Consider the following 440979-nt stretch of genomic DNA (forward strand, 5'->3'; position numbering starts at 1 on the left):
CGGTGTTGACATCTGGGGGATCGGCCGGGCCATGGTGCGCAACATCCGCCGCGGCGCAGTGGAAGAAGGCGCCAGCACCATCACCCAGCAGCTGGCCCGCACGGTGTACCTCAGCCAGGACCGCACCCTGGTCCGCAAGCTCAAAGAGGCGGCCCTGGCCGGCAAGATCGAGCGCCAGCTCAGCAAACAAGAGATCCTCGATCAATACATCAACTATGTGTATCTGGGCTCAGGCGCCTACGGCGTCGCCGATGCGGCCTGGATCTACTTCTCCAAGGCCGCCGACCAGCTCACCCTGCCGGAAGCAGCCCTGATCGCCGGCCTGCCGCCGGCCCCGTCGGTGTATTCGCCGCTCGTGAACGAAGACCTGGCCCTACAGCGGCGAGCACTGGTGCTGGGCCGGATGCGCCAGGCGGGGTTCATCAGCGCTTCCGAGCAGACCGAGGCCGAGGCCACACCGCTCCGGCTCCAACCGGCCTTGCCCAAGTACTGGAACAGTGAGGCCCCCTACTTCACCAGCTGGGTGGCCCAGGAGCTACCCAATGTGTTAACTCCTGAGCAGCTTGAGGTGGGCGGACTGACGATACGCAGCAGCCTCAACCTGGCCATGCAGACGGAGGCCCAGAAGGTGATCAGCAGCAGTGCCAGCGGCTCCATGGAGGGGGCGCTAGTCACCGTCGAGCCGGGCACCGGCCTGGTGCGTGCCCTGGTGGGCGGTAAGGATTACAACAAAAGCCAGTTCAACCGAGCCACTCAGGCGCTGCGATCACCCGGCTCCACCTTCAAGCTGTTCGTCTATCTCGCCGCCCTCAAGGAGGGGATGCGGCCAGAAACCGTCTTGGACGACAAGAAGCGCTGCTTCGCTGGCTACTGCCCCAAGAACTTCGGTGATCGCTACCGAGGCAAGGTGACGATGGCCACGGCCCTGCAGAGCTCTCTCAACGTGGTGGCGGTGAGCCTGCTGCAGCAGGTGGGCTTCGACAAGGTGATCGCCATGGCTAAGAGCCTGGGAATCACCCGTGAGCTGGGCCGCTTCTACCCGATGGCGCTGGGCGCCTACGAGCAGACCGTGCTTGACATGACCGCCGCCTATGCCGCCGTGATCAACCGCGGCGTGTTCGTGCCACCCACCCCGTTCGAGGAGATCAGCGGCCCCGACGGCGAACTGCTCTGGAGCAGGCGCCTGCAGTCGGACCGGGGCCGGCGGGTGGTCGACAGCGACATCGCCGACGCGATGGTCTGGATGCTGCAGCGGGTGGTGACTGGTGGCACCGGTGGAGCGGCGTCGATCGGCAGGCCTGTGGCCGGCAAGACCGGCACCTCCGAGGGCGCCCGTGACGTCTGGTTCATCGGCGCGATCCCCCAGCTCACCACCGGCATCTGGCTGGGCTGGGACAACAACCGCTCCTCCAAGAGCGACAGCGGTGCTGCCGCCGCCGCCTGGGGCCGGTACATGCGCGTGATCGCGAAGGATCTGCCCGTACGGCAGTTCCCGCCCAAGCCCGTGCTCACGGGCAGCTTCAAGGCCAACAAACCCGCCGCGAAGAAGCCAGCCGCCCCAACCGCCAGCCCGGCCCCCGCCCGCGAGCAGCCCAGGCCGTGGGAGCAGGATCGGCCAGAGCCGACGTCCAGCTTCGAGCCCCGTGACTTCCAGCCCGAGGAACCAATTCCGGCACCCACTCGGGCTCCCGCGAGCCGCCCATCCCAACCCCAGTCCAGGCCAGCCCCACAGGCGGTGCCCAGACCGGCCTCGCCACCGAGCCGCCCGCCCCAGCCAGTCGCTCCTGTTCCGGCGCCAACTCCTGCTGCCCGGCCGCCGGCCAGCCAGCCAGCACCAGCGCCCGCTCCCCCGCCAGCACCACCGCCAACAGCACCACCGCCGGTGCTGGCACCAACGGCACCACCGCCACCACCTTGAGCTAACGCCTTGAGCCTTCAGCCCGGGGCCTGGAGCACGGCGGCGTAGAAGCCATCGCCGCCGCCCGGCGTGGGCCAGAGCTGAAGTTCCGAACGCTGGCTCCAGCTGGGGTGGCCCGCCAGGAAGGCCGTGACCAGTTCACCGTTTTCACGGGGATGGACGGTGCAGGTGGCATAAACCAGCCGACCGCCTGGCTTGAGCAAGGGCACCATCCCCTCCAGCAGGCGGCGTTGCAGCACAACCAGATCATCGATGGCGGCGGGGGTGATCCGCCAGCGGGCATCGGCATGGCGGGCCAGGGTGCCAAGACCGGAGCAGGGGGCGTCGACAAGAATCCGATCGAAGCTCTCAGCTGGCAATTCGCTGGCCAGCTCGGCCGCATCGGTCTCGTGCTGCTGAATCGAGGCCAGCCCCAACCGCTCGGCATTGACGCCGACGCGGCGCAGGCGGCCAGCGGAGCGATCAACGGCCAGCACCACCCCCTGATCGGCCATCAATTCGGCCAGATGGGTGCTCTTGCCGCCGGGGGCCGCGCAGGCATCAAGCAGACGTTCACCAGGGAGGGGCTCCAGCAAAGGGGCGATCCGCTGGGCGCTGCGGTCCTGAACGCACCAGTGGCCTTCGGCATAGCCGGGCAGGGCGCGCAGATCACCGCAGCGGCCGTGGAGCGTCAGCCCCCAGGCTTGATCAACAAGGGGTTCAGCGGCCACGCCAGCGGCGGCAAAAGCGGCGAGCACCGCCTCACGGCTTGCCTGCAGCCGGTTGACACGCAGATCCAGGGAGGGCGGCAGATTGGCCGCCACACCGAACGCCTCAGCGCCTTCGGGCGGCAGCCATTGCAGCAGATCGGCAGCCAGCCAGTTGGGCAGGGAGTGGCGCAAACCAAGGGCCGCGACGGGTTCGGCAGGCAGCGGTAGGGGGCTGCTGGCAGCGGCGCTACGGCGACGCAGAAAGGCGCGCAACACACCATTCACCACCGGCGCCAGCCGGGCCAGACCATCCCGTTTGGCCAGTTCCACGGTGGTGCTCACCGCCGCTGAGGCGGGAACCCGTTCGGTGGCGAGCAGCTGGTAGAGGCCGAGGTGCAGCAGCCAGCGCAGCTTGGGAGGCTGACGTTCGGCCGGCACCTTGCCGAGCTGGTCGAGCCAGGCATCCAGGCGGCGGCGCTGGCGGATCGCCCCGAAACAGAGCTCGGTCGCCAGGGCACGGTCAGGCGGCGAGAGCGGCAGGCGGCGCAGTTCCCGCTCCAGGGCCAAATCGGCATAGGCCCCGGCCGCCACGGCCAGAAGCGCCCGCCAGGCCACCCGCCGCGAGTCGAGTCCGGCGGCTTCTGGCTGCAAGGCAGCCGCAAAAGCATCGCGATCCGGCGCAGCGGTCATGGTTGGGGAGTGGTCATTGCGGCACCCAGAGATAGCTCCGCAGGGCCAGGCGGCCCGCCCCATCCACGGGGATGCCTTCAGCGATCAGCAGCTCGCGCTGGATCCAATCGCTGCCTTCGCGGCTGAGGCTCATGCTGATCTGGCCTCGGGCGCTGACGACCCGGTGCCAGGGGACCGGTGAGGGCAGGGCGAGACGACGCAACGACCAACCCACCTGGCGGGCGCAGCCGTAAGCGCCGATCCAGTCGGCAACCTGGCCATAGGTGGCGAGGCGACCCTGGGGGATGGGCGCCACGACGGCATAGACCCGCTGATCGAAGCCAACGGCGGCGGCAGGCAGGGCAGGCCTCATCAATTCATGATCCCACCCCTGCTTGCAGGAGCCGCGCTTGCTGCAGTCAAACCATGATCGAGCCTTAAGGTCTGAAGCTCCGCCCCGTTCCATGCCGCTGCTGCCGCGCCGCTACGAGCGACTCCAGGCCGTGCTGAATCGGCGCATGGCCGATCTCACGCTGCTGCTGGAGGCGGTGGACAAGCCCCACAACCTCTCGGCAATCTTGCGCAGCTGCGACGCCGTTGGGGTGCTCGAAGCCCATGCGGTGAGTCTGCCGGGCCGCAGCCGCCGCTTCAACCAGGCCTCCCTGGGCAGCGAGAAGTGGGTGGCGGTGCACCCCCACGCCACGGTGGAGGAGGGGCTGCAACGGCTGCGGCGGGAAGGGTTCCGGATCTACGGCACCCATCTGGGCGTGAACGCGGTGGACTATCGCCAATGCGATTTCACCGGACCAACGGCCTTCGTGCTCGGGGCCGAGAAGTGGGGCCTGAGCGCGGCGGCCAGCGCAGGCGTGGACCAGGGTCTGTTTGTGCCGATGGGCGGCATGGTTCAGTCGCTGAACGTATCGGTGGCGGCGGCGGTGCTGCTGTTCGAGGCACTGCGCCAGCGGCAGGCAGCAGGGCTTCTGCCCCTGGCCGGCGAGGGGGTGCCGGCAGAGCGGCGTAATGGCCTGCTGTTCGAGTGGGCCTACCCCCAGGTCGCCGACTGGTGCCGCCGCGAAGGTCGTGCTTACCCAGCGCTCTCAGCGGAAGGGGCGATCAGCGAAGAGCTGCCGCGCACACTGCGGCTGCGCTGCTGACACGTCTGAAGTGGTCAGTAGGCCAACACTCAGAATGGAATCATCACATCATCGCGATGGGGCTCCGTCCGACCGGCCTGGCCGGAGCGGGCCCGCGGCAACCAGAGGGCCAGAGCCAGACCAGCGAGCTCAAGCAGCAGGAGCCGACCGCCAAGCAAGACCACAAGCAGCAACCCCACCGCCAGGATGTGCTCCAGCAGAGCGATCACGTCGTCGGCGTTGGCGGAACCAAGCAACCAGAGCAAGGTGGCGGCAGCGAGCAGAACAAACGTGAGCCAGAGGGGCATGGGGAATGTCGAGGCGCCTAGGCGTAGCGGATTAATCCCGGCCATTCATTTTGAGCGGCTCGGTGGCGCTGCGTGGGTTCAGGGGGAACGTTCCAGCCAGGAGAGTCGCCGGATCAATCAGTACAGCGGCTATGGACGGGCCGTGTGCTGGGCGAAGCGAGCTGAGAATCACGCAGTTCTGGGCGAAGGTGAGGGTAGAGATCATGGCCGCGGTCGCAGGAGACAGCTGCGCCATCGCCATCAGGGTTTCTACAAAGCTGTTTCCACAAGGCTGCGGTCGTCAGGTGAGAGAAAGGAGCGATTGGTGTAATCGATACAGAGCTTGAGCACTTCCAGGGCAGACCAGCAATTGTGCAGGCCTTAGCGGGTGGGATAGCCGTAAATATCGACAGTGATCCAATAGGACGTTTCCACATCTTCAAAGATGTAGAGGCCGCCAGGACGGAGCAACTGATCGAACAGAATTGAGAAACTGGAGAGCTGATGGGGCGGAAAATGGGAGCCGTCGTCGACGATCAGATGAACGGGGTGGCGAATGGATGCGATCACGCCCTGCACGGCAGCGGGATCCCCCTGATCCACCTGGAACACATCATTGCCAACACCAGAGAGGCTCAGGTCACGATCCAGGCAATACACATGCGCGCGTGGGAATCAAGAGATGCGAGAAGGGAAGGCTCTTACCCTCCCCATAGCCGATTTCGACAATGGCCAGAGTTTTGCAGCGCCTGAGCGGGGCAAGAAAAAGAGGACAAAAGCGGACATAGCCGTGATGCGTGGTCTTGTCGGTCCGGCATTCAGCTCCGACCGCCTGCACGAAGGCCTGATCAAAGGTAGGTCGTTTGGACGGAGAGGCCATCGAAACACAGGCATGATCGCCTGCGCACTCAACGTACACACGTTGCAGAGATCCAGACAACCACTCTGGAGGGTCAGAGCGTTACGCACATCGGCATGGATGACTGGAAATCAGAATGCAGCAGAAACAGCCTTTTGCAGGCAGACTAGGTCAAAAGACATGTCGTAACTCCATCGGTATTGACATCGATTGTCAGTTCATTCGTCGCTGCAATTGTTTCAACGGCCATGCATCGAATACCAGCAGGCCCAGGCTCAAGGGTGACAACAAAAGTACCGCCACCAACGCAGTTATCCACTGCGTTAACGGCAATAACATTTTGATCACTCGGTTCCGTCATACCAATAGCCAAATCAGAAGCAGCAGATGTTGCACATTCTTTGGCAAGGCCAAGCGCCTCTCCTATCAGCGCCCCATTGGCAGCCGCTCGGCGGGCTTGAAGATATTGCGGTAAAGCAACGGCAGCAAGCACACCAACGACCGCTACAACGATCATCAGCTCAACGAGCGTGAAAGCTCGATTCTTGCTGCGGCTTGCATGGATGCCGCGAAGCACACGGAGTTGAGCCTTGGGCAAGAGTTTCATCAGACCAGGAACAGTTTTGATCATGAACTGTAAAGGCTTGATCCATTAGAGCCAATGCTCTTTTCCGAAAATCGATGAAGCAATAGCCGACAAGATAGAGAAAGCAAGGTGAACGCAAGCTGAGAGAGCACTCTGCTCCGCAGTGCTGAACATCAGCCTCCCTTGCCCCCATCGCCGCCGCTCACCCAGGCCTCCAGGCCCTCGCCCAGGAACGAAAGCCCCAGTACCAACACAAACATCGCCAGGCCGGGATAGAGCGCCGTCCACCAGATGCCGGTGGGCAGCGCGGTGAGAGCCTGCTGCAGGTCGGCGCCCCATTCCGGAATCGATTCGGGGAGCCCCAGGCCCAGGAAGCCCAGGCCGCCCAGCACGAGTACGGCGTCGGCAGCGTTGAGGGTGAGCAGCACCGGCACCGAGGTGATCACGTTGCGCAGCAGGTAACGGCGCAGGATCCACAGCGGCCCCGCCCCCAGCGATTGAGCCGCTTCCACATAGAGCTCCGCCTTCACCTGGGCCGTCTGGTTGCGCACCACCCGGAAATACTGGGGGATGTACACCACACACAGCGCCGCCGCCGCATTGGGAAGGCCGCGCCCCAGCAGGAAGGCGAGCACCACCGAGAGCAGCAGCACCGGCAAGGTGTAAAGCGTGTCCATCAGCAGCACCAGGATTCGGTCGAGGCCACCGCCCAGGTAGCCGCTCACCATGCCCAGCGGCACGCCGATCAGCAGTGCCGTGATCAGGGCCAGCAGCACCACCTGCAACGCCACACCACTACCGGCCAGGGTGCGCACGCAGACATCGCGACCGAGGCGGTCAGTGCCGCACCAGTGCTGCAGCGAAGGGGTGGCATAAATCTCGTTGGCCAGGCCGGCGTTCGGATCGTCCAGCAGGCCCAGATGAATGAGTAGGGGCGTGGCCAGGGCCACCAAGCCGTAGGACAACACGATCAGCAGGCCCCAGCGGGCCATGCGGCCAGAAAGGTTCTTCGGGCGCCAGCGCAGCCATTCCCTGGGCTGGAAGACGGTCATGGCGGCAGCTTGAGCGGCGTGAGCGGGCCCAGTGTGGGACCCAAAGCGACCTTTGGGAGCGGTGGCCAGCCAAGAGGCCTAACCAGACTTGAAGAAACCCGCATCAAAACCCGGCCTATTGCTACAACAAAGCCAACATGGATCCAGCAAAATCAATGCGCCGAAGCTGAATGTTTCCCAGCGGGGGAAGTCATGCGCGATACAGTCATGCGCGATACAGAAAGCAGCCCACGCATTCTCATCGTCGATGACGATTTCGAATTGCGCCGTTTCCTCCAGGGGGAGTTTCTGGTGGAGGGTTTTGCAGTAGGCGAAGCCGATACGGGCCTGAGCGCCCTCACCCAGTTACGCGACAACCCCAACCCCTTCGATCTGGTGCTACTCGATTGGACCCTGCCCGATTTCAGTGGTGTCGAGATCTGCCGCCGGCTTCGCTCCAGCGGCGTCACCGTGCCGGTGGTGATGCTCACGGCGCGAGACGACATCCGCGACCGAGTTGAGGCGCTGGATTCCGGCGCCGACGACTTCATCAACAAACCATTCTCCATCGAGGAACTGCTAGCCCGCGTCCGCGCCCGCATGCGCCGCACCGGACTCAACTTGAACGGCAGCGTTGGCGAGCTACTCAGCTATCGCGGCCTGACCATGAACACCGGTAACCGGGAAGTTCGCCGCAATGGTGCCCCGATTCATCTCACCGTGCGCGAATACGACCTCCTCCAGACCCTGCTGCGCGAACCGAACCGGGTGCAGACGCGCAATCAGATCCTTGCCAGCGTCTGGGGCGCCAACCATTTCGGTGATGACAACCTGCTCGACGTCTACATCCGTTACCTGCGCAAGAAGGTCGAGCAATCCGGCTGCCCCAGCCTGATTCAGACCGTCCGTGGTGTCGGCTTCATGCTCAAGGAAGGGGATCCTTGGAACTGAACCGGCGCAGCAGCAACTGAAAATCGGAACCGCCCCCTGGGCCGGGGGCATCCACCACCCGCGCCTCCCCTCCCATCCGCTCCATCAGCAACTTCACCACCGACAGACCAATGCCGCTGCCCCGACGCCTTGAAGAAGCGCTGCCCTGAACAAACCGCTCGAAGATCCGCTCTTTTTCGGCATCCGCCACCCCAGGCCCGCGGTCACGCACATGCACCACCACCACCTCCGCACTGCAGGCCAGGCTCTCCCCTGAGGCCTGGGGAGTGGTCTTGGGGGTGCACTGGGAGGTGGCAAACAACTCGATCGGACTGCCTGGATCGGCGTACTTCAGGGCGTTTTCCACCAGGTTGGTGAGGCACTGCTGCAATCGATCGGCATCACCGCAGGCCACCAGGACCTCAGCCTCGACGGGCGCCAACAGCCGCAGCCGCGAACCGGCATGGTCCACCAGCTGCTCATAAGTCGCCAGCAGCAGCAGCTCCACATCGATGACCTGGTGGCTCACCTCCAGGTGGCCGGCCTCATCGCGGGCGATGGCGAGCAAGTCGCTCACCAGCCGCCCCACCCGCTCTGCTTCGCCCTGGATCAACGCCAACGGCGCGATCATTTCCGCAGCAGCCCCATCGCTGTCCACGTCGCTGGCCGGATCGCGCTCACGGGTCGAGCTGGTTTGTTCTGCCTGGCGCTGCAACCGCTGGGCGTAGCCACTGATCAGCGTCATCGATGTACGCAGCTCATGGGAGACCCCATCGACAAAATCCCGCTGGCGCTCGAAGGAGATAGCCAGGCGATCTAGCAAGTCGTCGAAGGCGAGGGCGATCGGTTGAAGCTCCTCGGGTTGGGGTTGCTCCTGCAACCGTTGGCGGCCGAGGCCATCGGCGCTGATCGCCGCCACGCTGTTGCCAAGCCGCTGCAGGGGCCGCAACCCCCCCTCCATCACCAGCCGCAGCAGGGCACTGGTCAGCAGGGCTGTCATCCCGGCCATGGCGATCAACAGCAACTGGGTGATCCGCTCCCGCCCAGCATCGGCGCTGAAATCCTCGAGGACATGCAGGCGAGCCGGGCCGCTGCTCAGCAGCACCGGGTTGGCATAGGTCAGGAAGATGCCGCCACCCTCCCGGAAGGAGACCGGCCCATCGACTTGCCGGGCCAGGCGGCTGGCGGTGCTCTCCAAAGGACCGAGGGTCTCCGCCGCCCCTGGAGCACCTTCCAGCCACACCGTGACGCCGGGGAGGAGCATCGAGCTGATCCGCCGTTGCATTTCCGTCGAATCGGGAATCTCAGCGGATTCAGTGAGCTTCTTCTGAAGCGCATACACCCCGTCGCTGTGGGCGTCGTAGCGGCTCAGAGCGGCGAGCTGCCTGTTGGCAAGAAGAAGCACGCCGTAGCCAACAAGCACGGCCAACAGACTGGTGGCTTGAAGTCGACGACGAATCGAACTCAAATTCGATCACCATTCAAGGCCAAAGGTACCTTCAGAATCGCTGGTTTGTCCCTCCTCAGAACACATGGTCCTGAGCGGAGATCTGAGTCAACAGTCGCAAGGGCGCAGAGCGATCGCATTCGACTAACCGGCACCCGCCAACACTTCGCTGACGATCGTTTGCGCTCTTCCGCCAGCCTCGCTGAAGCTCTGCTCCAGCCGCAGCGCCACCAGCTGGGTCTCGGGATCGAGGCAAGCCGAGAATGGCAGCCGTGACGAACCATTCAGTTCCACCCCAGCCGCTACCGCGGCTTCGCCGCCGTTGAGCAACAGGCTGCAGCCCTGCCAGGGCGTGGCCTGGGCAGCCAGCCCGTCCAGCACGACCCGGCTCTGGAACGTCGTGCCGGCGGACACTTGGCCGTCAAGCCCGAAGGCAGGCCCACAGCGGACCAGCACCCTGCCCTGCCAGAGGCCACTGGGCGCTGCTCCAACCGAATAGGTGATCGTTCCCTCCGGCGTCCTGAGCTGCAGCACGGCCGGCCGCCCCGCCAGGCCGCAGGCTGAGCCGTAGCGCTCTGGGTCGGGCGCCACCGCCGTGGCCCGCTGCAGATCGGCCTGGATCAGGTCCAGGGCTCGGCCCTGGTTCGCCCGCTCCCGCAGCAGGCGGCTGAACCGTCCGGCGTTCAGCCCTTCCCCCAACAGCGCCTGGACCACCACCCCGCAGAACAGCAGCCCCAGCCCCATCGCCAGCAGCAGCTCCACCAAAGAGAAGCCGCCCCCCTGACGGCGCAAACCCTGCTGTTGGTGTTGAAACGGAATGGACGACCCGGCGGTACGCATGGTGATGAACAACAACGATCAGAGCGTGGGATCGGGTTGGCAGAGGCTGCTGTCGGGCCTGCTGCCGCTGGCCCCGCCATAGCGGCCCAGCCGCACGATTCCCAGCGGCAGCGCCATCACCAGACAGCGGCGCAGGGGAGTGCCGCTGCTGGCCAGCACCACCGTGCCGCCATCAAGCACCAGGCCATTGCTGCTGAAGCGCAACACCTCTGGCAGGTTGTGGAGCACGTCCACCGCGGTGCTCTCCACCCCCTCACCCAGTTCCATCAGCGTGTCGCGACAGGGCCTCAAAGCTCCGCCCTGCGGCGGCTGCCAGCCCTGCTCCGAGAGGGTGAGTCCACAGGCTTCCCCCTGCTGTTCGGCCTCACTGCGGCCACGCTCGATGCCCTGAGCCAAGCGCCGACTCGCCACCTCCAGGCGTTGCCTGGCCAGGCTTTCACCCCCCGACCGCAGGCCCAGGCCAGCCAGCAGGCCGATCACCGCCAGGGTCACCAGCAGCTCCACCAGGCTGAAGCCAGCCTGGTGGCTGAAGCGGCTCGGCCTGGCCTGCAGACGCTGTCTCACGTGCCCTCCTCCAGATCGGAAGTGGCAGCCGCTGACGGACAGAGGCCATGGGCGGCAGCGGTGAACAGCCGGCGACGCTCCAGGCCCATGGGCTCGATGCGGTAGACGAGCCAGAGCCCATCCACTCCCGACGACGTCGCGCTCACCTGGCGCTGCACTCCCACCGGCAGAGCTCCAGCCCCGCTCTGGAGCTGCTCCGCCATCCACTGGCCTGCCGCCGCACAACCGGCTGCCGGCTGTTCAGGGCCTTCAGCTTCCACTCCAGCCACCACAGCGAGCGCCGCCTGGCGCAGGCCGTGCTCGCGGCGCAGCAAGTCGGCATCGACACGGCGCAACATTTCCTGCTGTTCAGCGTTGGCCTGGCTCCAGCGGGCGCTGGAGCTCCACAGTTGCAACGAGGTGTTGGCCGCCAGGGAGAACACCAGCATCGCCATCGTGATCTCGATCAGGTTCATCGCCCCATCCGCCGCACCGTCAGCAGCCGCTCCGGCCGGTCGGGATCAAGCCGCAATCCGAACAGGGCCTGGGCCCGACTGCCCGTCTCCTCTCCCCCTAACTCCAGCCGCAGCCGAGCCTCCAGTGCCGTCACCGGTTCAGCAGCAGGCCCAGGAGCAGGCCACCACTCCACCAGCCTGTAGCGGGAGCTGCCCACCTCCCCTTCACGGAGCCCGGCGAGGCTGGCGCCCGCTCCGCAACCCGCCGGTGGCCACTGCGACGACGGGACTTGCAGCAGGCAGCGGTAGGGGCCATGGAGCTGGGCCGCCACCTGCTGGGCGGCCGAAGCCAGGGCGTCGCTGGCCTGGCGTTGCCGCCATTGCCCTGCCATCTGTCGATGGCCATGCAGGGCAGCGGTTTGCAGCGAGAGGCTGCTGAGCAGCAACACCAGCCCCACGCCGAAGGAGAGGGGCAGAAAGAAGCCCGACTGGCCAGCATGCTGGGCGGCCATGGACTTGCTTCGAAGCTGAGAAGGCATCGGTGGCCTCAGGTGGGGATCACGCCTTCAGCGTTCCCCTCCTCTCGCCGCTTGAACCTGGGCGAGCAGCGGCTTACTGATTCAGCTTCAACACCGCCATGAAGGCCTCCTGGGGCACTTCCACCCGACCCATCGCCTTCATGCGCTTCTTGCCCTTGGCCTGCTTCGAAAGCAGTTTCTTCTTGCGGGAGATGTCACCGCCATAGCACTTGGCCAGCACATCCTTGCGGATCGCGCTGATGCTTTCGCTGGCGATGATGCGGCTGCCGATCGAGGCCTGGATCGGAATCTTGAATTGTTGGCGCGGGATCAATTCCTTGAGTTTCTCCACCAACCCCTTGCCCACGTTGTAGGCCTTGTCACGGTGCACGATCGTGGTGAGCGGATCAGCCTTCTCGGCATTGATCAGCACATCGAGGCGCACCAGTTCATTCTTGCGGTAGCCGATCAGGCTGTATTCCATCGAGGCATAGCCCTTGGTGCGGCTCTTCATCTGATCGAAGAAATCAGTGACCACTTCAGCCAGCGGCATCTCGTAGTGCAGCGTGACGCGCTCAGTGGTGATGAACTTCATATCAATGAATTCACCGCGCCGCTCCTGGCATAGCTCCATCAAGGTGCCGTTATAGGTATTGGGCGTATAGATCTCCAGCTTCACATAGGGCTCCTCGATCGATTCACGCTTCTGCGGATCAGGCAAGGTGGCCGGATTGTCCACCATGATCAGCGTGCCGTCGATCAAGGTCACCTGGTAGATCACCGATGGCGCCGTCACGATCAGGTCAAGGTTGTATTCCCGCTCCAGCCGCTCCTGCACGATTTCCATGTGCAGCAGCCCAAGGAAGCCGCAGCGGAAGCCGAAGCCCATGGCGCTGCTGGTTTCGGGCTCAAACTTCAGCGCCGCATCGGAGAGCTGCAACTTGTTGAGTGCTTCGCGCAGATCGGGGTATTGATCCGCGTCGGTGGGGAACAGCCCGCAGAACACCATCGGCTTGGCCTCGGCATAGCCGGGCAGCGCTTGGGCGGCCGGATTCGCCAGCAGGGTGATTGTGTCGCCCACCCGGGCATCGGCCACCGCCTTGATCGAGGCCGACAGGTAGCCCACCTCACCGGCATGCAGGCTCTCCACCTGGCGCTGGTCTGGGGCCATCACCCCCACCTCGTCGAGTTCGTAGCTGGTTTTGCTGGCCATCAGCAGCACCTTGTCCTTGCGGGCGACCCGGCCACTGATCACCCGGAAGTACACGATCACGCCGCGGTAGGCGTCGTAATAGGAGTCGAAGATCAGGGCACTCAACGGCTCAGAGAGCCGATCCGGCGGCGGCGGCACCCGATCCACCACCGCCTGCAGGATGGCTGCCACCCCCAGGCCGGTCTTGGCGGAACAGGCGATGGCGTTACTGGTGTCGAGGCCGATGATCGCTTCGATCTCCTCGCTGATCCGGGCTGGATCGGCGCCGGGCAGGTCGATCTTGTTGAGCACCGGAATGATCTCCAGATCGTTCTCCAGCGCCAGATACACGTTCGCGAGCGTCTGCGCCTCCACCCCCTGGCTGGCATCCACCACCAGCAGCGCCCCCTCGCAGGCCTGCAGGCTGCGACTCACCTCATAGGAGAAATCCACATGGCCGGGCGTGTCGATCAGGTTGAGGATGTAATTTTCGCCATCGGCCGCCTTGAACTCCATGCGCGCCGCCTGGAGCTTGATCGTGATCCCCCGTTCGCGCTCCAGTTCCATGTTGTCGAGGAACTGGGCCTGCATGTCCCGCGCCGCCACCGTGCCGGTTTCCTGCAACAGACGATCGGCCAGCGTCGACTTGCCGTGGTCGATGTGGGCAATGATGCAGAAATTGCGGATCCGAGAAACGGGAACGTCGGTCATCGCGTTGGGAAAGCCCGTTCAGGGAAGCCAGTGGGATCAATCCTAGGAATCGGGCGACAAGCCCAAAGCCATTCCTCTCGATTCAACTAAGCTAAGCCTTAGTCCATCGTCGCGCCATGGCGCTTTCAGCCACGCCCAAAACCACGCAGGCAAGCCTCCGCCAGGTGAACGTGCACGAAGCCAAGACCCAGCTCTCCCGCCTGCTTCAGGAGGTGGAGGCCGGTCAGGCGGTGGTGATCGCCAGGGCTGGTGTCCCCATCGCCCAACTGGTCCCCATTCAGGCCCAAGCCTCCGGCGTCGCGCCTCCAGGGGCGATGCGCGGTGAGATCACCATGGCGGACGACTTCGATCGCACCCTGGACGACCTGTTCACCGTTCTGCAGCTGCCGATCGCCCCTTGATCCATGGCCCGGTTGCTCCTCGACACGCACCTGGTGCTCTGGTGGATCGCAGACCACCCACAGTTGCCCAAGGCTGCGGTCGGCCTGATCCGCGACCCTGAGAACGAGGTTCATGTCAGCCAGGTTTCCCTCTGGGAACTGGCGATCAAAGCCTCCGTGGGGCGGCTGGATGTGGACCTGGCCAAGCTTGAACGCACCATTCCCGCCCAGGGCTTCCGCTGGCTGGCAATCCGCAACCAGCACCTGCTGGCTGTGGCCGAACTGGGAACCAGCCCCGTGCATCGCGATCCCTTTGATCGCTTGCTGGTGGCCCAGAGCCGCAGCGAACCGCTGAGGCTGCTCACGGCCGATCGCCAGCTCGCGGCCTACGGACCGACGGTGACGGTTTTTTGAACCCAGACGATCCATGGCCTGGATCCAGGCGACCTCCAGGCTGCCTCCCTAAACTCAAACCACACCTCGAATTCTGTTGATGAGTCCCGAAACTGCCACCAGCGAAACCACCACTCCAGAGCTGAACGTTGAAGCGGCGATCAGCGACCCCCGGGCCCTCACCATCCCCAACGTGGAGCGTGTGCTCGATGAGCTGCGCCCGTACCTGATGGCCGATGGCGGCAATGTCGAGATCGTCGAGATCGACGGTCCGATCGTCAAGGTGCGTCTCCAGGGTGCCTGCGGCTCCTGCCCCAGCAGCACCATGACCCTGAAGATGGGCATCGAGCGCAAGCTGCGTGAATCGATCCCCGAAGTGAGCGAAGTGGTTCAGGTGCTCTGAGGCCCCTGCGCCGAGTGATCACGGCCAGCCTTCGCTGAGGGCTGGTTAAGGGTTGTTGCCCAGAAAACCCTGGCACCACTGAGCCGTAGGCTTCCCACACTTGCCTGATTGGCTGTGCTGGACCTGCGCTTGGTGCGCGATACGCCGGAGCTGATCGTCGAGCAGCTCGGCCGCCGCGGCCTGAAGCTCGATCTCACCGCCCTGCAGATGATCGCCCGCCAGGAGCGGGATCTTGAGCAGCAACGCAGCAGTCTCCAGGCCGAGGGCAACCTGGTGGGGCGTCAGGTGGGAGAGCTGATTCGCTCCGGCGAAGCGCCCCACAGCCCGGAGGTGCAGGCGCTGCGCGACCAGGGCAACCGCCTCAAACAGCAGGTGGGGGTGCTTGAAGAAGAGGAGAAGAGCCTCGAAACCCGCCTGCGCGACCAACTGCTCGCTTTCCCCAATCTACCGTCGCCCCACTGCCCGGAGGGACGATCGGAAGCCGACAACATCGAGGTGCGTCGCTGGGGAACGCCCCGCCAGGGCGAGGGCCTGCAGGAGCACTGGCAGATCGCCGAGAGGCTGGGCCTGATCGACAGCGAGCGCTCGGTGCGGATTGCCCAGAGCCGCTTTGTCACCCTGCTGGGCCAGGGCGCTCGCCTGGAGCGCGCCCTGATCAGCCTGATGCTCGACCTGCACGGCCGGCGCGGCTACCGGGAGGTGATGCCGCCGATCCTGGTGAACAGCGCAAGCCTGATGGGCTCCGGCCAGCTGCCGAAATTCGCCGAAGAAAGCTTTCGCTGCGCCGACGACGACCTCTGGCTGACGCCCACCGCCGAGGTGCCGATCACCTCGTTCCACCGCGACGAGCTGATCGCGGCCGAACAACTGCCGCTCAAATACGCCGCTTACACCCCCTGCTTCCGGCGCGAGGCGGGTACCTACGGCCGTGACACCCGCGGCCTGATCCGCCTGCACCAGTTCAACAAGGTGGAGCTGTACTGGTTCTGCAGCCCAGAAGCGTCGGAGGCCGCCCACGCCCAGCTCACCGGCGACGCCGAGGCGGTGCTGCAGGCCCTGGACCTGCCCTACCGGGTGTTGGAGCTCTGCACCGGTGATCTCGGCTTCTCCGCGGCCCGCACCTTTGATCTGGAGGTGTGGCTGCCCGGCGCCGGCGCCTATCGGGAAATCTCCAGCTGCAGCAATTGCGGTGACTTCCAGGCCCGCCGCTCCGCCATCCGCCAGAAGGATGGCAAGAAGACGCGCCTGCTCCACACCCTCAACGGCAGCGGCCTGGCGGTGGGGCGCACGATGGCGGCCCTGCTCGAAACCGGACAGCAAGCCGATGGCAGCGTCCTGCTGCCGCAGGCGCTGGTCCCCTACATGGGCTGTGACCGCCTCGTTGCCGAAACCTGAACCCAGTCTCTTACGGCCTCCCCCACACCTACCCAACCGCCTTCAGCCCGCCGGCGGGCGGGTTGCCCCTCCACAATGAGGGCACTGCGTCACGGTCTGAATGGGTGTTCTTTCAGCTCTGGCGATCCTGGCCGCCCTGATCGTTGTGCATGAGGCTGGCCACTTCTTTGCCGCCACCTGGCAGGGCATCCGCGTCAGCGGTTTTTCGATCGGCTTCGGTCCGGTGCTGCTGGAGCGTCAGCGCCGCGGCGTTCAGTTCGCCCTGCGGGCGATCCCGCTCGGCGGCTTTGTCGCCTTCCCTGACGATGACGAAGACGAGACCAGCGCCATCGCTGCCGACGATCCCGATCTGCTGCGCAACCGCCCCCTGCACCAGCGCGCCCTGGTGATCGCCGCCGGCGTGCTCGCCAACCTGCTGCTGGCCTGGACGGTGCTGGCGGCCCAGGGAATTGTGGTGGGCATTCCGGCCGGTTTCAGCGCCAACCCGGGCGTGGTCGTGGCGGCCGTACAGCCTGGCCAGCCGGCGGCCCTCTCGGGCCTGGTCGCCGGCGATCGGATCGTCAGCCTCGGCGGCGTCAGCCTGCTGGGAGGCCAGGAGGCGGTGGTCGGCCTGGTCGGCGATATCAAGGCCGCCCCCAGCCAGACCCTGGACCTGGTGGCCGAGCGTGACGGCAAGACACTCACGCTCAACCTCACCCCCGCCGACAACGACGGCATCGGCCGCATCGGCGCCCAGCTGCAACCCAATGGCAGCGAGGCCTTCCGCCCCGCCACTGGCCCACTGGAGGTGATCAACCAGACCAACCGCATCTTCGCCCAGCTCACCGGCCGCACCATCGATGGCTTCGTCGCCCTGGTCACCCGCTTCAGTGAAACGGCTCCGCAGATGTCGGGGCCGGTCAAGATCGTTGAAATGGGCGCCACGCTGGCCAAGAGCGGCGGCAGCAGTCTCTACCTGTTCACAGCCCTGATCTCGATCAACCTGGCCGTGATCAATGCCCTGCCCCTGCCCCTGCTCGATGGCGGTCAGTTCCTGCTGCTGTTGATTGAGGGGGTGCGCGGTCGCCCCCTGCCCCAGCGGCTGCAGATGGTCTTCATGCAGTCGGGCTTCCTGCTGTTGGTGGGGCTCAGTGCCGTACTGATCGTTAAGGACACCAGCCAGCTCTCGGTGGTGCAGCAGCTGATCGGCCGCTGAGGTGAGCGAACGTCTCCGGCGGCCTCGCTTCCCGACGGCGCGGCAGCGGGCTCCGTTGATCCTGGCCCGGCTTGGTGAGCTCTATCCCGAGGCCACCTGTTCGCTGAACTGGCGCACCCCCTGGGAGCTGCTGGTGGCCACGATGCTCTCGGCCCAGTGCACTGATGAACGGGTCAACCGGGTCACCCCGGCCCTGTTCGAGCGCTTCGCCGATGCGGAGGCCGCCGCCGCTGCCACCGCCGCAGAGGTGGAGCCGTACGTGCATTCCACAGGCTTCTTTCGCAACAAGGCCAAAAACATCGTGGCCGCCTCGCGGCTGCTGATCGAGCACCACGGCGGGGCGGTGCCGCCGCGCATGGACGCCCTGCTGGAGCTCCCTGGTGTGGCCCGGAAAACCGCGAATGTGGTGCTGGCCCATGCCTTCGGGATCAACGCCGGCGTCACTGTCGACACCCATGTGCGGCGGCTGAGCAACCGGCTCGGCCTGAGCAAGCAGAGCGAGCCGCGCCGCATCGAACCGGAGCTGATGAAGCTGCTGCCCCAGCCGGAGTGGGAGAACTTCTCGATCCGGATGATCTTCCACGGCCGCGCCGTCTGCAACGCCCGCAAACCCGCCTGCGACGGCTGCCCCCTCGCCGACCTCTGCCCCAGCCATCCCGAGCACGGCCGCGCGGTAGACTGATACATCCCTGAACCAGCTCTGAAGCCGCATGGCGAAGAAGTCGATGATCGCGCGCGATGTCAAGCGCAAAAAAATCGTGGCTCGCTTCGCCGTTAAGCGCGCCGCCCTGATGGCCGCGTTCGAGGCCGCCCCAGGCCCGATGGAGCGCCTTGAAGTGCACCGCAAGATCCAGGGCCTGCCCCGCAACAGCGCCGCCAACAGGGTGCGTAACCGCTGCTGGGCCACTGGCAAGCCCCGTGGCTACTACCGCGATTTCGGTCTGTGCCGCAACCAGTTGCGGGAGATGGCTCACAAGGGTCTGCTGCCCGGCGTCACCAAATCCAGCTGGTGAGCCCATTCGGCTGGCAACCAACTCCAGCTGATGAAAAAATCTGGCTGATGGTATGTGGCCGATGCTGAACTGCTCTGTTCCGCTTCATTGTCCGCAAACTTTTTGACTGTTGTGTTCTATCGCCCCTTTTTTGCGACCCCATTCGTTGCGAAAAAGTGGCGGCAAGATCAACAGCACGGGTGGCCCTGACGCCACCCTCTGTCGGGCGTTTTTGTAGGCCAGCGCTGCCGGCAGGCAAGCAGGCGCAGCCGATATTGATTGCAGGTTTGGGGCCCTGATCACCCCGTTTTGCCTCTTCACTAGTGGGCGCAGCCCATACGGGGGCAAGACAAAATGCGAGAATCAACAACGTCAACAAAACGGACATAATCAGAAGTGCCAGGAAAAATTCAGTCGGTCTCCTTCGATGGTCGGGAGATCCGGCTGACCACAGGGTTGTTTGCCCCTCAAGCAGGCGGGGCCGTGTTAGTTGAATGTGGTGATACGTCCGTGCTGGTCACGGCCACCAGGGCCAAGGGTCGCGAAGGGATCGATTTCCTCCCCCTCACCTGCGACTACGAAGAGCGTCTCTACGCCGCCGGACGCATCCCCGGCAGCTTCTTCCGCCGCGAAGGCCGCCCCCCCGAGCGCGCCATCCTCACCACGCGCCTGATCGACCGCCCGATGCGGCCGCTGTTTCCCTCCTGGCTACGGGACGACCTCCAGGTGGTCGCCACATGCCTGTCGCTGGATGAACGGGTCCCGCCCGATGTGCTCGCCGTGACCGGCGCCTCGATCGCCACCCTGCTGGCCAAAATCCCCTTCAACGGCCCGATGGCGGCCGTGCGCGTCGGCCTGCTTGGCGACGACTTCGTGCTCAACCCCAGCTACCGCGAGATCGAGCGCAGTGAGCTGGATCTGGTGGTGGCCGGCACCCCGTCCGGGGTGGTGATGGTTGAAGCGGGCGCCAACCAGCTGCCCGAACAAGACGTGATCGAAGCGATCGACTTCGGCTACGAAGCCGTGGGCGAGCTGATCAAGGCCCAACAGACCCTCCTCGCCGACCTGGGCATCGAGCAGGTATTCCCGGAAGCGCAGGTGCTCGACGCCGCCCTGCCGAATTTCCTGGAGCAGGAATGCGGCGCCGGCATCGGCGAAGTGCTCAAGCAGTTCAGCCTCACCAAGGCGGAGCGCGACGCCCAGCTCGATGTGATCAAGGCAGGCGTGGCCCAGAAGATTGCCGGTCTCTCCGACGACGATCCGATCCGCCTGGCCGCCACCGGCAAGGCCCTCGGCAACACCTACAAGGGCATCACCAAGAAGCTGATGCGCGCCCAGATCCTCAGCGAGGGCAAGCGGGTCGATGGCCGCAACCTCGATGAAGTGCGGCCGATCACGGCGGCCGTCGGCGTGCTGCCCAAGCGGGTGCATGGCTCCGGCCTCTTCCAGCGCGGGCTCACCCAGGTGCTCTCCTGCGCCACCCTCGGCACCCCCAGCGATGCCCAGGAGATGGACGACCTCAACCCGATGGGCGAGAAGACCTATCTCCACCACTACAACTTCCCCCCCTATTCCGTCGGCGAAACCCGGCCGATGCGCTCCCCCGGCCGCCGCGAAGTCGGCCACGGCGCCCTCGCCGAGCGGGCCCTGATTCCCGTGCTTCCCGCCAAGGAGGGCTTCCCTTACGTGATGCGGGTCGTCTCGGAGTGCCTCAGCTCCAACGGCTCCACCTCGATGGGCTCGGTCTGCGGCAGCACCCTGGCGCTGATGGATGCCGGTGTGCCGCTCAAGGCTCCCGTAAGCGGCGCCGCCATGGGCCTGATCAAGGAGGGTGATGAGGTGCGCATCCTCACCGACATCCAGGGCATCGAGGATTTCCTCGGCGACATGGACTTCAAGGTGGCCGGCACCGAGAAGGGCATCACCGCCCTGCAGATGGACATGAAAATGTCCGGTCTGGCGGTGAAGACCATCGCCGAAGCCGTCAACCAGGCCCGCCCGGCCCGGCTGCACATCCTCGAGAAGATGCTGGAGGCAATCGAGAAGCCCCGTGAGATCCTCTCGCCGCATGCCCCGCGGCTGCTCAGCTTCCGCATCGATCCCGAGCTGATCGGCACGGTGATCGGCCCCGGTGGGCGCACGATCAAGGGCATCACCGAGCGCACCAACACCAAGATCGACATCGAGGATGGCGGCATCGTCACGATCGCCAGCCACGACGGCGCCGCCGCCGAGGAAGCCCAGCGGATCATCGAGGGGCTGACCCGCCGGATCAGTGAAGGCGAGCAGTTCAGCGGCACGGTCACCCGGGTGATCCCGATCGGCGCCTTCGTGGAGATCCTCCCCGGCAAGGAAGGGATGATCCACATCTCCCAGCTCTCCGAAGCCAGGGTCGAGAAGGTGGAAGACGTGATCAAGGTGGGCGATGCCGTCACCGTGCGGGTGCGCGAGATCGACAACCGCGGTCGTATCAACCTCACCCTGCGCGGTGTGTCCCAGGAACCCGTGGCGGTCTGAGATCGATCGGGCCCCGCTGAAGCTGGATCCCCCGGCTGAACCCGCCGCCGGTGTGCTCTACCTGGTGGGCACACCGATCGGCAACCGGGGCGATCTCTCGCCCCGGGCCCGGCAGGTGCTTGAAGGGGTTGATCGCATCGCCTGCGAAGACACCCGCCACAGCGGCCAGCTGTTGGCGGGTTTCGCCATTCGTGGCCGCCTGCTCAGCTTTCACCAGCACAACCAGCACGGCCGCACCCCCGAGCTGCTCGCGGCGCTGCAGGCCGGCGAAAGCCTGGCGCTGATCAGCGATGCCGGCCTGCCGGGCATCTCCGATCCCGGCGAGCTGCTGGTGGCGGCCGTGCGCGCCGCCGGGCTGCCGGTGATCTGCATTCCGGGCCCCTGCGCCGTCACCACGGCCCTGGTGAGCAGTGGCCTGCCGACGGGGCGTTTCTGCTTCGAAGGCTTCCTACCCGCCAAGGCCCGCCTGCGCCGCCAGGCCCTGCAGGAGCTGGCCGCGGAACGCCGCACGCTGGTGCTGTTCGAAGCGCCGCACCGGTTGGTCGAACTGCTGGAGGACCTGCTCGATCTGCTCGGCAATCGACCGCTGCTGGTGGCCCGGGAACTCACCAAACGCCACGAACAGCAGGTTGGTCCCACGGTGGAGGCGGCCCTGGAGCACTTCCGCCAGGTGCCCCCCCGCGGCGAATGCACCCTGGTGCTCGGCGGCGCCCCTGCCCCCGAAGCTCCCCAGTGGAGCGAGCACGAGCTCAGGGCGGAACTGGCGCGGCGCCTGGCAGCGGGCCTCAGTGGCAGCGACGCCGCCCGCCAGCTCGCCGCCGAAACCGGCCTCTCCCGCCGCAGGATCTACGCCCTGCTCCACCAGCCACCCCCATAGCAGCCGCCACTACCAGTTCGCCTGGCCACTGTTCGCTCGCCCACCAGCAGTCAGAATCACAAGAGCCAACTGTTTTGTCCCGTGCTGCTGCGTCTGCGCCTGCTGCTCTCCAGCCTCGGTGGCGGCCTGTTGCTGCTGCTGATCCTGTGCCTGGGCTCGCAGAACCTCAACGAACGGGCCGTGCTGCAGCTTGGCATTGGCCGCACCGTGCCGCTGCCCACCGGCTTTTTGGTGGGCGTCGCCCTGGTGGTGGGCGTGATCAGCGGCGGCAGCGCCACCGCCCTGGTGATGCCCAGGGGTGATCAGGATCCCGGCAGGGAATAGACAGCGCCTTCGAGCACGAGTCGGGTGATGCCCTGAACCAGCAGGTAGGGGGCGGTGCGCCGCAACACCTGGCTGTCAGGCAGCTTGATCACCCGTTGGGTGCGCCCGCAGTGGCGCTTGGCCTGGCGCGGGTTGGCGAACACCAGCAGCGCCTGACCTTGTTGCTCCCCATCGGGCAGTCGGCCCAGCTCAGGAAAATCGCTGAGGGGGCGGGCCTGCAGTTCCACCGTCTTGTCGACGAGCATGTAGAGGCTTTCAGGCAGTGGCGCGCTCTCCAGCGGCTGGCGGCAGGCTGCCGCTGGGCGATCCTCAAGGGCAACGCCCACGGGGACGGCCACAAACAGATTGCCTTCTCGGTCCCGCCCGAAGCCATCGCCGCCATCGCCGCCCTCGTCGTCGCTGTCGTCGTCCTCACCGAAATCATCGGCATCATCGATCGCCAGCACACCGGGCCTGGTGTCCTCGTCGTCGTCCTCTTGGCCTAATTCAGCGCCGTCTTCAACGTCTTCAACGTCTTCAGCGCCAGCACCTAGGTCAGCGCCGGCAACAGCAACTGGCGCTGTGGTGGCAAGCGGAGAAGCTTGGGCCTTGCCCCGTTGCCGCTTGAGCTGTCCGTAGACCTCCTCCCCCAGAGCCGCCTTGACCAGGCGCGTCACCGTGTTGGCGCTGCAACCGAAGGCCGCAGCCAGCGCCTGGGAGCCCTCGCCCCGCTGATAGCGCCGCACCAAGTCCTGTTTCTGCTCGTCGCTGAGCCGGTTGGCCGCCATGGAACTGGAGAGGGTTGCGTAGCCGCTCACCTTAGGCTGCCCGGGTGGGCCGTTAGCTCAGTTGGATAGAGCATGCGACTTCTAATCGCACGGTCGCTGGTTCGAGTCCAGCACGGCCCGTTGAACAGCTCCAGCCCTGCCGGCCAGCAGAAGACGCCAGGGTTCGCTCACACCCGAACGGTTCGGTGATAAACAAGTCATTGGGCGCAACGTTTTGTAACCAGAATTGACGAATCAACGCGCTCACCCGTCAATGGCCCTTTCGCCATCCGTCGAGGTCGTACAGCTGGAGCGCAGCTGTACCGGCCGCACCACCTTCTGCGCAGCCCAATCCAGCGACCAGACCCTGATTGCCGAGTTGGCACCGCAACAACCCTGGGAGCTGTTCTGCCATCGCCACCAGACCGATCAGCTGATCCTGTTGCGTGGCTCCCTCGACTTAGTCGTGCTCCACAACGGCCGCTTCGAGCGGATCACCCTGCGCGAAGACGACCCGGTGATGGTGCGCATTCCCCCCGGCGTGCCGCACGGGGCAATCAACCAGGGTCGTTACTCCGCCACCCTGGTTAACGCCGTGCTGCGCCATGGACCCGCCGCTGCCGGCGATTACCGGCCCCGGCCGATTCCAGCCGGCCTGCTTGGTCAGTGGCAGAAACTGCTGAACGTGCCCGATTCAACAGCTCACCTTGGCTTGGAACAATCAGGCGAGACGCCAGGCCGCAGCGTTCCAGGAAACGGATGAAGCCATAGGTGGGATCCGGCAGCACGCAAACCTGGCCCGCCTGCAGGGTGAACCCTTGCCGCGCCGATGACTGGAAGGCGTGGTGCAGGTTGTGCCATCCCTCGCCGAGGGTCAGCAGCGCCACTAAGCCATTGTTGCGGCTGTGATCATCGGTGCGAAACGGCTGGTCGCCCGCTAGGTGGGCCAAGGAATTCACGGTCGCCACGCCGTGGAACAGCACTGTGGTGCTGAGGCAGTAGGCCGCCAGCAAGGGAAGGCCGCCCAGGGCGAACGACAACCAGCCCAGGCCTACGGCCGGCAGGACATGCAGCCGGTCGATCAGGCGCAGCACCGGATCAGCCTCCACGTCCGGGGGGAGCCGCTCGGGGAAAAAGGAAGGCCGCAGCAGCCAGCCGACCTGGGAACGCCAGAAGCCTGCCCAGCCCCTGAGGGGCGCCAGGGGGCTGTGGGGATCCCGATCGGTGTCGACGTAGCGATGGTGACTGAGGTGGTGAGCCTTCCACCAGCTCGGGCCCATCTGCCCTGCCGAAGCCCCCACCAACGCCCCAAGCCAGAGCACCAGTTTGGGGGCCTGGTAGCTGCGATGGGTGATCAGGCGGTGATAGATCGCCGTTGTGGCCAGCATTCGCAGCAGATAGAGCGTCACGGCCCAGGCGATCGCGCCGAGCCCGAGGCCCGTGGCCAGCAGCAGCAGGCAGCCCAGATGGACAGCCACGATGAACACCGGTCCGAGGACGTAGAGGAAACGGGTAAGAACGGAGTACAGAACAGGCCTTGCACCAGACCCGACGCTAGAGGCTGGCTCTCACCAACGAGCCCGGACCCGTTGCTCAAAACCCCTGATTTCAGAACATTTGATCATCGCCCTGGTACGGCTCGAATTCACTCCATCCTGGGCTGGCGTCATCGAACAGTCCGTAGCGGGCCGCTTCGTCATTGAGCAAGGTGTTGCCTTCCGGCTGGGTATCACAGGTGATTCCGCCGCCGACAGCCGGGCGGCAATTGTCGAAGCGGATATCAGCCAACAGGGGCTCAGCTCGTCCAGGAGCCGCAGCGCCCACCAGGAGCAGAAGTGCTGCCGTTGCGCTGGAGGCGGCAATCGAAGTTGCGATGGAAATGGCGGCTTGCCAGGGGCTTTGGTGATGGGCGGTTGTCATGGTTTAGGTGCTGACCGGCGAAACGGGATGATGGCGACGAGCTTTTCTCGCCACGATGTACACCGACTGGACTGCCGTCATCCTGCTGCTGCTCACGGCTGCGCCCTTAGCGGTGGTGGTCGGGACCGCCACCTTCTTCATCTGGAGCCAGAAGAGAAGGCCCCAGCGTTGATCTCCTGGTTCCAGGGCTGAATCACGTCCGGCTGGATCATGTCTTGAAGCCTCGGCTGGGGCTCGAAGCGCGGCTCATGACCCTGGCCAAGGCAGTCGAGGCAGGTGCGAAAGCGCTGCTCACTCATCCTCAGCACCCCACTACCGCCGCAATGCGGGCACGGCGGCAGCGGAACATTCGGCAAGGAGGCACTGGGGCCTGAGCCGGAGGGGGGAAGGGAGGTCACGAAACGAACACCATCTGCATGAATGCAGTCTGCCCCTCCTGCTCCTCACAGGGAGGACCGATCCAGCTTCATTCCTTAAGAATTCCTTTCTTAAGTGTTTGTTTCTTGAGCCTTCCTTGCCTGAGCATTCGTTTTCACAGAAACCGGCTTTACAGGGGCTGGCGTAGCCGCTCCCGCAACAGGGGCAGGCTGAGTTGCTCGCAGAGCTCCAGGGCACTGAGGCGACTGCCGACTGGCACCAGCTGCAGACTCGCCGCCAACTGACCGATCACCGCCGGTCCATCCAGTCCCTGAGCGCGCAACCCAGCCAGCCCTTCGGCCGCCGATCGCTTGGCCAGCCGTTCGCCGCCGGGCCCGCACCAGAGCGGCACATGCCAGTAGTCGGGAGGACGCCGCTCCAGGCAGGCCATCACAGCCAGCTGCGGGGCGGTGGAGTGCCAGAGGTCGGCTCCACGCAGCACCGTGCTGATGCCCAGGGTCAGCTCATCGACTGCCGTGGCCAGGTGATAAGCCACAAAGCCATCGGCCCTGCGCAGCACCACGTCACCGACAGCCGTAGGACCATCCAGCCCAGCCTCGCGTCCAACCAGTTCAGGCCAATGCAGCCGCCCCGGCGCCAGCCGCAAGCGCCAGCTGGGCTGGCGGCCATCCTTGGTACCCCAATCGGCAGGAACGGCGCGGCAGAGACCTGGATAGGGCGACCATCCGCCGTGGGGGGCTGAAAGATCGGCGAGCATCCGCCGGCTGCAATGGCAGGGATAGAGCTGGCCCGAGGAGCGCAGCCTGGCCAGTGCCGCGTCGTAGAGCGAGCGGCGCTCACTTTGAAAGAGCGCCGGGCCGTCCCAATCGAGACCCAACCAGCCCAGGTCGGCCTCGATGGCTTCGCAGGCACCGCTGCGGTTGCGGGGCGTGTCGAGATCGTCGAAGCGCAGCAACCACTCGCCACCGCTCAGCCTGGTCTGCAACCAGCTGAGCAGGGCCGTGCGCAGATTGCCGAGGTGAAGATCGCCGCTGGGGGAAGGGGCAAAGCGCCCGCGGTGGTGGCCCTGCCGCAGACAATCGCCGCGCTCGAGCTGCTGCTCAAGCGCGTCTTGAAAACCTTCTCTGGAGGCACCGGGCCTGCCGGCGCCTGGCCTGCTGGGGCTGGCGGAAGGAATCGACCCGATTCAGCCCTGAACCTGGTCTTTGAACTGCTTGCCGGCGGTGAAGGCGGGCACGCGCTTGGCGGGGATGGCGATTTTCTCACCAGTCTTGGGGTTCAGGCCCTGACGGGCCGAGCGCTCGCGGGCCTCGAAGGAGCCGAAACCGAGGATCGACACCTTTTTGCCTTCGACCACCGAATCGATGATCGTGGAGATGGCGGCGTCTACGACATTGGAGACGTCGGTCTTGGTGAGTTCGGTGCGGGCTGCGACGAGATTGACGAGATCAGCTTTGTTCATCGGATAGGAAAACCTTCAGGGAGTGCGGGATCTGGGCGGAGCGGAAAATCCCCTCCCGCCATGCGGTGGAGCAGCCAACGGGATGTTGAGCGCGCCAATCGTATGGGGGAAGGGCTGATCCAGCAACTGAAATCGCCCTGTCGGCAACGGTTTTGACCCAATTGGGCCCAAATTGGGCCGATTTGGGCCTGGATCGAGCGGCGATCGCTGCCAGAGCGGGCCGTTGAACACCGTGTTGGAGCAGGCCAGGCAGCGGTTGCAAAGCCTCCTAGTTTGTGCGCGCCCCAGAACTGAGCCCTTGGCGGCGATCCAGCTCGGACATCCCTGGCCCCTGGGAGCAAGCGTGACGGCGCGGGGGGTGAACTTCTCTGTGGTGGCTCCGCGGGCCACCCGGGTGGAGTTGCTGCTGTTCCGCGATGGTGCGGCCGCGGAGCCTTACCGGGTGTTCGCCCTCGATGGCCGCCACCGCTCCGGTGACTACTGGCATGGCGAAGTTGAAGGGCTGGGGATCGGCTGCCGCTACGGCTACCGGGTGTTCGGTCCGCTACTGCCGGGGCTGCACGGGTTCAATCCGGCCAAGGTGCTGCTCGATCCCTGCGCCCGGGCGATCGATGGCTGGGAGGTCTACGACCGCGCGGCGGCCAGCGGCACGGTGCTCAACACCAGCTGCTGCCTGAAGGGGGTGGTGACCGAACGGGACCGCTTCGATTTCGATTCCGCCCCCCGGCCCCGCCACAGCTGGCAGCGCAGCGTGATCTATGAGCTGCATGTGGGTGGCTTCAGCCATGGGGCGGGCAGCCCCACCCCGGCGGAGCGCCAGGGCAGCCTGCTGGGCCTGATCGACACCCTGCCCTACCTGCGCAGCCTCGGGGTCACCACCCTGGAGCTGTTGCCGGTGATGGCCTTCGATCCCCAGGATGCACCCACCGGCCGCCACAACTACTGGGGCTACAGCCCCCTGAGCTGGATGGCTCCCCATCAGGGCTATCTGGTGGGGAACGATCCGCTCGAGGCTCGCCAGCAGGTGCGCGCCCTCGTCACCGCCTGTCACCAGGCGGGCCTGGAGGTGCTGCTGGATGTGGTCTACAACCACACCAGCGAAGGCAACCAGAACGGTCCAACCCTCAGCTGGCGAGGCTTTGCCGACGCCCTTTATTACCAGCAGAACGAGTCGAGCGAGTACCAGGACGTCACCGGTTGCGGCAACACGATCGCGGCCAACCGGCCGCTGGTGCGGCGTCTGATCATCGAGTCGATGCGCTGCTGGGCCCTGGAGCTGGGCATCGATGGCTTCCGCTTCGATCTGGGCATCGCCCTCTCCCGCGGCGAGAACATGCTGCCGCTGGATCAGCCGCCCCTGTTCGAGGAGATCGAAGCCGATCCGGAGCTCAGCGACCTGAAGCTGGTGAGTGAACCCTGGGACTGCGGCGGCCTCTACCGGCTCAGCGATTTCCCGGCCAAGCGCATGGGCACCTGGAACGGCCGCTTCCGCGACGATCTGCGTCGCTTCTGGAAAGGGGACGACGACTGCAGCTGGCTGATGGCCGAGCGACTGAGCGGCAGCCCCGATCTCTACGGCGGCCGCCCAGCGGCCGTGGGGCGGGCCATCACCTTCATCACCGCCCACGACGGCTTCACCCTGGCCGATCTGGTCAGCTACAACGGCAAACACAACCTGGCCAATGGCGAGGACAACCGCGACGGCGACAACCACAACAACAGCTGGAATCACGGGGTGGAAGGCCCCTGCAACGATCACGCCATCACCGCCCTGCGCAACCGCCAGCAGCGCAATCTCCTGGCCACCCTGCTGCTCGCCCCGGGGGTGCCGATGCTGCTGATGGGCGACGAGGTGCGCCGCAGCCAGGGGGGCAACAACAACACCTGGTGCCAGAACAATCCCCTCGGTTGGATGCACTGGCGGCCCGATGCCGGCGATCTGGCCCTGCGTCAGTTCGTGCAAAGGCTGCTGGTGTTGCGCCGCAAACTCGCCGGCCTGCTCAACCCGGAGCAGCCCTACGTGCAAGGCAAGCCGGGCCGACCCACAGCCTCCACAACCCTCTGGCGCGAGTGGCACGGCGTCGAAGTGGAACGCCCCGACTGGGGCAGCTGGTCGCACACCCTGGCCTGGAGCCTACACAGCGCCGAGCGCGGAGCGCTGCTCTGGTGCGGCCTGAACGCCTACAGCAAGGCGATCCACTTCGATCTGCCCAAACCCAGCGAGGGCTGGTTGCGCGTGATCGACACAGCCCTGCCCAGCGGCCAGGACCTGCCCCTCCACCCCGAGCTCTGGACCCCCAGCGGGGCCCCGCTGGAGAGCCGCAGCCTGATGCTGATGGTGGCCCCGGAGCTGCTGCAGAAGCCAGCCAAGCCGAAACAGGCCGGGAGCGCGGCCAGGGCCAGCGCTCAGGCCACCTGACAACCCTGGCTCCACGCTCACCGGCCCAACCGGCTTCATCCGCTCGGATCCGCCAACACCCCCCTGGCCGCGCCCCTTCCCGCCTTGACCACCACCGTCCCCTATCTCGACCTCCAGGCCGTGGAGGCCTACCTGGGCCCCCGCCCGGTCTTCACCAACCTCAGCCTGCGGCTACACCAGGGTGAACACACCGTGATCCTCGGGCCGAACGGGTCAGGCAAGAGTGCCCTGATCAAGCTGCTGTGCCGCGAAATCTACCCGGTGGTCAAGCCGGGATCCTGGCTGCGCCTCTTCGGCCACCAGACGGCGAATCTCTGGGATCTGCGGGCCCGGATCGGGCTCGTCTCCCAGGATCTGCAGGCCAACTATCGAGGCGGCGTGCTGGCCCGCGATGTGGTGCTCTCCGGCTTCTTCGGCTCGGTGGGCATCGGCCCGAGCCAGCAGCCCACAGCCGCCCACAGGCTGAGGGTGGGTGAGCTGATGGACCAACTCGGGCTGGCGGATCTGGCCGAACGCCCCTACCGCCAGCTCTCGGACGGCCAACGGCGACGGCTGCTGCTGGCCCGGGCCCTGGTGCACGATCCAGAGGTGCTGGTGCTCGATGAGCCCACCAATGGCCTCGATATCCAGGCCCGCTTCCAGCTGCTGACGATCCTGCGCGGCCTGGCCCAGTCCGGCACAACCCTGCTGCTGGTGACCCACCAATTCGATGCAATCATCCCGGAAATCAGTCGCTGCGTGCTGTTGCGGCAAGGGGCCGTGCAGGAGGATGGCCCCGTCAGCGAGCTGCTGCAGGACGGCCCCCTCAGCGCCCTGTTCGCCACGCCCCTGCAGGTGTGCACAGCCGGCGGTTATCACCAGGTGCTGCCGGCGGGGGAAGCTCCTTGAAATTATTCTGTAAAATGAAGCAGACAGCTGAGCAATCAAGGAATTTCGCGGGATCATCAGCACCACGGCTCCTCTCGATGAAGTCCTTTCGACGAAGCCCTTTCGATCAAGCCTGTCTTTTTTCATCACGGAGATAACTTTGTTCCCTGTCAACTGCCGTTTCCTACGCCTGCGATCAAACGCAAGATCAACGGCAAGATCAACGGCAAGATCAACGGCAAAGCTGATGCTGCCGCTGCTTGCGTTCGCTGTGGCCCTCCCAGCAGCACATGCCGGCCCATTCAGCTTTGACCCTGTGTCGTTTGCCGGCTATGCCAACAACTGGCAGAAGTTGCAGGGTAATGATCTGGTCTTTCGCAACCTCTCCCTCTGCGCCAAGGAGGGCAACGGTGGCTACAGCTGCCTGGCAGGCGAGGTGCTGCGCAAAGAACCTGGCAAGTCAGGGCGATTTTTCTGCAAACTGCGCTCCGTGGGCTATCACCCCAACACCCGCAGCATCACCTTCGTGACCCGCTCCTGCGAGTATCGCAGCGGCCAGCGGCGGATCATCGATCAATCCGAAAAACTATTCCAGAAGGGCCTCGACACCCTTGAGAATTTCACCAATTAAGCCAGCAACAATCATCAATTAAGCCAGCAGCAATGGTGACCCAAAAATGCTGATTGAGAAAAACCCTGATTTGGGAAAGTAAGCGGACGGCGGGAATCGAATCCGCATCATCAGCTTGGAAGGCTGAGCCACCAATCGCCCAGTCTCCTTGTTGTGCCTGACATATCAACAACAAAAAATCAACAACAAAAAAGCCATTTTGTGAGTTACTTGGTGAGATGCTTCGCTCCTGAAAGCCGTCTGGGGGCCTGGAGGTGGTCCATGCGCCGCGAGGCCTCTGGCCACAACGAGGTCGCCAGCACCGCCGGTGTTGCACTCAGGGCCGGTGTCCGCTGCAGTGGCACCTTGAGAGCAAGGAGGCCACCATCACTGGCTTGTATGGACGTAGAGTCGTGTATCGACACTGCTGGCAAGATCCAAGGCGGTCCCGTGACAGAGTCCATGGCCCAGAACCATCCCGTTGATACAGGTAGGCACTTCCAGCAGGCGATCCGCCGCTGGGGAAACAGCCTGGCCGTTCGGCTCCCCGCTGACTGCCTGCGTCAGGCCGGCCTGCGGGAAGGCGATCAGATCGAGATCGTCGTTGGCCCTGACGGCCGGCTGAGTCTCGAACCCCTGCGCCAGCTGGATCGCTCGGCTCTTGCCGCTGTTCTTCGCGAGCTCCAGGCCACCATGCCCCTCACTCCCTCTGTGGTTGAAGAATGCCGCGCCAATGAGCGCTGGTGAGACCGTCCGCTCGATGATCTACCTCGACACCAGCGTGGTGGTGGCTCTGCTGACCTCGGAGGAGCGCAGCCCGCACGCCCTCGACTGGTTGGCGCAGTGCCGCGAACCCTTGATCAGCAGCGACTGGCTGATCACCGAGACCCACAGCGCCCTTGGGATCAAGCAGCGCCATCACGGCCTCAGCCCCCAGGCCCGCCAGGCCGCCGGGGACCAGTTCGAGCGCCTGCTGCAGGGCGGAGTTGAACTGCGCTCGCTTGCTCGCGACCGCTTTCGTCAGGCAGCCGAGCTGCTTCAAGATCCTGCTCTCGCCCTGCGGGCCGGTGATGCGCTGCATCTGGCGGTGGCGCTGCACAGCCGCTGCACCCAGCTGGCCAGCTTTGATGGGCGGATGCTGCAAGCTGCGGCTGCCCTCGGGCTGAGGCCGGTCAAGGAGCTCGGCATGGGCTAGTGAGCTGAAATCAGGGACTATCCCATGGCCCGATAGCCCAGCAGCCTGCTGGTGGGAATCCGCGATTCGATCAGCCGTTTGGCCAGCGTCTCCTGAAACTGCTCCCGAATCCATGCAGTCGAGGTTCGCTACTCCCGCAGGGCCTCGGGATGGTCCTCAGACATGACGGCCCTGGCCGAAAACCCTGATTTGGGAAAGTAAGCGGGCGGCGGGAATCGAACCCGCATCATCAGCTTGGAAGGCTGAGGTTTTACCACTAAACTACGCCCGCAGCAGCACAGATGATCTGATGCTGTGATCGTTAACGCCTCACCCGCGCCACACCCCGATCACTGCAGCATTATGGCCTGCGTCGGAGTGCCCCAGCTTGAGCCCCATCCCAGCGCCGGTTCCCTCTGCTGGAACCCCGGCCATTGCCGATGCGGCCGATGCGTCCAGGGCCGAGCAGCGCCGCCTGCTCTGGGCCTACGGGCTGGGTGACACCGGCACCGGCATGGCCGCGACCCAGCTGGGCTTCTATCTCTTTGTGTTTTATACCGGAGTCGCCGGTCTGCCGGCCTGGATGGCCGGGCTGGTGCTGATGGTGATCAAGGTCTGGGACGGCATCAACGATCCCTTCGTGGGCTGGCTCAGCGACCACACCAAGAGCCGCTGGGGTCCGCGGCTGCCCTGGATTGCCTGGAGTGCCGTGCCGATGGGGCTGGCGATGGCCGCCAACTGGTGGGTGCCGCCGGGCAGCCTCTGGCAGAAGTTCGCCTACTTCGTGGTGATCGCCCTGCTCTCCCAGGGACTGTTCACCTGCGTGAACCTGCCCTATTCCGCCCTCGCCAGCGAGCTCACCGTCGACACCAGCCTGCGCACCCGGCTGAACACGGCGCGCTTCACCGGCTCGATCCTTGCCGGACTCAGCGGCCTCGTGCTCGGCGCCCTGCTGGTCCGCGGCGGACCATCGGGCTACCTCAGCATGGGGCTCGCCTCCGGCCTGCTGATCATTCTGGGAACCCTGGGCTGCGCTTGGGGTCTGTCGCCGTTCACGGGCCATTGCCAGCGGCCCACCGGCGATCCCGAGCCGATTGGACGCCAGTTGCGACGCATTGGCGCCAATGGTCGTTTCCTGCGGGTCCTTGGCCTCTACCTGCTGCTCTGGTGCGGCCTGCAGCTGATGCAACCCGTGTCGCTGATCTTTTTCGAGGCTGTGATGCGACTGCCCAAGAGCTGGAGCGTCTGGATCCTGATTCCCTTCCAGCTCAGCGCCTTGGTCGGGCTGCAGGTCTGGAGCCGGGTGTCCTACAGGCGCGGGCGGGTGCATGCGCTGCGCTGGGGCGCCGGCCTCTGGATCGCCGGCTGCGCCCTCTCGATGGTGCTGGTTCCACTGGAGGCCAGCATCAGTCCGCTCGGTTCGCTCAGCAACATGGTCAGCCTCGGCCTGCTGGTGCTCACGATCGTGCTGGTGGGACTGGGGGGCTCCACCGCCTTCCTGATCCCCTGGTCGCTGCTTCCCGACGCGATCGATGCCGACCCTGACAAACCGGCGGGCCTCTACACGGCCTGGATGGTGATCACCCAGAAACTGGGCATCGGCCTGGCCGTGTTCGCTTTGGGCAACGTGCTCAGCTTCAGCGGCTATGAAGCAGGTCTGCAAGGCCTCCAGCCCGAGAGCGCCCTGCTGACGATCCGGTTGTGCATGGGCCTGATCCCCGCCACCCTGGTGGTGTTGGGGCTGCTGGTGATGCGCCGCTGGCCGGAGCGAGGGCTGCATCTGCAGCGGGCACCACGATGAGGACAACCCGATGAGAACTCCCCGGTGGGTCAGCCGGCTCGGCACCAGCTGCCTGATCGGCGGCCAGACGCTCTCGGCGATCGCCCGCGGCCAGATCAATTTCAACGACCTCTCTGAGCAGATGCTTGAGGCCGGTCCTGGCAGTTTCCTGATCGTGGCGATCACCGCCCTGGCTGCCGGCACCGTGTTCAACATCCAGGTGGCAGCTGAACTGACGAAACAAGGGGCCGGGATGGCCGTGGGCGGGATCCTCTCGCTCGGTCTGGCCAGGGAGATTGCGCCCCTGCTCACCGCCACCTTGCTCACCGGCAAGGTGGCCACCGCCTATGCGGCCCAGCTCGGAACCATGAAGGTGACCGAGCAGATCGATGCCATCACGATGCTGCGCACCGATCCGGTGTCCTATCTGGTGGTGCCGCGGGTGCTGGCCCTGGTGATCATGGCGCCGGTGCAATGCATGCTCTTTTTTGCGGTCGGGGTGTGGTCGGGGCAGCTGAGCAGCACCTTCCTGTTCTCGATCCCGCCGAACGTGTTCTGGAACTCGGTGCGCACCTGGATGCAGCCCAGTGACCTGCCCTCGATGCTGGTCAAAGCGGTGGTGTTCGGCCTGCAGATCGCTGTGATTGCCTGTGGTTGGGGCCTCACCACCAAGGGCGGCCCGAAGGAGGTGGGCACCAGCACCACCGGCGCCGTGGTGATGATTCTGGTCACCGTCAGCCTGATGGACGTGCTGCTCACCAAAGTGCTGTTCGGCGACTGAGCGGCCGGTAGCCCAGCATGGAGGCCATGATTCCAGGCCATGACCACTCCCTCCAGCTCCAGCGACAGCTCGGCCGACAGTTCCACCGACAGCTCGGCCCCCAGCCCCACGCCCGCTGACACCCCAGGGGTGATCCTCACGCCCCGTCCCTGGGTTCCGCTGGGGTTGGTGCTGCTCGGCCTGGCCAGCCTGCTGTTGCTGCCGCGCTGGAGCGGGGCGCTCTGGTTGGCCGGTGCGCTCGTGCTGTTCGGCCTGCTGCTGCTGCTGCAGACCGCCCTGCTGCGGCTGCAGTTCAGCCCCGATGCCCTGCTGGTCTGGCGGCGTCAGACCCTGTTGCGCCGCTTCCCCTACGACGAATGGCTGGGCTGGGCCGTGTGGTGGTCGCCGCTACCGGTGCTGTTTTATTTCCGTGAACAGCGCAGCATCCACCTGCTGCCGGTGTTGTTTGATGCCACCGCCCTGCGCGAGCAGCTCAACCTGCACATCAGCGCCCCGAAATGACCGATCCGTCCACCTCCCCTGATCCGGCAGCCGAAGTGCCGAACGAAGCGCTCAGCGAAGCGCCGGCTCAATCCGGCTCCCCCTGGCAGGACCTGGCCCTGACCGAGCTGAGCGGGCGACGCCAGGCGCTGCTGGCGGAGATCGAAGGGCTTGAGGCCCGCCGCGATCTGCTGGCCAAGGACCTGCTGGGCACGGTCGCTGGACAGTCCGATGCCATTGCCAGGCGCCTGAAGGGCTTTCAGGACTATCTGGTGGTTGCCCTGCAGGATCTGGCCAGCCAGGCAGAGCAGATTGATCTGGCGGTGCCGCCGCTGCAGCTGCAACCCTCTCCCCTCGATCAAATGGCCGCACCGGCGGCAGCGCCCGAAGCCGCTGCGGCGGTGAGCCCTGGGGTGGGTCTGTTCAGCCAGGACGAGGCCCTGATCAGCGACCAGCTGCGGCGCTTTCAAGGCCAACCAGACTTCTACGCCGATCCCTGGAAGCTGCGCCGCAGCATCGAGCCCTCCGCCACGGCCCTGCTTGAAGACTGGTTCCTGCAGCAGGGCGGCCGCGGCGCCCAGGCCAGCAGCGGCAGCCGCAACCGCAACGCCCTGGTGGTGGCGGCCGCCGTTGCCATCCTCGGCGAGCTCTACGGGGAGCGTTTTCAGACCCTGGTACTGGCCGGCCAGCCCGAACGCCTCGGTGAGTGGCGCCGCGGCCTGCAGGACTGCCTGGGCCTGGGTCGGGAAGACTTCGGCCCCAACAGCGGCATCGTGCTGTTCGAGCGGCCCGATGCCCTGATCGAGCGGGCTGATCGGCTCGAAGAACGGGGGGAGTTGCCGTTCATCGTGATCGATGCCTCCGAGCAGGTGGTCGACATCCCGATCCTGCAGTTCCCGCTCTGGCTCGCTTTCGCCGCCACCGCCAACGAATTGGCCCTCGAGGAGGACCAGCTCTGAGACCCGCGCCACCAGCCCGCCCGCAACCCCGGACCCGCCCATGAACGCGCTTCTGCCCCTTGTGGTGATGCTGACGGGATACCTACTCGGCTCGATCCCATTCGGCTGGCTGGCGGGCCGCTGGTGGGGGGGAATCGACCTGCGCGAACTGGGTTCGGGCTCCACAGGCGCCACCAACGTGCTGCGGCAGATGGGCAAGGGCCCGGCCCTGGTGGTGTTCCTGCTCGATGTGCTCAAGGGCAGCGCCGCGGTGTTGCTCGCCAAGGCCCTGCTCCAGCCGCTCCTGATCAGCGACAGCAGCGACTGGTGGGTGGTCGCCGCTGGCCTGGCCGCCCTGGCCGGCCACATCTGGCCGATCTGGCTGGGGTGCAAGGGCGGCAAGGCCGTGGCCACCGGCCTGGGCATGCTGCTCGGCCTGGTGCCGGCCGTGGGTCTGGCCTGCTTCGGCCTGTTTCTGGCCACCCTGACGGTCAGCCGGATCGTCTCGCTCTCGAGCGTGGTGGCCGCCCTGAGCCTGCCGCTGTTGATGCAGGGCAGCTTCATGACCGCCGGAACCGGCCTGCGGCCGGCCTATCTGGCCCTGGCCGTGCTCACCACCGTGTTGGTGGTGTGGCGACACCGCGCCAACCTCGGGCGCCTGATCGCCGGCACCGAACCGAAGCTGGGCAGCAAATCCGGCGCCAACTGATCCAGCCAGACAACTCAGCCTTCGGCCAGGGCCCGGCTGCGTTCGGCGGCCGCCAGCACCGCCTCGATCAAGGCGGAACGCACACCGCCCTGCTCCAGGCGCCTGAGGGCCGCGATCGTGGTGCCAGCTGGGCTGGCCACCATGTCCTTGAGCTGGCCGGGGTGCAGCTGCTGCTGTTGCAGCAGCTGCACCGAGCCGGCCATCATCCCGCCGGCGAGCTGCAAAGACAGGGCGCGCGGCAGGCCGGCGGCCACGCCGCCATCCGCCAGCGCTTCGATCACCACCGCCGCCAGCGCCGGCCCGGAGGAGGCCAGGGCGAGGAAGCCATCGAGCTGGCTCTCCGGCAGCTCGAACACCTGGCCGACCGACGCAAACCAAGACCGCACCTGATCACACTGCTCCGTCTGCACCGCCGCACCCCAGGCCAGGCCGGTAATGCCGGCGCGCACCAGGCAGGGCGTGTTGGGCACGGCCCGAACCACCTGGCAGTGGGGAAAGGCCTGCTCCAGCTGCCGCAGGGTCACCCCGGCGAGAACCGAAATCAGCAGCGGGGCTTGACCCGCCGCGAAAGACGGGGCAGCGGCGGCAACCCGGCGTAATTGCTGGGGTTTGACAGCCAGCAGCACCACCGCTTCTGCCCAGGCAGCGGCTGGATCGGTGCCGACAGCCACCCCCAGCTCCGCCCGCAGGCGCCCGGCACTGGCCTCGCTGGCCACCACGGCCTGGACCCGCCCCGCAGCCACGGCGCCTTGCTCAAGCAGCGGAACCAGCAGCGCCCGGGCCATGCGGCCCAGACCAATCACACCAAGACCAGTCACATCAGGACGGATCACACCGGGATCAGCCCAGGCCGGCACCGAGATCGGTTCGGCCCCAGGCAGGGCTGGGGGCGGCCACCGAATCGGCGCCGAGATCCTTGGAGGTCACGATGGTGGGCGAGGAGGGCTCTTCGCCGGAGGCCGTGGTGACGGTGACACAGCTGGGGGCAAACAGGAAAATGCTTTCGCCGACCCGTTCCTGGTGGCCATCGATGGCGTAGGTGCCGCCAGCCACGAAATCGACGGCGCGCTGGGCCTGATCGGGCTCCATCATCGTGAGGTTGATGATCACGGTCTTGCGGTCACGCAGGGCCTGAATCGCCCGCGGCATCTCATCGAAGCTGCGGGGCTCCATCAGGGTGACTTCCGCGGCCGTCGGCGAAAGACCGGGCATGCCGATCACCTTCCCACCGGCGAATGGATCGTCCATCGAAAAATCTGAGCTGAGGCTCAGGGCGCTGCCGCTGCTGCTCTGGCCAGCGGCGCTGCCGCGGGGGGTGCTGGCGGTGGCTGTGGCCTCACCGGCGTCGTAGTCGAGTTCGTCGTCGTAGTCGCCATCGAGATAGTCGTCACCCGAGACAACCGCACGCAGGCGTGAGAACAACGACACCTTGAGTTCCTTCGTGTTGGTCTGTACCTCAATAGCGTCCCACGCCAGCGGTGGCAACTGGTCACACATCGAACAATCCCGTTCCGAAACAGCGATTGGCCTGGATCGGGCCGCTCAGATCAGACCGCTCAGACCTGGCCGCTCAGATCGGGCGTGGACCGAACAGCGCCGAGCCAATTCGCAGCCAGTGGCTTCCGGCAGCCACCGCTTCAGGCCAGTCACCGCTCATGCCCATCGAGAGCTCCGGCAGTCCCAGGCGTGCCGCCAGGGCCGCGCAGTCGCGGAACAGCGCCAGGCGCTCAGCCGGCTCCAGCCCCATCGGCGCAATCGTCATCAATCCCACCAGCCGCAGCGGATCGAGGGCCCGGAGTTCAGGCCAGAGCCGCTCGAGTTCGGCCGCCTCAAAGCCGGTCTTGCCGGGGTCAGGCCGCAACTTCACCTGCAGAAACAGCCTGGGGCTGAGGCCCTCCTCGCTGGCGATGCGCTGCAGGCGCTCGGCCAGGGCGGCGCTGTCGACGGAATGGATCGTGCCGAAATGACGCAGCACCGCCCTGGCCTTGTTGGCCTGAAGGCGACCGATGAAATGCCAGTCGAGCGGTTCGAGATCGGCCAGTTCGAGCTGCTTCGCCACGGCCTCCTGCAGGCGGCTCTCGCCAAAGGAGCGCTGGCCACACCCCACCAGACGGCGGATCCGCTCGGCCGGCTGCCCCTTGCTCACCGCCAGCAGCCGACTGCCCGGCGGCAATGCAGCGGTCAGGCGCTGGAAGCGCTGCTCGAGGCCCTCAGCGGCATCCACGCCTAGATGAAGGTCTGGTCGAACAGCTGGCGCCAGCGGGGGAGGTGGGCGCTGCCATCGCGGCGGGCCCGCGCCAGGTTCTGCTCGGCGTAGTGACGGGCATCCATCAAGGGAATCACCTCGAACTGGGCACTGCGCGACTGCAGGGTGACCAGAAAAAACATCCTCTGGGCGTAGAGGGTGGCGAACAGGTCACGCCCTTCTCCGGCCGGGGACACCCGATAGAGCAGACCGAAGGTGGGGTGATTCAGATACCGCTCCGTACTCGCGTCTGCGCTCACTGATGGTTCTAGCGGCTACCAATCACAGCGCACCGTACTGCCAGCGCAGTCCGAGCAAGGCGATCAGGGCGGTTGCGGCGATCCAATTGAGTGGGTGAGCCGCCCGGACCACCAGCCGCAGTTGCCGGGGTGGCAACCACTGGCCGCCCCTGGCCATCAGGGCTTCGGCGCCCTGCTCGGCCCGCAGCAACAGGTTGGCCAACAAGCGTTCTCCCACCGCCAGAACGATTCCAAGCGCCCCCTTCAGGCCAAGGCTGCGCAGGTTCACGGCCCGGGTGGCCAGCGAGCGCAACAGGTTCTGGAATTCTTCCTGCACCAGGGGCAGAAAGCGCAGCGCCAGCAGCAGGGTGAAACCAAGCCGATCCACCGGCAGGCCCAGCAGGCGCAAGGGGCTGATCGCCCAGGTCAGGGCCCAGACCAGCTCCTCGGGAGGGGTGCTCAGCAGCAGCAGGTTGGCGCTGTGGATCAAGGTGAACAGCAGGGTGGCGCTGTTGAGGCCCAGTTCGGCTGAGCGGCGGTTGACCACCAAGGGCCCGAGCGGCAGCGGGCCGAGTTGCACGGGCCCCCAGCGCAGCAGTTCCCAGGGTTCTCCCAGGCGCTGGGTTGCGGGCTGGCCGGCAGCACTGGGGGCCAGCGTCAGCTCCTGCGGCGATCGGCTGATCGGTGCCGCTGGCACCGCCCTGGTGGGCAGCAGGGCAGAGAGCAGCCCCACCAGCAGGCTGAGGGCGAGCAGAGCAGGAAGGTTCCGGCGCCACAGCCGCCAGGACAGACCGCTGAGCGCGGTGATCAGCAGCAGCAAGCCCACCAGGGCGATCCGCCAGAGGGGTCCAGCCAGAATCGGCGTGACCAGGAAGGCCAGGGTCCAGCCGAGCTTGAGGCGGGGATCGAGGCGGCGCAGCCAACTCGATGAGCCATCGACGAATTGGCCAATCGGAAGCTGCCGAAGCCAGTCCATCAGCGAAAAACTCTCACGTCTGCGCCATCAACCCAAAGCCATCAAGACAGCGGGGCGTCGGCGGAGTCGGCCGTTAAATCATCCAGATCAGCGGTTGCACCAGTCTTGGAATCGCCCCTGGAGCGGGCCACGGAACGGGAATCGGAACGGGAATCGGCGTGGGCGGTGGCGCGGGCCTGCTGGCGGTTGAGCTCCTTCTCCGCATCCCGTTCCTGCTTGCCACGCCAGAACAACTTGATCGGCGAGCCATCGAAGCCCAGGCCTTCGCGGATCTGGCGTTCCACATAACGCCGGTAGGTTTCACCGAACAGCTTCGGATCATTCACGAACAGCGTGAAGCTGGGGGGCCGGGTGGCCACCTGGGTGCCGTAGTAGAGGCGTCCCTGGCGCCCGCCGCGGCTGGTGGGGGGCGAGCGCCAGCTCAGCGCCTCCTGCAGCACTTCGTTCACCACCGAGGTGGTGACCCGACGCCGGTGCTGCTCCACCGCCAGCAGGGCCAAGGCAAAGATGCTCTCCACCCGCTGGCCGCTGAGGGCGGAGGTGAACAGCATCGGCGCCCAATCGAGGAAATAGAGCTTGGCGCGCAGCTCCTTCTCCATCGCCGGCATGGTGTGGCTGTCTTTTTCGATGGCGTCCCACTTGTTGACCACCACCACGCAGGCGCGGCCGTCTTCCTCGATGCGCCCGGCAACGCGCTGATCCTGCTCGGTGACGCCGTCGAGGGCGTCGATCACCAGCACACAGACATCGCTGCGTTCCACCGCCTTGAAGCTGCGGGTGATGCCGAAGTATTCGGGGCCGTAGCTGACACTGCGGCGACGGCGAATGCCGGCGGTGTCAAGCAGTTTCCAGGTTTTGCCTTCGCGCTCGATCGTCGTGTCGATCGTGTCGCGGGTGGTGCCACGGATCGGGCTGACGATCGCCCTGGGCTCGCCGCAGATCGCATTGAGCAAGCTCGACTTGCCCACATTCGGGCGGCCGATGATCGCCAATTGGATCGGCTCCTCGCCTTCGAGCTCGTCGTGGGGGGGCAGGAAGCCAATCAGCTTATCGAGCAGATCGCCGGTGCCGGCCCCGTGAATCGCCGAGACGGGGTGGGGTTCGCCCAGGCCGAGCCCCCAGAAGTCAGCGGCCATGGCCAGACCCTGGTCGGGCGACTCACACTTGTTGACTGCCAGCAGCACGGGCACCTTCTGGCCGCGCAACCATTCAGCGATGGACTGATCGGCGGCAGTGAGCCCCTGCTGACCATCGACCACCACCACGGCGACGGCCGCTTCGGCCATGGCCAGGTTGGCTTGCTGGCGGATTTCCGGCAGAAATTCGCTGTCGTCGTCAAAGACCAGACCGCCGGTATCGACCACCCGGAAGGTGCGATCTCCCCAGAAGCCTTCTTGGTAGGTGCGGTCCCGGGTGACCCCGGGCTGGTCATGAACGATGGCTTCGCGGCTGCGGCAGAGCCTGTTGACGAAGGTGGACTTGCCCACATTGGGGCGGCCGATAATGGCGACGACTGGAAGCGCCAAAAATACTTATCTCAACCAAACCGTGGCTACTCTTGACACTACAGAGCGCCGGGCTGCTGCGGAAGCGCCCCGTTCTGCGGCAGCGGCTCGCCGCAGCCAGCCAGCCAGGCCAGCAACCAGTTCACCGCCGTGGCCCGGCGGGTGCGGCGGGGATGGAGCTCACCGATCCGGTAGCCAGCGAATCCCAGCTGCTCCTTGAGCAATTGCTTGTAGGGCGCCGCGATCGAGCGGGTGAGCCTGACGCTGGCGGGACGCTCGGCGATCAGCTCCGGGGCCAGCGGATAGGCCTCGGCCCACTCCTGTGGTGTCTGGGGACCGGCACTCCAGGGCTGGCCGGCCGACTCGGGCCGGTAGCCCAGCCGTTGCCAGACCAATTCACAGACGAAGCGATCGCTGAACTCGTCGTCGAGGATCCGCCGCAGCAGGTCGGCGCTGAGCGGGAAGGTATCGGGATGCATCGAGGCCTGCCGCTGCTGAAGCCATGCTGACCCCTCCACTGCGCTGGCCGGGCCGGGGCGTAGCCCGCCAGCTCGATTGCCGCGTGTTTCAGTCGCCGCTGGCGGGTGTGAGCGACAGGATCTTCCGCTCCCTGGTACGGCGTTGGGCGCCGGAGGCCCTGCTGTTCACCGAGATGGTTCACGCCACCAGCCTGGAGCGCGGCCATGGCGGCGAGAAATTCGAGGACTTAGCTGGCGAAACCGGCCCGATCGCGGTGCAAATCTTTGATCACCGTCCGGCGGCGATGGCCGAAGCGGCGCGGCGGGCCGAAGCCGCCGGTGCCTTCCTGATCGACATCAACATGGGCTGCCCGGTGCGCAAGATCGCCCGCAAGGGCGGCGGCAGTGGCCTGCTGCGCGATCCGGAGCTGGCCCAGCGGATCGTGGCGGCGGTGAGCGGGGCGGTGCGGATTCCGGTCACGGTCAAAACGCGGCTGGGCTGGTGCGGCAGCAGCGCCGATCCGCTGGGCTTTGCCCTGGCCCTGGAGAACGCTGGTGCCCAGGCCCTGACCCTGCACGGCCGCACCCGGGAGCAGGGCTTAAGCGGCGAGGCCGACTGGGGCGCGATCGCCGCGGTGAAGCGGGCCCTGCGCATTCCGGTGATCGCCAACGGCGATGTGACCAGTCCGGAGCGGGCGCTCGCCTGCCTGGCGATCACCGGCGCCGATGGGGTGATGGTGGGCCGGGGCAGCCTCGGTGCCCCCTGGCTGGTAGGGCGGATCGATGCGGCCCTACGCGGCCGGCCGGTGCCGCCGATCCCCACGGCCACGCAGCGACTGCAGCTGGCGGCCGAGCAGCTCACGGCCCTGGTGGAGGCCAGGGGCGACAAGGGCCTGCTGATCGCCCGCAAACATCTCGGCTGGACCTGCCAGGGCTTTGCTGGCGCGGCGCAGCTGCGCCGTCAGCTGATGGGGGCGCCGAACCTGGCCGAGGCGCTGGCCCTGCTCAGGGAGGCGGGTCTGGAAAGGGATGGGGCGGCGCTGAGCTGCCCCTGAACCGATCCCTGCCGGCTCAAGGGCAGGCCCAGCAAATCGCGGCTGCCGGTGATCGCCTGCACCGCCAGCAGCACGGCCACCAGCAGGTTGGCGCTCACATGCAGGCGCCGGAAGCGCAGCGAGGCGATGATCTCCGGCCCCGCCGCCATCGAAAACAGCAACAGGCCCATCAGCAACATGCCGCTCCAGTAGTGGGAACTCCAGAAGGCCCCGCTGAACGGGTTGTCGGCCTGGCGCCAGACCTCGGGCTGGCTGCCCAGCGCCAGCAGGCCGGCCCAGGTGAGCAAAGCGAAGCTGGCCCGCAGCGCCGCCAGCCGCACCCTCCAGAGCGCCAGCAGACTCGCGAAGGTGCCGGCACAGACCAGCAACAACAGCGCCAAGCGGGGAAAGCTGACGGCACTGCTGAGGGAGGTGCCGCTGAGAAACGAATGAATCAGGGCGATCAACACGGCCACCACCGCACCGGAGCCAACCCAGCGGCCGTGGTCGGCATGCTCCACCCCGACGCTGGCGGGCAGGGGGTTGATCTCAAGCCGCCGCTCCCGCGCCAGGATTCCCAGCCGGATCGTGGCCCCCACCACGGGATAGACAAACAGGATCATCAGCACCGGATGGAGCAGGGAGAACCACTCGATCGGGGTCATGGCGGCGGCTGGCGATGGGGAGAGCAAAGCATCTGGCGTGCCATCAGGGGAGCACCTCTGGCCAGCCCAGGCGGATCAGCAGCAGGGAGAAGTAGGGCTGCTCGGCGGCCGGCACCTGCTCGGCCGCTGCCAACAGCTCATCGGGCCAGCCCAGGCGCTGGGCCAGCTGGCAGCCCGCCAGCAGCTGGCGGCGGGCCAGCAGCGGCCTCACCCAGGACCAGCGCCGGCCGAGCTTGAGCAGCACCAGATTGGCGCGCTGCTCCGGCGGTGGCTCCTGCAGCTGATCGAGCAGGGCTTCTAAGGCCTCGGGCTGATCCGGTGTGGTTCGCACCAGCAGCCCCTGCTGCTGCAGGGCCAGGGGCCAATGGGCCGCCGCCGCCGCCGCCGCCAGCGCGGTGATGCCCGGGATCAGCCGCAGCGGACAGTTGGGGTGACGCTCCGCCAGGGCCAGCAGGGCATAGGAGGCGCTGGCAAACAGCGACACATCCCCCTCACAGAGCAACACCACCCGCCGGCCGGCGGCCACCTCCGCCGCCAGCCGATCGGCCGCCGCTCGCCAGGCCAGACGACGCGGCGCATCGGCGGCCACCATCGGGAACAGCAACGGCAACAGGTCCTGCTGCGGCGTCAGCCAGGGCGCCGCGATCGCCGCGGCCATTCCGTCGCCGCCCTGTCGCCCCACCGGATAGGCGACCACCTCCGCAGCCCGGATCGCGCGCACCGCCGCCACGGTGAGCAGGTCGGGATCGCCGGGGCCCACCCCCACCAGCACCAGGCCCGGCTGTGGATCCAGTGGCAGATCCAGCGACGGATCCAGTGGCGACTCAGGGGCCAATCCGCTGCGCTCGAAGGCTTCGCTCAACGCCTTGTTCTCTTCGATTTCTAAACTTGCTGATTGTCCTGCCCAACCCGGGTTCCACCAGCCCGCTGACCCTTGAGCCGTTTGCAGATCTACGCCGCCTGCCATCCCGCTGGGAATGGCAATGGCCTTGGCGTTGGCCCCGCCCAACTGGAGAGCGACGACGGGGCCGTGATCGCCGCTGAACTGGCAGCCCGCGGCATCGGCTTTGAGCGCTGGCTGGCCACAGTCGAGCTGGCGGCCGATGCCGATGCCACAGCGATCCTGGCGGCCTATGCCACGGAGGTTGCCGCGCTGCAGGCCCAGGGCGACTACCCCACGGTGGACGCGATCCGCCTGGTCCCCGACCACCCGGAGCGCGCGGCCCTGCGCCAGAAGTTCCTCGCCGAGCACACCCACAGCGAAGACGAGGTGCGCTTTTTCGTGGAAGGCCGTGGGCTGTTCTGCCTGCATCTGGGGGAGGAGGTGCTGCTGGTGCTCTGCGAGCGCGACGACCTGATCCGCGTGCCGGCCGGCAGCCGCCACTGGTTCGACATGGGCAGTTCCCCCCGCTTCACCGCCCTGCGCTTCTTCAACAACCCCGCCGGCTGGGTGGCCAACTTCACCGGCGACCCGATCGCCGAGCGCTTTCCGCTGCTCGCCTGAACTGAGCTGTTCAATTCGAGCAAAATTCAGCTGTGCAGGCGCGGCTGGGGGTGCAGATCCACCAGCAGCGCCGACTCCTCAGCCGCCAGCTGCTCGAGCCGCTCGATCACGGCCGATCGCGGCCAGCGGCGCTCGCACAGCACCCAATAGAGCCCGAAGTGACGGGCCTCGCTAGCCAGCAGGTCGCCGTAGAGCGCGGCCAGTTCGGCGTCGGGGCAATGGGCGGCCAGCAGGGCGAGGCGCTCGTGGCTGCGGGCCTCGATCAAGCCGGCCACCAGAAAGCTGTCGAGCATGCGCCCCGGCTCCTGCCGGCGCACCAACTTGGCCAAAGCGGCGCCGTAGGGCGGCGGCGCCAGCGGACGCAGGGGAATGCCACGGCGCTGCAACAGGGCCAGCACCCGCTCGAAATGCTCCAGCTCCTCGCGGGCCAGGGGGCTGAGCACCGCGCCAAGGGCCGGATCGCAGGGGTAGCGGAACATCAGCTGCAGGGCCACACCAGCCGCCTTGCGCTCGCAGTTGGCGTGATCGATCAGCAGATCAGCGGGATGGGCCAGGGCCTGCTGCAGCCAGGCGCCGCTGCTGGGTTCAGCCAACCAGCGCACCCTCACCCCCGAAGAGCTGACACCAACAGTTGCTTCAGTCCTCACAGTGGCTTCGTTCATCAAGCTGCGCGCAGGTGGTCGACCAGGCCGTCTAGGGCGAGGCGGTAGCTGGTGGGGCCAAAGCCGCAGATCACACCCACCGCCACAGCCGCCAGGGTGGAGGTGTGGCGGAACGGCTCCCGGGCATGGGTGTTGCTGAGGTGCAGTTCCACGAAGGGCAGGGAGACCGCCAGCAGGGCATCACGCAGGGCGATCGACGTGTGGGTGTAGGCGCCGGCATTGATCAAGATGCCGGCGCTCTGACCAGCGGCCTGCTGGATCCGGTCCACCAGTTCGCCCTCATGGTTGCTCTGAAAGCAGCTGAGTGTGACCCCCAGCGCCGCCGCCCGCTCCGCCAGGCCCTGATTGATCTGCTCAAGGCTGGTGGTGCCATAAAGACCGGGCTCACGGCGGCCCAGCAGGTTGAGATTGGGGCCGTGCAGCACGAGCAAATGCATGGGGGAGGTTGGCTGGTAAGTTGACGAGGTGTGGTGCGGGTCGGTGCCCGAGTGGTTAATGGGGGCGGACTGTAAATCCGCTGGCTTCGCCTACGTTGGTTCAAATCCAACCCGGCCCACCTTCCACATGCCCTTGTAGCTCAGCGGTAGAGCACTCCCTTGGTAAGGGAGAGGTCACGAGTTCAATTCTCGTCAAGGGCTTTCAACGTTGCAAGGGCGCTATCAGGATCACAACTTGTTTAGGCAAGTTGTTGGCGCCTGAATACAGGCCAAAGCCAACTATCTACAGAAAAACCATTCAGCGGCGCTGCTGGGCCAGCACGCCATGGCGGGGTGCAAACAGAAAACTGAGCACGAACAGGCCGGTCTGGGTGAGCACGATGCAGCCGGCGGTGGAGGCATCCATCCAGTAGCTCCAGTAGATGCCCACGAGGCTCGAGAGCATCGCCGAGCCCACGGCAATCCAGACCATGCGGTCAAAGCGATCGGTGAGCAGGTGGGCTGTAGCCCCCGGCGTGACGAGCATGGCCACCACCAGGATGATGCCCACGGTCTGCAGACCGGCGACGGCGGCTAAGGACAGTACCGAGAGCAGCAGGTAATAGAGCACGCCGGTATTGATGCCGATCGAGCGGGCGTGGGTGGGGTCAAAACAAAACAGGATCAGGTCGCGGCGGAACACCATCAGCACCACCAGCACCACCGCGCTGATCAGCACCGTCTGCTGGATGTCGGAGTCACTGATTCCCAGCACATTGCCGAAGAGAATATGGGTGAGATCAATGTTGCTGCGTATTTTTGACACCAGGACCAAGCCAAGGGCAAAGAAGCCGGTGAACACCAGGCCGATCACCGTGTCTTCCTTGATCCGGGTCATCTGTTTGACAAAACCGATCACCGCCACCGACCCCACCCCGAACACGAAAGCACCGAGCGCGAAGGGAAGATTGAGGGCATAGGCGATCACCACGCCGGGCATCACGGCGTGGGAAACGGCATCCCCCATCAGGGCCCAACCCTTGAGGGTCATGAAGCAGGAGAGCAGCCCACAGACCGCCGCCACCAACGCGCTCACCAACAGCGCCCGCACCATGAAGTCATGGCGGATCGGTTCGAGCAGCCAGGCGGCGATGTCAGCTGTCATCACGAGTCCCCCAACCTGATTCCATCCTTGAGCGGCAGGAGCAGGTCCTGGGGAGCGGTGGTGCTGAAGGTGCGCGCCAGGTTCTCCTCGGTGAACACTTCCGAGGTTTCGCCATAGGCCATCACGGTCTTGTTGATCAGCACCACCTGATCACAGAAGCCGCGCACATGCGAGAAATCATGGGTGGAGATCAGCAGGGTGCGGCCTTCAGCGCGGAACTGCTCAAACAGTTGGATCATCAGTTTCTCGGTGCGGATGTCGACGCCGGCGAAGGGTTCATCGAGCAGCATCACCGCAGCCCCTTGGGCCAGGGCCCGGGCGAGAAAGGCACGCTTGCGCTGACCACCGGAGAGTTCGCCGATCTGGCGATCGCGCAAGGGCCAGAGATCAACCCGCTCCAGGCTCTCGCGCACAGCCCTGTGGTCGCTTGGCCGGGGGATGCGCAGCAGGTTCATACCGCCATAGCGGCCCATCATCACCACGTTGCCCACATTCACCGGGAAGTTCCAATCCACGCTCTCCATCTGGGGCACGTAGGCGACGGCCTGGCTGCGGCGCGCCTGCCGCAGCGGCCGGCCATTGATGGTGATGCTGCCTTTGGAGGGGTGCACAAAACCCATCAACGCCTTGAACAGCGTCGATTTGCCAGCGCCGTTCATGCCCACCAGCCCGCAGAGGCTGCTGGCCTGAACCTGCAGGGAGACGTCGTGGAGCGCAACGATGCCGTGATAGTCGACGCTGAGGTTGCGGACGCTGATGCGCTCGCTGGGGGCAGGTTCGCTCAAGATCGCTTCCATCGGATCAACTCCCGCCAAGGCCGTCCAGCAGCGTCTTCGCATTGTGACGCTGCAATCCCAGCAGGGATGGGGCCGGGCCATCGGCGGCCGAAAGCGAATCCACGAAGAACACCCCGCCGAAACGGGCGCCGCTTTCCTTGGCCACCTGGCGCTGGGCTTCGTCGCTCACCGTGCTCTCACAGAACACCGCCGGCACCTCACGCTCGCGCACCAGGGCGATCAACCGCGCCATGCGTTTGGGGGTCACCTGGGATTCGGCATTGACCGGCCAGAGGTAGGCCTCCTCCAGGCCGTAATCCCGGGCCAGATAGGAAAAGGCTCCCTCGCAGGTGGCCAGCACCCGCTGCGCGGGGGGGATCGCCGACAGGCTGGCGTGGAGTTCGCGATCGAGGCTGCGCAACTGGGCGCGGTAGGCCTCGGCATTGCGGCGGTAAGCCTCGGCGTTGGCGGGATCGAGCTTGGTGAAGGCCTTGCGGATGTTCTCCACATAGATCTCAGCGAGCTTCGGGGACATCCAGGCATGGGGATTGGGCTTGCCCTTGTAGGCATCCTCAGCGATCGGCATCGGCTCGATCCCCTCGCTCAAGCTGACCCGGGCTGACTCGGGCAGACCGGCGGTGAAACGCCGGGCCCAGAGTTCGAGACTCAGGCCGTTTTCAAGCACCAGATCGGCGCCGCTGGCCCGCTCCAGATCGCTGGGGGTGGGCTCGTAACCATGGATTTCAGTGCCCAGCTTGGTGATCGATTCCACCCGGAGGTGCTCCCCTGCCACCTGCCGCGCCATGTCCGCCAGCACGGTGAAGGTGGTGAGCACCAGGGGGCGCGGGTCAGCAGCCTGCTGGGCCTCGGGCCCTGTCGAGCGCGGCTGCCGGCAGGCGCTGCTCAGCAGCAACAGCGGCACCAGGCCTGCCTGCACCAGCAAGGAAGCAAGCCGTTTCGGGTGCATAGGCAGCAAGCCAACCCGACCAACGTTAGGAGATGCTGACGGACCCAGGACCTCTGCCTGCTGCGGAGCCAACCGCCAGCAGCGTCCTGCGGTTGGCCTGGGCCAGACGACACACTGAAGTTCGAGCCTGCGTCCCCCTGAGCGATGACCCTCTCCAGCACCGGCCAGCCCAGCACCATCGCCGTTGCTGCTCTGGCGCTGTCGCTGGAGCGCTTGCGCGAACCGGTGCGCCAGGGCACCACAGCTCCGCTGGCCTGGCGCCTCCAGCAACTTGAGGGGATGGCCGAGCTGCTGAACAGTCATGAGCAGGCGGTGCTCGACGCCCTCGCCGCCGACCTGGGCAAGCCGCCGGTGGAGGCCTACTTCGAGCTGGTGGCGGTGCGGCAGGAGCTGAAGCTGGCCCAACGGCGGCTGCGGCGCTGGATGGCGCCCCGCAACGTGTCGTTGCCGCTCTCCCAACGCCCCGGCCGGGCCCAGCTGATCGCCGAGCCCCTGGGCTGCGTGCTGATCATCGGGCCCTGGAACTATCCGTTCTCGCTCTCGATGCAGCCCCTGGTGAGTGCGCTGGCGGCGGGGAACACAGCCGTGCTCAAGCCCTCCGAACACGCCCCGCGCACCTCGGCCCTGATCGCCGAGCTGGCCGGTCGCCATCTCGATCCAGCTGCCGTGGCGGTGGTGGAAGGCGACGGCGACACCGCCCGGCAGCTGCTGGAGATGCACTTTGACCACATCTTCTTCACCGGCGGCGGCCGGGTCGGTCGCCTGGTGATGGCCGCCGCCGCCCGCCATCTCACCCCGGTCACGCTGGAACTGGGTGGCAAGAGCCCGGCGGTGGTGCTCAGCGATGCCGATCTGGCCGTGACCGCCCGGCGCATCGCCTGGGGGAAGGGCCTCAATGCCGGCCAGACCTGCATCGCCCCCGACCACCTGTTGGTGGAAGAAGCGGTGCGGCCCGCCCTGATCAGCGCCCTGGAGGCCGAATTCCTGCGGGCCTATGGCCCGGATCCGCTGCGTTCGCCCGATCTGGCCAGGATCGTCAACCGGGGCCAGTTCGAGCGGCTCTCGGCCCTGCTGGAGGGGGCCAGGCAACGGGGTCAGATCCTGGCCGGCGGCCAGAGCGATCCCGAGAGCCTGCGCATCGCCCCCACCCTGCTGGCCGTCGATCAGGCCGACGACCCGCTGATGGCCGACGAACTGTTCGGGCCCTTACTGCCCGTGCTGAGTGTCCCCTCGCTGGCCGCGGCGATCGCCCGCATCAATGACGCCCCCAAACCCCTGGCCCTGTATCTGTTCAGCCAAAGCCTCTCGGCCCAGGAGACCCTGTTGGCCGGCACGAGCTCGGGAGGGGTCTGCTTCAACGACGTGGTGATGCAGGTGGGGGTGCCGGAACTGCCGTTCGGAGGCGTGGGCGCCAGCGGCATGGGCAACTACCACGGCAAAGCCGGCTTCGACACCTTCTCGCACCATCGCAGCGTGCTCAGACGCCCCTTCCGGTTCGATCTGCCGTTCCGCTATCCGCCCTACGGCGACCGCCTCGGCCTGATCAAGCGGCTGCTGGGATGAACCCCTGCCAGGGGGCTGGCGCAATGGTGCGTTCTCCTTATGGTTCGAGCATGCTTCTGACCCTGTCCATGCGACGTTCCCTCGCCGCCCTGGTCCTCGCCCTGCTGTTGCCCCTGCCCGCCATGGCGGCCGAAAGGCATGTGGTGAAACCGGGCGAAACCCTCTCCCAGATTGCCGAGCGCTACGGCGTGTCCACCTCCAGGCTGATGCAGCTCAACAGCATCAAGAGCGCCGATCTGATCCAAACGGGCACCAGCCTGCGCCTGCCGGCGACCCGGCCCGCGGCCAGCGCAGCGTCTGGACGCGGCACCTACAGGGTTAAACCGGGTGAAACCCTCTCGGAGATCGCCGAACGCAGTGGCATCTCCGTACGCCGCCTGATGGATCTCAACAACCTCAGCCGCGCCGACCATGTGGAAGCGGGCCGCCTCCTGGTGGTGCCTGGTGCTCCTGCCACTGCTGCTGCCTCCTCCAGGCCAGCAGCGGTGAACAAAGCGGCCAGCACGCATGTGGTGCGGCCCGGCGAAACCCTCTCGGGCATTGCCGAGCTCTATGGCGTGCCGGTCAGCAGGCTGGTGTCGCTCAACGCCATCTCCAGCCCCGACAAGGTGGAGGCCGGCACCCGCCTGGCCCTGCGTTCACCAGCTGCGGCGGCGAAACCTGCTCCAGCCAGACCCGCCACTCCCCAAGCAACCCAGGCCAAACCCGCCACGCCAGCACCAGCCGCAACCACCGCCGCCGCCCCAGCCACTGCCGCCACCACCACCCCAGCAACCACAGCCGCAGCAACCACAGCCGCCGCTGGCGGCCCGCCTGACTGGCGCACCTATGGCCCTATCCAGGTGGATTTCACCACCTGGCAGCCCCTGGGAGGCAGCCAGGTCGCGTCCGCGCTCAATAACCAGGGCCAGCAGCTGTTTCTGGCGGTGAACTGCTCGGCCAAGAAGATCAACACCACCGGCGAGGGCGGCGTCTGGAAGACCTGGGCCGCACCCCAGGCCGACTTTGAAGAACGGCTGATCGTTGATGCCTGCTGAGCTCAGGCGACCCAGCGCAGCGGCCACGGCTGCTGCAGATAGCGACGGCCGGCCGAGCGCAACCACAGGCGCTGGCTGCCGTCATCGCTCTCACTGATCAGCTCTTCCTGGACCAGGCGGCGAGCCAGCCAGCCCCAACGATCCTCTTCTGATTCCGCCGTGGCCAGGGCATCGGCCAGGCGGCGCAGATCAAAGCCGCTGCGCTGCTCCAGGGCCAGAAGCACCTGGGCCACCTCGAGCGACCAATCGGTGGGACGGCTGCCGGCGTTGCAGTTGTCACAGCGACCGCAGGGGGGCACGAGCTCACCGACGGCCAGCAGCAGCGTCTGCTCGCGGCAGGTTGACCCTTCCGCCACCGCCTCCATGCGCCGGAGCTGCTGCTGGGCCAGCTCCAGGCGGGGTCGCTCCTGCTCCTGCACGTCGTCTGTGAGCTGCCGCATCGAGGCCCGCATCGCCCAACCCAGGCTGGTGCGATCGGCCGGATCGAACAGCACCAGGCACTGGGCCGGCAGCCCATCGCGTCCCGCCCGGCCCGACTCCTGCAGGTAGCCCTCGGCGCTGGCCGGCAGGTCCAGGTGCAAGACCAGGCCCACATCGGAGCGGTCGACCCCCATGCCGAAGGCGACCGTGGCCACCAGCACGGGCCGGGGGTGCTGCTGAAAATGCTCCAGGGCCAGCAGTCGGCTCTCCGGATCCATACCGGCGTGATAAGCGATGGCCGCCACCCCAGCCGCCGAGAGCCGGGCGGCCCAGGCCTCCACCGAACGCCGCGTGCGCGCGTAGATCAGCACCGCCCCCCTGGCGGCGGCCACCGCCTCAAGCACCGCCGGCAGCGGCTCGGCCGGCCGCCGGCGCATGGCGTAGCAGAGGTTGTGGCGACGGGCCGAGCGCACCTGGATCAGGGGCCGGCGCAACTGCAGCAGGCGAATGATGTCGGCCCGCACCCGCGGGGCCGCCGTGGCGCTCAGGGCCACCAGCGGCACGCCAGGGCAGAGGGCGCGCAACTCCCCCAGCCGGCGGTACTCGGGCCGGAAGTCATGGCCCCAGGCGCTGATGCAGTGGGCCTCATCCACGGCCAGAGCCACCAGGCTGCCCTGCTCCAGCACCTCCTCCAGCAGCCGGCGGGTGGCCTCGGCGCGCAGCCGCTCCGGAGCGAGGTAGAGCAGCCGCAGGCCATTGGCCTCGATCTGGCGGTGCAGGCGGTGGCGCGAGGCCGTGTCGAGGCCGCCGTGCAGGCAGGCCGCCGGGATCCCGCGCCGCCGCAACTGGCTCACCTGGTCCTGCATCAGCGCCACCAGGGGCGAGATCACCAGCACCAGCCCCTGGCGCACCAGGGCCGGCAACTGGAAACAGAGCGACTTGCCACCGCCGGTGGGCAGCACCGCCAGGCAGTCACGGCCGGCCAGCAGGGCCTCTACCACCGGCCGCTGGCCCGGCCGAAAGTCACTCCAGCCGAACTGGCTCTCGAGGACGGTCTCGAGGGTGCTGTCCAGACTGGTCTCGAGTGGATCCGGTGCCAATCCCACCCCAGATCTGGTGTGTGGCCACTGTAGCGACGCCAGATCTGCTCAGCTCGCCGGGAAGGCCAGCACCAGCCCGTGCTGGGGCGGCAGCTCGCGGGGCGGCGGCCCACCCACCGATTGCGGTGGCCAAAGCACCGTGGTGGCGCCGGCGGGCAGCGCCAACGGCAGCGCCAGCAGCCCCCGATTGATCACCACCCAGACCCGCTCCGGGCCTTCACCCCGGCTCAGCTGCAGGAGATCATCGTGGCCGCTACCGGTGAAGGCCAGCTCAGATGAGCGCAAGGCCGGCTGGCTACGGCGCAGGGCACTCAGCCCGGCCAGCAGCGGCCGCAGCGGTGGCGCGGCGCCCAGGGGAAAAGCGTCCCAGGGCATGGCCTCGCGGCAGCCGGGTTCAGTGCCACCAGCGAGGCCCATCTCGGTGCCGTAATAGAGGCAGGGCGCACCCGGCAGCAGGAACAGGAGCAGCAGGGCCAGGGCCAGGGCCTCCCGGTCGCCGCCGAGCACATGCAGGGCCCGGGGGGTGTCATGGCTGTCAAGCAGGTTGAGCTGGCAGCGGTTGATCGCCGGGCCGTACCAACCCAGCACCTCCTCAACCCTGGCGCGGAAGCCGGCCTGATCCAGGGGCTGGTAGGGGGGCTCGGGCAGGGCCGGCAGCCGCAGCTGAGCCGGCACCTGCCTGGCGCCGACCCAGCCGAGGATCGCCCAGGCCAGCGGGTAGTTCATCGTGCCGTCGAACAGCCCGCTCTGCAGCCAGGGGCGGGCGTCGCGCCAGAGCTCGCCGACGATCCAGGCGTCGGGCCGCTCAGCGCGCACCACCGCCCGGAACTCCCGCCAGAAGTCGTCGGGTACCTCATCGGGCACATCCAGCCGCCAGCCATCCACCCCGGCGGCAATCCAGTGCCGCGCCACCGCCAGCAGATAGGCCCGCACCGCCGGGTTGGCGTGGTTGAAGCTGGGCAGGGCCGGATCGTTCCACCAGCAGTGGTAGCCACAAGAGCCGTCCTTTGCAGCAGCGCCACCGCCACCACCACCGCCACCGCCGTAGGGGTTCAGTGGCCAGTGCTCCACGTGGAACCAATCCACGTAGGGCGAGAGCGGCCCGTTCTCGAGCAGGTGATGGAAGGCCCAGAAGCCGCGGCCGCAGTGGTTGAAGACGCCATCGAGGATCAGGCGCATGCCGCGGCGATGCAGCTCCGCCACCAGAGCGGCCAGGGCGCCGTTGCCCCCCAGCAGCGGGTCCACCTGGAAATACTCGAAGGTGTGATAGCGGTGGTTGGCGGCTGAGGCGAAGACCGGATTGAGATAGAGGCAGGTGGCGCCAAGTTCCTGGAGATCGTCGAGCGCCTCGATCACGCCGTAGAGATCACCGCCTTGAAACCCCTGGGCGGCCGGGTCCTCCCCCCACGGCTGCAGGGCCAGCCCCTGCTGGGCCGCCACCTTGCCGCTGCGGCGAAAGCGGTCGGGGAAGATCTGCACGATCACGGCATCGACCACCCAGTCAGGGCGGCTGGCGGGGTGGCTGGCGGGGCGGCTAGCCGTGTCGTCGTTCGTGTCAACCCGCATCGACCAGCCTGAACATGCGCTCAACAGCGCTAGCACGGACAAAACGGAGCCCCCATGCCCAACGACGCCCTCCTTCTGACGCTCGACCAGGGCACCACCAGCTCGAGGGCCTCCCTCCACACCGCCGCAGGCCAGAGGCTGCTCAGCCGCAGCGCTCCCCTGAGCTGCCGGCACCCCGCCGACGGCTGGGTCGAGCAGGACGGCGAAGAGATCTGGGCCAGCCAGCTGGCGGCCCTCCAAGCCCTGGAGCAGGCGATCAGCCCGGAGCAACGCCGCGCCGTGGCGGCCTGCGGCATCGCCAACCAGCGGGAGACCACCCTGCTCTGGCATCGCCGCAGCGGGGCACTGCTGGGGCCGGCGATCGTCTGGCAGGACGGCCGCACCGCCGGCCTCTGCGCCGACTGGAAACGCAACGGCCTGGAGCCGTTGGTGCGGGGCCGCACCGGCCTGCTGCTGGATCCCTATTTCAGCGCCAGCAAGATCGTCTGGCTGCTGCGCGAGCAGCCGCAGGCGGCGGCCGCTGCTGCGGCCGGGGAGCTCTGCTTTGGCACCGTCAACAGCTGGCTGCTCTGGCGCCTCACCGGCGGCCAGGTGCATGCCACCGACCGCAGCAACGCCAGCCGCACCCTGCTGATGGACCTGGAGCGGGGTCAGTGGGATCCGGAACTCTGTGACGCCTTCGGGGTGCCGGCCGGCCTCCTGCCGGAGCTGCGCCCCTGCCACGCCGACTTCGGCGCCATCACTGCGGAGCTGCCCTTCGCCGGTGTGCCGATCCGGGCCATGCTCGGCGATCAACAGGCCGCCACCCTGGGTCAGAACTGCCTGCAGCCGGGTGAAGCCAAATGCACCTACGGCACCGGCGCCTTTCTGGTGATCAACACCGGCAGCAGCATCGTGCGCAGCGACGGGGGCCTGCTGAGCACCTACGGCTGGTGCGGCGCCGACGGCTCCGCCACCTACTGCCTGGAGGGCAGCGTGCTCAATGCCGGCACCGCCATCCAGTGGCTGCGTGACGGGCTGGGCCTGATCGAGAGTTCCGCCGAGATCGATGCGCTGGCGGCAACAGCTCCCGCCGGCAGCGGCCTGATGCTGGTACCGGCCTTCACAGGCTGGGGAACGCCCCACTGGGATCCCCACGCCCGCGGCCTGCTGATCGGCATCACCCGCGACACCGGCGGCGGCGCCATCGCCCGGGCCACCCTCGAGAGCATCGCCCTGGCCGTGGCCACCCTGGTGGAGCTGGCCACCGAAGCCCTGGGAGCTCCGCTGAAGGAGCTGGCCACCGATGGCGGCGCCGCCGCCGCCGATGGGCTGCTGCAGGCCCAGGCCGACAGCTGCGGCCTGGAGGTGCGCCGCCGCGCCGATCTCGAGAGCACCAGCCGGGGCGTGGCCCTGCTCGCCGCCCTCGATGCCGGTTTGGTGCCTGGCCTTGAGGCCTGGGCGACCATCCCCGGCGAACCAGCCGCCAGCCGCTTTCAACCAAGCCTCAGCGAAGACGACCGCCAGCGGTGGCTGAAGCGCTGGCGGGAGGCGGTGCGTCGCAGTTTGGCCTGGTATGCGCAACCCTGAGGAGAGGCCCAGAGCCGCCCAGACCGCACCTCCGCAGAGAATCCTTGCCGATCGCCAACGGAATGTCTTCTCCTGGCCCCAACCATTCAGGCCCCAGTCACGGCCCTGACCAGAACCCTGGCCACGACCCGGACAAGGTCTTCGATCTGCTGGTGATCGGCGCCGGCGCCACCGGCGCCACCATCGCCTTGGAGGCCGTGCGCCGCGGCCTCTCGGTGGTGCTGGTGGAGGGCAGTGACATCGCCTCGGGCACCAGCAGCCGCAGCACCAAGTTGCTGCATGGCGGCGTGCGCTATTTGGAGCTGGCCGTCAAAACCTTTGATCTGCGCCAGCTGCAGCTGGTGCGCGAAGCTCTGGGCGAGCGCGGCCACTGGCTGCAGGCCGTGCCGTTCCTGGCCCAGCCCCTGGAGCTGCTGCTGCCCACCCGCAACCCGCTGGCCACCGCCTACTACGGCGCCGGCCTGGCGGTCTACGACCTGCTGGCCGGCCGGCGGCGCATCAGCGCCAGCCGCTGCCTCTCGCGCCAGGAGGTGAGCCGCCAGATGCCCGAGCTGGCGCCTGGCCACGGCGGCGTCGCCTACGCCGATGCCCGCTTCGACGACGCCCGCCTCAACCTGCTGATCGCCCGCAGCGCCGCCCTCGCCGGCGCCGCTGTACACACCCGCAGCGCCGTGGTGGAGCTGCTGCGCGACGGCCAGGGCCAGCTGAATGGGGCCGTGATCGCAGCGGAGCCGGATGGCGCCAGGCAGCGGCTGCGCGCCCGGGTGGTGGTGAACGCCACCGGCATCGGCGCCGACGCCCTGCGCCGCATGGCCCAGGCCGATCTGCCGCCCAGGCTGCAGGTGAGCCGCGGCATGCACGTGGTGCTCGACGACGACCTCTGCCCCGGCGGCCTGGGCCTGCTGGTGCCCGCCACCGACGACGGTCGGGTGCTGTTCATGCTGCCCTTCTTCGGCCGCACGCTGGTGGGCACCACCGACACCGCCTGCCCCCTGGCCGAAGCCGAGCGGCCCGCCGCCAACGAAGAGGCCTACCTGCTCGACTACGTGCAGCGCTGGTTCCCCTCAGATACTCCACGCCAGGTGAGCAGCCGCTGGGCCGGCGGCCGCCCGCTGTTGCTGCCCGAAACAGCGGCGGAAGCGGCCGCCGGCACGGCGCGGGTGGTGCGGGAGCACGCGGTGGAGCGGCTCAGCTGCGGTCTGATCAGCGTGATGGGCGGCAAGTGGACCACCTGCCGCAGCATGGCCATCGACGCCCTGGCCGTGGTGGCCGAGCAGCTCGGCCGGCCCTTGGGGGAGCCTGTCGCCGGAGCGATCCTGGGTGCCGCCAGCGACCCCGGCCGCAGCGCCGCCGAGCTGGCCGCCCTGGCCACAAAGCTCAGCAACGAGCTGGGAGGCCCACTGGCGGCCCACCTGATCGCCAGCCATGGCCTGGAGGCCCCCGCGGTGCTCGCCTGCGCCGCCGATGCCAGCGAGCGCACCCCCCTCAGCGACGTGATCCCCCTGACCGCCGCGGAGGTGCGCCACATGGCCCGCCATGAGTGGGCCCGGCAACCGGAGGATGTGCTGGCCCGCCGCTGCCGGCTGGCCTTTGTCGATCAGGCCGAGGCCGACCGGCTGGAGGGCACGGTGGGCGATCTGCTCGAGCAGGAAGCCGCCGCGGCCTACTCGCTCACCAGCCACCAGAAGAACCCATAGGCGGGCAGGTAGACGAACCACTCCGGGCTCGCCGGGGCAAACTCACAACCCCAGAGCGTTTCGCGCATGCGATGGCCCTGCCACTGGCTGAGGTCGAGCCGGGTGGAGGCGCCCGTGCCGGAGAGGTTGGCGGCCACGATCACCGTCATCGCCGACAGGGTTTCCTCGCCCTCGCTGCGCTCCTGGCAGGAACGGGCGTAGCAGAGCACGCTGGGGTGGCCGCTCTCGATCATCACCATGTCGCCGTAGCGCAGGGCCGGTAGCAACCGGCGACTGGTGAGCATGCGGTGGTGCCAGTTGAGCAGGGAGCCCGAGAGCTGCTGCTGCACCTCCACGTTGACCACGCGGTAATCAAAACCGGGTGAGGTGATCGGCGGCAGCACCAGCAAGGGGTCTGGAGCGCTGGAGAAACCACCGTTGGGGGCCCGGCTCCAGGCCATCGGTGTGCGGTTGGGGTCGCGGTCGCGCAGTCCCGGCCAGTCGCCCATGCCCAGTTCATCGCCGTAATAGAGGCAGGGCAGGCCGGGCAGGCTGTAGATGAGGGCATGTAGCAGGGTGTTGGGCCTGGCATCGCCATTGAGCAGGGGGGCCAGCCGCCGGTTGATTCCCCAGTTCAGCCAGTGGTCACGTGCGTCGGGAAAGCCATTGAGGATGGCCTCCACCACCGCATCGGGCACCAGGTGACCATCCCCGAGCCAGAGCTCATCGTGGTTGCGCAGCGGCAGGGCCCAGCGGCAGCCCGGCACCATCTCCTGGGCATGGGTGAGGCAATCGCGCAGGGCATCGCTGCGGCCATTGGCCACGGCCGCGAACAGGTGGGCCGTGAGGCCGAAGTCGAAGGCGGCATGCAGTTCATCGTTGGCCAGGTAGGGCGCCGACTCATCGACCGGCTGGATCGCCTCGGCCAACAGCAGCACATCCCGCCCGCTGGCCTCCACCCGGGCCCTCAACCGCCGCAGGAAGGCGTGAGTTTCGGGCAGGCCCTCGCAGCGGCTGCCCTCCGCCTCGAACAGGAAGGGCACGGCATCGAGGCGAAAGCCGTCGGCCCCCATGTCCAGCCAGAAGTCGACCACCTTCAGCATCTCCTCCTGCACCTCGGGATTGGCGTAGTTGAGATCGGGCTGGTGGCGCAGGAAACGGTGCAGGTAGAACTGGCCCGCCACCTCGTTCCATTCCCAGTTCGAGGCTTCGAAGTGGCGGAACAGCACCGGCGCATCGGCATAGCCCTGGTCGTCGTCGCGCCAGACGTAAAAATCACGCTCGCTGCTGCCCTGGGGCGCCCAGAGGGCGCGCTGAAACCAGGGGTGCAAAACGCTGGTGTGGTTCAACACCAGGTCGAGGATCACGCGGATGCCGTGGATGTGGGCCTGCTCCAGCAACAGCCCCACGTCGCGAAGATCGCCGAGATCGGGGTGGACGCTGGTGAAGTCGGTGATGTCGTAACCGCCATCGCGCAGCGGCGAGGGATAGATCGGCGTCAGCCAGATCGCATCGACCCCGAGCCACTCCAGGTAAGGAAGTTTCTGGGTGATACCGGCCAGGTCACCGATGCCATTGCCGTCGGCGTCGTGGAAGCTGCGCGGCATCAACTGATAGATGACGCAGCCTTCCCACCAGGGAGGTTTGGCTTTCGGCATGACAGTGAATGGAGAGGGTGAATGGAGGGGGTGAATCGAGAGAATGAATTGGTGGTCAAGCCGTCAGACGCCGGCCGCCGGCCGCAAATCGATGCTCATGTTGTGGCTCCCAGGCGATGCGCACGGCATCGCCGATGCTTCGCCCGCCATCGCAGACCCAGCGCAGGGGTCCGCGGGCTGTGTCGAGCTGCAGTTGCTGGCTGGCGCCCTGCCATTCCCGACTCACCACCCGAACCTGCAGTCCACCTTCCCGCACAGCATGGAGGTGTTCGGGCCGCACGGCCAGCAGGCTGCCATCGGGTTCTTGGAGCACGTTGATCTGGGGCCGACCGATGAACTGGGCCACAAACAGCGTGGCGGGTCGGTGGTAGAGCTCGCGAGCCGTGCCGCACTGCTGCAGGCGGCCGGCATCGAGCACGGCGATGCGATCGGCGATGCCCATGGCTTCTTGCTGGTCATGGGTGACGTAGACCACCGGCGCCCCACCGCCGCAGAGGATCGCGCGCAGCTGGGGCCGCAGCTCCTCGCGCAGCTGGGCGTCGAGGTTGCTCATCGGTTCATCGAGCAGGAACACCTGCGGGCGCCGCAGCAGGGCCCGAGCCAGGGCCACCCGCTGGCGCTGGCCGCCGGAGAGATCGGCGGGCCGCCTTTGGCGCAGCTCACCGAGCTGCAGCAGCTCGAGCACGGCATCGAGGTCGCGGGCGATGGTGGCCGCATCGACGCCGCGGATCTCCATCCCCAGCGAAAGGTTGCGGGCCACGCTCAGGTGGGGATAGAGCGCGTAGCTCTGAAACACCATCGCCACCTGACGGCGGGCCGGCGGCAGGGCGGTGATGTCGCGCTCGCCGAGCAGGATGCGGCCCCGGTCGGGGGAATCGAGGCCGGAGATCAGGCGCAGGGTGCTGCTCTTGCCGCAACCGCTGGGGCCGAGCAGGGCCAGGCACTCGCCGGGGCTCACCGTCAGATCGAGATCTTCGAGGATCGTGCGCGCGCCGATGCGGCGGCTGATCCCCTCCAACTGCAACGCCGTGGCAGCGCTGGTGGTGGTGCTGGAAATCGTGCTGGAAACGGTCATCGGCGGGAGCGGCGGACAGCAGGTTCAACCCTTGATGGCGCCCTGGGTGAGGCCGGCCACGATCGGCCGCTGAAAGACCAGCAGTAGCAGCAGCAATGGCACGCTGCCCAGCACCGTGGCCGCAGCGAAGGCGCCATAGGGAACCGAGAACACCGAGGAACCGGCGATGCGGGCCATGGCGGGCGCCAGGGTGAGCAGCTCCGAGCGGCTCAGCCAGGTGAGGGCGATCGGGAACTCATTCCAGCTGAACAGAAACACGAGCACGGCCGTGCTCGCCACCGCCGGGCCGAGCAGGGGCACCAGGATCCAGCGCAGACGCTGCCAGAGGCCAAAGCCCTCCAGCAGTGCGCTCTCTTCGAGCTCGCGGGGCAATTCGGCAAAGGCCGCCTCCAGCAGCAGCACCGCCAGGGGAAGCGAAAGCCCGGCATAGGGCAGACAGAGCGCCAGCAGGTTGTTGGCCAGGCCGAACTGGCGCGCCAGCTGCAGCAGCGCCAGGAACAGCAGCACCGAGGGGAAGGCGGCGGCCACCAGCAGGGCCCCATCCACCAGCTGCCGCTGCAGGCCGCCGCGCCGCTGCAGGGCGTAGGCGCAGGGGATGGCCAGCAGCAGGGTCAGCAGCGTTGTTCCCACCCCCACCAGGGTGCTGTTGAGCAGGTAGCGCCAGAAGGGCGGATCACTGCTGAGGATCTGGCCGTAGTTGGCCAGGGTCCAGCCCCGACCGATCGCCGCCAGCCCGCCCAGCAGGGCATCGGGGGTGCGCAGCGAGGTGTAGAGCTGCCAGAGCATCGGCGCGAGGCTCCAGAACAGCAGCAACGCCACCAGGGTCCAGCGGCGCGGGTTCTGCCCCCTCTGTGAGGCGATCGGTTGTGCAGACGGCGAAGCAGGCATCGGATGCGGGGTGCTTGACAAAAAAATCAGTGCAAGGAAAAGGGCGCGGGGCAGCTCAAGCCCTGGCAGGACGGCGCAAAACCAGCAACAACACGCCCCCCAGCAGCAGCAGCACGCCAAACATGCCGATCATCACGGTGGCGCTGTAGCCGAAATCGAGGAAGCGCATGGCATTGAGATAGGCGTAGCCCGCCACACTCTCGGTGCTGCTGGCAGGCCCGCCGCCGGTGAGCACCACGATCAGATCGAAGACGCCCAGGGCCTGGGCCAGGCGGAACAGCAGCACCAGCAGCAGGTAGGGCCTGAGCAGGGGCAGGGTGATGCGCAGCAAGGCCTGACGGGCGCTGCCACCCTCCAGCGCCAGCGCCTCGTAGAGATCGGCGGGGATCATCTGCAGCCCGGCCAGCAGCAACAGGGCCACGAAGGGCGTCGTCTTCCAGACATCGGCAAAAACCACGGCCAGCCAGGCCAGGGAGGGGGAGGCGAGGAAGGGCAGCGTGCTGCCGGTGAGGCCAGCGATCACGCCGTTGATCGGGCCGCTGGGGTCGTTGAAGATCCAGCGCCAGCCCAGGGCCATCACCGTGGTGGGCAGGGCCCAGGGCAGCAGGGTGAGGCTGCGCACCAGCCCGCGACCGCGCCAGCGCTGATTGAGCAGCAGGGCCATGGCCAGGCCCAGCCCCAGCTCCAACGACACCGACACCAACGCGAAGCGCAGGGTCTGGGCCGCGTCCTGCCAGAAGCGGGCATCGAGAACCAGGCGGTGCCAATTGAGCATCCCCACCGGAACGGGCTGGAGATCCGTGAACAGGTTCTGGGCGTGGAAACTCAGCCACAGGTAAGAGGCCATCGGCCAGAGGAACACCAGCAGCAACAGCAGCAGGGCCGGGCCGATCAGCACCACGCCCATCAGACCGCCTCCACGCCACTGGCGTTGAGCACCGCCCGGCTGCTGCGTCCGGCCCGGCCCATCGCCACTTCAGGGGCCGTCCCGCCGGTGATCGCGTCGCTGAGTTGGCGCTGAAGGATGTCGCTGAGTTGGGCATAGACCGGGGTGATCGGCCGCAAGGCCGCCACCTCCAGGGCCTGGCGCAGGGCGGGCAGCAGGGGCAGGGCCGCACGCAGCTCGGGATCGTCGAACAGGGAGGCGAGCGTGGGCGTGTAGCCCCAATCACGGGCCAGCCGCCGCTGGCTCTGCTCACCGGTGAGGGCCTGCAGCACCGCCACGGCTTCGGCCGGATGGGCACTGCCGCGCAGCACCGACAGCCCCCAGCTGCCCTGGGTGGCAGCCGGCGACTGGCCCGGCTCCGCCACCATCGTTGTGATCGCCACCTTGCCGGCCACGGCACTGCCCGGTTTCTGCAGCTCTTTCCAGGCGTAGGGCCAATTGCGCATGAAGGCGGCCTCGCCACTGGCGAAGGCCTGCAGGCTTTCGGGTTCGGCGAAATCGGCCACCGACGCGGGCGTCACACCCGTTTCGACCAGCTGGCGCAGCCAGGAGGCGGCCGCTGCGGCCTGGGGTGAGTCCAGGCCGATGCCGCTGGCCGCCGCCCCGCCCCACTGGCCGCCGAAGCCACGCAACACTTCGAGGAACACACAGCTGAGGCCCTCGTACTGACGGCCCTGCCAGACGTACCCCCAGCGCACTAAGCCCTGCTCTTGCAGCTCTTTAGAGCGATCCACCAACTCGGCGGGCGTGCGCGGCGGCGCCGCCATCAGATCGGTGCGCCAGTAGAGCAGGCCCATCGAGGCCAGCATCGGCAGGCGCCAGAGCTGGCCATCGAGGCGATTGCCCTCGCGGGCACCGGGCACAACATCGACAAGGGGATCGCCGTCGAGCCAGTCGTCGAGGGGCAGCAGCCAGCCGGCGGCGGCGTATTTGGCCGTCCAGGTGACATCCATCATCAGCAGGTCGTAGGGGCTGTCGCCCAGCAGCAGGCTGCTGATCGCCAGATCCGACACCGCCTCAGTTTCAAACGGTCCGCGGGCCACGGCGATGCGCAGCCGACGGTGGTCGCGGTTGAAGGCCGCCACCGTGTCAGCGGTGGCTTCAGCGAAGGGAGCGGGCATCAGCACGGTGATCGTCAGCGGCGGCCGCGCCCAGGCCACGGGCAGCGCCAGCAGGACCAGGATCCCAGCCAGGACGATCGCCAGGGCCAGCGCCCGGGGCCTGGCTCTGGCACGGCCCACGATCACAGAACGCTGAGTTCACCCAGCTGCTGCTCGGCCCAGTGCTCCACGGTGAACTCCTCGACGGCCTGGTTCATCGTCACCATGCGCTCGCACTGTTCGGGCTTGGGCATCACCAGGGCTTCGGCAATGGCCCGGTCCATGCTGCCGTGGGAGTAGGGGTTGGCGAGCACCGCCCCCTGCAGTTCCACCGACGCTCCGGTGAATTCGGAGAGCACCAGCACCCCATCGCGACCCCGCCGGGCCGCCACGTATTCCTTGGCCACCAGGTTGAGGCCGTCGCGCAGGGGGGTGATCCAGCAAACATCGGCCTCGCCGAACCAGGCCACCAGCTCTTCGTAGGGAATCCGCCGGGTCGAGAGGCGCACCGGCGTCCAGTCGATGCGGGCAAAGCGGCCGTTGATGCGGCCGACGATTTCTTCCACCGCCCGCTGGATGTCGTCGTAGATGCGCATGCCACCGGCAGCCGCCACGCAGCCAAGGAACAGCTCAACCTTGCCGTGCCAGGTCTTGTCGGCCTCCAGCAAACGCTCGTAGGCGAGCAGCATCTCCTCGTTGCCCTTGGTGTAATCCACCCGGGAGGCGGAGAGGATCAGCTTGCGGTCGGAATGCTGCTCCGAGATCTGCTTCGACATGGCGCAGATCTCGGGACTGGACGCAATGCGGCGGATCTGATCGGGGGAGGTGCCCACCGGCGAGGCGACGATGCGCACGCGCCGGCCTTCATGCATCAGGTAAGGAACAACGAACGGTTCGGCCAGGGCGCTGCCGTTACGGCGGAACTTCTCGGCGACCGGCACCGGATCCACCCCCTTCACGGCGCGGAGGCTGACGGCCGAGCGGGCGAAGTTGTTGGCGTAACGGGGAATGTGGAAACCGACTAAATCACAACAGAGCAGGCTGTCGAGGATTTCATCCCGCCAGGGAAGAATGCTGAAGACGTCTGTGGACGGGAAGGGCGTGTGGTGGAAAAAGGCGATCCGCACATCGGGGCGTTCCTTGCGGATGTAAGCGGGCGCGAGCCAGAGATTGTAATCATGAATCCAGATCGTGGCCCCCGGTGCGGCTTCCAGGCAGGCCGCCCTGGCGAAGGAGGCATTCACCTCCTCAAAGATGCACCAGTCGGAATTGTCAACGCTGAAATGGCTGGGAAAGGAGTGCAGAATCGGCCAGAAGGATTCCTTCGACGTGACGTGATAGAAGCTGGATATTTGTTTGGTGGTCAGCGGCAGACGCCGCAACATGAAGTCGTTGGGGGGATCCATCTGGACCAGTTCGTCGTCTGACGGCCCCTCTTCGTCTTGGCGGCGCCAGGCCACCCAGGTGCCTGAGCGCTGGCTGCGAAACAGGTTCCTGAGGGTGGGAATGATGCCGTTGGGGCTCTTCTGATCCACCCAATGCCGGGTTCCATCGGCATCGATCTTTTCATCGAACGGCGAGCGGTGATAGACGAGCACAAAGGCGCTGGTGCCCGCCACCGCTGGGGCTGTAGCCGGAAGGTCTGCGGAAGTTTTGCTGGTCATCTCTGGCCTTCACGTGGGGCCATCCTCTCACCGTTGAACGGGGGCGCTCAAAGTGAGCGTTCAGGGCAAGGGAGGCGCTTCAAGCTGGTCTGGGCTTTCTTCCACCAGTTGAATCCGCACCCGCTTGCCACCGGCGAGCTCCCCGAGTGACACCCGCAGCGTGCTGCCACTGAGGCTCTGCAACAGGGTGAGCAGCTCGCGCAGGTGGGGGGTGCTGCTGCCGCTCTCCACCCAGAGCCGCTCCTGCAGGCCGCCCAGGCGCCGCCAGCTGGTGTGCAGTTTGAGCACGGCGCTCTCGATGTGCTGGGCCTGGCCAACGGCATCGGCCAGCAGGCCGAGGGCATCGAGGCGCTGGGCTTCCTGCAGGGCCTTTTCAAAGTTGAGGTCTCCCTGCTGGAAGGCCCGCACCGCCGCGCCGGCCTCCGCCGCCTTGCTCAGCCAGCGGGCCGTATGGGTCACGTCCTTGACCCGCTCCAGCTCCGGCTCCTCGCGCAGGGCGCGGCGCAGGTCGTCCTGCTGGGGTTCCGGCAGCTTGGCCAGCTCCTTGACCAGCGGCGCCACAATCCGCGGCGGCAGCAGGTTCTCCTGGGTGCGTTGGCGAATCTCCTCCGGCAGCAGGGGGCTGGTGGCGGCGGTGAACTCATCGGTGAGCCGGCGCACCTGTTTGCGCGTGATCTGGCGGCCCTCGTTGGCCGCCTCGCTGATCATCAGCTGCACCTCGGCGTCTGCCTGGGCCGTCTCCAGGAAGGCCCGTTTCGAGAAGTTGTTGACGCTGGCCTGCTCCAGCAGGCCGCCACCGACGAGGTTGTCGGCGGATTCAGCCAGCTGGATCAGGCCATAGGCCCTGGTTTTGCTGATCTCGCGCTCGCGCAGCCACTGCAGAAAGCCGGTGCCCCGGCCTTCGCCACCGCGCTTTTCCCGATCCCGCACCGAGCCGAGGATGCGGCCGCGCCAGATTTCGGTCTGCAGATCGAAGCGATCACAGACCTCCCAGGCCTCCTCGAGCCGGGCGAGGAACTCGACGGTGCTGATGTCCTCGCGGTTGGGATCGGGCAATTCGAGGCTGAGGACAGGTGCCTCCATCGAGGGCCACGGGCAGGGGAGGCGATCGTGCCACGCGGGCCCGGGCGACCCTTGACCCCGAAGCGGCGACGATTCGTGACATGACCTGGTTGCCAAGCCCCTGCCGCGGGTAGTTTCCGCAAGGAAGTCACCCTCATCTAGGCAGCGATGGCCATTTCACGCGGCGACAAGGTGCGCATCAAGCGGGCTGAGTCTTACTGGTTCAACGACGTCGGCACTGTGGCCTCCGTTGACACCTCCGGTATCCGCTACCCGGTGGTGGTGCGTTTTGACAAGGTGAACTACACCGGATTCAGCGGCACCGACGGCGGCATCAACACCAACAACTTCGCCGAGTTCGAACTCGACAAGGCTTAAGGCCGTAGGCCTGAGGCTCTAAAACCTGATAATCCTGCCCGGAGTTTCCGTGGCAGGATTTTTTTGCTGGTCGTCAGCAGACGAGTCAGAAGGCATTCGGTGAACGGATGTTCAGGATGGTTTTGATCATGATCTTGAGATCGAGCCCGAGCGACCAATCGCGTTGGTAGCGCAGATCAGCCTCGATACGCTGAACCATCGCCTCAAGATCAGCGGTTTCGCCGCGCCACCCTTCCACCTGGGCCAGGCCGGTCATCCCAGGCTTGAACTGGTGCCGTTGCATGTAGCCAGGAATCACCTTGCGATAGAGCTCGTTGTGATCCACAGCATGGGGCCTGGGGCCGACAAGGCTCATCGAATCACTCAAAAGGATGGTTTCGCGAAGATGCAAGAATTCATTGCCCGAGAATTTGCTGAGAAAGAGCCAGAAACTACTCTCAACGGTAAAACGTAACCCCAGATGTTTGGATCATCAAGGCAATCAACAAGTTCTACCAAACGATATGGAGCTGATCAGGTTGACGGCCAAGGTCAAATCCACAGCAAGCTAGGCATTGAGTCCGTAGCCTTCCCAAAAAAGTTGCGGTGAAAAACGTTGATCCTGGTTCCTATCGTTGTCAGTCGTAGAGGCTTTGGATACGGCCCACCCGTTTCAAACTCTCCTCTCCAAGAGAGCTGCCAGCTCGGCAGAGCAGATTATTGAGGCTCCAGTTCACGTCGCGGCTGCGGAATTCCACCACTGAAGAAGACTGGCCATGGTCTTGCAACAGAGGCCGCAGAACCTTCAACACGGTTTCAAGACTGATCAGGCAGGCGTCGACTACGGCAGGATCCGTGCTGACCATGGAACTATCGGAGCGTTGGAGGTAGCGATACTCCGTTTGGATGGTGCTGGCATAGGTGTGCGCGCAACGGTAAAGCAGCACCGTGCACAGCATGTCTTCGCAGAAGTTCAGCTGGGGGTCCTTGGGGAGGCCCATAGTCTTGAGCTGCGCCATGGCTTGCTCCAAAAGGCTGCGGCGGATCAGTTTGTTGGCCAGGTTGTTATGGGATTCACCAATCAGATAGCTCTCCAGGATGGCGGCATCACGCGCATCGTTTCTGTTGCAAACTGCTGAAGGATGTAAGGGGCCTTCCCTGGTGGCACGACCCAGAATGGACACTCCACCACATCGGCCTCGGTGCTGCGGGCCCTTGCCAGCATCCGTTCCATGAACACTGCTTCCCCGTGGTCGTCATGGTCAAAGAACCAGAGGTAGCTGCCCGATGTTGCATTGGCAACCGCCGCTCGGGCGCGGAAGGCTCCCTGGCGCTCTGGAAGCTGCAACAAGGAAGCGGGGATTCCCTGGGCCCTCAGCCCGTCCAGCACGTCCTCCTCCACAGCGCAGCCATCGGCCACCACCACCACCTCGAAATCGCGGAATGTCTGTAGAACCAAGGCGGCCAGTGCAACCTCCAACTCGCTGACCTTGCCGTGGAAGGGAATCACCACCGAGATCTGCAGGCGCCGGGCTGCGGCTCGGCTCGCCTGATCAAAATTGGGCTTTAAGTGAGCAAGCACTTCAGCGTGATCCACCAGTTGGTCCTGCCACTGCTTCAACAACAGCATTCGGGAATGGGCGCTCTCTGGCAGGGCCTGATCATCTGCAAGGTCAGTCTCCAGAAGCTCCCTGGCTGCGCCCAACACCCATTCCGGGCAGGGGACATGGAGCTGGCTGAGTCGTAACAACAGAACGATCGCGCGCCGGCGTGCTTCACGGCCAGCCACCCCGCCGGCATGAGAACTCTCCCGCCACTGAAGCGCCCCGTAGCGGCTGAACTGTTCGTTCAGGATGGGCAGCCAGCTTGGCAGGGCATCGCCAGAAAGGAGAGGCCCCAGCCGATCCAGCACAACCACGCCAGACCAACACAGCTCGGCTCTCTGGTCCGCATCCGGTGCCGCCTCGGTTTCGGCCTGGATCCGCCCATCGATCGCGGCCAGCAGTTCCATCCATTGGGCGGCGATTCCCTCCAGCTTCAAGGCGATGGCAGGCGGTTGCTCCAGGATGGTGGCGAGTTGATCGAGAGCCTCGCCGTCGCGGCCCGCCGCCAAGGCGTCCAGGCAGGCATCGAGAGCCTGGCGTAAGGCTTCCAGGCCTTGCTGGCACGCCTGTTGCTGCTGCACCCACTTCTGTTCATTCAGCACCTCCAGGCCAACCTCGAACATCAGCGCCACGCGGTGCTCCAACAGGTGGGCACCCCGCACTCGCAAGCTGGCCGCCTCCCGGTCTTGAAGGCGATGGGTCTCGAGCGCACGTTGCCTGGCCGCCCTCAGTTCCCGGGGCGACGACACGTCCACCAGCAGGAAATCACGACCGGCGATCAGGGAAGGAGCCAGGTCGTCGAGCACGGCACCAGCAAGCTCACGATCCACGATTGGCAGTTGTCCAGCTGCAATTGCGTCGAAGAATCGCAACGAGAGATCGGATCGAACCGGCAGGCAAAGCGAGAAGAGATGTTGGCACCAGTCAGCAAAACGCTCTTCGGCCGACATCGTAAAATAGGAATAAACTTCATTTTCTTCAAGCTGTAACTTCACATGCTCACTCACCAAACCCTTGCCATAGCAACGCACAAGTTCACTCCGCCTGGTACCGACAGCCCAGTCACTTTTAGTATTGGAATAACTTGTGAACCGGCCAGATATTTCGGTAGAGCGCTGATCGCCAAGCGGGGTGGCGACAAGAAGCCGTTCCAGCGTAGGCATCGACCACTGGGCGCAGCAGAGTGGCAGTGGATAGGTGGTTCTAGGATTGACATCGGCCAAAAAACCGCTGCCGTGATGATGGGAAGGGACACAGACATCCAGCTCCTTAGCAAGCCTACAATTACTAATGTAGCTATGATGATTGTCCCAGAACCAACCAATCACCAGAGAGTTTGTCTCGGCCCGAATCCGTTGGATCTCCTCCAGCTCCCCGTTGATTAGGTGCAGACACGCTAGATAGAGAGTGTCGCGGCGTGGTGGGCCGAGTTTTTCCCCCACCGTGATCCGCTCAATCTCCGCCAGAGCCGTGCTCCCACAGGCGGGCTCGAGCAATCCACGCAACGTGTCTTCCAGCGTTGCGTATAATCCAGGATCGAAGTATCGCCCCAGCCTCCTGCTGGCCAGATGGATCCGGCGTGGCCGGAACGAACCAAGTCGTTCCTGCTCATCCAAACAGCGGCGAACCATCGCCTTGAGATCGGCGCTGACCCTGGCAGCGAACCGTGGCGGATGTTCGGCCAGCCTTTCGGCAGGATCAGCCAACTTCAGCCTCAAGGCAGCCTGTACTCCTGGCACAGATCCATGAAGCGGGTGCTGCCGCAAGCTTTTCAGGCCAGCCTGCTGCCGCTCCGTGAACCGATGCCCACCGGATGCGAGATCAAGCTGCATCCGATGCCGCTTGGACGTGAGTCCAGTGGAGAACGGAGCCACGGGCGTCAATCCAATCCCTGCCATCTGCAGAAACAAGCCAACGGTGGCATCTTCAAAGAGGATGGTGTCGTTAGCCAAAAACGCCTGATGGGTAACGAAGGCATAGGCGAGCGCCTCCAGTCCGCGTCGCCCAAGCACGTAGGCGAATCCCCCATCGGCGTACTGGCTGACGATCGGTGCCTGATAGCTGAGGCCATCCAGATTCTGGTTCCGGCACGTACCTAAATGATCTCCATTCCAGAACTGGCGATGATTCGGAAAGCCGGTGACAGGATGCCCCGCATAGGCCACGTCGTTTCTGAGCAGATCGTGGAGGTGGGATCGAAAGAGGTCCGCTGAGTCCAGCCGTATGTCGTCTTCGAATTTGTAGATCAGCCGTGGTGCCGCCACCATGGCCAGCAAGGTGTAGGCGAGAAGGCACTTGCTGCAGAGGCCTTCGTAATCGTCGCGGCAGCTCAGACCGAGAAGCGAATCCCCATAGCTGAAGCGAAAACCACCTTCCCGTCCCTCTGGATTTCCCACCGCGATGAGATGGAGCAGTTCGCTGTCCAAGCTCTTGAAGGAATCGAGGCTTCGCTGAGCCTGCTCCACTCTCGGCAGGCAGCTGATATGCAGAATGCAGACCTGATCCTTCAAATCTTGCCGCAGCCGCTCAGCAGCGTCACCGCTGAGCAGTGCAAACAGGTGGCTGCCCAGCGACAGGAAGCCCTCGTTCTGCGCATGCAGCGACCAGATAGCACAGATCCGCCTGAACAGCCACTGATCAATGGCCTCCGGATCGTCGCATTCAGCCAGATCCTCTCGAAAAGATCCCACCAGCTCAGCCAGCCTCAGACGCTGCGCGCTAAGCCCTGGCGCCAACTCCGAAGGCATGCTGAGGCCCTCATTGGCATCAAGCGTGAGACGCTCGAGCTGTTGCGTGTAATCGAGCGCCTGATCGAGTACTTCGAGCACCTGATGGGCCAACATCTAGGCGACAGGGTCGAAGGAATCCATGGCATCCAGTTTAAGGGAGACACGGCGCCGGTATCGTGCGACCTGAGCGCCAGGGGCAACTCCCTCACACCACGGCACCTCCCGACCCTCCCAGCACTCTCTTCTCCTGTCTGTGGGAATCCGCCGATCCCGCGTCGGCCATTCGCACCTTGGCGGCTGGAGCGCTGGAGACCGAGCCGATCTCATTTGACGCGATCGAAGCCGTCTGTCGCTTGCGCGATCCTGACCTGCTCGAACGGGCCTGGCAGCGGCTGAGTCGTTGCACGCCAGGTCCCTGGCAGTGGTATTACCGCACCTGGCTCTGGCTCTGCGCTGGCCGTCGCTGGGACTGGGAGCCCAGCTCCGATCCGCAGGCCTGGGCGATCGTGCCGCTGCTTCCCCCGGAAGGCCTGCGCCGCCTGCGTGCCGCTGCAGCAGAAGGCAGCCTCTCGTTGCCCCCCGATCGGCAACAAGAGTTGCTGACCTGTCTTGCCGCCAGCGAAAAGCCGGCCCCCATCTCCCTAGCGCTCGCGGAAAATTTCTACGCCAGGCTCGGCCCCAGCCTGCGCCGGCCTTGGCACAACTGGGAGTCGCCAGAAGCAGCCAGCCCGGAGGCCCTTGAGGGGCTCGTTGCAACCCTGCGGGATGCCCAGGCGATGCAGCAACCATTCAGCCTGATCCGCCTCGGTGATGGTGAGGGGCTGTTCCTTTGCGGCGAGCGTCACGATCTCGGTGGCGCCATCGCCAACGGCACACACATCGATCCCCAGCTCCATGCCCTGGGCAACCGGCTCGACCCCACCAGCTACGAGCAGCTCCTTGAACACTTCCGTCAGGCCATCGCCGGCAGCGACCTCATCGCCATCCCGGATCTGGAGCAATGCCACCACGGGCCTGAATTCATGCACACCGTGGCCGCTGGCCTGCAGCGCCACTTTCCAGGCGCTGCCCTGGAGAACCTGCGGCCGCGCCTGCTCAACGGCGGCTGGCACCTGCACAACTTCCTTCTGCAACACAATGCCTACCGCCATGGACCGTTCCTGGCGGTGGCGGCAGTGATCGCTCCTTCGCTGCCGCCCTCCCTGGCACACCTGGCGGCGAGCAGCTTCTTGATCCCAGGGGAATTGAACCGCCGTGCCGATGCCTATGGCAGCGATGCCCATTACCCGGTGATCTATGGGCAGGTGCTCGCCTGGATCGAAGCCTCCATCCGCCCGGGAATGCTGGTGCTCGTAGCGGCCGGCATCCTGGGCAAGATCTACTGCCACGCCATCCGCGAGCAGGGCGGCATCGCCCTCGATGTGGGCTCCGTGCTCGATCTCTGTGCCGGCCATGGCCACACCCGCGGCGAATACCGCCTCAACCCCTGGCTCAAGGCGCGGGCGGAACAGGCCTTCACCCCACTCTTCACCCCAGTGCTCGCGTCTTGAGCCTTCCTGCCAGGCTGCGTGAATCAATCCTGAGCGCATGCCCGAACTCCCTGAGGTGGAAACCGTGCGCCGCGGGCTGGAGCGCCAGCTCAACAACGCCTTCGAGATCGACAGGGTCGAGGTGCTGCGGGCACGCGCCATCGCCGCGCCCGCAGATGTCGATCAGTTCCGTGCCGGGCTGATCGGTTGCCTGGTGGGCACCTGGAGCCGCCGCGGCAAATACCTGATGGCCGAGCTGAGCCGCGGCGGCCAGGCGGCAGGCCACTGGGGCGTGCATTTGCGCATGACCGGCCAATTTCTCTGGCTGGATCAACCCCGCGACCCCTGCCGCCACACCCGGGTGCGCTGCTGGAACCGCCAGGGGCAGGAATTGCGCTTCATCGACGTGCGCAGCTTCGGCCAGATGTGGTTCATCCCCTCCGGCCAGGCTTGCTCCAGCGTGATGACGGGCCTGCAGAAGCTGGGCCCCGAACCCTTCAGCTCAGGCTTCAACGGCCCCTACCTGCAGCAGAAACTCAAAGGCTCCGTCCGCCCAATCAAGGCCGCCCTGCTCGACCAGGCGCTGGTGGCTGGCGTCGGCAACATCTACGCCGATGAATCCCTCTTCAACGCAGGCGTGGCCCCCCAGCGCCGCAGCGGCAGCCTCAGCCCCGCAGAGCTCGAGCGGCTATGCCAATCACTGATCGAGGTGCTCGAGATCAGCATCGGCTCAGGTGGCACCACCTTCAGCGACTTCCGCGATCTCAGCGGCACCAATGGCAACTACGGCGGCGTCGCCTGGGTCTATCGCCGCAGCGGCCAACCCTGCCGCCGCTGCGGCCAACCGATCCAGCGCCTGCGCCTGGCAGGACGCAGCAGCCACTGGTGCCCCAACTGCCAGCATTGAACCGGTGCAGGAGAATGGTGATCGTGCCGTGAATGGGTCCGTGCCCACAACCGCTCCTGACGACCAGGCCAGGGCCTTGAGCGCAGTCATCGCGGCGATTCATGCCAGGGGCTGGTGCGACGGCACCGGCGGAAATTTCAGCTGCGTCAGCCGGACCGAGCCGCTGGAGCTGCTGATGGCCCCCAGCGGTGTCGACAAGGGCTCCATTGAGCCCGAAGACCTGATCCTGGTGAATGGCGAGGGCCAGGTGATCGCCGGCCATGGGGCAGCCAGCGCCGAAACCCTGCTGCACCTGGAAATCGTCAGGCGCACGGGGGCCGGAGCCGTACTGCACACCCACTCCCAGGCCGCCACCCTGCTCTCCCGTCGGGCCCTGCGCAACGGGTCGCTGCGGATCGGTTCTCTGCAAATAGAGGGCCTGGAAATGCTCAAGGGCCTGGCGGGCCAGTTCAGCCACAACAGCTCGATTGCTATTCCCGTGCTGGCCAACGATCAGGATCTGCGTCGCCTCAGCCTGGCGGCCTCACCACACCTGGGCGAAGCCCCCCACGGCCTGCTGATCGCCGGCCACGGGCTCTATGCCTGGGGACAGGATCTCTTCTGCGCCCGCCGCCATCTGGAAATTCTCGAATTCCTGCTCGAGCAGAGCTGGCGTGAGTTGCTGCTGCCACCCCTTACCAAGCCATGAACACAGCCACGAACGCAGCCACCAACGCCGCCATGACCACCATCAGCCATGTCCTGCTCGACATCGAAGGCACCACCTGCCCGGTGAGCTTCGTGGCCGCCACGCTCTTCCCCTACGCCCGAGCTCGCCTTCAGCCCTTCCTGCAAGCACACGGGCAGGATGCCGATCTGCAACCGTTGCTCAGCGATCTCAACGCGGCCTGGCACAGCGCCCATCACGAAGCCAAAAAACCACAGAATGAGCCTCCCAGCCTTGATCAACTCTGCCGTTTTCTTCAGCAGCTGATCGATGCCGACCGCAAGCTCACCGCCCTCAAAGATCTGCAGGGATTGATCTGGAACGAGGGCTATGCCGATGGCGAACTGTGCACTCCCCTGTTTAACGATGTGCCACCAACACTGAAGCGCTGGCATGCCGATGGCCTGCAACTGGCGGTGTATTCATCAGGATCCGTAGCGGCCCAGCAACTGCTCTACGCGCACAGCAACGCCGGTGATCTGTGCCCACTGTTCAGCGCCTGGTTTGACACCCGCAGCGGCCCCAAACAGGATCCAGCCAGCTATCTACAAATCGCCAACTCTCTCGCCGTATCTGCCGCCAAAATCCTGTTCGTGAGCGACTCCCTTGCCGAGCTCGATGCCGCCCAGGCCAGCGGCCTGGCCACACGCTTCAGCCGCAGAGCTGGCAATCCAGAACAGCACCCCGGCAGCCACAACCTGATCAACAGCCTGGACGACATTCAACTCACAGGCTGAGTTGAAGTGACTTGAGTTGAAAAGACTGATTTCAAACCACAAAAAAAGCCACCTTGCGGTGGCCTTTTCGTCTTGGTCTAGCCGCTAGATCTAGCCGCGCTCAACCAAAAATGGATGGACAAGAGTTTTATCCTGGCATCGAGCTATTTTTGCAGGAAGCTTCCCTCCAACTATCGTCGCCGCTACTGCGTTTCACAACCGAGTTCGAGATGGATCGGAGTGGGTCCACAGTGCCATGAACACCAGGAAATAATCTCTTGCCCCCAAGGTGAACCCTGAGAACTGCCTAGGTAAGTAGAATCCCATCAACACACCCTTTCAGGCCGTTGGCAGAATCCTTCTGAATATCAAACAGCTCATGCTATCTGCAGCAAGAGCGAAGTGTTGGTCAAGCCCTCGGTCTATTAGTACTCCTCCGCTTCACGCATTGCTGCGCTTCCACGTAGAGCCTATCAACGGGTGTTCTTCCCGTGACCTTACTGGCTTAAGCCATGAGAACACTCATCTTGAGGTGGGCTTCCCACTTAGATGCTTTCAGCGGTTATCCTCTCCGCACATGGCTACCCAGCGTTTACCGTTGGCACGATAACTGGTACACCAGAGGTGCGTTCCTCCCGGTCCTCTCGTACTAGGGAGAACTCCTCTCAATGTTCTTACGCATGCACCGGATATGGACCGAACTGTCTCACGACGTTCTGAACCCAGCTCGCGTACCGCTTTAATGGGCGAACAGCCCAACCCTTGGGACCGACTTCAGCCCCAGGTTGCGATGAGCCGACATCGAGGTGCCAAACCTCCCCGTCGATGTGAACTCTTGGGGGAGATCAGCCTGTTATCCCTAGAGTAACTTTTATCCGTTGAGCGACGGCCCTTCCACTCAGAACCGTCGGATCACTAAAGCCGACTTTCGTCCCTGTTCGACTTGTTGGTCTCACAGTCAAGCTTGCTTCTGCTTTTACACTCGTCGGCTGATTTCCAACCAGCCTGAGCAAACCTTTGCGCGCCTCCGTTACCTTTTAGGAGGCGACCGCCCCAGTCAAACTGCCCACCTGATACTGTCCAGCCCCCGGATAACGGGTGGCTGTTAGAACCCTAGCTCTGAAAGAGTGGTATCTCACCGTTGGCTCACCATGACCCGCAAGCCATGGATCAAAGCCTCCCACCTATCCTGCGCATTCAGAGCCCGGGCACAATACCAAGCTACAGTAAAGCTTCATAGGGTCTTTCTGTCCGGGTGCACGTAGTCCGCATCTTCACAGACAATTCTATTTCGCCGAGCCTCTCTCCGAGACAGCGCCCAGATCGTTACGCCTTTCGTGCGGGTCGGAACTTACCCGACAAGGAATTTCGCTACCTTAGGACCGTTATAGTTACGGCCGCCGTTCACCGGGGCTTCAGTCGCTAGCTTCGCTTTCGCTGACCAGCTTCCTTAACCTTCCGGCACTGGGCAGGCGTCAGCCCCCATACATCGTCTTGCGACTTAGCGGAGACCTGTGTTTTTGGTAAACAGTCGCCTGGGCCTCTTCACTGCGACCACCTTGCGGTGGCACCCCTTCTCCCGAAGTTACGGGGCCATTTTGCCGAGTTCCTTAGAGAGAGTTATCTCGCGCCCCTCGGTATTCTCTACCACCCCACCTGTGTCGGTTTCGGGTACAGGCCATCATGCCTTAACGGGTATAGGGCTTTTCTTGGAAGCTTGACATCACCCACTTCGCTGCCGTAGCAGCTCGTACTCACGCCTCAGCTCAGAGCGTTTTCTCCGCTCCTCAACGCCTCGAACGCTTGAACCAGTAACCAACATCTGGCTGGGCTAGCCTTCTCCGTCCCCCTTCCCAAAACATGACAGGTACAGGAATGTTGACCTGTTGTCCATCGACTACGCCTTTCGGCCTCGCCTTAGGTCCTGACTAACCCTCCGCGGACGAGCCTGCCGGAGGAACCCTTAGGGTTTCGGGGCATGGGATTCTCACCCATGTTTTCGCTACTCAAGCCGACATTCTCACTTCCATGCAGTCCACGCCCGCTTACGCTAACGCTTCACCCCACATGGAACGCTCCCCTACCATTTGAATGTTCCTAAGAACAATTAAATCCGCAGCTTCGGTACAATGCTTAGCCCCGTTCATTTTCGGCGCAGGATCGCTCGACCAGTGAGCTATTACGCACTCCTTTGAGGATGGCTGCTTCTGGGCAAACCTCCTGGTTGTCTGGGCAATCCCACCTCCTTTATCACTCAGCATTGATTTAGGGACCTTAGCTGGCGGTCTGGGCTGTTTCCCTTTCGACCATGGAGCTTATCCCCCACAGTCTGACTGCCTAGTTTCACACAGGGTATTCAGAGTTCGTATCGATTTGGTACCGCTCTCGCAGCCCGCACCGAAACGGTGGCTTTACCCCCCTGCTATAGCACTAAACGCTACGCCTCAACGTATTTCGGGGAGAACCAGCTAGCTCCGGGTTCGATTGGCATTTCACCCCTAACCACAGCTCATCCGCTGGTTTTTCAACACCAGTCGGTTCGGACCTCCACTTGGTATCACCCAAGCTTCATCCTGGCCATGGTTAGATCACCCGGGTTCGGGTCTATAAACACTGACGATCGCCCTATTCAGACTCGCTTTCGCTATGGCTCCACCATTTCCGGTTTAACCTGCCAGTGCCTATAAGTCGCCGGCTCATTCTTCAACAGGCACACGGTCATCCTATGAGTAGGACTCCCATTGCTTGTAAGCTCACGGTTTCATGTTCTATTTCACTCCCCTCCCGGGGTTCTTTTCACCTTTCCCTCGCGGTACTGTTGCGCTATCGGTCACACAGGAGTACTTAGCCTTACGAGGTGGTCCTCGCGGATTCACACGGAATTTCACGTGCTCCGTGCTACTCGGGATACAGCTAGGCCAGTTTCGTTTTCGAGTACGGGGCTTTCACCCTCTCTGGCGCGCCATTCAAACGCTTCCTCTAACGTCCCTGGTCCACATTGCTGTCCCACAACCCCGATGGTCGAAACCATCGGTTTAGGCTCGTCCCCGTTCGCTCGCCGCTACTCAGGGAGTCGTTTTTACTTTCCTTTCCTCCAGCTACTAAGATGTTTCAGTTCGCTGGGTTGGCTCGAGCCAGCCTATGGATTCAGCTGGCCGTTCTAGGGGTTGCCCCATTCGGAAATTCCCGGATCAAAGCGTGTTTCCAGCTCCCCGAGACTTATCGCAGGTAACTACGTCCTTCATCGCCTCTGTGTGCCAAGGTATCCACCGTGAGCCCTTTGTAGCTTGACCAATGTTTCTCCACACAGCATTGCTGCGGTTGTACGCAGATTCTCCTGGTTTTACCATCATCAGCTCTGCAACCTTTCAACCACAAGGATTAAAAGATTAAAGACTTCAGAGGTAAAAACAAGATCAAACCCAGTTGTTTCGGCAACAACCAGGAACCATGCAGAGTCTCGGCTCTTACTTTAGAATCTCTCAATTCCTCCTCAGCAACAACGCCATCCGCTCGCCGCTCACCAAAGCAAGCGATCAAGCCAATGGAGCTATCACTGGATCTGGAATTGAGCATCTATGAGATGCTTAATATTCAGACTTACCTATGCAGTTGTCAAGGTTCTGCTGACCACCACTCCATCAGCCTTACAGCCAACAGAGCAAGAGTCCAGCGTCTTTTCAATGGATTAAAATGTTAAAATAACTCTAGTAGAATCTATTCAAAAAAATAAATCCAATAGAATGACTCTAATCTAATCAAATGAAAGGAAGCTGAAATCCATTCACAGCAAAAAAATCTAGTCTCACCATCAAAGTTTCTCCTGTTGCTTTCGCTAAAGGAAGGTTTGGTCAGTGGAGGTTAGCGGACTCGAACCGCTGACATCCTGCTTGCAAAGCAGGCGCTCTACCAACTGAGCTAAACCCCCAAACACGAATGGGCCATCCTGGACTTGAACCAGGGACCTCACCCTTATCAGGGGTGCGCTCTAACCACCTGAGCTAATGGCCCAGGGGAACCCTTGTGGGGTGTGACCTAGACAAAGTTTAGGAACAGAATAAACTTAAACTGACATCACCATCATGATCACCATTGCTGGTCACCACCATGTTCATATCAGCTAAGTCATCGAGGTACCGATTATCCATCGAGATGACAGGACTTTGGCCTCACCACAAATTGGGTCAGACATCAAAGTCAGTTTTGTCTCCCTGTTAGGAGGTGATCCAGCCGCACCTTCCGGTACGGCTACCTTGTTACGACTTCACCCCAGTCATCAGCCCCACCTTCGGCGTCCTCCTCCCTTACGGGTTGGAGTAACGACTTCGGGCATGGCCAACTTCCATGGTGTGACGGGCGGTGTGTACAAGGCCCGGGAACGTATTCACCGCAGTATGCTGACCTGCGATTACTAGCGATTCCTCCTTCACGTAGGCGAGTTGCAGCCTACGATCTGAACTGAGCCACGGTTTATGGGATTTGCTAGCTCTCGCGAGTTTGCTGCCCTTTGTCCGTAGCATTGTAGTACGTGTGTAGCCCAGGACGTAAGGGGCATGATGACTTGACGTCATCCACACCTTCCTCCGGTTTATCACCGGCGGTCTCTCTAGAGTGCCCAACTAAATGCTGGCAACTAAAGACGTGGGTTGCGCTCGTTGCGGGACTTAACCCAACATCTCACGACACGAGCTGACGACAGCCATGCACCACCTGTCACTGCGTTCCCGAAGGCACCCCCCGATCTCTCAGGGGTTCGCAGGATGTCAAGCCCTGGTAAGGTTCTTCGCGTTGCATCGAATTAAACCACATACTCCACCGCTTGTGCGGGCCCCCGTCAATTCCTTTGAGTTTCACACTTGCGTGCGTACTCCCCAGGCGGAACACTTAACGCGTTGGCTACGACACCGAGAGGGATAATTCTCCCGACACCTAGTGTTCATCGTTTACGGCTAGGACTACAGGGGTATCTAATCCCTTTCGCTCCCCTAGCTTTCGTCCATGAGCGTCAGTTATGGCCCAGCAGAGCGCCTTCGCCACTGGTGTTCTTCCCGATATCTACGCATTTCACCGCTACACCGGGAATTCCCTCTGCCCCTACCACACTCTAGCCCAGTAGTTTCCATTGCCTGGATGGAGTTGAGCTCCACTTTTTAACAACAGACTTTCTGGGCCGCCTGCGGACGCTTTACGCCCAATAATTCCGGATAACGCTTGCCACTCCCGTATTACCGCGGCTGCTGGCACGGAATTAGCCGTGGCTTATTCCTCAAGTACCGTCATGTCTTCTTCCTTGAGAAAAGAGGTTTACAGCCCAGAGGCCTTCGTCCCTCACGCGGCGTTGCTCCGTCAGGCTTGCGCCCATTGCGGAAAATTCCCCACTGCTGCCTCCCGTAGGAGTCTGGGCCGTGTCTCAGTCCCAGTGTGGCTGATCATCCTCTCAGACCAGCTACTGATCGATGCCTTGGTGAGCCCTTACCTCACCAACAAGCTAATCAGACGCGAGCTCATCCTCAGGCGAAATTCGTTTCACCTCTCGGCATATGGGGTATTAGCAGCCGTTTCCAGCTGTTATCCCCCTCCTGAGGGCAGATTCTCACGCGTTACTCACCCGTCCGCCACTAGCCCGAAGGCCCGTTCGACTTGCATGTGTTAAGCACGCCGCCAGCGTTCATCCTGAGCCAGGATCAAACTCTCCGTTGTAGTCACTCGTCCTGTAAACCAGCTCAACAACCTAAAACTTTCGTCTTAAACTAATCTCACCAATCGCAACCAGTGCCGCCACTGAACAAATCGCCTTACCTTACGATAATCGCTTCACCCAGGGCCTCCTTCTCGCAAGAAGGGTTCGAGAGTGCATCAACCACTTCGTCATCACCTTGCAGCAACAACCAGCGCATCAATGACTTTCCAAATCACTCAGATCCGGTCGCAGTCTTCTCTATTGGAACTTTTCATCGCCTGCAACACCCGTGAAAGCGCTACTGGCAACATCCCAACAAACAAGCTGCTTGTTTCTTTTTGACGGGACCTCACACCTTTGCTGCTCGTTCGTTAAAACCCCAGCCTGCTAACCGTAAATTCACGTCGCTTTCGCTTCGCTCACTCACGCTCACAAGCCAAGACCTCAACGCAGCAAAAGCGTCGGTTCCTAAACTTTTCTTTTGTCCAGGTGCGTCGCTCCGCCCTCTCAGGCTCACGACTCGGCGGTCTCTCAACCGCTTTTGAAACCTACAGCATCGTTGGCTTGCGCCTTCTTCTCTGTTCGGTTCTGCAGCACTCGCCTCGCGGCTCCTGCGCAGTCCGAAAATGTAGCACAGGAGACAACCTAAACGGCCTGAACCGCACCCAACCAACCAGGTCAGCGGCTCAGCAGCGCCTCGCCCCAGGGCATGAACACATCCAGGGTGGCTGGATCCTTGGCCGCCAGCACAGGAAAATCACTGTCCGCGAGGTTGGCGCCAGGCTCAAGGGCTTCCGGACTGTTCTGCAACCAACGCAAAGGGCAGCCCAACTCGGAGAGCACCAGCCAGGCGGCCGCCAGATCCCAGATCTTCGGGGTGGCCTCCAGAGCTGCCACCGTCTGCCCCATGGCCACGCTGACCAGATTGAGGCTGGCCACACCCAGCAGGCGAATCTTGCCGGGAAAGCGGCGATCCGGCAGCTTCTGCAGGACGCCGATGGAACGGCTGCAGAGCGAGGCGCAACCGATCGAGCGGCCATCTGTGGAGGGCGGCAACAGCCGTTTGCCGTTGCGCCAAGCCCCCTGGCCCCGCATCGCCACGATCCGTTGCCGGAGGGGCGGCACATCCAGGATCGCCAGCACCGGAACGCCCCCCTCAAAGCGCGCCAGGGAAATCGCCCAGTAAGGGATTCCCGCCGCAAAGTTGGTGGTGCCATCGAGGGGATCGACAACCCAATAAGCCGCCGAGCTGGGAAGGCGCTTGTCGCCTTCCTCACTGAGCACCCCTTCACCGGGATAAAGCTGGCCCAGGCCGCACACGAGGGTGTCGTCACTCCAGCGGTCACAGGCCGTGATCAAGCTGCCATCGGCTTTGGCTTCCGGTGTGGCATGCCCGAAGTCAAGGCGTTGACGGTCAGCCACCTGATCGATGAGGGAATGGATGGGCAACGCCTCCGGGCCCAGGGAAGCAGCGGAGGACGCGGTCATCCGAGCTCGAGCGAGAGAACTTGCGAAAGGCTGCGGCCGGTGTCCTGCTTGAAGCGACGCAGGTTCAGCCTGGAGAGCACCAGCAACGCCCCGATGGCCATCAGGGCCTCAAGGCTGAGCACCAGGGCGAAGGGCAGAAAGGCCCCCTGGGACGGACTGAGCGACCGGCCCAGATCCAGCAAGCCGCCCCCCAGCAATTTGGCCATGGCCCGCGAGAAGGCCTGGGCCAATCCCCAGACGCCAATGAAGGTTCCCGCGGCCTCCGGCAAGGTGAGATCGAGCATCAGACAAAGCGTGCTGTTGGTTCCGATCCCGGAGGCCAGGCCGAAGACCAGTATCACCGTCTTGAGAACCGTCACCTGGGCGGTGAGCCCGGCCAGCAACAGCAGCAGCATCGAGCCGGCGATCAGCTGGCAGCCCAACCGGGCCGTGGCCAGCGGTCCCAGGCGCGGAACGATCCACCAGCCAGCCAGCAGCAGGCCAACGAGGGTGCCGGAACCCCAGAGCGCATTGAGACCGGCCGTGGCGGCAATCGGCATGCCGAACACCTCCGCTCCATAGCTTTCCAGCACCGGATCTTGAAGGAACAGCGCCAGGGTGAACAGGGTGACAAACAGAAAGAAGACAGCCACCTGACGGCTGGAGGTGATCAGGCCCCAGGCCCGGCCCATGGTGACGGCGTCTTCCCGTTCGGCGCTGCGGCTCAAGCCGCTGGCAGCGCTGGAGGGCTCCACGCCCCAGGTGGCCAGAAGGGTGATCGCGAACACCAACAGGGCCGAGCGAACCAGGAAGGGGGACAGCACCGCTTCAAGCACGGCCGGATCGCTGACCCCATCGAGGCTGCGCAGGCTGAGGGCAATCGAAATGGCCCCAGTGACAATCCCGACAGTGAGCATGCACCAGATGATGCCGACGGCCCTGGAGCGTTGCTGCTCGGTGGTGCGATCAATCACCAGGGCCAGGTAGGCCGTGCTGGCCATCGACACCGCCAGGCCGTAGCAGGCGAACAGGCCGCAGAGCAGCACAATGCCGATCACGACCGCCTGGGAATCCTGGGCGTAGAAAGCCCCGGCGAGGCGGAAAGTGAGCGGCACCACCAGCATGGCCAGTCCGCAGAAACAGGCCGCTCCCAACCAGATGTAGGGGGTGCGGTGGCGGCCCGCAAACGAATGGCGATCGGAGATTTGTCCGAACAGGACCCTGGAGGGGGCCACGAACTGCTCGAAGGCCAGAGCTCCACCCACCAGCAGGCCGGGAAAGCCCAGCTCGCTGAGCATGACGCGATTCAGCAAACCGGCAAACACCACGGCCAGAAAACCAAGGCAAGCCTGAAACAGTCCGAGCCTCAAGGTGCTGGGGATCGAGAGCCCGGGGCCGGAAGCTTCCGCGGGATTCATCGGGGCGGAGGCGAACGCCGCAGTGACCTTATCAAGGGCCAAAGCGGTGAACGAATCACAGGATCGAATCCGCCTGGCAAGCCGATTGCAAGGGCAGAGGTTCGATCGGGATCTGGGTGGTGGGGTCAGCCTGGGGCTTGACCGACGGCAGGACCGGTGGCTTGCAGAGGGCGAGCTGGTCGAGGCCGGTGCGGCGCCGCAATTCAGCCAGCCGCCTGTTGTAGTCGGTGACCGAGCGGGCGTAACGAACTTCGGCGTTGGTGAGATCGCGCTGGCTGTCCACCACCTCCCGCTGGGTGGTGACACCGGCCTGGAAACGCAGGCGGGCCAGCCTCAGCGCCTCGCGGGAGGAAATCACTTCTCGGGATGTGGTGGCAATGTCACGGTTGTTTTTGAGCAGCTCATAAAAGCTGGTTTCCACCTCCTGGCGGATCGAATCCCGCCGACTGGCGAAACGGAAGCGGCTTTCCTCAGCCGCCTGCTTCTGCTGGCGATACTCAGCGGCGGCGCGCCCGCCATCAAAAAGCGACCAGCTCAGATTGAGGCCGATGGCGTTGTCAAAGTTATAGGTGAAGATGCTCGTGTCGATGGATTGTCCTGCCGGCACGTTGGTCTGTCCGTTGAATCGATTCCAGCCAAAATTATTAACGATGCTCAAGAACGGCTGAACAGCCCCGATTGAAACATTGGCGCTGCTGTTGGAGATTGAGATATCGAGAATGATCTGGTCGAGTTCTTCGCGGAAGGCGTAGGCAGCCACGATGCTTTCCTGCAGCGAGGGCAACCAGGAAGCCAGCACCCGGGCAGGCTCCTTGGCCGTTGGGGTGACGTCCTGGGGGAGATCAAGGAAGGAGGCCAGGGTGCGACGGGCCACGGACTGATCGGCCAGTGCCGTTGTCAACAGCTGCTGGTCGCGGGCGAGCTGGGTTTCGGCCTGGAGCACCTCCAGCTTGGTGGAGACACCCGCCTGGAAGCGGGCCCTGGCATCGCGCAGGCTGACCAAAGACGCTCGGACCGATTCCTGGCCAATGCGCACGTTCTCATCGGAGAGTTGCAGATCGAAGTAGGACTGGGCCACCTGCAGCCTGAGATCACGCAGGGCAATCAGGTACTGGTTCTGGGCCTGCTCGAATTGGTCACGGGCCCTGGCGATCTGGGGCACCCGCTGGGGATTGATCAGATCCCAGTTGATGCCGATGTTCATCTGGGCGCCGAAGCGCAATCCGGTGGTGGCTCCGGGGTTGGAGAAGCTGCCATCGCTGCTGCTCTGGAAGCGGTAGTTGTTGCTGAGGCCTGGAAAGCTGTTGCTGGTGCTGAGGTTGATGTTGGGGTACCAGGCCGAGATCTGGGCCCTGAGGTTGGACTTCGCCTGATCCATCTGGGAGGCGACCGCCTTGAGGTTGGGGTTGTTGACCTCAGCCAGGGTTTCCACATCACTGAGCCCCAGGGGTCTCAGTTCCTGAATCCGCACCTGATTGGGCGTGATCGGCAAGGCCAGCGCGGGGGGAGCGGCCAGGGGTTGCAGGGCGGGGCTGAGTTCCGTCGCCGCCGGTGCCAGCACGGAGGGATCCGCAAGGGGGCGCTCGCCAACCACCTCCGGAGCCAGGGGGATACCCGTGGATTGAGGGACAACAGCCTCCTGCGCAGGCGGATCCTGGGCTGGGGCCTCGGCCTCCTGGCTCCAACCCGGCCGTGCAACGGCGGGTACCAAGGCCATCCCTGCCAGTGCCGTGATTGCAAGGATCGATGGCCGCACGCCAAACAAATCGGTTGTTCCGACAGAGCTTAAGGAACAAGCCCTTCGCTGCCGACACAAGCGGCCACGAAATCATCTGCCCCAGCCACCAGCGCAATCGGCACCGGGCACTGGGCAGCGAACTGCTCGAGGCTCATGTCGTCAAGGAAGACGGGCTCCCCTTGCCGCAGCAGCACCGAGGGGAGAAGCAGCTGATCGCCCAGGTCCTTGTCCGCCAGCCCCAGCAAAAGATCCGAGCCGGTCAGCAGGCCGGTCACCACCTGGTCCTGGCCCCAATACGGGCTGGGTAAGCCATGCAGGATCAGCTCCAGGCCATCCACGGCATTGAGCCGCTCCACCACCGGGCTGAGGGCGCCAGCCACCAGTTGCCCCACCACCCAGCTGACCCGCCGCGGAGCGGCCAGGCGCTCGGGGAGGCGGCGGGTGGCCTGATCGAGGGCATCGAGGAAGGCGCGGATGGTGCCGACACCGTTCTCCTGCTGGGGCAGGTCTTCGTAGGCGGAGCGGGGCGGCAGGGGCAGGCCCGCAATCAGATACCACTCATCGGAGAGCCAGGCGAAACGGCTGCCCAGCGGCCCCAGGCACTCCTGCTGGAAGGGCTCCACCAGCTCAATGACGGCACGGGCGCAGGCCCGGTCGACGGGCACAAGGGAATCCTGATCGGGGCGGAAACGGGTCAGCCCCACCGGCACCACCGCCGCCGAGAGCACCGCCGGCCAGGGCTCAGCGGCAAAGCCGGCCAGATCCCTGAGGCTGCGCAGCAACGCCTCACCGTCGTTCAGGCCCGGGCAGACCACCACCTGAGCATGGATCTGCAGGCGCCGTTCGGCAAACCAGCCCAACTGGTCGAGCAGCAGGCCGGCCCGGGGATTGACCAGCAGGCGGCTGCGCAGCGCAGGCTCGGTGGCGTGAACGGAGACAAACAACGGGGAGAGCCGCTGTTCTTCGATGCGCTGCCAGTCGGCAGCATTGAGATTGGTGAGCGTGAGATAGGAGCCGTAGAGAAAGCTGAGCCGGTAGTCGTCGTCCTTGACGTACAAACTGCGGCGTTTGCCCGGCGGTTGCTGGTCGATGAAGCAGAAGGCGCAATGGTTGTTGCATTGGCGCAAGCCATCAAAAAGCGCTTCGGTGAAGCCCAGGCCGAGGCCGTCATCGGCGTCCTTTTCGATCTCCAGCCGATGGCTGCTGCCGCTGGGATCCTCCACCTCGAGCACCAGCTCTTCCTCGCCGACGAGAACCCGCAGATCGATCAGATCCCTCGGCCGCACGCCGTTGATGCTCAGCAGCCGGTCGCCGGGTTGAAAACCGAGCTCTTCGCCGATCGATCCCGGCTCAACAGTGGCCACCACGGCTGGTTGGGGCCAACGGCCCGCTTCGGCGGAGGCCAGCTGGATACCGGCGGAAGGCTCATTCCACACGGGATCGATGGCTCAGGGGGCCTTCAGTTTGGCGGAGTGCCGCTCTTGGCCACCCAGATCAGCAGGACAACGCCGAAAGCCAGCCTGTAGCCGACGAACAACCAGGTGCTGTGGGTCTGGAGGAAGCGCAGCAACCAGGCGATCGCCAGCCAGGACACCACCGCCGCCGCCGCGATCCCCACCAGCATCGGAACCGGGCCGAGAACCGCATCAGCGGCAAAAGCCGTCCTCAGCTCCACCAGCCCGGCCAGGCTGATGGCCGGGATACCCAGCAGGAAGGAGAAACGGGCGGCGTCGGCACGCCGCCAGCCATCGAATAAAGACGCCGTCAGCGTGCTGCCCGAACGGGAGACGCCGGGGATCACCGCCAGAGCCTGGGCCATGCCCACCAGGGCCCCATCGATGGGCCTCACCTGGGGCAGGTCCCGACGCCGGCGCCCAACGCTTTCGGCCAGGGCCAGCAGCAGGGCCATCACGATCGAAACGATGGCGATCGAGGTGATCCCGCGCAGGGCAGAGGTTTCGTAGCCCGGCCAGAAGCCCTTGATCGCCAGCCCGGCCACCAGGATCGGCAGGGTGCCGATCAGCATCGCCTGGCCAAGCCGAGCTGAGGGATCGGTCCAATCGCCCTGCTGCCAGGCCCGGCTGATGCCATGGATCACGGCGGCCAGATCACGGCGGAAGTAAATGATCACCGCGCCGATGCTGCCCAACTGGATGACCGCCGTGACGGCCACACCGGGATCACCCCAGCCCAGCAGCACCGGCACCACCTTGAGATGGGCCGTGCTGCTGATCGGCAGAAACTCCGTGAGCCCCTGAACCACTCCCAGCACCAGGGCATGCCAGCACGCTTCAAGAAGCCCCAGCGCTGGCGGGGAGATGGCGGCAGGCATCGGGATTGAGAATCCAAAGCGATCTGACCCTATGGCCCCGACCCATGCCATCTGGAGCAGCCAACTGGCGCAGCCCTTCCCCGTTCGCAGGGAGCGGTCCCTTAAGGTTGCTTACCTTTCTTCATACATGTTGGTGAGCGGGGTTCCAGTCACCTTCCCCAAGACCGAGGACAGCCTGACGATTCGGCTGACCTTGCCGCTCGACCAGGAGCGCACGGATTCATGGCGTCTCGTTGCTGTCGCCGCTGCACTGATCGTGGTGCCGGTGTTCCTGCAGGCCCCCTGGGTGCGGCTGCAGCCCTTTAGTGCGGCGGTTTTCACCGCCTGCCTGCTGGGCGTGGCCCTTCGGCTTGAGCAGCATGGTCGCGGGTCCTGGCGCCAGATCGGCCTTCTCCTGGTGGGCTTTTCGGGCAGCTGGCTGGGGGGGTGTCTGTTCTGGGGCTGGTTCCGCCTGCATCCGCTCCTGCATCTGCCGATCGAAGCCTTCGCCCTTCCCCTGGCCATAGCCGGCCTGAGGGGGCGCTGGCACCTGGCCTCCTGCTTTTATCTGGCTTCCCTGCTGGGCACGGCCTGCACCGATGCGGCCATGGCCCTCACCGGGGTGATGCCGTTCTGGCCCCTGGTCCTCAACGCCTCGCTCGCCGATGCGCCCCTGTTGCTGGCTGAAGCCGCCCGACAGGTGCTGCATCCCTTCGCCTTGCTCGTGGTGGCGGGCTTCGCCGCCGGGCTCATGGCCCTGGGCCGCCGGCTGGCGGCGGAAGACTGCGCCGGCCGGGTCGCCGCCGCAGCCCTGGTCATGACCCTGGCCGTCGATGGCCTGTTCCTGATGGCGGCCTTGCTCGCCCCCCAGTTCAGTGGGCTGATCTGAAAGCCTGGCTTGAAGAACTGCGAAAACTAGAGCGGGCTGAGAGGGAACAGCGGCAGCCTGGCTGTAGCGTTGCTTTGGTCCCGCCTGGGGGCCCACGCAAGGAGAATTTTGATGAAACGGCTGGTTGCCTGGCTGATGAGCGGCGTGCTTCTGGCCGGCCTGCTCCTTTCCCTGTTCCTTCCCTCCGCCGCTCAGGCCGCAGAGCGCCGAAATCTGGTGGACGACAAGATTGCCTCCGCCCAGGGGAAGGTGGATCTCAACAATTCCTCAGTTCGAAGCTTCCAGCAATTTCCTGGCATGTATCCAACCCTGGCCGGCAAGATCGTGATCAGTGGGCCCTACGAATCGATCGATGACGTGCTCAGCCTCGATCTGACCGAGCGTCAGAAGGAACTGTTCGAAAAGTATCGCGATAATTTCATCATCACGCCGTCTTCAATCGCCCTCAACGAAGGCTTTGATCGCATCAACAACGGCGTCTACCGCTGAGCCCTAAGCTCCAGCTCCCGCCTTGAGGCGGCATGGCTGCGGACGCTCGATCTCAACCGCTCCTGGCCAGCCATTGGGATGTGGTGGTGGTCGGTGGCGGCGCCGCCGGGCTGATGACCTGCCTGGAACTTCCCGTTGGCTTGCGGGTGTTGTTGATCAGCAAGGACAGAGCACCGCTCTCGGCCAGCCGCTGGGCCCAGGGGGGCATCGCGGCGGTGACCAGGCCGGAAGACAGCTTCACGAGCCACCGCCAAGACACGCTCAAGGCCGGTGCCGGTCTCTGCGATCCCCAGGCCGTTGAGCTGCTCGTTCGTCAGGCGCCGGCCTGTGTGGAGCGCTTGCTGCAGCTCGGCATGGCGTTCGATCGCAGCAATGGAGGTCTGAGCACCACCTTGGAGGCCGCCCACAGCCACCGCCGGGTGCTGCATGCCCAGGACCGCACCGGCGGAGCCCTGGTGGACGCCCTCGAGCGGGAGGCCAAGCGGCGCCCGCTGCTGGAGCAGCGCCAGGGCCTGCTGGCCCTGAAACTCTGGGTCGAACGGGGCCGCTGCCAGGGTCTGCAGGTTCTCGATGGCCTGCAGGTGCGCTGGCTGCGGGCCCGGGCCGTGGTGCTCGCCAGCGGCGGCGGCGGCCACCTGTTCGAGAAAACCACCAACCCGGCCCAGGCCACCGGCGACGGGGTGGCGATGGCCTGGCAAGCCGGCGCCCAGGTGCGCGATCTCGAATTCGTTCAGTTCCACCCGACCGCCTTGATGCTGGCGGGCGCTCCCCACTTCCTGATCTCTGAAGCGGTGAGGGGCGAGGGCGCCCGGCTGGTGGACCACAGCGGCCAGAGCCCCGTGGCCCAGCTGGCGGGGGGGGATCTGGCCCCTCGCGATCAGGTCAGCCGCGCCCTGGTGCGAACCATGCAGGAGCAAAAGGTGGACCAGCTCTGGCTCGATCTGCGGCCGATCGGCGACGCGCGACTGGAACGGCAGTTCCCCACCATCCTGGGGCGCTGCCGGGAGCTTGGCCTGGAGCCGACCACCACGCCGATCCCGATTGCACCGGCGGCGCATTACTGGATGGGCGGCGTCAGCACCGATCTCAGCGCGGCCACCAGCCTGCCGGGGCTCTATGCCGTCGGAGAGGTGGCCTGCACCGGAGTGCATGGTGCCAATCGCCTGGCCAGCAATTCGCTGATGGAATGCCTGGTGTTTGCGCGCCAGCTGGGCGGGTTGACCCTGGCAGACCCTGACGGGCCAACCACTGCCGAGTCAGCCGTGGGCGGGCCGCAATCTGAACCCTGCACCGAGGCCCAGGCCCATGGCCCCGTGGATCGGGACAACGCCGCCATCGCCGGCCAGATCGCGGCGCTGCGGCGGCGCTGCTGGCGGGTGGCCGGGGTCGAACGTTGTGGCAGCGAGCTGCGCCAGGCCCTCGCGGACCTGCGGCTCGAGAAGCTCGAACTGGAGCATGAGCCTCTGCTGCGCGAGCTGGAACAGCTCGAACCCGGCCAGCGTCTGGCCCTCAGCCCAGCCCAGCGCCGCCGCCTGGAGCCGCTCCAGGACCTGCGGCAGATGCTGACGCTGGCGATCCTGCTGGTTGAAGCCGCCGAGTTCCGGCAGGAAAGCCGTGGCGGGCACTTCCGCACCGATGCCGCCAGCACCCAGCCGTTCTGGCAGCGCCACACGGTTCAGCAAAAAGACGCTGCGATTCAGACCGCCGCCCTCGGCCAGATCAGCAGCCCTAGGAGGGATCGGCGGGCTTGAAGCCGCTCAGCTCAGCCAGCCGAGCCAGGGGCTTGACGCCTGAATCCAGGCGGCCGTTGATCTCCCAGCTGGGGAAGCCCTGAATGTTCTTCTGATCGCACAGCGCTTTCTGGCTGTTCACCCCGTCGGCAGCGCACTCAACGATGGTGAGATCCTTGTAGGCCTCCTTGCCGAACATCTCTTTCTGCTCGTGGCAATGGGGGCACCAGTAGGCCGAATACATCACAGCGCCGGTGGCCTTGAGATGCTCAGCCAAAGCCACGGTCGCCGGGGTGCTGGCACTCATCACCACGGGCGGGGTGCCACGGGTTGACAGGGCCGCCGGCCGATCGACGGAGGCGGCCCAGCCCAGCCCAACCAGACCCACCACCAGGGCCAGAATCACGGCGCGGAAGATGAGCTGGCCACGGTCGGGCCAGTCCCCGCCGATCAGGCTGAGAACGAACAGCGCCACACTCAGAACCGCCGAGAGCACGCAGAAAAAGCAGAAGGCCTGGATCTTGAAGACCAGCAGTCCCATCAGCAGCAGGCTGAAGACCGCCATGCCACCGCTGGCCAGAAACAGGCCCCACCAGCTCAGCGCCGAGAGATTGGCCCGTTGCTCACCCTTCCAGACCAGCGGCAGCAAGGCCATCACCAACACGGCGGTGTAGGCCAGAAAGCCGAACAGGGAGAGCGGCTGGCCCAGCACACTTCCCCAGACGCTGTTGAGCACCTTGTCGCAGCCCTCGGCACCACCCGGGCAGTTGAGCGGACCGATCAGGCCCCAGCGCTTGAGGGTGATCGCGCCGGTGTCGATCGCACCGATCGTGGCCAGAACCGCCATCAGGACGCGGATCCAGCGCCGGCCCGGTTCGTTACGGCGGCGGCTGCCCAGCCGGCTGGTGAGTCGGGTGTTGGTCAAAGAAAAGGAACCGAATGTTGGAATTGTGGCAGGACCCGTTGACCACTGGATTGGTTGCGGATCGCCTGGTCGAGAGCGCTCTGGAGCGCCGCCACCCGGGCCGGATCCACGGGTCGCTCGATCAGCCCATCCTCTTTCATCTCCGTGCCGGCGATCACCCCATCGCAGTGGGGAACCAGCGCGGCGATCCGATCTTCGGAGGCGCCGCTGCCGATCAGCACGGGGGCGCCCCTGGCCGCCGCCGTCGCCCGCTCCAGATCACGGCGGGCGGTGGGCTGGCCGGTGCCCACACCAGAAACGATCACCCCATCAGCCCCACCACGCTGGAGTACATCGGCCACGGCTTCGGCCATGCCCAGCGGTGCCAGCGGAGACCCGTGCTTGACGAGCACATCGGCGAGAATCAGAACCGATTCGGCGGCCAGCAGGCGCCTGCGGCGCAACAGTTCGGCGGCCTGCCCCTCGATCACGCCCTGGTCGGTCACGCAGGCTCCGCTGAGCACATTCACCCGCAGGAAACGGGCCCCACTCACCTGGGCGATCGCCAGCGCCGAGAGGGGATCGTTGCGCAGCACGTTGATGCCCAGGGGCAGGGGCGTGGCCGCCGCCACGCTGGTGGCGATCCGGGTCATGGCGGCCACGGTTTCCGCCGGCACCGTTCCGCGCCAGAACGGCACATCTCCGAAGTTCTCGACAATCAGGCCATCGGCGCCGCCCTCGGCGTAGGCCCGGGCATCGGCGAGGGCCGCCGCCAGCACCGCCCCGAAATCACCGCACCAGCCAGGCGACCCCGGCAACGGCTGCAGATGCACCACCCCAATCAAAGGGCAACGCAGTGGGAACAGGCCCTGCCAGCGGCAGGCGGCGGGATCAGGGGCTTGGGGCGTAGATCTCATAGGGTGTCCATTCCGGCCCTGGGCTCGATCGTTCGATGAGCAAAACCGCAAGCAAGCCCACTGTGGCCTTTGCGCACCTGGGCTGCGAGAAAAATCGCGTCGACACCGAGCACATGCTCGGCTTGCTGGCCTCGGCGGGCTACGGCATCAGCGCCGACGAGAACGAGGCGGCCCTGGTGGTGGTGAACACCTGCAGTTTCATCCAGGAGGCCCGGGAAGAGTCGGTGCGCACCTTGGTCGAGCTGGCCGAAAAGGGCAAGGAACTGATCATCGCCGGCTGCCTCGCCCAGCATTTCCAGGAGGAATTGCTCGAATCATTGCCCGAGGCCAAAGCGATCGTGGGCACCGGTGACTACCAGCACATCGTGGAGGTGCTGGAGCGGGTGGAGGCTGGCGAGCGGGTCAACCGGGTGAGCGCCGAGCCCACCTTCGTGGCCGACGAACACCTGCCCCGCTACCGCACCACCACCGAGGCGGTCGCCTACCTGAAGGTGGCCGAGGGCTGCGACTACCGCTGCGCCTTCTGCATCATCCCGAAGCTGCGCGGCGACCAGCGCTCCCGGCCGATCGAGTCGATCGTGGCGGAAGCCCACCAGCTGGCGGCCCAAGGCGTCAAGGAGCTGATCCTGATCAGCCAGATCACCACCAATTACGGCCTCGACATCTACGGCAAGCCCCGCCTGGCCGACCTGCTGCGCGCCCTCGGCGAGGTGGAGATCCCCTGGATCCGGGTGCATTACGCCTATCCCACCGGCCTGACGCCCGACGTGCTCAACGCCTACCGGGAGGTGCCCAATGTGCTGCCCTACCTCGATCTCCCCTTGCAGCACAGCCATCCCTCGGTGCTCAAGGCGATGAACCGCCCCTGGCAGGCCAACGTCAACGGGGCGCTGCTCGATCGCATCCGCGCCCAGCTGCCCGAGGCGGTGCTGCGCACCACCTTCATCGTCGGCTTCCCGGGCGAAACCGAGGAACAGTTCGAGCACCTGCTGGCCTTCGTTGAAGAACAGAAGTTCGACCATGTCGGCGTGTTCACCTTTTCTTCAGAAGAGGGAACCGCCGCCGCTGATCTGCCCGATCAGGTTCCGGCCTTGGTGGCGATCGAGCGGCGCAACCGCTTGATGGAACTTCAGCAACCGATCGCCGCGGCCCGCAACGCCAGCTGGGTCGGCCGCATCGTTGATGTGCTGATCGAACAGGAAAACCCAGCCAGTGGCGAGATGCTGGGACGCTGCGCCCGCTTCGCTCCCGAGGTGGATGGGGAAGTGCGGGTCCAGGTGGGCGAAGGCGGCCTCTGCGCCAGCCCTGGCGCCCTGGTGCCGGCGCGCATCACCGCCTCCGACCACTACGACCTTGAAGCGGTGCTGGTGGGCAGCAAAGCCATGGTGGCCAATCTCAGGGGACGCGGTTGAGGGACTGGATCCTGCTGGCCATGAGCGGGCCAGGCTGGTGATGACCTTCCTGATCGGCCTGGTGCTGGCCCCGGAACCGCTGGCTGGGATCAGATCAACTTGATGCCTCTGAGCACGGTGGAGAGCAGGAAGGCCGTGACCAGCCCAGCTCCAACAAGACCGAGATAGAGCACGACGCCCATGGTCGCCAAAGACACACAACCCCGTCATTAGAGCAGAAGAGGCTCTGATTCCGGGGGGAGCGCCTAAGGTGACCGTCAATCAGCACGGGATACGACCGCACCTGGGGAAGGGTGGGTCCCCGTGGTCATCACTCCCCGGAACGGCATGCGCACCCTGCTCATCTACCCGGAATTCCCGAAGACATTCTGGAGCTACGAAAAGATCCTCGAGCTCGTCAATCGCAAGGTGTTGCTGCCGCCCCTGGGCATGGTCACCGTGGCGGCCCTGTTGCCCCAGCACTGGGAGTTCAAGCTCGCTGATCGCAACGTCAGGGAGGTCACCGAAGCCGAGTGGAACTGGGCGGAGCTGGTGATCATTTCCGGGATGATCGTGCAGAAGGCCGACATGGCCGTGCAGATGGCCAAGGCCAAGCAACGGGGCCTGCCGGTGGCCGTGGGCGGGCCGTTCGCCAGCTCCACCCCCGATGCTCCTGAGCTGGATCTTGCCGATTTCAAGATCCTTGACGAAGGCGAAATCACCCTGCCGCTGTTCATCGAAGCGATCGAGAAGGGGGAAACCAAGGGCCGCTTCAGCTCCGAAGGCGAGAAGCCCGATGTCACCGGCACGCCGATTCCCCGCTTCGATCTTCTTGAGCTCGATGCCTATGACTCGATGTCGGTGCAGTTCTCGAGGGGTTGTCCCTTCCAATGCGAGTTCTGCGACATCATTGTTCTTTACGGCCGCAAACCGCGCACCAAAACGCCAGAGCAACTGGTGGGCGAACTTCAATATCTCTACGATCTGGGCTGGCGCCGTTCCATCTTCCTGGTCGACGACAACTTCATCGGCAACAAACGCAACGCCAAGTTGCTGTTGCCTGCGATCAAGGAATGGCAGATTGAGCACGGCTACCCCTTCAGCTTCGCCACCGAGGCTTCAGTCGACTTGGCCTCAGACGAGGAGATGATGTTGATGATGGCGGAAAGCCGCTTCGACAGCGTTTTCCTGGGCATCGAAACCCCCGACGAAGGCAGCCTGGAAACGGCCAAGAAGCTGCAGAACATGCGCAGCTCTCTGGAGGAATCCGTTGATCGCATCACCTCCTACGGAATCCGGGTGATGGCTGGATTCATCATCGGCTTCGATGGCGAGAAGACGGGAGCCGGCCAGCGGATCGTTGAATTCGTCAGCCGCACCGGAATCCCTGCCGCGATGATGGGCATGCTGCAGGCACTGCCGAACACCGGCCTCTGGCATCGCCTCGAGAAAGAGGGCCGGCTGGTGCAGGACAAATCCTCGGCCAAGGGCGTCAACCAGACCAACCTGCTCAACTTCGTGCCGACCCGGCCGATCAGGGAGATCGCCACCGAGTACGTCGACGCCTTCTGCGCCCTCTATGAACCCAACGCCTACATGGACCGGGTTTATCACTACTACCTGAAGGTGGGCGAGCCGCGCTGGCAAAAGTATCTCAAGCCCGCCGATGCCAAAGCCAAGCTTCCCAGCTGGACCGATGTGCGCGCTCTGGGCATTGTCGTCTGGCGGCAGGGAATCAAGCGCGACACCCGCGGCCGCTTCTGGCGCTACATGTTCGGCATTGCCCGCAAAAATCCCTCCCAGCTCGAGCAATTCCTCGTGGTGCTGGCCCACAACGAGCACTTCATGGAATACCGCAGTGTGGTCACCATGGAAATCGAAGGTCAGCTCAAGAGCCTGCCTCCCGAGCTGCCGCCGGCTACCGCAGACGTCAAAGAGCTGCAACCGGTCTGATCAGCTGGTCTGAACTTCCGGTCTGAACTTCCGTTCTGAGCGGTCTCAGTCCTGGATGTAGGGCCGGCCTTCCTGCAGGCACCGCTCGGCTCTCTGCAGTTCCCTGCCGAGATAAAGGGCGTGGTCGAGACGGCTGATCGGCAGGGGCACGGGCCGTTCGCTCAGCTGAATGCCCAGTTCCTTTGCCGTACGGCCGCGATACACCCGCTGCGGCAAGCGCACCTCGCCGCCGCGGCAGCTCAAGACCTCGCCGGAGTCCGGATCGGTGGCGAGCCCCTGGGCATTGATGCCATTGCCGTAGTGCTCGGCAATCAGTTCACCAGCCGCCGGGTCCAGCTTGATCAAGAGGTAGCCAGCAGGATCAAGCTCGATGCTCCGCTGCGACAGCTGCTCATCCAGCGCCTGCCGCAATTCGGCCGTGATCGGCTCCGGCTGAACCTGGTTCATCAACCTGTGACTGCACGCGGGGGGAACAGCCCCCCTTTCCTTAGAGGCTCAGCCTAAATCTCCGCCTCGGCCAAGCGAATTGGCTTCCGGTTGTCCGTCCAGGGCCCCCTGGGGCGCTGCCAGCGGCAGGTCACGGCGGCTGAAGGGAAGCTCGGCATTCTCCGCCTCAATCTCCTCAAGCAACTGGGCATTGGCCGGCGGCAGCCAGCCGCGCAGGAGGCTGTCAAAACGGGGGTCACTCCAGCGGTGCAGGGAGGCCCTGGGCTGGGCCAGAAAGCCGCGCCGGCGCTTGTGGCTGCCGCCCGCACCTGGATCGAAAGAACGAAGCCCCTGCTGGATCGCCCACTCAATGGGGGCGTAATAACAGACCTCGAAATGGAGATTCTCGATTTCTTCTGTGCTGCCCCAATAGCGTCCCCAGAGGGTGTCATGGCTGTACACGCAGAGCGACATCGCCACCGGATCGAAGGGATCACCGCGGTGGGCACTGAACAGCACCAGATTCTCGCGCAGTTGCTCAGCGGCGAAAGCAAAGAAGGCCTCGGTGAGGTACTGACTGCCCCAGGCCCCCCAGCGCTGACAATGCCGGGCATAGAAGCTGTGCATGTGCCGCACCATCGAGGCCGGCAGGTCGTCCCCCGCCAGCGGTGTGACGGTCAGACCAGCAGCGCCGATCGAGCGGCGCTCACGGCGGATGTTGCGGCGCTGGTTGGCATTGAAGCTGGCGAGATAGTCGTCGAAGCTTTTGAAGTCTCCATTGCTCCAGAGGCTCTGCTGGTTGAGCCAGGTGGCGCAGCCCGCCGCTTCCGCCAGGCCCTGCCAGGCGGGGTCGACGTAGAGAAAGTTGCAACTGAGGATGTGATGCTCGCGGCAGAAGTCGTCGATCAGCTCGAGCATCAGCGCCGTCAGTGCGGCGGCTTCTTCACCAGCGGCAATATGGAAGCGGTAGCCCTGCACCGGACTGACCGGGCTCATCCCCAGCAGTTTCGGGTAGTAGCGCAGGCCCAGCTGACCAGCCAACTGGGCGAACGATTGATCAAAAACGAACTCGCCATAGCTGTGGCCCTTGAGATAGAGCGGCGCCACGGCGATGAGGTTGTGCTCGCGCCAGAGGCTCAGATGGCACGGTTGCCAACCCTGGCGGGGCGCCACACTGCCGGAGGTTTCAAGCCCCTGCAGCCAGCGCCAGCTGTAGAACGGCAAGCCGGCCGGGGCTGTCAGCGCCTGCCATTGCGCTTCGGGGATCTCCTCCATCGCCCGATGCCAGCGGGCCAGCAGCTCAGCCATGGTGCAAAGGGGATCCGGCCGAGGGGCGGCTGCGCAAAACTAACCGGATGAGGCCAATGACCGAGCGCCCTGTCGCGATCCCCCCAGCACTGCTGGGCGCCCTCGCTGCCGCAGCCCTGAGCACCGTTGCGCTCAGGGCTGCGCCCGCGCGGGCCGGCTTGTTGGGTCCTGTTCTGCAGTTGATGCGCCCCCAGCTCGAGCGACGGCTGAGCGAGATCTGCCTGGACGCGGCAGCCGGCAACCAGGCCGCCCTTGAAGAGATCCTCAGGGGGCCGTGCCGCCAGGTAGCCGGGAGCGCCAGCCAATGCCTGATCAAGGAAGCCGAATCCAGCGGACGCAGTCTCGGGGTGATGACCGAGATGCTGGCTGGCCGGTTGGGCGACGACATCGAAGTGGTGATCAAACGCTGCGCCGCCCGTCTGCTCGGACTTCCCAGCGACACCCTTAAGGATGTGCCACTGCAGAAGCTGCAAAAGCGCTTCCGGATCCCTTCGGGTTAATCGGTCAAAGGGTCAGCGGGGTAGCTGCTCAATCAGGCCGATCGGTGGATGGCTTGCTCCATCTTGGCTACCGGTCTTGGTGCCGAACCCGGCGGTAGCGCAGCAGCAGTTCTCCCTCTCCGAGCGGGCGTTGCTCCAGCAGGTCCCAGTTTTGCGGGGGGATCGACGCCGCCCATGGCACCCAGCCGTGGGGGCCACCCAGCAGGACCGGGCAGACGGTGAGCTGGAGCTCGTCCACCAACTGCTCAGCCAGCAGGGCGGATGCCAGCTCGGCGCCACCGAGCAGCACCAGCCGCTCCAACCCCAACCGTTGAAGCGCTTCTAAGCTCTCCGGCCAGGCTTCCAGCCGCAACAGGCGCGAGAAGCCGGCGCGGACACCAGAGGCCCGAAGCGGCCCTGCCTGCAGCAACCAGCGCTCCAGCGGCTGATCGAAAAAGGGCAGGCATGGATCCAGCAGGCCCTGACGGCTGACCACCACGGCGATCGGCTGTGGCGAGCGGCAGCTGCCCAGCCGGGCTTCAAGCAGCTGGGGCCGATGGATCAGGCAGGTGTCGCCGTGCTGCCTGAGGGTGCCTGCGCCAATCAGGCAGCCATCGGCCCAGGCCAGGGCCTCTTCCAACACCTGGCGATCACCTCGGCCTCCGAGCTGGGCTGCGCCGCCACTCGGGGGAGCCAGTCGGCCGTCGAGGCTGACCGCCAACACCAAGCGCAGCCAGGGCCGTGGGCTCAAACGGCGGCGAGGGCCTCCAGCGATGCCGGCCGCATCTCCAGAAGCGGCACTTCGGCAAAGACCTCGGCGGCATTGTTCGGGCTCTCCTGCAGGCGCACCTTATGCAAGCTGGCGCCCGCGGCGGCAATCGGTGCCGTCAGCAGGTCGGCGATGTGCAGGGCGATGTTTTCGGCGGTGGGCACGCAGGCGGCGAAATGGGCCACATCCTTGTTGAGGAAGGTGTGATCGAAGGGCTCCACCACCAGATTGTTCACCAGCTGCTGCAGCACGGCCAGGTCGCAGACCATGCCGGTACGCGGATCGATCGTGCCGCGCACCGTGACATCGAGCAGGTAGTTGTGGCCATGGCCGTGGGGGCGGGCGCACTTGCCGTAGATCTGCTCGTTCTCGGCCTGGGAGAGCTCGGGACGGGCCAGCCGGTGGGCGGCAGCGAAGTGAGTGCGAATCGAGAGGAAGGCTTCCATGGTGTTGTCGAGCAGGTCGGCCCAGAGGGTGGGTTGTTCGTAGAGGCGCAGACCGATCAGGGGCAGATGCGGCGCCAGGCGCTGCCAGATCGCCTGGAGCAGGGCTTCGGTGGTGGGCAGTCGGCCCTCGGGCCGGCTGAGATCAAATTCGGGCCAGCAGTCGTTGAGGAAGCGGAAGTCGAGGGGCTCGGTCACCTCACGCCGGATGGCGTGCTTGACATCCGAGAGGTTCAGCACCATGCCGTCCTGGTCGAGACCACCAGCCATCGACACGATCAGTTCATAGTTGTGGCCATGGCCCGGGGCCAGGCTGCAACGGCCGAACCTGGCCTCGTTCTGCGCATCACTTAACTCCGGCAGCCGATAGAGATGGCTGGAGCTGAACGTGGCCCGGCGGGTGATCACGCAGGGTCGCCCCTGGCCATGGGCGCCAGCCAGCGTCGGCCCGGGAGGCTCGCACAGCGTTGGTGGGGTCAACGTTGTGGTCATCCTTGATCGTCCCGGCAGTTGGGTCATCCTAGGGAGCGTGATCAGGCAGAGCTGGTTGGGCCATCCACCCTCCAGCGCCACGCCAGTCCCCATCAGGCCGCTCCCCGCCCTTGTCTGCTTCCGATCCCAGCCCATTGCCACAGCCTTTGCCGCAACCATCTGCGCAGACTTCCCCGCAGGCCCTGAGCGAGCGTCTTGGCGGCATCAACATTTATTTGGTCGGCATGATGGGCGCCGGCAAGAGCGCCGTCGGCCGCCCCCTGGCCGACGCTCTGGGCTATCGCTTCGTTGACGCCGACCAGGTTCTGGAGCAGGCCGCGGGACGACCGATCCCAGACGTGTTCAGAACCGATGGCGAAGCCGGGTTCCGTGAGCTTGAGGCCTCCGTACTCGCGCGGATCTCGGCCTGGCATTCGCTGGTTGTGGCCACCGGCGGCGGCGTGGTGTTGCGACGCGAGAACTGGGGCCAGCTGCAACAGGGGTTGGTGGTCTGGCTGGATGCACCGCTGCCCCTGGTGCTCGAAAGGCTGAACGCCGATCCAACCCCGCGCCCCTTGATGCAGGCCAGCACCGATCCGGCCATGAGCCTGGCGGAGCTAATGGCGCAGCGACAGCCGCTCTATGCCCAGGCGGACCTGCAGATCCAGCAGGACGGCCGGCCGGCTGGCGCGGTGGCCCAACAGGTGCTTGAGGCGTTGCCCGGCGTGCTCAAAGACCGTTAACGGCGGGGCGGCTCCAGACGCACGGCGAACCACTGCACGGCAACGCCGGGCTCCAGCTCCAGTTCGCAGGCGGTGTCGAGCAAGCGTTCGGCCCGGGCCCGGTTGTCAGGAAGGGCAACCAGATCACTGGGAGGCTCCGGCAGCGCCGCCAGCCGCTCGATCAGCCAATCGAGGGTCTCGGCTGCCGTCAGGGTGCGCTCGCCCACCTGGGGCTCGAGAACCACGTAGTGATCAAGTTCGCGCAGCAGGGGATCGGACATGGCACAGGGTGTCGGTTCAGTCTGGGGCCTGATCTGGAACGCCCACCCCACCGCGGCCAAGGCTCAGGTAGAGCCGGTCCCGCCAGTCGAACAGGGAAACCAGCAGGGGATGGTCGGCAAAGCCAGGAACGCCCTGGCCGGCCAGGGGCGCACCGGCGCTGGCGGGGAACTTGAGCAGGGAGAGCTGGGCGGCCACAGCCAGATCAGCCAAGGACAACTGATCGCCGACCAGAAAGGGGCGACCAGCGGCCAGCACCGCCAGCTGCTCCAGGCTGGCCTGCAACTGCTGACGGCCGTCACGCCCGATCAGCTCTCCAAGGCCAGTGAGCAGTTCCCCGGGCAAGGCCCCAACCAGGGAGCGCAGTGGCCCCGGCGTTGCTTCGGGCAGCAAGGCGCTGCGCAGCAGGCCGTCGTGGCTGGCGGCCTGGAGCAGGGCCAGGCGAACCCCGGCGGCCATGGCCGTATCGGCCCAGTCTTCGAGCAGGAGGACGCGGGCACGTTCGAGCGGATCGCTGGGGAGCAGCGACACACCCTCGCCTTTGCGCTCCAGATAGTCGGCAATGGCGGATGAATCGGCGATCACCTCCGCTCCATCGCGGAGCACGGGCACCTGGCGCTGGCCAGAGAGCCGGAACAAGTCGAGCTGACCCAGGCCAGGGGTGACCTCGATCACGGTGTAGTCGAGTTGTCTGGCGGCCAAGACCAGCCGAACCTTCTCGCAGAAGGAAGAATGCCTGAACTGAAAAAGCTCCAACTTCGTCGCCTCGGACCCCGTGGCGGCAGAGTAGCTGTGATTCCGCCACGCCTCGCGCTGGGACTGCCGCGCCATACCGCCTGCCATGAAGGACTTTTTCCTGAACGTGACGCGCTATCCGCGTTATCTGGTGGCCATCAGCCTGGGGGTGTTCAACTCGGTGTTCGAGCCGCTGGCCAAGCGGCGCAGCAACCCGGTCACCGCCGTCGCCCTGGTGGGCGCCCTGGTCAGCGGCATGCTCAGCCTCACCCTGGTGCTGCGTGCGATGGTGAACCCCTCACCACTGGCTTAGGCATGGCACAGGGCCGACGGGTGGAGCGGGTCGCGGCGCTGATCCGGCGAGAGGTGAGTGAACTGCTCGTCCATGGGCTTAAGGACGAACGCATTGCCCTGGGCATGGTCAGCGTCACCACGGTGGAGGTGGCCGGCGACCTGCAGCACTGCAAAATTTTCGTGAGCATCTTCGGCAGCGAAGATGACCGCCAGGAAGCCTTGGCCGGGCTGAAATCGGCCACGCCTTTTGTCAAAGGGGAACTGGGCCGCAGGCTCAAGCTGCGGCGCACCCCTGAGGTGATCTTCCAGCTCGATCGCGGCATCGAAAAAGGCACCACGGTGCTGGGGCTGCTCAACCAACTCGGGCGGCAACGGCTGGAGCGGGGAGAGATTCCAGCTGGCAGCGATGAACCAGGCGTTGATGAGCTAACCCGCGATGACAGCCCAGCCTGACTGGCGCCGCTTGAGCTTGAAGGAGCAGGTGGCGCGCCTGGTCGTGTTGCGTGGCAGCGGCCATCTCAGCGATGGCCAGCGCCGCTATCCCCGCTGGGAGCTGCCCAATGCGGAGCTGCAGCGGCTGTTGCGCCTGGGCGTGGGCGGAGTGATTCTCCTCGGTGGCAGTGCCGCCGAGCTGCGCCTGCGCACGGGCCAGCTCCGGGCCTGGGCGGGCCATCCCCTGCTGCTCTGCGCCGATGTCGAAGAAGGGGTCGGCCAACGCTTTGAGGGGGCCAGCTGGCTGGTTCCGCCGATGGCCCTCGGTCTGCTCCACCGCAGCGATCCTGCCAGGGCCGTCCTTCTGGCGACCGCCTACGGGCGCTGCACTGGCCGCCAGGCTCGCCTGCTGGGTCTGAACTGGGTACTGGCGCCGGTCTGTGATGTCAACAACAACCCGGCCAACCCGGTCATCAACGTGCGGGCCTGGGGGGAAGATCCAGGCAGCGTCGGAGAGCTGGCGACCGCCTTTCTCCTCGGCACCCAGGCCGAGGGGGTGCTGGCCTGCGCCAAACACTTCCCCGGCCACGGCGACACCAGCAGCGATTCACACCTGGAGCTGCCCGTTCTCGCCCACGACCGCGAGCGGCTTGAGGCCCTGGAGCTGCCCCCCTTCCGCCAGGCGATCGCGGCCGGGGTCGCCAGTGTGATGACCGCCCACCTGCAACTGCCGGCACTGGATCCCCAGCGTCCGGCCACCCTTTCAGCGGCAGTGCTCGATCAGCTGCTGCGCCAGGACCTCGGCTTCGCTGGGCTTGTGGTGACCGATGCCCTGGTGATGGAGGCGATCGCCGGGCAGTGGGGCGCTGGCGAAGCGGCGGTGCTGGCCTTTGCCGCCGGCTCCGACCTGCTGTTGATGCCCGCCGACGCCGATGCCGCCATCGAAGCCCTGCTCGAAGCCCTGCAGAGCGGGCGGATCCCCATGGCCCGGCTCGAGCAGAGCCTGGAGCGGCGCGAGCGCGCACTCTCCTCTACGTCGCTGCCGGCCCCGGACCCAGGCGATGCGCTGTCTCTCGGCGATCTCGAAGGGCTCGAATCGAACGCAGAACGGGCACTGGCCAGGGAACTGGCGACGCTGAGCCTGCAGGCTCAGGGTGTGGCCCAGCTACCGGCGGGGCCAGGCCTGAACCTGATCCGGCTCGACAGCAGCGTGGCCAACGCCTTCCTGCCGCTGATGGCACCGGCCCTGCAGCGCCCGACCGCTTTGGGCTACGCGGCCTGCCTGATCGATGGACGCAGCCCGAGCCCCTGGAACAACGACACCAGCGCACCCCTGGCCCTGGAGCGGCTACCGGCCGGCCCGGTGCTGCTGCAGCTGTTCGTGCGCGGGAATCCCTTCCGGGGAAGTGCGGGCGGGGAGGAACCCTGGCCTGCGGTAGTGACCCAGCTGCTGGGAGCCGGGCGCCTGGCCGGGCTCGCCGTTTACGGCAGCCCCTATCTCTGGCAAACGTTGCAGCCGTTGCTGCCAGCCGATCTGCCCGCGGCCTACAGCCCGGGGCAGATGCCTCTCGCCCAGGCCATGCTGCTCGAGCGCCTCGGACTGGGCGCAGGCGGCATCGAAGGCGGTTTCACCGACTAGGGCCCGCTAAGGGGCAGGCGCGGGCGTGGGACAGGTGCGTGCTTCGAAGTCGCAGCTGAAGATCGTGGGCTTCTGCCAGCTGAGCGGAATCTCCAGCAGATCGCGCGGTCCGGTCCAGCCCTGGGCCATGAAAATCACCGCCGCCAAGCAGTTCATGGCGATGTGCCAGCGCCGCCAGTGCAGGTGCTTATGGATTTCCGGGCGGCTGGCCACCGAAAACAGCATCAGGCCGGTCAGGCCGGCACCGCCCCAGAAATGCGATTGCCAGAAGGCCGGCTCGAGCGGATTGTCGCCGAGACGAAACACCTCGGGCTGCAGCCCGAGGGCAATCACCCCAGCCCAACAGATGAAAGCGAAGGCAGCGCGGTAGATCGGCTTTCGTGCCCGCCAGAGCGCCACGAAGGCCACAGTGGTGCCGATCAGCGCCAGCAGCAGCAAGGCCAGCCGTGGGGCCCCACCGGTGAACTCCTGAAGCGTGTTCTTGGTGGCGATGACCACCACCAGGGCGATCAGCACGATGCCCACCACCCCGCCGGCCAACCACTTGCCCAGATCGGCATGGTCCCGGCCCACCGTGGGCGGATGCTTGACCTGCTGGAGACGCCGGCTGCGGGTCTGCTGGGCCAGCCGCAGCACCACACCCAGGAGGGGATAAACCAACACCACCGCGAGGAAGGGATGGAGCAGCCAGAAGGCATCAACGGTGGTCATCGAAACTCAGCAACGGGTTGAAACAGTGGGTTTGCGTGGGTCTGCGTGGATCGGCGCGGCGGAGAAACCAGGGGAGGTGCCCTGCTTAGCGCGTCCAGGCTGTGGGTGTTGCCAGGGATCGGCCCGTGACAAAGGGCAGGAGATGTACCGCCAGGAGGTTCAACCGGATTGCCACCAGATGGGGGTACACCCAAAGCGAGCGCCGAGCTGGGGCGGAGAGGCCCCTTAGTCTCCCTCCAAGCGCTGCCCTCTCGATGCTCAGCCTCTCGATGATCGTGCGGGACGAGGCGGAGCGGCTCGCCGCCTGCCTGACGTCGGTGCAGGGCTTCGTGGATGAGCAGGTGGTGGTCGACACCGGCTCCCGCGATGCGACAGCCGCGATCGCGCGGCAGCACGGCGCCACGGTTCACACCATCCCCTGGCCCGGTGACTTCGCCCCGGCGCGCAACTTGGCCCTGGGCTGGGTCAACGGCGATTGGGTGCTGGTGCTCGATGCCGACGAGCAGCTTCTGCCGGAGGCCTGGGAGCCGTTGCGACAGTTGATGGCCCAGCCTGACCTGCTGCTGATCAACCTGTTGCGCTTCGAGCGTGGCGCCAAGCAGTCGCCCTATTCCAGGGTGAGCCGGCTGTTCCGGCGCCATCCAGACATCCGCTGGAGCCGCCCGTACCACGCGATGGTGGACGACAGCGTGCTTGCCTTGTGCGCCAAGGAGCCCCATTGGCGCATTGCCGATTGCCCCCAGCCGGCCCTCTGCCATGACGGCTACAGGCCGGAGCTGCTGTCCGCTGGCAACAAGGCCAACCGCCTGCGCCGTGCCATGGAGCAGGAGCTGCGCGAGCACCCCGGCGATCCCTACGCCAGCGCCAAGTTGGCTGGGCTGGAGATCAGCGAAGGACGACTGGATCGCGCCCAGCTGCTGCTGCGCGACGGGCTGGCCCACTGTCCCGAGCAGGCCCATCCTGAGCGCTACGAACTGCTGCTGCACCTGGCGATGGCCGAAGCTCCGGCGGCTCCCGAGCAGGCCATCAGCCACTACCGCCAGGCCCTGGCCCTGCCACTGGATCCGCGGCTGAGCTTCGCGGCGCAGCTGAACCTCAGCGCCCTGCTGCTGCGCCAGGGCGAGAGCGAGGCCGCCCTGGCACTGGCAGAACAGGCCGCCCGCAGCGCGCCAGAGCTGGCCACTGGCTGGCTCAACCTGGGGCTGATCCGCCGCAGGCAGGGCGCGATCGCCGGGGCGCTGGAGGCCTACGCCACCGCCCTGGAGTGCGATCCCGACCACCCCGAAACCCATCAGAACCTTGCCGTGGCTCAGCTTCTCGGCGGCAACATCGATGCGGCACGGGCCAGCTTTCGCCAGGCAATCCAGCTGCTGAGCCTCCAAGGCCGGCATCAGGAAGCCAGCCGGCTGCGGCAGCAGGCCGGAGCCACCATCAAGCTGGAGGCCTGAGCCCATGGGCGCAGCGTGGCGGCCACCCCTACAGGACCGCACCATTGTGGTGACCAGGGCCGAGAGTCAGCTCGCCGAAGCCCGGCAACGGTTCGAGCGAGCCGGCGCCCAGGTGCTCGACCTGCCGGCCCTGGTGATTGGCCCCCCGGACGAATGGGGCCCGCTTGACGATGCCCTCGGCGAACTCGCCGACTTCCACTGGCTGATCTTCTCGAGCAGTAATGGCGTCGACGCCGTGGAGCAGCGACTGGAGCGGATCGGCACCAATCTCTCGCGACGCCCCGGCACGGTGAAAATCGCGGCAGTGGGCCGAAAAACCGCTGCGCGCCTTGAAGCGCTGCGGGCACCGGCGGATTTCGTGCCGCCAACTTTCGTCGCCGACAGCCTGATCGAGAACTTTCCCGTGTCTGGCTGGGGCCTGCGGCTGCTGCTGCCACGTGTCCAGAGCGGCGGGCGCACCTTGCTGGGCGAAGCCTTTGCCGAGGCCGGCGCCCGGGTCGTTGAAGCGGCCGCCTATGAATCGCGCTGCCCGGCCCGCATGCCCGTCGCCACCGCCCTTGCCCTCGAGCAGGGCCGCATCGATGCGCTCACCTTCAGCAGCGGCAAAACGGTGATCCATACCTGCCGGCTGCTGCAGCGCAGCTTCGGTGACGACTGGCAGCGCCAGCTGGCGCCGGTGGCCTTGATCTCGATCGGCCCCCAGACCAGCCGCACCTGCAGGGAGCTGCTCGGCCGGGTGGATGCTGAGGCCGATCCCTACGACCTCAGCGGTCTGGTGCAGGCCTGCATCGCCAGCCTGGCGGGGCGACCGCTGCTCAGGGCAACGCCGGACTGAGCCAGGTGGTGACCAGCTGCTTGCCCGAACGCAGCTGGAGGCTGCCGTTGCCGGCATCGATCGAGGCGACGCTCCAGCCGGGGGGGAGCATGGGCGTCTGACTGCCCCCTTGATCGCCGATCGAAACGCTGCCGCTCTCGTTGCCGAAGGCCACCAGAGCCTGCTTAACCCCGGCAACACTGATAACGCCGTTGAACTGAAACCCTGGCGGCAGTGCCACCGGTGTCGCCTTCGAAGAGGGCGTGGGATTGGCCTTGGCGGAGCTAGCGACGGGCGCGGAACCAGAGGTGGCCACGGGCTGAGGTCCCCTGGCGTCGGGAAGAGGAGCGAAGGGATCGCTGCGACGCTCCGCACTGGCGGCCAACACCTGTTGCCCAGTGGGCAGTGGAGTGAAGGCCTTGCCGATCGTTGTGGCGGAGCGCTCGGTCTGTGCTGCGGACTTGGGTGCCAGAAGTGCGGTGGCAGGGTCAGCTGCAGGAGCCTGGGCCTCGGGAGACGGTGACGATGGAGGTGGCGTTCCGCCGCAGGCGATCAGGGCCAGGAGTCCTGGCAGCAGCAGCAGCAGTTTGGCCCTGCTGCTTTCGTCCTCAACGGCTTGGAAGATCACCTTCAACAAGGTCCCTGAAGCGATCCAGATTGGCCTGGAGCTCCCTGGTCACAATTCCCCCCAGGATGGCTGGTTCCATCAAGGGGGCAAGCACCCCGGGCAACTCGTAGCTGACCGTCAGCCGAACGGCGGTGAGTGAAGGGGTCTGGGGATAGAAGCGCACCGCCCCTTTGGTGGGTAGTCCTCCCACCGATTCCCAGTGCAGCTGCTGGGCTTCAACCCGCTGGCTGATTCTGGCTTTCCAGTGGAAGCGGAACCCCTGGGCTGAGAGGGTCCAGTCGGTGAGATCGGGATCCTCCAGGGTTTTGACCGATTCAATCCAGCGCATCCAGCGCGGCATCGCCTCAAGGTCACTCCAAACCTCCCAGACCCGCTCAGCCGAAGCCTGGATATCGGTGGTGACGCTGTGCTCCATCCAACGGCCCATGCTGATCAGGCCACCACAGCGCTGCTGGCCAGCCGTGCCGGCTGGTCAAGAATCACCGCAGCAGCCAGGCGACCGCTCATCGTGGCCCCTTCCATCGAATCGATGTAATCCTGGCGCGTGTAACTGCCGGCCAGGAAGAAATTTCGAACCGGTGTGCGCTGCTCTGGGCGATAGGGCTCCATGCCAGGCGCCTCACGGTAGAGCGACTGGGCCAATTTCATCACGTTGCTCCAGGTCAAGGTGAGAGTCTTCGCCGAGGGAAACAGCTGCCGCACCTGGGCATCAACGTCGGCGACGATTTCCGCGTTCTTGCGGGAAATCCAGGGATCCCCCGGCGTGAGCACGCACTGCAGCAGGGATCCCTGGCCCTCTCGACGGTAATCGGCGGGGCTGGCCAAGGCGAGGTCAGCGAAGCAACTGAAATCGGCGTCAGCGGTGTAAAGAAGATTGTTCAAGCCGCTGGGGGTTCCCAGGTCACGGCGGGCCCGCTCCTGCTCGGCCGATTCACCGAGCTCGGTCACCCAGCCGTCGTAGCGGAGCTGCACCGTGGCCACAGGCACCGTATCGAGTTTGTAGATGTGCTCGAACTGGGGGTAGCGCCGCCAGGCCTGGGGCAGGAGGCGCTGGATCCCCGGCACATCGCAGGCCGCCAGGTAGGCATCGGCCTCAATCACCCGCTCCCCGTCCGGGGTGCCCAGGGTGAGGGCGCTCACCTCGGGAGCGTCGGCGCCGTCCTGGTGGTAGTGCACCTCCTTGACGCGATGGCGCAGATGCAGGCGGGCACCGCGGGCCTCGATGTAATCCAGGATCGGTCGATGCAGCCAGCGATGGGGCGACCCCTTGAGCAAGTTGAGCTTGGAGGCCTCGGTTTTCGACGCGAACATCAAGAAGATGGTCAGCATGCAGCGGGCCGACATGGCGCCGCAATCGATGAAACCCAGGGCATAGGAGATCGGGTCCCAGAGCCGCTGCAGGCTGCGCTCGCTGCCACCGTGGCTGAGGAACCACTCCTTGAAACTGATCCGATCCAGCTCGCGGATCACCTTCATGGCACCGTCGTAGTCGATCAGTCCGCGCACGATCGGGCTGGTGCCCAGGGCCAGGGCATTGCGCAGCTTGTCGATCCAGTCGAGCTGGGGCGTGGTGAAGAAAGCCTTGAGGCCGTTGAACGGGGCGCCGATTAAAAAGCGAAAATCCAGCTCCCGCAGGTCGCCCCCCTTGTTCACGAACAGGTGGGTGTGGTCTTTGGGGAGGAGGTTCTCGAACGCCCCCACCTTGCGCATCAAGGCAAACAGGTTGGCGTAATTAAAAAAGAACACGTGCAACCCCATCTCGATGTGGTTGCCGTCGGCGTCCTCCCAGCTGCCCACCTTGCCGCCGACGAACGGACGGGATTCGTAGAGATCCACCTGGTGGCCGGCCTCACACAGATCCACGGCGGCCGAGAGACCCGCCAGACCCGCACCCACGATGGCGACTCGCACCTTGCCTGCTCCAGGAGATCAAGACTCTATGGAGCCGGCCAGCCGGGCTGCGGTTGCCCGAAGTTGGCCGGACGTCCATAGAGTGCCCATAAGACAGACCAGATCCTCTGAGGCGGCACCGATGACCAGCGCGATCTCCAATCCACCGGCCGCCACGGCCCACACCGGCAAGGACGGCAAAGGCATCCTGATCACCGATCCGGCCATGAAGCAGCTGGCCGGCCTCACCCAGCAGCTGGGCGATCAGAAACTGCTGCGGGTGGGCGTGCGCTCCGGCGGCTGCAGCGGCATGAGCTACACGATGGATTTCGTCGAAGCCGATTCGATCCTTCCAGGCGACGAGGTCTACGTCTATGAACCGTCCGGGGCAGCCAGCTTTCGGGTGGTCTGCGACCCCAAAAGCCTGCTGTACATCTATGGGATGCAGCTTGATTTCAGCTCGGCCCTGATCGGCGGTGGCTTCAACTTCACCAATCCCAATGCCAGCCAGACCTGCGGTTGCGGCAGCTCCTTCGCCGTCTGAGCGCGCCGGCCGGCAGCGTCCTGCGGTCCGGCGGCGTGGGAATCTGATCGCCTGACCCGCCAGAGCGTTAGCCGATGTCGGCCCCCACGGACACCACGGAATCCCTGTTCGATCAGGCGATGGGCCGTTATCAGGGCGGTGCCCCGGCCGCCGAGGTGATCGATGATTTCCTCGCCATCACGGCCCAGGCGCCGCGCCTGTCAGCCGCCTGGACTTGCCTGTCCTGGTTGCAGCTGCTGGACGATCAGCCCGAGCCGGGCCTGCGCTCCGCTCGCACAGCGGTGAAGCTCAACCCCCAGGACCCCCAGGCCAGGATCAATCTCTGCCTGGCCATGCTCGACACGGGCGCCAAGGGAGTGCGCGAGCACATCGATCTGGTGTTGCGGGTCACGGCGATGGCGCCTGAACTCTCGGCCGACCTGCAGGCCTCGATCGCCGATGGATTGCGCCGCAAGCCCGGTTGGCGCTCGCTGGAGAAGGTGAGGGACTGGTTGCAGGGCTGAGCCCGTTGAGGGCGGGAGGCCAAACGCCGTGACGCGCGTTCTGTTGCTCAGCAATGGCCATGGAGAGGATCTCAGCGGCAGCCTGATTGGCCAGCGGCTTCAGGCCCGGGGTGTTGCAGTGGCCGCAGTGCCACTGGTGGGGCACGGCGCCGCCTACCGGCAGGCGGGCCTGAGCGTGCTCGGCCAGACCCGGGAGTTCAGCACCGGCGGGCTGGGTTACACCAGCCTGGGAGGCAGGCTGACGGAGGTGTTCCAGGGCCAGGCCACCTACCTGTTGCGGAGGCTGGGGCTGTTCCTGCGGCGAAGCCGCTCGGTGGACCTGGTGGTGGTGATCGGTGATGTGCTGCCAGTCCTGTTTGCCTGGTGCAGCCGCAGGTCTGTTGTCACCTATCTGGTGGCCTACTCCAGCCACTACGAGGGTCGGCTGCGGCTGCCCTGGCCCTGCGGCGCCTGCCTGAGAAGCCGACGCTTCCGGCGCGTGTTCAGCCGCGACGCCCTCAGCGCCGCCGACCTCAGCGCCCAGCTGGGCCGCAGCGTGCAGTTCCTCGGCAATCCCTTTCTTGATCCCGCCTTGGCTGGGGCCAGCGCGCCCACGGCGTCGCGGCAGCATCTGGGCCTCCTGCCAGGCAGCCGCCTGCCGGAGGCCCAGCGCAATCTGGCCTTGATGCTGGAGGTGCTCATCCGCCTGCCGCCACCCCTCCAGAAACCGGAACGGCTCGGGCTGACGGCGGCGTTGGTCAAGGATTTCCAGGCCGGGCAGGTGGCGGAGCTGGCCGCCAGGCAGGGGTGGCGGCTTGAGGGACAGACCCTGCGGCGCGGCAGCCTGGAGCTCCAACTCCGCTGGGGGCAATTCCCAACGGTGCTGCAGCGCTCCAATCTGCTGCTCTCGATGACCGGCACCGCTGCTGAGCAGGCCGTGGGGCTGGGCAAACCGGTGGTACAACTGGCCGGCTGCGGCCCCCAGTTCACCCCTGCCTTCGCCGAGGCCCAGCGACGGCTGCTGGGGAGTTCGCTGGCCTGCACAGACGGCGAGCCGGGCTCGGAGCAGAGCCTGATGGGCTGCGCCGAGCTGCTCACAAGCCAGCTCAAGGCCCTGGGCGAGGGCCCGGAGTGGGCCGAACGCTGCCGAAGCAATGGATTGGAGCGGATCGGAGGTCCGGGCGGCTCAGCCAGAATGGTTGCAGAGATCCTGGCGGTGCTGGATGGCTGAAGCGTCTTCCCTTCCCTGGCTGGAGCGATTGAAGGGCTGGATCGACGGCCTGCTGGTGCTGAACGTGTTCGTGGTGATGGGCGGGGCCCTCTGGTTCGCCGTGTCCGTGGGCCTGCACGTGGGCCTGCATGGCCAGAAGCTGGAGGCGCCGCTGATCCTGTTTCAGAAGCTCTGGGAACCGCTGTTCACCCCGGCGATCGGCCTGCTGATGGCCGCTGCCGTGCTCAGCGGGGTGCTGGGGTGGTGGCAGCGGCGAGGGCGCCGGCAAGATCTGGATAACGGAAGTTGAAGCCTTGGTGCTGCAGGCGCTCAGCCAGCACGTACTGACCCTCCAGAACCACCTGGGCGCCGTCGCCGAGCATGAGCTGCAGCACCGGGGCGGGCACCGGCAGAAAGCTGGGCCGCCCCAGCGCCTTGCCGAGGGCGGCAGCGAACTCTTTCATCGAAACCGGGTTGGGCGCCACGGCGTTGTAGACCCCGCCAAAAGCCGGATCCTCGAGCGCCGAGGCGATCAGCAGGCAGAGGTCGCTGCGCTGGATCCAGCTCATCCATTGCCTCCCGGTGCCGATCGGGCCACCGAAACCGGCCTGGAACACCGGCAACATCTTGCCGAGGGCGCCGCCGTCGGCCCCGAGCACGATGCCGATGCGCAGGGTCACCACCCGGGAGAAGGCCGCCGCTTCTGCCGCCGCCGCCTCCCACTGGCTGCAGAGCCGACCCAAGAAATCGTCTGCTGCCGGGCTGGTCTCAGCGAAGCGCTGCTCCGGGCTGGAGCCATAGACACCCACCGCGGAGCCGTTCACGAGCACCGCAGGTTTCTGCTGCTGCAGGGCCATCGCCTCCACCAGCAGGCGGGTGGTCTGCACGCGGCTGTCCAACAGCAGGCGGCAGTGCTCAGGGGTCCAACGCTTTTCGGCGATCGGTTCACCGGCCAGGTTGACCACCCCTTCGGCGCCAGCGATGGCCTCAGCCAGCGGCGCTTGCTGCCAGCTGGCCGTCTGGGAGGGATCGGCCTGAATCCGATGCAGCTGCGGATGATCCAGGCCAGCCAGGCTGTTGGCGCCTCGGCTCACCACGGTGCAGCCATGGCCACGCTCCAGCAGCCAGGGGACCAACTCCCGTCCAACAAAGCCCGTGCATCCCAGGAGAAGCAGCCGCATGCCGATGGTTCCGATCGCTGGTGGGAACCCAGGCTAGGAGTAGGGGTCGTGGAGCACCGCTGACGTTGTGGTCAGGCCGAGGCGACGGGCCAGGGGCACCAGGGCAAAGCCCTGGAAGAGCAGACCCATCAGCACCACCCCCAGGGCCAGGGACGGCATCAGGCGCCCCCAGGAAACATCGCTGGCGGCGGCCTGAATCGCCATGGCGATCGGCACCGCCCCGCGCAGGCCGGCCAGGCCCACAAAGGTCTTCTCCGCCTGGCCAAAGGGCGAACCCAGCAACATCCCCTGCACCATCAAGCTCCGCGCCAGCAACATCACCAGAAACAAAGCCAACGACCAGGGCAACGCCTGAACCACCTCCTGGGGATCCACCACCAGGCCCATGCAGAGAAACAGCATCAGCTCGGCCATCTTGGCGAAGCCGGCCTGGGCCTCCTCCATGGCGGGCTGATCGCACGTCGGGCTGTTTCCCAGCACCAGCCCGACGATGAACGCCGCCAGCAGACCACTGCCGCCCAACAACTGGGTGACCCCCACCACCAGCATCAACTCGGCCAGGCTCATCACCGCCAGCACCGAAGGGCTGACCCGCCGCCGATGCGTGGACAGCAACTGCTGGGCCAGGCTGCCGCCCAAGAAACCCAACAGGCCACCGAGGAGGAACTGGCGTACCACGTCGATCACAAGCCCCGACGGGGCCGTGGTCGCTCCGCCCGCGCTGGCCAGGGCCAGGGCCAGACCCGCAAACACCACGGCCACCGGATCATTCACAGCCGATTCCATCTCGATCAGGGCCAGCAAGCGGGGTGGCAGGTGGCCTGAGAGCGGCCGCAGCATCGCCATCACGGCCGACGCATCGGTGCTGCAGACCATGGCCCCTACGAACAGGGCCAGGGGCAGGCTGGTGGGAAGCAGGCTGCCCGGCAGGCTCTGAAAGCCCAGCACCGCCACCATCACCAGCAAAGCCGTGATCAGGGAGCCGGCGGTGGCCAGGCGGGTGGCCGGCTTGACGATGCTGAGGACCCTGGCCCAGTTGGTGGTGAGCCCACCGAAGAACAGCACCAGCACCAGGGCCACCTGGGCCACCTCTTCGGCCCTGGCCAGGCTGAGCAGTGCCTTGGCTCCACCGGGGATGGCCTCCAGGTTGTTGTCGGTGAGCAGGCCCAGCGCCAGCACCAGCAAGATCCCGGGCACGCGTACCTTGAAGGCGAAGGTATCGAGCAGTACGGCGACCAGCAGCAGGGCGCCGAACACGGCCAGCATGGCGGCCAGGTTCGTGGTCACAGGCAGGCAGCGGAGTCGAGGGGGTTCTAGCCTGATGGAGACGCAAAGTCTTTGAGATGGCCCAAACACCGGCACCAGCTTTCAAGAAGGGCTCTCTGGTGAAGGTGAGTGCGAGCGCCTATGCGGGCAGCCTGGAGGCGTCCGCCAGTGATCCCACCCCACCGGCCTATCTGTTTGAAGGCCCCGGCGAGGTGCTCGCCCTCAAGGGTGACTACGCCCAGCTGCACTGGAGTCTGCCGATCCCCGATGTCTGGTTGCGCACCGACCAGCTTGAGCCATTCTGAGCTGAGGCTTCACCCCACCTCACCCCTCTAAGTGCTTGCGATCCTGCAGCAGCTGGCTACGCAGTTGCCTGGCTTCGCGCAGCATTTCTCTGCCGTCGTGGAGGTAGTTGTCCACGTAACCCAGCGTGTAGCGCTCAAATTCAGCCAGGGCATCCTGCACTTGGCTGAAACAGTGATAAAGGCTGAGCCCCACATCAGCGGCAACGCCAGGGCAGGCCATGGAGCGATAGAGCGCCACCACCTTCTCGAGTTTCTGCTGGCTGGTCTCGAGAAAATCGCAGAACGTCGCCATCAGGTCGTCGTCGTAGGGATCGGCTGAGAGGGCGCGCAGCTGGGCTGGAAACGGATTGATCACCTGAGCCAGCAGACGATCGATCGGCCCATACACCTGCCGCAGCCAGGCGCTGATCTCGCTGTCACGCCGGGCCCTGGCGCGAGCCGGCCGCACCACCGCCGCCCCCTGGCCAGCGACCCTGCCGCGCTCGGCGTCGTAGCGGCGACGCTTCTCCCGATCACCCAGCACGGCCCAGGCGGCGTTGAGGGCGAGGATCCGCTTGGCATCGCCACCCACATCGGGATGGTGCCGCTTGGCCAGGGTTCGATAGGCCGCCTTGAGCTCAGCGGCACTGGCTGAGGGGGGCATGCCGAGCACGGCATACAACTCGGTGGGGAGCGGCAATGCCATCGAATGCGTCCGTCTCTCCCATCATCTCCACCTCTGCCCCAGGTCTGCGGCTGCCAACAAAAAGCCCCCCGTTTCCGGGAGGCCAAGGAGGTGGTGTGCGAGGAAAAGGTCCTGAAGGGTTCAGGACCGGATCAGAATTTGAACCTCGTCTGAATCAGGCCGCCGAAAACGTTGAAATCGCCATTACTACTGGTGAGCTGACCGAGGGGACGGCTGAGGTAGAAGATCGCTGGAGTCACCGAGATGTTATCGGTGACCTGGAACTTGTACCACCATTCCCAGACGAAGTTGCCGTCGTTGGGTGTGGTGTTCTGGCCATCAATGGAACCCTGAGACAACTGGGTGGCGAAGGTGGCCTGGCCCACAGCCATGCCGGCATCGTTGCCCTTGGCAAACACATCCTTCCACTTGAGGCCGGCGAACCAGCTCTGCGACTGTGTCACAAAGGGATCTTCGAATTCATTGCCGGAGCTGTTGATGGAGTTATCGGACAGAGAGTTCAAGCCCCAGCCCACGCTGATCGAAGGAATGATTCCAGGGTTCTTGGGCTGCCAGTAGGCGTTGACAGCAAAGTTGTTGGACTCGCCGTTGGCCAAGAACCAACTGTTAGAGGAGACGAAGTTGGTACCACGGCGGAAGTTGGTGCCTTGCTGGCCGTAGCGATAGGCCAGTGAAACATTCCACTGAGGTGCAGTGTAGTTCAGCTGGGCCGTGATGCTGCCACGAGCACAATCGGTACCAATACCACCTTCGCTTCCTGAGCAGTTATTGGGATTGCCGTCAAAGACCTGGCCAACATTGCCTTGCTGCGCCACGTAGTTCGCCGCGAAGCTGAAGCGACCACGACCTTTCTCGACATTCTGCCTCCAGATGGCAGCAACCAGCGCACCGGTGGCTTTGTTATAAACGCCAGGAGCACCGTTAACAGAGAAGTAGTCGAGTATCCCGCTGCCATAAACCGAAGGCGTGACAGCCAAGGATTCGGTATTTCTAGCCCTGGGGCCAACAACAAACGTGAATTGATCGCCAACTGGGAATCGATAGTAGAGCCTGTCAACGCCGACACTGTTATTCCCTCCGATCCCACTGCTTGCTCGATCAAGAGCAGAAGTGTTCACACCATCGCCAGCAAAGGCGTTTTCGAAGTTGCCTGAACGAAGACGGGTGAACAGCAGATCCTTGCCGGTGAAGCTCGTCTCGAGATTGAGACGAACGTCATAGCTGAAATTGGTGGATCCGAACTGCTGGTTGTAGTTATCGGCATCATTGCCAGGGCCAAAGGCTCCGGATGAGCTATTTCCACCGGCATTCACCGCACCAAGCACGAAGGTGGCTTCACCTTTGAGCACGGTGGTGGTGGAGAACTGACTGGCTTCGAGTTCACCCACTTTGGCCTCAAGGCCATCGACCCGGCCCTTGAGCACGGAGAGTTCAACCTCGAACTCCTTCATCAGCCGGCGCAATTCATCGGTCACCTCGGTGATCCGATCCAGGCAGGCGTTGAGCAGGGCGGCGGCTTCCCAGCGGCTCAGCGGGCGCTTGCCGCGGAAGGTGCCATCGGGATAGCCAGCCACGCAGCCGTAACGCTCAACCAGATTGGAGAGAGCCTGATAGGCCCATTCCGTTGGCTGAACATCGGAGAACTGGGTGATGCTGGTGACTTGATTCCGGCTTTTCGCGGAACCAGGCCGGGCATAGGCGTTGATGGCCTCAAGATTGAGGCCATCAACATTCAAATCAGAAGCGGACGCGGCCAGCGGACTGAGCAGCCCAAGGGCAGCCGGTGCCAGCAGGAATTTCTGGAACAGTTTCATTGGATCCTCACACCAATTGAGGGGGCGACCGTTAGGAAGCTTGGCGCAAGTGTATCGAATATGCCAAAAAAATTGTCGCATCTGATCACAACTTGGTGTGCTCAGCGATACACGCACAAGCCGGCTGCTCCTGCTGCTTCAGCACAGTCAAATCCGGCTCATCCAACAAAGCAACAGCACAAGGGTGCCCACACAAAGAGAGATTCAAAAGGCCAAAAAAAAGCCGCGACAGAAGCCGCGGCAGAAGCAAGGAGGAATGGCTGACTGTGTGAGGGGTCAGCCAGGTTGATCACTGATCAAGAGATTGAATCGCTGAGATCAGAACTTGAAGGTGGTCTTGACGAGACCGCCAAAGTTGTTGAAGGTTTCGTCGCTATCAGACTTTTGGAGCTGACCCAGTGGTGCACTCAAGTAGAAGATCGCAGGTGTCACGCTGATATTGTCGGTAACCTGGAACTTATACCACCACTCCCAGGCATAGTTGCCGTCGTTGGGATCGATCAAGTCGTCATCACCCCAGCTGGTAAGGAAGGTGGCCTGGCCGACAGCCATGCCGGCGGCGTTGCCCTTGATGAAGACGTCGGTCCACTGCAGACCCACATACCAAGACTGGCTCACGGCGCCATCAATGACGTCTTCAACAGCACCGGCAGAGCTGCTACTCGCGTTGTGGGAATTAAGACCCCAACCCGTGCTGATCGAAGGAATCCAACTGGAATTAGAAGGCTGCCAATAAGCGCTGATGCCAACAGAATTCACGCTGTCAGACAGAGCAAAGCCCAGATTGGCTAACGGAGTGCCGTTACCGCTGTACAGACCAACGAGACCACCCTGAGGTGATGTGTAGGTATAGGTCGCAGCAAGGCCAAAGTTCTCGTTGTTCCAAGCGACTTGGGCAGTACCCGTCTGAGCTGAGGACTCGTTACCGATGCCGCCAGGGTTATTCGAGAAGATGTTAGGGCCGCCGTTGTTACCATTAGCGGCTACATAGTTAGCACTGATGCTAAAACCACCGCTCTGCCACCACAGGCCAGCACCGGAGCCAAGAGCCAAGGAATAAGCACCGGGAGCACCGGCGTAGGTGAAGACATCAAGAACTGTGTCAGCCGGGTAGACGCTAGGCCATACGGCAAGCATGTCATCCTGACGAACTCTGGCACCAAAGGTGGCAGTAAAACTCTTGCCGACGGGGAACTGGTAGAAGAGGCGGTCAATGCCAACGCTGTTGGCACCAGAGCCTTCTTCAAAGGCGACTTCGAAGGTGTTCAGGCCGACGGGTCCAGTACCCCAAGGGCTGGAGCCGAAGTTGCCGGCGCGAAGGCGAGTGCGGAGCAGATCCTTACCGGTGAAGCTGGTGTCGAGGTCAAGCCGCAGGTCGTAGTTGAATGCTGTAGCTCCCTGCTGGGTAGCCGCAGCATCAGAGAATCTCTGACCAGGAAGTACCGAGCCGCCTGAAAGTACGGACTCAGCAATGCTAGCCCTGGCTGAACCGCCATAGGAGTTGGCGCCAACAATGAAAGTGGCTTGGCCGCTGAGCTTGGTGGTGGTGGAGAACTGATTGGCCTCCAGCTCGCCGACTTTGGCCTCCAGGCCATCGACCCGGCCCTTGAGCACGGCCAGTTCGGTTTCAAACTCCTTCATCAGCCGGCGGAGTTCATCGGTCACCTCGGTGATCCGGTCCAGGCAGGCGTTGAGCAGGGCAGCGGCTTCCCAGCGGCTCAGCGGGCGCTTGCCACGGAAGGTTCCATCGGGATAGCCAGCCACGCAGCCGTAGCGCTCCACCAGGTTGGAGAGAGCCTGGTAGGCCCACTCGGTGGGCTGCACATCACTGAACTGGGTGATGCTGGTGACTTGCTCCTGGGAGTCGGCGTAGCGGTTGACGCCGTCAATGTTGAGCTCTGATGCCGTAGCGGCCATTGGTGCCAACAGACCAAGGGCTGCAGGCGCCAGCAGCATTTGCTGGAAAAGTTTCATGAGGTCCTCACACACGAGTTGGCGCAATGCGCACAAGGCAACCATCGTTCAAGGGGGCCAGCTTGGCGAGGGGAGATGTGACAGAACGCACAACGTCCTTGGCAGGCCACGGCAGGTTCAAACTGGCGGCACTGACGCGTCGGATGCCCTGACCTCCCGATCGATGCCACAACGGCGGTGGTGGCTGGCCCTGGCGACGATCTGGGTGCTGGGCACCCTGGCCGACAGGCTCTGGCTGCAGCTCGATCAGCGGCTGCCGGCCTGGGACCAGGCCGATTACCTCAACAGCGCCGTTGACCATGGCCGCGCCCTGGGGCTGCTGCCTGCCGGAGGCTGGCAGGGCTGGGATGCCCTGCTGGATCTCTCCCCGAAAATTCCGCCGCTGGCCAGCCTGGTCAACGGCACGGTGATGGCCGTCGCCGGCGACAGCGCTGATCAGGCCAGCTGGGCACTGGCGCTCTGGCAGGCGTTGTTGCTGCTGGTGGTGGGCTGCTGGGGACGCCAGTTGCTGGGCCCGGGATTCGGCTTGCTCGCCGCCAGCCTCACCACTCTCAGCCCCGCCCTGGCGGCGTTGAGGGTGGATTTCACCCTGGATCTGCCGCTGGCGGCCACGGCGACGCTGGCCCTGTGGTTGCTCGGCCGCTGGCAAGCCCCCGATACCGAAGGTGGCCGTTGGAGTCAAGCGATCGCGGCGGCCCTGGCGGTGGCGGCGGCCGTGCTCGTCAAACAGAGCGCCCTGTTGGTGCTGCTGGCGCCGTGCCTCTGGGCTGCTCTCCAGGGCTTGCGGCAACGGGGGCGGCGGCTGCAGGTGCTGGTGGCCCTGGCCACCGTGCTGGGGCTCTGCCTGCCCTGGCTACGCCACAACTGGATCACCACCATCGGCGGCACCAACCGGGCCGTGCTGGAAGCGGCCACCACGGAGGGAGATCCCGATCCCTTCAGCCTGGCGAGCCTGCTCTGGTACCCGCGTCTTCTGCCCCAGCAACTGGGCTGGGTCAGCCTCAGCCTCGGGCTCGTGGGCGGCAGCCTGGCCGCTCTGCAGCGCTGGCGGCAGCCACCACAAAGCCCCAGGCAAAGCCCAGGGCAAACAAGCCTGGTCCTGCCCAGCGGCTGGGCCTGGTTGATCGGTTGCACGCTCAGCGGCTGGCTGATCACGACCTTGAGCCCCAACAAGGACCCGCGCTACCTGGCCCCCGTGCTGCCCTTGCTGGTGTTGCTCCTGGCGGGCGGCTGGTGGCAGCTGTTCGTCATGGCCAGGCGGCGCTGGGGCACCCCGCTGGGTGGCGGGCTGCTGGGAATCGGGCTGCTGGCCGCCGGCGTGAGCACCACCGTTGGCCAAAGCCAGGCGATCGAGAGCCACGAAGGCGCCCCAATCGGCGCAATCACCGCGGCCATTCGCCGCCAAGCTCAGGATGCCCCGGTCACCGTTGTGGTGGTTCCGACCAGCAAAGATCTCAACCAGCACTCCTTCACCCATGCCGGCAGGAGAAACGGCGGACGGATCGTCGGCCGCGAAACAGGCAAACAGCGGCGTGAGCACGCGCTGATTCTCCGCCAGGCCAGCTGGCTGCTGCTCGCCACGGGCGACCAGGGCACCAAGCGGAAGGCTTCACGCAGGCTGGGCGCTCAGGTGCGCTCCGATCCACGCTTCGCCCTGGCCGCCAGCTGGCCATGGAGCGAGGGGCGGCAGCTGGAGCTCTGGCAGCGGCGAGCGCAGGCCCCCTCCCCGGAACGCTTCGACACCAGCTTCATCCGCCTGGCCCAGGGCCTTGAAGCGGGGCCCAGCGGCCTTGCCGCAGTTTTTGACGCGATCGGTCCCCAGCACCAGCTCGATGGCCACTTCCTCTACCAGAAGCGGGTTCAGGCCTGGGCTGAAGCCCGCCTCAGCAGCCAGCCCAACGACGACGAAGCCCTCTGGAGCCTGGCCCTGCTGGCGGTGTTGCAGAACCGCCCCGTCACGGCCGACCGCTGGTTCAGCCGCCTCGAGGGGCTCCACCCCACCAACCCCTGGCCGTCGGCCTACCGCTCGGTGGTGCTGCTGGCCGGCTGGAATCCCTGGCGATCCCATGCCGTGGCGGCCAAGGCGGCGGCCAGGGCAGCCACGCAGCAGCGCCAGCCCGTGCTTGAGGCCCTCGCCGATCTCTCCGGAGCCCTCAGCGGCAGACCCGCGAGCCTGCGCGGAAGCTTCCGCTCGCTGCCGATCGCCATTGAAGAGGTGACCCGGAATCTGGAGTCAGCCGCGAAGCAACCATGAACCAGCCACTAGAGCCCCGCTCGACGCTGCCGATCGGCCCTGTTCTGCTGCTGCTCTGGCTGGTGGCCCTGGTGCTCGCCACCGCCGGGCTCGGCGATCTGCCCCTGCGGGACTGGGACGAAGGGATCGTGGCCAGGGTGGCCCTGGAGACCAGCTGGAGCCCCTGGCCAGAACGCCTCCTGCCCAGCTACTGGGGCGAGCCCTATCTGAACAAGCCGCCTGGGTTGCACTGGCTGATGGCGGCGGGCTTCGAGGCCTGGCGGCAGCTGGGCGGCCATGGCCTCCAGGAGCTGCCACCGGAATGGCTGGTGCGGCTGGCACCAGCGCTGCTCTCCAGCCTGCTGGTGCCCCTGATCGGCCTGCTTCAGCTGCGCCTGCGTCCAGGCGAGCGCACCGCCGCCGTCTGCAGCGCCCTGATCGCCCTGACCCTGCTACCCCTGGCCCGGCACGGTCGCCTGGCCATGCTCGATGGCGTCCAACTGCTGGCCATGGTGCTGCTCTGGTTGGGCCTGCTGCGTGCCCAGCGGCGGCGAGCCAAAGCCGCTGGGCTGATCGCCGGTGGGTTCATCGCAGGACTTGCCGCCAGTGGCCTGCTGCTGCTCAAAGCGCCGGTCGTGCTGCCGGTGCTGGCCAGCGGCTTGCTGCTGCGCCTGCTTGACCGCGATCTTCGCGGTCGCGACTGGGCCTGGCTTGGCCTGGGCCTGGCGCTGGGCCTGGCCCCTGGCCTGGCCTGGCACGGTTGGCATCTGCTGCAGCGCGGTGATCAGGCCCTGGTGATGTGGGGCGGCCAGGGACTCTCGCGCCTCACCAGTTCTGTGGAGAGCCACAGCGGCGGGCCGATCGAGCCCTTGCTGGAGGTGCTGGAGGGCGGCTGGCCCTGGTTGCCGCTTTGGCCCTTCGGGCTGGCCCTGGCCTGGCGGCAGCGGCGCGAACGGGCCGGTCGCTGGAGCCTTGGGTTGAGCCTGGCCACCGCCTGGATGGTGTTGCCGTTGCAAACCCAGCTGCCCTGGTACAGCCTGCTGCTCTGGCCACCGTTCTGCCTGGTCTGCGCACCGGTCCTCGCCTCGATTCTCTCTGGGAAGGTCACAGGGGTTCTGCGTCGTCTGCCCTGGTTCTGGGGCCTGCTGGGCCTGGTCCTTCTGGCCACTTCGCTGCTGATTCTCCCTGCCGCCCCAGGCCTTCTGCCCGGGCTCGGGGCCTATCGGTTCCTGCCCTTTCCAGCAGGCCTGGGCCTGGCCGGCGGAGCCCTGCTGCTGGTTCAGGCTTCCAGCTGTCGCCGCCGGCAGGGGCTGATGCTGCTTGCCGCCGGCTGGTGTGTGTCGCTGCTGCTGCTGTTTATCAGCCCGCTCTGGATCTGGGAGTTGAATGAGCACTGGTCGGTGTTGCCGGCCGCAGAGCTGGCCAGAAGCGCGGCCGCGCCTGGTGACGCCCAACCCTTGGAGATTTTCATGGAGGGGAAAAGCGGCCAAAGGCCAAGCCTGCGCTGGTATGCCGGCAGGGCGATTGCAGCGTTACCGAAGCAAGCCGATGGGGCCATCCCCGCCGATTTCCTGCTGATCCGTCAGGAGCCCAGCGGCTTGCCAGCCGCCCTGCTGACCGACGGCACCCTTTGCCGACTTGAGGCCGTTGCCGATCAGAGCTGGCAACGTTGGCGCTGTTCCACCAAGGCCCCGGATTTCTGAGAATTTGAAGCTCTTGAAGGTTATGAAGCGCAGCCCTGAGGCCGACAGCCAACGCACTGTGCTGTTGGCTGCCGCCGTATTTGCCGTGGTTGGGCTGCTGCTGCAGTGGTGGCGCCTCCAGGTGCTGACGGCCTCCTACGACCAGGGCATTTTTCTGCAGGTGCTCTGGAGCGGCCTGCAGGGCCACCCGTTTGAAAGCACGCTCTCCTCCCAGCTCTCCACCAACGTGATCCATGCCGGAGAGCTGCCGGCCGTGGGGTATCACCGCCTCGGCCAGCACTTCACGCCGATCCTGCTGCTCTGGTCGCCGCTGGTGGCGGTGTTTGGCATCTGGGCCCTTCCCCTGGTGCAGGTGGGGTTGATCACCGCCGCCGGGCTGGTGCTGCATCGCCTGGCACGCAACACGCTTGTGGATCCCCGTCTGGCGGCCTTCGTGGCCTGCAGCTTCTACGCCGCCAATGCGGTGATCGGGCCCACCTGGGGCAACTTCACCGATCTCTGCCAACTCCCCCTGGCCTTTTTCCTGTTGATGCTGGGGCTACAGCGGCAGCGCTGGTGGTTGGTGGCCGTCGCCGCTGTTGCCCTGCCGCTGATCCGGGAGGACACCGGCGTTCTGCTGGTGGGAATCGCCCTCTGGATGGTGGTGCGGCGACAGCATCCCCTCGGGCTGGCCATGGCCCTGGGGGGGCTGGGGATTGGCTGGGTGCTGCTGGTGACCAACCTGTTGATGCCGATCTTCAGTGACGACAACTCCCGCCGGTTCATGGTGGAGAACTTTGGCCAGTACATCGGAGATGCCGAGCAAGCCAGCAGCCTGGGCGTACTGAGCAGCGCTCTGGGCCAGCCCCTGCTGGTGCTCAGGGAGCTGGTCTCGCCGCCGCTTGAAACCCTGCGCTATCTGCTGGCCCAGGGGCTGCCGCTGATGCTGATCCCCTTGATCTCGCTGGACAGTTGGCTGCTGATGGGCTTGCCCCTGATGGGCTTGCTGCTCGCCCAGGGCAGTAACAATCCCCTCTCGATCAATCTGCGCTACACCCTGCTGGTGGTGCCTGGTTTGTTCTACGGCGCCCTGGAATGGTGGAGCCGCCGAGAAGCGCTGTTTCAAAGCCGCCGACTACGGCGCGTCTGGCTGGGTTGCCTGCTGCTCTCGCTGTTGTTCACCCTGATGGCCAATCCGAACCGCAGCCTCTCGTTCCTGATCCCCGACAGCGTGCAGCCCTGGGTGTACAGCTCACCGATGCAGCAGTGGCAGCACGGGCAGGCCGCCCGCAACCTGCTGCAGAAGATCCCGGCAGATGCCACCGTGGCGGCCAGCACGCCTCTGGTGCCTCACCTGGCCCAACGGGAGGTGTTGGTGCGCTTCCCCAACGGCATTGACTACCGCGATCGGGACGGGCAGGAACGGACGGTCGATTGGATTGCCGTGGATCTCGATTGGTTGGCGCGCTATGAGGCCGCCTTCGCCTCCGACCGGGCCCTGCTGCGCAGATCCCTACGCCGATTGGATCAGATGACAGGAGAGACAACAGAAGAGGGGCACCGCTTCGGCGTGCGCGGCTTTGCCAGTGGCGTGGTGCTGCTTGCGAAAGGGGAAAACGATCAACCCGAAGCGCGCCAACAGCTGGATCAACTGATCGAGCGGCTCCGCCGGTGAATTGCATCAAGGTGAATGGCATCAAACAGAACGATGCCCCCACCCCAGCCATGACGGCAGGGATGGGGGCTCTCGCCGGGTCCGCTCTGGCGCGGAACCGTTTGAACTCGGAACTTACGCCCTGAAAATCAGACGACGTTCTCCGCGATCAGCAGACCCTTGCATTTCTCACTGTGAAACACGGACACCTCCTCCCTTGGGAAAAATGCCAGCCGGTGTTGCATTCGGAAGAGAGATCTGGAGACAAGCTCCTGAGCCAACGTCCACGACACTGCTGACAGAACCCAGTGATACTAACGGATTGCAGGGGTAAGCGCTGCAGGTCGGCAAGCAAACGAACAAAAAAAGCGCTCCGAAGAACGCTTGATCAACAGGTGTTCAAAGGATTTGAACTGCTGGGCTAAGCCTCAAAGAGCGTTGCCCCTGGGCAGAACTTCTTCAGGGAAGACGAAGTTTTCATGGGGCTGGTCTGCCGGTGCCATCCAGGCACGCAGGCCTTCGTTCAGAAGAATGTTCTTCGTGTAGAAGGTCTCGAATTCCGGGTCTTCAGCCGCCCGGATCTCCTGGCTCACAAAGTCATACGCACGCAGATTCAGCGCCAGGCCAATGATGCCGATGCTGCTGGTCCACAGGCCCATCACAGGCACGAACAGCATGAAGAAGTGCAGCCAGCGCTTGTTGGAAACGCAATCCCGAAGATCTGGCTCCAGAAACGGTTGGCCGTCACCATCGAGTAGGTCTCTTCTTCCTGCGTCGGCTCAAACGCCTTGAAGGTGTTCGACTGATCGGAATCCTCAAACAGCGTGTTCTCCACCGTGGCGCCGTGGATGGCACACAGCAGCGCACCGCCCAGAACCCCCGCCACGCCCATCATGTGGAACGGGTTCAGGGTCCAGTTGTGGAAGCCCTGCAGGAACAGCAGGAAACGGAAGATCGCCGCCACACCGAAGCTCGGCGCGAAGAACCAGCTGCTCTGACCCAGTGGGTAGATCAGGAAGACGCTCACGAACACCGCGATCGGGCCGGAGAAGGCAATCGCGTTGTAGGGGCGGATGCCCACCAGGCGGAGCAATCTCGAACTGACGCAGCATGAAGCCGATCAGCGAGAAAGCGCCGTGCAGCGCCACGAATGGCCAGAGGCCACCCAGCTGCACCCAGCGCACAAAATCGCCCTGGGCTTCCGGGCCCCAGAGCAGCAACAGGCTGTGGCCCATCGCATCGGCCGGGGTGCTCACCGCTGCGGTGAGAAAATTGCAGCCTTCCAGGTAGCTGCTGGCGATCCCGTGGGTGTACCACGAGGTCGCGAAGGTGGTGCCGGTCAGCCAGCCGCCCAGGGCCAGGTAGGCCGTGGGGAACAGCAGCAGGCCGGACCAGCCCACAAAAACGAAACGGTCGCGCTTGAGCCAGTCATCGAGGACGTCAAACCATCCCCGGGCTGCTGGCGCGCGCCCTAGAGCAATCGTCATGGATTCTCTTTACGAAGCTTTACAAACCCACTGTACGGGACGTTGGGAGGCTACTGCGGCTGAGAGAGCGCTGATTTCGCCAGATGAGTAAGGACACCTAGGGGCCAGAGACCAACAGGTGAGCCCCGGGGACCACGACGAAAAGCGCGGCGCCCTGCCATTCGCCAGAGTGGCTTCCGGCCTTTCCTTCTTTCCCGTGTACGTCGTCGAGCTTTCTCTCAAACTCAGTCCCATGCCGATCTCTGTGCAGCGCAAGGAACTGGCTGACGCCCAGACCCTCTATGGCGAGATCAAGGCAGCCCTGGAGAGCGGCCAGCCCAAGGTGCTGGAGCTCTCCTGCGAAAAAGCCGAGGAGAAACAGATCAGCCTTTTGAGCAGCGAACTGGTGGCCGTGCAGCTGTATGAGAAATCCGCCACCGGAGGTGTGGGCAGCAAGCGTCCAGGCTTCTCCTTCGGGAGCTGACCTTGGCGAGCCCGCTGCGGGTGGAGAAGCTGGACTTCACCTGGCCCGGCGGCAGCCGCGCCCTACAGAATTGCAACCTGGAGCTGCCCCGCCCTGGGCTGTGGATGCTGGTGGGCGGCAACGGCAGTGGCAAGAGCACCCTGCTGCGGCTGATCGCCGGGCTGCTGGAGCCGGGTCACGGCCACATCCATTGCCCCGTCAAGGCGGCCTTGGTGTTCCAGAACCCCGATCACCAACTGCTGTTGCCGAGTTGTGCCACCGACCTGCAGCTCTCGCTGCCCGAAGGCCTCGATCAACACCAACGGCAGACCCGCTTGGCCGCCGCCCTGGCCCAGGTGGGTCTGGCAGGGTTCGAGCAGCGGCCGATCCACACCCTCAGCGGCGGCCAGAAGCAGCGTCTGGCCATCGCCGGCGCCCTCGCCAGTGAAGCCAGGCTGTTGCTGATGGATGAACCCACCGCCCTGCTCGACCCCACCAGCCAGCAGGAGGTGCTGAAGCTGATTCGCCGCCTGTGCAACCAGGCCCCGGCCAGCCTGACCGCGCTCTGGATCACCCATCGGCTCGAAGAACTCGACGGCTGCGACGGCGCCGCCTTGATGGACCAGGGCCGTCCGGGGCCCTGGCAGCAGGGCGTGACGCTGCGACAGCAACTGGAGAAGACCCTCACCCCCTTGCCGGGCGGCCGTGCTGAGCGGTAGGTTCTCCAAGCCACAATCCTCGGTAGCTCAGTGGTAGAGCGGTCGGCTGTTAACCGATTGGTCGCAGGTTCGAATCCCGCCCGGGGAGTTTTGTTCAAGCCTCAGCTCTGAGGCTCGTTTTTTTCTATTTGGGGGCTTGACAGCCCGCCAATCGAAAGAGAAGCTGAAGATGGTTGGCGTTGCTTGGCAAGAGCGGCTTGGCGCTTGTTGCTCCATGGCCAACGCCAGCACTGGCTTGGATGCTGGTTTGGTTTTGATTCGGAGCTGGCAAGGTGCTCGCTGAACGAGGCCAATCAACGAATCCTGGTTCGACTTGAGTGAAAGAATCCGCCTTCTGCTTGCAGAAATCCCGCTTCTGCTTGCAGCAGTGAAAGTCTCCCCCCTTCGTTCGATACCGGATCTGTAGCCGTTCCATGCAGCCAACTCCCAGGCCCCCATCCGCCCAACCCTGCATCCTGCTGATCGAGGACGACAAGGACATGCGGGAACTGGTGGCGGGGCACCTGGAACACAGGGGTTTCCGCGTGGAATGCGCCGAAGACGGCATCAAGGGGCAGGCCTTGGCGATGCAGACCAATCCCGACCTGATCCTGCTCGACCTGATGCTTCCCAAGGTGGATGGTCTGACTGTCTGCCAACGACTGAGGCGGGACGGCCGCAGCGCCCGGACGCCGATCCTGATGATGACCGCCCTGGGAGGCACAAAGGACAAGGTGAGCGGTTTCAACTCAGGCGCCGATGACTACCTGACCAAACCCTTCGACCTCGAAGAACTGCTGGCTCGGGTCAAAGCCCTGCTGCGCCGCAGTGACCGGGCCCAACTGCCCTGCGAGAAAAGCGAGATCCTCAGCTTCGGCCCCCTCACCCTGGTGCCGGAGCGATTCGAGGCGATCTGGTTCGACAAAGCCGTGCGCCTCACCCACCTGGAATTCGAGCTGTTGCACTGTCTGATGCAACGCCATGGTCAGACCGTGGCCCCATCGCTGATCCTCAAGGAGGTCTGGGGCTACGAACCGGACGACGACATCGAAACCATCCGGGTGCATGTGCGCCACCTGCGCACCAAGCTGGAGCCTGATGCGCGCAAACCCCTCTACATCAAGACGGTGTACGGGGCTGGCTACTGCCTGGAGCTGCCGATCAGCCAGGCTGGCCCTCCTGCGCCATGAGCTCCAGCAAGGCCACCTCCCAGGCCAGGCGGGGCTGAACAAAACCCCTGAGCTGACCCCGCAGGCGCTCGATGCGCCTCTGATCCGAGGCCCGGTGGTCACGCTGCCAGCGCTGCCACTGCCACCAGTTCAGCAGCCAGAGCTGCTGGTCGAGGTCCAGGGCCTCGCAGAGGTCGCGGGCCAGGGCGAGGGCCTCGATCGGAGCCGGGGATCCCTCCAGCAGCCGATCGGCCAACCCCTCGGGCAGGGCTCGCCACTGCTCGCGATGGTGCAGCAGGGCCCCGGGAGAGCCGGCGGCCAGATCCAGCAGCGCCGGCGGATCGGGATCCGGCTGGGAGCTCTGAGCCGGGTCAAGCCGATCCAGCACCCGGGCCATCGCCGTGGCATCGAGCCGGGCGAAGGGGATCTGCTGGCAGCGGGAGCGGATGGTGGCGAGCAGGCGCTCCGGCGCCGAGCTGAGCAGGATCAGCACCCCCTCTCCTGGCTCTTCGAGGGTCTTGAGCAGGGCGTTGGCCGCCCCCTCCGCCATCGCCTCGACCGCTTCGATCACCACCAGACAGCGGCTCGATTCCAGCGGCCGGCGGGAGAGAAAGCGGCTGATCTCACGCACCTGCTCAAGCCGCAGCTGGGGCAGGCCCCGCTTGGAGAGGCCCTGCTCAGCCGCCTGGGAGGCCGGCACCAGCTGGCCCTGGTGCTGGTACGTGGGCTCCAGCCAGAGCAGGTCGGGGTGGTTCCCCTCCAGGAGCCGGCGCCGCAGCCGGACCGAACCGTCCGGGCCCGCCAGCAGGCCCTCAAGGAAGCGCCGGGCGGCGAGCCGCCGCCCCACCCCGTCGGGGCCTACAAACAGATAGGCCGTGGCCAGCCGCCCCTGGGCCAGGGTGGCCTGCAGCAGGCTGATGGCCTGGGCCTGGCCGATCAGGTCGTCGAACAGGTCAGCAAACAGCTCAGCCATCGAGCTCAGCCCCAACGGCCTGGCTGATCGCCCGGGCCACAGCAGGGGCCGCCGGGCTGGCATCGATGCGCCGCCAGTCGCGCTCGGCGGCAAGGGAGGCGAATCCTTGCTGAACGCGCCCGAGGAAAGCCACCCCCCCGGCCTCGATCCGATCGGCCGGGCGGTGGCCACGCCGTTGCAGCGAGAGCTCCAGGGGCAGGTCCAGCCAGAGGGTGAGATCGGCGTTGAGCCCGCCGGTGGCGATCGCCTCCAGCGCGGCGATCAGCTCCAGGCTGAGGCCGCGGCCGTAGCCCTGGTAGGCCGCCGTCGAGCCGGTGAAGCGGTCGCACAGCACCCAGTCACCGGCTGCCAGCGCCGGGGCGATCCGTTCCTGCACGTGCTGGGCCCGGTCGGCCGCATAGAGCAGCAGCTCCGCCGTGGGACAGGGCTCCGACGCCTCAGGAGGATGGAGCAGCAACTGGCGCAGGGCCTGGCCGAGGGCGGTGCCACCGGGTTCACGGCTGATCAACAGCCGGCGCCCGGCGGGGAGCAGCCCACTGGCAGGCAGCCACTGGCGAAGGAGCTCGAGCTGGGTCGACTTGCCACAGCCGTCGATGCCTTCGAGCACCAGGAACCGGCCCCTGGCGGGGAGGGCGTCAGCGGCGACCATGCAGGGACAGGGCGTTGAGCACCACCGTGATCGAACTGGTGGCCATCAGCAGGGCGGCCAACGGAGGCGAAAGCAGCAGGCCGAAGCGGGGCAAGAGCAGCCCGGCGGCGAGGGGCAGCATCACCAGGTTGTAACCGAACGCCCAGGCCAGGTTCTGGCGCACCTTGGCCATCGTGTCGCGGGCCAGGGCGAGGGCCTCGACCACGGCTTCGAGACGATCGCCCAGGATCACCAGATCGGCTGTGTCCTGGGCGATCTGGGTGCCCGTCGCCACCGCGATGCCGAGATCGGCGGCGGCCAGGGCAGGGGCATCGTTGATCCCATCGCCCACCATCGCCACTGGCCCCCGCTGGCGCCAGCGCACCAGCTGCTCCAGCTTCTGCTCAGGCAACAGCTCCCAGGCCATTGCCTCTGGCTCCAGGCCAAGCTCGGCGCCGAGCCGGCGTACCGCTTGGCGCTGATCGCCGCTGAGGATCGCCACGTCCATCCCCATGGCCTGGAGCGCCTCGAGGGTGCGCCCTGCGTCGGGGCGGGGTTGGTCGTCCACGCCCACCAGGCCGAGAACCCCATCGCCGGCGGCCACCGCCAGAACGGTGGCCCCCTGGGCTTCGAGCGCAGTCCGCGACGCCAGCAGCTTCGCGTCTGTGCGTACGCCCAGCCCCTCCAACCAGCCAGGCTTGCCGACCCGACAAACCCCATCGAAGCCGCCGATTTGCCCCTGCACGCCTGCCCCGGCAAAGGTGCGGCTGTCCTCCACCGCCAGCAGCGATAACTGGCGGGCCAAAGCCTCCTCCAACAGGGCCGTCGCCAGGGGGTGGCGAGTGTGTTGCTCCAGGCTGGCGGCCACTTGGAGCAGCCGTTCCGGGCTCAATTCAGGCCTTCCTTCCGGCTCGCATACCGGATCCAGATCCGCCGCCAGCTCCACGGCGATCACCTCCGGCCGGCCCTGGGTGAGGGTGCCGGTTTTGTCGAACAGAACGGTCTGCAGGCGGGAGGCTATCTCGATCGCATCGCCACCGCGGAACAGCAGGCCGGAGCGAGCCGCCAGGCCCGCTCCCACGGTGATGGCGGTGGGCGTGGCCAGGCCCAAGGCACAGGGGCAGGCCACCACGAGCACGGCAATCGCCAGTTGAAGCGCCAGTGAAAAAGGCGTACCGGCCACCGCCCCGAGCACGGCATGCCCGCCCATGCCGCCATGACCCTGGGGCGCGGCGGCCAACACCTGGGGCCACAACCTGGTGCCCCACTGCCACCAGAACACAAACGTGGCCAGGGCCAGCAGCAGCACCACCACGCTGAAACGGCCGGCAATCCGGTCGGCGAGGCTCTGGATCGGCGCCTTGCGCGCCTGGGCCTGCTCGACGAGGGCGATGATCCGGGCCAGGGCCGTTTCGGCGCCAGCCCGGCGCACCTCCAGCACCAGCGGGGCCTGAAGATTGAGCATGCCGGCGGCCAGATCCGTGCCGGGCTGGGCCTCCAGCGGCAGGGGTTCTCCGGTGAAGCTCGAGACATCCACGGCCGAGCAGCCATCGAGCACCACACCATCGACCGGAATGCGGTCGCCGGGGAGCAGGCGCAGCCGGTCACCGGCGCGCAACCCGCCCACCGGCACCTGCCGAGGCGGGCCATCGCCGAGCAGGAGCAGGGCGGAATCGGGCTGAAGTTCGGCCAGTTGCTGGAGGGCACGGCCGGTGCGGAAGCGGGCCCGCTCCTCAAGGAAGCGGCCCAGCAGCACGAACCCCAGCAGCATCACCGGCTCGTTGAAGAAACAGGGCCAACCAGCGGCAGGCCAGAGAAAGGCGACCAGGCTGGCCAGGTAGGCACTACCCATCCCCAGGCCCACCAGGGTGTCCATGCTCGGCAGCCCATGGGCCGCCTGCCGGGCGCCGCGCACCAGGATCGGGCGCCCCGGCCCGAGCAGGGCGATGCTGGCCACCAGGGCGTGGAACCAAAGGGCACCAAGCGGCGACGCGGGCAGCGTGCCAGCCAGGGTGAGATGGCCCAGCACCGAGAGCAGCAGCAGGCCCAGGGCGACGATCAACTGCCGCCATTCCTGCCACCAGCGGGGATGGCCCTCCACCACCTCAGCCCTGCCGAGCGAGCGGCCCTGGCTGCGGGGTTGGGCCTTGAAACCGAGCGAGCGCAGGCTGGCGACCAGGGCCTCCACCGGCCCATCCCCCGCCTCAGCCCCAGCGGCGGGCAGGGGTTGATCCAGGCCCACCCAGGCCGTGCGGGTGAGCAGGTTGACGCTGGCCTGGCGAACGCCTGGCTGCTCCAGCAGCCGTCGCTCGACCGCACGCACACAGCCGCCGCACTTCATCCCCTCCACATCGAGGAGCAGCGGCGCCAGCTGTCCAGCGTCGATCGTCACGGATTCAGGCGCCACGGATTCCGGCGTCACCGATTGCGGTGCCACCGATTGCGGCGACCCGGTGTCCAGCGCGGATGGAACGGGAGGCAAGGTCACAGTCAGGGTCGGGGCACCCAGGCTAGGGAGTCGGGACAGCGGCAACCACCGCTGCCGGCAAGAGCGAAGATGAGGGAAGGAAGTGCTCCCTTGCCGCCGTGCCCCGCAGCCAACGCAACGACAACTTCATCGATAAAAGCTTCACGGTGATGGCGGACCTGATCCTCAAGGTGCTGCCCACCAACAGGCGCTCCAAGGAAGCCTTCGCCTATTACCGCGATGGCATGAGTGCCCAGGGCGACGGGGAATACGCCGAAGCCCTGGAGAACTACGAAGAAGCGCTCAGGCTCGAAGACGACCCGAACGACCGGGCTTTCATCCTTTACAACATGGCCCTGGTGTTCACCAGCAATGGGGATCACCAGAAGGCTCTGGATCTCTACGACGAGGTCCTCGATCTCAACGCCAACATGCCCCAGGCTCTCAACAACATGGCGGTGATCCATCACCACCTGGGCTCCCTGGCTGAGGAACGGGGCGACACCGATGAGTCGGACCGCTGCTTCTCCCGCGCCGCCGAATTCTGGGGCAAGGCGATCCGGATGGCTCCGAACAACTACATCGAGGCCCAGAACTGGCTGAAAACCAGCGGCCGAGGCTCAGTCGACGTCTACTTCTGAGTCTTCAATCGACTTCCGGATGGGTGGCTGGATCGGCCGCTGGATCTACCCCCAGGGCGGCCACCAAGGCCTCCGCCACAGTGCCTGCCTCCAGTAGTTCCAGCCCCAATTCAGCCGCACTTTCCCCCAGGCCACTGCCGCGGGGCACCACGGCACGGCGAAAGCCCAGGCGGGCGGCCTCCTGCAGACGCAGCTCCAGCTGGCCGACCGGCCGCAACTGCCCGCCCAGGCCCAGTTCGCCCACCAGAACGGTGCCGGCCGGCAAGGTCAGATCGCGAAAGCTGGTGACCACCGCCGCCGCCACACCGAGATCCGCCGCCGGCTCCTCCACATCGAGGCCGCCGGCCACGGCGAGATAGCAATCGAAACGGGAGAGCGGCAGGCCCAGGTGCTTTTCCAGCACCGCCAGGATCTGGTGCAGACGGTTGATGCCGATGCCAGTGGCGGTGCGCCGCGGGCTGGCATAACTGGTGCTGCTCACCAGCGACTGCAACTCCACAAGGAGGGGTCGGGTGCCTTCGCAGGCCACGATCGTGGCCGTTCCTGCGGTCGGTCCATCGCTGCCTAGGAACAGCTCGCTGGGATTGCTCACTTCAGCGAGCCCCCGATCGCGCATCTCAAACACCCCCAGTTCCGCCGTGGCGCCGAAGCGGTTCTTCACTGCCCGCAGCAAGCGGTGACTGGCGAAACGGTCACCCTCGAAGGTGAGCACGGCATCAACCAGATGCTCCAGCACCTTCGGGCCGGCCAGCATGCCCTCCTTGGTGACATGGCCCACCAGCAGCAGGGCCGTGTCCTGGCGCTTGGCCAGGCGCTGCAAGGCGGCGGCGCAGTCGCGCACCTGGGCCACCGAGCCGGGCGCACTGCTGAGCTCGGCGTCGTGGAGCGCTTGGATGCTGTCGATGATCGCCACGGCCGGCCGCAGGGCTTCGAGCTCCTGGAGAACCAGCTCCAGGTCGGTTTCAGCCAGGAGCTGGAGGTTGATCGACTCCCCGCCGCCGGGCGAACCCAGCCGTCGCCAGCGCAGCTTCACCTGCTGGGCCGACTCTTCGGCGCTCACATACAGCACCGAGCACGACTGCGCCATCACCTGGGCGCTCTGCAGCAGCAGGGTGGACTTGCCGATGCCCGGGTCGCCACCCACCAGCACCAGCGAACCCGGCACCAGGCCACCGCCCAGCACCCGATCGAGCTCGACGAAGCCGCTGGCCAGGCGCTGCAGCGGCCGCTCGCCGACGGCGTGAATCGGCTGGGATCGGCGGGGCTTGCCACGGCCTGTCGCCTCGCCTGTCCCCTCGCCGGCAGGCGGCCCCTGTCGCCTGCGGCGGCCATCGGCGGCAGGGGCCGCCTGCTCGATCAGCGTGTTCCAGCCACCACAGCCTGGACAGCGGCCTAAGTACTGGCGCGACTGCGCTCCACAGCTTTGGCAGACGTAGAAGGTGGAAAGGCGGGGCAAGGAGATGTATGAAGAATGGTGGCGTTGAGTGAACCAGAGGGCACTCGGCCCTTTTCAGTGGTCGCATCTGTTGTAGTCGTGTAGCGACGCGATGACGGCATCCCCTCCCGCCAAGGAAACAATCCTGGTCGTCGATGACGAGGCCAGCATCCGCAGGATCCTGGAAACCCGCCTGTCGATGATTGGGTACCACGTGGTCACCGCCAGTGACGGCGTGGAGGCCTTGGAAGCCTTCCGCTGCTCCAGCCCCGACCTGGTCGTGCTCGACGTGATGATGCCGAAGCTGGATGGCTACGGGGTCTGCCAGGAGCTGCGCAAGGAATCCGACGTGCCGATCGTGATGCTCACCGCCCTCGGCGATGTGGCCGACCGGATCACGGGCCTCGAACTCGGTGCCGACGACTACGTCGTCAAGCCGTTCAGCCCCAAGGAACTGGAGGCACGCATCCGCTGCGTGCTGCGCCGCGTCGACAAAGAGCAAGTGGTGGGGATCCCCAACTCCGGGGTGATCCAGGTCAGCGACCTGCGCATCGACACCAACAAACGCCAGGTGTACCGCAACGACGAGCGCATCCGCCTCACCGGCATGGAATTCAGCTTGCTGGAGCTGCTCGTCAGCCGCTCGGGCGAGCCGTTCAGCCGCGGCGAGATCCTCAAAGAGGTCTGGGGCTATACCCCGGAGCGTCATGTGGACACCCGTGTGGTGGATGTCCACATCTCCAGGCTGCGCTCCAAACTGGAAGACGATCCCGCCAACCCCGAGCTGATCCTCACAGCCCGGGGCACGGGTTATCTGTTCCAGCGCATCGTGGAATCCGTTGGTAGCGAAGGAGCCTGAATTCGATCCCCGGTACCGGCGTCCGAAGCCGAGCCGGGCCATCCGGCGGCTGGTGATCTGGTACCGCCGCAACGCTGCCGTGACCAGCCTGGTGGGCACCGCCACCTCCTCGGCGACCACGATGGCCTCGGCCGCCGGCTCGGTGGCGGGGTCTGTGGCGGGCTCGGTGGCCTCAACGGCCGGCTCGGTGCTCTACCCCCTGCGCCGGCTGCAGCAGGGTGCTGGAGGCCTTGAGGCGCCGATTCGCGAAGCCGATCGCCTCTGGGTGGCCGTCGATGGCATGGGTGGCGATTTCGCCCCCGGGCCGATCCTGGCGGGCTGCCTCGATGCCGTCCGGGTGCTGCCCCTGCGCGTGCGTTTCGTGGCCGAAGAGGCTGCGCTCCAGGAAGCCGTGGCCGCGCTCGACCTGGGCGAGGAACTCCGGGAGGCGGTGGCGGCGGGTTTGCTGGAGTTGATCAGCAGTGGCCCCTCGGTACAGATGCACGAGGAGGCCAGGGTGGTGCGCCGCAAGCGCGATGCCAGCATCAACCTGGCCATGGACCAGGTCAGCCAGGGACAGGCGATGGCCGTCTATTCGGCGGGGAACTCCGGAGCCGTGATGGCCGCCGCCATTTTCCGGCTGGGCCGCTTGAAGGGCATCGATCGCCCGGCGATCGGCGCCCTGTTCCCCACCAAAGACCCCGCCGAGCAGGTGCTGGTGCTGGATGTCGGCGCCAACATGGATTGCAAGCCGGCCTATCTCCACCAGTTCGGCCTGCTGGGGAGCATCTACAGCCGCGATGTGCTGGGAGTGGCCAACCCCAGGATCGGCCTGCTCAACATCGGCGAAGAGTCGTGCAAGGGCAATGACCTCACGGTCAAGGCCTATCCGCTGCTGGAGGCCGAGAGTCGGCTTCGCTTTGCCGGCAACTGCGAGGGCCGCGACGTGCTCTCCGGCCAGTTCGATGTGGTCGTTTGTGACGGCTATACCGGCAACGTGCTGCTCAAGTTCCTGGAATCGGTGGGCGGCGTTCTGCTCGACGTGCTGCGGGCGGAACTGCCCCGTGGCCGCCGCGGCAAGGTTGGATCCGCCTTCCTGCGCAGCAACCTGGTGCGCATCAAGAAACGGCTCGACCATGCCGAACATGGCGGCGCCCTGCTGCTGGGTGTCAACGGCATCTGCGTGATCGGTCACGGCAGCAGCAAGGCCCTCTCGGTGGTCAGCGCCCTGCGCCTGGCCCACCGTGCCGCCAGCCACGGCGTCATGGACGATCTCCACCAGCTCAGTGCAGCCTCGACTGCCGAAGCGGGCCGTGAAGAAGCGGGCGCCGAACCCGGTCCTGAAGCCGGCGCCAAGGCCGGGGCCATCCCCGCCTGTGGTTGACTGAGCCCAACTGTGGTCGCGCAGGTGTCGCTCGGTCAATGGAGCGCTGGGATGGCGCTGGTGGGATGTGGCAGTGCCCTGCCCAGCCTCAGCCTGAGCAATGACCAGCTCAGCCATCGGGTCGAGACCAACGACGCCTGGATTCGCAGCCGTACCGGCATCGCCGCCCGGCGGGTCGCTGGGCCCGGGGAGACACTCACCAGCCTGGCCACCGATGCGGGGCGGGCGGCTCTGGCCCATGCGGGCTGGCAGCCTCAGGATCTCGATCTGATCCTGCTGGCCACCTCCAGCCCCGACGACCTCTTCGGCACGGCCCCCCGCATCCAGGCGGCCCTTGGGGCAAACCAGGCGGTGGCCTTCGATCTGACGGCGGCCTGCAGTGGCTTCCTGTTTGCCCTGATCACGGCCGGCCATTACCTGCGCTGCGGCACGATGCGGCGCGTCCTGGTGATCGGCGCTGACCAGCTCAGCCGCTGGATTGACTGGGATGACCGCAGCACCTGCGTCCTGTTCGGCGATGGCGCCGCCGCTGTGGCGCTCGAAGCCTGCCCTGGCGCTGACGATGGTCTGCTGGGTTTCCGAATGCACTCCGATGGCCGCCGCGCCGAGTGCCTGACCCTGCAGCAGGGCCAGGAGCGCCATCCCCTGGTGGAGGGCCATACCGCCCAGCGCGGTGGCTTCCAGCCGATTCAGATGAATGGGCAGGAGGTCTACAAGTTCGCCGTGCGCGAGGTGCCTGCCGTGCTGGAAGCCCTGCTGAAGGACACCGGCACCGCCACCAGCCAGATCGACTGGCTGCTGCTGCACCAGGCCAACCAACGGATCCTCGATGCGGTGGGCACACGCCTGGGGATTCCAGCTGATCGGGTGCTCAGCAACCTGGCCGCCTACGGCAACACCTCCGCCGCCACCATCCCCTTGATGCTCGATGAGGCCGTGCGGGATGGCCGGATCGCCCCCGGCCATCTGATCGCCACCAGTGGCTTCGGCGCTGGTTTGAGCTGGGGGGCCGCCCTGCTGCGCTGGCGGGGTCCCGGCGGCAGCGGCGCCTAATCTCCAGCCGGTTCAACGCGCTGCCTCCATGACCATTGCCTGGGTGTTTCCCGGCCAGGGATCACAGAAACTCGGCATGGCTGAAGGCCTGCTGGAGCTCCCTGGCGCCAGGCAGCGCTTCGCGATCGCTTCGGAGCTGCTGGGCCGTGATCTGCTGGCGATCTGCTCCGGCAGCGTCCCGGATCAGCCCGACCAGCTCCACGACCTCAACGACACCCGCAACACCCAGCCCGCCCTGTTTGTGGTGGAAAGTCTGCTGGTGGATGGGCTGCTCGCCCAGGGGCGCACAGCCCAACTGGTGGCGGGCCACAGTCTGGGGGAATTGGTGGCCCTCTATGCCGCCGGTGTTTTTGACGTCGCCACCGGCCTGCGGCTGATCCAGTGCCGCAGCAACCTGATGGCCGCTGCCGGCGGTGGGGCCATGACGGCCGTGATTGGCTTCGATCGCAACGAACTGGAGCGGCTGGTGGCCAGCAGCGACGGGGTGGTGATCGCCAACGACAACAGTGCGGCCCAGGTGGTGATTTCCGGGACACCGGAGGCTGTGGGCGAGGTGAGCCGTGCCCTGCGCTGTAAGCGCGCCATCCCTCTGGCGGTGTCTGGCGCTTTTCACTCGCCGATGATGCAAGAGGCGGCTGCGGCCTTCGCGGCGGAACTGGACGCTGTGCCCTTCGCCACGGCCTCTATCCCGGTGCTGAGCAACACCGATCCCAGCCCCCAGACCAATGGCGAGCTGCTCAAGGAGAGGCTGGCTGGGCAGATGGTGCGTGGCGTTCGCTGGCGCGAAACAATGGCCCAGTTCCAAGCCGAGGGGATCGGCACCGTGGTGGAGATCGGGCCAGGGAACGTGCTCAGCGGCCTGGTCAAACGGGAGCTTGAGGGGGTGGTCAGCGCCCGGATCGCTTGCGCCGAGGATCTGGGCCTTTGAGCAACCTGCCCCTGGTTCCAGATCCCGGCCTGCCCAGGCCGGCCCTGCTGACACCGCGGCCCAGCGTCACCTACCGGCTGATCAGCTCCCTGCTGGTGTTTCCGATCTACCGGCTGCTCTTCCGCGGCCATACGGCAGACAACCGCCAGGTGCCGCTGCAGGGACCGCTGGTGGTGGTCGCCAACCACGGGTCCCATCTCGATCCGCCCCTGCTGGGCCATGCCCTCGGCCGCCCGGTGGCCTTCATGGCCAAGGCCGAACTGTTCAAGGTGCCGCTTCTCGGCGCGATCATCCGGGCCTGTGGGGCCTACCCGGTGTCACGGGGTGCCAGCGACCGTGAGGCGATTCGCGTCGCCATGGCCCGCCTGGCGGAGGGCTGGGCCACCGGCGTGTTTCTCGATGGCACCCGCCAAGCTGACGGTCGGGTGAACGATCCCCAGCTGGGGGCCGCGTTCCTGGCCGCCAGGGCCGGTGCACCCCTGCTGCCTGTCGCGATCGTCAACAGCCACCGGGCCCTGGGTCAGGGGCGGCCCTGGCCACGGCTCGTACCGATCCACATCCGCATCGGTCAGCCGATTGCGCCACCGGCCACGCGCCAGCGCGCCGACCTTGAGGCCACCACCCTTGCCTGCCAGCAACAGATCAACGGCCTACTGGACCAGGGGCTGCTGCCGGCGGCGCCGGTCCGAGCCGCTCTGCCGCCCATTGGCGCAGGTCGCGGCCACTGATCACCCAGACCAGCGCCCGCAGGCCATCCCGCCAGATTTTGCGGCGGCTCTCCGGTGCACAGTCGGCTCCGCAGGGTACCGGCACCGGGCTGAGCTCAATGCCGCGGCTACCGGCGACGATCCGGCCCACCAGCAACGCCCGCTCCATGTGATCACTGCTGGTCACCAGCAGGACATGGCGAATACCGTCGCGCCGGAGGTCATCCACCACGGTGGTGAAGTTGCTGACGGTGTCTGAGGCGCGGTAGTCGAGCTGGTATTGATTCCGGCCCAGGCCTTCCTGACGCAGCAACCACTGGGCATATTCGGGATTGCTGCCACCGCTCACCATCAGTGGCAGGCCGTAGCGATGGGCCAGCTGGCCGGCGAGCTTTTCGCGGGCCACATCGCCGCCGAGCGCCAGGATCAACTGGGGGCCGGAGCGCGAGGCCGGAGCGAACGGGGGCAAGGGGAAACCCAGCGCCGTGGCGCGAATCAAGCCGGCCACTCCCAAGGCCAGCACCGCCCAGAGCAGGAGCCGCCGCATCAGCCCAACTCCACCGGGCTTGTCGGATAGAGCGGCAACACCGGCTGCCAGGGCGCCGTGATCTGGGCTGCTGCTGCCGCCTGGCTCAAGGCCAGCAGCTGGGCCAGGTCAGCCGCCGGCTCCACCCGGGCCTCCAGGCGCCTGGCCGCCGGCCCTTCCCCAGGGGTGCGCAGCAATCGCGGCGCCTGGAGTTCTTGGAGCCCCCCCGGCACGGCCGGATCCAGCAGATAGCAGCCGGAGACCAGGCCACGACGCGGCAAGGTCTGCTCAATCCAGAACGGTTCAGCGTCGTCGTTGAGCTCACCGGCCAACCAGAGGCGACGGGCGATCAGCAGAAAGCTGCTGAAGCCATCGAGGGGAAGCTGCAATTGCTGGGCCAGGGTGCGGGCCAGGAGCACCGTGAGCCGGGTGCCCGTGAAGCCGCCTGGCCCGGTGGCGACCGCCAGCCGGCCCAGGTGGCTCCAGCGCCGGGCCGGCAGCAACTCCTCGAGGCAGCCCAGCAATTCGTTGCCCAGGGCCCTGCCCAGCGGGTGAGTGGCGATCTGGGCAGCGGCAGGTTCGCCGCCGGGCTGGCGAGCGCCCAATGCCTGCAGGCCCACCGCCAGGGTGTCGCTGCTGCTGTGCAGGGCCAGGAGCAAGGGAGGGTGCTCCGTCATCGCGGCAGCAACTGCCCAGGCCGGAGCCGGAGCCAACGCCCCGGTTCGGCCTTGAAGCTCAGGCAACCCCGCACGTCCCACTCCACACCCACCTGGGCCTGGGGAAGGTCGATCACCTGAACATGGATCCGGGGTTCGATCGGCTGAAAATCGGGGGTCGCACTGAGATGGTCCACACCATGTTGGCGCTCAACCGCGTGATAGGCCTGGCAACGGTCGACCCAGTGGCAGTCCACGCAGATGCACATCCCCCAGCGGCCCACGGATCGCTCCATTCTGGGGTGGAGTGAGCAGGGTGCATCGGGCCTGGCCCTAGCCGCCGACCGCCTGCGGCTGGTGTTGGCCACGGACGCCTGGCCCCTGCCGGTTGCCGATCTCCCCGCCGGCTCGGCCCTGGTGGGCGGCGCCGTGCGCGATGGGCTGCTCGGGCGCCTGGCCGCGAGGCCCGACCTGGATCTGGTGGTTCCGGTGGAGGCCATTGCCCTCTGCCAGACACTCAGCCGTCGCCATGGCGGCAGCGCCGTGGTGCTGGACGCCAAGCGGTCGATCGCCAGGCTGGTTTTGAAGGGCTGGAGCATCGATCTGGCACGGCAGGTGGGGGGGAGCCTGGAGGCCGATCTGGCTCGGCGTGACTTTCGCCTCAATGCCCTGGCCCTGCCACTGCGGCCAGGCGCCCCCCTGCTCGATCCCACCGCTGGCCTCAAGGACCTGGCCAATGGACAGGTGGTGGCTGTGGCGGAGGCCAATCTTCGCGAGGATCCTTTGCGCTTGCTGCGGGGGATCCGTCTGGCCGCCGAACTCGGTTTCGCGCTGGGAGAGGAAACCCTGGACTGGATCCAGGCCCATCACCACCTGATCACCCAGGTGGCCCCGGAGCGGGTGCTGGCGGAGCTGGAGAAACTGGCGGGCTGTCCTGATGGGGGCCAGGGTCTGGCTCTGGCCTACGAGAGCCACCTGCTTGAGAGCTGGCGGCCGCGGTGGCAGCTGGCCCCCGGCGCCACCGACCAAGGGCCCGATGCGCCCGATCGCGCAGCAACGGCACGCTGCCTGGAGCAGCTGACAACTGAGCAAGCCAGGCTCAGAGGTCTGCTGCCGCCGGAAAGCTCTGCGCCCCTTGGTTTGGCCCGCTTGGCCGTGCTCTTCGATGGCGCTGGCCTCGCCAGCCTGCGGGGCAGCCGCCAACTGCAACAGCGTTGCGAGCGGCTGCACCACTGGTGGCGGCTGTTGGGCCAGGACGACAAAGGGCCCGAGTCGCTTCTCGATCGGTTGCCTGAACCCGAGCGCCTGCGGTTGCACCAGCAGATCGCCGGCGATCTGCCTGCCTTGCTGCTGTTTTTCCCGCCTCCGCTGGCCTTGGCCTGGCTGGAGCGATGGCGTGATCCCGCCGATCCCCTGTTCCATCCCCACCCTCCGCTGGACGGACGCGAGCTGCAGGAACTCCTGGGCCTGGCTCCTTCGCGGCGGCTGGGGCAATTGCTGGGGCACCTCTGCCTAGAGCGGGCCTTCGGCCGGATCAGCAATTCTGAAGAAGCGTTGAAGGCTGCCTCCATCTGGCTGAATGGAACCGCGTCGTGATTTACTCTTATTTGAAGAGGCATTACCAAATGCCTGATCCGTCGTGCCCCAGGGGTGCCGGTTAATCATCAGACTTTTCCATCCATGGATTCCTGGGCCCCTGGCTCCTCGATCCAGCCTGTCGATCGATTGATCAGCGGCCTAGAGCCAGTTGTTTCCATTTCTCCTCTCTTCCCATGAGCGTTCGCCTTTATGTCGGCAATCTGCCGCAAACTTTTGATGCCAAGGAGCTTGAAGCTCTGTTCAAGGCCGTTGGTGAAGGCGTGCGCTTCAAAACCGTTCAAGACCGCGAAACCGGCGCCTGCCGCGGCTTCGGGTTCGCCAATGTCGATGAAGAAAAGCTAGCTGACACCGTGATCGAGCAGCTCAATGGCCGCGATTTCGGCGGCAACACCCTGCGGATTGAGCGGTCCGAGCGCAAGGACGCACGCAGCACCCCCATCGCCGGCGGCAGTGATCGTCGTCCGGCCGGTGGAACCGCCGTGGCCCGCAAGGCCAGCAACAAGGTGGTACATAGCGACACCGTCACCGAAGGCGCCCCTGACCCACGCTGGGCCGGCGAACTCTCGAAGTTGAAGTCGTTGCTCGCCAACCAAACGGCCACGGTCTGATCGCTCTAACCGTGGCGCCAACCTGGCAGTGGCAGGGCCACACGATCGGTTTCAGCCAAGCCGGCCCGGAAGGAGACACTCCTGATCGCTCCACGGTGATCCTGATCCACGGTTTTGGCGCCTGCTCAGCCCACTGGCGTCACAACTTGCCGGTGCTGGCTGAGCGTTTTGATGTGTATGCGCTTGACCTGCTTGGCTTCGGGGCCAGCGCCAAGCCACGCTCCCGGCTCAAGGACGAGCCGCAGCTAGCCGGTTCCGTGCGCTACTGCTTCGATCTCTGGGCCACCCAGGTGTCCGACTTCGTCGCCAGCCTGGAGCCGAATCAGCGCCGGGGGCCCCTGCAGCTGGTGGGCAATTCAATCGGGGGTCTGGTGGCCCTGCGGGCTTGCCAGGTGCTTGAGAGTCGCGGTATCGCCCCCACGCAGGTGATCCTGATCGACTGTGCCCAGCGCACCCTCGATGAGAAGCGCATCGCCAAACTGCCGGCCTTTGAGCGGCGGTTGCGGCCGCTGGTGAAGCAGCTGGTGCGTCAGCGCCGCATCGTGGCGCCCCTGTTCCGAATCCTGGCCCGTCCCTCCTTCATCCGCCAGGTGCTGGCCAAGGCCTATCCCAGTGGCGCCAATATCGACGCCGAGCTCGTGGAGATCCTGCACAGGCCGAGCACCGATCCGGGAGCGGCGGAGAGCTTCCGGGGATTCATCAATCTTTTCGATGATCATCTTGCCCCTGAGCTGTTGGCAGACCTGTCGGTGCCGGTGCGCCTGCTCTGGGGCGAGCGGGACCCCTGGGAAAGCCCGGCGGAAGCGCTGGAGTGGAGTGAACAATTCGACTGCATTCAGGAGCTGAGGGTCCTGCCGGGGCTGGGACATTGCCCCCACGACGAAGCCCCCGAGCAAGTCAACCCGGTTCTGCTCGAATGGCTGAGTTTGGGTGAGAGCGAAATCAGCGCAACTGGGCAATCAGGTAAGAGAAGGGGAGATCAAGCAACTTGAATCCTCTTGGCACGAAAGCGCGACGATTGAAGACGTCGTAGTCATGCCGCTCAATCACCGCGAGGATGCCCCGATACAGGCGCAGCGAGGCCCAGACCGGCCAGCGGGCGTCGGCAGCCAGCCAGCGCACCCCTGCTTCGGATCGGCTGAACCACTGCCGGGCACGCAGCAACTGAAAGGCCATCAGGGCACGCCAGTTGTCATTGATCGTGCCGGCCATCAGGTCAGCCTCTGAATAATTGAATCGGACCAGATCCTCCTGGGGAAGGTAAATACGACCGCGGCTGCGGTCTTCGCCCACATCCCGCAGGATGTTGGTGAGCTGGTTGGCGATGCCGAGGGCAACGGCGGCATTGGAGGTGTCGGGCCGTTCGCTCCAGGGAGCCGAGGTGTAGGCGGGATCCAGACCCATCACTTCCTGCGTCATCAGCCCGACGGTGCCAGCAACGCGATAGCAGTAGAGCTCGAGGTCTTGGAAGCTGGCGTAGCGGTGGCGGAGCAGGTCCATGCGCTGGCCCTCGATCATGTCGAGGTAGGGCTGCAACGGCTGGGGGAACCGCTCGAGCGTGTCGACCATGGCCAGGTCGAGGGAGTCATCCACATGACCGTTGAACAGGGAGCGGGTGCGCGCCTCCCAGAGATCCAGCCGCTCCGCCAGGCAAGCCCCCGGCAAGGCCTGGGCCTGGGGGCTGTCCATCAGCTCGTCGGTGCGGCGACACCAGACGTAGATGGCCCAGATCGCCCGCCGTTTGGCCGGCGGCATCAGCAGCGTGCCGAGGTAGAAGGTTTTCGCCCACTGGGCCGTTTCCTGCCGGCAGGCTTCGTAGGCCTGATCGAGGTTCAGGGAGGATCTGGGTGTGGCTGTTGGGGAAGCAACCAGGACAGTCACACGGTCACCGCAGCGGGCCGGGCGGCGACGCTGACCGCCTCGGCGCAGAGCTTGCCGCTCAGCACGGCACCCTCCATCGAGGCCAGGTAGCGCTGCATGGTGTAGTCACCGGCCAGGAAAAAATTGGCGATCGGCGATTGCTGGGAGGGCCTGAGCTGCTGGCAGCCAGGGACCGATTTGTACACCGACTGCGGCGTCTTGACCACGTGGAACTTGCGCAGGGTGGGCTGGTCGTCGCCGCTGAAGTGGTTGGGGAACAGCCGCTTGAGTTCGCCCATGGTGGCCGCGATGATGTCCGCATCGCTGCGGCCGATCCAGGCCTCGGCAGGGGCAAACACCAGTTCCAGCATGGAACGGTCGGGGTCGGCGTACTCCCGGCAGGTGTTGCTCATGTCGGCGTACACGCTGAGCAGATCGGAACGACTGAACAAAAGGTGGTCGATCTCGGTCAGTTTGCGGTCAAACCAGAGATGAATGTTGATCACCGGAACCCCCTTGAGGCCCTCCAGCTTCTGGAAATAGGGCATCGACCGCCAGGTTTCGGGTACCAGCAGCTTGAGGGGATCGACCGGCAGGGCGCTGACATAGGCATCGGCTTCCACCTCCAAAGGCTCGTTGCCCTTGATTCCGGCGAAGCGGAAACCAGCCACCGAGCCGTCGCCAGCCAGCCGAATCTCGCGCAACGGCCGGTTCAGATGCACCTCCCCCCCTTGTTCGCGGATCGCGGCGACGATCGGTTCACACAGGCGCTCGGGCGGGTTGCCATCAAGGAACGCCATCTTTGAACCGTTTTTCTCCTGCAGGAAGCGGTTGAGGGCCGTGAGCAGCACCGTGCTGGAGATTTCATCGGGATTGATGAAATTAAGGGCCTTGCTCATCGCAATGAACACCTCGTCGTTGACCCGCTCCGGAATGTTGTGCAGCCGCAGCCAGTCGGTCCAGGAATACTGATCGCAGTCTTCGACGTAGCCCTGACCACGGATCATCGCTGGTACCAGGCCAAGCCCGAACTGGATTTTCTCCGGCCAGGTGAGCATGTCGTTGTTGCCGAGGATCGCCGCCACGCCGTTGAGCGGGGCGGGCAGATCAGGAAAATCGAAGCGGCTGTAGGTGCCGGGATCGTCCTTCTGGTTGAAGATCATCGCGTGGTCCTTCCACTGCAGACGGTCTTCAATGCCGAGTTCGCTGAACAGCTGGAGCATGTTGGGGTAGGCCCCGAAGAAGATGTGCAGACCGGTCTCGTACCAGTCGCCGTCTTCGTCCTGCCAGGCCGCCACCTTGCCGCCGAGCACATCCCTGGCTTCGTAGAGCACGGGGGTGTGGCCTGCGTCGCAGAGGTATTTGGCGCAGGAGAGGCCGGCAAGACCTGCTCCGGCGATGGCGACGCGCATGGGAAATCAAAAACCAAAATCAACCTTAAAAGGCCCAGGCCGCCCAGCGCTGAACGAGAGCTTCCTAAAGTCAGGTCGTGCGTCCTGTTCCGGCACTTCCGCCCCCCCTTTCATGGCCGACGAACTCCTGCTCAAATCGACGACCCGTCACGTACGGCTGTTCACCGCCCGCCTGGAGGAGGAGCAACTCGTGGCCGATCCCTCCAAACTCACCCTCGACCTCGATCCCGACAACGAGTTTCTCTGGGAGCCGGCCGTGGTCGCGACCGTCCAGAAGCGGTTCAAGGACCTGGTGGCGGCCGACGCCGGCAAGGATCTCAGCGAATACAACCTGCGCAGGATCGGCTCCGAGCTGGAGGGCACGATCCGGCAATTGCTGCAGGCCGGCGAGCTGAAGTACAACCCGGATGCCCGGGTCCTGAATTATTCGATGGGATTGCCCCGCAGCCCGGAGGCCTGAGATGAACCGTTCCCGTTTCGACCGCGAGCGTGACCCCTCTTCGGCTCGTAACCGTTCCAGTAGCACCAACGGCGATCGCGACGCCTACGCGGCCTACGACGAGGAGCGCTACGGCGAACGCTCCCGTCCCCGCCGCCAGCCCGGCCGGGCCGGCATCGAGAGCAACGGCGCAAGCGGCGTCGGAGCGGCTCCTGCCCAGCCCTTCAAGTTCAATGTGGCCACCATGGCCGTGCTCGCCGGCGTGCTGGTGGTTGGCATCGGCATCGGCACCGCCCTCTCCAGCAACACGGTGGGCAACCAGGGCAACATCGCCAGCAGCCAGCAGCTCGACCTCGCCGTCCCGGATCCGGAGTTCTGCAAGCAGTGGGGTGCGAGTGCCTTCGTGAACGACATCGAGCTCTACACGACCATGAACCCGAGCAGCAGTTTCGTGACCCAGCCGACCCTGCAGGCCGGTTGCGTGATCCGCCGGGAAAACTGGAGCGTGTTGCAGAAGGAAGGCGCCGTGACCGCCGAGCAGATGCGCCAGTGCAAGCAGCGCATGAACACCTTTGCCTACATCGGCTCGATCCGGGACAGCCCAGTGGTCCGCTGCGTCTACCAGACCGACATCAGCGGCAACAAATTCCAGACCCGCGGCATCGCCGGAGCCGCCGATGACGCCGTCGGGATCACCCCCGAAGGGGATCAGTTCTGAGCCGCTGCGCTCTGGGCCGTCGCTGCAGCCAGCACTTCGGGGCTGGCTGCAGGCTTGGCTGGCTGGCGTAGGGGGCTATCCGGGCTGGCGAACTCAGGCAGCACTTCGCGGCGGAAAGCTTCAGAGGCCCTGGAGCAATAGCGGGCTGGGTGGGTGATCAACTTCAGCTGACGCCGCACCAGCAAGTCGGCCACGGGGAGCCGTTGCAGGCTGCCGGTCGCCAGCTCCCGCTCGATCGAGACCACCGGCAGGAAGGCCGCTCCCAGACCAGACTGGACAGCATTTTTGATCGCCTCAAAGGAGTTGAGCTCCATCTCGATCTTGAGACGTTGCAACTCCAGGCCGGAGCGCGAGAGCAGATGGTCCACCATTTTCCGGGTGGTCGACTGGGCATCAAGGCAGACGAAGCCAAGGCGGTAGAGGTCGTCTTTGTGCAGCTCGCTCAGGCGCGACAACGGATGCTTGACCGGCAGTACCAGGGCAAGTTCATCGTTGGCGTAGGGAACCACCTGCAGCAGGTCGTTGAGCTCAGACGGCAGCTCGCCGCCGATGATCGCCAGATCCACCTGGCCATTGGCCACGCTCCAGCTGGTGCGCCGGGTGCTGTGCACCTGCAGCTGCACCGCCACATCGGGATACTTCTGGCGGAACAGGCCGATCATCCGCGGCATCAGATAGGTGCCCGTGGTCTGGCTGGCACCCACCACCAACGACCCCCCCTTGAGGTTGTGGAGATCCTCGATTGAGCGGCAGGCCTCCTGACACTGGCCGAGGATCCGGTCGCAGTAGCTCAACAGAAGGTGGCCGGCTTCGGTGAGCTGGGCCTTGCGGCCGCCCCGATCAAACAGGGAAACATCCAGCTGCTTCTCCAGATTCTGGATCTGCAGGCTGACCGCCGGCTGGGTCACGTAGAGGCTGTCCGCCGCCTTCTTGAAGCTGCCCTCGCTGGCAATGGCCCGCAGGATGCGCAGCTGATCGAGGGTGAAGGGCAGATCAGCCATGGAATGACCCGTGGGGCTTGCTCCAGCTGAGTGGGCGAACTCTAAGGGAAACCTTGCGGGTGAACCAAGCGGAGCAGCAGAGGGCAACAGGCCGTCAGAATCCGCCCAGCTGCGGCCGTTGCTTGCCCCTTGCAGACCACCAGTCCAGCCTGGAGATGCTGGCCCTCCTGTTCGCTTTCGCCGTAATCCACAGCGGCGGTGCGGCCCTGCGCGTCTGGGGGGAGAAGCGGATTGGCGCCCGGGCCTGGCGGCTGCTGTTCGCCGCGCTCAGCATTCCATCGGCCGTGCTGGTGATCGGCTATTTCCTCGCCCATCGCTACGACGGCGTGCGGCTCTGGAACCTGCAGGGCAGCGCCGGGCTGATCCCCCTGATCTGGATCGGCACGGCGATCAGCTTCTTCTTCCTCTATCCGGCCACCTACAACCTGCTGGAGATCCCGGCGCTGCTCAAACCTGAGCAGCGGCTCTATGCCACCGGCATCATCCGGATCAGCCGCCACCCCCAGGCCGTTGGCCAGGTGCTCTGGTGTGCGACCCACCTGCTCTGGATCGGCAGCAGTTTCACGCTGGTCACCTGTGTGGGGCTGATCGCCCATCACCTGTTCGCCATCTGGCACGGCGATCGGCGCCTGGCTGCCCGCTACGGACCGGCCTTCGCTGCCGTCAAGGCCAACACCTCGGTGCTTCCGTTTCGAGCCGTGCTCGATGGGCGCCAGTCGCTGGTGCCCGCTGAATTCCTGCGGCCCTCCCAGCTGGGCATCGCCATCGCCATCGGCGGGCTCTGGTGGAGCCATCGCTACATCGGCCTTGCCGCCAGCAGCTTCAGCGACGGTCCGCTCGGCGCTGCCCTGGGCTGAGCGCGGTCGCTCACACAGCCCGAAGCAGACCTGGAGGTCTGCTTACACTCCGGGGGACTGCCCAGGGACTGGATGACATCGGCCTCGGAACTCGCCTGGTTGATTCCAGTGCTACCCCTGCTGGGGGCAGCGCTGATCGGCCTCAGCCTGATCAGCTTCAATCGCACCATCAACAGGTTGCGCAAACCTGTTGCTGTTTTCCTGATCAGCTGCGTCGGGGCCGCCGCCGTGCTCAGTTACGCGGTGCTGATCGAGCAGATCGGCGGCGCGCCGCCCACGGAAGTGCTGTTCGACTGGGCCAGTGCCGGCAGCTTCAATCTGCAGATGGGCTTCCGGGTCGATGCGCTTGGCGCCGTGATGCTGGCCCTGGTGACCACCATCGCCGTGCTGGTGATGGTGTACTCGGATGGCTACATGGCCCATGACAAGAGTTATGTGCGCTTTTTCACCTATCTGGCCCTTTTCAGCAGCTCGATGCTGGGCCTGGTGATCAGCCCCAACCTGCTCGAGATCTACGTGTTCTGGGAGCTGGTGGGCATGAGCTCCTACCTGCTGATCGGCTTCTGGTATGACCGCGATGGTGCCGCCAACGCCGCCCAGAAGGCCTTTGTGGTCAACCGGGTGGGTGATTTCGGCCTGCTGCTCGGCATCCTCGGCCTGTTCTGGGCCACCGGCAGCTTCGGCTTCGAGGACATCGGCCTCCGCCTCAGCCAGGCCCTGGCCGATGGCAGCGTCTCTCACCCGGCGGCGGTGATCCTCTGCCTGTTGGTGTTCATGGGGCCGATGGCCAAATCGGCCCAGTTCCCGCTTCATGTCTGGTTGCCCGACGCCATGGAGGGGCCCACCCCGATCTCCGCCCTGATCCATGCGGCCACGATGGTGGCGGCCGGCGTGTTCCTGGTGGCCCGCCTTCAGCCGATCTACATCCAGTTCGAGGAGGTGCAGGCCTTCATTGCCGTGATCGGCACGATCACCTGTTTCCTGGGCGCCTCGATCGCCCTCACCCAGATGGATCTGAAGAAGGGCCTGGCCTACAGCACGGTGTCCCAGCTGGGCTACATGGTCTTAGCGATGGGATGCGGCGCCCCGGTGGCCGGGATGTTCCACCTCGTGACCCACGCCTTCTTCAAGGCCATGTTGTTCCTCTGTTCAGGCTCGGTGATCCACGCCATGGAGGAGGTGGTGGGCCACGAACCGGTTCTCGCCCAGGACATGCGCCTGATGGGAGGTCTGCGCAAGCACATGCCCGTGACGGCCACCACCTTCCTGATCGGCTGCGTGGCGATCAGCGGCATCCCTCCTTTGGCGGGCTTCTGGAGCAAGGACGAGATCCTCGGCCAGGCCTTCAACGCCTTCCCCCTGCTCTGGGCGGTGGGCTTCCTCACCGCCGGCATGACCGCCTTCTACATGTTCCGGCTCTACTTCCTCACCTTTGAGGGGCCGTTCCGAGGCACCGATGCCGCCTTGAAAGCCCAGGTGCTGGCCGATGCCGGCCGGGTGGCAATGGAGGAAGAAGGCCAGGAAGGGCATGGCCAGCACGCCAGCGTTCCCCACGAATCGGGCTGGCAGATGGCAGCCCCGCTTGCGGTTTTGGCGGTGCCTTCCGTGCTGATCGGCCTGCTTGGGACCCCCTGGAACAACCGCTTCGCCAACCTGCTTGACCCCAGTGAGGCCGCCGAGATGGCCGAGCAGTTCAGTTGGGGCGACTTTTTACCTCTGGCCGGCGCCTCGGTGGTGATCTCGCTCACCGGGATCACCGTGGCGGTCCTGGCCTACTCCCTACACAAGCTGGATCTGGCCACGGCCGTGGCGGGCCGCTTCCCCCGCCTCAACGCCTTTCTGGCCAACAAGTGGTACCTCGACGACATCAACGATCGAATTTTCGTCAAGGGCAGCCGCAAGCTCGCTCGCCAGGTGCTGGAGGTTGACGCCAAGGTGGTGGACGGGGTGGTCAACCTCACCGGCCTGCTCACCCTCGGCAGCGGCGAGGGTCTCAAGTACTTCGAAACCGGCCGCGCCCAATTCTATGCACTGATCGTCTTCGGAGGCGTGATTGCCCTGGTGGTGCTGTTCAGCAGCTTCTAGGCCTGCCGCCACTGTGTGTGTCAACCCGTATCTGGGGAGCTCAAGCGCGGCCTGTATTTCTACACTCCGCCCAGAACTGCTTCCGAGGTCTGTGCCGCTGGATTTCTCCGTTGCTCCAGGCGCCCTGGCGGTCCTGGGCGGCGATCACGCAGGGGCCTTCCCCTGGCTCAGCGTCTCGATCCTGATGCCGATCGTGGCCGGGCTGTTGATCCCGTTCATTCCTGATCCCGGCGACGGCAAGACGATTCGCTGGTACGCCCTGGGCGTCGCCCTGCTCACCTTCCTGGTCACCGTTGGGGCCTACCTCAACGGCTACGACCCCTCAGAGGCCGGCCTGCAGCTGATCGAGCGGGTGGAATGGCTGCCCGATCTCGGCCTGGCCTGGTCGGTCGGTGCCGACGGGCTCTCGATGCCCCTGATCCTGCTCACCAGCTTCATCACCGCCCTGGCGGTGCTGGCCGCCTGGCCGGTCACCTTCAAACCGCGGCTGTTCTTCTTCCTGATCCTGGCGATGGATGGCGGCCAGATCGCCGTCTTCGCCGTTCAGGACATGCTTCTGTTCTTCCTGGCCTGGGAGCTGGAACTGCTGCCGGTGTACCTGTTGTTGGCGATCTGGGGGGCCAAGAAGCGCCAGTACGCTGCCACCAAGTTCATCCTTTACACCGCCGGCGGCTCGGTGTTCATCCTGCTGGCGGCCCTGGCCATGGGCTTCCAGGGTGGCGGCCCCCCCAGCTTTGAATACACAGCCCTGGCGGCCAAGGATTTCGGCACGCGCTTTGAGCTGCTGGCCTACGCCGGCCTGCTGATCGCCTTTGGGGTGAAACTGCCGATCGTGCCGCTGCACACCTGGCTGCCTGACGCCCACGGCGAAGCGACCGCGCCCGTGCACATGTTGCTGGCCGGCATCCTGCTGAAGATGGGGGGCTATGCCCTGCTGCGCTTCAACGTGCAGCTGCTGCCCGCAGCCCACGCCCAGTTTGCGCCGTTGCTGGTGGTTCTGGGGGTGGTCAACATCATCTACGCCGCCCTCACCTCCTTCGCCCAGCGCAACCTCAAACGCAAGATCGCCTACAGCTCGATCAGCCACATGGGCTTCGTGCTGATTGGCATCGGCAGCTTCAGCGCCCTCGGCACCAGCGGCGCCATGTTGCAGATGGTCAGCCATGGCCTGATCGGTGCCAGCCTCTTCTTCCTGGTGGGCGCCACCTACGACCGCACCCACACCCTGCAGCTCGATGAGATGGGCGGCGTGGGCCAGAAGATGCGCAAGATGTTCGCCCTCTGGACCGTCTGTTCGCTGGCCTCGCTGGCCCTACCGGGCATGAGCGGTTTCGTCTCGGAGCTGATGGTGTTTGTGGGCTTCGTCACCAGCGAGGCCTACTCTCTCAGCTTCCGCATCGTCATGGCAGGCCTGGCGGCGGTGGGGGTGATTCTGACGCCGATCTACCTGCTCTCCATGCTGCGGGAGATCTTCTTCGGCAAGGAGAACCCCGAGCTGGCGGCCCACAACACCCAGCTGGTGGATGCCGAGCCCCGCGAGATCTACGTGATCTCCTGCCTGCTGGTGCCGATCATCGGCATTGGTCTGTACCCCAGGATCGTCACCGACACCTACCGCGCCTCCATCGAGGCCCTGGTGCTACGCGAGCAATCGGTGATGGCCCGGGTGCTGTCTCCTCCGGAGAACGGGCTGATCCGCAACGCCCAGCCGGTCGAGTGGATGGCCCCCGCCCTGCTCCAGGCCCCGGCCCTGGGCTGAAAGCGCCCGGGGCGCCTGCCTCTGAGCGGTTACGAAACCCTGCGGTTGCCGGCAGCGGATTGCAGAACCAGATCGCCCTGCCTACGCTCCCTGCCAGCAACCAAGACCAGCTGAATCGAGCCATGCGACAGCTGAATTTTCTGTTGATCTTCAGCTTCGGGCTGGCCACGGTGATGTTCACCCTGGAAAACACAGCCCCAACCACCGTTCAGTTCCTGCCGGGCGTGTCAACCACCCTGCCACTGGCGGCCATGTTGCTCGTGGTTGGCGGGATCGGCGCCACGGCCGCCTGGGTGTTCGCCGTCTGGACCGGCGTGGTCAAGAAGGTGGAGCTGGTCCAGTCCCAGAGCGATCGAGAAGCCCAGCGGGTGAAGATCACCGAGCTGGAAGCCGACATTCAGCGCTATCGGGCCACCGTGGATGCCCAGCTAGGCCTGCTGCCAGCAGCTGGGGAGAGTTCCGCACCGGCCGCCGAAGCCGTCACAACCGATTGAGCCCATTGGTCCGCCAGCCAGCTGAGTTCCAGCTGGCTTCTGGCTGCAGCCGGCCAAACCGGGTACGTTGCCCCTAGCGAGGGGAAGGAGTGGCAGACGCAGGCGCCAGGCTGGCCATTCGCCTGCTTCAGGACGCCGCTGAACGTGGCGACATCGACCCGTGGGACGTCGATGTGATCGCCGTTGTGGACGGCTTTCTTGACCAGCTGCGCGGACGCATCGAGGTGCCCCGCCTGATCGCGGCCACCCAGGCCGGACGGGGCGGCAGTTACGAACAGGACTTGGCCGCCTCCAGCGAGGCCTTCCTGGCTGCGGCCGTGCTGGTGGGCCTGAAGGCCGAGGTGCTGGAGCGACAGACGTTCCCAGCGCCGCAGCTGATCGAGGATCCCTTCGGCTGTGATCCGGATGATGAGGACGCAGATTTCGCGGGTTTTGTGTTGCCACGCCGGCCGGAGAGGCAACTCTGGCGCCGGCCGGTGGCACCCCCTCCACTGCAACGGCCGGTCAGCCTCGGTGAACTGATCAGCCAGCTCGAGGACATCGCCGCGCGGCTGGAGCAGGATGGTGGCCGCAACCGCCCCAAACCCAGGAGCCGGCCCTACAGCGAGCGGGAGGCCATCGAACAAGTGGCCTCCCTGGCCCACCGCGAGAAACTGCCAGAAACCACCGCGGCCCTGAGCCTGTTTCTGCAGCAGTGGCCCGCGGCCCTCGCATGGGTCGACTTCGAGCAGCTTGTTGCGGCCTGGGCAGCGTCGGCACCCGCCGATCTCGATCACGATCGGGTGGGGGTGTTCTGGGCCTTGCTGTTTCTCTGCTCCCAGGGCCGACTCGACCTGCAGCAGGAGGGTGGGCTCTTTGGTCCGCTTCAGATCAAGCGGCTGCAGGAGGTGGACCACCTGGAGACTCGGCGGCAGCAACAGCAGCAGCGAACCGACAACGACCCGGCCCCTGTGCTGGAACGCCAACGCACAGCTGGGCCAGCTCCCTTGCCGGCTCGATTGCCAGAGGCCGCCTGATTTTCTTTCATATAGTGATGTCTTGAAGTAACAAATTAAGGAAGGCGCCCATGAAGGCGATGATCCTCGCGGCCGGCAAGGGTACCCGCGTGCGTCCTATTACGCACACCATTCCCAAACCGATGATCCCGATCCTTCAGAAACCCGTCATGGAGTTTCTGCTGGAATTGTTGCGGCAACACGGATTTGACGAGGTGATGGTCAATGTCTCCCACCTGTCCGAAGAAATTGAAAATTATTTTCGCGACGGCCAGCGATTCGGTGTACAGATTGCTTACAGCTTTGAGGGGCGCATCGAAGATGGCGAACTGATCGGCGCCGCCCTTGGCTCGGCTGGAGGAATCAAAAAAGTTCAAACCTTTCAGAAATTTTTTGATGACACCTTTGTGGTGCTCTGCGGCGATGCCCTGATCGATCTTGACCTGACTGAAGCTGTTCGGCGCCACAAGGAAAAGGGTGCAATCGCCAGTCTGGTGACCAAGCGAGTGCCGAAGGATCAAGTCAGCAGCTATGGCGTCGTCGTCACCGATGAAGATTCCAGGGTGGTGACCTTCCAGGAGAAGCCCTCTCTGGAAGATGCCGCCAGCGACATGATCAACACTGGTATTTATATTTTCGAGCCCGAAGTACTCGATCACATCCCCGAAGGTGTTCCCTTCGATATCGGCGCCGACCTTTTCCCAAGGCTGACAGCTGTGGGCGCACCCTTTTATGCCCTGCCGATGGATTTTGAATGGGTCGACATCGGCAAGGTGCCCGACTACTGGCAGGCGATCCGCAGCGTGCTGCTCGGCGATGTTCGCCAGGTGCAGATCCCCGGACGGGAAGTGCGGCCTGGGATCTACGTGGGCCTGAACGTGGCGGCGGACTGGGATCAGATTGATGTGCGCGGCCCGGTCTACGTGGGAGGGATGAGCCGGATTGAACCGGGTGTGACAATCATTGGCCCAGCGATGATCGGCCCGAGCTGCCACATCTGCGAAGGTGCCACAATCGATAACTCGATCATTTTTGAATACTCCCGGATTGGCGCTGGCGTGCGCTTGGTCGAAAAATTGGTGTTCGGGCGCTATTGCGTCGATCGCAATGGTGACCACTTCGATCTTCAAGAAGCAGCCCTGGATTGGCTGATCACCGATGTGCGGCGCCAGGATGTCGCCCAACCCTCCCCCCATCAGAAGGCTTTGGCCGAGCTGCTCGGCACCGATTTCAGCCTCAGCCAGGGCGGAGTCTGAGCGACAGCGGCTCAACTGGAGCAACACCGGCCTTGGCCAGAATCATCGGGATTCGCTCTTCCGCTTTCACCGCCATCAGGTGCACCCCTTGGGCGATCGATTGATAGGTTGCCACCTGTTCGGCGGCGATGTTGATCCCTTCGGCAGCCGGATCTTCAGCGGCGGCGAGACGATCGATCAAGGCCTGGGGAATCAGTGCTCCTGGCACCATCCGGTTCACAAAGGCGGCATTGCGCGCCGACTTCAGCAGAAACACCCCCGCCAGCACCGGCAGACCCAGTGGTGCGGCGATCTCGCCACAGAAGCGCTTCAGGGCCTCCGGTTGCATCACCATCTGCGTCTGCAGAAAGCGGGCACCGGCGGCCTTTTTGCGCCCGACCCTGGTCTTCAGGCCGCTCCAACTGGGCGACTGCGGATCGGCAGCCGCGCCAGCGAACAGGCTGGTGGGGCCGTCGTTCAGCAAGCCTTTGACGGGGTCTTCCCCCGCATTGAAACCTCTGACCAGCTGCAACAGACGCACCGCTTCCAGCTCATTCACGGGGCGAGCCCCGGGTTGATCGCCGGCGCCGACAGGGTCACCGGTCAAGCAGAGCAGATTGCGAATGCCGAGGGCATGGGCTCCGAGCAGTTCGGCCTGGAGGGCAATGCGGTTGCGGTCGCGGCAGGAGAGTTGCAAGACGGGCTCCAGGCCGATGTCAAGCAGCAGGCGGCAGAGGGCCAGGCTGCTCATGCGCATCACCGCCCGGCTGCCATCGGTGACATTGACGGCATGAACAAGGCCTTTCAACCCCGCCGCCACCCTCAAGGTGCGGCCGGGGTCGCCGCCACGCGGCGGCATGACCTCCGCGGTGATCGCGAAGCGACCATCGGCAAGCGCCTGTTGCAGCAACAAAGAAACGGGAGAATCAGACGCTGCCCATCATGCGGCAACAGTGGTCCGGGCGCTTTGGTTGCTTAGAGTGAATCCCCGGAGGCTGGGATCCTTGATGTCCGTACCAGATGGTCTAGCCCAGCTGCCTGGCCCCATTCTTTCCGCGCGTGAGATCGAGATCATCGAGCTGGTGGCCACCGGCCTAACCAACCAGGAAATTGCCTTGCGCTTGATGATCAGCAAACGCACGGTCGATAATCACGTCAGCAATATCTTCAGCAAAACCGGCGCCAAGAACCGGGTCGCCCTGTTGAATTGGGCGATGGATCACGGCAAGATCTGCCGCGATGGCTTCAACTGCTGCAACCTTCCCTGAGCCTCAACCAGCCTGAAGGCGCCGATTCAGCAACCCCGCACTCAGTTGATGCCGGATTGTGACTCCGAGTGTTCGTCAGCGGATAACGCCTGCAGGCAATAGCCGTCGGGAGTGAGCCCGAACAATTCGGCGTAATCCAGGCAGGCAAGGGTGTCCCGTCCAGAGAAACGCAACATACCTTGATCGTCGTAGAGACCGATCATGGAAGGAGACAAGCCGGCAAAGGCAAACAAGGATAAAACCTTAAGACATGGGCTGAAGAGCCCCGCGGCCACCGAGTCATTGTTGATGTGAGCCATCTGGATTTGGTCCGTGTTGATCGGACCAGACAGGTCCGTGTTGATCGGACCAGCAGCTGTAGGGATGGGCTGCCAGGGCCGCATTGCTCCATGGACCTTGGCCGGTCAGCTCAATCCCGCACCACTCTGGCAAGGACAGAGGCTGCTCTGCGTGCTCGAGTTCCACCTCGGCGAGCACCAGAGGCGCATTCTCCGCCTCGAACACATCGACCACCCAGTCACCACCGGGACAATCAAGGCCAAAGCGCTGTTTGCTGAGGCGATGCGCCGCGAGAGCGAGCAGCGCTTCGCCATCGCCAAATGGAATCGGGTACTCGAACTCGTGGCGGGCGATCCCCGTCGCTGCGGCCTTGAGTGTGAGCCAGGCCTGGCCGTCATCACTGAGCCTCACCCGAACGGTAAATCCCTGCTCCGACGACACCAGGTAGCCCTGGCGGAACTGCTGCTGCCAGCAGATGTGCTCGCGCCAGCTGTTCCCCTCAACAAGAAAGCGTCGTTCGATCTCCAGTGCCATCAGACCGCCTGCTTCCAACGCATCGGTCCATCCTGGCCGCCGGCGGCAGGCAGCTCGCTCCCTTGGCCGATCACACGATCAATTGTTCGATGGTTCACCGGAGGTCAGGTCACCTGCCCAGTGGAGCTTGTGGGTCAAGGTCCGGTAATAGGACGGGCTCTGCTCGAGCACCACCATCAGGGCGGAGTGCTCACAGCGTCGCACCAAGCAGCGGTCGCCAGGTTCCAGCACGGTGGCGTGGGCCCCGTCTTTCCAGAGCTTCACCCGGCGACTGGCCTCACCCAGGGGCAACACCACCAGGGTCGAACCGGGGGGGACCACCAGGGGGCGGCTGGAGAGGCTCATCGGACAGATCGGATTGACCACAATGGCATCGATGCCAGGGTGCAGGATCGGTCCACCCGCCGCCATCGAATAGCCAGTGGAGCCGGTCGGCGTGGAAATGATCAGGCCATCGCCGCGGAACTGGTCCACCACCTCCCCATCGATCTCCAGCTCCAACAGGCAGGTGGGTGCAACTTCCTCCAGGCAAGGACGGAAATAGAAGTCATTGAGGGCACGATGCAGCCCTTGCCCGTCAGGCAGGCTGCGGTCGTCGGGCGCGCCATCACCGTGGTCGACGACAGCCTCGAGCATCATGCGGCGCTCCAGGGCAAAGCGGTCATCACGCAGCCGCTGCCAGAGATTGTCCGGGGTGCTGGGCGAAAGAACCAGCAACTGGCGCGCCTGCGTGAGAAAACCGAAGTGGCCACCCACGTTGAAGCTGAGGATCGGCACCCCCAAGGGGCCCAGGTGCCTGGCGGCGCCCAGCACCGTGCCATCACCGCCGAGCAGAACGGTGAGATCTGGCAGGCGCGGTTCTGTGGCCAGCAGGCCGGGGAACGGGTTGGCGGCCAGACCACTGGTGGCGACCGTGACCTCAATGCCCTGGCCCTTGAGATCGGCCGCACAGAGTCGGCCCTGTCGCTGGGCCTCCTGACTATTGCTACGCAGGATCAGCCAGACCCTCTCAAGCTGCATGAAGAGGTTGAGAGATCACCAGCGCAGCAGGTTAAAGCGCTCCATATCGACGGTTTCGCGGTTCCGATAGAGAGAGAGCAGGATCGCCAGGCCCACAGCCGCTTCAGCCGCCGCCACGGTGATCACAAAGATGGCAAACACCTGACCACGGATCAGCTGGCCATCGATGTAGCTGGAGAAGGCCATCAGGTTGATGTTGACGGCGTTGAGCATCAACTCGATACTCATCAGCACCCGCACAGCATTGCGGCTGTTGATCAGACCCCACACCCCTGTGCAGAAGAGAATCGCCGCTAGCACCAGATAGGCTTGCAGGGGCACATCAATCGAATTGGTCGTCATCATCGTCTGGTCTCCAGAGCGGTGGGTTCAGCTGGGGGGGTCTCGATCAGCAGGGGAGTTCTGGACTTCTCGATCAGGGCCTGATCGGCATCATCACCGGTGACGATGTCGACACTGAAGACATCGCGCCTGGCCAGCACAATTGCACCGATCATCGACATCAGCAGCAACACCGAAGCCAACTCAAAAGGAAGGAGATAGTCGGTGAAGAGATGGATGCCAATCCGGACGGTGGCGTCATCGCCGATCGGACTGGGGCCAGGCACCGCCCATGGCGTGGTGAGATCGACCCGCAGCAGCAACAGGAAGAGGCCGAGGCAAACACCACCGGAGAGCAGGCGACGCAAAGCTAGACCTGGAATGTCCGCCATCGCCTCCTTCTTGTTGACCAGCATGATCGCAAACAGGATCAGCACGTTGACCGCGCCGACGTAGACCAGCACCTGGGCAGCAGCAACGAAACTGGCGTTGAGCATCAGATAGAGGCCCGCCACCGACAGAAAAACGCCGCCGAGCAGAAAGGCCGAATAGACGATGTTGGGCAGCAGAACCACGCCGAGTGAACCGAACACCACGGCGGCCGACAGAATAAGGAAACAAATTCCCTGGGTGGTGGAAGCGATCGTCATCAGGCTGACTCCCCATTTGAACCGGCCTTGAGTTCAGCCAGCACCTGTTCGGGCAGCTTGCCGGCCCGGGGCCGGGCTGGATCGACGCCGTGGGGATCCATCTCACCTTTGGGCAGATAGGCCAGCTCTTTGAAGGCGGTGACGGCCGGATCACTGGTGACGCTGGTTGGCAGCCGGCCAAGGGCCACATTGTCGAAGTTGAGGCTGTGGCGATCAAAGGCCGCCAGCTCATACTCTTCGGTCATGGAGAGGCAATTGGTGGGGCAATACTCCACGCAGTTGCCGCAGAAGATGCAAACACCAAAATCGATTGAGTAGTTACTCAGCTCTTTCTTCTTGGTTTGCTTGTTCATCGCCCAATCCACCACCGGCAGGTTGATCGGACACACCCGCACACACACTTCACAAGCGATGCACTTGTCGAACTCGAAGTGGATCCGGCCCCGGTAACGCTCTGACGGGATCAGCTTCTCGTAGGGGTACTGAACGGTGATCGGCCGCCGGCTCAGGTGGTCAAAGGTGACCGACAGGCCTTGGGTGATGTAGGAGGCGGCGCTAACAGCCTCTTTGGTGTAATCGCCGACCTTTTGGAGGAATCCGAACATGGCTGGAGAAGTCGGAAGGTGAGAGGGGAGAGGGGCTACCCGGGCAACCCGAAAGCTGTAACTGAGCCCGCCTGCGGAAACGGAGTTTTGGAGGGAGTTCTGGAGAAGGTACTTCTACTCACTCATGATGGACGAACGCTGCCTTAACCGCCGAAGAAGGCAGGAAAGGCCAGCTTCAATCCGGCGGTGACCAGCAGATTGACCAGGGCGATCGGCAGCAGGAACTTCCAGCCCAGATCGAGCAGTTGGTCAATCCGCACCCGGGGCAGGGTCCAGCGCAGCAGGATCGCGATGAACACCAGCAGGTAGGCCTTGAGCACGGTCATGACGATACCCAGCGAGCCCGTGATCACCTGCACGACAGGGGCATCGACGGACTGGCCAATCGCCCCGGCTAACCACTCCACCGGAATCGGGAAGCCCCAGCCGCCTAGATAGAGCACCGCCACCAACAGGGCCGAGAGCACCAGATTGATGTAGCTGCCCAGGTAGAAAAGGGCGAACTTCATGCCGGAATATTCCGTCTGGTATCCGGCCACCAGCTCCTCTTCTGCCTCGGGAAGGTCGAAAGGGAGGCGCTCGCATTCGGCCAGGGCGCAGATCCAGAAGATCAGGAAGCCCACGGGCTGGCGCCAGATGTTCCAGCTGAGGATGCCGGCCGTGTTCTGCTGGTTGACGATGTCGATGGTGCTGAGCGAGTTGCTCATCATCACCACCGCCAGCACCGCCAGGGCAAGGGGAATCTCGTAGCTGATCGACTGGGCCGCCGCCCGCAGCCCACCAAGAAGCGAATACTTGTTATTGCTGGCGTAGCCACTCATCAGCAGGCCGATCGGCTGGATGCTGCTGAGGGCGATCCAGAGGAACACGCCGATGCCCACATCGCTGATGAGCATGTTCTGGCCGAAGGGGATCACCAGCCAGGAGAGGATCACCGGGATCAGCACCAGGATCGGGCCGAGGGTGAACAGCAGGCCATCGGCCTTCGCCGGGATGATGTCTTCCTTCCAGAGCAGCTTGAGGCCGTCGGCGAGGGGCTGCAGCACCCCAAGGGCGCCGGCATATTCCGGACCGATGCGCTGCTGAACGGCGGCGGAGATCTTGCGCTCCAGCCAGACGTTGACCAGTACGCCGATCACCGCGGCGACCAGCACCAGCAGCATGGGCAGGGGCAGCCAGAGCAGGTGGGCGGTGCCCGGAGTGAGGCCGAAGCCCTCCATGGCCGTGGTGAAGCTGCCTTGAAGGTCAAGGCCCGTACTGACCGCCGCCAGCGGAGATCTCAGCATTGTCATGGACTCTGGCGCGGTCATCATCACCACAGCGTCAACTGCCGAATCGGATCCGGTGCATGCAAGTTAACCGCCACCCGCGGCATTTCGGGCATCCAGGGGCACCCAGCTTCTGCCGGAACTGCCGGTATAGATCTGGGTGGGCCGGTAAATCCGATTGGCACCGAGCTGCTCCTTCCAGTGGGCCAGCCAGCCCGCCACCCGGGCGATCGCGAAGATCGGCGTGAACAGGTCGCGGGGGATGCCGAGCTTGCGGTAGACGAGGCCTGAATAAAAATCGACATTGGGGTAGATGCCCTTCGGCCCCAGCCGCGTGGCGGCCGCCTCCTCAAGGCGACGGGCCAGGTCGTACATCGAATCGTGGCCGAAGCGGTTGAAGAGTTGCTCGGCCAGGTCTTGCAGGATCACGGCGCGGGGATCCTTCACCTTGTATTCGCGGTGACCAAAGCCCATGATCTTCTGCTTTTCAGCGATGGCCCTATCCAGGTAGGGCTCCACCTGGTCTTCCGTGCCGATCTGCTCGAGCATGGCGAGCACGTCTTCATTGGCGCCGCCATGCAGGGGGCCAGCCAGGGTTCCCACTGCCGAGGCCACCACCGCGTAGGGGTCGGTGAGGGTGCTGGCGGTGACCCGGGCGCTGAAGGTGCTGGCGTTGAGGCTGTGCTCGGCGTGAAGGATCAGGCAGGCGTCGAAGATCCGAGCGGCGAGGGGATCGGGCTCCCGCTCGGTGATCATGTAGAGGAAATTGGCCGAATAGGGGAGATCGTCGCGGGGCTGGATGGGATCTTGGCCTTTGCGGATCAGCTGGTAGGCCGCCACCATCGTGGGGATCTTGGCGATCAGTCGCATCACCGCGTCAACGATGTAATCGGGATCGTCGAGGGCGCGGCGTGAATAGAAGAGCCCAAGAGAGGCGGCGCTCGACTGGAGCGCATCCATCGGGTGGCCGTCCGCCGGGAAGCACTTCATCATGTCGCGGATACGGAAGCTCACCCGACGGTGCATCTGGACATCGTTCTCGAAAGCGCGCAGCTGATCGAAGCTGGGCAGATCGCCCCAGATCAGCAGATAGGCCGTTTCCAGGAAGCTGCTGTTGGCCGCCAGCTCATCGACGCCATAGCCGCGGTAGGTGAGTAGACCCTTCTGGCCATCGATGTCGCAGATGGACGACTGCGTGGCCGGGACGCCTTCAAGTCCGGGCCGGAAGGCCTGGGCGGCTGGGGCCGCAGATTTCTCTGCCGCAGATGTATCTGCCGCAGTCTGCGCTGCATCCACCACCATCGCCAACGCCACCAATGGGAGTCGAATTTAGGGCCAGCTCCTCAGGGGCGCCGTAGCGGCGCTGACAGGCTGCGGGGCGTGAGCAGGAGCATCAGGCAGGCCCGGCCGAGACATCCATCCGGCTCCGGACTGCCGGCAGGAAGCTCCAGCAGCGCCACTCCGGCTTTGCGCAGCCGCAGGGCTCCAGGCGGCGCCCCGCACAACCGGGCGGCCAGGCCGCTCAGATCCGGCTCATGGCCCACCAGGCAGAGCCGCCGCCAGCCTGGCAGGGGCGGCTGCGCCCCCAGCCAGGGCAACAACAGATCGAGGGGATCGGCCTCCGGTGCCAGTTCAGGCGTCTGCTTCAGGCGGGGGGCCAAGCCGCCCGCGAGGGCAAGATCCGCGGTTTCGCTGGCGCGCAGCAGGGGGCTCGAAAGGATCTGATCGCAGCCCAGTCCCAGGCCCACCAACTTTTCAACCACCCAGGCGGTGCGTTGGCGTCCCTCCTCAGTGAGAGGCCGCTGCTGATCGGCCAGGCCCAAACGCCCGGCCAGCTCCCGGTCGAGAGCAAGCCCATGGCGCAGCAGCAGCAACTGGGATGTCCCCATCGGCTCAGCCCAGCTCCAGCCGGCCCCGCAGCCGCAGGGCCGGTTCGGCCTCTGTGTCTGCGGGAGCCTCCGCTTCCAGGCTGAAGGCGAGACCGTCGATCGTGTTGGCCAATGGGCTGCCGGCAAGCCCGGTGAGCAAGCGCCAGGGCTGCCACAGGGCCAGCAGCCTGCGGGCGGGCTCTGGGGCCAGGGCCGCTTGAAGCGGAGCCAGGGGCGACCCCAGGGCCTGCAACTGAAGGAGCCGCTCCTTGGGAGGCTGACGCCCTTCAAGCTGGGCGTCGAGTACGCCCAGCCCTTCCGCCCACCAGGCCACGCCGTTCTGAACGGCTCGGGTGCCGGCCACGCTGGCCTGGAGCTGGTCCGCGTTGCCTTGACGAGGGGCCGCCTCCAGCCGGGTCCAGACCTGCAGAGGCATCCGCTCGGAGCGGATCAGGGGGGCAGAGATCAGGCCATCGGCGCTGAGCGAGGGTTGGAGCTGGGCGGCGCTGGCGGAATCGCGGCTCGTTGCCAGCAACCAGCCTTTGGCCTGCTCGGCCCAGAGCAAGGGGCCCTGATCGTGACGGCTGACAAGGGCGGGAAGGGGTCCGGCCAATCCGAGCAGGCTTTGGTGCAGCAGCGGAGCCAGCAGGCGCTGCCAGAGCGCGAAATCAGTGGCCACAGCCTCGGCATCGAAGCGGTCCTGCTCGCTGCCAAGCGCACGCTCCTCGCTGCTCGCTGGCTGTGGTGAACCCGATGCGTTCGGGGGCTGCGATTCCTGCAACAGCAGGGCCGGGTTCTGGATCAGGGCAAGGCTGCTGGCCGGACTGCGCAGTTCCGAGAGCAAGGGCGGCTGGAGCTCGAGCTGAAGCGACGGCAGGGCTTGGCGCAGGTCGATGTCGGACTCAAGCCGTAACGCCCGACCCGAGGGAGAAAGGGCCGCCACCAGACCAACCACGTCTGGATCGGCCCCAATCTCCGCCGGAATCCCCAGCCAATCGGCGAAGACGTCGGGCCGGGCCGTGATCAGGGCAATGCCCTGGCCAAGACGTTGCAGATCGGCGGCCAGTCGTGGGTTTTCCGCCTGGTTGAGCTCGGCGATCTGGGAGACATCCAGGGCCTGCTCGAGCACACCGCGACCTGAGGCCACCAGGACCAGCCGGTCATGGATCAAGGCCGTGGCGAGGGGCCTGGCCCGCTCGCCCGTCACGCCGCCACGACCGCTGATCAGCCCCATGCCGCGATAGCTGCTGATCTGCAGTTCCGTGCCCGCCAGGCTGCGGGTCTGCCAGAAGCGCTGCAGGAAGAGGCGGGCCCCCTCCGCATCACGACTTTCCATGGCGAGCAGCCAGCCCGTCGGGCCAGCGGGGCCCTCGGGAGCCATCAGGGCCAGGCTGGTCTGGGAGCCCAGCCAATCGGCCAGCTCACTGGCGTAATCCAGTCCTGCAGCTGCAAAGGCGCCATCACGCAGGCGCTCGACCGCGGCCACTGCCCGGCGCCGCTGCCTTGCTGGAGCCATGACCCTGGTGTAGGCCACCAGCCCATCAGGATTGGTCAACAGATGGAGGCTGAGAGGGGCGGTGCGGGGAATGAACCGCGCCGCCTCAGGCATCGGCAGGCTGCGATGTTGCAGGTTGAGCGGGCTCTGCCGCACCACCAGCCACCAACCGCCGACGCCGATGGCGAGCAGGGTCAGGGCCACGGTCAGCACCAGCACCAGGAAGGGGCGCCCCTTCATGCGTCCAAGGCAGGATTCGCCTCATCCTTATGCATCCAGGCTGCTTTGCTCGCGCTAGCGGTGGTCTTCTCAGGCATCCGGCCTGACCTCGTAGGACCATCCAGCCTCGCTTCTGGCCCCTCACTCCCGGGAAACCCCTTCGATGAACCCTTCCAAACCCCATCCCCCCTCCAGCCTGCGGGCCCAGGAGCTGCAGGCCAGGCTCGCTCGAGGAGAGGCGCTGCAGTTGGTGGATGTGCGTGAAGACGCCGAACTGGTCCAGGCCAACCTGGGTGAGGGCGTGATCCACCTGCCCCTGAGCCGCTCGCAGGAGTGGATGTCTCAGATCGGCTTGCTGCTGGATCGGGACCGGGAGGTGGTGGTGTTCTGCCATGCGGGGATTCGCAGCTGGCAGTTCGGCTGCTGGCTGATCGAAACCCAGGGATTCGATCAGGTCTGGAACCTGCAGGGCGGCATCGACGCCTGGAGCGTGGAGGTGGATCGCTCGGTGGCCCGCTACTGAAACCCGCCACCAACCAGCCTTGCCGACCTGCAGCTTGCAACAGGGGAAGCAATACGATCCCCACGACTTACACAAAACCCAAAAGACTGTTCGCAATAAAGCAAAGCAAGAAGCTGGATTCATCCAGGGCAAAGTGCTGATAAAGGGCACGTTATTCACCCAAGTCCTTCTCTGCCGGCCAAGTGAAGAAGGCACAGCTTAAAATCACATAGCGCAGAAGCTGTGCCATAGAGACTAGAATCCAATTTGAATCAGTTCAATCACCAAACGTTGCCAGACCTGACACGGCGGGACCAACAGGTGCTAAGTGCAACCATTCAGCACTACGTCGACACGGTGGAGCCCGTGGGTAGTCAGACCCTGGTGAAGCGTTTCGATTTCCCGGCCAGCCCCGCCACAGTGCGTACCGCCATGGGGGTGCTGGAGCAGAAAGGTCTGCTGGTCCAGCCCCACATCTCCGCCGGCCGGGTTCCGAGCCAGCTGGGCTACAGGTTGTTTGTTGACGATCTGCTGCCAGCCCCCGGCGCCGGCGCCCTTCAGCTGGAGCGTGAACTGCTGGCTATGAGCCTGAAATGGGCGGCACTGGATGATCTCCTGATTCATCTGGCCCGGCGGCTGGCCGATCTCACCGGACTGCTCAGCCTGATCACCCGCCCACAACGCCTGCAGTCGCGGCTGCAGGCAACGCGGCTGGTGGCGGCCGGTGATCGGCTGCTGATCTTTTTGGTCGAGAACGGAGGGGTGGCCTGCAGCCTCAATGTGCGGCTGCAGGCCGGAACCGAACCGGAACTGCCTGCCCTAGAGCGCTGGGTGAATGATCAGCTCCGAAACAATCCCGATTCCACCATCCGCTGGCAGAGGCTCCCTCCCCAGCTGCAAACCAGTGGCCGGGTGGTGCTCCAAGCCCTGAGCAGCCATCAACTGGCCCGCAGGGCGGATGGCGAAGGAGCCGTGGCCCTTGGCCTCGGTGGCCTGCTGGGCCAACCGGAGTTCAGCCGCACCGCCAGCTTGCGGCCGCTGATTCAGCTGGTGGAAGAAGACCCCCAGAAACTGCTGCGTCGCGACGTCAGCGATCGCGACGGAATCCCTGCTTCGCTGATGGCCCTGCCCATGGCGATTCCCCTCGACGGGGTGTGGATCGGCGCCGAACACCCCCACCCGGCGCTCAACCAGTGCGCGGTCGTGCAGGCCACCTACGAGGCGGGCGATGGCAGCCGCGGCCAGGTTGCCCTGGTCGGGCCGATGCGGATGGCCTACGCCACCGCCCGCGCGGCGGTGCGCTCAGTCGCCAGTAGCCTGCAGCGCCTGCTCAGCTGAGGCCACGAGCATTGACCTATTGCGTCGGTTTTTATCTGGAGGATGGGCTGGTGATGGCCTCAGACTCCCGGACCAATGCCGGTGTGGATTACATCTCCAGCTATCGGAAGCTGCATGTGTTCCAGCCCAGCCCCGATCGCCTGTTCATCCTGCTGGCGGCCGGCAACCTGGCCACCACCCAGGCCTGTTTGAACTGGATCAGCCGCGATCTCGACCAAGCTCGCCTGGACGGTTCAAAGCCCAAGCCGCAGGCCTCGCCCGAAGCCGGCACGCCCCCCGACCTGCTGAGCGCAACCTATCTGTTTGAAGCCGCGGCCTACATCGGTCGGATCAGCGTGGCGGTGCAGGAGGCGAATCACTCGGCCCTGCGGCAGGCGGGCGCCAGCGGTGAGGCCACCTTCATCCTCGGTGGGCAGATCGCCGGACAAAGCCACGGGCTTTATCAGATCTATCCCCAGGGCAACGCGATCATGGCCACGCCGGAAACACCATTCCTGCAGATCGGTGAGAGCAAATACGGCAAGCCTCCCCTCGATGGCGTGGGCCATCACAAACTCTCACTCGAAGACGCCGCCCGGCTCTGCCTGGTGTCGCAGGTGATCACCCGTCGCTCCAATCTGACCGTCGGCCCCCCCTTCGAAGTGGCGCTCTATCGCCGCGACAGCCTGGAGATCGCCCATCAGCTCAAACTGGAGCGCGGCCATCCCGAGATCAGCCAGATCAACAAGGCCTGGATCGAGAGTCAGCGGCAGGCCCTCCAGCAGTTGCCCCGCTTTGCCTGGGAAGCCGAAGCCGACTCCCAGGCCTCCGCCACCCGCTGAGCGGTCCCCCGTCCCCACCCACGCACCTATGCAATCGGTGTCCAGCGGGATCTCCACAGGGCATCTGCCCGATACCGACGTGGTGCAGGAGCTGGTGCGCGAAGCCCACCGGCGCTTTGGCCCCATCAACGAAGGGCTGGTCGCCGATTACATCCCTGCCCTGGCAGCCGCCGCTGCCGATCACTTCGGCATCTGCGTGGCCGGCAGCATGACCGCCGTGGCCCCCGGCAACGGCGCGTGCGGCCAGCTCACCGCCCGTTTCCTCTCAACCGGCCATCGCATCGCCGAGCCGCTCGGCCACAGTGGTCACATCCTTGTCGCCGCGGCCAGAGAGGTTGATCACCACCTCCGTGCCCGGCGCCAGCGTCGGACAGAGCGACTCCAGCCAGGCAAAGGCATGGGCCGTTTCAAGCGCCGGGATGATGCCTTCGAGCTCGCTGACCCGCTGCAGGGCATCCAGGGCCTCCTGGTCGGTGACGGCGGCGTATTCGGCCCGGCCGAGCTCCTTGAGATAGCTGTGTTCCGGCCCGACGCCGGGATAGTCGAGGCCGGCGCTGATCGAATGGGCCTCCTGGACCTGACCCTCGGCGTCCTGGAGCAGCAGGCTCATGGCCCCGTGCAGCACGCCGACGCGGCCCTCGGTGATCGTGGCGGCGTGGCGCCCGGTGGCCACCCCCTCACCGGCAGCCTCCACACCGATCAGGCGCACGGAAGGGTCGTTCACGAACGGATGGAACAGCCCCATCGCATTGGAGCCGCCACCGACGCAGGCCAGCAGCACATCAGGCAGGCGACCGAAAGCCTCGGCGCACTGCCGCTTGGTTTCGTGGCCGATCACGGCGTGGAAATCGCGCACCAGCATCGGGTAGGGGTGGGGGCCGGCCACCGAGCCGAGGATGTAGTGGGTGCTCTCCACGTTGGTCACCCAATCGCGGATGGCTTCACTGGTGGCGTCCTTGAGGGTGGCCGTGCCGGCTGTCACCGGCTGCACCCTGGCTCCCAGCAGGCGCATGCGGAAAACGTTGAGGGCCTGGCGGCGCATGTCCTCGGCGCCCATGTAGACCACGCATTCCAGCCCGAAGCGAGCGCAGACGGTGGCAGTGGCCACGCCGTGCTGGCCAGCGCCAGTTTCAGCAATGATCCGCTTCTTGCCCATACGCAGGGCCAGCAGGGCCTGGCCAAGCGCGTTGTTGATCTTGTGGGCGCCGGTGTGGTTGAGGTCTTCGCGCTTCAGCCAGAGGCGCGGGCCGCCCTCGGGGCGCTGGTAGTGGGCGGTGAGTCGCTCAGCTTCATAGAGCGGGGTGGGCCGGCCCACGTAGGTACGCAGCAGGTGATCCAGGCGGGCGGTGAAGGCGGGATCGGCCCAGGCCGCCGCTGCTGCCGCTTCCAGCTCCGCCAGGGCCGGCATCAGCGTTTCCGGCACGTACTGGCCGCCGAAGCGACCGAAGCGACCGGCCGCCGTTGGCCGCACCGATGCGGCCAGGGTGGCGGGATCCGGATGGACGGAGGGGAGCGTGCTGGTCACCGGAAGAGGGGCGTGATAAGTCCAGCCTAGGAAGCTGGCTTCAACGCTTCGCTGGCGATACCGGCGGCTGGGCCGTTGCGCTGTGATGGAGGCGTCGCGACAACGGGCGCCATGGGCAAGGGAGGTTGGCAAGAATTCAGCAGGCCCGAGAGCACCGAAAGGGCGGGCAGCTCAGGCGCCGGTGCGGCGGCCCGATCCCAGCAGCGGGTGCGGGTGCAGCGCACCAAGGCCGGCAAAGGCGGTAAAACCGTAACTGTGATCACCGGGTTGGAGCTCAGCGACAGCGAAGCCAGCGGTCTGCTCAAGCGGCTCAAGACCTCCGCCGGCAGCGGCGGCACCCTCAAGCAGGGCCAGATCGAGCTGCAGGGAGATCAGCTGGCCATCGCCTTGGCGACGCTCAGCCAGGAGGGCTTCCGGCCAAAGCAGGCCGGCGGCTGACGTGGGCATCGGTGTGTGAATCGGCTCAGGGCCCGCGAACGTCCAGGCCGGCCTCACGGCCACGGATTTCGCCAGGCTCAGGCAGTCCCAGGCGGCAGGCGAGCTCATCGAGAAAGGTTTTCAGGCAGCTCGCCACCGGCACCGCCAGCAGCAGGCCAAGCAGGCCGCCGAGGCCGAGCAAGCTGCCGATACGGGCGCCGATCGGCAGGCTGACCAGCAGCCAGGCCGGCTGCAAGCCAACGATCTGACCCATCAGCCTGGGCTGGATGATCTGGTCGACCACCTGACCCACCGTGATCGCCGCCACCAGCACCTCAAGACCCGTGCGGGGATCATCGAGAGCCAGAAGGCCACTCACCAGGACGATCGTGAAGGCGCTGGCATAGGGAATCAAGGTGGTGAACCCGATCGCCACGGCGAAGAGCACGCCGTAGGGGATGGCCAGCAGGGCGAAGACCACAATCTGGGCAGCGCTGAGGATCAAGGCCAGCACCACCTGGCCGGCGAAATAGCCGCGGAAGGTGCGATACAACGTGCCCAGCACCATCGCTCTCCAGCTGGCCGGCAGCCAGCGTCCGAGCCCACGGCTGATCGACTCACCACCGATCAGCAGGAACACGGCCAGCACGATCACAACCAGCGTGTTGATCGTCAAGGTGAGCGTGGCGCCCAGCAGGCTGAGCAACCGCTGGCTGAGCTGGCTGGCGAGCTGGGTGGAGCGGGTGAGCAGCTCACTGCTGAGATCGCCGAAGTCGGCCGGCAGACCATGGGCCGTCGCCCAGCTCTGGGCCTCATTCAGCAGCAATTCACCTTGAACCAGCCAGCGGGGCAAGGCCTTGAGCAGATCGCCCAGCTGGTCTACCAGGCGCGGCACCAGCACCAGCGACACCAGCACCAGCAAGCCCAGCCCCAAGCCGAGCACCAGGGCAAGCGCCAGCAGGCGGGGCACCCCGCGACCCGTGAGCCAGCGGCTGGGGATGTCGAGCAGGAAGGCGATCAGGGCGGCCGTGAGGATCAGGGCCGGGAACGGCGCCAGCGGCAGCAGCAGCTGGCGCAGCACGAACACATTGAGCACCAGCAGCGGCAGGGCCAGCCCCAGACGCAGGGACATCGGCACCGTCACGGTCGCAGCCTTGGTCATGACGGGGGGGCCTCCATCGCCCGGAGGTAGGCCGCCATCCCGAACGCTTCAAGACTGGAATCCTTCGCCCTCACCTGATCATGCAGTTCGGCCCTGTAGGCCATCAGCTGTTCGCCCAGGACGGGATCCGCCGTGGCCAGGATCTGGGCCGCCAACAGGCCGGCGTTGCTGCCGTTGCCGATCGCCACGGTGGCCACGGGAATGCCAGCCGGCATCTGCACGATCGAAAGCAGGGAGTCGAACCCCGAGAGGGCGCGGCTCTGCACCGGCACCCCAATCACCGGCAGGGGGGTGAGCGCCGCCACCATCCCCGGCAGATGGGCCGCCCCGCCGGCACCGGCAATGATCACCTTCAGGCCCCGGCCGTGGGCCCCGGTGGCGAACTCCACCATCGCCAGCGGCGTGCGGTGGGCCGAGAGCACCCGCACCTCCACCGCCATTCCGAAGCGCTCCAGGATCTGGACCGCCGGCGCCATGGTGGGCAGGTCGGAATCGCTGCCCATCACCACCGCGACCTGACAGGCGCCAGGTTCCGTTGCTGGCCGGGGTGTGGGGATGGCCGCAGCAGGCCTGGGCTCAACGTCCAAGGGAGGAGGGCAGCGAAGATGGCATTCTCCCGCTCCTGGCGCCTCGCCGCCGAAGGTCATGCGCTGGCTCAGCAACGTCCGCCTTCCAGGCGCCGGCTCCAGCGCGGGCAACGACGACCAGCGCTGGCGGATCGGTGTCGATGAGCAGGGTCAGATCGCCTGCGTGCGGCCGCTGCAGCCCGGCAGCAAGGCTGCCGGCGACGACTGGCAGGGGAACTGGCTCAGCCCAGCCGGCGTCGACCTGCAGATCAACGGCGGCCTGGGCCTGGCCTTCCCGGAGCTCCAGCCCCACGAACTGCCCCGCCTGCTGGAGCTGCTGGAGCTGCTCTGGCGTGATGGGGTCGAGGCGATCTGCCCAACCCTGGTGACCTGCGCGGTGGAGCCCCTGCGCCAGGCCCTGGCCGTGCTGGGGCAAGCCCGCGCCCAGCACCGGCCGGGCCGCTGCCTGCTGCTCGGCGCCCACCTGGAGGGCCCGTTCCTGGCCACGGCCCGCCGCGGCGCCCACCCCGAGCAGCACCTCTGCCCGCCCAGCCTGGCGGCGCTCCAGCAGCGGATCGGCGGCTTTGAAGACAGCATCGATCTGGTCACCCTGGCCCCGGAACTCCCCGGCGCCGGCGCCGTGATCGAGGCCCTGCGTGCCCGGGGCATCGTGGTGAGCCTGGGTCACAGCGCCGCCACAGAAGCCGAAGCCGACGCCGCCTTCACCGCAGGCGTTTCGATGCTCACCCACAGCTTCAACGCGATGCCCGGCCTGCACCACCGGGCGGCGGGTCCGATCGGCGCGGCACTGCGGCGCGGCGACATCAGCCTCGGGCTGATCGCCGATGGGGTGCATGTGACCCCCACCATGGCGGTGCTGTTGCAGCGGCTGGCGCCCCGGCACGTGGTGCTGGTCAGTGATGCCCTCGCTCCCTACGGGCTCGAGGAAGGCCGTCACCGCTGGGATGAGCGGACGTTGCTGGTGGAAGGCGGCAGCTGCCGGCTGGAGGACGGCACCCTGGCCGGCGTCACCCTGCCGCTGCTGGAGGGGGTGGTGCGGCTGGCCCGCTGGAGCGGCGCCCCGGGGCGGGCGATCGCCGCAGCCACCGTGCTGCCACGGTGGGTGCTGGGCGATGACCGGCCAGTAGAAGCGATGCTGGTGGGCCTTCCCCTGGGCGAGGCCCTGCGCTGGAGCCGCCCGGCGCCAGGCGATCTGCGCTGGCGGCGGGCCGGGGCCAGCTGGGGCGGGGCCGGCTGGGGCGGGGAGTCTCCTTAAGATTCGGCCGGTTGCACCCTGTCTCGATGTCCGCTGAACCGTTGCTGGAGAAGGCTCTGGAGAAAGCGGAGGTCCGCGACTACTTCAACAGCACGGGCTTTGAGCGCTGGAATCGCATCTACAGCGACAGCGACGAAGTGAACAAGGTGCAGCGGAACATCCGCATCGGCCACCAGAAAACCGTGGATCAGGTGCTGCTGTGGCTGCAGGAGGAGGGCAACCTGGCTGGGCGCAGCTTCCTCGATGCCGGCTGTGGCGTCGGCAGCCTCAGCCTTCCCCTGGCCCAGCTCGGTGCCGGCAGCATCGCCGCCAGCGACCTCTCCGAGGCGATGGTGAACGAGGCGGGCCGCCGGGCCGCAGCGGCTGATCTCGGCCCAGAGCGCATCCAATTCAGCGCCTCCGATCTCGAAAGCCTCAGCGGCCGCTACGACACGGTGATCTGCCTGGATGTGTTCATCCACTACCCCCAGGAGCCCGCCGAGCAGATGGTGCGCCACCTGGCCTCGATGGCCGAGCGCCGGCTGCTGGTCAGCTTCGCCCCCTACACCCCCTTGCTGGCCGCGCTGAAATCGATCGGTCAGCTCTTCCCCGGCCCCAGCAAGACCACCCGCGCCTACACCCTGCGCGAAGACGGCATCGTGGCGGCAGCGGCAACGGCAGGATTCCAGCCCTTACGCCGCAGCCTCAACACGGCCCCGTTTTACTTCTCGCGGCTGATCGAATTTGGCCGGAGCTGAGCAGGGCCGCCGGCAAGGGCGCCTCCAGCGCCAGCTCCTCCCCCCCCGGCAGTAACAGACGCAAGCGGTGGGCCCGCAGGGTGTACCCACCTTCGCCGGGGAGGGCCTCATCGCGAGCCCCGCCGCCAGCTCGATACAGCGGATCGCCCAGCAAGGGCGCCCCGAGGCTGGCGGTGTGGATGCGGATCTGATGGGGCCGTCCGGTCACGATCGCCACCTCCACCAGATCAGCCTCAGGGCGGCTCTCGATCAGGGTCAGCTGGCTGAGGGCCGTCAGGGCTCCGGGAGCCTCCGGCGGCACGGCGCACCAGACCTGGCCCAGCCGGGGATGGGGCACGCGCCCGATCGCGGCGTGGATCCAGCGGCTGAAACCGGGCTGCTGTGGCAGCACCCCGGGCCTGATCAGGGCGCGATAAAACTTGCGGCAAGAGGCCGGATCGCTCTTGCGCAGCTGGGCACTGAGCCAGGCCCGGGTGGCGGAGCGGCGCGCGCAGACCAGCAGCCCGGAGGTGAAGCGGCCGAGGCGATGCACGGGCCTGGGAGCTGGCCCTGAACCCTGGCCGCCAAAGCGGCGCTCCAGCAGGCGCAACAGCGTGTGCTCCAGGTACCCACCCGCCGGCAGCACCGGCAGCCCGCTGGGCTTGTCGATCACCAGCAGGTCGCCGTCATCGTGGATGACCTCCCAGTGATCCGGCACCGACGCTTCCAGCCAGGGGGGCCGCTGCCACTGCAGGCGATCACCGCTGGATAGGGTGAAATCGCTGCGCAGGCGCTGGCCGTTGCACAAGACTTCGCCGGCCGCGAGACGCTGCGCCCAGACGCCCTGATCGGAATGGGCGTAGCGGCCGGCGTAGAACGCGCTGAGGCTGGAGCCGGCCTCAGCGGGCCCGATCCGGTCGCGGTAGGTCCAGCCGTTGTTGGCCACAGCCGGCCGCCACTGCTCAGACAACCAGGCCGTTCTCCAGGGCGTAACGCACCAGTTCGGTGCGGCTGGTGGTGCTGGTTTTGATGAACAGCCGGCTCACGTACTTCTCGACGTTGCGGATGGAAGTTTCCAGCCGTCTGGCGATTTCCTTGTTCATCAGGCCCTCGGCCACCAGCTGCAGCACGCTTGCTTCGCGGGGAGTGAACTCATGGCGCACTGGAGCCGCCGCCTTCTTGGCACCACCGAGCTGCAACAGGGAGCGGATCTCGGTGATCTGGCGAGCCATCTGGCCGATGTCGGCATCGGCGTAACGGGCGGCCTCCGCCAGCAAACGCTCCTGGCGCCGCACCACGTTGCGCACCCGGGCCACCAGCTCGTCGGGATCAAAAGGTTTGGGGATGTAATCGTCGACGCCGGCCTGGAAGCCCTCAATGCGATCGGCCGTCATGCCCTTGGCGGTGAGAAAGATCACCGGCGTACCGCCCAGCCGTTCATCGGAGCGCAGGCGCCGCAACAGCTCATAGCCGTCGCAGCGGGGCATCATCACGTCGCTGATCACCAGATCGGGCAGCAGCTCCTGGGCTGCCGCCCAGCCCTGGTCGCCATCGCTGGCGGTGGTGACATCAAAGCCCTCGTCCTCCAGGTAGGCCTGGACGGCGTTGCGCAGACCCGGTTCGTCATCGACCAGCAGCAGCCGGGCCGGCGGCAGGGCCGCTTCAACGGGTGCCTCTGATGCCGTGCCCTCAGAAGAAGTGCCCTCTGACGCCGTTGTTGCCGCGTCCTGGGGAAGGGCGGGGATGTCTTGGCTCATGAACCCAGAAGCACATGTTGGGAATCTATCCAGTAGGGCTCAGGGGAAGCCCAGAGGCAGCACCGTCTCCCGCTCGACCCGATGGCCGCTGTAGCCGAGCTGGAGAGCCAACGGACGCAGGCCGGCGGGATCCTTGCCGGCCTGCTCGGGAAAACAGGTGGCCCACCAGACCAGATGGTCGATCCGGTTGACCGAGGAGATCGCCCCACCGGGGTTGAGTTCGCGCAGGATCAAAGAGCGGCCGTTATTGGTCACCCGCGTCGGCGCCGAGGGGGAGCAGCGGATCGTTTCGCTGCGCACCTTCACGTCGTCGGGGACTTCCTCCCAAACCTTGATCCGCCAGAGGTCTGGCTGTGATGGATCCGGCGTGATCCCGAACACCCCCAGCGCCTCGGGACCACCGCGGATGGTGCGCTCCATCAGCAACGCCATGCCCGCAGGACGGTTCTGGGCCGGGATGCCGACCCTGGTGCCCTGGGCGACGGCAGGAACCAGCGCGGCCCCCAGGCCCAGCAGGGCCGTGATCACGCCAACGGGCCACAGTTGGCTCAGCGACGGCCGGCTGCGATTGATCCTGTTCCCTGCCATCGGATGGCTCCACCAAGGCAGACGTGTTGTCAGCATGGAACGGTTCGTCTCTGTTGAAAAGGCCGGATGGCACGCCGGGGCGCTCCAGCGGACGGTTCGCTCCAGGGTGCACCGCCCCCCTATCTCGATCACCAGGCCACCACGCCCTGTGATCCTGCCGTGGTCGCGGCGATGGCGCCCTACTGGAGTGAGACCTTCGCCAACCCGGCCAGCCGCCTGCACCGGCCAGGGCTGGCGGCGGCGGCGGCGGTGGAGCGGGCCCGCCAGCAGCTGGGGTTCCTGTTGGGGGTGGGGCCTGAGCAGGTGGTGTTCACCAGCGGCGCCACCGAAGCGAACAACCTGGCCCTCAAGGGCTTGGCCGAGGCGCGGCTGAGCCGGGGCCGCCACCTGGTCTGCCTGGCCAGCGAGCACCGGGCCGTGCTCGATCCGCTGCGCTACCTGGCCGGCCACGGCTTTTCACTCACCGTGCTGCCCGTAGGGGCCGATGGCCTGGTGGACCTGGAGCAGCTGGAGGCCGCCCTGCGGCCCGACACTGTGCTGGTCAGCGTGATGGCCGCCAACAACGAGATCGGGGTGCTTCAGCCCCTGGCCTCGATCGCTGCGCTCTGTCGCCGGCGGGACATCGCCTTTCACTGTGACGGCGCCCAGGCCTTCGGCCAGATCCCCCTGCAGCCGGCGGAGCTGGGCATCGATCTGCTCAGCCTCAGCGGCCACAAGATCTACGGGCCCAAGGGGATCGGCGCCCTGGTGATCGATCCAGCCCTGAACCTGGCCCCCCAACAGCATGGCGGCGGCCAGGAAGGGGGCCTGCGCGGCGGCACCCTGCCCGTTCCCCTGATCGTGGGGCTGGCGGTGGCCGCGGAGCTGGCTATGGCCGACCGCGAGAGCCGCCGGGTGCGGCTCGGCGGCCTGCGCGACCGGCTGCTGGCCAGGCTGCTGGCCCTTGGCGGGGTGCGGCTCAACGGCAGCCTGGAGGCGCGCCTGGCCCACAACCTCAACCTCAGCTTTGACGGGGTGGATGGCAACCGCCTGCACAGCCTGCTGCGGCGGCGGCTGGCGGTGAGCGGCGGTTCGGCCTGCAGCAGCGGCAACCCCTCCCACGTGCTGGCCGCCCTGGGTCGCAGCCGGGCGGAGGCGGCGGCATCGATTCGCTTTGGCCTGGGGCGCAGCACCACGGCAGAGGAGATCGATTCGGCCGCCGCCGCTGTGATCGAGAGCGTGGAAACCTTGCGCCACAACCCGATGACAACCGGCCCATAAGCTGGTTTTAAGCTCGCCAACAGCTGATGCCGCTCGTCCAGGGAATCGACGGCCAGCCTCCGATTGAAGGCCGTCCGGCCGAAGCGGGAGAGCGAGCGGCAGCGCAGCCCCTGCAACAGCGCCGACTCCGTTTCCTTGGCGTCGCTCTGAATCGCCTGCTGGGCCTGCTCGGCACGGCCATGTTGTTGTCTGCGGCTGGCCGGAGTTTGGGGGTGGATGGCAGCCAGGCCACCACGGTTCAAGGGGTCGTGGCGCTCTGCGGTCTGGTGCTGCTGGTGGCCGCCATCCGGCGCAGCGGCCTGGGCCTGCTCGCGGCCGCTGAACGGCCAGCCGGGCGCAGCCGTCTGATCCAGGCCATCGGGCTGTTTCCCTTCCCGGCGATGGGCGCCTTCGTGATCTATCGCCTCGGCGTCACCGACATTGAGGCCTACCAACCGCTCGTGAGCGAGGGGAGCCTGGTGGAGTGGCTGAGTTTCCTGCTCTTCCTGGCGGCAGGCGTGATCGGCCTGCTCAGTGCCAGGGCGGAATGGCGCTCCGGCCAGGCTCTGCTGGCGGGCGTGTTCCTCGGATTCGCCCTGCTCTGCCTGTTCGTGGGCCTGGAGGAAATGAGCTGGGGTCAGACGATCTTCAACTGGGACACCCCGGAGCTGTTCAACGAGGTCAATGCCCAGAAAGAGACGAACCTGCACAACCATGTGGGGTTCAAGGACAAGCTCTGGGCCAGCACTGCGGCGGCCTTCCTGGTGATCACCCTGCTGATACCGCTGCGCTGGCTGCTGCAACGGCAGGGCTGGCTGCGCTCCTGGTCGGCCGTGGATGCGGCCTTACCGGTGGGCTGTCTGATCGGCTACTTCCTGCTCGCCACGGCCATTTACATCCCGGTGGCGCTGGAGAAGGGAGGCCTCGACGTGCCGGTTCTGGTCACCCGCGACCAGGAAGTGGCGGAGCTGCTCTTCGCCTTGGGAGTGTTGCTGCACGCCTGCAGAAACTACCTGCACTGGGCCGCTCCGATCCGCAGCAAAACCAGGCTCAGCCCGGCAGCAGCACAGCGCTGAGCAGCACGAAACCAACCACCCCCAGTACCGCCAGCAGGGCCTGGGCCACCCGGCTGACCAGCATGCCGGCGACCACCGCCAGGCCCACCAGCAAGGAGCGGCGCAGGCGCAGCAGTCCGAGGGGCCCCAAGGCGCTGGGCGCGCTGATCAGCTCCCCCAGCGAGGCTCCCGCCAGCGGCCCCACCAGGGCTCCCAGCAGCGGGCCGCCCACAGGCAGGGCCGGCAGCAGGCCGAACAACCCCACCACCAGGCCCAGGGCCGCACCGATGTAGGCCCAGCGGGTGGCCTGCAGGCGCGCCGCCCCCAGCACCACCCCGAGGGCATCGGCCCCCCAGCCCAGCAGCAGGATCAAGCTGGCGAAGCCGATCTCTGGCCAGGCGGTGGCCCAACCCACACCCCAGACCCAGAGCCCGGCCCCGAGCGGCAGAAAGATCAATCCGGGCAGAACCGGCAGCAGGGTGCCGGGGATCGCCAGCAGCTGGATCAGCAGCGCCGCCCACCAGAGCAGGTCGCTGCGCGAGAGCTCCGGCAGGGAAAGGTCGATCACGGCAAGCGTCGCGCCAGACGCAGCTTGGCCGATCGGCTGCGGGGATTGGCCTCCTGTTCGGCTGCGGAGGCCACCAGCGGCTTCCTGGTGATCCGCTCCAGGCGTCCATCGCCCAGGAAGGCCGTTTTGACGCGCCGGTCTTCGAGCGAGTGGAAGCTGATCACGGCCAGAACCCCTCCGGGTTGCAGCCAGTCGGGGGCGCGCAGCAGCCACTGATCTAGGGCGGCGAGTTCATCGTTGACGGCGATGCGCAGGGCCTGAAAGGTGCGGGTGGCTGGATGGAGGCGGCCGCGGCGGGCCTTGGGGGGATAGCAGCCGGCCACCAGATAGGCCAGAGCAGCGGTGCCCTGCGAAGAGCCGCTCCAGGGCCGCTTCTCGACGATCCGCCGGGCGATCCGCCGGGAAAGGCGCTCCTCGCCGTAGGCATAGATCAGATCGGCCAGCTCGGTTTCGCTGAGACGATCAATCAGCTCGGCGGCCGTTTCCCCGCTCTGGGGATCCATGCGCATGTCGAGGGGGCCATCGGCGCGGAAGCTGAACCCCCGTTGGGCTTGATCCAGCTGCGGACTGCTCACGCCCAGGTCGGCCAGCACGCCCCGCACCGGCCAGGGCGGTGTGAACGCCGCGAAATTGGAGGCCACCAGCCGCTGCCGATCGCCGAAGGGGGCCAGCCGATCGGCAGCGGCAGCCAGGGCGGCGGGGTCGCGGTCGAGGCCGATCAGGCCCAGGGCGGGGTGGGCCTCCAACAGCAGGGCGCTGTGGCCGCCGCCGCCAACGGTGGCATCGATCAGCCAGTCGGCAGGGGGGGGCGCAGGGACAGGCCCAGCGGCGCAGACCTCGGCAAAAGCCGCGATCAACGCTTCGGCCAGAACTGGAACGTGATCAAACGACTGAACCATGGGTTCCTTCCTAAGATCCCGGCATTCGCCAGCAGTTCTGGGACCCCATGACGCAGCTCGAAACCCGCACCGAGCCGATGGTGGTCAACTTCGGCCCCCATCACCCCTCGATGCACGGAGTGTTGCGGCTTGTGGTGACCCTCGATGGCGAAGACGTGGTGGACTGCGAGCCGGTGATCGGCTATCTGCACCGCGGCATGGAGAAGATCGCCGAAAACCGCACGAACGTGATGTTCGTGCCCTATGTGAGCCGCTGGGACTATGCCGCCGGCATGTTCAACGAGGCGATCACGGTGAACGCCCCTGAGCGGCTGGCGGACATCACGGTGCCGAAGCGGGCCAGCCACATCCGGGTGTTGATGCTGGAGCTCAACCGGATCGCCAACCACCTGCTCTGGCTTGGTCCATTCCTGGCGGATGTGGGCGCCCAGACCCCCTTCTTTTACATCTTCCGCGAGCGGGAGATGATCTATGACCTCTGGGAAGCAGCCACAGGCCAGCGGCTGATCAACAACAACTATTTCCGCATCGGTGGCGTGGCGGCCGATCTCCCCTACGGCTGGTTGGAGAAATGCCTCGATTTTTGCGACTACTTCGGGCCAAAAATCGATGAATACGAGAAGCTGATCACCAACAATCCGATCTTCAAACGCCGCATTGAGGGTCTGGGGGTGATCAGCCGTGAGATGGCGATCAACTGGAGCCTTTCCGGGCCGATGCTGCGCGCCTCTGGAGTGCCTTGGGATCTGCGCAAGGTGGATCACTACGAGTGCTACGACGATTTCGAGTGGGACGTGGCTACCGCCAGCGAAGGCGACTGCTACGCCCGCTATCGGGTGCGGATCGAGGAAATGCGCCAGTCGCTGAGGATCCTCAAGCAGGCCGCCAAGGCCATCCCCGGCGGTCCTACCGAGAATCTCGAAGCCAAGCGGATGATGGAAGGCAAGGGCGGCGATTCCTCTGGCTTCGATTACCAGTACATCGCCAAGAAAGTGGCTCCAACCTTCAAGATTCCAGGCGGTGAACTCTACGCGCGGCTGGAATCCGGAAAAGGAGAACTGGGCGTGTTCATCATGGGCAATGATGATGTCACTCCCTGGCGTTGGAAGATCCGGGCGGCCGATTTCAACAACCTCCAGATCCTCCCCCACATCCTGACCGGAGCCAAGGTCGCCGACATCATGGCGATCCTCGGTTCGATCGATGTGATCATGGGCTCCGTCGACCGCTAACGGCTGTGTCCCAGACGGTTGGGCCTCTGAAATCAGCTCGTCGCCGTCGTTCAGCGTTCCTGAACCGATTGCGGGCCTCGGGCTATTGGGTCCCGGCTCTGCTGACCGGCTACCTGGCGCTCAAGGGCCTGCACCCGGATCTGCCTGGCTTGGCCTGTCCCTTCCGCGCCCTGACAGGCATTCCATGCCCCACCTGCTATCTGACCCGATCCATCAGCGCCAGCCTGGTCGCTGACTTCGGAGAATCCCTGGCGCTGCATGCCCTCGGCCCGCTCGCCGCGGCAGGACTGATTCTTTGGTCGCTGCAGGCGATCCGCCAACGGGAACTGTGGCCTAGGGGGATCTCATCTCCCCGGCTGGTGGCTGCCGCAGCCCTGCTGGCCGGCTACTGGGCGTTCCGCATCGGCATGACCTACGGCGCCGGAATCAATCTGTTTCCGGCGTTCTGAACCTGGGGATCAACGCACCAGACCCTTGTAATAAACAGCGTTTTGAAGATAGAAGCTGGAAACAGGAACAGCCACCAGGGCGCCAAGGCCGCAGGTACACAGGGAGACCACAACGGTGACCGCCCAGACGATCACCTGCAGCCCCACGAACGAAAGGCCATCGGGAGATTTATAAACGGCCTGAAACGAAGAGGTGAAGGCTGAGGTGGTCTGGGTTTTCTGGACAGGCCCCATCGTTAACCTTTGAGGCGGGGCACCGCCCCTGAAAGGGGCTCCTACCGATGAGCAAACGCCGTACCCACAGCCCAGAATTCAAGTCCAAGGTCGCCATGGAAGCGATCAGTGGCCGCAGGACGCTCCAGGAGATCGCTGCAGACCACGCGGTGCACCCGATCCAGGTGAGCCAATGGAAGAAGCAGCTCCTGGAAGGAGCCAGTGAGCTTTTCGCCAAGGGCAAAAAGACTCAAGGCAAAGACGAGAGCCAGGCCAAGGAAGGCGAACTGTTCCAGCAGATTGGCAAGCTCCAGATGGAACTGGAGTGGCTTAAAAAAAAGTCACAGCTGCTCTGATGCCCGTGAATTGCGAAAGCTGGTCGATCACGACCAACGAGAAATCACGATCAGCCGTCAGTGCGAGCTCCTGGGGCTACCCAGATCCACGCTGTACTACAAGCCCATCCCTGTGCCTGAATCCACCCTGGGGATCATGGCCAGGATCGATGCGCTGTATTTGGAGGATCCAACCTCTGGAAGCCGTCGGATGGTTCAGTATTTGGCCCGAGAAGGGATCCCGATCAGCCGTGACCGTGTCCGAAACCTCATGCGGTGCATGGGTTTACGGGCCATCTACCAGAAGCCACGCACCACGGTGCCAGGTGACCCATCGGAGCGCTTTCCCTGCCTGGTGGACCTCAAGGAGGTCACGGAAGTGGATCAGGTTTGGGCAACAGATATTACCTATATCCCATTACGGAAGGGCTTCCTCTACCTGGTGGCCGTTGTGGATCTGTTCTCCCGGAATGTTCTCAGCTGGAAACTTTCCAACAGCCTTGACATGGAATTCTGCTTGGAGGCCTTGGAAATTGCTCTTACCGTTGGGCGAAAGCCACAGATCTTCCACTCCGATCAGGGGTGTCAGTTCACCTCCGGTGACTTCGTGGCAAGGCTCAAGACAGAGGAGATCAAGATCAGCTGGTCTGGTAGAGGGCGCTGCTACGACAACATCCTGGTGGAGAGACTATGGAGGACAGTCAAATATGAGGAGGTGTACCTGCGCGCCTACAGCGATGGCTGGGAAGCTGAAATCAGCTTGTCCCGATTCCTATGGAGGTACTGCCATGTAAGACCCCATAGCTCATTGGGTGGCAAAACTCCCAATGAGGTCTACAATCAAATTGAACCCTGTCCCTCCCCGCCCGAGGTTAACGATGTCAGGGGCCAGATCTGTCCAATAAAAGCCATCCACCTCAGGCTTCGATCACCGTGGCATCGCCGTTAAAGATCTTGTTGACATACACAGGGGCAACCAGTGCCACGGCAATGCCTGGAAGGACACAAAGCAGCAGCCCAATTGCCGAGGTCAGCGCAAAAAGAAGGCCTGCCAGAAAATAGCGTTTAGGACGTTCAAGCAGCGTTTTAAAAGCCTGCCTTGGCGCGATCGTCTCACCCGTTGAATAATGCAGCGCCGGCACCGCAACCAATAACACACCAACCAGACTGGAGAGTATCGAGAACGGCAGCTGCCCGACCTGGCCCAACACCAGACCAATCGATGCGGCAGTGTCCACCTCCGGCCCGCCAGCAACTGCAAGACCAAGCAGGCTGAACAGGAAGTAAACGAATACGCCAACAGCGGAGATGGCAATCGTGGCCACCCAGATCAGCAGGATGGTTGGGACATGGGGGATGAAGGCTGTCCACGCCTTGTTGATCGTGGGAGCCTCGTAGGCAATTGGATCAGCCAAAGATCGATAGACGCACGACTGCAAACCTACTGGAGGCTCCTGTGCGCAGCAACGGCGAAGCTGAAGGCAAGAGGGCGGAGTCAGGCTCGATTAGATTTCCACTCTCCAGCGGCTCAACACAGCGGCTCAACACCTGCGATCGAACAGCCTTTGACCAGCCCCGCACCCTGGCTTTCCCAGCAGCGCACCGTTCGCTTCGGCGACACCGATGCCGCCGGCGTCATGCACTTCCATCAGCTGTTGCGCTGGTGCCACGAGGCCTACGAGCAAAGCCTGGAACAATTCGGCATCCAGGCCACCGCCCTGTTTCCCAGCCCGAATGGAGGCGTGGCCGTGGCCCTGCCGATCATTCACTGCAGCGCCGATTTCCTCAGGCCCCTGGCCTGCGGTGACAAGCTTTCGGTTCAGCTCACGCCCCTGCCGCTTGACTCCGGCCGCTTTGAGGTCGCCTATGTCTTCCGCCGCAGCACCGATGACAGCCAGGAAGTGGCCCGCGGCCTCACACGCCATCTGGCGATCGACACCTCCAGCCGGCGCCGCTGCCTGCTGCCGCCAGCCATCGATCAATGGCTGCAAGGCTCCACGGCCAAGGCCCAAGCCGAAGTCAAGATGGCCTAGGGCCTTCGCCCCAACACGGCCTCGCGCACGGATTTGAGGATGTCCCAGGCTCTTTGCTTACTGGCGCACCCATCCCAGCTTGAGGCCCTGCTGGCCTGGATGGATCAGTACAAGCCAGCGATCACCGCCTTTGCGCTGCTCACAACACCGGAGCTGGCCCAGGCCTTTCGCCAGGATCCAAGAACCGCCTCTCTCAAGACCACAGAGCTAAGGCCCCTGAAGACCGGCGGTGATATCGAGCTGGCCGGCAAGGTGCTGGCCGCCGAAGTGGCCGCCATCATCTTCTTTCCTGAGATTGGGGGCACGGTGCAGTTGGCCTCGGAGCTGCCGCTGTTGATCCGGGCCTGTGCCATCGAGAACACACCGCTGGCTCTCAATGAAGCCACCGCCGATCTGGCGATGCACGGGCTGGCGCACAGCCGCGTGGCCTATCTGATCTTCAACCCCGTGGCCGGGCAGGGAGATCCCAATCAGGAACTCGCCCAGATCCGCTATCTCCTGGAGCCGCAGATTCTGCTGAATGTGGTGATGACCAAGATCGATGTCGATCCCACCGACCAGGCCAGCGCCATCGTCGCCAGAATCGCAGCCCAACCCGAGAGTGATCCGGGCAGCACGATGATCATCGCCTCGGGTGGAGATGGCACCGTGTCTGCGGTGGCGGGCGCGGTGATCGGCACCGGGATCCCCCTGGGGATCATCCCGCGGGGCACCGCCAATGCCTTTGCGGCTGGCCTTGGCATTCCCTTCGATCTTCGCGGAGCCTGCCGGACGATCCTGGCGGGGAACACCCATGTGATCGATGCGGCCCGCTGCAATGCCAAGCCGATGATTCTGCTGGCCGGACTGGGTTTTGAAGCCGGGATGGTGAGCCGGGCGACCCGGGAGCTCAAGAACCTGCTGGGCACCCTGGCCTATCTGCTGGCGGGTGCCCAGCAGCTGGCCAATCAGGCCACCTTTAAAGCCAGCCTGACAATCGATGGCGAACTGATTGAACTTGAATCCGCCGCAATCACAGTGGCGAATGTGGCACCATCGAGTTCTGTTCTGGCCCAGGGATTCGGCCGGGTCATCCCCGACGACGGCCTGCTGGAGGTCACCATCGCCACACCAGCGAACCCTCTGCAGAGCCTCAATGCCCTGGCCTCGCTGGCGGCTTCAGCCGTGGTGCAGACGCCGACAGATCGCGAGGATCTGCTCTGCTTCCGGGCCCGCACAATCACGATCGAAACCGATCCGGCCCAGCTCCTTGTGATCGATGGCGAAATCGTCGAGGCCAACCCGATCACCTTTGAATGTCTGCCCGGCAGTCTCACGATTTACGCCCCCTTGCCCTCGCCTTAGCCGCTGATGCAGCTGATTCAAGAACCGACGATTCCCGTCAAGATGCACGCCATGCAGCAACGGGTGTGCTGGCAGGATCCGGCAATCACCAGTCGGCAGATCGATCAGACGCAACTGGCCTTCAGCTCCGAACTCGGACCAGAGGATCCATTCAGTTTTCTGGTGCTGGGCGACAGCGGTACCGGGAGTGGCACTGGGCGCCATCGCCGGCGCAGGCCCCAGTGCCAGGTGGCCAAGCTATTGATGGAGCAGGGCAACGGTGCCAGTTTCGTGCTGCACACCGGAGATCTGGTCTATCAGGTGGGCTCCAGTGAGCAATACCGCCGAAATTTCATTCGTCCCTACCGGGATTGGTTGGTGGGCGGTGATCAACCGAAGAGAATCGCCTATGACCAGATGACCTTCAAGCTGCCTTTCTTTCCCGTTCTCGGTAATCACGACTATTACGATCTGCCCCTGCTGCTCGGACTGCTCTCTGGGATCACCGGCCCGCTGCAATGGCTGTTGCGCTCTTTGATCAACCTGGATGTGGGCTGGCATGGCTCCCACCGCGGGGATGCCTTCGCCCGCGCCTTTCTCGATTACCTCAAGGGCCGTCCCAAACACTCGCTGGGCGACCATCTCGACCAGCACTACACCAGCAGGGTGGATGACAGGCGCTGCCTCACCTACCGGCCCGGCAACTTCACGCGGCTGCCGAATCGTTACTACAGCTTCCGCCATGCCGGCATTGATGTCTTCGCGCTCGACTCCAACACTTTCAACCAACCCTTGCCGGGACAGGGCTCCGGTAAGGGGGGCCAAAAGCGGCAGGATTGGCTGGCCGAACGGGCTGAACTCCACCAGCAGAAGGCCGAACGACTCAAGGCCATCGGCCTGGAATTGCTGCCTTCGTTGCAGAACACGGAACCGGGCGATCGCGCTGATGATCTCGCTGGTGAGATCGAGGCGATCGACGAACAACTCCTCGATATCGAGAAGCGCCTGAACAGCGGGGATGGCGCCGACAGTGTCGATCAGGAGCAACTTGACTGGCTCCGGGATCGGTTGGTGGCCTCCTGGCGCAACCCGGCCGTGCGCGGGCGCGTCCTGGTGCTTCACCATCCGCCGTATGTGACCGAGGCGACCAAGTGGTTCCAGGGGCAGACCCTGGCCGTACGCCATCAACTCCGCCGGGTGCTCGATCAGGTGGCCGCGGAACTGGAGGAAGCACAGGTTCAGCAAGGGCAGAAGCAACCCCTGCTGGATCTGGTGCTGAGCGGCCACGCCCACTGCCTGGAGCTGCTGCGCAGCGGCGACACCGGCCATGGCGACGCCCACATTCCCTGGCTGATCTGTGGGGGCAGCGGCTACAGCCTGCGCCGTCAGCGGCCCGAAGGAGCGGACCTGCAGGAGCGGATCGAAGCGGCTGACTGCACGGTGGCGTACTCGCAGCTGTTCATCGGCCGCAGTGGCAAGGGCAGCAGCCTGCGGCGCCCCTATTCGGCTGTGCGGCTGGAGGTCTCAGCCGGCCGCCCCCCCCGATTCACGCTTCGACCGTTGGTGGCCGAACGCCGGCAGCATCGCTGGGAGAGCCCTGAACTGGAGCCCATCACGTTCTGACGACAGAGAAGCCGCTGCCTACAGTTCGCTGGTGTTTGATTCAAGCCTCCGGTGAGCCTGACGGTTGCCCTGCTCACCGTTTCCGATCGGCGCAGCGCCGACCCCGCCAGCGGCGATCCCTCCGGCGATCTGCTGAGCGATCGGCTGAAAGCCGCCGGTCACCGGCTGGTGGATCGCGCCCTGCTTCCCGATAACCGCTATGCCATCCGTGCCGCGATCAGCGGCTGGATTGCCGATCCGGCCGTGCAGGTGGTGATCAGCAGTGGTGGAACCGGCCTCACCGGCCGCGACGGCAGCCCTGAGGCCGTCGCACCTCTGCTCGACAAAACAATCGAGGGCTTCGGGGAGCTGTTCCGGGTGCTCTCCTTTGAGACGATCGGTACCAGCAGCCTGCAGAGCCGCTGCCTGGCCGGCGTGGCCAACGGCACCGTGATCTTCGTGTTGCCGGGATCACCCGATGCGGTGACAACAGCCTGGGACCGGCTGATCAGCGCCCAACTCGATGGCGGCACCCGCCCCTGCAATTTGGTGCAACTGCTGCCACGGCTGCTGGAAGACCCTGAGCAAGCTGAATTGGCTCCCTAGGAGCCTTGTAGATGCTCAGCAATGAAGAAGCCCCAAGCGATACGAAAACATGCAGACTTTAATTCAGTGGGTCAGCTCTTTATTGGCCGATCCCCTCGTCTCGAAGCTATTCATTGCTGTGGCCGGACTTCTGGTCATCAGCCTATTGATTCGCTCATTTCAATATTCACTAACACGTTATCTCAAAGATTCTGATAGCCGCTACTACGGGCGCAAACTCATTACTTTTTCTGGATATCTTGCGGGCTTTGTCTTCATTACGATCGTCTTCAAGGATCGGCTGGGTGGCTTGACCGTTGCCATTGGTGTTGCGAGCGCAGGCATTACCTTTTCCTTGCAGGAAGTGATTGCCAGCGTGGCAGGCTGGATTGCGATTTCAGCTGGTGGCTTTTACAACCCGGGGGATCGGGTCCAGATAGGAGGCAGTAAAGGGGATGTCATTGATATCGGCATACTTCGAACAACGTTGATGGAACTGGGCGAGTGGGTGGAATCTGACCTTTACACGGGAAGGATTGTCCGCATCGCCAACAGCTTTGTGTTCAAGGCGCCAGTCTTCAATTACTCGGGCGACTTTCCCTATTTATGGGACGAGATCAAAATCCCTGTGAAGTACGGAAGCGATCATCGCTTGGCACGATCCATCCTTGAACAAGTGATTGCAGAGATGATTCCAACCAATACAACAGCGAATGTCAAAGCCGCCTGGCAAGTGATGTTCAGGAAGTATTTAATTGAAGATGCCAGAATTGACCCCGTCGTCAGCCTCGTTCTCACTGACAACTGGATAGAATTCACCATTCGCTACGTGGTTGACTACAAAACCCGACGCCTGATCAAGGATCAGCTGTTCACGCGAATTCTCGATGAGTTTGCAAGGACAGAACAACGCGTCAACATTGCATCCACCACGATTCAGTTAACCGAAGCCCCCACGCTTAACGTGAAATTAGACAACAATCGGCCAGAGAACAATCGGCTATGAATACAGAGCTGCTTGGAAAAGAGTAGTGGCTACACGCCTACTCACGCTCGGCACTGGTTGCTGGAGCGACTTCAAGGACGGTAATCGGCTTGCCCTCCACCCCCGCATAGACCATCACGATCTCGGCGGTTTCCGTGCCGTTATTGGTGCCGTAGTGGGGCTGGTTCACCATCTCGATTATTCCATCGCCCGCCTTGAGTTGTTTGGAGGGGCCCGCCTCACTGATCACCAGCAGCTGGCCGCGGATCAGCATGCCGGCGTTGATCACCGGGTGGATGTGCATCGGCAGCTTCACCCCCGGGGGAATCGTGATGTGCAGCACGGTGAGCTCCGGCTCACCTCTGGGATAGGCGGGCAGGCGCGTGCCGTTCCACGCCTGGCCGGATCGGACCAGCGTTTGCACCTGGACCCCAGCGGGCTCGCCATCCGCCACTGCCTTCAGGCTTGTCAGCAGAAGACTGCCACCAAGCAGCAGCAGGGCCAACAAGTGCTTCTGGTGCTTCTGGAAAAACGGTTTTGTCTGAAGCATCGTCTGTCAACTCTCGGGCTAGCAGCAGAAGTTAGCCGACGAAACGGAAAGAGACAGGCACTGCTGCATCAGTTTTAATGCGGAGCGAAGAAGCCATTAGCGCCTCAAGACAGTGGACCGCAATCTGGTTGCTGGCATGGTCGGAATCTACGTTCATGTTAGATAGCGGCAGCTCCAGCACTGGTGAAACTTTCTTCCTTAACGACAACATCCATGTATTTCCAGCAAGCTATTTTATAAGCCGCTCTTTAAGCGCTAGCAAAAGCATCGACCACCTGAATATTAAGCCGAATTTCAACCGCTCAGCCCTAAGATCGCAAACTCCAATCAGCGCGCTGGCCGCCGCACGCCGAAGGCTTCAACATGGGCTCACGAGATCAACACACAAAATGGTAAGATGTAAGGCTGAGCTCATGAATGAGATTTCAAGCGATCGCAATGTGCTATTTTATTATCAAATATTGTAAAGTGTAAGCCTTAAGCCACAGTCACCAAGGCTGGAGAACTAAAAGTTCCAGTCATTTTTGAGTTAACCAAAAAGCAAGTCTTAGGCAACTGGATGACTGTTAGCGTTATTACTCCAACCAGGCTATTGCCAGATCGGCTGAGCATGTTGGTGGAATTAAATCAAAGCCTACAAAACAATGATTGTGTGGTTGAACACGTTATTGTCGTTGATGGCCAAAGCGGTGAAGCCCTGCCAAGCGAGATCCGCAAGACATCCACAGTCATCAAGACAGAGCGACCGATTGGCCAGGCCGCAGCACGCAATTTAGGCCTGGCGATTGCCCGAGGCGGTTGGATCACAAGTGCCGATGACGATGATTGGCTCTATCCACACTCCATTGACAAAAGACTAGCCGCGTTAAAAGGGCAACATGGTGCTCTTTGGTCAGCCGGATATTGCACAGATGATTGCAAGATTGATCCAGCAATCGTGCCAGCAGGGCCCAGCTCTCCTGGAGACATCTGGCGTAGTTGGCCAACACCAAAAGCCAGTATTCCACTAGGGCCGACAACCTTGTTGGTGGATGCCAATCTTCTGAAAAAAGCTGGCGGATGGATGGGCCTGCCCCAAGGCGAAGACATTGGCATGATGATTGCCGTAACCTGTATGGCGCCAGGCATTGTGATTAAAGACTATGTCTATCATATTCGCTTGCATGAGGGGCAGATGACAAAGACAAAATGGTTTGACGATTTAGAACTCCTGTCAAGGCGATGCGCCTGGGAGCGGGGTGAACAGATTATTTCGCATACGCCGATCGGCAGCCATCCATGGAGTGGCGCAACCGCTCCTAACTACAGCTCAGCAAGAAAGGGCAATCAGGCAACAACAGCCAAGCTCCTTTCCGTATAAACAAATTACATAACTACTAAAAACCGCAGCAAAAGCCCACAAAAAATTATATCGCAAAGCGGTCTATTTTCTTGTATTTTTAAAGAAGTAAGGTGCCATCAACGCTTGTGTTCTGTTTGTTCCACTTGTTCTGTCACTGCCCTGGTGGCTCGCAGGCCCCGCCACTCGGCATACTTTCTCCATGACCTCCTCCGGCACCAGCGTCGCCTCCGGCGGCAGCCCAATCACCACCCAGCTGGGTCAGCAGGGCCTGGGGCAGCAGCCCTGGTGGGTGGAGCAGTGGATGGAGCTGATCAACTCCTACCGCTACAAGAAACGGCTGGAGCGCGCCTGGACCTACGCCCGCTCCGGCAACGTGCTTTCGATCCGCTTTGAGGGGCGCCGGGTCCATGCCCGGGTGCAGGGCACCGAAGCTGAGCCCTACAAGGTGAAGCTCTGGCTCGACACCCTCTCCGACGAAGACTGGGGCTACGTGCTCGAAGCGCTCGGCCAGAAGGCCCGCTGGTCGGCCCAGTTGCTGGCTGGCGTGATGCCCCAGGACATCGAGCGGGCCTTTGCCGCCAGCGGCAAGCGCCTGTTCCCCTTCAAACTGCAAGAGGTGCGCTGCGAGTGCAGCTGCCCGGACAAGGCCGCCCCCTGCAAACACGTCAGCGCCGTCTACTTCCTGATGGGCGACCGCTTCAGCGAAGACCCCTTCGTGCTCTTCCAGATGCGGGGGCGCAGCCGCAGCCAGCTGCTCGCCGATCTGGCTGTGCAGCGCCGCAAATTGCTGGTGTCCAGGGCCGCCAGCGCCAAAGCCGCCGCCAAAACTGCTGCCAAAGCAGAGGCCAAAGCAGAAGCCAAGGGGCGCTCCAAAGCTGGAGGCAAGGGCCAGGCCCCAGCCCCGGTGCCCGCTGAGCCGCTCGCCGCCCAGGCGCCGCACCCGGTTCATGCCGCCATCACCGACCCGAGCCTGTGGTGGTCGTACGCCGCTGCCCTCGATCCGGATCTGGTCGTGATCACCCAGGCGATGGAAGGCGAAACGGGCCTGGATGAGGCGGGCGAACTACCGCTCGCCGCCGAACCCCTCTTCCCAGAAGCCAACCGCCTTTTCCTGGAGCAGCTCAAGGCCCAGGGCAACCGGCTCGGCAAGGCGGCCATGGCCCAGGCGATGGGCAGTGGCCCTGATCCCGGTTGATACCGGTTGATGCCCGTTTGTTCCTCACGCCTGAGCCGCTGCCGGCGGAGTCCCCCTGGCTCAGCCCTGCCGCCCTGGAGTTCGCCGAGGCCTTGCTCGCCGCGTTCCACAGCGGTTTCGGCCGGCCCCTGATCGCCAGCCAGGCCAGCCACTCCCGTGGCCGCGCCCAGGACCTGTTCGCCGCCTCTGCCGTGGTGCTCGCCCATGGCGGCGGCGACGATCCCCGGCTGATCTATGCCAACGCCGCGGCGCTTGGCCTCTGGCGCCGGCCCTGGAGCGCCATGGTCGGGATGCCGTCGCGGCTCACCGCCGAAGCCTCCGAGCGCCCAGGGCGCGCCGAGCTGCTGGCCACGGCACGGCGGCAGGAAGCCATCAGCGGCTACAGCGGCATTCGCATCGACAGCCAGGGCCGCCGCTTCCGCATCGAGTCAGCCCGGCTCTGGACCGTGCGCAACGCCAGCGGTGCGGCCTGCGCCCAGGCGGCCTGCTTTTCCCGATGGTGGTGGCTCTGAGTGAACGCGGCCTGCCTGCTGGTGATTGGCAAGGCGTTCGGTTCTCCGTTCTGGCGTGGAGGGTAGACCGACCGAGGCGTAGACACCGTACCGAATGGATCGGTTTTCGCCGGCTTGGTTGGCATCAAAAGGCGCCACATTGGCTTGGCGGGTGATCCATAACCCACCCGAATTCATCAATCCGTAGAGGACATCACCATGCTGACCCTGCGCCATTCCCCCTTCGAACTGTTGGAGCGCCTGGAGCAACAGGTGCGCCAGACCGATCTCGTTCCTGCCGCCGAAGTGCAGGAAAGCCAGACCTCCTACACGGTGGTCTTGGAACTCCCCGGCGTCGATCGCGGATCGATCGATGTTCAAGCCAGCGACCGCTCCCTGGTGATCAGCGCCAAGCGCGAATCCCAGACTCCTGCCACGGACAGTGGCGACGCTCAGCAGGCCCAGAGCAACGAAGCCAAGCAGGCGACTCCCCTGCACAGCGAGTTCAACTACGGCCTCTTGAAGCGCAGCTTCCAGTTCCCCGTTCCGCTTGAGCGCACCGGCCTCCAGGCCCGTTACCGCGACGGCCTGCTCACCGTCACCGCCCCCAAAGCCCAGACCCACACTCCCGTGACCGTACGGGTAGAGGACTGACGGGGCTGGAGCCTGCCTGCGCAGGCAGGCTCAGCGCTTGATCTTCAGGCTGTCGAGATAGGCCTGGGGATTCTCCGGATCAAAGACGATGCCGTCAAAGAAGGTTTCCTTGCCCCGCGAGGAACCGCTGGGAATGTCGGCAGCGGGAACGCCCACCTCAATGGCCGCTTGACGCCAGAGATCTTCGCGGACCACCTTGTCAACAAGGGCCTTCGCCTGGGCGATGGTATCGAGCTGTCCGGGGTGGAACTTCCAGCGGATCGATTCCACCAGGAACCAGAGATTGAGGCTCTTGTAGGGGTAGGAAATCACACCGCGATCGCTGTTCCAGTAGAGCGGACCAAGCTTGGGATCGTTGGAGGTCTTCAGGTCGGCACCGAGCTTGTACTGGGCCTTGAGGGCCGGCTCAAGCACGGAAACCGGCGTGTTGAAGTAGGCCCGGGAGCTGAGCATCTGGGCGAGCGCCATCTTGTTCTCGGGCTTGTCGGCCCACTGCTGCGCCTCGATCAGTCCCTTGAGCAGGGCGATGGTGGCCTGCGGGTGCTTGTCGACCCAGTCAGCGCGCACAGCCAGGAATTCCTCCGGGTGAACGGGCCAGATCTCGGCGGTGAGCGCGGCGATGTAGCCGATATTGTCGGCCACGATCCGGAACGGCCAGGGATCACCGGTGCTGAAGGCTTCCATCGAGCCGTTGCGCATCCCCTGCAGCGTTTCAGTGGAGGGCACCGTCAGCAGCTCGATGTCCTTGTCGGGGTCGATGCCGCCTGCACCAAGCCAGTAGCGAATCCAGAGATCCTGATTGGCATTGGCAAAGGTGTGGGCAGCCCGGAACTTGCGCCCATCGGTCTTGGGGAAGCCAAGGATGATCGCAGCAGCAGGGGTCAGGTTGACCCGCAGATTGGCCTCCTTCAAGGAGTTGGACACGGCAATTCCATTGCCCTGGCTGCTCAGCTGCGCCAGCACGTACATCGGCACCTTCTTGCCGTTGGTGATGAGGCCCTCAGTGATCAGGTGCGGCATCGGCAATTGCCACTGGCCGCCGTCAATGCCGCCACCGGCTGAGCCGATCACCACGTTTTCACTGGCGTCGGGCCAGCTGGCCTGCTTGGCCAAGGTCACCTCAAGGCCATGCTTGGCAAAGAAGCCTTGTTCCACACCGGCCACCAGGGCAGCGGCCTCCAGGATCGGGACATAGCCAAGCGTGATCGACCTGGTTTCGAGCTTGGCCGCGGCCGTCGAATTAGAGCTGGCTCCATCAGCAAGTCCGCCCCGATCAGGAGCGTTCCCACAGGCGTTGAGCACCAGGGTGCTCGCCAGGGTGGCGCTGAAAATGGAGAGAAATCTGCGGCGACGCGGCATGGTCAGGCTGACAAGAGAAAGAAGGGGAGAAAAATGGAAGCCAACAGAAAAACGACGCAATATCTCGCTCTTTGGCTGTGAAATTCTATAAACCTCGCGTCAGCGAGGTGGCCAGATCAGGATGCAGCCACGCCAGTCCAAGCGCCAAATCAAGCCCCGAATCAAGCGGGTTGGGGAAGGGATTGCTGGTCTCCATTCCTGCGGCCAGGGCTGCGGCTGCAGGACCCTAAGGCCGCTTGGGACGACGAAGCGAGAGAGTTGAATCATTGATTGTCTTTGTCATGCACGAGCGCGAATGGCAGCGATCAGCTCCGCCCATCCAGCCAATAAGGAAGGAAACGAGGCAGAAGCGATCCAGCCAAGCTCAACCCGGCCGAGCTAGAGGTGCCAGGGGTGCCCGTGGATTCCATGGGGAAGCAGCAGATCGACATCTCTCCTGGTCACGATCAGACCGCTGGCTTTGAAACGGCTCAAGGCTTTGGTCACGCTTACCCGGGTCATGCCGGTGAGATCAGCCAACATGCGATGGGTCAGGTTCATTTCCTGCAGCGATACCACGGTGCCCTGACTGCTGATCATGCCAAAGCGTGCTCCGATCCAGTGCAGCAGATGGATCAGCCTGGAATCAACAGGCCGGAGCCTGCCGATCTGGAGCAGGCTGATGGCCTGGGCCATCTGGTGATGAAGACAGGCGGACAGCTCCTCATTCGACGGGCTGACTTCCTCCACACTGACCCTTGTCAGGCAGACTCTTTCCATGGCTTGCCCCTTCGAATTCAGGGGAGCAATCAGATCACCGGGACCGGCCAATCCGATCGTCACAACATCGCCATCCAGCGTCCAGGTATTGGCGCGGATGTAGCCATCGACCAATCTCCAGCAGAGATGGGACGGCAGGATGCTGGCTGCATCCAGCGTGAGCTGAAGTTTTTCTACGGTCAGGCTGTTGATCATGAACCCAAGCAAAGGATGGAGTAATGAGAAAGAGGGAGTGAACCCCATCGGCAAGGGATCAACACGGCAAACATTTGTTTTGTTTTTCGTCTTTTTGCTGATGCCGAACCCTAGGGACTTGAGCGTGGACTTGGATCAATTCTGGCTAAAGGGTTCTTAATCCAGGCAATCAGCTGTCGTGATCGGATTGACGCACTGTTGCTCCTTTCCCTGTGGATTGATGAACCGGCGTAAATTATTGATTCCATTGATTTCGCCAGCAGCGTGAGCCCTGGGCTTGGACCTGATTTTTCTGCCCCTGGCTGGCTGGGCTGGGGTCGGCGGGTGAGCCTCGCCACCCGGCACGGCAAGGAGAAGGTGATCGCCAGGCCTTTCCGCAAGGGTCTGGGGGCGGAATTGGTGCTCGCCAGCGGCTTTGACACCGACAGCCTCGGCAGCTTCAGTGGCGAGCGGCCCCGGCTCAGCGATGCCGAAACCACCTGTCGCCTTAAGGCCGAAGCGGGAATGGCAGAAACCGGGCTGGATCTGGGCCTGGCCAGCGAAGGCAGCTTCGGGCCGCACCCGGCCCTGCCCTTTCTGCCCCTGGCGATGGAATGGATGGCCTGGGTGGACCGGGCCCAAGGCCTGGTGATCACCGAGCAGCTGGTCGGCTGTCGCACCAACTTCGACCATTGCACCGCCAGTCCCGGCGCGGATTTGGATCCGTGGCTGGACCGGATCGGCTTCCCCACCCACGCCGTGATTGTGCAACCCCATCGGGCTCGCGCGAAACCCTGCCTGAGCAAGGGCCTCGGCGCCGTGGCCGAACTGCGCGAGGCGATCGAGCAGGCCAGCCGTGCCTCCAGCGATGGGCTGGCCCTGCTGGAAACGGACATGCGCGCCCACCAAAATCCCACCCGGATGGCCTCGATCCGGGTGCTGGCCTTCAAGTTGGTGCGCCGGATCGCCAGTCCCTGCCCAACCTGCGGGGCCCCGGGCTGGGGAAGGGTCGACGTGCTGCTGGGGCTGCCCTGTGACTGGTGCGGCACGGCCACAGACCTGGTGCGCAGCGAGCGCTTCGGCTGCGTGAGTTGCTCAGCCAGTGAGGAGCGGCCGCGCGCCGATGGGCTCACCAAGGCCGATCCGCAGTTCTGCCCGCTCTGCAATCCCTGAACGGTTGACCCAGGATCCGTGGCCTCAGCGGCTGAGGCCAGTGACGGCGAAGAGCAGCACGAAGCCGCCAAGAACCAGCAGTCCCAGCCGCGCCACGGTGAGCAGAGCGGGGCCCAGCCGGCGGTCCGGCGGCACCTGGCGGCCCTGGATCACCTGCAGATTCATCCAGCCGAGCAGGGGGGTGGTCACGAACGACACCACCATCGCCAGCTGCACCAAGGTGCCCATCGAGCTGGCGGAGAAGAGCAGAATCCCGGCGGCAGCAAAGCCATGAAGCCCGATCCAGAGGCTGTGGTCGCTCTGGTTCTGAACGTCGCGGCCCCGGAATCCCCGCAGCAGCCGCAGCCCGGCCGAAGCCGAACGGGGATAGCCATCCAGGCAGGTGAGGGTGGTGCTGAACATCGTGGTGAAGGCCGCCAGGGCAATCAGGAGATAGGCCCACCCCCCCAGGCTGGCGGTATAGAGCTCGATCAGTTGCTGCGCAAAAACGGCACCGGCCGGCGAAAAGCTGCGGCCGGTGCCGTGCATCACCCAGGCCCCCAGGACCAGGAACAGCACCGCCATCAGCACAGTGGCGCCGTAGCCGATGTTGAAATCGGCCTCCAGCTCCGCTTGGCTGCCTTGATGGCCGGAATCCTCGCTGCGCGCAAAGATCCACAGCGATGACCAGGCCGCCAGATCAAGCGGACAGGGCATCCAGCCCATCAGGGCAATCAGGAACGGCAGGGCCGGCAGGGTCCAGGGGCTGGGGCTGAACATCGCGGCGATCGGAGCCCCGGAGACAGGCCCTTGAAGCAGGGCGGCCAGGGTGGCGGCGGTGGTGCTCAGCACCAGGATCGCCACCACCAGCTTGCTCAACCGATCCAGGCTGCGGTAGTGCCCCCAGAGCAACAGCAGTAGAGAGAGAACCAGCAGCAGCACGGCCAGGTTGGTGGCACTCAGCAACGCCCCGATCGAGGCCGGCAGCAAGCTGGTGGCCAGGCTGCCGCTCACCGCTGCCACCGCCACGATGTTGGCCACGCCGGTGGCGGCGGTGATCAGCAGGAACAGGGGCAGATACCACCGTCCCTGGCGTTGGTAACCCTCCAGCAGGCTCAGTCCGGTGGCGGCGGTGAATCGCGTGCCGACCAACAAAAAGGGGTACTTGATCAGGTTGATCAGCAGCACCAGCGCCAGCAACCCGAGGCCGTAGCGGGCCCCCGCCTGGGTGGAGGCGACCAGGTGTGAACCACCGATCGCGGCGCCGGCCAACAAAATGCCGGGTCCAAGGCTCTGGCGCAGACCAGCCAGGCGGGGGCGCGTCGAAGCGGCGGTAGGGATCATGGCAGCCAAAGGCTGAGGTGGATGGCTTTTATTGGACAGATCTGGCCCCTGACATCGTTAACCTCGGGCGGGGAGGGACAGGGTTCAATTTGATTGTAGACCTCATTGGGAGTTTTGCCACCCAATGAGCTATGGGGTCTTACATGGCAGTACCTCCATAGGAATCGGGACAAGCTGATTTCAGCTTCCCAGCCATCGCTGTAGGCGCGCAGGTACACCTCCTCATATTTGACTGTCCTCCATAGTCTCTCCACCAGGATGTTGTCGTAGCAGCGCCCTCTACCAGACCAGCTGATCTTGATCTCCTCTGTCTTGAGCCTTGCCACGAAGTCACCGGAGGTGAACTGACACCCCTGATCGGAGTGGAAGATCTGTGGCTTTCGCCCAACGGTAAGAGCAATTTCCAAGGCCTCCAAGCAGAATTCCATGTCAAGGCTGTTGGAAAGTTTCCAGCTGAGAACATTCCGGGAGAACAGATCCACAACGGCCACCAGGTAGAGGAAGCCCTTCCGTAATGGGATATAGGTAATATCTGTTGCCCAAACCTGATCCACTTCCGTGACCTCCTTGAGGTCCACCAGGCAGGGAAAGCGCTCCGATGGGTCACCTGGCACCGTGGTGCGTGGCTTCTGGTAGATGGCCCGTAAACCCATGCACCGCATGAGGTTTCGGACACGGTCACGGCTGATCGGGATCCCTTCTCGGGCCAAATACTGAACCATCCGACGGCTTCCAGAGGTTGGATCCTCCAAATACAGCGCATCGATCCTGGCCATGATCCCCAGGGTGGATTCAGGCACAGGGATGGGCTTGTAGTACAGCGTGGATCTGGGTAGCCCCAGGAGCTCGCACTGACGGCTGATCGTGATTTCTCGTTGGTCGTGATCGACCAGCTTTCGCAATTCACGGGCATCAGAGCAGCTGTGACTTTTTTTTAAGCCACTCCAGTTCCATCTGGAGCTTGCCAATCTGCTGGAACAGTTCGCCTTCCTTGGCCTGGCTCTCGTCTTTGCCTTGAGTCTTTTTGCCCTTGGCGAAAAGCTCACTGGCTCCTTCCAGGAGCTGCTTCTTCCATTGGCTCACCTGGATCGGGTGCACCGCGTGGTCTGCAGCGATCTCCTGGAGCGTCCTGCGGCCACTGATCGCTTCCATGGCGACCTTGGACTTGAATTCTGGGCTGTGGGTACGGCGTTTGCTCATCGGTAGGAGCCCCTTTCAGGGGCGGTGCCCCGCCTCAAAGGTTAACGATGGGGCCTGTCCAGAAAACCCAGACCACCTCAGGCAGCCATCAGTTTGACCAATCGGCCAGCCGCCAGACCATCCGCAAAGCACAGAGTTGGCCCCTGCTGGCGGCGCCAATGTGGGTGATGCCGAATCACGATTTGGCCACAGCCATCAAGGCACCACGAAATGAAAAATCCCGGCCATGTACAGACACACAGCCGGGAACACAAAACAGCTTGGATCAGATCAGGTCAGAACTTGTGATCGCGCAGGGCTTCCACCTGGTAGATATAAGTGATGATCGAGTAGTCCGCGTAAAACTTGGCTTCGATCTCATGGATGATCTTGTCAGCCAGCTCGCGGGTGCCAGTGAGGACCTCGATTTTCACATTAGAGAGAGTGTGCGAGACGATTGGATCTCCCGTGGAGCGCACATTGCGGCTGCCTTCCCCACCAGCTGAATTCACAGTGTACCCGGTGGCACCTGCCGCTTTGATGAGCTTGATGAGTTTCTTGGAGAGGATTTCCTCCCCAACAATCACCAACTTCCAAACTTGCTGACTCATAGCTTTAACTCGCGATTGGTTTTGATTTTAAAAGCTTAACCACCGATCATCTGAGCAATCCCGATGAAGAGCGGAATGCCGATGGCGATCGCCACTGGAGTTCCGATGGCGGTGGAGGCACCAATGTAGGCGGAGGGATTCGCCGTGGGAATGCCAGCTCGCAGGGTCGGAGGACCCGAAATATCAGAGCTGGAAGCAGCGATCACAGCCAGCACCACAGCGCCACCGATGCTGAAGCCGGTGATCTTGTGAATGAGCAGGCCAACACCAAAACCGATGAAACCATGCACCAGCGGTGCGATAAAAGCATAGATGGCAAACCATTGGGCCACTTTGCGCAGCTCATTCATGCGCTGTGCAGCCTCCATACCCATGATGATCATGAGAACGGAGAGGAAGCCCCGGAAAAGCAGATCGTAAAAGCCTTTATAAACAGATTCAGGCCTGGTCAAAATGCCGAGTGCAACGCCAAGGAGCATGGCCGTGACAGCAGAGCTCTGAAGACTTTCTTTGATGATTGGCCAGATCTCAACATTGTCAGATGCGTCAGCGGATTTACGGCTGGTGTAGATGCTTGCCACCACGATCGCCGTCACCAGCGCCGGAATGTCCATGAACGGATAAAGGGCAGCACTCCAGGCCTCAAATGGGATTTTTGACGCTTCCAGCTGGGGCAGAACAGCGGCGAGGGTGGAACCACTCACGGCACCAAACAATCCACCTGTTGCTATCGCATCGGTGAATCTGATTCCCGGTAATCGCGCCAAGGTGAATTGGCTGATTAACACGATCAGGATGCCTATCAGCACAGCTCCCAGTGCCGGGAGAAGGATCTCAGTGAGGTTGGAATTGCGAATGGCGATGCCTGCGCTCAAGCCGATCTTCAAAAGCAAGAAGAAAGTGATGAACTTGTACATGGCATCTGGGATCGCCAATTGGCTGCCGAATGAGGCAACGACGATGCCGCCGATCAGAAAACCTAGAGTTGGAGACTGAATCTGCTTAATAAAAAGCTCAAAGAAGTCGGACAATTCAAATCCTCTGGTGTTTTGGAAAATGAGGTTGCTGGGAGAATTAAAGGGGATTGGACCTAATTCGGACCAAGCCTGCAACCAGACTGATGTGTTTCAGCCCGTGTGTTCCAGGACACATGCGACTGCTCGAGCTGATGCCATCGCCATAGGCAAGAAAAACCACACGAGGTGATTTTGATGCCTGACAGGCACACAAGACCCCAAAAACGTTAATGAAATTAACCTTTAATGCGGATCCCGTTCTTGGTCAGGGCGAACGGGTGAACCTTGAGCGTGAAGGCCTGACCTCACGCTTGGTTTTTGACAACAGCTGCGAAGCTGACCTCCCCAATCAAAAGTCCAGGCGCAAGAGACTGCGGCTGCGCGACACCAATCTCCTCGGAAAATTCGGACGAAATGTCCAGTTGGTGATGTCTCGTCAGTGAAGTGCCATGGGTTGGGAGAGGACCTGAAAGAGATCAGATTGATGGTCTATGCCATCAACCGATAGAAACGGAAGATTGACCAGGGTGCTTAGGCCCAGATAGGAGCGCAAGGGACGAATCCCCTGAGGGATCAAAAGCGCTCAGCAGGGAGACATAAAGGATTGATGTATTGGTTGCGTGACGTTAATTCCATCACGATGGCACTGGGTGCCTGCTGGACAAAGAGTTGCAAATCCTACAGATAAGCTGGGATTATCTGACGGCGATCTGATCGGCATATTGCGGGGGGAAACCATAACGATTGCCGGCTTCCGTAACGGCTGGGCGTGAAATCTGCCGGTGGCCCAAGCCCTGCCTATGGCGGCCATCAGATGGCCGAATCGGCCCGGACAGGCCCGGACGGCTCTGGAGCCAGGGAAATCCCAGCGGAGTTTCTAGAGTCGGTGTCCTTGCAGACGCCGTCGATGACTGTCGCCACCGCTGCACCCCCCCGCCTTTCGCTCCAGTGCGAGGCGATCGGCGCCGATACCACCACGATCCGCTCCCTCGACTGGGACCGCAGCCGCTTCGACATCGAATTTGGCCTGCGCAACGGCACCACCTACAACGCCTTTCTGGTGCGGGGTGAGCGCACCGCCCTGATCGACACCAGCCACGCCAAATTCGCCGACACCTGGCTACCACTGCTCGAAGGGCAGATCGATCCAGCCACGATCGACTACTTGATCGTTTCCCACACCGAGCCCGACCACTCCGGCCTGATCGGAGCCGTGCTGGAGCGCAACCCGGAGATTGAGATCGTCGGCTCGAAGGTGGCGATCGCCTACCTGGCCGACCAGGTGCACCGGCCGTTCAAGAGCCGGGCTGTCAAGAGCGGCGAAGTTCTCGATCTCGGCACCAACCCCAGCAGCGGCGTGGCGCACCGCTTCGAGTTCCTCAGTGCTCCCAACCTGCACTGGCCCGACACGATCTTCTCCTTCGATCACGGCACGGGCATCCTTTACACCTGCGATGCCTTCGGACTGCACTACTGCTCCGATGCCGTTTTTGATGTCGACCCCGGTGCCATCGCCCCAGACTTCCGCTTCTATTACGACTGCCTGATGGGCCCGAACGCCCGCAGCGTGTTGCAGGCCCTTAAGCGCATGGACGCCCTGCCTGAGGTCAGCCTGATCGCCACGGGCCACGGCCCCTTGCTGCGCGATCACCTCAACCTCTGGATCGGCGACTACCGCGACTGGAGCAGCCAGCGCAGTGCCGGCGAAACCTATGCGGCCGTCTGTTATCTGAGCCAGTACGGCTTCTGTGACCGGCTCAGCCAGGCCCTGGCCCGCGGCATCGGCAAGGCCGACAGCCAGGCCCAGCTGGTGGACCTGCGCTCCACCGACCCCCAGGAGCTCGCCGCCCTGATCGGCGAGGCCAGCGCCGTGTTGGTGCCCACCTGGCCAGCCAATCCCGATGTCGAAACCCAGCAGTCGATCGGCACGCTGCTGGCTGCCTTGCACGCCAAGCAGTGGGTGGCCGTCTACGACGCCTACGGCGGCAACGACCTGCCGATCGACAGCATCGCCGCCAAGCTGCGCAGCCTGGGCCAAAAAGAAGCCTTCCCGCCGCTGCGGGTCAAAAAGGTGCCGGATGGCAACGACTATCAGCGCTTCGAGGAAGCCGGCACCGACCTGGGCCAGTTACTTGGCCGCGCCAAGACCATCGCAGCGATGAAGGCGCTCGACAGTGACCTCGACAAGGCGCTCGGGCGACTCAGCGGCGGCCTCTACATCGTGACGGCCCGCCAGGAGGAGCGCAGCAGCGCCATGGTGGCCAGCTGGGTGAGCCAGGCCAGCTTTGAGCCGCCGGGCCTCTCGATCGCCGTAGCCAAAGACCGCGCCATTGAAACCCTGATGCAGGTGGGCGACCGCTTCGTGCTCAATGTGTTGCAGGAGGGTCAATACCAAGACTTGCTGCGCCATTTCCTGCGCCGCTTCCCGCCCGGTGCCGACCGCTTTGAAGGCGTGGCCACGTTGGAAGGGGCCGCCAGGGGCGGGCCTGTGCTCAGCGACGCCCTGGCCTTCCTGGGTTGCCAGGTGGTGCAGCGGATGGAAACCCCTGACCACTGGATCATCTATGCGGAGGTGGAGGAGGGCACCGTGGCCGATGCTGAGGGCAGCACGGCCGTGCACCATCGCAAGGTTGGCAACCACTACTGATGGGCAACTCCAGCTCCGCCACCCCCAGTGCTGATCGCAGCGTGATCCTGCTGCCGATCGAGCCTGGTCTCGTCTGCCTGCGCGGCCTCAGTCCGAAGCGGCTGCGCTTTGAGGTGGAGTACGGCCTGGAGCGTGGCACCACGGCCAACGCCTATCTGTTCACCGACGGCGAGCATGAGGGCGCGCCGATCGGGCCGGTGCTGGTGCATCCGCCGGGCCAATCGTTCGCCGAGCCTTTCCTGGCGGCCCTGGCAGCTGAGCTGGAGGCCGCCGCCACCCGCGCCTTGCCCACCCCCTTGCCACCGCTGCGCTTGGTGGTGGGCTTCACCAACCCGAACCGGGTGGCTTTCCTGCGCCAGCTGGCCGCCCGCTGGCCCGATCTCAGCCTGATCGCCTCCAACGCCGGCGCCCGTCTGCTCGCCGACCTCTGGCCCCAGGTGAAACCGAGCGCGCCGGGCTCCAGCGAACCGCCAGCGGCGCTGCCACCGCTGCCGCCGATCACAATCGTCAAGGGAGAGGAGCTGCTGGAGCTGGGGCTGGGCCGCCAGTTGCGGCTGATCCCGGTGCCCACCCCCCGCTGGCCCGGCGCCCTGGTGGCGTTTGAGGAGAGCAGCGGCCTGCTGATGAGCGGCAAATTCTTCGCCGCCCACCTCTGCATCGAGGCCTTTGCCGAGGCCAACCGGGTGAGCAGCGAGGAAGACCGACGCCACTTCTACGACTGCCTGATGGCGCCGATGGCCCGCCAGGTTGAAACAGTCGTCGACCGGCTCGAAGACCTGCCGATCCGCACGATCGCCCCGGGCCACGGCCCGGCGATCAGCGAGAGCTGGCGCAGCCTGCTGGCCGACTACCGCCGCTGGGGCGAGAGCCAGGGGAAGGCGCAGCTGTCTGTGGCCCTGCTCTACGCCAGCGCCTACGGCAACACCGCCGCCATCGCCGATGCCCTGGCCCAGGGGGTTTCGCGCACGGGGGTGCGGGTCGAGAGCGTCAACTGCGAATTCGCCCCGCCCGAGCAACTGCTCGAAACCATCCGCCGCTGCGATGCCTTGCTGATCGGCTCGCCCACCCTGGGCGGCCATGCCCCCACCCCGATCGTTTCGGCCCTGGGCACCCTGCTGGCCGAAGCCGACCGGGCCAAGCCTGTGGGAGTGTTCGGCAGCTACGGCTGGAGCGGCGAGGCGATCGACCTGCTGGAAGCGAAATTGCGCGACGGCGGCTTCCGCTTCGCCTTCGAGACCATCCGGGTGAAGTTCAGCCCCGACGGCGCCACCCTCCAGCGCCTGGAGGAAACCGGCACGGCCCTGGGGAGGGAACTGCTGGGTCAGCAGCGCCGCAGCAAACGGATCGCCGCCGGTGGCCTCAGCCAGAGCCTCAGCAACACCGCGGTGCTGGCCCTGGGCCGGATTGTCGGCTCGCTCTGCGTGCTCACCACCCGCCGCGGCGAAGGCGAGGCCGCTGTGGGAAGTGCCATGGTGGCTAGCTGGGTGAGCCAGGCCAGCTTCACCCCGCCGGGCTTCACCGTGGCGGTGGCCAAGGACCGGGCCGTTGAAACCCTGCTGCATGTTGGCGATGCCTTCACGCTCAACGTGCTGGCTGAAGGGCGCCAGATGGGCCCGATGAAACAGTTTCTGCAGCGGTTTCCGCCCGGCGCCGACCGCTTCGCCGGCCTGGAGCTGGAGAGCAGCCCCTCGGGCCAGCCGGTGTTGCCCGAGGCGATGGCCTGGCTGGAGGCGCGGGTGAGCCAGCGGATGGAATGCGGCGACCACTGGCTGCTCTATGCCCAGGTGGACCATGGCGGCCTGCTCGATCCAGTCGCCCTCACCGCCGTGCACCAACGCCGCAGTGGCGCCAACTACTGACTAGCAACACCGATCCCGCGATCAAACATTCTCCTGTGACCCGCAGAAGCAGCCAACCCTCCACCAAGGCTGCGGTCTTCCGCCCGGCCGCCGAGCGCTTCCTCAGCACACTTGACTGGCTGGAGAGCTGGCACAGCTTCTCCTTCGCCCACCACTACGACCCGGCCTGGCTGGGCTTCGGTCCGCTGCGGGTGATCAACGACGACACGATCGCCGCCGGCCGTGGCTTCGGCCTGCACCCCCACCGGGACATGGAGATCATCACCGTGATGCTGGAGGGCGAGCTCAGCCACAGCGATTCGATGGGCAACGGCGAGATGTTGCGGGCCGGCGAGGTGCAACGCATGAGTGCCGGCAGCGGCGTGGTTCACAGCGAGATCAACCGCGGCGCCGTGCCCTGCCGGCTGTTGCAGATCTGGATTGAACCGTCCAGCCACGGCAGCGCGCCGGCCTACGAGCAGAAGCCCTTCGCGTTGGGCGACGACTGGACCCTGCTGCTCGATCCCGAAGGCCGCCAGGGGGCGATGGCCTTGAACCGGCCCGTGCGGCTGTGGCGGGCCCGGCCTGCGGCCGGCAGCCGGCTGGGCCTGCCCCTGGCGGCTGGCCGCCAAAGCTGGCTGCAGCTGATCGATGGCAGCGTGCGGCTCGATTCCGGGCGCGCCCTGGAGCGTGGAGACGGCCTCGGCTTCGTGGCGGGTCCTGAAGCCCTCATCAGCGAAGCCGAAGGCCTGACAGCCGAGGCCGCCGGCGCCGATCTGCTGCTGTTCGAACTGGCTTGAATGGGACTGGCGAGAACGGCAGGACTGATGAACAGCTCCCAGCTGGAGCACTGCAGGCCAAAGCGGCAGAGATCCTGACCTTCTGGTTCGAGCAAACGGCGCCCCGAAGCTGGTTTGTCAAAGACCAGGCCTTTGATCGCTTCAGCAATGCCGACACCAGCCGCTTTGCCCGTCGGCACCGGGACGTGATCGCCTGATTGGGAATCGTTTTAGGGTCGAATGGCTTGGCGTTCCGGAACCGGAGAGCCTGGCTCAGGAGGCTTCGCTGGAAGGGATGGGGCCGGGTTGTGGAGGAGTTGAGAAGGAGTTGCGGAAGGGTTCTGGCCAGAGAAGGCCTTCGATCACAGCGGTTTCAAGGCCACACATCACCAAGATCGAGATCTTTTCTGAGACTGGCTTGAAGAGTTACGAAGAATACGGGTGAGTGCAGTGGTTGCTGCAGCATCCGGCGGCATCCATTCCTGTAATGAACTGAACCGTCCTGTCGACCATGGTCCAGGTCCGAGAGTTTCCTGACCCCAGCCTTCCCATTCACGGCCAGGCTGCCAGTCGTCAGGGCCGGCGCTGGATGGTGCGCTACAGGGGGTTTGTGCTCATGCCCCAGCCCGATCTCAGCTGGCTGGTGCGGCCAGAGCGCAGCCCGATGGGAGTACTGCCCTTCCGCACACCTCCCAATTCCCTCGACGATGTCAAGGCCTTGGTGGACTGGCGCCTCAATCAGGCCGCCTGAGGCGGTGTTGGCGTTGGTGAGGCTTGGAACGGCAGCACCAGGGTGACCCAGCGATCCGGTCGTTCGGGCCTGGCACGCCGCGCCTGACGCACACCAAACGGGACCCGCAGCACATTGGTGCCCTCAACGCGAAAGACCTCGCCGCGGGCGTGGGAATGGGCCATCGAACCGCGCAGGGGGGGAAGTTGGGGTTCGCGCCGCCTCGGAGTACTGCTCTGTGGAGTGCTGCCCTTCGAAGTGCTGCAACCCCTTGCATCAGCGCTGTCATCTGAGATGGCCAGGGCTGCCAGGTTCAGGTGACTGGGGGCGCGGGGGCCTTTGCTGCTGCCGTCGTTGTTGTTCATGATCCCGGGTGTGAGGAGCGGGCTGGCATGGGAGAACAACCGCACGGGGTTGCCCTGTTTGCCGGGAATGTAGCCCCCTTTCCAGTCGCCGGGTAGGGCGGAGATGCCGCCTACCTTTCCGGCTGAAGAAGTGACTGGATGATACTCACTCGCTGACCGCCATCTCCTCCACCGTCGGACAGGTGCAGACCAAGTTGCGATCGCCGTAGGCGTTATCGATCCGGGCCACGGCCGGCCAGAACTTGTTGTGGCGCTGGGCAACGCCGGCCGGGAAGGCCGCCTGGCTGCGGCTGTAGGGCCGATCCCACTGATCGGCGGTGACGGCAGCGAGGGTGTGGGGGGCGCGGCGCAGGGGGTTGTTGCTGGGATCGGAAGCGCCCGATTCAATGGCGGCCGCCTCGGCGCGGATGGCGACCATCGCCGCGCAGAACCGCTCGATCTCCGCGAGCGACTCGCTTTCGGTGGGCTCAACCATCACGGTGCCGGCCACCGGCCAACTCACGGTCGGTGCATGGAAGCCGTAATCCATCAGCCGTTTGGCCAGGTCATCAACCTCCAATCCAGCACTGCGCTTGAGCGGACGCAGATCGAGAATGCACTCATGGGCCACCCGGCCGCCGGCGCCGCGGAACAGCACCGGGTAGTGGTCTTCCAGTCGGCTGGCGATCAGGTTGGCGGCCAGCAGGGCCACGGCACTGGCCTGACGCAGGCCGGCGCCGCCCATCATCCGCACGTACATCCAGCTGATCGGCAGGATGCCGGCACTGCCCCAGGGCGCGGCGGACACCGGCCCGATCGCCTGGCTCTCAGGCCCTGAAGCGGACACCTTGGTGTGGGGATGGCCGGGAAGAAAGGGCACCAGATGGGGCGCTACTCCGATCGGGCCGACCCCGGGACCACCGCCGCCGTGGGGAATGCAGAAGGTCTTGTGCAGGTTGAGGTGGCAGACATCGGCGCCGAAACGACCCGGCTGGGCGAGCCCCACCTGGGCATTGAGATTGGCGCCATCGAGATAGACCTGGCCGCCATACCGGTGCACCACCGCGCAGAGTTGGCGGATGCCGGTTTCAAAAACACCATGGGTGGAGGGATAGGTGACCATCACCGCCGCCAGCGATGCGGCGTGGATCTGGGCCTTGGCCTCCAGGTCGGCCAGGTCGATGTTGCCGTCGGCATCGCAGGCCACCGGCACCACCTTGAGGCCAGCCATCACGGCGCTGGCCGGGTTGGTGCCATGGGCGCTGGTGGGGATCAGGCAGATGTGGCGCGCGCCCTCGCCGCGGCTGCGGTGCCAGGCCCGGATCACCAGCAGGCCGGCATATTCCCCCTGGGACCCGGCATTGGGCTGCAGCGACACCCCGGCAAAGCCCGTGCAGGCCGCCAGCCAACCTTCCAGATCGGCCACCAGCCTTGCGTAGCCCAGGGTCTGGCTGGTCGGGGCGAAGGGGTGCAGTTCGGCGAACTCCGGCCAGCTCACGGGCGCCAGCTCGGCGGCGGCGTTGAGCTTCATCGTGCAGCTGCCCAGCGGGATCATGCCGTGCACCAGCGAGAGGTCTTTAGAGACCAGCCGCTGGATGTAGCGCAGCAGCTCGGTTTCGCTGCGGTAGCGATGGAAAACTTCCTGGTTCAGCCAGGGGCGCTGCCGCAGCGGCAGACCCGCCAGCAGGTGGCCATCGAGCGAATGGCCAGCAGCGGTGGCGGCGCACTCCAGCTCGGCCAGCAAGGCCGCCGCGCTCGGGGCCTGCGCGCCTGCGGCAAAAACGTCCAGCAAGCGATCCAGCTCGGCGGTGTCGGTGCGCTCATCGAGGCTGATGGCCAGGCCAGCAGGGAACAGCGGCCGCAGGTTGAAGCCGGCCGCCTCGGCGCCCGCCAGCAGGCTGGCGGCAGCCGGGGTGCGCAGGCTGAGCGTGTCGAAGGCCGGACCGGGCTCCACGCCAAAGCCCAGCCGCTCCAGGCCCAGGGCCAGGGCGGAGCGCTGCAGCAGCAGCCGGCGGGCGATCGCCGCGAGACCATCGGGGCCGTGGTGCACGGCATAGAAGCTGGCCATCACTGCCAGCAGCACCTGGGCGGTGCAGATGTTGCTGGTGGCCTTGTCGCGGCGGATGTGCTGCTCACGGGTCTGCAGCGCCAGGCGCAGGGCGGGGTTGCCTTCCGCATCGAGAGATTGGCCCACCAGCCGGCCGGGGATCTGGCGCTGGTGCTGGGTCGTGGTGGCGAAAAAGGCGGCATGGGGCCCGCCGCAGCCGAGCGGCACGCCGAAGCGTTGGCTGCTGCCGACGGCAATGTCGGCTCCGAGCTGGCCAACGGGCTCCAGCAGCACCTGGGCCAGGGGATCGATCGCCACGGTGACCAGGGCGCCGGCGCTGTGAGCCGCGGCGATGACGGCGCGGGGATCCCAGAGCCGGCCGCTGCTGCCGGGCAACTGCAGCAGAACGCCAAAGATGTCGCCTGCCTTCTCGCCTGGACCATCGCCAAGACCAGCAGGGAGGAGTCCGGCAGGGTCAAAGGACTCGATCACCAGGCCCAGCGGCTCGGCTCGGGTCTGAAGCACAGCCAGGGTCTGGGGGAACAGCCCCTGATCAACCAGGAAGCGGCGGGCCTCGGGCCGCTTGCAGGCGCCGTAGCTGAGTGCCATGGCTTCGGCCGCGGCGGTGGCCTCATCGAGCAAAGAGGCGTTGGCGATCGGCAGGCCGGTGAGCTCGCTGATCAGGGTCTGAAAGTTGAGCAGGGCCTCCAACCGCCCCTGGGCGATCTCCGCCTGGTACGGGGTGTAAGCGGTGTACCACGAGGGGTTCTCCAGTACCTGGCGCTGGATCACCGCCGGGGTGGCGGTGCCGTAATACCCCAGCCCGATCAGGCTGCGCCGCACTTTGTTGGTGGCAGCGATCTGGCGCAGCTCGGCCAGGGCCTGGGCCTCCCCCACACCAACTGGCAAGCCCACGGCTGCCTCGGCGGAGCTGAGCAGGATGTCGGCGGGAACCACCTCGGCGAGAAAACTGTCGAGATCAGCGCAACCAACGGCGGCCAGCATCTGAGCCTGATCGGCCGGCGACGGTCCGATGTGCCGGGCTACGAACGCAGAGAGAACAGCCGCTTCGGCGTTGCTGGGCGGCGGCGGACCGTAATTGGCTCCGGCAGCGGCAGACTTGGCAGCTGCCGGGGCCGCTACAGCCGTGGAGGTTGGTGCATCGAAAGAAGCTCGAGCTTCGATCGCTTCGCTCGCCAGTCCTGAAGAGGCTGCAGTCACGGCCTGGCGCCCACGGGGAAGTGTGGGCAAGTGTAGGGATATTGGCCAGGCAGGCAGGCTCGCCCGAGCGCCCTCAGCCCCCTTCGACCTTGGCGCGGTACCGGGCGGCATCCATCAGATCGTTGAGCTCGGCCGCCGCACTGGGACGCACCAACAGCAACCAGCCCTCGCCGAAGGGGTCGTTCTGGATCTCCTCCGGGCTGGCCAACACCGCCTCGTTGCGCACCTCAACGGTGCCGCTGATCGGGGCATAGACGTCTTCGACCGCCTTGACCGACTCCACCGAGCCAAAACTTGTGCCCCGCTCGAGGCTGGCGCCCACGTCGGGCAATTCGACAAAGACAATGTCGCCTAGTTGCTGCACGGCAAAGGCGCTGACACCCACCCGAACCAACTCTCCTTCGGCTCGGGCGTATTCGTGGCTCTCGGCGTAACGGCAGTCGTCGGGATAGGGGAGCGCCATCGCTGCCGGAATTTCATGGCTCCCCACTCTGGCGGAACGGCGCCGGCCAGGGCAACAAGCCGGATGGCCTAGGGCAATCGGCTTGCGGAGGGCACCTGTCCTGCCGCCTCAAGGGCGGTGAGGGCCCGCTCCAGGGCCAGTTCGGCGTGGCAGTGATGGCTGCCGCCCTGGCTGAACAGCACGTAGGGCTCCCGCAGGGGCGCATCGGCGGAGAACTCGCTGGTGCTGCCGTCGATGAAGCTGCCCCCGGCCATCACCAGCTCACTGGCGTAGCCGGGCATCGGCGCGGGCAGCGGATCGAGGTAGGAGCCCACCGGCGAGCAGGCCTGGAAGGCCCGGCAGACGGTTTGAAGCGGCCCCGCCGCGCCGAAGCGCACCGCCTGGATCACATCGCTGCGCTCTCCTCCCACCAAGGGTTGGATGGCGTAGCCAAGCGAGGCGAACACCGCCCCCACCAGTTCGGCGCTGATCAACGCCTCGGCCACCATCTGCGGCGCCAGGAAGAGGCCCTGGAACAGCAGGCGGTAGAGATCAAAACCGGTGCCGCCCTCCCGGCCGATGCCCGGGGCGGTGAGGCGACAGCAGGCCTGCTCCACCAGCTCGCTGCGGCCGGCCACGTAGCCGCCGGTGGGGGCCAGGGTTCCGCCGGGATTCTTGATCAAGGAGCCGGCGATCAGATCGGCCCCCACCGCCGGCGGCTCACAGGCCTCAACAAATTCCCCATAACAGTTGTCGACAAAACAGAGGCAGCCAGGCTGGAGCGCCTTGACCCGCTCGATCAGCGCCCCGATCGCGGCGATAGCCAGCGACGGACGCCAGCTGTAGCCACAACTGCGTTGGATCAGCACCATCCGGGTGGGAACCGCCAGGGCGTCGGCCAGCCCAGCAGCGTCCACCCGGCCGTCGGCGTCGAGCTCAAGTTCGTCGTAGTGGATGCCGAACTCGGCCAGGGAACCCTGGCCGCTGCCGCGCAGGCCGATCACTTCTTCAAGGGTGTCGTAGGGGCGGCCGGTGAGGGCCAGCAGCCGGTCCCCAGGCCTGAGCACGCCGTAGAGGGCTGAGGCGATGGCGTGGGTGCCGCTCACGAACTGCAGGCGCACGGCCGCCGACTCGGCACCCAGCACCCGGGCGAAAACCCGATCGAGGACCTCCCGGCCCAGATCACCGTGGCCGTAGCCGCTCACCGAGGCGAAGTGATGGGGCCCCAGCCGCTCGGCCGCGAAGGCCTCCAGCACCCTCGCCAGGCCTGGCTTAACGGCGGCGGTGCGGCGGGCCGCCAGGGGAGTGATGGCGGCGACGGCGGCGGCGACCCGATCGCTGGCCCAGGGGGAGATCGGCGCTGGAACGCTTCGCTGCAGCTGCCCGTCCATGACCCAAGGCCTCAGGAGTGGGGCCATCGTGCCTGTTCTTCCTCCTCTCACCGCTAGATTCCGTGGCGATTGAGCGGTGCCAAGCGCCGTTTTCCCAGGTTCAGGTGATCAGCTTTGCCCCTCTGGGGCTCCTTGCAGCGGGCCAGGCCCGTGGATGGCGAGGCGGCGGACACCACCCTGCCCACATCCGCGAGAGTTCATTTGGTTGCCGCTCCAGACACCAGCCCGGCCCCTTCCCAGCCGGGGCGATCCTCCCTTCAGACCCTGCGCAGCCCGGGTGTCCACGCCTCCGACAACCTGGAGGCGGCCATCCGCAGCGCCGTGAGTTCCCGGCGTGCGCCGTTGCCGCCCAAACAGCGGGTCTACAAGCTCGGCACCACCGGCTTCATGTTGGCGATGCACGTGGGTGCCGTGGCGGCCCTGCTCCCCCGCTTCTGGAGCTGGCAGGCCGTGGCGGTGATGGCGGTTCTTTATTGGACCACCGTGCTCGGGGTCACCCTGGGGTTGCACCGCCTGCTGGCCCACCGCAGCTTCGTGGCACCCAAGTGGCTGGAGCGCACCCTGGTGCTGATGGGCAGCCTGGCCTGCCAGAGCGGACCGATCGAATGGGTGGGGCTGCACCGCCACCACCACAAATTCTCTGACCAGCCCAACGATCACCACGACGCCGGCCGCGGTCTGTGGTGGAGCCACAGCGACTGGATGCTGCACGACATCCCAGCCGTTCGCGAGGTCGAGCGCTTCACCGGCGACCTGCAGCGCGACCCCTTCTACCGCTGGCTGGACCGCTGGTTCCTGATGCTGCAGCTGCCCCTCGGTGCAGCCCTCTGGTGGTATGGCGAGCGGGCCGGTGTTCCAGGTGGCGGCCTCGGCCTGGTGCTCTGGGCGATTCCATTACGCCTGGTTGTCGTCTATCACGTCACCTGGCTGGTGAACAGCGCCACCCACGCCTTCGGCTACCGCAACTTCGACAGCCCCGATCTGTCACGCAACTGCTGGTGGGTAGCCATCCTCTCTTTCGGTGAGGGCTGGCACAACAACCACCACGCCCATCCCTCCAGCGCCCGTCACGGCCTGCGCTGGTTCGAATTCGATCTCACCTGGCAGCACATCCGCCTGCTCCAATGGCTGGGGCTGGCCCGGCGCGTGCGGGTGGCCCGCTACGGGGCTGAAAGCTCAGCTGCGGCAAGTTCCTGACGGATCACCTCGGCCAGTTCCCTGCTGCCCGCCTGTTTCTGCAGGCGGGCTTTGTGTCGCAACACCTCGAGGAACTGATCGACGCTGAGCTCCGGAGCGCCAGCCCCTCCCAGCCCGAGGAGGGTGCGATGCAGATCAAGCAGTTCGCTGTCGAGTTCGCCCGAGCTGTAATCGCGCTGGCCGGCCATCACAGCGGCAAATCGTTCGCGGCGCTGGGATTTCTCGGCGGGATAGGCCGCCAGGATCTGATCGCGGCTGGAGCGCCAGGGCCGACCGCCGCTGAGCAGTTCAGCCAGGGCGGCACTGAGCGGAACCGCTTCGTCGTCGGCGATGCGCAAGTCGAAGGCCGTGGGGGGCTGGCGGATCCCGACGAAAATCTCCAGCAGCTGGCCGCAGCCCAGCGCCAGGCCGTCGTTGTCGCGCAGGGGCAGACAGCCACTGGCGAGGGCCTCGATCAGCTCCGGCTGAGCGGCGAGCGCCTCGGAGCGGCTGGCCCCAGCGCCGGTGCCGGCCAGCCACTGGTTGATCCGACCCAAGGCGAGGAACACCTCCGGGCCTGGGGCCGCCAGCTTGCGGTTGCGCAGCATCGAGACCTGGGAGTTGTGAATGCGCCCGAAGCCGAGGGTTTCAGCCAGGCCAGGCAGAACTCGGTGGGACCAGCCGTTGCGCTCATGCCAGGCCCTGATCAGATGGGCAAAGGCTTCACGGCCTGATTCGATTTCCTCTCGATATCCCACTCGATCTGGATTCGTATTGCTACCATTCTAAGGATTGATCCGGAGATGTCCCGTATGGCCCTGGCCCCCCAGCGTTCTCGCCCCCCAGGGCCCGACCCCAAGCCTGGTTCCAAGCCCGATTCCAAGCCGGTGGGCCTGGCCCGGCCCGTTGCTGGCGTTCGCGTTTTGCCAGCGTCCCGCGCCCTGCACCGGCCGCGCCACGGCAAGTCCGGTGTTGCGGTTGCCGCCGGCACCAGCTGGGTCACGATCGGCTTCATGGCCGTGATCCACGTGCTGGCCCTGGTGGCGCTGCTGCCCCGGTTCTGGAGCGTGCCGGCGGTTGTCAGCCTGCTGGTGCTCTATTGGATCACGGCCTGCCTGGGGGTCACGGTGGGCTACCACCGGCTGCTCAGCCACCGCTCCTTCCGGGTGCCCCACTGGCTGGAGCGCTTCTTCGCCACCTGCGGCGCCCTGAGCTGCCAGCACGGTCCGATCGACTGGAGCGGCCTGCACCGCCATCACCACAAGTTCTCCGATACGGATGTGGATCACCACAACAGCCATCGCGGCTTCTGGTGGAGCCACATGGGCTGGATGTTCCAAACCATCCCCGCCACCGCCGCCGTGCCCCGGCTCACCGGCGATCTGCAGCGCGACCCCTACTACCGCTGGCTGAACAATTACTTCCTGCTGCTGCAGATCCCCCTGGGCCTGCTGCTGTTCTGGATCGGCACGGTCAGCGGCGCCGGCGGCTGGGCCCTGGTGCTCTGGGGCATCCCCTTGCGCCTGGTGATCGTCTACCACTTCACCTGGCTGGTGAACAGCGCCACCCACCGCTGGGGGCAGGCCCGCTACCCCAGCGGCGACCAGTCGCGCAACAACCCCTGGGTGGCTGCCCTGACCTTCGGTGAGGGCTGGCACAACAACCACCACGCCTTCCCCCATTCGGCCCGCCATGGCTTCGGCCCCGCCCAGATCGACCTCACCTGGCAGCACATCCGCCTGCTGCGTGCCCTCGGTCTGGCCACCCATGTGCGCCTTCCCCGCAGGACTGGCTAAGGGCATCAAGCGTTGGCCTAGGCTCAATGATCGCCTTTGCGGCCGCTCGCCCGAGTCGGTCCTTTGTTCACCTTCCTGCAACTCCCATGGCCAAACGCGTATCCGTCGTCCTCAGCGAAGACGTCGCCAGCCTCGGCAAGGACGGTGAACTGGTGGATGTGGCCCCCGGCTACGCCCGGAATTTCCTGCTTCCCCAGGGCAAGGCCGTGGCGGTGACCGCCGCAGTGCTGCGCCAGGTGGAGCACCGCCGGGCCAAGGAAGCCGAACGCCAGGCCGCCCTGAAGGCGGAGGCCGAAGCCTTCCGCACGGCCCTGGTCACGATCGGGCGCTTCACCGTTAAGAAGCAGACCGGCGGCGATGACGTGTTGTTCGGCACCGTCACCAACGGCGATGTGGCTGAAGCGATCGAAGCGGCCACCAAGAAGGAACTGGATCGCCGCGACATCCTGGTGCCCGAAATCCACCGCACCGGCGCCTACAAGGTGCAGGTCAAGCTCCACCACGACGTGATCGCCGAGATCAACCTCGAAGTGGTCAGCCACTGAGCTTGAACCGAGCCGAAGCGGCGGCTGACCCCCTCGCAGCGGCCTAGCCTCGGCCCATGGTCAGCGCTCCCCTCTCAGCTCCCGATGGTGGCGGCCCCGAGCCCGGGGGCACCGTCACCCCAGCCAACGTCACCCCAGCTTTCAGGCGCCGCGGCCGCGAGCAGGACGAAGCCCGCTTCGAGGCCCTGCCCGATCAGGTGCCGCCCCAGAACCTGGAGGCGGAAGAGTCGGTGCTGGGCGGCATCCTGCTCGACCCCGATGCCCTCGGGCGCATCGCCGACGTGCTGCGTCCGGAGGCCTTCTACCTCAACGCCCACCGCGAGATTTACCGCACCGCCCTGATGCTGCACGGCCAGGGCAAGCCCACCGACCTCACGGCCATGGCCGCCTGGCTGGCGGACACCGGCCAGCTCGAGAAGGTGGGCGGCAGCAACCGGCTGGTGGAGCTGGTGGAGCGCACGCTCAGCACCGCCTCGATCGACCAGGTGGCCCGCCTGGTGATGGACAAATACCTCAGGCGGCAGCTGATCCGCTCGGGCAATGAGGTGATCCGGCTCGGCTTTGATCAGACCAAGCCGATGGACCAGGTGCTCGATGAAGCCGAGCAGCAGATCTTCGCGATCAGCCAGGAAAAACCATCGATAGGGCTCACCCCCACCGCCGAGATTCTCACCAGCACCTTCAACGAGATCGAAAGCCGTTCGCTCGGCACCTCGGTTGCGGGCATTCCGGTGAACTTCTACGACCTCGACGCGATCACCCAGGGACTGCAGCGCAGTGACCTGATCATCGTGGCCGGACGCCCGGCGATGGGCAAAACCTCGATCGTGCTCAACATCGCCAAGAACGTGGCCCAGCTCCACCAGCTGCCGGTCTGCGTGTTCAGCCTGGAGATGAGCAAAGCCCAGCTCACCTACCGCCTGCTTTCGATGGAGGTGGGCATCGAGAGCGGGCGGCTGCGCACCGGCCGGCTGCAGCAGGAGGAATGGCCCCGGCTCGGCCAAGGCATCAACACCCTCGGCCAGCTGCCGCTGTTCATCGACGACAAGCCCAATGCCGGTGTGCTCGAGATGCGCTCCCTCTGCCGGCGGCTGATGGCCGAGCAGGGCAAGGAGCTGGGCCTGATCGTGATTGATTACCTGCAGCTGATGGAGGGCACCACCCCCGACAACCGGGTGCAGGAACTCTCCCGCATCACCCGGGGCCTCAAGGGGATGGCGCGCGAGCTGAACGTGCCGGTGATCGCCCTCTCCCAGCTCAGCCGCGGCGTCGAATCGCGCACCAACAAGCGGCCGATGCTCAGCGATCTGCGTGAATCAGGCTCGATCGAACAGGACGCCGACCTGGTGCTGATGATCTACCGCGACGAGTACTACAACCCGGAAACGGCCGATCGCGGCATCACCGAAGTGATCGTCACCAAGCACCGCAACGGGCCTGTAGGCACCGTGAAATTGCTGTTCGAGCCCCAGTTCACCCGCTTCCGCAACCTGGCGGCGCCTTAAACCAGGCGGCACGCCTGCTCGAACGATCAGCTGGATCCTTTTGCATCTCCATGATTTCGGCTGTTTCAGGGCGGCGCGGTGTCTCTAAGCTTTGTGGCGACGCCGCCTTTGGGATAACCAGTCCATGCCGATCGCACAGATCGACACTGAAAAGATCGACACCGAAACAGTGATCCGTTCGCTCGGCGATCACTCCTTCGTGTTCTACGGACTTGTTTTCTTCGGTATTATTTTAGCCCGTTATTTTCTGTTGGCCGGTGGATCCTGGTGGTGGCTCTATGCCCGCAGCCCGGAAACAATTCCCGCACCCACTCCCCAGCAGAGACATCGCAGCGCCGAGGGCATCCGCGCTGACATCCGCCTCTCGGTGCTCTCGGCGGTCGTGTTCGCCCTGGCCACCGCCGCGGTGCTCACGCTCCAGAGCCATGGGCTTACGCGCCTCTATGCCAAGCCCGACACTTACGGCTGGTGGTACCTGGCCTTGAGCTACGGCGCCATGCTGATCCTTCAAGACGCTCTGTACTACGCCAGCCATCGCCTCTTCCACCACCGCTGGTTTTACGGCTGGTGTCACCAAGGGCACCACCGCACGCGCCAACCCACCCCCTGGACCTCCTTCGCCTTCGATCCCCCCGAAGCCGTGGTTCAAGCCCTGGTGCTGGTGCTGCTGGTGATGCTGGTGCCACTGCACCTGATCACCCTGATGGCGGTGCTGAGCACCATGACGGTCTGGGCGATCGTCAATCACCTCGGCCTCGATCACCTGCCCCGCCGTTTTCCCCACCACTGGCTGGGCCGCTGGGTGATTGGACCCGCCCACCATTCGCTGCACCATCGACACCCAGGCGTGCATTTCGGGCTCTACTTCACCTTCTGGGACCGGATCGGCGGCACTGAAGATCCCGACTACGCCGCCGCCCTGGAGCCCCCAAGCGATCTGGGCGCCATACATTGAGGCGATGGCCTTCAGCGTCGAGCCCACCGAAACCTTTGAGCTGATCGTGGTCGGCGGCGGCCATGCCGGCTGTGAGGCAGCGATCACCGCGGCGCGGCTGGGGATCTCCACGGCCCTGTTCAGCCTCAACATCGATCGGATCGCCTGGCAGCCCTGCAACCCAGCGGTGGGCGGACCGGCCAAGAGCCAACTCGTGCATGAGGTGGATGCCCTCGGGGGTGTGATCGGCCGTCTCGCCGATGCCACGGCCCTACAGAAGCGCGTGCTCAACGCCAGCCGCGGCCCGGCGGTGTGGGCCCTGCGCGCCCAGACCGACAAGCGCCAGTACGCCCGTCAGATGCTGCAGCTGCTGCAGCACACCCCCAACCTGCAGCTGCGCGAGGCGATGGTGACGGGCCTGGAGGTGGAGCTGGAGGGCAACGACCCCAACCACAACCAGGACGGCAGCGGAACTGTGGGCCGGATCACCGGCGTGCGCACTTTTTTTGGCAGCGTCTATGCCGCGCCGGCCGTGATCCTCACCACCGGCACCTTCCTCGGGGGGCAGATCTGGGTGGGCCAGCAGTCGATGAGCGCCGGCCGCGCCGGCGAGCAGGCCGCCGAAGGCCTCACCGAAGCGCTGCAGGCCCTCGGGTTCCGCACCGGTCGCCTCAAAACCGGCACCCCCGCCCGGGTGGACCGCCGCAGTGTGGCCTTGGATCAGCTCGAAGAGCAGCCCAGCGACGCCGAAGGCCGCTACTTCTCCTTTGACCCCAGTGCCTGGGTGAGAAGTGAGCCGATGAGTTGTCACCTCACCCGCACCACCGCCGCCACCCACCAGCTGATCCGCGACAACCTCCATCTCACGCCCGTCTACGGCGGCTCGATCGACAGCAAAGGCCCCCGCTATTGCCCATCGATCGAAGACAAGATCGTGCGCTTCGCCGATAAGGAAAGCCACCAGATCTTTCTGGAACCGGAAGGCCGCGACACCCCCGAGCTCTATGTTCAGGGGTTCTCCACCGGCCTGCCGGAGCGGCTGCAGCTGGAGCTGCTGCGTACCCTGCCGGGGCTGGAGCGCTGCATCATGCTGCGGGCCGCCTATGCCGTCGACTACGACTACCTACCCGCCACCCAGTGCCTGCCCTCACTGCAGACCAAACGGGTGGCCGGGCTGTTCACGGCCGGGCAACTCAATGGCACCACCGGCTACGAGGAGGCCGCCGCCCAGGGATTGGTGGCCGGCCTCAACGCCGCCCGGCTGATTCGCCACCAGCCGCCGGTGCATTTCCCCCGTGAGGGCAGCTACATCGGCACCTTGATCGACGATCTGGTCACGAAAGATCTACGCGAGCCCTATCGGGTGCTCACCAGCCGTAGCGAATACCGCCTGGTGCTGCGCGGCGATAACGCCGACCGGCGGCTGACGCCCCTGGGCCGCGAGCTGGGCCTGATCGATGATCGCCGCTGGCAGATCTTCGATCGCAAGCAGGCCCAGGTCGTGGCCGAGCAGCAGCGCCTGGCCACGGTGCGGCTGAAGGTGAGTGATCCGGTGGCTCCTGCAGTGGAAGCCGAAACGGGGGCGCCGATCAAGGGATCGATCACCCTGGCCGACCTGCTGCGCCGCTCCGGCTTCCACAGCGCCGATCTGGTCCGCCATGGCCTTGCCGATCCAGCCGTACCGCTCGATGTGCGCGAAGCCGCCGAGATCGACACCAAATACAGCGGCTACCTGGCCCGCCAGCAACAACAGATCGACCAGGTCAGCAAGCAGCAGCAGCGCCCCATCCCCGCTGGCACCGATTTCCACGCCATCACCACCCTCTCCCGCGAGGCGCGCGAAAAACTCACGGCCGTGGGGCCCTTCAGCCTCGGCCAGGCCGCCCGCATCCCCGGAGTCAGCCCGGCGGACGTCAATGCCCTGCTGCTCTGGCTCGAGCTGCAGCGACGCAAGGCCCTGGTTACCTGAGCCAACGAAATTCCATAGGCTGAAGCTCCCGCAAGCTGCCATGACGGGAACCGTTTCCCACAGCCCGGCTGAGCTCGGCTTGCCGTTTCTCTCGCCGCAGCCCCTCTGGCAATGCTCCGTCGCGGCCCTGGCTGTGACCACCACCACGGCCGAACTCAGCGGTCCCTGGCGCTTGCTGCTGCTCGGTGATGGCAGCCCCACCCGGCACCTGGAGCTGCTCACCGGCGCCCCGGTGGAGGTGGAGCTGATCGCGATGGCGCCGGATTCAGCCGGGGATGGCCGGGTGCCGGCAGAAGTCGGAGAACTGAGCCCTCCCTTGTTGCGTCGACAGGTCTGGCTGCGCTGCGGCGGCCAGGCCCTGGCCTGGGCCGAGAGCTGGTGGAACCAGACGGAAGCCGAACAAAGTCTTCGCGACCGGCAGCTACCGATCTGGCGCAGCCTCAGCGCCGATCGGGCTGAACTGTTCCGCGAAGTGGATGGGCTGGCACGGGTGCAAGCGAGCTGGCTGCAGCAGGGGTTCGCCGAGGAAGGCCCCTACTGGAGCCGCCACTACCGCTTCTTCCGTGGCGGCAGGGAACTCACCGTGATCCGGGAGGTGTTCTCCCCGGCTCTCGAGCACTGGCTTGGCCCCAGCAGCAGCTCCTAGGCCGAACCCAGGCGCAGGGCCTCGGCCTGTTGACGGCTCTTTTCGAGCAGCTCGCGCAGGCTGTCCTCGTCGGTGTGGCTGAGGCTGGTGCGCAGCAGCTTGGCGTGGGGAGCGAAGCGGCGCAGGCGCTCGATCACCCGATCGGGGGTGGCGTCACGTACCAGCAGGCAAAGGGCGGCATTGCCCTTCGGCAGGGTTTCGCCCACCTCACGCAGAAAGCCATCGTTGATGCCCAGATCGCTGAGCGCGCCAGAGGCGGCGCCCACGCCGGCACCGACAGCGGCCCCGAGCAGGGGGTTCAGGAAGAGAAGGCCAACCAGTGACCCCCAGAAGCCCCCACCAAGGGCTCCAGCGGCGGTGAGGTTCACGGCCTGACGCAGCTGCACATGGCCCTGCTCGTCATGCTCGACGACCACCGCATCTTCCAGGGAAATCAGATGTTCCTGCTGGATGTTGACCAATTCACGGCGAACCTTATCGGCCTCATCAACCGAGGGGAACCCCACCACAATCAGGTTGCTCATCAGGCTTGTTCCCAGACATCACGACTGAAATCCAACCTAAGGGCAGCACCGGCCCGGCGATCAGGGGCGGCGGCGGCTGGAGCGGGGCAGTGGCCTGGGCGAAGCCGACGCCGGCGGCAGCAGGGGAGCCGCCCGGCGGGAGATGGCATCAAGCAAACGGCGCTGCTGAGGGGCGGCTAGGGGCGTGGTAACTGGGGGGGGAGCGGCCGCTTGATCGGTCTCGATTCGATCGTTGAACGGAGCTGGGGGCGACCACTGGTCCCGGCCTGGTGGCGACCGGCGTTCTTCCGGGATCGGTCGCTGCCATGACTCCGGGGAGCGTTCGGACCAGTCGTCTTCACCCTCCATGAACGCGTCGAGCTGGTTTTCCATCCAGCGCCCCACCCCTTTAAAACTGGGTAGGTCACTGGGTCGCTCAGCGGATCGCTCACTGCCGCGCTCGCCACCGCGGGCCTGGCTCCGGGAGCCCGGCCGTGCTCCGGCCACCCCATCCACCAGCTGCCGCCCGGCAGTCATCCATTGATCAAGGGTGGATCCCGCTGATCGGCGCTTACCCCGACGGGCAGGATCACCAGAACCGTTCATCGCGCTGCCCTGACCTGCTCGAACGAAGCTGATGGGTCAACGTTAGCGGCTGTGGCGCAACGCCCTGCGCTGCTTCAGCCAACGCTCCCGGCCGAGCCCGAGCAGGGCAATCGACACACCGCCGACTTGCAGCACCCAAAGGAAAAGGTCCAAACGGGCGGAGAGCAGAAGGGCGAACCTTAAGGGGCGGTGTTCTCAGACACCGGCTTCGAAGATCAGCTGGCAGCTGGCGTTCCAGCGACCGCCGTGCAGGCGGTCACAGCAGAGGCGGCAGGCCACGCCCCGCACGCGGCGCTGGTAGGGAGCCGTGACACCGCAGCACGGACAGCGCGCCAGCCAGCGCACAGCCTGGAGTGGCAGGGGGTAGTGGTGACGCAGGCTCACCTCGAAGTCGCTCTGCGCCTGGTTGATCTCCGCCATGCGGGCCCGGAAGCAGGGACCATGCACCTCGCGCACCCCCAGGACCCGGTCGATCCAGGCATGGATCATCTCGTGGCAGAGCGTGCCGAGCATGGCCGTCTGCGGCAGGGGCTCCAGCAGGGGCCGCGAAAGCACGATCTCGCAGAGATCGCTGCCATCGGCGCGGCGACCGCGGCGGTAGAGGCCGGCGGTGCGGCGCATGCGGCCGTCACTCCAGCGCAGGTCCACCAAACGGCCTCCTGCCGGGGCCAGGGCACCGCCGAAGTGTTCCCGATCAAGGCGATGAAAAAGGGGAAGCAGGGGTGCAAGGGGCATGCCGCTTCGGCTTCGGGCCTTGGTGGCCCCCAGTCTGGCGGGGTCGTCGGTCAGACTCTGGGGCCAGAACGCAGCGGCACACACGATGGATTGGGGTCTGGCTCAGACGATCGGCACGAAGCTGCTGTTGGGTGGCGCCAGCGCCCTGCTCATCTACTGGACGTTCACGGCGGTGAAGCTGGTGCTCAGCGCCCGCGGCATCAACCCGCTGCTCAAGCAGTTCTTCACCCAGGTGGCCTCCGGTCAGATCGATGGCGCCTATCTACTCACCACCAAGAACTACCGCTCCCACGTGAACCGGCAGCAGTTCATCCGCTTCCTGGCCGGGCTGCAACTCAACAAGTACCGCAACCTCAAATCCGGCCGGCCCCGGCTGCAGGACAGTCAGATCATCCTCACGGTCAAGCTGAAGTCGGAAGCCAAAGAAGAGCTGCCCCTGGATTTCACCTTTGTGAAGGTGGAGAAAGCCTGGCGGGTGGAGCGAATCAGCCGGCTGGCAGCGGCCTGAGCCGAAGACGTCCGACGTCCTGCCACGGCCGATGCCCGATCCATCCCCCCAGCACAGGGCCGAGGAACTGCACCGGCTGCTGCAACGCGCCGCCCACGCGTACTACGTGCTCGATGCTCCGGAACTTGAAGACGCGGTTTACGACCGGCTGTATCGGGAGCTGCAGGAGATTGAGGCGCTAAGCCCCGAGCTGGTGCGTGCCGACAGCCCCACCCAGCGGGTGGGCGGCCCGCCGGCCGACGGCTTCTTGGCCGTGCGTCACCGCATCAGCCTGCTCAGCCTGGAGAACGCCTTCTCAAGCGAAGAGCTGCAGGCCTGGTACGGGCGGCTGCTGAAGGTGCTCGATCGGCCCGCTCCCCTCGGGGAAGCCGCCGCAGCGCTGCCGATGGTGTGCGAACTTAAGATCGACGGCAACGCCCTGGCCCTGAGCTACGAGCGTGGCGTGCTGGTGCGGGCCGCCAGCCGCGGCGACGGCGAATCCGGCGAGGAGATCACCGCCAATGTGCGCACAATCCAGAGCGTGCCCCTGCGCCTGCTGCTGGACGATCCGCCGGAGTGGCTGGAGGTGCGCGGCGAAGCCCTGATCCCCGATAGCACCTTCGCGGCCATCAACGCCGAGCGCGCCAGCCGCGAGGAGCCGCTGTTTGCCAACCCGCGCAATGCCTGCGCCGGCACCCTGCGTCAGCTCGATCCGGCCGTGGTGGCGGCACGGCGACTGGAGTTCTTTGCCTACACCCTGCACCTGCCGGGCGACTGGCAGCCTGCGGCCGGCGAGCCCTCCCGGCCCCGCAGCCAGTGGGAGTGCCTGAGCTGGCTGGCGGCCGCCGGCTTCCGGGTCAACCCCAACGCCGCGCTCTGCCCCGATCTGGCGTCGGTGGAGGCCTTCTTCGCGGCATGGGAACAGCAGCGGCATCAGCTCGCCTACGCCACCGATGGCGTGGTGGTGAAGCTCGATGACCTGCGCCTGCAGGCCGATGCCGGCTTCACCCAGAAGGCGCCGCGCTGGGCGATCGCCCTGAAGTACCCCGCCGAGGAGGCCCCCAGCCAGCTGCTTCATCTGGTGGCCCAGGTGGGCCGCACCGGCGTGATCACGCCGGTGGCTGAATTCGAGCCGGTGACTCTGGCCGGCACCAGCGTGAGCCGGGCCACATTGCACAACGCCGATCGCCTGGTCGAACTGGATCTCCATGACGGCGACACGGTGGTGGTGCGCAAGGCCGGCGAGATCATCCCCGAGGTGGTGCGCGTGCTGAGCGAGCTGCGCGCGCCAGGCGCCAGGCGCCTGCAGCTGCCCTCCACCTGCCCGGAGTGCGGCTCGACCCTGGTGCGCGAGGAGGGCGAGGCCGCCACCCGCTGCGTGAACAGCAGCTGCCCGGCGATCCTGCGCGGCGCCCTGCGCCACTGGGTGAGCAAGGCGGCCCTGGATGTGGATGGCCTCGGCGGCAAGCTGATCGAGCAGCTGGTGGACCAGGGTCTGGTGACCTCGATCGCCGCTCTCTACCGCCTCGATGCCGCCCTGCTCGCCAGCCTGGAGCGGATGGGCGAGACCTCAGCCTTGAAGCTGGCGGCGGCCCTTGAAGCCTCCAAGCAACAGCCTTGGCACCGTCAGCTTTATGGCCTTGGCATCCACCACGTGGGAGCGGTGAACGCCAAAGCTCTGGCGCGGCAGTTTGCCTCCGCCGAGGCCTTGGGCACCGCCGCGGCTGAGCAACCAGAAGCGATCACCGCCGTCTTCGGCATCGGCGCTGAAATCGCCGAATCCCTGCGCCAATGGTTCGCCACCGCCGCCAACCTCGCCCTGCTGGCGGAGCTGGAGGCTGAGGGGATCCCCCTGGCGGCAGCCCTAGGCGATGGGGCTGCTGGGGAAGCCGCCAACCGCTTGAGCGGCCAGACCTTCGTGCTCACTGGCACCCTGCCCAGCCTCAGCCGCAGCCAGGCCCAGGAGTTGATCGAGGCGGCGGGGGGAAAGGTGAGCAGCTCGGTGAGTAAAAGAACGAGCTACGTGGTGGCTGGCGCCGAAGCCGGCAGCAAGCTCAGCAAGGCCGAAGCCCTGGGCGTGGCCGTGCTCGATGAGGCCGGCCTGCGGGAGCTGCTGGAGGAATTGAGCTGAGACAGCCCAAGGCCGGATTGCGCCAGAGTGGCGACATGAACCCTGCACCCAGCCAACCCGCCGTCTACCGCTGGATCAAGACGGACTGCGGTCGGGCGCAGTACATGGAACTGGCCAGCCGTCGCGGGCTGCTTGCGAACGTCCGCCTGGTCTGGTTCGTGCTGATCGCAGCGATCCGCGACTGGCCGCTGAAGCCAGCTGAGCCCGGCGCCTGAAAGTTGCCTTCAGCTCGGATCCAACCGCTCCAGGGCCCGCCGTGCCGCCCGGCTCGCCAGCAGGATCGAGCCCACCGTGGCGATCAACCCCAGGATGCGCAGCGCCCACGTGTTGGCATCCGCCTCGCCGTGAAGCACCTCCCCGAAGCGCGCCACATCACCGGCGAGCTCGCCGAGGGCGCAGAACAACACCGTGCCCGGCAGGATCGCGATCAGGCCGATCACGTAGTCGCGCAGGCTCACCTCGCTGAGGCCATAGACGAGGTTGAGCAGGCTGAAGGGAAACGCGGGTGAGAGCCGGGTGAGCAGCACCAACTTGAAGCCCTCCTGGCTCACGGCCCGCTCAATCGCCAGCAGCTTCGGAAAGGCCTGCAGCCGCTGGCGGGTCCAGTCGCGCAACCAGTGCCTACCCAGCAGAAAAGCCGCGATCGCCCCCAACGAGGCACCCACGAACACGATCAGGCTCCCCCAGACGGTGCCGTAGAGCGCACCGGCCAGCATCGAGGCCCAGACCCCCGGCAGCAAAAGCGTGACCCAAATGGCATAAAGCGGCACAAAGGCCACCGCCCCGGCGGGTGAGCGCAGGGCCGGCAGCAGCTGCTCCAACCAGGGGGAGAGGTCCACAACCCAGACGGCGCAACAACCCCAACACTGGCAGCCGCAACCAGGCCAGTGACGCCTCCCTACAGTCCGCTGCTGTGGAGCGGGTGCCTCCCCACCCGTCCAACTGCCCATGCCCACCAGCGATTTCTTTGCGCCCAGCTACGCCAGCGCCCGCAACAAATTTCTGGCAGCGGCCCAGGCGGCCGGGGCCCGGCTCAGCAGCTATCCCCTGCCGAACCAGCGGGGGCCAGGCCGTGAAACGTTGTCGATCGATGTAGCCCTGCTCGGGGCGGAGCAACCCGTGGACTCGGTGCTGCTGTTGATCTCCGGAACCCATGGGGTGGAAGGGCACTGCGGCTCGGGGATCCAGGTGGGCTATTTCCGCGACCAGCTGCATGACGCCCTGCCGGCGGGCACCGCCACCTTGATGATTCATGCCCTCAACCCCTACGGGTTCGCCTGGCGGCGGCGTGTCAACGAAGACAACATCGACCTGAACCGCAACTTCCGCGATTTCAGCGCGCCGTTACCGGATGGCTCCGCCTATGAGGCGATTCACAACTGCCTGGTGCCGGAGGCCTGGGATGGTCCCCTTCGGCAGGAGGCCGACAGGGAACTGCTGCGCCGCATTGAGGCCGCAGGGATTCCCTCTTACCAGGCGGTGTTGCAGCGCGGCCAGTACACCCGGCCAACCGGCCTCTTCTATGGCGGGAAGGGGCCCTGCTGGTCCAACACGATGCTGCGCCGTCTACTGCGCGAGCACATTCCCGCCGGTGCCACGCGCCTGGCGGTACTCGACATCCACACCGGCCTGGGACCCTGCGGTTATGGCGAGCCGATCTACGCCGATGATTCGCCCAAGGGCTTCAAGCGGGCCCGGCGCTGGTATGGGCCGGAGCTGACCCGGATCACGGGCTACACGGTGGAGAGCCCCACGGGCAAAGGTGTCAGGCCAGAAGGTGTCAGGCCTGAAAGCCGTCAGTCTGGGGGGGGCCTCTCCTCTTCCGCAGCCGTGTCCGGGGCTTTGGTGGCGGCCTTTGATGATCTGGATCCGTCCCTTGAGGTGACCTACCTGACCCTCGAATTCGGCACCCGGCCAATCCTGGAGGTACTTGGAGCCCTGCGGGCCGACAGCTGGCTGCACGCATGCCCCGATCGCGCCACCCCCTTCCGCGGCCCGATTCAGCAGCAGATGCAGGAGGCCTTCTACGTGGACACACCGGGCTGGAAGGCCGCGGTGTACGGAAGGGCCGCCGATTTCGTTCTGAGAACCAGCCGCGGACTGGCGGCGGGTTAGGCGCTCAGCCCGGAACCGCCTGATCCCCGACCGCCTTGGGTCGATCCCAGGCTTTGCATTTTCACTGCCAGGATCCTGGGCCGAAACGCCTACGGTGGCTCCGACACACCAGACCATCAGAAACGATCGTCATGGCGCGCCCTGCCAGGCCAGCCAGCGCGGAAGAGCAGCTGGTCGAGAAGCTGCGCCGAATCGAAGCCCTGTTCGCTCGGGCCGGCAGCGATGGCGAGAAGGTGGCGGCCCAGCGGGCGCGGCAACGCATCCAGGCCCGCCTCAAGGAAATCGCGGCCGAGGAGCCGCCGATCGAGTTCCGCTTCTCCCTCTCCGACCAGTGGTCGCGGCATCTGTTCGTGGCACTGATGCGGCGCTACGGCATCACGCCCTACCGCTACCGCGGCCAACGGCGCACCACCGTGATGGCACGCCTTAGCCGCACGTTCGTGAACGACACCCTCTGGCCGGAGTTCCAGGAACTGCAGCAGAGCCTGGCCGCCTACTTCGACGCGCTCACCGATCGGGTGATCGAGCAGGCCCTGGACGTGAAGGCCAGCGAAGCGGAAGAGCGGGCACCGGTTCAGCAGTTGCCGCCGGTTGACCATCAGGGGTCGCTCCTGTAGGGCTCCATTGCATGGTCAGAGCTGGCGGGAAAGAGAGACAGCGCCAAACCACTCGGAAAGCAAATAAAAGCCATTAACTCGGATTCCGCGTCAATTGCATTGATTGGGACTACGAGTCAACGATGGGCCTTGATGAGCAGGTGATCCACGCCCCATCGCAGCTAGGCCAGCTGCTGAAGGGCCTCAGGCGCCAGAGGGGCTTGAGGCAGCGTATTTCGCCCTCAGGGCCGGCGGCACCAGCCAGGCACGCCTCTCGCAGCTGGAGCTCCATCCCGGCCGTCTGACACGGCGGAGTGGTGATGGGGTGCCCGAGGCACAGCCGCGAGCTGGCGGTCTGGATGAACGGGGAGCGGGTTGGCACCTGGGCGCTGCCCAGCAGGGGAGGCCAGGAGTTTCGCTACGCAGAGAGCTGGATGGGCTCAAGCCAGTTCCGCCCTCTGTCGTTGTCGTTGCCAGCGGGCCTGGGTACGAACGCCCTGCAGGGCGCAGCGGTGGAAAGCTGGTTCGAGAATCTGCTGCCTGATAGCAGCGCGATTCGCCAGCGCGTTCAGCGACGCTTTCAGGCCGCCAGCTCCAGCGCCTTCGATCTGCTCACCGCAGTGGGCCGCGATTGCGCCGGGGCGGTGCAAGTGCTGCCACTCGATGAAGAACCCAGCGGGCTTGATCGCATCGAGGCGACCCCGCTGTCCGAGCAGGAGATCGGGCAGGTGCTGCGAGGTGTCGTAGCCCCACCGCTGCCTGGATCCAGCGGCCCAGCAGCAGAGGAGCTGCGGCTCTCCGTGGCTGGGGCTCAAGAGAAGACGGCCCTGCTCCACCACCCACCTGTTCAAGCTGCCGATGGGAACGGTGGGCAACGGAAGATTTCTGCCAGGTCACCGGAACCCCGCCAGAAGCGAAATACGAAAACCAAGGTGGACCTGGCCTGGTGGCGATCAGTGCCTGTCTGGCCCAATCCTCAGCTGCAGAAGATCTGCGCACGTTTTTTGGCCAGTGCGACATGGCCCTGCTGCTGATCCATCGGCAGGAGTTCCTCCATCGGGCCGACCGGCTCGGCTGCTCCGTGCTGGAGCAGGTGCTGCCCCGCAACTGGCTCACCCTGGATTCAGGCCGGTTTGCGCGGTTGCGGCGCTACCTGCGCCAGCTCTTCGCGACTGTCGAGGCCGATCCCACCCTGCAGCAGGTGGCGGGTTTCGAGGAGCTGCTGAGCAACGATCTGATCCCTCTGGTGCTGGAAGCCCTGATCCATGGCGGACATGCCAGGGATGGCCTACCCCGGGCCCCTTCGCGGATCGGGCTGGTGAAGGCGGCCCAGCGGTGGATGGAAGCCCATCCCAGACAGCCCATTCACCTGGAGGCCCTCTGCCGCGAGGTGCACACCAGCCGGCGGAGCCTGATTCAGGGATTCCGGGAGCACCTGGGGATGGGTCCGATGACCTACCTGCGGCTTCATCGCCTGCACGGCATCCGGCAGGAACTACTGCGGGCCGATCCAAGCCAGACGAAGATCCGTGCCTTCGCCGCGGAATGGGGCTTCCTCAACCCTGGCCACTTCTCCCGGCAGTAAGCCGAGCTCTTCGGTGAGCGGCCTTCCGACACCGTTCACCGGCCCCGATGTTGACCTGAGGTGCGTCGCGATCTCCCGCACCTCGCGAGTGCCCACGTCCTTGGCCCTGATCAGCAGATGCTCAAATACACCAAGGCAGGGGGAGACGCCAACTTAGCGATGATCGTGCGGCACGATGATGCCAAGCGCGAGTATGCTTATGGCTCCGCATCAGCATGTAGAACGACCGGAAACAGATCTTCTCGTTCGAGCGTTAGGGCCAGAGCCCTGGCAAGCAGGATCAAGAGAAAAAATAGCCAACCCGCAAGACAACCGCAAAGACGTGATCAGAGTTATCATTGGGTTGGATTCCTGATAATCCATCACCATTCTTTGGAGGTCCTAGCCAATGCCGAACAAGAAGCCAAACATCATTCTGCTTGTGACAGATGACACAGGCTATGGCGATCTTGGCCCTTACGGCGGCGGCGAGGGGCGCGGCATGCCAACCCCACATTTTGATCGGCTGGCAGCTGAAGGGATGACCTTCTTCTCCTTTTATGCCCAACCGAGTTGCACGCCAGGACGGGCGGCCATGGTCACGGGTCGAATCCCCAACCGCAGCGGCATGACCACTGTGGCGTTCCAGGGTCAGGGCGGCGGTTTGCCGGCAGCGGAGTGGACCCTGGCCTCTGTGCTGAAACAGGCCGACTACCGCACCTTTTTCACGGGTAAATGGCATCTGGGTGAAGCCGATTATGCGCTGCCCAATGCCCAGGGCTATGACGAGATGAAGTATGTCGGCCTTTATCACCTGAATGCCTATACCTATGCCGACCCCACCTGGTTCCCGGATATGGATCCAGAACTGCGTAGCACGTTCCAAAAGGTGACCAAAGGGTCACTTTCGGGAAAGGCCGGTGAAGAAGCCAAGGAAGACTTCAAAATCAATGGTCAGTATGTTGATACACCTGAGCAAGGCGTTGTCGGGATTCCCTTTTTCGATGGCTATGTTGAAAAAGCGGCGACTGAGTTCCTTGATGAAGCGGCCAAGGACGACCAGCCCTTCTTCCTCAGCGTCAACTTCATGAAGGTGCACCAGCCCAACTTGCCCCATCCTGACTTCATCCATCAATCCCCCTCCAAGAGCAAGTACGCCGACTCAATCGTCGAGCTCGATGCCAGGGTTGGGGCGATTATGGACAAGGTGCGGGAGCTTGGCCTGGAAGAAGATACGTTGATCTTCTGGACGACGGACAACGGGGCCTGGCAGGATGTTTATCCCGACGCCGGCTACACCCCGTTCCGAGGCACGAAGGGGACGGTGCGTGAGGGAGGCAATCGGGTCCCCGCCATTGCTTGGTGGCCCGGGAAGATCGGTGCCGGCGTCAAGAACCACGATATTCTGGGCGGCCTTGATCTGATGGCCACCTTTGCCTCCTTTGCAGGGGTGTCGCTTCCTACCGTCGACCGCGAGGGAGAACCGACCACCTTCGACAGCTATGACATGTCTCCGGTGTTGCTGGGCAGCGGCAAGTGTGAGCGCAAGTCATGGTTTTACTTCACCGAGAACGAACTCACTCCAGGTGCGGTCCGGGTCAACAATTACAAGGCCGTCTTCAACCTGCGGGGTGACGATGGCGCCACGACTGGAGGCCTGGCTGTGGACTCCAACCTCGGCTGGAAGGGGGCCGAGAGTTATGTCGCGGTGGTGCCCCAGCTGTTTGACCTATGGCAAGACCCACAGGAGCGCTATGACATCTTCATGAATAACTACACCGAACGCACCTGGATGTTGGTCACCGTCGGTGAAGCGGTTAAAGAGTTGATGAAAACCTATGTCCAATATCCACCGCGCAAGATGCAGAGCGAGGGATATTCCGGCCCCATTACCCTCACCCAATATGAACGTTTCCAGCATGTCCGCGACATGCTGGCGAAGGAAGGGATAAAAATCCCATTGCCCACCGGAAACTAGGTCAGAACTGCTGACGATTCAGCGCTCGAGGTAACGAGCAACGCCCCGCTGGAGCACCACACCATGCTTGTGAGCCTGATGGACTGGCACGCAGGGTGGTAACCGAGGGCGATTGGGATCGCGTCCGACGCTGTCTCCATCCCTCGGCCGGCGGCGGGAACAACGCTTAGGCCAAACCCTCAAGCCTTCCCCGCGCCAGCGCCGCCTGGGCTTCGGCCTCGGCCAGGTTGGCGCGGCACTCGGCCACCACCTCGGGGGGGGCCTTGCCGGCGAAATTGGGGTTGGCGAGGCGGCCGGCCAGCCCCTTGATCTCCTTCTCGGCCTTGGCGATGTCTTTCTCCAGGCGCCCGCGCAGGGCACCCAGATCCACCAGGCCCTCGATCGGCAGCAGCACCTGAAGTTCGCCGCTCACGGCCGCCAGGCAGCGTTCGCCCGCCGCCGCGTCGCCCGAGCCAGCCGGCTCGCGCACCTCCACCGACGCCGCCCGAGTGAGGGCGGTGATGTCGCCGCTGGCCTGGCGCAGCACTGCCGCCAGCTCTGGACGGCCGGTGATGAACACCACCGGCGCCGGCTGTGAGGGCTTGAGGCCAGCCACAGCGCGCAGGTTGCGCACCACCCGGATCGCCTCGATCAACTCCGCAAACGACGCCTCCAAGGAGGCATCGAGGGAGGCCTGATCCACGGCTGGCCAGGGCTGCAGGGCCAAAAAGGTGCCCTCAGGCTCACCGGTGAGGCCATGCCAGAGCTCCTCACTCAGGTGCGGCATCAGCGGGTGCAGCAGCACCATTAGCTCGGCGAGCACCTTGGCCAGCACTTGCCGCGCTACGCGCTGATCGGCGAGGGCCTCAGGGCTGAGCGCGGCGCCTTCCGTGGCGGGACGGGGATTGAGGCGGCGCTTGAGCAGCTCGATCGTCCAGTCGCACACCTCATTCCAGGCGAACTCGTAGAGCCCCTTGGCCGCTTCGCCGAGGCCGTAGCTGGCATAGCGCTGGGCGGTGTCCTGGTTGACGCGGGCCAGGCGGGAGAGGATCCAGCGGTCGGCGAGGGTGAGCGCCGCAGGATCGGGGGCGCCGAGGGAGGCGGGCGTTTCGCCGCCCAGGTTCATCAGCGCGAAGCGGGTGGCGTTCCAGAGCTTGTTGGCGAAGTTGCGCGCGCCCTCCACCGTGGCGGAACTGCCGGTGCTGCGGTCGTAGTCGAGGCGGATGTCCTGGCCGGCGCCGGCCACCTCGCGCACCAGGGCGAAGCGCAGGGCATCGGCGCCGTAGCGCTCGATCAGCGGCAGCGGGTCGATGCCGTTGCCCGCCGATTTGCTCATCTTGCGGTTGTTCTCATCGCGCACCAGGCCGTGGATCATCACATCGGCGAAGGGCATCCACGCTTTCTCTTCCGGTTTCTCATCGCTGGCTGGTGGCGCCAGGGCCCCGGCCAGCATCGTCATCCGCGCCACCCAGAAAAAGATGATGTCGAAGCCGGTCACCAGCACGCTGGTGGGATACCAGGTGGCCAGATCGGCGGCGCCCTCATCGGGCCAGCCCAGGGTGGAGAAGGGCCAGAGGCCGCTGGAAAACCAGGTGTCGAGCACGTCGGGGTCCTGCTCCAAGTGGAGCTGCCGCCCCGCCGCCGCGCTGGCCGCACCGAACTGCGCCTCGGCCTTGGCGCGGGCTTCGGCCGCGTCGCGGGCCACCACATAAGGAGTGGCGTCGCTGATCACACCGCCGGTTTCACTCACCACGAACCAGGCGGGGATGCGGTGGCCCCACCAGAGCTGGCGGCTGATGCACCAGTCGCGGATGTCAGTGAGCCAGTCGCGGTAGACCTTCTGCCAACGCTGCGGCACGAAGCGGGGCGCTCCGCCATCGAGGGCCTCGCGGCAGCGGGCCGCCAGCGGCTCAGCCTTGGCGAACCATTGGGTGGAGAGCAGCGGCTCCACCGGCACCTTGCCGCGATCCGAAAACGGCACGCTGTGGCGATGGGGCTCCACCTTCACCAGGAAGCCTTCGGCTTCCATCGCCGCTACCACAGCCGTGCGCGCCTCGAAGCGATCCAGCCCGGCGAAGCGGCCCGCGGCGGCGTTCATGGTGCCGTCCTTGGCCATCACCGTGATGGACGGCAGGCCGTGGCGGGCGCCGATGGCGAAGTCGTTGGGGTCGTGGGCGGGGGTGACCTTGACGCAGCCGGTGCCGAAGGCTGGATCCACGTGCTCATCGGCCACGATCGGGATCTCGCGGCCCACCAGCGGCAGGGTGATCGTCTTGCCGACTAAGGCCGCATAGCGCGGGTCAGTGGGGTGCACGGCCACGCCGGTGTCGCCCAGCAGGGTTTCAGGGCGGGTGGTGGCCACCACCAGGTGATCGAGGCCATCACGGGCGGCCCCGTTGCTGAGCGGGTAGCGGAAGTGCCAGAGGTGGCCGTCGAGCTCCTTCATTTCCACCTCGAGATCGCTCACCGCCGATCCCGAAGCCGGACACCAATTCACCAGGTATTCGCCCCGATAGATCAGGCCCTGCTCGTGCAGGCGCACGAAGGCCTCCACCACCGCTTTGTTCAGGCCCGGATCGAGGGTGAAGCGCTCACGCTTCCAGTCCACCGAGTAGCCCAGCCGGCGCAGCTGACCCACGATCGTGCCGCCGCTGCCTGCCTTCCAGGCCCAGGCGCGCTCCAGGAAGGCATCGCGGCCGAGGTCGTCCTTGCTGCCGCCTTCCGCCTTGATCTGCTTCTCCAGGATCGACTGCACCGCAATCGAGGCGTGGTCAGTGCCGGGCAGGCAAAGCACGTTCTTCCCCTGCAAACGCTGGAAGCGCACGATCGTGTCGATCAGGGCCGTCTCGAAGCCGTGGCCCATGTGCAGGCTGCCGGTCACATTCGGCGGCGGGATCACCACGCTGAACGGCTCGCCGGGCGCGTTGGGATCGGGGTGGAAGGCGCCGGCGGCTTCCCAGGCCGCCTGCCAGCGGGCTTCGGTGCCGGCCGGGTCGTAGGTCTTGGGCAGGGCCTCGGTCACGGCAGGGGTTGGGGAGATCAGCCCATGCTCTCAAAGGGGGGCTCAGTAGCGTTGAAGCGGAAACCTGCCTCAAGCCCTAGCACTGGATGCACTGCTGAACACACAAGCCTGGAATTGATTCTTGTTGGTACGCAGAATCGCTAGACAGCTCATCTCCATCGCCTCCCGCCTCACCGCAGCAGGGCTTGCCCTGCTACCGCTGGCGGCAGATGCAGCACCAAACGGCACGTGGCTATCCAAACCACAGATCTGGTTTTACACCTCAACCAATACCATCACCCAGACCCTGGCCCGGATGCGCGCGGCTCGCTATCGCGTGGTGTTTCTGGATTACCGGAACGTCGCTGATCCCGTTCAACAGCACGTTGCCCAGGAGGCCCGTCAACAAGGGCTGATGCCCGTGGTCTGGGTGCAATCACCGCAATACCGGTCCATGAGTATTCCAGACCTGGTGAATGAAGCCCGCCATGGGGATGGCATCCAGGTGGATGATCACTTTTTTGCCAATTACACCCGGGCCGACTTTTATCGACTTCGCCAGCTCTACACCAAGCCAATTTTTTGCAGCATCCAGCCCTTCCAGGTTGCGCTTTTGCCTCCCGGCGGCTGCAACCAGCTTGACGTGCAGTGCTACACAGCCCAGACATTTCAACAATGCGTCAAAACGGCTGATCGGCTCGGGGCCGTGGTGAGCTTGTCAACTAAAAACACCCTCGGATATCAAAACAGCCTGGGTACACGGCGCTTCAATACGTTCCTTTGGCCCGGCTGAGGGCCACCAGAGGCTGCCCTGCAGGTGGCAACCTTCTGAGGCCAAAATCTCAAGGTGAAATCTCGAAACAAAATCTCAGAATAAAAACGCCGTCAGGGTTTCCACGCAATATTGCAACGGCGCCAATCCGTTCGCCGCCGTCATCGGTATGTCCAACGGTCGGCCATCATCCCGATGCTTGCGCCGCCCAGAACTGACACTTCGCCACCTCCCGCTGGAGGTCTTCGAGCATGACATCTGCAACAGCCAAAACAGCCATGAACGCCGCCCTCTCAGGCGTTCTGGCCCTCGGCCTGGTGGGCGCCACCGCCGGTGAGGCCCTCGCGGGCAAAGCCGGCATGGAGAAATGCGCCGGCATCGCCAAAGCGGGCATGAATGACTGCGGCACCAGCAAGCACAGCTGCGCAGGAGAAGCGAAGGTTTCGGGTGATCCCGAAGAGTGGGTGTACGTGCCCAAGGGCACTTGCAAGAAGATTGTTGGAGGAACGATCAAGAAAGCCAGCTGAACCCAGGTGCCAGTGCCTATCGGGTTGAGGCCAACCATCCCGATAGGTCCATCGGCCAAGACTGGCAACCCAATGAACCAACCAAGCGCCATGACTCTGCACGGAGTGGGCCTGGGCCTGCGCTCCCAGCACTATGCCCCCATCCTCAGCACAACCCCAGCCATCCCCTGGTTCGAGGCCCTCTCGGACAACTATCTCGGCGGCGGCCTGCCGTTGTGGCATCTCACCGCCATCCGGGAGCGCTATCCCCTCACCCTGCATGGGGTCGGCCTGTCGATTGGCTCCGCCGATGCGCTCAACTGGGCCTACCTGCATCGTTTGAAAGCCCTGGCCGATCGGATTGAGCCCGTCTACGTGTCCGACCACCTGGCCTGGGTGTCAAGCGGCGGCCACTACTTCAACGATCTCGCCCCGCTGCCCTACACCGATTCCGTTCTCACTTATGTTGCCGATCGAATCCAGCAGGTGCAGGAATTTCTGGGCCGGCGCATCCTGATCGAAAACCTGTCGCCCTATCTGCAGTTTGCTGGCAACGACCTCAGCGAATGGCAATTTCTCGCCGCATTGGCCGAAAAGGCTGACTGTGATCTGCTGCTCGATGTCAACAATATCTATGTCAATGCCATGAATCACGGCTTTGATCCCATGGAGTATCTGGCGGCGATCTCGATTGATCGCGTCAAAGAGATACACCTGGCCGGCTATGAGCAGCAGGGATCCTTTCTCTTCGATACCCATGGAAAGCCGGTGCAGCCTGGTGTGTGGGCGTTATACGAGCGGGCCCTGGAACGCTTTGGCCCGGTGCCCACCCTGATCGAATGGGACACCGACATCCCCAGCTTTGACGTGCTCCAGGCCGAAGCCCACAAAGCCGAGCAATGCCGATGCCAACGCCAGCTCCCAACGACCTGATCCGCCTGCAACGGCTGTTCCATGGGGCGATCAGCCCTGGCGGTGATCCGGCCTGCCTGGAAGCCCTGGAGCCGCAGCTGCATTGCTCCGGCAGCCTCAGCGTGCGGCAGGGGATTGCGGCCTACAAGGGCAGCGTGAAAGGCAAGCTCATCCGTTGCCTGGAGGAGATCTATCCCGTCTGTCACCGTTTGGTGGGCGCGGCCTTCTTCGGCGGCCTGGCCGAGACGTACGTAATGCAGAACGCGTCAACCTCGCCCGATCTGGGGGACTATGGCGGTGATCTGCCGGTCTTCCTTCAGACCTTTCCGCCTGCAAACCCATTGCCCTATCTCGCCGATGTGGCGCAACTGGAGTGGCACTGGCACCGGGCCTTCAACGCTGCAGATGAGGGCGGCATCGACCTGACGGCCCTAGCCCAGGTGGCGCCTGGGCAATGGGAGCGGTTGGTGTTCCAACTGCCTCAATCCAGTGTGCTGATGCAATCCGACTTCCCTGTGCATCGGATCTGGCAGGCCAATCAGGCCGACGCCACGGATTCAGAGACCATTGACCTCGATGAGGGGAGTGTGAATCTCTTCATCTGGAGAGATGGGGTTGAAACCCGGATTGACCTGCCGAACCCTGACGAATGGCGGCTGCTGGAGGGCTTTGCCGCCAGAACGGCCTTTGGCCAGCTCTGCAGCGAGCTCGATCAGGGGGCGATCCCTGTGGAGCCCGCCGTGTTGCTGCCGGTCTTTGTGCAGCGCGGCTGGGTGCGCTCGTTTGTGCTGGGCAACGCCATGCCTCAGGCCGCCAGCCGTTTGACGTAGTCCTCCAGCCGGCCGGCATTGATCCAGCCGGTGGCGATGGTTTTGCTGTGTTCCTCGCTTACCCGACCCCGGTGGATGTGCGACACCCCGGCAGGGAAAATCGCCAGCTTGCCCCGCTCCGCTTCCTCGTGGTGTCCCTGCCAATGGAACTCGGTGCCCCCCTCGGGCAGGGAGTTGCAGTAGAGAATCCAGGCCAGGACGCGGGCGTGGGGTTCGGTGGCTTCATCGCTGAGGGTCCAGTCGCAGTGCCACTGGCGAAAGCCTTCCCTAGGGGCATAGCGCTGCAGGTTGAAGATCGGGTTCACGAACAGGCTCTGCTCGGGGCAGCACTGGCGCAGCAGCGGCCTCTCCTTGAGGTATTGGCTGAGGCCGGCGTTCACGCCGCGCAGGATCACCTCGGCTAAGGCGAAGGCCTCTGGATCGCTGCGGTCGATCTCCACCAGGCTGATGTCAGTGGACACCTTCGCGGGAAGGCTGGCTGACTCAGCTTCGGGACCAACCTCAGGGCCGAAGGCCACACCTGGGCGCTGCAGGTCGCTGCGGTGATCAAAAAAGGCCATCACCCCATCGGCCAGGGCCGTGAAGCCGTTGTTTTGATACGTGGCAATCAGGTTCATGGATCGTCTCGCCAGGGCACAGCCACCAGGGCCTCCAGCTTCTGCCAGCGGCCGCGTTCACTCACCCGGCCCTCCAGACCGGCGGCGGCCAGGGCTGCCGCCACCCGCTCGAGATCAAGGGGCTGGCCGTCGCCCGCTTCGGACGCCAGTGGCAGCACCAGCACCTGGGGGTCGGCAGGGTCGGCCAGCAGCTTCAGGCCGAGGCCGTCGAGCTCACGCTCAAAGAACAGCCGCCGCATCCGACCCGCCAACGCAGGCCCCAGGGCGGCGGCGAAGCTTTCGAGGCCGCTGCGATCGCCGCTGCCGCCGCTGTTGAGGGCCAGCCAGATCATCAGCTTGGCCCAGCTCTCGGTGGTCCACAGGGGAGCGAAGCTGCCCCGGTGCTGGCGCACCAGCTCGGCAATGGCGAATTCGAACAGACCGGCCTGGAGGCTGGCGGCGGCGGGAACCGGCGGTGCAGGGGACATCAGCTCAACCAAGCATTTCGGATGAAGCGAGACTGACCCACCCATCGGGGGCCAAACTGTGAGGGCTTGAACCTGACAGACCCATGGGCCTCGACCTCAACGATCCCGAACTGGAGTTCGCAGACCTGGTCTACGCCTACCAGAGCTGGGTCATGGCAGTGATCAATGACGAGAAGCTTGGCGGGGAGGAGAAACTGCTCACCGACGACATCGCCGAGGACGCCCTCAACGCCATGCGCTTCCTGCCCGGCGAAGTCACTTCCGCGATCGAAACCAGCCTCGCCCGGGTCTACGACGTCGATGCCGACGAACTCGCCGACCTGCTGTTCCCTGAAGAATGAGCCGCAAGGGCTGAACGCCGAGCACGACCCATCCACGCCGATGGCCGCTTCCCAGCCTGATTCGCAGGCCACCGGCACCTATGTGCTCGGCACCGACGCCGCCGAACAGCAGCGCCTGAGCCAGCAGCACGCGCTCTGGCTTTCCTCCGCCCAGGAAGCCTGGGGCAGGGCCGGTCTGGCGGCAGGTGAACGGGTGCTTGATCTGGGGGCAGGTCCGGGATTCGTCAGCCTGGAGCTCGCCCGCCAGGTGGGAGCCGGCGGCCGGGTTCTGGCCCTGGAGCTCAGCCCCTCCTACGGGGAGGCCGCCCGACGGGCGGCGGCCGAAGCGGGCCTGGCCCAGCTGGAAGTCCGCCGCCATGACCTCTGCTCTGATCCACTGCCGCAGGAGGGCTTCGACCTTGTCTGGTGCCGCTGGGTGGCGATGTTTCTGCCGTCGCTTGAGCCCCTGCTCGACCAGCTCGCCGCCACCTTGAAACCGGGGGCACGGGTGTTGTTTCACGAATACGTGCACTGGAGCACCTTCGGGCTCCACCCCGATGGCGACGCGGTCCGCCGTTTCGGTGCCGCCGCCCTGGCCAGTTTTCGTGCCGCCGGCGGCGATCCCGATGTGAACCGCCGGCTGCCGTCGCTGCTGGCGGCGCGGGGGTTCCGCATTGATGCCCTGCGGCCATTGCCGCTCCTGGGGAGCCCTGGGGATGCTGGGGATGCCGTGGCGAACTGGCTGGAGAGCTTCGTGGATGTCTATGGCCAGCAGCTGATCCGCCAGGGGTTCTGGACGCCAACCGCCGCCGCTGCCGCCAGCGCCGAGATCGCCGCGGCCAGCCAGGATCCCGGGGCTTACTGGATGGGGCCCACGGTGATGGAACTTCAGGCGACACGATGAAGGCCCTGACCTGTTAGCGCGCCACAAGCCGATGCCCTGGACCACCGCCGACATCCCCGATCAGACCGGCCGGATCGCCCTGATCACTGGAGCCAACAGCGGGCTCGGGTTTGAATCGGCCCGGGCCCTGGCCGGCCATGGCGCCACCGTGGTGCTGGCCTGCCGCTCCCGCCGCAAGGGGGAGGCGGCCCGTGATGAGCTGCTGCCAGCCGCCACCGGCGGGCTGGAGGTGTTGATGCTCGATTTAGCCGACTTGGCCAGCGTGCGTGCCGGGGCCCGTTGGCTGGCCGAGCAATACGGTCGCCTCGACCTGCTGATCAACAACGCTGGTGTGATGGGCACGCCGCGGCAGCTCACCCACGATGGCTTCGAGCTGCAATTCGGCACCAACCACCTGGGCCACTTCGCCCTCACCACGGCCCTGTTGCCGCTGCTGGCCGAGCGGCCCGGAGCCCGGGTGGTCACGGTCACCTCAGGCGCCCAGTTCTTCGGTCGCCTCCCCTTCGATGACCTGATGGGCGAAAGCCACTACGACCGTTGGGCGGCCTACAGCCAGAGCAAGCTGGCCAACGTGATGTTCGCCCTCGAACTGCAGGAGCGGCTGCAGGCAGCCGGCAGCCCGGCGATCTCCCTGGCCGCCCACCCCGGCCTGGCCCGCACCAACCTGCAGCCGGCGTCAGTGGCCGCCAACGGCTCGAAGCTGGAGGGCCTGGCCTACCGGCTGATGGATCCCCTCTTCCAGAGCGCGGCGATGGGCGCCCTGCCCCAGCTCCATGCCGCCACAGCAGCGGAGGCCAAGGGCGGCGAGCACTTCGGCCCCGACCAACTGGGGGGAATGCGCGGCTGGCCGCGGGCCTGCCGGGTGGCACCAAAGGCCCTGAACGCAGAGACCCGCCGCCAGCTCTGGGAGGTCAGCGAAGCGCTCACGGCTGTTGGTTGAGCAAGGGAGATGAACATGCCGAGGATCACCTTTGCAGAAAGCAAGCGGGCTGAGCCCTGTTGATCCATCAAGGGCTAACGCCTTGGCTGGCAATGGCTCACTGGAGAAGGGTTGGTTATCGGTTCAGGATTCGGATTGATAGCCATGCTTGGCCGTGGGCTGGGGTGCTGATCTCCAGCCGCTGATGCTTGCGCTCCCAGCGCATCGGGCGGAACCGCGGACCATGACAGCCAGCGCTCAGCCACCCTTCCGACGGGATCAGGGGAACAGGTCGTGATGGCCGGCTCCTGTCTTTTGGAGTCAGACATCGATGGACTGGCCACACGGTTCCGGATTGCTGTCGCGCTCCTCAGACCTGCCCAGAGAAGAGAGCAGAAGCAGGCTTGCCACAGCGGCGGCTCCGCTAGCGGCCCCTGCATTCAACCAAGCCTGTGAAGGGGTGGTCGCTTGGCGCCGTGTCGCCATCGGATACCGCCATACAAAATTCAGCCCGATAGATGTAGTATGAGAATCGTTCTCAGGCCGATGATCGCGATCTCATGGTCCCTGTGCCCGTCACCGTGCTCACCGGCTTTCTCGGTGCCGGCAAGACCACGCTCCTCAACCACATTCTCAGCAACCAGAAGGGTGTGCGCAGTGCTGTATTAGTCAATGAATTCGGCGAGGTTGGCATCGACAACGAACTGGTGGTGACCACCAGCGACAACATGGTGGAGCTCAGTAACGGCTGCATTTGTTGTTCAATCAACGGTGAGCTGCAAGAGGCGGTTCAGCGCGTTCTGGAGCGCCCTGATCCGCCGGATTTCATCGTGGTGGAGACCACCGGATTGGCCGATCCGCTACCGGTGGCCCTCACCTTCATGGCTGGTGAGTTTCGCGATTTGCTCCGTTTGGATTCGATCATCACCTTGATCGATGCCGAGCATTTTGATGGCGCTTTTGTTGAGAAGAGCCCGATTGCCAGGGCTCAAGTTGTGTACGGCGACATCCTTGTACTCAACAAATGTGACCTTGTCGATGCCGAACGGCTAGTGGCCGTGGAGGCTCGCCTGAGGGAGATCAAGCCCGATGCCCGCATCCTGCATGCCAGCCATGGCGATGTGCCCCTGTCAATGCTGCTGAGTGTGGGCCTGTTCGAAACGGATCTATTGGTGGCGCTCCAAGACCAGGAAGCGCTCAGAAAGGATCACGACCACCACGTCCATCACGGCCAAGATCACCAACACAACCACCATCAATCGCACGACCATGTGCACAACCACGCAGACGCCCACACGCCTGAGCTGGAGGGATTCCGTTCAGTGTCTCTAGCGGCAGATGCTCCCTTTGATCTACGCCGCTTTCAACACTTTCTCGACAAGCAGCTGCCGGCCAACGTGTTTCGAGCCAAGGGGGTGCTCTGGTTTCGCGAGAGCAACCGCCGCCACCTGTTTCACCTCTGCGGCAAACGCTTCACGATTGATGATTCCGACTGGCCGCAAGGCAGCCCTCGGCACACCAAGGTGGTAGCGATCGGCAAAGACATTGATCAGGCCGGCCTAAAGGCGCAGCTCGAGGCCTGTTTGGCAGAACGATGAGCCAGATCCTGCTGATCTCCGGACCTCCAGGCTGTGGCAAGACGGCCTGGATCCTGAAACATTTTCAGGCCCACCTTGGGCCTTGCGGCTACCTCCGCCTTCCCGGATTTGCGGATGAAGGCCTGCAACACGCTGAGGATGGCGGCCTCGACCAGGCCTTTCTGTGCGATCAATGCCCGGAACTGATGGATCTCGCTGACCAAGACGTCAGCCTGGCTTCACACGCCACCAATCTGCTGGCCTGCCTTGAGATACCACAGTTTCACCACCCAGCGGAGAGCGGATTGGCCGGGATCGATCGACGCCTGATCCCCCAGCTGGCGGCCCTGCAGCTGATGCCTCAGTGTCATCTGCATTTTGGCCGTGATAACGAATTGCCCCAGCAGGACACCCTCGAATTCAGCGCTCTTGAGCACCACAGCCTGCCGCTCAATGGTGCGGTGTGGGATCCAGACAGTCTGAGCAGCTTCTGGTTTGAGCTGGTGAATGGAGCCTACGGCGATATTTTCCGCGCCAAGGCCCATGTCAACCTGCCTGACGGCCGCGGCTTCCTGTTCAACTGGATCGTGAGCCAGGAGGGGTCCCAATTTCTACCCTTGCTGGAGCTGGAATCACCACATGGACGTCCAACGCGGTTGTCGCGATTGGTCGTGCAAGGGAAGCAACTTCAGCTGAACCAGATACAAAACACGATCAACGACTGCCTGCTCAGCGACGCGGCTCTGGAGCTGCAGCAGGGGCCCTTGCGCCAACAGCAACAACTGCCGACCCCATCGCCTTGACACCCATGGCTATCGCCGTTCTCTCCTGCTTGCACGCCAACCTGGCCGCCGTGGAGGCGGTGTTGGCCGACATTGATCAGTTGGGTCTTGACACCATCATCTGCCTGGGTGATCTGGTTGGCTATGGCCCCCAACCCAATGAGGTGGTGGAGCTGGTACGTGAGCGGGGCATTCCCAGCTGCCAGGGCTGCTGGGATGAGGACATCATCGAGGGGCTCGATGCCTGCGATTGCAGCTATCCCTCCCAACTGGCCGAACGACGTGGGCAGCTGGCACACCATTGGACAGCGTCCCAGCTCAAGGCTGAAAACCGAGACTTTCTGGCAGGCCTTCCTTTTTCGCTACGCCGTGGGCGCCTGTTGTTTGTGCATGGCAGCCCCAACAGTCAGCACGAATATCTCCTGCCTGACATGAATGCTTTCACGGCCCTGGAGCGAGTCGATTCTGCGGAGGCCGACACCTTGCTCTGTGGCCACACCCATCGCCCCTATGTGCGCAGGTTGAACCATGGCTCCATCCGGGTGCGGGTTCAGAAACCTGCTGGCGCCGCAACCTCAAGTTCCAATCTCGCGAGCAGCGAGCATCAGCTCGATCTACCGCTTCGCCGCCTCATCAATGCGGGGTCGGTAGGCGAACCACGGCACGGCAGCACCAAGGCCACGTACATCACTGTCGACGAAGACCATGACGCGGTAGAGATCCGTGAAGTGAGCTACGACGTGGAGCGCACCTGCCAGGCCATCCTGAATGCGGGACTTCCGCCCATCTTCTCTTGGCGGCTTCGCCATGGATTCGAGTACGCCGAGCGGGCCGACGACGCTGCTCACGTTTGTGAGCGTTGATGGCGATGTGGGCACTTTTGAGTGGACTGCGCGGAAACCTGAAGGCCTATGAGGCCGTGCTCAGGGATCTTCGGCGTGAGCGAGTGAGCACTCTGTTCATTCTGGGCGATCTGGTGGGCCCTGACCCAAGCTGTCATGCCCTGCTGGAACGACTCCGGAACCCACGACGGGGGGAGTTGCAACCCCAGTGTGTCGTCGGCTGGTGGGATGAACAGCTCCTGGCGGAGTGGGGATACCGCGGGCGCAGCCGCGCCGATGGGTTGCGGGCGGCGCAAGGGGAGGCTGCCGTGGAATCACTGCTGAACGCGGTGGATCAAGCCGATATGGCCTGGCTGGCCAACCTGCCATTCGGCTTTAGGGAGCTTGACTGCGCCCTCCTGCACGGAAGCTCCGCCGATGTGAGCGACAGCCTCTCCAGCGACAGCTCACCACTGTTACTGCTCGATCGCCTCACACGGATGGATGTCAATCGACTGTTCACCGGCCGAAGCGGGGAGCAATTCTGTGTGGAGCTCAGCGGCGGCCTCGATTCCAACCTCCAGCACCTCGCTGGCGTGGAGGAGCATCACCAATCCGTACCGGCCCGCAAGGTGATCGGCGTGGGCTGCGTGAACCCGGGCCCAACGGCAGGGCCCAGCACTTACTGCCTCTACAATCCCGGATCCGATCAGGTCTTTTTCCAGCAGGTCGTCGCTCAGCGAGGTTTTGCATGAGCAGAGCCTTTGCTGGAGAGGTTGAACGGCTACGTCTCAATCTGGCGGGGCACCAGCTCACCGTCGTGCTGGAGCGCCGCGGACCAGCAGCCGCACCCCTTTGGCTGCTCCTACCTGCCCTGAGCACGGTTTCGAGCCGAAGCGAATGGCTGGCGTTTGTAGAGGCGGTCGGGGATCAACGCCAGCTGGTGAGCTTTGACTGGCTCGGTTTCGGTGAGAGTGATCGGCCGCCGATGGACTACGACGCATCGCTGCAGCGCTTCGTGCTCCAAGGCGTGTTGGACCATCTCGCTAGCCACCACTCCCAACCGGTCACGGTGGTTGCTGCCGGACACAGTGCCAGCCTGGCCCTCTCCCTGGCGGCGGAGTGCTCGAATCAGTGGCAAGGACTCATAGCGGTTGCACCGACCTGGCGCGGCCCCCTGCCCACCATGACTGGCTGGTCACCCCAGAGCTTTGGCTGGTTGCGACAGCTGCTGGCAGCGCCCTTGATCGGACCAGCGCTCTACTGGCTCAATACCAGCCGACCCGTGCTGCAGGTGATGCTGCGACGCCACGTGTGGATGAATCCTGCGCTGCTGACGCAGGCGCGAATATTTGAGCAGCAGAGCATCGCCCGTCAACCCGGTGCGCGCTACGCGAGTGCTGCGTTTGTCAGCGGTGGACTGGATGCCGCCACACATGGCAGGTGGTGGCGGCAACAGGCGACGTTGCTGAAGTGCCCTCTTCATGTCGTGCTGAGGTGGTCTGGCTTTTCTGGACAGGCCCCATCGTTAACCTCTGAGGCGGGGCACTGCCCTTGAAAAGGGGCTCCCAGCCATGAGCAAACGCCGTACCCACAGCCCAGAGTTCAAGGCCAGAGTCGCCATGGAGGCGATCAGTGGCCGCAAGACGCTCCAGGAGATTGCCGCTGATCACGCGATCCACCCGATCCAGGTGAGCCAGTGGAAGAAGCAGATGCTGGAGGGCGCCAGCGATCTGTTCACCCGAGGCAAGAAGAGCAACGCCAACGAGGAAGTACAGGCCAAGGAGGCGGAGCTGTTCCAGCAGATCGGTCGGCTCCAGATGGAACTGGAGTGGCTTAAAAAAAAGTCTCAGCTGCTGTGATGCCCGTGAACTGCGCAAGCTGGTCGACCACGATCACCCTGAGATCAGCATCACCCGGCAGTGTGAGCTGCTGGGGCTGCCACGATCCACGCTCTACTACCGGCCCACACCGGTGCGTGAATCGACGCTGCGGATCATGGCCAGGATCGATGCGCTGTATTTGGAGGATCCCTGCAGCGGCAGCCGCCGGATGGTGGACTACCTGGCCAGAGAAGGGATCCCGATCAGCCGTGACCGTGTCCGAAACCTCATGCGCCGCATGGGTTTACGGGCCATCTACCAGAAGCCACGCACCACAGTGCCAGGTGAGCCATCGGAGCGCTTTCCATGCCTGGTGGACCTCAAGGAGGTCACGGAAGTGGATCAGGTTTGGGCAACGGATATCACCTATATCCCATTGCGGAAGGGCTTCTCTACCTGGTGGCCGTTGTGGATCTGTTCTCCGGCACGTGCTCAGCTGGAAACTTTCCAACAGCCTTGACATGGAATTCTGCCTGGAGGCCTTGGAATTGCTCTTACCGTTGGGCGAAAGCCACAGATCTTCCACTCCGATCAGGGGTGTCAGTTCACCTCCGGTGACTTCGTGGCAAGGCTCAAGACAGAGGAGATCAAGATCAGCTGGTCTGGTAGAGGGCGCTGCTACGACAACATCCTGGTGGAGAGACTATGGAGGACAGTCAAATATGAGGAGGTGTACCTGCGCGCCTACAGCGATGGCTGGGAAGCTGAAATCAGCTTGTCCCGATTCCTATGGAGGTACTGCCATGTAAGACCCCATAGCTCATTGGGTAGCAAAACTCCCAATGAGGTCTACAATCAAATTGAACCCTGTCCCTCCCGCCCGAGGTTAACGATGTCAGGGGCCAGATCTGTCCAATAAAAGCCATCCACCTCATGCTGGCTGACGAAGCACCTCCCCGCTCACGACTCCAGATGCAGGCCTTGGCACAAGACGCCGATCAAGTCACGGTCATCGCCGGGCGCTTGGGCTTGCATCAGGAGTTCGGCGGTCTGCTGGCCCAACAACTGCTGGAGACCACGGGCGGAACTGGCTGATCAAAAGCGCCAGCAGGAAGCCGGCGAACTGCACGATCACCACACAGGGGCCAGAGGGCAGGTTGGTGATCCCCGAGCTGAGCAGGCCGATGACGGCGCAGCCTCCACCCAGCACAGCCGATGTGGTCACATAGATCGAAAATCTACGGCTCAACAACCGGCCGGCACACGCGGGAATCACCACGAAGGCACTGATCAGCAGCACACCCACCGCCTTAATTGACACGGCCACCACGACCGCCAACAGCACGATGAAGGAGAGGCGGTGGACAAGGCCTTGGACGCCGAAGGCTCCTGCCAGATCGCCATTGAGGGTCAGCAACACCTGAGCTCGCAGGCTCAGGGCCAAATACACCAGAGCACCAAGTAACAACGCCCCGATCACCCCCAGATCCAACCAGCTGATGCCGAGGATGTCACCGAAAAGAAGCTGCTGGATTCCACCCCGGTAGGACTTCACCAGGCTCAGCGCCACCACCGCAAAGGCCAAGGAAGTGGAATAGACGATGTTGAGCAAGGCATCGGTGGGCAGGCGGCTGCGCTCCACCAGCAGGTTCACCAGCAGGGCAAATCCCACCGCAAAGGGGATCAGCACCAAGGTGGGGTTGAGGCCCAGGAGGATCCCCAAACTGATGCCCAGGAGGGCCGAGTGGCCAAGCGCATCACTGAAAAAAGACAGCTGACGCAACACGGCAAAGCTGCCTAATAAGCCTCCGAGTGCGCCTGTGAGCAGACCGCCGATCAGGGCCCGCTGCATGAACGGCTGCGCCAGAACAGTACCCAGGGCTCCCACCTCAATCATGAAGGCTGCCGCTGCGCTCGTGATGATGCCGGTAGGGCACCATGTTGGGTCCGTAAAGCTCGCTCAGACGCGACGGACTGAGGGCATGGTCTGGCGACCCACTGCAACACAGCCGTCGGTTCAGACACAGAACCTGATTGCAGCTGCGTCGCACCATGTCCAGATCGTGGGACACATGCAAGACAGTCCAGCCCTCCTGACGACGAAGCTCCAGCAACAGCAGCTGGAACTGTGCCGCGGAGGGTGCATCCAAGCCGGCCTCAGCCTCATCGAGCACCAGCAACCGACGAGGCCGCACCACACAGAAGGACAGCAGCACCCGCTTGAGTTGCCCTCCGGACAGCTCGCTGAGCAACCGATCTCCCAGATCGCCGCAGCCAGTACGCACCAGGGAGCGGCGCACCGCCTGGCGCCGACGTTCGCCACCACGCCAAGGCAGCGTTGGACCCGGCGGATCAAACCCAAAACCCACGAACTCCGCCACCGAGAGCGGAAACTGCCCTTGCAAGCTGAGGGCCTGGGGCACGTAGGCGATCTGAGCGCGCACGGAACGGGGCAGCTGGCCCAGCGGGCCAAGCCGCTGGCCGAGGATCTGCACCGTGCCTCCCTGGTGGGGCAGCAGACCGAGCAGGGCTGCCACCAAAGTGCTCTTACCAGCGCCGTTGGGCCCCACCAGTGCGGTATCGCTTTCGCTGGGCAACTCAAAGGACACCCCATCAACGGCCAGCATCCCGTCGCGCCTCACGGTGAGGCCTTCAACCCGTAGCACCGGCTCAGCCTTCAAGGTTCAGCCACCGAAAGCCGAGAGCAAATCGGCCCCATTGCGGCGCATCACGGTGAAGTAGGTACCCGGGTCCCGCGATGCTTCCTCACTGCCGGTTTCCAGGGGGTCAAACACGCTGATCTTCACTCCAAGATCCCTGGCCAGCGCGTTGAAGGAGCGGTTCCCCTCCTGGGGTTCAGTGAGCAGGGCCCGCAACTGGGTGCGCTCCACGATCTCGCTCACCCGCTGCAGATCGGCGGGGGTGGGATTCATCTCGGGCACGTCCACCAAGTACTCCGCCTTAAGGCCGAAGCGCTCGGCGAAGTAGGGGGCGAAATCGTGGAAGGCCACGAAGGTCTTGCCCTGGAAGGGCTTGAGCTGGCCTGCTAACTCAGTGTTGAGACTTCTGAGCTGGGTGGTGTAGGCCTCCGCATTGCGGCGATAGCCCTCAGAACAGCTCGGATCGGCCTTCGTCAGCCCGTCCCGAATGTTTTCCACCTGCTGCACCGCCCGCAGCGGATCAAGCCAGATGTGGGGATTCACCTCGCCGTGGGCATGGCCGTGGGCTTGATCGTTCTCCTGGCTGTGGCCCTGCTCCTGCGGCGAATCAATTGTGGCCACCCCGCGGCTGGAGTCGATCACCACCAGCTGGCTGTTACCGACTGAGCTCACAAGCTTGTCGAGGAAGGCCTCCATATCCAGACCGTTCTTCACAAGCACGCGAGCCTCGCGTAGCGCTGCCAGATCACCCGGCTTGGCCTGGAAGTCGTGGGGGCCCGTGTTAGGCGGAATCAGGGCAGTGACTTCAGCGCAATCACCAGCCACCGCCTTCGTGAACAGGGTGATCGGCAGGAAGGTGGTCATCACCTTGAAGCCCTTGCCACCGGAACTGGCGTCATTGGCCTGTTGCGGGGCTCCGCAGGACACCAGGACAAGAGCCAGTCCCAACAGCCCCGTACGTCGCAGAGAGGAAAAGAGAACGCTCATCAAGATTCAGGGAGAAAAAAGGAAAACCCAGCAACAGGAGGCATCGCAACGAACGCCGCAACAACCAGAACCAAAACCAGAATGAGAATCGTTCCCATAGTAGCGGAGTCCACCTTCCCCGCATGAGCGGGTCCCGCTATTCAGGCGTCAGGCACCTCACTGGAGGTGAGCGGCCACATCACCCAAGCTCCCTCGTCTCCGCCAGCGGCGAGGGCCTGACCGTCAGAGCGCCAGACCACACGGCTTAGCCCCTGACCATCCAGGTCGAGCACTTGGAGCAGCGATCCGGCTTCCGTCCACAGCGCTGCTGTGCCATCGCGCGAAGCCGTCACGATCGGCACCTGAGCTGTGCCAAAAGCCAGTGCCGTGATCCGATCCTGATGCCAGGGGAGCAGCACGGCGTTCCAGGACTCGAGGTCGTCTTCTGGGCCGGACCACAGGACCGCGGCCTCCGCCGCAGCGACCAGTAGTCCCTGCTGCCCGCTGGGTAACCGCGCCAAATCAATGGCATGAATCTTTCCCAGTAAGTCACCGACGCCGAGCAAGGGTCGCTGCAGATCCCGCCAAAGCACCACGCGCCGGTCTATCAAGCCCGCCACTAGCCAAGGTGGATCGACGCCCCACACCAGTTGCAACACCGCCGAGCCCGTTTCCAGCTGTAGGGGCCCTGCAACTTGCGCTGAGGCCAGCGGCAGGGCCCAGATACACACCCCCTGCCCCGTGCCCGCAGCCAGCTGATCACCCAATGGACTCCAGCTCAGGGCCATGACGGCAGAGCCTGGACTGCGCAGCGGCGGCAGCCAGGCCTGATCGTCGCGGTTCCAGATCCAGATCTCTGCGCCCCGCGCCACTGCCAGCAGCGCACCACCCGGCTGCCAGGCCAGTTGATCGATCCAGCCCCCCACCGGAGGCACCGACATCCGTTGGGGCAGATCACCATCCAGGCGCCAGAGCGAAACAACCCCGCCCTCTCCGGCAGCCGCCAGCCAGTTGCCACAGCTGGAGAATCCCATGGCGTCAAAGCCCCGACTGTCTGCATCGTTGGCGTCGCGAAGGGGCCAATCCACGCCGGCCTGAAAGTCCACCAGGATCAGCTCTCCTTCGGCGCTGGCAATCCCGAGCTGGGCTGCATGGGGCGCCCAGGCCAATCCGGTGATGCAGCCCTGAACCCTGCCGCGCAGTCGCTGCGTCACTGGACCTTGGGCCATCGGCGAGCCAGTAGGTGAGCGTTCAACCATCACCGGTGGACCACTCCAGAAGCAACCCCACTGAGAGCAGCCAGGCCTGGTGGCGCAGCAGCCCACCCTGCATCTGCTCGAAGCATGCTTGCTCCTCCGCTGGGGGCTCGTGCTCTCAGGGGTGCTGCCCGGAAGATTCCTGCGCGCCCGAGGTCATCGGCAGACGCCAGAGCCTTGGGGCAAAGGGCAGCAGCATGGGCTCCACATGAATAAATGAGAATCGTTCTCACAGAATCGATTGCATGTCTGGTTCGGTCTGGCGGCGGGCATAGCGGCGCGTTCCTGCCAGAGGGAGGGCCCCACGGCCATCGTGTGAGGCGGAGTTCAGCCGCCATCAGGTTGTCAGCGAAAACCCTTTCCACTGGTTGGCGCTCTGCCTGCGCTGCCTTGGGGAATGTTCATCGGCCAAAGCCACCAGCGGCCCTGATCCCCGCCGGCGGCCAAGTGCCGCCCGTCGGGCCGCCAGGCAAGGGCATTGAACCCCTGGCCCTCGCCCTCCAGGGGCTGGCGCAGGCGCCCGCGGCCATCCCAGAGCCCCACCGTGCCATCGGCCGAGGCACTGGCCAGCAGGGGGCGGCCCGGTGCGAAGGCCAGGGCGGTGACACGTTTCTGATGCCAGATCAGGGGTTCGGGCTTCCAACCCTGTGAGCTTTTGTCCTGTTGTCTCCAGAGAACGACGCTGTCTCCAGAGGCGACGGCCAGCGGTGGTGCGAATCGGCTGGACTGATCACTCCAGGCCAGGGCCCGCACCTTGGCCGGAAAGCCACTGAACTGCCAGGGGCGAACATGGCCGACCGCAGGCCATAACAGCAGCGAACGATCCATTTGGCCGCTGGCCAGCAATCCGCCCATGGGCGAGAAGGCCAAGGCGAGGCCAGCGGAGCCTGTGGGTGCTCGCCAGGGCTCATCAGCCAGCGGCGTTGTTGGACGCCAGATGGCGACTTCCTTATGACAACTAGCAGCCAGCTGCAGCCCGTCAGGGCTCCAACTCAGGGCCTGCACGCTGCCGGGAAGACTGAGCGTGTCAGGGCGCCATTGACGCTTGGCTCCATCCCAGAGGCGCACCTGACGACCAGCGGCGACCGCCAGGAGCAGTCCATCGGGTTGCCACAGCGCCGCATCGAGCCAACCGGCTCCCAAGGGCAATGGCTCAAGGGCCATCGGCCGGATACCACTGCCACCCAGTTCCCAGAGCAGCAGCTCACCGGCCTGACCCACCGCCATCAGGAACTGTCCATCGGCACTGAAGCCAATGGAATCGAGGCTGACATCGCGATCTCCTTGGAGCAGCTCCTCAAAGCCGGCCCTGAAATCCAAGAACAGCAACTCGCCGCCGGCACTGGCGATGGCCAGGAATTCGCCATCCCTCGACCAGCTCAGCGTTGTGATCGCCTGTTGGAGCTCACCGCAGAGCCGCTCGCTCACCAAGGTCGCTGGTGCTGGCATCCGTCCTCAGGCGACGCAGGCGAGAAATCCGGACCGCAACGCTTCCGTATCGAGATCGCGGCCGATAATGACGAATTCAGTGCGGCGGCGTTCACCGGTTTTCCAGGAACGGTCGAAATCACCATCAATCAACATGTGCACCGATTGCAAGACATAGCGCTGATCTTTGCCGGCTAGCTGGATCAGGCCCTTCATACGGAACAGGTCGGGTCCGCGCTCGGCAACCAAGTCGGAGAGCCACTTGCTCAGTCGTTCCAGATCCATCGGGCGCTCCTCAACGAAGGCCACTGAACTCACCGCGTCGTCGTGTTCATGGGCGTGTTCGTCCACCAGAAAACCTGGATCCAGACTCAAGGCACGCTCCAGCTCAAAGGCCCCCACACCAAGGATCTGATCGATCGGCACATCGGCGTTGCTGCTGGTGAGCAGCCGGGCCATCGGGTTGATCGCCCGCACCCGCTGCTCAATCGCCTGGCGGCTGCTGGGATCAACCAGATCAGTTTTGTTGAGCACCAGGACATCGGCAAAAGCCAACTGCTCCTGCACTTCCTCAGCCTCCCAGTGTTGCTCGACATGGTGCAGATCCACCAAAGTGACTACCGCATCAAGCCTGAGCTCATCGCGCAGGTCTTCATCGACGAAGAAGGTCTGAATCACTGGGGCAGGATCGGCAAGACCCGTGGTCTCGATGATCAGATGATCAAAACGATCCCGGCGCTTCATCAAGTTGCCAATGATTCGGATCAGATCACCACGAACGGTGCAGCAGATGCAGCCGTTATTCATCTCAAAGATCTCTTCATCGGCATCGATCACCAGCTGGTTGTCGATTCCCACCTCGCCGAACTCGTTGACGATCACCGCCACCTTGAGGCCATGCTCGTGGGTGAGGATCCGGTTGAGCAGCGTGGTTTTACCGGCGCCGAGGTAACCCGTCAAAACGGTGACAGGCAGACGCTCGGAGGCTGGGACGGCACTGGAGAAAGTCACAAGAGCGCAAAGGACGACGCGTCCATGGGTGAGAATGGTTTTCGTTCTAGCAAGAACAGAGCCTCCTGCTTGTGTTCTGTTCTTCCCCGTTGACGGCCTTTGTCTCCGGCCTCCATGCCTCACCCAGACATCGCTCTCCCTTCGGACCTCTTGGAGGCGGCTTCAGTCCGGCCGGGCCCTCGTCAGCAGCAGTTGCTGCAGCTGCTGTGCGAGGCCGAGCGGGAATTGAGCGGGCAGGAGCTACATCAACGGCTCAAGGGCGGCCAGGAGCGCCAAGGCCTAGCCACCGTCTACCGCGGGCTCAAACAACTGCAACGTTGTGGGCTGGTGCGTTGTCGCAAGCTGAGCAGCGGTGAAAGCGTGTATGCCCCGTTGGAGCGGGATGAGCATCACCTCATCTGCATCCAATGCGGCCATAGCGAGCGGCTGCCGATCTGTCCGCTGGGTACCAGCGGACTGGGGCTGACCACGGTGCTGCTGCAGGGTTTCCGGCCGCTCTTTCACACGTTTGAGATCCACGGCCTCTGCTCCAGCTGCCAATACACCGGGGTGGCCTGCCATGGCTGAGCTGGTGATCGCCGGGGCCGGCCCCCAGGCCCTCACCCTCTGCTGCCAGCTGCTGCAGAAAAGGCCCCAGTGGCGCCGGCAGCTGCGGGTGCTCGACCCCACGGGAACCTGGCTGTCGTGCTGGCACAGCCAGATGCGGCGTTACGAGATCCCCTGGCTGCGCTCCCCCTCATCCCACCATCCGCACCCCACCCCCCATGCCCTGCGCCGCTATGCCCAAGAAAGGCAGCGCAGCCTGGACTTGGAAGGTCCCTATGGCCTCCCCCACACAAGCCTCTTTGCTGACTTCTGCCGCAGCGTCGTGGCCGACTTCCAGCTCGGTTCACACGTGCAGGCGGCCTCGGTGCAGCAGATCCGCCTGGACCAGGCAGGGCCCGCATCGCTGGAGGTGACCCTGAGTGACGGTGCAGTTGTGGCGGCCCATCGGCTGGTGATCGCCACTGGTGCGGGCGTGCCTGTGCTGCCGAGCTGGGCTCGGACCATCGCGGCTCCCCATCCGGCAGAGGCCATGCAACACAGCCAATCGATCGATCTGGCCGCCTGCCAGGGGTTGCGCGGGCAGCACATCTTGATCGTGGGTGGCGGTCTGACCAGCGGCCATCTGGCCCTGGGTGCCATCAAGCGGGGGGCCAGGGTCACCCTGCTGTGCCGGCGGGACCTGCGGAGCAAACACTTCGACGCAGATCCGGGCTGGCTGGGCCCGAACTACCTCAAGACTTTTCGTGCTGAACCGTGCTGGCACCGGCGCCGCCAGCAGGTGCTGGAAGCTCGCGATGGCGGTTCGATCACGCCCCAGCTCGTTGCCAAGCTGCATCAGGCGCGCCAGCAGGGCAGCCTGCAACTCCATGAGCACTGTGAGGTGGAGGAAGCTTGCTGGTGTGCAGGCCAGTGGCAGATTCTTTGCCGCGATGGAAGTCGGCAGCTGGCCGATCGCATCTGGCTGGCCACCGGCCTCCACCAGGGAGTCAGCCACCACCCGCTGCTGCGCCAGTTACTGGAGCAACGTCCCATCGAGCTGATCGATGATCAGCCCGCACTTACAAGCGATTTGCGCTGGCCAGGCACCAACGTGCACCTCATGGGAGGCCTGTCAGCGCTACGGCTTGGTCCTGCTGCGCGCAACCTTTTCGGAGGACGAGAAGCTTCTCAGCGCATTTGCCGCGCCGCCATGAAGGCCTGATGGACGTCCTTCCAGCGGTCGCAACAGACCATCTGGCTCAGCAACAGCCTGGCCACCATCCATGACAGCAGCATCAGGGCCGGCACCCTGCGGCAATCACAACTGTGAGCATCGTTGCCGCGCTCCCGCGCCCTGGCCTTTTGAATGAAGACTTCCCAGCTCTGTTACCAACGGTGGGCTCCCCAGTTCAAGGCGTTGCCGAGCCCGCGATCACCACGCCCCCCAGCGAGCTGATTCCCGTCGACGCCCTGCGCCAGCTGAATCGGCGAGCAGATGCGGCTGGCTGGCGACAGGTGGCGGGCCATGGGGGCCTGATCCTCGTGTGCGGGCTGATCTGGGGGGATGCTCGTTTGCCCTGGGCGCTGCGGATTCCGGCCCTGCTGCTGCTGGGCTGGGGTCTGGCCTTCTGCTTCTGCGCCATGCACGAATGCGGCCATCGCACCGCCTTCGCCAGCCGTTCGCTCAATGACGCGGTGGCCTGGTGGGCGGGGGTGCTGAGCTTCTACAACGCCGATTTCTACCGCCGCTACCACCAGTGGCATCACCGCTACACCCACCAGCCCGGGCTGGATCCTGAGCTCGAAGGGGGCACCCCCAGCTCTCGGCTGGCCTATGGCGTTGAGCTCAGCGGGCTGCCCTGGTGGATGGGCAAACTGCGCTCCCACTGGCGCGGGCTGGTGGGCGCCTACGACGACTGCCCCTACATCCCGGCAGACGCGGTGGCGGCTGTGCGCGCCTCCCACTGGAAGCAGGCGGCGGTCTACGCCGCGGCCCTGCTGCTCTCGCTGCTGGCCGGCAACGGCCTGCTGCTCTGGCTCTGGCTGCTGCCGCTGGCCCTGGGGCAACCCTTGCTGCGCTTCGTGTTGCTCGCTGAGCACGGTGGCTGCAGCACCAGCACCGATGGGCTGCGCAACACCCGCACCACCCACACCCTGGCGCCGTTGCGCTGGCTGATGTGGAACATGCCCTTCCACAGCGAACACCATCTGTTCGCCTCGATCCCCTTCCATGCCCTGCCCGCGGCACACCCCTGGATCGCCGCCGATCTGGAGCACAACGATCCGGGCTACCTGGCGGTGCACCGAACGTTCCTGGCCGATCCGTCAACACTGGCGCTGCCAACGGCATGAGCGTGGCACCAGCGGTTCAAGGCAGAGATGCGCTGTTTGAACTGGGGCCCATGGCGCTCAGCTGCGGCCGGGAACTGCCCGACGCTCGCCTCGCCTACCGGGTCTTCGGGGAGCTCAACGCCGATCGCTCCAACCTGGTGCTCTACCCCAGCTCCTACGGCGCCTGGCCTGAAGACATCGACTGGGTGGTGGGGCCGATCCTCGATCCAACGCGGTTCTGCGTGCTGCTCGTGAGTCAGTTCGGCAATGGGCGCTCCAGCAGCCCCAGCACCAGCGCCCTGGGCCTGGCCGAGCAGGGCTGGGTGATCAGCCATGCCGACAACGTGGCCGCCCAGCAACGCCTGATTCAGGAGGTGTTCGAGGTGGAGCGCCTCGCCCTGATCTACGGCTGGTCGATGGGGGCGCAGCAGGCCTACCACTGGGCGGCCCTGGCCCCAGAGCGGGTGGAGCGGATCTGCTGCCTCTGCGGCACGGCCCGCACCACGCCCCACAACCGCCTGTTCCTGCTCAGCCTGCGCCAGGCCCTCACCGCCGATCCCGCCTGGGATGGAACGCGCTTCAGGGCCAGCCCGGAGCAGGGGCTGCGCACCTTCGCCCTGATCTATGCCAGCTGGGCCGCCAGCCAGGCCTTCTACAGGCAGGGCCGGCACGAAGCCCTGGGCTACGGCAGCGTTGAGGCGTACGTGGAGCGCAGCTGGCTGCCCGCCTACCGCCGCCACGATCCCCACGATCTGCTGGCGATGCTCGACACCTGGCTGGCCAATGATCTGGCGGCTGCTGTGGCAGAGCAGGACAGCAAAACCAGCGCCGGCATTGAAGCCGAGCCGATCAATTTGGCGGCGGCCCTGGGGCGGATCACGGCCCGCACCACCGTGATCGCCGGCTCCCACGACCTGTATTTCCCGCCCGACGACTGCGCCGCAGAAGCCGCCCTGATTGCCGGCGCCCGCTTCGAGCGGCTGGAGTCGGTGCTGGGGCATCGGGCCGGCAATCCGCGCGAGGCGCCGGCCGAGCAGGCCGTGATCCGCGCCGCTGTTGAGAACCTGTTGAGAACCTTTTAAGCACCTGTTGAACCCATGACCGACCTGGCCCGCTACGCCGCCGACCACGGCCTCCGCCATTTCCTCTTCTCCTTCTCGGATCTGTTCGGGGTGCAGCGCGCCAAGCTCGTGCCAGCCAGCGCCGCTAACAAGCTGGCCCGTGATGGCGCCGGTTTCGCCGGCTTTGCCGCCTGGCTGGACATGACCCCGGCCGACCCGGACGTGCTCGCCCTGCCCGATCCCTCCAGCCTGGCGGTGCTGCCCTGGCAGCGCAACGTGGCCTGGGTGGCCACCGATCTGCAGGTGGAGGGCCAGCCGCTGGAGCAGTCGCCGCGCTGGGTGCTGCGCCGTCAGCTGGAGCGGGTGGCGCAGTTGGGCTACAGCTTCCGCACCGGGGTGGAGGCGGAGTTCTTCCTGCTGCAGCCCGGCGGTGAGGCGATCGCCGATGGCCGCGACAGCCAGCGCAAACCCTGCTACGACCAACTGGCGCTGATGCGTCAGTTCGAGCTGATCGGCGGCCTGCTCGAAGCGATGGAGGAGCTGGGCTGGGGGCCGTACCAGGCCGATCACGAGGATGCCAACGGCCAGTTCGAGATCAACTGGACCTTCGCCGATGCCCTGGTCACCGCCGACCGCCACGCCCTCTTCCGGGTGATGGCGCAGGCGATGGCCGAGCCCCTGGGCTGGCAGGTGAGCTTCGCGCCCAAGCCCTTCCCCCAGCTCACCGGCAGCGGCGCCCACCTGCACCACTCGCTCTGGGACACCGAAGGCCGCAACCTCTTTCACGACCCCCGCGGTGAGCTCGGCCTCTCGCCACTGGCGTACCACTTCCTGGCCGGCGTGCTGGAGCATGCGCCGGCCCTGTGCGCCATCACCAATCCCACAGCCGAGAGCTATGCGCGGCTCGGGGGCCAGACCACCAAGTCCGGCGCCACCTGGTCGCCGGGCTGGATCAGTTATGGCGGCAACAACCGCAGCCACATGGTGCGCATCCCCGATGACCAGCGCCTGGAACTGCGCCTGGCCGATAGCGCCGCCAACCCCTACCTGCTGCCGGCGGCGGTGCTGGCCGCCGGCCTCGACGGCCTGGAGCGGCAGCTCGATCCTGGCCCCCGCAACGACGCCAACCTCTACACCGACCCGCCTGCGCCGGGTACGACTCCGCCCCTGCCTGCCAATCCCGAAGAAGCCCTGGCCGCCTTCGCCGCAGACACGGTGCTGCGCCAGGCCCTTGGCGAACCCTTCTGCCAGGCCTACGAAAGCCTGAGGCGCCAGCACGGCTGAAGGCCGGCAGCAACGAACGGCTTGAAGGAGCGGCAAGAAAGATGGCTAGAAGGAGTGGCCAGAAGCAAGCTCCTGTAACAGCCGAACGTGAGATCCGGGAGTGAAGATGACGGTGCCTACCTGTCCATCCCCACGGTGTCCCTCCCTGCCTGCTCCCCGATCTCCGCGGCCCGGCCGCCGTTGTGGCGGGCCGCTCGGAGGCTGGCCGGCCCCGGGGCGGCCGCAGCCGTGATCGGGAGCCTGGCCCTGACGGCTCCGGCCGTGGCGGCGGCAGAAGATCCAGCGGCAGCGATAGCGGTGCCGGCGGCCGTGATGCGGCGCCTGGAGGCGGTCACCGGCAAGCCGATGTACCGCCACAGCACCTGGGGCTGGCAGGTGGTGGATGAAGGTAGCGGCGCGGTGCTGCTGGAGCGCAACAGCGCCCAGATGTTCGTGCCTGGCTCGATCATGAAAACCTTCAGCACTGCCGCGGTGCTGAACGAGTACGGGCCGGAGCACCGCTTCCGCACCCCGATCCACCAGTTCGGCAGCTTGCGCGATGGGGTGCTCGATGGCCACCTGGTGCTGGTGGCCTCGGGGGATTTCAGCTTCGGGCTGCGCGAGCGCGCCGACGGCAGCCTTGGCTTCAACAGCCTGCCCCAGATCGATCACAACTACGCCAGCACCGGATTCCCCGGCGTCGCCCTGCTGGACGACAGCGACCCGCTCCGGGCCCTGAACCAGCTGGCGGCCCAGGTGCGCGCCGCCGGCATCCAGCGGGTGCGCGGCGATGTGGTCATCGACGACCGCCTGTTCAACACCTACGCCGGCTGGCCCGATGGCCTGATCGCGCCGATCTGGGTGAACGAGAACATGCTCAACATCATCACCCGTCCAGGCCGCCCCGGTGAACTGGCCGTGGTGGACTGGCGGCCGCGCACCGCTGCGCTGAGCGTGGTGTCCCAGGTGACGACGGTCGCGGCGGGCACGGCCACCGAGCCGTTGCAGGTGGAGCCGCTCGATGGGGGGCTGGTGCGGATCAGCGGCCAGATCGCCGCCGATGCCCCGGAGCGGATCAGCAGCGCTGAGATCCTCCAGCCCGCTGCCTTTGCTCGCACCGCCTTGATCGAAGCCCTGGAGCGGGCCGGCGTGGTGGTGGAGGCTACGGCCACGGGGAAGAACCCGGTGGCGATCCTGCCGATCCTGCCGGCGACCGCCCGGACTGAGGCCATGACCAGCGCCTATGCCGGCGCCCCGAAGCTGGCGGAGCACGTCTCGCCGCCGCTCTCGGAATTCGTCAAGGTGGTCCTGAAGATCAGTTACAACCGCGGTGCCGCCCTGATGGTCTGCCTGGTGGCGGTCAAGGCGGGCAGCCTTGACTGCCCCGACGGCCTGGCGCGGGAGCTGGAGGTCATCACCGCCCTGGGCGTATCTCCCGCCAGCACCTTGGTGGAGGACGGGGCCGGCTCCATCGACAGCAGCCGCACCTCCCCGATCGATCAGACCACCCTGCTGCGCCGCCTGCTGAAGGAACCCTGGGGCCAGGCCCTGCGGCAGGGGCTGCCGGTGATGGGGGTGGACGGCACCCAGGCGCAGAACCAGGCGGGCCACCCGGCCGCCGGCCGGATCCGGCTCAAGGATGGCTCCAGGGTGATGGGCAGCGCCAGCGGCCAGGTCTCGATTCCCGCCAAGACCCAGGTGGGCTACATCGAGGCCGCCAGCGGCCGGCGGCTGGTGTATGCCCTCTATCTCAACAACGTGCCCACCAGCCCCGACACCCTGCTGAGCAGCTTCGAAACCGCAGACCGTGATCTCGCCGCGATCGCGGCGGCCTTTCAGGAGGCCTTCTGATGGGGGCCCTGCTGGTGAGGGCTGCACTGTTCGCCCTGGCGCTCGTGCCCGGCCTGGCGGAAAAGGCCCTGGCAGAGAAGGTCTTGGCAACGGCGTCCTTGCGGGAGGCGGCCCCATCCGCGGCAGTGGCGGCGGTGATGAACAAGCCGCGCTACTCGGGTGCGAGCTGGAGCCTGCTGGTGAGCGATCTTTCCAGCGGCCGCACGCTGATGGCTCTCAACCCCGATCAACTGGCCTTCACCGGGTCGGTTCGCAAGCTGTTCTCGGTGGGCCGCGCCCTGCAGACCCTGGGGCCGGAGCACCGGGTCGAGACCACGGTGCTCCGGCGGGGCTCCCTGGGCGCAGGGCGGCTGGCGGGTGATCTGGTGCTCGTGGCAGGTGGTGATCTCACCTTCGGGGGCAGGCGTCTGCCGGATGGCGGCGTGGCCTTCACGGCCTTCGATCACAACGATGCCAACAACCTCGGCACGGCCCTGCTGACGCCGCAGGATCCGCTGCAGGCTCTCGATGCCCTGGCGTTCCAGGTGCGGCAGGCGGGGATCCGCCAGGTGGAGGGCGATGTGGTGGTGGACGATCGGCTGTTTCCGGCTTACCGGGTCCCCAACGGCAATCTGCTGATCCCCCCGATCCTGGTGAACGAGAACATGGTCGATGTGTCGGTGACACCGACGGCCATGGGGGAACCGGCCCGGGTCGACTGGCGGCCCCGCAGTGCCGCCTTCCAGGTGCGCTCCAGCGTTCGCACCGTGGCAGCGGGAGGGCCAGCCGTGCTCGATCTCTCCGATCTGGGACAGATGGACTGCCAATGGCGGGAACCCTGCACGGGCACCATCAGCGGCACAATCCCCCTCGACTACCGGGCACCCCTCTCCGGCAGCCCGGTGGCGGTGCGCACCTTCCGGATCGAGGATCCCGCCTCCTATGCCCGCATCGCCTTCCATGAAGCCCTCGCCCGTGCCGGCGTGGTGGTGCGGGCCCCCCTGCTGGCCCCGAATGATCCGAGCCGGCTCCAGCCCGCCGGCTCCGGGGACGCCGAGCAGACGAACAAGCAGGCTGCGCAGCTGACGGAAGAGCAGACCGTGGCCTCCTGGCGCTCCACGCCCTATGGCGCCCTGGCCCGGCTGATCCTCAAGGTGAGTCTCAACCTGGGGGCCAACCTCAGCCTCACCCAGGTGGGACTGGTGGAAGGCGAACGGCAGGTGGACGGGGCCCTGGCCGCCGAACGGCGCGACCTGAACAGGCAGGGCCTGAGCCCCCAGAGCTTCCGGTTTCCCAGCAACGGCAGCGGTAGCCCCGACAGCCAGGCCACGCCTCGGGCGGTGGTGCAGTGGCTGGAGATCATGCACGGCAGCCCCCAGGCTGCCGTGTTCCGCTCGGCGCTGCCGGTACTGGGCGTGGATGGATCCCTGGCGGAAACCGGACGGGACCTGACCGCCCGCGGCGAGGTGATGGCCAAGACGGGCACCACGATCGATTCCACGGGCCTCAAGGCCCAGGTGCTGGCGGGCTACCTGCGCAGCGTCAGCGGGCGGGATCTGGCCTTCGCGTTGTTCGTGAACGACGCCGGTCCGGTGAGCTCGATCACCGATGTGGCCGAAGTGTTCGAGGATCAAGCGGTGATTACCGATCTGATCCGAAGCTGGAGCCCCTGACCCAGCCAAGGGCCAGCCCGGTCTCAGTTGGGCATTCTCAATTGGGCATCGTCACGAACTCTTCGGCGACGGAGGGGTGCAGCGCCATGGTGCGGTCGAAATCGGCCTTGGTGGCGCCCATGCCGATGGCGATCGCCGTCATCTGGATGATCTCTGCGGCGTGTTCACCCACCATGTGAGCGCCCAATACCTTTCCTGTGGCGGTTGCCACAACCAGCTTGAGCAGCACCCGGGGACCCCGGGCCGGCAAGGCCTGGTTCATCGGCCGGAAGCGGGCCCGGTGCACCTTGACGCCATCGGCGCCATGGCGCTCAATCGCCTGCTCCTCACTCAGGCCAACCGACGAGAGCTCAGGTTGGGAGAAGACCGCCGAGGCCACCAGGTCATGATCCACCTGGCGAGGCTTGTTGCCGTAAACCGTGTCGGCGAAGGCCCTGCCCTCATCAACGGCCACGGGCGTGAGGTTGATGCGATCGGTCACGTCACCCACCGCATAGATCGTCGGCACGCTGGTGCGTTGATCGGCGTCCACCGGGATCCGGTGGCCCTCCACCGCCACCCCGGCGGCCTCCAGGTTGATGCCCTGCAGGAATGGCCGCCGGCCTGTGGCCAGCAAGACGCCACCGCAGCTGAAACGTTCACCGCCCTCGCTGGTCAGCGTCAGCTCACCCGAGGGGCCCTCCTTGCTGATGGCGGCGGGCGAATGGGCAAATCGCAGGGTGATGCCTTCGGCCTCCATCCCCTCTTGCACGGCCGAGCTGGCTTCCCGATCGAAGCCGCGCAGCAGGTGATCGCCGCGGATCAGCTGGGTCACCTGCACGCCAAGGCCATGGAGGATGCAGGCGAATTCGCAGGCGATGAAACCGCCACCCACCACCACCACGTGGGCTGGGAGCGATTCGAGCAGGAACATGTCATCGCTCACCCAACCCAGCTCGGCGCCGGGGATGGCCGGGCGATGGGGGCGACCGCCCACGGCCACCAGAATCCGCTCGCCCCGCAGCTGGCGGGATGATCCATCCGCTGCCGTCACCGCAATGGTCTGGGCGTCGTCGAAGCGACCCCAGCCGCGCACCAGTTCCACACCGGCCTTGGCCAGCAGACCGATGTGGAGCTCATTGAGCCGATCCACCTCGGCGCGGACGTTGGCCAGCAAGCGCCCGGCATCCAGATTCAGATACCCCACGTCCCAGCCGTAGCTGGGGGCATCGGCAAGCAGATGGCGGTAGGCCGAGCCATAGACCAACAACTTCTTGGGAACGCAGCCCCGGATCACGCAGGTGCCACCCACCCGATCGCCCTCAACGATCGCCACCCGCGCCCCGTAGGAGGCGGCCCGCTTGGCTGCGGCCAGCCCCCCCGATCCGGCGCCAAGAACAATCAGATCGAAGGGGTCGCTCATGGGCAGGTGACGGGGAGCCAACGGATGGGTGGACAGGTCTGTATTCGCCTCAGCCGGCAAATTCGAGCCGGGGCTCGCAGACGCCCGTGGGTGCCACGCCCTTCAGGTAGGCCAGCATCGTGTCGGCGTCGGAGACTTCGAAGGGATCGGTGGGGCAGTTGTTCTCGGCGCCAGCTTCAGCGAAGACTTTCTCGATCGTGCCGTCATTAACCACCATCGAATAGCGCCAGGAACGCAGACCAAAGCCCAGGTTCGACTTCTCCACCAACATCCCCATCTCGCGGGTGAAGTCGCCGTTGCCATCGGGGAGCAGGAAGACATTCTTGGCGCCCACGCTCTGACCCCACTTGAACATCACGAAGGCATCGTTGACCGACACACAGACGATCTGATCGACGCCAAGCGCGCGGAACTCCTCATAAAGCTCTTCGTAGCGGGGCAGGTGGTTGGAGGAGCAGGTAGGGGTGAAGGCACCGGGCAGCGAAAACACCACAACTTTTTTGCCAGCAAAGATTTCACTGCTGCTGAGGTCTTGCCAGCGGAAAGGATTGCCCCCCTCCACGGATTCATCGCGGACGCGGGTCTTGAAGACGACGGTGGGGACGCTGGATGGGTAGGACATGGGAGGGGAAAACGGAGGGGTGAACTGGAGGCTGAAGGCCAAACGCTAGCCGGGCCAGCACAACAGCCAGCAGCTTATGCGAACTCATACTGGCTTCGACTTGGCCTGGCTGTCAAGGTGGTTTGACGTCTGTCTTCGCTTGGTCCACGCCTTTGCCTGAGTTGCGCCGCATCCTGCTCACCGGGGGTAACTCCGGTATCGGTTTCGAAGCCGCCGTCCTGCTCTGCAGGGCCGGCCATCCCCTCACCTTGCTCTGCCGGGATGGCACCAGCGCAGAGGAGGCCAGCCACCGGGTGGCAGAAAAGGCCGGCTCCACCACCCTGCCCCAGTCAGCCATTTGCGACCTGGGCGATCTGGAGAGCGTGAGGGCCTGCGCGGCCGCGCTGCTGGCGGCAGGAACGGTCAGCGACACGCTCGTTCTCAATGCCGGGCTGCAGTACGCGGGCGCCAAGGAACCGCGGCGCACCCCCCAGGGCTTCGAGCTCAGCGTCGGCGTCAACCATCTCGGCCATCTGCTGCTCGCCCAGCTGCTCACCCCCACGCTGGAGGCCGGACGCTCGCCTCGCCTGGTGGTCACCGCTTCGGAAGTGCATGACCCCACCAGCGCCGGCGGCAAGGTGGGCCGGCCAGCCGGGCTGGGTGATCTCAGCGGCTTGAAGGCTGGCGAGGACGCCGCCATGGTGGATGGATCCACCCCCTTCAATGCCGAGAAGGCCTACAAAGACAGCAAGCTCTGCAACGTGCTCTTCGCCCGCGAATACCAGCGCCGGATGGAAGCGCGGGGGCAGGACCTGCCGGTGATCGCCTGGAGCCCCGGGCTGGTGATCCCGCCGATCAGCAGCGGCGGCTTCTGGCGTTACAGCCGCCAGTCCAACGAGCTCGGCCAGCGCTTGTTTGCCCTGGCGGCCCGCTCGATCCTGCGGATCAGCGAGCGGGTGGAAACCGCCGGATCCCTGCTCGCCGCCCTGGCCACCGACGACGCCTACGCCACCCCTGGCTTCAGCTACTACAGCAACCGCCTGCTGGCCCCAGGTCGCCATCGCTTCGAGGCCACCGCGATCAGCGCCGAAGCCCAAAACGACGCCCTGGCCCTGCAGCTGTGGGAGCGGAGCACGGCGCTGGTGGGTACTGAGATCGGTACGGAGATCACCCTGCCCGACCAAGACGCCCACAGCGGCCAGATCGCTTAGTATCGACTTATACATTTCAGCTTGGCGGAGCCACTGGTATCCCTGCCCGGTCCTGGAGATCGGCAGACCATTCGGTCGTCTCCCCTGAGTCATCAAAACTGAATAAACACGTGGCATCCCCTTTTGGAGCCCTGGATTTGCCGATGGTGCAGTACGCGCCGTTGGCCCCCAAGGCTCCCGTTTCACCGCCCGCACCAGCCGGCATTCCTGCGGTGATCTACTGCGAGGGCCAGTTCATGAGCCCCGATGGCAAGACGGCCCATGGGTTGGTGCGCCACAGCGAGCGCTTCCGAATCGCGGCTGTGATCGACAGCCTCTGCGCCGGCGCCGATGCCGGCCTGCTCTTGGATGGTGTGGCCAATGGCATCCCGGTCGTGGCCGACCTGGAGGCGGCCTTTGCCCTCGGCGGAGCGCCACTGCGGACCTTGATCTACGGCATGGCCCCCGCCGATGGTCTGTTCAGCCCAACCGACCGTGCCGTGCTCCTCGGCGCCGTTCGCGCCGGCCTCGGCCTGGTGAATGGCCTGCGTGAGTTCCTCGGCGATGACGCCGAATTCACCGCCGCCGCCGCGCTCCATCAGGTCACGATTGAGGATGTCCGGCGTCCACCGGCCCTGAAGGACCTGCGCCTGTTCAGCGGCGCGATCGCCAGGGCCCACTGCCGGCGCATCGCCGTTCTCGGCACCGATGGCGCCATCGGCAAGCGCACCACCGCCACGCTGCTGGTGCAGGCCCTCAACGACCATGGCATCCGCGCCGTGCTGGTCTCCACCGGCCAGACCGGGATGATCCAGGGCGGGCGCTACGGGCTGCCGCTCGATGCCATCCCGTCCCAGTTCTGCTCCGGCGAAGTGGAAGCCGCCGTGGTGCTGGCCTACGAAACCGAGCAGCCCCAGGTGATCGTGATCGAGGGCCAGGGCGCCCTCAGCCATCCGGCCTACCTCTCCTCCACCTTCATCCTGCGCGGCAGCCAGCCCCAGGCCGTGGTGTTGCAACATGCGCCGAAACGCCGCTATCGCTGTGATTTTCCGCAGGTGGCGATGCCCACCCCCCAGAGCGAGATCACGCTGATCGAGGCCTTCGCCCCCACCCGGGTGATCGGCATGACCCTCAACCATGAGGGCATGGAGGTCGCTGAAATCCCCGCCGCCATTGCCCTTTACGAGGCCGAACTGCACATTCCAGTCACCGATGCCTTGGCCTGCCCGCCCGAGCGGCTCGTCCAGATGGTGATGCGGGCCTTCCCAGAACTGGCAGGGGAACTGGCGGCGGTGACGTGAGCGCCCCGCGGCTCGAGATCGATCTCGGCCGCCTCCAGCACAACGCCATCACCCTGGTGAGGCGCCTGGCACGCCAGGGCATTTCGGTTTCGGGCGTGAGCAAGGCCGTTCTCGGACTGCCGGAGATCGTGCACCTCTGGCTGGCCGCCGGGGTGAGCTCGATCGGGGATTCACGCCTCGAAACGATTGAAGCCATGGCGCATGCGGGCATCACAGCTCCACTGCTGTTGATCCGCACGCCCATGCTCAGCCAGGTGGAACGGGTCGTGGCCCATGCCGCCACCAGCTGCAACAGCGAACCCGTGGTAATCAAAGCCCTGGCAGCGGCGGCCTTGCGCCAAAGGCGGCGCCATGGCGTGTTGCTGATGGTGGAACTCGGTGATCTGCGCGAGGGGATCCTGCCGCCTGATCTGACGGCAATCGCCGAACTCACCCTGGGCCTGCCGTCGCTGCGGCTGGTGGGGATCGGCAGCAACCTGGGCTGCCAGCACGGGGTGGCGGCCGATGCCGACAACATGGGCGAACTCTCGGCCCTGGCCAACGCCCTGGAAGCCCGCTTCGGCATCAGCCTGGAGCTGATTTCAGGCGGGAATTCCGCCAATCTCCCCTGGCTGGAGCAAGGCGGAGCACCCGGCCGGATCAACCATCTGCGCCTGGGCGAGGCCCTGCTGCTGGGCCGCGAACCCCTGGGCCGCACCGCTATCCCCGGCCTCCACACCGACGCCTTCAAGCTGGTGGGTGAACTGATCGAAGTGAAAACCAAGCCAACCCGGCCCTGGGGCAGGCAAGGCCTCACCAGCTTCAGCGACGAAAGCCCCCGCCAACCTTCCTTACGCGAAGACCGGGGCCTGCGGCAGCGTGGCTTGTTAGCCCTTGGCCTTCAGGACGTTGATCCTGCCGGTCTGGAGCCGCCGCCGGGCGTTTCAATCGTGGGAGCCAGCAGCGATCACCTGGTGGTGGAGGCTGATCATCCCCTGAGCGTGGGCGAGGAACTGAGCTTCTCACCGAACTACAGCGCCCTGTTGCGTGCCATGACAAGCCTGTTTGTGGAGCGCCTGTGCATCGACGGAGAAGCCAAGGCTCCCAGAGGAGCGGCAGCCTCTACGGCTCAAGCACCAAGGCCGGGGAGTCAACCAGGGACGACTCTGGAGGGAGATTCGGAACGAGCGCTAGTCGCGACTACAAGCTGAACGGCACCGAACAAGCAGAAGTCAAATAAACAAATCACGGCTTTGTCTGATAATCAGCAAGGAAAGAGTGCAGGATCCACATGTAATCGTCACTTGACGATAACCAGCGGAGATCGACGCCAGCACTGGGATTGTCAAGCTGGACATTGAATTTTGCCGCCAGCCCCACCCCCGAACGGACCGAACTGACAGGACGGCCCTTGCTCCCGTGGCCAGTGGCCGAGGGAGACGAACGGCAAGAATCCGCCATACGGAGCAGGTCAGACTTGAGGAAATACCGCAAATCCATCGGCAAGCAAGCTAGAGCCAAGCCAGAACGACAGCTAAAACTTGACAGAACCACTGAACAATGGTAGGTATTGTCAAGTGACGAAGACATTCAATTAATGTTCAGGCCTTAGGCGCGCTCGCTCAAGGCACATACAGTTAAAAGAATTCACGCAAAAAATGTAGCCTTAAGTTCAACTGCAACTCCAGCAACTGGCAGCTCAGTTTCCTCTAGAATCCACACTACTTCACTTTTGAGCGAATGAAACTTGATCAGCACGTTTCCAATGGCTCAACTTCACAAAATACCAAATCTTGCATGTTTACTTGATTGGCCGTCCCACAAAGTCCTCAGCGACAGAATCCTGTAAACCACGGATTCTGCCCAAGAGCAGCAAGTGTTGAGGAAGATTGTAAGCGATAAGCACATCAATGCCAGCAGACCGCCCCCTCTTCATCCTGCTGATCAGCGTTCACGGCCTAATCCGTGGGGAGAATCTCGAACTCGGCCACGATGCCGATACTGGCGGTCAGACGAAATACGTTGTGGAGCTGGCCAGAGCCCTGGCCAGGCACGTTGACATTGAGCAGGTCGATCTGATCACCAGGCGGGTGGTGGATGCCTCCGTGAGCGACGACTACGCCAAACCAATCGAAGAATTGGCAGACAAAGCCCGCATTGTGCGCCTCGAAGCAGGCCCTGCGGCCTACATCGCCAAGGAAAGCCTCTGGCCCCATCTCGATACGTTGGCGGACAACGTCTTCGAGTGGATGTACAACCAGCCGCGCCTGCCCGACATCATTCACACCCACTACGCCGATGCCGGCTATGTGGGGGTGCGGCTGTCGAAGGCCACCGGCATCCCCCTGATCCACACCGGCCACTCTCTCGGGCGTGATAAGTGGCGGCGGCTGATGGCGATGGGCACCACGATCGAGCAGATCGAAGAGCGTTATCACATGGCTGAGCGTTTTTCTGCCGAAGAAAATGTTCTCGCTAATGCCGAGCTGATCATCACCAGCACACGTAATGAAATGGAGGATCAATATGGCCTCTACGACTACTACACTCCGGAGAAGATGGCGGTGATTCCGCCTGGGACCGATCTCAAGCTGTTTCATCCCGCCAGCAAGAAAGACTCCCCCTGCCAGCTCGCCCCAACCCTGGATCGACTGCTCAAGGATCCAACCAAGCCGATGATTCTGGCGCTCTGCCGGCCTGATCCGCGCAAGAATCTGCTCACCTTGGTGGAAGCCTATGGCGAATCCCCCAGCCTGCAACAGCTGGCCAATCTGGTGATAGTGGCTGGCAACCGCGATGACATCCGCGACCTTGGCGACAATGCCCAGGGTGTGTTTGCCGAGCTGCTGTTGGCGATCGATCTGCACGAGCTCTATGGCCTGGCGGCACTTCCCAAGCATCACAACTCCGACGACGTTCCAGGCATTTATCGGCAGGTTGCCGACTCGGGGGGGGTATTCATCAATCCAGCCCTGACCGAACCCTTCGGTCTCACCCTGCTGGAGGCGGCCGCCTGCGGACTACCGCTGGTGGCCACCGAGAACGGTGGCCCCGTCGACATCATCGGCAACTGCCGAAACGGGCTTCTGGTTGATCCACTCGATAAGGGGGCGATCGCCAGTGCCCTGAAACAGTTGCTCACCGATCAGGCACTCTGGCAACGCTGCGCCAGCAACGGCCTTCGCCATGTCAAGACGCACTATTCCTGGGATGCCCATGCCAGCAGCTATCTGCAGCGGATCCGCCCGATCACCGATCGCCATCAGGCGCGCCGCGCCGTACCCGCTTCGTCCGGAAGGCAGATCGACCGCCGCCGCGCCCTGTTCACGGCCATCGACAACACACTGCTGGGTGATGTCGAAGCCCTGCGCGAATTCATCGAAACCGTGCGCCGCCACCGCCGCCAGTTCGTCTTCGGCATCGCCACCGGCCGCCGGCTTGATTCGGTCCTGAAGCTGATCCGGGCCTATGGCATCCCCAGCCCCGATGTGCTCATTACCAGCCTGGGAACAGAGATCCACTACTCAGCCCAGTTGTTCGGCGACATCGCCTGGAGCCACCACATCGACCACGTCTGGACGCCCAAGGTGTTGCGGCGCGTTCTGGAGGGCATTCCCGGCCTGAAGACCCAGGGCAAGGAAGAACAGAGTCGCTACAAACTCTCCTACTTCTACGATGCTGCAGAGGCCCCACCGCTGGTAGAAATTCAATCCATCCTGCGCCAACGGGAACTCTCCGTGAATGCCATCTTGTCGTTCGGCCAGTATCTCGATGTGATTCCGGCCCGGGCCTCGAAAGGACAGGCGTTGCGCTACGTGCTCAACCAGCGGCGGATCCCCCTGGAGCGCAGCCTGGTCACCGGGGGGTCCGGCGGCGATGAGGACATGCTGCGGGGCAACATGCTGGGCGTGGTTGTTTCCAATCGCCACTGGGAGGAACTCTCCAACCTTCGTGAGAATGAGCGTGTGTATTTTGCCCAGGGAGCCCACTGCAGGGGGATTCTTGAAGCCATTGAGCACTACAACTTCTTCTCCAGCAGGCCCCAGGATTTTGCCCCTTCGAGCTGATCAAGCCGAGCCCAAACCGGAATCCTTTCTAGCGTTCAGCCATCCGCTTTCGGTCATCCTCCTTCATCTATCAGATCCAGCGATCAGATCCAGCCATCCGCTCCAGCCCTGGCTTCGGGCGTCGGTTATAGAACGTCCGCCTAGTGCCGTTCGATTGAGCCAGCACCCCACCAGATCAGCTCTCCCCCTTGTCTTGAATGTACGAACAAGTTTCCCATTCCCTGCTGAATTCGATCCTCAACGATCTCAAGCCCGAAATTCGCCGCCAAGACCTACGCCATTTCTACACACGGCTGGGGGCAAATTTCTATGCCATCCACTCCCTGTTCAGCACGCTCTACGGCCACCGCGATGATTTCAACATCCAGATCCTAAATCTGGTTGAAACGATGGCGACGGGCTACATCCAACGCAGCGCCGAGTTGGAGGAGCTCGACATGGAGCGGGAGCGTGACCACAACTGGTTTCTCTCCCAGAAGTGGGTGGGGATGGCTCTTTACACCAATGGGTTCGCCGAAAACCTGGAAGACCTGCTCCACAACAGGATCGGCTACCTCCAGGAGCTGGGCATCAACATGGTGCACATCATGCCGATTCTGAAATGTCCAGTTGGCCAGAGTGATGGTGGTTATGCCGTAAGCGACTTCCGGCAGATCGATGAGCGCGTGGGAACACTCAACACATTTCGCCAAGTGGCTGATGAGTTTCGCAAGCGCGAGATCCTGCTGGTTCATGACATCATTTTGAATCACACCTCCGATGAACACGCGTGGGCCCAGAAGGCCAAGGCAGGGGAGACTCACTACCAGGATTATTACTACACTTTCGAAGATCGGCGGATTCCCGATATCTACGAGCAAAGCATGCCGCAGGTGTTCCCTGGAACCGATCCCGGCAACTTCACCTGGAGTGGGGAGATGCAGCGCTGGGTGATGAGTGTGTTTCATCACTACCAGTGGGACCTGAATTACTCCAATCCAGAGGTGCTGATCCAGATCGTCGATATCATTCTGTTCTGGGCCAATCAGGGTGTCGATGTGCTCCGCCTTGATGCGGTGGCCTTTCTCTGGAAGCGGCTTGGCAGCACCTGCCAGAACGAACGCAAGGCCCACCTGATCCTGCAGCTGCTCAAAGACTGCTGCCAGGTCACCGCGCCGAGCGTGCTGTTCATCGCCGAGGCGATCGTGGCGCCGGTGGAAGTCACCAAATACTTTGGCGAAGATGCGATCGTGGCCAAGGAATGCGAGGTGGCCTACAACGCCACCTTGATGGCGTTGCTCTGGGATGCCACCGCCACCAAGAACGCCAAACTTCTCTGCCAGGGCCTCAAGAGCCTGCCAGGCAAGCTGGACCGGGCCACCTGGCTGAACTACGTCCGCTGCCATGACGACATCGGCTTCGGCTTTGATGATCAGGACATCCGGGCCGTCGGCTATGAACCCCGCGCCCACCGTCGTTTCCTCACCGACTATTTCACCGGCAGCTTCGACGGCCAGGCCAGGGGGCTGGCCTTCAACCGCGACGATGCCACAGGCGATGCCCGAATCTGCGGTTCGTTGGCTTCACTGGCGGGCCTGGAAACCGCACTGGAAGCCGACGATCAGGCCCTGATCCAAGCGGCCATCGACCGGATCTTGCTGCTGCACGGCGTGATCCTGTCCTTCGGTGGCATCCCGCTGATCTACAACGGAGACGCCATCGGCACCCTCAACGATTACAGCTTCTCCGATGATCCCAGCAAGAGCCATGACAACCGCTGGGTGCACCGCAACAAGATCAATTGGAAACGGGCCGAGCGGCGCAACCAGGCGGGAACGGTGGAACACAGCCTGTTTGGGGCGATGCAAAAACTGATCGCCATCCGCAAGGAGATCCCCGCCTTCGCTGATTTCAACAACCGCGAACTGCTGCCCCTGGCGAATGATCATCTGCTCGGCATGGTGCGCTTCAACCCCCAGCGTCCCTCCGACCTGGTGGTGGTAATCGCCAATTTCGACAGCAGCGCCCATGGGATCGACCTGGAGACCCTCTCCCGCCATGGCCTGAACCCAAGGGGCCGGCTGGTGGATCTCGCCAGCGGCCGCTCCCCACTCCTGCAGGACGGAGTTCTGGCCGTTGGCGGCCAGCAGTTCCACTGGCTAACCGAAACCTGAGCCCCGTCACGCCGGCCAATCAGCCCAGCAACACCACCGGATCCCCAAGCTTGAGGGCACCCGGCCGCAGCACCGAGAGCCGGATGCCTGCTTCCACCTTGTTATGGCGAGCGGTCGCCCGCAGGATTTCGAGGTTCTGAGGCAAGGCGCCCTGGGCCAGGGTGGTGACCACACAGCGCGGGCAGGCGTCGTCAACCCGCAGCTCCAGTTGATCGCCCAGTCGCAGCGTGCGGCCGATCCAGCCCGCCTCCACAAAGCCTTCGGCGCCTGCTTCCGGCTCGATCAGCAGGTTGGGGCGGAAGCGCTCTGCAGCGAAATCGAGCCCAGGCGCCAGGGCCCGCAAACGCTCCAGGCTGGCGGTGGTGATGGCGTGGATCGGGCAGGAATCGAAGAAGGTGCCATGGGGCAGCACCAGTTCGTTGACCACGTTCTGGAAATCACGCTCCGGCACTTCAGGCCAGTACTGATCTAGGCTGGCGTCCTGCGGGGCGCGATCGAGCAGGCTCACCTGGCGCCCAAGCAGGCCGGAGAGCCGCCTGGCCAGATCTGGGCCTGAGCTGAGCAGGTCGGGGCTTTCGGATTGTCCGTTGGCGAACCCCACCGGCGTGATCGCCACCGGCGGGGGGAGCGCCTCAGCCTCGGGTTCCGCCAGATAGCGGGCCCGATAGCCGAGCAATTCACTCCAGAGGCGCGGGTTCTTGGCACTGGCCACCCGGGAGGTGGCGTGATCCCAGAGGGCCCAGCCGCGGTCACCGCAGCCCCCCCGTCTGTCAACCGAGAGGCACTGCAGCGATTCCCCCAGCATCGATTTCACGGGGTAGCGCCAGAGCGCGGCCACCCGGCCCAGCAGCTGCGACGTGTCGCGTGAGACCAGCTCCGCGCCCATTGTCTCCACCATTCCTTCTGCGGCCGACCGCCGTTGAAACCGGAACCATCCAAGCCCCAGCCTGGAGGCGACAACGTTCGCAGCAGACCGGAGCTGAAGCCGACTGAAACCAGCCGTGACTATCTGCGTAGTCCCCCCCTCTGCCACTGGCCCGGCTACCACTGATCAGTCGACAACGCTTGATCCGCAGCAACTGCAGCAGGCCGTGGAACTCCGGCACCAACGCTTCACGCTCCGCCGCATCGCCCGGGCGCCACTGACACCACATGGCGAGCTGCCCGCGCGTTGCTGGTCGAAACCGCTGGCTACCCCGCTACCTGGAGACCTGTAACGGCAGCAGGTGCCACATGGCTCTCGGTAACCTCAAGCCTCAGCAGTGCCTCAATCGGCTGCTGATCGCTGAATGACCTGGTGAGAAAACACACCTAGGCAATGATTCCAATGCATCGAAACTTTCTCGCAATCCCGCTTGCCATTGCCGCCACATACTTTTTGGGTGGGCTTTTATTGTTCTTCTTTCAGCGCAACTTGATTTATTTCCCCACCAGCAAGATTGATCATGATTTCAATGAGCTGATCCTCGAAAACGATGAGCAAAAGATTCGCGTCATCTCTTTAAATGAGGGGAACGAATCTGCGATTTTGTATTTTGGCGGCAATGCAGAGTCCATGGCGTTTACGGCCATGGAGTTTCAAGCCAGATTGCCATCATTCTCCATCTATTTAATGAATTACAGGGGCTATGGCGGAAGCTCGGGGTACCCAGAGGAAGATGGATTGTATGCTGATGCTTTGCAGCTCTATGACTCCCTAAGATCAATGTACAACGACGTCTTTGTTGTTGGGCGCAGCCTTGGCAGTGGAGTGGCAACCTATGTTGCATCCCAGCGTCCCGTCAGCAGATTAGTGCTAGTAACACCTTTCGATAGTGTCGAGAATGTCGCCCAAGAGCAATTTCCTTTTTATCCTATTTGGATCTTACTGAAAGACAAGTTTGATTCTGCGAGCAGGGCAAAAGCCATCGATTCAAAAGTATTGATCCTATCGGCGGATGGCGACAGGGTGATATCCAAAAAACGTACTGATAACTTAGCCGCCAGCCTGAGCCGCGTCCAGCTCACCCAAGTGGTGATCAACAACTCTGGGCATAATTCTCTTTCGGAAAACAACAAATTCTACAACGCAATCCATCAGTTTCTTCAGTGATGCCAGCCAAGATCAAAGGCACTTGTTTTGTAAGGCTATCCAAAGCGTGCAGGCAAAGATCTGAACCGAAGGGATAAAATGGGGCCGAGATTGATTCAGTCGCATCTTCGTTGATGGAAGCGGCTCGATCGCCGGCTCTTCATGAGATGGCTTCCATAAAATGAGAACTCTATCCAGCACGATCGGATCCCTTTAGGGTTGATCATTCCGCTGCGCGACCAACATGAAACCGTTCGCTCCGTTGGTGGCCCTGCTGGCTGCGATCACACCTGCCATGCCGGTTGTCGCTCAAGTGGGCCTTTCTATTCAGATCGGTCAGCCGAACGTCTACGGACCGATTCAGTCCGGCTTCTACGGCCGCAACCAACCTTTCTTTACGGCACCGCAGTTTTACTACCCAAGGCTCAGGTGTCATGCCTTTAACGGATGCAGCAGGCCAGTTTATTCTGTTCGCGATCAGTGGTATCGAACGAATAACATTCCCCGCCTCCGGCCGGAGAGGCGCTGGAAACAGGACAACGACAATCGCTCGCGACGACAGCAATTCCGCTACCGAAACAACAAAAGGGGCTGGTATTAGGCCTCTCGAGCACAGCTGGCTCTTCATTCACAACTGATCAATGCCAACCGAAAGCTTTTGATCAATGCCAGCTAAAAAATTTGAGCTCGAAAACCTCACCAAACCAGCTCTGGTAATTCACGAAACACTTGTCGAACCCCGGCACTCCACTCGTCGCTGAGTTGCCTGAAAAAGCTGTCGCCTTCAGCGAAACGGCGGCGGTGGGTGATCGCCAGGCTGTCGCGCTTGTAGACAATCAGGTCAATCGGCATCCCGACCGACAAATTGCTGCGAATCGTCGAATCAAATGAAACGAGCACGCACTTGGCCGTTTCCCCCAGCGTCGTGTCGGGATGGATCACGCGATCGATGATCGGCTTGCCATACTTCGCCTCACCCGTCTGTAGATAGGGTGTGGTATCGCTGGCTTCGATGAAATTGCCTTCGGCGTACATCCGAAACAGCCGGGGCGGCTCGCCCTTCAGCTGGCCGCCCACCAGAAACGACGCATTGAATCCGCCGCCCGATCCCTCCAGGTAGGGGCCATCACGCTGCCCGATCGCCCGCACCGCATCGGACACAAGCCCCATCACATCGAACATCGTCCGCGCCGTCCACACAGTGGCCTGGCCATCTCCTGCTTCGCCGCGCTGACGCAGCAGACCAATCACCGCCTGCGTACCAGCCAGACTGCCGGAGCTGAGCAGCACCAACACCCGATCGCCGGCGCGCTCAAACACCGTCATCTTCGAGAAGCTGGCGAAATCATCCAAGCCCGCATTCGTGCGCGAATCCGAGGCGAACACCATGCCGCTCTCCAGCAACACGGCCACGCAATAAGTCATGCCGCCTGCGGACGATCGAGTCCTCAGCCTAGGAAGGGCTTGGCGTCTGCGCCTGTCAGGAGCCCGTCCGCCAGGGATCTCTCCAGCACGCTGGCGAGCCGATCGGCCCACTCCTGCTGGCCTGACTCCGTGGCCAGCAGATCCTGGCGGATCTCCAGCTCCACATGGGGAATCCGGCGCCGCTCACCGTGTTCCACCACCGTGTAATCGGTGCTGTCGCTAAGCGCATAGGGCTGGTTCTCCCCCACCAGGAGCCCCGGCTCGCGCCGCAGCTCCTGGCGCAGACGCCCAGCCAGGCGCCCGTCGCGGCCGTGCAGCACGCCCACAGGCCAGGGGCGCACCACGCCGGCGTACACCGGCGTGAAACTGTGCAGGGCCACAAGCACGCTTGGCTGCCCTCGCTGGAGACGGGAATCGAGCTCAGCGGCGATGCGGCGGTGGTAGGGCTCAAACAGTTCCTCGATCCGTTGCCGCCGCGCGGCAGACGAAAGCGTCTGGTTGGCGGCAATGGCTGTGTGCTCGCTGTGGTCAACGATCGAGTCCGTCGCCTCAAGCGGCCGGTTGGGGTCGATCACCAGCCGTGAGTAGTTGTGCAGGATCAAGAAGGCATCGAGTTGGGCCGATAGGCCTTCGGCCAGCCCGGCCACGCCCAGATCCCAGGCCACATGGGTCTCCAGCACCTGATCACTCAAGTGGAGGCGATTCAGGCTGCGGGGAATGGCGCGGCCGGCATGGTCGGCAGTAAGAAAAAAAGCTGATTCGCCAGCGGGGCGAACAAGGCGAAACACGGCCGGATCGTTCGCCCCCAGCAGCGGTTCTGGGTTCATCTTGGCCCGCTCTTCAACAGCCACTCACTTGAGCGAATGCAGGCCAATCGGATTGCCTTCCGTGTCGATCACCATCGAGATGAAGCCAAATTCACCGATCGCCATCTTTGGGCGACACACCGTTCCGCCGGCGGCGGCCACACGGCTCTCCTCCAGTGCGCAGTCTGCGCAGGCGAAGTAGACCGTTGTGCCACCCTTGCCAGGTTCAGCACCCTGCATCTGCATCAGCGCCCCACCGGCACCCACCACGCCGTCGTCCATCGGGAAGCACCAATAGGCCATGCCGTCCTGGGACATGTCCTCAAGCGTGACCTGGAAGACAGCGCTGTAGAACGCCTTGGCGCGCTCCATGTCGGCAACGTTGAGCTCGAACCAGCTGACGGGATTGACAGGCATCACTGCATTGGTTGAGGCAAATCCAAGCCTAGACCCGTCATTCCTTGCCTGGCCAGGCAGGGACGCTGACGCAGCGAGTGCTTCAGCCCAACGCTTCAACCGCATGAACGAGCGCTTGGTGGCGGGTGAGGTCGATGTGATTTTGAGGAAGCTGTTCATAGAGCTTGAGTTTCTCCAGACGCTTCAAGGTGGTGCCGCGGGCCCCCACCACATAGACGTTGCGGCCCACCTCAATTGCCTCTTCGACGGCGTTCTCGATCGCTAGTGCAGCGGTGAGTCCGAGATGCACCACCTCGCTGAGATCGAAGATCACGGCATCACAGTCTGCGATGGCATTGTGTTCCCGGTTGATCGCTTTGGCCACCCCGAAGATCATGGCGCCGTTGAGCTGGAAGAGCAGCACGCGGCCGCCGCCCTGGTTGAGCAGGACACGTTCGGAATCGCTGAGTTCGGCATCATTGTCACCCGTGCAGACTGATTTCACAGCCCGCGTCTGCATGCTGTTCATCTTGTCAATCGTGATGATATTGGCCAGGAAAATGCCCACGCCCACCGCCACCATCAGGTCGACGAGCACGGTGAGCGCCACCACCAGATAGGTGATCAGGGCACCCTTGGGCGAGAGCTGGGGCACCCGGCGCAGGAAGCCCCAGTCGACGATGTCGATCCCCACCTTGAAGACGATCGCCGCCAGCACGGCCAGTGGAATCCGCGAGGCCAGGCCTGAGCCGGCCAGGATCATCAGGGCGAGGATCAGCGCGCGCAGGATGCCCGACAGGGCGGTGCGGCCGCCGGCCTGGATGTTGACCACCGTGGCGGTGGTCGCCCCCGATCCAGGCAGGGCTCCGCAGAGGCCGGCCACGATGTTGGCGAGGCCCTGACCCACCAGCTCCTTGTCGGACTTGTGTTCGCTGCGGGTGAGGCTGTCGGAAACCAGACAGGTGAGCAGGCAGTCGATCGAACCGAGCATCCCCAGCAGGGCGGCATTGATCAGCACCAGCTGCAGCACATCGGGAGTGAGGGCCGGCAGGGTGAGCTGGGGCAGACCGCTGGGGATCACACCGATCCGGCGCAGCTCCACCCCCTGGAAGGCCACCAGGGAGATGGCCGTGCCAAGAAGCATGGCGAACAGCGGGGCCGGGATCAGCCGTTTGATCCGCTCCGGCGTCCACCAGAGAACGGCGAGGGTGATCAGGGCCAGCAGCGATTCCAGCGGTTGGACGCCCTGCAACAGCTGGGGCAGGCTCTGCAAGGTGCCGATCACACCCCCCGTGGGCTGGGCCTGACCGAGCAGGGGCCCGATCTGCAGCACGATCAGAATCGTGCCGATGCCGCTCATGAAGCCCGAGATCACCGTGTAAGGCATCTGGGTGATGTAGCGGCCCAGGCGGAAGACGCCGTAGAGGATCTGGAACACCCCGGAGAGCATCACCACGGTGAAGGCGATCGCCAGGGCCTGGGCCGGGCTGTCGGCCTTGGTGGCGAGGTTGGCGAGCACCGCCGTGAACACCACCGTCATCGGCCCGGTGGGCTCGGAAATCAGCGCCGGTGTGCCGCCAAACAGGGCGGTGACCAGACCGATGATCGCTGCCGACCAGAGGCCGGCCGCCGCGCCAGCTCCGGAGGCCACCCCAAAGGCCAGGGCCAATGGCAAGGCGATGACGGCCGCGGTGAGCCCGCCGAAGAAATCACCGCGCAGGTTGTTGCGGCCAATGTGGTTGAGGATCTGGCTTGGCATAGGACTTGTCATTGACACAGGCAATGGTCATCGATGTTTGACGGACACCCGTGAAGAGAACGAAGGCGTCCGTTGGCTAGGGGGAAGATTCTTTTGGCCCATTCATGCCCAGCATGGGGGTGAAATCACCCTTTGATACCGGGAACTGATTAAGCACACACCTTGGACCCGCGTTCAACCCGCCCTGCGCTGGCGGTTCATCTCCAACGGCGGCGGCAGCGGCCTGGCGGTTCTGGGGCTGGTTCTGGGGTTGGGGGCTCCCGCCCGTGCCCTCGAAGAGATCGTGGTGCCGCTGCCCCTGCTGCAAACCAATCTCACGGTGAAACTGGCTGAGTTGCGCAACCCCAGCAGCCTGTTGCGAGGCGACAGCGATCTGGCCCAGCTGGATCAGGCCAGCAATGGGGCCTTGGGTCGCAAGCTCGTGGAACTGGTGAACACCCCGTTGCCATTGGAGGTGAGTCGCTTCATCGACACGTCCGTGGAATCGCCGCTTCTAAACGAGGCCTTGGCGATCGTTGCGGCCATTTTCCAGGTCAAGGGATTGCCCCAGGAGCTCGACGGCAGCCAACTGGCGGCCGTCTTCAACCGAGCCGGCACCAACAAGACGTCGCCCACCCTGCTCGATCTGCTCGAAGCGATCCCGGGGCAGTCGGCCAGCCTGGATCTCGAGCAGGCCGTGTTGGCTGTGGACCGGCTGATCCGTCAGCAGGCGGAAGGTGAACGGTTGGCAAAGACGATTCCCGCGGCGGACATCGATCCTGCCTTGAGTCAGCTGGGGCCGCGGGCGATCCGCTTGGCCCAGCAGACCATCCCGGTGAGCTACCGGCCCGAGCCGCTCTCGGTCGTGTCGGTGGTGCCGAGAACAGGGGCCAACGGCCGGCTGGTGGTGATCTCCCACGGCCTCTGGGACGATCCCGAGAGCTTTGAGGGCTGGGGGAAGCACCTGGCCAGCCATGGCTACACGGTGCTGATCCCCCGCCACCCCGGCAGCGACCTCAGCCAGCAGCGGTCCATGCTCGCCGGCGAAGCGCCGCCGCCCAACCCCGACGACATGATCCTGCGGCCGATGGACATCTCGGCAGCCATCGATGCCGCTGCCGCCGGCACGCTCAGCAACCTTCCCGCCAACCTGCGCACCGACGCGGTGGTGGGCATGGGCCAGTCGTGGGGGGCGACGGACATGCTGCAACTCGCAGGCGCAGAGCCCAGCAACGCCGGCATCATCAAGCGCTGCCCGGGCCTGCGCAATCCGTCGCGCAATCTCAGCTGGGTGCTCCAGTGCAGCTTCCTCGAATCGGCCAACCGGGCCGGGCGGGCTGATCCACGCATCAAGGCCGTGATGGCCGTGAGTCCGGTGACGTCGCTGCTGTTCGACGTGGGGGCAGCCGGCCAGATGAACGCCCGCGTGCTGCTGGTGAGCGGCACCCATGACTGGGTCGTTCCCTCCGGGCCAGAAGCCATCGTGCCGATGGCAGAGGAGGCCCGCAACGTGGGCGGCGGCCACCAGTTCGTGCTGGCCAAAGGCGGCACTCACTTCAACCTGCGCGCCACATTGGCGCAAGGGGGTGGCCCCCTGGGAGGCCTGTTGCTGGCCTGGACGAACGCCGCCTTCGCGGCAGGGCCTGCAGCGGCGCCGGGCCCCAACGCAGCGTTGCTGTTGCCGCCCGATGGCTGGGGGGACAACACCTATCCCTTGATGAACGTCACACCTCAGCTAAAAACGCTACCGGTGCCTGCCAATCCCTAAAGACACACTGAAGCGTTGAAACGACGCAACAGCAGGACGTTCGATCATCACCACAACCTGGATCAGGGCCTTGCCAAGGCTCAAGGAGCGGGGGCGGAATCAGCCTGCTTCGGATCAGAATCCGCAGGAAGTTCCAGGCAATACCCAGCTCCATACACCGTTTTGATGAAGCGGGGTTTGCGGGAATCGGGTTCCAGCTTGGTGCGCAGATGGCGAATGTGGGCCCGCATCGTCTCAACGTCGTCATCAGGCTCGTAGCCCCAGACTTCCTGAAGGATCTGCGGCGGTGGCACGGCATGGCCGTGGTGTTGGAGCAGGCAATGCAACAGATTGAATTCCAGACGGGTGAGCCGCACCGCTTTGTCGAACCAGACGGCCTCAAAGCGCTCACGCACCAAGGTGAGAGGACCAAAGCTGAGGATCTCGTTGGGCTTGGTGGAAAGCGTGGCGCGCTGGCTGCGGCGCAGCAGGGCCTTCACCCTGGCAAGCAACTCCTCAAGATCAAAGGGTTTGGTGAGGTAGTCATCGGCGCCTGAGTTGAAACCACTGACTTTGTCGTGGGTTTCGCCCATGGCCGTGATCATCAGGATCGGGACCCCGGCGCTGCGTTCATTCCGGCGTAACCGTTGGCAAACGGTGAGGCCGTCCACCTTGGGGAGCATCAGATCCAGCAGGATCAGGTCCGGGTTCTCCTGCATGGCCAGGGCCTGCCCTTTGATGCCGTCCTCCGCACATTCCAGCCGAAAACCAGCTTGTTCGAGAAAGGCAACCACCAGCTCCTGCATGTCTGGGTTGTCTTCAATCAGCAGGATGCAGGGCTTCGCCAGAAATTGCCTGGTCATCAGCGGCAGCAGGGAATGGTGATTGACAAAACCAGCGTTCGCAGATTATCACGACTGCTCCATTGCAGAACTGTTACCTGGCAGGGTGCTCTAGCAAGCCACCCACAATCGGGTAACGGCTGATACGCAGTAAGCAAAAAGGCTCAATGGCCAACTCGATTAGGTAGCAAACTCCGCACACCTCAGGAGTCGTTCCGGCCGTGCTTGACAGCTGCAGATGGCATGAACCACACGCTCGGTCATTGCCGCCAGATTGAACCGCCGATTGAAGCGGTAGCTGAAGGCGCCCAAGTAGCGATCAGCGTACTTTTCGAAGCGAAGGGCATGGAAGCTGCCGCTGAAGCTGGTTTTCAAGTTGCTGAGCACCGTGTTAATCCAACGGAATTCTGGTAATTCATTGGGATGACGACCCTTTACGACCACAGGATGATGGAAGCAACCGACTTCTGCAACGGCGCGAAAGCAAGCCAGCCCATCGGAGATCACTTCACAGCCTATCGCCAGTGAATCTTGGGCCCAATCAGCAATAGCGGCAAAAGAGAACGTGGGCACGGTGGCAAGTTTTATATACCGGGGGTGGCCCGCCTCATCGACAGAGACGGCTGCCACGACCGGCACCTTGTTCTCCGATCCACGACCAGGCTTGCCACCACAGCGTTCTCCGCCAAGGTAGGCATCATCCACCTGCACCCTTCCTCTGAGGACATAGGCGCCATCACGTTCTTTCATTGCCTGCATGATCTTGTTCTGAAGCAACCATGCCGTTCGGTAGTTCACACCGAGATGACGCCTCAGAGCTAGTGAGGAGATTCCTGTCTTGGCTTGGCCGACGAGGTAGAAGGCAAGGAACCAGGTGGTCAGAGGTAACTTTGTTGCCTCCAAGATGGTACCGGCCGTGAGGGTGGCTTGATGACGACAGCTCCGGCACTGATAGCGCTTGTGGCGCCTGCCAATGATGAGCCCGTACTCCTTGCCCTCACAACGTGGGCAACGGAAACCATCAGGCCAGCGCGCCTGTTCCAGGGCAACTTCACATTTTTGCTCGGTTCCGTAGAGCTCAATAAACTGGGGCAGCGACAGGCTGGCCTGGAACTGGATCCGATTCATAGCCATGGCACTGACGACTGGTATATGCGTACCAGCCTAGATCCCAAAAGGGCTGCCTGCGGAGCTTGCTGCCTAATCAAGATGGCCAATAGCGCCTGGAATGATGTGCCATTGGCCATTCCACAGTTCTGAGATAAGGCAAAGACAGAGAACTGGCTGCCTGGCCCGGGCAGACATCAACGAAGCTAGCAAGAGAGCAACGAGCCTGAAAGCCAAGCCAAGATGAACAAGCGCGCAGAAACTCCAGGAAATCTCTATGCAAACCAGCAGGAAAGACAAGGCACCCCTGTCAAACTACATAAGCCCTAAGCCAATTCCCGATAGGGAGTCGATGGAAAATGTCTGAGCTGAATGGCGTGATGATGCAATATTTCCACTGGTATAATGAACCCGATGGAAGTTTGTGGAACGAAGTTGCTGATAATGCTAAAGATCTGGCCGACGTAGGGATCACGGCACTCTGGCTTCCTCCCGCCTACAAGGGCAATGCAGGCGGTTACGACGTTGGCTACAGCGTTTATGACCTCTACGACCTGGGCGAGTTTGATCAAAAAGGAAGCATTCGTACAAAATACGGCAGCAAAGACGACTACGTGCGTGCGGTCAAAACCGCCAAAGAAGCAGGCATTCGTGTCTATGCCGACGTGGTCTTAAACCACAAGATGGGCGCTGACAACTTCGAAGAAGTGACAGCCACACCCATGAGCGAGGCCAACCGCCATGAAGCGATTGACGAACCACGCACGGTCAAAGTGTGGACCCATTTTAATTTTCCCGGTCGACAGGGTCAATATTCCGAAATGGAATGGCACTGGTGGCACTTTACGGCCATAGATTATGACGACAACAATCCAGATTACGAAGCTGTTTACCTTTTTGAAGGCAAACAGTTTGACGAGAATGTAGATCTAGAGAAAGGCGTTTTTGACTACCTCATGGGTTGCAACCTCGACATGAAGTCTGGGGAGGTGCGCGAGGCTCTCAATGACTGGGGGGCCTGGTACACCAAAACGACCGAGGTGGATGGCTTTCGCTTTGATGCGGTCAAGCACGTACGGGCCGGGTTCTTTCCACAATGGCTAGAGCATTGCCGCAAAACCTCCGGGCGCAGGCTGTTTGCCGTGGGTGAGTATTGGTCCTATGAAATTGAGGCCCTGCATCATTTTATCAAGGAAACGGGCGGAGATGTGCACCTGTTTGATGCGCCACTGCATTACAACTTTTGCGAAGCCAGCAAAGCCGGCAACGACTATGACCTCAGCACCATCTTCGACAATACCCTGGTGAAAGATCAGCCAGCCCTGGCCGTAACGCTGGTGGACAACCATGATTCTCAGCCGCTGCAATCACTCGAATCCGTTGTGGAGCCATGGTTCAAGCCCCTGGCCTACGCCCTGATCCTGCTGCGTCAGGATGGCTACCCTTGCATTTTCTACGCCGACTATTACGGCGCACACTACAAAGACAAGGGCAGCGACGGCGGCGAATACGAAATCTGGCTCGATAGCCACCGCTGGCTCATCGACAAGTTCTTGCTTGTACGCAGCAACTACGCCTACGGTGACCAGGTCGACTACTTTGACCACCCCAGCACCATCGGCTGGACGCGCTCAGGCGACAAGGACAACCCCGGCGGCATGGCGGTGCTGCTGAGCAGCGGTGATGATGGGCGCAAATGGATGGAGGTGGGCAAGCCCAACAGCGTTTTTCATGACATCACCGAACATATTTCAGATAGCGTCACCACTAACGACGAAGGCTGGGGGGAATTCAGCTGCAAGGGAGCTTCGGTGTCAGTCTGGGTGCCGAAGAACTAGGTATAAAAGAACAAAATAAATCTGCATACACTCCGAAAAGTGTATGCAGACTCGATTTGAAAGCCAAACAAACAGAACAACTAATCAGTTGATCGTGGCATGTGCGTCGTCTTTCATGTCTTCAACAGCATGTTGAACACTGGCGCGGGTTTGCTTGGCTTTGCCAGCAAGCTCATCTTCTTCTCTACCGGTTACCTTACCGAAGGTTTCCTGTGCCTTGCCTTCAAGGTCTTTGGCCGTAGCTTCAACCCTTTCACCTAATCCCATGATTGTCTCCTTTGTAATGGTCAACATCCAAGCAAGATGGATGTATGCAGTAACCATAGGCCATGCAAAGGGCTACAACTCACCAAATACCTTTGAACTTCCTTGAGTTCAGTTTGATTAAATCTGTAGCCTCGTCCATGTCTGCCGTTGATAGCTGGCATGAGCTCCTTGCTTACGTTGAGGCGGCAGAAAGCAGGGCTTCGGTCAGCTCATCAGGATCAGCATTGGAATCAGAACCTGGACCTGCATGGCCCAAGAGCTCGGGACGGTCAGCCAACGACTCGATCAGGGCAGAGAAAAAGTTGTCTTGATCATTGAGCATCAAGGCGCCCATGCTGCCCATCCTTCCACCGATGCACCAATCAACGGACCCATCCACTGCCGTGATCACCACCCCGGGGCGCTGGGGGAGAGAGTTTTGAATCTTCAATGGATCGCGACATGAAAAGAAGCCGTCGGCCTCTTCGGGTGTACAGCGAATTAAAGTGGCTGCTTGAGCCAATGGGCGGAAACGCCTGAGGATTTCCTGTGTCGGCATGGAGCCTGGCTCAAGCCCCCAGGACTGAGGCTTGCAGGCCACGTCCAGGGCAATCGCAACACCTTGTGGAATCGCACGCTCCAGCACCATCGTCAACGTTGTATTCTCTGTCGCACCAATCAGGGCATTACTGGTGATCTGAAGCCAGGAGGTCTTGGAGGCATCCGGCATCGTCACTTCCACCAGGCCAGCTGCCGTGGCAGTCGCAGAGTCTGCCTGTTCGAAGAGGGAAGCAAAGTCAGCATAAGCCTGATAGCAGGCCTCATCACTTGAAGCGAATGGCTCCTTGGCAGCAGGAGCGCTGTTGGTTGCATTCACAGTGTTATCAGTCATCAGAGTACAAATAGGGGTGGGCAATGAAAAAGTGTGCAGCGCTACTCAGCGTGACACGATGCAGTGGGACGACGACAAAAGACAGGCCAATGAAGAGCCATCAGCAACTCCTATCTCACTATCGGCAATGAGAGCTGAGGTTTGATGGTCAACTGAAGCGGCCTGAAACGCGAACTGCCATGGATTGTTCTCGGCCAATGTTCGGCATTCACAGCCTGGGTGAAAAGGCCACGACAAGAACAAGCACAGCCGAAACTATCGGCTAGCAAAGGATTGCGTATCGCAAGCCACCTGATCAGTATTGTGCTCGCCGCCAGCTTCAGCTTGCTTGGCTTTGCCTGCTAATTCACTCTGTTCATTTCCAATAACCTTGCCGAGCTGTTCCTGGATCTTGCCTTCAATATCCTTGGCAGTGGCCGCCACTTTCTGAGTCAAACCCATCATAACCTCGATTGTTTGCGCATCCGCAAAAGTTGGATGCATGCGCTCAAGATAAAACAGGGCACAAGGAGGTCGCCACCGTTAATCCATCATCATCCTTGAGTCCTTATGGATTAATTCTGGGATTTGAGAACTGGCTTTCGCAAGTACAGCTTAGATGAGATCGTACCTCCACGAGAACGATCCCATGCCTGCTGGAATACTCCCTGGAATACTCCGCAGAAGGAGTGGTAACAAAACGGGGCCTGTCAATCAAGCGAATGAATCAACAGGGTGCACGGGCCGGATGGTGCCACAAGGTCGGTGAGCACGCCATCTCTTGAACTGCTCTACGAGCAACGTGCGAAATGTTCGATGACGCTCAAACCTTCCACAGGGCCCGGTGAAATCAGCATCACCAAGGCATTGAGCCATTTACAGCGGCCGTTTCGCACGCCTGACATGGTGGGTGTTGCCATGCGGGCGCTACTGGCCAACAAGCTGGCAGACCTGCCACGACCAGCTGACGGCAGAACACTGCAACGCTGGCAAGCGCTAGCCGAAGTTGGAGCCAACGATCTTTCATTGGCCAAAGTCTATGAAGGCCATACCGATGCGCTGGCCATCCTTGCAGAACTCCACGGTCCGATAGGTCAAGGAATCTGGGCGGTCTGGGCCGCCGAAACTCCACAATCACGCGTCAAATTCCTTGCGGGCAAACACGGAGGCGCGCTCTACGGAACGAAGGCTTGGTGCTCAGGGGCGGCACTGGCCGATTCAGCACTGATGACGGCCTGGACGCAGGATGAGCAACCGATCCTCGTGGCGCTGCAGCTGCGCCAACCTGGGCTCCGCATTGAAACTCAGCAGTGGAATGCGGTCGGGATGTCGGCCACTGAAAGTGCCACAGTCATCCTCAATGGTGTTCCTGCAGTCGCAGTCGGTGGTCAAGGAGAGTATGGCGGCCGTCCCGGTTTCTGGCAGGGCGGTGCCGGCATCGCAGCGGTTTGGTACGGGGCCACAGTGGCCATCGCTAAAGCACTTGCCACATCTTCGAAAGTTGCCAGCGATCCGCATGCCGCCGCCCATCTGGGCGCCATGGACAGCACCTTGCGCGCCGCCCGTGCGCTGCTCATCGAAACCGCCACATGGATCGACACCCATCCAATGGCAGACACCAAGTCAGCCGCGCTGCGCGTGCGAGCCACTGTGGAATCAACGGCCAACGACGTCTTGCAGCGCACGGGGCGGGCACTGGGCCCGGGACTGCTCTGTAGCGATGCCATTCATGCCCAGCGCTGCGCAGACCTCCCCGTCTTCTTGCGTCAGAGTCATGCGGAGCATGATCTTGCTGCCCTCGGACAATCTGTTAAGGGCCATTCCGCAAGGTGGTCATTATGACAGCAATCCAGTATGCGGGCGGATCAATTAAGGATGCGCTGATCACGCGGTCGTTGGATTTAGGGCTGGTAGCACCACATCCAAACCTACGTTCTTGTGTGGTTGTCCCGGCTCGCAACGAGGAAGCGGTTTTGCCAGCACTCATTGCTGCCCTAGCCGCTCAGCGAAATCTTGCCGGTGCCAAGCTCGATCCAAGCAGTTTCGAGGTCATCGTTCTAGTGAACAACTGCAGCGATTCCACAGCTTCAGTTGGCTTCGATCTGTGCAGACAGTTCCACCAGCTCCATCTCCACATCGCTGACGTATCTTTTGACGCCGATACGGCCCATGTGGGGCGTGCACGCCAAGCACTTTTTGACGTGGCCTTGGCCCGTTTTGAAAAGCTTGGGCGCCCCAACGGATTGATTCTCACCACTGACGCTGATTCACGGCCAGCAACCGATTGGATAGCCCAGACCGAGGCAGAGATTGCCAAGGGTGTGGTCGGCGTTGGCGGCCGCATTACTCTCCATCGAGAAGAAACAGCCGAACTGCAAGCAGGTGTACGCAAGTTCCTATTTCTCGATATTGCCTACCGACGGGCAATGGAAGAATTGCGCTGGCTCTACGCCCCAGAAGCGCATGATCCATTTCCCAGGCATCACCAGCACTTCGGCGCAAGTTTCGCTGTCACTGCGGCCGCCTACGTACAGGCCGGCGGCATGCCACTCCAGCGGAGTAGCGAAGACGTGGCCCTCTATCGAGCCATCATTGATTCAGGTGGTCGCTTTCGTCATAGCGCGCAAGTCAGGGTCCAGACATCAGCACGCATGGTCGGCAGGGCACAAGGCGGCTTAGCCGACGCACTTGACTGCTGGGATCAACAAACCCGCCATGCGGAACTCGTACTGGTTGAATCTGCTGCAGACGCCGAGGCACGTCTGGCCAGATTAGGGCTTTTATGCGCTGGGAATCCTGGCTGCATTCCACCGTCTTCGTTAATCATGACGCCAGACAAGCCTCTGCCAGGACAGGGGGCAGAGATTGGAGCCACCCTGCATTCCTTACGCGAAATCTGTGCCTCACTGAGGCCAATCACAATGACGGAGCGCCTCAATCAGGCGCGTTACCGATTCGGTCAGATCGATGCAGATGTCAAACCCCACAGAAACCAGATCATGCCAACTCCACTGCTACCCAAATCATTACTCGAAGAGCCAGAGCGTCATCCATTGCGTCCCGCAAAGGCAGCACTGGCTTTGGGGTCAACGGTCATCGTTGCTCCCCACCCAGACGATGAAACCCTGGGCTGCGGCGGTCTGCTGGCCTTACTTGCCCAGAGCGGTATCCCCACAAAGGTTCTGTTGATGACGAACGGCTCGCGCTCCCATCCAAACTCACTATCGCATCCGTACGAAAAGCTCGCAGAAGTGCGCGAGGGTGAAACAATCAACGCCCTCACTGCACTTGGAGTCTCACCGAACGCAGCAACGTTCCTACGCTATGGCGATGGCGAATTACCACAACCTTGCACCCCAGCCTTTGGCCAAACGATTGGACGCCTTAGAGATCTATTCACTGAACTTGAAGCGAACACCGTTTTGGTGCCATGGCGACGAGATCCCCATGACGATCACAAAGCCACTTGGCATCTGCTGAGATCAACCTTCGCTGGCTTGGCTGAGCGCCCGCGCTGGTTGGAATATCCAATTTGGGCTTGGCAGGATGCAAACAATGAAGCAGCACCAAGCAGCCATGAAGCCTGTGCCTGGAGGCTCGATATTTCATCCATACTGCTGCAAAAGCAACACGCTATCGCACAGCACCGTTCTCAGCTGGGTACATTAATCCATGACGATCCAGAAGGATTCGTGCTGAGGCCGGAAATGATCAGCTACTTCGTACAGCCTTGGGAACTTTTCATTGAGCCAAACGATGACTGAAGTAACACCACACATCAAAGCCACATGCAGCGGCTCCAGCTGCTTTGGGCGTGACTACTTCAATCTCTTGTACACACAGAACAGCGATCCATGGGCGTTTGAATCAAGCCCATACGAAGCAGCAAAATACGCGGCAACATTGGCAGTTCTACCACAGCTACATTATTGCAATGCCCTAGAACTTGGTTGCTCCATCGGTGTACTGACACAGCAACTGGCCTTAAGGTGCAATCAATTACTTGCCACTGACATCTCGGAAGTAGCCCTCGCGAAAGCGGAAGTGCGCTGCAAATACCTCAATAACGTCAGATTCCAAAGACGTGATCTCAGCACAGATTTCACAAATGGACAATTTGATCTGATCCTGGTATCAGAAGTTGCCAACTATCTTTCGCAGCAAGAGTTAGAAGTTTTACGCTCCAACATCGCTAATGCCTTAATCCCTGGCGGCAGCCTGTTATTGGTACACTACACAGGCAAAACGCACTATCCACTCACTGCAGACCAAGTACACCAAACATTCCTTGAATGGGAAGGGGTGGCATGGAAATCTGAAGAACGTCAGTGCAGGGTGGACTACCGTCTCGATCTACTGACAAAAATCAACTCGTAGACATGCCAGCAGAGATTTAGCGGCCTGTGGGCCTATTCTGGATGCCCGCACAAAGGTGCTGTGAGCAACGCGCTGGGAAAGCATTCAGCAATATTCTGCTCGTTCAGCGCAGCAACAGAGAACGCCAAGTTTCAAGCGTGTCCAAGCAAGTCTGTTCAAGTCTGTTCAATTCTGTCGAAACAGACCGAACACAAGACGAAACTCATGTCCAGGCACCAAGCTCTAGATTAACTCAAGACTGAATCAAGAATTACGGAAGATTCCAGGTGCTCACAGGCTCTGTTCTTTGACATACTTTGAGTTGAAGGCTCGCTACTGATCACGATCAAGGGAGAACGCCATGCGCTTATCTAAAGAGGCGACAAGCAATGCAAAAATACTGCCAAGCATGCACTAGACAGTCTTCTATAGAATCAGCAACTTATCCAATTTCTAAGCAAAGCTCATGACCGTAAAAAGTATTAATCCGGCAACACGTGAAGTCATGTGGAGCTTTAAGACACTAACGAAATACGAGGCCCTGGACGCTGTTGACAAGGCACATGAGATGTTCGGTCAATGGAGGCATACGAGTTTTGAGGTGCGCAAAGATTTCATGCTCAGATTTGCTAGACAACTAAGAGAGCACAGGCAAGAACTAGCCGAGCTGATCACCTTAGAGATGGGGAAACGAATTGCAGAGAGTCTCGATGAAATCGAGCTCAGCGCCGAGATTGTAGATTATTATGCCCATAACGCTGAAGAATTCCTCTCCAATCAAAAACTTGAACTTGAGGGGTCAGAAGCCTACATCCAACACGCACCGATCGGAGTGCTTATTGGGGTGATGCCATGGAACTTCCCGTTTTATCAAGTGGTTCGATTCATCGCCCCCAACATTATGGCTGGCAATACCACATTGGTCCGCCATGCCAGTATCGTGCCTCAGTGCGCAGAGCGGATTGCCAACCTGCTGCAGAAGAGCGGTCTGCCAGAGGGGGTTTTTACAAATCTGCTGATCCCCCACGAATTCATGGCAACGTTAATCGCACACAAAGCCGTACGTGGTGTGTCATTAACAGGCAGCGAAAGTGCCGGCAGTTCGGTTGCTTCGCTGGCTGGAAAGAATCTAAAGCCTTCCGTTCTGGAATTGGGAGGCAATGATGCGTTTATTGTGCTGGAAGATGCAGACTTGGACTTAGCAGTAGAACTGGCCATCAAAGGACGGATGGCAAATACAGGACAATCATGTGTCGCCTCCAAGCGAATGATTGTTGTCAAACCAGTAGCAGAGCAATTCATCAATGGGCTGAAAGTGGGGCTGGAATCCATGAAGCTCGGGGATCCAATGGACCCTAAAACCGATGTAGGCCCATTGTCGTCCGAAAGTGCCGCACAACAACTCGATGATCAAGTACAGAAGACCATCGAAGCAGGGGCAACAGTCATTCTCGGTGGAGGGCGACCAGATCGTAAAGGAGCATTCTTTAATCCAACCATCCTGACTGGTGTAACTCCAAGGATGCCAAGCTATGACCAAGAACTCTTCGGACCCGTGGCTACGGTGTATGTGGTTGAGAACGAAACTGAAGCCATCAAGTTAGCCAATGATTCTGCCTACGGCTTGGGGGGTTCAGTCTTCACCAGTAATCCAGAACGTGCCTGTGCCATCGCAGAATCCGTAGACACCGGAATGATGTTCATCAACCAGCCGACAAACTCTCAGGCTGAACTTCCGTTCGGTGGAATCAAGAATTCAGGATATGGGCGGGAACTTTCGAAACTCGGAATTCTTGAGTTTGTCAACAAGAAACTCATCAACATCAGCAGAGCCTAATTCTCGCCACTGTGCCATGCTTTTTCAATGGCAACAAAGGCATACGCTATAGCGCATTTCAGCAGCTACAAAAGAAAGGCAGGCGAAATCTTTTGTGCTGATTCTTGATGACTCGTTGTACTGACTACCAATGAAATTCCATGGGAATCTCAAACACATCAGACACCCATCAATCAACGTAGTGACAGAGTTCAGGGTTTCATCCCTCCTAGGCGTGGTGATCGCATCCAACAACATAAAGCACGTCATTTTCAGCACACATCTAGCAGAAATCTGGCACAGATCCAGCAGGGATGCTCAACGGATTGATGTCTATGGCGGAAAGGGGCAAGAGCCTTCAACGGGCTCGTCAATGCAGACAGAATGGGCAAGTTTCTTGTGAAGGTCTACGGCAACACACCTCCTTACTCAAACAGCGTGGATAACGATGGATTTGAATGAAGATGTCGCGATTGTCACCGGGGCAAGCAGCGGAATTGGGGCTGCGATTGCAGTTGAACTCGCGCGTGCGGGGGCAACGATTGTCATCGCTTACTACTCCGATCCGGCCGGAGCAGATCAGGTCAAGGCAAAAGTTACGGCCTTTGGCGTACCCTGCTTGACGGTGCAAGGCAACGTCGCAGAACTGGATGATCTCAGGAGAATCTTTGCGACCACGATCAAACGATTTGGACGATTAGATATTATGGTGAACAATGCCGGCATCAATCCAGATAGTCCGCTCCTTGAAACAACTGAGGAGCTCTACGATAGAATAATGGCAGTAAATCTTAAAAGCGCCGTATTCGGTACGCAATTTGCCGCCAAGCAAATGATCAGCCAGGGAAGCGGTGGTCGTATCATTAACATCAGCTCAGTTCATGAAGACTGGCCAATGCCGGGACATTCGTCCTATTGCATCTCAAAAGGGGGGATGCGAATGCTAACGCGGAATGCAGCGTTAGAACTTGCAAGGTTCAAGATTTCTGTTGTCGGCGTTGGGCCTGGAGCTGTTGCAACACCGATCAATGAGGATACTCTTGAGGATCCTCAAGAGTTCAGTCGGTTGAATCAATCAATCCCAATCGGCCGCGTGGCAGAACCTGAAGAAATTGCTCGGATGGTAGCGTTCCTTGCCGGAGATGGCGCCAGCTATCTCACGGCAACAACCGTCATGGTCGATGGCGGAATTATGCACGGAAGCACTGGGCTATGAACAAGTTCAGATGTTAAGGTCGTTGTTACCAAAAACAGCCATTCCCCAAAGTTAGCGATTCAAACAAACGAGCCCATGTTCTCTCAGGTTGGGACTTCATAGCGAAGTTCCACAAGACCCGGTCCATATTGTTGAACTGCCACGAGTTTCAAAGCTGGAGAAATGATTTGACGTGGCAAGAGTGGCTTTCCCTTGCATAAGGTAACGGAACCTATCTGCACGATAATCTCATCCAGCAGGTTCTCGTCATAGAACTGAGCCACAAGGCCTCCTCCGCCAGCTAGCCAAAGATTTCTGCCATGGGCCGCTGCCTTCATGGCTTCGTGCACAGGTCTTACATGTCCAGAAACGAAGCGGATGTCAGCGCCCTCAACGCTTGGCAGGGTGCGGCTTGAGAACACCCAGGTGGGTTGCTCATAAGGCCAGGCAGAAGGGTTGGCCTGATCTGTGCCATGTTTGATCGTGTGTTGCAGCATCCAGCCATAGGTTGAAGAACCCATCGCAATGGCACCAACGTCATCTAAGAAAGATGGATAACTGGTTTTATTGACATCACCGAGTGGGAACAGCCAATCCAAGGAGTCGTCAGGTTTCGAAATGAATCCATCAAGACTAGAGGCGGAATAATATTGAGTACGCATAGCAAGGCTGGTGGGTTCGTTGTTTCGTTGACTAGACATGCGAACGAACGATCAATGGTCCGAAATGGTGCCTGAACGCACCACACCGGACCATCTGGTTCGTGAAAGGACATGGGCACAATCAGCCCATGCCAGCTTTGCTCGTAAGCGTGTCAGCTGTATCCCTGGCATTGGCTTCGGCCTGCTTGGCCTTACCGGCTAGGCGATCACCCTCATCACCAGTGACGAGGCCGATCGATTCCTGAATCTTACCCTCAACATCTTTGGCAACTGTTTTGGCTTTGTTAGAACCAAACAACATCAGAATGGGGGGTTGGTTGATGGAGGGTTGTGGCGTCGATGCAGCAAACACTGGGGAAGGAGAGGTGCAGAAAAAAGATAGAACTGAAAACAAGCCACCTAAACAGTAACTCAACGTTGAATGAAAGAGTCTTCGAAAAAGAATCATTGGAATGTCCAGAAGTGTTGATGTGATCCAAAGCAAAATGGAATGGATCTTGGCGCAGCAATTGGCAGAAGGCGATGAGCCCTGGCTGATAGCCAAATCTCATAGCTAGACTTGATAGGCAAAGCTGACAATGAGACCTGAGGGCCTCATGATGGTCAGCCCAGGCTGCGACGCCCCGTCAGGAAGGAGAACAAGGCAAGCACGAGGAACACAAGGAAGAGGATCTGGGCGATGCCAGCGGCTGAGCCGGCGATCCCACCAAAACCGAGGACTGCGGCAATGACCGCAACGACCAGAAAAACAAAAGAATAATGAAGCATGACGAATCACCGAGAAGTGGAAAAATAGACGCTTGGTTAATGCAATTAGTCAGAAGATTGCTTCATCATCTGTTCCTGGGTTTCACCAGTGATCAGTCCACTGGCCCGCTCCAGAGATTGCTCAACATTCTTGGAAACAGAGGGTATACCGCCTGGAACAAGCATGCTTTCCTCCATCATGTCCGTTGTGCCTTGAATTCGCTCTTGCTTGTTGGGGTCGAAGTCTTGGCTGACATCAAGCCCTGACAAGGCAATCCATGCACTGGTACCGGATGATGTAACTCCGATCATCGTGGTGACTGGAAGCCCGTCTGCCCAGGCCATTTGGGGGGCATAGCCACAGGCAGTAACGGCGGAGGTTAGAAATAGCAACCCAGAAACAAGTAACGCCTTTAGCATCTTTGCAATTGATTGTGCCATCGTATCGAAGGTTAAAGGTAGGTTTGTGCCCTTACTGGCAAAGCCAGAGGGCTTAAAATCATGATCAAGAACATAGGAAAGAAACGAAGGGCATCAATAGAGAAAAGACGACATTTAGGTGGCACCGCCAGGCACTTAGCCTTTCGCATCCTCAACTGCATGCTCCCCTTGGGCTTGAGCTTGTTTCGCTTTGCCAGCTAACTGGTTTTGCTCACTATCAGTAGCTTTGCCAAATGCTTCTTGAACTTTGCCTTCAATGTCTTTTGCTGTGGCTTGAGCCTTGTCACCTAAACCCATGATCAACTCCGCGATTGTGAATCGCATCCATGTGGAATGGATGCGTACAATCAATGTATGACAGGGAGGGCAGAACAGATCAGCCATAGGCTTTGAACTTCCTTGAGCTAACTTGCTTAAAATCTGTAGTATCTGCTAAAAGTAAAGTCAACGATACCAACCAATTGGTTCCTGAGCCAATGGGTATCGAATTCAGCCGGTCGTTTGGCGAAATAGCAGACAACGGTGATCAGCCGCCAAAGCTCCACCCCCATTGGATACCACAGATCAACTTCGAGGCATAACCGCCATCAAGGGTCGATCCTTTAGGCGTCATCAATGGATGACTAATTCTCTGGTCTTGTCTCCAACGGCATCGGCTTCTCCATTTTTATCACTACCTCCATTTCCATCATCAGAAATCGCAACGCCTGAGCCGGTCAGGTCTGAACCGGTCAGGGCAGTGGGATCATCATTCCATTCGTCTGTGACGACCTTGAAGCCCGCCAGCACGTTTTGGCCAAAGGAATGGGTAATCGGTACATCAGCCGCATCGCGACCACGGGCGATGAGAACGCGGCCGATCCGGGGCGTATTGTGTCTGGCATCGAAGGTGTACCAATGGCCATCAAGGTACGCCTCAAACCATCCAGAAAAGTCCATGGGCGCATCATGCGGCGGGATGCCGATATCACCCAAAGAACCGGTGCAATAGCGCGCCGGAATGTTCATGCATCGGCAGAAGGTGACAGCAAGGTGGGCAAAATCACGACAGACACCGGAGCCTTCCTGATAGGCCTGCCATGCCGTCTTCATTGAATTGGCATGTTCATAACCAAAGCGCAGGTGTCCGTGAACAAAGTCACAGATCGCCTGAACGCGACCCCAGCCTTGAGGAGACGTGCCGAACAGTCGCCAAGCGATGTTGGAGAGACAATCTGTTTCGCAATAGCGGCTTCCCAACAGAAACAGCAGCGTCTCATCCGGCAACAGTTCCAAAGGAACCTGCTGAGCCTCAGGCACCATACGATCAGGTTGGCCTGAATCGTTAATCAAGGCATCGGTTGAAAGGCTGAGCCGTCCCTGGGGAGCCACAAAACGCTGGCAACAGTTACCGAAATGATCACGATAGGCCTTAAAGGGAATAGGCGGATCAAGTTGCGGAGGGTCAGCGATCAGCAGATCTTGACGGCGTGTCTCATGCACACTCAACATCAAGATCATGGGTGTGGGCTGAGGAATGTCATAGATCAGTTCGTAGCCGATGCGAATTTTCATAGTGAACTACCTTTCTCTCAAGGCAGTGAGGTGTGGAAGTGCTCGGAAAGTCTGTTGCAAGAAAAGGCTGTTGCAAGAAAAACCCTCAACAAATCAGTGTGCCATTGCAAGCGGTAGTGAAGCGGGTGCCCATTGTGTCAGTGGTCCGCCATGGATCTGACGATTCCATGGCGGACCAAGAGAGTTCAACGGACTTCAGACCTTGGGAATCAGGAATCCCGATTGGACTTAGCCCAACCCGGTCGCGTCCTTGACGTCTTCAACGGCATTGCGGACATTAGCTTCGCCTTGCTTGGCCATGCCAGCGAGACGGTCACCCGGATCACCCGTGGCTTTGCCAATTGATTCCTGGGTTTTTCCTTTGAGCTCCTTGGATGCAGCCGTGGCTTTGTTGGATCCGAACAACATCAACACACGTGGCTGACTGATCGCAGCAGGCTGGGGGCTTGCTGCAGACACTGGAGCAGGTATGAAGCTCAGTAGGGCCGCGATTGAGAGGATGCCGGCGAGACAGAAACTCATCATTGACTGACGAATTCGTTGAATGGTAATCATTGGATTCTCCAAGGTGGTAGTGGTTTAACGAAAGCATAGAACTTTGAATGACGAAAGATCATTCAATTATGGCTTTCTATCAGTAGCTAGGTAGCAGCGTTCGAGCCATGCCGGCCAGGGCTGGTGCACGACCGGCAACGCCGCAATGGCCTGGATTTGCAAAGCAGAACCTGAATGGATTGGGTTCAGCCCAGGCTGCGACGACCCGTAAGAAATGAGATCAAGGCCAGCACAATGAAGACCAGGAACAGGAATTGGGCGATGCCGGCGGCTGAACCAGCGATCCCGCCAAAACCAAGGACTGCGGCAATGACCGCAACGACCAGAAAGACTAGAGAGTAGTGAAGCATAACATTGCTCGAATAGTTGGGGAATTAATATGGATGATTAGTGGTAGTCAGTCCCTGGTAGCACCCGGGTTGACTCGCCTAGCCAGATCAAGGATCAGTGCCAGGCCAGGTCAGTCTTTTGCATCCTCGATAGCGTGTTCACCTTTGGCTTGGGCTTGCTTCGCCTTGCCAGCTAGTTTGTTCTGCTCATCATCGGTCACTTTGCCGAGGGTTTCCTGGGCCTTCCCTTCAATGTCCTTGGCAGTTGCTTGAGCCTTGTTTCCTAATCCCATGGTTGTCTCCGTATGGTGTGAATCACATCCAGAAGGTTTGGATGTGTGCAATCACCATATGCCAGGAACAAGCCCATTGAACAACTTCAACCGTTCATCTTCCTTGAGCTCTCCTGTTATAAATCTGAAATTTTCTGCAAAACCTGGCTGTTTAGAGTAAATTAAAGACAACACAGAAAGCTTTATTCTCAGATGGTGGACTTAGTGAGACAAAAATTGGCCGAATACGCTTGCGTCCTTATTTTGCCGAGAACTCTGCCTACAAACTTAGCGCAATACAATCGGAAATCGGAAGTTTGAAGAATATTTCCCTCGCCCCATCGGCCTTGGCAATGTTTGATTAGCAAAGTAGAGCTACGCACAGTTATGACGCAGTAACCAATGGATCTGTCCACCTGTGATCGCGAACCAATTCACATTCCGGGGCTGATTCAGCCCCATGGCGCTCTTTTGGTGCTGCAGGAGCCAGGCTTGATCATTGTCCAAGTCAGTGGGAACACACTTGAAATACTTGGCCATCGCCCAAAGGAACTATTAAGACAGCCGTTATCCATTTTGTTGGCTCCCCAGCAGATTGCTGCTATTCAGCAATGCCTTAGCGAAGATACGGAAAATGTGAATCCATTGGATATTGCTATTTCCTACAGAGGCAGCTTGCTGATGTTCGATGGCAATATCCACCGCCAAGATGCATTGGTACTTTTAGAATTAGAACCTCAAGATCAAAAGCAACGAAATGACTATTCCGAACTGCATCAGGGAGTCAAAAGCACGATAACAAAGATACAGAAATCCTCTAGCTTGCTGAAGATGTGCGAGCTGGTCGTTAAAGAAGTCAAAAAGATCACTGGATTCGATCGCATTATGGTCTACCAGTTTGATGCCGATGGTGCTGGAGAAGTCATCGCAGAAGAACGAACAGAAGGCCTCACGCCTTATCTGGGCCTACGCTACCCCGCAAGCGATATTCCAGTTCAGGCAAAACAACTTTATACACTCAACTGGCTACGCTTAATTCCGGACTCTAGCTATACACCAGTCGCCCTGGTTCCTGAGCGCAACCCCGTTGATGAGGAGCCCACAGATTTGAGTTTCGCGCTGCTCCGTAGTGTCTCTCCATTGCACTTGGAATATCTCAACAACATGGGAGTCGCAGCGTCAATGTCGATTTCCTTGATCCAAGATCAAAAACTATGGGGTTTGATTGCCTGTCACCATTCAAGGCCACGTCATGTGCCTTCTAATCTGCGAATCATGTGCGAGTTTATTGGGCAGGTGATGTCACTTGACCTCAGCAAGCGTGTAGACAATCAAGATTTGTCCTATAAGCTGAGCATGAAGTCTCTGCAAAGCAAGCTGGTCGAGTCGCTATCTCAATCCAAGCAGATTATCAAAGGATCCATCCAACTAGACGAAAGCTTGCTTGAACTCGTCAGTGCAACAGGAGCCATTTTCTGTACGGCAGATCATAGTATTGGTGTTGGTCAAACGCCACCAGCAAGTGAATGGCCTGCCCTGCGCGATTGGATTAAAACGCAGATGCAGGACAACATGTTTCAAAGCCGATCGCTCTCTCGCCTTTATCCCGCTGCAACATCGTTTAAGGCCGTTGCCAGTGGGGTGTTAGCTCTGGAAATCTCTCAATTCCATCAGGATTTCGTCATCTGGTTCCGCCCAGAGGTGATTGAAACGGTGACGTGGGCTGGCAACCCCCATAAGCCTGTCGAGGTAGCCAGCAACGGGATCGTCACCTTATCGCCGCGCAAATCATTTCAACAGTGGAAGGAAACACTGCAAGGTTGCGCCTTGCCATGGAAACCGTGTGAACTAAAAGTTGTTGCCGAATTACGCAGCTTGATCGTTAGCAAGATTCTCAAACAGGCGGCAGACCTGGCAAATGTAAATCTAGAACTTGAGCGAAGCAATATTGAGCTCGATTCGTTTGCATACGTTGCATCTCATGACCTCAAAGAGCCATTACGCGGCATTCACAATTACTCTAATTTTTTGATTGAAGATTATGCGGAAGTGCTTGACACTGCTGGTGTAGACAAATTAGCTACCCTCGTGCGCCTCACTCAACGAATGGAAGATCTGATCAATTCGCTTTTACATTATTCACAGCTGGGGCGCATTGAACTTTCCAGGCAACCCACAGACCTGGCTGAGTTGGTGGAACAAACGATTGAAGTTCTAAGAATTAGCCAACCGCAAAGCTCAATCGATTTTCGGATGTCAGGCTCCATGCCAATGGTGGATTGCGATCGCACACAAATCAGCGAGGTATTGACCAACCTATTAACCAATGCAATCAAGTACAACGACAAAGCTGAGAAGTGGGTTGAAATCGGCTGTGCCCAATCAGGCAATGGAGATTCTGACGGCCTCTCAGGTTGCACCTTTTTTGTCCGTGACAACGGCATTGGCATCCCGCCTCAACATTTGGAGCGTGTGTTTCAGATTTTCAAACGTTTGCATACCCAAGACCAATATGGAGGAGGGACTGGGGCTGGCCTGACGATCGTTCGCAAGATCGTCCATCAACATGGAGGCAAGATTTGGGTGGAATCGAGCTTCGGTGAAGGCAGCACATTCTTCTTTACGCTGGCATCAGGAGAGCAATCATGAATCAGTCATCATTGGCCAGAATCCATAATCGCTCGCTCATGTTGGTCGTTGAGGATAGCAATGAAGATTTCGAAGCCTTCCAACGCTATGCTCGTCGATCGCCGTTGAGAATTCCTATTTATCGCTGCGTCGATGGTGATCATGCACTGTCATTTCTCTATCGAACCGGTCGCTATGTTGACCCCAAGCAAGCACCACGTCCGAACTTGATTTTACTGGATCTTAATTTACCGGGAACGGACGGACGAGAAGTCTTGCAAAAAGTTAAGCGAGATGAAAATCTAAAAACGATTCCAGTCGTGATTTTGACGACATCAAGCAACCCCAAGGACATTGAAGCCTGTTATAGATGGGGCGCTAATAGCTATATGGTTAAGCCGATGGATTCCGATCGGCTAAAGCACGGGGTTCAATCCTTAATCAACTACTGGTTCAACACGACGTTACTACCCACCGACAATTGAGAGCTGCCCTAATGAATTCCCAACGGTGCCGCACCATTTTGATCGTGGACGATAGCCCAGAAGATCGCGAGATGTATCGACGCTACATGGTGCGCGATCGTGACCATGACTATACGTTCATCGAAACAAGTTTTGGTGAAGAAGGGTTGAATCTGTGGCGGCAGCACCATCCCGATGCTGTGCTACTTGATTATCGATTGCCCGACCAAGACGGATTGGAATTTCTCGCTGCGCTGCAAAAAGAACTTCCCCTTCCAATCGTGATGATGACCGCCGTTGGCAGCGAGGAGATTGCCGTTAAAGCGATTAAATCAGGCGCCCAAGACTATCTAGTTAAGGAGCAGATTACACCAGAGAATCTGAAGCACACTCTCGATGCAACAATTAAGACTGTGCAGCTAGAAGTACAACTGCAGAATCGCATCGATCGAGAAAGTATCATTGCCAAGTTATCAGAAAAAGTATTCCAAACTTTGGATCTAGATATGGTCCTGCAGACCATCGTCAAAGAAGTGCGCAACTTCCTTAAGGCTGATCGGGTCGTTGTGTTTCAAGCCAACTCGATTGGAAAGGAAGCGGTTGCAGCAGAAGCGGTGGGCAGCGAATGGAAATCGTTTCTTTCAGAGCCTATTAATGATCCGTCTTTTGTCGAAAACTATATCGACAACTCTCAGCGCGAACGCAATCCGCTGGCAACAGACGGCCACAATGCCAACATTTCACCCGGCCATGTTGAGCTGCTGAAGAAATATCAAGTGCAGTCTAATCTGGTCGTTCCCATTTTGAACGATGGCCAGCTTTGGGGAGGGTTAATTGCTCATCACTGTGCTGCTCCCCGCCAGTGGCAAGCGCTAGAGATTGATTTGCTTCACCAATTGTCCACGCAAGTTAGCGTTGCCATCAGGCAAGCAGAGCTGTATCAGGAAGCCCAGCGCGAACTTGTTGAACGGAGTCGCACAGAGGAGGTCTTACGAAACCAGGACGACAAACTCCGATTGGTGCTCGAAGCTGCCGGGATGACAACCTGGGACTGGGACCTTCTGACGAACTCTATTACCTGGTCCAGCAACATGGGCAGCCTGTTTGGATTGGGGACGGAGGAATCCAAAGGAACCTACGATGACTTCGTGGCTTGCCTACACCCCGATGATCGTGAACGCGTCTTAGGAGCCCTCCAAGACGCTCTAACACAAGAGAAAGATTACAACATTGATTTCCGAGTTCTACATCCGAACCAAGGGATTCGCTGGGCGTCAAGCCAAGCCACAGTCTTTACTGACCAGAATGGCAAGCCTATTCGCATGTCAGGTTGCACCCTGGACATTACTGAACGCAAACAGTCTGAGTGCAGATTGCAAGAGAGTGAAACTCAGGTGCGTCGTATTCTCGATGGGTTGTTTAGCTTTGTCGGCTTGCTAGCCTTGGATGGAACAATGCTTGAGGTTAATCGAACTGCCTTAGAAGCGGCTTCTCTGGTACCGGCAGATGTTGTAGGCAAGTCATTTCCTGATACCTATTGGTGGGCTTACGATTCAGAGGTTCAGGCCCAACTCTCTAAGGACATACGACAAGCAGCTTCAGGAGAAACAGTTCGCTACGACGTGCAGATCCGGCTCAAGGAAGATCACCTTATTACCATTGATTTTTCCTTGGCACCACTGTACAATCAGGCAGGGGATGTTGAATTCTTGATTCCCTCTGGCATCGATATCAGCGAACGTGTTCAGGCGCAGGCGGCATTAAAGCGAAGCCAAGACTTCAATAAACGGATCATCGAAAGCAGCAACGACTGCATCAAGGTTCTTGATCTTGATGCCAGATTGCTCTACATGAATGCGGCGAGCCGGGATTTCTTGAAGAGCTGCAAGCTGACAGTTGTCCCTCAAACAAACTGGTTGAGCCTGTGGAATGGTGATTATCAGCAAGCAGCAAAAAAAGCCTTTACTACAGCGAAATCCGGTGAAGTTGGCAGGTTTCAGGGGAACTATCAGCCTGCCAACGGCCTGCCCATTTGGCGGGATGTCGTGGTTACGCCAATCTTTGATTCAAGCGGACAGGTGATCCAGATTTTAACGACAACACGGGATATCACACAGCAACGATTGATGGAAGAACAACTACGGCAAAAGAATGCCATTCTGGACGTAGTCAATGAGTCTTCGCATACACTCATTTTCCTTAAAGATCGTCAAGGCAAAATGCTTTATGCCAACTCAGCCGTCCTTCAGACCCTTGGCAAAACGGAATCTGAGGTCATCGGACATTACGACTACGAGCTTTTCCCGAATGCCCATGAAGCAAAAAAGATCATGGATAATGACCAGCGAGTCATGGCGTCAAGGCAGGTTGAAAACGTTCAGGAGTCCATCGATGACTCTCAAGTTTTTCTATCCACCAAAGCGCCTTACTTTGATGAAAATGGAGACGTCATTGGGCTCGTTGGCATAGGCCACGATATCACTGATCGGATCAAACTAGAACACGAACGCGAGGACATCCTCCAGCAGAAACAATATTCCCTGGAAGAAGCGCAACGCGTGAACCGCATTAAAGACGAATTCCTGGCTGTACTCTCCCATGAATTGCGCTCGCCTCTTGGCCCAATTCTGGGCTGGACACAATTGCTGCAAACCCGCAAACTTGATGACACCAAAACCACAGCAGCGTTAGCAACGATCGAACGGAATGCCAAGGCCCAATGTCGCTTGATTGATGATCTGTTGGATATGGCCTGCGTGTTGCAAGGCAAGTTATCTCTAAAAATTGCTCCTGTCAGTTTAAAGGTGGTGATTGAGTCGGCAATCGAAACTGTGCAAACTGCTGCGATCGCCAAGTCTGTTCAGATTCGCTCCAAGCTCTCTGAAGTTCCAACACTATCTGGGGATTCCGTTCGCCTTCAGCAGGTCATCTGGAACTTGCTGACAAACGCGGTCAAATTCACGCCCAGCGGCGGCCAGATTGACATTCGGCTTGAGAACGTTGACAACCAGGCAGAGATCACCATCACAGATACAGGCAAAGGCATCAGTCCGGAATTCTTGCCTTATATCTTTGAGTCATTTTGCCAGGAAGACACCACAGTAACTCGGAAATATGGCGGCTTAGGGCTGGGTATGGCGATCGTCTATCAGCTGGTAGAAGCGCACGGTGGCCGTGTGACTGCTGAGAGCCTTGGCGAAGGGAAAGGAGCTTGTTTCACTGTGAAGCTTCCCCTGCTGAAAGCCCACATCAAGGAGCAGCAACCGAAACCTTCGCAAAAGCGAACCCTTGATCTCACCGGCATTCGCCTGCTGATCATTGACGACGATCCAGACAGTCGCGACCTACTTGACTTCATCTTGGATCAGGCCGGAGCAGAAAGTATTTCAGTTTCTACTGCTGCTGAATTCTTCCCCGCTCTGGAATCATTTCAACCTGATGTTGTGGTTAGTGATATCGGAATGCCAGAGATTGATGGCTATACGTTGCTCAAGAAAGTGCGATCCCTATCCCCTGAGCAGGGAGGGCAGGTTCCGATGATCGCCCTAACGGCTTACGCTGGCGAAGTTGACCGGCAACGTGCCATCACGGCAGGCTTTGAGAAACACATCACCAAGCCGATTGAGCCTGATCAATTGGTGGTAACGATCGCTGATTTGCTGAGCAAACAATCCATCGCCAAGAACTGAACTGCAACAACCGAACGCCACCAGCTGATCCAATGCCTGTAGCCGCCATGGCTGCGGAGATGGCGCGTGGATCGGCCGGTATGCGCAACAGCTCAGCACTAGCATCAAAAATCCAGGCCTTGAAACCATTGATCCGCCAGAAGCCATCCATTGGAGGCCGTCATCGGTATGCACAATGGGCGGCCACCAACTCCGTGTTGCAGCCCCCCAAACCCCCATCCCACCCCCTCCAACAAGAGGGCTTCGAACATGACATCTGCAACAGCAAAAACGGCCATCAACACAGCCATCTCCAGCGTTTTGGCCCTTGGCCTGGTGGCCGTCACCAGCAGTGAAGCCCTCGCTGGCAAAGCCGGCATGGAAAAGTGCGCCGGCATCGCCAAGGCGGGCCTGAATGATTGCGGCACCAGCAAGCACAGCTGCGCAGGCAAGGCCACCGTGTCGGGTGATCCCGAAGAGTGGGTGTTCGTGCCCACTGGTACCTGCAACAAGATCGTTGGAGGGAAGCTCAAGATGGCGAACTGAACAGCCACCCATCAAGGACCAGCCCAAGCCGTTGACACATCCACCATGAATCTCCAAGGGGTGGGCCTCGGCTTGCGGTCTGTGCACTATTCCCACATCCTCAGGGAAACGCCGCCCGTGCCTTGGTTTGAGGCGCTCTCGGACAACTATCTGGGTGGCGGGCTACCGCTCCATCATCTGACCCTGATCCGCCAGACCTATCCAATCACCCTGCATGGGGTTGGGCTTTCGCTTGGTTCAGCAGATCCACTCAACTGGGACTATCTGCATCGGTTGAAAGCCCTGGCCACCCGCATCGAACCGGTGTATGTGTCCGACCATCTGGCCTGGGTTTCGAGCGGCGGCCACTATTTCAACGATCTGGCTCCGCTGCCCTACAACGAGCCTGTGTTGAACTACGTGGCTGATCGAATCCAACAGGTGCAGGAGTTTCTGGGAAGGCGAATCCTGATCGAAAACCTTTCGCCCTACCTGCAGTTTTCAGGCAACGACTACAGCGAATGGCAGTTTCTCGCCGCACTGGCTCAGCAGGCCGATTGCGATCTGTTACTTGATATCAACAACGTTTTTGTGAACGCCAGCAATCACGGCTTTAACCCGATGGAGTATCTCGCTGCCATGCCAGTCGATCGCGTCAAAGAGATCCACTTGGCTGGCTACGAGCAGCAAGGTTCCTTTCTTTTCGATACCCACGGAAGGCCGGTGCAATCCGGTGTTTGGTCGCTGTATCAAGAAGCCCTAGAGCGCTTTGGAGCGGTTCCGACCCTGATCGAATGGGACACCAATATTCCCTGCTTCGATGACCTCCAAAACGAAGCCCGCAAAGCCGAGACGTATCGATGCCAACTCCAGCCCCAAGCGAACTGACCTCTCTGCAGACCTTGTTCTATGCGGCGATCAGCCAAGCAGCCGATCCTGCCAGCCTTGCGGCTCTGGAGCCGATGCTGCATTGCAGCGGCAGCCTGAGCGTCAAAGAGGGGTTCGCCGCCTACCGGGGCAGCGTGAAGGGCAAGCTGATCCGTTGCCTCGAAGACATTTATCCCGTTTGTCAACGGCTGGTGGGTGATAATTTCTTCGGAGGACTTACCGAGCAGTTCATCATGACCTATGCATCAGTTTCGCCGGATCTGGGCGATTACGGCGCTGAGCTGCCGGCCTTCATCAAGACGTTCACTCCAGCTGAAGCCCTGCCCTATCTGGCCGATGTGGCCCAGCTGGAGTGGCACTGGCACCGGGTGTTCAACGCACCAGACGAGAAAGCCTTCGACATGCAGGCGCTTTCCCAAGTGGCAGCTGAGCAATGGGAAAGCCTGGTGTTCCAACTGCCTCGATCCAGTGTTTTGCTGCGATCGATCTATCCGGTCCACCGGATCTGGGAGGCCAATCAAGATGGCGTCACTGATTCAGTGCCGGTTGACCTGGACCAGGGAGGCGCGAATCTTTTCATCTGGAGAGATGGCGTTGAAACGCGGATTGAGATGCCGGGAGATGGGGAATGGAGGTTGCTGGAGGGCTTTGCCGCCAGAACAACATTTGGCCAGCTCTGCGCAGACCTGGATCAAGGCCTGGCCTCTGTGGATGCATCCGTGTTGCTGCCGGTCTTCGTCAAGCGTGGTTGGGTGAAATCGTTTGTATTGGGTGAGGGATAGAAGCTGTCAGTTGTCGTTGTCCCCTAACCGTCCATGGCCACACCGGCTTCTCGGGCTTGAGCTGAAACTTCTTGTACTGTTGCGGTTGGGGGGAATGGGCGATCACAGGATCGAACTGTGGACATCCTGCTTGTAAGGCAGGCGCTCTACCGCTGAGCTAATCGCCCCGGCTTTCATTCTGGGGCCTGGATGCCCCCATGCTGACGGGGACACCACCGATGCAGCGATGGCCAAGGGCCGTAGCCACGACCGCGCCACCTGGCTGCTGGCTCTGCCCTTTGCGCTGCTGTGGGCGCCGGGCCTGGGCCTGGCGGGGATGGGCACGGCCGGGCTCAGCTTCCTGGTGGGCGGCCTGCTGCTCTCCCCCGATCTCGACACCCGCTCCAACGCCACCCGTCGTTGGGGACCCCTGCGGCTGCTCTGGTGGCCCTACCGCAAGGGGCTCTCGCACCGCTCAGTGCTCTCCCACAGTCCGCTGCTGGGCACGGCTGGACGCCTGGCCTACCTGGCGTTGCTGGCCCTGGGCCTGGCAGCGCTGCTGTCTTTTTTCGGGGGGCCGCCGCCCCAGGAGCTGCTGGGCTGGGCCGGGCGCCTGTGGCGCGAGCAGCGCCCGCTGGTGCTGAGTGCGCTGGTGGGGCTGGAGGCCAGCAGCTGGCTGCACCTGATCCAGGATGGCGACCCGATGCCGCGGCTGCCCAGGCTGCTGCGCCGTCGCTGAGCACAGCAGCCGAGGCCCTGGCCCATGCCCGCCGATCCCACCCTGAGCGCCCTGGCCGAGCTGATCGCCGTGGTGGCACGGCTGCGCGATCCCGCCAGCGGTTGCCCCTGGGACCTGGAGCAGACCCACACCTCCCTGGTGCCCTATGTGCTGGAGGAGGCCCACGAGGTGGCCGATGCCATCCGCCATGGCGATGACGCCCACCTCAGCGAGGAACTGGGCGACCTGCTGCTGCAGGTGGTGCTGCACGCCCAGATCGCCAGCGAGGCGGGTCGCTTCGATCTGGGGGCGATTGCCCGGGGCATCAGCGCCAAGCTCATCCGCCGCCATCCCCATGTGTTCGCAGGCGCCGTGGCGGCCGACACCGCCGCCGTGCGCGCCAGCTGGGAGGCGATCAAGGCCGAGGAGGCCAGCGCCAGGGCAGCAGCCCACGCCAGCGCAACGGCAAGCCCACTCAGCGATCGGCTCGCCAGCAAAGTGCGCGGCCAACCCGCCCTGGCTGGCGCCATGACCATCTCCAAAAAGGCCGCCTCCGCCGGCTTCGAGTGGGACGACCTGGGCGGGGTGTGGGAGAAAGTGCAGGAGGAGCTGGGCGAGCTTCAGGAGGCCGTGGCCAGCGGCGACCGGGCCCACGCCCAGGAGGAACTCGGCGATGTGCTGTTCACCCTGGTGAACGTGGCCCGCTGGTGCGCGCTCGACCCGGAAGCCGGCCTAGCCGGCACCAACCAGCGGTTCCTGGATCGCTTCTCCCGCGTCGAAGCCGCCCTGGGCGGTGATCTTGGCGGTCGCAACATCGCCGAACTGGAGGACCTGTGGCGGCAGGCCAAGGCCGCAATCCGCGCTGAGGCGGCAGGGCCTTAGGCCGGCTCAGAGATCAAGCTCAGAGATCACTGCCACCGCCCCGCTGGGCACGCCGGGCCTTGATTGCGCCCCGCTGCTTCTTGGCCGTGAGCCGCCGCTCCACCGAGCCACGGCTGGGCCGGGTGGCGCGGCGCGGCGGTGGCGGCGGCCGCAGGGCCTCCTGCAGCAGCATCACAAGACGGCGCTGGGCCGCCACCCGGTTCTGCCACTGGGAGCGGTGCTCGCTGGCCGCCACCACCACGGCCCCCTCCACTAGGCGCGCCTCCAACCGCCGCAACGCCCGGGCCTGCAGCAGCGCCGGCAGCGCCGCCGAAGCCGCCAGATCAAACACCAGCTCCACCCGCGAGTCGGTGGTGTTCACGTTCTGACCACCCGGGCCCGAGGAGCGCGAAAAACGCCAGCGCAGCTCGGCCGCCGGGATCAGCACCGCCGGCGTCACGCGCAGATCACTGCCGGGCAGGTCGCTGGCCATGGATTGAGCCTGACATGGACAGGCGGCGCCCAACGTGCGGCCCTCTGTGCAAGCGTACGGATCAAGCCATCCGACCCCGCCCCGCCGCCATGGACCCCTCCCCCGGCTGGATCGATGAGGTCTACGACGGTGTGCGCTACGGCCTGGCTGGCCGGGTGATCGCCGAGACCAGCTCGCCTTACCAGCGCGTCACGATCATCGAGAGCGAGCGCTACGGCAAGGGGCTGCTGCTCGACGGTTGTTGGATGACGGCCGAGCGCCAGGAGCGGCACTACCACGAGCCCCTCGTGCATCCCGCCCTCTGCGGCGCCGCGGCCATCGAGCGGGTGCTGGTGATCGGTGGCGGCGACGGCGGCACCGCCCGCGAGTGCCTGCGCCACCCCGGCGTGCAGCAGCTCGACCTGGTGGAGATCGATGGCCAGGTGGTGGCCTGGAGCCAGGAGCACCTGCCCAGTCTCGGGGCCGGCTGCTGGAGCGATCCCCGTTTGCAGCTCACCGTGGGCGACGGCATTGCCTGGGTCGCCGCCGCCGCTGACGCCAGTTACGACGTGGTGATCGTCGACGGTTCCGACCCCGCCGGCCCGGCCGAGGGCCTGTTCAACCGCGCCTTCTTCCAGCACTGCCGCCGCATCCTCAGGCCCGGCGGCGTCTTCGCCACCCAGAGCGAATCGCCCGAGGCCTTCCGCTCGGTGCACCTCGAAACGGTGCGGCTGCTGCGCGAAGTGTTCCGCCACGCCGATCCCCTCTACGGCTGGGTGCCGATGTACCCAAGCGGCTGGTGGAGCTGGACCTTCGCCGCCAGCGACGGCCCCCGTTACCGGCAGCCGGATGCCGCCCGCGCCGCGTCCGTCGCCGAGGGCTGCGAGATCTGGAGCCCCCGCTGGCAGCGCGGCGCCTTCGAGGCGGTTCCGGCCGGAATCGAGAGGGCCCTCGCTGGCTGACGTGCTGGGCAGCACCGCTGAGGATCCAGACTTGTTGGCCATCACCTGTTTCAACCCAGACTTGCCCGACATCAACCAGTTCGACCCTGACCTGATTGACAGCGACCTCTTTGAAACGGACGGTGCGGTGTTCATGGCGGGCCGCCGCGATCCGGCCGGTTGCCAGGTGGGGCTATTCGGTGTCCCCTATGACGGCACCACCTCGTTCCGTCCCGGCACCCGCTTCGGGCCAGCGGCGATCCGGGAGGTGAGCAGTGGGCTGGAAACCTATTGCCCCCAGCTCGATCTGGATCTTGAGGACCTGGCCTTCGCCGATCTGGGCGCGGTGGCGATTCCCTTTGGCGCCCCGGAGCCAGTGGTGGCCGCCGTGGGCCAGGCCACCGAGGCGGTGCTGGCCCTGGGGCTGAAGCCCCTGATGCTGGGCGGCGAGCACTCGATCAGCAGCGGCGCGGTCGGGGCAGTCGCCGCCCGCCACCCGGATCTGGTGCTGGTGCAACTCGATGCCCACGCCGACCTGCGCCACAGCTGGCTCGGCTCAAGCCACAGCCACGCCTGCGCCATGCGCCGTTGCCTGGAGGTGCTCCCCAGTGGCCAGCTGCTGCAGATCGCCATCCGCAGCGGCACGCGCGCGGAATTCGCCGAACTCAGGCACAGCGGCCGCCTGGTGGGCACCGGCCCCGGCCTCTCTCTGCAGCCCGAGCGTCTGCAGGCCGACCTGGTGGCAGCCCTGGCGCCCCTGCGCGGCAGACCGCTTTACCTAACCGTGGATCTCGACTGGTTCGACCCTTCCGTTCTGCCGGGCACCGGCACACCAGAACCCGGCGGCTTTCTCTGGGGCCACTTCAGCGGGCTGGTGGACGAACTCCGCCACCACCGCCTGGTGGGCGCGGATGTGGTGGAGCTCTCACCCCTGCTCGACCCCGGCGGCAACAGCGCCGTTCTGGCGGCGAAAGTGGTTCGCAGCCTGCTGCTCTTGCTCGGTCGCCCCGCTCAGTAACAGTAAGAGCCGCTGGCCCGTTGTTCGCGCAGGCGCTCGTGCTGCTGGCCGATCAGGTCAATCGCGAGGGTGGGATGGTTGTGCAGCAGGTTCAGAAAACTGAGCCGGCCGAGCTTCACCAGTTCGACGGGAGTGCGGGCGATCGCCTCATGGCGGAAATAGCCCCCACGCCAGACGATGTCGAGATAGCTGAACAGTTCCCCTGGCCTGTAGCAGAGCCGGTCGCCAGCCTGGTCGATGATTTCGACGATTCCTTTGCGCACGGCATAAATGGCATTGGCTGGTTCGCCATGACCAAAAATGCGGGTTCCTGTCGGCAGGGTGAACGTTTCACCATCCAACTGACAGGCCATCAGTTCAACCGGCCTTCCCGGGGAAAGTGTGACCAACCATCTACCTCCTTACAGGGTTTGGGGGAGGGCTGCCTGGCAAAACAAGGGGCCAGAGGCCGGGAGATCATCCAAGCTGGCCCTTCGCCTTGTCACTGACAGCCGCTAAGCAGTCGCTGATTCTAGTTCAGTAAATCGCGTTTCAGGCATTCCTAAACAGAGACAGGCTCCTGTGAGACAGGCTCCAGCAATCCAACCAGGGAAAGCTGGCGATGGCCATAGGGCTGGAAGCTGATTGGCTGAGCCAGAACGGGCTCGACGGACGGGCGCCCGGAGCGCGCCGTCCAGTGGTGACACCAGAGGTCCCCACTCAATTCCGAATGGATCGCCAGCCGTCGCAACTGACACCAGCCAGGCTCACCACCCAAAGGAGCGATGCAGTGACGACAACTGCGACAGTTGGGGCGCTGGCCCATGATCGACTTAATCCAAGGTCCATAAGGTACTGATTTCAATGGGCTGCAAACAGGCGTAGAACCGAACCTCCCGGAAGTCTTCGGGTTTGAAACGCCACTCCATAGGATCGAGACAACGTTTCGGCAACCATTCAGCCATGGCAGGTGATCCCGTTGGCGCTGCCGCCGATCCGCTCCAACTCACCCCCCTGGCCGAACTCTGCAAGGCCGCCGGGGGGCGGATGGTGCCGTTTGAGGGCTGGCAGATGGCAGTGCAATACAAGGGGCTGGTCGAAGAACATCGGGCCGTGCGCGAGCGCTGCGGCGTCTTCGACATCTCCCACATGGGTGTGCTCACCCTCCAAGGCGATGGGGTGAAGAGCGCCCTGCAACGGCTCGTACCCACGGACCTCGATCGCATCGGCCCCGGCGAAGCGCTCTACACCGTGCTGCTCAACGAGGCGGGCGGCATCCGCGATGACCTGATCATCTACGACCAGGGCCGGCCTGATGGACCCGCAGGCCCCGTCGACACCCTGCTGGTGGTGATCAATGCCGCCTGCGCCGCAGCCGACACCGCCTGGCTGCGCGCTCAGCTGGAAACAGAGGATGTGCAGATCAGCGATCGCAAGGGGCAAGGGGTGCTGCTCGCCCTGCAGGGCCCCGAGGCCGCGGCCCTGCTGGAGGCCTTGGTGGGCGAAAGCCTCGCAGGCCTGCCCCGCTTCGGGCACCGCAGCCTGCGGCTCGCCGGCAGCGCCAGCGGCGCGGCGGCGGGGGCAGCCGTGTTCGTGGCCCGCACCGGCTACACCGGCGAGGACGGCTTCGAACTGCTGCTGGAGCGCTCGGCCGGCCAGGCCCTCTGGCAACAACTGCTGAGCAGCGGCGTGCCCCCCTGCGGCCTTGGCGCCCGCGACACCCTGCGCCTGGAGGCCGCCATGCACCTCTACGGCCAGGACATGGACGCCACCACCACCCCCCTGGAAGCCTCGCTGGGCTGGCTGGTTCACCTGGAGATGCCGGCTGATTTCATCGGCCGGGCGGCCCTGGAGCGCCAGACAGCCGAAGGGGTGAGCCGGCGGCTGGTGGGGCTCAAGCTCCAGGGCCGGGCGATCGCCCGCCATGGCTATCCGGTGCTCCTGGGTGGAGCCGTGGTGGGCGAGATCACCAGCGGTACCTGGTCACCGACGCTTGGCGAAGCCATCGCCCTGGCCAGCGTGCCAGCCGAGGCGGCCAAGCTCGGCACCGAACTGCAGGTGGAGATTCGCGGCCAGCCCCAACCGGCGCTTGTGGTGAAGCGGCCTTTCTATCGGCGGCCGTAGGGGACCCGGCCTTGGCTGCTGCCATGGGAAACTCGCAGATTCCTTTCCTCTTCCCCGATGCGCAGTCACGGATGCGGCGATCTGCGTCGTGATGCCGTCGATCAGACCGTTCAGCTCTGCGGCTGGGTGGACCGGCGCCGCGACCATGGCGGCCTGATCTTTCTGGATCTGCGTGATCGCAGTGGCACCATCCAGATCACGGTGGATCCCGAGCTCGCCGGCAACCTGCGCAATGAAACGGTGCTGCAGGTGGTGGGACGGGTGCAGCTTCGGCCAGAAGAGTCGCTCAACGAACGGCTGGCCACCGGTGCGGTGGAGGTGATCGCCAGCCAACTCACCGTTCTCAATGCCATCAAAAAAACGCTGCCCTTCGCCGTCTCCGTTCACGACGACGGCAACGTGCGCGAGGAACTGCGGCTGCGCCATCGCTATCTCGACCTGCGCCGCGAGCGCATGGCCCGCAACCTGCGGCTGCGGCACAGCACGATCCGGGCCGCCCGGACCTTCCTGGAAGGCGAAGGCTTCATCGAGGTGGAAACTCCGATCCTCACCCGCTCCACCCCCGAGGGCGCCCGCGATTACCTGGTACCCAGCCGGGTCTGCGGCGGCGAGTGGTTCGCCCTGCCCCAGTCACCCCAACTGTTCAAGCAGCTGCTGATGGTGGGCGGACTGGAGCGCTACTACCAGGTGGCGCGCTGCTTCCGCGACGAAGACCTGCGCGCCGATCGCCAGCCGGAGTTCACCCAGCTCGACATCGAGGTGAGCTTTCTGGAGCAGGAGGAGATCCTTGACCTCAACGAACGCCTGATCGCCGCGATCTGGAAGACAGCGAAGGGAATCGAGCTGCCGCTGCCCTTCCCCCGCCTCACCTGGCAGGAGGCGATGGATCGCTACGGCACCGACCGCCCCGACACCCGCTACGGCCTGGAGCTGGTGGATGTGAGCGACATTGCCACGCACTCCGGCTTCAAGGTGTTCTCCGGCGCCGTGGCGGCCGGTGGGGCCGTGAAGTGCATCGCCATCCCCGGCGGCAATGAGGCACTCAGCAACGTGCGCATCAAACCCGGCGGGGATGTGTTCAGCGAAGCCCAGGCGGCGGGAGCGGCTGGCCTGGCTTTCATCCGCGTCATTGAGGGGGTGGACCCTGAAACCTCCTTTGATGTCGGCGGCAACCTGGTCGGGATCAACACGATCGGAGCGATCAAAGATGGCTTCACCAAGGCGCAGATGGCCGAGCTGCTGGAGCGCAGCGGCGCCACGCCCGGCACCCTGCTGCTGTTCGGCGCCGGCGACACCGCCACGGTGAACAAGGCCCTTGACCGGGTGCGTCAGTACCTGGCCCGGGAGTTGGGCCTGGTTCCAGCCGAGGCCAGCAACGAGGCCTGGAACTTCCTCTGGGTGGTCGACTTCCCGATGTTCGGCTTCAACAGCGAGGAGAACCGGCTGGAGGCCCTGCACCATCCCTTTTGCGCCCCCAACCCCGCTGACCTCGGCAGTGATCCGGCCAGCTGGGCTGCGGCCTTGCCAAGCGCCCGAGCCCAGGCCTACGACCTGGTGCTCAACGGCCTGGAGCTGGGCGGCGGCTCCCTGCGCATCCATGATTCGGCCCTGCAGCGCCAGGTGCTGCAGACGATCGGCCTGCCCCAGGAAGAAGCGGAACGCCAGTTCGGCTTCCTGCTGGAGGCCCTTGATCTGGGTGCCCCGCCCCACGGCGGCATCGCCTTCGGCCTCGATCGGATGGTGATGCTGCTGGCCGGTGAGGAGTCGATCCGCGACACGATCGCCTTCCCAAAAACCCAGCAGGCCCGCTGCCTGCTCACCCAGGCCCCAGCCGATGTGGCCGCCCAGCAACTCAGGGATCTGCACGTGGCCAGCACCTGGAGCGACGCCGATTGACCCCAGAACTCCAGGAATATCAGGGATTTCAGTCCTGTAGGCCAACTAAAATGGCCTCATAACAACGCAACCCAGAACAACACCATGACTGCCACTGCCACTTCCAGCCAGGCCAGCACTTCCAGCCAGGCCAGCGCCCCACCGATCGACATCGGCATGTCCAGCGAGGAGCGCGAACAGATCGCCGCAGGGCTCAGCCGCCTCCTGGCTGACAGCTACGTGCTCTACGGCAAGACCCATGGCTTCCACTGGAACGTCACCGGTCCGATGTTCAACAGCCTGCATCTGATGTTCATGGAGCAGTACACCGAGATCTGGACGGCGCTCGATGAGATCGCCGAGCGCATCCGGGCCCTGGGTTGTCCTGCCCCGTTCGGCGGCTCCCACTTCGCCGCCCTCTCCTCGATCAGTGAGACCGAAGGGGAGCTCAACGCCATGGAGATGGTGCGGGAGCTGGTGCTCGGCCACGAAGCCGTGGCTCGTACGGCCCGCAGCGTCTTCGCCTCGGTGGAGGCCGCCAGCGATGAACCCACCGCCGACCTGCTCACCCAGCGGCTGCAGATCCACGAAAAAACCGCCTGGATGCTGCGCAGCCTGCTCGAGGCTTGAATCACCTGGGCCTGGCTTCGGTCGTTACGCCCGCTGCGCGGGCAACACGGGCCTACGCCAGGCCCAGGTGATTCGGCTGGGTGGGGCAGCAGGGGAGGGGAAGGGAGCCCTTGAGTTGAAGGAGCCTTTGGGTTGGAGGTCGTTAAAGTTGGCGATCGCCCTGGGGGTTCATGACCAAGTTTGTGTTCGTGACCGGCGGGGTGGTGTCGAGCATCGGCAAGGGCATCGTGGCGGCGAGCCTGGGACGGTTGCTGAAATCGCGCGGCTACAGCGTTTCGATCCTCAAGCTCGATCCGTACCTCAACGTGGATCCGGGCACCATGAGCCCCTACCAGCACGGTGAGGTGTTCGTCACCCAGGACGGCGCGGAGACCGACCTCGACCTGGGCCACTACGAGCGCTTCACCGACACCGCCATGTCACGCCTCAACAGCGTGACCACCGGCTCGATCTACCAGGCGGTGATCAACAAGGAACGCCGCGGTGATTACAACGGCGGCACGGTCCAGGTGATCCCCCACATCACCCGCGAGATCCGCGAGCGCATCCACCGGGTGGCCGCCGACAGTGGGGTTGACGTGGTGATCACCGAGATCGGCGGCACGGTGGGCGACATCGAATCGCTGCCATTCCTGGAAGCAATCCGTGAATTCCGTGGCGATGTGGGCCGCCGCGATCTGGCCTATGTGCACGTCACCCTGCTGCCTTACATCGGCACCTCCGGTGAGATCAAGACCAAGCCCACCCAGCACTCGGTGAAGGAACTGCGCTCGATCGGCATCCAACCCGATCTGCTGGTGTCGCGCTGTGACCGGCCGATCAGCGAAGAGCTCAAGGCCAAGATCGGCGGCTTCTGCGGCGTTCCGGCCACGGCCGTGATCCCCGCCCGTGATGCCGACAGCATCTACGCCGTCCCGATCGCCCTCGAGAAAGAAGGCCTGTGTCGGGAGGTGCTCCATGTGCTCGACCTCGAAGACCGCGACAGCGACATGGCCGGCTGGGAGGATCTGGTGCGCAAGCTGCGCAACCCAGGCCCGGCGGTGAAGGTGGCGTTGGTGGGCAAGTACGTCCAGCTCAACGACGCCTACCTCTCGGTGGTCGCGGCCCTGCGTCACGCCTGCATCGATCGGGATGCCTCCCTCGACCTGCACTGGATCTGCGCCGAGCAGCTCGAAATCGAAGGGGCAGAAGCCCTGCTCCACGGCATGGACGCGGTGGTGGTGCCGGGCGGCTTCGGGCACCGGGGCGTGGACGGCAAGATCCAGGCGATCCGCTGGGCGCGCGAGCAGCAGGTTCCGTTCCTGGGGCTCTGCCTGGGGATGCAGTGCGCCGTGATCGCCTGGGCCCGCCACGAGGCTGGTCTCAGTGGCGCCAGCAGCGCCGAGCTCGATGCCGACTCCCCTGATCCAGTTATCCACCTGCTGCCTGAGCAGCAGGACGTGGTCGACCTGGGCGGCACCATGCGCCTGGGCGTCTACCCCTGTCGCCTGTCCCCGGGCAGCCTGGCCTCCCGCCTCTATGGCGAGGAAGTGGTCTACGAGCGGCATCGCCATCGCTACGAATTCAATAACGCCTACCGCCAGCTCTTCCTCGACTCGGGCTATCGGATCAGCGGCAGCTCGCCGGATGGCCGCTTGGTCGAACTGATCGAACTCGACGGGCATCCGTTCTTCACAGCCTGCCAGTTCCATCCGGAATTCCTCTCCAGGCCCGGCCGCCCCCACCCACTGTTCCGGGGTCTGATCGAAGCCGCCCAGCGCCGCCTGCCCGCCAACGGCTCCGAGTTCGGCGTTTCTCCTGCGAGCACGGCCAGCGAGAGCAACGCCAGCGAAAGTCCTGTCAGCGAAAGGACCAACCAGCCGCTGAGCGAGATCGCGGTCTCCAGCTGAGGGGCCGACTGCCATGGCCGCCGTAGCGATGGTTGAGACCCCCGGGCTTCTGCCCGTGGTGGAAACCTTCCATTCCCTGCAGGGGGAAGGGGCCCATGCCGGCCGCAGCGCCTTTTTCATCCGGCTGGGCGGTTGCGCGGTGGGCTGCCCCTGGTGCGACACCAAGCACTCCTGGCCGCAGGCCAGCCACCCACTGCAGAGCCCCTCGGAACTCTCCGAGCGGGCGGCGCGGGCGGTGGAGGCGGGCGCTGGATTCGTAGTGATCACCGGCGGAGAACCGCTGCATCACAACCTTGATGGCCTCTGCCAGGCCTTGGCCGGTCTCAGCCAAGGCGGCGCCACTCCCTCCAGCTTCCAGCCCCTGCCGCTCCACCTCGAAACAAGCGGCGTGGATCCCTTCACGGGCCAGTTCGCCTGGATCACCCTCTCACCCAAGCCCCATCGCCCACCCACGGCCGAAGCGCTGGGCCGTTGCCACGAACTCAAGGTGGTGGTGCATGAGCCCTCCGATCTGGGTTTCGCCGAGCAGATGGCCGCTGCGGCGCTTCAGGCCCGGAGCAACAACGGGGAACCTGCGGCCGGCAGCCTACCGGTGCTGCTGCTCCAACCCGGCTGGGACAGCGCGAAGGGCCAGGCGCTGGCGGTCGACTTCGTGCGTCAACACCCCAGTTGGCGGCTCAGCCTGCAGACCCATAAGTGGCTGGGGGTGCGCTGAGCGGCCAGGCAGCCGTGGATTCAAAGGCTCATACGGTTCCAATTACGGTGCCAATTACAGTGCCGACCACTGCTCAAGATTCAGCGTGACGGCCTCCCAGAAGCGGAATCTCGTCACCGGTGGCGCCGGCTTTGTGGGATCCCATCTGGTTGATCGGCTGATGGAAGCCGGCGAAGACGTGATCTGCCTCGACAACTACTTCACCGGCCGCAAGGCCAACATCGCCCGCTGGATCGGCCACCCCAACTTCGAGCTGGTTCGTCACGACGTGACTGAGCCGATTTCGTTGGAGGTGGATCGGATCTGGCATCTGGCCTGTCCGGCCTCGCCGGTGCACTACCAGCACAATCCGATCAAGACGGCCAAAACCAGCTTTCTCGGCACCTACAACATGCTGGGCCTGGCCCGTCGGGTCGGGGCCCGCCTGTTGATGGCCAGCACCAGCGAAGTGTATGGCGATCCGGAGGTGCATCCCCAGCCGGAGAGCTATCGCGGCAGCGTCAATACCCACGGCATCCGCGCCTGCTACGACGAGGGTAAGCGGGTCGCCGAAACCCTCTGCTTCGACTACCAGCGGATGCACGGCACGGAGATCCGCATCGCCCGGATCTTCAACACCTACGGGCCACGCATGCTGGCCGACGACGGGCGGGTGGTGAGCAACTTCATCGTCCAGGCGCTGCGGGGCGAACCTCTTACCCTCTACGGCGAAGGCAGCCAGACCCGCAGCTTCTGCTTCGTCGATGATCTCGTCGAAGGGCTGATCCGCTTGATGAACGGGGAGCACTCCGGTCCGATCAACATCGGCAATCCAGGCGAGTTCACGATTCGCCAGCTGGCGGAACTGGTGCGCGAGCGGATCGATCCGTCGCTGGACTTCACCCTGCTGCCCTTGCCCCAGGACGACCCTCTCCAGCGCCAGCCGGTGATCACCCTGGCCCAGCAGGAGCTGGGCTGGGAGCCGACCATTCCCCTGCGCGCGGGCCTTGAGCGCACGATCGCCGATTTCCGCTGCCGCCTCGCGGCCTGAGGCCGGCCCCTGAGCCAGCTCCGGCTGGCGCCGGTTGATCCCCCAAACTGGGCGGCAGTGCTGGGTGCCGGCGTGGACAAGCTGCAGAGCCTTCGGGGCATGGTCGACCTGCTGCCGGAGCAGACGGCGATCTGGCAGCAGGTTGAGGCCGCGGCCCGCAGCCAGTTCCATCGGGCTGGCCTCGCCGAGATCCGCACCCCCCTGCTGGAGGCCACCGAGCTGTTCGCCCGCGGCATCGGCACCAGCACCGATGTGGTGGGCAAGGAGATGTACAGCTTCGAAGACCGGGGCCAGCGCCACTGCACGCTGCGGCCTGAAGGAACGGCCTCGGTGGTGCGCGCAGCGCTGCAGCACGGACTGCTCAACAAGGGGCCCCAGCGCCTTTGGTACACCGGCCCGATGTTTCGCTACGAGCGCCCCCAGGCGGGTCGCCAGCGCCAGTTCCACCAGCTCGGTGTCGAACTGCTGGGTTTCGCCGATCCCCGCAGCGACGCCGAAGCGATCGCGATCGCCTGGGACCTGCTGACAGCCCTGGGAATCGGGAATCTGGCCCTGGAGATCAACTCCCTCGGCGATGCCTGCGATCGCAGCCACTACCGCAGCGTGCTGGTGGAATGGCTCGAAGCCCGCCGCGACCAGCTCGACCCCGAAGCCCAGGGGCGGATCAGCACCAACCCGCTGCGGATCCTCGACAGCAAAAATCCCGAGACCCAGGCCCTGCTCGCCGCCGCACCCCTGCTCGGCGATTGTCTCAGCGCCAGCAGCCAGCAGCGCTTTGAGCGGGTGCGCCAGGCCCTCGACCGGCTGGAGATCCCCTATCAGCTCAATCCCAGGCTGGTGCGGGGGCTGGATTACTACACCCACACCGCCTTTGAGATCACCAGCAGCGAGCTCGGCGCCCAGGCCACGGTCTGCGGCGGTGGCCGTTACGACGGCCTGATCGAGCAGCTCGGTGGCAGCCCCACAGCGGCGATCGGCTGGGCCATCGGCCTGGAGCGGCTGGTGTTGCTGCTCCAGGCAGCCGTGGCCCCGGCCATGCATCCACTGGCCGCGGCGCAGGTGTATGTGATCAGCAGGGGCGAAGCGGCCGAGCTGCAGGCCCTTGCTCTGGCCAGGACCCTGCGCCAGGCGGGCTGCCGGGTGGAGCTGGATCTCACCGCTGCGGCCTTCGCCAAGCAACTCAAACGGGCCGATCGCAGCGGAGCCAGCTGGGCGCTGCTGATCGGGGAAGGGGAAATCGAGCAGGGGGTGGTGATCCTCAAGGATCTGCGCCTGTCCACTGAACAGCGCCTCCCCCCTGAGCTGGCGATCGGGGAGTTGGTCGCGAGGTTCTGCGATGCTGGCCCGCAGCCTTTCTCCTCGCCAACGGCATGACGGCACCGCTCACCGTCCGGACCATCTGTTGCATCGGGGCCGGCTACGTGGGCGGGCCGACGATGGCGGTGATTGCCGATCGCTGCCCGGGCATTCAGGTCACGGTGGTGGATCTCAACGCGGCCCGCATCGCCGCCTGGAATGGTGCCGATACCGCAGCCCTGCCGGTGTATGAACCGGGCCTCGCCGAGCTGGTGGAGCGCTGCCGCGGCCGCAACCTGCACTTCAGCACGGAGGTGGACCAGGCCATCGCCGCCGCCGACATGGTCTTCCTGTCGGTGAACACCCCCACGAAAACCAGGGGCATCGGCGCTGGTGAGGCCTCCGACCTGCGCTGGATCGAAGCCTCAGCCCGCCAGGTGGCTGCCCAAGCCCAGGGACACACGATCGTGGTGGAGAAGAGCACCCTGCCGGTGCGCACGGCCGAAACCGTCAAGGCCATCCTGGGCGCCTACCAGGAGCACAGCGGCACCACCGCCGCTGGCGGTGCCAAAACTTTCGCCGTGCTCTCCAATCCGGAATTCCTGGCCGAAGGGACCGCGATCGAGGATCTCAAGAACCCCGATCGGGTGCTGATCGGTGGCGATGAAACGGCCGCAATCGAGGCCCTAGCGGAGGTCTATGGCAACTGGGTGGCACCGGAGCGGATCCTGCGCACCAACCTCTGGAGCAGTGAACTCTCCAAGCTCACCGCCAATGCCTTTCTCGCCCAGCGGATCTCCTCGATCAATTCAATCGCCGCCCTCTGTGAAGCCACCGGAGCCGATGTGCGCGAGGTGGGACGGGCGATCGGCAGTGACTCCCGGATCGGCAAGCGCTTCCTGGCGGCAGGGCCAGGCTTTGGCGGCAGCTGCTTCCAGAAGGACATTCTCAACCTGGTTTATCTCTGCCGTCATTACCGGCTGGAGGAGGTGGCCCGTTACTGGCAGCAGGTGGTTGAGCTCAACAACTGGCAACAGCAACGGATCGCCCGGCTGGTGGTCAGCCGGCTGTTCGGCACGGTCAGCGGCAAGCGGATCGCCGTACTGGGCTTTGCCTTCAAGGCCGACACCAACGACACCCGCGCAGCGCCCGCCATTCGCATCTGCCAGGACCTGCTCGAAGAAGGCGCCCACCTGGCCATCCACGACCCCAAGGTGAGCAGCAGCCAGATCAGCGCCGACCTCAGCTCCCCGGATTGCTCAGGTGGCGACGGGCTGGGCCAGGGGCTGAGTGGCGAGGGGAGCTGGGAGAGCAGCGCCAACGTGCTGGCGGCTGTCCGTGGTGCTGATGCGGTGGTGGTGCTCACCGAATGGGGCGCCTTCGCCCAGCTCGACTGGCCGGCGATCGCGGCGCTGATGCGGCGGCCGGCCTGGCTGTTCGATGCCCGCGCCATCACCGATGCAGCGGCGGCTCGCTCGGCTGGGCTCCAGGTCTGGAGGGTGGGTGAGGGTGATTGATAGCTTGGCTGGCTTGAGGGCACAGCCGCGATGAGCATTCTGGTCACGGGGGCGGCGGGCTTCATCGGCGCCGCGGTGGCCGAGAGGCTTCTGGCCCGGGGCGATCGGGTGATCGGCCTCGACAACCTGAACAGCTACTACTCCCCCGCCCTGAAGCAGCAACGGCTGCAGCGACTCGAGCGGCACAGCAACTTTCACTTCCAGCGGCTGGCCCTGGAAGACACCGCCGCCATCTCCGAACTGTTTCGCTCGGAGGGATTGAAGCGGGTGATCCATCTGGCCGCCCAGGCGGGCGTTCGCTACTCAATTGAAAACCCGCTGGCCTATGTGAACAGCAATGTGGTGGGCTTTCTCTCGATCCTGGAGGGCTGCCGCCACCACGGCATTGAGCACCTGGTGTACGCGTCCAGCAGTTCGGTCTATGGAGGCAACCGCTGCCTGCCATTCTCAGAGCAGCAGGCCGTCAACCACCCAGTCAGCCTGTATGCGGCCACGAAAAAAGCCAATGAGCTGATGGCTCACACCTACAGCCACCTCTACGGGCTGCCGGCCACGGGCCTGCGCTTTTTCACCGTCTACGGCCCCTGGGGCCGACCGGACATGGCGCCGATGCTCTTCGCCAAGGCCATCCTGTCAGGAGAACCGATCCGGGTGTTCAACCAGGGGCGGATGGAGCGGGATTTCACCTACATCGATGACATCGTTGAAGGCGTGTTGCGCTGCCTCGACAAGCCTGCCACGGCTGAGGAAGGATTCGATCCGCTTCAGCCGAATCCAGCCACGGCCCAGGTGCCCCACCGGCTGTTCAACATCGGCAACAGCCAGCCAGTGCCGCTGCTCAGCTTCATCGCCCTGCTGGAGCAGGCCTTGGGGGTGAAAGCCATTCCACAATGGGAGCCGATGCAACCCGGTGATGTGGTGGCAACGGCGGCTGACACCACAGCACTGCAGCAATGGGTTGGATTCGCGCCCCACACACCCTTGGAGGTGGGTGTGGAGCGCTTCGCCAGCTGGTACCTGAACTGGGCTCAGGCGGAACCCACGGCCACATAGGAGCCGTAGAAGAACAGACCAACCACGAAGATCACCGCGATACCGCCAGCGGTGGCCACCAACCAGAGGGGCAGCACACCCTCGGTCCAGCGGCTGCGCCAAGCAACAGCGGGGCGACCGTCGGGAAGACGGTCGGGGATGCGGCCATCAGGCAGGGCTGATTTCTTACCACTCATGGCGAAATTGCGAAGTCAGGTTGAGGTCTCAGTTGAAGAAGTAGCTGGTGAACAGCACACCGATCACGAAGACCAGCAGCAGGCCGAGATAAAGGCTGGTGCGGTTCAGCTCAACCGGCAAATTGTTCGGATTCGGATTGCGCTCCATGGTTCTGATTTCAGCGACGGACGAACTGCATGGCCGCAAGGGCACCCAGGAAAAACACCGTGGGGACACCCAGGGCGTGAACGGAAAGCCAGCGCACCGTGAAGATCGGATAGTTGCGCGGCGTCGTGGCGGTTGGGGATTGACTCATCGGATTACTTCAAGCGCAGATCAAGCTGGTCTTTGCCTTCGTAGCGCTGGCTCACGACCGGAGCCTTCGCTTCCTGAGCCTGGAAATAGGCATCAGGGCGGGGGGTTCCGAAAGCGTCATAGGCCAGGCCCGTGGACACGAACAGGAAACCTGCCAAGAAAATGGCCGGCAGGGTGACCGCATGGATCACCCAGTAACGGATGCTCGTGATGATCTCGAAAAAGGGGCGTTCCCCGGTGGAGCCGGCAGCCATGGCAGCGGGCGAATCAGCTGAGCAAATCCTAAGGGGCGACTCGCTGCCGAGGCGCCCGAAGCCGCTGGTTGGTTACACAGGGTCGCCGATCAGCCGACCCAGCGCAGCATGTTGCCCCGCTCTCCGAGAACAAAGCCTTTGCCGTTGCCTGTGAAGGCGATTCGGTTGAAGTTGGTGGGCTGCTTGGCCCCCACTGGATCCCGCTGCCAGCTGGCTCCCCGGTCGCGACTGACCAGCAGGGTGCCGCTGCCGCCACCGGCCCAGATCGCGCCGCTGGGATCCCAGGCCATGTCGAGATAGCCGTAGCCATTGGTGATCGGGATCAGCGGTTTGCTCCAGTCCTCCGGATCGGCCGCATCGCCGTTGAAGCGCAGCTGGGCGCCACGGGTGACCATCCAGAGGCGACCGTCCGGTTCAAAACCCATGCTCTGCACCCGCTGGCTGCTGACCCGCTGATGGGGTTGCCAGGTCGCTTGGCCCGGATCCCAGGTGGCGAAGAAGTTGCCAAGGCTCGACACACTGACGTAACGCCCGTCCGGGGAACGGCGCAGGTCACGGACCGCTCCGGCCGCATCACTGACATCGGCCTGCCAGCTGGCTCCGCCGTCGTCCGTTCGGTAGATCGCGCCGACGCTGGTCGCCAGTTCGGCCTGCTTGGCCCCCAGGGCGGTCACGAGATAGGGCTCACCGGGAAGTTTGGTATCAAGCAGCAGGCGCTCCCAGTTCTGGCCGCCGTCGCCGGTGCGCAGCAGCAGGCCGGGCTGTCCGGCGATCCAGCCCTCCTGGCCCTTGAAGTCAACGCTGAGCAGGCGGTAGTTGTCGCCCTCGGGCAGGTCGAGCGAACGCTCCTGCCAGCTGGCGCCGCCATCCTCGGTTTCCAGGATCAGCCGGTTGCTGCCCACCAGGAAGCCATGCCGGTCGTCGGTGAAGGCCAGATCGAGCGGGCTGGCCTTGGTATCGAGTGCCACCGGCTGCCAGGGGCTGGTGGGCGTGACGGCCAGGCCGGTGGTGACACATCCACTCAGGCCGAAGCTGAGGCCCAGGGCCAGCACCACACCCAGCAGGGAAGAAAGCAGTCGGTTCACGGGTCTCAGCGGAGGGAATAGAGGGACAGGAAAAAGGCGAAACCCAGGGCAAGCCCCCCGAAGATCAGCACGTTCTTCTGGCCTGGGGTGAGCTTGTTGACCCCCAGACCGAAATTGAGGTTCTCCTCAAAACCGCTGGCCTGATTGCGGGGGCCGATGTCCCGGAAGGCCCCCACCCGGCTGCGGCAGACCGGGCAACGGAATGCAATCGGATCGAGGGCACTGAAAGGCACGCCGGCGGCGATGTTCAGCTTGCGGATGCCCTCGCCAGGGTCGTAGACGAAACCACAGCTGAGGCATTCGAAACGGTGGGTGTCCGGATCGGTGCTCTCACTGGGGTTCGGCCTCAGACCAGCAGCTGGTGTGGTCGCCTGGCTGCTTGCCTCAGTCGCGACATCCGGGTTGGCTTCGGCCGGAAGGGCGTTCTGGTCGTCGTCCTGACCACTGACCATCGTGATGGACCCCCGGGCTGAAGCTCAACTCTATCGAGGCCCCTCCAGGCCTAGAGCCGAGTGTCGCCGGAAACCGCCGCTTTCAAGGGATGGGTGCCAGACTTCCGCCCAGGTTTGGTCGGCTGATGTTCGTACTCCCGGGCTATGACGCCTTTCTCGGTTTTCTGCTGATTTCAGCGGCAGTGCCGATGTTGGCTCTCGTCACCAACAAGCTGTTGGCGCCGACCTCGCGCAATGGGGAACGGCGGCTTACCTACGAATCGGGCATGGAGCCGATCGGGGGGGCCTGGATTCAGTTCAACATTCGTTATTACATGTTCGCCCTGGTCTTTGTGATCTTCGACGTGGAGACGGTGTTCCTCTATCCCTGGGCCGTGGCCTTCAACCAGCTCGGCCTGCTGGCCTTCATCGAAGCCTTGATCTTCATCTCCATCTTGGTGGTGGCCCTGGCTTATGCCTGGCGCAAAGGCGCCCTCGAATGGAGCTAACCGGATCACCACCATGACCATCACTCCCTCCACCACCAATCCACTGGCCGCCCCCGGGCTCGGTGCCCCGTCGATCGACGCGCTGCGCGATCTGCGGGCCGCGAGCTGCAACCCGGTCGGGGCGCCCACCGTGACTTCGGATCTCTCCGAGAACGTGATCCTGACCAGCCTCGACGATCTGCACAACTGGGCTCGGCTGAGCAGCCTCTGGCCCCTGCTTTACGGCACGGCCTGCTGCTTCATCGAATTTGCAGCCCTGCTCGGTTCCCGCTTCGATTTCGACCGCTTCGGCCTGGTGCCCCGCTCCAGCCCAAGGCAGGCCGATCTGCTGATCACCGCTGGCACGGTGACCATGAAGATGGCCCCGGCTCTGGTCCGGCTCTACGAGCAGATGCCTGAGCCCAAATATGTGATCGCCATGGGGGCCTGCACGATCACCGGCGGCATGTTCAGCGCCGATTCCACCACCGCCGTTCGCGGGGTGGACAAGCTTATTCCGGTGGATCTCTATATTCCCGGCTGTCCGCCCAGGCCGGAAGCGATTTTTGATGCCGTCATCAAGCTGCGCAAGAAGGTGGGCAATGAGGCCTTAGCCGAGCGGGCCAACCTGCTGCCCAGCCACCGTTACCTCACCATTGAGCACCAGCTCAAGCCGGTTGCACCGATCGTGACCGGGGCCTATCTCAAGGCCGAAACCCAGAAGGCCGCCCTCGCCGCGGCCGACGGCCTGCCGATGGCAGCAGCCGATTCAGTCCCCAGCTCCGAGCCTGTTCCCGCCAGCAGCGCCTCCAACGATGCCTGAGTCTTCCGACAACGCTCCAGCCACGCCATCCTCGCAACCCCAGGAGGGCGCCGAACTGGCGATCCCGGCTGCCGGCCCGATCAGTCAGTGGCTCAACTCCCAGGGCTTTGAACACCGCTCTCTCGGCCCCGATCACATCGGCGTGGAGCTGATCGGCATTGAGCCGGTGTTTCTGCCGATGGTGGCCGCCGCGCTCAAGGCCTTCGGCTTTGACTATCTCCAGTGCCAGGGCGGCTACGACGAAGGCCCCGGTGGCCAGCTGGTCAGCTTTTATCACCTGGTCAAGCTGAGCGCAGCTGCCGTTGCTTCGCCGGCCCCGGGCAGCAAACCCGAAGAAGTGCGCCTGAAGGTGTTCCTGCCGCGGGATGGCGCGCTCACGGTGCCCAGCCTCTACGGGCTCTTCCGTGGCGCCGATTGGCAGGAGCGGGAAACCTTCGACATGTACGGCATTCAGTTCGAGGGCCATCCCCATCCCAAGCGCCTGCTGATGCCCGAAGACTGGAAGGGTTACCCCCTGCGCAAGGATTACGTTCAGCCCGATTTCTACGAACTTCAGGACGCTTACTGAACAGCTTCAGGCCACTTCTGAGCTTTTGCCGCTCTTGTGCTTGCGGAAGAAGCGCATCACTGCCAGGGCGAGGTTGCGTGGATCGTGGCGGAGGCTGGCGTCGGCCTGGTTCCCCTGCAGCGGGGCCTGCATCACCTCGTAGCCCTGGCCGCGCAACTTGGTGGCATCACAGATGACCGGGTCAGCGCCGCGGGCGCGGTAGTGGTGGATCAGCCGGTTGTTGCGCAGGGATTCCTGGGCGAGTACGGCGGTGAATAGCCGTTCCTGGACGCCGAGGCTGGCCAGCTGGGCTTCGATGGCCCGCAGATGGCCCTCCACATCAAGCCGATCGGTTTCCCCGGGCTGGGTCATCAGGTTGCAGATGTAGAGGCGGGGAGCCCGGCTGCGTCTGATCGCCTGGACCAGTTCCGGCACCAACAGATTGGGCAACAGCGAGGTGTAGAGGCTGCCGGGACCCAGCACAATCAGCTCAGCGTTGGCGATGGCTTCAATCGCCCGGGGCAGGGCTGGCGGCCGCTCGGGGGTGCAGCCCAGCCGCACGATCGGGCTGGTGGCCTGACCGATCGACGATTCACCTTCAAGCCGGTCGCCGTTCTCGAGTTCGGCCCAGAGCCGCACATCGGCCGTGGTGGCTGGCACCACCTGGCCCTGCACCGCCAGCACCCGGCTGCTGGCGGTGATCGCCGATTCGAGGCTGCCGGTGATCGCGGTGAGAGCTGTGAGGAAGAGATTGCCGAAGCTGTGGCCCTCGAGGCCGCTACCGGCCTTGAAGCGGTACTGAAACAGGCGGGTGAGCAGGGGCTCTTCCCGGGCCAGGGCCGCCAGGCAGTTGCGGATGTCGCCGGGTGGCTGCACCCCCAGCTCCCGCCTGAGCACGCCGCTGCTGCCGCCGTCATCGGCCACCGTCACAATCGCTGTGATGTTGCTGCTGTAGCGCTTGAGGCCACTGAGCAGGGTGGCCAGGCCGGTGCCGCCACCGATCGCGACCACATTGGGGCCGCGGTTGAGGCGACGCTGGGCCAACAGGGCATCCACCAGCACGGTGCCCTTTTCTGGAGCCAGTGCCTGCTGGATCGAATCAAAGCTGCGGCTTTGTCCCCAGATCACCAGCCCGGCTCCGGCCACCAGCACCAGCGGACCGGTGACACCCCGCGGCAACACCTCGGTGAGCTGGGTGAGAACCCAATTGAGTGATTCCAGCGACCAGTAGATCGGCTTGAGATCGGCGAGGATGGCGGCTCCCAGCAGGGCCAGGAGCAGCCCCAGGCCGGAGGTGAGCATCCAGCGCTTCACCACCAGACCAGGCTGCAGCCAGCGCACGGCGCGGCGTGAGCGGCTCACCAGATCCTGTTGACGCTGGTCGCCACGTCCCATCCAACCGGGACGGCGCAGCCGCCGGCCATGCAGGCGTCGGGGGAGGTGGGGGCGCTGGGGGTTCAAACCGACAGGGCGTCACGCCACAGCACGGAGTCCATGAACTGTACGGATGAACAACTTGAAAGCAAGTTTGACCCCTTCCCTGCCATGCGCAGGCCAGCCGGTACTGGAACTTGGCAACATCAGCATGCGCTGGGGCAGCAACTCGGTGCTCGATGGCCTCAGCCTGACGCTTCAAGAAGGGGAGCGGCTGGCGGTGGTGGGGCCTTCAGGAACCGGTAAATCAACCGTGCTACGAATCCTCGCTGGCCTGCTGCTGCCCAGCGAGGGTGAGCTGCGGATCAACGGAATCGCCCAGCGCTACCTGCGCATCGACCAGCCCCGGCCGCCCGATGTGCGCCTGGTGTTCCAGAACCCGGCCCTGCTCGGTTCGCTCACGGTGGGGCAGAACGTCGGCTTTCTGCTCTATCGCCACAGCCGGCTGCCGGAACGCGAGATTCGCGCCAGGGTTCAGAAGGCCCTGGAGGCCGTGGGTCTGCTCGGCATCGAAGACCAGCTACCCGGAGAGCTCAGCGGCGGCATGCAGAAACGGGTGAGCTTCGCTCGGGCCCTGATCGACGATCCCAGCCAGTCGTCTGGCCAGCACCCCCTGCTGCTCTTCGATGAACCGACCGCCGGCCTCGATCCGGTGGCCTGCACCCGCATCGAGGATCTGATCGTCACCACCAGCCGCATGGCGGGGGGCTGCTCGGTGGTCGTCAGCCACGTGATGAGCACGATCCTGCGCTCCGCCCAGCGGGTGGCGATGCTCTACGACGGCCACCTGCAGTGGTGCGGGGGCATTGAGGAGTTCGAGCAAACGGCCAATCCCTATGTGGCCCAGTTCAGAAGCGGTAGCCTGCAGGGCCCGATGCAACCGACGGAACTATGAAGCGTCATGCGTCGTAGCGTCCGTGAGGCCTTGGTTGGGTTCTCGCTGCTTGGAGCCATTGCCGGTGGCTTAGGCCTGTGGTTCTGGTTGCGGGGGATTTCACTCAGTCAGAACAACTGGATCATCAAGGCGACCTTCGCCGATGCCGCAGGCCTGGCCGATCGCTCGCCGGTTTTTTACCGCGGCGTCCAGGTGGGCAGCGTCAAAAGCATCGAAACCACCTCGCAGGCCGTGCTGGCGGAACTGGAGATCAGTGATCCCAATCTGCAGTTGGCCAGGCCGACCGTGGCCCAGGTCGAGACCGGTTCGCTGCTGGGAGGCGATGCCCAGGTGGCCCTGATCAGCAGGGGCAATCCGCTGCCCAAGAACGCTCCCCTGCCCGGTGCCAATGACTGTGACAAGGACCTGATGGTCTGCGCCGGTGGCGAACTCCAGGGTGTGGAGGCCGCCAGCTTGAACAGCGTCACCGAATTGATGCAGCAACTGCTCTCCCAGGCCGATCGCGAACAGATCCTGCCCCAGGTGGCCAGCACCACCCGCAGTTTTGACGCCACCTCCAAGGAAGCCAACCTCTTCCTCAAGGAAGCCCAGCGACTGGTCAGGGAGCTGAATGCGGCGGTCGGTAAAGCCGATCCGATCCTGGCCAACCTCAATGCGGCCAGTGCCGATGCCGCCGCTGCCGGTCGGCATGTCCGCAACCTCACCGCCAGCCTCGATGACCCCAAGACCCTGGCCGAGATCAAGACCACAGTGAGCAACGCCCAGCGGCTCACCGCCCGGGTCGATGCCGTCGGTGGCGACGTCAGCAAGCTCACCAGCGACCCCGAGTTCATGGATGGGGTGCGCAGCGTGGCGATCGGACTGGGCCAGCTGTTCGACGAGATCTACCCCGCCCAGACGGGACTGGCCCGCGACAAGGCCCGGCAGGACCAGCAGGGCCAGGACAAACAAAGCAAGCCGCCACAGCGCCAGGTTGCTCCCTAACGGCCGGGCCCGGCTTCAGCCCGGCCCGGCTTCAGGTGCCATTGAGAGCGTCGAGGGCGATGGCGGCGATCGCCTGGTCGCTGGCTTTGGGCAGCTGCACGTACTTGCCGCCGGCTGCTTCAGCCAGGTCCTTGCCCATGCCGCTGCCGATGAACTTGCGCTCGGTGTCGATCACCAGCAGCTTGATCCCCAGGGCCCGGTAGCGGCCGGCCACCCGGATCACCTCTTCTTTGAGGTCCACTGGCTCCTCGCCTTCCAGGGGCGGCTGGCCCAGGGATCGCGCGAGGGGCACGTTGCCGCGGCCATCGGTGATCGCCACCACCACCACTTGGCCCATGTCACCGCTGGCAAGGGCATTGGCGCCGACCCGGGCTGCCTGGGTGAGGCCGTGGGCCAGGGGTGAGCCGCCGCCACAGGGCATCTGCTCGAGGCGGCGACGGGCGGCGGTGATCGAGCGCGTGGGGGGGAGCAGCACCTCGGCCTGCTCGCCGCGGAAGGGGATCAGGGCGACTTCGTCTCGGTTTTCGTAGGCCTCGGTGAGCAGGCGGATCACGGCCCCCTTGGCGCTCTGCATGCGGTTGAGGGCCATCGAACCGCTGGCGTCCACCAGGAAGATCACCAGGGAGCCGGCCTTGCGCTGCAGCTGCTTGGCGCGCAGATCACCCTCCTCAACGATCACGGTGCGATGGGGTTCGCGGGCGCGGCGGGCCTTCTGGTGGGGGGCGGCGGCCCGCAGCGTGGCATCCACAGCGATGCGGCGCACAGGGCCGCGGGGGAGCATCGGCTTGACGTAGCGGCCGCGCGAGTCGGAGAGCACCACCGAGCGCTTGCCACTGCCGCCGCCTCGCGATTTAGCCGCAGCGAACAGCAGCAGATCGGGGTCGATGGCGATCGCCTCAGGATCGAGCAGAAACTCCTCAGGCACCTGGGGCGGCGCCTGGTCGTCGGGATTGTCGTCCTGGTTGTCGTCGTCGGTGTCGTCCGGGTTGTCCGGGTTGTCGGGCTCGGAGGTGTCCTCGGGATTGTCGTCAGGGCTGTTTTCTGAGTTATCTTCGGAGCCGTTTTCTGGGGGCTGCTGCGGGGGTTCGGGCGGCTGCTCTGGCGGCTGCTCGGCCTGGGGCGGCGGCGGGGGCTCCAGCGGTTGCTCTGGATCGGGCGGCGGCAGCTGCAGGGCGCGCGGCGCGATCACCAGCCGCACCGCCACCTGCAGGTCGTCGGCATCTACGCGGTCGCGGCCGCACAGGGCCGCATGGGCCCGCGCCACCCGCACGGCGTAGAGCTCGGAGCGGTGGCCTTCCACGCCGCCGCGCAGGGCCTCCTTCACCAGATAGACGATCTGCTCGCGGGCAATCACCACATCGGGGAGCCACTGGCGGGCCAGCAGCAGCTGGGTGGCCAGGGCATCGGTTTCCTCCTGCCAGCGGGCGCGGAAGGCTTCGCTGGAGCTGCCGTGGTCGAGGGCGGCGCTGGTGATCGCCACCCGCTGATCCATCGCCAGCAACTGGTTGGCGGAGAGAACAATGGCGAAGCGATCGAGCAGGTGATCGCGCACCGCCCCCTCTTCGGGGTTGTAGGTGGCGATCAGCAGGGTGCGGCAGGGGTGGGAGAGGCTGAGGCCTTCGCGCTCGATCCGGTTCTCGCCACTGCCCACCGCCGCCAGCAGCAGGTTGGTGATGCCGTCGTCGAGCAAGTTGAGCTCATCGACGTAGAGGACGCCGCGATGGGCTTCAGCCAGCAGGCCGGGCTGGAACACCGCGGCGCCGGCGGCCAGGGAGGCGGTCACATCGACTGAGCCCACCAGCCGGTCTTCGGTGACGCCCAGGGGCACCTGGATGAACGGAGCCGGGATCACCGCCGTGGGCAACAGGGCGGTGGGATCGGCGCCGCTGGGGTCCCCCCCCAGTTCGGTGATGCGGGCGCACACCGGCCCATCCCAGTCGTCGGGACGCAGCGGATCCACATTGAGGCGACGGCAGGCTTCGCCCAGATCGAGCACGTCGATCGGCGGCAGCAGGGCATGCAGGCCACGGGCCAACACCGACTTACCGGTGCCGCGGCCACCAGCAATCACAACGCCGCCCAGGCCGGGATCCACCGCTGCCAGCAGCAGCGCCAACTTCAAGGTGCCGTGGCCGGTGATCGCCGCCAGCGGAAAGGCGCGCGCAGCGGCGTTGGCGGCCGCGGCTGCAGAGGCTGTTGTTCCGCTGACAACCATGGGGGCGGAGGGCGGAAAAGAGTGAACTCAGTCTGGCGGATCGCTTCCCAGGCCCAGGTGCAGGGCTGCCTTCTAGAAGCGCGACATCGCCTTGATCTTGGAGATCTTCTCGGCATCAAGGCCGCTGAGTTCGTCGAGCTGGATCAGGTCTTCCTTCAACAGGTTGGCGAAAACAAACAGGATTCCGTCGAGGCGCATGTCGAAGCGCCCCTCAATCACGTGACGCTGGGTGCTCAGGTAATCGTGCAGCTGCCAGAGAGACTCAGCCGAGCTGATTGAATCCGCCTGGCTGCGAACGGTGCTGATCAATGTGGCGATCGCGCGGCCGTAAGCCGTGTTGAAAGCCCGCTCAGCGATGGCCTGTTCCGCCTCGCTCCAGCCGATCACAACCGCTAGCGCCATAAAAATCTCTTTCGATAAATGACCCTAATGGGGAGCTGATGGGGCCGCGAGTGGAGCGGAGGAATTCCGGCGCTGCAGAGCGAACGCGCGCTGGCGTGGCAGCTGAAACCAGGCCATGGCTGGGAACTCATGGTGCTCCCAGTGGTAGCCGAAGTGATAGCAGGCCAGCAAAGACAACCATTCCGGCAACTCCAGGCTGCGGGCATGGTGGCGATTGCCAGCGCCGTGCCGGTCACGGTGCGGCAGGTAGGTGCCAAAGACAAACAATTGCAGCGAACTGAGCAGCAGGGGCAAGGTGCAGAACAACAACACATGGACCAGTCCTGACTGGACACTGCCCGGACCGGGGGCCACCGCGGCGGATCCGATCAACAGCCCCCACCAGCCCAGCAGCAGCAGCATCTGGGCGCCGGAGAGATAACCCGCCAGGAAGTGGAGATACCAGCGCAGCCCACCCCACGCGGGATCGGGCCGGTGATCGGGGTCATCGGCCCGATCCCGCGTGGGGTGGCGGATGGTGGCGGATGTGGTTGGCCCGGCAAGCGCCATAGGGCAGGCAGCCATACAGCCCCAGGGCCAGTTGCCCCAACTGGTGGTTGGCCTGCGGCCGGCCTGGAAGCAGCAGGCCATGCATGGCGTCGTGGGCCACGATGAACAGGCCGGTGTGGAGCAGCGTGCGGATCAGCACCGCCAGGGCCAGCAGCGGCAGGGGAAGTAAGCCCAGATCAGCTGGCAGCAAGACCACCAGGCTGGTGGTCCAGGCCAGCAGGATCAGGGCGGCGAGCCCCAGGCCCGTGTTGGCGGGGATGGGGCTCAACTGGACAACCTCAACGGGCGTACTTGAGCAGGTCTGCTGGGGAGGCCAGCAGATCAATGGCCACGAAGTAGATCTTGCCCTCGGGATTGAGCAGGAAACGCCAGGCCACGTTCATGCCCACGCCGGCGCCGAACCAGGGGGTCTGGACCTTGCCGGTGACCTTGATCTGGGTGAACTCGCCATCGGCGGGCTCGGAGTAGCCCGATTCGGGCAGCAACCGCAGGTTCTGACAATCTTCGCGGAAGAAGCGCAGCACGGCCTCCCTACCGACGATCGGCTTCTGGAAGGGGGGCTGCAGGGCCCCGTCGGGAAGGAAGAGTTCGATCAGGTTGTCGAAGTCGTTGGCGTTGAGCAGATCCATGTAGGTGGTGACCGTGGGGCTATCCAGCCCGCTGATCAAGACCTTTTTGCGATCGGCTTCCGGCGTGGGTGCCACCACCGGCTCCATGACCCGCTGGCCTTCGCCCTTGGCGGGGTCGTAGCCCATGTCAACGACGAAGTTGCGCAACAGGGTGATCTGCTGGCCCTGCTCCACGCCCCTCAACGAGCTGAGCACGGATGCCGCGTTGGCGGAGAGCTGATAGCCCTTGGGAATCGGAGCCACGAGGCCAGCGGCCATCCACTCTCCGAGTTGATACCAGAAGCCGAGCTTGATGTTGACCGACCAGCTGGCGTAGGTACGACCGACCTGGAAATCGGTCCTGTTGGCGAGATCACACATCAGCTGGCTCTGCTCGGTGAAGCCCATGGCCTTGATCGCGCTGAGCGTGGCCTCCGCAAACTGCATGCGGGCAGCGCCGGGGGCCGCGACGGTGATGGTGGTGCCCATCTCGAGGTAGGCGTACCAGATCAGAGCCAGCTGGTCTTCGGCGCTGAGCAGCCTGAAGCGAGCTGTGATGGCAGGTACGGCGTCCGCGGAGAGCGTGTCCGGGAAGATCTGGGAAGCCTTCTCGAGGGTGAACATATGCGGTCAGACCCAATTGTTAAGGAAGCTTACGAAGCCTAGTCGACAAGCGATCGACTTGGTATGAAGATTTAACAGAAAAATGTAATCAAGACAACAAGGCTGGCCTGCTACCGACTGGATCCATGTCAGCTTCAAGCCATGCCAGGTTCAAGCCATGCTTCGTTTCCTGCTTAACGCCATCTGGTTCGTGCTCGGGGGCTTCGTGATGGGCCTGGGCTGGTGGCTGGCTGGTCTGGTGGCCGCGATCACGGTTGTGGGATTGCCCTGGGCGCGGGCCTGTTTCGTGATCGGCAATTTTTCGTTCTGGCCATTCGGCTACGAGGCGATCAGCCGAAGCGAACTCACCGGCCGCACTGACCTGGGCACCGGCCCCCTGGGGTTGGTGGGCAACGTGATCTGGTTTCTGCTGGCGGGCTGGTGGCTGGCGATCGGCCATGTCACCTCCGCCCTGGCCTGCTTCGTGACGATCATCGGCATTCCCTTCGGAATCCAGCACATCAAGCTGGCCCTGATTGCCCTGGCGCCGATCGGCCTGCAGGTGGTCCCGAGTGGCACGCGGTCGCAGGGAGGGCTCTGAAGCGGCAGCGCAGCACCGCCAGAGCCTCATCGGGCAAGCCCAAAAAGCGATCCAGCCAGGGCTCGCCGCAGGGCTCGATCGTGGCCACCCCCACCAGCAGGGCCGTGCCGTCGCCCGCCAGGGGCTGGCCGCTGCTGCGGTGCCGTTGGCTGACCAGCGCCCCACTGGTCAACTCGGTGTCGACCCGCAGGGCCGGAGCGCGATAGAGCGAGCCCAGCGAGAACAGAAAGCGGGCCCTGAACTGCAACGTCACCGCGCCGCTTTCACCATCCAGGCTGCCGGCCAACCGCTCCGGCTCGATCGCGATGCGCAATCCCGGCGGCAGGGGCAGACCCAGGAAACGGGTGCTGCGCCAATCGAGGGGCGGGATCGTCAGCTCAGAGGGCTCAAAGTCAAGCGCCAGTCCAGCGACTGGGGCCGCCGGTTGGCGCTGGCCGCCTAGCGGATCGCCGCCGATCCGCCCGAGGCCCCCGCCGCCGCTGGCGTTGTAACGGAAGCGGGGATAGCCACCGATCGTCAGGGCGCAGCCCGCCAGGGTGGAGAGCTGCAGGGAACTGGAACTCATCGTTGGCGCAGGGACTCCAGTTCTCCCTTGCTATTGCTCTCGGCGAGGGCGTCATAGCCACCGATCAACGCACCGTCGATGAACACCTGGGGCACGCGGCTCTCGCCCTCGGGCTCGATCACCAGATGGGGGATGTCGAGGCTGCGCAACAGGCGAAGCGCGCGCCAGGAAAAGGGGCAGCCGGGGCGCACGGCGATGGTGACCCGCGGCTCGGCGGTTGAGCCTGACGAAAGGACCGCCGGCAGGTGCTCGGCTGGGACTTGGGCCATGGCCGGGGTCGGCAGCGGACCGTCGAGCAGGCCCACCAGCAGATCGGCGCCCTTGAGCACCAGGCTGCCAGGCTCCAGGTGGCCGCCCCACACCTGGCACTCGGAATCGGAGAGGCTCAGGTGCAAATGCACGCCTTGCGGGGCCACGGTGCCCTGCAGGGTGATGATTTCCAGCTCTCCCTGGAGCACGGTGGGAGCAGCTTTGCCGGGGCACTGAAAGGCAGCCTGGGACAGGTTGCCCACCACACCGAGCACGAAGCCGGAGGCTCCCTGCTCCAGCGCCAGCTGCTCCAGCGCCAGGCGCAGGTCGCTGCCGGGCAGGAGATGGAGGGGCACAGAACGCATCGGCAGGGCTGGGACAAGCAGGGGGCAAGGCTACCGGGGAGGCGCCAGCGGCCTGCCTGCAAGCACGGGCAGCCGGGGATGCTGCAACTGGAAGCCCAGCCCATGCAGCCGCCGGTTCGACACCCGCCGGCCGGCGCCGGCGTCAGCGGCCGGGGCGGCCTCGGCCTCCCAGATCACCGGCTTGAGTCCGGCGGCACGGCAGGTCAGATCGATCAGGTCGCGCACGCTGATCGGCGCGTCATCCACCAGGTTGAACACCCCATCGAGGCCGGTCTCCAGCGCCAAGGCCAGGGCCGCCACCACGTCATCGCGGTGGATCCAGCTGGTGAGCGCGGCGCCATTCCCCTGGCGCTGGCTGCCCGCCAGCGACCGGAAACGCTCCTGCAGCTCCCGCCCGGGTCCATAGAGCGCCCCCAACCGCCAGATGGCGACGCGGCGGCTGGGGCTGCGGCAGCTCAACAACACGGCTTCGGCATCGCGCAGGATCTCGCCATGCCTGTCACGGGGCTGCAGCGGGGTGTCCTCCTCCAGCAGGCCGCCGGCGTTGCCGTACACCGAGCAACTGCTGGTGTACAGCAGCTGGTTGAGCTGGGGCAGCTCGCCCACCACGGCGGCCAGGGCCTGCATGCTGCGCAGAAAGGTGGCCTCGTAGCCGTCGGCATCCACCTGCCGCTCACCGCTGGGCGCCAGGCAGAACACGGCGGCCTCACTTCCCTGCAGGGCCTGGCGTAGCCCGATGGGGTCAGCGGCATCGAGCACCTGAACCGAATCGGCCACGGCGGCCAGCTCTTCGGCCCGATCGGCGCTGGTGGTGGTCACCCGCAGCCAGTGCCGGCCTTGCTGGTGCCAATGGCGGGCCAGGGCCGTGCCCACATAGCCACAGCCAACGATCGTGATCCGCATCCGGGGTCATGCTGTGGGCGGCAAGCTAGGGGGCCATGACCGGTCACGACCGCCAGTGGGAGCTGAACCGGCTCAACTTCGAGGGCCGCTGGTGCGGGACGAGCCGCTGGTACGAACGCAACACCGCCGGTGTGCTGGATCTGATCACCCCCACCGCGGTGATCGAGAGCACCTGCTACTCCATCAGCTTTTCCGACCCCGACACCGGTCTGTGGGATGGCAGCGGCCTGCGCTTCGCTCCGGACGGCCGCCGCCGGCTGCCTCTCTGCCGCGCCACCTACAACAGTGGCGGCCAGTGCTGGCAATTCCGCGCCGCCGGCGGCCAATCAAGCCTGATGGTGGACGAAAAGCAGCCCCGATTCGGCCATGAACTGAATCTGTTCTGCGGCCGCTCCCGCTCGATGCTGGTGCTGCTCTACGCGCCGCTGGCACCAGCCCCGGCTGGTGGTCCCCTCTGGCGCCTGCAGAGCCTGGGGGTGGTTCCCTTCCGCTGCACCCTGGCGCCCGAACCGGACCCTCCCCGGCCTGCGGCCAGCGACTGGCGGGCCCTGCTGGCGGAGGTGGAGGGCTGGCCCGGGGAGCTGGAGCGCCTGGAGCCCCGGCACTGGCCCTCAACCGACCCCCAGCCGCAGCCCTGCGCACCCTTTCGCAGCCGTCAGTTCAGTGGCAACGACCTCTGCGCCGGCTTCGCCGATGGGCTGGTTTGTTCGCTGCCGGAGACGCTGCCGGCGAGGGCCTTTGCCTTGCAGGTGGGCTGCCGCCTCGATGGCGGGCACTTCAATCAGGTGAGCCTCCACTACGGCAGCCAACAGCAGCTCACGGCCTGGGAACTGAGGCGATTCCAGAGTCCCTGAGGCTCAGTTCCTGACGCGGCAGGCCCAGGCGGATGCCCTCGCGATCGAAGGCCTCCTTGACGCGCAAACGGAACTCCCGCCCCACCGGCCACTGGGCCAGCGGCAGGGTCTGGATCCAGACCCGGATCAGGCAGCCCGACTGGCGCACCTCATCCACCCCCAGCACTTCCGGGGTCCCGAGCACGTACGGAGACCAGTCGGGATCGTGGCGCATGTCTTCGGCGACCCGGCCGATCAGCTCCAGCACGGCGCGCAGGTCTTCGTCGGCTGAAACCTCAATGGTGAAGTTCACCCGCGACCAGTCTTTGGTGAGGTTCTCGATGGCGCGGATCTGGCCGTTGGGCAGGCTGGTGAGCTGGCCGTCGAGGCCGCGCAGCTGGGTGTTGAACAGATTCATGTTCTCCACGAAGCCATCGTGGGGCGCGATGATCACCACATCGCCGATGGCATAACGGTCGGTGAGGATGATCAACAGCCCCTGCATGAAATCTTCCAGCAGGTTGCGCAGCAGCAGGCCAGCCGCCACGGCCACCACCCCGGCACCGGTGAGCACCGAACGGTTGATGCCCACGAGCAGCAGGGTGAGCACGATGCCGATCGTGATGCACACCATCGTGGCCGTGTTCCTGAGCATTTTGGTGTAGGTCACCGCCTGCAGGGCATAGCGCCGGGAGCCGGGATTGCTGATGGTGGAGGCAATCACCCAGTTGTTCACGCTGTGGTCAATCGCCAGCAGCAGCAACCAGCGCACCACGATCAGCCCCAGCCACATCAGCGGCACACTCACCGACTTCTGCATCAGCAGCAGGGAGGCGATGCGGATGCTGGGGAAAAAGATCGCGATCGCCCCGAGCCCGGCCGCCACCAGACTCAACTGCAGCAGACCGGTGATCAGCAGTGCCATCTCGAGCAGGTTGCGGGCCTGGTCGCGCCAGCCCTGCTGACGGAGCGTGGCGACCGAAAGGGTCTCGATCAGGCGGCTGGTGCCCTCGATCAGGCGGCCGGTGCCCTCGATCAGTTGCTGGGGGTGGCGGCTGGCGCGGCGGCCGAGGCGCTGCAGCCAGCTGCGCCGGGGCTGGGGTGACGCCTCGGCGACCCTCTCGTCGCTCCCCTCCGAACTGGGCGCGGCGTTCTGGCCCTCAAGGTTGCCGCTGAAGGCTGCCATCACCTCCCGCGTGGCCGATTCGCGCAGGGCCTCGGCGTTGTCCCGCAAGCCCCGCAACGCGTGCCGCAGCGCCCAGCGGATCGACGAGAGGGCCAGCTGGACCAGAAGCACGATGCCGGCCACCGCCGCCGCCAGCACCAGGCGACCGGCGGGAAAGCGGCGGTTGAACTCCAGGCCCCAGAGTGATTCGCTGATCACCTTCTGGAGCACTGTTTTCCAGCGCTCCGCCAGCTCCATCGTCGTGCTGCCGGCCCAAGCCGCATCGGGTTCGGTGACCGTGAGCAGGGTCGCGGGACCCAGGCCCAGGTCAGGAGCGGCGGGCATGAACACCACCGGCACGTTGTTGCGGAAGCCCACCGCCACGGTGGGCGTGAAGGGATGCAGGGCCTGGCGGTTGAACACGTTCCAGACGTTCAGCTCCGCGACAGCCAGCGTCGCGGTGCTCTCACGCACCGCCGCCGCGGCCTGCCGGCGCTCCGGCGACAGGGCGGCGCTTCCCTCCCGCTGGGCCTGGCGCAGTTGGGCAATCACCCCCTCCACGCTGCGTTCCACCGTTTCGGCCCGCGTCTCCGCTGCCCGCGCGGCGTCTGATGCCGACATCGATTCGCCGGGATCGATGGCCAGGACGATCCGGGTGCTGAGAACGTCGTGGGGGAACACCACGGTGCTGCACCAGAGGCGGCCGCACGAGAAGGCCTGCTCGCGATCCAGCCAGCCCTCTTCCGCTCCGCCACCGTCGTCGCCACCAGCTCCGACCAGGTTCAGTACCGCGGCGGCGGGTTGCCCCAGCAGCAGGCTGAGGGCCAGACCCAGCAGCAGCGGCCGCCACAGACGCCGCCAGCAGCGGCGGCGGCTTGGCCCCCGATTCAGCCCCATGCCTTGCCCTCCCCTCAGTGGTTCCGTGGCAGCTGCCCAGCCCATCCAGCAGCTATTCAGGGTACGGAGGTTGAGGGAGCTCAGCCGTTTTGAGTGGATCTAAGAACCCATCTCCGCCGACACGCCCATCTCCAGCGAAAGCATCTGATCGGGCGGGACTTGCGGATCAAGGGAGACCTCTTCTTGTTGGGCTGAGCCCCCACTGCCCCAGCCGGCGAGGCCGCTGGGGATGGAGCCGCTGAGCGCGGCCAGCCCCAGCACGGTGGCCAGGGCCAGGACCAGGGCGCCGATCAGGAGCTGTCGCAGCGAGATCTCAGGCATGGCACGGCTGGGGGCAAGGGCCTTGACCTGGAGCTGGAGCCTTCAAGGCAGAGCGCATCAGGCCTGCTGCCGGTCTAGCTCGGAATCGTTGGCCAACCTGGCCACCAGATCGCCACCGGCGACAACGGCTCACCGGGGGACGTTCGCCTACGTGGCGGAGATCGCTGGCGGCGGAGCAAGACCACCTGGCTAAGTGAGTAGGGACCCCCCCACGAAGGGGGTCCCCTGCATCAGCGCGTGCAGATTGGCGGCGGTGACGCGAGCAATGTCGTTGAGAGCTTCGTGGGTGAGAAAGGCCTGGTGGGCTGTGATCAACACATTCGGAAAGGTGAGCATCCGCGCCAGCAGATCATCCTGCAACACCTCTCCGGAAAGATCTTCGAAAAACACCCCTTCTTCCTCCTCATAAACATCCAGCGCCACGCCACCAAGGCGTCCGGATTTCAAGGCCTCGATCAGGGCCACGGTGTCGATCAGGCCACCCCGGCTGACATTCACCAGGATCACACCCGGCTTCATGCAGTCGATGGTTTCACGGCGGATGATGTGATGGGTTTCCGGCATCAGGGGAACATGCAGGGAGATCACATCACTGAGGCTGGACAGGGTGATCGGATCCACATAGGTGATGCCCTCGCGAATCGCCCAGGCCGCATCGGGGTAGGGGTCGTAGGCGACAACCACCATGCCGAAACCGCGCAGGATCCTGGCCACGATCCGCCCGATCTTGCCCGTTCCCACAATGCCGGCCGTCTTGCCATTGAGATCAAAGCCCACCAGGCCCTGCAGGGAGAAATTGAGTTCCCGCACCCGGTTGAACGAGCGGTGCACATGGCGATTCAGGGTCAACAGCAACGCCACGGCATGCTCGGCCACGGCATTGGGTGAGTAGATGGGCACGCGGGTCACGGCCATGCCAAGATCGCGCGCCGCTTCGATGTCCACGTTGTTGCACCCGGTGCAGCGCAGGGCCACCAGCTCGACGCCCTGGCTGGCCAAGGATTCAAGACAGCCTTTGTCAATCACATCATTGACAAACACACAAACAGCCCGCGCCCCATCGGCCGTAGCCGCTGTATCGACACTCAGGCGAAAATTCAGAAAGCGCAGATCCAGATCGGAGCCTGCAGCTGCTGGCAGGTGCAGCAGGTCGTAGGGCTTTGTGTCATAGACAGCCACAGAGCACTGCGTCTTCTGCATGGAAATGGCGTGCCATCAAAGGGTCGTGTGGAGGGAACCTAGCCAGAGCCATCCACCCCTGTTCCAGCTCAGCCATCGCACAGCGGGGTCGTTTCGGCCCCAACGATCTACTTGAGGTCTGGTTTCCGGTTGCGGCGGCGGATCAGGCTCCTCCCAGGCGGATTTCAGCTCTGAGCGGCCAGACAGGCTGGCTCCTGGGTGCAGCTGGGTTCGTGCTTGAGCGCACCCTCAACTGGCGTGACAACGATGGCGACAGACTCGCCAGGATGATGGCCTCAACGCCTGGGCCCAGGCCCAGGCATGGCCAGAACCCGAGAGACCCGTGACGACAACAGTGCCAGCAGCAGTTCGAACAACAACTTTCGCGGAGTTTGCCCAACGGGCCGACTATTCGCTGCTGGAGTCACTGCATGCGGATCCTCAGGCGAGTAGTGATGGCCACGATCACCGGCCCCGCCAGGTGTTCTCAGGCCATTACGTGCCGGTGACACCCACGCCGATTCCAGCGCCGGAGATCGTTGCCCACAGCCGAACCCTGTTCCACGAGCTGGGCCTGAGCGATGCGCTGGCCCAGGACGACCAGTTCATCCGACTGTTTTCCGGCGACATCAGCGTGGCGCAGGGGCCGATGCGACCGTTTGGCTGGGCGACCGGTTATGCCCTGTCGATCTACGGCACGGAGTACAACCAGCAGTGCCCGTTTGGAACCGGCAACGGCTACGGCGATGGCCGGGCCATTTCCGTGTTCGAAGGCGTCTTCGAGGGCAGGCGCTGGGAGATGCAACTCAAAGGCGGTGGCCCCACGCCCTATTGCCGCGGCGCTGATGGACGCGCCGTGCTGCGCTCCAGCGTGCGCGAGTTTCTGGCTCAGGAGTTCATGCACGCCCTTGGGGTTCCCACCTCACGCTCGCTGATGCTGGTGATGTCGCGAGGCGAAACCGTGCGCAGGCCCTGGTATTCCGCGAATTCCCGGTCGTTCGATCCCGACATCCTGGTGGACAACCCGGCGGCGATCTGCACACGCGTGGCCCCGTCGTTTCTGCGGGTGGGCCAACTGGAGCTGTTCGCCCGTCGCGCCCGCAGCGAGGCCCATCCGGGTGCGTTGAACGAACTGCAGATGATCACGAGTCACCTGATTGAGCGCAATTACCGGCAGGAAATTGATCCGGGCCTGGAGTTCAGCGATCAGCTAGTGGAGCTGGCGGGATTGTTTCGCGCACGGCTCACTTCGCTGGTGGCCAACTGGATGCGCGTGGGTTATTGCCAGGGCAATTTCAACAGCGACAACTGCGCCGCAGGAGGCTTCACCCTCGACTACGGCCCCTTCGGCTTCTGCGAACTGTTCGAGCCCAGATTTCAGCCCTGGACCGGCGGCGGCGAGCATTTTTCATTCTTCAACCAACCGGTGGCAGCCGAAGCCAACTATCAGATGTTCTGGGCCTCCATCCGACTGCTGCTCGATGGCAACACCGAAGCCCTGGCGCGGCTGGATCAGATCCACGATGGCTTCGCTGAAGCGATGACCCTGGAGATCGAGGCCATGTGGGCCAAAAAACTCGGACTGATCCACTACGACCCCACGCTTGTGAACGAGTTACTGGAGCTCCTGGTTCTCTCCAAGGTTGACTACACGATCTTCTTCCGCAGGCTCTCTGACATTCCCGAGCAACTCTCAGCCCTGAAAGAGAGCTTCTACCTGCCCAGTTCAGAGCAACTCGATGCGCAGTGGAACAACTGGCTGCAACGCTGGCGGGAGCGCATCACAGAAAGCGGCGACAGCCGCGTGACATCCGAAGCGATGAAGCGCGTCAACCCCAAGATCACCTGGCGCGAGTGGCTGATCGCGCCCGCCTATCAACAGGCCGAGCAAGGTGACACCAGCCTGATCGAGGAATTGCAGGAGGTGTTCAGCCATCCCTATGACGAGCCATCGGCGGAACTGGCGGCCATCTACGACCGCCTGAAGCCCAGAGAATTCTTCAACGCCGGTGGCGTGTCCCACTACAGCTGTTCGTCGTGAGCCGATCCCACGTTGGCGACCCGTCTCAAGCCTCAAGCAAGCACAGGGCCTCGCGGCCGCCAGCGACCCCCTCATAGCCGAGGCGGCGATCGAAGCTCACCAGCCGGCCACCGCGATGCATCCACATGGCTCTGGTAAGCAGGCTGAGCGAGTCTGGCCAGAACGGATGCTGCGGGTGGCGGATCAGCTCCGCCACCAGAGGGGCCACCACCGCCGGCGGCCCCGGGCTGTTGGGATAGCGCGGCTGGCCGAGGATGCGCAGGACAGCGTTCTTTGTGAACAGGCAGGTGGCCCATCCATTTGCCACCTGCACATCGAGCAGAGCCGCACTCACGCCAGCTCGTCGCGCAGGTTGTTCACGAGCTCCAGATCCACCGGTGCTCCCTTCTCCATCCATGGCAGCAGGGGCAGGCCGTTGCGATGGTCGGACCTCTGGTTATTCGGAGCTGGAGCCTGACGCTGGCGCCACCAGGGTCCGGCGAGCCAGCGCACTGATCACGGCTCCCAGGCTGGAGCGCTTTTGCCGAGCCAGCACCCGGCTGCCGCGCGCGAGCTCTGGCTCTCCCAGTGCAACTGCTGCCGGGAGATCGACCATCACCGGCCACTACGGCATGACTTGGCAAGGAGATCCAGGACAGCTCATGGATGCAGTCGGTCAATGTTTGCCGATCCAGCGTTCCTGAGGCCACAGCAAGAACTACGGCTTCGGCGGATTCGATGGAAGCGGCCAACTCATGGCTGTTGAGTATCAACATCACTTCCATGGCTGCATGGCCGATACGCTTGTTACCATCCACAAAGAGATGGTTTTTGATTAGGGAAAAGCCAAGAACTGCAGCCTTTCGATGAGAGTGGGATAGAGATCAACACCTGAAAAAGTCTGGCGGAGCTGGGAGATTGATCCTTCCAGCAAGCCAATGTCCCGTAATCCGGGTGAACCATCGACGTGGCGATCAATCGGCGGTGCAGCTCAAGTACCTCCCCGAGGCGGAGATAGCGGATCACGCCAGACGACGGTAGAGCTCCTCGTTTTTTTTGCCCGCAGGTTCGATGCGGCTGCTTCGAAGTCTGCGGAGGGTCGGCTCAGGAGATCGCGGACAGCGGCGGAGACCAGAACCTCCTTGGGTACTTTGAGCAGCCCGGCTAGCTCGTCCAGGGCGCGGGACTGTTCTTCGTTGAGCTCAATGGCGAGAGCCATGGAAGTCCTCCGGAATCCCAAGGACAGGAGAGGTCGAAAGGGGAGCGGCCCCCTCAAACCGCCACCGCCAGCTCCGGATAGAACGCCCCCGGAATCGGCCGCTGCAGCCGCCAGCGGATCGCCATCGGGCGTTCGTTCTCGTTGATGGTGACCCTTTGGTTCGCCTATCGTTGATAGAAGCGGCTGGATGGATCTACGGTGAGAGAAGCAACTCCTCTGATTACCTGCACGCCGGGAATCCGAAGCGGCAAACCCTGTATTGCAGGCACCCGTATCAGTGTTTCGGATGTGTTGGAGTACCTGGCCAGCGGCATGCGTCAGGAGGATATCCTGGCCGATTTTCCTGACCTGCGGGTGGAGCATCTTCAGGCTGTCTTGAGCTACGCGGCAGATCGTGAGAAGCGCCTGAGTGACCTCACGACCGCGTGATTGCTTCGATGGCTGGGCCCCTTCTGATTGATGAAAATCTCAGTCCTCGTCTGGCATCTGCAATGGCTGGCTTCTTTCCAAGCAGCATCCACATTCGCGATGCGGGCCTCAAGGGTGCAGCGGATCTTGAAATCTGGAGTTTCGCTCAACAGCGTGGGTTCACCATCGTCACGAAGGATGATGACTTTCGTGGACTGAGCCTTTTACGGGGTGCACCACCCAAGGTGCTGTGGCTAGTTGTCGGCAATACCAGCACTCAAACCATTTCCAGGATTCTGTTGACCAGGCGGGATGTGATCGTGTCGTTCATCAAGGAACCCAACACTTCACTGCTGACGTTGCGCTGAGGCTGCGCAGCAGAGCAGCCTCAGCGCCCCCCTCACACCGCCACCGCCAGCTCCGGATAAATCGCCATCGGCCGTTCGCCTTCGTGGCTCATGGATCCGGCAATGCGCAGGCACAGGAACGGCAGCGTGGAGACGCCGCATCTCGAGTGATGGGGAGGACGAGGCCCATCCAGGCGTTGGATGCGTTCAAGTCGCTGGCTAAGGCATTGGGGCGTCTTTGCTCAGTACATCCTGCAGAGAGGTTTTGAGGCCAGGGAGGTCATTCTGGATCGAATCCCAGAGAATCAGCTGATCCACGGTTTCGTAGACGTGAATGATTCTGTTGCGGGTACCCACGATGCGGCGGAGATCGGGGATGACATCAAGAACGCTGGGATCGCCTCGATGGCCTCAAAGGCGTCAAGCAGGCGTTTCAGCGCCTCCATTCGCATGTTCAGAGTTCCAGGAGAAGCCGCCGTGACGCGTCCACGTCTTTGCGGAAATAGGGATTGTGGATCATGGATTCCGTCAGGAGATCCACCGGACGGCCGAAGAGGGCTTCCAATTCATCGGCAAAGGAACAGAAGCGCCGGGCATAGCCCGGTTCACGTTGGCCCGTCATCTGCACGATGAAGTCCAGATCACTGTTGGCAGGGTCAAACAGGCCCTTCGCCGCCGAGCCGAACACTTCAAGCCGATCCACGCCGTAGCGATCGCACAGGTGCCTGAGCGGCTCAAGCCGGTCGATCAGCAAGGGCAGCAGTGGGGCAGCCGTGTCCATGGAGTCAGGTTAGTGGAGTCGTGGGTTCCCTCAAACCGCCACCGCCAGCTCCGGGTAGAACGCCCCCGGAATCGGCCCCTGCAGCCGCCAGCGAATCGCCAGCGGCCGCTCACCTTCATGGCTCACGTAGTCGGCAAAGCCGAGGCACTGGCTCTGCCAATGGAACCGGGAGGGGCCGAGGGCCAGGTCGCGGGTGCGGCACCAGTCACGTTTCGGATTGCCGTCAGAGGGGGATGGCATCCGCCTCCACTGCAGGTCTGAGCTCCTGCCGGAGTGCTTGTTCTGTCACCAGATCGACAGGTTGCTGGAGCAGATCTTCCAGGAACAGCTGAAGGCCATAGAAGCGTCTGGCGGTGGCAGGGCCGTCGAAGGCCACCAGCAGATCCACATCGCTGCTCGATGTTGCTGTGCCACGCGCCCAGGAGCCGAATAATCGCAGGCTGTGCACGCCGAAACGCTCACTACAGACGGGCGCGTGCTGGCGTAACTGGCTGATCAACGTTTCTGCACTGACGTCCATGGCCGACTGGGAACGCTCAGGAGTGGTCTGGCACAAGGCTAAACCGCCACCGCCAGCTCCGGATAGAACACCCCCGGAATCGGCCGCCAACCTCATCCCAAGGGCTTGATCTGCTCCCTAACCCACTCGGTCAATGCCTGCCGATCAAGCGTTCCGGAGGCCACGGCAAGAACAACGGCTTCGGTGGATTCGTTGGAAGCGGTTAACTCATAGCGGTTAAGCATCAACATCACTTCCATGGCTGCATGGCCAACACGCTTGTTGCCATCCACAAAGGGATGATTCTTGATCAGGGAAAAGCCAAGATCGGCAGATTTTTCGATGAGAGTGGGATAGAGATCAACACCTGAAAAGATCCCGCAATCCGGGTGAACCGCCGAACGTGGCGATCAATCGGCGGTGCAGCTCCAGTACCTCACTGAGGCGGAGATAGCGGATCACGCCAGACGACGGTAAAATTCCTCATTCTTTGCCAGCACGTTCGATGCGGCTGGTTCGAAGTCTGCGGAGGGCCGGCTGAGGAGATCGCGGACGGCGTCCGAGGCCAGGACCTCCTGGGGCACGTTGAGCAGCCCGGCCACCTCGGCCAGGGCCCGGGACTGTTCATCGTTGAGCTCAATGGCGAGAGCCATGGCAATCATCCAGAACCCCAAGGATAGGAGAGCTTGAAGGGGGAGAGCCCCCTTAAACCACCACCGCCAGCCCAGGAGGAGATGCCACTGAGGCGGCCATCAATCGTGCGGGATCAAAGAACTCTGAGGAACTCACTGACGTCGACCGGAGCCTGGCGAAGAAGACCTGCGAGGGTGCCCACCTTGACCGGTCGATGCAAAGGAACCACGCAACCTCGGCTACCGCAGCGCATCACCACGTGGCTTCCGTTCTGCCGGACAGCGCTGAACCCCAGGCGTCCAATGCCCGAATGACCTCCCGACCAGAAAGGTGCGGAAGTTCAGGAATGGGCAGGAATGCTGAACATCGTGACCAGTGGGTGACCCGTCAAAACGAGTGGAAACTCCTCGAGATACAAAGATGTCGCCTCGCGCAGGTTTGCAAGTGCTTCATCAATGGACTCGCCCTGGCTTGCGGTGCCGGTTTCGGGGTTGAAGGCCACATAGCCGCCTTCTTCGGCTGGGCTGAGCACGGCTGTCAGTTCCATGGACCTACGGCTTTCACTCCATCCTGACAGGGCTGGCAGCGGCCGGAAGATCCTGAAATTCTGAACCCCTTCACACTGCCACCGCCAGCTGCGGATAGAAGGCCCCCGGAATCGCCCGCTGCAGCCGCCAGCGAATCGCCATCGGGCGTTCGCCTTCGTGGCTCACGTAGTCGGAAAAGCCGAGGCACAGAAACGGCAGCGTCACGCCACCGCGCCTGTTCTCCTCCCGCACCAACAACAGCACCCGGCTGCCGCACTCGCGGTGATGGATATAACGCTGGCCGGTGGATGAGGCTTCGCGGGTGAGACTCTGGCTCTCCCAGTGGAACTCGCGGGGCGAGATGGCGTAGTCGTTGTAGCGGGTGGTGGGGGAGAACAAGCGCTCGGACTTCTTCAGGGTGATGAAGAACACGTCGCAGCGCGACGCCTCATCAAAAAAGACTCCCTCGCGGCCCGGGAAGGGGCGGGCCTCGTTCAATAACCCGAACGCCGCGAACACTTCGGCGCGGGAGTAGCGGCCGTGGAGCTTCAGGGGCAGCGGCGGGGCTGGTTCGCCAGCGGCCAGAGCCGGCCAGGCGAGCGGCGCCACCAGGAGGTCGGTGCGCTCCAGCAGCAGCGCGAACAGCTCCACCAGCTCGGCGCGAATGGCGGCGGCGGCCCAGAGCCGCACCAACGCCTCTGCGAGGGGCACATGGTTGCGGCCATTGCCCCAGAGCTGGGCCAGCAGCATCCGCCACTGGCGCTCGGCAACAGGATCGAAGCTCGCCGGATCGGGCGCCAGCGGCCGCTGCAGCTGATCCACCAGCCAGCGCAGGCGCTTGGGGTCGTCGAGATGAAGCAGGCCGCCGGCGATACCCCGCCCCAACCGCTCCTCATCCGCCGTGGGCTCCCCGGAGGCTGCCCCTGCCCCCCACCCCAACTCCCGCTGCAGCAACGCCCAACACCCCGCCACCCGATAAAACTCCCCCAGCTCCATGCCGAGCCCCTCCAGCAGCGCCGCCAGCGAGCAGGCCCCGAGGCGACGGCATTCGGCCAGCAGCTGGGGCCGGCGGCTGGGCAGCGATTCGCGCAAATTTGAAAGCACCCGCTCCGTGGAGACGCGATCGAGCTGGAGGCTGCAGCCGGCGGGGAGGAAGGGGAAGCCGGCTTCGATCTGCTGGCGCAGCTGGTCGCGGCTGCCGCCGAGCAGGGCGCGGTAGCGGAGGTCGTGGCGGAAGCGGCGATGGGCCTGGCCGATGAAATCGAGCACCGTGAGGCAGCTCTTGCCAGGGCAGAGGCGCAGGCCGCGGCCGAGCTGCTGCAGGAACACGATCGCGCTCTCGGTGGGCCGCAGGAACAGCACGGTGTCGATCTCGGGGATGTCGAGCCCTTCGTTGAACAGATCCACCGCGAAGAGGACCTGCAGTTCACCAGACCTGAGGCGGCGGATCTGCTCGGCGCGCTCGTCGCGGGAGCTCGAGGCATCTAAGGAGGCGGCGCGCAGGCCGGCATCGGCGAACTTGCGGGCCATCCAGCCGGCGTGCTCCACGCTCACGCAGAAGCCCAGGGCCCGCATCGTGTGCAGGTTGGTGATCTTGCTCTCGAGTTCGCGCAGGATCAGGCGCAGGCGGGCGTCGTCGGCGGTGTAGAGGTTGGTGAGCGCCTCGCTGGCATAGCCGTTGCGGCGCCATTCGATCTGCGAGAGGTCGGTGCCGTCGTGGAGGCGCGAGCCGTAGTTCGGCGGCGGTGTGGCCCCCGAACCAATGGAGGATGTCGAGCCCGTCTGATCGTTCGGGAGTGGCGGTGAGGCCGAGCAGCAGGGACGGCGCCAGGTGGGCCAGCCAGCGCTCGTAGCTGGAGGCGGCGGCGTGGTGGAACTCATCAACGATCACCACGTCGAACGTGCCCGGCGCCAGGCCCGCCGGATCCATCGCCGCGAGCGACTGCACCGAGGCGAACACATGGCGCCACTGGCCTGGACGCTGGCCATCCACCAGCAGCTCACCGAAGGAGCCATCGCGCAGCACCTGGCGGAAGGTGGCGGCCTGGCGCCGGGCAGGAGCGCCGTGGATCGGATCTCCGAGAGCAGCCGGGCGGAGGGATGCAGCAGGTTGCCCGTGGAGATGGCCCGGGGTGCATGGCTCTGGAGCAGGCCCACCAGTTGGTTCACCAAGGCCAGCTGGTGCTCAGGGGTGGCGCCACCGCTCAGGTGCTCAAGGGCAATGCGGGCAAGACCCGCCAGGTGCCGGGCCAACAGGCGCGGGGCTTCCTGGGGATCCAGGCCGATGGTTTCGACCAGGGCTTCCTGGAGTTGGCGCAGCTGCTGCTCTAGGCCCTCGGTGAGGAGTTGCTGGTAGAGGCCTGGGGGTGGGGCCTAGTCGGGTATGGGAAACCAGCCTCCTGAACTGCTGTAGTTGCTGTGGATCCCCAGCCAGGAATGGGACTGGATTGTTGCGATGTTATCCGAATCCGGATAAAATGAAAGCCAGCATTGACCAACAAGGCCGGATGCTTGCTCCAGCAACAGATCGGCTAAGTGAAGGCAAGATCCGATCTGTTTCTTATGCGGAAGCAAAAGCGGCAGCTGGGGATTTATGCGGAATCTTCCAATTACAAGTTTGCCTGAGGCAGGCTGATCCTCTGTTTACGCGTTTGATATGTTGGTAAGTTGTTCCACTGAGAATTTAGCAATGCAAGAATGCCACTCAAAGCTAATCAGTCATCATGGAGCTTCTCTGTTTGTTGATATTCTACTTGGCTTGGGCCTCCTCACGATTTGGGTAAACTGGAAGAACGGATACATCCAAGCCTTCTTTGACTCACCAGACACTAGAAAGAAAGCGGCGATCATTTCTCTCTTTATACTATTAGCTCCGACCCTTCTTGATCTTGGACTTTCCTTAAAAGAAGATGTTCTTCTTCTTGGCCCCCTGCTTTCGGCGGTGATTGCCCTAATGATTCGCGAAGTGTTCGCACAACACAAAGAGCAGCAGGAGATTAGGAGCAAAGTGCTTGCAGAGCTTCAAGCCAACATTAGAAGTATCAAGTCTATTGAGGACAACTACAGTTTTTTAAATGCCGTATCCGAGGGAAATGTAACATTTGATCCCTCTTGGCCAAAGTCCCTCAAAGCGGTATGAAAGAGTGAAGCCATGAAGAAGAATTATACAAAAGCAATTGCCAAGCGAATCTTCCCTCTAGAATCACTTAGGATGGTAGAAGAACTTTACTGCATAATGGAAATTCTTATTCTAAAAGCTGATGAAGGAGTGGACGGTTATGCTGACTTCGAGCAGGCACTACCTCAGTTCACAATGGTCAATGCGAAGATTTTAGACGTTGCCCAAGACTTAGGTATAACCGTTATGGGTGATGCGGAATAAGGATATGCTGAATACTATTCAGCCATTAGACTTTCCGTGCTTGGCCCTGGCTCACAACAAGATTCAGCGGACGGACGGCGTTTGTTCCTTGGTCAATATGTGTGGTTGTTCCGCCGCTGATCTTGAGCGTTAGGTGGAGCCGGGTAATGGCCAGAGCAACCTCATTTTCGGATACACTTCTTCTCTTTCTCTATAGAGCAGAATATGGCTTGGAAGGAGAGTCAGCTGCCACTGATTAGGCGCAGGCAACGACTGAACTGCCGAGAGGAGAAGGCTACGCACACTCATGCCACTTTCTTGAATAACTATTATCCGGGAAGCCGCAAAGTCAGCGTGAGCTTGTTCGTACAAGCGTCTTTCTTCGGCTGTGTCACCATTCCTATTTCCTTGAAATCTGATCCAGTATGGGGTGTGCCTGCAAACCAGTCTAAGCAACTCTAATACATCGTATGTACCCGGGGGGATTTCCGAGCATGGATATTCAGGATCAACAGGATAAAGGACATGCCAGTGGGTATCTGCAAGCTGGGTCTTGTCTCGTCTTCTTCCTGGATCGTTAGGGCCAAATCCGCGAGAATTCCAGCTTGGTGAATAGAGAGATATCATATGTGATTCGGGTTTAAATGCATCCCATGTGTGCGCAAAATGAAGGCAACGAAAGCTGACCTCGCCTGGTGAGATTCCAATTCTTCCCTGTAGCTGTCGGCGATGCTTCTCCAACCTACTCTTCGCGCTGTCATCAGCCTTGCCGATATAGACAACCAAGCCGTTATGCTGCAAACCATAGATCCCAGGCCTCTCTTCTACTGAAGTCAGATTTAAATCATGCAAGGGCAAAGGAGCAAGTAGATCGAAGTCAGAAGCTAACTGCTGAAAAAGAGGAGTCGCAATATCAAACTCGAATAAGCCACATCCATCTGAAAATCTATCTACGAGTGTCACGATAAATGCCCTAGGCAAGAATCTACGGAATTACTAGTCCCTTTTAGGTGCTGGAGAGCCTTGTAGATGGATTCTGCCGCTTCATTAGGATTTAGAAATATTGTTGAGGTCCAGATTCTAATTACTGTCCAGCCTTCTTGCATAAGCCTTTGGTTTACCTGTCTATCTCGTTCGATATTCCCTAGAATTTTACTACACCAAAACCCAGCGTTGGTTGGGAAGAGATCTTCGAGTTTTGATAGTTTTCGGACCTTGTGCTCATTTCCATGCCAGAAGTCTCCATCCACAAAAACTGCAAGTTTATATTTCATGATCGATATATCAGGCCTGCCGTAAACGTTCTTAGTATCGACTCTGTATCGAATGTCCATCCTGTGTAGAGCTCTTCTAAGGATAAGCTCTGGCGTTGTATCTCGCCTCTTAATCTTCCCCATGATCCGGGATGTCGTGGCAGCATCTCTTGTCATAAGAGGCTACATTCCAGAGTGAAATCTCATATGAAGCCCAATTTCTTTAGCGAGCTGGACGGGAACGGCATTTCCAATATGTCTCATTGCGTGCGAACGCGCTCCAAGAAACTCATAGTCATCTGGAAACGTCTGAATGCGTGCACTTTCACGTACGGTCATATATCTTAGTTTTCCATCATTAAAACGAATCATGGCTTCACCACCACATACGCCATGGACTCCAGCTTTAATTGTTTTACCCGGGCGATCAATATCTGATCCCGTGTGACCTGGATAAGAACGAGCACCTGGTATTCCTATATGATTTAAATAGTCTGGATGTGGCTTCCCATCGATAGGTTCTGGCAGTCCCTCGATAGCATCTCTAACTGTTTGCCAAGGCTCAAGTCTTGGCGAGAGGAGATTACTTTGTTCGGATGAGCTTTTTGCCTTGCTTATGCTTCGACTTGGTGGAGCGATAAGGTTATGACGATCCCAGTAATCACCAGAAACAAACTGAGAATAATGAAGCGATGCCTCAGAATGAGTGGGAGTAATCGGTGGCAGTGGACAGTCGGAGATGTCCGAACGAACAGCCATTAGAACAACACGTTTGCGAATTTGAGGAACACCGAAGTCAGCCGCATTCACAAGTTGCCTGGTAACGTAATAATCAGGCTTACAGTCTCGTGAAATGCGGACTCTGATTCGTTCAGCATGCTCAGCCCAGGTTTCATTTTTCCTTGGGATGCACACTGGATCTCGAAGCTGCATTTCTACGTAATCAAAGTAAGGAGCAAACGACTTTCTTAATAGGCCGGCTACATTTTCAAACAAAACCAATTTAGGCTTGCAACGCCTAACCAAGGCAAGAGCAGCGGGAAACATATTCCTGCTATCATTCATTCCAGCATGAATGCCTCCAAGAGAAAATGGCTGACATGGTGGCCCACCAGCAAGTAGATCCAATGAATCATAGTTCTCAATAGCATCAAGCTCAATATGACGAACATCATGGAGCATGACAGCATTATCTTTCCATGCTTGATTTTTGCTGCCGTGAATTGCCCAGCAGCGAGCATTATGTCTTAAGGTGTCACACGCTTTAGAGTCAAACTCAACTAAAGCCGAATGATTAAAACCAGCTGCATGCAGCCCCAATGCCATTCCCCCACCACCGGCAAACAGCTCAAGTGAGCGGAGCCTTGACTGGGAATCAGGTTGCCCAACAGAGGGCGTGGGGGATGCTTGGAGGACCATGCGCATATGGTAAGGCCTCCAACAAGCCCTCCAGCAGAGGGGAGAGCTGTCCTTGCAGTGGCCTTGAGGATGTTATCCTAGACAGACTCTAGAAGCCCACTTAGCATCAAGATCCACCGTGCGGGGCTAACGCTGTTGTGTAAATGCGTAGTGATTCGTCCAGCCACTGATCTTGAACGTTAATGAATCCAGTCTCAATATCCCTTCTTCCCCCAATCACCCCAGGCACTACACCCCGAAGCTCCTCACAATCACCCTCCCGCCTTGGAATCAGATGCCAATGTGCATGAAAAACCGTCTATCCAGCCTCCTCGCCTGAGTTCAGCCCCACGTTCCAGCCGCTGATCGTGGCGTCCTGGGCGCTCAGCTGCTCCCTCCTTAGCTTCAACAGCTCCACCACGGCGTTTCACTCCGGCTGGTGCAGCTCCAGGGAGTTGGCCACATGCCGACGCGGGACCACCAGGCTGTGCCCCTCGCTCACGGGATAGGCATCGGCGATGCAGATGGCAAGCTCGTTCTCCAGCAGCACCCGGCCGCTGCCCTCCAGTGCGCAGAACACGCAATCCACCTCACGTCTGGCGTCGCTGGCCTGCACACCGCGGAAGCAGAGTCCCTGCAGGTTGAGTATGGCGTCGGAACCCCCCAGGTTCCGACGCTCCCATAACCAGGGTCAAGCTGGATGATCAATGTGCCAGTGCGCATCAATCCGGCGTATAACAAGCGGGAAAGATGGTATTCAAAGCGTCTCGAGAAATGGCTACCGACTGGTCAAGAGAGGAAGTTGCAGAAACCGTGGCAGACTACTTCGCCATGCTTGCTGCTGAACTCTCCGGGGTTCCTTACAATAAAGCAGCTCACCGGCGCGCGCTGATTAAGCGTCTTTCAGGTCGTTCGGAGCAGTCCGTTGAGTTCAAACATGCGAATATCAGTGCGGTGCTGATTGACCTGGGATTCCCTTATATTACTGGTTACAAGCCTCGATCCAACTATCAAGGCCTGCTGCATGACATTGTTTCCGAGAGACTTGTATCTGATAGCCAGCTCCTGAATGTTGCGGCCGCAGACGCTGACAGGTCGATCGTGGTGCCGGAAGTTGAAGACATTCTTAGAGTGCTCACCAAACCGCCAGCCATGCAACCACGAGACCAGGAACCTAGTAGAGAAAGCCTTCAGGCAACGAGGACATGTATCTCAGTCAACTACTTGGAGAGAGAAGCGCGTAATCGCTCGCTTGGTACTGCTGGTGAGCTCTTTGTCTTGAACTTTGAGCGTGCAAGGCTGATCAACCTTGGCAAAGAGAGGCTTGCCGAGAAAGTCGAGCACACATCGCAAACGCGGGGGGATGGGACCGGGTTTGATATTCTCTCGTATGAGGAGACTGGCGCCGATAGGCTCATTGAAGTAAAAACAACAAAATATGGGCGAGAAACTCCGTTCTTCGTATCCAGAAATGAACTTGCGGTGTCTGAATCAGAAGCATCTCACTATCATCTCTACCGTTTGTTTGGATTCAATGTGAAGCCTCGTCTTTTCACTCTTGCTGGTGCCTTCTCGGAATCATGCAAGCTTTCTCCTTCAAGCTATCTTGCAACCGTTATCTGATCTCTTGGATGCTGGTCTACAGAGCACATCTCAATAGCTCTGATGCTCCGCAATCACACCCCGAACCCCACCCCGCAGCTGCTCACAATCCCCTTCTCGCCGCGGGATCAGATGCCAATGGGCATGGAACACTGTCTGCCACGCCGCCTCTCCTGACTTCAGCCCCACATTCCAGCCGCTGATCTCGGCATCATCAGCCGCGAGCTGCTCCCGACGGCGCTTGAGCAGCTCCACCACCGCATTCCATTCCGGCTGGTGCAACTCCAGCCCGTCGGCCACATGGCGCCTGGGGATCACCAGGCTGTGCCCCCTCACTCACCGGGTAGGCATCGGCGATGCAGAGCGCCAGTTCGTTCTCCAGCAGCACCCGGCTTCTGGTCTCCTGCCTGTGCTGGTAGCTGGCGAGGAGTCCGCGAAAGTCGGTGCGATCCGTGTCGCGCTTGCCGGCATTGCATGGGCATTTCTGGGGATGATGTGATCCACCTCAAGGGCGCACTGGCCCGGGTGAGCACGCGGTACTTGATCGAGCCACTGATCGGCGTGCGGTGGCGGCTGCGCCGCCCAACAGGCGTTCGTGGTCATGGGCGTAGCTGGTCAAGCCGTTGAGGGTGAGTCGTCGATCTGGGTCACGTTCTCCCCGACGATCCTGGAGGTCGGCACCGTGAAGACCGTGCTGGCCCAGGCGGAGCTGCTGATACACCGGTGGTACTTGCGATTACAGCAGCCCCAGCCCCTTGGCAACCCGCGCCGTCTTCTCTTTCACCGGCTTTCCCGGCGACCCTGAGCGCCACGTTTACCTCCATCACGACGGCTACCCCACCGGAGCCGCCTGGCGCTTTGCAGTAGCCCTGCGTGAAGCCGCTGACGCCTCCGGGTTCCTTGTTGCCTTCCTGAGAAGCCAGCAGCAAGCGGAACCCCTGGCCAGCCCCGAGCAGGCCGCCGATGCCGAGTATCGCTACCGGGTGCGGTTTCCCCCCGGCACCGATCCCCACCTTGAGGTGCAGTGTTGGCGTCGGATTCCTGGTAGCAGCAGCTGGAGTCCCCGCTGCGGTCCCATGCCGGCGGCTGCCTTCATCAAGCGGTTCTTGCCCGGTGATCAGCTTTGACCCGGCCAAGCGCCTGCGAACCCTGGAGCAGCGCGACCTGGATTTTCTTGATGCCGAGAGCGTGTTCAACGGGCCCATGATCGAGATCCCCGATCGAAGGAGAGACTATGGTGAAATCAGAATCGTCTGCGTTGGATTGCGGCATCAGGCACATCATCTCCATGCGAAAGGCCAATGAAAGAGAGCAAAATCGGTTTCTCCCCCACCTCTACTAAAGGCGAGATCCACTCTGATCTTCAGCGTGTGGATGCCCATGTCATCCAACCCGAAGAATACGAAGAGATCCCTGAAATCACGGAGGAAGATCTCATTAACGCCGTGATCAAACGCCCTGGCCAGCCAGATCAACCTTATAGGGCCAAACCAACCCAAGCCTCTTGACCCCATCGGCCTCAGTGCCTCAGGGCATCCCGATGGGCATGCAAGAACGTCTCCTGCTCGCGGCTGAACGGCCGGATCAGGTTGGCACCATCGATCCCCCAGCAGCGCAACGCATCGCGGGCCGCCTCATGCTCACAGAGCAGTGCACCCCCGGAATCGAAGCTGATCCAGTGACGGTCAAACAGCTTGTCCACATGGGGGGAAAGCAGCAGGCCGTTGGCACCGCTGAGCCGCTCGCGGTTGTCGCAATCCCGCCAGGGTTTGATGTGGCTCGCCACCAGAAACTGTTGTCGCGCTAGCCCCGTGACCCGGCAGGCCGGCTCCAGTTTCGACACCCGATTGCTGAACAACCCCTGCCCCAGCCGCGCCTTGGTGAGCGCATCGCGCTCGGTGCTGCTCAGCTCAACTGCTCCGCAGAAGCCTTCGGCTACGCCGCCCAACAGACGGTAGTGGTCGTTGGCGTAGCTGGTCACGCCGTTGAGGGTGAGCAATCGATCTGGGTCACGTCTTCGCCCAGGATCCGGCGGGCGATGTTCTGCGCCGGGGCGGGGCTGCGGCGGCCCAGCAGTTCCAACCGCTGCGCGGAAGCCTTCGGCTAGAGCATGAGCGGTTGGTCGATGGGGCTCATGCGCATCCGCCGCGTCACGTCGTCGCGCAGGCGTTCGTAGGTGGGGGGGGGGGCGGGGGGCATGGAGCGATGGGGGCGGTGGCCGGGGGCTCCGGCCAGGTCCGGCTTTGGGCGGCCCGTCAGGCTGGCGCTCCTGCTGGGATCCTCTCTGTCATGGGCGCGTGGCGGCTGCAGCCAACCAGGCTCCGGGTGTGGTTATGCCGCCCCAGTCCCCTTCATCTACAGAACCAATGGGCAGGCCACGGCAACACTTGGGCCTCATCCAGCGGGGGAACGGACAAGAGCATCCGCTCCAACCCTTGCCCACTCGCGCTGCCATCACGTCCACCACGACGGAGTCCCAGCGTGATGCCCCTGTCGGCCTGCACCATGATCATGTGGATAGACAACGTCTACCTGAAAGGGCTAGGGTTGCTTAACGCCTGCTGTTGATCCGTGGCTGCCACTCCTCGACTCAGCTGGAACTTGCGGGTCACGCCCGACGATCAGGCGCTGATCGATCGCGCGGTCCGTACTTCTGGCCTCACCCGAACCGACTTCGTTCTGCAGGCGGCCCGCAATGCCGCCCGTGAGCTGCTGGTGCAGCAGGCCTGGCAGGCCATTTCGCCTGAACAGTTCGACTTGTTTCTTCGCCAGCTCGACGCTCCGCCCACCCCATCGGATCGTCTACAACGCACCATGACGGCACCGAAGCCCTGGCAGCGCTGATGGATCTGCAGGCGCCGCAGCCGCTGGCGCAGCATCACAGCACTGTCGGCTTTGACTGTGGCGATTCCAGCCTTGACCACTGGCTTCAGCAGCGTGCACTGACCAACCAGAAGGGCGGTGCGACGCGCAGCTTCGTGGTCTGCAATGGCGACGACATCGTCAAGGCCTATGTAGCCCTGGCCTCCGGCTCGGTGGCCGTGGCCTCAGCCCCTGGGCGTTTCAGGCGCAACATGCCCGATCCCATTCCAGTGGTGGTGTTGGCGCGGTTGGCGGTCTGCCGCAGTGTCCAGGGACGAGGCATCGCTCGCGCACTGCTCGCCGATGCGTTTGAGCGGGTGCTGCAGGCCAGCACACAGATCGGCGTGCGCGGCATCGTGGTTCATGCAGCGTCCACGGAAGCCCGCAGCTTCTATCTCCACATGGGTTTTGATCCCTCACCCATCGACCCCGACACCCTGCTGATCCGTCTCTCGGATGTGGCGGCCACCTTGCCGTTCTGATCTGAGCGGCGCAGGGTGTCGCTGGCCTGCAGGTTGTGCTGAGGTCGTCGGAGCCGCTCATCGTCCTGGGCACGATGTGGTCCACCTCCAGGGCCCGCTGGTGAGGGATTTGCTGAGCAACAGCCCGCGCCGCAGCATTCGCAGCGGCCACGGGCGCGGAAAGTGTTGAGGCGCTGGCGGCAGAGCTGCAGCAGCTCATCGCGCTCGGCAACGCTCAGCTCTACTGCTACGCAGAAGCCTTCGGCTACGCCGCCCAACAGGCGGTAGTGGTCGTTGGCGTAGCTGGTCACGCCGTTGACGGTGAGTCGTCGATCTGGGTCACGTCTTCGCCCAGGATCCGCCGGGCGATGTCCTCGGCTGGGGCGGGGCTGCGGCGGCCCAGCAGTTCCATGAGCATCAGCGGTTGATCGATGGGGCTCATGCGCATCCGCCGCGTCACGTCGTCGCGCAGGCGTTCGTAGGTGGGGGAGGTGGGAGGGGGCATGGAGCGGTGCTGGCGGCTGCCGGGCGCTTGGGCCAGGTCTGGTTTTGGGCGGCCCGTCAGGCCGGAGCCCCTGCCGGGATCCCTTCTGGCGCGGGCGCGTGGCGGCTGCAGCCAACCCAGTCCCCTCCATACCCAAAACCGATGGGAAGGCCATGGCAAAACGTGCTGCGGGCCCTGGAGCCGCGCGGCCCGGGATCGGGGCGGTACTGGCGAGGGGCAGCAGAATGGGCATCATGACCGCCAGCCAACCCCCAACGCTCCAGCAGCTGTCGCAGTTGGCGCCCAAGCTGCAGGCGCTCATCGCTGCCCACGGTGGTCGGGATCTGCGGGTGTTTGGCTCTGTGCTCCACGGCACGGCAGCGAACCAGAGCGATGTGGACCTGCTTGTGGATTTCCCAGGCAGCCCCAGCTTTGAGCAGTACATGGATCTCAAGCTGGCCCTGGAAGATCTGCTCAACGCTCGGGTGGATCTGGTCACCCGGCGCGGACTTCGCCCGGAATTACGCCAACGCATTGAGCAGGAGGCCCTTCCGCTTGCCTGAGCAGCACCAGGGTCGCGACTGGACCTTGTTTCTTCAGGACATTCGGAAGTGCTGCACCAAGGTGCTCCGCTACAGCAGTGGCCTCACCAAGCAACAGTTTCTCGATGATGAGCTGACGCTTGATGCCGTGCTGAGGAATCTGGAGGTGCTGGGCGAAGCGGCTAAGCAGATCCCTGCGGAGATCCGGGAGCGCCATTTGCAGGTTCCTTGGCGGCGAATTGCTGGTCTCCGTGATGTTCTGGCCCATGCCTACTTTGGCCTGGAAGACGACACCATCTGGCAGATTGTTTCCGAGAGCCTGCCAGCCCTTGCCGCACAGTTGGACCAGGTGGCTGAGGCTGAGCTGTGACGGCGGAAGCCATGCGCGCAGCCGAAGACTTCTGCCCGGCAGACCACATCCTCGCCGCGCTGCTCGCGGAACGCAGCAGAGGGCCAGGGTTGGCTTTGGGCGGCCCGTCAGGTCATCGCCCCTGCTGGGATCCCTTCTGGATTGGGCGCGGGCGGCTGCCCAGTCAGCAGCAGGATCCCTTCCTCCACTGCAAGAGTGATGACACTGGAGGCGGCCATGCAGGAAATCCTTTTCGTGGTGGAGGAAGCGGAGGATGGCTCCTTCCGGGCCAGTGCTGCCGGTGCAGCGATCCACACCGAGGCAGGCACCCTCGAGGAGCTCCACCGGGAGATCCGCGATGCCGTTGTCTGCCATTTCGATCCCGGCGAGGCGCCACCCCTGATCCGTCTTCATCACGTGAGGCAGGAACTGCTGGCCCTGTGAGGATTCCGCGGGACGTCAACGGCCAGCTCTTGGCTGAGCGCCTGCAACGCCATGGCTACGCGGTGACCCGACAGACAGGCAGCCACACCTCACAATTCCCGCCCACAAGCCCGTGAAGGTCGGCACCCTGCGCCAGATCCTCAAGGACGTGGCCGCTCAGCTGGGCTGCTCGATCGAAGAGCTGACCGGCAGCCTGGACCTATGAGGGCTGGCCTTTGGGGCCGCGCTTCTTTTTCGTGGGGATCCTGTCCGCTGACGCTCGATAGCCACTGATCGGCGTGTCTCGCCCATTCGCTTCATGCGTTCAGTGGCATGGGCGCATCCTCGCTGGGGTGTGACGGGGGTGGCACTTGTAAGGGGAAGAACACAGGCAAGCCAGGCCGCCATGTCAGCTCGTGATCGCCGTCGCCCTGTACCACCGCTTGACGTGCCTACGCCTGGCGGTGGTAAGGTAGCGGTGTGATCAGGTCGTTTCGTTGCCGAGACACCCAGGCCTTGTTTTCGGGAAAGCCGGTGCGGCGCTTTGGGAGCATCGCTCGCGTGGCCTTCCGCAAGCTCTCCTTGCGCAAGCTCGCCATTCTTGATGCCGCCGCAGGCCTCAACGATCTGCAGATTCCACCAGGCAACCGCCTGGAGCCGCTCCGGGGAGACCGCCATGGCCAGCACAGCATCCGCATCAACGACCAGTTCCGGCTCTGCTTTCACTGGACGGAAGCCGGGCCAGAGGATGTCGAAATCGTTGACTATCACTGACGCGATGCTCGTTCACCCCGGCGAGGTGCTGCTGGAGGAGTTCTTGCGGCCATTGGGGATCAGCCAGTACCGGTTGGCGCAGGCGATCGATGTGCCCGAGAGCCGCATCAACGCCATCGTGAAAGGGCGGCGGGCGATCACTGCCGACACCGATCTGCGCCTTTGCCGGTTCTTTGGTCTGAGCGAGGGCTTCTGGCTGCGGATGCAAGGGAGCCATGATCTGAAGCTGGCCAAGCAGGCTCTGGAAAGTGTGCTGCCGGCGATCGAGCCAATCCAGCCAATGGCGTGAGCAGCGCTGTCGGCTCGGCGTCGCTCAGTTCGTCGCCACCCAACAGGCGGTAGTGGTCGTTGGCGTAGCTGGTCACGCCATTGACGGTGAGTAGTCGATCTGGGTCACGTCTTCCCCCAGGATCCGCCGGGCGATGTCCTGGGCTGGGGCTGGGCTGCGGCGGCTGAGCAGCTCCATCAGCATGAGCGGTTGATCGATGTGGCTCATGCGCATCGGCCGCGTCACGTCGTCGCGCAGGCGTTCGTAGGTGGGGGAGGGGACAGGGGGTGGCACTGGTGAGTTGAACAGCAAACCTCTGAACGTGTGGTCTGGATCGTTGTCGTGGTTGCATTTGCATCAGCTCTACAGTGGTGAGATTGCTCCCTCGGAGGCCTCGGCTGATGGCGGCACATTTCTCTCTAGCTAAGATGAGTCTGGAAGAGAAGCTCGAGGCGATGGAACTCCTCTGGGCAGATCTCTCCGCTACGCCCGATCAGGTCGATTCCCCCTCCTGGCATCGCGATGAATTAGAGCGACGCCGTGAGCAGGTACGGCAGGATCCTGACCGTTTTCAGCCCTGGAATGCTGCCATCGCTGAGCTGAGATTTGAGCTCCGTGGACATCAGACTTCTTGACGCCGCCAGGGATGATCTCCGCAATGGCTGGATATTTTATGAGCGCCAACTCGTCGGCCTTGGCGACCGTTTTCTTGACGCCATTGAAGCCGATGTCCGGTTTTTGTCTCTGTACGCTGGCATCCATTCGAAGGTCGACGGCTTCCATCGGCTGCTAATCAGAAGATTCCCATTCGCGCTCTACTACTTGGTGGAGGAGGAAAGAATCGACATCTACGCCATCCTCGACTGTCGCCGCGATCCGCTCTTGATTCGCTCACGGCTACAGACCGATCGGCCCAACCCGTGAGCCCAGGCAGGCCGCCGATCAGGCTGTAGGCGTCGTTCCCGTAGGCGGTGATGCCGTTGCCGGTGAGCACCCGCTGCACGTAGGTGTCGATCTGGGTCACGTCTTCCCCCAGGATCCGCCGGGCGATGTCCTGGGCGGGGGCTGGGCTGCGGCGGCCGAGCAGTTCCATGAGCATCAGCGGCTGGTCGATGGGGCTCATGCGCATCCGCCCCGCCAAGTAGTCGCCCAGGCGTTCGTAGGTGGGGGAGAAGCCCCTACCAGGCGCCATGCCTTTGCATGCCCCCTCCACCAGGCCGGAGGAACTATTGTGTAGACACCTCACCATGAGGTCACACATGGCCACGAATCTCGCTCTCGATCAGGCCCTGCTCGATCACGCCTTCCGTGTGAGCGGTGAGCCCACCAAGAAAGCCGCCGTCACCCGCGCCCTGCAGGAGTTCATCGCGCGCCGGGAACAGCGCCAGGTGGCGGAGCTCTTCGGCAAGCTCGAGTGGGATCCCGGCTACGACTACAAGGCCGAACGTGATCGCCAGCTGTGAGTTTGCTGGTCGACACGTCGGTGTGGTCGCTGGCTTTTCGCCGTGATGGCCAGCAGGGCGTGCCTGAGGTGGGTGCACTCCGGGCCGCGCTCCAGGGTGCCGACCAGGTCTTCACCACCGGATTGGTGCTCCAGGAAGTGCTGCAGGGTTTTGCCGGCCCCAAAAACCGTGACGAGCTCGTGGAGCGCCTCTCCGTGCTCGCCTTTCTTCAGCCCGATAAGCAGGATCACATCGCCGCCGCCGGCATCCGCAATTCCTGCCGCCGCCGGGGTGTCCAGATCGGCACGATTGATGCCCTGCTCATCCAGCTTTGCCAGCGCTACGACCTGACGCTGCTCACAACGGATCAAGACTTTCAGGCGGCTTCTCAGCACGTGGATGTCCGGTTATGGGTGTGAGCAGCACCCGGCCATTGAGTACTTCTTGGAATGATGTGAGCCACCTCCAGGGCGCACTGGTGCGGGATTTGCCAAGCAACAGCCCGCGCCGCAGCTCATCGCGCTCGGCTTCGCTCAGTGGTGATGCCGTTACCGGTGAGTCTTGGCGTCGTGCATGTTCACCTGACGCATGGCCACCACCGCTGGCTTGAGTTCAACCAGTTTAGTCGACTAACCTGATCATTCCGGCATGTGCTTCTCAACGGAGACCCGCGTTGGTCCGTGGAGTAACCAACGTCCCTGCCATTTGTGGCCCAGCTCAGCGGAGAGCTGTTGGCTGATCAGAGCCCACTCCAGAGCGGCATCCGCCCCCACGCCAGAGATAAACGGCTCGAGTTTTCACCTTGCCAAGCGCCTCAGAAAATTCCGAGTGTTTTCTTCTTGCAATAGCCAGCCCCAATGTTCATCCATCCCGATGGACAGGGCTTTCCAGCGGTGGGCGTCACCTCGTAATAGATGAATGAATTGCAATGCTGCTTCAGGTCATTCACATAACCGAGCGGACACTGGTCATATCCCGGGAGTTTGGGAATCCGCTTTTGAGCCTGTGCTGTGCCAGGGGTCAGCAGCGGCAGAACCAGAAGCCCAGTGACCAAAGCGAGAGGTAGTTTCTGCACGGGGAGAGCCATCAAGTCATCAAACATAAGGAAAGTTCTCTGAATAGCGCCGCTTGGCCTGCCAAGGGCCGCTCTAACACCCGGCAGCCTAATCCGATTGAAACGATCTGACCCATTCAGCGGACGGTTGCCCGCGCCGATCTCGTCGCAGCGGTGGGACATTCGCCTGGAATCGAGACGTGAGGGAGGCCCTGCTGCTCGACACGAAGCGTTGGTAACCTTGATTTGAGCAGAAGCGAGAGCCTGTCGATGGCTCCTCTCAGGATCCGCAACCTCGAAGGCAGCACCAAAGCCCGGTTATTCAGCAAATCGATGCGGTGATTGCCGCCACCGTCCTGGCCCACAACGCTCAGCTCGCCACTGGGATTATGCCGACTTTGCCGAGGTCGAACTGAAGCTGATCACCCCCTGGCTCCTGCCATGACCACCCGTTCCCTACCGCCGATCGCTGGCGACGAAGCCGAGATCCTCGCTTTGGTGCAGCCAGCCGGCCCGGTCTTTCTGCCGCGCACCAACTTAAAGCTGGAGCAGATCAGCTCAGGCTTTGCCTGCGCCCTGCACATGCACCAGCCCACGATTCCAGCTGGGGCTGGTGGAGAGCTGATCTCCCAGCTTCAGTACATGCTGGAGCACCCCGGCGAGGGTGATAACCACAACGCCAAACCGTTTGCCCACTGTTACAAGCGTCTCGCTGAGATCATCCCCCAGCTGATTGCAGAGGGCTGCAACCCTCGGATCATGCTGGATTATTCCGGCAATCTGCTCTGGGGTTTTGAGCAGATGGGCCGCGTCGACATTCTCGATGCCCTCAAAAAACTCGCCTGCGATCCAAATCTGCAACCCCATGTGGAATTCCTGGGCAGTTTCTGGAGCCATGCCGTAGCTCCCTCTACGCCGATCCCCGATCTGAAGCTGCAGATCCTGGCCTGGCAACAGCATTTCGCCGCCATCTTCGGTGCTGAGGCGTTGCAACGGGTCAAGGGATTCTCGCCGCCGGAAATGGCCCTACCCAACCACCCCGACACCCTCTATGAATTGATCAAGGCCCTGCGCGCGTGCGGCTACCAGTGGCTGCTGGTGCAGGAGCACAGCGTGGAGAATTTCGATGGCTCCAGCCTCAGTCAGGAGCAGAAGTACCTTCCCAACCAACTGGTGGCGCGCAACTCCAGCGGCGAGTCGGTGTCCATCACCGCCCTGATCAAAACCCAGGGCTCAGACACCAAGCTGGTGGGTCAGATGCAGCCCTGCTACGAAGCGTTAGGGCTGGGCCGTCAAGGGCTGGGGGAAACCACAATCCCTGCGCTGGTGTCCCAGATTGCCGACGGCGAAAATGGCGGCGTAATGATGAATGAATTCCCCTCAGCCTTCATCCAGGCCCATCAGAAAATCGCCGCTATGGGGAGTGATTCAGGCCCTCAATCAGGCACGGTGGCGATCAATGGCACCGAATATCTGGAGTTGCTGGAAGCCGCCGGTGTCAGCGCAGCTGAATTCCCGCACATTCAGGCGATCCACCAACACAAGCTCTGGCAAAAAGTTGCTAGCCAAACCACTGGCAGCGCGCCCACCCCACAGGCCACCGAAGCGGCGATCGCTGAACTGCAAGCCAACGATCCCCAGTTCTCAATGGCGGGAGCGTCGTGGACCAACAACCTCAGTTGGGTGGAGGGCTACGGCAACGTGCTGGAGCCAATGAACCAGCTCAGCGCCCGCTTCCACCAGGTGTTTGATCCCTTGGTGGCGGGGGATCCTGCCGTGACCAAAACCCCGCCCTATCAAGAGGCGCTGCTCCAGGTGCTGCTGCTGGAAACCAGCTGTTTCCGCTATTGGGGCCAGGGCGTCTGGACTGACTACGCCCGCGAGATTCACCGGCGTGGTGAGGCGGTGATGGGTTAGGCCGCTGACACCCAGCTGTGGAGCTGAAGGCTCGGCACCTTGGCGAATTCACGTGTGTTGTTCGTGATCAGGATGGCCTGTTGGCTCAGGGCATGGGCCGCCTCATCAAGGGTTGATCTCAGCGCTGTCTTATTCCTCAGGCTGCTGACGCTTGATCTCAAACCCCGGCTCAAAGTCTTTCAGAGCAGCCTCCAGGATTTGCCAATGATCGTCTACCGGTAGCAAAAGCACGACATTGCCAAACTCGATTAGGTAGCAAACTCCGCACACCTCAGGAGTCGTTCCGGCCGTGCTTGACAGCTGCAGATGGCATGAACCACACGCTCGGTCATTGCCGCCAGATTGAACCGCCGATTGAAGCGGTAGCTGAAGGCGCCCAAGTAGCGATCAGCGTACTTTTCGAAGCGAAGGGCATGGAAGCTGCCGCTGAAGCTGGTTTTCAAGTTGCTGAGCACCGTGTTAATCCAACGGAATTCTGGTAATTCATTGGGATGACGACCCTTTACGACCACAGGATGATGGAAGCAACCGACTTCTGCAACGGCGCGAAAGCAAGCCAGCCCATCGGAGATCACTTCACAGCCTATCGCCAGTGAATCTTGGGCCCAATCAGCAATAGCGGCAAAAGAGAACGTGGGCACGGTGGCAAGTTTTATATACCGGGGGTGGCCCGCCTCATCGACAGAGACGGCTGCCACGACCGGCACCTTGTTCTCCGATCCACGACCAGGCTTGCCACCACAGCGTTCTCCGCCAAGGTAGGCATCATCCACCTGCACCCTTCCTCTGAGGACATAGGCGCCATCACGTTCTTTCATTGCCTGCATGATCTTGTTCTGAAGCAACCATGCCGTTCGGTAGTTCACACCGAGATGACGCCTCAGAGCTAGTGAGGAGATTCCTGTCTTGGCTTGGCCGACGAGGTAGAAGGCAAGGAACCAGGTGGTCAGAGGTAACTTTGTTGCCTCCAAGATGGTACCGGCCGTGAGGGTGGCTTGATGACGACAGCTCCGGCACTGATAGCGCTTGTGGCGCCTGCCAATGATGAGCCCGTACTCCTTGCCCTCACAACGTGGGCAACGGAAACCATCAGGCCAGCGCGCCTGTTCCAGGGCAACTTCACATTTTTGCTCGGTTCCGTAGAGCTCAATAAACTGGGGCAGCGACAGGCTGGCCTGGAACTGGATCCGATTCATAGCCATGGCAGTGACGACTGGTATATGCGTACCAGCCTAGGTCCCAAAAGGGCTGCCTGCGGAGCTTGCTGCCTAATCAAGTTGCCAAAAGACTTCACCAGCACTTCGGTGCCGAAGAAGCGGTAGTCCTTCGGCAGACGCACGGCTTGGCCCAGCGTGCCCTGGTGGTGAGGCATCAGTTCTGGGACGGCATCCAGAAGGCGCTTGATCCCCCGCTGCCTCAGCGAGCGCTCTGATCCTGGTTCTCAGCTGGCCGGGCGGCGTCAATCGGATCCGGTAGTTGCTCGAGTGCCTCCTCAAGCGCTTCAAGTTCCTGGTCATCCATGTCCTTCAGCAACAGGCTGGCCATCGCCCTGGCCTTGTCGGCATTGACATGGATTTGCTGCTTGGCCACAACACCGAAGTCACGGAAGATCTGGCGGCGCAACTCCACCCCCTCCTCGGAAAATCCGGGGCTGATCGTGGCGTTCTGGAGGATGAGGAAGTAGTTGTTGCAGGCCTCGGTGTACCCGATGATCAGGCGAAAGGCTCCCTTCAGGGCCGATGCCACCTGAAACTCCTGCTTGCTCAGGGTGGGCAGCGCCTCCTTGACCGCCGCCGACAGTCGCACGTATTCCTCCTTGCATTGGATCGGCGCAATCGCGATCGCCAGACCAGGCCCCAGCTGGTTCACATCCGTGACGTTGGCCGCGTTGCAGGAGGCCAGGAAGATGTCCAGCCCTCGCAGGCCCTCCCTCGCTTCGGTGGCGAGATCGGCCCGCAAAAAGCGCCGGGTCTTGCGGTTTTCCAGACTGCTGCGCACCACCAGTGTCAACTGGGTGACCACCGCCACGATCAGCACCGGCAGGGCTGTTTTGAAGAACTCGAACGTCTCCATCAGCGGCGAATCCACAGCACCATCCGACCAAGCATGGGGCCACCCCCAGGCCATCCTCCGTGGCGGCCAGATCCATCCCCTTGGCAAGGCATACAGCAACGGCAGCTGACCAGCTGCGCTCAGCTGCAAATGAGCGCAGCTGCAGCTGTGGCCTCATTACTCCTTTGCCCCAGAATGGATCATCAGTTCCCGTCGGCAGCATGGCCCTGCGCTCAGCCAGCGAGTTCCCGCCATCCCCGGAGCCAGAGGCCCTGGGGGACACCTACAGCGAATGCCGCGCGGCGCTGGTGTCGGCCAATCGTTCGCGGGGGGTTCTCAAGGCCCAGAGCGACCGTCGCGGCGTGGTGATTGCCGAGCTGAAACGGGAGCTGGGCGAACTGGAGGCCGACTTGGCTGATGAAGCACGGACCAAGCTGCGGCTGCATGCCCTCAACGCCAAGCTCGGCGCCGTGATCCGCGAACTGGAGGACACCGGTGACGCGATGGTGGGGCTGATTGATGAGAGTGAGCGCCAGAGCGGCTTCTGGCTGGTGGAGATGTTCAGGCGGCTGATCACCCAGGCCAGCCGTTGGCGCCAGGCCAAGGCGCACGCTGCGGCACTCGCCAGTGAATCGGCGGTCGACAGCCAGGGCTCTGCCGAACTCACCCCGCGCCAGATCAACGGCAACTTGATCAACGAACAGCCATGAGCGCGGGTCCATCGATTGCCGATCTGCTTGAGCAGAGCCACCGAGAACTTGCCGGCAGCGATGCCCGGGTGTATCGCCGCGTGGAGGCGCATCTCCAACGCTCAGGTGAAGCCCTGAGCCAGCTGCACGATCCGCCCGATGCTCCTTCCCGGCGCGGCCAGGCCCTGCTGGGCAAAGGCAGCTTTCTCAAGCTGTCGGTGGCAGCCCTCAAGCAGCTGTGCAAGGCGCACGGGATCAAGGGCTACACCAAGTTGAAGAAGCCTGAGCTGGCCAGGATTCTTGAGCGGAACCAGGTGGAGCCCCCACCGCCGCCGTTGGAGTCGTTCAGCAAAAAGGAGCTGATTGGCTTGCTGCGGCAGTTGTTGGCTTAAGAGGCTGGTGGTCGCTCGGCCTCCAGCTTGTCCTTGCAGGTTGAACAAAGCAAACGCCCCTTTTCTTGCCGATAGAGCTGCACGGAGCGTTCGATCTGGACGCCGCAAACCGAACAGGGGAACAGAGGGCTCATCGGTTACGAGGCGTCATCCCCTGGCTAGCGGAACAGGGGCGACAGGATCTGATTCTGATTCATCTCTGATCGCCGTTGGCCGGATCAGCTCAGAGCGGAGCAGCGGCGGCCGGGGCGATGGCTGGGCACTCCAGATTCCCCTGCCATGACCCTCCTCCCGTCTTACCCGCCGTCCAGATGATGCCGGGTCGCCCCTCTCGGGAGACCGCCTTGCAGGTGCGTGACCCACTCGGGCTGGTCAGCACAGCATCGCCCGACTCGCACTGGTAGGTCTTGGGGTTGCCACTGCCCATGCTGCAACCGCTCAGGTTCTTGAAGCTGGCGCGGCTGCCATCCACCAGGGCCTCCTTGCCGAGGTAGGTGGCAAAGGCGATGGGGTTGGGCTCGAAGGGAAGCTGCGCTGCGGACAGGGGCGCAGCAACAGCCACCAGAGCCAGTCCGAGTGGGATCAATCTGCACATAGGGAGGGGTGAATGGGGAACGCAAAGCCTGAGGTGATGGCCTCCTCTTTTCAATCATCCCCCAGATTCACCACTCTCCCTTCAAGGCCGCTGGTCATTCCATCAAGAGGGTGGGCTCGATCGGCGTGGAATCAATCCCTGAGTGCTGGCAAGCAAGAGTCGAACGCGATCGATCCAACATTTCGTCTGCTTTTCTCCTGCCTGAGCATTGAATCGTGTTGCACGACAGCCGGGGCCGTTGTTCGTCGCGCTTTGTCCGACAAAATCGTGTCGTGATTGCGCCCGCCGGCGATGGGCTCTGACACCGTTCGCTTCCTGCTTCGGCCCTGCTGGCTTGGCTGGATCCTGCTCGCCGCCACGCCGCGCGGCATTCTGGCGATCACCTTGGGCGATCAGCCAGGCCCACTGAGCGAAGAGCTGTGCCAGCGCCATCCCGCAGCCGAGCTCGCCGCGGCCGATCCCGAGCTGGAGGGCTGGCTGGCCCAGGTGCTCGCCGCCATCGACGAGCCGGTGCCGCCACCGCCGCTGGATCTGGGCGGCACGCCCTTCCGCCGGCGGGTCTGGCAGGAGCTGACCCTGATTCCCGCCGGCCGCACGGTGAGCTATGCCGAGCTCGCCCGCCGTCTGGGCGAACCCCGCTCGGTGCGGGCCGTGGCCCAGGCCTGCGGCGCCAACCCGATCGCCCTGGCCATTCCCTGCCACCGCGTCATCGGCAGCGACGGCTCCCTGCGTGGCTACCGCTGGGGCCTTGAGCGCAAAAAAGCGTTGCTGGAGCGCGAAGCTGGCCGTCACGGAACCTGAGCCCGCCTTGACAACGGCCATCGCCCTTGGGGCCAACCTCGGCGATCCCGCTGCCACGCTCACGGCCCTGCGGCCGTTGCTGATTCAAGAGCTGGAATCCTGGATGGGTGGGCCTGAGCCGTTGCTGAAACTGCGTTGGTCGCCGCTGTTCCGCACGGCGCCGGTGGGTGGTCCGCCGGGGCAGCCGCCGTTTCTCAATGCGGTGCTGCTGGTGGAGCGGGCTGCCAGCGGCGCCGCCCTGCAAAACAGCGAATCCTGGCCCGATCCGCTGGACCTGCTGGTTCGGCTGCAGAGCCTGGAGGCGCGTTTCGGCCGCCAGCGGCTGGTGCCTTGGGGGCCCCGCAGCCTCGATCTCGACCTGCTCTGGTGTGGTGCCACGGCCACAGCCGCCGATCAGGGGTCGCCGCTCCAGCTGGAGCTGCCCCACCCACGCCTGCGCCAGCGCACCTTCGTGCTGGCGCCGCTGGCGGCGATCGAGCCAGGGCTGGTGCCACCCGGGGGAACCACAACGGCCGCCGCTTTGCTGCAGCAGCTGCTGGCGGGCTCCAAGGAGACACCACCGCAGCTCCTGCCTGGTCGCACTGGCTGGCCTGAGTGGGGAGCATCGCTTCTGGAGTGAACCGCGCCGGCTACGGCAGGCGGTCATGCTGGAATCCCCTCAGCCCTGCTCCATGGCTCCGCTGCCGCCCCCCGAGCCGTCCACCCACCTGGAAACCACGGCGGCCCTGCAGGCCCGCAAGATCCGTTTCGAGCTCAACCGGGTGGTGCTGCCGATGGGGGTGGAGGGCACCTACGGGATCATCCGCCACCCCGGCGCCTCCCTGGCGGTGCCCGTGCTCGACGACGGCCGGGTGGTGATCCTGCGCCAGTACCGCTTCGCGGTGGAACGCCGCATCCTCGAGTTCCCTGCCGGCACCCTGGAAGCGGGCGAAGACCCTCTGGGTTCGATGCAGCGCGAGCTGGGCGAAGAAGCCGGCTTCAGCGCCGCCCGCTGGGACTCGCTCGGTCTGATGCTGCCCTGCCCCGGCTACTCCGACGAGCTGATCCACCTGTTCCTGGCCCGCGAGCTCAGCGCCCTGAGCGAGCGGCCCGCCGCCGACGAGGACGAGGACCTGGAGGTGCTGCTGATCGAGCCCGCCGCCCTCGATGCCGCCTTGGCCAGTGGCGATGAGGCCCTCGATGGCAAGAGCGTCACCGCCTGGTTCCGCGCCCGCCAGCTGCTCGGCCTCGGATGAGTGCGTCCGCCGCCGCCCCGGAAGGGAGCACTCGCTGGCTGTTCTGGCACCGGCGCGACCTGCGCCTGGCCGACAACCTCGGCCTGGCCGCCGCCTGCCGTGCCACCGCTGCTGTCACGGGTGTGTATGTGATCGATCCGGCCGAGCTGGCGGCAGCGGATCAATCAGTGGCGCGGCTGTGGTTTCTCGCCGAGAGCCTGCGCGAACTCCAGCAAGGCTGGCGCGCCGCCGGCAGCCAACTGCTGGTGCTGCACGGTGACCCCGTCGCGCTGCTGCCCAGGCTCGCCGCCACGATCGGCGCGGGCGTGGTGGCCTGGAACCGGGAAGTGGAGCCGGCCGGGCGGGAGCGCGACCGCAAAGTGGCCGCCACCCTGCAGGCCGCTGGCCGGAAAGTGCTCGCGGGCTGGGACCAGCTGCTGGTTCCCCCCGATACCCTCAGCACCGGCAGTGGCGATCCCTATCGGGTCTATGGGCCCTACTGGCGCCGCTGGCGGCAACAGCTGGAGGAGAGGCCCGCCGCCACACTCACCCCCACCCCGGCGCCCAGCGGCCTGCAGGATCTGGACGCGGCTGCGTCCCAGGCGCTGGAGAGCGAGCTGCCCGGCGAGCCGGCCAAGGCGCTTGAGGATCTGGCCAACCTGGGTGCAGCCTTCGCCGGCGCCGAAATCTGCGCCTGCCGGCCTGGTGAGGCGGCCGCCCGAGAGCAGCTGGAGGGCTTCAGCCATGCCGCCCTGCTCAACTACGACTCCGGCCGCAACCTGCCCGGCGAAGCGGGAACCTCCGGGCTCAGCGCCGCCCTGCGCTTCGGCACCCTCAGTCCCCGTCAGGCCTGGGCCGCCGCCCAGGCGATGAGACCGGCCGCCGGCAGCGGGGAGCAGCAACAGGCGATCACCGTCTGGGAGCAGGAGCTGGCCTGGCGCGAGTTCTACCAGCAGGCGTTGTTCCATTTCCCGGCCCTGGCCGACGGCGCCTACCGGGCCCAGTGGCGCCAGTTCCCCTGGGAGAACGATCCTGTTCGCTTCGGGGCCTGGTGCGAGGGCCTCACCGGCGTGCCGATCGTGGATGCGGCGATGCGTCAGCTCAACGCCAGCGGCTGGATGCACAACCGCTGCCGCATGATCGTCGCCTCCTTTCTGGTCAAGGATCTGATCATCGACTGGCGCTGGGGCGAGCGGGCCTTCATGGAGCGCCTGGTGGACGGCGATCTGGCCGCCAACAACGGCGGCTGGCAGTGGAGCGCCAGCAGCGGCATGGACCCCAAACCGCTACGCATCTTCAACCCGTACACCCAGGCGACTCGCTTCGATGCCGAGGGCACCTACATCCGTCGCTGGCTGCCGGAGCTGGCCCGCGTGGCCACCGCCGATCTGCTCAGCGGCACCATCGCGCCCCTCGAACGGCTCGGTTACCCGGCGCCGATCGTGGAGCACCGGCAGCAACAGGCCCATTTCAAGCAGCTCTACGCGTCTTTGCGCTAGCTGTTTGCGCTGAACTGGTTTGCGACAAGCCGGCTCAGGCCGCCAGTGTGGTCGCTGGCTCCTGGGCGCTGAGCGAGAGGGCGCAGACGCGGCGCACCACCTCCACCACACGCTGCTGCTGCTCGGCGGTCAGTTCCGGGAAGATCGGCAGGCTGAGTACTTCGGAGGTCAGCCGCTCGGTGACCGGCAGGCTGCCGGGCCCGTAGCCCAGACCGGCATAGGCCGGCTGGCGGTGGATCGGGATCGGGTAATAGATGATCGTCTGCACGCCGGCGCTGGCCAGTTCCTGCTTGATCCAGTCGCGGCAGGAGCTCTCCGGTAGCCCAAACTCGGCGCTGGCTGGCGAAGGGGTGCAACGCCCCGCGCAACTGGGCAGGCTGTGGGGACAGCGGGGGATGCGCACCACGAACTGGTTCCAGCTGTGCCCCTCGGGTCCGGCTTCCGGCAGCCGCAAACCCGGGGTGCCTTCCAGCTCACGCCGGTAGCTGGCGGCCAGCTGGCTCCTGCGCTCGATCCAGCCCTGCAGGTAGGGCAGCTTGACGTTGAGTACGGCCGCCTGCAGGGCATCGAGGCGGCTGTTGTAACCCAGCGAGGTGTGCAGGTAGCGGCGCGGCATGCCGTGCACGGCCAGCTCGCGGATGCGTTGGGCCAAGGCCCCATCGCGGCAGGTGACAGCACCGCCGTCGCCGGCACCGCCGAGGTTCTTGGTGGGGAAGAAGCTGAAACAACCCGCATCGCCCCAGCTGCCCAGGGCCTGACCCGCCCAGCTGGCGCCGCTGGCCTGGGCGCAGTCTTCGATCACTCGTAGGTTGTGGGCGCTGGCAATGGCCATCAGCCGCTCCATGTCGACGGGGCGGCCGAACAGGTGGACAGGCATCAGGGCGCGGGTGGCCGGTGTGATAGACGCCTCAATTCGCCCCAGATCGAGCAGATACGAGCCTTCCTCGACGTCGACAAAGACCGGCGTGGCGCCGACGGAACTGATCGCCTCGGCGGTGGCGAAAAAACTGAACGAACTGGTGATCACCTCATCGCCCGGGCCGATGCCAAGACCACGCAGGGCCAGGACGAGGGAGTCAGTTCCGCTGTTGCAGCCGATTGCGTGGGGACAGCCGATCGTGGCGGCGAAATGTTGCTCGAACTGGGCAATCGTGGCCCCGCCGATGTATTGCCCACTGCGCAACACCTTCAATACGGCATCTTCGAGGGCTTCACCGAGTTGATGAAGCTGCTCGGTGAGATCGAAGGGGGGCACCTGCATGCGTGGCACCTTAAGCCCCGAAGTTGGGCTTCAGATCCAGGCGGGCTCCTTGCCGGGATGCCACTTGATGTTGCAACCGATCGAGGCGGTCTGCTCCGGATTCACCGGTTCACCGGCCAGCACCGCCTCAAGGGCGGCGCGCAGGTCGCGGCCGTCGGGGGGTTGGCCGTTGCCGGGACGGCTGGCGTCGAGCTGACCCCGGTAGAGCAGCCGATGGTCGGCGCCGAACAGGAAGAGATCAGGGGTGCAGGCGGCCCTGAAGGCCTGGGCCACCGACTGGTCCTGATCGAGCAGATAGGGAAAGCGCCAACCGCAGCGATGGCGCTGGACCGCCAGCTGCAGCGGACCGTCCTGGGGATGGCTGAGCTGGCTGTTGCTGGCGATCGCCAGGATCGTCAGGCGCTCGCCGTAGTCGGCGTCGATCCGGCTGAGCTCCGCTTCCACGTGGATCACGAACGGGCAATGGGCGCAGAGAAACAGCACCAGCACGGGCTCAGCTGGCAAGGCCGCGCTCTCGATGGCTGGTTCCCCCGCAGGTGTTAACAGCGTCGGCAACCGGAAGGTGGGCAGCGCCGTACCAAGGGGAAGCATCGTGGAGGGTGTCAGGGCCAAGGCCAGCTCGGACGATGGATCTGGTGATTGTGGCGTCCATGGCGAGCGCCTGGTTCCGGCAGGATCAGCGCCGCTTGCATTCCCAGCTCTTGTTTCGGACTTCGCCTCGCCTGGCGACCCTCGCCGGCACCGCCCTGCTGCTGGCCAGTTGCACGCCGTCCCACCAGAGCGCCAGCTGGCGGATCTTCCCGCTGCAGCGGCAGCAACCCCACGACGGCCTGGCGGTGGCCAGCCAGCCCGATGGCTATGGCCTCCACCTCTGGCTCGAAACCGACACCACCACCCGGGGCGTGTGCCGGCCCCGCTGGCTGCCGGATGCGACGCGGCTGTTCAACGGCAACGGCTCGGCACCGTTCAGCTCCGGGCTAGCCACTCGCCCGGAGGTGTTCGAGGCCTATGGGCGCCGTGATGTGCGCCAGGCCCTGCGCCGCGAACTCGAAGCGTTATGCGAAACCAGGGCGCCACGGAGCCGCTGGGAATGGAGCGACCCGCCCCGCCGGCTGGAGGAGCTGAAGGTGGAGCCGCTGCCGCCGCTCAAGGAAGAGGACCTGCTACCCGATCCCGAACAGGTGCGCCAGCAGGAAGAGGCCTTGGCGCCGATCCCACCCCAGCCGGAGGACAATTAAGGGCCAGCAGCGCAGACCATTGCCACCGCACCCGCGTAGCCCTCAGGCAGCTGGAGCTCGTGGAGGGCGGTGGCTGGCGGAGACGGCAACGGCGGCGCCAGGATGCCGGTTCCCTGGGCCTTGAGCGTGGCCTCCAGGCGGCACCAGTGCCTCAGGAACGCCAGCCGTTGCTTGCTGGGCGGCAGGGCCTCGATCTGGCGGCAGAGCGCCGGGTCGAAGCAGCGACGGGCGATCGGTTGCCAGCGAAGGCCGGCTCGCTGGCGCTCCACATCAACACCGACGGGGCAAGTGGCGTGAAAGGCCAGCAGCACCAGGGCGCCGGAGTGGGAAATGTTGAACTGGGGAGAAACCTGAGCGGCCAGCTGGGGTTTGCCGCCGGGGCCCACCGTCAGCGGCAACGTGGCGGGGTCCTGGCCGATCAAGCCACCCAGCACCAGGCGCAGTGCCCCACGGCCCAGCAGGCTGCGGTCACGGTCGTCGTCGCGGCGCAGGCGCTCGATCCGGCGCTGCTCCGCCGCCGAGAGCAGGGACTGCAGCAACGGCCGCTGGGCCACCAGGGCGTGACAGCGGCGGTCGATCAGCCAGATCAGCGGTGGGGCCTGCGCGGCGGGATCCAGCTGGGGCCAGGGCTTCGATGGTGGCGGCCAGCGCATCGGCCTGAGCGGTTCGGTCACAGCGACGGCAGGGCGAACCAGAACACGGGTGCGAGCGCTGCGAGAGAATCCCATTCTCTCGACCCCCAGCGATGCTTCTCGATCTGCGCGGCAAGAAAGCCCTCGTCACCGGCATCGCCAACAACCGCTCGATCGCCTGGGGCATTGCCCAGCAGCTGGCGGCGGCAGGCTGCGAACTGGCGGTCACCTACCTGCCCGATGAGAAGGGCCGTTTCGAGGCCAAGGTGCGCGAGCTCACCGCTCCGCTTGAGCCCAGCCTGGTGTTGCCGCTCAATGTCCAGAACCCTGAGCAGATCGAGGCGGTGTTCAGCGAAATCGAGCGGCAGTGGGGCCACTTCGACGTGCTGATTCACTGCCTGGCCTTCGCCGGCAAGGAGGAGCTGGTCGGCGACTACAGCGCGATCAGCCCTGAGGGCTTCGCCCGGGCCCTTGAGGTGAGCGCCTATTCCCTGGCGCCGCTCTGCCGCCACGCCAAACCCCTGTTCAACGAGGGGGCCAGCGTGATCACGCTCAGCTATCTCGGCGCTGAGCGCGCCATCCCCAACTACAACGTGATGGGGGTGGCCAAGGCAGCCCTGGAGGCTTCGGTGCGTTATCTCGCGGCGGAACTCGGCCCCCAGAAGCAGGTGCGCGTGAACGCCATCAGTGCCGGGCCGATCCGCACCCTGGCCAGCTCAGCGATCGGCGGCATTCTCGACATGATCCACAACGTGGAAGTGAAAGCTCCGCTCAAGCGCACCGTCACCCAGCAGGAGGTGGGAAGCACGGCGGCCTTCCTGGCCAGCCCCCTGGCCTCGGGCATCACCGGCCAGGTGATCTACGTGGACGCCGGTTACTGCATCAACGGGATGTGAGCCGCGCTGTGACCAGAGCCCGCATCAACGGGGGCTGATCAGTGTTTCTGAGCGCATGGGCATCACCGATCCCATCCAGTCGATGCTGGTGCTGTGCAGGTTGTAGAAGGCAGCCTCCACCTGCAGGCGGCCGCCGCGCATCAGATCGGTGAGCAGCACGCTGGAGTCGACCAGGTTGCGGGCCGCGTTGAGGGTGTGGAGGCGGGAGGCCTGATCCAGGTCGTGCTGCCCGCCCAGGCTGAGCAGCTCCATGCGGAGCTGTCCCACCACCTGGGCCAGGCTCGGGGTGAGCTTCAGCGCTGGGTTCAGGGCCGCCTCAACGGCACCGCAGCGTTCATGGCCGAGCACCACGATCACCGGCACGCCCAGGTGGGCAACGGCGTACTCCAGGGAAGCGATGGCCGCGGTGGTGGAAAGGGTGCCGGCGTTGCGGACCACGAACAGGTCGCCGAAGCCTGTGTCGAACAGCAGCTCGACCGGCACCCGGGAATCGGCGCAGCCCAGCACCGCTGCCGTTGGATGTTGGCCCGATTCCACCTCGAGCATGCGCTCACGGCTGCTGTGGGGATGGAGCGATTCACCGTCAAGGAAGCGCCGGTGGCCTGCGTGCAGCTCGGCGAGCACCGCCTGGGGACAGTTGTTCAAGCAGCGGCCGACGCGATGCCGGCGATTGTGGACTGCTTGCGTTCATTGACTTCGGCATGATTGGTACCGTCCCGACCGATTGCCCTGTGTCCTCCCTTTCGGACCTCGATCACGGCAGCCCCGTCGGCCGCAGCGGCAGCATCGAGCGCGTCACCGGTGAAACGGACGTGCGCGTGCGCTTGGGCCTCGATGGAACCGGCCTCTGCCAGGTGAGCACAGGCGTGCCGTTCCTCGATCACATGCTGCACCAGCTGGCCAGTCATGGGCTGCTCGATCTGGAGATCACGGCCAACGGCGACCTCCACATCGACGACCATCACACCAACGAAGACGTGGGCATCGCCGTGGGTCAGGCCCTGGCCCAGGCCCTGGGCAGCCGCCAGGGCATCCAGCGCTTCGGCCATTTCGTGGCGCCCCTCGATGAGGCGTTGGTGCAGGTGGTGCTCGACTGCTCCGGCCGTCCCCACCTCAGCTACGACCTGGTGATCCCGGCCCAGCGGATCGGCACCTACGACACCGAGCTGGTCAAGGAGTTCTTCGTGGCGGTGGTGAACAACTCCGGCCTCACCCTGCACATCCGCCAGCTCGCCGGCGTCAACTCCCACCACATCGTCGAGGCCTGCTTCAAGGCCTTCGCCAGGGCCCTAAGGCTGGCGGTGGAGATCGACCCCCGCCGCGCCGGCAAGGTGCCCAGCAGCAAGGGAGTGCTGGAGCAGGCCGGAGGCCGACCCGCAACGTAATGGTTCGTTACGTGATGATGGGGATCAAGTTGTCTTCCCTGCCGCCCGCCCGATGACCGTCGCCCCCAGCCGCCCCGAACCCACCAGCCCAGCCACCGGCTCAGCCGTCGGCGATTACGACCGCGACGATTGGGCGAGTTCCTTCCGCAACGTCGGCAGCGAGCTCACCGGCGTTGCACTCACGCCCAGCTCAGGCACGATCCCGCCAGAGCTGGGCGGCACGCTCTACCGCAATGGTCCCGGCCGCTTGGAGCGCGGCGGTCGCTGGGTGCACCATCCCTTCGATGGCGACGGCATGATCACGGCCCTGCGCTTTGAATCCGGCGCGGCCAGCCTCTGCAATCGCTTCGTGCGCACCGAGGGCTGGGTGGCCGAGGAAGCCGCCGACAAGGTGCTGTATCGGGGCGTGTTCGGCACCCAGAAACCCGGTGGCCCGGCGGCCAACGCCTTCGACCTGCGGCTCAAGAACATCGCCAACACCCATGTGGTGCGGCTGGGCGACAAGCTGCTGGCGCTGTGGGAAGCGAGCTCACCGCACGCGCTCGATCCCGACACCCTGGAAACCAGAGGCCTCGACCTGATGGAGGGCACCCTGGCGGAGGGCGAGGCCTTCAGTGCCCATCCTCGCTTCGATCCGGGCCACCACGGCGAACGGCGCATGGTCACCTTCGGGATCAAATCGGGGCCCCGCAGCACGGTGCGGCTGATGGAGTACGACGCCAGCGCCGCCGGAACAGCTGAACTGAAGGCGGATCAGAAGCACAACTTCCCCGGCTTTGCCTTCCTCCATGACTTCGCGATCACCCCGAACTGGGCGGTGTTCCTGCAGAACGCGATGTCGTTCAACCCGCTCGGCTTCGTATTCGGACTCAAAGGGGCCGCCCAATGCCTGGGCTCCAAGCCCGGAACCCCCGGCGAGTTCTGGCTGATCCCGCGCTCCGGTGGCGGTGAACCGCGACGGGTTTCAGCCCCCGAAGGCTTCGTGTTCCACCATCTCAATGCCTTCGAAGAACCGGATTCCGGTAGCGCCGGCACGCTGGTCGTCGATTCGATCTACTACAACGATTTTCCGACGATCCCCCAGGGCGTCGACTTCCGCTCGATCGATTTCGACAGCCTGCCGGTCGGCCAGCTGAAGCGCTGCCGCATCGATCTGGCCAGTGGCGAGGTCAGCACCGAGCTGCTGGAGCAGCGCTGCTGTGAATTCGCCACGGTGAATCCCTCCCGGGTGGGGCTGAAGGCCAGCTGGGCCTGGATGGCGGTGACCGAAGTGGAAACAGGCAACGCTCCGCTGCAGGCCATCGAAAAGATCAACCTCGACACAGGCGAGCGCCGGCTCTGGAGCGCCGCTCCTCGGGGCTTCGTCAGTGAGCCGGTGATGGTGCCACGCCCGGGCGCAACGGCAGAAGACGACGGCTGGGTGATGGTGGTGGTCTGGAATGGCGCCCGCTGCGCCAGTGATCTGGTGATCCTGCGCGCGGGCGACCTCAGTGAGCAGGCCGTCCTGCCCTTACCGCTGGCGCTCCCCCATGGCCTGCACGGCAGCTGGGCGGAGGCGGCCTGAAAATGGCACGATCTTCTGTTGCTTTTCTGCCCGTGCCGTTTCTAGCTTCGCTGCTGCTGATCACCCTGTTCTGGCTGCCGATGCCGGCGGCGGCATCGCTGTTGCATGTGGCCGGATCGGTGCCCGACACCCTCGGCCTCAAGGACGGGGCCCTGCCCACCTGCCCCTCGGCCAATCACTGCGTCCGGGAAGACTGGCCGCTGGCTGATCCCATCGCTGCCCTCGCCCAGCTGCAGCCGGTGGTGGCGGCGATGCCAGGCACCCGGATTGAAACCGGCGCAGAGCCGGCGGCCACCTACCTCCATGCCACGGCAGAAAGCCGGCTGTTCGGCTTCATCGATGATCTCGAGCTGGCCAGCGACCCCGACCACGGCGTCCTGCAGGTGCGCTCGGCCTCCAGGCTGGGTGATTCCGATCTCGGGGTGAACCGAAAGCGGATCGAGTTGCTGCGCGAAGCGCTCCTCCCTTAAGAAGCGCCCGTTTTAGTGGCGCAGATGACGGGAGAGGGTGGCCTCGGAAAACAGGTGGCCGCGCTCCTGGGCGATCGCCACAACCGCGCTCGGATCGGCGGCGGCATCCACCCGCTGCTTCAAGGCCGGATCGGCTTCCACCTCGACAAGAAAGGCGGTGAGTTGGGACTTGGACACGGGGCTGCTGGCGGGGGACAGCCTCAGTCCTAGTCGGGGCTGCCAATCCCGGCCTCGCCCGGCCCGGGCGGCCGCGCTGGCGGCGGTGGCAGGGGCGTGCGTTGGAGCAGCGGTTTTGGCTCCGGTTCGGGTGGCTCAGGAGCCAGAACAGGCGGTGGTGGCAGGTCGGGCTCCAGCAGCGGAACCCTGGCGGGTTCGGGGATCGGATTCGGGGCCGTCTCCGGACCCACCACCTCCACCGGTGAGCGCTCCACCACCAGCTGGAAGCGGATGCGTTCGCGTTGGTTGATCAGCCGTTGCACCTCCGCCACCTGTTTGGGGGTCGGCTCGCCCGGGCGGCTGGCCCGCACCACCACGCGGATGATCGGCGGGTTCACATCCCAGTTGATCGAGAAATCAGCGATCTGGGCCTCCTGACCCAGTGTCACCGTTTCCCTGGTCAGCAGGGTCTGGATCGTGGTGGCCACCTGGCGCTGGACCAGCTCCTCGCGGCTGCGGCGAACCAGATCAAGGAAGCTGCCGGTGAGCGGCACCACCAACAGAGCGGTGAGGCCGAGGCTGACGATGCCCAGCCGGCTGCGACTCATCTGGTTTCTCAGGCCAGGCCCTGATTTGGCCAACACCAGCAGGCAACCGCTGAGGATGCCCATCAAGTTGGTGAGATACAGCAGCCCGGAGCCGAGCGCCACCGACCACTGGCTAGCGGAGAGCAGCAGGCCCAGGGCGCAGACCGGCGGCACCAGGGCCACGGCGATCGCCGTTCCCGCCAGCGACGACACCGCCTCACTGCGCAACCGGGCATAGGCAGCGATGCCACCGGCCACCAGGGCGATGCCGAGATCCAGCAGGTTCGGGGCCGTGCGGGCCTGGACCTCGCTGCCGAAATCACCCAACCCCGAGAGCCAGCCCAGCAACACCGAAACCCCGACGGCGATCAGGCCGCCCAGCAACAGGGTGAACAGCCCCTGCAGAACCAGCTTCACCCGGCCCCGCAGGATGCCGAAGGCCGTGGCCCGCAGCGGGGTGATCCAGGGGGCGATGATCATCGCGCCGATCACCACCGCGGCGCTGTTGGCCAGCAACCCCAGGCTGGCGATCAGGCTGGAGCCGAGGCTGAGCACGATGAACACCTCGGTGGTCCGGGCGTCGTCTTCGAATTCGGCGATCAGTTCGCGAACTCTCCTGGTCTTGGGATAGGCCGCTGGATCGATGCCTTTGTCGCCGTAATCCGCCGGGTTCACCATCTCAGGGGCGACTCCAGAACAGACAGGGGATCGAGAGCAGCACGGAGCCGCACAGATCAATCACGACGGTGATCTTGAGGTCCCCCATCGTGGGGGTAGAGGGTGCGCACAGCAACAGGGCCCGGATCTACGGCCAGGTAATGCTCAACCGCCCGTTCAATGTTGCGGTGCATCCTCTCGTTGCCCAGACGCTGTCCCAGCTCCGAGCGGCGGATCAGATCCAGCACCGTGGGGTTGAGGCCCGCCAACCAGAGGCTGATTCCCTCCTTCTCAAGGCGCTGCTCGGCTTCGGTGAGCGTTTTGAGGGCGGAGTACTCGATGTCGATCACGGCACTGCCATCGAGCACCACCACCGTGGGCTGGTGCTGGTTCACCTCGGCGCGCATGCGGCTGAGAACGCCGTGGGCATTGGCAAAAAACAGGCGACCCTCGGCGCGGAGGAGCAACAGCCCCGGCCAGCTCTCATCGTGGGGATGGCGCGGCGAGAGAGGCCGGAATACATCGGTGCCGAGCTTGCGTCCGATCGCGTACACCGGCGGGTTCACCTCCTGTTGCACCAGCGCCAGCAGTGACAGGATCACGGCCACCAGGATGCCCTTGAGGGTGCCCAGAAACACCACGCCCAGGAAGGCCACAACGGCCCAGTGAAATTCGGCGGCGCGCACGCGGCGGATCGCCAGGAACTCGCCAGGAGCGATCAGTTCGAATGAATAAACGATCACCACCACCGCCAGGGCGGCCAGGGGCATCAGGGCGATCCAGGGGGCCAGCAGCAGCAGGGTGGCCAGGGCGGCCGCTGCCGTGACCAGCTCCGCCATCTGGCTGCGGGCGCCGGCCTGGCGGTTCACCGCGGTCTGGGTGGTGCCACCGCCGGCTGCCATCCCAGAAAAGAAGCCGCCGCCGATGTTGGCCAGTCCCAGGGCCAGCAGCTCCCGGTCGGGGTTCGGAGAGGGTTCGTCAGAGGCGCGGAACGCCCGTGCCGCTGCGATGCTTTCGGTGAAACTCATCATGGCGATGCCCGCCGCCCCTGGCCAGAGAGCACCGACCAGGTTGAGCTCAGGCCAACTGAGTCTGGGCAGGCCCCGTGGCACCGCTCCCACCAGCTCGACGCCGAAGCGATCGAGCCCCAACAGGGCGCAACTGGCGATCGCCACGGCCACCAGCAGCAAGGGTGCGGGCAGCCTCGGGCACCAGCGCTTCAGGCCAAAGAGCAGGCTGAACAGCCCGACCGAGAGCAGCACCGTGGCGATCGACGCCTGGGGGATCTGACCGAGCAGGGCGGCAAGGTCGCGAAAGAAACCGGCTTTCTCCACATGCAGACCGAGCAACTTGGGCAGCTGATCCACCACGATCACCAGGCCGATGCCGGATTTGAACCCCACCAGCACCGATTCAGAGATGAAGTTGGCGATGAAGCCAAGGCGGAGCAGAGACGCGCCGCAGAGCATCACGCCCACCAGCAGGGCCAGGGTGGCGCTGGCCGCCATCAGGGCACTGGAATCGGCCAGCGGCGAGAGACGGTTCAGCTCGCTGCCCACCAGGATCGCCAGCGTTGTCGTGGTGCTGACGCTCAGGGGCCGGGAACTACCGAAGAGGGCGTACACCACCATCGGCACCAGGGCCGTGTAGAGGCCCACCTGCACGGGCAGTCCGGCCACGGTGGCGTAGGCCATCGCCTTGGGCAGCACCACCGCCGCAGCCGTCAGGCCGGCCACCAGATCCACCCGCGGCAGGGCTTGGCCAACGGCAGATCGATGGAGAAGGGCCTGGATCTGCTTCAAGGCGTGGGTGATGAAACCTGAGTTCTTGCGCAAGTTTCCTCGTTGAAGCTCTCACGCATGGACCAAATCATGGATCCGCTTTCCCCCGTTGGGCTGGGCGGAGAATTCAGAGGAGATGGCCCATCAGCATCATCATTTGAGGGTTTTGATCGAACTGATCCACTCGCGCAACTGCTCAGAGGCCACCTCCTTGCCGCCCAGGCCGAAGGCCACGGCCACGGCCACAGCGATCGAGCCAAAAAGCAAACCGAAAGCAATCGAGACGATCATCGGCGCCACGCCGATCTGCTGCAGGGCCATGGCGCCGGCGAAGGCGATGATCGCCAGCCGGGTGATGGTGGAGAGCATGGGGGCCAGAGGACCCGACGAAGCGACGACCACCTGACTGGCCAGATTGGCCAGGTAAAGCCCGATCGCGAACACCACCAGCCCGGCCATGATCTGGCTGAACACCAGCAGCATCACTCTGAACACATCGGTGAGGGCCGGCAGGGCCAGCACATTCGAGGCGGCGATGCAGGAGAACAACAGGATGGCCAGAAAAGCCACCACACCCACCAGCTCCGAAGGTGAACGCATGCTGTCGTTGGCCTCGGCATTGGCAGCCTTGCCGTACTCCGGCAGGCCGATCCACTGGAACAGACGGTTGAAGCCGACGCCGGCCAGCACGCGATCCACCAAGCCAGCCACGAAGCGGCCCACCAAGATGCCCACGGCCACGATCAGCAGAGCCGTGAAGATCTGGGGCAGGCTCACCAGCACCTGGGCCAGCATGGCGGTGGCCGGGCCTGAAAGCGCCGGGATCTCCAGGGCATCGAGGGCAGCGGTGGCCGTGGGGATCAGCACCACCACATAGACCAGCGTTCCGGCGATCCAGGAGAGCCGTTGGTTGCCCTTGTCAGGGTTGAGGCCGAAATCGGCGCCGGCTTTGTCGAGGCCGCTGGCGGCCACCAAATTGGACACCACCCCCCGCATGGTCTTGGCGATCAGCCAGCCGATCACCGCAATCGCCAGCGCTTTGACCAGCTGCGGCAGGGCACCGATCAGATCTTCGAACAGGCCCACCACCGGCGTGATCTGGGCGCCGAGGTTGAGGGCGCCAAGCACCAGCGGCACGAAAAACAGAATGATCAGCCAGAAGACCAAGTTGGCAACGGTCTCGCCGATCAGCATCCCGGCCGGTGCGTCGTCCTCCTTGCTGTCGAAGAGTTTTTCGTCCAGTCCCAGGTTGGCTGTGGAAGAGCGGACGATCGAGCGCGCCAGCGTGGCCAGCACAAAAGCCACCGTGGCCAGGATCGCGGCCGAGAGCAACTTCGGCAGGTAGGCGAAAATCTGGTTCACCAGCTCGCTCACCGGCTCCGACACCGAGCGCAGATCAAGGGTGTCAAGCGCCGCCAGCAGGGCCAGCACGATCACGATCCAGAACACCGCGGTGGAGAGCCAGCGACTCAAGCGCAGGGGCTTGATGCCTTCACCACGGCCCGAGAGGGTGCGGGAGAGCCGCTCATCGACAGCCAACCTCCGCAGCACGGTGCGGCAGATCTTGGCGGCCACACCGGCCACCAGCCAGCCCAGAAGCAAAATCGCCAACGCCCCCAGCAGATTCAGCACCACTGGCAGCGCCTCAGCACCAAGGGCTGTCAGGTCAACACTGACGGGTGGAGACGCAGGCGTGGCAACAGCACTGAGCGGAAACGGTGGATGCATGGATGGCAATCAAGGTCAAAAGAAAATGGCGATGGCGACAGGCGCTGCTACGGCCAAGGCCACAGCCATCCGTTACAAGCTCGGCACGGAACTAGCCATTGTCAACAAATTGAAGGAATCGGAAGGGAACCGCGAGCTGAGCAAAACTGGTGGGCCAGCCGGCAAATCTGCCAGCCTCCAGTGAAGCTTGCCGCTGCTGGATGAACGACCTGGACACCTGGGATCAGCTGCTTCGCCTGCATGTGGATCAAGCCGGCAGGGTGGATTACGCCGGCTGGCTCAGCCACCATCCCCACACCCTGAGCCACTGGCTGGCTGCACAGACAGCCGAAACCGATGGACGCCAGGAGCATCTGGCCCACTGGATCAACCTTTACAACGCCTTCACCATCCAGGCCGTGCTCAAGGCCTACCCGATCGCCTCGATCCGCCCGACGCTGCTGGGCCTGCCGAACTGGATCGGCTTTCTGGCCTTCTTTCAACGCAAGCGACACAGGCTTGCGAAGCAATGGATCAGTCTGGCCTGGATTGAGAACCGGATGTTGCGTCAGCAGGGCGATCCACGCATTCACTTCGCCATCGTCTGCGCGTCATTGGGCTGCCCGTTGCTGCGCAACGAGGCCTACCGGCCCGAGCTGGTGGAGCAACAACTGGACGACGACCTGAAGCGCTTTGTCAACAATCCAAGCAAGGTGCGTTATGATCCAGAACAGAACATTCTATTTTGCAGCAAGATTTTTCAGTGGTACAAAGCCGATTTTCTTGACGAACATACTTCGCTATCGCATTACATCTTGCCCCATCTGACAACAAGCTCCAAGCCCATCAACAAACAAAATGCTGAATTAAATTCTCAGCCAAGCACGGAGACAAAGACTGAGCCAAGTATAGAGACCACAAACAAGCCAAGGAGTCACCAAAACAATGAGCCACACCTGTCCTTTCTCCCCTATGACTGGAGCCTGAATCAGCGAATGTCTTCATAGAAGCGCTTCATCCGGCCTGGTGGCATGCCAAGGCCCCAGAGAATACCAATGGAGAGATACATCACAACGGCTTTACAGGTTCCCCACTGCCGAACCCGCCGGTCTGAACTGAACACCACCCGGCGGATCAGTTTGATCCTCCCCCTTTTCAGCAACTTGAAGCAAAGATCCCCATCTTCCAGAAGTGGAAGCGATTCATTGAAGCCCCCAACACTCCAGAATGTGTCACGCCGGGTGATCATCACCTGATCACCGAACAGAAGCCGGAACCCCCTAAGGAACAGATGGGGGCGAAACAGAAGCGGCGCCCCATGGGTTTTCAGCAGGTTCAGAGTGGAAATCAACCAGCGGGTCTTGCCATCAGACCGCATCAACGACACGAAGCCAGCGCAGGCGATTGAATCATCCGCCAAGGCACCCCTGGCCACGCTCACCAGATCGGTGGGGATGCGGGTGTCGGCATGGAGAAAACAGAGGAGGGTGCCGCTGGCACGGCGGGCACCTTCGTTCATCTGAATGGCCCTGCCGGCCGTTGAGGTCTGTACAACTGTGATCCCCGCTCCATGGGCGATGGTTGTGGTGGTGTCCGTGCTGCCTCCATCCACCACCACCACGTCCCAGGCTGGCGGGTTGAGGGCCTGCACCGTGCGCAGGGTGCCGAGAAGCCAAGCCTCCTCATTCAGGGTTGGAATGATGATCGAGAGACGCTCCATCGCCACTGCCTAGGAGCTGGTTGCCAGGCCAAAACAACAACGGAGTGGACCGAGTCGCCGGATGATGCCCTCGTACACAGCAAAACTCAACAGCAGGGAAAGAATACAGATGATCAGAAACTTGGCTGTGATGCCAAGCTCAAGCGGCACCACAAACCAGGCCACCACCACCAGCAGCGGCTGATGAACCAGGTAGAGCGGCAGCGCGGCCCCACGTCCATAGCGAAGGATGGGATGGGGGGCTATCAGGAAGCGGCGCGCCAACGCCAACGCAGCCAACACGGCGATCCAGCTGTTAAAACCACGGAAAGCCTGGACAAGAATGAATGCCATCGAATAGCCAGACGGCGGCATCGATGGACTGAGCCCTAACCACACAACGCTCGCCATGCAGGGAACAGCAAGGCTGAGGATCGTCCATCTCTGCTTGTCCAGCACAAGCAAGAAGCCTGGCTGGCAACAGAATAAATAGCCGTAAAAGAAATAAAGAAGATAAAGCGTCAGATTGGCCCAGTCGTCATAAACGTTCTGGAAGCCCGGCCAACCCGGACGCAACAGGGCTTCTGACAGCATCAGCGGCAGAGCCAAGAGCAGGAGCGAAGACCATGACACTGGCCAGGACATCAAGAGTGAAAGACGGCCATGGCTGCGATCATGCTGCAGCCATAACAGCACCGGAAGGCAGAGGAGCGAGATCACCAACAGATAAGCCAGAAACCAGAGATGGGCCCACTCAAAATGACCGACTGGCCGAATTCCATCAAAAAAGTGGGGATAAAACTGCAGGTAGTTCTGGTTCGATCCCGTGTCCTGCAGCTCGTGCAGATAAACCTGTGGAGGCACCAGCAACAGAATGCCAACCAGCAGGGGAACAAGCAACCGCCGCAGGCGTTCCCGCAGGTAGCGCGCAGGGCTGCGCAGCTGCAGGGAGTGCCAGCAGGCAGAGCCAGCCAGAAAGAACAACAACGGCATGTGCCATTGATACAGGAACTGAACCAGGCCAGCCAAGGCTGCACTCTTTTGGGGGTTGACCACATAGAAGACACCGAGTTCTCCGGTGTAGAATACGGCCGCTGCATGGAACGGGATCAACAACAACACGGCGATCAGCCTGGCCCAGTCAAGAGCCTGTGATCGCTCAGGTGTGTGGCTTGCCTGGCTGCTGATCATGAGTGCGTGATCATGGGCATGGCCCTAGAAGCCTGGAAGAACAATTCAAGAAGAAAAGTTATCACTTGAGCAAGGGAACACTATCGCCATAAAGATGATCTCGACAGCGATCTTTCTGTTACGAAGACGCTCAAAGTCAATGAACCAACACGTGAGCTGATGAGTCGGCTGGCTTCCCAAACAACTGCAAGTGCCTGCTCAATCTTCTCTTTCATTCCCGCCTGACTGAGCCTAGCAAGCCAAACAGCATGACTTGCCCATTCGCCATGAATGCTAGGTGCTCATTGCCATGAATCCTTTCTTTCAGCCAGATTTCGATCCAACTGATTTTTTTCAGCTTACTGCCATGGGGCGTGCCGATGACCCTCGTGGTCTACAACAGAGAAGATCATCGAGGAGATCGAAATACTCATAGTGCAGATTTTTATGGATGTTTCTATCTATCACAGGTTGCCAGCTTCTTGCTTTGGCTAGCATTTTGATGCAGCACAGGTCATCCACTAGTTGCCATGACTGGCGATTGAGTGCAATCCTGAAAATGTCCATTTCCGAACCTAAAGACGAAATAGCACTACTAGGGTCTGGTTGATTCAGATCGAGAGATTGTTGATCATGCGTTTGGATTATGGCTCGCTGGCCGGGGCTTTCGTGGGAGCCATCGTGGCCGCTTGGGGATCTGCGACGCAGGCGGAACAGCTGATGGATCAGTGCTTCGAAAACCTTGCAGTTCGTAGTGGGCAGGCCCATCAACGATCCTCAGTCGAGGCAGCCATCGATCTGACATCCTGTGAACTGACTCTTGGCGAAACGCAACAAGCCATTCGATTGCCCCAGCACGCTCAAGCCGAGCCTGCAAAAGCTTCCGATGAAATGCCCGCAAGCCCAGGGGGCACGGAGGATCTCGCCAAACAATCTCAGAATCCGATTGCCAATCTCATCAGCCTGCCCATCGAATTCAATACCATCTCGGGAGTAGGCCTTTCAGAGGCCCGATCACTGAACATTGTCTCCTTCAAGCCGGTCATTCCAGCGAAGCTGGGCAGCAGTGGTTGGAGCCTGATTACGCGCACGATCATTCCATTCGTGAATGCTCCCACCTCTGACACGGGCCGGCAAGCCATCACCGGTATCGGAGACATCAACCCCCAATTCTTCTTCGTTCCCGAAAGCAAAAATGGCCTCACCTGGGGGGTCGGTCCCGTGCTGACACTGCCCACAGCCAGCAACGAGCAGTTGGGGTCAGGGAAATGGAGTGGGGGGCCCGGGGCGGTCGTGGTCGTCACGACCGACAACCTGGTCTTCGGAGCCGTCGCCAACAACCAGTGGTCCTTTGCCGGCTCCAGCCGTCGTGACGAGGTCAACAGCTTGCTTATACAGCCCTTCTTGAATGTCAACCTTGATGGAGGTTGGTACCTGGTGTCGTCGCCGGTGATCACCGCCAACTGGCAAAACTCCGATCAGCAGGGACAATGGACCGTGCCCATCGGCGGCGGATTCGGTCGGGTGTTCCCGATTGGTACCCAACAGGTGAACGCCACCCTGCAGGCCTACTGGAATGCGGCCAAACCCGAGGGCGAGGGGACCTGGTCTGCCCGTGCCCAGATCACCTTTCTATTCCCACGCTGAAGCCGGGCGAGAGCGGTGTGGAGTCAGGCCGTTGTTCGAGCCGGCAGCAGCTTCAGAAACAACGTGGAGAGCAGAATGCTGACCAAGGTGTAAGTGAGAACAGCAGGGATCAGTCCTTTGATGGCGGATCCGTAGACCACCGCCAGCTGGGCAGCCAGGCCCAGATTCCTGGTGCAGGTCACCAGCGCCACGGTTCGTTGCTTGTCAGCATCCCTCTCGGCCAGGCCGTAGCCGATGGCCAGGCTGATCGCCACCATCAAGGCCATCGCCACCAGGGCCGCCAGATTCCCGGCCAGAAAGGGGAACAGGCTGCTGCTGGTGATCACCAGCAGCAGCACGACCACAAGCAACAACAAGGCCGTGGCCACTTGATTGATCACGCCACTCCAGCGCTCACCCCAGGCAGGCTTCCAGGCCTTCAGCAACAGGCCGGCCGCCAGCGGAAACAACTGCACCCTCGTGACCTGCAGCGCCACCTCAGCCGGTGTGATGTCCCAGCCATCCACCGGATTGACCCGGGTGAACAGCTCCACCATCAACGGGACCGAAACGATCGCCAGGATCGCCGCCGAAACCTGGATGCAGGCCGCCAGCTCGGGTGAACTGCCCGGGGAGCTCACGCGTCTCAGCGCCAATGGGGCACTGGGGCAGATCACCATCAAGGCGATGGCAAACCTGGCCGGGGAGGAGAGATCGGCCGTCAGAGGCAGCTCCAGAAGCAGGAGACCTGCCAGGGGCACCAACAGGCAGGTGCCCACCAAAATCCGTGCCATCACCCCGGGGTGCTGGCGCAGGACAGCAAAGGAGGAGGGTTTGAGCCCAAGGCCAAGGGCAAACATCACCGTGAAGATGGCGACACTGACCAACAGAGCAACGATGGGCGGCATTGGAGTCAGCGGAAGTTCAAGAGCAGAGCAGCGCAGCCATGGACCCTGATGCGAGCCTCAGGATCCAGACGCTCCCATGATCAGCAGCGACAACGCCACAATGCCGATCAGGGTGAGCGCAATGGCTGTGAAAATCGTGATGGAGGTCTGATCGATGTAGACAAAATCATCACGCTTCAGCTGCCTCAAGGTGCGCAGGTGCTGGCGGGTTGCCGCCGACATCGAAACGATGCCGATCAGCACGAATCCAATCGCCACCAGCCTCACACTCAGGCCAGCCTGGGAACTGCCCTCAAAGCGACTGGCGTTGATGGCGCCGACGATCTTGTCGAGACCGAAGCCGAAGCTGATCAGCGAGAGGCTGGTGCGGATCCAGGCCATCATCGTGCGCTCGGCCGCCGCCCGGCTGCGCTCTTTGGCCAGTTCGTTGTTGAGGTTGCCCATCAATCTGAGTGTTCACGAAGGCTGTCGGAAGGAATGTCGCCGGCTGCGGAGTGGGCCTGTCTGCGTTTCTGCCCATCCTCCAACTTCTGCTCGGTTTCCACCTCCCGGGCCAGAAAAACATTGAGGAAGGTGCGAATCACCGCCACCACCCCTAACTGGATCAGGTTCTGATTCGAGGGTGAGGTGGTCGTGGCCACGATGTCGGCGGCCAGCTGAAACTCCAGCGCCATCGACAACCAGCTGCCGAAGGTCAGGCGGATGGCATTGAAGGGCCGCGGCTGGCGATAGCCTCGCTGGCGCAAGCGCAGGGCCTGGCTGACGGTGACGACCAGGCCGATCGCCACGCACACCACCGACAGGCCTTCAAGCAGCAGGCGCAGGCCACCGGCCAAGCCGTCGATCCACTCGGCGAACAGGCCTGCTTCCATCGGTCAGCTCCGCACGATGCAGCGGAAGCCCATGTGGCAGGTGGAGGTGTCGATCCCCTGGGCCATGCGCGCCGCCGGCCGGTAGCGGCGGCAGTAGCTGGGGGCGCAGAGAAAGGAGCCACCCTTCACCACCTTGCGGGGCAGGCCCAGGTGCTGGGAGGTGGAATCGATGCTGGCCTCACGGCTGCCACCGCGGGGATTGGGGATCGTGCAGCAGCCCGGCTTGGCCTCATTCCGGTGGCGTTGCCGCTCGGGGTCGGCGGCGTGGTCTTGGTACCAGTCGTCGGTCCATTCCCAGACATTGCCGATGCAGTCGAGCAGGCCATAGCCGTTGGCGGGGAACACCCCCACCGGAGAGGTGCGCTCGTAGCCGTCCTGGCGGGTGTTCTGGTGGGGGAATTCACCCTGCCAGGTGTTGGCCAGCATGCGGCCGCCGGGGTGGAGCTCCGTGCCCCAAGCGAACTCGGCCCGCTCCAGCCCCCCACGGGCAGCCCGCTCCCACTCCGCCTCGCTGGGGAGCTGCTTCCCACTCCAGGCGGCGTAGGCCTGGGCATCTTCGAAGGCCACATGCACCACGGGATGGTGCTCGCGACCCTTGATCGAGCTGCCGGGGCCTTCAGGATGGCGCCAATGAGCTCCGGGGCGATAGACCCACCAGCGGTAGGGATCGCCCTGGCTCACAGACCCCGGCGGGGGGACGAACACGATGGAGGCAGGGGCCAGCAGGGCTGCGTCGGCGCCGGGATAGTCAGCGGGATCAGCGGGCCGCTCGGCCAGGGTGCGGTGGCCCGTGGCCTTCACGAACTTCTGGAACTGGGCGTTGGTGACCGGCGAGCAGTCGATCCAGAACCCTTCCACGCTCACCCGGTGGGCCGGGGCTTCCTCGGGGTAGTGATCGTCAGATCCCATTGAGAAGCTGCCGCCCGGAATCCACACCATCCCCCTGGCCGGGGGGCGGCCTGGGCGGCTGGCCCCCGGCAGGGAGGCGGGGGTAGGAGCGGCGGTCGGGGCCAAAAGGACGGGGTGAAAGGGTGATCAGGCGGGGCTGGACTCAGGAACTACCGAGGGTGGAGGTCATCTTCTCGATGGCATCCCCCACCGTGAAGCTGGCCGCCTTCTGGCGAGGCGGAAACTCCTTGAGGCTTTCCAGTGCCTTGGCCACCCGCGCCTGGGCAGGAATCAACAGGAAGACGTGGTCCAGCATCCAATCCCAGTAGGTGTTGGAGGTGATGTCGGCCCGCTCGTAGGGATCGGTGAGCAGGTTAAAGATCTTGGGGATGCGCAGAACGGTGAACGGTTCAGCCCAGATCTGCAGCGTTCCGGTGCAGCGCTGCTCCATGAACACGAACTTCCAGTTGTCATAACGCAGGGCGGTGAGATCGCCATCATCAGAGAAGTAGAAGTAATCCACCCGGGGGCTGGTGTCGGTCTTGCCGGTCCAGTAGTCGAGCATGTTGTAGCCATCGAGATGCACCTTGAAGGTCTTGCTGCCCACCGTGTGACCCTCCAGGCACTTCTGCTTGATGTCCGGTTCCCCGGCGGCGGCCAACAGCGTGGGCAGCCAGTCGAGATGGCTGACGATGCCGGTGAGCAGGCTGCCGGGCTCGATGTGCCCCGGCCAGCGCACCATCGCGGGTACCCGGTAGGCCCCTTCCCAGTTGGAGTTCTTCTCGTTGCGGAAGGGGGTCATGCCGGCATCGGGCCAGCTGTTCATGTGCGGCCCGTTGTCGGTGCTGTACATCACGATCGTGTCGTCGGTGATGCCCAGCTCATCCACCAGATCCAGCATCTCACCGATGCAGTTGTCGTGATAGATCATCACGTCGTGGTATTCCGATTGCCAACGCCCTGACTGGCCAACGTCCTGGGGACGGGCATGGGTGCGGAAGTGCATGTGGGTGGTGTTGAACCACACGAAGAACGGTTCGCCAGAGGCCACCGCCTCCTTGATGAAGCGCTTGGCCTCCTTCATGAACTCCTCGTCGGCCGTCTCCATTCGCTTCTTGGTGAGCGGGCCGGTATTTTCGATGCGCTGGGTGCCGTCGCCGTTGGCCCAGCAATGCAACACACCCCGGGGACCGAAATTCTTTTTAAAGTTCGGATAATCGGCTTCGGGGGGATAGTCCCGCAGCTCCGGTTCCTCCTCGGCATTGAGGTGATACAGGTTGCCGAAGAACTCATCGAAGCCGTGCATCGTCGGCAGATGCTCGTCGCGGTCGCCGAAGTGGTTCTTGCCGAACTGGCCGGTGCGGTAACCCAGGGGCTGAAGCAGTTCGGCGATGGTGGGATCCTCCGCCTGGTAGCCGGCCTCGGCGCCGGGCAGACCCACCTTGCTGAGGCCGGTGCGGATCACGCTCTGGCCGGAGATAAAAGCAGCCCGACCGGCGGTGCAGCTCTGCTCGGCGTAGTAGTGGATGAACTTGGCGCCTTCCTTGGCCACCCGATCGATGTTTGGGGTCTGGTACCCCATCAGGCCATCGCTGTAGCAGCTGAGGTTGCTCTGGCCGATGTCATCGCCCCAGAGAATCAGAACGTTGGGTTGACCGTTGGGCATGGGTGGCACAAAGAGGCGCAGGAAAGGGCGGGCGATGCCACGCCGAACCATTTTGTTGGCCGTGGCAGGCTTGTTCCACTCAAAAAGTGCAAGCGGCAATGCGGGATTGCCAGACCTTCAGCAGCGTTGAAGAACTGGCGGACCTGCTCCAGGCGACCGGGCTGGATCTCCAGCTCTGCCAGCTCTCCGGCGGGCGCCTGCAAGGGCGGATGGCCCTGAAGGAGCTGGGGGGGCTGAGGCTGCTGCGACTTCAGGTCAACCGCCGGCTTCTCTTTGCTGGTTCCAAGCCGGCCCATCGCCAGTTGGTGGCCCTCGATCTGGCCATGGGCCCGCGGCAGGCCCCGCTGCGGGCCCATGGGGTGGCGATGCTCCCGGACACACTCTTTGGCCTCGACGCCCGCTCGGAGGTGCACCTCTCCACACCGGAGCTGCTCGATCTGGGTGTGGTGATGCTTGAGCGCAGCGTCCTGCAGCAGAGCAGCAACGAATTCGGCGGCCCCGACCTCACGGCGCCCCGCCTGAGCGCCAACTGGCTGGAGGTGGGTCCCGAACGCCATAGAAGCCTGCGCCAGTTATTGCTGACGCTGTTGTCCGCCCCCACCGCGCCCGCCGGCGCGATCCAGGGCGACCTGGTGCCGCTGCTGCTCGAAGCGATGGTGCATGGCTCCGGCTGCAGGGCCGACCTCTGCCCGCCTCCGGCTCGGATCGATCTGGTCAAACAGGTGCAGCAATGGGTGGAGGACCATCCCGGCGAACCAATCAGCCTGGAGACGCTCTGCCGCCAGGCTCACGTCGGCCGCCGCAGCCTGCTCCAGGGCTTCCGGGAACACCTCGGCATGGGCCCGATGGCCTACATCAAGTTGAAGCGCCTGCATGGCATCCGCCGCGAACTGCTCCGGGCCCAGCCTGAATCGGTAACGGTGGCAGGGCTCGCCGCCCGCTGGGGATTTCTCAACCCGGGGCACTTCGCCCGGGATTACCAGCGGTTGTTTGGCGTTCTCCCCAGCCAGACCCTGAACGGCCGCGGCTAGCTAAGGGCAGGGCTGGGCGGTCGCCGTGCTATCCGGATCCGGGAACACCCGCGCCCAGTCGTTGCGCATGCTCACCACGGTCCAGCCGCGCTCCTGGGCCTGATCGAGCGCCAGGTCGAGCTTGCCGACCGGGGAGCGGCGGTCGTAGGCCACCTCCCGCTCGGCGTCGTCATGGCGGATGAGCATCCCCAGGCGGCTGCCGGGCAGGGAGGTCGTCCACTCCAGCATCTGCCGATCGCCATCGGAGTTGCCGAAGGCCGCAATCGGCGGCCGGCCGATCAGCCGCTCGATCGACAAGGGCTTGATCGCCTCATCATTGAGCACCTCCAGTTCGGGCTGCCGCAGAATCATCGGCTTGCCATCACGGACGACGTAGGTGGTGCGGACGCTGGAGCCGATCACCTGCTCCGGTGGAATGCCGTAGAGCTCCTGGCTGATCGCCCGCAGGAACGCTCCACCACCGCCGGAAACGATGTAGGTGCGGAAGCCGTTGACGCGGAGCAGCTCGAGCAACTCCAGCATCGGCACGTAGGTGAGGGAGGTGTAGGGCCGCTGAAGGCCGGGATGGCAGGCGGTGTTGAACCACTCGCGGGCCAGGGCTTCGAAGGCCTGGGGGGTCATGCCCGCGTGGGTGATCCCCACGAGCTCCATCAGCCCCTTCGTCCCCATCGCCAGCGCCGCCTCGCCGTTGCCGGCGGCGGCAGCGGCAACCACGGGATTGGCGGCGAGTTCCGGCCGCTCCTGCAGCAGGCGGCGGGCACGGTCGATGGCAAAGGCCAGCTGGGCGTACATCGGCTGCTCCGACCAGAGCGTGCCGTCGTTGTCGAACACGGCGATTCGCTCGGCCGGAGGCACGTACCCCTCGCCCCCCTCCGTGGTGACGGTGCGAATGAAGCTGAGCAAACGTTGCCGGGCGGGCCCCTCGCGCCAGGAGGGCAGCAGCGGCTGCTCGATCACCGCCCCTGCCAGCGGCGCCGACTCCAGGGCGGCTCCCGTGGCGGCACGCACGGGCAAACCCTGGCCCAGCACTGACGAAGCCAGCAGGGCGGCAGCCAACAGGGGGAGCGATCCGTGGGCCATCAGGGTGGGCTGAGAGGGAACAACATCGCCATTCTGGGGAGCAGCGCCTCAAAGGCCCGGCCGCGATGGCCCAGCCGCCGCTTCTGATCCGGCTGCATCTCGGCGAAGGTCAGGCCCACGTCCGGAACCAGGAACAGTGGGTCGTAGCCGAAACCACCGGCGCCGCGGGGTTGCTCCAGGATCAGTCCCTCACAGATTCCCTCCACCTCCAGCAGCGTGCGGCCACTGGGGTCGGCCACCGCCAGCACGGCGGTGAAACGGGCCCGCCTGTCGCTGCAGCCGGCCAGCTCCCGCAGCAGCCGGGCGATCCGCTCGGCGTCGGTGCTGGCGTAACGGGCGGAGTGGAGGCCAGGGGCGCCGCCGAGGGCATCGACGCTCAGGCCGGAGTCGTCGGCGAGGGCCCACTGGCCGGTGAGCCGCGCCACCGCTTCGGCCTTGAGGCGGGCGTTGGCGGCGAAGCTGTCGCCGGTTTCCTCCACCTCCAGGCCCGGGGGCTGGGGGCGCACGTCGAGGTTCAGGCCCGAGCCCGCCGCGCCCAGCAGGGCCGTGAACTCGCGCAGCTTGCCGGGGTTGCCGCTGGCGATCACCAGCGGCATGGGCGTGGGTTGGATCCGTTCAGTCATCGCGCTACGACCCCGCTCCTACCGCCTCGGCGAACTGCTGCGCCCAGGCCAGCACCGCGGCCACCCGCTCCTGGCTTGGGGCCTCGCAATACAGCCGCAGCAGCGGTTCGGTGCCCGAGAAGCGCAGCATCAGCCAGTGGCTCGGGCCCAGCCGCAGCTTGAGGCCGTCGGTGTTGCTCGCCTCCAGCACGGGCACTCCAGCCACAACCTGCGGCGGCGCCTCAGCGAGCTGGCGCTCCAGCCGTTCGCGGCTGGCCATGTCCTTGAGGCGGAGGTCGAGCCGGTCGTAGGCGCTGCCGCCGCCATGGGCCGCCCGCAGCCGGTCGAGCCGCTCGCCCAGAGGCAGGCCGCCCTCCACCAGGGCCTCCACCAAGAGCAGGGCCACCAGCAGGGCATCGCGCTCGGGCAGGTGCACGCCCACGCCCACGCCCCCCGATTCCTCGCCGCCGATCAGCACCTCACCCTTGAGCATCTCAGCGGCGATGTATTTGAAGCCCACCGGCTTCTCCACCACCTCGCGGCCCAGCCCCCTGGCCACCAGCTCCATCAGGTCGGAGCCGCTCACCGTTTTGATCACCATCCCCGGCAGGCCGCGGGCCCGGGCGAGGTGGTCGATCAGCAGGGGCATGAGCAGCTGGGTGCTGCAGTAGCGGCCCTGTTCATCAATGGCGGCGATGCGGTCGCCGTCGCCATCGAAGACGATGCCCACTGCCGGGCGCCCCGCCGCGGTGGAGGCGCGCACCGCTTCGATCAGCTCGCCGAGATAGGCGGCTAGCGGCTCGGGGGGATGGCCGCCGAAGAGTGGGTCGCGCTGGGAGCGAATCTCACGGATCGCCTCACCGGCTCCGCCAGATCCATCCGCACCGCCGGCGAGCAGGGCGGGCAAGCCGCCGGCAGCGGAGCCATGCATCGGATCGACGATCACCTGCAGCCCCAGCTGCGTGAGGCCCTCCAGCAGGCGGCTGGTGTCGACCTGGCGGCGCAGGCCGCTGAGGTAGTTCGTCCAGCCATCGAAGCGGGGGGTGACGCCGGGCACCGGCACGGTGAGGCCACCGGCCTCCAAGCGGCGCTCGACCCGGGCGGTGAAATCGCCTTCCACCGAACCGCCGAAGTGACCCTTGATCTTCAGGCCCAGCCATTCGGGCGGGTTGTGGCTGGCGGTGATCACCAGGGCCCCGAGGGCGCCCCGCTCGACCACCGCCCAGCTGCAGGCGGGGGTGGGCACGGGCGTGTCGGTGAGCAGGGGCTCAAGGCCGGCCCCGCGCACGGCACTGCCGATGGCTTCGGCCAGCTCCGGGGCCAGGAAGCGGCGGTCATAGCCGATCACCACCTCCCGACTCGTGAGGCCTTCGGGCGCGGAATGCTCCAGCTCCCTGGCGGCAGCCGCCGCCACCGGCAGCAGGCGCTCGATGGTGATGTCGACGCCGAGGATGCCGCGCCAGCCATCGGTGCCGAACTGGATCGGTCCTGGCTCCAGGGGCAGGGGTGGGGAAACCATCAAACTGGCGGGCAATACATAGCTCGTAGCAGCAGCTCCTGGCCTGCGGGACAACAAGGTGCCGGCCTGGTGGCAGACCACTGGCCGCCCTAGCCTGGGCCGATGCCTTGTGCCGTTGAAGAGCAGGTTGTCACCGACCGATTGCTGCGCAGCTGGCTGCGTTGCCGTCGGCGGGCCTGGCTTGACCGCCACGGCGACCCCAGCCAACGGCTCTGGAGCGCCCATCGCACCCTGCAGCTCGACGACCAGCAACGCTGTTTCGTGGGCCTGCTCGGCAAGATTCCCGGTCAGGGCGAGGCCGCTTGCGCAGCCGGCGACGCCGCGGTGGTGGGCCTGCGGCTGGTGGAACAGGTGCCGGGGGGGCTGCGGCTGGAGGGCCATCCCCCCCTGCTGGTGCGCACCGCCGGCAGCAGCCGCTGGGGCTCCCATGCCTACCAGCCAGCCCTGGCCCGCCAGGGGCGACGGCTCACCCGGGAGCACCGCTTGATGCTGACCCTCTGGGGCCGGCTGCTGGCCGGCTTCCAAGGGGCTCCTGTGAGCCATGGCCTGGTGGTAGCCGGCCATGGTCGCCACCAGGAGCGCGAACAGCTGCCGCTCACCGCTGCCCTGAACCGCCAGCTCGACGACGCCCTGCCCAGGCTGGCCGCCGAGCTGGCCTCTGCGCAGCCACCGCCCCTGGTGAACGACCGCCGCAAGTGCGTGCTCTGCTCCTGGCGCGGAGCCTGCGACCGGGAGGCGGCCGCCGAAGGCCACCTCAGCGAAGTGAGCGGCATCGGCGGCAAGCGCCGGGAGCTGCTGATCGAGCTGGGCCTGCAGCGGCTCTCCGACCTGGCGGGCGCCGAGCCCGAGCAGCTGGCCGATGCCTTGGAGGTGCACGGCGAACAGCACCGGGAGATCGCCGCCCAGCTGGTGGCCCAGGCCCGGGTGCAGCAGCAAGGCACGCCGGTGCGCCTGGAGGCCAGCCCCGCCCTGGCCGACCTGGAGCGGGCGCCGGGGCTGCTGCTCTACGACATCGAATCTGACCCCGATGCCCGCGACGACTTCCTGCACGGGTTCCTGAGGATCAAGCGCCAGGCCGATGGCTCCTGGCCGACCACAACCGAGGGCAGCCAGTACCTGCCGGTGCTGGGGCTGCATGAACACGGCGAAGCCCGGCTCTGGCAGCGGCTGCGCCTGTTGCTCGATCGCCATCCGGGCTGGCCCCTGCTCCATTACGGCGAAACCGAATCGGTGTCGCTCTGCCGGCTGGCCCAGCGGCAGGGGGAAGCGGAGCGGGAGGTGCAGGCGCTGCGCGGCCGCATGATCGACCTGCACAAACGCGTGCGCCGTCATTGGCTGATGCCGGTGAGCAGCTACGGCCTCAAGGCGGTGGCGAGCTGGCTGGGCTTCCGCTGGGGCCAGAAGGGCGTGGACGGGGCCCGCTGCCTGCTCTGGTGGCGCCAGTGGCGCGGCGATGGCAGCGACGCCGGTCGCGGCAGCCGTCACAACCTGCTGAGGATCCTGCGCTACAACCGCGACGACTGCCGGGCCACCTGGGCGGTGGCCACCTGGCTGCTGACTCAGGATCCAGCGGTGGCGGCACTTCCGGCACCCACCGGTGGGGCGCTGAACCCGGCTGGAAGCGAGATCTCCAGCGATTTTTCTGGTGATGGCTCGCCTGATGGCTCGCCCACCAGCAGCCGCTCCGCGCCTAGCGCCTGACGGCGGACCAGGGCCAAGCCGATCCAGCACGCGGGCTGATCCGCACGGGCCGGCAGCCGCTGGCAGGAGGTGATCCGCCCGGCCCGTTGGCCGTTGGCGTCGTGAAGCTGGGTTCCGGTCTCAAGGCCAGCCCCTGCAGCGGCCGCAGCCTGGTCGGGGCACCAGAACCAGCGTCTGAGCTGTTGTTTGACGCCGTCGTAGGTGGCGAGCTTGGCCAGGGTTTCCTGGCCCACGTAGCAGCCCTTGTTGAGACTGACCCGCTCCGCCAGCCCGAGCTCGAAGGGATTGAGATCGTCATTGATCTCGGCCGGCGCCTGGGGCCGGCCCTGCTGCAGCCGCCAACGCTCCAGCTCCGCTGCTGAGAGCTCGCTGCGGGCCGCCAACCAGGGCGCCAGCGAGGCCGGCTCCGCCTGATCGGCGAGCAGCAGCAACCGCTCCGGCCCAGCCAGCCGCCAGCCAGCGCCGGGTTCCGGACCCAGACGCTCCCAGCTGCCGGCTGCCGGCTCGCTGCCGGGCAGACCCGGATCGCCCTCGGCTCCCAGGGCCGTGATCAGCCGGGCCGGCTGCAGGGCGCCCAGCACCACCTGATCGGCGGGGAACAGCACCCGATCGAGCGCCTGGTGAATCGCGCCGCTGTAGCCGGCGGTGATCACCAGCCAGGCCCCACTGGCGTCGACGAGCACCTCGGCGAGCCCCCGCAAGCGGGCGGTGGAGGTGATGCAGCAGGTGGCCAGGCACTGGCCGGGGCGGGCACGCTCCAGGTCCTGGCTGGTCTGGCCATGCAGGAAGCGCAGCACCCCGGCGCCATCCAGCCGGATCACTGCCGCCGCTTGCTCCCAGCGGCAGGGCAGCGGCGGCTGCCACTGCCAGGGATCATCGCGGCGGGAATCGCCCAGGGCTGGGCTGCTCAGGACAGGGCTGCTCAAGGCAAAGCAAACGGGACGTTGACCTCAGCCTTGCAAATCCCTGGCCGTGCTGGCGATCTCCTCCAACAGATACAGAGCGCGCAGCTCCAGCCCGGCCGCCGTCATCGCCGCGAGCCCCCCCTCCTGACGATCCACGATCGTGACCACCCGCTCCACCACATAGCCCGCCTGGCGCAGCTGATCCACCGCCTTGAGCGAAGACCCGCCCGTGGTGACCACGTCTTCAAGCACGGTGATCCGGCTGCCGAGCGCCGGCAGGGGACCCTCCAGCCAGGCGCCGGTGCCATGGCCCTTGGCCTGCTTGCGCACGATCAGGGCATCGAGCGACCGTCCCGCCAGGGCGGCGGCCATCGCCACCCCCGACACCAGCGGATCGGCCCCCAGGGTCAGGCCGGCCACGGCACTCGCCTCCGTCTCCACCTGCTCCAGCATCAGCAGCGCCAGGGCCGCCAGACCCGGACCGCTGAGGCTCACCGGCTTGCAGTTGATGTAGTGGTCGCTGCTGCGCCCAGAGGCGAGGGTGAAGCGACCATGGCGGTAGGCGCGCTCCGCCAGCAGGCTGAGAACCGTGGCGCGGGGCGTGGCGCCGGAGAGGGCGGTTGCTGGGGACGAAGACATGGAGGGCGGCAAGGGCTCGTCGTGACCCCAGCGTCGCCGACGACTGGGCTGTGGAGGAGCAGCTCCTGGGCAAAGCAGGGATCAGCGGCCTAAATTCAAAATCATCCGTTGCCGGTTGCCCAGCATGGGTTCCATCCTCGACCTGCGGCGCTGCGCGGCCAGCACCGCCGCCGGCCTGCTGGCCTGGACGGCGGCACCGGTGGCCGCCGCACCGGTGATCTGCACAACCACCCTGGAGGCTCCGCCGTTGGCCATTCACGGCAACAGGCCGATGGGGCCGGTGGAGGTCACCCGTTGCGGCGTGGTGGAGAGCACCGATGCCCTGATGGACCGGCGGGCCTCCACCTACCGAAGCAGCTTCGCCCGCGGCGTCAGCCTCACCCACCAGATCACCGATCTATTCGGCATCGCCATGGGCGGCGTAGGCGGCAACCGGATCATGGGCCTGGGCTTCCCCGACCAGGCGATCGTCTGGGATGGCTCCAGCATCGGCAACACCACTGAAGCCCTGCTTGAAGAGCAGAGCGCCCCGATCCCCTGGCGCAGCGGCGACCTTCCCAATCAGCTCACCAGCAGCCTCCAAGCCGAAGCCGAGCTATTAGCACCACTGAAGGGTGATTTCAGCCCCGACATGGGCGCTGTCAGGGGGCTGTGGTGAGCGCGGGGGTCTAGCAATCTGGTGAATGCAGCGGGCTCATAATCCGCCTTAGCCGAGTTCGATCCTCGGGACCCCCATCAACCAATACCCCTTCGGCATAACGTATTTTGGGCTTAGCTTGTTTTTTGCCAAGATCTCTATTCCTCTATTTGTCTATATCGGCAGTTCATGATCTAATCAGCACCACCAATTGATAGCCCAAGAAGCACAGCGAGATAGAGTTGCGACGGAATACATCAAGGCAATAAAGTCGCTCCTGCTTGACAATCAGCAGCGCTCATCAGATCAAGATTCTGAAGTCAGAGGGGTCGCGCTCCCTAACTCTTTCTTCCCTGTCGCAATTAGCAGGGGGCCGTGGTGGCCGCAAAGGCCTACTGATTCATTTTCTGCTCGACTCGTGCTTGAATACGAAGCCGAACAAGCTCTTCGACCGCAGCGGGGCCAATCTCAGGCATGCCAACCTCAGCGGTATTCAATGGGATGCCTTGACGCAGCGCCCATCAACTGACCAGCTTGATGGCACCAAAAATAAGCAACCAGAGTTGAAGCAACACCTGAAGCTGAACTAGTGGCCTCAAGATAATTCTCCTTGAAGCCCTCCACTGAGGGAATCTTGCACTCAGCGCTGCAGCAGCCAGCGTAAAAACGAGAGGGCAATGATCAGGCCGATGCCGGCGTTCCAGATCAGCGAGGGCCGCTCGGACAGCCGCTGCAGCCAGCGCGGCAGCCGATCCCTCCCGTGCTCCAGCAGCAGGGTAAACATCAGCAGCAGCGCCACGGGGATACCGATGGCCAACACCAGTTCTCGCGCCATGGGCCCCTATTCCACCAAGTGATCAGCGTATCGAGACTCCTCAGCGCTTGGACAAACACCGCTGCGAAGTTGAAGCGAGGGCATGCCGCGCCTGCGGGGGACGGGGCCTCGGCACAGCCTCAGAAGCCGGAGAGCGCAAATGATCCGAAGTCCTGCAGTCGCAAACAGTCACACAAGAGTGCTTGCGGTCGCCTAGAAAGCGCCCCGCAGAGCCACGGCCATCCAAGGGGCGCACCTAATCTCCACAAGTTACAAATCTTATCCCGCGATAATCGCGTTTGCCAATGTTAGTTCTCAATCGTTCGCTACGCATCGGTGTCGCTGCACTCTCCCTGAGCTGCTTGGCTTCAACCAGCGCCTTTGCAGGTAGCCCGCCGATGCCGACAAAGGACATCGTCGATACCGCTGTTTCTGCAGGCAGTTTCAAGACACTCACCACCGCGCTCACAGCGGCCGGACTCGTTGACACGCTCAAGGGCGAAGGTCCTTTCACCGTGTTCGCTCCCACCGACGAAGCCTTCGCGAAGCTGCCAGCCGGCACGGTGGAGTCACTTCTGATGCCCGCGAACAAGCAGAAACTCACTTCGATTCTCACCTATCACGTGGTAGCCGGAGATGTGAAAGCCGCCGATGTCGTCAAGCTCTCAAGCGCGAAAACACTGAACGGCCAGTCGGTCAAAATCAAGGCCAAGGGCAGCAAGGTCATGATTAACGGCGCCACCGTCGTCACGGCTGACATCGCAACAACCAACGGCACGATCCACGTGATCGATACCGTGTTGATGCCAAAGTAATCCTCAATCGGGCGCTCAACGACGGGCGCCCTTTCCGTGGATACCGCTTGGCGATGCCATTTTCGATACAGCTTACTAATACCTTTTAATGATTGTCTCTAATATTCTTTTTTAGCATTCTTGTTTAGATCTTTGATTTACTACGAAACAAGCAAGTTCGACTTCAGAGAGAGCAAGCATTGCAATTCCCGGCCCAGCACAAGTTCAACCAGCACTCTTTGCTGCCTCTACACCACGTTCAAGATAGGCGGAAAGATGCTTGGTGGTGATATCGCTGATCTGCCTGAGCTTGATATGGCGCCGACCTTTTCCCTTCCCTTCAAGAAAGCCAAAGGCATCGGTGATCAGTGCACCTTTGCTGAACTCAACGCTGACATGCTGCTTGTAGGCAAAAACGCCACCAAACTGGATCTCGGAAGAGAAGAGAATACCGCCGTACTTGACCTCCTCCGATAGGGGATGGATCGTCTGCTTCACCAGGGTGCGTACAGCCTCTACGACCAGAAATTGCTCTTCTCCGAGTAATTGGATGTCTTCCAGAAGGGCTTCAATTGTCTTGGGCATGGAGGGTTTCCTTGGCGACGTGACGAGGAGCTGTGACTGTCACCTCGCCAGCAGCGATCAAAGTGAATGCTGCCGTCTCCCCCCGCCTTGGACCGCCCCCTGCTCCTGCGCGCTGAGCAGCTCAAGCGTCAGTTGGGGGATCGACTCCTCTGGAGCCAGCTGGATCTGGAGCTGAGAGCCGGCGAGCGCCTCGGGTTGGTGGCGCCCTCGGGAGCGGGCAAAACCCTGTTGCTGCGCGCCCTGGCCCTGCTCGATCCGCTGCAAGCCGGCACGATTCATCTGCAGGGCCGCCCGCCGGCGTCGTGGGGTCTGCCCCGCTGGCGCTCGCTGGTGCTTTATCTCACCCAGCGGCCCGTCGCCCATGGGGGAACGGTGGAGGCGAACCTGCGCTCACCCTGGTCATTCCAGGAGCGGCGCGGGCGGGGGGGCTGGCGGCGCGAGCGGATCACGGATTGGTTGGCGGCCCTGGGGCGTGATCCATCGTTCCTGGCCTACGACGCCGAGCGGCTCTCAGGCGGCGAGCTGCAGCTGTTGGCGCTGCTGCGGGCCCTGCAGCTCGATCCAATCGTGCTGCTGCTGGATGAACCGACGGCCTCCCTGGATGGGGCCACCACCGGCGCCGTTGAGGCCCTGCTGATCGCCTGGCTCGGCGCAGGCCCGCGCGCCGCCGTGTTCACCAGCCATGACAGTGAGCAGATCCAACGCTTCGCCAGTCGCACCCTGGAGCTCGCCCGATGACGCCAACCAGTTCGGGGGCTCTGACGATCAGCGATGGCCGCCTGGCGCTCTCCGCCCTGCTGATCCTGGTGAACGTGGCGCTCTCAGCAGCGTTGCGCCTGGGCCTGGCGCGCAGCCTGCTGGTGGCGTCGGTGCGGATGGTGGTGCAGCTGCTGCTGGTGGGCTTCGTGCTCGAGTGGCTGTTCCGCCAGGACAACGCGCCGCTGATCGTGCTGTTGGGGGCGGCGATGGCGATGATCGCCGGGGTGTCGGCCGTGCAGCGCACCCGGCGCCGCTTTGCGGGGATCTATCTCAACAGCCTGCTGTCGGTGATGGCGGCGGCGGCCTTGGTGACCGGTCTGGCGGTGACAGGGCTGATCCAGCCCCAGCCCTGGTACAACCCCCAATATCTGATTCCCCTGCTGGGGATGGTGCTGGGCAACACGCTCAACGGCATCTCCCTGGGGCTCGATCGCTTCATGGAGGGGTTGCGCAGCGGCCGCGATCGGGTGGAGACGGCCCTGGCCCTCGGGGCCACCCGTTGGGAGGCCTGCCAGGAGGTGGTGCGCGACGCCATCCGCGTGGCGATGATCCCCACCATCAACTCGATGATGGTGATGGGGCTGGTGAGCCTGCCGGGAATGATGACCGGCCAGATCCTCCAGGGAGCCGCGCCGGCAGCAGCCGTTCGTTATCAGATTGTGATCCTGTTCATGATCGCTTCTGCCACGGCTCTGGGGGTGTTCGGCGTGGTGGGCCTGGCCTACAGGCGGCTCACCAGCGCCGACCATCAACTGCGGCTCGATCGCTTGACCAGTGTTAGCAAGCAGGGGTGAGCTGAGGGTGTGTGGGTATGGGTATGGGTATGGGCGGATGGAGGAGCCCATGCTGGCAATGGGGCCATCGTTCTCCCGCAGATAGAATCAAGGGAAACAACAGTTGAATCTCACTTGAAGAAACTTATTGGGCCACTGCGCAGAGCGTTGTTCTATGGCGTGATTAGCTATGGCGGGCTTGTTCTGATTAACAACTCAGAACTGAACCTCCCCAACATGTGGATTGCCTATCTGCCGATGTTTATCGGTGTCTACGTGCTGACGCAGTGGATCGATCAGAAGATTGGGAGTTGAGCTGAATCCGGCTGCCAGGCGAAGGGCAACGGCAGTGGCCTGTTTCTTGCTCGAGCGAGCTTTGGCTTGAGCAGACCAGCAGGTGGCCGAACCCTTGCCATCGCGCCGGCCGGCCTCTCCCCCATGGCAATCACAACAGTTCTGTCATGTTTGCAAAATTGCTACATGGTCTTTTAGTATCACGATGTCGTTATGACAGCAATCGATGTCACTGGCTTTGGCGCCTCCGCCTGCTCCCCTTGCCGAGACCAAGGCTCGGGTTCGCACCAGTAGGTCCCGCCGCTGGCCGCGGCTCTGGACTGAGCAGAGCCTGTTGCTGGAGCGCCAGCATGAGCGCATCGAGGCCTTGCTGGAGCAGCTGATCGACGGCCATGGCGTGTCCTCAGAGCACTGCTGCCGCCTGGTGCGGTCCCTCGGCCTTCACCTGCGGCTGGAGGAGCGCTGGCTGGATCAGGCGGGCTGCCTCTGCCCAGGCCATCGGGTGGCGCACCGGCAGGCCGCCGCCCTCGCGGCCACCATCCCGGCTGGAGCCAGTGAACGGCTTGGCTGGCTGATGGACCTGCAGCAGTGGTTCCAGCACCACCGCTTCGGCGCCGATGCCGTGGCCTATGCCCGCGCCTCGCTGAGCGACCAGCCATGACCGCCACCCCAGCCGCCCCCCACCTGCGCGAAGACCTGCTGACGCCGCGTTTCTACACCACAGAAATCAACAAGGCGGCCCGCACCGATCTGGAGCCCCAGCGGCCGGCCTTCGAGGCGATGCTCGCCGAGATGGAGGCCGATCACAACCGCGACCATTTCGAGCGCAAGGCGCCGCTCGATCGTTTGTGCGCCCTGGGCCCCGAGGAGAAGCAGGCCTACGAGAGCTACCTGGTGCGCTCCTGTGTTTCGGAGTTCTCCGGTTTCCTGCTGTTCAAGGAGCTCTCACGGCGCCTGTTCATGGCCGATCGCTCCGAACTGGGTCGCCTGTTTCAGCTGATGGCCCGTGATGAGGCCCGCCATGCCGGTTTCCTCAACCGGGCGTTGGTTGCCGAGGGCATTGAGATCGATCTACCAAAACTGAGCACGAAGCGGCCGATCACCTGGTTCCCACTCAGCTGGGTGCTTTACAGCGTCTTCCTGTCGGAAAAGATCGGCTACTGGCGTTACATCCTGATCGACCGGCACCTCAAGGCCCATCCCGACAACGCCTTTGTGCCGCTGTTCGATTTCTTCGAGCCTTGGTGCCAGGACGAGAACCGCCACGGCGACATCTTCAACCTGCTGATCCGCTGCTGGCCAGGCCTGAAGCAGGGCTTCCGCGGCAAGCTGCTCAGCCGTTTCTTCCTGTGGTCGGTGTTTCTCACCCACAGCCTCACCGTCTGCGAGCGAGGCAATTTCTACCGGATCCTGGGCATTGATCCGCACCTGTTCGACGCCGAGGTGATGCGCCAGACCAACCGCACCGCCCGCCGCGCCTTCCCCTGGGTGTTCGACCTGGAGAACAGCCGCTTTCTGGACCTGCGCGACCGGCTGGTGGCCTGCTTCCAGGAGATTCAGGCCGCCAAAGCTGGGCGGAGTTCCCCGCTGCAGCAGCTGGGCCTGAAGCTGCACTTCGCAGGTCTGCTGCTCCGTCAGTTCACCCAGCCGATGCAGCAGGCAGAGGGCGGATGAGCCACGCCCGTATCCGCCTCTATCCAGCGCTGCGGCGCTCTTCGCCATGACCGTTCCAATCCCCGAGACCCCACGTGTGTTCATCGGCTATGACCCGCGCGAGCGGGTGGCCGTGAATGTGCTGGCCGATTCCTTCCAAGCCTGCTCAAGCCTGCCGCTGTTGATTGGCCAGGTTCGGCTCGATCAGCTGGGCGGCATCTACGACCGCGAACACCACCCCAAACAGAGCACTGATTTCTCCTTCTCGCGCTTCTTGGTGCCGTGGCTGGCGGGCTATCAGGGCTGGGCACTGTTCATCGACGCCGACATGCTCTGCCTGGCGGATATCGCCGAGCTCTGGGCCCTGCGTGACGAGCGCTTCGCGGTGCAACTGGTGAAACACCAGCACGACTGCGAGGCAGGCAGAAAGTTCCAGGGCATGCCCCAGACGCCCTACGGCCGCAAGAACTGGTCGTCGGTGATGTTGTTCAATTGCTCCCGTTGCCGGGCACTCAGCCCGGCCTACGTGAACACCGCCACGGGCCTGGAGTTGCACCAGTTCCACTGGCTGGCGGATGCCGAGATCGGCGAGCTGCCACCGGAATGGAACGTGCTTGTGGGCGTCCAGCCGCTGCCGCCCTCACCCAAGATCGTCCACTACACCCTGGGCGGTCCCTGGTTCGACGACTGCCTCGACATGCCCGCCTCGGACCGTTGGCTGGCCGCCCGCGCCGCGATGAACCACCCGCTGGAGTCCGCGCTGGCCGTTCACCACGAGGCCTAGGGGCGCATGAGCCGATGGGTCAAAGCGCCACTGCCGCCAGAGGTGCCTGGGGTGGCAGGCCGCTAGCCCGGGAATGGAGCAGCTCTGGCTCCAGAAGGGCCGTGCTCACCGTGCCACCGAAGCGGAGCTGAAGCCAGGTGATCACCGCCGGATCGCCGGCGACAACCGCTTCTTGGCCCAACGCCAGGGATGGCAGCAACCGGGCCACCTCAGCGGGCGGCAGCAGATGCAGGGCAGGCGGCGCGGGGAAGGACGCAGAAGCCATGGGCAGGGCGTTGCAACGAAATAGCAACGGCGTAACAACTACATAACGATACCGCGATAGCGTTGATTCGTTCGTCTCACCCGGCCCTTCGCGTCCGATCGCGTTCACCATGACCACCACCCTCCCAGCCCCGATCTCCGACCACGCCAACCCCCGCGACGAGGCTGCCCGTAAGGGCTTCGGCCCCCGGGTGCGCCGCCTGCATGCGCGCATCGGTGCCGCCCACCACCAGGCCGAAGGCATGACCTTCTCCCGCGCCCTGCTTGACGGGCAGGCCAATCCACTGCAATTGGCGGCCCTGATCCGCGCCCTGGGCCCCGGCTACGCCCTGATCGAGCAGCACGGCCCCGAACTGGCAGCCGCCCTCGGTGCGGCCGATCTCCCCTGGGCGCACCTGGCTCGCAGCAGCGCCCTGGCCAAGGACACGGCAGCCCTGGCCGTCGCGCCGGCAACGCCCCCCTCAGCCGCTGCCGTCGTCTGGCAGGAGCACCTGCGCACCCTGGCCCAGCAGGAGCCCCATCGCTTCCTGGCCCACGTGTACGTCCGCTATGGCGGTGACCTTTCCGGCGGTCAGCAGCTGGCTGAACAAGCCAACGCCATCCTGGCGGCCCACGGCCTGCCCCTGGTCACCTTTTGGAGTTTCGATCGGCCGATCACGGAGCTCAAGCAGGCCCTGCATGACGGCTTTGAGCAGCTTGAACTCAGCGAGGCCGAGGAGGCCGAACTGCTCGAGGAGACCGTGGTCGCCTTCCAGGACACCCAGCGCCTGCTGGCCGAACTGGCACAGGTGGGGAGAGCCTGAGCTGATCACGTCCGCAGCCCACGCCCCCTGACCCGTCCGCCGCTTCCGCCACTCCATGACCGCCACCACTCCTGAGCGTCTCGATCCGTTGCAGTTGTTGCTCAAGCACGACAAGCCCGTTCCCCGCTACACCAGCTACCCCACCGCCGCCAGCTTCCACACCGAGGTGGGAGCGGCAGAGCTGGCAGCGGAGCTGGGGAGACCCAGCACGGACGACGTTTCCCTTTACGTCCACATCCCCTTCTGCCGCCACGCCTGCTGGTACTGCGGCTGCAACCGGATCACCAGCCAGGCAGGCGCCAAGGTGGTGGGCCCCTACCTGCAGGCTCTGGCCCGGGAACTGGAGCTCATCGGGCAGTGCTCCGGCCAGCGCCGGCGGCTAGGCCAGCTGCACTGGGGCGGCGGCACACCCAACTACCTCAGCCTGGCCGAACAGGCCCAGCTCTGGGCCCTGATCGAGCAGCACTTCGACCTGGCCCCCGACCTGGAGGCCTCGATCGAGGTGAACCCAGAGTTCCTCAGCCGCGATGAGGTGCAGGGCCTGCGGCGGCTGGGGTTCAAGCGCATCAGCTTCGGCATCCAGGACGCCGATCCCCAGGTGCAAGCGGCCGTCAACCGGATTGTGCCGGTCGATCAGCTGCGCCGGGCGATGGCCTGGATGCGGGAGGCGGGCTTCGAGAGTGTGAATGTGGATCTGATCTGCGGCTTGCCACTTCAGACTCCGGAGCGCTTCGCCACCACGATCGCCCTAGTGGAGGGACTGCAGCCGGATCGGGTGTCGCTGTTCAGCTTCGCCTACCTACCCGGGCAGCTGCCATTGCAGCGCAAGATCGCCGCCGATGATCTGCCCAGCCAGCGAGAGCGGTTGCGGATGCTGCAGGGCGCCTACGAGGCCTTCACCAGCGATGGCTACATCGCCATCGGCATGGACCATTTTGCCCTGCCCGGCGACAGCCTGGCAGCGGCGGCAGGCCAAGGACGTCTGCACCGGAATTTCCAGGGTTACACCACCGGAGGTGAGCTTGATCTGCTCGCGATCGGCGTCACGGCGATCAGCCAGTACCCCCGCTTGTTCAGCCAGAACCAGCGGGATCTCAAGGGCTACTACGCCGCCCTCGCGGCCGGCCAGCTGCCGGTGGAGAGGGGCCTGGTTGTTCAGGATCCAGAGGTGTTGCTGCGCCGCCAAATCATTCAGCGGCTGATGTGCGATTTCCGGATTGACTTCGACAGCTTGAGCCTGGAGGGACCGCTGGATGGCCCCCGCCGCTTTGCCGCCGAATGGGAGGATCTAGGGCAACTGGAGGTGGATGGCCTGCTGCGGCTGGAGCCCAATGGCTTGACGGTGAGCCATGAGGGCCGCTGGCTGATCCGCACGATTGCCGCCGTGTTCGATCCCCAGCAGCGCCAACGGGCCAGCGGTTCACGGCTGGTTTAGCGGCTGCTCAGGCTGAGCGCCAATCCAGCCACGGCAGGTGGGGAATGATCGCCGCGGTGGAGGCCCGGTAAGCGGCGTAGCTGGGATGGACCGCAAAAAGCCTGGCCTCCTCCCGCCGCGCCTTGTTGCCTAAAACCACCACAAAAGCAAGCAGCAGCCCCAGGTGCAGCACGCTGCCGAGCGCAATGGCGACACCCAGGGAGCAGATCAGCAGCGATTGGTAGAGGGGATGGCGACAGCGCCCGTAGGCACCCTCCGTCACAAGAACGGCGCCTGGCATCGGCTCCGGTAGGGGGCTGAGGCTGTCGCCCAGGTTGAAGGTGCCCTGGGCGCCCAGGACAAGGCCCACCACCACAGTGATTCCGCCGACGAGGCGCAGCGTTACCGGCCAATGAATCCCGAGCGCAGCCGGGGAAGGCATGGGCGGTAGCCAATGGGCGGCGATCAGCAGCATCTGGGCCAGAAGCCACCATTCACCATGGCGGTTGTCACGCAGGCCCTGCCAGGAGAACCCCCAGGCCTGCAATCGTTCGCCCAAAACGTTCCCCATGATCGGCTCGCCTGAATGGGCCAGTTTCTCCTCTTATGCTACTAGCGGCATGAAGACATGGCGGTTGGCAGTGGGTCGTCATGGCCGCGCCTAACTGCAATTCCCCGCTATGCACCGGGAAGTGAGCGGGGAGATGGAGCTGAACCTGGCGATGCCGAATCAGCCGGCCCCAAGACTTTCGTGGCGTGAGAACATCAACGCGATCCGATGCTGATTCTGGATCCGTTCCTGGAGGCTGCCGGTATCTCAAGGGCAGTGGTGATGGGAAAGCCGGCGTCAATCTGCGCCGCTGAGATGACGGCGAAGCGAGCCATTGCCATCGATGGCGTCTTCCCTTCCGCTATATTAATTGCATTGTTGCTCGACATCGATGGCCCTTACCGGACCTGATCTACTCGCCAAAGTCAAGGAGCTTGGAGATGTTTCCAAGTCTGATCTGGTACGCGCCGCCGGCTACGTCAGCACCAAGAAGGATGGCAGCGAACGGCTGAATTTCACGGCCTTCTATGAGGCGCTGCTGGAAGCCAAGGGCGTCAGCCTTGGTGTTGGCGGTGGCAAAGCCATCGGCAAAGGTGGTCGCAGCTTGAGCTACACCGCCAAAATTCAGTTCAACGGCAACCTGCTGGTGGGCAAGGCTTACACCGCCCTGCTTGACCTCAAGCCCGGTGATGAGTTTGAAATCAAATTGGGTAAAAAGCAGATCCGCCTGATCCCCGCTGGCGCTAGCGACAGCGACGAAGACGAGTGATCCACACGCTCACCTCTGTGGCCCGCTGGGCCACAGAGGTGACAAAACAAGGAAAAACGGCGATGGCCCCGATTGCCGTGACCATCGCCGGCTCTGACAGTGGCGGCGGCGCCGGCATCCAAGCCGATCTCAAAACGTTTTCGGCATTGGGGGTTTACGGCGCCAGCGTGGTCACGGCCCTGACGGCGCAGAACACCTGCGCCGTGACGCTTGTTGAACCTGCCAGCCCCGCGATGATCGCGGCACAGATTGCGGCAGTATTCGCTGATCTTGATGTCCGGGCCGTCAAAATCGGCATGCTGGGCGACACCGCCGCGATCGATACCGTGGCAGACAGTCTGGCCGGTTGTTCGCTGCCGATCGTGCTGGATCCGGTGATGGTGGCGAAGTCAGGGGATGCTTTGTTGTCAGCGGATGCTTTTTCCTGCTTACGCAGGCGCCTGTTGCCCATGGCGTCTCTCCTCACTCCCAACCTGCCCGAAGCGGCGGTTCTGCTGAACGTTCCGGTGGCCACAACCGAGGTCGCGATGTTGCAACAGGCGAAGGCCCTGGTCGGCTTCGGCGCGCGCGCGGTTCTGTTGAAAGGTGGTCATGCTGATGGCGCCGAATGTGTAGATCTTCTCGTCACAAACAGCACTGTTCTGCGCCTGACGGCGCCACGTCAGGTGACCACCAACACCCACGGCACAGGCTGCACGCTCTCAGCCGCCGTTGCCGCAGGTTTGGCGCAGGGGATGGATCTGGCCGGCGCCGTCAGCCGCGCCCATGCCTATCTGCAAGGTGCGATCGCCGCGGCGGATGGTCTGCACGTCGGGCATGGACACGGACCGGTGCATCATTTCCATAACGTCTGGCCCCTTGTCTGACGTGCAGGTGGATGTGATCAGACTCTTCCTGCCGCTTCCCGCACAGCAGCTCGCTCCCAGACGCACCACCAGAACCGAAAACAGTTTCGGTAGCGCCCCTCCGTGTGATGTTCAATCTCACCGCCCGTCATCTGGATGATCACCTCGAAACTTCACCTTTCTTGGATAGATCGTCATCGCCAGTGGTCGCTTTCACCTGCCTTTGTTGTCACCTGGAGTTTCAATCCCAAGGACGATTGGACCGCAACCCATCAGATATCAGTGAATGGCCAGCGTGATCATTTCAATTGCGCCGATTTCGAAGTCATTGGCGGTACGCCCACGCTTTGTGGCGGATGCGGGTGTCCCTGAGGTCACCTGGAATGAGTCAGAACAGCTATCAACAGCTATCACCTGAGCCTCCTTCAGCCCTGCACCGCCTACGCCTGGCCTCCAGAAGCAACGGCTTGTTCTCACTATGTCCAGCCTGATGAGCTCAAGCGTGGGTGCAACGTGGCTTTTCTGACCCTGCAGGCGGGGGCTGTACAGCGATAAGATGCTATGGTTAAAAATGCTTTGCTCAGGACTTGCACAGAGGCGAGGTAAAGCCTCTCTGAAGCATCCAACGCGAATTGTAGCGCCGATGAGCACGAAGGGTGATTCACCCGGCACCAACGTCAGCCCACGGCTATGTCCCTGGTGGCGATGTGATCCTTCGCCCGGTCGCCCCTGGTGGAAGGATGCAGTGATCTACCAGATCCTGCCCTGGAGTTTCCTCGATACCAGCGGCACCGGTATTGGTGATCTGCAGGGAATCATCCGTCGACTTGATTATGTTGCCTCCCTCGGGGTAGATGCCATCTGGCTGACTCCTTTTTACGAGTCACCCATGAAGGATTTGGGCTATGACATCACGGACATGCTCGACATCGACCCCCTATTCGGGGTGATGAAGGATTTCGAGGAACTCCTATCCATTGCCCACGATATGGGGCTCAAGGTGTTGATCGATCAGGTCTGGAATCACACCTCCCAGCTGCACCCATGGTTTGTGGAGAGCGCCTCCAGCCGTACCAACCCCAAATCAGACTGGTATGTCTGGCATGACCCACGCGACGATGGCTCCCCGCCAAACAACTGGCTTTCGGCCTTCATGGGACGCAGCGCCTGGCAATGGCATCTGGGGCGCCGCCAGTACTACCTCGCCAACTTTCTGCCCTGTCAGCCAGAACTCAACTGGCATAACCCGCAGGTGCTGGAGGCCGTGCTCGATCTGGCCCGCTTCTGGCTGGACAAGGGCGTCGATGGTTTCCGCATCGACGCCGTGAACTTCTTCGTTGAGGACCCTGCTCTTCGCGATAACCCGGAGCGCACACCGGAGATGGGACTTCCTGACGGGATCTCGCCCGATAATCCGATGGTCCGCCAGCAGTTTGTGAACAGTTTCTGTCGCCCTGAGGTGTTCGAGCGGCTGCCTGCCATCCGGGCACTGTTGGATGAGTATCCCAACGTCGTGAGCCTGGGCGAGGTGACTCTCGCTGAGGATTCAATCTCTCTTTCTGGTGCCTATGTACAGGGTGACAACCGTCTGCACCTCGCCTACAACAGCTCTCTGCTGCAGGACTGCCCCCTGTCGATGACGATGCTGCGAGAGGTGATTGAGCGCACCCTCAGCAACTTTCCCGACCAGGGGCAGTGCTGGATGGTGGGAAATCACGACTATGGCCGGTTCCGCTCGCGCTGGACTGGCACCGATCAGCACGGCCAGCCCTATCCGGAAGTCGCGTATCACATGATGGCGGCTCTGCTGACCTGTCTCCCCGGAGCCCTCTGCCTCTATCAGGGCGATGAGCTGGGTTTGCCGGAAGCTCGGATTCCCGCCGACATCCCCGAGGACCGGATCCGGGACTCGTTCGGCAAGGCGCTCTATCCGGTTCTGCCTGGTCGTGACGGCTCCCGCACACCGATGCCCTGGGTGTCCAGGGCTCCCCAGCAGGGTTTCACCACTGGCGGGCAGCCCTGGCTGCCGATTCCACGTCGGCACAGGGCTCTGGCGGTGGACCTCCAGACGAACGATCCCAGCTCCCTGCTCAACACCTGGCGCCGGCTGCTGCACTGGCGCCGGGAACAGCCCGCCCTGCACAGCGATGCAATCACCGTTCTGGAGACAGGGGAGCCCTTGCTGGCCTTCCTGCGCGGCGACTCCGGGGGACGCAGTGTGTTCTGCCTTTTCAATACCAGTGGGCGCTGGGCCGACTTCCATCCCTCACGGCATGGTCTGGTCGATTGCCCCCTGCAACCCTCCTTGGTGATCCACGGCTTGAACGCCTTCGGCGAGGATCATGTTTGTGGCGGGGTTCTGCGATGTCCCCCCTACGGAGCCCTTGTGATGGAGCGATGAGCCCTCAACAGCAGTGGTGGCGTTCCGCGGTGATCTACCAGATCTATCCGCGTAGTTTCATGGACAGCAGCGGCAACGGTGTTGGCGATCTTAGAGGCATTATCCAGAAACTTCCCTATGTCGCTTCCCTTGGCGTCGATGCGATCTGGGTGTCCCCGTTCTACCTATCGCCGATGAAGGACTTTGGCTATGACGTCAGTGACTATCGCCAGGTCGATCCTCTCTTTGGAACTCTTGAAGATGTTCGTGCGCTCCTCGATGAAGCCCACAGCCATAGCCTGAAGGTGATCATCGATCAGGTCTGGAGTCATACCTCCGACCAGCACCCCTGGTTTCTCGAGAGCAGAAAGAGTTGCCATAATCGCCACACTGACTGGTATGTCTGGCATGATCCTGGCCCCGATGACCAGCCTCCCAGCAACTGGCTGTCCACCTTCGGCGGCTCGGCCTGGACATGGGAACCCCAGCGCCGCCAGTACTACCTCCACCATTTCCTCAAGGAGCAGCCCGCCCTCAACTGGCGGAATCAGGAGGTTCAGGAGGCCATGTTGGACGTGGGGCGCTACTGGCTCGACATGGGCGTCGACGGTTTTCGTTTCGACGTCATCAACTTTCTGGTAGCCGATCAGAACTGCCGCGACAATCCACAGCGGCTTCCAGGTATGGCCCTGCCCGACGGGGCCTTCGGAGAGGTCCCCTTCTTTCAGTTCGTGAACACCTACAACCAGGGCCGGCCGGAGTCCGTGGAGATAGTGGAACGCATTCGGGCCTTGCTCGACAGCTATCCGGAACGCACCAGCCTGGCCGAGGTGTCGTGCGCCGAGGACGCGATCGCCGATGCGGCTGCCTACGTGGACGCTCCCGACAAGCTGCACATGGCCTACAACTCCTCCCTGATGAGCGAGGAGCCCCTTGATCGCGCCCGGCTCACGGGCATCATCGAGCGGGTGCAGGCCCAATTCAAGGGCGGAGTCCTTTGCTGGACCGCCGGAACCCACGACTTTCCCCGCCTCGCCTCCCGCTGGCACGGGGCTCTGATGGACGAACACTTCAGTCAGGAGGCCTTCGACCATCAGCTCGCCGCGCTCCTGATCAGCCTGCAGGGCAGCTGCTGCATCTATCAGGGTGACGAACTCGGGTTGCACCAGGCCGAGATCCCCCGCGAGCGGATGCAAGATCCCTTCGGGATTCGGGGCTATCCGCTGGTGCTGGGTCGCGATGGTTGCCGCACCCCCATGCCCTGGACGATTGAGGGCGATCAGGCCGGGTTCACCACGGCGCCGGAGGCCTGGCTGCCGCTCCCACGGGAACATCGCCGCATGGCGGTGGAGGCCCAGGAGCGCGACCCCCAGTCACTGTTGAACAAATACCGCCGTCTGATCCACTGGCGCCGGCGGCAGGAGGCCCTCACCGATGGTGACCTGCAGTTGCTTCCCAGCGAAGACCCTGTGCTGGCCTTCTGTCGTCGGGCCGCCAGCCAGACCCTCCTGTTTGCGTTCAATTTCGACAGGGTGCCGGTCTACCAGTCCCTGGAACATTGGCCGGCCTGCCGTCAGGCCGATGAACTGGATTTTCAGGTGAGGTGTTTCGAGAGCACAGTCGAGATCCCCGGTTTCGGAGTGTTCATCGCTGTTGCCGAGCCTGTGACCTCGTCCATCCATCCGATCGCAGGGTCTCCTGGTCTCCTCCGGTGAGGTTGTTTCTGCTGGATCCCAGCGCGTTGGACGTTCTCCCGGGCCATGAGTGAAGCGATCCCATCGGCTCATTGAGGATCAAGCCCACCTCGGCGGCCCAAGTAAGAGGCCACGGCCGCCGGCAGCGTCGGGAAAAACCAGGCGGCTCCGACCAACTCCACGATGCCGGCACGATGGAGTTGGTTGTAGAGATCCTGCTTCACCCGCGCCATCCCGAAGGCGATGCCGTGGTCGGTGAGCTCCTGGTAGAGATCCTGCAACACGTCCACGGCAGTGATGTCGATCTCCACGATCGCCTCGGCGTTGAGCACGAACCACTCCACCGGTGCCTTTTCTCTCGCCACCGCTTCAAGGGCGCGACAGCGGAAGTCCTCCGCGTTGGCGAAGCAGAGCGGGGCGTCGTAGCGGTAGAGCACGAGGCCGGGATAGCTGCTGGCTCCCTCCCAGTCGCTGACGTCGTGAAGGCCGGCGAGTTTGGGCACCACCCCCATCACCGCGTCATGGGGGCGTACCAGGCGGGCGAACAGATCGACCACGGAGAACGCCACCGCGAGCCCGACCCCTACAAGGATGTCCGTGACCAGCACGCCGAACAAGGTGATCAGGGCGAGCCCGAACTCGCTCTTGCGGAAGCGTCGCAGCCGCTGGAACTCGGGGATGTCAATCAGCCGCATGGCGGCGTAGATCACGATCGCCCCCAGGGCCGCCTTGGGGAACAGCGCCAGCAGCGGCCGCAGGAACAGCAGCACCAGCAACACCACCGCAAAGGCCACCAGTGAGAACAGCTGCGAGCGGCTGCCGAGCGACTCACCGATGGCGGTGCGGCTGCCGCTACTGCTCACCGGAAAACCCTGCAGCAGGCCATTGCCCACATTCACCACCCCCAGCGCCAGCAGCTCCTGGTTGGCATCGATGCGATAGCCACCCCGGGCGGCAAAGGAGCGAGCAGTCAGCACGTTGTCGGAATAGCCCACCAGGGCGATCCCCACCGCTGTTGAGACCAGATACTTGAGCTTCTCCGGCGCCACCCCCTGCGGCAGGGAGAAACTTGGCAGGCCGGCCGGGATCATGCCGATTACAGCGACGCCGGCGTGGTCGAGATGCCAAACGGCCACGATCGTGGTGGCCAGCAGCACCGCCAGGAGCGGACCTGGGGCGGTAGGGAAGCGCCGCTGCACCCAGAACAGGAACAGCAGCGTCCCGCTCGCCAGCAACAGCGTGGGCAGGTGGATCTCGCTCCGCTGGGCCATCAGCTCGCCCATCTGGCCCAACAGAGACTCCGACTTAAAGCTCACCCCGCTGATCTTTCCGATCTGGCTGGTGATCATGATCACCGCCACACCAGCCATGTACCCCACCAGGATCGGCTTGGAGAGCAGATCGGCCAGGAATCCCAACCGTGTCACGGCGCCAATGCAGCACACGAGGCCCACGGTCAGCGCCAACAGGCTGGCCAAGGCGGCGTAGGTGGCTGGATCACCGGCAGCGATCGGACCGATCGCTGCGGCCGTCATCACGGCGGTGGTGGATTCGGGCCCTACTGATAGCTGGGGGGAGGAACCGATCAGGACATAGAGCAGCATCGGCGGCAAGATCGCCCACAGACCAGTGATCGGAGCCAGCCCCGCCAGCTCCGCATAGGCCATGCACTGCGGCACCAGATAGGCCGCCACGGTGCTTCCAGCCAGGACATCTCCTCTCAGCCAGGCTGGCTGGTAATGGCGGAGGCGCTGTAGGCCCGGGAAGGATGGGATCTGCATGGATCGCATGAACCACTGCGGCTGGGGGCTCTCAAGCTCCAGCAACCGACGGGCAACATTCAGCCTTTCGATCGAGCATGGCATCGAAACAATCCAGCGGCACGGCCAGCGGCCGCCTGTTGTCAGGCTTAACCACGAACGTGTTCGCGCTGTCGGCAGACGGCAAGGAGCAATCCGCTGCAAACCACCACCCTGCTTCAGGCGATTCAGGGCCTGGATGCTGATGGTCTGGTGAGCCTTGAGCCTTGACTCTCTAGCCGCTACAGGATCTTTGATGGGTTCACTGCCCCAAGCCCCATGCGCAAGCACCAGCACGCCCCTGCGCCCAGCCTTCCGGCCCAAGCACCGACGGGCAGTGCATCAAAACGGACGTTTCGTTCTCTTCGATGGACTGCGCCAGCGAAGAGAACGAAATCCGCCACGCCCTGCGCGGCCTGCCGCAGAGTTGGTCAATGGTTTCGCGCCTGAGGCTCTCGGCCACGAGCCGGTGGAGATGGGGCTGGCGATCGGTGCGATCGCACTGGTGGGCCTGTCGATCTACCGCAAGGGCATCGCCGCCCTGCGGCAGGGCCGGCTGAACATCAACGCGCTGATGAGTGTGGCTGTCAGCGGTGCCTTTCTGATCGGGCACCGTCAACCAGAGCGGAGCCCTCGAGATCCGGGTGAGTGCCCCGGCCTCGCAGAGCACCCTGGCGCGCATCCTCCAGCGGTGGAGGAGGCCCAGGCCGCGCGCTACACGCCGGCGGTGTTTCTTCTGGCCTGCGCCGTGGCTGTACTGGTGCCGTTCCTGCTGGGCGTTGCGCCCCTTGAGGCGGCGATCCTGGTTCAGGAACGTCAGGGCCGCAGTGTCTCGCTCCTAGCCGACACGACCACGGTGCTGGCGATGGTCCCCGTGGCCGATACCGTCAAACCCTCATCCAGGCAGGCCATTGCAGCGCTGCGGGCCCTGGTCGTGCGGCCCAGGCCGGCAGCGACACAGCGATGGAAGTGGCCGATGTGGTGATCATGAACGACGATCTGATGCGGCTACCGGAGACCATGGCCCTTTCGCGCCGCACGTTCACGGTGCTGTGGCAGAACATCACCCTGGCGCTTGGCTTCAAGGCCATTTTCCTGGTGCTCACGGTGGTGGGCCGCACCAGCATGTGGGAAGCCGTGTTTGCCGACATGGGCACCAAAAGCTGGGGATTCATGCACCCAGCTGAGAACTCTCCGGATCGACCTACGATCCACCGACAGGGTTGGATCGGCGCCGATGCTGGCCATCTGCGCCGCTCTGCTCCAGCTCAAGGGCGCTCCCCTGTCCAGGAGTGGATGGGGTGCTGGGGGCGCCGCTATTGAAACGCCTGCCCGTCTGGATCGACCCCGTAGGCCAGCGCCTTCGCCTTGGGGATGGAGCCGTGGCATTCGCGGACACCGGCGCCGAGGGTTTGTTCCTCAGCCCTGCCATAGCCACGCGTCTGGGGCCGATCGGGCCGGAGGAACCGGTGCGGCTGGTGGGCTTTGGCGGCGAGCAACAGGTGAAACGCCAGCGTTTTGCTGGGTTGGGGCTCGGGTTGGGCCCGGCCCGCGTCGAGGGCATCGTCACTGCCAATCCGATTTTTGCTGAACTTCAAGTGGAGGCGATCGTTGGCCAGGAGCTGCTGCACACGCACCGCCAGCTCTGGCGGCTTGATCAGAGGCCACCCACGCTCAGCCTGTGGTGAAGTCATTCACGGCTCTCCTGGCGTGGTCGCTAGCCCTGGTGCTGGCGCTCGCGGCCCTGTTCAGCCCAGCCCTGGCGACGATGGGAGCAACCTCCCCCGGCATCGGCACCCCCAGCGCCCCCTTGCCGCTCTCCAATGATGCCCTCAGCGAACGGGCCCCGTTCAACCAGAGCGCCCACTACCCCCTGGGCCTGCGCCCCGATCCCGCCCTCTACAAACCCCACGCCGACTGGATCGGCAGATTGATCCTGCCCAGTGAGCGCGAGCTGGCCGAGGCCCCGGGCACTCCGGGCCAGGACTGGACCTGGATCGAACTCGAACAGGTGCCAGCGCCGCAGGCGTCGTTGCTGGGCCAGCGCCTACGGCTCGGCTGGAAGGACAACCCACCTCTGACGAACCTGGTGCGCGCGGTCACCACCGACATCCGTCTGGATGCCGCCGCCCGCTCCGCCAGCACCGATGGCAACGTGGTGCCCGTGCGCCTCAATGGACGCCGGCGAGTGGGGCCGCTGCAGTCCCTGGCGGGCGCGCGCCCCCGCGATGACGTGATCGTGGAACTGCAAGAGGTCGCCGTGGCGCCTGCCGATGGGCTCGCCGCTGCGGGCGCCCCATCTCTGCGCATCGGCCGGCCGCCGATCCAGACCACCGGCCGCTGGGTGGCGCTGGCGCAGATCCTGGGCCCCGCCCCAGCTGTTGGCGGCGGTTCAGCCTCCGATCGCTACCGGGTGCAGCACTACGACAGCGAGCGGGGGGCGTTCAGTGGGCCGATCACCACCGTGCGCGTCCCCCAGCAGCCCCTCAACCGCAACGGCCGCTGGATGTCCAGCCCCTTGGGCCTGGTGAGCAACCCCATCGGCGAGCAGGGCTGGTATCTCTATGGCGCCCCCGATGCCACGGGGCTGTTCACGGTCCAGGCCCTGCGGCCCCGGGCCTTGTTTCAGCTCATGGCCGACCAGCTGCAGCACGGCCGCGACGCCAGCTTGCGCTACCTGCAGCGCGGCAGCTGGGCCCCCACCAGCCTCCAGCGCGGAAGTTTCTCGCGGGTCGAGCTTGCCGCGAAAACTCCGGTGCCCTGGGTCCTGGGGGACCGCGGCCTGCTGATCCACCTGTTCGGGGGCATCGGTGGCCGCCAGGCAGAGCCCATCGCTTTTTTCACCGTGACCGGCCACTTCGCCTTCGGAGAGGCGGAGGTGGTGCGCGACCCCTTCACCGGCGAGCTTCAGTTCGCCCTGCGTTACCACCAGATCTATGCCAACAATCCCGATGGGATCGTGGCCGGCACGCAGGACTGGAGCGCCTATGCCGGCGACCTGCGCCGGGGCTGGCTGGGCACACGGCCCTTCTCTGATCTGCTGGTCAAGCTGGATCGCTTCGACGAGCCCGCCCGCTCCGATTTCGGCGCTGGCGAATCCCAGTTGTCGTTGTTGAGGGAACTGCAACTGCAGGCGGAGGTGTTGATGGCCCGCTACCGCAGCGGCGATGGCACCGGCTTCAACGGCGTGGGCGCGGCGATCTCCTGCGTACAGGACTCCAGCCAGGCCCTGGCGATTGCGGTGGAGCGCCTGCGCCTGCGGCTCGCGTCTGCCACCAGCCAAGGACCTGGCTCAGGCCCCGACGCCGAGCGGATCCAATCCCTCGAACGCCTCACCCGCTCCCTCGATGGCCTGCTCACGCCCTTTGGACAGATGCGCGCCGATTGGCGCCGCAATGCGGCCGTGGTGGAACAGTCGTCCCAGGGGATGGACGAGGGTGCGGCCTTCCGCCGCAGCACCGGTCTGCGGGTCACGTTGCTGAGCTGGCGCACGATGGTGCCCCGCAGCGGCCACGACAATCTGGCCCAGCTGTTCCTGAACCAAGGCGCCCAGCTGCATGTGCTGCGCACCAACCAGATTCCTGGCGGGGATGGGCGGATCACTCCTTTGGCCCCCACCGATCTGCTCGGTCAGCTGCCGCCCGTGGCCTCCCTGCTGCGCCGGATCGCCTCTGCCCTGTTCATGGCCGTCGGTTGGCGAACCGTGGCCATGACCCTGGCGATCCTTGTGCCCTACGCCCTGCTGGCTCTGGCCCTGGGACGACGCTCCGGTTTCCTCCATGCGCAGGTGCGCTGGGGACCGCCACTCCCCCTGTTGCGCCGATCCCTTGGTTGGTTGCTGATGCCCGCCTTGGTGGAAGAACTGTTGTTTCGCGTCGCCCTGCTGCCCCATCCGCTGGAGGGGGAAGGCCTGGCGGGCACGCTCGCCTGGGGCTCCTTGAGCCTGGGGCTGTTTGTGATCTACCACCCCCTGGCGGGGCGCACCTGGTACCCCAACGCCAAGAGGGTGTTCCATGACCCACGTTTTCTGGTGCAGTGCACCCTGCTGGGGTTGGCCTGCCTTGTCGCCTACAACCTCAGCGGCTCGATTTGGCCGCCACTGCTGATCCACTGGCTGGCGGTCACGGTCTGGCTAGGGCCCCTGCAGGGACACCGGCGCCTACGGCCAGCACGGTGACGCCGATGACCGCCAGGGCGATCAGCACCAGGCCCTGGGCCCACGGCCACCGACTGAAATCGAGCTCAGGCCGCTCTTGGCAAAGTTGAAGCGGAGGGGGCCAAGGCGGGCGGAGCGGCGGAAGCGGAAGGGCATGGCGATCAGCGGATCATGAAGCGCTTGCTCCCGGAACTGAGTCAGCCCAATGGATGCGCCATGAAGACCACCAGCCTGCCGGGCCAACAACCTGTTGGCACTACACAGCCAGATCACACCTAACCCCATCCGATCCGGTCCGTCGCCGGTAGTCCCTGCATCCCCTATCGCAGCGGTCAGCATCGTTGGATCGTGACGACGCAAGCCACACCAATGAGCAGGCCATCCCGGGCGCCGCGGCCGGATCCGCTGCCTCGCGCCCTGCCGACCACGGCTGGAGGAGAAGCCACGATCAGCGTGGTCATCCCGGTGCTGAATGAAGCCGGCCTGCTGGAATCGGCCCTGCCCCACTGGCACAGCCTCGAGCGCGGCGGGGCGGAGTTGATCGTGGTCGACGGCGGCAGCAGCGATGGCACGGCCGAGCGGATCCGCCAGCAAGGCTTCGCGCTGGTGCAGGCAGAGCGGGGCCGCGCCCGCCAGATGAATGCCGGTGCCGGCCACAGCAGCGGCGCGCTGCTGCTCTTTCTCCACGCTGACACCCGCCTGCCTATGGGCGCGCTCGCCCTGGTGCGGCAGGCCCTCTCGGCCGGCCCCGGCTGGGGTCGCTTTGATGTGGAGCTCTCGGGCGGCGGCGCGCTGCTGCGGCTGGTGGCCGCCTCGATGAACCTGCGCTCGCGGCTGGGCGGCATCGCCACCGGCGATCAGGCGATTTTTCTGAGCCGCACCTGCTTCGATCGCGTCGGCGGCTTTCCTAACCAGCCGCTGATGGAAGACGTCGAACTCTCGGCGCGGCTGCGGTCCCTGTCCGCCCCCGTCTGCCTGCGGGCCCGGGTGGTCACCTCAGCGCGGCGCTGGCATCGCTACGGCATCGTGCCGACGATCCTGACCATGTGGGGCTTGCGACTGGCCTATGCCTGCGGCGTTCCGGCCCAGGCGTTGGCACGGTTCTACCGATGAACGCCAACCGCGCAGGCCGCTTCACCACCGTTGACGGCACCGTGGGCGACACCGTCATGGTGATCATTCCAGTACTCAACGAGCAGGACACCCTGGCTGCGGTGATCAACCAGCTGCAAGCGATCGGCCTGCCTCACATCCGGGTGGTCGACAACGGCAGCAGCGATGCCAGCGCTGCGGTGGCCACGGCCGCCGGCGCCGCGTTGCTGCGCGAACCGGTGGCCGGCTACGGCCGGGCCTGCTGGCGCGGGCTCGCCCAGCTGCCCGAGGCGATCGACTGGATCCTCTTCTGCGATGGCGACGGCAGCGACGACCTGGCCTCGTTGCCGGGCTGGAGCAGCCGGCTGGCCGACCACGACCTGATCCTGGGCAACCGGGCCGCCACAGCAGCAGGCCGCCGGGCGCTCACACCCGTGCAGCGCTTCGGGAACCGCCTGGCGACCAGCCTGATCCAGCTGGGCTGGGGCCGGCGCTACCAGGATCTCGGCCCGCTGCGGTTGGTGCGCCGCAGCAGCCTGCCAGCGCTGGAGATGGGCGATCGCGGCTTCGGCTGGACGATCGAGATGCAGGTGCGGGCCATCGAAGCTGGCCTGCGCATCTGCGAGTTGCCGGTGCCGCACCATCCCCGCCGCGGCGGCCACTCCAAAATCTCCGGCACCGTGGGGGGAAGCGTTCGGGCCGGGCTGGCCATCCTCAGCACCCTGGCTCGCCTCTACGGCCAACGGCTGCGGCGGAACCGGTTCGTGCAATCGCGCAGCGAATCGTCCTGAAATGGAACGTCCTCCCGCCTCGCCAGCTTCCACACCGCCGGCTCCCGCCTGGATCCTCCCCACCAGCGCCGCCCTGCTGATCATTGGCGCCGCCGCGATGGCCCCGAACGGGCAGCTGACGGATCCAGCCGTGCTGCAGCACTTCTTCCTGGCAGCGGCCGTGATGCTGGCGGGCTTCGCCCTCACCTGGCAGCTGAAAACGGTGGGGGCGGCCTGGTTCTGGGGCGTGGCGCTGGCCGCCCGGCTGCTGCTGCTGCCGATGGAGCCCGGCGACGACATCTGGCGCTACCTCTGGGAAGGGCACATCCAGACCCTGGGCTTCAATCCGTTCGAGCTGGCGCCCGACGCCGCCGCGCTGGTTCCCTTGCGCACCCCCTGGTGGGGGCTGATCAACCACCAGGACGTCTCAGCGATCTACCCGCCGCTGACCCAACTGCTGTTCCGGCTGCTGGCCTTGGGCGGCCCCAGCGTGCTGGCCGTGAAGCTGGCGATCGTGGCGGCCGATCTGGGGGTCTGCGCGTTGCTGGCGCGCCACTTCGGCCACGGCCCGAGCCTGCTCTACGCCTGGAACCCCCTGATCCTCACTGTCTTCGCGGGGAGCGGGCATTTCGACAGCTGGTTCCTGCTGCCGCTGGTGGCGGCCTGGTTCCTGATCGATCCAGCCCAGGGCGATCGGCGTTGGCTGGCGGGCGCCCTGCTGCTGGGCGTGAGCATCGCGATCAAGTGGATCTCCCTGCCGGTGCTGGGGTTCCTGGCCTGGCGGTCGCTGCGGGCGCGGCGCCCCGGGCTGGCCCTGTTGGTGGGGGCGCTGGGGCTGATGCCGATGGTGGCGTCGGCGTTGGTGTTCTGCGAACCAACCAGCTGCCCGCTGGTTCCCACCGGATCGTCCTTCGTGCGTTACGGGCGCAGCGCCGAGCTGTTGCCCCATCTGGTGGGCGCCGTCTGGAGCGCCTCGCGGAGCTGGAACGCCCTGTTTCTGCTCGCCCCACTGCCGGTGCTGGCGCTGCTGACGTTGCGGGCCCGCAGCGTCGCCCAGTTCTGCCGCTGGTGGTTCCTTTGCCTTTTCTTCACATCCCCGATCATCCATGCCTGGTACTTCAGTTGGCTGATCCCCTTCGCGGTGCCGAACAGGCACTGGGGGGCGCGGCTGGTCAGCGGCTCCGCCTTCCTCTACTTCGTGCTCCCATCCCGCCTGCCGGTCTGGGAACTCAGCGATCCCGAACGCCTGCTGCTCTGGGGCCCCCTCCTGTTCGGCACCGCCCTGAGCGCCCTCGCTGGCACCGCTGACCCCGTTGAACTTCCAGAAAACGCCTGAATCAGATCCCTTCTGAATCCCGACGGCCTCTGACCGCACGGCCTTCTGACCCGACTGTCTCCTGAACCCGCCATGCTCCGCCCGTCCCTCTCCAGGCCCAGCCTGCCGTCGTTGCTGGGCCTGCCGGCCCTGATCGGCAGCTTGATCCTGCTGCCCGCCTGCGGCCTGCTGCCCCAGTTCTCCGGCCCGTCCGGTGGCCTGGGGGGGCTGGCGGGGCTGGCCAGCTCAACGGCCACGCCGGCCCCACTGCTCGATAACAGCGCTTTCACCGAAGTGCTGGAGCGCTTTGTGGATGCCGAGGGTCTGGTGGATTACCGCGGCCTGCAGCAGAACCCCAAGGCGCTCCAGGCCTACGTGGACCAGCTCGCCGCCCTTCCCGCCGCCAGCTTCGCCAGCTGGAGCGAAGCGGAGCAGATCGCTGTGCTGATCAACGCCTACAACGCCCTCACCCTGGTCGCGATCATCGAGCACGACCCGCTCAAGGCCAGCATCCGCGACATCCTCGGGGTGTGGAACCTGAGGCGCCACAGCGTGGCCGGCCAGTCGATGACCCTCGATCACCTCGAGCACGGCATCCTGCGCAAGGACTACAACGAACCGCGCATCCATGCCGCCCTCGTCTGCGCGGCGGTGAGTTGCCCGCCCCTGCGCCGCGAGCCGTTCAGCGGCGAACAGCTCGATGCCCAGCTCGACAACCAAGTGGACCTCTGGCTCAGCGGACCCCACGGCCTGCAGATCGATCGCGCCACCAACACCGTGGCGATCTCGAAGATCTTCGAGTGGTTCGCCGAAGACTGGGACCGCACCTACAAAACTGACAAGGTGTTCGGCGGCAACCCCAAGCAAAGCGCCGTGCTCAATTTCATCAGCCAACACAGCCCCCCGGCCGACCGCGTCTACCTCAACGACGCCACCTACCGCTTCACCTACCTCGACTACGACTGGGCCCTGAACAGCCAGAGAAAGCCAGATGGGTGAACGCTCAGCAGCAGCTGGCAGATTCTGAAGTGAGGCTGCCGTCAGGGGAGCAAACAGAGCCTGCATCGGCAAGGTCAAAAGGAAGGCCGCCACCGCAGCCGGGGAAGGGGCCGTAGTGGCGATCGAAGCTGCCGATGAACTGGAAGTGGGGCGCGTGGCGGCTTTCGGCCAGCATCCGGAAGGTGTTGCCGCAGACGGGGAACACCCGGCCCGCCTCGATGCGGTGGTGCTTGTCGAAGGGAAAGACGTGAGGGTGGGCGGCGATTCCGCCCTGGTAGATCACGGCCTGGCCGTGGTCTTCGCAGGCTTCTTCGAGCCCGTCGATGGCGAACAGGCGGTGGGTGGCGGAGAAAAAGCGCAAGGGGCCGGTGCGCGCGCTCAGGTCTGGATCGGTGATCGCCAGCGGCCGGTCGCTCACCAGGCGCGGATCGGGGAAGCCGGCACGGCGGGCCAGCTGCTGGAAGTCGCTCCAGTAGAGGGCGCCGCTGAGGCATTCGCCGTAGAGCACCGGGTCACGGAGCAGCGCTTCGGGTACGCGCCGATCGGCGTAGACATCGGCGAAATAGAACTCGCCACCGGGCTTGAGCAGGCGCCGCACCCCGGCCAGCACGGCCAGCTTGTCGGTGCAGAGGTTCACCACACAGTTGGAAACCACCAGATCGAAGCTGGCCGGCACCAGGGGCAGCTCGCCCAGGGTCTCCAGGGTTCCCTCCAGGAACGAGACGTTGGCGTAGCCGAAGCGCTCGGCGTGGAAATCGCGATGGGCCTCGGCCACCTCCAGCTGCTGGGGGGTCATGTCGATCCCCACCACCGAGCCGGTCGGCCCCACCAACTGGGCGAGCAGGTAGACGTCGCGGCCGCTGCCGCAGCCGAGGTCGAGCACGCGGGCACCCTCCAGCAGTTCCGGCACCACCAGGCCGCAGCCGTAGTAGCGCGAGAGCACCTCGGGATGGATGCGGGCCAGCAGCGGCCGCAGAGCGGCGGGCACCGCCGAGGCATCACAGCAGGCGTCGGTGCGCAGGTCGGCGCTGCTCGCCAGGGTGCTGCCGTAGTACTCCTGAACGCCCTCCTGGAGGGTGTTGGGCTGGGTGCTGGTGCTGGCCATGGCGCTGGGGAACGAAGGATGGAGGGTGGGAGAAGGACGGAGGTGGGCGATCAGCCGCGGCGCCAGTCGTGGAAGCGCTTCAGCAGTTGCAGGGCCCGTTGCGGAGCATGGTTTCGCTTCCATTCTCCGGCCACGTATTTGTTGGCCTCAGCAAGGGTGGGATACGCATGGATGCTGCCGAGGATCTTGCCCAGGCCCAGGCCCCACTTCATCGCCAGCACGAATTCAGCCAGCAGTTCACCGGCATGTTCACCCACGATCGTGACCCCCAGGATCTTGTCGCTGCCAGGCGGGGTGAGCACCTTCACAAAGCCGGCGCTGGCGCTTCCCGCAGTGCCACCTTCAATGATGGCCCGATCGAGTTCGGCGAGCGAAAAGCGGGTGACCTCCACCGCCTGAGCTGCAGCGGCCGCCTCCTGTTCCGTGAGCCCCACGCTGGCCACCTCGGGATCGCAGAAGGTGGTGCGGGGAATCACGCGGTTGTCCACCTGGAAGCGGCGCAGGTCGCCGAACAGGGCGTTGACGGCGGCATACCAGGCCTGGTGAGCGGCCGTGTGGGTGAACTGGTAGGGCCCGGCCACATCGCCGGCGGCATAGATGTTGGGGTAGAGCGTCTGCAGGTGGGCGTCAGTTTCGATCGTGCGGCCGGTGGGGATGCCGAGCTCCTCGAGGCCGAAGCCATCCAGCCGCGCCTGGCGGCCGATGGCGCAGAGCAGGCGGTCAAACCCGATCCGCTCGATCACCCCGCCGCTCTTCACGAGGGCTTCGCCGTTCTCAAACGCCTGCAGGCTGGCGTTGCTGAGCACCCGCACGCCATCGGCTTCGAGGGCAGCACGCACCAGGGCAGACACCTCGGCGTCCTCGCGCCTGAGCAGGCGATCGCCCCGTTGCAGCAGGGTGACGCGGGCGCCGAGCTGGGCCAGGGCCTGGGCCAGTTCACAGCCGATCGGGCCGCCCCCCAGCACCAGGATCCGCGGCGCGGCCAGCTCGCACTGGCGCAGGTTCTGCCAGAGGGTCTCGCTGGTGAGCGCCCCCACCGCCTCGATGCCGGGAATCGAGGGCAAGATCGGCCGGGCGCCGGTGGCCAGCACGATCGCGCGGGTTGTCAGCCGCCGCTCGCTGCCGTCGGCCGCGGTCACCGCCACGGTCCAGGGGTCGAGCAGGCGGGCATGGCCGCTGAGCACCTCCACCCCCAGGCCCTCGTAGCGCTCGACGCTGTCGTGGGGGGCGATGGCCTCCACCTTGCGGAACACCCGCTCCAGCACCGCCTGCCAGGACACCTCGGGATCAGCGGCCGTCAGGCCATAACGGTCGGCGCGGCGCATGCGGGCAGCCAGGCGGGCGGAGCTGATCAGCGCCTTGCTGGGCACGCAACCGGTGTTGAGGCAATCGCCGCCCATGCGATCGGCTTCGATCAGGGTCACCCGCGCCTTCACGGTGGCGGCGATGTAGGAGGTGACCAAACCGGCGGCGCCGGCACCGATCACGATCAAGTTGCGCTCAAAGTGCTGCGGCCGCGGCCAGGGGCGGTACAGACGCCAGCGCTGCCAGCGGCCCAGCAGCAGCTTGACGATCCAGGGGAAGGCGGCCAACAGGGCGAGCGAGCCCAGCAGCGGCGGCGAGAGGATTCCGTCGAGGCTGCGCAGCGCCGCCAGCTGGGTGCCGGCGTTCACGTACACGATCGTGCCGGGCAGCATGCCGATCTGGCTGGTGAGCGTGTAGGGGAGGGCCCGCATCGGCGTCAGACCCATCACCAGATTGATCAGAAAGAACGGAAACACCGGCACCAGCCGCAGGCTGAGCAGGTAGAGCACGCCATCACGGCGCACGCCCGCCTCGATCGGCGCCAGCTGGGCGCTGAAGTTGCGCTGCACCAGATCGCGCAACAGTGTGCGGGCCAGCAGAAAGGAGAGCAGGGCGCCAGCGGTGGAGGCGAACGACACCAGCACCGTGCCCTGCGCCAGCCCGAAGATGGCGCCGCCTGCCAGGGTCATCACCGCCGCGCCAGGCAGCGACAGCCCGGTCACCAGCACATAGGCCGCCGCATAGATCAGCGCCGCCAGCAGGGGCGAGCCAGCCCGCCAGGTCTGCAACGAGTCCTGGGCCGAACGCAGGGCCTCCAGGTTGAGGAAACGCTGCAGATCCAGCGCAAAGAACAGGCCCACCAGCAGGGCGACGGCCAGCAGCAACAGCAGGCGACGGATCATGCCGCCAGCGCACCGCCGCAGCTGGAGCCGCTGCCGGCGGTGCAGCCGAAGCAGTGGGCGGCCACCTGGATCGGATCACCGGCGGGATCGCGCTGCAACAGATCGCGCAGGTGGCGGCCGCCGGCGGGCAGGCCCAGCTGCTGGTTGAAGTCGCAGTCGTAGAGCCAGCCCTGCCAATCCACGCTGATCAGCTGGCGGCACATCACCTGATCGAGATTCGCCGGCCGGTGGCTGGCGCGCAGCAGGGCGAGGTAGTCGTCGAGCTGGCCGCTGGCGGCGAGCGCCGCCGAAAACCGCTGGATCGGCATGTTGGCCAGGGCGTAGAGCCGGTTGAAAACAACGCCGTACTCCTGCCACAGCACCCGCCGGTAATCGGCCTCCAGGGCCTGCTGGGGCGGGGGCAGCGCCGCCCCCTGCGGGTTGTAGACGAGATCCAGCTCGAGGCCGCTGTCAGGCTGGCCGTAGCCCAGAGCGTTGAGCCGCCGCAGACCCTCGATGCTGCGGGCAAACACGCCGCCGCCCCGCTGTTTCTCGACGTTTTCTTTGAGATAACAGGGCAATGAAGCCACCACCGTGACGCCTTCGGCGGCCAGGAACGCAGCCAGATCCTCCTGGCCCGGCTCCAGCAGGATGGTCAGGTTGCAGCGATCGATCACCTGCACGCCGAGCCGCCGGGCGGCGCGCACCAGCCCCCGGAAGCCAGGGTGCAGCTCCGGCGCACCACCGGTGAGATCCAGGCAACCCAGGCCACGGGCCTGCAGCACCGACGGGATCAGCGCCAGGGTGGCGTCGTCCATGCTTTCGGTGCGGCTGGGGCTGGCATCCACGTGACAGTGGGAGCAGGCCTGGTTACAGCGGTAGGTGATGTTCACCTGCAGGGTGCGCAGATCAAGCCGCCGCAGGCTGGGGAATCCAGGCGACGTGCCGAGGTCAGTACCCGTTGGGGTGGAGATGGTCGGAGTGGAGGCGGGGAGGCTCACGGAGCAGCTGCGGGCTGGGAACGGTGTAGCGGACGCTGATCAGATGGTGCTGGACAGAACAGTGGGACCGTGGGGGCCGCTGCCGGGTGCATCAAGCGCTTCGAGGCTGACGGTGAGGCTGCTGGCCTGGCTGGTGGGTTCCGGCGGGATCGGCATCGACACCGTGCCGTTGGCGTCGGGCACGAAGTGGACACAGCCCACCTCCTTGCCGTTGACCCGCGCCCAGAGCCGGTAGGCGTGGCGGGGCGGCGGAGCCGGCAAACCTTCCAACCGCAGCATGTTGTAGGGCTGGCTGCCGCTTACCTGAACTGCACCGCTGATGCGGTGGGCGGCATCCATGCTGCGCAAGGGCAGGCTGCGGCTGACCCGAAGGCCGGCGTCGCCTGTATCTCCAGGGAGCTGGGAGGGTGTGGCCTCGTAACGGGCCAGCTGGCTGCGGGTGCGCCACAGCTCGCCGCCGGTCACCAGCAGCCCCAGGGCCAGGGCCACGGGGATCCACCAGCGCTGGCCTGGGCCGGCCGCCGCTGGGGCGCGGTCATCCGCATTCAGCGACGGCACCGCCGGATCGAGCAACAGACGGCGCAGGCGAGGGGGAGGGACCGCGGCCTCGTTGAGGGCTAAGGGCAGCAGATGGAGGGTGCTCTGGAACTCCTCCAGCCGGCGGTTCAGCTCAGGTGCCTGCTGCAGCCGCAGCGTGAGCCGATCGCGTTCTGCGTCGTCGAGATCACCGAGCGCGAAGCCTGCGAGCAGCTCGTCGTCGAGGGATCCGGAGGTATCGCGGTCGTCGGCGGGGTTGGGCAGGGTCATGGCTGGGCAGCAAAATCGTTCAACAGGGTGCGCAGGCGGATCAGCCCCTGGCGCGCATGGGTTTTGACGGTGCCGAGGGGCAGCTGCAGCTGGCTGGCGATCGCCGACTGGCTGAGCCCCTCGTAGTACGCCAGCTCGAGCACCTGGCGTTGGCGGGGGGGGATGGTGTCAAGGGCGGCCCGCACCCGCTCGGCCAGGTTGTCGGTCTCGGCGCATTCCTGCGGACCGCGGGAGGTCCTGGGCAGCAGCTGGCTCGACCACTGCTGAACTTTCTGCCAGCGCGATTGCCGCTGACTGAGGCGATTGAGGGCCATCGAGCGGGTCAACAAGAGCAGGTAGGCCACCACCGGCCCGCGGGCCGGGTCGTAGCGGCCCTGGCGCCAGTAGCGGAGGTAGACGTCATGGGTGAGATCCTCCGCTTCCTGGGGGGAGCGACACAGCTTCAGCGCCAGTCGGTAGACGGCCGGGCTGGTGGCGTCGTACAGGCTGGCCAGATCACCATGAAACTGTTGCGCCAGCTCCATCGGAGTGAGCCCTGTGGTCTCTTCACGGCGCGTCATGGCCACGGGTAGGACGGGCACAGGGGCGGCAGGGGCCATGGGATGGCCGGGAGGGAGGGCGGTGGAGCGGGCATCAATCGTGCAACGGCACACCACAGGTACCGGCCACCACGGCGATTGGATGTGCCTCGCTCGCGCGGCTCGGTCGTTCCATGCAGCAGATCAGCACTTTGGGGGCCGATCTCTTCAGCTGAGATTGAGATTCAGCTCACTTCTGCATACAGGAATCTAGAGACATTGCCCTCACCAGCTCACGCCATGGAGCTTCGGCAGCGGTGCGGTCTGGCTGGTGGTGGCGAACAGCCGGGGGATGCGGTTGCTGTTGTAGACCCTGAATTCCTCCACCAGGCTCACTCCTTCCTTGCGGACCGCCTGGTTGAGCACCAGAGAGCCATCGGGATCGGAGACCGAGCGGTGGAAGGTGCCCGGCGGGATGCGCAGGATGTCGCCACCGGTGTCGAGCCGGACGATGTGGAACGGGTAGTTCCAGCCCAGATTCACCAAAAAGAAGGTGCGGCCACCGTGCATGGCCAGCAGGTTGTCCTCCTGGTGGGGATGCAGGTAAAACTGCCAGGCTCCGGATTCCGGATCATCCGGGGGGCTCACCGCCGGCCCGCTGTGAACCACCAGGTCGCGGGCGTTGGAGGTGGGAACGGTGATATCGAAGAAGCGCACCGAAGGGGTGTCGCGGAACTTTTCGTAGGGGATGAGCTCGAACATCGGCGCCGGACGGGGCACTCTTGACTCGCTCGGCTGGAGGACGGAGCTGGACATCGGAACAACGCCGTCAGGGAAGAGACGCTTGAAAGTGATCCACCTAACCGGAGGAGTTCGGCCAGCAGCCGTGCGCACCGCTACGGAAGCCCGCGCTGGTGTCGAAAAGCAATCCGGCTGATGGACTTAGGCGGTTGTTGAGCTTACAAGCGCGCAAGCTTCAACTCCCCAGCAGAACCGGTCTGGCGGCCATTGCTTTAATGCGGGGAATACCCGTTGATGGAGCCCGAAGTCATGGCCGATCGCTCCCCTGCCGTTCTGCGCCTGGCGGCCGTGCTGGTGGCCGCCGGCCTGGGCCTGCAGACCTTGCCTGCTCTTGCCCAGACAGGCCGCTCCGCCGGCAGGCCCACCGTGTCGGTGCCCAACTTCAAGAACACCGTGACCCAGCAGGCCTGGTGGTGGCAAGGGCCGGTGGCAGAGGATCTCGCCGCCATGCTGGCCAATGAGCTGGCGGCTGAAGGCGATCTGCAGGTGGTGGAGCGCAGCAATCTCAAGGACGTGCTCTCGGAGCAGGAGCTCACCGACCTGGGAATCGTGCGCCAGAGCCCGAATGCGGCCCAGCGGGGCCAGATGACCGGCGCCCGCTACATCGTGCTCGGCACCGTGAGCTCCTACGACTCCAACGTGGAGAACACAAGCTCAGGCAGCAATTTCGGCCTGCTCGGCTTCGGCACCAAGAAGCAGCAGGTGGAAACCAAGGATTACGTGGCGATCGACATCCGTGTCGTCGACAGCACCACCGGTGAGGTGGTGGGACGCCGCACCGTGGAAGGGCGAGCCACCAGCACCGCTGAAGCCAGGGAGCAGGGGGGCAGCCTGCTGCCGTTGGCCGCCGGCGCCCTGCTGCTGGCCCCGAACATGGGCCGCACCGGTCAGGTGCTCACCGGCGCCGCCGGCACCTTGAACTTCGGCTCCAACGAAGCCCAGTCGCAGCGCACCCCGGCGGCCAAGGCCATCCGCGCCGCCCTGATCGACGCCTCCGACTACGTGAACTGCCTGCTGGTGCCCCGCGGGAACTGCATGGCCGCCTTCGACGCCCAGGACCAGCAACGTCGTCAACGTACCCGCGGCACACTTCAACTGGAGTGAACCGGCGCCAGTAGCCGGCCTGACCCTGGGCAAAGAATCAGAACGGGATCGGCATTTCGGCATCAGCCGGCTCTGGCGCGCACTGCGGAATCCGCTCCTCCACCACCTGGCCGATCACCACAATCGAAGGGGAACCAAAGCCTTCGGCCTCCACCCGATCGGCCAAAACCCCCAGGTAGCTCACCAGGTCGCGCTGACCACGGACCGTGCCCTGCTGGATCACCGCCGCTGGCGTTTCCTCGGCCAGGCCACCGGCGATCAGCTCCTCGCAGATCCGGCGCAGGTTGTGCAGGCCCATGTAAATCACCAGCCCGTCGCTGCTGCGGGCCAGCCCCCGCCAGTCGACCCCGGGGCGGTCCTTGTCGATCTCCTCATGGCCGGTGACGAAGGTGACGCTGGAGCCAGCGCGGCGATGGGTGACCGGCAGGCCGATGTAGGCCGGAGCGGCGATTCCGGCGGTCACCCCGGGCACCACCTGCACCGGCACCCCGGCCGCCACCAGGTGGGCGGCCTCCTCGCCGCCGCGGCCGAACAGAAAGGGATCGCCACCCTTGAGCCGCACGATGCAATCGCAGCGCTGGGCCAGGTCCACCAGCACGGCATTGGTGCTCGGCTGGGGCACCGAATGGTGGCCGCGCCGCTTGCCAACGAAATGGCGCTCACAACCTGCTGGGGTGAGATCAAGCAAGGCCCGCGGAACCAGAGAGTCGTAGACGAGCGCATCACACTGGCGCAGCAGACGGTGGGCCTTGAGGGTGAGCAGCTCCGGGTCACCAGGTCCGGCTCCCACCAGGTACACCGTGCCGGTCACGGCAAGGCCACCAAGGGCAGACCCCACGCCTGAGTCAGGTTGTCCGTGCGGGTCGCCAGCTTCCGGTCCTTCACATCTGCAGCAGTGTATGGAGTGGTTCAGCCACTCGCCTTGCTGACCTCATGGAGCGGGTGATGTGAGGGGCTGAGGTCAGGGGGTGAGGTCAAGGAGAAGGTCTGAAGATCAATCATTCCTAAGCTCGGTTTTTACGGGGACCTCACCACGACCTCGTTGCCACTGCCACGCAAGGCCGACTGGGGGCGGAGCCCTTCTGAACAGGCCAGACGGCCGGCGATGGCTGCCGATGCCCTGCGTTTTCGTGAGTTGCTCGCCAAGGTGGGCAGCGGTGAGCACACCAGCAAGGGCCTGAGCCAGGCCGAGGCCCGTGAGGCGATGGACCTGATGCTGGCCGGCGAGGTGGGGGAGGCCCAGCTCGGCGCCTTTCTGATCGCCCATCGGATCCGGCGGCCTTCGCCGGTTGAGCTCGCCGGCATGCTCGACAGTTACCGCGCCCGCGGCCCGGTCTTGCGCAGTCCGGTGTTGCTCAGTCCGGGGAAGAAGCCGCTCTGTTTTGGGGTGCCCTACGACGGCCGCAGCCGCACGGCGCCCCTGCTACCCCTGCTGGCGCTGATGCTGGCGGCCGCCGGCCAGCCGGTTGTGCTGCACGGCGGCGATCCGATGCCGGTGAAGTACGGCATCACCCTCGCCGAGCTGTTTGCGGCCCTGGGGATCGAATGGCGGAACCTCAGCCTGCCGGCGGTGCAGGCCAGGCTGGAGACGCACAACCTGGCCCTCACCCACCAGCCCCTGCACTTCGCCGCCGCCGATCGCCTGCTGCCGGTGCGCGACGCGATCGGCAAACGCCCGCCGGTGGCCAGCCTGGAGCTTCTCTGGACTCCCCATCAAGGGGAGCACCTGCTGGTGAGCGGCTTCGTTCACCCCCCCACCGAGAACCGGGCCTGGGAGGCCCTCGCCATGGCAGGCGAACCCGACCTGCTCACCGTCAAAGGGCTGGAAGGCTCCACCGACCTGCCCACATCCCGGGCGGGCATCACCGCTCGGGTGCGCGATGGCGTGATGACCCGACTCCTGCTCCATCCCCGCGACCATGGGATCAGCAGCCATGAACAGGCCTGGGAGAACCTCGAGCAATGGCGAGAGGATGCACTTGCGGCCCTGGTCGGGGAGGGGCCCCTGGCCGAAGGCCTGCTCTGGAATCTGGGGGCCTACCTCTGGCTGGCCGATCAGTGCAGCAGCCTCGAAGCCGCCCTGGACCAGGCCAGGGCCCTGCTGCTGGCCCGTAGCGGCGAAAAGCTTCGCCAGGAGCTGGCGGCATGAACCAACACAACCATTGCTTTGGCTTCGAGGCCGATTTCGTCGCCTCCCTGCGCTGCCTGCCGATGGCCGTGCGGCGCAAGCTCGATCTCGCCGGCGTCAAGCTCAAACTCAGCCACTGGCACGCCTTGAGCAACGACGAGCGGCTACAGCTGTTGGAGTGGGCCGATCAGCCTGACGCGATCACCGCCCTGCGGCAGTGGCTGAGCGGGCGCACCGCCGCCATGGCCGATGGACCGGCCAAGCCCCTGGAGCCAGCACACGCCGAGAGCTGGCAACAAAGCGAGCAGCTACCCGATCGGCTGCGCCTCTCTTGCGCGCAATTGGGCTGCTCAATCCCCTTGGCGGCCTGGGCGGAGCTGGGTGAACTGCAACGCTTCGCCTTAGTCAAACTCAGCCACCCTGGCCACGAACACCGCAACCTACCTGGGGCCATTCGCGAGTTCGGGCTTGGCGATTAGCCATGACCTCAAGGACCTCGGGCACCCGGTGGCGACGCTGACCCAAGCCTGATGACCAGCAAAGCCAATGAATCTCAATCCAGACTGCTGGGATGTAGAAAACGTTGATCAGAAAAGCTTGCTGAGGATGGTTATTAGGCCCGGCGCTCGATCGGCAGAATCACCGCCGCGGCAGCCTCGACGCGAACCGCCGCCGCCTTCAGCTCCGGCTGGCCGGAGATCGGGCAGGCCAACTCATGCATGAGCGCGTTGGCCTCGCAGGCCAACTCCTGCCTGAACCCCCAGTGCATCGGCAGAAACACCGTGCCGGCGCGGATGCGATCGCTGATCGACAGCCGGGCCGTGATGCTGGAGCGTCTGGAGGTGATCCGGGCCAGCGCGCCGTCCGCCAGGCCCAGATCAAGAGCGTCCACCGGATGCATCTCCAGCAGAGGCTCGGGATGCATGGCCACCAGCCGAGGAACCTGGGCCGTGCGGGTCATCGTGTGCCACTGGCCCAGATAACGCCCAACAGTGAGTACAAGGGGATAGCCCTCCGAGATCGGCTCGCCCAGGCCCAGCGGCAGATCGGCGCAGAAACGGGCGCGGCCGTTGGCGGTTGGGAAGAGCAGATCGGTGTAGAGGCGTTTCGCTTCGGTCGTTGGTGCGCTGCCTTTGGGAGCGGGCCATTGCTGCGGGCCGTGGCTGGCCAGTAGCTCGTGGCTGAGGCCGGAGACGTCGCAAAGGCGGCCGGCCGAGAGTTGGGCGTGCTCTGCATAGACCTCGGCTGCGCTGGTGTAGGTGAACTGATGCTCGAAACCCAGCCGCCGTCCAACAGCGGCGAAGATCTCCCAGTCGGGACGGGCCTTGCCTGGGGGGCGGCGGAAGGCCGGACAGAAGGTGACCCGCCGCTCGGAATTGGTCATCGTTCCCTGCTTCTCGCTCCACTGGGCGGCCGGCAGCAGCAGGTGGGCGTAATGCGCGGTTTCGGTACCGGCATAGGCCTCACTGAGCACGATCAATGGGCAGAGGGCCATGGCGGCCTTGACCCGTTCCAGGTTGGGCATACTCACCAGAGGGTTGGTGGCCGCCACCCACCACAGATCAATCTCGCCGCGCTCCATGGCCTCCAGCTGCTGCCATGCCGCCAATCCAGGCCTTGGGGCGATCGAGCCCGGCGCCAGATCCCAGGCACGCTCCACCTCGTCACGGTGCCCGGCATCATTCACATTGCGGTAGCCAGGCAGCAGGTGGGCCAGACCGCCAGCCTCCCGGCCACCCATGGCATTGGGCTGGCCGGTGAGAGAGAAGGGTCCCGCCCCGGGCCGGCCGATCTGACCGGTGAGCAGATGCAGGTTGATCAGGCCCGCCACCGTAGCCGTGCCCTCCACGCTCTGATTGACCCCCATCGACCAGAGGCTGAGCGCGGCCCCGGCGCCTCCCCAGAGCTCGGCCACCCGCCGCAGCTTGTCCTCGCTGACGCCACAGATGGCAGCAACCTTTGTTGGCGTCCACTCCTTCAGCACGGCGGCGAAGGCGGGAAAGCCATCGGTGGCCTCGTCGATGAACTCGTGATCGATGGTTCGCCGGGCCAGCAAAAGATGGGCAAGGCCATAGAGAAGTGCCAGGTCGGTACCGGGCTGAATGGCCAGATGAAGATCAGCGGCGTCTGAGGTGGCTGTGGCTCGCGGATCGACCACAACGATCTTGAGCTGCCTGGGGTTTTTCTTGCGACGTTTAACTAGTCGCTGGAACAACACCGGATGACAGGCAGCCGTGTTGGTGCCGATCAAGAAAGCCAGATCGCAATGATCAAGGTCGTCGTAACAACAGGGAGGGCCATCGGAGCCAAGGCTGCGGGCATAACCGGCAACGGCTGAGCTCATGCACAGCCGAGAATTGGCATCGAAATTATTGGATCCGATCGCTCCTTTGATGAGCTTCTGGGCAACGTAATAGTCTTCCGTATGGAACTGCCCTGAGCCGTAAAGGGCGATGGAATCGGATCGCTGCCTGGCGAGGCTGTTTTGAATCTGGCCAGCGATGAGATCAAGCGCCTTCTCCCAGCTGATCGGCTGGAAGGGCTGATCCAGGGTGGGGCGGTAGAGAGGTTCCAGCAGGCGGGATCGATCGAGCGTTTCCCCAACCGTGGCCCCCTTGATGCAGACCTGCCCCAGGCTGGATGGATGACCGCGATCCCCCTTCACCCCCCAGATCGGCAGGCCGTCGACCCCGCGACGGGTCGCTTGATTGGGGGCTGCTGGCGGCAGCATGGTGAGACCACAACCCACACCGCAGTAGGGGCACTGGGTGTTAACGGCAGAGGCTTCGGTTGTGGCCGGGGAATCGCCCATCTCGGCCACCATCAGGGCACTTCAGCCAGTATCACTTCTCCCTCGTGGAGATCATCGAAGGAACCCTTTGGTTCCTTGAGGAAGAAGTAACACATCAGGCCCACCACCAGCCCGGCCACACCCAGAACCTGGAAGAAGGCACTGTTGGATGCCGCCACTACCGCCGGAGACGGATCACCGGATGCGTCACCGATCCAGACGGGCAGCAGGCTGTAGATGGTGAGATAGGCCACGGCTCCCACATTTCCATAAGCCCCGACCATGCCGGCGATCTGGCCTGTGACCCGGCGCTTCACCAACGGAACAATGGCATAGGTGGATCCTTCTCCAGCCTGTACAAAGAAGGAGCAACCCATGGTGAGCACCAGGGCCAGCAGGATGCCGGCCGTACCCACGAAAGTTCCCGGTTTAATCATGCTCATCACCAAGTAACCGATACCCAGGCCCACGGTCAGAAAGCCCATTGTCTTGCGGCGCGATCCCAGACGATCGGAAATGAGTCCACCACCCGGGCGGGCCACCAGGTTGACGAACGCAAAGGAGGCGGCAAGGATACCGGCAGTCGCCTTCGGCAACAGGAAGGTAGTTTCAAAAAAGGTGGGCAACATCGACACCACAGCCAGTTCTGAGCCGAAATTCACCACATAGGTGAGCTCCAAAATAGCCACCTGCTTGAACTCATAACGATCGTCTTTGGGATACACTTTCGTACCCTTGATGAGATCCATATTTGTGCGGATGATGCCCAGGGTTTGGGCCACGAAAAAGGCAAGCACCAGCAACAGGGCGATCGTGTATCCCGTGTCATTGAGAAAGTTAACCTTCTGAAGCCGCCAGGCCAGCACGCTGAGAATGGCTGCAAACGGAACGTTCATGCCGAGCAGCCCCCAGAAGTCGCGCATGGAGGTCACCTCTAACCCAGCCGCTTTAGCGGGCTTTTGATAAACCCTTCCCGGTGGAGTATCGGAAACATTGAAAAAATAGAAGATGCCGTAGGCTGCAGCGATCAGTCCAGTTATGGCAATGGCGCCGCGCCAGTTGAGCACCACATCACCGATCTGAGCTCCGCCGGCAAACGAAAGCCAGCCCGCCACGATCACCATGGTAAGGGCCGAAAAGGCCGAGCCGAAATTCCCCCAGCCGCCGTAAATCCCTTCCGCCAGTCCAATCTCCTTCGGCGGAAACCATTCAGCCACCATGCGGATTCCGATCACGAAGCCTGCACCAACAATGGAGAGCAACAGCCGGGCAATCACCAGTTGATTGAAATCCTGGGCGCTTGCAAATAGCAAGCAAGGAATGGCTGAAAATACCAGAAGTGTGGAATAGGTGATTCGAGGTCCGTACTTATCGAGCACCATCCCAATCAGGATGCGGGCTGGCACCGTGAGAGCCACATTGCAGATCGCCAAC

Annotated in this window: 464 protein-coding genes, 10 tRNA genes, 3 rRNA genes and 3 pseudogenes (2 of these 480 cut by a window edge); 248 read left to right on the top strand and 232 right to left on the bottom strand. The window is 64.1% G+C overall.

Annotated features, from left to right (window positions below):
* Window positions 1–1918: the 3' portion of a PBP1A family penicillin-binding protein gene (locus tag BM449_RS03800; protein WP_120352819.1), read on the top strand. Its footprint begins 269 nt before the window's first position; only the last 1918 of its 2187 coding nucleotides appear in the window; the start codon falls outside the window, past its left edge; the stop codon is at window positions 1916–1918.
* 17 nt (window positions 1919–1935) lie between these two features.
* Here BM449_RS03800 and BM449_RS03805 read toward each other — a convergent pair whose 3' ends face one another.
* Both BM449_RS03805 and BM449_RS03810 read right to left on the bottom strand, forming a co-directional pair.
* The gene (locus BM449_RS03805) at window positions 1936–3297 is read right to left on the bottom strand and encodes a 16S rRNA (cytosine(967)-C(5))-methyltransferase (protein ID WP_071800126.1); all 1362 of its coding nucleotides are present in this window, start codon (window positions 3295–3297) and stop codon (window positions 1936–1938) included.
* Window positions 3298–3310: 13 nt separating this feature from the next.
* Window positions 3311–3649, bottom strand: coding sequence for an MGMT family protein (locus BM449_RS03810; protein WP_071800127.1), 339 nt, complete (start codon window positions 3647–3649; stop codon window positions 3311–3313).
* Between the two features lie 91 nt (window positions 3650–3740).
* On the opposite strand from BM449_RS03810, the gene trmH reads away from it, so the two are divergent.
* Entirely contained in the window at window positions 3741–4430 is a 690-nt protein-coding gene (trmH, locus tag BM449_RS03815) for a tRNA (guanosine(18)-2'-O)-methyltransferase TrmH (RefSeq protein WP_071800128.1), read from the top strand.
* Between the two features lie 29 nt (window positions 4431–4459).
* Here trmH and BM449_RS03820 read toward each other — a convergent pair whose 3' ends face one another.
* The 4 genes from BM449_RS03820 to BM449_RS03840 all read right to left on the bottom strand — a co-directional run bounded on the left by BM449_RS03820 (window position 4460) and on the right by BM449_RS03840 (window position 7133).
* A complete protein-coding gene (locus BM449_RS03820) occupies window positions 4460–4717 on the bottom strand; it encodes a hypothetical protein (protein ID WP_071800129.1) in 258 nt (85 codons plus the stop codon).
* Between the two features lie 360 nt (window positions 4718–5077).
* Entirely contained in the window at window positions 5078–5356 is a 279-nt protein-coding gene (locus BM449_RS03830; protein WP_071800131.1) for a hypothetical protein, read from the bottom strand.
* 365 nt (window positions 5357–5721) lie between these two features.
* A complete protein-coding gene (locus tag BM449_RS03835; protein ID WP_071800132.1) occupies window positions 5722–6186 on the bottom strand; it encodes a prepilin-type N-terminal cleavage/methylation domain-containing protein in 465 nt (154 codons plus the stop codon).
* A 128-nt stretch (window positions 6187–6314) separates the two neighbouring features.
* On the bottom strand, window positions 6315–7133 hold the full coding sequence (locus tag BM449_RS03840; RefSeq protein WP_083544611.1) for an ABC transporter permease: 819 nt from the start codon (window positions 7131–7133) through the stop codon (window positions 6315–6317).
* Window positions 7134–7385: 252 nt separating this feature from the next.
* On the opposite strand from BM449_RS03840, the gene BM449_RS03845 reads away from it, so the two are divergent.
* Window positions 7386–8123: a response regulator transcription factor gene (locus BM449_RS03845; RefSeq protein WP_233831051.1), complete on the top strand. Its 738-nt coding sequence runs from the start codon at window positions 7386–7388 to the stop codon at window positions 8121–8123.
* Here BM449_RS03845 and BM449_RS03850 read toward each other — a convergent pair.
* The 6 genes from BM449_RS03850 to lepA form a co-directional block, all read right to left on the bottom strand.
* Window positions 8098–9525 (bottom strand): HAMP domain-containing sensor histidine kinase, encoded by a 1428-nt coding sequence (locus tag BM449_RS03850; protein ID WP_233831240.1) that lies wholly within the window; start codon window positions 9523–9525, stop codon window positions 8098–8100. The two genes, BM449_RS03845 and BM449_RS03850, sit on opposite strands and share 26 nt — an antisense overlap.
* 168 nt (window positions 9526–9693) lie before the next feature.
* Window positions 9694–10404 (bottom strand): hypothetical protein, encoded by a 711-nt coding sequence (locus BM449_RS03855; RefSeq protein WP_071800136.1) that lies wholly within the window; start codon window positions 10402–10404, stop codon window positions 9694–9696.
* 3 nt (window positions 10405–10407) lie between these two features.
* Window positions 10408–10953 carry a GspH/FimT family pseudopilin gene (locus BM449_RS03860; RefSeq protein WP_071800137.1) on the bottom strand — a complete coding sequence of 182 codons (546 nt, stop codon included), beginning with the start codon at window positions 10951–10953 and terminating at the stop codon, window positions 10408–10410.
* Window positions 10950–11408 (bottom strand): hypothetical protein, encoded by a 459-nt coding sequence (locus BM449_RS03865; RefSeq protein WP_071800138.1) that lies wholly within the window; start codon window positions 11406–11408, stop codon window positions 10950–10952. The genes BM449_RS03860 and BM449_RS03865 overlap by 4 nt, the downstream gene beginning before the upstream one ends.
* Window positions 11405–11899, bottom strand: a complete 495-nt coding sequence (locus BM449_RS03870) for a hypothetical protein (protein ID WP_071800139.1) — start codon at window positions 11897–11899, stop codon at window positions 11405–11407. Before BM449_RS03870 ends, BM449_RS03865 begins: the two co-directional genes overlap by 4 nt.
* A gap of 100 nt (window positions 11900–11999) precedes the next feature.
* Window positions 12000–13808 (bottom strand): translation elongation factor 4, encoded by a 1809-nt coding sequence (gene lepA, locus BM449_RS03875; protein ID WP_071800140.1) that lies wholly within the window; start codon window positions 13806–13808, stop codon window positions 12000–12002.
* 116 nt (window positions 13809–13924) lie between these two features.
* Here lepA and BM449_RS03880 point away from each other — a divergent pair, with 116 nt between their 5' ends.
* The 10 genes from BM449_RS03880 (at window position 13925) to BM449_RS03925 (ending at window position 22284) form a co-directional block, all read left to right on the top strand.
* Window positions 13925–14209, top strand: coding sequence for a type II toxin-antitoxin system prevent-host-death family antitoxin (locus BM449_RS03880; protein WP_071800141.1), 285 nt, complete (start codon window positions 13925–13927; stop codon window positions 14207–14209).
* Between the two features lie 3 nt (window positions 14210–14212).
* Complete coding sequence (locus tag BM449_RS03885) at window positions 14213–14602, top strand: type II toxin-antitoxin system VapC family toxin (protein ID WP_071800142.1); 390 nt, start codon at window positions 14213–14215, stop codon at window positions 14600–14602.
* Between the two features lie 79 nt (window positions 14603–14681).
* Entirely contained in the window at window positions 14682–14984 is a 303-nt protein-coding gene (locus BM449_RS03890; protein ID WP_233831053.1) for a NifU family protein, read from the top strand.
* 114 nt (window positions 14985–15098) lie between these two features.
* A complete protein-coding gene (gene serS / locus BM449_RS03895) occupies window positions 15099–16379 on the top strand; it encodes a serine--tRNA ligase (RefSeq protein ID WP_071801945.1) in 1281 nt (426 codons plus the stop codon).
* Between the two features lie 100 nt (window positions 16380–16479).
* On the top strand, window positions 16480–17574 hold the full coding sequence (gene rseP / locus BM449_RS03900; protein WP_071800143.1) for an RIP metalloprotease RseP: 1095 nt from the start codon (window positions 16480–16482) through the stop codon (window positions 17572–17574).
* 1 nt (window position 17575) lies between these two features.
* The gene (gene nth, locus BM449_RS03905; RefSeq protein ID WP_071800144.1) at window positions 17576–18256 is read left to right on the top strand and encodes an endonuclease III; all 681 of its coding nucleotides are present in this window, start codon (window positions 17576–17578) and stop codon (window positions 18254–18256) included.
* A 28-nt stretch (window positions 18257–18284) separates the two neighbouring features.
* Window positions 18285–18587, top strand: a complete 303-nt coding sequence (gene rpsN / locus BM449_RS03910) for a 30S ribosomal protein S14 (protein ID WP_071800145.1) — start codon at window positions 18285–18287, stop codon at window positions 18585–18587.
* 375 nt (window positions 18588–18962) lie between these two features.
* A complete protein-coding gene (locus BM449_RS03915) occupies window positions 18963–21083 on the top strand; it encodes a polyribonucleotide nucleotidyltransferase (protein WP_071800146.1) in 2121 nt (706 codons plus the stop codon).
* 22 nt (window positions 21084–21105) lie between these two features.
* Complete coding sequence (rsmI, locus tag BM449_RS03920; RefSeq protein WP_071801946.1) at window positions 21106–21960, top strand: 16S rRNA (cytidine(1402)-2'-O)-methyltransferase; 855 nt, start codon at window positions 21106–21108, stop codon at window positions 21958–21960.
* A gap of 81 nt (window positions 21961–22041) precedes the next feature.
* Window positions 22042–22284: a hypothetical protein gene (locus tag BM449_RS03925; protein ID WP_071800147.1), complete on the top strand. Its 243-nt coding sequence runs from the start codon at window positions 22042–22044 to the stop codon at window positions 22282–22284.
* Here the strand turns inward: BM449_RS03925 and BM449_RS03930 are convergent.
* Complete coding sequence (locus BM449_RS03930) at window positions 22263–23081, bottom strand: hypothetical protein (RefSeq protein WP_311134197.1); 819 nt, start codon at window positions 23079–23081, stop codon at window positions 22263–22265. The genes BM449_RS03925 and BM449_RS03930 overlap by 22 nt on opposite strands.
* A gap of 16 nt (window positions 23082–23097) precedes the next feature.
* On the opposite strand from BM449_RS03930, the gene BM449_RS03935 reads away from it, so the two are divergent.
* Window positions 23098–23171, top strand: a tRNA-Arg gene (locus tag BM449_RS03935).
* 446 nt (window positions 23172–23617) lie between these two features.
* Here BM449_RS03935 and BM449_RS03940 read toward each other — a convergent pair.
* The 5 genes from BM449_RS03940 to BM449_RS03955 form a co-directional block, all read right to left on the bottom strand.
* Window positions 23618–24517: an acyl-CoA desaturase gene (locus BM449_RS03940; protein WP_233831055.1), complete on the bottom strand. Its 900-nt coding sequence runs from the start codon at window positions 24515–24517 to the stop codon at window positions 23618–23620.
* 121 nt (window positions 24518–24638) lie between these two features.
* Window positions 24639–24950 (bottom strand): lactate dehydrogenase, encoded by a 312-nt coding sequence (locus BM449_RS15320; RefSeq protein ID WP_233831057.1) that lies wholly within the window; start codon window positions 24948–24950, stop codon window positions 24639–24641.
* A 137-nt stretch (window positions 24951–25087) separates the two neighbouring features.
* A complete protein-coding gene (locus BM449_RS14925) occupies window positions 25088–25348 on the bottom strand; it encodes a hypothetical protein (RefSeq protein ID WP_162922842.1) in 261 nt (86 codons plus the stop codon).
* A 149-nt stretch (window positions 25349–25497) separates the two neighbouring features.
* A complete protein-coding gene (gene gluQRS, locus BM449_RS03950; RefSeq protein WP_071800149.1) occupies window positions 25498–26403 on the bottom strand; it encodes a tRNA glutamyl-Q(34) synthetase GluQRS in 906 nt (301 codons plus the stop codon).
* A gap of 111 nt (window positions 26404–26514) precedes the next feature.
* Window positions 26515–26790 carry an HU family DNA-binding protein gene (locus BM449_RS03955; RefSeq protein WP_071800150.1) on the bottom strand — a complete coding sequence of 92 codons (276 nt, stop codon included), beginning with the start codon at window positions 26788–26790 and terminating at the stop codon, window positions 26515–26517.
* Window positions 26791–27088: 298 nt separating this feature from the next.
* On the opposite strand from BM449_RS03955, the gene BM449_RS03960 reads away from it, so the two are divergent.
* The 3 genes from BM449_RS03960 to BM449_RS03970 all read left to right on the top strand — a co-directional run bounded on the left by BM449_RS03960 (window position 27089) and on the right by BM449_RS03970 (window position 30707).
* Window positions 27089–29209, top strand: a complete 2121-nt coding sequence (locus BM449_RS03960) for an isoamylase (protein WP_071800151.1) — start codon at window positions 27089–27091, stop codon at window positions 29207–29209.
* An 84-nt stretch (window positions 29210–29293) separates the two neighbouring features.
* Entirely contained in the window at window positions 29294–30097 is an 804-nt protein-coding gene (locus tag BM449_RS03965; RefSeq protein WP_071800152.1) for an ATP-binding cassette domain-containing protein, read from the top strand.
* A 226-nt stretch (window positions 30098–30323) separates the two neighbouring features.
* On the top strand, window positions 30324–30707 hold the full coding sequence (locus BM449_RS03970) for a hypothetical protein (RefSeq protein ID WP_071800153.1): 384 nt from the start codon (window positions 30324–30326) through the stop codon (window positions 30705–30707).
* An 81-nt stretch (window positions 30708–30788) separates the two neighbouring features.
* On the opposite strand, the gene BM449_RS14930 is transcribed toward BM449_RS03970, so the two are convergent.
* Window positions 30789–30846: transfer RNA gene (locus tag BM449_RS14930), tRNA-Ser, on the bottom strand.
* A gap of 290 nt (window positions 30847–31136) precedes the next feature.
* Between BM449_RS14930 and BM449_RS03975 the strand changes: the two genes are divergently transcribed.
* Window positions 31137–31433 carry an AbrB/MazE/SpoVT family DNA-binding domain-containing protein gene (locus BM449_RS03975; RefSeq protein WP_233831059.1) on the top strand — a complete coding sequence of 99 codons (297 nt, stop codon included), beginning with the start codon at window positions 31137–31139 and terminating at the stop codon, window positions 31431–31433.
* Window positions 31420–31881 carry a type II toxin-antitoxin system VapC family toxin gene (locus BM449_RS03980; protein WP_233831061.1) on the top strand — a complete coding sequence of 154 codons (462 nt, stop codon included), beginning with the start codon at window positions 31420–31422 and terminating at the stop codon, window positions 31879–31881. Before BM449_RS03975 ends, BM449_RS03980 begins: the two co-directional genes overlap by 14 nt.
* 200 nt (window positions 31882–32081) lie before the next feature.
* On the opposite strand, the gene BM449_RS03985 is transcribed toward BM449_RS03980, so the two are convergent.
* A tRNA-Gly gene (locus BM449_RS03985) sits at window positions 32082–32152 on the bottom strand.
* Between the two features lie 141 nt (window positions 32153–32293).
* Here BM449_RS03985 and BM449_RS03990 point away from each other — a divergent pair.
* Genes BM449_RS03990 through plsY form a run of 5 tightly spaced genes read left to right on the top strand, consistent with a single transcriptional unit; the run spans window position 32294 to window position 36548 of the window.
* Window positions 32294–33661 (top strand): MFS transporter, encoded by a 1368-nt coding sequence (locus BM449_RS03990; protein WP_071801949.1) that lies wholly within the window; start codon window positions 32294–32296, stop codon window positions 33659–33661.
* A gap of 10 nt (window positions 33662–33671) precedes the next feature.
* Window positions 33672–34421, top strand: coding sequence for an ABC transporter permease (locus tag BM449_RS03995; protein WP_071800155.1), 750 nt, complete (start codon window positions 33672–33674; stop codon window positions 34419–34421).
* A 39-nt stretch (window positions 34422–34460) separates the two neighbouring features.
* On the top strand, window positions 34461–34922 hold the full coding sequence (locus BM449_RS04000) for a DUF3119 family protein (RefSeq protein ID WP_071800156.1): 462 nt from the start codon (window positions 34461–34463) through the stop codon (window positions 34920–34922).
* The gene (locus tag BM449_RS04005; RefSeq protein ID WP_071800157.1) at window positions 34919–35860 is read left to right on the top strand and encodes a DUF3086 domain-containing protein; all 942 of its coding nucleotides are present in this window, start codon (window positions 34919–34921) and stop codon (window positions 35858–35860) included. Before BM449_RS04000 ends, BM449_RS04005 begins: the two co-directional genes overlap by 4 nt.
* Window positions 35861–35900: 40 nt before the next feature.
* Window positions 35901–36548 carry a glycerol-3-phosphate 1-O-acyltransferase PlsY gene (plsY, locus tag BM449_RS04010; RefSeq protein ID WP_071800158.1) on the top strand — a complete coding sequence of 216 codons (648 nt, stop codon included), beginning with the start codon at window positions 35901–35903 and terminating at the stop codon, window positions 36546–36548.
* A gap of 14 nt (window positions 36549–36562) precedes the next feature.
* Here the strand turns inward: plsY and proC are convergent, their stop codons facing one another.
* From proC to BM449_RS04045, 7 genes and pseudogenes are all read right to left on the bottom strand, one after another.
* On the bottom strand, window positions 36563–37405 hold the full coding sequence (proC, locus tag BM449_RS04015; protein ID WP_255448056.1) for a pyrroline-5-carboxylate reductase: 843 nt from the start codon (window positions 37403–37405) through the stop codon (window positions 36563–36565).
* Entirely contained in the window at window positions 37389–37976 is a 588-nt protein-coding gene (locus BM449_RS04020; RefSeq protein WP_071801951.1) for a cell division protein SepF, read from the bottom strand. The genes proC and BM449_RS04020 overlap by 17 nt, the downstream gene beginning before the upstream one ends.
* 142 nt (window positions 37977–38118) lie before the next feature.
* The gene (locus BM449_RS04025) at window positions 38119–38772 is read right to left on the bottom strand and encodes a YggS family pyridoxal phosphate-dependent enzyme (protein ID WP_071800159.1); all 654 of its coding nucleotides are present in this window, start codon (window positions 38770–38772) and stop codon (window positions 38119–38121) included.
* 2 nt (window positions 38773–38774) lie between these two features.
* On the bottom strand, window positions 38775–39053 hold the full coding sequence (locus BM449_RS04030; protein WP_071800160.1) for a PipX family protein: 279 nt from the start codon (window positions 39051–39053) through the stop codon (window positions 38775–38777).
* Window positions 39054–39075: 22 nt separating this feature from the next.
* Complete coding sequence (locus BM449_RS04035) at window positions 39076–40008, bottom strand: CbiQ family ECF transporter T component (RefSeq protein ID WP_071800161.1); 933 nt, start codon at window positions 40006–40008, stop codon at window positions 39076–39078.
* 176 nt (window positions 40009–40184) lie between these two features.
* Window positions 40185–41534: pseudogene (der, locus tag BM449_RS04040) on the bottom strand (ribosome biogenesis GTPase Der); the annotation flags it as partial.
* 38 nt (window positions 41535–41572) lie between these two features.
* Window positions 41573–41992: a DUF1823 family protein gene (locus BM449_RS04045; protein WP_071800162.1), complete on the bottom strand. Its 420-nt coding sequence runs from the start codon at window positions 41990–41992 to the stop codon at window positions 41573–41575.
* A gap of 23 nt (window positions 41993–42015) precedes the next feature.
* Here BM449_RS04045 and dusB point away from each other — a divergent pair, with 23 nt between their 5' ends.
* Window positions 42016–43026: a tRNA dihydrouridine synthase DusB gene (gene dusB, locus BM449_RS04050; protein ID WP_071800163.1), complete on the top strand. Its 1011-nt coding sequence runs from the start codon at window positions 42016–42018 to the stop codon at window positions 43024–43026.
* Here the strand turns inward: dusB and BM449_RS04055 are convergent.
* Together BM449_RS04055 and BM449_RS04060 are read right to left on the bottom strand one after the other, a co-directional pair.
* Complete coding sequence (locus BM449_RS04055) at window positions 42933–43670, bottom strand: DUF4079 domain-containing protein (protein WP_071800164.1); 738 nt, start codon at window positions 43668–43670, stop codon at window positions 42933–42935. The two genes, dusB and BM449_RS04055, sit on opposite strands and share 94 nt — an antisense overlap.
* Window positions 43671–43713: 43 nt before the next feature.
* Window positions 43714–44436: a precorrin-2 C(20)-methyltransferase gene (locus tag BM449_RS04060; RefSeq protein WP_071801952.1), complete on the bottom strand. Its 723-nt coding sequence runs from the start codon at window positions 44434–44436 to the stop codon at window positions 43714–43716.
* Window positions 44437–44619: 183 nt separating this feature from the next.
* Between BM449_RS04060 and BM449_RS04065 the strand changes: the two genes are divergently transcribed.
* Window positions 44620–45174 carry an acireductone dioxygenase gene (locus BM449_RS04065; RefSeq protein ID WP_233831242.1) on the top strand — a complete coding sequence of 185 codons (555 nt, stop codon included), beginning with the start codon at window positions 44620–44622 and terminating at the stop codon, window positions 45172–45174.
* A 26-nt stretch (window positions 45175–45200) separates the two neighbouring features.
* Here the strand turns inward: BM449_RS04065 and BM449_RS04070 are convergent, their stop codons facing one another.
* Window positions 45201–45836 carry a tRNA-(ms[2]io[6]A)-hydroxylase gene (locus BM449_RS04070; RefSeq protein ID WP_071800166.1) on the bottom strand — a complete coding sequence of 212 codons (636 nt, stop codon included), beginning with the start codon at window positions 45834–45836 and terminating at the stop codon, window positions 45201–45203.
* Entirely contained in the window at window positions 45836–46273 is a 438-nt protein-coding gene (gene aroQ / locus BM449_RS04075; RefSeq protein ID WP_071800167.1) for a type II 3-dehydroquinate dehydratase, read from the bottom strand. Before aroQ ends, BM449_RS04070 begins: the two co-directional genes overlap by 1 nt.
* Before the next feature lie 37 nt (window positions 46274–46310).
* On the opposite strand from aroQ, the gene BM449_RS04080 reads away from it, so the two are divergent.
* Together BM449_RS04080 and BM449_RS04085 are read left to right on the top strand one after the other, a co-directional pair.
* Window positions 46311–46392 (top strand) — tRNA-Tyr (locus BM449_RS04080).
* Between the two features lie 10 nt (window positions 46393–46402).
* Window positions 46403–46474, top strand: a tRNA-Thr gene (locus BM449_RS04085).
* Window positions 46475–46571: 97 nt separating this feature from the next.
* Here BM449_RS04085 and BM449_RS04090 read toward each other — a convergent pair.
* The 3 genes from BM449_RS04090 to BM449_RS04100 are packed head-to-tail and all read right to left on the bottom strand — an operon-like array spanning window position 46572 to window position 49136.
* Entirely contained in the window at window positions 46572–47417 is an 846-nt protein-coding gene (locus tag BM449_RS04090; protein ID WP_071800168.1) for a metal ABC transporter permease, read from the bottom strand.
* On the bottom strand, window positions 47417–48214 hold the full coding sequence (locus BM449_RS04095; protein ID WP_071800169.1) for a metal ABC transporter ATP-binding protein: 798 nt from the start codon (window positions 48212–48214) through the stop codon (window positions 47417–47419). The genes BM449_RS04090 and BM449_RS04095 overlap by 1 nt, the downstream gene beginning before the upstream one ends.
* Window positions 48215–48218: 4 nt before the next feature.
* Window positions 48219–49136 carry a metal ABC transporter substrate-binding protein gene (locus BM449_RS04100; protein WP_311134024.1) on the bottom strand — a complete coding sequence of 306 codons (918 nt, stop codon included), beginning with the start codon at window positions 49134–49136 and terminating at the stop codon, window positions 48219–48221.
* Between the two features lie 168 nt (window positions 49137–49304).
* Here BM449_RS04100 and BM449_RS04105 point away from each other — a divergent pair, with 168 nt between their 5' ends.
* Together BM449_RS04105 and BM449_RS04110 are read left to right on the top strand one after the other, a co-directional pair.
* Window positions 49305–50723 carry an aldehyde dehydrogenase family protein gene (locus BM449_RS04105; RefSeq protein ID WP_071800171.1) on the top strand — a complete coding sequence of 473 codons (1419 nt, stop codon included), beginning with the start codon at window positions 49305–49307 and terminating at the stop codon, window positions 50721–50723.
* Window positions 50724–50791: 68 nt separating this feature from the next.
* The gene (locus BM449_RS04110) at window positions 50792–51760 is read left to right on the top strand and encodes a LysM peptidoglycan-binding domain-containing protein (protein ID WP_071801954.1); all 969 of its coding nucleotides are present in this window, start codon (window positions 50792–50794) and stop codon (window positions 51758–51760) included.
* Window positions 51761–51762: 2 nt separating this feature from the next.
* Here BM449_RS04110 and BM449_RS04115 read toward each other — a convergent pair whose 3' ends face one another.
* Both BM449_RS04115 and BM449_RS04120 read right to left on the bottom strand, forming a co-directional pair.
* On the bottom strand, window positions 51763–53253 hold the full coding sequence (locus BM449_RS04115) for an ATP-dependent DNA helicase RecQ (RefSeq protein ID WP_071801953.1): 1491 nt from the start codon (window positions 53251–53253) through the stop codon (window positions 51763–51765).
* 75 nt (window positions 53254–53328) lie between these two features.
* Window positions 53329–54846 (bottom strand): glycoside hydrolase family 13 protein, encoded by a 1518-nt coding sequence (locus BM449_RS04120; RefSeq protein ID WP_083544376.1) that lies wholly within the window; start codon window positions 54844–54846, stop codon window positions 53329–53331.
* 54 nt (window positions 54847–54900) lie between these two features.
* Between BM449_RS04120 and glpK the strand changes: the two genes are divergently transcribed.
* Entirely contained in the window at window positions 54901–56415 is a 1515-nt protein-coding gene (gene glpK, locus BM449_RS04125) for a glycerol kinase GlpK (protein WP_071800172.1), read from the top strand.
* A gap of 44 nt (window positions 56416–56459) precedes the next feature.
* The gene (locus BM449_RS04130; protein WP_233831063.1) at window positions 56460–58112 is read left to right on the top strand and encodes an FAD-dependent oxidoreductase; all 1653 of its coding nucleotides are present in this window, start codon (window positions 56460–56462) and stop codon (window positions 58110–58112) included.
* On the opposite strand, the gene BM449_RS04135 is transcribed toward BM449_RS04130, so the two are convergent.
* From BM449_RS04135 to BM449_RS04165, 7 genes are all read right to left on the bottom strand, one after another.
* On the bottom strand, window positions 58079–59749 hold the full coding sequence (locus tag BM449_RS04135) for an alpha-amylase family protein (RefSeq protein ID WP_071800173.1): 1671 nt from the start codon (window positions 59747–59749) through the stop codon (window positions 58079–58081). The two genes, BM449_RS04130 and BM449_RS04135, sit on opposite strands and share 34 nt — an antisense overlap.
* Window positions 59750–59804: 55 nt before the next feature.
* Window positions 59805–60824: an ABC transporter ATP-binding protein gene (locus BM449_RS04140; protein WP_071800174.1), complete on the bottom strand. Its 1020-nt coding sequence runs from the start codon at window positions 60822–60824 to the stop codon at window positions 59805–59807.
* A gap of 24 nt (window positions 60825–60848) precedes the next feature.
* Entirely contained in the window at window positions 60849–61610 is a 762-nt protein-coding gene (locus BM449_RS04145; protein ID WP_071801956.1) for a carbohydrate ABC transporter permease, read from the bottom strand.
* Window positions 61611–61767: 157 nt separating this feature from the next.
* Entirely contained in the window at window positions 61768–62619 is an 852-nt protein-coding gene (locus BM449_RS04150) for a sugar ABC transporter permease (protein WP_071800175.1), read from the bottom strand.
* Window positions 62619–63899 (bottom strand): ABC transporter substrate-binding protein, encoded by a 1281-nt coding sequence (locus tag BM449_RS04155; RefSeq protein WP_233831066.1) that lies wholly within the window; start codon window positions 63897–63899, stop codon window positions 62619–62621. Before BM449_RS04155 ends, BM449_RS04150 begins: the two co-directional genes overlap by 1 nt.
* 2 nt (window positions 63900–63901) lie before the next feature.
* Window positions 63902–65422, bottom strand: a complete 1521-nt coding sequence (ggpS, locus tag BM449_RS04160) for a glucosylglycerol-phosphate synthase (protein ID WP_071800176.1) — start codon at window positions 65420–65422, stop codon at window positions 63902–63904.
* 60 nt (window positions 65423–65482) lie between these two features.
* A complete protein-coding gene (locus BM449_RS04165; protein WP_071800177.1) occupies window positions 65483–66505 on the bottom strand; it encodes a hypothetical protein in 1023 nt (340 codons plus the stop codon).
* A gap of 147 nt (window positions 66506–66652) precedes the next feature.
* Between BM449_RS04165 and BM449_RS04170 the strand changes: the two genes are divergently transcribed.
* Complete coding sequence (locus BM449_RS04170) at window positions 66653–66862, top strand: photosystem I reaction center subunit IV (RefSeq protein WP_071800179.1); 210 nt, start codon at window positions 66653–66655, stop codon at window positions 66860–66862.
* A gap of 85 nt (window positions 66863–66947) precedes the next feature.
* Here BM449_RS04170 and BM449_RS04175 read toward each other — a convergent pair whose 3' ends face one another.
* The 3 genes from BM449_RS04175 to BM449_RS04185 form a co-directional block, all read right to left on the bottom strand.
* Complete coding sequence (locus BM449_RS04175; protein WP_071800181.1) at window positions 66948–67253, bottom strand: sugar transferase; 306 nt, start codon at window positions 67251–67253, stop codon at window positions 66948–66950.
* 226 nt (window positions 67254–67479) lie between these two features.
* Window positions 67480–67860, bottom strand: a complete 381-nt coding sequence (locus tag BM449_RS04180; RefSeq protein ID WP_145536609.1) for a hypothetical protein — start codon at window positions 67858–67860, stop codon at window positions 67480–67482.
* 62 nt (window positions 67861–67922) lie between these two features.
* Window positions 67923–71288 (bottom strand): glycosyltransferase, encoded by a 3366-nt coding sequence (locus BM449_RS04185; RefSeq protein WP_071800185.1) that lies wholly within the window; start codon window positions 71286–71288, stop codon window positions 67923–67925.
* A 62-nt stretch (window positions 71289–71350) separates the two neighbouring features.
* Here BM449_RS04185 and BM449_RS04190 point away from each other — a divergent pair, with 62 nt between their 5' ends.
* The 4 genes from BM449_RS04190 to mtnC are packed head-to-tail and all read left to right on the top strand — an operon-like array spanning window position 71351 to window position 75053.
* Complete coding sequence (locus BM449_RS04190; protein WP_145536606.1) at window positions 71351–72724, top strand: hypothetical protein; 1374 nt, start codon at window positions 71351–71353, stop codon at window positions 72722–72724.
* Between the two features lie 37 nt (window positions 72725–72761).
* The gene (locus tag BM449_RS04195; RefSeq protein WP_071800188.1) at window positions 72762–73610 is read left to right on the top strand and encodes a DNA-formamidopyrimidine glycosylase; all 849 of its coding nucleotides are present in this window, start codon (window positions 72762–72764) and stop codon (window positions 73608–73610) included.
* A gap of 40 nt (window positions 73611–73650) precedes the next feature.
* Window positions 73651–74298: a methylthioribulose 1-phosphate dehydratase gene (mtnB, locus tag BM449_RS04200; RefSeq protein WP_071801958.1), complete on the top strand. Its 648-nt coding sequence runs from the start codon at window positions 73651–73653 to the stop codon at window positions 74296–74298.
* A complete protein-coding gene (gene mtnC, locus BM449_RS04205; protein ID WP_083544379.1) occupies window positions 74295–75053 on the top strand; it encodes an acireductone synthase in 759 nt (252 codons plus the stop codon). Before mtnB ends, mtnC begins: the two co-directional genes overlap by 4 nt.
* A 130-nt stretch (window positions 75054–75183) precedes the next feature.
* Here mtnC and rrf read toward each other — a convergent pair.
* The 10 genes from rrf to BM449_RS04255 all read right to left on the bottom strand — a co-directional run bounded on the left by rrf (window position 75184) and on the right by BM449_RS04255 (window position 87667).
* A 5S ribosomal RNA gene (rrf, locus tag BM449_RS04210) occupies window positions 75184–75300 on the bottom strand.
* Between the two features lie 137 nt (window positions 75301–75437).
* Window positions 75438–78325, bottom strand: a 23S ribosomal RNA gene (locus BM449_RS04215).
* Window positions 78326–78887: 562 nt separating this feature from the next.
* Window positions 78888–78960: transfer RNA gene (locus BM449_RS04220), tRNA-Ala, on the bottom strand.
* A 9-nt stretch (window positions 78961–78969) separates the two neighbouring features.
* Window positions 78970–79043 (bottom strand) — tRNA-Ile (locus BM449_RS04225).
* A gap of 203 nt (window positions 79044–79246) precedes the next feature.
* Window positions 79247–80732: ribosomal RNA gene (locus BM449_RS04230) — 16S ribosomal RNA — on the bottom strand.
* Together the 16S, 23S and 5S rRNA genes with 2 tRNA genes alongside form the textbook arrangement of a ribosomal RNA operon.
* A 658-nt stretch (window positions 80733–81390) precedes the next feature.
* Entirely contained in the window at window positions 81391–82200 is an 810-nt protein-coding gene (locus tag BM449_RS04235) for an inositol monophosphatase family protein (protein WP_071800190.1), read from the bottom strand.
* Window positions 82197–83597: a BCD family MFS transporter gene (locus tag BM449_RS04240; protein ID WP_071801960.1), complete on the bottom strand. Its 1401-nt coding sequence runs from the start codon at window positions 83595–83597 to the stop codon at window positions 82197–82199. Before BM449_RS04240 ends, BM449_RS04235 begins: the two co-directional genes overlap by 4 nt.
* A 55-nt stretch (window positions 83598–83652) precedes the next feature.
* On the bottom strand, window positions 83653–85314 hold the full coding sequence (locus tag BM449_RS04245; protein ID WP_071800192.1) for a TolC family protein: 1662 nt from the start codon (window positions 85312–85314) through the stop codon (window positions 83653–83655).
* 68 nt (window positions 85315–85382) lie between these two features.
* Window positions 85383–86771, bottom strand: coding sequence for a TIGR03279 family radical SAM protein (locus tag BM449_RS04250; protein WP_071800193.1), 1389 nt, complete (start codon window positions 86769–86771; stop codon window positions 85383–85385).
* A 23-nt stretch (window positions 86772–86794) separates the two neighbouring features.
* Window positions 86795–87667, bottom strand: a complete 873-nt coding sequence (locus tag BM449_RS04255) for an undecaprenyl-diphosphate phosphatase (RefSeq protein ID WP_071800195.1) — start codon at window positions 87665–87667, stop codon at window positions 86795–86797.
* Window positions 87668–87800: 133 nt separating this feature from the next.
* On the opposite strand from BM449_RS04255, the gene BM449_RS04260 reads away from it, so the two are divergent.
* From BM449_RS04260 to nadB, 3 genes are all read left to right on the top strand, one after another.
* Window positions 87801–88535, top strand: coding sequence for a DUF3120 domain-containing protein (locus tag BM449_RS04260; RefSeq protein WP_311134189.1), 735 nt, complete (start codon window positions 87801–87803; stop codon window positions 88533–88535).
* 111 nt (window positions 88536–88646) lie between these two features.
* Window positions 88647–89024, top strand: a complete 378-nt coding sequence (gene psbU / locus BM449_RS04265) for a photosystem II complex extrinsic protein PsbU (protein WP_071800197.1) — start codon at window positions 88647–88649, stop codon at window positions 89022–89024.
* Window positions 89025–89056: 32 nt separating this feature from the next.
* Entirely contained in the window at window positions 89057–90775 is a 1719-nt protein-coding gene (nadB, locus tag BM449_RS04270; protein ID WP_071800199.1) for an L-aspartate oxidase, read from the top strand.
* Here the strand turns inward: nadB and BM449_RS04275 are convergent.
* Window positions 90753–91679 (bottom strand): vitamin K epoxide reductase family protein, encoded by a 927-nt coding sequence (locus BM449_RS04275; RefSeq protein ID WP_071800201.1) that lies wholly within the window; start codon window positions 91677–91679, stop codon window positions 90753–90755. The genes nadB and BM449_RS04275 overlap by 23 nt on opposite strands.
* Window positions 91676–92575, bottom strand: coding sequence for a BtpA/SgcQ family protein (locus BM449_RS04280; RefSeq protein WP_071800204.1), 900 nt, complete (start codon window positions 92573–92575; stop codon window positions 91676–91678). Before BM449_RS04280 ends, BM449_RS04275 begins: the two co-directional genes overlap by 4 nt.
* Before the next feature lie 35 nt (window positions 92576–92610).
* Between BM449_RS04280 and rimO the strand changes: the two genes are divergently transcribed.
* Entirely contained in the window at window positions 92611–93987 is a 1377-nt protein-coding gene (gene rimO / locus BM449_RS04285) for a 30S ribosomal protein S12 methylthiotransferase RimO (protein ID WP_071800206.1), read from the top strand.
* Between the two features lie 89 nt (window positions 93988–94076).
* Here rimO and BM449_RS04290 read toward each other — a convergent pair whose 3' ends face one another.
* Window positions 94077–94169, bottom strand: coding sequence for a cytochrome B6 (locus BM449_RS04290; protein WP_071800208.1), 93 nt, complete (start codon window positions 94167–94169; stop codon window positions 94077–94079).
* A gap of 145 nt (window positions 94170–94314) precedes the next feature.
* On the opposite strand from BM449_RS04290, the gene BM449_RS04295 reads away from it, so the two are divergent.
* Window positions 94315–95919: a B12-binding domain-containing radical SAM protein gene (locus BM449_RS04295; RefSeq protein WP_071800210.1), complete on the top strand. Its 1605-nt coding sequence runs from the start codon at window positions 94315–94317 to the stop codon at window positions 95917–95919.
* Window positions 95920–95964: 45 nt separating this feature from the next.
* Here BM449_RS04295 and BM449_RS04300 read toward each other — a convergent pair whose 3' ends face one another.
* Together BM449_RS04300 and BM449_RS04305 are read right to left on the bottom strand one after the other, a co-directional pair.
* Window positions 95965–96366 (bottom strand): DUF4346 domain-containing protein, encoded by a 402-nt coding sequence (locus BM449_RS04300; protein ID WP_071801962.1) that lies wholly within the window; start codon window positions 96364–96366, stop codon window positions 95965–95967.
* A 48-nt stretch (window positions 96367–96414) separates the two neighbouring features.
* Window positions 96415–97653, bottom strand: a complete 1239-nt coding sequence (locus BM449_RS04305; protein ID WP_071800212.1) for a GNAT family N-acetyltransferase — start codon at window positions 97651–97653, stop codon at window positions 96415–96417.
* A 56-nt stretch (window positions 97654–97709) separates the two neighbouring features.
* On the opposite strand from BM449_RS04305, the gene BM449_RS04310 reads away from it, so the two are divergent.
* Entirely contained in the window at window positions 97710–98153 is a 444-nt protein-coding gene (locus BM449_RS04310; RefSeq protein ID WP_071800214.1) for a hypothetical protein, read from the top strand.
* 67 nt (window positions 98154–98220) lie between these two features.
* Here the strand turns inward: BM449_RS04310 and BM449_RS04315 are convergent, their stop codons facing one another.
* Both BM449_RS04315 and BM449_RS04320 read right to left on the bottom strand, forming a co-directional pair.
* Window positions 98221–98883, bottom strand: a complete 663-nt coding sequence (locus BM449_RS04315) for a RibD family protein (RefSeq protein ID WP_071800216.1) — start codon at window positions 98881–98883, stop codon at window positions 98221–98223.
* Entirely contained in the window at window positions 98880–99836 is a 957-nt protein-coding gene (locus BM449_RS04320; RefSeq protein WP_083544382.1) for a 6-carboxytetrahydropterin synthase, read from the bottom strand. Before BM449_RS04320 ends, BM449_RS04315 begins: the two co-directional genes overlap by 4 nt.
* A gap of 224 nt (window positions 99837–100060) precedes the next feature.
* Between BM449_RS04320 and BM449_RS04325 the strand changes: the two genes are divergently transcribed.
* Window positions 100061–100558, top strand: coding sequence for a shikimate kinase (locus tag BM449_RS04325; protein WP_083544619.1), 498 nt, complete (start codon window positions 100061–100063; stop codon window positions 100556–100558).
* On the opposite strand, the gene BM449_RS04330 is transcribed toward BM449_RS04325, so the two are convergent.
* Together BM449_RS04330 and BM449_RS04335 are read right to left on the bottom strand one after the other, a co-directional pair.
* Complete coding sequence (locus BM449_RS04330; protein WP_071800220.1) at window positions 100555–100818, bottom strand: chlororespiratory reduction protein 7; 264 nt, start codon at window positions 100816–100818, stop codon at window positions 100555–100557. The genes BM449_RS04325 and BM449_RS04330 overlap by 4 nt on opposite strands.
* 16 nt (window positions 100819–100834) lie before the next feature.
* Window positions 100835–101572 carry a glutathione S-transferase family protein gene (locus tag BM449_RS04335; protein ID WP_071801964.1) on the bottom strand — a complete coding sequence of 246 codons (738 nt, stop codon included), beginning with the start codon at window positions 101570–101572 and terminating at the stop codon, window positions 100835–100837.
* Window positions 101573–101657: 85 nt separating this feature from the next.
* Here BM449_RS04335 and BM449_RS04340 point away from each other — a divergent pair, with 85 nt between their 5' ends.
* From BM449_RS04340 to BM449_RS04350, 3 genes are read left to right on the top strand one after another with little or no spacing between them, the layout of a single operon-like run.
* The gene (locus tag BM449_RS04340; protein WP_071800222.1) at window positions 101658–101864 is read left to right on the top strand and encodes a DUF751 family protein; all 207 of its coding nucleotides are present in this window, start codon (window positions 101658–101660) and stop codon (window positions 101862–101864) included.
* Between the two features lie 2 nt (window positions 101865–101866).
* Window positions 101867–102298: a 30S ribosome-binding factor RbfA gene (gene rbfA / locus BM449_RS04345; RefSeq protein WP_071800224.1), complete on the top strand. Its 432-nt coding sequence runs from the start codon at window positions 101867–101869 to the stop codon at window positions 102296–102298.
* Window positions 102282–103916 carry a glycoside hydrolase family 3 N-terminal domain-containing protein gene (locus BM449_RS04350; RefSeq protein WP_071800226.1) on the top strand — a complete coding sequence of 545 codons (1635 nt, stop codon included), beginning with the start codon at window positions 102282–102284 and terminating at the stop codon, window positions 103914–103916. Before rbfA ends, BM449_RS04350 begins: the two co-directional genes overlap by 17 nt.
* A 6-nt stretch (window positions 103917–103922) precedes the next feature.
* Here BM449_RS04350 and BM449_RS04355 read toward each other — a convergent pair whose 3' ends face one another.
* The gene (locus tag BM449_RS04355; RefSeq protein WP_071800227.1) at window positions 103923–104627 is read right to left on the bottom strand and encodes a DUF4079 domain-containing protein; all 705 of its coding nucleotides are present in this window, start codon (window positions 104625–104627) and stop codon (window positions 103923–103925) included.
* Window positions 104628–104881: 254 nt separating this feature from the next.
* On the opposite strand from BM449_RS04355, the gene BM449_RS04360 reads away from it, so the two are divergent.
* Both BM449_RS04360 and BM449_RS04365 read left to right on the top strand, forming a co-directional pair.
* A complete protein-coding gene (locus BM449_RS04360; RefSeq protein WP_071800229.1) occupies window positions 104882–106075 on the top strand; it encodes a glycosyltransferase family 2 protein in 1194 nt (397 codons plus the stop codon).
* Between the two features lie 4 nt (window positions 106076–106079).
* The gene (locus tag BM449_RS04365; RefSeq protein ID WP_071800232.1) at window positions 106080–106910 is read left to right on the top strand and encodes a uroporphyrinogen-III synthase; all 831 of its coding nucleotides are present in this window, start codon (window positions 106080–106082) and stop codon (window positions 106908–106910) included.
* Here the strand turns inward: BM449_RS04365 and BM449_RS04370 are convergent.
* Genes BM449_RS04370 through zds form a run of 3 tightly spaced genes read right to left on the bottom strand, consistent with a single transcriptional unit; the run spans window position 106891 to window position 109428 of the window.
* Window positions 106891–107523 (bottom strand): hypothetical protein, encoded by a 633-nt coding sequence (locus BM449_RS04370; protein WP_071800233.1) that lies wholly within the window; start codon window positions 107521–107523, stop codon window positions 106891–106893. The genes BM449_RS04365 and BM449_RS04370 overlap by 20 nt on opposite strands.
* On the bottom strand, window positions 107498–107944 hold the full coding sequence (locus BM449_RS04375) for an SRPBCC family protein (RefSeq protein ID WP_071800234.1): 447 nt from the start codon (window positions 107942–107944) through the stop codon (window positions 107498–107500). The genes BM449_RS04370 and BM449_RS04375 overlap by 26 nt, the downstream gene beginning before the upstream one ends.
* Window positions 107945–107949: 5 nt before the next feature.
* On the bottom strand, window positions 107950–109428 hold the full coding sequence (gene zds / locus BM449_RS04380) for a 9,9'-di-cis-zeta-carotene desaturase (RefSeq protein WP_071800235.1): 1479 nt from the start codon (window positions 109426–109428) through the stop codon (window positions 107950–107952).
* 121 nt (window positions 109429–109549) lie between these two features.
* Between zds and BM449_RS04385 the strand changes: the two genes are divergently transcribed.
* From BM449_RS04385 to BM449_RS04400, 4 genes are all read left to right on the top strand, one after another.
* Window positions 109550–109951 (top strand): iron-sulfur cluster assembly accessory protein, encoded by a 402-nt coding sequence (locus BM449_RS04385; protein ID WP_071800236.1) that lies wholly within the window; start codon window positions 109550–109552, stop codon window positions 109949–109951.
* Window positions 109952–110025: 74 nt separating this feature from the next.
* Entirely contained in the window at window positions 110026–110454 is a 429-nt protein-coding gene (locus BM449_RS04390; protein ID WP_071800237.1) for a hypothetical protein, read from the top strand.
* Between the two features lie 28 nt (window positions 110455–110482).
* Window positions 110483–111664, top strand: a complete 1182-nt coding sequence (locus BM449_RS04395; RefSeq protein ID WP_071800238.1) for a lipid-A-disaccharide synthase-related protein — start codon at window positions 110483–110485, stop codon at window positions 111662–111664.
* Window positions 111657–111953 carry a hypothetical protein gene (locus tag BM449_RS04400; protein ID WP_071800239.1) on the top strand — a complete coding sequence of 99 codons (297 nt, stop codon included), beginning with the start codon at window positions 111657–111659 and terminating at the stop codon, window positions 111951–111953. The genes BM449_RS04395 and BM449_RS04400 overlap by 8 nt, the downstream gene beginning before the upstream one ends.
* Here the strand turns inward: BM449_RS04400 and BM449_RS04405 are convergent.
* Together BM449_RS04405 and BM449_RS04410 are read right to left on the bottom strand one after the other, a co-directional pair.
* Window positions 111889–112824: a TIGR01777 family oxidoreductase gene (locus BM449_RS04405; RefSeq protein ID WP_071800240.1), complete on the bottom strand. Its 936-nt coding sequence runs from the start codon at window positions 112822–112824 to the stop codon at window positions 111889–111891. The two genes, BM449_RS04400 and BM449_RS04405, sit on opposite strands and share 65 nt — an antisense overlap.
* A 33-nt stretch (window positions 112825–112857) precedes the next feature.
* Window positions 112858–114111: a cation:proton antiporter gene (locus BM449_RS04410; protein WP_233831069.1), complete on the bottom strand. Its 1254-nt coding sequence runs from the start codon at window positions 114109–114111 to the stop codon at window positions 112858–112860.
* 56 nt (window positions 114112–114167) lie between these two features.
* On the opposite strand from BM449_RS04410, the gene BM449_RS04415 reads away from it, so the two are divergent.
* Window positions 114168–114395: an NAD(P)H-quinone oxidoreductase subunit O gene (locus BM449_RS04415; protein WP_071800241.1), complete on the top strand. Its 228-nt coding sequence runs from the start codon at window positions 114168–114170 to the stop codon at window positions 114393–114395.
* A gap of 19 nt (window positions 114396–114414) precedes the next feature.
* Here BM449_RS04415 and BM449_RS04420 read toward each other — a convergent pair whose 3' ends face one another.
* Window positions 114415–115080 (bottom strand): J domain-containing protein, encoded by a 666-nt coding sequence (locus BM449_RS04420; RefSeq protein WP_071800242.1) that lies wholly within the window; start codon window positions 115078–115080, stop codon window positions 114415–114417.
* A gap of 131 nt (window positions 115081–115211) precedes the next feature.
* Window positions 115212–116816 (bottom strand): iron uptake porin, encoded by a 1605-nt coding sequence (locus BM449_RS04425; RefSeq protein WP_233831244.1) that lies wholly within the window; start codon window positions 116814–116816, stop codon window positions 115212–115214.
* Here BM449_RS04425 and BM449_RS15325 point away from each other — a divergent pair.
* Window positions 116742–117158, top strand: coding sequence for a hypothetical protein (locus BM449_RS15325; RefSeq protein WP_233831395.1), 417 nt, complete (start codon window positions 116742–116744; stop codon window positions 117156–117158). The genes BM449_RS04425 and BM449_RS15325 overlap by 75 nt on opposite strands.
* Window positions 117159–117212: 54 nt before the next feature.
* Here BM449_RS15325 and BM449_RS04430 read toward each other — a convergent pair whose 3' ends face one another.
* On the bottom strand, window positions 117213–118868 hold the full coding sequence (locus BM449_RS04430) for an iron uptake porin (RefSeq protein ID WP_071801966.1): 1656 nt from the start codon (window positions 118866–118868) through the stop codon (window positions 117213–117215).
* A 163-nt stretch (window positions 118869–119031) separates the two neighbouring features.
* Between BM449_RS04430 and BM449_RS04435 the strand changes: the two genes are divergently transcribed.
* From BM449_RS04435 to BM449_RS04445, 3 genes are read left to right on the top strand one after another with little or no spacing between them, the layout of a single operon-like run.
* A complete protein-coding gene (locus tag BM449_RS04435) occupies window positions 119032–121122 on the top strand; it encodes a glycosyltransferase family 39 protein (RefSeq protein WP_071800244.1) in 2091 nt (696 codons plus the stop codon).
* Window positions 121119–122804 (top strand): phospholipid carrier-dependent glycosyltransferase, encoded by a 1686-nt coding sequence (locus BM449_RS04440; RefSeq protein ID WP_071800245.1) that lies wholly within the window; start codon window positions 121119–121121, stop codon window positions 122802–122804. Before BM449_RS04435 ends, BM449_RS04440 begins: the two co-directional genes overlap by 4 nt.
* Window positions 122805–122826: 22 nt before the next feature.
* Window positions 122827–124458, top strand: coding sequence for a DUF2079 domain-containing protein (locus BM449_RS04445; protein ID WP_071800246.1), 1632 nt, complete (start codon window positions 122827–122829; stop codon window positions 124456–124458).
* A gap of 407 nt (window positions 124459–124865) precedes the next feature.
* Here the strand turns inward: BM449_RS04445 and psbD are convergent.
* A pseudogene (gene psbD / locus BM449_RS04450) lies at window positions 124866–125924 on the bottom strand (photosystem II D2 protein (photosystem q(a) protein)).
* Window positions 125925–126120: 196 nt separating this feature from the next.
* On the opposite strand from psbD, the gene BM449_RS04455 reads away from it, so the two are divergent.
* The 4 genes from BM449_RS04455 (at window position 126121) to BM449_RS04470 (ending at window position 128254) form a co-directional block, all read left to right on the top strand.
* A complete protein-coding gene (locus tag BM449_RS04455) occupies window positions 126121–126387 on the top strand; it encodes a hypothetical protein (protein ID WP_071801967.1) in 267 nt (88 codons plus the stop codon).
* A gap of 2 nt (window positions 126388–126389) precedes the next feature.
* On the top strand, window positions 126390–127085 hold the full coding sequence (locus tag BM449_RS04460) for an ABC transporter ATP-binding protein (RefSeq protein WP_071800247.1): 696 nt from the start codon (window positions 126390–126392) through the stop codon (window positions 127083–127085).
* 16 nt (window positions 127086–127101) lie between these two features.
* Window positions 127102–127173 (top strand) — tRNA-Asn (locus BM449_RS04465).
* Window positions 127174–127498: 325 nt separating this feature from the next.
* Complete coding sequence (locus BM449_RS04470; protein ID WP_071800248.1) at window positions 127499–128254, top strand: response regulator transcription factor; 756 nt, start codon at window positions 127499–127501, stop codon at window positions 128252–128254.
* Here BM449_RS04470 and BM449_RS04475 read toward each other — a convergent pair.
* The 3 genes from BM449_RS04475 to BM449_RS04485 are packed head-to-tail and all read right to left on the bottom strand — an operon-like array spanning window position 128226 to window position 132241.
* On the bottom strand, window positions 128226–129206 hold the full coding sequence (locus tag BM449_RS04475; RefSeq protein WP_071800249.1) for a DNA polymerase III subunit delta': 981 nt from the start codon (window positions 129204–129206) through the stop codon (window positions 128226–128228). The genes BM449_RS04470 and BM449_RS04475 overlap by 29 nt on opposite strands.
* Window positions 129199–129855, bottom strand: coding sequence for a dTMP kinase (tmk, locus tag BM449_RS04480; RefSeq protein ID WP_071800250.1), 657 nt, complete (start codon window positions 129853–129855; stop codon window positions 129199–129201). Before tmk ends, BM449_RS04475 begins: the two co-directional genes overlap by 8 nt.
* Complete coding sequence (locus BM449_RS04485) at window positions 129842–132241, bottom strand: cation-translocating P-type ATPase (protein WP_255448129.1); 2400 nt, start codon at window positions 132239–132241, stop codon at window positions 129842–129844. Before BM449_RS04485 ends, tmk begins: the two co-directional genes overlap by 14 nt.
* A gap of 179 nt (window positions 132242–132420) precedes the next feature.
* Between BM449_RS04485 and BM449_RS04490 the strand changes: the two genes are divergently transcribed.
* Window positions 132421–132942, top strand: a complete 522-nt coding sequence (locus BM449_RS04490) for a photosystem I assembly protein Ycf3 (protein WP_071800251.1) — start codon at window positions 132421–132423, stop codon at window positions 132940–132942.
* Window positions 132943–132946: 4 nt separating this feature from the next.
* Here the strand turns inward: BM449_RS04490 and radA are convergent, their stop codons facing one another.
* Window positions 132947–134398 (bottom strand): DNA repair protein RadA, encoded by a 1452-nt coding sequence (gene radA / locus BM449_RS04495; RefSeq protein ID WP_071800252.1) that lies wholly within the window; start codon window positions 134396–134398, stop codon window positions 132947–132949.
* 91 nt (window positions 134399–134489) lie between these two features.
* On the opposite strand from radA, the gene BM449_RS04500 reads away from it, so the two are divergent.
* Genes BM449_RS04500 through BM449_RS04520 form a run of 5 tightly spaced genes read left to right on the top strand, consistent with a single transcriptional unit; the run spans window position 134490 to window position 139308 of the window.
* On the top strand, window positions 134490–135236 hold the full coding sequence (locus BM449_RS04500) for a response regulator transcription factor (protein ID WP_071800253.1): 747 nt from the start codon (window positions 134490–134492) through the stop codon (window positions 135234–135236).
* Window positions 135217–136599, top strand: coding sequence for a phosphate acyltransferase PlsX (gene plsX, locus BM449_RS04505; RefSeq protein ID WP_083544384.1), 1383 nt, complete (start codon window positions 135217–135219; stop codon window positions 136597–136599). Before BM449_RS04500 ends, plsX begins: the two co-directional genes overlap by 20 nt.
* A 51-nt stretch (window positions 136600–136650) precedes the next feature.
* On the top strand, window positions 136651–137652 hold the full coding sequence (locus tag BM449_RS04510; protein ID WP_071800254.1) for a beta-ketoacyl-ACP synthase III: 1002 nt from the start codon (window positions 136651–136653) through the stop codon (window positions 137650–137652).
* Between the two features lie 28 nt (window positions 137653–137680).
* The gene (fabD, locus tag BM449_RS04515; protein ID WP_071800255.1) at window positions 137681–138580 is read left to right on the top strand and encodes an ACP S-malonyltransferase; all 900 of its coding nucleotides are present in this window, start codon (window positions 137681–137683) and stop codon (window positions 138578–138580) included.
* Between the two features lie 5 nt (window positions 138581–138585).
* Window positions 138586–139308 carry a lysophospholipid acyltransferase family protein gene (locus BM449_RS04520; protein ID WP_233831246.1) on the top strand — a complete coding sequence of 241 codons (723 nt, stop codon included), beginning with the start codon at window positions 138586–138588 and terminating at the stop codon, window positions 139306–139308.
* Here the strand turns inward: BM449_RS04520 and BM449_RS04525 are convergent.
* The 3 genes from BM449_RS04525 to BM449_RS04535 are packed head-to-tail and all read right to left on the bottom strand — an operon-like array spanning window position 139223 to window position 140738.
* On the bottom strand, window positions 139223–139834 hold the full coding sequence (locus BM449_RS04525) for a YdcF family protein (RefSeq protein ID WP_071800257.1): 612 nt from the start codon (window positions 139832–139834) through the stop codon (window positions 139223–139225). The genes BM449_RS04520 and BM449_RS04525 overlap by 86 nt on opposite strands.
* Window positions 139834–140490, bottom strand: a complete 657-nt coding sequence (gene tsaB, locus BM449_RS04530; RefSeq protein WP_071800258.1) for a tRNA (adenosine(37)-N6)-threonylcarbamoyltransferase complex dimerization subunit type 1 TsaB — start codon at window positions 140488–140490, stop codon at window positions 139834–139836. Before tsaB ends, BM449_RS04525 begins: the two co-directional genes overlap by 1 nt.
* On the bottom strand, window positions 140487–140738 hold the full coding sequence (locus BM449_RS04535; RefSeq protein ID WP_071800259.1) for a Ycf34 family protein: 252 nt from the start codon (window positions 140736–140738) through the stop codon (window positions 140487–140489). The genes tsaB and BM449_RS04535 overlap by 4 nt, the downstream gene beginning before the upstream one ends.
* Here BM449_RS04535 and BM449_RS04540 point away from each other — a divergent pair.
* The 3 genes from BM449_RS04540 (at window position 140731) to BM449_RS04550 (ending at window position 143668) form a co-directional block, all read left to right on the top strand.
* A complete protein-coding gene (locus tag BM449_RS04540) occupies window positions 140731–142065 on the top strand; it encodes a CCA tRNA nucleotidyltransferase (RefSeq protein WP_083544385.1) in 1335 nt (444 codons plus the stop codon). The two genes, BM449_RS04535 and BM449_RS04540, sit on opposite strands and share 8 nt — an antisense overlap.
* 176 nt (window positions 142066–142241) lie before the next feature.
* Complete coding sequence (locus BM449_RS04545; protein ID WP_071800260.1) at window positions 142242–142676, top strand: RNA-binding protein; 435 nt, start codon at window positions 142242–142244, stop codon at window positions 142674–142676.
* Between the two features lie 11 nt (window positions 142677–142687).
* Window positions 142688–143668 carry an alpha/beta fold hydrolase gene (locus tag BM449_RS04550; protein WP_233831071.1) on the top strand — a complete coding sequence of 327 codons (981 nt, stop codon included), beginning with the start codon at window positions 142688–142690 and terminating at the stop codon, window positions 143666–143668.
* On the opposite strand, the gene BM449_RS04555 is transcribed toward BM449_RS04550, so the two are convergent.
* Together BM449_RS04555 and pds are read right to left on the bottom strand one after the other, a co-directional pair.
* Window positions 143619–144557 (bottom strand): phytoene synthase, encoded by a 939-nt coding sequence (locus tag BM449_RS04555; protein WP_071800261.1) that lies wholly within the window; start codon window positions 144555–144557, stop codon window positions 143619–143621. The genes BM449_RS04550 and BM449_RS04555 overlap by 50 nt on opposite strands.
* Entirely contained in the window at window positions 144554–145948 is a 1395-nt protein-coding gene (gene pds / locus BM449_RS04560; protein WP_071800262.1) for a 15-cis-phytoene desaturase, read from the bottom strand. Before pds ends, BM449_RS04555 begins: the two co-directional genes overlap by 4 nt.
* Window positions 145949–146060: 112 nt before the next feature.
* Here pds and ndhM point away from each other — a divergent pair, with 112 nt between their 5' ends.
* Complete coding sequence (gene ndhM / locus BM449_RS04565) at window positions 146061–146408, top strand: NAD(P)H-quinone oxidoreductase subunit M (protein ID WP_071800263.1); 348 nt, start codon at window positions 146061–146063, stop codon at window positions 146406–146408.
* Between the two features lies 1 nt (window position 146409).
* Entirely contained in the window at window positions 146410–147105 is a 696-nt protein-coding gene (locus BM449_RS04570; RefSeq protein ID WP_071800264.1) for a DUF3172 domain-containing protein, read from the top strand.
* Here the strand turns inward: BM449_RS04570 and BM449_RS04575 are convergent.
* Entirely contained in the window at window positions 147096–148106 is a 1011-nt protein-coding gene (locus tag BM449_RS04575) for a LysR family transcriptional regulator (RefSeq protein WP_071800265.1), read from the bottom strand. The genes BM449_RS04570 and BM449_RS04575 overlap by 10 nt on opposite strands.
* A gap of 155 nt (window positions 148107–148261) precedes the next feature.
* Between BM449_RS04575 and BM449_RS04580 the strand changes: the two genes are divergently transcribed.
* From BM449_RS04580 to BM449_RS04605, 6 genes are all read left to right on the top strand, one after another.
* A complete protein-coding gene (locus tag BM449_RS04580) occupies window positions 148262–148963 on the top strand; it encodes an NnrU family protein (RefSeq protein WP_071800266.1) in 702 nt (233 codons plus the stop codon).
* 72 nt (window positions 148964–149035) lie between these two features.
* Window positions 149036–151048 carry an NAD(P)H-quinone oxidoreductase subunit 5 gene (locus BM449_RS04585; protein WP_071800267.1) on the top strand — a complete coding sequence of 671 codons (2013 nt, stop codon included), beginning with the start codon at window positions 149036–149038 and terminating at the stop codon, window positions 151046–151048.
* Window positions 151049–151181: 133 nt separating this feature from the next.
* Window positions 151182–152807, top strand: coding sequence for an NAD(P)H-quinone oxidoreductase subunit 4 (locus BM449_RS04590; RefSeq protein WP_255448130.1), 1626 nt, complete (start codon window positions 151182–151184; stop codon window positions 152805–152807).
* A 122-nt stretch (window positions 152808–152929) separates the two neighbouring features.
* Entirely contained in the window at window positions 152930–153301 is a 372-nt protein-coding gene (locus tag BM449_RS04595; RefSeq protein ID WP_071801972.1) for a LapA family protein, read from the top strand.
* Window positions 153302–153390: 89 nt separating this feature from the next.
* Entirely contained in the window at window positions 153391–154317 is a 927-nt protein-coding gene (locus BM449_RS04600; protein WP_083544386.1) for a segregation/condensation protein A, read from the top strand.
* 50 nt (window positions 154318–154367) lie between these two features.
* Window positions 154368–155552, top strand: a complete 1185-nt coding sequence (locus tag BM449_RS04605; RefSeq protein ID WP_071800268.1) for an NDP-sugar synthase — start codon at window positions 154368–154370, stop codon at window positions 155550–155552.
* On the opposite strand, the gene BM449_RS04610 is transcribed toward BM449_RS04605, so the two are convergent.
* Window positions 155533–156390 (bottom strand): methylenetetrahydrofolate reductase, encoded by an 858-nt coding sequence (locus BM449_RS04610; RefSeq protein WP_233831073.1) that lies wholly within the window; start codon window positions 156388–156390, stop codon window positions 155533–155535. The genes BM449_RS04605 and BM449_RS04610 overlap by 20 nt on opposite strands.
* A 148-nt stretch (window positions 156391–156538) precedes the next feature.
* Between BM449_RS04610 and BM449_RS04615 the strand changes: the two genes are divergently transcribed.
* Window positions 156539–156799 carry a response regulator transcription factor gene (locus BM449_RS04615; RefSeq protein WP_071800270.1) on the top strand — a complete coding sequence of 87 codons (261 nt, stop codon included), beginning with the start codon at window positions 156539–156541 and terminating at the stop codon, window positions 156797–156799.
* Window positions 156800–156840: 41 nt separating this feature from the next.
* Here the strand turns inward: BM449_RS04615 and BM449_RS14935 are convergent, their stop codons facing one another.
* The 10 genes from BM449_RS14935 to BM449_RS04660 form a co-directional block, all read right to left on the bottom strand.
* Window positions 156841–157002 carry a hypothetical protein gene (locus BM449_RS14935; protein ID WP_162922845.1) on the bottom strand — a complete coding sequence of 54 codons (162 nt, stop codon included), beginning with the start codon at window positions 157000–157002 and terminating at the stop codon, window positions 156841–156843.
* 76 nt (window positions 157003–157078) lie between these two features.
* On the bottom strand, window positions 157079–157612 hold the full coding sequence (locus tag BM449_RS04620) for a CYTH domain-containing protein (RefSeq protein ID WP_071801973.1): 534 nt from the start codon (window positions 157610–157612) through the stop codon (window positions 157079–157081).
* Between the two features lie 78 nt (window positions 157613–157690).
* Window positions 157691–158632 carry an NAD(+) kinase gene (locus BM449_RS04625; RefSeq protein ID WP_071800271.1) on the bottom strand — a complete coding sequence of 314 codons (942 nt, stop codon included), beginning with the start codon at window positions 158630–158632 and terminating at the stop codon, window positions 157691–157693.
* Window positions 158633–158647: 15 nt separating this feature from the next.
* Window positions 158648–158974: an NADH-quinone oxidoreductase subunit NuoK gene (gene nuoK / locus BM449_RS04630; RefSeq protein WP_120352755.1), complete on the bottom strand. Its 327-nt coding sequence runs from the start codon at window positions 158972–158974 to the stop codon at window positions 158648–158650.
* Complete coding sequence (locus BM449_RS04635; RefSeq protein WP_071800273.1) at window positions 158974–159603, bottom strand: NADH-quinone oxidoreductase subunit J; 630 nt, start codon at window positions 159601–159603, stop codon at window positions 158974–158976. Before BM449_RS04635 ends, nuoK begins: the two co-directional genes overlap by 1 nt.
* Window positions 159603–160208, bottom strand: a complete 606-nt coding sequence (gene ndhI, locus BM449_RS04640; protein WP_071800274.1) for an NAD(P)H-quinone oxidoreductase subunit I — start codon at window positions 160206–160208, stop codon at window positions 159603–159605. The genes BM449_RS04635 and ndhI overlap by 1 nt, the downstream gene beginning before the upstream one ends.
* 143 nt (window positions 160209–160351) lie before the next feature.
* A complete protein-coding gene (nuoH, locus tag BM449_RS04645) occupies window positions 160352–161494 on the bottom strand; it encodes an NADH-quinone oxidoreductase subunit NuoH (RefSeq protein WP_071800275.1) in 1143 nt (380 codons plus the stop codon).
* A gap of 69 nt (window positions 161495–161563) precedes the next feature.
* A complete protein-coding gene (locus BM449_RS04650) occupies window positions 161564–162790 on the bottom strand; it encodes a citrate synthase (protein WP_233831075.1) in 1227 nt (408 codons plus the stop codon).
* Window positions 162791–162819: 29 nt separating this feature from the next.
* On the bottom strand, window positions 162820–163365 hold the full coding sequence (locus BM449_RS04655) for a histidine phosphatase family protein (RefSeq protein ID WP_071800276.1): 546 nt from the start codon (window positions 163363–163365) through the stop codon (window positions 162820–162822).
* Between the two features lie 4 nt (window positions 163366–163369).
* A complete protein-coding gene (locus tag BM449_RS04660) occupies window positions 163370–165079 on the bottom strand; it encodes a DUF3352 domain-containing protein (RefSeq protein WP_071800277.1) in 1710 nt (569 codons plus the stop codon).
* Window positions 165080–165221: 142 nt separating this feature from the next.
* Between BM449_RS04660 and BM449_RS04665 the strand changes: the two genes are divergently transcribed.
* The 3 genes from BM449_RS04665 to BM449_RS04675 all read left to right on the top strand — a co-directional run bounded on the left by BM449_RS04665 (window position 165222) and on the right by BM449_RS04675 (window position 167719).
* A complete protein-coding gene (locus BM449_RS04665; protein ID WP_071800278.1) occupies window positions 165222–165581 on the top strand; it encodes a rhodanese-like domain-containing protein in 360 nt (119 codons plus the stop codon).
* Between the two features lie 270 nt (window positions 165582–165851).
* Window positions 165852–166898: an HrcA family transcriptional regulator gene (locus BM449_RS04670; RefSeq protein ID WP_120352825.1), complete on the top strand. Its 1047-nt coding sequence runs from the start codon at window positions 165852–165854 to the stop codon at window positions 166896–166898.
* A gap of 11 nt (window positions 166899–166909) precedes the next feature.
* Window positions 166910–167719: a 20S proteasome subunit A/B gene (locus BM449_RS04675; RefSeq protein ID WP_071800279.1), complete on the top strand. Its 810-nt coding sequence runs from the start codon at window positions 166910–166912 to the stop codon at window positions 167717–167719.
* 265 nt (window positions 167720–167984) lie between these two features.
* Here BM449_RS04675 and trpB read toward each other — a convergent pair whose 3' ends face one another.
* Window positions 167985–169244: a tryptophan synthase subunit beta gene (gene trpB, locus BM449_RS04680; RefSeq protein ID WP_071800280.1), complete on the bottom strand. Its 1260-nt coding sequence runs from the start codon at window positions 169242–169244 to the stop codon at window positions 167985–167987.
* Between the two features lie 111 nt (window positions 169245–169355).
* Here trpB and BM449_RS04685 point away from each other — a divergent pair, with 111 nt between their 5' ends.
* Window positions 169356–169682: a translation initiation factor gene (locus tag BM449_RS04685; RefSeq protein WP_071800281.1), complete on the top strand. Its 327-nt coding sequence runs from the start codon at window positions 169356–169358 to the stop codon at window positions 169680–169682.
* A 25-nt stretch (window positions 169683–169707) separates the two neighbouring features.
* Here BM449_RS04685 and BM449_RS04690 read toward each other — a convergent pair whose 3' ends face one another.
* Both BM449_RS04690 and purE read right to left on the bottom strand, forming a co-directional pair.
* Window positions 169708–170823, bottom strand: coding sequence for an AI-2E family transporter (locus BM449_RS04690; protein ID WP_083544387.1), 1116 nt, complete (start codon window positions 170821–170823; stop codon window positions 169708–169710).
* Entirely contained in the window at window positions 170820–171380 is a 561-nt protein-coding gene (gene purE, locus BM449_RS04695) for a 5-(carboxyamino)imidazole ribonucleotide mutase (RefSeq protein ID WP_255448132.1), read from the bottom strand. Before purE ends, BM449_RS04690 begins: the two co-directional genes overlap by 4 nt.
* 88 nt (window positions 171381–171468) lie before the next feature.
* On the opposite strand from purE, the gene BM449_RS04700 reads away from it, so the two are divergent.
* The gene (locus BM449_RS04700; protein ID WP_071800283.1) at window positions 171469–172665 is read left to right on the top strand and encodes an N-acetylglucosamine-6-phosphate deacetylase; all 1197 of its coding nucleotides are present in this window, start codon (window positions 171469–171471) and stop codon (window positions 172663–172665) included.
* Window positions 172666–172691: 26 nt separating this feature from the next.
* Window positions 172692–173402, top strand: a complete 711-nt coding sequence (bchM, locus tag BM449_RS04705; protein WP_071800284.1) for a magnesium protoporphyrin IX methyltransferase — start codon at window positions 172692–172694, stop codon at window positions 173400–173402.
* On the opposite strand, the gene BM449_RS04710 is transcribed toward bchM, so the two are convergent.
* From BM449_RS04710 to BM449_RS04720, 3 genes are read right to left on the bottom strand one after another with little or no spacing between them, the layout of a single operon-like run.
* Window positions 173350–174351, bottom strand: a complete 1002-nt coding sequence (locus tag BM449_RS04710; protein WP_071800285.1) for an RluA family pseudouridine synthase — start codon at window positions 174349–174351, stop codon at window positions 173350–173352. The genes bchM and BM449_RS04710 overlap by 53 nt on opposite strands.
* Entirely contained in the window at window positions 174344–175138 is a 795-nt protein-coding gene (locus BM449_RS04715; RefSeq protein ID WP_083544389.1) for a response regulator transcription factor, read from the bottom strand. Before BM449_RS04715 ends, BM449_RS04710 begins: the two co-directional genes overlap by 8 nt.
* A 39-nt stretch (window positions 175139–175177) precedes the next feature.
* Complete coding sequence (locus BM449_RS04720; RefSeq protein ID WP_083544390.1) at window positions 175178–175762, bottom strand: hypothetical protein; 585 nt, start codon at window positions 175760–175762, stop codon at window positions 175178–175180.
* A 30-nt stretch (window positions 175763–175792) separates the two neighbouring features.
* Between BM449_RS04720 and BM449_RS04725 the strand changes: the two genes are divergently transcribed.
* Window positions 175793–176986 carry a cysteine desulfurase family protein gene (locus BM449_RS04725; RefSeq protein WP_071800287.1) on the top strand — a complete coding sequence of 398 codons (1194 nt, stop codon included), beginning with the start codon at window positions 175793–175795 and terminating at the stop codon, window positions 176984–176986.
* A gap of 26 nt (window positions 176987–177012) precedes the next feature.
* Window positions 177013–178041 (top strand): hypothetical protein, encoded by a 1029-nt coding sequence (locus BM449_RS04730; RefSeq protein WP_071800288.1) that lies wholly within the window; start codon window positions 177013–177015, stop codon window positions 178039–178041.
* Here the strand turns inward: BM449_RS04730 and BM449_RS04735 are convergent.
* Together BM449_RS04735 and rsmH are read right to left on the bottom strand one after the other, a co-directional pair.
* Window positions 178016–178588, bottom strand: coding sequence for a DUF456 family protein (locus BM449_RS04735; RefSeq protein WP_233831077.1), 573 nt, complete (start codon window positions 178586–178588; stop codon window positions 178016–178018). The two genes, BM449_RS04730 and BM449_RS04735, sit on opposite strands and share 26 nt — an antisense overlap.
* Complete coding sequence (rsmH, locus tag BM449_RS04740) at window positions 178585–179487, bottom strand: 16S rRNA (cytosine(1402)-N(4))-methyltransferase RsmH (protein WP_071800289.1); 903 nt, start codon at window positions 179485–179487, stop codon at window positions 178585–178587. Before rsmH ends, BM449_RS04735 begins: the two co-directional genes overlap by 4 nt.
* Window positions 179488–179534: 47 nt before the next feature.
* Here rsmH and BM449_RS04745 point away from each other — a divergent pair, with 47 nt between their 5' ends.
* Entirely contained in the window at window positions 179535–180719 is a 1185-nt protein-coding gene (locus BM449_RS04745; protein ID WP_071800290.1) for an NAD(P)H-quinone oxidoreductase subunit H, read from the top strand.
* A gap of 68 nt (window positions 180720–180787) precedes the next feature.
* Entirely contained in the window at window positions 180788–181168 is a 381-nt protein-coding gene (locus tag BM449_RS04750) for a DUF2752 domain-containing protein (protein ID WP_071800291.1), read from the top strand.
* A gap of 9 nt (window positions 181169–181177) precedes the next feature.
* Here the strand turns inward: BM449_RS04750 and BM449_RS04755 are convergent, their stop codons facing one another.
* A complete protein-coding gene (locus tag BM449_RS04755) occupies window positions 181178–181402 on the bottom strand; it encodes a hypothetical protein (protein WP_071800292.1) in 225 nt (74 codons plus the stop codon).
* 47 nt (window positions 181403–181449) lie between these two features.
* Here BM449_RS04755 and BM449_RS15330 point away from each other — a divergent pair, with 47 nt between their 5' ends.
* On the top strand, window positions 181450–181737 hold the full coding sequence (locus BM449_RS15330) for a transposase (RefSeq protein ID WP_071800293.1): 288 nt from the start codon (window positions 181450–181452) through the stop codon (window positions 181735–181737).
* Window positions 181738–181747: 10 nt separating this feature from the next.
* Complete coding sequence (locus BM449_RS04765; RefSeq protein ID WP_071800294.1) at window positions 181748–182665, top strand: IS3 family transposase; 918 nt, start codon at window positions 181748–181750, stop codon at window positions 182663–182665.
* Here the strand turns inward: BM449_RS04765 and BM449_RS04770 are convergent.
* Entirely contained in the window at window positions 182634–183131 is a 498-nt protein-coding gene (locus BM449_RS04770; RefSeq protein WP_071800295.1) for a hypothetical protein, read from the bottom strand. The two genes, BM449_RS04765 and BM449_RS04770, sit on opposite strands and share 32 nt — an antisense overlap.
* Before the next feature lie 150 nt (window positions 183132–183281).
* On the opposite strand from BM449_RS04770, the gene BM449_RS04775 reads away from it, so the two are divergent.
* Genes BM449_RS04775 through BM449_RS04795 form a run of 5 tightly spaced genes read left to right on the top strand, consistent with a single transcriptional unit; the run spans window position 183282 to window position 188265 of the window.
* Entirely contained in the window at window positions 183282–183749 is a 468-nt protein-coding gene (locus BM449_RS04775) for an acyl-CoA thioesterase (RefSeq protein WP_071800296.1), read from the top strand.
* A 39-nt stretch (window positions 183750–183788) separates the two neighbouring features.
* Entirely contained in the window at window positions 183789–185093 is a 1305-nt protein-coding gene (locus BM449_RS04780) for a YegS/Rv2252/BmrU family lipid kinase (RefSeq protein ID WP_071800297.1), read from the top strand.
* Between the two features lie 6 nt (window positions 185094–185099).
* Window positions 185100–186695: a metallophosphoesterase gene (locus BM449_RS04785; protein ID WP_071800298.1), complete on the top strand. Its 1596-nt coding sequence runs from the start codon at window positions 185100–185102 to the stop codon at window positions 186693–186695.
* Window positions 186696–186746: 51 nt separating this feature from the next.
* Window positions 186747–187280 (top strand): molybdenum cofactor biosynthesis protein B, encoded by a 534-nt coding sequence (gene moaB, locus BM449_RS04790; protein WP_071800299.1) that lies wholly within the window; start codon window positions 186747–186749, stop codon window positions 187278–187280.
* 49 nt (window positions 187281–187329) lie between these two features.
* Window positions 187330–188265 (top strand): mechanosensitive ion channel domain-containing protein, encoded by a 936-nt coding sequence (locus BM449_RS04795; RefSeq protein WP_071800300.1) that lies wholly within the window; start codon window positions 187330–187332, stop codon window positions 188263–188265.
* Between the two features lie 37 nt (window positions 188266–188302).
* Here the strand turns inward: BM449_RS04795 and BM449_RS04800 are convergent, their stop codons facing one another.
* Window positions 188303–188749, bottom strand: coding sequence for a cupin domain-containing protein (locus BM449_RS04800; RefSeq protein WP_233831079.1), 447 nt, complete (start codon window positions 188747–188749; stop codon window positions 188303–188305).
* Between the two features lie 604 nt (window positions 188750–189353).
* Between BM449_RS04800 and BM449_RS04805 the strand changes: the two genes are divergently transcribed.
* The 4 genes from BM449_RS04805 to BM449_RS04820 all read left to right on the top strand — a co-directional run bounded on the left by BM449_RS04805 (window position 189354) and on the right by BM449_RS04820 (window position 192476).
* Window positions 189354–190154, top strand: coding sequence for a glycosyltransferase family A protein (locus BM449_RS04805; RefSeq protein WP_071800302.1), 801 nt, complete (start codon window positions 189354–189356; stop codon window positions 190152–190154).
* 181 nt (window positions 190155–190335) lie between these two features.
* Complete coding sequence (locus BM449_RS04810; protein ID WP_071800303.1) at window positions 190336–191331, top strand: SWIM zinc finger family protein; 996 nt, start codon at window positions 190336–190338, stop codon at window positions 191329–191331.
* A 17-nt stretch (window positions 191332–191348) separates the two neighbouring features.
* A complete protein-coding gene (locus BM449_RS04815) occupies window positions 191349–191843 on the top strand; it encodes an MEKHLA domain-containing protein (protein ID WP_071801979.1) in 495 nt (164 codons plus the stop codon).
* 198 nt (window positions 191844–192041) lie between these two features.
* The gene (locus BM449_RS04820) at window positions 192042–192476 is read left to right on the top strand and encodes an Hsp20/alpha crystallin family protein (RefSeq protein WP_071800304.1); all 435 of its coding nucleotides are present in this window, start codon (window positions 192042–192044) and stop codon (window positions 192474–192476) included.
* Between the two features lie 30 nt (window positions 192477–192506).
* Here the strand turns inward: BM449_RS04820 and BM449_RS04825 are convergent, their stop codons facing one another.
* Complete coding sequence (locus BM449_RS04825; protein ID WP_071800305.1) at window positions 192507–193835, bottom strand: CmpA/NrtA family ABC transporter substrate-binding protein; 1329 nt, start codon at window positions 193833–193835, stop codon at window positions 192507–192509.
* Between the two features lie 408 nt (window positions 193836–194243).
* Between BM449_RS04825 and BM449_RS15335 the strand changes: the two genes are divergently transcribed.
* Both BM449_RS15335 and BM449_RS04835 read left to right on the top strand, forming a co-directional pair.
* Entirely contained in the window at window positions 194244–194813 is a 570-nt protein-coding gene (locus BM449_RS15335; protein ID WP_233831085.1) for a hypothetical protein, read from the top strand.
* A 240-nt stretch (window positions 194814–195053) separates the two neighbouring features.
* A complete protein-coding gene (locus BM449_RS04835) occupies window positions 195054–195941 on the top strand; it encodes a DUF6671 family protein (RefSeq protein ID WP_233831088.1) in 888 nt (295 codons plus the stop codon).
* A gap of 24 nt (window positions 195942–195965) precedes the next feature.
* Here BM449_RS04835 and BM449_RS04840 read toward each other — a convergent pair whose 3' ends face one another.
* The 5 genes from BM449_RS04840 to BM449_RS04860 form a co-directional block, all read right to left on the bottom strand.
* Window positions 195966–197264: a divalent metal cation transporter gene (locus tag BM449_RS04840; RefSeq protein ID WP_071800307.1), complete on the bottom strand. Its 1299-nt coding sequence runs from the start codon at window positions 197262–197264 to the stop codon at window positions 195966–195968.
* A complete protein-coding gene (locus BM449_RS04845; RefSeq protein WP_233831090.1) occupies window positions 197261–198232 on the bottom strand; it encodes an IS3 family transposase in 972 nt (323 codons plus the stop codon). Before BM449_RS04845 ends, BM449_RS04840 begins: the two co-directional genes overlap by 4 nt.
* The gene (locus BM449_RS15340; protein ID WP_071800293.1) at window positions 198177–198464 is read right to left on the bottom strand and encodes a transposase; all 288 of its coding nucleotides are present in this window, start codon (window positions 198462–198464) and stop codon (window positions 198177–198179) included. Before BM449_RS15340 ends, BM449_RS04845 begins: the two co-directional genes overlap by 56 nt.
* Before the next feature lie 275 nt (window positions 198465–198739).
* A complete protein-coding gene (locus tag BM449_RS04855) occupies window positions 198740–199054 on the bottom strand; it encodes a hypothetical protein (RefSeq protein ID WP_071800309.1) in 315 nt (104 codons plus the stop codon).
* Window positions 199055–199089: 35 nt separating this feature from the next.
* Window positions 199090–200085, bottom strand: a complete 996-nt coding sequence (locus tag BM449_RS04860; RefSeq protein ID WP_083544394.1) for a sodium-dependent bicarbonate transport family permease — start codon at window positions 200083–200085, stop codon at window positions 199090–199092.
* Window positions 200086–200977: 892 nt separating this feature from the next.
* On the opposite strand from BM449_RS04860, the gene BM449_RS04870 reads away from it, so the two are divergent.
* The 5 genes from BM449_RS04870 (at window position 200978) to BM449_RS04890 (ending at window position 206085) form a co-directional block, all read left to right on the top strand.
* The gene (locus tag BM449_RS04870; protein WP_071800311.1) at window positions 200978–202717 is read left to right on the top strand and encodes a diflavin flavoprotein; all 1740 of its coding nucleotides are present in this window, start codon (window positions 200978–200980) and stop codon (window positions 202715–202717) included.
* Window positions 202717–204576, top strand: a complete 1860-nt coding sequence (locus tag BM449_RS04875) for a diflavin flavoprotein (RefSeq protein ID WP_071800312.1) — start codon at window positions 202717–202719, stop codon at window positions 204574–204576. Before BM449_RS04870 ends, BM449_RS04875 begins: the two co-directional genes overlap by 1 nt.
* Before the next feature lie 35 nt (window positions 204577–204611).
* Window positions 204612–205355 carry a pirin-like bicupin family protein gene (locus tag BM449_RS04880; protein WP_071800313.1) on the top strand — a complete coding sequence of 248 codons (744 nt, stop codon included), beginning with the start codon at window positions 204612–204614 and terminating at the stop codon, window positions 205353–205355.
* Complete coding sequence (locus BM449_RS04885; protein WP_071800314.1) at window positions 205352–205552, top strand: hypothetical protein; 201 nt, start codon at window positions 205352–205354, stop codon at window positions 205550–205552. Before BM449_RS04880 ends, BM449_RS04885 begins: the two co-directional genes overlap by 4 nt.
* 293 nt (window positions 205553–205845) lie before the next feature.
* A complete protein-coding gene (locus tag BM449_RS04890; RefSeq protein WP_071800315.1) occupies window positions 205846–206085 on the top strand; it encodes a hypothetical protein in 240 nt (79 codons plus the stop codon).
* On the opposite strand, the gene BM449_RS15560 is transcribed toward BM449_RS04890, so the two are convergent.
* From BM449_RS15560 to BM449_RS04910, 4 genes are all read right to left on the bottom strand, one after another.
* Window positions 206073–206474 (bottom strand): hypothetical protein, encoded by a 402-nt coding sequence (locus BM449_RS15560; protein WP_311134022.1) that lies wholly within the window; start codon window positions 206472–206474, stop codon window positions 206073–206075. The genes BM449_RS04890 and BM449_RS15560 overlap by 13 nt on opposite strands.
* 100 nt (window positions 206475–206574) lie before the next feature.
* Window positions 206575–209490 (bottom strand): aminomethyl-transferring glycine dehydrogenase, encoded by a 2916-nt coding sequence (gcvP, locus tag BM449_RS04900; protein ID WP_255448138.1) that lies wholly within the window; start codon window positions 209488–209490, stop codon window positions 206575–206577.
* Between the two features lie 259 nt (window positions 209491–209749).
* Window positions 209750–210139: a glycine cleavage system protein GcvH gene (gcvH, locus tag BM449_RS04905; protein WP_071800316.1), complete on the bottom strand. Its 390-nt coding sequence runs from the start codon at window positions 210137–210139 to the stop codon at window positions 209750–209752.
* Between the two features lie 68 nt (window positions 210140–210207).
* The gene (locus tag BM449_RS04910; protein WP_071800317.1) at window positions 210208–211509 is read right to left on the bottom strand and encodes a methionine gamma-lyase family protein; all 1302 of its coding nucleotides are present in this window, start codon (window positions 211507–211509) and stop codon (window positions 210208–210210) included.
* Window positions 211510–211773: 264 nt separating this feature from the next.
* On the opposite strand from BM449_RS04910, the gene BM449_RS04915 reads away from it, so the two are divergent.
* Complete coding sequence (locus BM449_RS04915) at window positions 211774–212706, top strand: fatty acid desaturase (protein ID WP_071801984.1); 933 nt, start codon at window positions 211774–211776, stop codon at window positions 212704–212706.
* Here BM449_RS04915 and BM449_RS04920 read toward each other — a convergent pair.
* On the bottom strand, window positions 212670–213443 hold the full coding sequence (locus BM449_RS04920; protein WP_071800318.1) for a hypothetical protein: 774 nt from the start codon (window positions 213441–213443) through the stop codon (window positions 212670–212672). The two genes, BM449_RS04915 and BM449_RS04920, sit on opposite strands and share 37 nt — an antisense overlap.
* 45 nt (window positions 213444–213488) lie before the next feature.
* Between BM449_RS04920 and BM449_RS04925 the strand changes: the two genes are divergently transcribed.
* From BM449_RS04925 to BM449_RS04950, 6 genes are all read left to right on the top strand, one after another.
* On the top strand, window positions 213489–214481 hold the full coding sequence (locus BM449_RS04925; protein ID WP_233831093.1) for a fatty acid desaturase: 993 nt from the start codon (window positions 213489–213491) through the stop codon (window positions 214479–214481).
* Between the two features lie 86 nt (window positions 214482–214567).
* On the top strand, window positions 214568–215026 hold the full coding sequence (rplI, locus tag BM449_RS04930) for a 50S ribosomal protein L9 (protein ID WP_071800319.1): 459 nt from the start codon (window positions 214568–214570) through the stop codon (window positions 215024–215026).
* A 56-nt stretch (window positions 215027–215082) separates the two neighbouring features.
* Complete coding sequence (gene dnaB, locus BM449_RS04935; RefSeq protein ID WP_071800320.1) at window positions 215083–216531, top strand: replicative DNA helicase; 1449 nt, start codon at window positions 215083–215085, stop codon at window positions 216529–216531.
* A 124-nt stretch (window positions 216532–216655) separates the two neighbouring features.
* Entirely contained in the window at window positions 216656–217486 is an 831-nt protein-coding gene (locus BM449_RS04940; RefSeq protein ID WP_071800321.1) for a sterol desaturase family protein, read from the top strand.
* A 4-nt stretch (window positions 217487–217490) separates the two neighbouring features.
* Window positions 217491–219434 (top strand): tRNA uridine-5-carboxymethylaminomethyl(34) synthesis enzyme MnmG, encoded by a 1944-nt coding sequence (gene mnmG / locus BM449_RS04945; RefSeq protein ID WP_071800322.1) that lies wholly within the window; start codon window positions 217491–217493, stop codon window positions 219432–219434.
* Window positions 219435–219474: 40 nt separating this feature from the next.
* On the top strand, window positions 219475–220080 hold the full coding sequence (locus BM449_RS04950; protein WP_083544397.1) for a chorismate lyase: 606 nt from the start codon (window positions 219475–219477) through the stop codon (window positions 220078–220080).
* On the opposite strand, the gene BM449_RS04955 is transcribed toward BM449_RS04950, so the two are convergent.
* From BM449_RS04955 to BM449_RS04960, 3 genes are all read right to left on the bottom strand, one after another.
* Window positions 220077–220604 carry a DUF1269 domain-containing protein gene (locus tag BM449_RS04955; protein WP_071800323.1) on the bottom strand — a complete coding sequence of 176 codons (528 nt, stop codon included), beginning with the start codon at window positions 220602–220604 and terminating at the stop codon, window positions 220077–220079. The two genes, BM449_RS04950 and BM449_RS04955, sit on opposite strands and share 4 nt — an antisense overlap.
* Before the next feature lie 60 nt (window positions 220605–220664).
* Window positions 220665–221120, bottom strand: a complete 456-nt coding sequence (locus BM449_RS14940; protein WP_145536955.1) for a hypothetical protein — start codon at window positions 221118–221120, stop codon at window positions 220665–220667.
* Between the two features lie 264 nt (window positions 221121–221384).
* Window positions 221385–221924 (bottom strand): SprT family zinc-dependent metalloprotease, encoded by a 540-nt coding sequence (locus tag BM449_RS04960; RefSeq protein WP_071801987.1) that lies wholly within the window; start codon window positions 221922–221924, stop codon window positions 221385–221387.
* An 85-nt stretch (window positions 221925–222009) separates the two neighbouring features.
* On the opposite strand from BM449_RS04960, the gene BM449_RS04965 reads away from it, so the two are divergent.
* From BM449_RS04965 to BM449_RS04975, 3 genes are read left to right on the top strand one after another with little or no spacing between them, the layout of a single operon-like run.
* On the top strand, window positions 222010–222432 hold the full coding sequence (locus tag BM449_RS04965) for a hypothetical protein (protein WP_071800324.1): 423 nt from the start codon (window positions 222010–222012) through the stop codon (window positions 222430–222432).
* A gap of 31 nt (window positions 222433–222463) precedes the next feature.
* Window positions 222464–224542 carry an NAD-dependent DNA ligase LigA gene (ligA, locus tag BM449_RS04970; protein WP_071800325.1) on the top strand — a complete coding sequence of 693 codons (2079 nt, stop codon included), beginning with the start codon at window positions 222464–222466 and terminating at the stop codon, window positions 224540–224542.
* A 35-nt stretch (window positions 224543–224577) separates the two neighbouring features.
* Complete coding sequence (locus BM449_RS04975) at window positions 224578–224757, top strand: hypothetical protein (RefSeq protein WP_071801988.1); 180 nt, start codon at window positions 224578–224580, stop codon at window positions 224755–224757.
* 9 nt (window positions 224758–224766) lie between these two features.
* Here BM449_RS04975 and BM449_RS04980 read toward each other — a convergent pair whose 3' ends face one another.
* A complete protein-coding gene (locus BM449_RS04980) occupies window positions 224767–225381 on the bottom strand; it encodes a TVP38/TMEM64 family protein (protein ID WP_071800326.1) in 615 nt (204 codons plus the stop codon).
* 109 nt (window positions 225382–225490) lie between these two features.
* On the opposite strand from BM449_RS04980, the gene BM449_RS04985 reads away from it, so the two are divergent.
* The 5 genes from BM449_RS04985 (at window position 225491) to BM449_RS05005 (ending at window position 230795) form a co-directional block, all read left to right on the top strand.
* Entirely contained in the window at window positions 225491–226657 is a 1167-nt protein-coding gene (locus BM449_RS04985) for a M14 family metallopeptidase (protein WP_071800327.1), read from the top strand.
* Window positions 226658–226788: 131 nt separating this feature from the next.
* Window positions 226789–227274: a hypothetical protein gene (locus BM449_RS04990; RefSeq protein ID WP_071800328.1), complete on the top strand. Its 486-nt coding sequence runs from the start codon at window positions 226789–226791 to the stop codon at window positions 227272–227274.
* 299 nt (window positions 227275–227573) lie between these two features.
* A complete protein-coding gene (locus BM449_RS04995; protein ID WP_071800329.1) occupies window positions 227574–228287 on the top strand; it encodes a HipA N-terminal domain-containing protein in 714 nt (237 codons plus the stop codon).
* Window positions 228272–228838, top strand: coding sequence for a helix-turn-helix domain-containing protein (locus BM449_RS05000; protein WP_083544400.1), 567 nt, complete (start codon window positions 228272–228274; stop codon window positions 228836–228838). Before BM449_RS04995 ends, BM449_RS05000 begins: the two co-directional genes overlap by 16 nt.
* 388 nt (window positions 228839–229226) lie before the next feature.
* Window positions 229227–230795, top strand: a complete 1569-nt coding sequence (locus BM449_RS05005; protein WP_071800330.1) for an arylsulfatase — start codon at window positions 229227–229229, stop codon at window positions 230793–230795.
* Window positions 230796–230961: 166 nt separating this feature from the next.
* Here BM449_RS05005 and BM449_RS05010 read toward each other — a convergent pair whose 3' ends face one another.
* Window positions 230962–233796: a valine--tRNA ligase gene (locus tag BM449_RS05010; RefSeq protein ID WP_083544401.1), complete on the bottom strand. Its 2835-nt coding sequence runs from the start codon at window positions 233794–233796 to the stop codon at window positions 230962–230964.
* A 121-nt stretch (window positions 233797–233917) separates the two neighbouring features.
* Here BM449_RS05010 and BM449_RS05015 point away from each other — a divergent pair, with 121 nt between their 5' ends.
* From BM449_RS05015 to BM449_RS05030, 4 genes are all read left to right on the top strand, one after another.
* A complete protein-coding gene (locus BM449_RS05015; protein ID WP_233831095.1) occupies window positions 233918–234568 on the top strand; it encodes a hypothetical protein in 651 nt (216 codons plus the stop codon).
* A gap of 257 nt (window positions 234569–234825) precedes the next feature.
* The gene (locus BM449_RS05020; RefSeq protein WP_186437639.1) at window positions 234826–235074 is read left to right on the top strand and encodes a DUF2282 domain-containing protein; all 249 of its coding nucleotides are present in this window, start codon (window positions 234826–234828) and stop codon (window positions 235072–235074) included.
* 90 nt (window positions 235075–235164) lie between these two features.
* Entirely contained in the window at window positions 235165–235986 is an 822-nt protein-coding gene (locus BM449_RS05025; RefSeq protein ID WP_233831097.1) for a DUF692 domain-containing protein, read from the top strand.
* Window positions 235959–236795 (top strand): DNA-binding domain-containing protein, encoded by an 837-nt coding sequence (locus BM449_RS05030; RefSeq protein ID WP_071801991.1) that lies wholly within the window; start codon window positions 235959–235961, stop codon window positions 236793–236795. Before BM449_RS05025 ends, BM449_RS05030 begins: the two co-directional genes overlap by 28 nt.
* On the opposite strand, the gene BM449_RS05035 is transcribed toward BM449_RS05030, so the two are convergent.
* Both BM449_RS05035 and BM449_RS05040 read right to left on the bottom strand, forming a co-directional pair.
* Window positions 236771–237412, bottom strand: a complete 642-nt coding sequence (locus BM449_RS05035) for a 2OG-Fe(II) oxygenase (protein WP_071800333.1) — start codon at window positions 237410–237412, stop codon at window positions 236771–236773. The two genes, BM449_RS05030 and BM449_RS05035, sit on opposite strands and share 25 nt — an antisense overlap.
* A complete protein-coding gene (locus BM449_RS05040; RefSeq protein ID WP_071801992.1) occupies window positions 237409–237879 on the bottom strand; it encodes a protein phosphatase in 471 nt (156 codons plus the stop codon). Before BM449_RS05040 ends, BM449_RS05035 begins: the two co-directional genes overlap by 4 nt.
* A gap of 83 nt (window positions 237880–237962) precedes the next feature.
* On the opposite strand from BM449_RS05040, the gene BM449_RS05045 reads away from it, so the two are divergent.
* The 11 genes from BM449_RS05045 (at window position 237963) to BM449_RS15355 (ending at window position 245944) form a co-directional block, all read left to right on the top strand.
* The gene (locus BM449_RS05045) at window positions 237963–238220 is read left to right on the top strand and encodes a hypothetical protein (RefSeq protein ID WP_071800334.1); all 258 of its coding nucleotides are present in this window, start codon (window positions 237963–237965) and stop codon (window positions 238218–238220) included.
* A gap of 40 nt (window positions 238221–238260) precedes the next feature.
* A complete protein-coding gene (locus BM449_RS05050; RefSeq protein WP_071800335.1) occupies window positions 238261–239103 on the top strand; it encodes a methyltransferase domain-containing protein in 843 nt (280 codons plus the stop codon).
* A gap of 31 nt (window positions 239104–239134) precedes the next feature.
* Window positions 239135–240043, top strand: coding sequence for an oxidoreductase (locus BM449_RS05055; protein WP_071800336.1), 909 nt, complete (start codon window positions 239135–239137; stop codon window positions 240041–240043).
* A 539-nt stretch (window positions 240044–240582) separates the two neighbouring features.
* A complete protein-coding gene (locus tag BM449_RS05060; RefSeq protein WP_071800337.1) occupies window positions 240583–241620 on the top strand; it encodes a GTP-binding protein in 1038 nt (345 codons plus the stop codon).
* The gene (locus BM449_RS05065; RefSeq protein ID WP_071800338.1) at window positions 241617–242402 is read left to right on the top strand and encodes a GTP-binding protein; all 786 of its coding nucleotides are present in this window, start codon (window positions 241617–241619) and stop codon (window positions 242400–242402) included. Before BM449_RS05060 ends, BM449_RS05065 begins: the two co-directional genes overlap by 4 nt.
* A gap of 5 nt (window positions 242403–242407) precedes the next feature.
* Window positions 242408–243244, top strand: a complete 837-nt coding sequence (locus BM449_RS05070; RefSeq protein WP_071800339.1) for a metallophosphoesterase family protein — start codon at window positions 242408–242410, stop codon at window positions 243242–243244.
* A gap of 5 nt (window positions 243245–243249) precedes the next feature.
* A complete protein-coding gene (locus BM449_RS05075) occupies window positions 243250–243957 on the top strand; it encodes a phosphoesterase (RefSeq protein ID WP_311134032.1) in 708 nt (235 codons plus the stop codon).
* Window positions 243954–244760, top strand: a complete 807-nt coding sequence (locus BM449_RS05080; RefSeq protein WP_071800341.1) for an alpha/beta fold hydrolase — start codon at window positions 243954–243956, stop codon at window positions 244758–244760. The genes BM449_RS05075 and BM449_RS05080 overlap by 4 nt, the downstream gene beginning before the upstream one ends.
* Before the next feature lie 16 nt (window positions 244761–244776).
* Window positions 244777–245064 (top strand): transposase, encoded by a 288-nt coding sequence (locus tag BM449_RS15345; protein WP_071800342.1) that lies wholly within the window; start codon window positions 244777–244779, stop codon window positions 245062–245064.
* A 112-nt stretch (window positions 245065–245176) separates the two neighbouring features.
* Window positions 245177–245545, top strand: a complete 369-nt coding sequence (locus BM449_RS15350) for an IS3 family transposase (protein ID WP_233831101.1) — start codon at window positions 245177–245179, stop codon at window positions 245543–245545.
* A gap of 174 nt (window positions 245546–245719) precedes the next feature.
* The gene (locus BM449_RS15355) at window positions 245720–245944 is read left to right on the top strand and encodes a transposase (RefSeq protein ID WP_233831253.1); all 225 of its coding nucleotides are present in this window, start codon (window positions 245720–245722) and stop codon (window positions 245942–245944) included.
* A 90-nt stretch (window positions 245945–246034) separates the two neighbouring features.
* Here the strand turns inward: BM449_RS15355 and BM449_RS05095 are convergent, their stop codons facing one another.
* The 6 genes from BM449_RS05095 to BM449_RS05120 all read right to left on the bottom strand — a co-directional run bounded on the left by BM449_RS05095 (window position 246035) and on the right by BM449_RS05120 (window position 252346).
* Window positions 246035–246922, bottom strand: a complete 888-nt coding sequence (locus BM449_RS05095; RefSeq protein WP_071800343.1) for a metal ABC transporter permease — start codon at window positions 246920–246922, stop codon at window positions 246035–246037.
* Window positions 246915–247652 (bottom strand): metal ABC transporter ATP-binding protein, encoded by a 738-nt coding sequence (locus BM449_RS05100; RefSeq protein ID WP_071801993.1) that lies wholly within the window; start codon window positions 247650–247652, stop codon window positions 246915–246917. Before BM449_RS05100 ends, BM449_RS05095 begins: the two co-directional genes overlap by 8 nt.
* Window positions 247653–247709: 57 nt before the next feature.
* Window positions 247710–248633, bottom strand: a complete 924-nt coding sequence (locus BM449_RS05105) for a zinc ABC transporter substrate-binding protein (protein ID WP_233831104.1) — start codon at window positions 248631–248633, stop codon at window positions 247710–247712.
* Window positions 248634–248812: 179 nt separating this feature from the next.
* Window positions 248813–249880 (bottom strand): WD40 repeat domain-containing protein, encoded by a 1068-nt coding sequence (locus BM449_RS05110; protein WP_071800345.1) that lies wholly within the window; start codon window positions 249878–249880, stop codon window positions 248813–248815.
* 372 nt (window positions 249881–250252) lie between these two features.
* Window positions 250253–251356, bottom strand: a complete 1104-nt coding sequence (locus BM449_RS05115; RefSeq protein WP_083544402.1) for a hypothetical protein — start codon at window positions 251354–251356, stop codon at window positions 250253–250255.
* Window positions 251357–251362: 6 nt separating this feature from the next.
* Window positions 251363–252346 (bottom strand): GTP-binding protein, encoded by a 984-nt coding sequence (locus tag BM449_RS05120; protein ID WP_071800347.1) that lies wholly within the window; start codon window positions 252344–252346, stop codon window positions 251363–251365.
* 114 nt (window positions 252347–252460) lie between these two features.
* On the opposite strand from BM449_RS05120, the gene BM449_RS05125 reads away from it, so the two are divergent.
* The 7 genes from BM449_RS05125 to dacB (BM449_RS05155) all read left to right on the top strand — a co-directional run bounded on the left by BM449_RS05125 (window position 252461) and on the right by dacB (BM449_RS05155) (window position 261029).
* Complete coding sequence (locus BM449_RS05125) at window positions 252461–252913, top strand: transcriptional repressor (protein ID WP_083544403.1); 453 nt, start codon at window positions 252461–252463, stop codon at window positions 252911–252913.
* Window positions 252906–254093, top strand: coding sequence for an FAD/NAD(P)-binding protein (locus tag BM449_RS05130; RefSeq protein WP_071800349.1), 1188 nt, complete (start codon window positions 252906–252908; stop codon window positions 254091–254093). The genes BM449_RS05125 and BM449_RS05130 overlap by 8 nt, the downstream gene beginning before the upstream one ends.
* A gap of 173 nt (window positions 254094–254266) precedes the next feature.
* On the top strand, window positions 254267–255223 hold the full coding sequence (locus BM449_RS05135) for a fatty acid desaturase (protein WP_233831108.1): 957 nt from the start codon (window positions 254267–254269) through the stop codon (window positions 255221–255223).
* On the top strand, window positions 255220–256284 hold the full coding sequence (locus BM449_RS05140) for an alpha/beta fold hydrolase (protein WP_083544404.1): 1065 nt from the start codon (window positions 255220–255222) through the stop codon (window positions 256282–256284). Before BM449_RS05135 ends, BM449_RS05140 begins: the two co-directional genes overlap by 4 nt.
* Before the next feature lie 15 nt (window positions 256285–256299).
* Entirely contained in the window at window positions 256300–257547 is a 1248-nt protein-coding gene (gene glnT, locus BM449_RS05145) for a type III glutamate--ammonia ligase (protein ID WP_071800350.1), read from the top strand.
* 135 nt (window positions 257548–257682) lie between these two features.
* A complete protein-coding gene (gene dacB, locus BM449_RS05150; RefSeq protein WP_145536948.1) occupies window positions 257683–259377 on the top strand; it encodes a D-alanyl-D-alanine carboxypeptidase/D-alanyl-D-alanine-endopeptidase in 1695 nt (564 codons plus the stop codon).
* Window positions 259377–261029 (top strand): D-alanyl-D-alanine carboxypeptidase/D-alanyl-D-alanine-endopeptidase, encoded by a 1653-nt coding sequence (dacB, locus tag BM449_RS05155; protein WP_071800352.1) that lies wholly within the window; start codon window positions 259377–259379, stop codon window positions 261027–261029. The genes dacB (BM449_RS05150) and dacB (BM449_RS05155) overlap by 1 nt, the downstream gene beginning before the upstream one ends.
* 37 nt (window positions 261030–261066) lie before the next feature.
* On the opposite strand, the gene gorA is transcribed toward dacB (BM449_RS05155), so the two are convergent.
* A complete protein-coding gene (gorA, locus tag BM449_RS05160) occupies window positions 261067–262431 on the bottom strand; it encodes a glutathione-disulfide reductase (RefSeq protein ID WP_071800353.1) in 1365 nt (454 codons plus the stop codon).
* A gap of 49 nt (window positions 262432–262480) precedes the next feature.
* A complete protein-coding gene (locus BM449_RS05165) occupies window positions 262481–263053 on the bottom strand; it encodes a peroxiredoxin (RefSeq protein WP_071801996.1) in 573 nt (190 codons plus the stop codon).
* 152 nt (window positions 263054–263205) lie between these two features.
* Between BM449_RS05165 and BM449_RS05170 the strand changes: the two genes are divergently transcribed.
* From BM449_RS05170 to BM449_RS05190, 5 genes are all read left to right on the top strand, one after another.
* Window positions 263206–264243, top strand: a complete 1038-nt coding sequence (locus BM449_RS05170) for an SDR family NAD(P)-dependent oxidoreductase (protein WP_120352756.1) — start codon at window positions 263206–263208, stop codon at window positions 264241–264243.
* Between the two features lie 110 nt (window positions 264244–264353).
* Window positions 264354–265523: a DUF1611 domain-containing protein gene (locus BM449_RS05175; protein ID WP_233831112.1), complete on the top strand. Its 1170-nt coding sequence runs from the start codon at window positions 264354–264356 to the stop codon at window positions 265521–265523.
* A complete protein-coding gene (locus BM449_RS05180) occupies window positions 265520–266713 on the top strand; it encodes an alanine/ornithine racemase family PLP-dependent enzyme (protein WP_083544405.1) in 1194 nt (397 codons plus the stop codon). Before BM449_RS05175 ends, BM449_RS05180 begins: the two co-directional genes overlap by 4 nt.
* A 699-nt stretch (window positions 266714–267412) precedes the next feature.
* Entirely contained in the window at window positions 267413–269569 is a 2157-nt protein-coding gene (locus BM449_RS05185; protein ID WP_071800356.1) for an HAD-IIB family hydrolase, read from the top strand.
* Window positions 269570–269766: 197 nt separating this feature from the next.
* Window positions 269767–271722, top strand: a complete 1956-nt coding sequence (locus BM449_RS05190; RefSeq protein WP_071800357.1) for an alpha-amylase family protein — start codon at window positions 269767–269769, stop codon at window positions 271720–271722.
* 19 nt (window positions 271723–271741) lie between these two features.
* Here BM449_RS05190 and BM449_RS05195 read toward each other — a convergent pair whose 3' ends face one another.
* Window positions 271742–272620, bottom strand: a complete 879-nt coding sequence (locus BM449_RS05195) for an MOSC domain-containing protein (RefSeq protein WP_233831115.1) — start codon at window positions 272618–272620, stop codon at window positions 271742–271744.
* A gap of 429 nt (window positions 272621–273049) precedes the next feature.
* Here BM449_RS05195 and BM449_RS05200 point away from each other — a divergent pair, with 429 nt between their 5' ends.
* Window positions 273050–273814, top strand: coding sequence for an alpha/beta hydrolase (locus BM449_RS05200; protein WP_071801997.1), 765 nt, complete (start codon window positions 273050–273052; stop codon window positions 273812–273814).
* A 675-nt stretch (window positions 273815–274489) separates the two neighbouring features.
* Here the strand turns inward: BM449_RS05200 and BM449_RS05205 are convergent.
* The 4 genes from BM449_RS05205 to BM449_RS05220 form a co-directional block, all read right to left on the bottom strand.
* Window positions 274490–275206 carry a peptidase gene (locus tag BM449_RS05205; protein WP_233831118.1) on the bottom strand — a complete coding sequence of 239 codons (717 nt, stop codon included), beginning with the start codon at window positions 275204–275206 and terminating at the stop codon, window positions 274490–274492.
* A 35-nt stretch (window positions 275207–275241) separates the two neighbouring features.
* Window positions 275242–276045 carry an N-formylglutamate amidohydrolase gene (locus tag BM449_RS05210; protein ID WP_071801998.1) on the bottom strand — a complete coding sequence of 268 codons (804 nt, stop codon included), beginning with the start codon at window positions 276043–276045 and terminating at the stop codon, window positions 275242–275244.
* A gap of 24 nt (window positions 276046–276069) precedes the next feature.
* Window positions 276070–276441: a VOC family protein gene (locus BM449_RS05215; RefSeq protein WP_071800360.1), complete on the bottom strand. Its 372-nt coding sequence runs from the start codon at window positions 276439–276441 to the stop codon at window positions 276070–276072.
* A gap of 82 nt (window positions 276442–276523) precedes the next feature.
* On the bottom strand, window positions 276524–278179 hold the full coding sequence (locus BM449_RS05220; protein WP_120352758.1) for a SulP family inorganic anion transporter: 1656 nt from the start codon (window positions 278177–278179) through the stop codon (window positions 276524–276526).
* Between the two features lie 250 nt (window positions 278180–278429).
* Between BM449_RS05220 and BM449_RS05225 the strand changes: the two genes are divergently transcribed.
* Window positions 278430–279926 (top strand): dienelactone hydrolase, encoded by a 1497-nt coding sequence (locus tag BM449_RS05225; protein ID WP_233831121.1) that lies wholly within the window; start codon window positions 278430–278432, stop codon window positions 279924–279926.
* Window positions 279927–280006: 80 nt separating this feature from the next.
* Here BM449_RS05225 and BM449_RS05230 read toward each other — a convergent pair whose 3' ends face one another.
* Both BM449_RS05230 and BM449_RS05235 read right to left on the bottom strand, forming a co-directional pair.
* Window positions 280007–280768 (bottom strand): response regulator transcription factor, encoded by a 762-nt coding sequence (locus BM449_RS05230; RefSeq protein WP_071800363.1) that lies wholly within the window; start codon window positions 280766–280768, stop codon window positions 280007–280009.
* A gap of 159 nt (window positions 280769–280927) precedes the next feature.
* Window positions 280928–281881, bottom strand: a complete 954-nt coding sequence (locus BM449_RS05235; protein ID WP_071799713.1) for an IS1595 family transposase — start codon at window positions 281879–281881, stop codon at window positions 280928–280930.
* Between the two features lie 332 nt (window positions 281882–282213).
* On the opposite strand from BM449_RS05235, the gene BM449_RS05240 reads away from it, so the two are divergent.
* Complete coding sequence (locus BM449_RS05240) at window positions 282214–283692, top strand: alpha-amylase (RefSeq protein ID WP_071800364.1); 1479 nt, start codon at window positions 282214–282216, stop codon at window positions 283690–283692.
* Window positions 283693–283776: 84 nt separating this feature from the next.
* Here BM449_RS05240 and BM449_RS05245 read toward each other — a convergent pair whose 3' ends face one another.
* The 3 genes from BM449_RS05245 to BM449_RS05255 form a co-directional block, all read right to left on the bottom strand.
* The gene (locus BM449_RS05245) at window positions 283777–284016 is read right to left on the bottom strand and encodes a CsbD family protein (protein ID WP_311134186.1); all 240 of its coding nucleotides are present in this window, start codon (window positions 284014–284016) and stop codon (window positions 283777–283779) included.
* A 115-nt stretch (window positions 284017–284131) separates the two neighbouring features.
* Window positions 284132–284830: a hypothetical protein gene (locus tag BM449_RS05250; RefSeq protein ID WP_071800365.1), complete on the bottom strand. Its 699-nt coding sequence runs from the start codon at window positions 284828–284830 to the stop codon at window positions 284132–284134.
* 255 nt (window positions 284831–285085) lie between these two features.
* Window positions 285086–285313, bottom strand: a complete 228-nt coding sequence (locus BM449_RS05255) for a CsbD family protein (RefSeq protein ID WP_311134035.1) — start codon at window positions 285311–285313, stop codon at window positions 285086–285088.
* Window positions 285314–285574: 261 nt separating this feature from the next.
* Between BM449_RS05255 and BM449_RS05260 the strand changes: the two genes are divergently transcribed.
* From BM449_RS05260 to BM449_RS05285, 5 genes are all read left to right on the top strand, one after another.
* On the top strand, window positions 285575–286651 hold the full coding sequence (locus tag BM449_RS05260; protein ID WP_205526851.1) for an acyl-CoA dehydrogenase family protein: 1077 nt from the start codon (window positions 285575–285577) through the stop codon (window positions 286649–286651).
* A complete protein-coding gene (locus BM449_RS14410; protein WP_145536925.1) occupies window positions 286648–288573 on the top strand; it encodes a PIG-L family deacetylase in 1926 nt (641 codons plus the stop codon). Before BM449_RS05260 ends, BM449_RS14410 begins: the two co-directional genes overlap by 4 nt.
* Entirely contained in the window at window positions 288566–289186 is a 621-nt protein-coding gene (locus BM449_RS05275; RefSeq protein ID WP_071800367.1) for an SAM-dependent methyltransferase, read from the top strand. Before BM449_RS14410 ends, BM449_RS05275 begins: the two co-directional genes overlap by 8 nt.
* Window positions 289187–289631: 445 nt before the next feature.
* Window positions 289632–291002 (top strand): NAD-dependent succinate-semialdehyde dehydrogenase, encoded by a 1371-nt coding sequence (locus BM449_RS05280; RefSeq protein WP_071800368.1) that lies wholly within the window; start codon window positions 289632–289634, stop codon window positions 291000–291002.
* A gap of 427 nt (window positions 291003–291429) precedes the next feature.
* Complete coding sequence (locus tag BM449_RS05285; RefSeq protein WP_071800369.1) at window positions 291430–292197, top strand: glucose 1-dehydrogenase; 768 nt, start codon at window positions 291430–291432, stop codon at window positions 292195–292197.
* An 83-nt stretch (window positions 292198–292280) separates the two neighbouring features.
* On the opposite strand, the gene BM449_RS05290 is transcribed toward BM449_RS05285, so the two are convergent.
* The 9 genes from BM449_RS05290 to BM449_RS05330 all read right to left on the bottom strand — a co-directional run bounded on the left by BM449_RS05290 (window position 292281) and on the right by BM449_RS05330 (window position 296757).
* Window positions 292281–292775, bottom strand: a complete 495-nt coding sequence (locus tag BM449_RS05290; protein ID WP_233831124.1) for a dihydrofolate reductase family protein — start codon at window positions 292773–292775, stop codon at window positions 292281–292283.
* Window positions 292776–292959: 184 nt separating this feature from the next.
* Entirely contained in the window at window positions 292960–293382 is a 423-nt protein-coding gene (locus BM449_RS15360) for a CsbD family protein (RefSeq protein WP_233831127.1), read from the bottom strand.
* 59 nt (window positions 293383–293441) lie between these two features.
* The gene (locus BM449_RS05300; RefSeq protein ID WP_071800372.1) at window positions 293442–293606 is read right to left on the bottom strand and encodes a DUF1328 domain-containing protein; all 165 of its coding nucleotides are present in this window, start codon (window positions 293604–293606) and stop codon (window positions 293442–293444) included.
* A gap of 45 nt (window positions 293607–293651) precedes the next feature.
* Window positions 293652–294026 carry a hypothetical protein gene (locus tag BM449_RS05305; RefSeq protein ID WP_145536928.1) on the bottom strand — a complete coding sequence of 125 codons (375 nt, stop codon included), beginning with the start codon at window positions 294024–294026 and terminating at the stop codon, window positions 293652–293654.
* A 135-nt stretch (window positions 294027–294161) separates the two neighbouring features.
* On the bottom strand, window positions 294162–294410 hold the full coding sequence (locus BM449_RS05310) for a CsbD family protein (protein ID WP_311134218.1): 249 nt from the start codon (window positions 294408–294410) through the stop codon (window positions 294162–294164).
* 228 nt (window positions 294411–294638) lie between these two features.
* Window positions 294639–295580 (bottom strand): transglutaminase family protein, encoded by a 942-nt coding sequence (locus tag BM449_RS05315; RefSeq protein WP_083544408.1) that lies wholly within the window; start codon window positions 295578–295580, stop codon window positions 294639–294641.
* 228 nt (window positions 295581–295808) lie between these two features.
* On the bottom strand, window positions 295809–296135 hold the full coding sequence (locus tag BM449_RS14625) for a CsbD family protein (protein WP_071800374.1): 327 nt from the start codon (window positions 296133–296135) through the stop codon (window positions 295809–295811).
* A 185-nt stretch (window positions 296136–296320) separates the two neighbouring features.
* Entirely contained in the window at window positions 296321–296485 is a 165-nt protein-coding gene (locus BM449_RS05325; protein ID WP_071800375.1) for a DUF1328 domain-containing protein, read from the bottom strand.
* Window positions 296486–296595: 110 nt separating this feature from the next.
* Window positions 296596–296757, bottom strand: a complete 162-nt coding sequence (locus tag BM449_RS05330) for a CsbD family protein (RefSeq protein ID WP_071800376.1) — start codon at window positions 296755–296757, stop codon at window positions 296596–296598.
* A 381-nt stretch (window positions 296758–297138) separates the two neighbouring features.
* Between BM449_RS05330 and BM449_RS05335 the strand changes: the two genes are divergently transcribed.
* The 6 genes from BM449_RS05335 to BM449_RS05360 all read left to right on the top strand — a co-directional run bounded on the left by BM449_RS05335 (window position 297139) and on the right by BM449_RS05360 (window position 305691).
* Window positions 297139–299385, top strand: a complete 2247-nt coding sequence (locus tag BM449_RS05335) for an ATP-binding protein (RefSeq protein WP_071800377.1) — start codon at window positions 297139–297141, stop codon at window positions 299383–299385.
* Window positions 299386–299423: 38 nt separating this feature from the next.
* Window positions 299424–299849 (top strand): response regulator, encoded by a 426-nt coding sequence (locus BM449_RS05340; RefSeq protein ID WP_233831130.1) that lies wholly within the window; start codon window positions 299424–299426, stop codon window positions 299847–299849.
* Window positions 299850–299860: 11 nt separating this feature from the next.
* Window positions 299861–303517, top strand: coding sequence for a PAS domain-containing protein (locus tag BM449_RS05345; protein ID WP_071800379.1), 3657 nt, complete (start codon window positions 299861–299863; stop codon window positions 303515–303517).
* A 249-nt stretch (window positions 303518–303766) separates the two neighbouring features.
* Entirely contained in the window at window positions 303767–304042 is a 276-nt protein-coding gene (locus BM449_RS05350; protein ID WP_071800380.1) for a DUF2282 domain-containing protein, read from the top strand.
* Between the two features lie 45 nt (window positions 304043–304087).
* Window positions 304088–304909, top strand: coding sequence for a DUF692 domain-containing protein (locus tag BM449_RS05355; RefSeq protein WP_071800381.1), 822 nt, complete (start codon window positions 304088–304090; stop codon window positions 304907–304909).
* Window positions 304882–305691 (top strand): DNA-binding domain-containing protein, encoded by an 810-nt coding sequence (locus BM449_RS05360; RefSeq protein ID WP_071800382.1) that lies wholly within the window; start codon window positions 304882–304884, stop codon window positions 305689–305691. Before BM449_RS05355 ends, BM449_RS05360 begins: the two co-directional genes overlap by 28 nt.
* 95 nt (window positions 305692–305786) lie before the next feature.
* On the opposite strand, the gene BM449_RS05365 is transcribed toward BM449_RS05360, so the two are convergent.
* A tRNA-Val gene (locus tag BM449_RS05365) sits at window positions 305787–305858 on the bottom strand.
* Window positions 305859–305917: 59 nt separating this feature from the next.
* Between BM449_RS05365 and BM449_RS05370 the strand changes: the two genes are divergently transcribed.
* Together BM449_RS05370 and mazG are read left to right on the top strand one after the other, a co-directional pair.
* Window positions 305918–306409 (top strand): metal-binding protein, encoded by a 492-nt coding sequence (locus tag BM449_RS05370; RefSeq protein ID WP_071800383.1) that lies wholly within the window; start codon window positions 305918–305920, stop codon window positions 306407–306409.
* Window positions 306410–306433: 24 nt separating this feature from the next.
* On the top strand, window positions 306434–307270 hold the full coding sequence (gene mazG / locus BM449_RS05375) for a nucleoside triphosphate pyrophosphohydrolase (protein ID WP_071800384.1): 837 nt from the start codon (window positions 306434–306436) through the stop codon (window positions 307268–307270).
* Window positions 307271–307289: 19 nt separating this feature from the next.
* Here mazG and arfB read toward each other — a convergent pair whose 3' ends face one another.
* A complete protein-coding gene (gene arfB, locus BM449_RS05380) occupies window positions 307290–307742 on the bottom strand; it encodes an alternative ribosome rescue aminoacyl-tRNA hydrolase ArfB (protein ID WP_071800385.1) in 453 nt (150 codons plus the stop codon).
* 89 nt (window positions 307743–307831) lie between these two features.
* Here arfB and speE point away from each other — a divergent pair, with 89 nt between their 5' ends.
* Together speE and speB are read left to right on the top strand one after the other, a co-directional pair.
* Window positions 307832–308683, top strand: a complete 852-nt coding sequence (gene speE / locus BM449_RS05385) for a polyamine aminopropyltransferase (RefSeq protein WP_071800386.1) — start codon at window positions 307832–307834, stop codon at window positions 308681–308683.
* Between the two features lie 133 nt (window positions 308684–308816).
* A complete protein-coding gene (speB, locus tag BM449_RS05390; protein ID WP_071802003.1) occupies window positions 308817–309680 on the top strand; it encodes an agmatinase in 864 nt (287 codons plus the stop codon).
* Here the strand turns inward: speB and BM449_RS05395 are convergent.
* Window positions 309674–310033: a Crp/Fnr family transcriptional regulator gene (locus BM449_RS05395; RefSeq protein ID WP_071800387.1), complete on the bottom strand. Its 360-nt coding sequence runs from the start codon at window positions 310031–310033 to the stop codon at window positions 309674–309676. The genes speB and BM449_RS05395 overlap by 7 nt on opposite strands.
* A 589-nt stretch (window positions 310034–310622) precedes the next feature.
* Here BM449_RS05395 and gcvT point away from each other — a divergent pair.
* The 9 genes from gcvT to BM449_RS05445 all read left to right on the top strand — a co-directional run bounded on the left by gcvT (window position 310623) and on the right by BM449_RS05445 (window position 321788).
* On the top strand, window positions 310623–311783 hold the full coding sequence (gcvT, locus tag BM449_RS05405; RefSeq protein WP_071800389.1) for a glycine cleavage system aminomethyltransferase GcvT: 1161 nt from the start codon (window positions 310623–310625) through the stop codon (window positions 311781–311783).
* A 57-nt stretch (window positions 311784–311840) separates the two neighbouring features.
* Window positions 311841–313679 (top strand): aspartate--tRNA ligase, encoded by a 1839-nt coding sequence (gene aspS, locus BM449_RS05410; RefSeq protein ID WP_071800390.1) that lies wholly within the window; start codon window positions 311841–311843, stop codon window positions 313677–313679.
* Window positions 313680–313763: 84 nt separating this feature from the next.
* Window positions 313764–314288, top strand: a complete 525-nt coding sequence (locus BM449_RS05415; protein WP_071800391.1) for a Dps family protein — start codon at window positions 313764–313766, stop codon at window positions 314286–314288.
* A gap of 170 nt (window positions 314289–314458) precedes the next feature.
* Window positions 314459–316177 (top strand): CTP synthase, encoded by a 1719-nt coding sequence (locus tag BM449_RS05420; RefSeq protein ID WP_083544410.1) that lies wholly within the window; start codon window positions 314459–314461, stop codon window positions 316175–316177.
* Window positions 316178–316190: 13 nt separating this feature from the next.
* The gene (locus tag BM449_RS05425; RefSeq protein WP_233831133.1) at window positions 316191–316892 is read left to right on the top strand and encodes a 7-carboxy-7-deazaguanine synthase QueE; all 702 of its coding nucleotides are present in this window, start codon (window positions 316191–316193) and stop codon (window positions 316890–316892) included.
* Window positions 316893–316977: 85 nt separating this feature from the next.
* Entirely contained in the window at window positions 316978–317922 is a 945-nt protein-coding gene (locus tag BM449_RS05430) for a UDP-glucuronic acid decarboxylase family protein (RefSeq protein ID WP_071800392.1), read from the top strand.
* A 72-nt stretch (window positions 317923–317994) separates the two neighbouring features.
* Window positions 317995–319296 (top strand): histidine--tRNA ligase, encoded by a 1302-nt coding sequence (hisS, locus tag BM449_RS05435; protein WP_071802005.1) that lies wholly within the window; start codon window positions 317995–317997, stop codon window positions 319294–319296.
* The gene (locus BM449_RS05440) at window positions 319293–320735 is read left to right on the top strand and encodes a nucleotide sugar dehydrogenase (protein WP_071800393.1); all 1443 of its coding nucleotides are present in this window, start codon (window positions 319293–319295) and stop codon (window positions 320733–320735) included. The genes hisS and BM449_RS05440 overlap by 4 nt, the downstream gene beginning before the upstream one ends.
* A gap of 30 nt (window positions 320736–320765) precedes the next feature.
* Window positions 320766–321788, top strand: coding sequence for an NAD-dependent epimerase (locus tag BM449_RS05445; protein ID WP_071800394.1), 1023 nt, complete (start codon window positions 320766–320768; stop codon window positions 321786–321788).
* Here the strand turns inward: BM449_RS05445 and BM449_RS05450 are convergent.
* The 6 genes from BM449_RS05450 to BM449_RS05475 form a co-directional block, all read right to left on the bottom strand.
* Window positions 321764–321964 carry a photosystem II reaction center protein J gene (locus BM449_RS05450; RefSeq protein ID WP_071800395.1) on the bottom strand — a complete coding sequence of 67 codons (201 nt, stop codon included), beginning with the start codon at window positions 321962–321964 and terminating at the stop codon, window positions 321764–321766. The genes BM449_RS05445 and BM449_RS05450 overlap by 25 nt on opposite strands.
* Before the next feature lie 28 nt (window positions 321965–321992).
* The gene (locus BM449_RS05455; protein ID WP_071800396.1) at window positions 321993–322112 is read right to left on the bottom strand and encodes a photosystem II reaction center protein L; all 120 of its coding nucleotides are present in this window, start codon (window positions 322110–322112) and stop codon (window positions 321993–321995) included.
* A gap of 10 nt (window positions 322113–322122) precedes the next feature.
* Window positions 322123–322260 (bottom strand): cytochrome b559 subunit beta, encoded by a 138-nt coding sequence (psbF, locus tag BM449_RS05460; RefSeq protein WP_071800397.1) that lies wholly within the window; start codon window positions 322258–322260, stop codon window positions 322123–322125.
* A gap of 4 nt (window positions 322261–322264) precedes the next feature.
* Complete coding sequence (psbE, locus tag BM449_RS05465) at window positions 322265–322513, bottom strand: cytochrome b559 subunit alpha (protein ID WP_071800398.1); 249 nt, start codon at window positions 322511–322513, stop codon at window positions 322265–322267.
* An 89-nt stretch (window positions 322514–322602) separates the two neighbouring features.
* Window positions 322603–323598, bottom strand: a complete 996-nt coding sequence (locus tag BM449_RS05470; RefSeq protein ID WP_071800399.1) for a photosynthesis system II assembly factor Ycf48 — start codon at window positions 323596–323598, stop codon at window positions 322603–322605.
* Window positions 323599–323603: 5 nt separating this feature from the next.
* Complete coding sequence (locus BM449_RS05475; RefSeq protein WP_071800400.1) at window positions 323604–324050, bottom strand: rubredoxin; 447 nt, start codon at window positions 324048–324050, stop codon at window positions 323604–323606.
* Window positions 324051–324175: 125 nt separating this feature from the next.
* Here BM449_RS05475 and BM449_RS05480 point away from each other — a divergent pair, with 125 nt between their 5' ends.
* The 3 genes from BM449_RS05480 to BM449_RS05490 are packed head-to-tail and all read left to right on the top strand — an operon-like array spanning window position 324176 to window position 325908.
* Window positions 324176–324538: an NAD(P)H-quinone oxidoreductase subunit 3 gene (locus BM449_RS05480; protein WP_071800401.1), complete on the top strand. Its 363-nt coding sequence runs from the start codon at window positions 324176–324178 to the stop codon at window positions 324536–324538.
* Between the two features lie 13 nt (window positions 324539–324551).
* Window positions 324552–325340: an NADH dehydrogenase subunit K gene (locus BM449_RS05485; protein WP_071800402.1), complete on the top strand. Its 789-nt coding sequence runs from the start codon at window positions 324552–324554 to the stop codon at window positions 325338–325340.
* Window positions 325333–325908: an NAD(P)H-quinone oxidoreductase subunit J gene (locus tag BM449_RS05490; RefSeq protein ID WP_071800403.1), complete on the top strand. Its 576-nt coding sequence runs from the start codon at window positions 325333–325335 to the stop codon at window positions 325906–325908. The genes BM449_RS05485 and BM449_RS05490 overlap by 8 nt, the downstream gene beginning before the upstream one ends.
* Before the next feature lie 6 nt (window positions 325909–325914).
* Here the strand turns inward: BM449_RS05490 and BM449_RS05495 are convergent, their stop codons facing one another.
* Window positions 325915–327282: a gluconeogenesis factor YvcK family protein gene (locus tag BM449_RS05495; protein WP_071800404.1), complete on the bottom strand. Its 1368-nt coding sequence runs from the start codon at window positions 327280–327282 to the stop codon at window positions 325915–325917.
* A gap of 190 nt (window positions 327283–327472) precedes the next feature.
* On the opposite strand from BM449_RS05495, the gene BM449_RS05500 reads away from it, so the two are divergent.
* The gene (locus tag BM449_RS05500) at window positions 327473–328216 is read left to right on the top strand and encodes an ATP-binding cassette domain-containing protein (RefSeq protein WP_071802006.1); all 744 of its coding nucleotides are present in this window, start codon (window positions 327473–327475) and stop codon (window positions 328214–328216) included.
* Between the two features lie 6 nt (window positions 328217–328222).
* A complete protein-coding gene (locus tag BM449_RS05505; protein WP_071800405.1) occupies window positions 328223–329200 on the top strand; it encodes an MlaD family protein in 978 nt (325 codons plus the stop codon).
* Between the two features lie 31 nt (window positions 329201–329231).
* Here the strand turns inward: BM449_RS05505 and bchD are convergent, their stop codons facing one another.
* The 5 genes from bchD to BM449_RS05525 all read right to left on the bottom strand — a co-directional run bounded on the left by bchD (window position 329232) and on the right by BM449_RS05525 (window position 333598).
* Window positions 329232–331415 (bottom strand): magnesium chelatase ATPase subunit D, encoded by a 2184-nt coding sequence (gene bchD / locus BM449_RS05510; RefSeq protein ID WP_071800406.1) that lies wholly within the window; start codon window positions 331413–331415, stop codon window positions 329232–329234.
* Window positions 331416–331487: 72 nt separating this feature from the next.
* Window positions 331488–331817: a hypothetical protein gene (locus BM449_RS05515; protein ID WP_071800407.1), complete on the bottom strand. Its 330-nt coding sequence runs from the start codon at window positions 331815–331817 to the stop codon at window positions 331488–331490.
* 24 nt (window positions 331818–331841) lie between these two features.
* On the bottom strand, window positions 331842–332366 hold the full coding sequence (locus BM449_RS05520; RefSeq protein ID WP_162922846.1) for a fatty acid desaturase: 525 nt from the start codon (window positions 332364–332366) through the stop codon (window positions 331842–331844).
* Complete coding sequence (locus BM449_RS14945) at window positions 332302–332634, bottom strand: hypothetical protein (protein WP_162922847.1); 333 nt, start codon at window positions 332632–332634, stop codon at window positions 332302–332304. The genes BM449_RS05520 and BM449_RS14945 overlap by 65 nt, the downstream gene beginning before the upstream one ends.
* 10 nt (window positions 332635–332644) lie before the next feature.
* Window positions 332645–333598, bottom strand: coding sequence for an orange carotenoid-binding protein (locus BM449_RS05525; protein ID WP_071800408.1), 954 nt, complete (start codon window positions 333596–333598; stop codon window positions 332645–332647).
* A gap of 157 nt (window positions 333599–333755) precedes the next feature.
* On the opposite strand from BM449_RS05525, the gene BM449_RS05530 reads away from it, so the two are divergent.
* Complete coding sequence (locus BM449_RS05530; RefSeq protein ID WP_071800409.1) at window positions 333756–334178, top strand: YccF domain-containing protein; 423 nt, start codon at window positions 333756–333758, stop codon at window positions 334176–334178.
* Here the strand turns inward: BM449_RS05530 and BM449_RS05535 are convergent.
* The 3 genes from BM449_RS05535 to BM449_RS05545 are packed head-to-tail and all read right to left on the bottom strand — an operon-like array spanning window position 334099 to window position 336260.
* Window positions 334099–334743, bottom strand: coding sequence for a hypothetical protein (locus BM449_RS05535; protein WP_071800410.1), 645 nt, complete (start codon window positions 334741–334743; stop codon window positions 334099–334101). The genes BM449_RS05530 and BM449_RS05535 overlap by 80 nt on opposite strands.
* Window positions 334740–335357 (bottom strand): DUF296 domain-containing protein, encoded by a 618-nt coding sequence (locus BM449_RS05540; protein ID WP_071800412.1) that lies wholly within the window; start codon window positions 335355–335357, stop codon window positions 334740–334742. The genes BM449_RS05535 and BM449_RS05540 overlap by 4 nt, the downstream gene beginning before the upstream one ends.
* 30 nt (window positions 335358–335387) lie before the next feature.
* Window positions 335388–336260: an NAD-dependent epimerase/dehydratase family protein gene (locus BM449_RS05545; protein ID WP_071800414.1), complete on the bottom strand. Its 873-nt coding sequence runs from the start codon at window positions 336258–336260 to the stop codon at window positions 335388–335390.
* A gap of 35 nt (window positions 336261–336295) precedes the next feature.
* On the opposite strand from BM449_RS05545, the gene BM449_RS05550 reads away from it, so the two are divergent.
* Window positions 336296–337114: a hypothetical protein gene (locus tag BM449_RS05550; protein WP_071800416.1), complete on the top strand. Its 819-nt coding sequence runs from the start codon at window positions 336296–336298 to the stop codon at window positions 337112–337114.
* On the opposite strand, the gene BM449_RS05555 is transcribed toward BM449_RS05550, so the two are convergent.
* From BM449_RS05555 to BM449_RS05565, 3 genes are all read right to left on the bottom strand, one after another.
* Complete coding sequence (locus BM449_RS05555) at window positions 337077–339155, bottom strand: mechanosensitive ion channel family protein (RefSeq protein ID WP_071800418.1); 2079 nt, start codon at window positions 339153–339155, stop codon at window positions 337077–337079. The two genes, BM449_RS05550 and BM449_RS05555, sit on opposite strands and share 38 nt — an antisense overlap.
* A gap of 99 nt (window positions 339156–339254) precedes the next feature.
* The gene (locus BM449_RS05560; RefSeq protein WP_071800420.1) at window positions 339255–339476 is read right to left on the bottom strand and encodes a hypothetical protein; all 222 of its coding nucleotides are present in this window, start codon (window positions 339474–339476) and stop codon (window positions 339255–339257) included.
* 189 nt (window positions 339477–339665) lie between these two features.
* Window positions 339666–340676 carry a 2-hydroxyacid dehydrogenase gene (locus tag BM449_RS05565; RefSeq protein WP_071800421.1) on the bottom strand — a complete coding sequence of 337 codons (1011 nt, stop codon included), beginning with the start codon at window positions 340674–340676 and terminating at the stop codon, window positions 339666–339668.
* 322 nt (window positions 340677–340998) lie between these two features.
* Between BM449_RS05565 and BM449_RS05570 the strand changes: the two genes are divergently transcribed.
* Entirely contained in the window at window positions 340999–342696 is a 1698-nt protein-coding gene (locus BM449_RS05570) for a protein adenylyltransferase SelO family protein (protein WP_071800422.1), read from the top strand.
* A gap of 25 nt (window positions 342697–342721) precedes the next feature.
* Here the strand turns inward: BM449_RS05570 and BM449_RS05575 are convergent, their stop codons facing one another.
* Window positions 342722–343030, bottom strand: a complete 309-nt coding sequence (locus tag BM449_RS05575; protein WP_071800423.1) for a hypothetical protein — start codon at window positions 343028–343030, stop codon at window positions 342722–342724.
* Window positions 343027–343188, bottom strand: coding sequence for a hypothetical protein (locus tag BM449_RS15365; protein ID WP_233831136.1), 162 nt, complete (start codon window positions 343186–343188; stop codon window positions 343027–343029). Before BM449_RS15365 ends, BM449_RS05575 begins: the two co-directional genes overlap by 4 nt.
* A 904-nt stretch (window positions 343189–344092) precedes the next feature.
* Here BM449_RS15365 and BM449_RS05585 point away from each other — a divergent pair.
* Both BM449_RS05585 and BM449_RS05590 read left to right on the top strand, forming a co-directional pair.
* Window positions 344093–344323: a DUF433 domain-containing protein gene (locus BM449_RS05585; protein WP_083544411.1), complete on the top strand. Its 231-nt coding sequence runs from the start codon at window positions 344093–344095 to the stop codon at window positions 344321–344323.
* Window positions 344324–344331: 8 nt separating this feature from the next.
* Window positions 344332–344670 (top strand): DUF5615 family PIN-like protein, encoded by a 339-nt coding sequence (locus BM449_RS05590; protein WP_071802008.1) that lies wholly within the window; start codon window positions 344332–344334, stop codon window positions 344668–344670.
* A gap of 433 nt (window positions 344671–345103) precedes the next feature.
* On the opposite strand, the gene BM449_RS05600 is transcribed toward BM449_RS05590, so the two are convergent.
* The 9 genes from BM449_RS05600 to BM449_RS15565 all read right to left on the bottom strand — a co-directional run bounded on the left by BM449_RS05600 (window position 345104) and on the right by BM449_RS15565 (window position 349115).
* Window positions 345104–345430 carry a nucleotidyltransferase domain-containing protein gene (locus tag BM449_RS05600; protein ID WP_083544413.1) on the bottom strand — a complete coding sequence of 109 codons (327 nt, stop codon included), beginning with the start codon at window positions 345428–345430 and terminating at the stop codon, window positions 345104–345106.
* A 30-nt stretch (window positions 345431–345460) separates the two neighbouring features.
* Complete coding sequence (locus BM449_RS05605) at window positions 345461–345670, bottom strand: hypothetical protein (protein ID WP_071800425.1); 210 nt, start codon at window positions 345668–345670, stop codon at window positions 345461–345463.
* A complete protein-coding gene (locus BM449_RS05610; RefSeq protein WP_071800426.1) occupies window positions 345654–345950 on the bottom strand; it encodes a nucleotidyltransferase family protein in 297 nt (98 codons plus the stop codon). The genes BM449_RS05605 and BM449_RS05610 overlap by 17 nt, the downstream gene beginning before the upstream one ends.
* Window positions 345951–346042: 92 nt before the next feature.
* Window positions 346043–346306, bottom strand: a complete 264-nt coding sequence (locus tag BM449_RS15375; protein ID WP_343232328.1) for a type II toxin-antitoxin system death-on-curing family toxin — start codon at window positions 346304–346306, stop codon at window positions 346043–346045.
* An 81-nt stretch (window positions 346307–346387) separates the two neighbouring features.
* A complete protein-coding gene (locus BM449_RS05620) occupies window positions 346388–346582 on the bottom strand; it encodes a hypothetical protein (protein ID WP_071802010.1) in 195 nt (64 codons plus the stop codon).
* Between the two features lie 113 nt (window positions 346583–346695).
* Window positions 346696–346815 carry a hypothetical protein gene (locus BM449_RS15380; protein ID WP_233831139.1) on the bottom strand — a complete coding sequence of 40 codons (120 nt, stop codon included), beginning with the start codon at window positions 346813–346815 and terminating at the stop codon, window positions 346696–346698.
* 87 nt (window positions 346816–346902) lie between these two features.
* On the bottom strand, window positions 346903–347109 hold the full coding sequence (locus BM449_RS05630; protein ID WP_071800428.1) for a type II toxin-antitoxin system HicB family antitoxin: 207 nt from the start codon (window positions 347107–347109) through the stop codon (window positions 346903–346905).
* 70 nt (window positions 347110–347179) lie between these two features.
* Window positions 347180–348619 (bottom strand): DUF3427 domain-containing protein, encoded by a 1440-nt coding sequence (locus tag BM449_RS05635; protein WP_343232326.1) that lies wholly within the window; start codon window positions 348617–348619, stop codon window positions 347180–347182.
* Window positions 348516–349115 (bottom strand): DEAD/DEAH box helicase family protein, encoded by a 600-nt coding sequence (locus BM449_RS15565; protein ID WP_071800430.1) that lies wholly within the window; start codon window positions 349113–349115, stop codon window positions 348516–348518. Before BM449_RS15565 ends, BM449_RS05635 begins: the two co-directional genes overlap by 104 nt.
* A gap of 74 nt (window positions 349116–349189) precedes the next feature.
* Here BM449_RS15565 and BM449_RS05645 point away from each other — a divergent pair, with 74 nt between their 5' ends.
* The 3 genes from BM449_RS05645 to BM449_RS05655 all read left to right on the top strand — a co-directional run bounded on the left by BM449_RS05645 (window position 349190) and on the right by BM449_RS05655 (window position 350471).
* Window positions 349190–349420 carry a hypothetical protein gene (locus BM449_RS05645; RefSeq protein ID WP_071800431.1) on the top strand — a complete coding sequence of 77 codons (231 nt, stop codon included), beginning with the start codon at window positions 349190–349192 and terminating at the stop codon, window positions 349418–349420.
* Between the two features lie 427 nt (window positions 349421–349847).
* Entirely contained in the window at window positions 349848–350228 is a 381-nt protein-coding gene (locus tag BM449_RS05650; protein ID WP_071800432.1) for a hypothetical protein, read from the top strand.
* A gap of 12 nt (window positions 350229–350240) precedes the next feature.
* On the top strand, window positions 350241–350471 hold the full coding sequence (locus tag BM449_RS05655) for a hypothetical protein (protein ID WP_071800433.1): 231 nt from the start codon (window positions 350241–350243) through the stop codon (window positions 350469–350471).
* Window positions 350472–350600: 129 nt separating this feature from the next.
* On the opposite strand, the gene BM449_RS14950 is transcribed toward BM449_RS05655, so the two are convergent.
* The 4 genes from BM449_RS14950 to BM449_RS15210 all read right to left on the bottom strand — a co-directional run bounded on the left by BM449_RS14950 (window position 350601) and on the right by BM449_RS15210 (window position 353717).
* The gene (locus tag BM449_RS14950) at window positions 350601–351413 is read right to left on the bottom strand and encodes a hypothetical protein (RefSeq protein WP_145536936.1); all 813 of its coding nucleotides are present in this window, start codon (window positions 351411–351413) and stop codon (window positions 350601–350603) included.
* Window positions 351410–351880 carry a very short patch repair endonuclease gene (locus tag BM449_RS05660; RefSeq protein WP_071800434.1) on the bottom strand — a complete coding sequence of 157 codons (471 nt, stop codon included), beginning with the start codon at window positions 351878–351880 and terminating at the stop codon, window positions 351410–351412. Before BM449_RS05660 ends, BM449_RS14950 begins: the two co-directional genes overlap by 4 nt.
* A 6-nt stretch (window positions 351881–351886) precedes the next feature.
* Window positions 351887–353128, bottom strand: coding sequence for a DNA cytosine methyltransferase (locus tag BM449_RS05665; RefSeq protein ID WP_311134039.1), 1242 nt, complete (start codon window positions 353126–353128; stop codon window positions 351887–351889).
* A 400-nt stretch (window positions 353129–353528) separates the two neighbouring features.
* Entirely contained in the window at window positions 353529–353717 is a 189-nt protein-coding gene (locus BM449_RS15210) for an HIT domain-containing protein (RefSeq protein ID WP_071800435.1), read from the bottom strand.
* 134 nt (window positions 353718–353851) lie between these two features.
* On the opposite strand from BM449_RS15210, the gene BM449_RS05675 reads away from it, so the two are divergent.
* Window positions 353852–354724 carry a DUF3883 domain-containing protein gene (locus BM449_RS05675; RefSeq protein ID WP_205526854.1) on the top strand — a complete coding sequence of 291 codons (873 nt, stop codon included), beginning with the start codon at window positions 353852–353854 and terminating at the stop codon, window positions 354722–354724.
* Between the two features lie 30 nt (window positions 354725–354754).
* Here BM449_RS05675 and BM449_RS05680 read toward each other — a convergent pair whose 3' ends face one another.
* On the bottom strand, window positions 354755–355039 hold the full coding sequence (locus BM449_RS05680) for an HIT family protein (RefSeq protein WP_120352762.1): 285 nt from the start codon (window positions 355037–355039) through the stop codon (window positions 354755–354757).
* 419 nt (window positions 355040–355458) lie between these two features.
* On the opposite strand from BM449_RS05680, the gene BM449_RS15215 reads away from it, so the two are divergent.
* Genes BM449_RS15215 through BM449_RS05695 form a run of 3 tightly spaced genes read left to right on the top strand, consistent with a single transcriptional unit; the run spans window position 355459 to window position 356211 of the window.
* Complete coding sequence (locus tag BM449_RS15215; RefSeq protein ID WP_071800437.1) at window positions 355459–355830, top strand: hypothetical protein; 372 nt, start codon at window positions 355459–355461, stop codon at window positions 355828–355830.
* Window positions 355817–356008 carry a BrnT family toxin gene (locus BM449_RS15220; protein ID WP_233831142.1) on the top strand — a complete coding sequence of 64 codons (192 nt, stop codon included), beginning with the start codon at window positions 355817–355819 and terminating at the stop codon, window positions 356006–356008. The genes BM449_RS15215 and BM449_RS15220 overlap by 14 nt, the downstream gene beginning before the upstream one ends.
* A complete protein-coding gene (locus BM449_RS05695; protein ID WP_071800438.1) occupies window positions 356005–356211 on the top strand; it encodes a hypothetical protein in 207 nt (68 codons plus the stop codon). The genes BM449_RS15220 and BM449_RS05695 overlap by 4 nt, the downstream gene beginning before the upstream one ends.
* Before the next feature lie 11 nt (window positions 356212–356222).
* On the opposite strand, the gene BM449_RS05700 is transcribed toward BM449_RS05695, so the two are convergent.
* Window positions 356223–356684 (bottom strand): HNH endonuclease signature motif containing protein, encoded by a 462-nt coding sequence (locus BM449_RS05700; protein ID WP_205526855.1) that lies wholly within the window; start codon window positions 356682–356684, stop codon window positions 356223–356225.
* 590 nt (window positions 356685–357274) lie between these two features.
* Here BM449_RS05700 and BM449_RS05705 point away from each other — a divergent pair.
* Window positions 357275–357547 (top strand): DUF1778 domain-containing protein, encoded by a 273-nt coding sequence (locus BM449_RS05705; protein WP_071800440.1) that lies wholly within the window; start codon window positions 357275–357277, stop codon window positions 357545–357547.
* Window positions 357547–358047, top strand: coding sequence for a GNAT family N-acetyltransferase (locus BM449_RS05710; RefSeq protein WP_071800441.1), 501 nt, complete (start codon window positions 357547–357549; stop codon window positions 358045–358047). The genes BM449_RS05705 and BM449_RS05710 overlap by 1 nt, the downstream gene beginning before the upstream one ends.
* A gap of 286 nt (window positions 358048–358333) precedes the next feature.
* Here the strand turns inward: BM449_RS05710 and BM449_RS05715 are convergent, their stop codons facing one another.
* On the bottom strand, window positions 358334–358531 hold the full coding sequence (locus tag BM449_RS05715) for a hypothetical protein (protein WP_071800442.1): 198 nt from the start codon (window positions 358529–358531) through the stop codon (window positions 358334–358336).
* A gap of 152 nt (window positions 358532–358683) precedes the next feature.
* Between BM449_RS05715 and BM449_RS05720 the strand changes: the two genes are divergently transcribed.
* From BM449_RS05720 to BM449_RS05745, 5 genes are all read left to right on the top strand, one after another.
* Complete coding sequence (locus BM449_RS05720; protein WP_233831145.1) at window positions 358684–359073, top strand: nucleotidyltransferase family protein; 390 nt, start codon at window positions 358684–358686, stop codon at window positions 359071–359073.
* A complete protein-coding gene (locus BM449_RS05725; RefSeq protein ID WP_071800443.1) occupies window positions 359066–359422 on the top strand; it encodes a DUF86 domain-containing protein in 357 nt (118 codons plus the stop codon). Before BM449_RS05720 ends, BM449_RS05725 begins: the two co-directional genes overlap by 8 nt.
* Window positions 359423–359638: 216 nt before the next feature.
* Window positions 359639–359845: a 2-oxoisovalerate dehydrogenase gene (locus BM449_RS05730; RefSeq protein WP_071802013.1), complete on the top strand. Its 207-nt coding sequence runs from the start codon at window positions 359639–359641 to the stop codon at window positions 359843–359845.
* Window positions 359846–360358: 513 nt separating this feature from the next.
* The gene (locus tag BM449_RS05740) at window positions 360359–360598 is read left to right on the top strand and encodes a type II toxin-antitoxin system RelE/ParE family toxin (protein WP_311134219.1); all 240 of its coding nucleotides are present in this window, start codon (window positions 360359–360361) and stop codon (window positions 360596–360598) included.
* Window positions 360585–360887 (top strand): HigA family addiction module antitoxin, encoded by a 303-nt coding sequence (locus BM449_RS05745; protein WP_233831148.1) that lies wholly within the window; start codon window positions 360585–360587, stop codon window positions 360885–360887. The genes BM449_RS05740 and BM449_RS05745 overlap by 14 nt, the downstream gene beginning before the upstream one ends.
* A gap of 72 nt (window positions 360888–360959) precedes the next feature.
* On the opposite strand, the gene BM449_RS05750 is transcribed toward BM449_RS05745, so the two are convergent.
* Entirely contained in the window at window positions 360960–361160 is a 201-nt protein-coding gene (locus BM449_RS05750; protein ID WP_145536939.1) for a hypothetical protein, read from the bottom strand.
* Window positions 361161–361321: 161 nt separating this feature from the next.
* Between BM449_RS05750 and BM449_RS05755 the strand changes: the two genes are divergently transcribed.
* The gene (locus tag BM449_RS05755; protein WP_233831257.1) at window positions 361322–361501 is read left to right on the top strand and encodes an addiction module protein; all 180 of its coding nucleotides are present in this window, start codon (window positions 361322–361324) and stop codon (window positions 361499–361501) included.
* Between the two features lie 158 nt (window positions 361502–361659).
* Here BM449_RS05755 and BM449_RS15225 read toward each other — a convergent pair whose 3' ends face one another.
* Window positions 361660–362058, bottom strand: coding sequence for a hypothetical protein (locus tag BM449_RS15225; protein WP_186437637.1), 399 nt, complete (start codon window positions 362056–362058; stop codon window positions 361660–361662).
* A gap of 67 nt (window positions 362059–362125) precedes the next feature.
* Between BM449_RS15225 and BM449_RS05765 the strand changes: the two genes are divergently transcribed.
* Both BM449_RS05765 and BM449_RS05770 read left to right on the top strand, forming a co-directional pair.
* On the top strand, window positions 362126–362329 hold the full coding sequence (locus tag BM449_RS05765; RefSeq protein ID WP_071800449.1) for a type II toxin-antitoxin system VapB family antitoxin: 204 nt from the start codon (window positions 362126–362128) through the stop codon (window positions 362327–362329).
* Window positions 362326–362727 (top strand): PIN domain-containing protein, encoded by a 402-nt coding sequence (locus tag BM449_RS05770; RefSeq protein ID WP_071800450.1) that lies wholly within the window; start codon window positions 362326–362328, stop codon window positions 362725–362727. The genes BM449_RS05765 and BM449_RS05770 overlap by 4 nt, the downstream gene beginning before the upstream one ends.
* A gap of 395 nt (window positions 362728–363122) precedes the next feature.
* Here BM449_RS05770 and BM449_RS05775 read toward each other — a convergent pair whose 3' ends face one another.
* Complete coding sequence (locus BM449_RS05775; RefSeq protein WP_233831260.1) at window positions 363123–363395, bottom strand: hypothetical protein; 273 nt, start codon at window positions 363393–363395, stop codon at window positions 363123–363125.
* Window positions 363396–363803: 408 nt separating this feature from the next.
* Here BM449_RS05775 and BM449_RS05780 point away from each other — a divergent pair, with 408 nt between their 5' ends.
* Complete coding sequence (locus tag BM449_RS05780; RefSeq protein ID WP_071800451.1) at window positions 363804–365279, top strand: glycosyl hydrolase family 57; 1476 nt, start codon at window positions 363804–363806, stop codon at window positions 365277–365279.
* A 248-nt stretch (window positions 365280–365527) separates the two neighbouring features.
* Here BM449_RS05780 and BM449_RS05785 read toward each other — a convergent pair whose 3' ends face one another.
* Entirely contained in the window at window positions 365528–366481 is a 954-nt protein-coding gene (locus BM449_RS05785) for an IS1595 family transposase (RefSeq protein ID WP_071799713.1), read from the bottom strand.
* Between the two features lie 214 nt (window positions 366482–366695).
* Window positions 366696–367352 carry a hypothetical protein gene (locus tag BM449_RS05790; protein ID WP_145536898.1) on the bottom strand — a complete coding sequence of 219 codons (657 nt, stop codon included), beginning with the start codon at window positions 367350–367352 and terminating at the stop codon, window positions 366696–366698.
* 200 nt (window positions 367353–367552) lie between these two features.
* Here BM449_RS05790 and BM449_RS05795 point away from each other — a divergent pair, with 200 nt between their 5' ends.
* Together BM449_RS05795 and BM449_RS05800 are read left to right on the top strand one after the other, a co-directional pair.
* Window positions 367553–368041, top strand: coding sequence for a hypothetical protein (locus tag BM449_RS05795; protein WP_071800453.1), 489 nt, complete (start codon window positions 367553–367555; stop codon window positions 368039–368041).
* On the top strand, window positions 368038–368412 hold the full coding sequence (locus tag BM449_RS05800) for a Rho termination factor N-terminal domain-containing protein (RefSeq protein WP_071800454.1): 375 nt from the start codon (window positions 368038–368040) through the stop codon (window positions 368410–368412). The genes BM449_RS05795 and BM449_RS05800 overlap by 4 nt, the downstream gene beginning before the upstream one ends.
* A gap of 223 nt (window positions 368413–368635) precedes the next feature.
* Here BM449_RS05800 and BM449_RS05805 read toward each other — a convergent pair whose 3' ends face one another.
* Window positions 368636–368974, bottom strand: coding sequence for a hypothetical protein (locus tag BM449_RS05805; protein ID WP_145536895.1), 339 nt, complete (start codon window positions 368972–368974; stop codon window positions 368636–368638).
* A 324-nt stretch (window positions 368975–369298) separates the two neighbouring features.
* Here BM449_RS05805 and BM449_RS14645 point away from each other — a divergent pair, with 324 nt between their 5' ends.
* Genes BM449_RS14645 through BM449_RS05825 form a run of 4 tightly spaced genes read left to right on the top strand, consistent with a single transcriptional unit; the run spans window position 369299 to window position 372521 of the window.
* Window positions 369299–369808 (top strand): methylated-DNA--[protein]-cysteine S-methyltransferase, encoded by a 510-nt coding sequence (locus BM449_RS14645; protein ID WP_071800456.1) that lies wholly within the window; start codon window positions 369299–369301, stop codon window positions 369806–369808.
* Between the two features lie 7 nt (window positions 369809–369815).
* Window positions 369816–370427: a 2-amino-4-hydroxy-6-hydroxymethyldihydropteridine diphosphokinase gene (folK, locus tag BM449_RS05815; RefSeq protein WP_120352763.1), complete on the top strand. Its 612-nt coding sequence runs from the start codon at window positions 369816–369818 to the stop codon at window positions 370425–370427.
* 52 nt (window positions 370428–370479) lie between these two features.
* A complete protein-coding gene (locus BM449_RS05820) occupies window positions 370480–371043 on the top strand; it encodes an NUDIX hydrolase (RefSeq protein ID WP_071802016.1) in 564 nt (187 codons plus the stop codon).
* Window positions 371040–372521 (top strand): FAD-binding domain-containing protein, encoded by a 1482-nt coding sequence (locus BM449_RS05825; protein WP_071800457.1) that lies wholly within the window; start codon window positions 371040–371042, stop codon window positions 372519–372521. The genes BM449_RS05820 and BM449_RS05825 overlap by 4 nt, the downstream gene beginning before the upstream one ends.
* A gap of 34 nt (window positions 372522–372555) precedes the next feature.
* On the opposite strand, the gene BM449_RS05830 is transcribed toward BM449_RS05825, so the two are convergent.
* Complete coding sequence (locus BM449_RS05830; protein WP_071800458.1) at window positions 372556–373782, bottom strand: DegT/DnrJ/EryC1/StrS family aminotransferase; 1227 nt, start codon at window positions 373780–373782, stop codon at window positions 372556–372558.
* A gap of 30 nt (window positions 373783–373812) precedes the next feature.
* Window positions 373813–374394 carry a thioredoxin family protein gene (locus tag BM449_RS05835; protein ID WP_071800459.1) on the bottom strand — a complete coding sequence of 194 codons (582 nt, stop codon included), beginning with the start codon at window positions 374392–374394 and terminating at the stop codon, window positions 373813–373815.
* Between the two features lie 38 nt (window positions 374395–374432).
* Here BM449_RS05835 and BM449_RS05840 point away from each other — a divergent pair, with 38 nt between their 5' ends.
* A complete protein-coding gene (locus tag BM449_RS05840) occupies window positions 374433–375020 on the top strand; it encodes a hypothetical protein (RefSeq protein ID WP_233831151.1) in 588 nt (195 codons plus the stop codon).
* On the opposite strand, the gene BM449_RS05845 is transcribed toward BM449_RS05840, so the two are convergent.
* Window positions 375017–375694 carry a 4'-phosphopantetheinyl transferase superfamily protein gene (locus BM449_RS05845; protein ID WP_071800460.1) on the bottom strand — a complete coding sequence of 226 codons (678 nt, stop codon included), beginning with the start codon at window positions 375692–375694 and terminating at the stop codon, window positions 375017–375019. The genes BM449_RS05840 and BM449_RS05845 overlap by 4 nt on opposite strands.
* A 71-nt stretch (window positions 375695–375765) precedes the next feature.
* Between BM449_RS05845 and fabI the strand changes: the two genes are divergently transcribed.
* Entirely contained in the window at window positions 375766–376548 is a 783-nt protein-coding gene (fabI, locus tag BM449_RS05850; protein ID WP_071800461.1) for an enoyl-ACP reductase FabI, read from the top strand.
* Between the two features lie 24 nt (window positions 376549–376572).
* Here the strand turns inward: fabI and BM449_RS05855 are convergent, their stop codons facing one another.
* Window positions 376573–377193 (bottom strand): carbonic anhydrase, encoded by a 621-nt coding sequence (locus BM449_RS05855; RefSeq protein WP_071800462.1) that lies wholly within the window; start codon window positions 377191–377193, stop codon window positions 376573–376575.
* 86 nt (window positions 377194–377279) lie between these two features.
* Here BM449_RS05855 and hisB point away from each other — a divergent pair, with 86 nt between their 5' ends.
* From hisB to BM449_RS05870, 3 genes are read left to right on the top strand one after another with little or no spacing between them, the layout of a single operon-like run.
* A complete protein-coding gene (gene hisB, locus BM449_RS05860) occupies window positions 377280–377933 on the top strand; it encodes an imidazoleglycerol-phosphate dehydratase HisB (RefSeq protein ID WP_071800463.1) in 654 nt (217 codons plus the stop codon).
* 52 nt (window positions 377934–377985) lie between these two features.
* The gene (locus BM449_RS05865) at window positions 377986–379497 is read left to right on the top strand and encodes a carotenoid oxygenase family protein (protein WP_071800464.1); all 1512 of its coding nucleotides are present in this window, start codon (window positions 377986–377988) and stop codon (window positions 379495–379497) included.
* Between the two features lie 2 nt (window positions 379498–379499).
* Complete coding sequence (locus BM449_RS05870; protein WP_083544420.1) at window positions 379500–379967, top strand: DUF1499 domain-containing protein; 468 nt, start codon at window positions 379500–379502, stop codon at window positions 379965–379967.
* A gap of 12 nt (window positions 379968–379979) precedes the next feature.
* On the opposite strand, the gene BM449_RS05875 is transcribed toward BM449_RS05870, so the two are convergent.
* The 4 genes from BM449_RS05875 to BM449_RS05890 form a co-directional block, all read right to left on the bottom strand.
* Window positions 379980–380144, bottom strand: coding sequence for a Nif11-like leader peptide family natural product precursor (locus tag BM449_RS05875; RefSeq protein ID WP_071800465.1), 165 nt, complete (start codon window positions 380142–380144; stop codon window positions 379980–379982).
* 29 nt (window positions 380145–380173) lie between these two features.
* Window positions 380174–381388, bottom strand: a complete 1215-nt coding sequence (locus tag BM449_RS05880; RefSeq protein ID WP_083544421.1) for a DUF389 domain-containing protein — start codon at window positions 381386–381388, stop codon at window positions 380174–380176.
* Window positions 381389–381444: 56 nt separating this feature from the next.
* Window positions 381445–383169 carry a SulP family inorganic anion transporter gene (locus BM449_RS05885; protein ID WP_083544626.1) on the bottom strand — a complete coding sequence of 575 codons (1725 nt, stop codon included), beginning with the start codon at window positions 383167–383169 and terminating at the stop codon, window positions 381445–381447.
* 132 nt (window positions 383170–383301) lie between these two features.
* Window positions 383302–384876: a mechanosensitive ion channel gene (locus BM449_RS05890; protein WP_071800466.1), complete on the bottom strand. Its 1575-nt coding sequence runs from the start codon at window positions 384874–384876 to the stop codon at window positions 383302–383304.
* Here BM449_RS05890 and BM449_RS05895 point away from each other — a divergent pair.
* Entirely contained in the window at window positions 384875–385060 is a 186-nt protein-coding gene (locus BM449_RS05895) for a hypothetical protein (RefSeq protein WP_071800467.1), read from the top strand. The genes BM449_RS05890 and BM449_RS05895 overlap by 2 nt on opposite strands.
* Window positions 385061–385136: 76 nt before the next feature.
* The gene (locus BM449_RS05900) at window positions 385137–385862 is read left to right on the top strand and encodes a DUF547 domain-containing protein (protein ID WP_233831154.1); all 726 of its coding nucleotides are present in this window, start codon (window positions 385137–385139) and stop codon (window positions 385860–385862) included.
* Here BM449_RS05900 and BM449_RS05905 read toward each other — a convergent pair.
* A complete protein-coding gene (locus BM449_RS05905; protein ID WP_071800469.1) occupies window positions 385844–386575 on the bottom strand; it encodes a TIGR04283 family arsenosugar biosynthesis glycosyltransferase in 732 nt (243 codons plus the stop codon). The genes BM449_RS05900 and BM449_RS05905 overlap by 19 nt on opposite strands.
* Before the next feature lie 9 nt (window positions 386576–386584).
* The gene (locus tag BM449_RS05910; RefSeq protein ID WP_071800470.1) at window positions 386585–387745 is read right to left on the bottom strand and encodes an acyltransferase family protein; all 1161 of its coding nucleotides are present in this window, start codon (window positions 387743–387745) and stop codon (window positions 386585–386587) included.
* 585 nt (window positions 387746–388330) lie between these two features.
* On the opposite strand from BM449_RS05910, the gene BM449_RS05915 reads away from it, so the two are divergent.
* Complete coding sequence (locus tag BM449_RS05915; RefSeq protein ID WP_071800471.1) at window positions 388331–389371, top strand: hypothetical protein; 1041 nt, start codon at window positions 388331–388333, stop codon at window positions 389369–389371.
* 23 nt (window positions 389372–389394) lie between these two features.
* Here the strand turns inward: BM449_RS05915 and BM449_RS05920 are convergent, their stop codons facing one another.
* The 5 genes from BM449_RS05920 to BM449_RS05940 all read right to left on the bottom strand — a co-directional run bounded on the left by BM449_RS05920 (window position 389395) and on the right by BM449_RS05940 (window position 393684).
* Window positions 389395–390258, bottom strand: coding sequence for a bile acid:sodium symporter (locus BM449_RS05920; RefSeq protein WP_071800472.1), 864 nt, complete (start codon window positions 390256–390258; stop codon window positions 389395–389397).
* Window positions 390259–390315: 57 nt separating this feature from the next.
* Window positions 390316–390702: a DUF202 domain-containing protein gene (locus BM449_RS05925; RefSeq protein ID WP_071800473.1), complete on the bottom strand. Its 387-nt coding sequence runs from the start codon at window positions 390700–390702 to the stop codon at window positions 390316–390318.
* On the bottom strand, window positions 390702–391130 hold the full coding sequence (locus BM449_RS05930) for a DUF1622 domain-containing protein (RefSeq protein ID WP_071800474.1): 429 nt from the start codon (window positions 391128–391130) through the stop codon (window positions 390702–390704). Before BM449_RS05930 ends, BM449_RS05925 begins: the two co-directional genes overlap by 1 nt.
* A 3-nt stretch (window positions 391131–391133) precedes the next feature.
* On the bottom strand, window positions 391134–392069 hold the full coding sequence (locus BM449_RS05935; protein ID WP_083544422.1) for a formylglycine-generating enzyme family protein: 936 nt from the start codon (window positions 392067–392069) through the stop codon (window positions 391134–391136).
* Between the two features lie 112 nt (window positions 392070–392181).
* On the bottom strand, window positions 392182–393684 hold the full coding sequence (locus BM449_RS05940) for an arylsulfatase (RefSeq protein WP_071802020.1): 1503 nt from the start codon (window positions 393682–393684) through the stop codon (window positions 392182–392184).
* A gap of 86 nt (window positions 393685–393770) precedes the next feature.
* On the opposite strand from BM449_RS05940, the gene BM449_RS05945 reads away from it, so the two are divergent.
* A complete protein-coding gene (locus BM449_RS05945) occupies window positions 393771–394715 on the top strand; it encodes a helix-turn-helix domain-containing protein (protein WP_233831157.1) in 945 nt (314 codons plus the stop codon).
* On the opposite strand, the gene BM449_RS05950 is transcribed toward BM449_RS05945, so the two are convergent.
* The 3 genes from BM449_RS05950 to BM449_RS05960 are packed head-to-tail and all read right to left on the bottom strand — an operon-like array spanning window position 394716 to window position 397916.
* Complete coding sequence (locus BM449_RS05950) at window positions 394716–395795, bottom strand: HAD family hydrolase (RefSeq protein ID WP_083544423.1); 1080 nt, start codon at window positions 395793–395795, stop codon at window positions 394716–394718.
* Complete coding sequence (rdgB, locus tag BM449_RS05955) at window positions 395795–396418, bottom strand: RdgB/HAM1 family non-canonical purine NTP pyrophosphatase (protein ID WP_071800477.1); 624 nt, start codon at window positions 396416–396418, stop codon at window positions 395795–395797. The genes BM449_RS05950 and rdgB overlap by 1 nt, the downstream gene beginning before the upstream one ends.
* Before the next feature lie 4 nt (window positions 396419–396422).
* Window positions 396423–397916, bottom strand: a complete 1494-nt coding sequence (locus BM449_RS05960) for a phosphoglucosamine mutase (protein WP_071802022.1) — start codon at window positions 397914–397916, stop codon at window positions 396423–396425.
* A gap of 102 nt (window positions 397917–398018) precedes the next feature.
* Between BM449_RS05960 and BM449_RS05965 the strand changes: the two genes are divergently transcribed.
* On the top strand, window positions 398019–399617 hold the full coding sequence (locus BM449_RS05965) for a TM0106 family RecB-like putative nuclease (protein WP_083544424.1): 1599 nt from the start codon (window positions 398019–398021) through the stop codon (window positions 399615–399617).
* A 179-nt stretch (window positions 399618–399796) separates the two neighbouring features.
* On the opposite strand, the pseudogene BM449_RS15570 reads toward BM449_RS05965, so the two are convergent.
* Both BM449_RS15570 and pyrE read right to left on the bottom strand, forming a co-directional pair.
* Window positions 399797–400438: pseudogene (locus BM449_RS15570) on the bottom strand (folate-binding protein); the annotation flags it as partial.
* A 129-nt stretch (window positions 400439–400567) separates the two neighbouring features.
* The gene (pyrE, locus tag BM449_RS05975) at window positions 400568–401161 is read right to left on the bottom strand and encodes an orotate phosphoribosyltransferase (RefSeq protein ID WP_071800478.1); all 594 of its coding nucleotides are present in this window, start codon (window positions 401159–401161) and stop codon (window positions 400568–400570) included.
* 124 nt (window positions 401162–401285) lie between these two features.
* Here pyrE and BM449_RS05980 point away from each other — a divergent pair, with 124 nt between their 5' ends.
* From BM449_RS05980 to BM449_RS05990, 3 genes are all read left to right on the top strand, one after another.
* Window positions 401286–401819, top strand: coding sequence for a hypothetical protein (locus BM449_RS05980; RefSeq protein ID WP_071800479.1), 534 nt, complete (start codon window positions 401286–401288; stop codon window positions 401817–401819).
* 4 nt (window positions 401820–401823) lie between these two features.
* Window positions 401824–401896: transfer RNA gene (locus BM449_RS05985), tRNA-Ile, on the top strand.
* Between the two features lie 183 nt (window positions 401897–402079).
* A complete protein-coding gene (locus tag BM449_RS05990) occupies window positions 402080–402388 on the top strand; it encodes a hypothetical protein (protein WP_071800480.1) in 309 nt (102 codons plus the stop codon).
* A 50-nt stretch (window positions 402389–402438) separates the two neighbouring features.
* Here BM449_RS05990 and BM449_RS05995 read toward each other — a convergent pair whose 3' ends face one another.
* Window positions 402439–402618 (bottom strand): hypothetical protein, encoded by a 180-nt coding sequence (locus BM449_RS05995; protein ID WP_233831262.1) that lies wholly within the window; start codon window positions 402616–402618, stop codon window positions 402439–402441.
* Between the two features lie 356 nt (window positions 402619–402974).
* Here BM449_RS05995 and BM449_RS06000 point away from each other — a divergent pair, with 356 nt between their 5' ends.
* Window positions 402975–403427 carry a fasciclin domain-containing protein gene (locus BM449_RS06000; protein ID WP_233831159.1) on the top strand — a complete coding sequence of 151 codons (453 nt, stop codon included), beginning with the start codon at window positions 402975–402977 and terminating at the stop codon, window positions 403425–403427.
* Window positions 403428–403631: 204 nt separating this feature from the next.
* On the opposite strand, the gene BM449_RS06005 is transcribed toward BM449_RS06000, so the two are convergent.
* Window positions 403632–403991, bottom strand: a complete 360-nt coding sequence (locus BM449_RS06005) for a DUF1801 domain-containing protein (RefSeq protein WP_071800482.1) — start codon at window positions 403989–403991, stop codon at window positions 403632–403634.
* 87 nt (window positions 403992–404078) lie between these two features.
* Between BM449_RS06005 and BM449_RS06010 the strand changes: the two genes are divergently transcribed.
* The 5 genes from BM449_RS06010 to BM449_RS06035 all read left to right on the top strand — a co-directional run bounded on the left by BM449_RS06010 (window position 404079) and on the right by BM449_RS06035 (window position 408254).
* Complete coding sequence (locus BM449_RS06010) at window positions 404079–404729, top strand: ATP-binding cassette domain-containing protein (protein ID WP_083544427.1); 651 nt, start codon at window positions 404079–404081, stop codon at window positions 404727–404729.
* Window positions 404726–405544, top strand: a complete 819-nt coding sequence (gene fetB, locus BM449_RS06015; RefSeq protein ID WP_071800484.1) for an iron export ABC transporter permease subunit FetB — start codon at window positions 404726–404728, stop codon at window positions 405542–405544. The genes BM449_RS06010 and fetB overlap by 4 nt, the downstream gene beginning before the upstream one ends.
* A gap of 499 nt (window positions 405545–406043) precedes the next feature.
* Window positions 406044–406478, top strand: a complete 435-nt coding sequence (locus BM449_RS06025; protein WP_145536892.1) for a hypothetical protein — start codon at window positions 406044–406046, stop codon at window positions 406476–406478.
* On the top strand, window positions 406475–407491 hold the full coding sequence (acsF, locus tag BM449_RS06030) for a magnesium-protoporphyrin IX monomethyl ester (oxidative) cyclase (protein ID WP_071800487.1): 1017 nt from the start codon (window positions 406475–406477) through the stop codon (window positions 407489–407491). Before BM449_RS06025 ends, acsF begins: the two co-directional genes overlap by 4 nt.
* A 46-nt stretch (window positions 407492–407537) precedes the next feature.
* Window positions 407538–408254, top strand: coding sequence for a hypothetical protein (locus BM449_RS06035; protein ID WP_071800488.1), 717 nt, complete (start codon window positions 407538–407540; stop codon window positions 408252–408254).
* Between the two features lie 19 nt (window positions 408255–408273).
* Here BM449_RS06035 and BM449_RS06040 read toward each other — a convergent pair whose 3' ends face one another.
* A complete protein-coding gene (locus BM449_RS06040) occupies window positions 408274–408519 on the bottom strand; it encodes a hypothetical protein (RefSeq protein ID WP_071800489.1) in 246 nt (81 codons plus the stop codon).
* Between the two features lie 109 nt (window positions 408520–408628).
* Here BM449_RS06040 and BM449_RS06045 point away from each other — a divergent pair, with 109 nt between their 5' ends.
* Together BM449_RS06045 and hemN are read left to right on the top strand one after the other, a co-directional pair.
* Complete coding sequence (locus BM449_RS06045) at window positions 408629–409321, top strand: biliverdin-producing heme oxygenase (protein WP_071800490.1); 693 nt, start codon at window positions 408629–408631, stop codon at window positions 409319–409321.
* Window positions 409322–409376: 55 nt separating this feature from the next.
* On the top strand, window positions 409377–410756 hold the full coding sequence (hemN, locus tag BM449_RS06050; protein ID WP_071800491.1) for an oxygen-independent coproporphyrinogen III oxidase: 1380 nt from the start codon (window positions 409377–409379) through the stop codon (window positions 410754–410756).
* A 7-nt stretch (window positions 410757–410763) separates the two neighbouring features.
* Here hemN and BM449_RS06055 read toward each other — a convergent pair whose 3' ends face one another.
* On the bottom strand, window positions 410764–411306 hold the full coding sequence (locus tag BM449_RS06055; protein ID WP_071800492.1) for an isoprenylcysteine carboxylmethyltransferase family protein: 543 nt from the start codon (window positions 411304–411306) through the stop codon (window positions 410764–410766).
* 207 nt (window positions 411307–411513) lie between these two features.
* Here BM449_RS06055 and BM449_RS06060 point away from each other — a divergent pair, with 207 nt between their 5' ends.
* The 5 genes from BM449_RS06060 (at window position 411514) to BM449_RS06080 (ending at window position 416994) form a co-directional block, all read left to right on the top strand.
* Complete coding sequence (locus tag BM449_RS06060; protein WP_071800493.1) at window positions 411514–411696, top strand: hypothetical protein; 183 nt, start codon at window positions 411514–411516, stop codon at window positions 411694–411696.
* On the top strand, window positions 411677–412054 hold the full coding sequence (locus tag BM449_RS06065) for an AbrB family transcriptional regulator (protein WP_071800494.1): 378 nt from the start codon (window positions 411677–411679) through the stop codon (window positions 412052–412054). The genes BM449_RS06060 and BM449_RS06065 overlap by 20 nt, the downstream gene beginning before the upstream one ends.
* Entirely contained in the window at window positions 412051–412920 is an 870-nt protein-coding gene (gene thiD / locus BM449_RS06070; protein ID WP_233831160.1) for a bifunctional hydroxymethylpyrimidine kinase/phosphomethylpyrimidine kinase, read from the top strand. Before BM449_RS06065 ends, thiD begins: the two co-directional genes overlap by 4 nt.
* A 622-nt stretch (window positions 412921–413542) precedes the next feature.
* Complete coding sequence (locus tag BM449_RS06075) at window positions 413543–415300, top strand: alpha-amylase family glycosyl hydrolase (protein WP_083544428.1); 1758 nt, start codon at window positions 413543–413545, stop codon at window positions 415298–415300.
* Window positions 415297–416994 (top strand): alpha-glucosidase, encoded by a 1698-nt coding sequence (locus tag BM449_RS06080; protein ID WP_071800496.1) that lies wholly within the window; start codon window positions 415297–415299, stop codon window positions 416992–416994. The genes BM449_RS06075 and BM449_RS06080 overlap by 4 nt, the downstream gene beginning before the upstream one ends.
* Window positions 416995–417062: 68 nt before the next feature.
* Here BM449_RS06080 and sulP read toward each other — a convergent pair whose 3' ends face one another.
* On the bottom strand, window positions 417063–418754 hold the full coding sequence (gene sulP, locus BM449_RS06085; protein ID WP_083544628.1) for a sulfate permease: 1692 nt from the start codon (window positions 418752–418754) through the stop codon (window positions 417063–417065).
* A 445-nt stretch (window positions 418755–419199) separates the two neighbouring features.
* On the opposite strand from sulP, the gene BM449_RS06090 reads away from it, so the two are divergent.
* Genes BM449_RS06090 through BM449_RS06105 form a run of 4 tightly spaced genes read left to right on the top strand, consistent with a single transcriptional unit; the run spans window position 419200 to window position 422949 of the window.
* The gene (locus BM449_RS06090; RefSeq protein ID WP_071800497.1) at window positions 419200–419757 is read left to right on the top strand and encodes a hypothetical protein; all 558 of its coding nucleotides are present in this window, start codon (window positions 419200–419202) and stop codon (window positions 419755–419757) included.
* Window positions 419736–420095, top strand: coding sequence for a hypothetical protein (locus BM449_RS15230; RefSeq protein ID WP_071800498.1), 360 nt, complete (start codon window positions 419736–419738; stop codon window positions 420093–420095). Before BM449_RS06090 ends, BM449_RS15230 begins: the two co-directional genes overlap by 22 nt.
* A gap of 59 nt (window positions 420096–420154) precedes the next feature.
* Window positions 420155–420460, top strand: coding sequence for an aspartyl protease family protein (locus tag BM449_RS14955; RefSeq protein WP_145536889.1), 306 nt, complete (start codon window positions 420155–420157; stop codon window positions 420458–420460).
* Entirely contained in the window at window positions 420454–422949 is a 2496-nt protein-coding gene (locus BM449_RS06105; RefSeq protein ID WP_071800500.1) for a CPBP family glutamic-type intramembrane protease, read from the top strand. The genes BM449_RS14955 and BM449_RS06105 overlap by 7 nt, the downstream gene beginning before the upstream one ends.
* Window positions 422950–422970: 21 nt before the next feature.
* Here the strand turns inward: BM449_RS06105 and BM449_RS15575 are convergent, their stop codons facing one another.
* Entirely contained in the window at window positions 422971–423267 is a 297-nt protein-coding gene (locus BM449_RS15575; protein WP_083544430.1) for a DUF4236 domain-containing protein, read from the bottom strand.
* A gap of 30 nt (window positions 423268–423297) precedes the next feature.
* Between BM449_RS15575 and BM449_RS06115 the strand changes: the two genes are divergently transcribed.
* The 4 genes from BM449_RS06115 to BM449_RS06130 all read left to right on the top strand — a co-directional run bounded on the left by BM449_RS06115 (window position 423298) and on the right by BM449_RS06130 (window position 427104).
* On the top strand, window positions 423298–424041 hold the full coding sequence (locus BM449_RS06115; protein ID WP_083544431.1) for a TIGR04283 family arsenosugar biosynthesis glycosyltransferase: 744 nt from the start codon (window positions 423298–423300) through the stop codon (window positions 424039–424041).
* Window positions 424038–424811, top strand: coding sequence for a glycosyltransferase (locus BM449_RS06120; protein ID WP_071800502.1), 774 nt, complete (start codon window positions 424038–424040; stop codon window positions 424809–424811). Before BM449_RS06115 ends, BM449_RS06120 begins: the two co-directional genes overlap by 4 nt.
* Before the next feature lies 1 nt (window position 424812).
* Window positions 424813–426126, top strand: a complete 1314-nt coding sequence (locus tag BM449_RS06125; protein WP_233831164.1) for a hypothetical protein — start codon at window positions 424813–424815, stop codon at window positions 426124–426126.
* A gap of 72 nt (window positions 426127–426198) precedes the next feature.
* Complete coding sequence (locus BM449_RS06130; protein ID WP_083544432.1) at window positions 426199–427104, top strand: DUF547 domain-containing protein; 906 nt, start codon at window positions 426199–426201, stop codon at window positions 427102–427104.
* 4 nt (window positions 427105–427108) lie between these two features.
* On the opposite strand, the gene BM449_RS06135 is transcribed toward BM449_RS06130, so the two are convergent.
* From BM449_RS06135 to BM449_RS06160, 6 genes are all read right to left on the bottom strand, one after another.
* Window positions 427109–428209: a methyltransferase domain-containing protein gene (locus BM449_RS06135; RefSeq protein WP_071800503.1), complete on the bottom strand. Its 1101-nt coding sequence runs from the start codon at window positions 428207–428209 to the stop codon at window positions 427109–427111.
* Window positions 428210–428259: 50 nt separating this feature from the next.
* Window positions 428260–430416 (bottom strand): bifunctional TVP38/TMEM64 family protein/FAD-dependent oxidoreductase, encoded by a 2157-nt coding sequence (locus BM449_RS06140; RefSeq protein WP_071800504.1) that lies wholly within the window; start codon window positions 430414–430416, stop codon window positions 428260–428262.
* Window positions 430413–431369 (bottom strand): arsenosugar biosynthesis radical SAM (seleno)protein ArsS, encoded by a 957-nt coding sequence (gene arsS, locus BM449_RS06145; RefSeq protein ID WP_071802030.1) that lies wholly within the window; start codon window positions 431367–431369, stop codon window positions 430413–430415. The genes BM449_RS06140 and arsS overlap by 4 nt, the downstream gene beginning before the upstream one ends.
* Window positions 431370–431435: 66 nt before the next feature.
* Window positions 431436–432203 (bottom strand): anti-sigma factor, encoded by a 768-nt coding sequence (locus BM449_RS06150; RefSeq protein WP_071800505.1) that lies wholly within the window; start codon window positions 432201–432203, stop codon window positions 431436–431438.
* Complete coding sequence (locus BM449_RS06155; protein WP_233831166.1) at window positions 432200–432802, bottom strand: sigma-70 family RNA polymerase sigma factor; 603 nt, start codon at window positions 432800–432802, stop codon at window positions 432200–432202. Before BM449_RS06155 ends, BM449_RS06150 begins: the two co-directional genes overlap by 4 nt.
* 204 nt (window positions 432803–433006) lie before the next feature.
* Window positions 433007–433483: a redox protein gene (locus BM449_RS06160; protein WP_071800506.1), complete on the bottom strand. Its 477-nt coding sequence runs from the start codon at window positions 433481–433483 to the stop codon at window positions 433007–433009.
* Between the two features lie 288 nt (window positions 433484–433771).
* Here BM449_RS06160 and BM449_RS06165 point away from each other — a divergent pair, with 288 nt between their 5' ends.
* On the top strand, window positions 433772–434626 hold the full coding sequence (locus BM449_RS06165; RefSeq protein ID WP_071802032.1) for a CsgG/HfaB family protein: 855 nt from the start codon (window positions 433772–433774) through the stop codon (window positions 434624–434626).
* 37 nt (window positions 434627–434663) lie between these two features.
* On the opposite strand, the gene cobA is transcribed toward BM449_RS06165, so the two are convergent.
* Window positions 434664–435464: a uroporphyrinogen-III C-methyltransferase gene (gene cobA, locus BM449_RS06170; RefSeq protein WP_186437627.1), complete on the bottom strand. Its 801-nt coding sequence runs from the start codon at window positions 435462–435464 to the stop codon at window positions 434664–434666.
* Between the two features lie 267 nt (window positions 435465–435731).
* Here cobA and BM449_RS06175 point away from each other — a divergent pair, with 267 nt between their 5' ends.
* Both BM449_RS06175 and BM449_RS06180 read left to right on the top strand, forming a co-directional pair.
* The gene (locus BM449_RS06175; RefSeq protein WP_071800508.1) at window positions 435732–436775 is read left to right on the top strand and encodes an anthranilate phosphoribosyltransferase; all 1044 of its coding nucleotides are present in this window, start codon (window positions 435732–435734) and stop codon (window positions 436773–436775) included.
* The gene (locus BM449_RS06180) at window positions 436772–437233 is read left to right on the top strand and encodes a nitrate reductase associated protein (RefSeq protein ID WP_071800509.1); all 462 of its coding nucleotides are present in this window, start codon (window positions 436772–436774) and stop codon (window positions 437231–437233) included. The genes BM449_RS06175 and BM449_RS06180 overlap by 4 nt, the downstream gene beginning before the upstream one ends.
* Window positions 437234–437367: 134 nt before the next feature.
* On the opposite strand, the gene BM449_RS06185 is transcribed toward BM449_RS06180, so the two are convergent.
* Window positions 437368–439578 carry a nitrate reductase gene (locus BM449_RS06185; RefSeq protein ID WP_233831169.1) on the bottom strand — a complete coding sequence of 737 codons (2211 nt, stop codon included), beginning with the start codon at window positions 439576–439578 and terminating at the stop codon, window positions 437368–437370.
* Window positions 439578–440979: the 3' portion of an MFS transporter gene (locus BM449_RS06190; protein ID WP_071800510.1), read on the bottom strand. It continues 155 nt past the right edge of the window; 1402 of the gene's 1557 nt are visible here — the last part of the coding sequence; its start codon lies beyond the right edge, outside the window; its stop codon occupies window positions 439578–439580. The genes BM449_RS06185 and BM449_RS06190 overlap by 1 nt, the downstream gene beginning before the upstream one ends.

This window comes from Synechococcus sp. SynAce01, from assembly GCF_001885215.1.
Lineage (GTDB): Bacteria > Cyanobacteriota > Cyanobacteriia > PCC-6307 > Cyanobiaceae > Regnicoccus > Regnicoccus frigidus.

What these genes read in the sequence shown, in the direction of transcription:
- BM449_RS03805 (WP_071800126.1), bottom strand. Translation starts at nt 3,297, where the DNA reads ATGACCGCTGCGCCGGATCGCGATGCTTTTGCGGCTGCCTTGCAGCCA.
- BM449_RS03810 (WP_071800127.1), bottom strand. Translation starts at nt 3,649, where the DNA reads ATGAGGCCTGCCCTGCCTGCCGCCGCCGTTGGCTTCGATCAGCGGGTC.
- trmH (WP_071800128.1), top strand. Translation starts at nt 3,741, where the DNA reads ATGCCGCTGCTGCCGCGCCGCTACGAGCGACTCCAGGCCGTGCTGAAT.
- BM449_RS03820 (WP_071800129.1), bottom strand. Translation starts at nt 4,717, where the DNA reads ATGCCCCTCTGGCTCACGTTTGTTCTGCTCGCTGCCGCCACCTTGCTC.
- BM449_RS03835 (WP_071800132.1), bottom strand. Translation starts at nt 6,186, where the DNA reads ATGATCAAAACTGTTCCTGGTCTGATGAAACTCTTGCCCAAGGCTCAA.
- BM449_RS03840 (WP_083544611.1), bottom strand. Translation starts at nt 7,133, where the DNA reads ATGGCCCGCTGGGGCCTGCTGATCGTGTTGTCCTACGGCTTGGTGGCC.
- BM449_RS03845 (WP_233831051.1), top strand. Translation starts at nt 7,386, where the DNA reads ATGCGCGATACAGTCATGCGCGATACAGAAAGCAGCCCACGCATTCTC.
- BM449_RS03865 (WP_071800138.1), bottom strand. Translation starts at nt 11,408, where the DNA reads ATGAACCTGATCGAGATCACGATGGCGATGCTGGTGTTCTCCCTGGCG.
- BM449_RS03870 (WP_071800139.1), bottom strand. Translation starts at nt 11,899, where the DNA reads ATGGCCGCCCAGCATGCTGGCCAGTCGGGCTTCTTTCTGCCCCTCTCC.
- lepA (WP_071800140.1), bottom strand. Translation starts at nt 13,808, where the DNA reads ATGACCGACGTTCCCGTTTCTCGGATCCGCAATTTCTGCATCATTGCC.
- BM449_RS03880 (WP_071800141.1), top strand. Translation starts at nt 13,925, where the DNA reads ATGGCGCTTTCAGCCACGCCCAAAACCACGCAGGCAAGCCTCCGCCAG.
- BM449_RS03885 (WP_071800142.1), top strand. Translation starts at nt 14,213, where the DNA reads ATGGCCCGGTTGCTCCTCGACACGCACCTGGTGCTCTGGTGGATCGCA.
- BM449_RS03890 (WP_233831053.1), top strand. Translation starts at nt 14,682, where the DNA reads ATGAGTCCCGAAACTGCCACCAGCGAAACCACCACTCCAGAGCTGAAC.
- rseP (WP_071800143.1), top strand. Translation starts at nt 16,480, where the DNA reads ATGGGTGTTCTTTCAGCTCTGGCGATCCTGGCCGCCCTGATCGTTGTG.
- rpsN (WP_071800145.1), top strand. Translation starts at nt 18,285, where the DNA reads ATGGCGAAGAAGTCGATGATCGCGCGCGATGTCAAGCGCAAAAAAATC.
- BM449_RS15320 (WP_233831057.1), bottom strand. Translation starts at nt 24,950, where the DNA reads ATGACAACCGCCCATCACCAAAGCCCCTGGCAAGCCGCCATTTCCATC.
- BM449_RS03955 (WP_071800150.1), bottom strand. Translation starts at nt 26,790, where the DNA reads ATGAACAAAGCTGATCTCGTCAATCTCGTCGCAGCCCGCACCGAACTC.
- BM449_RS03970 (WP_071800153.1), top strand. Translation starts at nt 30,324, where the DNA reads ATGCTGCCGCTGCTTGCGTTCGCTGTGGCCCTCCCAGCAGCACATGCC.
- BM449_RS03980 (WP_233831061.1), top strand. Translation starts at nt 31,420, where the DNA reads ATGAGCGCTGGTGAGACCGTCCGCTCGATGATCTACCTCGACACCAGC.
- BM449_RS03995 (WP_071800155.1), top strand. Translation starts at nt 33,672, where the DNA reads ATGAGAACTCCCCGGTGGGTCAGCCGGCTCGGCACCAGCTGCCTGATC.
- BM449_RS04000 (WP_071800156.1), top strand. Translation starts at nt 34,461, where the DNA reads ATGACCACTCCCTCCAGCTCCAGCGACAGCTCGGCCGACAGTTCCACC.
- BM449_RS04005 (WP_071800157.1), top strand. Translation starts at nt 34,919, where the DNA reads ATGACCGATCCGTCCACCTCCCCTGATCCGGCAGCCGAAGTGCCGAAC.
- plsY (WP_071800158.1), top strand. Translation starts at nt 35,901, where the DNA reads ATGAACGCGCTTCTGCCCCTTGTGGTGATGCTGACGGGATACCTACTC.
- BM449_RS04035 (WP_071800161.1), bottom strand. Translation starts at nt 40,008, where the DNA reads ATGGACTGGCTTCGGCAGCTTCCGATTGGCCAATTCGTCGATGGCTCA.
- BM449_RS04045 (WP_071800162.1), bottom strand. Translation starts at nt 41,992, where the DNA reads ATGCATCCCGATACCTTCCCGCTCAGCGCCGACCTGCTGCGGCGGATC.
- dusB (WP_071800163.1), top strand. Translation starts at nt 42,016, where the DNA reads ATGCTGACCCCTCCACTGCGCTGGCCGGGCCGGGGCGTAGCCCGCCAG.
- BM449_RS04055 (WP_071800164.1), bottom strand. Translation starts at nt 43,670, where the DNA reads ATGACCCCGATCGAGTGGTTCTCCCTGCTCCATCCGGTGCTGATGATC.
- BM449_RS04070 (WP_071800166.1), bottom strand. Translation starts at nt 45,836, where the DNA reads ATGAACGAAGCCACTGTGAGGACTGAAGCAACTGTTGGTGTCAGCTCT.
- aroQ (WP_071800167.1), bottom strand. Translation starts at nt 46,273, where the DNA reads ATGCATTTGCTCGTGCTGCACGGCCCCAATCTCAACCTGCTGGGCCGC.
- BM449_RS04090 (WP_071800168.1), bottom strand. Translation starts at nt 47,417, where the DNA reads ATGACAGCTGACATCGCCGCCTGGCTGCTCGAACCGATCCGCCATGAC.
- BM449_RS04095 (WP_071800169.1), bottom strand. Translation starts at nt 48,214, where the DNA reads ATGGAAGCGATCTTGAGCGAACCTGCCCCCAGCGAGCGCATCAGCGTC.
- BM449_RS04105 (WP_071800171.1), top strand. Translation starts at nt 49,305, where the DNA reads ATGACCCTCTCCAGCACCGGCCAGCCCAGCACCATCGCCGTTGCTGCT.
- BM449_RS04110 (WP_071801954.1), top strand. Translation starts at nt 50,792, where the DNA reads ATGCGACGTTCCCTCGCCGCCCTGGTCCTCGCCCTGCTGTTGCCCCTG.
- BM449_RS04120 (WP_083544376.1), bottom strand. Translation starts at nt 54,846, where the DNA reads ATGCGGGTTGACACGAACGACGACACGGCTAGCCGCCCCGCCAGCCAC.
- glpK (WP_071800172.1), top strand. Translation starts at nt 54,901, where the DNA reads ATGCCCAACGACGCCCTCCTTCTGACGCTCGACCAGGGCACCACCAGC.
- BM449_RS04135 (WP_071800173.1), bottom strand. Translation starts at nt 59,749, where the DNA reads ATGCCGAAAGCCAAACCTCCCTGGTGGGAAGGCTGCGTCATCTATCAG.
- BM449_RS04140 (WP_071800174.1), bottom strand. Translation starts at nt 60,824, where the DNA reads ATGACCGTTTCCAGCACGATTTCCAGCACCACCACCAGCGCTGCCACG.
- BM449_RS04145 (WP_071801956.1), bottom strand. Translation starts at nt 61,610, where the DNA reads ATGCTCTGGCAGCTCTACACCTCGCTGCGCACCCCCGATGCCCTGCTG.
- BM449_RS04150 (WP_071800175.1), bottom strand. Translation starts at nt 62,619, where the DNA reads ATGGGCGTGGTGCTGATCGGCCCGGCCCTGCTGCTGTTGCTGCTGGTG.
- ggpS (WP_071800176.1), bottom strand. Translation starts at nt 65,422, where the DNA reads ATGACCAGCAAAACTTCCGCAGACCTTCCGGCTACAGCCCCAGCGGTG.
- BM449_RS04165 (WP_071800177.1), bottom strand. Translation starts at nt 66,505, where the DNA reads ATGGAGGCACCTGTCCTCAGCCTCGAATTGCCCGATCCCAACCGCGAG.
- BM449_RS04170 (WP_071800179.1), top strand. Translation starts at nt 66,653, where the DNA reads ATGGCCATTTCACGCGGCGACAAGGTGCGCATCAAGCGGGCTGAGTCT.
- BM449_RS04180 (WP_145536609.1), bottom strand. Translation starts at nt 67,860, where the DNA reads ATGGCGCAGCTCAAGACTATGGGCCTCCCCAAGGACCCCCAGCTGAAC.
- BM449_RS04185 (WP_071800185.1), bottom strand. Translation starts at nt 71,288, where the DNA reads ATGTTGGCCCATCAGGTGCTCGAAGTACTCGATCAGGCGCTCGATTAC.
- BM449_RS04195 (WP_071800188.1), top strand. Translation starts at nt 72,762, where the DNA reads ATGCCCGAACTCCCTGAGGTGGAAACCGTGCGCCGCGGGCTGGAGCGC.
- mtnC (WP_083544379.1), top strand. Translation starts at nt 74,295, where the DNA reads ATGAACACAGCCACGAACGCAGCCACCAACGCCGCCATGACCACCATC.
- BM449_RS04235 (WP_071800190.1), bottom strand. Translation starts at nt 82,200, where the DNA reads ATGACCGCGTCCTCCGCTGCTTCCCTGGGCCCGGAGGCGTTGCCCATC.
- BM449_RS04240 (WP_071801960.1), bottom strand. Translation starts at nt 83,597, where the DNA reads ATGAATCCCGCGGAAGCTTCCGGCCCCGGGCTCTCGATCCCCAGCACC.
- BM449_RS04245 (WP_071800192.1), bottom strand. Translation starts at nt 85,314, where the DNA reads ATGGCCTTGGTACCCGCCGTTGCACGGCCGGGTTGGAGCCAGGAGGCC.
- BM449_RS04255 (WP_071800195.1), bottom strand. Translation starts at nt 87,667, where the DNA reads ATGCCTGCCGCCATCTCCCCGCCAGCGCTGGGGCTTCTTGAAGCGTGC.
- psbU (WP_071800197.1), top strand. Translation starts at nt 88,647, where the DNA reads ATGAAACGGCTGGTTGCCTGGCTGATGAGCGGCGTGCTTCTGGCCGGC.
- nadB (WP_071800199.1), top strand. Translation starts at nt 89,057, where the DNA reads ATGGCTGCGGACGCTCGATCTCAACCGCTCCTGGCCAGCCATTGGGAT.
- BM449_RS04280 (WP_071800204.1), bottom strand. Translation starts at nt 92,575, where the DNA reads ATGAGATCTACGCCCCAAGCCCCTGATCCCGCCGCCTGCCGCTGGCAG.
- rimO (WP_071800206.1), top strand. Translation starts at nt 92,611, where the DNA reads ATGAGCAAAACCGCAAGCAAGCCCACTGTGGCCTTTGCGCACCTGGGC.
- BM449_RS04290 (WP_071800208.1), bottom strand. Translation starts at nt 94,169, where the DNA reads ATGGGCGTCGTGCTCTATCTCGGTCTTGTTGGAGCTGGGCTGGTCACG.
- BM449_RS04295 (WP_071800210.1), top strand. Translation starts at nt 94,315, where the DNA reads ATGCGCACCCTGCTCATCTACCCGGAATTCCCGAAGACATTCTGGAGC.
- BM449_RS04300 (WP_071801962.1), bottom strand. Translation starts at nt 96,366, where the DNA reads ATGAACCAGGTTCAGCCGGAGCCGATCACGGCCGAATTGCGGCAGGCG.
- BM449_RS04305 (WP_071800212.1), bottom strand. Translation starts at nt 97,653, where the DNA reads ATGGCTGAGCTGCTGGCCCGCTGGCATCGGGCGATGGAGGAGATCCCC.
- BM449_RS04310 (WP_071800214.1), top strand. Translation starts at nt 97,710, where the DNA reads ATGACCGAGCGCCCTGTCGCGATCCCCCCAGCACTGCTGGGCGCCCTC.
- BM449_RS04320 (WP_083544382.1), bottom strand. Translation starts at nt 99,836, where the DNA reads ATGACCACAACGTTGACCCCACCAACGCTGTGCGAGCCTCCCGGGCCG.
- BM449_RS04325 (WP_083544619.1), top strand. Translation starts at nt 100,061, where the DNA reads ATGATGGGCGCCGGCAAGAGCGCCGTCGGCCGCCCCCTGGCCGACGCT.
- BM449_RS04330 (WP_071800220.1), bottom strand. Translation starts at nt 100,818, where the DNA reads ATGTCCGATCCCCTGCTGCGCGAACTTGATCACTACGTGGTTCTCGAG.
- BM449_RS04340 (WP_071800222.1), top strand. Translation starts at nt 101,658, where the DNA reads ATGAAGGACTTTTTCCTGAACGTGACGCGCTATCCGCGTTATCTGGTG.
- rbfA (WP_071800224.1), top strand. Translation starts at nt 101,867, where the DNA reads ATGGCACAGGGCCGACGGGTGGAGCGGGTCGCGGCGCTGATCCGGCGA.
- BM449_RS04350 (WP_071800226.1), top strand. Translation starts at nt 102,282, where the DNA reads ATGACAGCCCAGCCTGACTGGCGCCGCTTGAGCTTGAAGGAGCAGGTG.
- BM449_RS04355 (WP_071800227.1), bottom strand. Translation starts at nt 104,627, where the DNA reads ATGACCACCGTTGATGCCTTCTGGCTGCTCCATCCCTTCCTCGCGGTG.
- BM449_RS04360 (WP_071800229.1), top strand. Translation starts at nt 104,882, where the DNA reads ATGCTCAGCCTCTCGATGATCGTGCGGGACGAGGCGGAGCGGCTCGCC.
- BM449_RS04365 (WP_071800232.1), top strand. Translation starts at nt 106,080, where the DNA reads ATGGGCGCAGCGTGGCGGCCACCCCTACAGGACCGCACCATTGTGGTG.
- BM449_RS04375 (WP_071800234.1), bottom strand. Translation starts at nt 107,944, where the DNA reads ATGGGCCGTTGGATGGAGCACAGCGTCACCACCGATATCCAGGCTTCG.
- BM449_RS04385 (WP_071800236.1), top strand. Translation starts at nt 109,550, where the DNA reads ATGACCAGCGCGATCTCCAATCCACCGGCCGCCACGGCCCACACCGGC.
- BM449_RS04390 (WP_071800237.1), top strand. Translation starts at nt 110,026, where the DNA reads ATGTCGGCCCCCACGGACACCACGGAATCCCTGTTCGATCAGGCGATG.
- BM449_RS04400 (WP_071800239.1), top strand. Translation starts at nt 111,657, where the DNA reads ATGGCTGAAGCGTCTTCCCTTCCCTGGCTGGAGCGATTGAAGGGCTGG.
- BM449_RS04405 (WP_071800240.1), bottom strand. Translation starts at nt 112,824, where the DNA reads ATGCGGCTGCTTCTCCTGGGATGCACGGGCTTTGTTGGACGGGAGTTG.
- BM449_RS04415 (WP_071800241.1), top strand. Translation starts at nt 114,168, where the DNA reads ATGGCCCAAACACCGGCACCAGCTTTCAAGAAGGGCTCTCTGGTGAAG.
- BM449_RS04420 (WP_071800242.1), bottom strand. Translation starts at nt 115,080, where the DNA reads ATGGCATTGCCGCTCCCCACCGAGTTGTATGCCGTGCTCGGCATGCCC.
- BM449_RS04430 (WP_071801966.1), bottom strand. Translation starts at nt 118,868, where the DNA reads ATGAAACTTTTCCAGCAAATGCTGCTGGCGCCTGCAGCCCTTGGTCTG.
- BM449_RS04435 (WP_071800244.1), top strand. Translation starts at nt 119,032, where the DNA reads ATGCCACAACGGCGGTGGTGGCTGGCCCTGGCGACGATCTGGGTGCTG.
- BM449_RS04440 (WP_071800245.1), top strand. Translation starts at nt 121,119, where the DNA reads ATGAACCAGCCACTAGAGCCCCGCTCGACGCTGCCGATCGGCCCTGTT.
- BM449_RS04445 (WP_071800246.1), top strand. Translation starts at nt 122,827, where the DNA reads ATGAAGCGCAGCCCTGAGGCCGACAGCCAACGCACTGTGCTGTTGGCT.
- BM449_RS04470 (WP_071800248.1), top strand. Translation starts at nt 127,499, where the DNA reads ATGCAGCCAACTCCCAGGCCCCCATCCGCCCAACCCTGCATCCTGCTG.
- BM449_RS04475 (WP_071800249.1), bottom strand. Translation starts at nt 129,206, where the DNA reads ATGGCTGAGCTGTTTGCTGACCTGTTCGACGACCTGATCGGCCAGGCC.
- tmk (WP_071800250.1), bottom strand. Translation starts at nt 129,855, where the DNA reads ATGGTCGCCGCTGACGCCCTCCCCGCCAGGGGCCGGTTCCTGGTGCTC.
- BM449_RS04500 (WP_071800253.1), top strand. Translation starts at nt 134,490, where the DNA reads ATGACGGCATCCCCTCCCGCCAAGGAAACAATCCTGGTCGTCGATGAC.
- BM449_RS04510 (WP_071800254.1), top strand. Translation starts at nt 136,651, where the DNA reads ATGGCGCTGGTGGGATGTGGCAGTGCCCTGCCCAGCCTCAGCCTGAGC.
- fabD (WP_071800255.1), top strand. Translation starts at nt 137,681, where the DNA reads ATGACCATTGCCTGGGTGTTTCCCGGCCAGGGATCACAGAAACTCGGC.
- BM449_RS04525 (WP_071800257.1), bottom strand. Translation starts at nt 139,834, where the DNA reads ATGCGGCGGCTCCTGCTCTGGGCGGTGCTGGCCTTGGGAGTGGCCGGC.
- tsaB (WP_071800258.1), bottom strand. Translation starts at nt 140,490, where the DNA reads ATGACGGAGCACCCTCCCTTGCTCCTGGCCCTGCACAGCAGCAGCGAC.
- BM449_RS04540 (WP_083544385.1), top strand. Translation starts at nt 140,731, where the DNA reads ATGCACATCCCCCAGCGGCCCACGGATCGCTCCATTCTGGGGTGGAGT.
- BM449_RS04535 (WP_071800259.1), bottom strand. Translation starts at nt 140,738, where the DNA reads ATGTGCATCTGCGTGGACTGCCACTGGGTCGACCGTTGCCAGGCCTAT.
- BM449_RS04545 (WP_071800260.1), top strand. Translation starts at nt 142,242, where the DNA reads ATGAGCGTTCGCCTTTATGTCGGCAATCTGCCGCAAACTTTTGATGCC.
- pds (WP_071800262.1), bottom strand. Translation starts at nt 145,948, where the DNA reads ATGCGCGTCGCCATCGCCGGAGCAGGTCTTGCCGGCCTCTCCTGCGCC.
- ndhM (WP_071800263.1), top strand. Translation starts at nt 146,061, where the DNA reads ATGGCCGACGAACTCCTGCTCAAATCGACGACCCGTCACGTACGGCTG.
- BM449_RS04570 (WP_071800264.1), top strand. Translation starts at nt 146,410, where the DNA reads ATGAACCGTTCCCGTTTCGACCGCGAGCGTGACCCCTCTTCGGCTCGT.
- BM449_RS04575 (WP_071800265.1), bottom strand. Translation starts at nt 148,106, where the DNA reads ATGGCTGATCTGCCCTTCACCCTCGATCAGCTGCGCATCCTGCGGGCC.
- BM449_RS04580 (WP_071800266.1), top strand. Translation starts at nt 148,262, where the DNA reads ATGCTGGCCCTCCTGTTCGCTTTCGCCGTAATCCACAGCGGCGGTGCG.
- BM449_RS04585 (WP_071800267.1), top strand. Translation starts at nt 149,036, where the DNA reads ATGACATCGGCCTCGGAACTCGCCTGGTTGATTCCAGTGCTACCCCTG.
- BM449_RS04595 (WP_071801972.1), top strand. Translation starts at nt 152,930, where the DNA reads ATGCGACAGCTGAATTTTCTGTTGATCTTCAGCTTCGGGCTGGCCACG.
- BM449_RS04605 (WP_071800268.1), top strand. Translation starts at nt 154,368, where the DNA reads ATGAAGGCGATGATCCTCGCGGCCGGCAAGGGTACCCGCGTGCGTCCT.
- BM449_RS04610 (WP_233831073.1), bottom strand. Translation starts at nt 156,390, where the DNA reads ATGCCGCCGCGTGGCGGCGACCCCGGCCGCACCTTGAGGGTGGCGGCG.
- BM449_RS04615 (WP_071800270.1), top strand. Translation starts at nt 156,539, where the DNA reads ATGTCCGTACCAGATGGTCTAGCCCAGCTGCCTGGCCCCATTCTTTCC.
- BM449_RS14935 (WP_162922845.1), bottom strand. Translation starts at nt 157,002, where the DNA reads ATGATCGGTCTCTACGACGATCAAGGTATGTTGCGTTTCTCTGGACGG.
- BM449_RS04620 (WP_071801973.1), bottom strand. Translation starts at nt 157,612, where the DNA reads ATGGCACTGGAGATCGAACGACGCTTTCTTGTTGAGGGGAACAGCTGG.
- BM449_RS04625 (WP_071800271.1), bottom strand. Translation starts at nt 158,632, where the DNA reads ATGCAGCTTGAGAGGGTCTGGCTGATCCTGCGTAGCAATAGTCAGGAG.
- nuoK (WP_120352755.1), bottom strand. Translation starts at nt 158,974, where the DNA reads ATGACGACCAATTCGATTGATGTGCCCCTGCAAGCCTATCTGGTGCTA.
- BM449_RS04635 (WP_071800273.1), bottom strand. Translation starts at nt 159,603, where the DNA reads ATGACGATCGCTTCCACCACCCAGGGAATTTGTTTCCTTATTCTGTCG.
- ndhI (WP_071800274.1), bottom strand. Translation starts at nt 160,208, where the DNA reads ATGTTCGGATTCCTCCAAAAGGTCGGCGATTACACCAAAGAGGCTGTT.
- nuoH (WP_071800275.1), bottom strand. Translation starts at nt 161,494, where the DNA reads ATGCTGAGATCTCCGCTGGCGGCGGTCAGTACGGGCCTTGACCTTCAA.
- BM449_RS04655 (WP_071800276.1), bottom strand. Translation starts at nt 163,365, where the DNA reads ATGGGGACATCCCAGTTGCTGCTGCTGCGCCATGGGCTTGCTCTCGAC.
- BM449_RS04660 (WP_071800277.1), bottom strand. Translation starts at nt 165,079, where the DNA reads ATGAAGGGGCGCCCCTTCCTGGTGCTGGTGCTGACCGTGGCCCTGACC.
- BM449_RS04665 (WP_071800278.1), top strand. Translation starts at nt 165,222, where the DNA reads ATGAACCCTTCCAAACCCCATCCCCCCTCCAGCCTGCGGGCCCAGGAG.
- BM449_RS04685 (WP_071800281.1), top strand. Translation starts at nt 169,356, where the DNA reads ATGGGCAAGGGAGGTTGGCAAGAATTCAGCAGGCCCGAGAGCACCGAA.
- BM449_RS04690 (WP_083544387.1), bottom strand. Translation starts at nt 170,823, where the DNA reads ATGACCAAGGCTGCGACCGTGACGGTGCCGATGTCCCTGCGTCTGGGG.
- BM449_RS04700 (WP_071800283.1), top strand. Translation starts at nt 171,469, where the DNA reads ATGCGCTGGCTCAGCAACGTCCGCCTTCCAGGCGCCGGCTCCAGCGCG.
- bchM (WP_071800284.1), top strand. Translation starts at nt 172,692, where the DNA reads ATGTCCGCTGAACCGTTGCTGGAGAAGGCTCTGGAGAAAGCGGAGGTC.
- BM449_RS04715 (WP_083544389.1), bottom strand. Translation starts at nt 175,138, where the DNA reads ATGAGCCAAGACATCCCCGCCCTTCCCCAGGACGCGGCAACAACGGCG.
- BM449_RS04720 (WP_083544390.1), bottom strand. Translation starts at nt 175,762, where the DNA reads ATGCTGACAACACGTCTGCCTTGGTGGAGCCATCCGATGGCAGGGAAC.
- BM449_RS04725 (WP_071800287.1), top strand. Translation starts at nt 175,793, where the DNA reads ATGGCACGCCGGGGCGCTCCAGCGGACGGTTCGCTCCAGGGTGCACCG.
- BM449_RS04730 (WP_071800288.1), top strand. Translation starts at nt 177,013, where the DNA reads ATGCCGCTCGTCCAGGGAATCGACGGCCAGCCTCCGATTGAAGGCCGT.
- rsmH (WP_071800289.1), bottom strand. Translation starts at nt 179,487, where the DNA reads ATGGTTCAGTCGTTTGATCACGTTCCAGTTCTGGCCGAAGCGTTGATC.
- BM449_RS04745 (WP_071800290.1), top strand. Translation starts at nt 179,535, where the DNA reads ATGACGCAGCTCGAAACCCGCACCGAGCCGATGGTGGTCAACTTCGGC.
- BM449_RS04755 (WP_071800292.1), bottom strand. Translation starts at nt 181,402, where the DNA reads ATGGGGCCTGTCCAGAAAACCCAGACCACCTCAGCCTTCACCTCTTCG.
- BM449_RS15330 (WP_071800293.1), top strand. Translation starts at nt 181,450, where the DNA reads ATGAGCAAACGCCGTACCCACAGCCCAGAATTCAAGTCCAAGGTCGCC.
- BM449_RS04780 (WP_071800297.1), top strand. Translation starts at nt 183,789, where the DNA reads ATGTCCCAGGCTCTTTGCTTACTGGCGCACCCATCCCAGCTTGAGGCC.
- BM449_RS04785 (WP_071800298.1), top strand. Translation starts at nt 185,100, where the DNA reads ATGCAGCTGATTCAAGAACCGACGATTCCCGTCAAGATGCACGCCATG.
- BM449_RS04795 (WP_071800300.1), top strand. Translation starts at nt 187,330, where the DNA reads ATGCAGACTTTAATTCAGTGGGTCAGCTCTTTATTGGCCGATCCCCTC.
- BM449_RS04805 (WP_071800302.1), top strand. Translation starts at nt 189,354, where the DNA reads ATGACTGTTAGCGTTATTACTCCAACCAGGCTATTGCCAGATCGGCTG.
- BM449_RS04810 (WP_071800303.1), top strand. Translation starts at nt 190,336, where the DNA reads ATGACCTCCTCCGGCACCAGCGTCGCCTCCGGCGGCAGCCCAATCACC.
- BM449_RS04820 (WP_071800304.1), top strand. Translation starts at nt 192,042, where the DNA reads ATGCTGACCCTGCGCCATTCCCCCTTCGAACTGTTGGAGCGCCTGGAG.
- BM449_RS04825 (WP_071800305.1), bottom strand. Translation starts at nt 193,835, where the DNA reads ATGCCGCGTCGCCGCAGATTTCTCTCCATTTTCAGCGCCACCCTGGCG.
- BM449_RS15335 (WP_233831085.1), top strand. Translation starts at nt 194,244, where the DNA reads ATGGGGAAGCAGCAGATCGACATCTCTCCTGGTCACGATCAGACCGCT.
- BM449_RS04840 (WP_071800307.1), bottom strand. Translation starts at nt 197,264, where the DNA reads ATGATCCCTACCGCCGCTTCGACGCGCCCCCGCCTGGCTGGTCTGCGC.
- BM449_RS15340 (WP_071800293.1), bottom strand. Translation starts at nt 198,464, where the DNA reads ATGAGCAAACGCCGTACCCACAGCCCAGAATTCAAGTCCAAGGTCGCC.
- BM449_RS04855 (WP_071800309.1), bottom strand. Translation starts at nt 199,054, where the DNA reads ATGAGTCAGCAAGTTTGGAAGTTGGTGATTGTTGGGGAGGAAATCCTC.
- BM449_RS04870 (WP_071800311.1), top strand. Translation starts at nt 200,978, where the DNA reads ATGACTGTCGCCACCGCTGCACCCCCCCGCCTTTCGCTCCAGTGCGAG.
- BM449_RS04875 (WP_071800312.1), top strand. Translation starts at nt 202,717, where the DNA reads ATGGGCAACTCCAGCTCCGCCACCCCCAGTGCTGATCGCAGCGTGATC.
- BM449_RS04890 (WP_071800315.1), top strand. Translation starts at nt 205,846, where the DNA reads ATGGTCCAGGTCCGAGAGTTTCCTGACCCCAGCCTTCCCATTCACGGC.
- gcvH (WP_071800316.1), bottom strand. Translation starts at nt 210,139, where the DNA reads ATGGCGCTCCCCTATCCCGACGACTGCCGTTACGCCGAGAGCCACGAA.
- BM449_RS04910 (WP_071800317.1), bottom strand. Translation starts at nt 211,509, where the DNA reads ATGGACGGGCAGCTGCAGCGAAGCGTTCCAGCGCCGATCTCCCCCTGG.
- BM449_RS04925 (WP_233831093.1), top strand. Translation starts at nt 213,489, where the DNA reads ATGTCCCGTATGGCCCTGGCCCCCCAGCGTTCTCGCCCCCCAGGGCCC.
- rplI (WP_071800319.1), top strand. Translation starts at nt 214,568, where the DNA reads ATGGCCAAACGCGTATCCGTCGTCCTCAGCGAAGACGTCGCCAGCCTC.
- dnaB (WP_071800320.1), top strand. Translation starts at nt 215,083, where the DNA reads ATGGTCAGCGCTCCCCTCTCAGCTCCCGATGGTGGCGGCCCCGAGCCC.
- BM449_RS04940 (WP_071800321.1), top strand. Translation starts at nt 216,656, where the DNA reads ATGCCGATCGCACAGATCGACACTGAAAAGATCGACACCGAAACAGTG.
- mnmG (WP_071800322.1), top strand. Translation starts at nt 217,491, where the DNA reads ATGGCCTTCAGCGTCGAGCCCACCGAAACCTTTGAGCTGATCGTGGTC.
- BM449_RS04950 (WP_083544397.1), top strand. Translation starts at nt 219,475, where the DNA reads ATGACGGGAACCGTTTCCCACAGCCCGGCTGAGCTCGGCTTGCCGTTT.
- BM449_RS04955 (WP_071800323.1), bottom strand. Translation starts at nt 220,604, where the DNA reads ATGAGCAACCTGATTGTGGTGGGGTTCCCCTCGGTTGATGAGGCCGAT.
- BM449_RS14940 (WP_145536955.1), bottom strand. Translation starts at nt 221,120, where the DNA reads ATGACTGCCGGGCGGCAGCTGGTGGATGGGGTGGCCGGAGCACGGCCG.
- BM449_RS04960 (WP_071801987.1), bottom strand. Translation starts at nt 221,924, where the DNA reads ATGCCCCTTGCACCCCTGCTTCCCCTTTTTCATCGCCTTGATCGGGAA.
- BM449_RS04965 (WP_071800324.1), top strand. Translation starts at nt 222,010, where the DNA reads ATGGATTGGGGTCTGGCTCAGACGATCGGCACGAAGCTGCTGTTGGGT.
- ligA (WP_071800325.1), top strand. Translation starts at nt 222,464, where the DNA reads ATGCCCGATCCATCCCCCCAGCACAGGGCCGAGGAACTGCACCGGCTG.
- BM449_RS04975 (WP_071801988.1), top strand. Translation starts at nt 224,578, where the DNA reads ATGAACCCTGCACCCAGCCAACCCGCCGTCTACCGCTGGATCAAGACG.
- BM449_RS04985 (WP_071800327.1), top strand. Translation starts at nt 225,491, where the DNA reads ATGCCCACCAGCGATTTCTTTGCGCCCAGCTACGCCAGCGCCCGCAAC.
- BM449_RS04990 (WP_071800328.1), top strand. Translation starts at nt 226,789, where the DNA reads ATGGCGCGCCCTGCCAGGCCAGCCAGCGCGGAAGAGCAGCTGGTCGAG.
- BM449_RS04995 (WP_071800329.1), top strand. Translation starts at nt 227,574, where the DNA reads ATGGGGTGCCCGAGGCACAGCCGCGAGCTGGCGGTCTGGATGAACGGG.
- BM449_RS05000 (WP_083544400.1), top strand. Translation starts at nt 228,272, where the DNA reads ATGGCCCTGCTGCTGATCCATCGGCAGGAGTTCCTCCATCGGGCCGAC.
- BM449_RS05005 (WP_071800330.1), top strand. Translation starts at nt 229,227, where the DNA reads ATGCCGAACAAGAAGCCAAACATCATTCTGCTTGTGACAGATGACACA.
- BM449_RS05020 (WP_186437639.1), top strand. Translation starts at nt 234,826, where the DNA reads ATGAACGCCGCCCTCTCAGGCGTTCTGGCCCTCGGCCTGGTGGGCGCC.
- BM449_RS05025 (WP_233831097.1), top strand. Translation starts at nt 235,165, where the DNA reads ATGACTCTGCACGGAGTGGGCCTGGGCCTGCGCTCCCAGCACTATGCC.
- BM449_RS05030 (WP_071801991.1), top strand. Translation starts at nt 235,959, where the DNA reads ATGCCAACGCCAGCTCCCAACGACCTGATCCGCCTGCAACGGCTGTTC.
- BM449_RS05035 (WP_071800333.1), bottom strand. Translation starts at nt 237,412, where the DNA reads ATGAACCTGATTGCCACGTATCAAAACAACGGCTTCACGGCCCTGGCC.
- BM449_RS05040 (WP_071801992.1), bottom strand. Translation starts at nt 237,879, where the DNA reads ATGTCCCCTGCACCGCCGGTTCCCGCCGCCGCCAGCCTCCAGGCCGGT.
- BM449_RS05045 (WP_071800334.1), top strand. Translation starts at nt 237,963, where the DNA reads ATGGGCCTCGACCTCAACGATCCCGAACTGGAGTTCGCAGACCTGGTC.
- BM449_RS05050 (WP_071800335.1), top strand. Translation starts at nt 238,261, where the DNA reads ATGGCCGCTTCCCAGCCTGATTCGCAGGCCACCGGCACCTATGTGCTC.
- BM449_RS05055 (WP_071800336.1), top strand. Translation starts at nt 239,135, where the DNA reads ATGCCCTGGACCACCGCCGACATCCCCGATCAGACCGGCCGGATCGCC.
- BM449_RS05060 (WP_071800337.1), top strand. Translation starts at nt 240,583, where the DNA reads ATGGTCCCTGTGCCCGTCACCGTGCTCACCGGCTTTCTCGGTGCCGGC.
- BM449_RS05065 (WP_071800338.1), top strand. Translation starts at nt 241,617, where the DNA reads ATGAGCCAGATCCTGCTGATCTCCGGACCTCCAGGCTGTGGCAAGACG.
- BM449_RS05070 (WP_071800339.1), top strand. Translation starts at nt 242,408, where the DNA reads ATGGCTATCGCCGTTCTCTCCTGCTTGCACGCCAACCTGGCCGCCGTG.
- BM449_RS05075 (WP_311134032.1), top strand. Translation starts at nt 243,250, where the DNA reads ATGTGGGCACTTTTGAGTGGACTGCGCGGAAACCTGAAGGCCTATGAG.
- BM449_RS05080 (WP_071800341.1), top strand. Translation starts at nt 243,954, where the DNA reads ATGAGCAGAGCCTTTGCTGGAGAGGTTGAACGGCTACGTCTCAATCTG.
- BM449_RS15345 (WP_071800342.1), top strand. Translation starts at nt 244,777, where the DNA reads ATGAGCAAACGCCGTACCCACAGCCCAGAGTTCAAGGCCAGAGTCGCC.
- BM449_RS05095 (WP_071800343.1), bottom strand. Translation starts at nt 246,922, where the DNA reads ATGATTGAGGTGGGAGCCCTGGGTACTGTTCTGGCGCAGCCGTTCATG.
- BM449_RS05100 (WP_071801993.1), bottom strand. Translation starts at nt 247,652, where the DNA reads ATGCTGGCCGTTGATGGGGTGTCCTTTGAGTTGCCCAGCGAAAGCGAT.
- BM449_RS05110 (WP_071800345.1), bottom strand. Translation starts at nt 249,880, where the DNA reads ATGGCCCAAGGTCCAGTGACGCAGCGACTGCGCGGCAGGGTTCAGGGC.
- BM449_RS05115 (WP_083544402.1), bottom strand. Translation starts at nt 251,356, where the DNA reads ATGCCAGCACCAGCGACCTTGGTGAGCGAGCGGCTCTGCGGTGAGCTC.
- BM449_RS05125 (WP_083544403.1), top strand. Translation starts at nt 252,461, where the DNA reads ATGCCTCACCCAGACATCGCTCTCCCTTCGGACCTCTTGGAGGCGGCT.
- BM449_RS05130 (WP_071800349.1), top strand. Translation starts at nt 252,906, where the DNA reads ATGGCTGAGCTGGTGATCGCCGGGGCCGGCCCCCAGGCCCTCACCCTC.
- BM449_RS05140 (WP_083544404.1), top strand. Translation starts at nt 255,220, where the DNA reads ATGAGCGTGGCACCAGCGGTTCAAGGCAGAGATGCGCTGTTTGAACTG.
- glnT (WP_071800350.1), top strand. Translation starts at nt 256,300, where the DNA reads ATGACCGACCTGGCCCGCTACGCCGCCGACCACGGCCTCCGCCATTTC.
- dacB (WP_071800352.1), top strand. Translation starts at nt 259,377, where the DNA reads ATGGGGGCCCTGCTGGTGAGGGCTGCACTGTTCGCCCTGGCGCTCGTG.
- gorA (WP_071800353.1), bottom strand. Translation starts at nt 262,431, where the DNA reads ATGAGCGACCCCTTCGATCTGATTGTTCTTGGCGCCGGATCGGGGGGG.
- BM449_RS05165 (WP_071801996.1), bottom strand. Translation starts at nt 263,053, where the DNA reads ATGTCCTACCCATCCAGCGTCCCCACCGTCGTCTTCAAGACCCGCGTC.
- BM449_RS05185 (WP_071800356.1), top strand. Translation starts at nt 267,413, where the DNA reads ATGCCAGCAGACCGCCCCCTCTTCATCCTGCTGATCAGCGTTCACGGC.
- BM449_RS05190 (WP_071800357.1), top strand. Translation starts at nt 269,767, where the DNA reads ATGTACGAACAAGTTTCCCATTCCCTGCTGAATTCGATCCTCAACGAT.
- BM449_RS05195 (WP_233831115.1), bottom strand. Translation starts at nt 272,620, where the DNA reads ATGGTGGAGACAATGGGCGCGGAGCTGGTCTCACGCGACACGTCGCAG.
- BM449_RS05200 (WP_071801997.1), top strand. Translation starts at nt 273,050, where the DNA reads ATGCATCGAAACTTTCTCGCAATCCCGCTTGCCATTGCCGCCACATAC.
- BM449_RS05210 (WP_071801998.1), bottom strand. Translation starts at nt 276,045, where the DNA reads ATGAACCCAGAACCGCTGCTGGGGGCGAACGATCCGGCCGTGTTTCGC.
- BM449_RS05215 (WP_071800360.1), bottom strand. Translation starts at nt 276,441, where the DNA reads ATGCCTGTCAATCCCGTCAGCTGGTTCGAGCTCAACGTTGCCGACATG.
- BM449_RS05220 (WP_120352758.1), bottom strand. Translation starts at nt 278,179, where the DNA reads ATGCCAAGCCAGATCCTCAACCACATTGGCCGCAACAACCTGCGCGGT.
- BM449_RS05230 (WP_071800363.1), bottom strand. Translation starts at nt 280,768, where the DNA reads ATGACCAGGCAATTTCTGGCGAAGCCCTGCATCCTGCTGATTGAAGAC.
- BM449_RS05235 (WP_071799713.1), bottom strand. Translation starts at nt 281,881, where the DNA reads ATGGCTATGAATCGGATCCAGTTCCAGGCCAGCCTGTCGCTGCCCCAG.
- BM449_RS05240 (WP_071800364.1), top strand. Translation starts at nt 282,214, where the DNA reads ATGTCTGAGCTGAATGGCGTGATGATGCAATATTTCCACTGGTATAAT.
- BM449_RS05245 (WP_311134186.1), bottom strand. Translation starts at nt 284,016, where the DNA reads ATGGTTACTGCATACATCCATCTTGCTTGGATGTTGACCATTACAAAG.
- BM449_RS05250 (WP_071800365.1), bottom strand. Translation starts at nt 284,830, where the DNA reads ATGACTGATAACACTGTGAATGCAACCAACAGCGCTCCTGCTGCCAAG.
- BM449_RS05255 (WP_311134035.1), bottom strand. Translation starts at nt 285,313, where the DNA reads ATGCATCCAACTTTTGCGGATGCGCAAACAATCGAGGTTATGATGGGT.
- BM449_RS14410 (WP_145536925.1), top strand. Translation starts at nt 286,648, where the DNA reads ATGACAGCAATCCAGTATGCGGGCGGATCAATTAAGGATGCGCTGATC.
- BM449_RS05275 (WP_071800367.1), top strand. Translation starts at nt 288,566, where the DNA reads ATGACTGAAGTAACACCACACATCAAAGCCACATGCAGCGGCTCCAGC.
- BM449_RS05280 (WP_071800368.1), top strand. Translation starts at nt 289,632, where the DNA reads ATGACCGTAAAAAGTATTAATCCGGCAACACGTGAAGTCATGTGGAGC.
- BM449_RS05285 (WP_071800369.1), top strand. Translation starts at nt 291,430, where the DNA reads ATGGATTTGAATGAAGATGTCGCGATTGTCACCGGGGCAAGCAGCGGA.
- BM449_RS05300 (WP_071800372.1), bottom strand. Translation starts at nt 293,606, where the DNA reads ATGCTTCATTATTCTTTTGTTTTTCTGGTCGTTGCGGTCATTGCCGCA.
- BM449_RS05305 (WP_145536928.1), bottom strand. Translation starts at nt 294,026, where the DNA reads ATGGCACAATCAATTGCAAAGATGCTAAAGGCGTTACTTGTTTCTGGG.
- BM449_RS05310 (WP_311134218.1), bottom strand. Translation starts at nt 294,410, where the DNA reads ATGGCTGATCTGTTCTGCCCTCCCTGTCATACATTGATTGTACGCATC.
- BM449_RS05315 (WP_083544408.1), bottom strand. Translation starts at nt 295,580, where the DNA reads ATGAAAATTCGCATCGGCTACGAACTGATCTATGACATTCCTCAGCCC.
- BM449_RS14625 (WP_071800374.1), bottom strand. Translation starts at nt 296,135, where the DNA reads ATGATTACCATTCAACGAATTCGTCAGTCAATGATGAGTTTCTGTCTC.
- BM449_RS05325 (WP_071800375.1), bottom strand. Translation starts at nt 296,485, where the DNA reads ATGCTTCACTACTCTCTAGTCTTTCTGGTCGTTGCGGTCATTGCCGCA.
- BM449_RS05330 (WP_071800376.1), bottom strand. Translation starts at nt 296,757, where the DNA reads ATGGGATTAGGAAACAAGGCTCAAGCAACTGCCAAGGACATTGAAGGG.
- BM449_RS05335 (WP_071800377.1), top strand. Translation starts at nt 297,139, where the DNA reads ATGGATCTGTCCACCTGTGATCGCGAACCAATTCACATTCCGGGGCTG.
- BM449_RS05340 (WP_233831130.1), top strand. Translation starts at nt 299,424, where the DNA reads ATGTTGGTCGTTGAGGATAGCAATGAAGATTTCGAAGCCTTCCAACGC.
- BM449_RS05345 (WP_071800379.1), top strand. Translation starts at nt 299,861, where the DNA reads ATGAATTCCCAACGGTGCCGCACCATTTTGATCGTGGACGATAGCCCA.
- BM449_RS05350 (WP_071800380.1), top strand. Translation starts at nt 303,767, where the DNA reads ATGACATCTGCAACAGCAAAAACGGCCATCAACACAGCCATCTCCAGC.
- BM449_RS05355 (WP_071800381.1), top strand. Translation starts at nt 304,088, where the DNA reads ATGAATCTCCAAGGGGTGGGCCTCGGCTTGCGGTCTGTGCACTATTCC.
- BM449_RS05360 (WP_071800382.1), top strand. Translation starts at nt 304,882, where the DNA reads ATGCCAACTCCAGCCCCAAGCGAACTGACCTCTCTGCAGACCTTGTTC.
- BM449_RS05370 (WP_071800383.1), top strand. Translation starts at nt 305,918, where the DNA reads ATGGCCAAGGGCCGTAGCCACGACCGCGCCACCTGGCTGCTGGCTCTG.
- mazG (WP_071800384.1), top strand. Translation starts at nt 306,434, where the DNA reads ATGCCCGCCGATCCCACCCTGAGCGCCCTGGCCGAGCTGATCGCCGTG.
- arfB (WP_071800385.1), bottom strand. Translation starts at nt 307,742, where the DNA reads ATGGCCAGCGACCTGCCCGGCAGTGATCTGCGCGTGACGCCGGCGGTG.
- speE (WP_071800386.1), top strand. Translation starts at nt 307,832, where the DNA reads ATGGACCCCTCCCCCGGCTGGATCGATGAGGTCTACGACGGTGTGCGC.
- speB (WP_071802003.1), top strand. Translation starts at nt 308,817, where the DNA reads ATGGCGGGCCGCCGCGATCCGGCCGGTTGCCAGGTGGGGCTATTCGGT.
- BM449_RS05395 (WP_071800387.1), bottom strand. Translation starts at nt 310,033, where the DNA reads ATGGCCTGTCAGTTGGATGGTGAAACGTTCACCCTGCCGACAGGAACC.
- gcvT (WP_071800389.1), top strand. Translation starts at nt 310,623, where the DNA reads ATGGCAGGTGATCCCGTTGGCGCTGCCGCCGATCCGCTCCAACTCACC.
- aspS (WP_071800390.1), top strand. Translation starts at nt 311,841, where the DNA reads ATGCGCAGTCACGGATGCGGCGATCTGCGTCGTGATGCCGTCGATCAG.
- BM449_RS05415 (WP_071800391.1), top strand. Translation starts at nt 313,764, where the DNA reads ATGACTGCCACTGCCACTTCCAGCCAGGCCAGCACTTCCAGCCAGGCC.
- BM449_RS05420 (WP_083544410.1), top strand. Translation starts at nt 314,459, where the DNA reads ATGACCAAGTTTGTGTTCGTGACCGGCGGGGTGGTGTCGAGCATCGGC.
- BM449_RS05425 (WP_233831133.1), top strand. Translation starts at nt 316,191, where the DNA reads ATGGCCGCCGTAGCGATGGTTGAGACCCCCGGGCTTCTGCCCGTGGTG.
- BM449_RS05440 (WP_071800393.1), top strand. Translation starts at nt 319,293, where the DNA reads ATGACGGCACCGCTCACCGTCCGGACCATCTGTTGCATCGGGGCCGGC.
- BM449_RS05445 (WP_071800394.1), top strand. Translation starts at nt 320,766, where the DNA reads ATGAGCATTCTGGTCACGGGGGCGGCGGGCTTCATCGGCGCCGCGGTG.
- BM449_RS05450 (WP_071800395.1), bottom strand. Translation starts at nt 321,964, where the DNA reads ATGAGTGGTAAGAAATCAGCCCTGCCTGATGGCCGCATCCCCGACCGT.
- BM449_RS05455 (WP_071800396.1), bottom strand. Translation starts at nt 322,112, where the DNA reads ATGGAGCGCAATCCGAATCCGAACAATTTGCCGGTTGAGCTGAACCGC.
- psbF (WP_071800397.1), bottom strand. Translation starts at nt 322,260, where the DNA reads ATGAGTCAATCCCCAACCGCCACGACGCCGCGCAACTATCCGATCTTC.
- psbE (WP_071800398.1), bottom strand. Translation starts at nt 322,513, where the DNA reads ATGGCTGCCGGCTCCACCGGGGAACGCCCCTTTTTCGAGATCATCACG.
- BM449_RS05475 (WP_071800400.1), bottom strand. Translation starts at nt 324,050, where the DNA reads ATGGTCAGTGGTCAGGACGACGACCAGAACGCCCTTCCGGCCGAAGCC.
- BM449_RS05480 (WP_071800401.1), top strand. Translation starts at nt 324,176, where the DNA reads ATGTTCGTACTCCCGGGCTATGACGCCTTTCTCGGTTTTCTGCTGATT.
- BM449_RS05485 (WP_071800402.1), top strand. Translation starts at nt 324,552, where the DNA reads ATGACCATCACTCCCTCCACCACCAATCCACTGGCCGCCCCCGGGCTC.
- BM449_RS05490 (WP_071800403.1), top strand. Translation starts at nt 325,333, where the DNA reads ATGCCTGAGTCTTCCGACAACGCTCCAGCCACGCCATCCTCGCAACCC.
- BM449_RS05495 (WP_071800404.1), bottom strand. Translation starts at nt 327,282, where the DNA reads ATGGGACGTGGCGACCAGCGTCAACAGGATCTGGTGAGCCGCTCACGC.
- BM449_RS05500 (WP_071802006.1), top strand. Translation starts at nt 327,473, where the DNA reads ATGCGCTGGGGCAGCAACTCGGTGCTCGATGGCCTCAGCCTGACGCTT.
- BM449_RS05505 (WP_071800405.1), top strand. Translation starts at nt 328,223, where the DNA reads ATGCGTCGTAGCGTCCGTGAGGCCTTGGTTGGGTTCTCGCTGCTTGGA.
- bchD (WP_071800406.1), bottom strand. Translation starts at nt 331,415, where the DNA reads ATGGTTGTCAGCGGAACAACAGCCTCTGCAGCCGCGGCCGCCAACGCC.
- BM449_RS05515 (WP_071800407.1), bottom strand. Translation starts at nt 331,817, where the DNA reads ATGGCGCTAGCGGTTGTGATCGGCTGGAGCGAGGCGGAACAGGCCATC.
- BM449_RS05520 (WP_162922846.1), bottom strand. Translation starts at nt 332,366, where the DNA reads ATGGCGCTTGCCGGGCCAACCACATCCGCCACCATCCGCCACCCCACG.
- BM449_RS05525 (WP_071800408.1), bottom strand. Translation starts at nt 333,598, where the DNA reads ATGTTCACCCTCGAGAAGGCTTCCCAGATCTTCCCGGACACGCTCTCC.
- BM449_RS05530 (WP_071800409.1), top strand. Translation starts at nt 333,756, where the DNA reads ATGCTTCGTTTCCTGCTTAACGCCATCTGGTTCGTGCTCGGGGGCTTC.
- BM449_RS05535 (WP_071800410.1), bottom strand. Translation starts at nt 334,743, where the DNA reads ATGAGTTCCAGTTCCCTGCAGCTCTCCACCCTGGCGGGCTGCGCCCTG.
- BM449_RS05540 (WP_071800412.1), bottom strand. Translation starts at nt 335,357, where the DNA reads ATGCGTTCTGTGCCCCTCCATCTCCTGCCCGGCAGCGACCTGCGCCTG.
- BM449_RS05545 (WP_071800414.1), bottom strand. Translation starts at nt 336,260, where the DNA reads ATGCGGATCACGATCGTTGGCTGTGGCTATGTGGGCACGGCCCTGGCC.
- BM449_RS05550 (WP_071800416.1), top strand. Translation starts at nt 336,296, where the DNA reads ATGACCGGTCACGACCGCCAGTGGGAGCTGAACCGGCTCAACTTCGAG.
- BM449_RS05555 (WP_071800418.1), bottom strand. Translation starts at nt 339,155, where the DNA reads ATGGGGCTGAATCGGGGGCCAAGCCGCCGCCGCTGCTGGCGGCGTCTG.
- BM449_RS05560 (WP_071800420.1), bottom strand. Translation starts at nt 339,476, where the DNA reads ATGCCTGAGATCTCGCTGCGACAGCTCCTGATCGGCGCCCTGGTCCTG.
- BM449_RS05565 (WP_071800421.1), bottom strand. Translation starts at nt 340,676, where the DNA reads ATGCAGAAGACGCAGTGCTCTGTGGCTGTCTATGACACAAAGCCCTAC.
- BM449_RS05590 (WP_071802008.1), top strand. Translation starts at nt 344,332, where the DNA reads ATGGCTGGGCCCCTTCTGATTGATGAAAATCTCAGTCCTCGTCTGGCA.
- BM449_RS05600 (WP_083544413.1), bottom strand. Translation starts at nt 345,430, where the DNA reads ATGGACACGGCTGCCCCACTGCTGCCCTTGCTGATCGACCGGCTTGAG.
- BM449_RS05605 (WP_071800425.1), bottom strand. Translation starts at nt 345,670, where the DNA reads ATGCCATCCCCCTCTGACGGCAATCCGAAACGTGACTGGTGCCGCACC.
- BM449_RS05610 (WP_071800426.1), bottom strand. Translation starts at nt 345,950, where the DNA reads ATGGACGTCAGTGCAGAAACGTTGATCAGCCAGTTACGCCAGCACGCG.
- BM449_RS05620 (WP_071802010.1), bottom strand. Translation starts at nt 346,582, where the DNA reads ATGGCTCTCGCCATTGAGCTCAACGATGAACAGTCCCGGGCCCTGGCC.
- BM449_RS15380 (WP_233831139.1), bottom strand. Translation starts at nt 346,815, where the DNA reads ATGCGCTGCGGTAGCCGAGGTTGCGTGGTTCCTTTGCATCGACCGGTC.
- BM449_RS05630 (WP_071800428.1), bottom strand. Translation starts at nt 347,109, where the DNA reads ATGGAACTGACAGCCGTGCTCAGCCCAGCCGAAGAAGGCGGCTATGTG.
- BM449_RS05635 (WP_343232326.1), bottom strand. Translation starts at nt 348,619, where the DNA reads ATGGCCCGCAAGTTCGCCGATGCCGGCCTGCGCGCCGCCTCCTTAGAT.
- BM449_RS05645 (WP_071800431.1), top strand. Translation starts at nt 349,190, where the DNA reads ATGCAGCAGGTTGCCCGTGGAGATGGCCCGGGGTGCATGGCTCTGGAG.
- BM449_RS05655 (WP_071800433.1), top strand. Translation starts at nt 350,241, where the DNA reads ATGAAGAAGAATTATACAAAAGCAATTGCCAAGCGAATCTTCCCTCTA.
- BM449_RS05660 (WP_071800434.1), bottom strand. Translation starts at nt 351,880, where the DNA reads ATGACAAGAGATGCTGCCACGACATCCCGGATCATGGGGAAGATTAAG.
- BM449_RS05665 (WP_311134039.1), bottom strand. Translation starts at nt 353,128, where the DNA reads ATGCGCATGGTCCTCCAAGCATCCCCCACGCCCTCTGTTGGGCAACCT.
- BM449_RS05675 (WP_205526854.1), top strand. Translation starts at nt 353,852, where the DNA reads ATGGTATTCAAAGCGTCTCGAGAAATGGCTACCGACTGGTCAAGAGAG.
- BM449_RS05695 (WP_071800438.1), top strand. Translation starts at nt 356,005, where the DNA reads ATGAAAGAGAGCAAAATCGGTTTCTCCCCCACCTCTACTAAAGGCGAG.
- BM449_RS05710 (WP_071800441.1), top strand. Translation starts at nt 357,547, where the DNA reads ATGGATCTGCAGGCGCCGCAGCCGCTGGCGCAGCATCACAGCACTGTC.
- BM449_RS05715 (WP_071800442.1), bottom strand. Translation starts at nt 358,531, where the DNA reads ATGCCCCCTCCCACCTCCCCCACCTACGAACGCCTGCGCGACGACGTG.
- BM449_RS05720 (WP_233831145.1), top strand. Translation starts at nt 358,684, where the DNA reads ATGGCAAAACGTGCTGCGGGCCCTGGAGCCGCGCGGCCCGGGATCGGG.
- BM449_RS05730 (WP_071802013.1), top strand. Translation starts at nt 359,639, where the DNA reads ATGCAGGAAATCCTTTTCGTGGTGGAGGAAGCGGAGGATGGCTCCTTC.
- BM449_RS05755 (WP_233831257.1), top strand. Translation starts at nt 361,322, where the DNA reads ATGGAACTCCTCTGGGCAGATCTCTCCGCTACGCCCGATCAGGTCGAT.
- BM449_RS15225 (WP_186437637.1), bottom strand. Translation starts at nt 362,058, where the DNA reads ATGGCGCCTGGTAGGGGCTTCTCCCCCACCTACGAACGCCTGGGCGAC.
- BM449_RS05765 (WP_071800449.1), top strand. Translation starts at nt 362,126, where the DNA reads ATGGCCACGAATCTCGCTCTCGATCAGGCCCTGCTCGATCACGCCTTC.
- BM449_RS05775 (WP_233831260.1), bottom strand. Translation starts at nt 363,395, where the DNA reads ATGGCTCTCCCCGTGCAGAAACTACCTCTCGCTTTGGTCACTGGGCTT.
- BM449_RS05780 (WP_071800451.1), top strand. Translation starts at nt 363,804, where the DNA reads ATGACCACCCGTTCCCTACCGCCGATCGCTGGCGACGAAGCCGAGATC.
- BM449_RS05785 (WP_071799713.1), bottom strand. Translation starts at nt 366,481, where the DNA reads ATGGCTATGAATCGGATCCAGTTCCAGGCCAGCCTGTCGCTGCCCCAG.
- BM449_RS05790 (WP_145536898.1), bottom strand. Translation starts at nt 367,352, where the DNA reads ATGGAGACGTTCGAGTTCTTCAAAACAGCCCTGCCGGTGCTGATCGTG.
- BM449_RS05795 (WP_071800453.1), top strand. Translation starts at nt 367,553, where the DNA reads ATGGCCCTGCGCTCAGCCAGCGAGTTCCCGCCATCCCCGGAGCCAGAG.
- BM449_RS05800 (WP_071800454.1), top strand. Translation starts at nt 368,038, where the DNA reads ATGAGCGCGGGTCCATCGATTGCCGATCTGCTTGAGCAGAGCCACCGA.
- BM449_RS14645 (WP_071800456.1), top strand. Translation starts at nt 369,299, where the DNA reads ATGGGCTCTGACACCGTTCGCTTCCTGCTTCGGCCCTGCTGGCTTGGC.
- BM449_RS05820 (WP_071802016.1), top strand. Translation starts at nt 370,480, where the DNA reads ATGGCTCCGCTGCCGCCCCCCGAGCCGTCCACCCACCTGGAAACCACG.
- BM449_RS05825 (WP_071800457.1), top strand. Translation starts at nt 371,040, where the DNA reads ATGAGTGCGTCCGCCGCCGCCCCGGAAGGGAGCACTCGCTGGCTGTTC.
- BM449_RS05830 (WP_071800458.1), bottom strand. Translation starts at nt 373,782, where the DNA reads ATGCAGGTGCCCCCCTTCGATCTCACCGAGCAGCTTCATCAACTCGGT.
- BM449_RS05840 (WP_233831151.1), top strand. Translation starts at nt 374,433, where the DNA reads ATGGCGAGCGCCTGGTTCCGGCAGGATCAGCGCCGCTTGCATTCCCAG.
- fabI (WP_071800461.1), top strand. Translation starts at nt 375,766, where the DNA reads ATGCTTCTCGATCTGCGCGGCAAGAAAGCCCTCGTCACCGGCATCGCC.
- BM449_RS05865 (WP_071800464.1), top strand. Translation starts at nt 377,986, where the DNA reads ATGACCGTCGCCCCCAGCCGCCCCGAACCCACCAGCCCAGCCACCGGC.
- BM449_RS05870 (WP_083544420.1), top strand. Translation starts at nt 379,500, where the DNA reads ATGGCACGATCTTCTGTTGCTTTTCTGCCCGTGCCGTTTCTAGCTTCG.
- BM449_RS05880 (WP_083544421.1), bottom strand. Translation starts at nt 381,388, where the DNA reads ATGGTGAACCCGGCGGATTACGGCGACAAAGGCATCGATCCAGCGGCC.
- BM449_RS05895 (WP_071800467.1), top strand. Translation starts at nt 384,875, where the DNA reads ATGGATGGCAATCAAGGTCAAAAGAAAATGGCGATGGCGACAGGCGCT.
- BM449_RS05890 (WP_071800466.1), bottom strand. Translation starts at nt 384,876, where the DNA reads ATGCATCCACCGTTTCCGCTCAGTGCTGTTGCCACGCCTGCGTCTCCA.
- BM449_RS05905 (WP_071800469.1), bottom strand. Translation starts at nt 386,575, where the DNA reads ATGGAGCGTCTCTCGATCATCATTCCAACCCTGAATGAGGAGGCTTGG.
- BM449_RS05910 (WP_071800470.1), bottom strand. Translation starts at nt 387,745, where the DNA reads ATGATCAGCAGCCAGGCAAGCCACACACCTGAGCGATCACAGGCTCTT.
- BM449_RS05920 (WP_071800472.1), bottom strand. Translation starts at nt 390,258, where the DNA reads ATGCCGCCCATCGTTGCTCTGTTGGTCAGTGTCGCCATCTTCACGGTG.
- BM449_RS05925 (WP_071800473.1), bottom strand. Translation starts at nt 390,702, where the DNA reads ATGGGCAACCTCAACAACGAACTGGCCAAAGAGCGCAGCCGGGCGGCG.
- BM449_RS05930 (WP_071800474.1), bottom strand. Translation starts at nt 391,130, where the DNA reads ATGGAAGCAGGCCTGTTCGCCGAGTGGATCGACGGCTTGGCCGGTGGC.
- BM449_RS05935 (WP_083544422.1), bottom strand. Translation starts at nt 392,069, where the DNA reads ATGGTGTGGATTCCGGGCGGCAGCTTCTCAATGGGATCTGACGATCAC.
- BM449_RS05940 (WP_071802020.1), bottom strand. Translation starts at nt 393,684, where the DNA reads ATGCCCAACGGTCAACCCAACGTTCTGATTCTCTGGGGCGATGACATC.
- BM449_RS05950 (WP_083544423.1), bottom strand. Translation starts at nt 395,795, where the DNA reads ATGGCCCACGGATCGCTCCCCCTGTTGGCTGCCGCCCTGCTGGCTTCG.
- rdgB (WP_071800477.1), bottom strand. Translation starts at nt 396,418, where the DNA reads ATGACTGAACGGATCCAACCCACGCCCATGCCGCTGGTGATCGCCAGC.
- BM449_RS05960 (WP_071802022.1), bottom strand. Translation starts at nt 397,916, where the DNA reads ATGGTTTCCCCACCCCTGCCCCTGGAGCCAGGACCGATCCAGTTCGGC.
- BM449_RS05965 (WP_083544424.1), top strand. Translation starts at nt 398,019, where the DNA reads ATGCCTTGTGCCGTTGAAGAGCAGGTTGTCACCGACCGATTGCTGCGC.
- pyrE (WP_071800478.1), bottom strand. Translation starts at nt 401,161, where the DNA reads ATGTCTTCGTCCCCAGCAACCGCCCTCTCCGGCGCCACGCCCCGCGCC.
- BM449_RS05980 (WP_071800479.1), top strand. Translation starts at nt 401,286, where the DNA reads ATGGGTTCCATCCTCGACCTGCGGCGCTGCGCGGCCAGCACCGCCGCC.
- BM449_RS06005 (WP_071800482.1), bottom strand. Translation starts at nt 403,991, where the DNA reads ATGCCCAAGACAATTGAAGCCCTTCTGGAAGACATCCAATTACTCGGA.
- fetB (WP_071800484.1), top strand. Translation starts at nt 404,726, where the DNA reads ATGACGCCAACCAGTTCGGGGGCTCTGACGATCAGCGATGGCCGCCTG.
- BM449_RS06025 (WP_145536892.1), top strand. Translation starts at nt 406,044, where the DNA reads ATGTCACTGGCTTTGGCGCCTCCGCCTGCTCCCCTTGCCGAGACCAAG.
- acsF (WP_071800487.1), top strand. Translation starts at nt 406,475, where the DNA reads ATGACCGCCACCCCAGCCGCCCCCCACCTGCGCGAAGACCTGCTGACG.
- BM449_RS06035 (WP_071800488.1), top strand. Translation starts at nt 407,538, where the DNA reads ATGACCGTTCCAATCCCCGAGACCCCACGTGTGTTCATCGGCTATGAC.
- BM449_RS06040 (WP_071800489.1), bottom strand. Translation starts at nt 408,519, where the DNA reads ATGGCTTCTGCGTCCTTCCCCGCGCCGCCTGCCCTGCATCTGCTGCCG.
- BM449_RS06045 (WP_071800490.1), top strand. Translation starts at nt 408,629, where the DNA reads ATGACCACCACCCTCCCAGCCCCGATCTCCGACCACGCCAACCCCCGC.
- hemN (WP_071800491.1), top strand. Translation starts at nt 409,377, where the DNA reads ATGACCGCCACCACTCCTGAGCGTCTCGATCCGTTGCAGTTGTTGCTC.
- BM449_RS06055 (WP_071800492.1), bottom strand. Translation starts at nt 411,306, where the DNA reads ATGGGGAACGTTTTGGGCGAACGATTGCAGGCCTGGGGGTTCTCCTGG.
- BM449_RS06060 (WP_071800493.1), top strand. Translation starts at nt 411,514, where the DNA reads ATGCTGATTCTGGATCCGTTCCTGGAGGCTGCCGGTATCTCAAGGGCA.
- BM449_RS06065 (WP_071800494.1), top strand. Translation starts at nt 411,677, where the DNA reads ATGGCCCTTACCGGACCTGATCTACTCGCCAAAGTCAAGGAGCTTGGA.
- BM449_RS06075 (WP_083544428.1), top strand. Translation starts at nt 413,543, where the DNA reads ATGAGCACGAAGGGTGATTCACCCGGCACCAACGTCAGCCCACGGCTA.
- BM449_RS06080 (WP_071800496.1), top strand. Translation starts at nt 415,297, where the DNA reads ATGAGCCCTCAACAGCAGTGGTGGCGTTCCGCGGTGATCTACCAGATC.
- sulP (WP_083544628.1), bottom strand. Translation starts at nt 418,754, where the DNA reads ATGCAGATCCCATCCTTCCCGGGCCTACAGCGCCTCCGCCATTACCAG.
- BM449_RS15230 (WP_071800498.1), top strand. Translation starts at nt 419,736, where the DNA reads ATGGAAGTGGCCGATGTGGTGATCATGAACGACGATCTGATGCGGCTA.
- BM449_RS15575 (WP_083544430.1), bottom strand. Translation starts at nt 423,267, where the DNA reads ATGCTGACCGCTGCGATAGGGGATGCAGGGACTACCGGCGACGGACCG.
- BM449_RS06115 (WP_083544431.1), top strand. Translation starts at nt 423,298, where the DNA reads ATGAGCAGGCCATCCCGGGCGCCGCGGCCGGATCCGCTGCCTCGCGCC.
- BM449_RS06120 (WP_071800502.1), top strand. Translation starts at nt 424,038, where the DNA reads ATGAACGCCAACCGCGCAGGCCGCTTCACCACCGTTGACGGCACCGTG.
- BM449_RS06125 (WP_233831164.1), top strand. Translation starts at nt 424,813, where the DNA reads ATGGAACGTCCTCCCGCCTCGCCAGCTTCCACACCGCCGGCTCCCGCC.
- BM449_RS06130 (WP_083544432.1), top strand. Translation starts at nt 426,199, where the DNA reads ATGCTCCGCCCGTCCCTCTCCAGGCCCAGCCTGCCGTCGTTGCTGGGC.
- BM449_RS06135 (WP_071800503.1), bottom strand. Translation starts at nt 428,209, where the DNA reads ATGGCCAGCACCAGCACCCAGCCCAACACCCTCCAGGAGGGCGTTCAG.
- BM449_RS06140 (WP_071800504.1), bottom strand. Translation starts at nt 430,416, where the DNA reads ATGATCCGTCGCCTGCTGTTGCTGCTGGCCGTCGCCCTGCTGGTGGGC.
- BM449_RS06150 (WP_071800505.1), bottom strand. Translation starts at nt 432,203, where the DNA reads ATGACCCTGCCCAACCCCGCCGACGACCGCGATACCTCCGGATCCCTC.
- BM449_RS06155 (WP_233831166.1), bottom strand. Translation starts at nt 432,802, where the DNA reads ATGGCCCCTGCCGCCCCTGTGCCCGTCCTACCCGTGGCCATGACGCGC.
- BM449_RS06160 (WP_071800506.1), bottom strand. Translation starts at nt 433,483, where the DNA reads ATGTTCGAGCTCATCCCCTACGAAAAGTTCCGCGACACCCCTTCGGTG.
- BM449_RS06165 (WP_071802032.1), top strand. Translation starts at nt 433,772, where the DNA reads ATGGCCGATCGCTCCCCTGCCGTTCTGCGCCTGGCGGCCGTGCTGGTG.
- BM449_RS06175 (WP_071800508.1), top strand. Translation starts at nt 435,732, where the DNA reads ATGGCTGCCGATGCCCTGCGTTTTCGTGAGTTGCTCGCCAAGGTGGGC.
- BM449_RS06180 (WP_071800509.1), top strand. Translation starts at nt 436,772, where the DNA reads ATGAACCAACACAACCATTGCTTTGGCTTCGAGGCCGATTTCGTCGCC.
- BM449_RS06185 (WP_233831169.1), bottom strand. Translation starts at nt 439,578, where the DNA reads ATGGTGGCCGAGATGGGCGATTCCCCGGCCACAACCGAAGCCTCTGCC.